This window comes from Paenibacillus sp. FSL P2-0089 (assembly GCF_038595095.1).
Classification (GTDB): domain Bacteria; phylum Bacillota; class Bacilli; order Paenibacillales; family Paenibacillaceae; genus Paenibacillus_AQ; species Paenibacillus_AQ silagei.
Genome location: NZ_CP152006.1, coordinates 230,687 through 692,059 on the forward strand (window position 1 = coordinate 230,687; position 461,373 = coordinate 692,059).

The following is a 461,373-nucleotide window of genomic DNA, read 5'->3' on the forward strand; positions in this document are numbered from 1 at the left end:
ATTCTGTTTCGTGCTGTTTGATGCCGACAACTATACATTTAATCTACATTCAAGCGATAACATCCATGAGGATTCTCATAAACCGTGCCCGGGCAGCCTTCTGCTTCTGGAATCGGTTTTTTTTGTATGCATTTTGCAGATCATCTTCGTATGTCAAATGAATGTTTAGACACAAATACATATGAATACGCTTCAAAAGTAGTTTAACAGTTTTCCGGGAAAATTGAAAGCGCTTATAAAATCAGTATTGACAAGCTTTCCGCGACTTCAAAATGATTATGTGAATTTGTTGTGAACGATTGACAAAAACGTAGACCGAACTTATATTAATAGTGATTGTTATAATTGACAGGAAAATACTCTAATCTACGAATTCGGGAAAAGCGGGGTAGATCAATGATGAAAACGTGGCAGGCTGGTAAGCGGCTTCTTCCCATGACAGCAGCACTTGGACTCCTTCTGGCCGGATGCGGGCGGGAGGACTTGTCGGTACTCAGACCGCAGGGACCCGTAGCGGAAAGCTCTTACGGACTGATGAAGCTGTCGATCACGATCATGATTGTGGTGCTGCTGATCGTCTTCTCCATTGCGGCTTATGTATGGATTCGCTTCCGCCGGAAGAAGGATCAGGATGAGATTCCGAAGCAGGTGGAGGGCAGCTTCAAACTGGAGGTGCTATGGACGGTCATCCCGCTTATTCTCGTCATTGTGCTGGCGATTCCTACGGTGAAGGTGGTATTCGCTGCCGGCAATGATCATTCGGATGACAAGGACGCCATCAAGGTCAAGGTGACCGGCCACCAGTACTGGTGGGAGTTCGAATATACGGATTACGGAATAACGACCGCGCAGGATCTGATTATTCCTACAGGTAAGCACATTGCCTTTGAGCTCAGCACCAAGGATGTGCTGCATTCCTTCTGGGTACCCTCGCTGGCCGGGAAAATGGACACCAATCCCGACGGCACGGTGAACCGCTTCAGCTTCAGTGCACCGAATGAAGGCGTTTACCGGGGGAAATGCGCGGAGCTGTGCGGACCCTCCCACGGGTTCATGGAGTTTAAGGTGAAGTCGGTCAGCGGTGAGGCCTTTGACAAGTGGGTGGCTTCAATGAAGGCGCCGGAGTCGGTGATGCCGGAAGATCCAGTACTGGCTGAGAAATTCAAGTCCCAGTGCCTGACTTGCCATGCGATAGGCAGCATGCCTGCATCACCGGTGGCTCCAAGCCTGACCGGAATCGGCTCCCGTGAATCGGTTGCAGGAATTCTGCTTAATGATGACACTCGAGAAGACGGGGCGCCGGTCCTTGAGAATCTGAAGACTTGGCTGCATGATCCGCAGAGCGTGAAGCCCGGCAACAAAATGCCGAACCCGAAGGATATGGGCTTAAGTGATGAAGAGATCGACGGCATTGCCGAATATCTGGCCGGTTATACGCTGGAATAGGGGCCTATGACTGAAGCGGAAGCAGCATATTTGATAAGGGGGTACATACCTTGGCTCACGCAGCGCAATCCTTGCAGCCCTCCCAGCCCTTGCAGCCCGGCCACAGCGCCAAGCGGCATACCGGGCTGATGGACTGGATTACCACCGTCGACCACAAAAAAATAGCCATCCTGTATCTATGGGCCGGCGGCCTTTTCTTCGGCATTGGCGGCCTGGAGGCGATCCTGATCCGTATTCAGCTGATTAAGCCGATGAATACCTTCCTGGATGCCCAGACCTTCAACGAGCTGATTACGATGCACGGCACGACCATGATCTTTCTAGGAGTCATGCCGGTTATTTTCGCGCTGATGAATGCGGTGATTCCGCTGCAGATCGGCGCGCGGGATGTCGCCTTTCCTTTTCTCAACTCGCTGGGCTTCTGGACCTTCCTGTTCGGCGGTCTCTTGCTTAACTTGAGCTGGGTGATGGGCGGCGCGCCGGATGCGGGCTGGACGGCCTATACCCCACTTTCAAGCACGGGCTACAGTCCCTCACACGGAGTGGACTTTTATACGATAGGGCTGCAGATTGCCGGACTCGGCACACTGATTGGCGGGATTAACTTCCTGGCTACCATCATCACGATGCGTGCACCGGGGATGTCCTTCATGCGGATGCCGATGTTCGCCTGGGCTACCTTCATTACCTCAGCCATTATTCTGTTTGCATTCCCTGCGGTTACCGTAGGACTTGTCCTGCTTACCTTCGACCGGATTCTGGACGCCAATTTCTTCAATGTTGCCGGAGGGGGCAATCCCGTGCTGTGGCAGCATATCTTCTGGATCTTCGGGCATCCCGAAGTGTATATTCTGATTCTCCCGGCCTTCGGCATCATCTCCGAGGTCATTCCGACCTTCTCGCGCAAGCGGCTGTTCGGGTACAGCTCCATGGTCTTCGCGACAATTCTGATCGCCTTCCTGGGCTTCATGGTCTGGGCGCATCATATGTTCACCACCGGCCTCGGTCCGGTCGCGAACGCCTTGTTCTCCGTCTCTACGATGCTGATTGCCGTCCCGACCGGGATCAAAATCTTCAACTGGCTGTTCACCATGTGGGGCGGACAGGTACGGTTCACGACCCCGAATCTGTTCGCGGCCGGGTTCATTCCTACCTTCACGATGGGCGGAGTAACCGGGGTGATGCTGGCCTCCGCGCCGGCGGACTTCCAGTTCCATGATACGTACTTCGTGGTGGCGCATTTCCACTATGTAATCGTTGGCGGTCTGGTGCTCGGGCTGTTCGCCGGGCTGCACTACTGGTGGCCGAAGATGTTCGGGCGGATGCTTAGCGAATCCTTGGGCAAGTGGACCTTCTGGACCTTCATTATCGGGTTCCACTTAACGTTCTTCGTGCAGCATTTCCTGGGACTGATGGGGATGCAGCGGCGCGTATTTACCTATTTGCCGAACCAGCAGTTCGATACGCTCAACCTGGTCAGTACGGTGGGGGCGTTCCTGATGGGAGTGGGCATGATTATCTTCCTTGTAAATGTGTTCTTGACCTCCAGACGACCGGCGGATGCGCCGGAAGACCCGTGGGAAGACGGGCGGACCCTGGAATGGACGATCCCTTCGCCGCCGCCGGAATATAACTTCAAGCAGACGCCGCTGGTGCGGGGCCTGGATGCTTTCTGGAAAGAGAAAATGGCCGGGCATAAGGCCATGACCCCGGCGGAGCCGATTGGTCCGATTCATATGCCGTCGGCTACGATTCTGCCGTTCCTGATGTCCGTCGGTATCTTCATTGCGGGCCTTGGCTTCATGTTCAGCCGCGATGAATTCAGCAGCAGCATCATGAGCTTCCTGTTCAATAATTATATTGTTACAGCGCTGGGGCTTCTTATTACCTTCGGATCGATGCTGATGCGGTCGCTGTTCGACGATCACGGCTGGCATATTGAACCCGAAGAGCTGGAAGGAAGGTGAGCAGAGATGACAACGGCACATGCTGAAGCGGCGGACGGTACACTCCCGCATGAACCCGAGAAAGCGACCCTGGAAGGACGCAATAAAGTGCTGGCCTTCTGGCTGTTCCTCGGAGGGGAAGCGGTGCTCTTCGGCACCCTGTTCGCTACCTTCCTGGCGCTGCGTAATCAGACGAATGAGGGACCCTCGGCGGCTGAGCTATTCCATCTGCCGCTGGTCGCGGCAGCGACCTTCCTCCTCCTGGTCAGCAGTCTGACCAGTGTGTTCGCCATTCAGGCCATGCACCGGGGAAATGTGGCCCAGCTACGGAACTGGCTGGTGGTGACTGTCCTGCTCGGCCTTGCCTTCCTGATCCTGGAGATCTACGAGTTCAGTGTATATATCCGGCATGAGGAATTCGGGATGACGACGAGTGCGTTCAGCTCGGCCTTTTATACGCTGGTCGGGTTCCATGGTGCCCATGTCGCCTTCGGGATTCTGTGGATCTCCGTGCTGATCGGGCAATTGGCGCATAAAGGCTTGACGGTCGTTACTGCACCGAAGATCTATGTCTCAGCGATGTATTGGCATTTCATTGATGTGGTGTGGGTCTTTATCTTCACAGTCGTATACCTGCTCGGAAAGGTGGGGTGAAGCCATGACGACGAAGCAGCCTTCTTCAGATTCTGCGGTGAAGCACCGGCACCGTCCGGAAGGACCGCAGCGGCATATTGTGGTGTTTGTGTTCTCCGTGGTGCTGACGCTGATCGCCTTTGCCGCGGTGGCGGCCGGAGGGGTGAATGCTACCTTTGCGATTATCCTGCTGCTGGTAATGGCTGTGCTGCAGGTGTTCCTGCAGATGGGCTTCTGGATGCATCTGAAGGACAAAGGGCATATGCTCCCGATTATCTTCATGCTGGGCGGCTTTTTTATCGCAGGCACCTGTATTGTAATGGCGCTCTATTGGGTATGGTGGGATTGATTCTATCTCCGGGGAGGTCTTGAGGATGATACCGGGATTGCAATATTTCAGCTTTACGGAACTATGGAGTCCGTTGTTTCTGGCCCTGATGCTCCTCCTGACTGCCGGATATTTTGTGCTGATCGGTCCGCTGGCCTCCCGTTTTGAGGGCAGCACTGCAGTCCCCTTCTGGCGGAGGGGGCTGTTCTTATGCGGAATGCTGGCCCTCTATCTTGCGCAGGGAGGACCTGTCAGTCTGCTGGGACATATCTTATTTTCCTTCCATATGGTGAGTATGGCCTTATCCTATCTGGTGGCGGTCCCGCTAATTATGCTTGGTATCCCCGACTGGTGCTGGCGCGCCCTGCTGCGGGTCAATCCGCTGAAGGGGCTGGCTTTTCTCGCTAAGCCGGTGGTGGCGGCCCTGCTCTTCAATGGCCTCTTCTCGCTCTACCACATCCCCGCCATCCATGATTATGTCATGCTGCATTTCACCGTTCACCGTCTGTATTATGGCATCCTGTTCCTGACCTCGGCGCTGATGTGGTGGAATCTGATCAACCCCTTGCCGGAATACCGGGCGCTTAGCGGTCTGGGGCAGGTGGGCTTCATCTTCCTGAACATGGTGCTGCTGACACCAGCCTGCGGGCTGATTATTTTTGCGGGCTCCCCCCTCTATGCTACGTATAGCGACCCGGGCACCTGGGCGAAGGCGATGGGCTACTGTGTACCGCAGAGTCCGGCTGCATTATTGCAGGCTTTTGGCGGTCCCGGCTTCTTCGGATCTCTGTCCCCCAAGGTAGATCAGCAGGTCGGCGGCATCGTGATGAAGTTCATTCAGGAATTTATTTTCGCCTCGATGCTTGCTTATGTGTTCTATCATTGGTATAAAAAAGAGAATGGACAAGAGGACACAGAAGTGTCCGCGTCACCCTCTGCCCTGGCGGAGGAGGTCTGAACTATAATGAGCTGGTAAGTACCGAGGGGGATATTCATGGATATTTTCACATTGTTTCCTACGATCAGTACATCGTTCATCGTCATAAGTGCGGTGCTGGTGGCCATCGGCTGGAGACAGATCATTCAAGGCAAACGCGAGGCGCACAAGAAGACGATGATTGCGGCTGCGGTGGCAGCGATTCTGTTCTTCCTGGTGTACTCGTCAAGAACGGTGTTCGTAGGCAATACCTCCTGGGGAGGACCGGATGAGCTGACGACGATCTACCATGTCTTCCTGATCTTCCACATTGTACTGGCTACCGTCGCTGCTGTATTCGGCATCACTACGCTGACGCTCGGCTTCAAGGCCAAGTATGCCAAGCACCGCAAGTGGGGCAGAGTGACCTCTGTCATCTGGTTCATCACCGCCATCACCGGAGTCGCTGTCTATGTGCTGCTGTACATGCTCTATCCGGGCGGACATACGAAGCCGGTCTGGGAAATCATCCTGGGCGCTTAGGCCGAGGGAAGAGAAGCCCTGGATCATAGGGGAAAAGCCTGTCCATCTGCCGCTGCTGCGGGGGAGGGGCGGGCTTTTTTGGGGATTAGGGGCTTGGAGTGGGCCGAATGTAATCGAAAAACCGATTACATTGAGCTGGCGGCGAGCGCGCGTGCGGAATGTAATCGAAAAACCGATCACATTGGGCTGGCGGAGGGTGTGCGTGCGGAATGTAATCGAAAAACCGATCACATTGGGCTGGCGGAGGGTGTGCGTGCGAAATGTAATCGAAAAATCGATTACATTGGGCTGGCGGCGAGCGTGCAGGCGAAATGTAGTCGAAAAACCGAACACATTGGCGTGCGGCGAGGGTGCAGGCGAAATGTAGTCGAAAAACCGAACACATTAGGCGTGCGGCGAGGGTGCAGGCGAAATGTAGTCGAAAAACCGAACACATTAGGCGGGTGCAAAGGTAAGCGGGCCGACTGGTTACGTAACTATGTGCTAATTATGGGGGGCGAGTATTCAGTTCCATTTCCTTTCAATGGGGTACAGCAGACTGGACCATTGTACTGCGTCCCGAGATTGTTCTGGGGTTAAATCAGTTTTTTTGCCCAGTGTCTCTTCGAATGTTCCGCCATATTTTTTTTCAAAATGAACGACAGCATTAAGTATTTCAGCCATTTCCTCAGCTGCTGTCATTTCTTTATTTCTGCCTGAACGTATTTGCTCTGCTTCATAACGTTTTGCAACCTCTGCTATAGCTGACTTCATTCCAGTAGGAGAAGTATAAACTGCGTTCTCAGGAAATCTAATTTGTTTGTAACGCTCTCCTTTTTCAACACCGTCAAATCGCCCAAGTGCAATCCAATTATGGATCGTAGCAATACTTACCCCGAAGAATCGAGCGACATCTCCTGTTGTGTAGACTTTAGTGCTTAATACTTCAGCCTCCATCCCTATAGTAACCATGTGGATTAGCACCCGTTGCAGAGCCTGCTCGGAATTACCGTGAACCAAATGACTGTCCACGGCCTGAAGCACTTCTGAAGGATTATGAATGGAGTTCCTTTCAATGTAATTGGCCAAAGCCTTAATAAACAATGACATCTGTGTTTCGGTCTCATGAAGATGTGTCTTGAATACCTCCGAGATCACCAAGGCTTCCGACAATGCAATTTCCTTCTCTGCCACATTAAACATATACATCACCTCAGCTCCATTCTAACACTTTTTCCCCAAACTTCAAGTAACTTAAAATTTAATATGATTAACTTAAACTCAACTTATATTATTACCTGTTTTAGAATGATATAACGCATGCTCTAAAAAAATCCTGGAAATAGATGATGACAAGGGGTGACTTCTGGAAGTTGCATTATTATTTGAAAAAGCTCAGGATTATTATTGTATTCAATCGTTAGCAGTCAGGCTAACGATCTACAACGAAACTAATATACATACTAAGGAGAAAACATGGACCCACACATCAAACGAATGTTCCTGGACGAATATGCTGCTGAAGGTGCTAGGCGCTTTGGGATTAGCCCCAAGGATCTGAACTTCATTGGAGGCTTTCAAAACTTCATATATTCTTATACTCTCGGTGAATCCCAATACATTCTCCGCTTCACTCCGGGCACACTTCGTACCTCTGAAGGACTTGCAGCTGAAATCGAATGGATTCGTTACCTCGCGGAGAAGGGAGTGTCAGTTTCAGCTCCGGTTCTATCGGTGAATGGAAGGGATTATGAGCGTATTCATGGGAATACGATGGATTTTTACGCAGCAGCGTTCAATTATGCACCCGGCACAAAAGTCGGATATCCGGAATGCCTGGGGAATCCGATGCTATACGAACAATGTGGCCGTATTACAGGCCGTCTTCATGAACTGAGTAAACGGTATAAACCGGTATTCAGAAGACATACCTGGGAGACTAACGAATACCTTGTGCGGGCGAAAGATTATTTGCCGGCAGAGCTTGGGCCCATTCTGCATGCCCTAGACGGACTAAAAGCTGATTTGGGCAGTTTGCCTGTTACTTCAGATAATTTCGGTTTAATTCACGGGGATATCAACGTAGGTAATTTCTTGGTAGATGAGTCAGGGCGGATAACGCTTTTTGATTTCGATGAGTGTCAATACAGCTGGTATGCTGAGGATATTGCTATCCAGCTCTATTATTTACTGTATGTATTTGGGGAGGATTCAAGGTCTGAACGTAAGGTACAATACGAGCTTTTTATCCGGCATTTCGAGCTGGGCTACGCGGAGGATGGCCGGCAGCTCCCCGATGGCTGGAAGAGTCAACTGGATTTGTTTCTTAAACTGCGTGAAATTATCGTAGTCGTCGGCATGCACCGGAGTTGGGATTTAACCCAGGCTGACGATTGGACGCGTGGGTTCTTGCAAGAGAGTACAGTGCGTATTACCAAGGGGATTTCATTAATTGATGGGTTCGGCGAAGAGGGACAACGATGATAGTTGGAAAAAGCACACTTAATTCCAGCGAAACGGAGAGTTGTGGGTAAGCATTTGGAAAAAGTCCACCTAATTCCCCGAAAATCATCGAATTGGACGGAATCGTAGAAATTAAGTGTTGTTTGTCCAACTGCTGTCCGTGAATGGGGCGATGCCGTCAAATTAGATGGACAAAATCCAATTAACGCCACCGGCTGCGTTCAGAACTGTACACTAAAACCTTTAAATCGGTGGATCCCTGTTCCAAAATGATCAAGCCCTTGCTCTTGCAGATACAGTGCCGCACGCTTCGCTTCTTGAAGAATCTCAGGTTCAAGTCCAAGCGTATAATGAGAGCCGTATACTTTGCGGACGCCGCTAATCTCTGAAATGCGTATCAGGGAGCGTGTCAGATCAGCGGGATTCGTGGAAGGGTAGAAGGCATAGACGGGCATGGTGTCATAGAGCAGATCGCCACTGAACAGGAACCCCCGCTGATTGTCAAAGAAACATAAATGGCCTGGTGAATGCCCTGGCGTATGATATACCGTGATCATCCGTCCGCCGCCCAGGTCAAGCGTATCTCCGTCATGCAGCAATCCTGCCGGTTCCCCTTGAAAAGGTGTGTAGGTAGAGGGATCGAACCCCTCAGGTGTCTGGCGTGTGATATCCCGGCCGATATTCCGCCTAATCTGTTCCAGGGACAAGCCCTGAATACCGTGGATCAGCCAGTGCTGATCCTCTTCATGCACCAAAATCCGCTCGAATTCTCCATGGCTGCCAATATGATCTGTATGAATATGGGTAGTAAGAACATCTATGGGCAGAGTGGTCAACTGGCTGGTGATGCTGCGGATATTCCCTATACCAAGTCCTGTGTCGATCAGTGCAGCTCGGTATGTTCCCAGTAACAGAAAGGAATGCACCTGTTCCCAATGACCATATTCGCTGATGGCGAAGGTTGAATTATCGATTGCTGTAACCGTGAACCAAGAATCCTCCATTACACATCCCTCCAAAAATTAAAGATACTGTATACCAGGCTGATCCCGCAAGATAATAAAAAAAACTGCAAGCTCCGAAAGGGAGCTTGCAGGCTGTTGAATGAACCAAGAGCTACAACCGAAACGAAGACACCGTGCTCTGCAGCTCCTCAGCCAGGCTGGCCAGGGACTGGGCGGAAGAGGCGGTCTCTTCGCTGCTGGCGGCGGACTGCTGGGTGGTGGCGGAGATGCTCTCCACGGCAGCGAGGACGTTGGTGGACTGGGCGGCTTGTTCTTCGCTGGCGGCGGCGATTTCGGATATTTTCTGTCCGGCGTTGTTGACCATCGTCACGATCTGATGAAAAGAAACGCCGGTCTTCTGCGACAGCTCCGCACTCTCCTGCACAGCGCTCACGCTGTAGCGTGTATTCACCTGCATCCCCTTGATGATGCTGGTGATCTGCTTAGTGGCCTCGCCGCTGCGTTCGGCCAGCTTGCGCACCTCGTCAGCCACCACCGCGAAGCCCCGGCCCTGTTCCCCCGCTCTTGCGGCTTCAATGGCGGCATTCAGAGCAAGCAAGTTTGTCTGATCTGCAATATCCTCAATAACATCGATAATCTCGCCGACCTTCTGCGAGTCCTCCTCAAGCTTAGCCATCTGTCCGCTGACAGCCTGCATACTCTCCATCGACTCCTGAATGATGCTGTTCCCGTTCTCGGCAATCGTAACGGTCTCATCGGAGATTACCGAGGCCTGCTCGGTATTCTGGGCTACAGAGTGGATCGCGCTGGACAGCTCTTTGAATAACTCGCTGATGGTCCCGGCATCATCCGCTGTGGTCGTGCTGCCGCTTGCCACCTCTTGCGTACTGGCGGAGATCTCCTCGGCGGCGGCGGACAGGCTCTGGGAATGCAGCAGGATGGAGCCCACTGTGTTGCGGAGGCTGCTGACCATCTCGTTCACCTTGGCAGCCAGGATGCCGATTTCATCTCTGGTGTCGATATCGGATTGGCTGCGCAGGTCGCCGTCAGCCACCTTCGAGAGAACCTTGACAACCTTCGCCAGCGGATTAGAAATAATCCGGGAGATGATATACCCTAGCAGGATGCACAGAATGACTGCACCGATAATGATACTGAGGGTAATATTACGCGAAGAGCTATAGAGTGCGGCTCCGCTCTGTCTGGCCTGATCCGCTTCCTTGGTGTTGGTGAGAATCAGCTCGTTCAGAATATTCTTCAAGGTATCGCCTTGGTTGTTAAGCGTGCTGCCGCGCAGCATCTCCAGCAGCTTCTCGTCCTGTCCCGTCAGGGAGAGGCTGACAAGAGAATCGTACGTTAACAGATAATCATTCCATGCCGCTTCAAAAGGGGCAATGGCTTGAACCGATTCCGCGCTCAGCTTGGTTTTGCGGAAGGCCGCGATGTTATCGAGTACGTTCTGCTTCTCTTTTTTATAATCGTCCACCCGCTGCTGGCGTTCCTCAGGGGTCTTCTTAATGTACAGATCCCTGACGATAACGCGCATGACCGAGAAGCTGTTCTGTGAGCTTTGCAGGGAGGAGACGGGAACCAGATTGTTCACATACATATCGTCCAGACTGTTATTAATCGAGCCGAGGTTGCTGAGACCGTAGAGGCCCACGAAGGAAAGAATGACAGCGACGGTCAGGAAGGACGAGATTAATTTCACGCTTGTTTTTAGATTATAGAACCATTTCATACCTGTTTCCCCCAGTAAAGATGATTTTGTTAAGCGAAGACTCCCGTATTGAAAAATAAGCTGGCTGTATCTATGATCAGAGCGATATTGCCATTTCCCAGGATGGTAGCTCCTGATATGTTCTCAGTCTTGCCCATGTAGGCGCCGAGCGATTTGATTACGATATCCTGATTGCCGATAAGTGTATCCACGGCCAGTGCCAGCCGTTTCTCTCCCCGCCCCACGATAATCAGCGGAATGGATGCTGATCTGCCGCCCGCACCTGCGGGGAGCCGCAGAATATCCTGCAGCCAGACCACCGGCACGAGCTGCCCCCGTGCGGTAATGACAGGCTGGCCCCGGACGGAGCTGATCTCCTCTGGAGTGACGCGGACAATCTCGGCCACACTGCTCATGGGAATCACGAAGGTGGCTCCCCCGGCATGAACGAGCAGACCCCGGATGATGGCGAGCGTCAGGGGCAGACGAATCCGGAAGCGGGTGCCTTGCCCCCGCGTGGTCTCGATATCGATCATGCCGTTAATCCGTTCAATATCATTGCGGACGATATCCATTCCGACCCCGCGGCCGGAAATATCGCTGATGTGCGGGGCGGTGGAGAAGCCGGGCCGGAAAATAAGCCGCAGCGCCTCATCCTCAGTCATCCCGCCGGCCTCTTCAGCCGTAATGATGCCCTTCCGCAGGGCGGACTCTGCAATCAGGCTGGAATCAATCCCGGCCCCGTCGTCCTCGATGACCAGGATAACCTGATTATCCTCATGGGAGGCCGCGACGCGAACGGTTCCGGTCTCGCTTTTGCCGGCGCTGCGGCGGATTTCAGGGGTCTCTATACCGTGATCAACGGCATTGCGCAGCAGATGGATCAGCGGGTCGCCAAGCTCTTCAATGAGCGTCCGGTCCAGCTCCGTCTCCTTGCCTTCAAGAACCAGCTCAACCTGCTTGTTCAGGGAGCCGGACAAGTCCCGGACCATGCGGGGCAGACGGTTGAACAGCTGCTCTATCGGCAGCATCCGCACCTTAATCATGCTCTCCTGCAGTTCCCCCGTAATCATAGCCAGATGGTCGGCAAGCTGGCCCAGCTCCTCTGTCAGATCATTGGTTCCGTATTGCTGGTGGAATCTGCGGTTCAGCAGATGGAACCGGGTCTGATCGATGACCAGCTCACCCGCCAGGTTCATCAGCTTCTCCAGACGCTCCACCTGGACGCGGATCGTTTGCGGCTTGGTTTTGTCAGCGGCAGACGACGGGGATTCTGGTACTTCCGGGAGCTCCCGGCTCCCCGTCTCCGGATGGGGCGGTCTCACGAATTCACCGGGACGCGGGGAATCGTTAAGCACTTCTTCTATGTATATACGATCAACATCCATAATGGATAAGACCTCCTGACGGAGCTCCTCGATATCGATCTTAGGCGACAGCAACCAGGAGGCCTCGTCGATCCGGCTGTCGTGGTCCTCTATCTCTTCCAGCTCCGGCTTCATGCGCAGGACCGCAGCGACAGTCCGCAGCTTGGCATCGATCAGGTGAAGACGGGGCAGCTTCATCTCACAGCCGGAAGAGAGCCACACATGCACCCAGAACAGCTGGAGGGGAAGCTCTGCCTGACTTGTCTGCACAGCAGGGACCTTATCCTCCGGCTTCTGCAGCTCCTCCGCTGCGAATGTACTCAGCCGCTGCACCAGACCGGACACATCTGTGGTCTCCTGATCCGTAGCAGCGATCTCGCTCTGCAGCGCGCGCATTCCATCCAGCGCTCCGAAGAACAGGCGGATCAGCTCCGGCGTGACCGTCCGTTCCCCTCCCCGCATCTGATGAAGCAGATGCTCCAGATGATGCGTGACTTCCTTCAGCCCGTTGTAGCCCATAGAGGCCGAGGAGCCCTTAAGGGTATGGGCCGCCCGGAAGAACTGCTGGATTCCATCTTCTGTCTCCCCGGTCTGCTCCAGCCTGAGCACCTCATCCTCGATCAGCTGCAGCTGGTCCTCCAGTTCCTCCAGAAATATCCCTCGGTATTCCGATAAATCAACCATGGTTCGCCTTCTCTCCGTTTAGCCTTTGTTTAGTCTCGCAGCAGGATCTCATCCAGCCGCAGAATGCCGACCAGCTCGGAAGAAGAGAAGCCTACTCCGTTGAAGAAGGAGCCGCTGACTCCAGAGATGCTGCCCTGTGCAGGCTGAATATCGCTGAAGGTCGTCACTTTATTCACGTTGTCGACAATAACGCCCAGGGATTCCTCCTGGTGATGGACCACCAGAATGCGTGTGTGTTTGGTCGGCTCCACTTCTTCCATCTGAAGCAACACTCTAAGGCTGAGCACCGGCACAATTTTACCCCTGAGGTTGATAATGCCCTTAACGTAGTGACGGCTGCTGGGGATTTCCGTTATTTCCTGCATTCTTATAATTTCATGAACATCTGAGATCGGGATCGCATAATGCTCGTGATCTACCCCGAATTCAACATATTGTTTCTGCAAAACGGTCTCCATAGTTACCCTCCGGCTTCTCATATTACTTAGCTGGCCCGCAGCTGCTATTTTGCCTCCGTCCCCCTCCTGAGTTCTTCGCGTTACCTTCTGCTGATCTTGTGTATTCCGGTCTTTAGCCATTCCTGTGTGATAATGGGACAAAATACCACAAAAATGTCGTACAATATCACTTATGCGACATGTCTATTCCTGAGGAGTGATGAAAAAAGAATGAGCCAGACCGAATTTATCCGTACGGCGCTCAGCTTGGTGAACCCGGAAGAGGGCTACCTAAGCGATGATCAGATTGTTCAGATGTTTATGGCTACCTGCTGTACGAATGTTAATACAGGTCGGAATTATAAGCGGGCGATTGCCGATTTCCGCAGATTTATTGCAGGCACCTCCTTAAGAGCAGTGACCTGGAGGGAGATGGAGGCGTATAAGATTTTCCTGACGCAGGGGGGCTACAGTTATCAGAGGCAGCTGGCACCGGCAAGCATAGCGGCATTCCTTGCGCCGTTGAAGTCTTTTTATAAATGGGGGAGTGACCAGCATATCGGGATTTTTGCAGTGAATCCGACCTCTTCGGTACGCATCCCCAAAATAACCGTTACCAGCCGCAAAAACTTCCTGACCAAGCGGGAGGTGGGGGAATTACTGAATGTACTGGAGAAGCAAGGACTGCGCAATTATCTGATCGGGCTGACGCTGGTAGTGCTCGGTCTGCGGGTGTCAGAGCTGACGGCGATGAAGTGGGGGGACTTTCATAATGATCTGCTGGAGACCTCGGTCTGGCTGACCGTGGAGAACGGCAAGGGGGGTAAGCCTAGAGAAATTAAGGTTCCGCCAACCCTGTGGCAGCTGTATTCCAAGTTGTCTGATACTTTGCCAGGGAAGGAAGAGGTCACCCCGGAGCAGCGGATGTTTCCGTTATCTTCACGGCAGGTGGAACGGATTATCAAGAATGCCGGAGAAGCCAGCTCAATTGAGAAAAAGCTGACCCCGCACTGGCTTCGCCACACGAATGCCACGCTGGCCTTGCTCCAAGGAGCGTCGCTTCAGCAGGTTCAGGAATCGCTGGGGCATTCCCACATCAACACCACTCAGCGTTATCTCCACACCGTTCAGCAGATTCAAAAGGCTGCCCCGGATTTTGTCGAGGACAGCCTGCGCACGTTCATTCAATAGATTAGATTCGACAAAAATTGCAGAAGCACGAATGGAACATAATTGTGGAAACAGAGGGGCTGATCCAGCGAAGTTTCTATACAGAAGTTAGGAAATGACCTATAATAAACGCATGGCTGCTTGATTATGCGCAAGTATGCATGGTTTATCGTATTTTACTCAAAAAAAGTCGCATAAGTGATATTGTACGACAAAAAACGTCAAAGTATACATACAGACTTAGCTTCATGTGGTTTGTTGCATCGAAATCCGGCCCTTGTGCCGCAAATCCCGCGTATGCTCCAATAATAAAGTCCAGACTCCGCCTATGTGCGGGGTTTTTTTCGTGCGTGGAATCGAAATACTAAGAATAGTAGAGGTTTTCTGTTGACAGTGGAAAACACAGGTCATATACTGTGTATATAGATATATACAGTAAGCACACACAGATACACACTGAGGCTAGCTGATCTGCCGTCTCCTGCCGTTCAAGACGAATAAAGCGAGGTTAGAAGTTATGACAACATTAAAGCAAGCGTGGGTCATCGTACGCAGCGAATTCCACGGTGACCGCTGGAAGCTGCTGTGGGCACTGCTGTTCTCGCTCCTGTTCATGGGATATTTTGCCGCACTGTCAGGAATGGTCATCGACGATACGCTAACAGGACATGACAAGCAGTTGCTCAGCGATGTTCTGATGGTTACGATGATGCTCATGCTCACGATCACCTTCTCCCGGCGGACCATGAAGTATATCTCGGAGGATTCCTATACCCGGATGCTGGCGTATATGCGGGCGTTGCCGGTACCGGTAGCAGCTATTCTCTGTAAAAGAAAGCTGGACACCCTGCTCGCCGTTGCCATGAACAGCACGTTGTTCTTCAGCCTGATCTATCTGCTCAGCCCCGGAATACGCTCTGAACTGCCGCCTGCTTCGTATCTGGCTTTTGCTTTTACCTGGATCGGTTACAGTCTGATTGTCGCAGGCATGTACATTATCATCGAGTTCTCGGTCAGCGGCGTCATGTACTTCTGGATCATCTCAGCCGTTATGCTGCTGGCGCTGGGCGTGTCAGGACTAGTCTACCTGGCGGGAGGCAATATACTGCTCGCCACGGTCGCTGTATCCAAGGAGTGGGGCCTATTGTCTCCCTTGATGTGGGGGGCGCTGGCACTTGGCATGCTATCGATTCAGCTATTCTCCAGATGGACGATTCACCGGCTGAAGAGCCGTGATCTCGTATGAGACGGGGCAAGGCGTTCATCCGGGGGCCGGGCCTGGAAGGCGGGTGTAACTAATGTGGATTCCGATACAGATCAATGAGAACAGTGCGGAGCCGCTGTACCACCAGATCGAGACACAACTGAGGTCGCTGATCATCTCCGGCGCAATAACGGAAGGAACGCTGCTTCCTTCCATCCGCGAATTCGCGGGTGACCTGAAGTGCAGCGTCATTACCGTCCGCCGCGTCTATCAGGATCTCGAGAACGAAGGCTTGCTGCGGACCCGGCAGGGGACGGGCACCTTTGTATCCCATATCGGGACCGGGGCAATGGAGGACTATAAGCAGGAGACCATCCGCAAGGCGCTGGAGAGCGCCGTGGAGGCGGGACTATCCGTCCATTGCAGCGAAGAGGAACTAACCAGGCTGTTCACAGAGATCGTGAAGAACAAATACGGGAAGCAGGCAGAAAGAGGGGGAAGCTGATGGGACAGCAAGCCATAGAACTGCGGGATGTATGGAAGAAGCGGCGCAACAAGACCATCGGGCCGATGAATCTCCGGCTGCCGCAAGGATATATTACAGCGCTGGTGGGCCAGAACGGCGCGGGCAAAAGCACGCTGCTGAATATGCTCCTGCAGCTGATTTTGCCGGATGAAGGGGAGATCCGCTGGTATGAAGAGACTTACCGCGGTGTGCTGCCGATGGAGCTCCGCCAGAGCATCGCTTACGTGCCGGAGATGCCCCAGCCTGAGGAGAACTTCTGGACACCCGGTGAGGCGGCCGCCTTCCGCAGCCATTGGTATCCTTCCTGGGACCAGAGCTACTTCGAGGAGCTGGTCCGCAAGTTTGAAGTTCCAGAGAATGCCAGACTGGGTAAAATGTCCAAGGGCGAGCGCCGCAAGTTCGAGCTTGCCGCCGCCCTCGCGGTGAAGCCCCGGCTGCTGCTACTGGATGAGCCGTCTTCGGGCCTGGACCCTTTTGCCTGGAAGATCATGATTGAGACGCTGCAGAGATACATGGATGAACACGAGGCCACGATTGTCATCTCGACCCATATTGTTGAAGAAGTCCGGCGGCTGGCGGATTATATCGTGCTGATGCACCAGGGGCAGCTGCTGGGAATGACCGAGAAGGACAGTCTGTTTGGTTCATGGAGTGAAATATGGGTTCAAATTGAGGGAGAGCAGGCGCTGCAGGAGCTGGCAGCCGAGCTGCCGCAAGCGCTGGAGCTGAAGCTGGAAACGCCGGGTGTAGCTTCATTTTTAACCCAGCAAATTTATCTGTATGAGAAACGCATTCACGATTTGGGCGTAAAGGTACTCAAGAGCCGCAGCCTGGAGCTGGATGAAATCCTAAGCTTATGGACCCGGGGACATCGTCCGGTTCTGATTGACCAGAAGAGAGGGGAATAAGAATGGAAGCATTGCAGTTGAAGCAGGTAGTGAAGCAGTACGGTGAGAAGACGGCAGTCAACGGAATCAGTCTAAAGGTGGAGCAAGGCGAGATTTACGGTCTGCTGGGTGCCAACGGCGCCGGCAAAACAACGACCATGCGCATGGTGCTCGGCCTGATCTATCCCGACGAAGGGAGCATCCTGTATAACGGCAAGCCGTATAGTAAGGAGCTTCAGCATCTGATGGGCTATCTGCCGGAAGAACGGGGATTATATCCGAAGGTCAAGGTAAGCGATCAGATTATCTATCTGGCGCGGCTGCGCGGGATGTCCGCGAGTGAAGCGGATAAGAGCCTGAAGTACTGGCTGGAGCGCTTCGATGTACCGGAATATTACAATAAGAAGATTGAAGAGCTGTCCAAGGGTAATCAGCAAAAGATGGGCTTCGTCGCCGCTGTGGTCCATAAGCCGAAGATTCTGATCCTGGATGAAGCCTTCAGCGGCCTCGATCCGGTCAATGTGGAGCTGCTGAAGGATACCGTCAGAGAGATGCGGGATCTGGGAACGAGCATTCTGTTCTCCACGCACCGCATGGAGCATGTTGAGGAATTATGCCGGAATATCACGATTCTTGACCGCTCGAACACCGTGGTTCAGGGAGATATCCGTGAGATCAAGAAGGGGTATCCGCGGGAAGAAGTTGTACTGCGCACCGCCGGGGAAGTGAACGGACTTGCCGAGCTTGCCGGAGTTACCGGAGTGCAGCGGCAGGAGCGCGGGTATGTTTTAACCATCAATGACCTGGGAGCGGCGCAGCGCATTCTTCAACTGGCTGTGGCTCAAGGCGAGGTCGAGCATTTCGAGATTAAGGAACCGACGCTAAACCAAATCTTTATCAGAGCGGTGGGTGAATCCAATGAATAAAATGGCAACCATTATCGGCTTCACATTCAAGAATAAGGTAAGAACGAAATCCTTCATGATTACCACCTTAATTCTGGTGCTTCTGCTTAGTATCGGGATGAATATCCCTTATCTGATCAAAGTGTTCAACGGAGAAGACGGGGCCAAGGACGCGACACAGATCGGAGTCGTTGCCCAGCAGGGCTTCCGGCCTGCCGAGCTGCTGCTCGCTTATACTCCGCCGGCTGAAACCGAAGATAAAGTCGTATTTACCGCTTATCCTTCCGCAGATGATGCAACCCTTAAGAAGGGGCTGGAGGATGAGAAGATTGAGGGGTATCTTACCTTTGCCGACAAGGGCAGTGTAGGGGTGCCTCCGGTAACGTATCACAGCAAAGACGGAGACATCAGCAGCAAGCTTAGAACGAATCTGCAAGCCGCTCTGCAGCAGGTGAATACCGGCCTGATTGTCGGCGATAAGCTGACCGAGAGCCAGGTGGCGGCGATCTTCGCTCCGGTGTCGATTGATAGCGCGCAGCTAAGTACTGACGGGGCTGCGGGTGGCGTAGACCAGGATCAGGACAAACCGATTATCAACTATGTCATTGTCTATATCCTGCTGATTCTGTTCTTCATGTCGGTGATGATGACCGGCAACATGATCTCGGCCGAGATTACGTCGGAGAAAAGCTCGCGCATTATGGAGATTCTCATCACCAGCGCCTCGCCACTAACCCAGATGTTCGGCAAGGTCATCGGAATCTTCCTCGTCGGTCTGATGCAGATCGCCATTATCTCGGCTGCCATCGCCGTCAACCTGATGCTGCCGCATAATTCCACGATCCTGAGCGATTTCGATCTGAATCTGGGACAGTTGAATGTCAGCATGATCGTCTATGGCTTCATCCTGTATATCCTGGGCTACTTCCTGTACGCCCTGATGTATGCCGCTGTCGGCTCCATTGTCAGCCGGACAGAGGATCTGGGGCAGGCCGTGATGCCGGTCATGATGCTGGGCTTCGTCAGCTTCTATCTGCCGCTGTTCAGCATCTCGAACCCGGATACACTGCTGGTGAAGGTAGCGAGCTTCGTACCATTCACCTCTTCGCTCAGCCTGATGCTCCGCATCGGGGTCGGGGAGGTCGCCTTCTGGGAGATCATGGTCTCGCTGGCGATCCTGCTGGCTACAACCTTCCTCTTCGGCTGGCTCGCCGCCAAGATCTACCGCACCGGCGTCCTGATGTACGGCAAGCGCCCTAGCATCAAGGAGATCAGAAAAGCGATGAAGGCTTATAAAATTTAGGATTTGACGGAAGTAGTGTGATGGATTTCTCGCAGGGAGCAGTTACCTCAGGTAACTGCTCCCTGTTGTATATTCAGCCATCCCCTCCAGGATTCAAACCCCTTGTTTGATTAAACTCCAGAGGCGTTCAAACCGTTCTTGGTAGTCTGGTGAATTCCAGGATCCTTTAAAAGAGGGGAGACTAAACACTGCAAACGCAGATAGAATGGCCTCTGCCCGTTCAAATTGAGGATCATGATATTCCATGAAACCATCAATTATTTGATAAGAATCCCAAAGCACATCACGTAATACCAATGGATTACTGTCCACATATTGTGTATTCAAGGCGAACATTTGGGGATTCTCATTATAAGCGCGTTTTTTGGCATTAACAAATGCCCATAGCCAATCGTGGAGCACTTCCTGCGGGGAGGCTGAATTAGTCATGTTTATACGGATTTGTTCTGAAATCATCCGGTTGAACCAGCCTTTAGCTACTGCCGCCCACAGTTCTTGTTTGTTTTTGAAATGTTTATAGAGTGCAGCATGGGTGATGTTCAATTCATCCGCTATTTGAGAGAGCGTCACCTCAGATTTTTCCGTACGCTCAATTAATGTCTCGGCAGTTTCAATAATAAGCTCCTGTGTGATTTTAGCCATTTGTTGTGGCAGGTGAATGGGGGAGTGCAGGCACTTACGATTAACCCCCCAGTGTAACACCATGCTGCCAACCCTTCTTTCGTTAATTAATAATATCCACTTATAGTTTAGCATGAAAAAACAAAGTAACAAATGTTGACTTTTGTAACTTCTAGTCTTATGCTTGGTGTGCAAGTTACAAATCGTCGTAAATGTTACTTAGGATCTTGCGGATAGGAGGGTATTAATTATGAAGGCGGCACAGATCACCAAATATTCCAAACCGTTTCAAGTTGAAGTGCGCGATATTCCAGTCCCGGAAATAAGTGATTACGAAGTTTTGGTTAAAGTAAAAGCGGCGGCGGTTAACCACTTGGAGCTGCTCATCGCTACCGGAAGCGTGAAGTTAATCCAGGACTATGAGTTCCCCTTGACCCTTGGTAACGAACTCACAGGTGTTGTTGAGAAGATGGGTAAGAAAGTCGCTGGCTTCAAAGTAGGTGATGCCATTTACTCCCGCCTGCCGCTGCGAAAAATTGGAGCATTTGCCGAATATGCGGCGGTTCATGTAGAGGCTATGGCTCACTTGCCGGGTAATCTGGATTTTGTAACCGGTGCGGCTGCGCCTTTAACAGGATTGACAGCCTATCAAAGCCTGCATGAAGAGTTAGCTGCCAAAGCTGGCGAAAGAGTGTTCATTCCAGGGGGCTCTGGTTCATTTGGCCAAATGGCGATTCCTATCGCTAAAAGCATGGGGCTGAAGGTCATCGTCAGTGGAAGTCCACAGGCGCGCGAACGTACAATGGCCGCGGGAGCAGATCAATACATTGATTACAAGGCGGAGAACTACTGGGAACGACTTCGTGATCTTGACTATGTGATTGATACCTTGGGCCCCGGTGAATTTGACCGCGAACTCTCCATTATTAGACCAGGCGGCCATCTTCTTTCTCTACGGACCGGACCAAACAAACGATTCGCCAAAACTATGGGCTTGGTAGGTTGGAAGCAAAAACTATTCAGTATTGCTGGTGCTAAGTATGATCACAAAGCCAAGAAGAAGAAGATTGAATATCATTTTGTGTTTGTACGCAGCGATGGAGAACAATTACGGCAAATCACAAAAATCATTGAAGAGAACCAAATTATACCCGCGGTAGACGCCCGGGAGTTCCACATTGAAGATATTAATGAAGCTCTAAATCTGGTTGCTACAGGTCACCCCCAAGGGAAAGTGGTTATCCGATTTTAAATATTCATATAATTATTTACCGATCGTTCTCAATATGTTATATTGAATTTATAGGACATCACTGCATGATGAGATTAGGTTATTATATCTTCTCCTGTGCATTTTCTAGAACGATCATTCTCATATAGGGAGCGAATACAATGAACATTTCTGAACAAGTGGCATTGGTTACTGGAGCAAACCGGGGGCTTGGCCGCCAGCTTACGCTTGAACTTCTAGCTAGAGGGGCTAAGGTCTACGCGGGAGCAAGAAATCCGGAAACTCTGGATATTCCAGGAGTTACACCTGTAAAGCTTGATGTTACCAACCCTCAAGAGGTAGCGGCAGCAGCCAGCCAGGCTAAGGATGTTACGATTCTGATCAACAATGCAGGATCATCTACAGGCGCTTCTTTGCTGGAAGGGGATGTGGAGCAGATCCAGCTGGAATTGAATACGCATTTCTTCGGTACGTTATCCATGGTTCGCGCTTTTGCACCGGTCATCGAGAATAACGGGGGAGGATCGGTTCTGAATATTCTTTCCGCATTATCCTGGTTTAGTGGCGGAGCTGCGGGTGCCTACACGGCGGCAAAGGCTGCAGCATGGGCGCTGACGAACGATCTTCGTTTGAATCTGTATCCCCGTCATATTAGAGTAGCAGGCTTACATGTGGGTTATATGGAGACAGACATGACGGCCGGCCTGGATGCTCCCAAATCAAACCCTTCAGATATTGCGAAAATAGCTATTGACGGCATAGCAGCCGGCAGCTTCGAAATTCTTGCCGACGATACCAGCCGTATGATCCAAGCCGGACTTGCAGGCGGCGTGTCCGCCCTCTACCCGAATCTGTCCTAATCCCAATATTACGCAGTAGCAGCGGCGCAGAAAGAACGGGCTTCCATATTTCACCTGGAACACCTCTTGGAGGGATTCAAGGCGGAGAAGGCCTTGGCTAAAGGAAAAGTATACAGGAATCCCGATGATGACCAATCTGGTCAACCATCGGGATTTTTGTTCTAAATAAGTAGTTTGCTAGAGAAGTATTAAAAATTATCTGATGTATTATCGTCGCAAAAATCATGTATGACATCCTCAGCATCGTAAAGAGACACTTCAAGGTTGATTCACTTGATATTTTTTCCAAGCGATTGATTAAGGATAGGAATGTGCAAGTCTGTCGGCAGAGCAAATTAAGGAGCTTCGTAAAGAATATCCTTTATCCACCGGCTCTCCTGTAAATGTTGATTTGCGGGATTTAACATTCGAGGAGGTATTGGATCATACGGACACGTTCATAGTTGCTGAAGTCATTCAGCAACTGCCGGATTTCAGCGTGGATCTGATAACTGAACCTGGAACTCCAGAGGGTAATTTAGCGGAGAAATTGAAGGATTCCGGTCTGGAGCCTTACAAGCCTATGTTTACCTCTTTTCAAGTTAATGTAGATCAAGTAGTTACTGGTGAAGAGGTTGAAGGGACCTTTAACCTGATTTATGACTCTGAGTTCAAGGGGATTGAACCAGAACTTAAGCCGGGAATGAAGATCGTCGCTGCAATCAAAAAAGGGGTAGGGGAAGAGCAAAAAGGAAGCTACTCTTTCACCCGTTATGGGACATATTATGTAGTTGATGGTGACTATGTTCTATCTGCATTCCAGGGACAGAGCGAAGAGATGAAAGCTTTCTCCAGGGATACCAACGGTTACAAGCTGAATCATCTCCTTGCTGAGATTAAAGAGCTTAAGGAGAATTAAATAACGATAACTTATTGGCATAACAACAAAACACCCATCCGCCCCATAAAGGAAGATGGGTGTTTGCTATACACAATTATTTTTACGATAGTCGGAGGGGTTAATTCCCGTCCATCTTTTGAATTGTCTGCTGAAGTGAGAGAGGTTCTTGTAGCCCAGACGACTTGAAATCTCATTTAAAGATATCCTGGGCTGCTGGAGTAGTATTTTGGCTTCCTGTAGCTTTAAGTCGGATAGATAGGTGCGGGGCGACATTTTATATATTTTTTGAAATACCTCTAATCCATAGTTGGGGCTGATCCCAAGCGAAGCAATGATGGGCTGGATGTGAATGGTGTAATCTGAATTTCCCTGTGTGCAATTTTTCTTAAAAGCTCTCTTGATGGCTTCGGCAATTTCTTTGGCATACTTCGCAGTGGTCATGGATTCGTTAGCATGTATTCCCGTCTGTACCGGCTGGCTATCTACAAGCACCTCCAATAACTCGAACAAGACCATTTGTGCTTTTAGCTTTGCTTTGGTGAACGACAACTCAGGCTCATGCAGAATATCGATCCATTTTTGAAGGCATTTTTTCAGCTGGCTATGATACAAATGGGAGGGCTTATAGACCCAGTCACAGTTCTTCATAATTCTCATCCGTAAGGAAGGCTCGTCTATATCAAAATGAGCGCAGAAATAGGTCATCGATGTAGCGGAAATGCATTTATTCGTATGCTCGAACCCAGGCGGAATCAGCAGAATATCATCACTGTTCACAATGAATGGTTCATGATCTATCCTAGTCTCTTGAGCCCCATCCAGCACAATTAGAATCTCAAAGGCATGGTGGGATTCTGTAGTCATGCTCCAATCGGCAGGAACGGTCTGTGTGTGTGCGCCAAAAAAGCGTATATTCCAATCAATGCGCGGCAGCAGCAGCGTCTGTGCACCTGTGAGATAGCTATTCATATGTTCCAATTTGCAGCACCTGCCTTTGATTTGGGTAAATCTAGCCGTAATCATCCCATCGCATAAGTACGTTAGTAGTTATTATAATATACATAGACAACAGGAAAAGGGTAAATAATATGGCTAAACAGCGAAGGGAAGCAGAGAAATGACGAAGATTAATAATCCTATAATCCCTGGGATGGCACCAGATCCCTCTATTATTAGAGTGGATGATGTGTATTATATTGCGACATCCACGTTTCATTGGAATCCCGGCGTTCAAATTTTCAAATCAACCGATTTAGCGAATTGGGAGCTGACTGCCTCCGTATTAAATAAAGGTGAAGTGAATTTGAGGGGGACCAATACTCCGGCCGGGATCTGGGCGCCGCATCTATCCTATGATTCTAGGGCGAACCGGTACTGGTTAGCCTATTCGCATATGTTGAACATGGCAGGCCGTGAATTCAACTCGGATTCCTATGCCATGTGGGCAAAAGATATCCATGGACCCTGGTCGGAGCCCATCTATCTGACATCCATAGGCTTCGATCCGGCGCTCTTCCACGATGAAGATGGCAAGCACTATGTGTCCATTCTTGAATGGGAGACCCGTGAAGGGTATCAGGCGCCTGGACATATTGTGATCGCTGAATTTGATTTGAATGAGGGTAAGCTGGTTGGACATTGGCACCGGGTGACGCAAGGCTTCACCAGCCGCGGCTGTGCTGAAGCACCGCAGATCTATAAATATAGAGAGATGTACTATCTTTTATTAGCTGCGGGCGGAACTGGCTATGCTCATGGTGTTGAGCTGGGACGTTCGGAGAATATTTTTGGTCCCTATGAACCGCATCCGTCGGGAGAGCCGATCATCACCTCCTCGCCGCGCCATTTATTTTCACTTGGGAATCCGGATGCCGGGCATTTTGAGATGTATAATCCAAGCTCGATCATGCAAAAAGCAGGTCACGGCTCATTAGTGCAAACTCAAACAGGCGAATGGTATATTGCTCATCTCATGTCACGGCCTGTGGAAGGAACGCTCTTAAATCCATTAGGCCGTGAAACCTCTATTCAAAAAATGCATTGGACAGAGGATGGCTGGCTGGAAATGAAGGATGGATCGAATGTAGCGAAAATGGAAGTTGAGGGGATGACAGGTGTTGAATTAGAGGCCGATGGAATCTCTCATGACGTATTTGATGATTTTAATCAGGAGAAATATGATCTTCATTTTCTGACTCCGTACCGGGACCAGCAAGCGGCATGGGTGAACACGGTTGAACGTCCGGGTTACTTACGCATTCATGGAGAGAATTCTTTTTTCTCGCAGATCCATCCGGCGATTATGGCCACACGCGCAACTTCCCTTCATTATGAAGTTCAAACCAAGGTGGAATTTCATCCCGATCATTACTCGGAAACGGCCGGTCTGGGGCTATACTATGATTCGAATAATTGGCTGTACGTTCACTTGACCCACTCCGAATCAGAGGGTACCGTTCTATACGTACTTCAGGCCAAGCTGGGGCAACGCATTGAGCTGGTCCACCATTACATTCCAGTCCCTGAAGACACAGCGGAGCTCAAGATTATCTATCATTCAGGCATCGCGAGTATCCTTTACCGCTTCGGAGATAACGGGGATTGGCAAGCTTTTGTAGAAAACATTGATGTACTCTATCTGTCGGATGAAGGCGTGAACGGGGAGCCGGGGGAGATTGGCGGATTTACAGGCTTGTTAAATTTCATCGGTTCCGTTGATGCCCACCAGCATGACTCCTTCGCTGATTTTGACTACTATGGAGTGAAGAATTACTAGCCAAGGACGCCATACGTTCTTCCGCCCGGGTGTGCCCGGAGCCGTGGTGAACTGGTGAAAACGCCGGAGATGGTGTACCTTAGTAGTATTAGTCTTTAGGAGTGGTGAAGTGTTGTGAAGAAAAGTAGACAAACCCCCGTGCTGGTCGCGGCCTCGATCCTGCTGATTATTATCAGCAGCCTGATCCCGTCGGATCAATCGACTTGGCTGGGGGCGTTACAGACCCTTCTGCTGGGAGCCGGACTGCTCGGCTGCTGTATGGCTTTTTGGCGGTTTGCCAAGGGCGGCAAGGGTGGGAAGGGCAAGAGCTGAGTTCGATGTACTGAACGGCCGTTGGAGACAGGATCACTGCATGGGATGGTTGAGCTATGTAAGGTGAGCCAAGCACTGCATGAGTGCTGGCGCTGAGAGTCAAGGACGAAGTCGCGGCGGATGCTGCGGCTTTATTTGTTAGAATTTATATGTTTTGGGGTCCCCGCAAAGTACCTGAGTCATCATCAAAGCTAAAGCCCCACTTTGTGGGGGGGATGTTGTTTTGTAGGCGGACTCAGCGGCCCTTATTTTGTGAAAAAGACCGATTTTCTCCCCGTTACGGACTGAGAGGACCTTAAAGGGCTGTATGGAGCGCAAAATGAGCTGGAATGGGTTAATTAAGCGCCTCTCAGTCTGCATGGCCTTCGGAATGGTCCCATCTGCTGAAATAGCGGATCTGTAGTCCGCATGGCCCGCTATCCATCTCCTTTTGTCGCATCCGTACCCAAAATCCGCCACATCCAACTTATTCCGCCGCACTCATTCCTATATCCCGCGTATCCCGCGTTATTCCCAGTCTCAACCCGCCGAAGGACGGTGCACAGCAGGCAAGGCTGAGTGTGCGGCTGCCATCTGTTCACGTATTCCTCTGAGCCGGGCCTTGAGCTCGGGGACGCTGCACTCCAGAATCTGGCTGATGTCGGACAGGGGGAGCTGGATGCCGTACCATAAGGCACTGGCAACGTGATCGTCCCAGCTCAGCGGCGCAGAAGCGCAGCGGCTGCGGTCGTGGGCGAGCATGGCACACTGGCGGATGCACTCTCTGTAGGCAGCCGCAGCAGCGGCGTCCCCTGAGAGGCGGCCCTTCAGCCATAGTGGATGGAGGGCCACGAAGGTGGCGGTTGCAGCTTGTTCGGCGCGGACGCCTTGCTCCAGCAGCAGGCAGCTAAGCGCATAGACGGGACCGCTATATTGCTGGGTGTAGTGGTTAAATCCGGCAGCGGCGGTTAGTTTGGGCGATAAGGGGTCAGGCATGTGGTCACGTTCCTTCCTGAATCTATACTGTGCAGTTCATTCCAGCGCGCAAAAAACCGCAGGCAGAGGAGGACCTCTGCCTGCGGTTGTGGGTAACAGGCTTAAGACGCCTGGCACAAAAGCGTGGCGGATCAGGGCTCTCTCTTGGCGCTTACGAGGTTAGCTGTCGGATTCGGACGGTGAGAGTCGCCCTACCTGCCGGAGACCTGCGCGTGGCATTCTCCTTTGGATTCACCCCAAGTCGGCCTGACGGCCGGATGGTTCCCCCGTTTTCCACATGACGGAAATTCAGCGTGCATGCATATGCTCATTTTCATGAATGCATTCATTTGCTTTCAACACGAATCATACTCTCTTCAGAGGGGGTTTGTAAAAATGGAAAAGAGTGCTATTCGCCTTATTTTCAGCAAATGGCTGAATGGCTAAGCAAATGGAAGCCAAAACTCATATATGTAGCAGATTATCTGCCATTTATCTCGCTCAAGCGCTGTTTTTTATTTTTGGCAGACGGCGGTGGGAAAGAAGGGTTCTCCATGTATCAGCTCACCACCAAAGCGGCTCATTCTGATTCTTCCAGGCAATAATCCGCTTCATCTCACGAACGGTTCCTGTTGTAATCTCATAGTCGCTGCGTTCAGCGGCATGAAGGTCCAGGAAATGCAGCATCCCTCCATAAGTCCCCACGGCCAGCATGGTCTCATCCGGATCGACAGCTAATCCAGAAATGGTGCTTCCGGCATAATAACGCCACAGCTCCCGCCCCCCTGTATCAATGAGCCTCAGGTAGCCATAGGCATCGCCAATGACAACACCGTCCTTCAGTGCCGCCGCCGCATATACCCGGGCTTCCTCGTTAACAACCGGATATTCCTGATCGGACGGGAGCTTTCCTGCTTCCGCATCTTCAAGGGACACAGCAAGGGTAACGCCATTATAGAAGTGGCAGGCATTGTACCATACGCTATGCTGGTCCTTCGTAAATATAGTATAGTGCGGGTAACTGGATTCCGGATTGAATAAGTGAACCTGCCCTGAAGTTGTGTCATATAAAAGATGATCACTGCCCTGGCTGCCATAGGCAATCCATCTTCCATCCGGAGAGACGGCACCATGCGGCATGTCGATCTCGATATGCTCCATCTCATCTGCTTTATATTCTTCGAGATCAGGATGCAGCAGCTTCACCTCCCATAGCTTCACCTGCGATTGCTGGACCAGGAAAATTCCCTGGCTCGTAACAAGCAATAATGCTTGGCCCCCGTTAAAAGGAATGACTTGCTCCAAGGGTAACTCCTGTTCCAAGCTGTCTATGTTCAAAACAGTAAAGTCCGGGTCCAGCGCTTGAATCGTGCCATTCAGCTCACGCCATGTGAGATCTGCTACAACTATTCCTTGTAGAGTGCTGTTTATGGATTGCATAATGGTAATGCCTTGAGTTCCGGCGAGTGCATAGAACTGATTGTCAGGAGATGCCCCAACCAGGCTAAACTCGTCGAATACGGAAATAACATCCTTATGTACAGCCACAACTGCATTCTTCTCCCAAGGTGAGCCGGTGCTGAACACCACAGCATCATCACTTATGAAATGGATACCGCGAATCGCCTGCATCTCCTTCTGGAAGTGCCCGGAGAGCGGCCACGTTGCCGCCGGTAGTTGCTCCCGCAGCTCAGCAATCTCACCGTGCTCATTAGCTCCTCGAATCATCTTATAGATTTTGGCGGCGAGGCCCCCGCGTGTATCCTCTGCGGGTTCCTTTCCCGCTTTGTCCCAGCCTTCCGTCAGTCCCTTATGTACGAATTGATTGACGTCGCTCACATAACGTTGTCCTTCTTCACGCCATTTGGCGGCATGCTCATCCTGTAGCCACTTCAAAGGATCAATCCTCCTTGTCCAGATATATATAAATATACAATTATTTCATCGATGAATCGCAAAAAAAGGCGCTGCTCCTGTTGAGAGGACAGCACCTTTGTGTATATTACAGAACAGCAGCATCCATAAGCTCCTGAAGCTCAGGGAGATTGAAGCCCTTGACCGCCCGGTCCCCGGATACGGTGACTGGAATGCCCATGAAGCCCAGCTTCTCCACTTCCTCCTGATAGACGGAGCTGGTCATCACATCCCGGACCTCGAAGGGAATGCCCTTGCTCTCCAGCAGCTGCTTGACCTGATTGCACTCGCCACAGCCGGAGGTTGAATAGACAATTACGTTCGCGCTCATTGTTCCACTGCTTCCTTTATCGCTTTTTGGGTAATCTTCCAGTGTGAGGTGTTCCAGCGGACTTCGCTGTCCTCCAGCAGGAAAATCTGCGGGGATTCATGCTTGATCCCGAAATCCTCAGCGATCTGATTGGAGACAGGACGGTCTTCGATCACATGGACCACGGCTGCAGGAGTATCTGAATGCTGTGTATAGGCCTGGAATTCCTCGTTGGCCTTGGCGCTGATCGGGCAGGTGGTGCTGTGCTTGAAGAGCAGTTTTTTGCCAGGCTGCCCGATATATTGCTGTAATTCTTCCTTAGTGTGGATTTGTTGAATAGACATCGTAGGATCACCTTCCTGGGTAAGAGTTAATGAAACCTGTTGTCAACAATTGTGTTGTTAACAACTATTAATCATGATTGTAGCATAGTTCAAAATTAAAGCAAAAGTAAAGTTCTGCTTAGCCTGCCCTCCCTTGTAGGATGTTGTTAACGGCCTGCAGCCATGCTAATGTGAGAGGGATGGACCTAGGCTCGTAGCATAATTATGCAGATAGGAGGGGGAGCTCATGAAAAGGGTTGCCTGTGTTACCGGTGCTGACCGTGGACTGGGATTATTCCTCGTTCGTTCTCTTTTGGAGAGTAAATACATGGTGTTTGCCGGACAGTATTTGCCGGACCCTGCGCTACTTGAAGCTTTGAAAGCGCAATACCCGGATAGCCTGAAGCTGGTTCCTCTCGATATCGGCAGTGCAGGGAGCGTAAAGGAGGCCGCGCGGAGTATTGCCGGAAGTACAGGGCACCTTGATATGATTATCAATAACGCAGGGATTATCCACAAGTCTGATGATGCAACAGTGCTCGTGGATATGGATGATGAAGCTATGGCGGAGATTTATAACGTGAACACGCTGGGTGCGCTGAGGGTGAGCAATGCATTGATGGGCTTACTGCTGCAAGGCCGCCAGCGTCTGGTGGTTAATATCTCGTCGGAGGCCGGAAGCATCGGGCGGAACAAGCGGATCAATATGTATGGCTACTGTATGTCGAAGGCCGCGCTTAATATGCAGTCTTCGCTGCTGCACAATCACCTGCGTGCGATGGGCGGACAAGTGCTGGTCTTCCATCCCGGCTGGCTGCAGACGTATATGAACGGGGAGAAGGATGCAGAGGCACCTGTAACTCCTGAAGAATCAGCAGGCAAGATTATGACGATCGTTCATAACCACAAGATGTATCTGGCCGAAGAACCGGCTTATATCGATCTGGACGGCAATCTCTGGCCCTGGTGACAGCGGCAGGGGGAACGAATCAGGGGTGACACTGACTTTCCGGTCAGGCTAACTTGGCAAAAGAGAGGTGTGTGTAGCATGTCTTCATACAAAGCATTGGCGTTCGGCAGCTATACCGAAGTGAAGTATCATCCCTTCGAGGGGGTAGACCGTGAGCTGGAGCAGCTCCTTGAGCCGGAGATTCAGGTGGTCTCTACGGAGGATTACGGACGGATGAACCAGGCAGAGCTGGCAGAATGCAGGCTGGTGGTCTCCTATACGGAATTCTCCGAGGAGCAGTTACCCGCTTCGCAGAGCGGAGCCTTACTTGCTTATGTGGCTGGCGGCGGCGGGCTGCTTGTCGTGCATAACGGCATATCTCTGCAGCGTAATCAGGAGCTTGGGGCGATGCTCGGTGCCCGGTTCACCCATCATCCGGCGTTCACGACGCTTCAGATGAAGGTGACTGCGCCGGAGCACCCGATTATGGAGGGGATCTCTGATTTTGTGATCGAGGACGAGCCTTACTATTTCGAGCAGCATCCCCACTTCGAGACAACGGTGCTGGCCGAATATCTTCATGACGGAGCGATGAGACCGGCGGCATGGTGCCATACCTTCGGCGAAGGCCGGGTGGTCTATCTGATGCCTGGGCACCATCTGCCTTCCTTCTCTTCAGAGCCGCTGCGACGGATGATCCGCAGAGGCGGATTATGGGCTGCCGGAATGCTATAGTACGTGGCACTTATGAACAAAGGCAGGATACCGCTTGGATAACATGCGGCGTCCTGCCTTTGTGTAGAGGATGGGATGATCAGCTATGATGCCCTATTTTGGGGGGCTTAGCCTCAGCAACAGGGACGACCCCGTTCTGATGAAGAGCCTCCAGTACCTCTGCCCGCAGCGTATCGGTGAAGGCAGCCCAGACTTTTTTGCCGACATCCAGCTCTTGGCGTCCAATCGATTGCAGCGTCTCAAGCCATACCCGCTTGTCATTAATGAGTCCGAGCTGGTCCTGGATGTCCTTATAGAAGGCTTCATGGGCATGGAATTTCTGATCCAGCGCAAAATCAGCCGCATTCGCCGTATACCGCAGTTCCTTGGCGGCGATTCGCAGCTCATGAAGAGCTTCGAAGGCTTCTTTTGATTCAGCTTGAGGACCCTTGAATAAGGTCTTGCAAGCTTTTTTCTTCTGTTCAAAGGCGACTTCAAGCTCGCGCATGGCGACATTGGCGTCTTTTTTGGCAGCGAGGGGCTCTAGCCCTGTCTCGATAAAAGGTGTCCACAGCGCTTCGAGCGCTTGGCCGGACAGCTTGGGCAGTGCCTTCCTCAGCTTCTTGCGGGCGGCCTTCCGTGTATCCTTCTGGTGTTCGATTACCGCCTTCAGCAGCTTGGCAGTCTTCTTATCACCAGCAGCCTTCGCTGCCTTGCGGCGGGCTTCAAACGACCCGATCAGCACATCTGCATCACGGACTCTGCCGAGCTTCTTCTGGGCCTGCTTGAAGCTGTCATACAAGTCTGCCGTTGCAGTATGGCCCGGATCAAGAATGGACAACAAGGTCAGCAGCTTGCGGCTATTGACTCTGGCCTGATGAATATCCTCATCGTTGAACTCTTTGCGAACATCCTTGCTGTAGTCCTGAAAATTGATGTACAGCTTGCTCATGGCCTGTTCCCATTGCCTGGATTTGCTTAGTTGCCTGTCTTTTGCCTGTGGTTCGGTTGTCATGCAGCATCACTCCTAGATGTTGTGTATAGCATGAGCTTATGCGCGAATCTTATGGCTGGTATATTCTTCTGTACTACATTAAGGATAACGGGTTCGCTTCGCTATTTCAAATCTGTAAGGGCATACACTGCCGGTTGTACGGTGCGGGGAGAGATCGGTTACAATGTGAATAGTTAACGGAGTTAAGATTGGCCAGGGCTTATAGATAGAAAGGGGAATCAGCATGCGGAGTGAACCTTATGATGTACTGGAGAGCGGGGCGGCGGGAATACTGCCGGAGCAGATGGTCCTCTTCACGCATACCAGCGGTGAAGCAGGGGAAGAAGGGGAAGAGTCATCTGCGGAGGATATGCTGATTCCGTTTGCTTTTGAAGAGGTGCTGTGCCGTGATGTCGGGGCCGGGAGGGTCCCGCCGGTGCTGCATCTCTGGAGCCACCCCGGCGGAGTGGCGCTTGGGCTGCGGGACAGCAAGCTGCCCCGCGCAGCAGAGGCGATGCAGGCGCTGGAGCAGCAGGGCATCCGTACGGCAGTCCGCCATTCGGGCGGCGCTGCGGTGCCGCTGGATGCGGGAGTGATCAACGTGTCCCTGCTGCTGCCGAAGCCTGCGGGCAAGCTGGACTTCCACGATGATTTCCGGCTGCTGGCTTCGGTGATTACCGAAGCAGTAGCGGCGGGCTATCCGCAGGCAGCAGCGCAGATCCGGGCAGAAGAAGTCACCGGGTCGTATTGCCCCGGTGACTTCGACCTGGCGATCGGCGGCCGTAAGTTCTGCGGCATTGCCCAGCGCAGACAGAGCAACTCGTACTTCGTCCACGCGTTCGTGATTGTGTCCGGCACGGGGCTCGCGCGCGGAGAGTGCATCCGCCGCTTCTATCAGGATGCAGCGGACGGCGATGCTTCCCAGGACTATCCGCGCGTGCAGCCGGAGACCATCGCCGCGCTTGCGGAGCTTGGCGGCCCGTCTACAGCGGCCGCCTTCATCGCAGGCATCCGGCAGGCGCTTGCCGGCCGGGGAACCCGTCTGCTGCCGGCGGAGCTTCTGCAGCAGGAGACAGGCTACAGCCTGCGGTACAGCGACCCGCAGGTGCTTGAAGCAGCGCGTATGCTGCGCGAGAGGTACGCCCGCTGAAGCGGGCGGCTACTGGCGGCAGCGACGGGTGGCTGAATGTATGCGAAAAACAGCATACAATGTGCAGCTGGGGTGTGCACGGGCCGAATGTATGTGAAAAACAGCATACAATGTGCAGGCTGGGGTGTGCGCGGCCGAATGTATGTGAAAAACAGCATACAATGTGCAGGTTGGGGTGTGCGCGGGCCGAATGTATGTGAAAAACAGCATACAATGTGCAGGCTGGGGTGTGCACGGGCCGAATGTATGCGAAAAACAGCATACAATGTGCACGCGCGAGGGTGAGCGGGCCTGAGGCAGTCCAAGAGGCTGATTGCGGGGGCAAGAGATGCCGCCCCCCTGCGATCAGCCTCTACATATCCCCTCCGCCCCTACTACCTATACAACTCCGGACGCCGGTCCGCGAAGACCGGGATCTGCCCCCGTACCTCCCGGACCCGGGCGAGGTCAAGCTCGCCGCGGAGGATCTCTTCGCCCCCGGAGGCCTCGCTGACAATCTCGCCCCAAGGATCGATGATCAGGGAATGTCCAGCGAAGGTATTCGCCGGATCTGCCCCTGCCCGGTTACATGCTACAACGTAGCACTGGTTCTCAATCGCCCTGCTGATCAACAGCGCGCGCCAGTGAGAGAGGCGGGGCAGCGGCCATTCGGCGCTGATGAACAGGATCTCGGCCCCTGCGGCCATATGAACCCGGACCCATTCCGGGAACCGGATGTCGTAGCAGATCAGCCCGGCACAGGAGATACCGTCCAGCGTGAACAGTCCCTTGGCTGCGCCGGGCTGGAGGTAGAGATGCTCCTCCATCAGCTTGAACAGATGCAGCTTGCTATACTCCCCGGTGCACGCCCCGCTGCGGTCAAAGACATACATACTGTTCGTAATGCCGCCGTTCTCCTGCCTGACGGCAATGGAGCCGGCAACGATATTCACGCCGTATTCTAGGGCCAGACCTGATATCAAGGCACCCGTGGTATGTCCGCCGTGATCTGCGATTTCGCCCAGCCGGGTCAGGTCATATCCCGTTGTCCATAGCTCGGGAAGAATAATGCAGTCTGGACTGCCGGCGGCAGCCTCACGAATTTTGCGATCGGCGGCAGCATAATTCACCTCCGGTTTGCCAAATGCTATATCGAGCTGAATCAGGGCTATTTTCATACTGGCAGCCTCCTCCAAAAATTATTAGTTGACGGGTCAATGAATTGGGTGTAAAGTATGTTTTGTCGAAAAGGTTTTGCACAATTTATTTGCGTGAGGGGGTTAATCTTGAGCGAAGTTCAGCCCGATGAACATAAGATCTTCGAACTGCTACAGGCCCTGCACAAAGAAATCGGCCCCAAATTCGAGCGCTGCGCCGGCATGACTCCGACCCGCTTCAGGCTGCTGCAAGAGCTGTACAGGATTTCCGAGATCAGTCAGATTTCCCTGCAAAAGCTTCTGGAAATCGATGCAGCAGCGGTTACCCGCCACTTAAAAGGGCTTGAAGAGAACGGGATGATCGCCCGCCGCAATAATCCAGCCGATAATCGGGTGACTCTCGTCTCCCTGACTGGTCAAGGCCGTGAGCATATCAATGCCTACCGGGAGAACAAGACCGAGTTCATCAGCGATCTGCTGAACGGATTCAATGAACAGGAGCGCACTGTGCTCGCAGAGATGCTTACCCGGCTGCAATATAACATTAATTTACTGTAGCCGGAAACAATAATCAAACCATTTTAAAGGAGCAAATTATCATGAACACTACCAAAAACAATGATTACATCAGCATTATTACAGGACGCCGCTCTATCCGCAAATATGATTCATCCGTCAAAATCAGCAAAGAGGAAATGACAGAGATTCTTACTGAAGCCACGCTGGCGCCTTCCTCCGTGAATATGCAGCCTTGGCGTTTTGTGATCATCGAAAGCCCGGAAGCCAAAGCTAAGCTGGCCCCTATTGCCAAGTTCAACCAGACTCAGGTTGAAACCTCCGCAGCGGTGATTGCCGTATTCGGTGATATGAATAACTTCGATTACGCTGAACAAATCTACGGAACGGCTGTAGAACGCGGACTTATGCCTGCCGAGGTGAAAGAAAGACAGCTGGCCGCCCTGGGCGCCCACTTCGCCAAGCTGCCCGCAGATGTGAACAGAGAGACCGTGATGATTGACGCCGGTCTGGTCTCCATGCAATTGATGCTGTCCGCCCGCGCACACGGGTATGACACCAATCCGATCGGCGGATTTGAAAAGGATCAGATCGCGGAAATGTTCGGTCTGGACAAAGAACGCTACATTCCGGTCATGCTGATTTCGATCGGCAAAGCACTGGAAGAGGGCTACGCCTCCGTCCGTCTGCCTATTGACACGATTGCCCAGTGGAAATAATACTCTATACCCATGAAATTCTAGGAGGAATATCCAAATGATTATTATCCATGCGCTGCTTCATGTGAATCCTGCACGGGAGGAAGAGTTCCTGGCCACAGCGAAGCCGCTGATTGCCGCCACACACGAAGAAGAAGGGAACCTGTCCTACGAGCTGTATAAGCATGCAGCAGACGGAAGTCTCTATATTATGGTTGAGACCTGGCGTGACCAGGCCGCCGTTGCCGCTCACAACACAAGCCCTCACTTCACCGGCTTCGCCGCCAAAGCGGGAGAGTTCCTGACCGCACCGCTTGATGTTAAGGTGTATAGCGCTGAGGAATTGAGCAAATAATTACGAATTAAGCGGTTCACCCTATATGATCTGGAATCCCGGGATGCTCCGGCAGTCTAATGACTGCTGCGGGCATCTTTTTTTAAGGGAATAATTTATATGTTTTGGGATCCCCGCAAAGTACCTGAGTCATCATCGAAGGTAAGGCCACACTTTGTGGGATTATTTTGATAGGTGCCATGCCGTTTATAAAACGTACAAGCCGGGTATCTTACCTTACCCTTACTTGGCTTGTCATTTGCTGACGAAGCAAGGCGGGGAAGAACGAAGGAGATGAAGACAGCATGACTAATCTACATAATAATCACCGGTTAACCTCAATCCCTGCTGCTGCCGAGCAGGACGGGCAGCTTCAGCAGGATCTCATAGATTACGTGAATTATCATATTTCGGGCGGCTCCCTGGCCTCGCTTACCGAAGGCGCGGAGGAGGCTGAGCCGGCGTTTACCCCTCTTTTGCAAAATGATACCGCACGCGCTTACCGGCAGGAGTGCGGTGGCGTCATAACCGATATGAAGCAACTCGGGCAACTGCCGGGTATAAGCCAGGAATGGCTTAATCAGCTCGCGGATACAGTAGCAGGACTCGACTCCGGTAAGCTCAGGGCTCTGGCCCCGCAGACCACCCGGCATAACCGGGTAGATCCTTATGTGAACGGGCCGCAATGTCTGGGCATGCTGCTCGGCGAGATCGGCAAGGCTGAGCGTTATATTCATCTGTCCGTGATGCTGTTCTTCAATGACCATTCAGGGAACCTTATCGCTAGTGAGCTGCTTCATGCACTTGAGCGCGGGGTAGAGGTTAGAATCATGGTGAATTATACGGTCACTGCGCTCGGATACGGCCAGAACCTGGAGGTGGGGCAATTCTCCAAGATTGCCGGGCGTCTGGAGCAGGCAGGTGCGAGGCTCCTGGATACCTTCCACTCCTATTACGGTGCAGAGGAATGGGCTGCGAAGCGCAAGGTGCTGAAGTCACAGGGCGTGCCTGAGAGCATCCTTTTTCTGCAGGATAAGGTTCAGGAGGATGTGGAGGTGACCGGGCTGAATGTGATTGACCACCGCAAATTCATGATTATAGACGGAATAACTTCCGTTATCGGCAGTCTGAATATCGGGGACCAGTATACGTTCGCCACCCCCATTCAGGAAGCCCCGGATCAGCAGGTGGAGGGACGTCCGCTCGGTATCCCCGCGAAGGAAGAGGAGTGGCATGACGGCTGCTTCCGCATTCAGGGGGCTGTGGCCCAGTCGCTGAACGCTGTTTTTCACTCCAGGTGGCTGCTGCTCGGGGGAGATCACTTTGACCTGGCGTCACCCTTCTATCGTCCTGCGGTGGACTATGCGTTCGGGGAGGAGGAGTGTACGCTCTTCGCGAGCTTTCCCGGCAACCCGGTGAATCTGATTCAGCAATATATTCTGGATGTGATCACCTATGCGGCCGATGAGACCCTTATTGTGAATCCGTATCTGATCGATCAGGCCTTCTGGGACCGGTTGGGTGAAGTGGGACCGGAGCGCGCCTGCCATCTTACCATCTGCAATCCGCTCCTGGTTAATGATCATCCGACGAACCGGGCGGCGGTGCGCAGCAACATGTACGTTCCCTTTTGTAACGGCGTATCCTTCTATGATTATAGTGCGACTGAACGCTTCTCCCACTGGAAAATCATCTACGACCACAGAGCGCAGGCGGTATTTCACGGCTCTTATAATATTAATGAACGGAGTGCCTGCCATGATTACGAGCTGGGCCTGCTGGTGAAGGGCAGAAGCCTCGCGGAGAAGGTGAAGCACATGATTGATTATGACCTCAGCGTCTCCCGCAAAATCACCGACAAACACGAGTTCTTCAAGCATCCCTGGCTGCATCCCAGCACGTATCTGAACAAAGCAACGCAGAATTACACCTGATATCCTCTCCGGCGCCCTGTCATGTATAATGACGTTATACCAATGAACGAAGATGGAGCTAATGAAGATGAACATACACATTCTTGGACAAGGTCCCCGGACCGGGGAAATCAGATTCGCGGCAGCACAATGGGGGGAAGCCAGAGCCATCTGGTGCGGGCCGCCTGTTCAGCCGGGTGAGGAATGGGAGGCAGAATGGGAGCTGCCGGCGCTGTTCATGAGCTGGGTCGATATTGTGCCTGCTCCCGGCGGTGCCTTTGGCCTGCGTATCGAAGGGGACACGGTCATCCTGACAGGCGTGCTGGAAAATATAGAGGAGGACGGAACGGGTTATCTGCGGATCGGCCGCGACCTGATCATGTTCGAATGCCTGGGTGAACCGATGGCGCTGGGCGGCTTCGTCGAGCTGAGGACCCGTGAAGCGAGGCTGTATCCGGTGAATCTGTAGGGGCCGCAGGGCCCCCGGCGGACGAACTATTTCCTGTCCCGGCATAGCCACCTTCAGGCAAATGAGCTAATATAATATAGATTGAAACAAGTAACAGCATAAGGAGCAGAAGTCTGATGAACAGCGATATTCAACAATTTAAGACGGAATTCTTCAAGGCGCTGGCTCACCCGATGCGGATTCGGATTCTGGAGCTGCTTAGCGAAGGCGAGAAGAATGTGAACGAGCTGCAGGCGATCCTGGGGTCGGAAGGCTCTGCGGTATCCCAGCAGCTGGCCGTCCTCAGGGCCAAAAATGTGGTCACCAGCGTCAAGGAAGGGACCACTGTCATCTATGCCCTACGTGATCCTCTGATTAAGGAGCTTTTGGCTGTAGCCAGACAGATTTTTGACAATCATCTGGTGAGTACCATTTCCCTGCTTGAAGGCATCCGCAGCGAATAACCCCGGGCCCCGGGGGGCGGATTACCCCGTTGACAAGAGCAGCGGGCAGGAGTAATGTGGGTATTATATTCAAATAATCAGATATTCAGAGAAAAGAAGGTTATAGGATGACAGGGTGGGGCCGTTTCAAAGGCTATAACATTGCTTCGCTGCGCAAGGATATCATTTCAGGGACAATCGTCGGCGTTATTGCCATCCCGCTTGGGATGGCATTTGCTATTGCTTCCGGTGTGAAGCCGGAGTACGGAATCTATACAACCATTGTGGCCGGCATACTGATTTCCTTATTCGGCGGGTCCAGGTTCCAGATTGGCGGGCCTACGGGTGCATTCATTCCTATTTTGTTCGCTATTGCCATGCAGTACGGGTATGAGAATCTGCTGATTGCCGGAATGATGGCCGGGGTGATTCTTGTCTTGATGGGTGTTCTGCGGCTGGGGGTATTGATAAAGTTCATTCCGAAGCCAGTGACCATTGGTTTTACAGCGGGGATTGCCGTTATTATCTTCAGCGGGCAGATTGCGAACTTCCTTGGCCTGAGGGACATGAAGCGGCATGAGAGCTTTATCGACAATATGAAGGAGATCGGGGCGCATCTCTCCACAATCAATCTGTACAGCATTCTGACTGCGGGAGTATGTCTCGGCGTAGTGGTGCTGGGGTTGCGGTTTGCCCCGAAGGTGCCGGGTTCTCTGATTGGACTGTTGTGTGCCACGGTTATCGCAGCCCTGTTCTTCAGCGGCAAGGTGACGACCATTGGCTCCGCCTACGGAGATATCCCGAATACACTCCCCAGCTTTCACTTCCCGGTCATTACGTGGGAGAAAATCAAGCTGCTGGTCCGTCCGGCCTTTGTCATTGCGCTGCTGGGGGCCATTGAGTCGCTGCTCTCCGCAGTCGTGGCCGACGGCATGTCGGGCAGCCGCCATGACAGCAACCGTGAGCTGATCGGCCAGGGGGTGGCCAATATCGCCGCGCCGCTCTTCGGCGGGATACCGGCTACCGGTGCGATTGCCAGAACTGCCACCAATATACGCAGCGGTGCCGCTTCTCCGCTCTCCGGGATCATTCACGGTGTGGTGGTGTTCCTGATCCTGCTGCTGTTCGCCCCTTACGCCTCCAGCATTCCGCTGGCAGCGATGGCTCCGATTCTGATGGTCGTAGCCTGGAATATGAGTGAACGCAAGGAATTTCTCCACCTGCTGAAGCTGAAGACCGGGGATTCACTGGTGCTGGCGATTACCTTCCTGCTGACGGTATTCGCTGATCTGACCGTGGCGGTAGAGGTGGGGCTGATCCTGGCCGTTGTGCTCTTCGTCAAGCGTATGGGTGAGGTGCATAGAATCTCCAAGGTGCTGCCTGACCCGTCTTCCGTCAAGGTCGAGGCCCATATGGTAACAGAGAGCCACGACTGTCCGCAGATCGGAATCTACAATGTGGAGGGACCGCTGTTCTTCGGCGCTGCCTACCGCTTCGACCACACCATGCCCGAGCTCGGCCCGGATCAGCCTAAGCTTATCCTGCTGCGCATGGGCAAGGTACCGCTGATGGATACGACAGGTGAGGCCAATCTGGCAGCGCTGGTGAAGGAGCTGCAGGCCGCTGGCGGCAGACTGATGATCTCAGGCATCCAGAGCCAGCCGCTGGAGCTGCTCAAGAGAACGGGGCTGTACGACCGGATCGGTGCCTCCCAGTTCTATGATCATACCGGTGAAGCGATCAATGATGCGCTGGGCAGCGTGAACCCCAGCCGGTGCCGGGGCTGCGCGCATGCGGCCTTCAGAGAATGCAGCGCCCTCTCGGGGCTGGAGGAATCCTCATCGCGCAGCGCTGCCTTCAAGGGGCGCACTCCGGCGGTGGCCCGCAAGCTCAGCGGCGGGGTATAGCCCGCGCAATCCGGGGCTAAGAAGGATAACAAAGGCAGCCGCTTGGCGGCCAGTCCGCAATCTCCGCAATTGCAGTGCCCTGTTAACGTCACACCAGCAGTGCTGTCCTTCATGGGCGGTACTGCTTTTTTATTCTTAAGAAAAGGTGTACGCGGAAAACCGAACACAATGCGCAGCGTGAGGGTACAGCAACCGATATTGGACTATCCAGCCCCATATTTGTACAATTACAGAAATGGACTATATCAAGGTTAGGAGATTATCCTTCATGAAAGAACTGAATTATACCAAGGTCTTCATCCTTCTGGCTGCTATGACGGCGGCAACACTTGCGGTATACCGCGTAGTTTCGCTTCAGACAGATACGTTCTATGCCTTTCTGCTCTGGAATCTGTTTCTGGCTTGGGTGCCGTTCTTCTTCTCCATGGCTGCGCATGAGCTGGATAAGCGGAAGATCGGGGGGCTGCTGATTTTGCCGCTGGGCGTAGCCTGGCTGCTGTTTTTTCCGAATGCGCCATATATTATGACTGATCTGATCCATCTGACTGTCCGCAAAAGCAAGTATATCGTCGGCGGAACGATCCAGAACCGGTACTGGTATGATCTGACTACCCTCCTCCTGTTCACCTGGAGCGGCTGGCTGACCGGATTCTTCTCCCTGTACCAGTTCCAGCACGTGATCTACCGCAAAAGCAACATGCTGCTCTCGTGGGTCTTCGTCCTGTTCGCCTGTGTCATGGGCGGCTACGGCGTCCTGCTCGGCAGAGTCTACCGGCTGAACAGCTGGGATGTGCTGACGGACCGCCATCAGCTCTACCGGCTGGTCATGGACAGTCTGAACCGGCAGTCAGTGTTCTTCAGCCTGTTCGTCGCCTTTGTGCTGCTGGTGATCTATGCCACGATGTATTGCCTGCTGAACGGGCTGGCGGACGGGAGCCGCAGGAGTTATTCCGAGGGCCGGAGGAAGATAGGTTAAGTGTCCTGCTCATCGCCGAGTTCCGGCGGAAGCTCCATGTCCATGTCCATCTCCATCTCCAGCTCAGGAGCCGGAACATACTGGTAGCGCTCCAGGTCAACCACGCCCCGTTCATCGAAGATAACGCCCTCTCCGGTTAAATATAGCTGCTGCAGGGAGGCGAATTCGTCTTCGGTGAGCGAGATCATTCCTTTGGCGTTGATGACCCTGTGCCACGGCAGCTTGTACTTCCTGCTCATGGAATGAAGAATGCGCACGACCTGCCGGGCCGCCCGGGGACTTCCGGCCGCCCGGGCAATCCCGCCGTAGGTCATGACGGAGCCTTCCGGGATCGACTGAATAATGAGGATAACTTTTCGCGTGAATGGTGTCATTTTACGTGCTCCTTTTACCTTTCTCTGTAACAGTCCCACCGCTGTTATCTAACTGTACTAACCATAACATAAAGCGGCTGCTGCAAGGAGCATTTGCCTTAGTGGAGCAGCGGCTGACGATATCATACGAAGCCTGGACTCAACCTGCCCCTCTTTTACAGAGCGGGCTTATTTGCTGTGCCGTTCAAGGGCTGGGCGGCTTCTGCTTCTCCTATCCAGCAAATTCTGGCGAATAGGAGTTAGAGAGACGGGGGATAATCAGAGCAATAGATCTCTGAGAGGAGTGATAGCGGTGAAGAACAAGCAACCTGCACTGAACAGCGAAGCTGCCGGTACCCTATCAGCGTATCCCCCGCTAAGCCCTTCGCTGGAGGAGACAGTGGAGCGGCTGCGGAAGATATTCAATAACGACGGGACACTGAGAGTAAGGATTATAGAGAACAGCCAGGGCGCTCCCGTCCGCTGCGGGTTAATCTATGTCGATGGAATGGTGGACCGGAATCTGATTCAGACGGGGATCATCAAGCCGGTACTCGCCTACCAGCCCGCAGAAGAAGAGCACCGGGACCCTAAGGTTCTGATGGAGAGAATCCGGTTGACTGTCATTGATACCCCAGATGTCATGGTCTCCGAGGAGATGGACGGACTGATCGGGGCGGTCATCAGCGGGAAGGCGGTGCTGCTGCTGGAAGGCTATGCCGGAGGGCTTCTCATCAATGTTCAGGGATGGGACTCCAGAGCGATAGAAGAGCCTACTACAGAGAAAACGGTGCGTGGCCCCCGTGAGGGCTTCACCGAATCGCTGCTTGTGAATCTGACCCTGATCCGCCGCAGGGTGCGCGATCCGGATCTGAAATTTGAATTCACGGAAATCGGAACACGCAGCAAGACGCAGACCTGCATCTGCTATATGGGGAGCCTGGCCTCTCCCGACATTATTAAGGAGCTGTATGACAGGCTGGAGAAGGTGGAGCTTGATCTGATTCTGGACACGGGTTATCTGTCCGAGCTGATCCGTGACGAGCCCTACTCTCCGTTTGAAACCGTTGGAAGTACCGAACGGCCGGACACACTTGTGAGCAAAATCATGGAGGGCCGGGTTGCGGTCCTCGTCGAAGGCACCCCTTTTGCGCTGACCGTTCCTTATGTATTCGTTGAGAACTTCCAGGCCAGTGAGGATTATTATATCAACTATTATTTTGCATCGTTTAACCGTGTGCTTAGAGTGTTGGGAGCCTTCATGTCGATCAGTATCCCGGCCGCTTATATTGCCCTTGTAACCTATGCCCAGGAGATGGTCCCCACTCTGCTCCTGCTTAGTATTGCGACTGCCAGGCAATCGGTGCCTTTTCCAACCATAGTGGAAGCGCTGCTTATGCTGACCATCTTCGAGGTGCTGCGGGAAGCGGGGGCACGGATACCGACAGCGATTGGCCAGGCTGTAAGCATTGTCGGGGCGCTGGTGCTGGGCCAGGCTGCTGTGGATGCGCGGATTGTCAGTGCGCCGATGGTCATTGTGGTGGGATTGACAGGGATAACGACGCTGCTCAATCCGAGGCTGACCGGACCGCTGATCATAGCCAGACTGGTGCTGCTGGGCACCACCTTCTTCCTGGGCCTCTACGGGTATTTCTTCGGTCTGCTCGGTCTGGTCATTCACCTAATGAGCCTGCGCTCCTTCGGCGTCTCATACATGCTCGGGGTAGGCTCGATCCGCCCCCAGGATATTAAGGATACAACCGTCCGGGCGCCCTGGTGGGATATGAACTTGCGCCCTGCGGTGATTGGCATGCGCAACCGGAGACGGAAACCGGCCAAGAGACCGGCCAAGCGGTCATGAGATCTCTGCTGAGAAGGTGTACCTCTCTTATCGCACTGTTGCTGCTGCTGAGCCTGGGACTCACCGGCTGCTGGAATTATGCCGAGGTGGATGATATGGCGATTGTCGCCGGAGTGGCCATTGATAAAAATGAGGATGGGGAGCTGCTGCTTACAGCAGAGGTAGTGGATACAGGCGGGTCGGCGGACAAGGCCCAAGCGGGCTACAAGATGGTCAGCCTCAGCGGGAATACGATGTTTGAGATTGTCCGCAATATGATCTCTATGACAGGCAAGAAGCTGTTCTGGAGTCATGCGAAGGCAATCATCATCAGTGAGGAAGCGGCCAGAGAGGGGCTGGTCAAAGTCATTGACTGGTACAGCCGGGACACGGAGACCCGGTCGGATGTGTTCATCTTCGTGTCTGGAGAGAAGACGGCCCGCGAGGTGCTCAATCTGAACAGTACCACGGAAGCGATCCTGTCCTTTGAATTGGCCCAGATGATGCGTGACGAGAGGTATACGAATACCGCCCCGACTGTGGAGATCTGGGATTTCATCGACAAGCTGGAGACTTCGGGGATTAATGCGACGGCTCCAATCATTCATATTCACCGGAAAAATGGTGAGGAGAGCGAAAGGGTGGTAGGTACCGCCGTATTCGTGAAGGACCGGATGGTGGGCAAGCTGAGCGGCGATGAGACGAAGACGATGCTTATCGTCAAAAATGTACTGAAGGGTGGGGTGCTGGCTGTAGATGATAAGCGGGGGAATCCCGCGTATTCGCTGGAGATTATCTCCAATCAGACCAAGCTGAAGCACCAAATGGTGGATGGCAAGCTCCAAATAGACATTCGTACTGTAACCAAGACAGCGCTGGATGAGGTGATGACACCGGATGGATTCCTTAAGGATGAGACGCTTCAGGATATCGAGCAAAGGGCAGCCGAGCAGCTGCAGGCAGATATTCTTGCGTTAATTCATAAGATGCAGCAGGAATACGATGCTGATATTTTTGGCTTTGGCGAGAGCTTGTACGAGAACCAGCCTAAGCTCTGGGACAAAGTGAAGGACCGCTGGCCTGAGGTCTTTGCCGGTCTTGAAGTGAGCGTCAAGTCCAAGGTGACGATACAGAGCAGTGCCAAGACTTCGCGGGCCATCCGGCTGGGGGATTAAGCATGGTCATTTACGTGGTATTAATCTACGCATTGATAGCGGTCATTGATCCGTATGGGCTGCGGAAGAAGGGAATGAAGCGGGATTTCCTTGTCTGCTCCGCCCTGTATCTGATCTCCTTCGCGCTGGCCTTCGCCTTGTCGATGCACTGGGAGATTCCCAGTCCGTCCCCGCTGTTTGTGGATTGGGTGAAAAAGCTATATTAGAGCGCACCGCTGAAGGAGGAGGAGAGTGTGAGCAAAGAGACTATTCCGGCTGGCCAGTCGATCAGCATCGCTGTATTATTTGTCACCGGTGCTTCATTGTTCCTGGGAACCTCGTCACAGTCCGGCAACAGCAGCTGGATTGCCCAAATGTTGGCGATTCTGCTGGCGATTCCCCTTATGCTGATCTATGCAAGACTCCATGTCCTGTTTCCGGGCAAGGATCTGTATGACATGCTGATTGAAGTGTTCGGCTCCGTCCTGGGACGGATGCTCTGTTGTCTGTATATCTGGTATGCTTTACATCTGGGCGCGCTGGTGCTGCGCAATTTCGGGGAGTTCAGCAAGACCGTGGCTTTAACCGCAACTCCGATGCTCGCACCCATGCTTATGATTGGCCTGCTCTGTATGTGGGTGGTCCACGCCGGGATCGAGGTGCTTGGAAGAAGCGCCAAATTCCTGCTGCTGTTCTCGCTGATTGTAATTGTGATCTTACAACTACTCTCCGTACCCAAATTTGAATACCATCATCTGAAGCCGCTACTCCATACCAGATTCAACCTTATTCTTGCAGATACAGCAGGCTCATTCACCTTCCCCTTTGCCGAGATTGTAGTCTTCCTTGGCGCATTCAGCGCCATTCCGGCCAAGGGCTCTGCCAAGCGGGTGCTGGTCAGCAGCACATTGATTGCAGGGGGGATCATTATTATGATCACGCTGCGTAACCTGCTGATACTTGGCCCTGATATTCTGTCCGGTCTGTACTTCCCCTCTTACGTGGCGGTCAGCCGGATTAATATCGGCGATTTCGTTACCCGGATCGAGGGCTCGGCGGCCATTGTGTTTGTTACGGCGCTCTTCGTCAAGGTCAGTCTGTGCCTGTATGTAACCTGCAACGGGGTAGCGAAGGTATTCAAGCTGGGGAGCTACCGGTCTGTAGTGCTTCAGATGGGGCTGATCATGATCTATCTGTCGGACTTCATATATTCCAATATTATGGAAATGGAGGAGTTCGCTTATCACATCTACAAGGTATATGCCCTCCCGTTCGAAGTGGTGATTCCTGTGGTACTATGGATTACAGCCGAGCTTCTTGCCCGCAGAAGGAACAGTAGACACAAGGCCCTTCCAGAGCAGCAGCCGGAAGGTTCATAGAGCAGCGTCAGCTATTCAGCCCCGCCCTGCGGGGCTGTCCGGTTTTCAACCTGTGCTGAAGTTAGCTATAATGAGAGGCAAGAGAGAATCTCATAGAACAGGTAGGAAAGGCGTGGATGATAGATGAGCGTATCCAGCATTGTAATGTCCTCACATTGGGGCAGAGAGGTCAGACATAAGCTTATTACGCAAGGCTCCAAGATGCTGGCTGTGGTGTTTCCGGGACAGAATTATTCCGCCGAGCGGCCGCTGCTGGATTATGCGGGCAAGCTGGCCCGGGAATACGGCTGTGACCTGCTGCTGCTTGAATACGGCTACCAGGCTGCGAGAGTATCCTTCAAGCGCGAGGAGATTGATATTGTTGCCGAGGAATGCAAGATTGCGCTTGCTTCACTTCCCGACTACGAGCAGCTTTTGTTCATCAGCAAGAGTATGGGGACGATTATTGCGGGTAAGGTTGCGTCGGAGCCCGGAGTGGGCGAGAAGGTCTCGCATCTGTTCCTTACCCCTGTTCCCGAGAGCCTTCCGTTCATACGGCAGAGCCGGGGCAGTGTAATTTATGGCGGGAGTGACCCGATGTTCACCGGGCAGCATCCTGCCGAGCTTAGCAGCATGAAGCAGGTAAGGGTATACAGGATTGACGATGCCAACCACGCTCTGGAAGTGGATAGCGTCAACGAATCACTGGCTGTGCTGCTGGTTATTATTAATTTCTATCATGAGTTTTTCCGCGATTCACTATAAAGGGAGATGAGAGCATTTACTCGCGGATCAGTCTGGATTAGCCTGGAGGGCATTGATATGCAGGGGAAGGTAATCGGTCAAGGCAGAACGGCGGAAGTGCTGGAGTACGGGGAAGGAAAGATTCTTAAGCTGTACCGCGATGACGTTCCGGAAGAGCATGTGGACTTAGAATACCGTTTCAGTAAATGGGTCTATGAACAAGGTGTTGCTACTCCGCAGCCCCATGAGCGGGTAGTGGTAGAGGGCAGACCGGGAATTGTGTATCAGCAGATCGCCGGTCCTACCCTGTTACAGCAAATGAACCGGAAGCCGTGGCTGAACTTCAGCGGCTTCAAGCAGATGGCCGGCCTGCATCATAGCCTTCACCAGCTCGATGGCATGGGCGAAGCAGGAGCGCAGAAGAAGCGGCTGGAGCAGCAGATTATCGCCGCGCCCATGCTTGAGACAGAGGAGAAGACAAAGATTCTGTCCCGGCTTGCCCGGCTGCCGAACGGGGAGAAGCTGTGCCATGGAGATTTCCACCCGGACAACATCCTGATGGACAGCAAGCTGTGGGTCATTGACTGGATGACCGGCGTCCGCGGCAATCCTGCAGCAGATGTTGCACGGTCGGTGATCATGTTCAGTATCGGGGCCATACCTGAGTCGGCTTCTGTGTTCACTAAGGGGTTCTTAGGGTTCGCCAGGAAGCGGCTGACCGCGCAATATGTCCGCAGGTATCTGAAGCTGTCAGGCTTGACGCTTGCAGATATCAACCCGTGGATACTGCCGGTGGCGGCGGCACGGCTGGTTGAGGGACTCCCGGTTCCCGAGAAGGAGCTGCTGGTCCGCGAGATCCGCAGACGCCTGAGAGCATAGCGCTGCGGGCAACAGAATAATAGATGATATAGAGAAGGCGGAACGCAGATGAATACATACATTGCCTTACTGCGCGGCATTAATGTCGGCGGCAACAAAATCATTAAGATGCAAGAACTGAAGGCGATGTTCGAAGCGCTTAAATATGAGCATGTGCGCACCTACATTCAGAGCGGCAACGTTGTATTTGAGAGTGAAGCGTTAACAGGCGACGGGCTGGCGGAGATGATTAGCGGGAAGATCCAGGAGACCTTCGGCTTTGAGGTGCCTGTAATCATCCGTTCTCTGGAGGAGCTGGAGGCGGCCATTGCCGGCAACCCGTTCCCGCAGAGTGAGCCGGAAGCCTACAAGCGCCTGTACGTCTCGTTTCTGGCAGCGGAGCCAGCCGCTGAAGCACTGGAGAAGCTCCGTCCCTATGAGGATGGAGCCGATAAGGTGCGGGTGATCGGCAAGGAGCTGTATGCCTTCTATGAAGTGAGTGTGAGCGAGTCGCCGCTGTTCAAGGTGTCATTCGACAAGCTGCTGGGAACGGCGCTTACCGCGCGCAACTGGAATACCCTGAACAAGGTAGCAGCGCTGGCCCGTAAGCCGTAAAGGAAATAGTTGCTCTCCCAAATACCCCACCAGGATGTATCTCTTGGTGGGGTATTTGGCGTGTCCGGCACGTTCAGCAAACATTCAGCGGGCATTCATTGCCGGTTAAGGTACGGATGCCATAATACACCTAAGAAATGAACGAATCGGAGTGGATCAAACGATGAAAATACTGAAGAGGCCGGGTACCGATGTTGTACTGGTAATGATTATGCTGCTGGCAGCCGTCCTGTACGGATACGGAATCTGGAATGACCAATATGCCAATACGTACTATACAACCGCAGTGGGCAGCATGCTGCAGAGCTTCCATAACTTCTTCTTCGCTTCCCTGGATTCAGCAGGGTCTGTAACGGTCGATAAGCCGCCGGTAACCTTCTGGCTGCAGACCTTAAGCGCGCTGGTCTTCGGCCTGCATGGCTGGAGTGTCATTCTCCCGCAGGTGCTCGGCGGTGTAGGCTCGGTACTCTTAGTCTATCTGCTGGTGAAGCCAACCTTCGGACGGGCGGCGGCACGGCTTGCAGCGCTCGTTATGGCGGCTACCCCGGTAGCAGCGGCAGTAAGCCGGACGAACAATATTGATGCGCTGCTGGTATTCACTCTACTGCTGGCAGCATGGTTTCTCTTCAGAGGCACCCGGACCCACCGGCCGGGTAGCCTGCTCGCCGCCTTCGGGCTTATCGGTGTCGCCTTCAATGAGAAGATGCTGCAGGCATATATGGTTCTTCCGGCCTTTTATCTGTTCTATCTTTTGGCAGCCCAGGTGAACTGGAAAAAAAAGACCGGCACCCTTGCAGCCTGCACTGCCGTACTGCTGGCAGTGTCTCTATCCTGGGCTGTAATTGTCGATTCCATTCCGGCAGATAAGCGGCCTTACATCGGGAGCAGCGGCACCAATTCTGTGCTTAATCTGGCTTTTGGCTATAACGGTGTGTCCCGTCTGACCGGTGACCGCAGCACTGGAGGAGCCGGGAGCGGGGGCTTCGGCGGCGGCGGTGGCATGCCCGGAATGAACGGAATGAACGGGGAAATGCCGGACTTTAGCGGTGAATTCCCGCCTATGGATGGAACTGGCGGACAAGGGGGCGCGGACGGACAAGGGACGATGAACGGCCGTGATTCCGCTGCCGGGGACATTCAGAGCCGTGACAGCGGCGGGACTGCTTCAGGCCAGGACGGACGCAGTGGCGGTATGGTACCGGGCGGTCAGGATGGCGGGCGGCGCGGTGAAGGAGCGGACGGCGGCTTCGGCGGGTTCGGAAGCCCGAACGGACGCGGTGGGATGGGCGGTGGCGGCATGTTCAACACAGGCACTGCCGGTCCGCTGCGGCTGTTCCAGCAGGAGCTGTCCGGTCAGGCGAGCTGGCTGCTGCCGTTCGTGCTGTTTGGCAGCATCGGGATCTTGGCCAGCCTGCGCCGCAGGAGCTTCACCCGGCAGCATAAGGAAGCCCTGTTCTGGCTGGCCTGGCTGGTTCCGGTCATGGGATTCTTCAGCATTGCCGGCTTCTTCCACCAGTACTACCTGATTATGATGGCTCCGCCGGTGGCGGCGCTGGCAGGTGCAGGCTGGTCTCAGCTCTGGAGCTACTATAAGGAGCGGCAGACCTGGCTGTCGTGGCTGCTGCCCGCAGCCGTGCTGGCTACAACGGTGCTTGAGGTGTACATTATCCGTCCGTATAACGATACCATCGGCAGCGGCTGGTCCGTGGGCATACTGGCAGCAGGTATTGCAATGACAGTAGTGCTAATAATTCTGCGGCTGCTGAAGGCGGTACGGACTAAGCATTCCTGGTTACATGCCGCTGCGGTAGCAGGGTTCCTGGTGCTGCTGATTGGCCCGCTCTACTGGGCATTTACACCGATTGTCTATGGAAATAATAGCATGACTCCAGCAGCAGGGCCGGATAGCGGCAGCCCCTTCGGGATGGGGGCAATGAGCAACATGCCCAACATAGCCAACATGCCCGACATAGCCAACATGGGCGGCATGGGGGGAAGGAATAACGCTGCCGGTATCAATGAGTCTCTGCTGACCTATCTCAAGGAGCATAATACCGGCGAGAAATATCTGTTCGCAGCGATGGATTATGGAACGGCAGGCCCGTATATCATCGACGAAGGGGAGCAGGTCGTCATCCTGAACGGCTTCAATGCGTCAGATACGCCCTACACCCCAGCCACTCTGAAGGAGCTTGTAGAGAGCGGGCAAGTGAAGTACTTCCTGGTCACCAGCGGCGGCATGGGCGGGATGCGGGGCGGCGGCAGCTCGGAGATTACGGAATGGATTACCGCGAACGGGACGGAGGTTCCGGCCGCAGACTGGCAGGGAACGCAGAACAGCGGCAATGCCGGAACCTTGTACGAAATCACCCTGAACTAACCTGCATGAGCAGGAGATCAGGAAGCGCGTATATCCGGCCGTGTGCCGGCGCGCTTCCTTACTACTTTTAAGGAGGAGCTGCCCATGAGTGTTCAAGTGCGCTATTCCATTATAATACCGATGTTCAATGAAGAGGCTGTTATTCAGGAGACCTACCGGCGCATCAAAAAAGTAATGGGCATAACAGGCGAGCCCTACGAGCTGATCTTCGTCAATGACGGCAGCACGGACAACTGCGCGCAGATGATCGAGGAATACAGCTATTGGGATGAAAGTGTGAAGCTGATCGATCTGTCCCGCAATTTCGGGCATCAGGTCGCTATTACCGCAGGTATGGATTATGCGCTGGGTGATGCGGTCGTGATCATTGACGCGGATCTCCAGGACCCGCCCGAGCTGATTCCGGAGATGATTGCGGAGTGGAAGCAAGGCTATCAGGTCGTGTATGCCAAGCGGATCAAGCGAAACGGAGAGTCCTTGTTTAAAAAGTGGACAGCCAGCTTATTTTACCGGGTGCTGCGTTATTCGACAGAAATCTCCATTCCGGTGGATACCGGCGATTTCCGCCTGATGGACCGCAGAGTCTGCGATGAGCTGAAGCGTCTGCCGGAGAAGAACCGCTTCGTGCGCGGTCTGGTCAGCTGGGTCGGATTCCGCCAGAAGGCGATAGAATATGAGCGGGAGGAGCGGCTGGCCGGAGAGACCAAATATCCGTTCAGACGGATGCTGAAGCTGTCGCTGGACGGCATTACCTCCTTCTCTTATAAGCCGCTGAAGCTGGCGGGTGTTCTTGGAGCACTGCTGTCCGTATCCGGGTTTCTGTACCTGATGTATGTGCTGTATCTGGCGCTCTTTACGGATGCGGCCGTGAAGGGCTGGGCATCGATGATCGGGATCACCTTGACCTTCAACGGGTTCGTGCTGCTCATGCTGGGTATTCTGGGGGAGTATGTCGGACGGATCTATGATGAATCGAAGGGCCGTCCCCTCTACATCGTTCAGGAATTCTACAGCGGCAGGCCGCAGCAGAGCGCGCAGGAGCAGAGAGTCGCCAGTCTCAACAAATAACCATATTCCTTCCACATCAAAAAACCGCCCCTCCTCCAAAAAGGAAAGGCGGTTCTTATGTAACAGCTGTATCTGCTAAGCCTTCAGCAAATCGTGATCGACATAGCGTGCGCCGTTCAGCTCACTGATAATGTTAACGGCAACCTTGGCGCCGTCCCCGGCAGTGATAATCGCGTGGACACTCATTCCGGCAACGGTTCCGGCGGCCCAGATTCCGTTGATGTTGGTTCTGCCTTCCGGTGTGGATGCAATCACCGTCTTGATTCTTGGCTCCGTACCTTCTTTAGTCGTTACCCCGGCTGCGGCAGCCAGATCCGTCAGAACACCTGTCGCCAGCACGACATGCTTAGCTTCATAAGTAGCTCCGCTCTCTGTCCCGATGACGAAGCCCTCACCGCTGGCTTCCAGTGAGGTCGCCTGTCCGGCAACCAGCTCGGCCCCGAACTTCACGGCCTGCTTATGTCCGGTTTCTACCAGATCAGGTCCGCCGATCTCGCTAATTCCGTAATAATTCTCATACCAGCCTCTGCGGGTCATACCTTTGTCGTTGTCAATCAGCAGTGTTTTTTTGCCGGCCTTGGCAGCGAACAGGGCGGCGCTTGCACCGGCAGGACCGGCACCGATAATGGCGATTTCGTACATGAGATACCCTCCTAAAAGTTTTGATAGCATAAACCTCATGGAACCACTTCGCAAAACTCACTTCGGAAGCATATGCTTTAAGTTTTGATAGCATAAACCTCATTAATTCACTTCGCAAAACTCGCTTCATTCCTGCCTACTATTATATCGCTATTTACAGCTCATTGGCTAATCCTGCAGGCATGGAAGGGAGACCTTGAAGGCAGCGCCTTCACCCGGAGCGCTGGATACCGTCATCTCTCCGTGATGCGCTTCGGCAATGGACCTCGTAATCGATAACCCAAGCCCGGAGCCGCCGTATTTGCGTGTGCGGGAGGAATCGCTGCGATAGAAGCGGTCGAAGACATGCGGGAGATGCTCCGCAGAGATGCCGGAGCCGTTATCCTTCACGGTCAGCTCTGCCAGTTCTCCTGCGGCGTGCAGAGATATATGGATGATGCCCTTGACCGCATCGGTATGCTGAACCGCATTGTGGAATAGATTAAGAAGGACCTGTCTGATCTGGTCAGGATCAACCAGGCACCGGATGCCGTAGGCCAGGTCGAAGACGACCTGCCGCTCTCCGGCCAGTACCCGCAGCTGCGCCTGCATGTCGTCAATCAGCTCGCCCAGCAGTACCTGCTTGACCTGCAGCCGGGGTGCGCCGTCCATCCGGGCGAGCAGAAGCAGGTCCTCCACCAGCTTGTTGATCCGCTTGGCTTCACCGTGCATGCTGCTGAGCGCGCTGTAGAGCTGTTCCCGGTTATCGGCAGCTCCGCGCAGCAGCACCTCCAGGAAGCCGTAGATGGACGTCAGCGGCGTCCGCAGCTCATGGGAAGCATCTGCGGCGAACCGGCGCATCTGCTCTTTCGCCTCCCGCTCATTCTTGAACGAAATCTCCAGCCGCTCCAGCATGCCGTTGAAGGACTGGGAGAGCTGGTCGATCTCAAGCTGGCCCTGCTCCTCGGGGAACCGTACATTCAGGTTGCCGGCATCGATAATCTGGGCCGAACGCCCCATGTTGGATAAGGGGACCAGCGTCTTGCGCAGCGTAGGCAAATACAGCAGCAGCCCGGCCAGCAGAGCCGCTACCGACAATGCGCCGAAGATAAGCAGCTGCTGCAGGATGACATCCCTCAGCGGTCCGGTCTCCACTGTCATCTGCAGAAGCATCCGGGCAGCACCGGGCCTGCCCAGATTCATGAAGACAGCCAGATGTCCGCTGCCATCCCCGGCGGTAATCAACTGGTAATTCCCGCCCCTCTTGTCCTGGGGGAGCTTCAACAGCTGGTCATAAGCCTCATTACTCATTCTCGGTGCAGGCGAAGCGGACAGAGTCTCTTCCTTCAAATCCATGAAGCCGCCATCCTGATTGTAGATAGCGAGGGTAGTATGGGCGTCCAGCAGCAGGGGACGACGGTCTCCTCCGGGTCGTCTGTTACCTGCATTATTGAAGATTTCAAATGGCACAGAGCGTATCTGGGTCTCCATCGCCTCTGCCCGGTTGCTGTATATGAAATTTCGCATGAGTACATACTGGAGTGTGCCGATCAGTATAAGCAATCCTGAGAGAATGAGCAGCGAGGTGACGAGCAGCTGCTTGCGCAGGGAACGCGGAGCATGGAATCTGCCCGTGAATCTACGGGTCCGGGCAGTCATACCAGATCCACCCGGTACCCCGCCCCGCGCAGGGTGCGGATGATCCGGTGCTCCTTGTCGCCGAGCTTCTCCCGGAGGGAGCGGATATAGACCTCCACGATATTCTCCTCTCCGCCGAAGTCATAGCCCCACACCTTGTCCAGAATCATCGGCTTGCTCAGGACCAGTCCGTGGTTGATCACCAGATACTGCAGCAGCTCATATTCGGTCGGAGACAGCTCCAGCACCTCCTCCTTATGGCGGATCTCCTTGCGGCGGCCGTCAATCCGGAAGGGGCCGCAGCGGACCTCGCCGAGCAGGCCGGGGAACTGGTTGCGCAGCCGGGCCTGAATCCGGGCCAGCAGCTCCTCGAAGCTGAACGGCTTCACCATGTAATCATCTGCGCCCAGGGACAGGCCCGTGACGCGGTCGTCCACCTCATCCTTGGCAGTAAGCATGATGATCGCCACCTCTGCTTCCTCAGCGCGGAGGCACCGGCAGACCTCGAATCCGTCCATGCCGGGCATCATCACATCGAGAATAACGACATGCGGCTTGAAGTCGGCCGCTGCTGCCAGGGCCTCAGCGCCATCGGCGGCGGTCTGTACCTCAAAGCCTTCGTTAATTAGGCCCAGCTCCAGAAACTGAAGGATATGAGGCTCATCATCCACCAGGAGTAGCCGGACACCTTGGGCTGCTTTCATTAGCAATTCCTCCATATCCAGTAATTAAGTAAGTATAGTATGTCCATAGTTTGAAGCTACAGGTTGAAGGTTTGCTGAAAATAGGTCTTTGGAGCCAAACCTTCGATTCATTCGCGCTGATTGCGGTTAATCATATTAATCTAATTATAGTGATTTATCGCGCCATGAATATGAAATATAGTTAGAATTTACTCAGTTTAAGGCGGGCAATAAAGGGTTTTGACGGCGGGTATAGAACACTATTAAAATAAAGGATACAACCTGGTTTTTGCTTTTGATTCGGCTTAACCGGTAATATGTCCCGATCAGCTGTTTTCCTCCCCGTATCACCCGTATTCATCCTGTCTCTGCATTTCTTTTGGGCTACATCTTTTCACAACACTTCTTTTTAGGGTATTTACTTAGGTCTAACTTCACAGCATCACTCATTTAACCTAATTTATTACATGTTCCATTACCCATAAGTCAAGGAGGCTCTTCCATGAAGAAAAAAGAGATGGTAGCCATGCTATTGGCGGGAGGCCAAGGGAAAAGATTAAAAAGTTTGACCAAATCGATTGCCAAACCGGCTGTTTATTTCGGAGGAACCTACCGGATCATCGACTTCCCCCTAAGTAACTGCTCGAATTCGGGCATCGATACCGTGGGTGTGCTGACACAATATGAACCGCTGGTGCTGCATTCGTATATCGGAGTCGGCAGCGACTGGGATTTGAACCGTAAGGATGGCGGCGTATTCGTATTGCCTCCGCATGAACGGGAGAATGGAAGCAGCTGGTACCGGGGAACGGCGGATGCCATTTACCGCAATCTTAAGTTCGTGGATCAATTCGATCCGGAGCATGTGTTAATTCTGTCGGGAGACCATATATACAAGATGGATTATCATGCCATGCTGCAATATCACAAATCCAAGAACGCCGACTGCACCATCTCGGTCATTGACGTTCCATTGGAGGAAGCGAGCCGCTTCGGCATACTGAATACGGAAGATGATCTGAAGATTTACGAGTTCGAAGAGAAGCCGGCCCAGCCTAAGAGCACACTTGCTTCTATGGGGGTATATATTTTCAAATGGGATGTTCTGCGCAAGCATCTGCTTGAGGACGGGGAGAACGCCGGATCATCCCATGACTTCGGTAAGGACATTATTCCGATGATGCTGGGTGAAGGCCAATCCCTGTACGCTTATCCTTTTGAAGGCTACTGGAGAGATGTAGGTACGGTAGACAGTCTGTGGGAAGCGAATATGGATCTTCTGAGCGATACGCCTCCCCTGAACCTGAACGATACCGGCTGGAGAATCTTCACCCGTAATCCGAATCAGCCCGCACAATATGTGGCACCGGGAGCCAAGGTATCAAGCTGCATCATTAATGAGGGCTGCATCGTGCATGGCGAGGTGAAGCACTCTGTCCTCTTTTACGGGGTTGAAGTGGGCGAAGGCAGTGTCATCACCGACTCTGTCATTATGCCCAAGGTGAAGATCGGCAAGAACGTGAGAATTCATAAAGCCATCATCAGTCAGAACACGGTCATTGAGGATAATATGGAAATCGGCGTCGACCGGGAGAATGAGAATGAAATTCTGCTGATCGACAAACGAAGCAAGAAGCTCAAATCTGTAGCAGCCAAAACCATATAACCACAAGAGGGCGGGGGATTCCGATGAAAGAGCTTATGGGTGTAATTAATCTTGATCATGAATTGGATAATTTAAATGAACTGACCTATTTCCGCTGCGGGGCAGCGGTCCCCTTCGCCAGCCGGTACCGGCTGATTGATTTCGTTTTGTCCAACATGATGCGTGCAGAGCTGGAGAGCGTGGGACTGTTCGTCCGCCGCAAATACCGGTCGCTGATGGATCATCTCGGTGACGGCAAATCGTGGGATATGAACCGTAAGCACGGCGGACTGTTCATCCTGCCGCCAGACTGGAATGACCCTACGGACACTTCCCTGGGAGACCTGCAGCATTATCATAACAATCTGGATTTCTTCAAAAGGGCTTCAGCCAAATACATCGTCTTCTCCGGCAGCCAGCACATTAACACGGTGGATCTGCAGGACCTCTATCAGTATCACCTGGAGCAGGGCGCGGATGTAACAATGGTCTACAAGCAGATTGACGAGCTTCAGCCGGAGCATGATCCGTGTCTGCGGGTCGAGCTTAATGACGACAACCTCGTTACGAATATTCACCATGAGAAGCATCATCCGAATGTGTATCTGGACATCTTCATTATGGAGAAGAAGCTGTTCCTGGAGCAGGTGGAGCATTGCATTGCCCATGGCGAGAGCTATTTCTTCCGCGATGCCATTCAGAAGAACCGCCACAAATTCAAAATCTCCGCCTATGAATATAAGGGTTACCATGCCGTTATCAATTCGCTGGAGAGTTACTATAAGAACAGTCTGGAGCTGCTGAAGCAGGAGAATTACTTTGGCCTGTTCAAAGAGAATCCGGTGCAGACCAAGATTAAATACGAGGCGCCTACCCGTTATCTGGATAGTGCGTCGGTCAGCAACTCGCTGGTGGCCAACGGCTGTGTAATCGCCGGGACGGTGGAGAACAGCGTTATTTTCCGGGGCGTACAGATTCGTAAGGGTGCGAGAATTATTAATTCTGTGATTATGCAGAAATGCGTGATTGAAGAGAATGCCGTGATTGAGAATGTGATCATGGACAAAGATGTGCATCTCAGCAAAGACCGGATACTCGTTGGAGACAGCAGGCGTCCATTTGTCATTGCCAAGAGCAGCAAGATATAATATCTGGATCAGGGGGAATGTGCCACTTCGGGGCATTTCTTCTGATCCAGTGTTGTAATAGGCACTAATTTCAACCAATACATGCATCTGTAAGGAGGAACCTGCTGTTGTTCAACGATAAAGAGACTTTCAAACAAGTGTTCCGTGAGAAACTCATCGGGAAATTAGGCAAGCCGCTTGAAGAAGCTTCGAACGCCGACATCTATAATATTCTCGGCAACATGATCCGGGAGAGTGCCGGTAAGGACTGGGCGGACACCAATCAGAAGTTCAAGATCGATAAGGATAAGCAGGTATATTATTTCTCCATGGAATTCCTGATCGGCAGGCTGCTGGGTAATAACCTGCTGAATATGGGCGTGCTGGAGGTTGTCCGTGAGGGCCTCGCGGATCTGGGCTTCTGTCTGCAGGATATCGAAGAGGTGGAAGCCGATGCCGGTCTGGGCAACGGTGGGCTGGGCCGCCTGGCCGCCTGCTTCCTGGATTCGCTCGCTTCCCTGCAATATGCGGGACACGGCTGCGGTATCCGTTATAAATACGGCTTGTTCGAGCAGAAGATTGTAGACGGCTATCAGGTGGAGCTGCCGGATTACTGGCTGCAGAATGACAACGTGTGGGAAGTACGCCGCGAGGACAAACAGGTCGAGGTACATTTCTGGGGACATGTGGACACCCGCTGGGAGAACGAAGAGCTTGTATTCGAGCATAGAGATTATGAAGCTGTACGGGCGGTTCCGTATGATATTCCGGTTATCGGTGCAGACCGCAGACATGTGAACACGCTGCGGAACTGGAGTGCCGAGTCCATCACCCAGCCATCGAGAGTCTTCGGCGCTCAGGGCGGTACGGATTATCACAAGTTCCTGGAATACAAGCGTTCGGTGGAATCTATCTCTGAATTCCTGTATCCCGATGATTCCCAGTACGAAGGCAAGCTGCTTCGTCTGAAGCAGCAGTACTTCATGTGCAGTGCCGGCCTGCAGAGTATTATCCGGACCTTCGCCAAGACGGGTCTGCCGATTGACAGCCTGCCTGACAAGGTAGCTCTGCATATCAATGACACTCATCCTACGCTGGTGATCCCTGAGCTGATGCGCATCCTGATGGATGTCTATCATCTGGGCTGGGATCAGGCCTGGAGCATGACTACCCGGATGGTGTCGTATACCAACCATACCATTCTGAGCGAAGCACTGGAGAAGTGGCCGATCGGCATGGTCAGAGAGCTGCTTCCGCGCATCTTCCTGATTATTGAGGAGATTAACGCCCGCTTCTGCGGCGAGCTGATGAGTAAATATCCCGGAGACCAGGACCGGATCAATCAGATGGCGATCATTCATGACGATCAAGTACGGATGGCACATCTGGCGATTGTCGCCAGCCACAGTGTGAACGGTGTAGCAGCGCTGCATACGGAGATTCTGCAAAAGCGTGAGATGCGGCTGTTCAATGAGATGTATCCGCACCGCTTCAATAACAAGACCAACGGCATTACGCACCGCCGCTGGCTGCAGCATGCCAATCCCGAGCTTGCCGGACTGATCAGCGAGTCCATTGGCACCCGCTGGATGCATCAGCCCCAGGAGATGATCGGACTGATCAAATACAGTGAGGATGCCTCCTTCCAGGAGCAGGTGGCCGCCATCAAACGCCGCAACAAGCTGCATTTGGCTGAATATATCACGAAAAAGCATGGTATTGCGGTAGATCCCGACTCGATCTTCGATGTACAGGTCAAGCGCCTGCATGCCTATAAGCGCCAGCTGCTGAACGTGCTTCATATTATGCATTTGTATAATCAGATCAAGGATAATCCATCCATTAATATCGTGCCGCGGACCTTCATCTTCGGTGCCAAGGCTGCTCCAAGCTATCATCTGGCCAAGCGGATCATTAAGCTGATCAATACGGTGGCTGATGTTGTGAACCGAGATCCTGACATTAACGGGAAGATCCGTATCTTCTTCCTGGAGAATTATTCGGTATCGCTGGCGGAGAAGATTATTCCGGCCGCCGATGTTAGCGAGCAGATCTCCACGGCAAGTAAGGAAGCCTCTGGTACCGGCAATATGAAGTTCATGATGAACGGTGCGCTGACGATTGGAACCATGGACGGGGCTAACGTGGAGATGCATGAGATGGTAGGGGACAATAATATGTTCCTGTTCGGCCTCCGGGCAGAGCAGGTACTTGATTATTACCAGTACGGCGGATACCACGCCCGCGATATCTATAATGGCGATGGCCGGGTAAAAGAAGTCTTGGATCAGCTAATCGTCCCTGGCCCCTTCATCTCCCATGCCCAGGAGTTCGATACACTCTTCCAGTCGCTGATTGATAACAATGACGAATTCTTCGTGCTTAAGGATTTCGCCAGCTATGTGGAGACCCATGTCAAGATTGACCTGGCTTACCGGAACCAGAAGGAATGGCTGAAGAAGTCCATCATCAATATCGGCCATTCCGGCAAATTCTCCAGCGACAATACGATTAGCCGCTACGCCGCCGAGATCTGGCATATCGATCCGGTCCGGCTGTAACGCCATCGGTACAGGCTGCAGCTTCATAGCCGCAGCTCCAGGCGGTATAATCAGAACAGCAAAGCAAAAGCCGCCCTATCCAGGAAAAACTCCTGCGTTGGGCGGCTTCTTTGGTACATAAGAATTGATATGTTTTGGGGTCCCCGCAAAGTACCTGAGTCATCATCAAAGCTAAGCTCCACTTTGTGGGGGTATTTTGCGGTTCAGGACTTACTTGCTGCTGCTGATGAAGGCTAGCCTTACAGCACCTCGGATACCATGGCTGCGAACCGTTCGAGGAAGCGGCGCTCCTCGTCGTCGAAGCGGTGCTTGAGCGGGCTGTCGATATCCAGTACGCCATAGAGGGTGTCCCCTTTGACCAGAGGAACAACTATTTCGCTGTTAGAGGCAGCATCGCAGGCAATATGCCCCGGGAAGGCATGAACATCGCCGACCACTAGCGTGCGGCGCTCGGCGGCTGCGGTTCCGCAGACACCGCGGCCCAGCGGAATCCGGATGCAGGCCGGAAGTCCCTGGAAGGGGCCGAGCACCAGCTCTGTGCCGTCGTACAAGTAGAAACCGGTCCAGTTGGTGTCCGGCAGAGAGAGCTTTAACAGCGCCGAAGCGTTGGCCAAGTTGGCAATGGCGTTCGGTTCACCCTCCATCAGTGCCCCGAGCTGGCTGAGAACGGCTTCGAACCGTTCGCTGCGAGTGCCATCATAAGGCATGGCTTGAAACATGAAGCATCACCTTCCTGTACCTTGAGTCAGTATGAATCCCATAACTGTTAACTATCAAGATAGTACAGTGAAGCGCTATACGTCAAGCATTAACGGGGGATTAACAGGTTTTACCGCTTAGTGGAAGAAGAGGAAGAAGCAAGGATTACTTAAGCGGGGATGTTTCCGGGAACTCAGGGCAGGGTAATGCTTTTATAAATACAGCAGGCTAGTAGCCAGAAGGAGTGAAACATGCGCGCCGACGTACAGAACTTGTTTATTGGAATCCATATGCTATATTGTGCACATGAGAAGGATCTGACACTAACGGAAATGCTGCCGGAGCTGGAGAACCTGGGGTACCGGGTGGCGGAGCGCGAAGTGAAACAGGAGCTGGAACGGCTGACCCAGGAGAATTTCCTCACCGCCCATGGCGACGCTTATAGTGTCACGGGAACAGGAATCGAAGAGTTCAAAGCCATTCAGGCCAAGCTTGGTGTACTGTGCACCGAAGTGCTTAAGCCGGTTAAGGCAGCGGGTGCTTCGGGTTAAGTCTGAACGTAGCTGCACCGAATGGAATATAACATCAGGGATAAGGTACAGCGTCTGACCGTGTGGCGGCAAGCCATGGGGGCAGACGCTATTTGTGATGGATAAGCGGGAGTGACAGGTAAATACGCCGTCCGGGCAGAATAAGATGTATACTGATAGGGTTGAAAGGGGACGGGAACATGTATGTGTGCGGAGGGGTTATTCCGGAATTAAGCGGACGAAGGGTACGTCTGCGGGCGATGCTGCCGGCGGACGCACAGGCGCTGTTCGCGATTTGGAGCCATCCGGAAGTAGCGCCCTGGCTGGATGGCCCGCCTCTGTCCTCTGTGGAGGATACGGAAGCACTGATTGCCCTGCTGGCGGAGTGGGCGGTGGAGGAAGAGAGCCTGCGCTGGAGCATCCTGGGGCCGGAAGGCCGTGTCATCGGCAGCTGCGGCTATAACCACTGGCAGCTTCAAGGCGCTTACCGGGGAGAGATCGGCTTCGAGCTGTCACCGGCAGCCATGCGCCAGGGGTACATGCAGGAAGCGCTTACGCTTGCGCTTGCGTTCGGCTTCCAGAGCATGGGGCTGAACCGGTTGGAAGCCTTGTGCCATCCGGGCAACATTCGGGCAGAGCGTCTGCTCACGGGACTTGGCTTCCGGCAGGAAGGCCTGCTGCGGCAATACCGGCATACAGCATCGGGCTATCAGGATGTAGTGATGTATTCCCTGCTGCAAGAAGATACGGGCGCAGGAGAGAGAACATAGAGAGAAGGTATGGATTCATTGAGTTCACTGGGGGACAAGCAGAGGAAGTTAATATTGACAGGCGTACTGTTGGCTACATTTCTGGCAGCGATTGAAGGGACGGTAACGGGTCCGGCGGGGCCGGCCATCGTAGGGGATTTCCAGGGGATGCAGTGGCTGAGCTGGATCTTTACAGCTTATCTGCTGGCGATGGCAGTGACCACGCCGATTTTTGGCAAATTGAGCGATCTGATCGGAAGGAAGCCCGTGTTCATTGGCGGGGCCGTAGTCTTCCTCGCAGGCTCGCTGTTATGCGGAGTCTCGCAGAGTATGCAGCAGCTGATTATTTACCGGGGGATTCAGGGGATCGGTGCGGGGGCGCTGATTCCGATGACTTTTACCATTATCGGAGATATCTACAGTCTGAAGGAACGGGCGAAGACGCAGGGGCTGCTTAGCTCAGTGTGGGGGATTTCTTCGCTGGTCGGGCCGCTGCTTGGCGGTTATGTAGTGGATTACTTAAGCTGGCGCTGGGTATTCGTGTTCAATCTGCCGTTCGGCCTGCTGTCGATTATCTTCATCTCGCGTTATCTTAAGGAAGAGAAGGTCCGCCGCAAGACGAAGATCGATGTAGCCGGAGTGCTGCTGTTCGCTGCGGGAATGGGGGCGCTGCTGTTTGGCCTGACGACTGGGGGGCAGAGTCTGCCCTGGAATTCTCCGCTGCTGCTGGCTATTCTCCTGGCGGCTGTCTTGCTGCTCGTGGTGTTCCTGTTCGTGGAGCGCCGGGCCGCCGAGCCGATGCTGCCGCTGGAGCTGTTCTCCATCCGTAATATTGCAGTCTCTACAGGTGCGAATCTGCTGGTCAGCACGCTCATTATCGGGCTGTCTACGTATGTTCCGCTGTGGGTGCAGGGCGTTTTCGGCAAAAGCGCCGCTCTCTCGGGCCTGCTACTGGCACCGATGTCGGTCGGCTGGATGCTGGGCTCCATCGCGGGCGGGCGGATGATTCTGCGTGCAGGCACGCGCCGTACGGGAATGCTCGGCCTCTCGCTGATTGTTATCGCAGCCGTGGGGCTTACGCTGATGAATGCAGACTCCTCGCAGCTGCTGCTTCTGGTGCTGATGCTATTCTGCGGGGTGGGCTTCGGCTATGCCTCGACCGTCTTCACCATTATCGCCCAGTCCTCGGTGCAGCATGAGCAGCGCGGTGCGTCTACGGCACTGAACACCTTCACCCGCTCACTCGGGCAGACGGTGGGGGTGGCAATCTTCGGCTCTTGGCTGAACTTCAGTATTGACCGGAGCCTGGCGGAACAGCCGGGGGCAGCCGCCTCCGGCGCAGATATTAACCAGCTGCTTAACCCGCATAGCGGAAGCGTGCTGCCTAAGGAAGCCTGGAGCAGTCTGCAAGGTGCGCTGGAGGGCGGTCTGCACTCCCTGTTCATCGTGATGGCAGTGTTCGCTGTGATCTCCCTGGTAATCTCAGTGCGTCTTGACCAAGGGGTGCCTTCCATACAGGAAGTAAATACACCATCGAAGCGTTAAGCTTCAAGTCTTAGCACGGATTGTCCTGATTAGGAGATTTATTGAGTGAGGGCTTGAACATACAAAAATCGCTCCTTTGGGGATGGATGGCGGATCTTCCATTTACCAGAACGAGCGATTTTTTGTGTTTATTTAGGGAACTATGATTTTCTTCTATTGTGGATTATAGAGAAATCTTGCAAGAAGTGCAAGAATATTGCCCCGTAGGAGCGGTTTATGCTGAAATCCTGCAGGAAATGCAACAAATTTAGCGCTAACTTGCTCTAAACATCGGAATTTGTGCAAATAATGCAACATTGTGCTTCAGTCAGTAACTTTTATAAAGGAATCCTGCAAGATGTGCAACAAAGCTGCTCCTTACAAGCTGCTTACGCCTGATCCTGCTCAAAACAAAGGGCTGTTCCAAGCAGCCGTTACCTGCTTTTTGGAACAACCCCTACATTGGCTTGATTAGTGAATAGATTCACAACCGCCGATTCCTCAACTACCCTTATTTGCGCGGGAGCGGGGAGAGCTTCTCTGCCTGCAGGCCCATCTTCTTCAGCAGCACAATCATCTGTTCCTTCTCTTCATCGCTGAGTCCGCTGAAGGCCAGATGCAAGCGCTCCGAGTACTTCGGATACATCTCGTTCATCAGGCGTTCGCCCTCGGTAGTCAGCTCGGCAAAAATAACACGGCGGTCACTGGGGCAAGGCTTGCGCTGCAGGTAGCCGCGTTCTTCCAGCTTGTCGATCACATAAGTAACGTTGCCGCTCTGAAGCAGCAGCTTGGCACCGATCTGCTGGATCGGCTGCGGTCCTTTGTAATAGAGAACCTCCATGACTGCAAAGGCGGTCGGGTTGAAGCCTTCGATCTTGCTGCCGGTTACAGCATGCTCGTTAATGCTCTTGAAGGACTTGGCAAAAACTCTGTACAAATGCAGGGTCAACTGAGTATCGCGTTCATAGGATTGTATCATGCTTCTCCACCTCTATTGTTAATCGTACGGGCTTATCCGCACGGTTTGGAATACTTCCTTCCGGATATCTAGCCTTTACAATACGTCAAACAAAGATTGAAAAACATGTCATTTGTCACAATAAGCACACTTTTAATTATAAAAAATTGAACAATCTTTTGAAGGACGGATAAAGGGTGAAAATTATTGCAGCAAAGGTCCGTCTATGGTGCTATGATCGCATTATATTGAATGATGATACAGGAGATGGAGATAGATATGGAAGAGACAGAAGGCTCAGAGGAACAGAAGGCTCCGAAGCAGACGGAGGACCGGATCAACAAGTATTACGACGACGATGATGACTACGATGAAGAGGATACCGTGCTTGATGTGGTAATTGAGGAAGCAGGCTATGAGGCAGGGGATATCCGCATCTCAGGAATCTCCTTCCAGGTGAGAAAGGGCGAGCTGCTGGGACTGATCGGACCGAACGGGGCCGGTAAAAGCACTACGATCAAGACGCTGCTTGGTCTGCTGAAGCATGCCAAGGCCCGGGTGAAGCTGGGCGGTGAGAACCAGTCCTACGCCTACGTGCCGGAGCAGCCGGTATTCTACGAGGACCTTACGCTGTGGGAGCATCTTGATCTGGCTGCCGCTGCCTACGGCTTAAGCTATGAAGCCTTCGAATCCACGGCGGAAGAGCTGCTGGTACAGTTCAGCATGACCCATGTGCGCGATGATCTGCCGGCGGGCTTCTCCAAGGGGATGAAGCAGAAGATGATGCTCATGCTCGGCTTCCTGGTACAGCCGGATGTCTATATTGTGGACGAGCCGTTCATCGGCCTTGATCCCAGGGCCACCAAGGATTTCCTGCGCCTGCTGGAGGCGGAACGGGAACGCGGCGCCGGGGTGCTGATGTCCACGCATGTTCTGGATACAGCGGAGAAAATCTGCGACAGCTTCATTCTGATCTCCGGAGGCAAAATTGCCGCCGAGGGGACACTTGCGGCGATACGCGGGGAAGCGGGGCTGCCGGAGGGATCGCTGTTTGATTGCTTCGACGAATTAACATGAGCCGGAATTCATTTGCGTTCCCGGCTGCAAGGAATCTCTTACGACGAAGACTGTTCTCCCATTTCCGGGAGCAGAGTGCTATTATCCGTACGGCTGTAGACTGGACGGTCCTGCTGTATATCCTCATCCCGGGGGGCCTTCTCGGCGGCCGCTTCTATTATGGCTACTGGAACGGCAATCTCCCGGGTTGGTTCAGCCATGTACCCTTTGTGGTCGTGCCTTCGCTGCTGGCCATTCTGCTGGCTACCGGAGGTATCGTACTGCTGCTCCAGGAAGGCGATCTGCTGTTCCTGCGGCAGCGACAGAACTGGATCAGCACGATCCTCAAGGGCGGGATGGTCTATAGCCTAGCGGTAACTGCGCTGAAGATGGCGGCGGTGTACGTCATTCTGCTGCCGTTTCTGATCCGCGGCTACGATCTGAGCACGGCAAGCGCCTATGGCCTGCTGGCGCTGACCATAACCTGTAGCTGGGCCGTTAAGCTGCTGGGCCATATCGTCAAGGTACAGCGGCAGGGCTTCCGCCGCCGGCTGTGGCTGATCCTGGCGGTGGCCGTACCCTGCGGGATCTACCTGCGTCTCGCGCTCTTCTGGAAGGACAGCCCGGCCCTTCTGTTCCTGGCGGCAGCCGCCTACGCTGTAGTGACCGTTCTGGCCTTCAGAGCCCGCCTGCGTCTGCGCGGCACGTTCATGAATGATGTGCGCGAAGACTACAAGCAGCGGATGAGAATTGCAGCGATTCTGCTGCGCCGTGTGCTGGATAAGCCGCGGCCGACACGCTATAAGCCCTGGATCTTCCGCAAGTCACAGCCGCTGCTGGCCTCGAAGCTGCCCGAGAGCCGCTTCGCCGCCGCAGGGATGAAGGCACTGCTGCGCAATCCGGCCCATCTCAAGCTGTATTTGCAGTTCACCGGGGTGTCGCTGGTGGCCATCCTTATTGTGCCGGTAGTACTGAAATGGCTGCTGTACGCCATCTTGACTTGCCTGATGGCCTACTGGCTGACCTCCTTCTGGAATCTGTTCTCCGGGGATGATTATATCGGCATTCTGCCGTTCACCAAGGAGCAGAAGGCGGACGCCGGCTCCAAGGCGATGCCCATTCTGCTGACGCCCTTTGCCGTCCTGTGCTCCGCTATGCTCTGCATTCCGGCCTACGGCTGGTTGGGCTTGCTGATCTTTATCCCTGTCGGGGCTGCCGCCGGAATCTGGATCGGCCGTATCTTCAGTGTCATAAGGTTTGCAAGATAATAGAAAAGAGCCTTCCTCCACAAGCCGGGGGAAGGCTTTTTGCTGTTACGGCTGTTCTGGCTGTCACTGGCAGCATCCGGGATGTTTCTCAGATCGCAGGCCAGACAGAAGAAGCTAACTATAGGCGCTGCTTATCCACCTTACTGCTCCGCCGCATGCTTGCCAGCCGTATAGCCGGTGGAGAAGGCAGCGGTAATATTATAGCCGCCGGTATACCCGTGAATATCGAGAATCTCACCGCAGAAATAGAGGCCTGCGGTCAGCTTGGACTGCATGGTCTTGGGGTCGATCTCCTTGAGCGCAACTCCCCCGCCGGTCACAAAGGCTTCCGCCAGGGAACGTGTCCCGTGAACCTGAACGGGCATCCGCTTCACCAGGGCAGCCAGCGCCCAAAGGCCAAGCTTGGGCAGATGATGGCCTGTAATCTCCCCGTCCAGCCCGCTCTTCGCCAGCAGCAGCGGGATCAGGCGCTCGGGCAGCAGACCCTTCAGCGAATTGCGGATAGCCTTCTTCGGCTCCAGATCGAGCTTATTCTGGAGCATAGACTCCGCCTCCTGCAGGGACAGGTCCGGGAACAGGTCGATGGACATCTCCACGGTATCGTTTCCCGACTTCTGCTGAACCTGGCGGAGGAACTGGCTGCAGCGCAGCGCAATCGGGCCGGATAAGCCGAAATGGGTGAAGATCATATCCCCCCTGTGAGAGATCACTTTCTTGCCCTTCTGATTCCAGACGCTCAGCATGACATCGCGGAGGGACAAGCCCTGCAGCTCCCCGGATTTGATCCACGCCTCCCGTGAGAGAATGGGGACCTCGGTCGGGAACAGCTCCGTGATCGTATGTCCGGCGGCGGCAGCCCAAGGGTACCCGTCGCCGGTAGATCCGGTCTGCGGCACGGATTTGCCTCCGGTGGCGATGATTACAGCCTTCGCGCCGAACGCTTGGCCTGACTCCAGGCGGATGCCCCGGACGGCTCCTTCCTCGTAGAGAACCTCCCGGACCGGGCTGTCCGTCATGATCTGCACACCAAGGCTCCTCACTTTGCCTATCAGAGCGGATACTACGCTTGCGGCCTTGTCCGATACAGGGAACATCCGCCCGTTATCCTCCTCCTTCAAGGCAATGCCCAGCCCCTCAAAGAAATCTATAATATCCCGGTTGTTGAAATGATCAAACGAGCTGTATAAAAAACGGCCGTTGCCCGGAATATGGGCGATCAGCTCCGAGGTCTCCTTTATATTGGTAACATTGCAGCGCCCGCCGCCCGAGATTCCCAGCTTGCGGCCCAGCTTCGCCCCTTTGTCGATCAGAAGTACGGACGCTCCGTGTCCGGCTGCGGCTACGCTGGCCATCAGCCCGGACGGGCCGCCTCCAATGACGATTACATCGTAGTTACTCATTCATTTGCTCCTTTTGCTTATTGCGACACTCTATTAACGGCATCATACCATTCCAGGCGGAGTGTAGCCAGGTCCAAGCGACCGAAACCTGATTATCGTTGTCAGGAATGCGCGGTTATGCTTTAATCTAAGTGGAAAAGGAATTTTAACCAATTTGAGGAGTGATTGCAATTATTTATGCGGTAAAGGATATTTTATTGCAAATATCGGCTGCCTGCATTTTTCTGTTTCTCTTTCAGTGGAGGCTGGACCGGGGCCATCCCTTGCGCAGGAACATCAGGTTTCCGGATGACCAGACCTTTCTGATGATCTGCTGCGCGCTGGGGATTACGCTGTGCATGGCACTGTCGGCCACGATGTTCGGGTTGGTCTATTTGAATCTGGCTATTCTCCCGGCGTATATTGGGATCTTATATGGTAATCTGCGCTCCAGCGTCTACCTCGCGCTATATTTCTTCTTCTGTACTGCATTGTTCTCGGTGCCCTCAGGTCTGGAGCATCTCTTCCTGAATACAGGGGTGCTGCTGTATCCGCTGCTCTTCGGTATGTCCGGGATGTTCAAGAAATCTGCGATACCCGGCAAAATCTTCATCCTGTGGGGCGCACTTTTCCCGAGCATGTTATTCATAGTCATTGTACCGAATATACAGGGCAGGAACGTCATGGATATACCTCCCAGCCAAGCGGCTCTCGCCGGACTATATGGATTAACGGCCCTAATTCTGGGCGCCTTGTTCATCACCTATATCGATAAGGCGTGGGACAAACTGCAGGTCAGGGTCCAAATGCAGGGAATCTCGGAGAAATTCCAGTGGGAATCGGAGAAGCTGCAGCAGATTACAAATGTAGTTCCGCTGAATATTATGGAGTTCGATGACAACGGGTATGTGACAGAGGTGAATGAATATATGCTGAGCCTGATGCAGCGTCATTGTCCCTTGTTGACCAGAGAGTTTATTTTGTCCAGGCCGGCTAGTGATATCTTCGGCAAAAGCATGGATCAGGCTACCCTGACCCGGTTACAGGCGGTTCTGAGGAGCAGACAGCGCTCAAATACCAAGATCAGGGTCGATTCGATGACCTATCATATTTTTACCGCGCCGCTCCAGCATGAATCGGGACTGCCGGGCGGCATCGTCATGATTATTCAGGATTTGACGGAAGAGGAGAAAATACGCAGTGAGCTTGACAATGTCGAGCGCCTGTCGCTGGTCGGGCAGATGGCTGCGGGCATTACGCATGAGATCCGTAACCCGATGGCGGTAGTTCGCGGCTTCCTGCAGCTGATGCGGGAGAAAAGTCCGGAGGATCTCCACTCCTATTATCATATTGTCATGGAGGAGCTGGACCGGGCCAACAGCATCATCAATGACTTTCTGTCGCTGGCACAGACCCGTGTATCGGACAAGGAGCCGGCCGGGCTCCAGCCTATTCTGGAGGAGCTTACGCCGCTGATCTGGGCGGATGCCAATCTCCGCGGCCAGAGTGTGGAGCTGAAAATCAGCCCGACGATGCCGCTGCTGCAGCTGAATGTCCGGGAGATCAAGCAGCTGATTCTGAATCTGGCCCGCAACGCCATGGAGGCGATGGAGGCCAAGGGCGTACTGACGCTGGCTGCCTGTGAGCATGAGGATACCGTGCTGCTGATTATAACGGATACCGGAAGCGGTATGCCCGAGAGCCAGCTGCAACAATTGTTCACCCCGTTCTTCACCACTAAGAGCCAGGGGACAGGTCTTGGGCTGTCGCTTTGTCTTAGTATTGCAGAGCGGCATAACGGGACGATCCGGGTAGAATCGGAGGTAGGGTCCGGGACCTCGGTCATCGTTACTTTTCCGGTGGAGTCCAGAGAGGGAGCGGTCCAGAGCCCTGTATATATGTAGCAGATTTCACGGGGACGGCACCGTTTCGGGGCTGTGCAGCGGCAGGCTGCGTCTCTTGCTTTCGCAGAGTATGTATGTATAATAAAGTTAGCAAGTAGTGCTGGAACGCGGTAACGTTATCCGGGTTCTGACCTTATCTCAATTCAAGTGATGAAGGAGAGTGCAGAGAAATGTCCATGTCTTTTAATCAATATATGAGAGATTCTATCCAACCTATGCGCGACGATCTGACAAGCATCGGATTTCAGGAGCTATTAACACCGGAGGATGTGGAAGCAGCCCTTCCGGCAGCCAAGGGAACTTCGCTGGTTGTTGTGAACTCCGTATGCGGCTGTGCCGCCGGACAGTGCCGTCCAGGGGTAGCCCAGGCGCTGCAGAACGAGATTCTGCCGGATCACCTGTTCACCGTATTTGCCGGTCAGGAGAAGGAAGCTACCGCCAAGGCGCGTGAATTTTTCGCACCGTATCCGCCATCATCCCCTTCCATCGCGCTGATGAAGGACGGCGAGCTTGTTCACTTCATCGAACGTCACGGTGTGGAAGACCGTTCGGCCGCCGAGATTGCTGCGGAGCTGAAGGAAGTTTTTGACCGCGTGTGCCAGTAATAATGTCCTGCAGCCTGAGGGCAGCAGCATGAATAAGTAATGATCCCGCATCAGCCAGCCGTCAGCCGGGGGCTTGGCTCATGCGGGATTTTTTTTCTAATGTTAAGGGTAGGGATTACAATTCTAAGAAACGGGGTGGTCCTGTGAGTCTGCAGGAAGAGATTATTGCTACGCTGGGAGTTAAGCCGGTGATTGATACGGATGCGGAGATCCGTAAGCGTGTAGATTTCCTGAAAGCGTATGCGCTCCAGGCGGGGGCCAGAGGTCTGCTGATTGCGATTAGCGGGGGTGTGGACAGCGCGGTGGCTGCGGGTCTGTGCAAGCTGGCTACGGACGAGCTGACGGCGGAGGAAGGCAAGGAGTATATGACACTCGGGGTGTTCCAGCCTTACGGGGAGCAGGAGGATATTGAGCACAGCTATGCGGTGGCCCGGGCTTTTGAGCTGACCCATACGGTGGAGACCAATATCGAAGAAGCGGTGAACGAGATCGCCCTGGAGGTCGAGCATAGCCTGAAGGCCCTGGGCCAGCACAAGCATATTACCCATCAGGGCAAGGGGAATGTAAAAGCGAGAACGCGGATGGTGATGCAGTATGCGCTTGCTTTTGAGAACAATCTGCTGGTGGTGGGTACCGATCATGCCTCTGAGGCCATTACCGGATTCTATACGAAGTGGGGCGATGGCGCCGTCGATATAACACCGCTGTCCTCCCTGAACAAACGGCAGGTACGGCAGCTGGCTGCGGCGCTTGGCGTGCCGGCGGATATCGTAACCAAAGCGCCGACGGCCGGACTCTGGCCGGGCCAGACGGATGAGACTGAGCTTGGAATCACCTATGAGGAGAACAGCGATTATCTGGAGGGGAAGACCGTCAGCCCTGAAGCGGCTGAGAAGCTGGAGCGCTTCTTCCGGAGAACGGCGCATAAGCGCGATAGTATTCCGGGGATCTAGACAGGTTATGCCGGAGCCGCCGGGGCGCTGCGCTTGATGCAGACGCTCCGGCGGTTTTTGTGTAAGAGTATGCTGGTGCGAAGGCGAACGAGCCGAATGTATGCGGAAAACCGAATACAATAGCTCGTATGAAGGCGGACTGGCCAAATGTATGTGAAAAACCGAATACAGTGAATACAATTAGGCAGCCAGGTATGTGAGGCTCATTATAAATGTACGGCCTACTTCGCCAGCACCCGGTCGATGAACTCTCTGGTAGCGGATATCGCCTGTTCTAACTGGGGGGTAGTTCCGGCAAAAGGATGAACGGTGCCAAAGGTATGATTGCCGCCGGGAATCTGCACCCATTCGATATCCGGCCGCAGCCGGACCAATTGCTCGGAGCCGCGCCGCAGATGCTCGCCGTCCTCACTGCCTTGAATCAGGACAACGGGGAAGTTGGCCTGCTTCATCCGCTCTAGAATCTGGTAACGCTCCGCCTGCTGCTCCAGATCATCTATAATGATGGCGTCCAGCGGCATTTGCTGGCCGGTCCGTCCGTTGAGCACATGGGTCCGGCCCTTTTCCCGCATTTCACTCTTCTGCTGCTCTGTGAACAGATCCAAGTTAGTGATCCCGTTCCAGGAGATGACCCCGGCAATTTCTGCCGGATGATCCAGTGCGTAGAGGAGTGAGTCGCCCCCGCCGCGGCTATGGCCCAGCAGGAAAAGCGGGAGGCTGCCGAACCTGTGGTGCTGGCTCAGATAAGAGAGCAGGATCTCCATATCCTTGATCTCACGCTGGTAGGTATTGCGGGCGAACTTATCCAGCTCGGTGAAATTCTGCAGATCCTCGCCGATGCCGGCATGGGAGAAGTTGAAGCTGATCACTTCATGCTCGTCGCTGAGCGCCTGTGCCGTATACGGGAACATCCCCCAATCCTTGAAGCCTTTGTAGCCGTGAGCGATAACCACCACACTCCGGGCCTCTCCCTGAGCGGGAAAATGGGAGCAGCGAAGCACCGTATCCTCTCCTGCAGGTAATTCAAAATTACGGGACATAAGGTATTCTTCCTTTCCTTCATCTCTTAGAACTGGCGGTTGTACTTCTTTACCGGATATACCTGATTTGCGGGTGATAGACTTTCAGTTTTTTTTCTTTTAAGATAGCAGAAAGCTGACGCTAAGACTATTATTAATAATACTTGGTCAAGAAGCTGACAGGCTTCACTGTTACATGAGATCTGTGGAGTCCTAGCAAGATCATATCATTAGACGCAGGGTAAGGATAGAAGGTAATATAAGAGGGTTAAGGAATGCAGAGCCAGGAGAGGTGTGGAAGTGTGATTTATGGAATCGGGCATGATGTGCTGGAAATCGGCAGGGTTGCCGGGATTACGGAGAGCAGCCTGGGCAACCGGTTCTCCCGGAGAATTTTGACCGGGCCGGAGCGGGTGCTGGCCGCAGGCAAAGGCGCGAAGACAGCGGAATTCACCGCCGGGAGATTCTCGGCCAAGGAAGCGGTTGTGAAGGCGCTGGGCTGCGGAATCGGTCAGATGGTGGGTTTTCAGGACATTGAGATTCTGCCGGATGCGCTGGGCAAGCCAGTAGCCATACTGTCGGCGGAGGCCTGGGCCCGGCTGGGGCTGCCGGAGCAGGAGTATGTCATTCATCTCACCATTACGCACAGCCGCGGACTGGCCTCGGCCTTCGCGGTGGTGGAGCGGACGACCGGCCACAGCCTGTAACTATATAATTTTGAACGGCAAGGAGAATAACGATGACCACAGATGAGAAGCACATAGAAGCGCAGCAGGAAGCCAAGTTATTCTTCAGCCGGTTCCTGCTGGAATGGTACCACCTCCAGAAGCGGGACCTGCCGTGGCGGCGCCACCGTAACCCGTATTACATCTGGATCTCTGAGATTATGCTGCAGCAGACCCGGGTAGATACAGTAATTCCTTATTTCAACCGTTTCATTGAGCAGTTTCCAACCGTGGAGGCGCTCGCAGATGCACCGGAGGAGGAGGTGCTGAAATGCTGGGAGGGCCTTGGCTACTACTCGCGTGCCCGGAATCTCCAGCATGCCGCGAAGCAGGTCAAGGAGCTGTACGGGGGGCAGGTGCCGGATGACCGCGATGCCGTATTCGGCCTCAAGGGCGTAGGCCCGTATACAGCCGGTGCTATTCTGAGCATCGCGTTCAACCGGCCGGAGCCGGCGGTGGATGGCAATGTGATGCGCGTCTTATCCCGGTATTTCCTGATTGAGGATGACATTGCCAAAGGCCCGACCCGTGTGAAAATGGAGAAGCTTGCCGCCGAGCTGATCCCCGAAGGGGAGGCAGGCAGCTTCAATCAGGCGCTGATGGAGCTTGGCGCGCTCATCTGCACGCCGAAATCACCGCGCTGCCTTCCGTGCCCGGTGATGGAGCACTGCGCCGCGCGGCTGGCGGGCAGCGAGGCCTCGCTGCCCGTCAAGACCAAGGCGAAGCCGCCGCGTCCGGAGGAGCGGCTGGCTGCCTTAGTGGAGGGCCGCGGCGAGCACGCGGGCCGGGTACTGATCCGGCAGCGGCCGGCCAGCGGGCTGCTGGCCCGCATGTGGGAGCTGCCGCACTGGCCTGCGCCGCCTGCTGAGGCCGGCGGCGCGCGCGGTGCGCTGCTGCCGGAAGCGGCAGCGCTGGACCGGCTGCGCCGATCCATGAGCCAGGCCGGGATTCACGCCCGGCCTGAGGGGCACTGGATGGCTGCTGAGCATACATTCAGCCATATTGTGTGGACCCTGCAGGTGTACCGCTGCAGGGAAGAGGCGGCGCTGCCGCTGGTAGCGGAGAGCCGCGCCGTGTACGGGGCGGACGCTGGGGCTGCGCATGCGGGACGCGCGGATGGCACGCTGGGAGTGGATGCACATGCGGGGCGCGAAAATAGTCCGCTGGGAGTGGATGCGGGAGCGGCTCATGTGGAGCGTGAGAACAGCCTGCTGGCTGCGGCGTTGGGGGCACAGCCGGGGGAAGACGCACCGCTGGCGCTGTTCGACAGCGGGGATGCCGCAGCTGATGCAGCAGACAGCGGAGCGCAGCGCTGGATCAACCGTGAGGACATGAAAAATTACGCTTTTCCGAATGTGTTCCTCAAGCTGCTGAACAGCTATTTCGATGAGCAAGGGACGTAGGCTCCAAGCTGCTACCGCTATGCTAATCCCTGCTGAGCCATACAGATCACCAACGGACAAGCATCACTGCTGCCGATTGCAGTGTAAAGATTAGTATGTTTGGTGCTAGACGGGGGTGCTTCTCTCATCTTCTCACCAACGCTGCAACGGCTGCCGTCCTTCTAAAGAGGGTGCCGCCGCTTCCGTGTGCTGTTGAGCAAATGTAGGGGGCTTCGGTTGTGGACAAACTGGAATTAAGTACTACCTGACCTCAACAGCCGAAAGTATAGTATATGTGCGCCATTGACCGCGCCGGAATCAGACTGCAAAAACCCATTAACCATTAAAAGTGCCGGAAGTGAGCCGCACGGTGAAATCAAAGGGATAAATCCCATTAAATGTGCCGAAAGTGAGCCGCACGGTGAAATCAAAGGGATAAATCCCATTAAATGTGCCGAAAATGGGCCGCACGGTGAAATCAAAGGGATAAATCCCATTAAATGTGCCGAAAATGAGCCGCAGACGTAAATGAGGAGCACAAATACCCCTGAATTAACCGAAAGTTAGTGGTTGAGCAAAATGAGGAGCACAAGTACCCCTGGATTAGCCGAAAGTTAGTGGTTGAGCAAAATGAGGAGCACAAGTACCCTTGAATTAGCCGAAAGTTAGTGGTCGAGCAAAATAAGGAGCAAAAATACCCCTGAATTGCCAAAAGTGGGCGGGTCGAACGAAATGAGGAGCAAAAATACCCCTGAATTGGCCAAAAGCGGGCGGTTGAGCGAAATGAGGAGCACAAATACCCCTGAATCAACCAAAAGTGGGCGGATCGAACGAAATGAGGAGCACAAGTACCCTGAATTTCCCAAAAAGTTAGTGGTTGAGCGAAATGAGGAGCAGTTGGCGGCTGGCACGAATAAAGGGCCACTAAGCACCGCCCCATCCCCTGCGCCCTACCAACTCTACCCACGCCCTGCCCCCCCCTGCCAACTCCCGCTCCACCCCAATCCCCACCCCACCCCAACCCCCGCACCCATCCGCCCCGGATGTAATTTGCTATAAGCCAGGAACGCGAGACCAAGGAGGTAAAGGATGAAGACGATTACCATATATGATATCGCCAAGGAGGCCCAGGTGTCCGTAGCCACAGTCTCCCGTGTCCTCAACAATACAGCTCCGGTCAAGGAGAGCACCCGGGAGATCATCATGGCTGTGATTGAGAAGCATCAGTTTCAGCCGAACGCGCTTGCCCGCAGTCTGCTCAAGAAGGAGACCGGCACCATCGCCATGATTCTGCCTGACATCACCAACCCCTTTTTCCCGGAGGTCTTCTGGGGAGCCGAGAATGTAGCCAGAGAGAAGCATTATACCTTCTTCCTCTGCGATACGGCGGGGGAGCATAGCCGCGAGTCGGAGTACCTTAGCATCCTTCGGGAGAAAAGAGTGGACGGGATTATTTTCCTGGGCGGCAGAATTAACCTGAATCAGTGTCCGCCAGCGTTGTCCCAGGAGGTCGTGGAGCTGTCGAAGCATGTGCCGATCGTGCTGGTCAACGGCAATCTGCCCCGGAGCGGCCTGCACCGCATTTACACCGATGAAGAGGAAGGGGCGGCGCTGGCTACCCAGCATCTGCTGGACCTGGGGCACCGGAGAATCGGGTTCCTCGGGGGGATGGAGGAGACTTCCACAACTCAGGTGAAGCTGAAGTCCGTGAGGATGAAGCTGAAGGAGCGGGGGCTTACGCTGCGCAAGGATTGGGTCATGTTCCATGACTTCTCGATCGAGGGCGGGCGGACGCTGATGGACCGGATGCTGGAGCAGGAGGACCGGCCGACAGCGGTGCTGTGTGTGAATGATTTTACAGCCATTGGCGCGTTGAAATCAGCCACCCAGCATGGGCTGAAGATACCGGAAGATCTGTCGATCGTCGGGTTCGACGATTCTCCCTTGTCCAGAGCGGTTATTCCGGAGCTGACCACGGTGTCGCAGAACACCAACCAGCTGGGGGAGCTGTCTGTAGAGATGCTTCATGAGCTGATTAGCGGCGGAAATCCCAGGAAACGTACGGTGCTCCAGCCAAAGCTGGTGGTACGTGACAGCACGGGACGCCCGAAGAATCCTGCAGAATAGCTCTCAGAATAGCCCAGCAATATTACCCGCCGGAAGCTGTTTACCAGACAGGTCTGCCGCGCAAGCATTCAAACATGTTCATCCAGGGCCGGTCAAGAACTTTCCAGGCGTATGTGGAGTGCGTCAGCACGAGGGGGCCTGTATTCTGGAAAGTTTTTGGATTGAAGCATGAAATTTGTGTAAAGTAGGATTGACCAGGGGATAACCAGAAGTTATAATGAAATGGATTTCATGAAACCCATTTCATTATTTTTTAGAGTTTGAGTAAGCGGTTACTCTGGCTGTACATATGGGACATGGGGATTTTTCGAATTTACTGATAATTTGAAAAGTATAAGAATTCGCAGCCATAACCCACCAGTCATCCTGATATTTCCCACGAGAGAGGTGCCGCCTCAGAGAGACGGCAGGGGCCGTACAACAATCCTGATCCTCCCTCTGAAGCAGTATCGCTCTTAATGGGACGGCAGGGGCCGTACAACAATCCTGATCCTTCCCTCTGAAGAAGTATCGCTCTTAATGGGACGGCAGGGGCCGTACAACAATCCTAATCCTTTCCTCTGGAGCAGCACCGCCCTTAAAGGGACGATTCGGTCATGCAATGCTCCTTATCTTTTCTCGCTTATACGGCACCGCCCTTAGGGGGCGGCAATAACCGTATCCAAGTTCATTTATTTCCAAGTTTTCTTTTCATCATCTCAAGGGTAGTCTTAAGGGCTTATATGCTGGCATACGCCACTATATAAATATGACATCGGGAAGGGAGCGGGGGACGGACGCAGACATGCTTGAATCAGTTTAATCTTGGATCAGTTCAATCTTGAATCAGTTCAATCTTGAATCAGTTCAATCTTGGATTAGCTTAACATCACTGAAATTAGGGGAGCGTGGCGAACAGTGAAACAGTTGAAGAAGAAAAGCTCGGCGTGGTTCATGCTGCTGACAGCCGTAGTTACACTTGTAACCGGTTGCAGCGGAGGGAATAACGCGTCTGCACCGGCAACAACACCGGCGGCGGAGGCGACTCAGGCTCCGGCAGCCAGTGAAACGCCAGCAGCGGCAACGGAAGCGCCGAAGGAGCCGGCTGCTAATCTGAACGGGCGGGAGATCCGCATCTCCCACTGGTGGGATGCCACTCCTGTCGGGGATTCAGAGGCAGATGAGCTTGCCCGCGAGCGGATCAAAGCAGTGGAAGAGAAATACAACGTCAAGATTAAATACCTGAATACAGAGTATTGGTCCACCGCCGAGAAGCTGTCCTCTTCCGTTATGGCAAGCGATCCGTTTGCCGAGATTGTCCGGCTGCCTGACGGCTTCATCTGGGGCCTGATGCATGGCGGTTTCCTGACACCGCTGGATGATTATCTGAAGGATTCACTCATCAATCAGAGTGTGATTGATTCCATGCGCTTCGGCGGCGACAAGGTCTATGGCCTGGAGAGCTGGTATAGCCCGAACGACAGCGGCGTGTTCTACAACAAGCGTATTTTCAAGGAAGCGGGCCTGAAGGACCCGCAGCAGCTAATGGATGAGGATAACTGGAACTGGAATACGATGCTTGATGCGGCGAAGAAGCTGACGATTGACAAGAACGGGGACGGGAAGATGGACCAGTACGGTCTGGCCGGAGCCCATTATGTGATCTCGGAGCTGCTGATCGCCAGCAACGGCGGCAAAATCTACGATGAAGCTACTCAGAAGGTGGTCTTTGATTCACCGGCATCCATGGAAGCGCTTAACTTCCTTCATAAGCTGTACACGCAGGATAAGGTATTCAAGCCTAACGAGGGCAATGACTGGGAAGACCCGGCTAAGTATTTTGGAGAAGGCACCGTGGCTATGTATCCGGGCGGTCTCTGGGAAATCGAGGGGCGTATTCTTGGCAAGATGAAGGATGAATGGGGATATGTCTATATTCCAAAAGGCCCGCAGGCCGATAAGTACTACGATCCGCTGGGCCAGACAGCAGCCTATGCCATTCCCAAAGGGGTTAAGGATGCGGATACAATCGTAAAAATCTGGGAGGATCTGCAGCCGTTCGACAGCTGGCAGGAGAACCGCAGATTGTCGATGGAGAATATTTTGCCGGATGAAGCCTCTATCGCCAATGCGATGAATGATGAAGGTAAGGTGGAGCGGGTCTTCGGCGGACGTTACGGCGGTCTTGGCGTCAAGGATCAGCTGGATAAGGTGACTGAGAAATTCCTGAAGGGCGAGATTACACCGTCCACCGGGGTGGCCCAAGTCATTGGAACGGCGCAGGCCGCAGCCAAGAAAGTACTGAGCGGTGAGCAGGATAAAGAGAAGAAATAGGTAGCTAGACAGCTCATAACAAGGGTAATACCTGCTTGTCTTGCGCAATACCTGCTGTGTTTGTCTGCAAAATAGGCAGCCGCCCTTATAGGGCGGCGTAGCCGTGTGCGCTTGAAATATAAGGATTTATATGTTTCACACAATTATTTATCCTTCTATTCTGCACCACCTGTATCACTCTTAATATGCAAGTCTGCTAGAGGAGGGAACCCGAGTGAGAATATCATTATCCCGGCGGATGATGAACCGGACACTTGTAACCGTCATGCTGATCTCCATGATGGCGCTGCCAGCGGCAAGCGCAGAGCTGCCTGCTGCCCAGGCGCAAGGTGTAACGGGGAACGGGCAGGAGGTGCGGCAGCTGCCTGAGGGCAGCTATGAGCATTATCTGCAGCAATACGAGGGCGAGGAGCAGCCCCGCGAAGAAATTATGCTGAAGGGAGCCGATTATACAGGGGCCGAGGGGATGAGCCCGGAGGTGCTGACGGAGCTTGGCGGGGAGACGGGAAGATACGTCAGAACGGAGGAGAGCGGTTCGGTGGAGTGGCAGCTGGATGTGCCGAAGTCCGGGCTGTACCACATCTCTGTCCGGTATTATCCGGTGAAGGGCAAAAGCTCGGCGATTGAACGTGAGCTGCTGATCGACGGCAAGCTGCCGTTCACCAGCGCCCGCAATCTGTCCTTCGGGCGGATCTGGGTCAATGAGAACCCGGAGATCCAGCAGGATAACCGGGACAATGATCTCCGGCCGCGCCAGATTGAGGCCCCGGCCTGGCAGGAGACCCTGCTTAGAGATACAGAAGGTTACTATGAGGAGCCATACCAATTCTATCTGTCGGCCGGACGGCACACCTTGACGATGGTGTCCAGCAGAGAGCCGATGGTCATCGACTATATTAAGCTGCACAGCTACGCTGCACCCGCTGCCTACGCAGAGGTGAAGCAGAGCTACGAAGCTAAGGGGTACAAGGCCACCAGCGGCCACGCGGTGAAGGTGCAGGGGGAAGCGGCGGTCTACAAATCCTCCCCGACCTTGTATCCGATCACAGACCGCTCAAGCCCTTCAACAGAGCCGTACGATGTCTCCAAGATCAGAATGAACACGATTGGCGGCAACAACTGGCGGGTACCGGGCCAATGGATTGCCTGGGAAGTGGAAGCGCCGGAGGACGGTCTGTACAACATCACCATCAAAGGCCGGCAGGAGCTGTTAAGAGGGATTTATTCCACACGTTCTATGCGGATTGACGGAGAGATTCCGTTCCGGGAAATGCTGCAGATTCCGTTCTACTATGATTCGGATTGGCAGATGAATCGGCTGGGGAACGATGAGGAGCCCTATTTATTCTATTTAAGCAAAGGAAAACACGAATTGCAGCTGGAGGTCAGCCTCGGGGCCATTGCACCGCTCTTGCGCCAGGTGGAGGCCAGTGTGCTGGACATTAATGCGATGTACCGGAAAATCCTGATGATTACAGGCAATGTGCCTGATCCGTACCGCGATTACAAGCTGGAGGAGCAAATCCCGGATATGACGGCGGTCTTCCGTGAGCAGAGCAAGATTCTATATGGCGTATCGGAAGAGCTGGTCCGGCTTACAGGGGAAAAGAGTGATAAAACCGCAACCTTGAATAAAACTGCCTATCAGCTGGCGGACATGGCCGACAAGCCGGAAACGGTGCAGAAGCGGCTGTCGCAGTTCAAAATCAATGTCGGCAGCGTCGGCTCCTGGATTCTGGAGGTACGGGAGCAGCCGCTGGAGATTGATTACCTGCTGCTCTCTTCGCCGGATGTGAAGCTGCCGAAGGCGAATGCTTCCGGGTTCAGGAAGCTTGTGCATGAGGTGTCGTCCTTCACCCATTCGTTCTTCGAGGATTACAACACGATTGGCAATACCACGGAGAACGGCGAGACCATTGATGTATGGATTGGAACCGGCCGCGACCAGGCGCAGGTGCTGAAGGCAATGATCGATGATACATTTACCCCGCTCACCGGCATCGGTGTCAATCTGAAGCTGGTGAGTCCGAATGTGCTGCTGCGCGCCTCGCTGGCCGGGGAAGGGCCGGATGTGGCGATGCAGGTCGGCAATGATATGCCGGTGAACTTCGGGATGCGCCAAGCGGCAGAGGATCTGTCGAAGTATCCCGGCTATGAGGAAGTGGTGAAGCAGTTCAGAGACAGCGCGCTCGTGCCGTACCGGTTCGAGAATCAGGTCTTTGCCCTGCCAGAGCAGCAGATCTTCAACATGCTGTTCTACCGGAAGGATATTCTGCAGGAGCTGAATCTTGAGCCGCCGCAGACCTGGGATGAGGTATATGCAATGATTCCGGTGCTGCAGAAGCACCGGATGGATATGGCGCTGCCGCTCGCGCAGACGACAGGCGTGCCGGTGCTGGAGGTCAACCGCGCCTATGCTATGCTGCTCTATCAGATGGGCGGATCATTTTATCTGAATAACGGAGCCAAGAGCGGACTTGATACAGAGACCGGGCTGGCTGCCTTCAAGAACTGGACCAATTTCTATACCAGCTACAAGCTGCCGCTGATCTTCGACTTCCCGATGCGGTTCCGCACCGGAGAGATGCCGGTCGGCATTCAGGATTATACCTTCTATAACTATCTGAGCGTATCTGCTCCGGAGATTAAGGGGCTATGGGAATTCATTCCGGTTCCGGGGACGAAGCAGCCGGACGGCAGTATCCGCAGGGACGTTGCCAGCGGGGGCACTGCCGCCCTGATGCTGAGGCAGGCTAAGAATAAGGATGCCGCCTGGGAATTCATGAAGTGGTGGGTCGACAAGGATTCGCAGGTCCGCTTCGGCCGGGAGATGGAGGGCCTCATGGGCGCGGCTGCGCGGTATCCGACCGCCAACGTTGAAGCGCTTAAGGAGCTGCCATGGCCGACTAGCGATTACCGCCATCTGGAGGAGCAGTGGCAATGGGTGCAGGGTGTGCCTGAGGTGCCTGGCGGTTACTTCACAGGACGCCATCTGGACAATGCCCTGCGCGAGGTCATCAACAATGGAACGAACACCGCCGATGCCCTGTACGATTATGTGCAGGAGATCGACTATGAGATTGATCAGAAGAGAGCAGAGTTCGATTTGAAACGAAGGGAATAGGGAGGGACTCTTGTGCAGAAAGTGAAAAATACGGCCGAACCCTTGATTCAGCCCCGGCTGTCCCCTTCCGGGCTGCGTAATTACTGGGCATTGTTCGGCAAGGATGTGCGGCGGGATAAGCACCTGTACGTCCTGCTGGCTCCATATATGGTGCTGTTTCTGTTGTTTACCGTACTGCCGGTGGCGATTTCGATCATCTTCAGCTTCACGCACTTCAATATGCTGGAGATGCCGCGCTGGATCGGCTGGGAGAATTATTCCAAGCTGCTCTGGAACGATGATGTGTTCCTGATCGGGGTCAAGAATACACTGATTTTCTCGGTCGTTACCGGACCGGTCAGCTATATCGCCTGTTTTCTGTTTGCCTGGCTGATCAATGAGCTGAATCCCAAGCTGCGGGCGTTTATGACCCTGATCTTTTTTGCGCCGTCGATCTCGGGGAATGTATTCTTCATCTGGCAGATCATCTTCTCCAGTGACTCCTACGGGATCATCAACGGACTTCTCATGCAGCTTGGCGTAATTTATGAGCCGATCCAATGGCTGCAGGACCCCAAGTATATGCTGGGGATCATCATGCTGGTACAGCTCTGGCTAAGCCTCGGGACCAGCTTCCTGGCCTTCATCGCCGGACTGCAGACCGTTGACAAGACGCTGTATGAAGCAGGGGCTGTGGACGGTGTCAAAAACCGCTGGCAGGAGCTGTGGTTCATTACGCTCCCTTCCATGCGCCCGCAGCTGATGTTCGGCGCGGTTATTCAGATCACTGCGTCGCTGGCAGTTGCTGATGTAGCTATGGCGCTGGCAGGCTTCCCGAGTGTGCAGTACGGGGCGCATACGATTGTAACCCATCTGGTGGACTACGGTACGATCCGCTTCGAGATGGGCTATGCCTCGGCGATTGCCACCGTGCTGTTCGTGATGATGCTGGGTAGCAATCTGATTGTTCAAAAGCTGCTGAAGAGGGTGGGTGAATAAGCGGGATGAAGCTGGCGATACGTCTGAACAAAAAAGTAAACCGTTCCTGGCAGGTCGACGCCCTGCTGTTCCTGGCCCTGGCCGGATTCGGATCATTCATGGCGGTTCCGTTAATTTATGTCATTAACAATGCGTTCAAGCCGCTGGATGAGCTGTTTATTTTCCCGCCTACGCTGTTTGTACGCAATGCCACGCTTGAGAACTTCGCCAATCTGTTTCAGGTGATGAAGAATTCCTGGGTGCCGTTCTCCAGATATATATTCAACACGGTATTCATTACCGCTGCCGGTACAGCCGGGCATATTCTGCTGGCCTCGGCGGCGGCTTACCCGCTGGCGAAGCATAAATTCCGCGGCTCCAAGGTGCTGTTCACCGTGGTTGTCCTGTCGCTGATGTTCTCGCCGCATGTCACCGCGATACCGAACTATATGATTATGTCCGCTCTGGGCTGGATGGACTCCTACCAGGCGGTTATCGTTCCTGCCTTTGCCTATCCGCTGGGACTCTATCTCATGAAGCAGTTCATGGAGCAGATCCCGGATGCGCTGCTGGAGGCGGCGAAGATAGACGGGGCAAGTGAATACCGCATCTTCTGGCAGGTCGTCATGCCGCTGGTGAAGCCGGCCTGGCTGACGCTGCTCATTCTGATGATGCAGATGCTATGGGGCACGGACGGGGGCAGCTTCATCTACAGCGAGCAGCTCAAGACGCTGCATTACGCGATGGGCCAGATTATTCAGGGCGGGATCGCCCGTGCAGGAGTCGGAGCCGCGGTGGCGGTGATTATGATGACCGTGCCGATTGTGACGTTCATTCTGTCACAGAGCAATGTGATTCAGACGATGGCTTCGTCCGGCATGAAGGACTGAAGCGATGGAGGCGTTAGGGTTGAGAATAAAGTCATCGATACTGGTGCTTGTATCCGTGCTGCTGCTTGTGAGCCTGTGTCCTAGGCCGGCCGGGGCTGCACCGTATGAAGGATATACCTACTCCTACTGGGGAGACGCTGTTCAGTCGCCGATTGCTTATCTTCCTTCGAGGGCCATCAGCGGGCTGGAGGCAGGGACGGGAGCCTGGACCGCTCCGGGAGACCTGTTTGTCTCAGCGGAAGGGCTGCTCTATGTGCTCGATTCCGGGAACGGGAGGATTGTGGTGCTGGATAAGGAGTGGAACACACTCCGTGTCATCGAAGGCTTCCGGAACGGGGAGAAGAAGGACAGCTTCAATAACCCGGAAGGTCTCTTCGTTACGGACGCCGGCCGGATCTACGTGGCGGATACGGAGAACAGACGGCTGGTCGAGCTGGACGGCACAGGGACCTTCGTGCGGGAGATCGGGGCGCCGAAGGCGGATGTGATCGGAGCGGGTTTTGAGTATTTTCCGCGGAAAGTGATTGTTGATAAGGCAGGCCGCATCTATGTGGTCGGCAGAGGGGTCTATGAAGGGCTGATCGAGTTCGACAGCGACGGGCAGTTCACAGGCTTCATGGGCACGAACAAGGTGCAGTTTGATCCTGTGGATCTGTTCTGGAAGTCGGTATCGACCAAGGAGCAGCGCGAGAAGATGGTGCAGTTCATTCCGCTGGAATTCAATAATGCCGATGTCGATGAGGATGGCTTCATCTATACCACTACGGTGGATAAGAAGACCTTCTCTCCGGTAAAAAGACTGAATCCCTCCGGCATCGATGTCCTGCGGGTTGGCGGGGAGATTCCACCGATCGGAGATCTGAGTAAGGACCGCTCCGCCTTCATTGACATTGATGTGACCGGAAACGGGGTCTACCGGGCACTGGACGCCACGCGCGGGCGGATCTTCACCTACAATGAGGACGGCAAGCTGCTATATGTAATCGGCCAATTGGGCAGCCAGCTCGGCACATTCAAGAACCCGGCGGCGGTGGAGAGCTATGAGAATGCGATTTATGTGCTGGACCGTGATCTGGGGAGAATTACCGAGTTCACGGTGACCCGGTTCGGCAGCATGGTGAATGAAGCCAACACCCTGTACAGCTCCGGCAAGCATGATGAAGCCGCGAAGCTGTGGCGGGAGGTGCTGAAGCTGGATGCCAACTATGAGATGGCGTATGTCGGCATCGGCAAATCTCTGCTCCGCCAAGGCGAATACAAGGAGGCTATGACCTATCTGAAGCTGGGCAATGACCGCGAATATTACTCCAAGGCACTGGGGAAATACCGCAGGGAGTATATGCGCGATCACTTCAGCATCTATATGACGGGAATGATAGCCGTGCTGCTGGGCGGCTACGTGATTGCCCGCCTGGTGAAGCGGCCGAGAAAGGGAGGGAGGGTCCAGGATGCTATTTCTTAAGGACATTAAATATTCACTGCATGTAGCAGTACACCCCTTTGACGGATTCTGGGATCTGAAATACGAGAATAAGGGCAAGCTGCGCATGGCACTGGGCATTCTTCTCGCCCTTACCCTGACCATGATTGTGAAGCGCCAGTATGTGGGCTATGTGGTCAATTATAATCACCCGCTAGCACTGAACAGCATCAATGAGCTCAAGTATATTATTTTCCCGTTCCTGCTCTGGTGCCTGGCGAACTGGTCGCTGACGACGCTGATGGACGGGGAGGGGAAGTTCGCGGAGATCGTCATTACGACAGGCTATGCCCTGCTTCCGCTGATTCTGATCAACATCCCCAATATCCTGCTCAGCAACGTGATTACACTGCGGGAGGCTTCCTTCTATCATTTGCTGGATGCTCTGGCCACGCTGTGGTTCGTGTGGCTCTTGTTCATCGGGACCATGACGGTTCATCAGTACACGGTGCTCAAAACGATTACAACCATGCTGCTGACGCTGGCCGTGGTGGGCATCATCATCTTCCTGGGCCTGCTGTTCTTCAATCTGATCCAGCAAATTGTCAGTTTTGTCTACACCGTCTACCAGGAGCTTTCACTTCGCGGATAAGAAAGGAGGAGCCAGGCTTTGAAGAAGAAGCTAACCATCATTGCAATTGTGCTTATGCTCAGCGGCGCAGCCGTCCTGCCGTACGCGGACTTGGCCGAATCCGCACCTGAAGCTGAATCGGCGGTACAGTCTGAAGCAGCGAAACCATCCGAAGCAGCGATACAATCCTCAGCGCAGAGCGTGCAGGACACCCCGACCGCGAAAGCGCCGGACCTATCCGCAGACATGAAGGAGGCACTGGACAACGAATATCTGACCCTGTATCTGAATCAGATGACCACGGAGATCGCCGTTAAGGATAAGAAGAGCGGAGCGCTCTGGTATTCTAACCCGCAGGACCGCGAACAGGATGCTGTCGCCACCGGATATAACAAATCCAAGCTGAATGTGCAGGTGGAGCTGACCTATTATGACAGCAAGGGCAATCTGATGAACTACGACAACTACACCCACAGTGTGCAGAGCAGCCAGTTCACCATCGAGGAATCGGGCGACAGCCTGAATATCGTGTATACGCTGGGGGAGGTCAAGAGCAATATCGACGGCATCCCCAAATACATCAGTGAAGAACGCTTCCGTACCCTGATCATCGGGCGCCTTGAGAAGGACAGTGACAAGAAGGAGATTGAGAAACGGTTCAGGTACGATGAGCCGAACAAGCGGTATGAAAGAAGGGATACCTCCTTCAAGGGAGTGGGGCTGAAGAAGGTGACCTCCCTGTTCGGGCAGATCGGCTATGATGAGGCGCAAATCGCCATCGATAAGGCGGCCTACGGTGAAGAGGAGGACGGAGCCGCTCTGGTGACGCTTCCCCTGGAATACCGGTTGGACGGGAAGCTGCTGCGGGTAAGCATCCCGGGCGATAAGGTCCGTTATCCGGATAATATGCATATTCAGAGTTTGTCGCTGCTTCCGTTTTTTGGGGCGAGCGGGACGAAGGATGAAGGCTACAGCCTGGTGCCTGACGGCTCCGGGTCGCTGATACACTTCAATAATAACAAGCTCTATGCTACCCCTTACCGTACCGCGATGTACGGGCCGGATGCTGCGCTGACCCAGCTGGGGCAAGTGCAGAAGGAGGAGACCGCACGGCTGCCTGTATTCGGCATGAAGGTTCAGGACCGCGGCTTCCTGGCGGTGATCGAGAGCGGAGATGCGGTTGCAGCCGTGGAGGCAGACGTCAGCGGGCGGCTGAATCAGTATAACTATGTCTTCTCCAGCTATACGCTGGGCAGTCTGGAGGAAGTGACGCTGACCAACGGCTGGCGCTCCAGTACGGTGAAGCAATTTCAGGCAGGTATTTTCCCCGGAGATATCACTGTAGCGTACAGCTTCCTTGATCAGGAAGAAGCCAGCTATTCAGGCATGGCCGCGCAATACCGGGAGTACTTAATCGAACATACCGGGATGGCAAGGCTGGAAGGGGCAGAGGACGTTCCCTTCTACCTGGAATTGATCGGTGGCATTCCGAAGAAGAAATTCTTCCTGGGCATCCCTTACAGCGCTTATGAGCCGCTTACTTCCTTCAAGGAGGCCGAGGTCATTCTGGAGCAGATGCAGGAGAAGGGGATCGGGGACATTCAACTGCGGTATACCGGATGGTTCAATGGCGGCATCAACCATAATTACCCGAAGGGCGTATCGGTGGACAGCAAGCTTGGCGGGGCAAAAGGGCTTCAGGAGCTGCAGTCTTACGCACAGGATAAGGGAATTACACTGTATCCCGATGCTTCGTTCCTGCAGACCTTCCCGGAAGCCAAGGGCTTACGCAAATCACAGGCCTCCCGGCTGATTACGGGCAAGCTGGCGCATACGTATCCCTTCGACTTCTCCATGCTGAAGCTGGATGTGAAGCAGCCCTCCGGTTATGTCGTCAGTCCCCGGGTACTGCCGGGTGTGGTAGACGGCTTCCTCGGGGATTATGCAGCGCTTGGAGTGGACGGCTTGTCCCTGCGGGATCTCGGCAGCGGGTTAAATTCCGATTTCAATGCGGAGGATCTGGTGGACCGCCAGCGGGCCGAGGGAATCGTCAAGGAGCAGCTGGAGCGCATAAGCAGCTCGGTGCCCCGCTTGATGGTGGAAGGCGGCAATGCGTACGCGGCGCCCTTCGCCCGTCATATAGTGGCTGCGCCCATGCAGAGCAGCGGGTTCAATATTACGGATGAGAGCATCCCCTTCTTCCAGATGGTGTACCACGGCTATCTGCAATATGCCGGAACCGCCTGGAATATGGCTGACGATCAGGATGCATCACTCAGCCTGCTGAAGGCGCTGGAGACCGGGAGCGCACCTTATTATACCTGGTTCTATGCAGATCCTTCCGCGATTAAAATGACGGGATTCGACCGGCTCTACTCGGCGGATTACCGCAGCTGGATTGACCAGGCAGCCGGGCAGTATCAGGCCTTGAGCCGTGTACTGAAGAGTGTCCAGTCCCAGACGATCAAGGAGCATAAGAAGCTTGCGGCCGGTGTCTATCAGACGACCTATGAAGCGGGTACCGCAATTATAGTGAATTATAACCGTGCACCGGTGACTGTGGGCGGAGTAACCATAGACGGACGGAATTACCGGGTAGGAGGTGAGCAGCCATAATGAAGCTTAAGAAGCTGTCCCTGGAGCAAAAAAACAGATATTACGGCCTGTACTTTATTCTTCCCTGGTTCGCGGGCTTCTGCTTCCTGTTCATGACGCCGCTGCTGTCTTCCCTGCGGTTCAGCCTCAGTAACCTGCAGGTCAATGATGAGGGCTTCACGCTGAAGTATATCGGACTCGCGAACTTCCGGGAGGCGCTGTTCTCCCACGAATCCTATGTCCGGACATTAACGGAATCCGTGATGAATATCGTGCTGAACACCCCGCTTATTCTGATTTTCAGTCTGTTTTTCGCCGTGCTGCTCAATCAGAAGTTCCATGGCAGGGTGCTGGCCCGGGCCATCTTCTTCCTGCCGGTCATTCTGGCCTCGGGTATTATTGCCAGCATTGAGAACGGGGATCTGATGCAGTCCGTTGTGCGCAGCGCCAGTGATTCCACGGGCGGAGGCCTGTCGGTGATCAAGAATCTGGAGCTGACCACGCTGCTGATCGAATCCGGTCTGAGCCCCACCGTGGTGCAGTATCTGACTGGAGCGGTGAGCCGGATCTATGAGATTGTCAGCCAATCGGGCGTGCAGATTCTGATCTTTTTGGCGGGGCTGCAATCGATCTCCCCTTCCCTGTATGAGGCGGCGAAGATTGAAGGCTCCACAGGCTACGAGGCCTTCTGGAAAATTACGTTTCCGATGATCGGCCCGCTGATCCTGACGAATCTGGTCTATACCATCATCGACAGCTTCATCAGCGACCAGACCAGCCGCATGGTGGTGGATACAGCGTTTAAGAGCTTCAATTTTGGGCTGAGCGCAGCCATGTCCTGGATGTATTTTGCTATCATCGCGCTGCTGTTGTGGATCACAACGGCGCTGATCTCACGTAAAGTCTTTTATCAAGACTAGCGGCTTGGAAGGAGGAGCATTCATGAAGACAGAGACCGCAGCAATGCCGCACCGCTCTAAGAAAGAGCAGCTGCACCGGCTGGCTTCGGCCGCCTATTGGGTGGAATTTTCGAAAAAATGGTTGTGGGTGATCGCCCGTTTTGTGCTGGTCTTCGGCATATCGTTCGTCATTCTGTACCCGATCCTGCTGAAGCTGTCGATTGCGTTCAAGAGTATGGACGATTTGTATGATTCCACCGTGATCTGGGTACCGCAGGCGTTCACCCTGGAGAACTTCAGGCTCGTATTCAAGGCGATGAACTATCCGGCAGTACTGCGGAATACCATGCTGTTGTCCTCAGCGGTCATGGTGCTTCAGACCATCATCTGTGTGCTGGCCGGTTACGGCTTTGCCCGGATTAAGTTCAAGGGGAGCGGGCTGCTGTTCGCGGCAGTGATCTTTACGATCCTTGTCCCGTCCCAGACGATCATGATCCCGCTGTACCTGCACTTCAAGAACTTTGACCTGTTCGGCCTGATTGAGCTGTTCACGGGGAAGCCGGCGAATCTGATTAATACGTATTGGCCGTTTATCATTTCTTCAATGCTCGGGATGGGCGTTAAGACAGGGCTGTATGTCTATATTTTCCGCCAGTTCTTCAAGGGCATTCCACGGGAGATTGAGGAAGCGGCCTATGTGGACGGAGCAGGCTATTTCACCACCTTCGCCCGGGTGATTCTGCCCAATGCCATTCCGTCTATGGTAACGGTGATGCTGTTCTCCTTCGTGTGGCAGTGGAATGACTCATTCTTCACCAATATGTATCTGAATGAACCGAAGGTCATGTCATCGATGATGTCATCGGCCGGCTACGGCATAGCTACCTACATGACCGGCGGCGGACAGGCGGCGAATTCGCTCGTTCAAGACCCGTTCTTCATGTCCATGATGATGAATACCAGTGTGCTGATGGCGATTCTGCCGCTAATTATTCTCTATGTATTCGTTCAGCGGCATTTCGTAGAGAGTGTGGAGCGTTCCGGTCTGGTCGGTTAGGAGGAGGATAGGAGCATGAAGCGGCTGGCAGTTACGGCGGTTATCGGCGTTGTTCTAGTGTGTGTTGTTGTTGTTGTTGTTGTTGTAGTTCTGTTCAGTAATAGGAAAGAGGAGGAAATCCCTGTGCAGCACCAGAAACCGCCGGATGCGGCAGTGACGATAGACGGCAAGCTCCGCTATCAGACTATCGATAACTTTGGCGCGTCCGACGCCTGGTCCATGGACCCCCTGGGGAAGGAGTGGACCGAAGAGAATAAGAACAAGGTGGCAGATTTGCTGTTCTCACGCAGCAGAGGGATCGGGCTGTCGGCCTGGCGCTTCAATATAGGCGCAGGCTCGGCGGAGACCGATCAGGCAATCATTCCAGATCCGTGGCGGAGAACGGAAGCCTTCAAACTAACGGAGGAAGGGCCGTACGACTGGAGCAGGCAGGCAGGCCAGCAGTGGTTCCTGCGCGCGGCCAAGGAGCGCGGAGTCGAATCCCTGATCGCCTTCGTCAATAGCCCGCCAGTCTGGATGACCCGCAACGGCCATGCCCAGCCTGATCCGGAGGTAGGCTCCAGTAATTTGAAGGAAGGCTCTGAAGCTGCCTTCGCCTCCTTCCTGATTGAGGTGCTGGAGCATTTCAAGCAGGAGGGCCTTGAATTCGATTATATCAGTCCCGTTAACGAGCCGACCTGGGACTGGAATCATGAAAAGCAGGAAGCCAGCCGGTACAACAATGACGACCTGAAGCGGGTGATTCTGGAGCTGCATGCCCAGCTCCGTGCCAGCTTGCTGGAAGCACAGATCAGTGCCCCGGACGGAGTGGAGATTAATTCTCTGCTCGATGACGAGCGCTACCGGGAGTTCGCGGGCAGCGGCGTCTATTCCAGCGGGGCTAACAGCCTTGGGCTGGGGAAATACCGTGAATACATTAAGGACCTGCTGGGTGATCCTGTGCTGAAGGAAGCGGTAGGCAACAAGATTGCCTCGCATTCCTACTGGTCCGATTACAGCCATTCCGGCGATGACCGCCTGGTGAAGCTAAGACAGCTGCTGGAGCGCAATCTGAAGCAATATGATCCGCAGGCCAAATACTGGGTTACCGAATACTGCATTATGGGCGATTACGGCCCGGGGCGGGATTTGGGGATGGAGCCGGCACTACAGGTGGCGCGCACCATTCACTTCGATCTGACCGAGGCGGATGCAGCCGCATGGCAGTGGTGGACCGCAGTGTCCAAGGTAGATTACAAGGACGGCTTGCTGTACACCGACTACAATCAGCCTGGAGACGGGCAGAACATCCTGACCTCGAAGATCTTGTGGTCGCTCGGCAATTACAGCAAGTTCATCCGCCCCGGAGCGGTGCGGATTGCGCTCTCCGGTCTGAGCCAGGACGCCGGAAGCGAGCTGCTCGGCTCGGCTTACATACACGAGGAGGAGCAGAGCATGACGGCGGTGCTGGTGAATGACAGCCTGGAGGAGAAGCGGGTGCAGCTCACGCTGAGCGGGCTTGGGCTGAAGGCTTCGGCCTTGCGTTCCTATGTAACCAATGAGCAGCTGGATCTGGCTCGCGGCGGGGATCTGGCCGTTGATGTAGCTGCTGATGGGACAGCAGATGGGGAGCAGGTATTCCAGGCCTTGATTCCGGCCAAGTCGGTGGTGACCCTGGTGGCAGGCGGGCCGGAGCTAGAGGAGCAGGCAGGCCAGCCGGGTGAGGTTGCCGGAACTCAGGTTACCGGGACTCAAGCTGCACAGGACATTCCGGCGGCAGCGGACTATGCGGGCTATCTGTTCAGCTATTTCACAGGCGAAGGGACCGGGGACGGCGAGCAGGTATATTTCGCCCTCAGCGAAGGCAATGACCCGCTGTATTGGCAGGAGCTGAACGGCGGGAAGCCTGTGCTAATCTCCCCCTTGGGCAACAAGGGAGTCAGAGATCCCTTCATCATCCGTTCACCTGAAGGGGGACAGTTCTATCTGATTGCCACCGATCTGAAGATCAACGGCAATTGGGATTGGGGCGCAGCCCAGACACAGGGCAGCCGGTCGATCATTGTGTGGGAATCGGATAATCTCGTGGACTGGTCGGAGCCTTGGGAAGCCAAGGTCTCACCTGAGGAAGCGGGGAATACCTGGGCACCTGAGGTGATCTATGACCAGGAGAGCGGAGAATATATCGTATTCTGGGCCTCGCGGATGTACGCCGATTCTACTCACACCGGGGACGCCTACCAGACAATCATGTACAGCAAGACACGCGATTTCCGCGCGTTCACAGAGCCGCAGGTCTATATGGACTACGGGTATTCGATCATTGATACCACTATGGCGGCATATAACGGGAAGATTTACCGATTCACCAAGGATGAGCGCGAGCAAGGCCCGGAATCCCCTTTTGGCAAAATGGTGTTCCAGGAGTCCCTGGATTCAATATTTGCGCCTGAGGTGAAGCTGCTAAGCGGGAGTGTCGGCGGACTAAAGGGCATTGAAGGGCCAACCCTGTTCAAATCCAATACAGAGAAGAAGTGGTATCTGTTTGTGGATGAATTCGGAGGGAGAGGGTACATCCCGCTGGAGACGGAAGATCTTGATTCGGGTAAGTGGACGGTATCCACTGATTATGAGCTGCCGGCCAGCCCCCGCCATGGAACGGTAATTCCGGTCACCCGGCGTGAGTACGACGCTCTGAACGCCAAGTTCAGGCAGTGAATTCAGCCTGGCTTAGCGTGGCAAGTGGAAACGGCATTGCCGTCCTTTTAAAGGACGGTACCGTTTCAGCGAGAAATAGAAGGATAAGTTATCGTGTGGAACATATAAATTCTTATATTTTAAATAAAAACAGGTTCACCCTTGCCATTACGGCAGAGGTGAACCTGTTTGCTTAGAGCATCATGCTGAAGGCAGATGCTTATTTCGCGCTTTCGTAACGCTTGCCGACTTCTTCCCAGTTCACTACGTTCCAGAACGCCTTGATGTAGTCAGGACGTTTGTTCTGGTAGTTCAGGTAGTAGGCATGCTCCCATACATCTAGGCCGAGGATTGGAGTTGCGCCTTCGCTGATCGGGTTGTCCTGGTTCGGTGTGCTGGTTACGGCAAGCTTGCCGTCCTTTACAACGAGCCAAGCCCAGCCGCTGCCGAAGCGTGTAGTAGCTGCAGCCGCGAAGTCTTCCTTGAATTTATCGAAGCCGCCCAGCTCGCTGTCAATGGCAGCAGCCAGTGCGCCGGTTGGTGCGCCGCCGCCATTCGGTCCAATCACTTCCCAGAACAGGGTGTGGTTGGCATGTCCACCGCCGTTGTTGCGGACCGCTGTGCGGATCGCTTCCGGTACAGCGTTCAGGTCGGTCAGAAGCTCATCGATGCTTTTGTTTTGCAGTTCGGGTGCCTTTTCCAGTGCGGCGTTCAGGTTCGTCACATAAGTGTTATGGTGCCTGTCATGATGAATCTCCATCGTCAATGCGTCGATGTGTGGTTCAAGTGCGTTGTTCGGATACGGAAGTGCCGGTAATTGAAAAGCCATGGAAAAATCCCTCCTGATTATATGTTGGTTTGGGTATATATCCGTTGAGATACTATTATTAAAACGCATCTGGAACAATAATGCAACATTAAATAAACAAAAATGTTTAAAAAGTATTTTCCCGTCCCCAGCTCACTGAAAGTGTTAAGGCTGTGTTAAACTAGTGAGGCTTCGTAACCGGGACGTTTTGACTACTGTAATCTCCTAATAGATGTTAAATATGAAACTATATTGAATGTAAACGCTTCATATCAAGCGCTTTCAAAAGAAAAATGATGATAACGCGAGAAAAGTGTGCTTTAATAGAGACAAAAGCAGGTATTCCTCGGTTTTTGATGCTTTTTTCCACTTTATGCTGTTATGGAAACTCCTTCTTTTTGTAAAATCATAAGCCATAGAAAAGGGAGACTTGAAAGTATGCACGTTCGTTCCTTTCAATTAAGCGATGTAACTCCAGTGACTGAATTGCTGCAGACCGCATTATCGGAAGAATGTTTCGAGAGCACGATCGAGCCTTTCTCCAGGCAATTGTCATGGGATTCTGATCTCATTGTAGTTGCTGAGGATGAAGGAGAAATCATCGGTGCGCTGATTGGTACGATTGAGAAGAATCACGGCTGTTATTTCCGCATTGCCGTCCATCCGGATTACCGCCGCAGAGGAGTCGGTAAGAGTCTTGTAACGGCTATGGAGAGCAGATTTCAGGCGCGGAAGGTCAGCGGCATTTATGTTGCCGTCGATGAACACAATTCTTTTGCAATGCCTCTATATGAAGCCATGGGTTATGACGAGAACCACATTTTCAAATCCGTGCGCAAGCTGAGCATTGTCGGGTAACTGTTGTTGAACCGCTGCTGTAAGCGGAATCAAAGGTCAGAGTAGAGAACTGTTGCAGGGCGGATACTTTGAATATGGGTATTCCTGCATAGTCTGTTTCATTATACTAAAGCATATCTTCCCTATGTCCATTGCAAATGGGCGGGAGATATGCTTTTCTATTGTTAAGGAACGGATAACCCAATCGAAGCAAGTAGGTGGCCTATGAACCGGGAGCTTGAAGAAGATTTCATGCGGAGCCGCAGACAAAGATACAGATCAGTGACGCATAACAAGTCCAGACAGAAGTCCCGAAGAACGTGGATCAAGGATATGCGGGAGTGGATCATTACGGCGGGGATTGTGTTCGCTGTGATGTCGCTGCTTAATATCTATGTGTTCAACGTGTCAACTGTAATCGGCCAATCCATGGAGCCTACCCTCTATCAGGGGGAGAAGCTGATTATTAATAAAATCGCCCTCAGCTTCGGGAATCCGGGCCGCGGGGAGGTTGTCGTCCTTCATGATCCCAGTACGGGACCCAGCCGCAAGGAATATCTGGTCAAGCGGGTGATCGGCATTCCCGGCGACATTATTGAAGTACGGAACCAGCAGCTCTATCTCAACGGCAAGCTGCTGGATGAGCCATATATCGATACGTCTATAGAAGATCCCGATTTCAGCAGTCTGACCGTGCAGGCGGGGACCTACTTCGTCATGGGGGACAACCGGCATGCCGGAGCCAGCAAGGACAGCCGTTATTTCGGCGCTGTCGCAGGGGAGAGTATTGTGGGTAAGGTCTCCCTGATCTGGTGGCCTCTCTCTAAGATGAAGGCCCTGTAGAGCAACCTTATTCAATCTATAAAGGAGAGGCGGATATGCATCTCAACATCCAGAAAGGCTACGCTCCGCCTCCTTCCAAATGGGAGGAACTTAAGGCTGAGATTAAGGCGGCTGCAGCTGCGCTCGGTATCGATGATATCGGGTTCACCACTGCGGAGCCGTTTTTATATTTGAAGAACATTCTTCAGGAGCATCGGGACAAGGGGTACGAATCCGGCTTCGAGGAACCTGACCTGGACAAGCGGACGGTTCCCGCCCTCCAGTCCGGGGAGCAGCCGCTCTCCATCATTGCGATTGCCGTGGCCTATCCCTCCAAGATGGAGAATCCGCCCAAATCCGAGCCGGGTGCACGCAGAGGCATTCTGGCCCGCGCCTCCTGGGGCCAGGATTACCATCATGTCCTTCGTGAAGCGCTGGCGAAGCTGGAGAGCTTCATCCGTGAGCGTGTCCCGGATGCTGTGCTGGAGAGCATGGTGGATACGGGAGCGCTGGTAGACCGGGCAGTAGCGGAGCGGGCAGGGATCGGCTTCAGCGCCAAGAATTGTGCGATTATCTCTCCCAAGTGGGGATCATGGATCTATCTGGGGGAGATGGTGACGAATCTCCCGCTGCCTCCAGACCAGCCTGTGGAGGAGGGCTGCGGCGACTGCACCAAATGCATCGATGCCTGTCCTACCGGCGCGCTGGTCGGACCGGGACAGCTCAATGCCCAGGCCTGCATCTCCTTCCTGACCCAGACCAAGGGCTTCCTGAGCGAGAACTATATGACCAAGATCGGGAACCGGCTCTACGGCTGCGATACCTGCCAGATTGTCTGTCCGCAGAACCGCGGCAAGAACTGGGACCACCGCCCGCAGCTTCTGCCTGATCCTGAAGTGGTCAAGCCGCTGCTGATGCCGATTCTGGATCTCAGCAACCGGGGGTTCAAGGAGAAATTCGGCAGCAGCTCCGCCGCCTGGCGCGGCAAGAATCCGATCCAGCGCAATGCGGTCATCGCGCTGGGCAACTTCAAGGAGGCATCGGCCGTGCCGAAGCTGACTGAGATTGTGCTGAAGGAGACGCGGCCGGTGATGCGCGGGACGGCTGCCTGGGCGCTCAGCCGCATCGGCGGCGAAGAGGCGCTTGCGGCAGTCGAGCAGGCGCTGGAGAGCGAAGAGGACGCTACGGTGCGCGACATGCTGGAGCGGGCCGCAGGCAAGCTGCGCGAGCAGAGAGCAGCGGACGGGAAATGAACCGGCTGCCAGCGGGATTTGCCAATTGCTGTCCAGTTGTTGAAATGCTATGATAGATTCGCGTGCCTGAACAGGGTTATCGCCAGACAATAGAGTACAAAGGTGGATTACAGATGAATATTGCATTGCCTATTATTACGCTTGTGGTAGGTCTGATCGGCGGATTCTTCATCGGCGTATATTATCTGCGCAGACAGATGACAACGATGCAGAATGATCCTGAAATGCTGCAGAAGGTTGCCAAGCAAATGGGGTACAACCTGAACGGGAAGCAAATGCAGCGAGCCCAGCAGATGATGAAGAACGGCAATCCGCCGGGGCGTCCCGCTGCGGGCAAAGGACAGTCCCGCAAGAAGTAATAATGATGATCGTATGAAATAGATAAGAGTCAGCTGCAGGTGCGGAAGGGGGGAGTTTTCATGGGGGGCATCAAGGAGTACAAGAACGGGAAGGTTTCTGTAAACCGTGAGCAGATTGAGTATCATGTAGAGAAGATTCTGGAATTAATCGGTGAGGATACGAGCCGTGAAGGCCTGCTGGAAACACCGGCCAGAGTGACCCGGATGTATGAAGAGATCTTCGGCGGTTATTCCGTTGATCCGCGTGAAGCGCTGGGCGTCACCTTCGACGAGTCTCATGAAGAGCTGGTCATTGTGAAGGATATTGTCTACTATAGCCAATGCGAGCATCACATGGCTCCATTCTTCGGCAAGGTGCATATCGGTTATGTGCCTAGCGGCCGCATTGCCGGACTCAGCAAGCTGGCCCGGCTCGTGGAAGCGGTCAGCCGCCGGTTACAGGTGCAGGAGCGCATCACAGCCCAGATCGCCGACATCATGACAGAGGTGCTAAATCCGCACGGTGTCATGGTTGTAGTCGAAGGGGAGCATCTGTGCATGTGTGCCCGGGGTGTGAAGAAGCCGGGCAGCAAGACGGTTACGATGGCCACCCGCGGCACCTTCCGTGAGGACGCTGCGGCAAGGGCCGAATTCCTGGCCTTGATCAAGGAATAAAGCCGGAGCCGGGAAGGATAAGCTTGCCGGACCGGCCCTGCAAGCGCAAAAGCCCGCCTGCCACTTCAACAGTGGCGGCGGGCTTTTGCGCGCGAAGGTGCGTGGCTCAAATGTATGCGGAAAACAGCATACATTTGCTGGCACGCAGGCATGTGGCCCGAATGTATGCGGAAAATAGCATACATTTGTTAGCGCGCAGGCATGTGGCCCCAATGTATGCGGAAAATAGCATACATTTGCTAGCGCGCAGGCATGTGGCCCGAATGTATGCGGAAAACAGCATACATTGTGCTCGCAAGCAGGCGCACGGACCGAATGTATGCGGAAAACAGCATACATTGTGCTCGCAAGCAGGCGCACGGACCGAATGTATGTGAAAAACAGTATACATTGTGCTCGCGCGAAGGTGTGTGACCCAATACTCCACGGCTTCTAATAAATTTAGAGAAACTCTGCAAGAAGTGCAACAATGCTACTCCATACAAACAGCCGGTGAGAGTGAACAACCTCAGAATTGGCCAGAGATACGCAGAACGCCGCCATGAGAGGGAGAAGTTCATCAGAATGTATGCGAAAGACGAATACAATGTGCCGCGCTGAAGGTGCGCGGGCTTGTTGTATGCGGAAAACGAATACACCACAGAGCCTCAGAAAGGTTGCCAGACCAGCTTGCGGGCAGCCCCGTAGCGCTCGGCGACATAAGGCCAGTTCACGACTCTCCACCAGTCCTGGATGTAATCTGCACGGTTGTTCTGATGCTTGAGGTAATAGGCATGCTCCCACACATCGAGCGCCAGCAGCGGAACGACATCCCATTGGGACAGATTCTGATGCTTCTCAGCCGTCAGAATCTCCAGTCTGCGGCTGCGCGGGCTCCAGACCAGAATAGCCCATCCGCCGCCCTCGACTTTACCCGCGGCCTCAGTGAACTGGGCCTTGAAGGCATCATAGCTTCCGAAGCTGCGTTCTATAGCGTCCAGCAGGGCGCCGGAGGGGCGGCCGCCTCCTTGCGGGGACATGACATTCCAGAAGATCGTATGCAGATAGTGTCCGGCCCCATTGAAGGCAAGCTCCCGCTCCCAATGCTTAACCAGATCATAGTCGCCACTCAGGCGCGCTTCCGCCAGCTTGTTCTCGGCCTTGTTCAGCCCGTCTACATAGCTCTGGTGATGCTTGTCGTGATGAATGATCATCGTCTTCTCGTCAATATACGGCTCCAGAGCATTATAGGCATAAGGCAGAGGGGGAAGCGTATGCCCGCCGATGGGAACCGAGCCTGCCTCGCGGGATTCCCATAACGGAACTGCGAAGCTTCCTGTTCCCTGGAGACTGTCTCCGCCTGCAGCAGGAGCGGGTGAAGGAGCGGGTTCACCCTGTTCCGTCGGATTCATCCGCAGCATTCCGGGTCCGTAGTCCGCAGGAGTCAGAGCGGCCAGTACAGCGAGGAAGTATTCGGACTCCCGGATGAAGTGCAGCAGCGTGGTTCCCGCCAGGGGGAAGGCATTGACGGCGGCGCTGGCCTCCTTCATGGCCTTCAGGTGCCGGATGAATTCGGCGGACTGGTCGCAGGCGGTGTGCAGCAGCCGCCCGGCTTCGGCAGATGGACTCCCCGGACCGCCTGCGTCCGGTGCCTGGGGACTAGCGAGCAGCTGCTGCGCCGTCTGTTCTGTAGCTAGGAAGACAATGGCCCAGTCCTCCAGCAGCTTTACATAAGGCTCCTCCAGGCGTGGGATGATCTGGATCAGGACCTCGGCATGCTCCTTCTCCTGATTTTTCCAGAAGGCAATCTCCCCTAGAATCTGTACTGGCGGCGGTGCAACGAATACATATGGCATGACATGCAGTCCTCCCGTCCTAAAGTTTCATCGGTCCATTATATGCCGGAGAAGGACAGCTTATGAGACTGGCCTGCGAGGGGAATTGCGGCGGATGGATTGGAGGTCCTGTGCCCCGCACAGTAAAAAGGCATGCACAGAATGTATCACAGGATACATCTGCACATGCCGTAGGTAACGATAAGATGCTATTTGCTTGCGGTGGGGTTGCCTTGGCTCCCGCTGATCTGGGCTAGCTGCACATTCCCGAGAAAAGCGGATACCCGCCGCAGATACTCACGCGGGTGCTCGCGGAACAGCAGCTCATGATGGCTGTCCTCCACGATCCATGAATCCGAATACGGATTGCTCTGGTTCGCCGCCAGCTCCTCGGCAATCGGATAAGGTGCCTTATCGTCCTTGGTGCCGTGCATGAACAGTACCGGGAACGGATAATCCTCCGATTTGACCTTGGAGTAAGGAATCTGATTCAGTCCTGTGCCGTTCAGCACCGGGAAGAGCATCTCCATAATCTCCAGCGAAGGCTGGCGGGGAAGATTGATGTTCTGCTTGATGTTATGGTACAGGGTGTCCGGCTCCAGCAGGAAGGTGCTGTCCAGAATCATCGCGTCCACATCTTTGGTTACAAGTCCAGCTTGCAGGGCGGTGCCTGCGCCCATCGAGAAGCCCCAGACCACAATCTGGTCTGCCCCCTGCTCCTTGGCGAACTCAATGGCTCCGAGCAGCTGCTGGGATTCTTTTTTGCCGCCGGTTGCGATATCCCTGTCGGTCTTGGAGGCGAAGCCGTAGTCGAACATGACGACATTGAATCTCAGGCTGTGCGCGTAGTGGGCCAGATCATACATGGGAACCCAGCTCTCCTCGCGGTTCGCACCATAGCCGTGACTGAAAACAATAGTTTTGGTGGCTCCTTTGGAAGGAATATACCATCCCTCCATCATCCGGCTGCCGTCCTTGGCAGGGAAGCTGATATCCTCGTAGGCGAGCCCCTTGGCCTGATAAGGATTAGAGTAGAGCGGGGCTACGGTAGGATTCGAGAGTACCCAGGCGATATAGGCATGCAGGGCGATGAAGCAGAATACAAAGAAGAAGAATACGGATAACAGCAGGGCCACAATGATGTGCTTGACGCGTATCATCCGAAGTGGAATTAGTGGTGACGAAGCGGGCTTACCCTCGTTAGGCATACGGGAGACCGGCGCGCCGGGATGACTAGTTGCCAGATTCATAAGGTCCCCTCCTGGAAAGTTTCAAGATTCAGAGCATGAATAGTTCATATATTTAATCGTAAATTTATGCCCTTACAAAGTCAATGGAAATGGTTCTTTTGTAATGTAACTGTAAACTGCGGACGGCTGATTATGGATACGGAATCTGCTGGACTTTATTTAGGCTTTTGCACTAAGATAGGGATATCTTAATAATTATGTAACCGGGTTTCAATAGGTGAAACATGTGAAGGGGAGATCGGGGTGGAAGACCGGAAGCTGACTGTACGCGCCGTAGAACGTGCGCTGGATATATTACTGTGCTTCACTCAGGATAATGATGATTACGACCTTAGTCTGACGGAGATCTCTGCGAAGATCGGCCTGCATAAAAGCACAGTGCACCGCCTGCTGACCACACTGGAGGAGAAGGGCTTCCTGCAGCGGGATGAGGGGACGGACAAATACCGCCTGGGCATCCGCATCTGGGAGCTGTCCACACATCTCCCGACGCTGAACGAGCCGGCGGTGCTTCTGCTGCCCGCCATGGAGCGGCTGCGCGACCGCCTGGGAGAGACGGTCAGCCTGTATCTGCGCGACAATCTGGAGCGAGTGCGCATTCAGGCGGTGCAGAGCCGGCAGGCTATACGCCGGGTAGCCCAGATCGGGGCAAGGCTGCCGCTCTCGGTAGGCGCATCAAGCAAGGTTCTGGCTGCTTACGCGCCGCCGGAAGTGCAGGTCCGGCTGCTGGCCGACCCCGCATGGCCGGACAGTGTAGACCGCAGCCAGTACCTGGAGCAGCTGAAGGAGATCACCCGCTGCGGCTATGCAACTAGCTTCGAGGAACGGGAGCCGGGAGCGGCAGCCGTGGCTGTGCCCATCGCCGGACGGGCCGGGGGCGTGGTAGCAGCGCTCTCGATGTCCGGCCCGGTCAGCCGTTTGTCGCGGGAGACTCTGGAGGAATATGCTGTCATTTTGGCTGAGGCTGCTGCTGAAATGGGCCTAATGATGGGCTGATCTGAGGCCTCCGGCAGCAGATTTATGAAGGAAAACTTTAGGACATACAGGCTATTCAGTCTTCGTCATTCATTGTATATCTAGTTAAAATGAACTATCATTAGTAATGATTAGCTAAATTAAGAGTGAAGATATAATAGGAATCCAGGGGCACGAGGTGATGGGATGAAAGTGGCTATACCCGATTCACTGATGGGAGAAATTCAAGAGCTGCAGGATACGTTCGGCTCTGTTACGGGCCAGGCGCTTGTGCTTACGGATCAGGCTGGGAATGTGGTTACGCGCCCGACGCTTTCCGGAATATTCTATCAGAAGATGTTTAAATCTATACAGGTCATAGAGCGTCCCTTCGAGCCTGCATTGCTCAGAATGGGCCCCTTATCATATCCTGCCGTACTTGAAGAGTGGGTCCCCGGACTGAAGTATGTGGTCAGTCCGCTGGTTCCAGACTATGGGCAGACGTACTATTTATGGTCCGGCTTATATATGGAAGAAGGTACGCGCGGGCTTGTGCTGCAGGCGTTCGAGGCCAAGATGCGGAAACACCCCGACTATGAGATGTTGAAGGATGTACTGGCCGCCATGCCTGAGCTTAGCCGGGAAGGCATCGTCAGCATCAGGGGGAAATTGAGTGTGCTCGGGAATGTGCTCTCCAAATTGCTGGCGGGGTGCGCAGTGAAGCCGCTGGAACAGAGACGCAGCCTGGTGATTACCCAGCTGTTATCCAATCTGGAGAGTGAGTTCCTGAAGATAGAGGTTGTGCTGCAACAGATGGCCGGTATGTTCTCTGATGCGGAGCTGTATGCCTTTGCCCAAGAGGAGGAGGCCGGACAGTTCAAGGTCAAATATTCTGCCGGCAAAGAAGCAGGACTTCTCATGAATGCCGGGTTCCAGCAGGGAGACGGCTTCCTGGGACAGGCAGTTCTGGGCAGGGAGCCCCGGCACTGGCAGGACATTGCCCAAGATCCGAGATCGTTATTCTTCACTCAGCGCGCAATGACGCAGCCGGAATATTTGTCATGCTATCCGCTGAGAATTCACAGCGGGAAGAGGGCATTGCTGCTTGCTGTAGGCTTTGGGAAGAGCCGTCCAATCCAGGATTATGCCCAGTATGAGCAGAATGTTGCTGCGCTCCTGGGCTTATCCGGACGGGGAGAGCAGCTGGTGCAGCGCGAAGCCCTGCGCAGGGAAGCCACCCAGCGCTTGAAGGAGGCTGCCCGCCTGCTGCCGCAGGCCGCATCCACTCAGGAGCTGGGCACTGTGCTGTTGGATATGGTAATGGGCATGCCGTTCTTCCCGTCATCGGTGCTTGTATTCTTCGAGGAGCAGCCGGGGGATACCCATTACGCCAAGGGGTGGAAGCCGGAGGAGATTGCGCCGTATGTCCAGGACCTCCAGTCCCGTTACTCCTCGCAGGCCTTTCTCTCTTCTGCGATCATCAACGGGGAGGCCGAGGGGCAGGTCTTGCTCGAATGTCCGCTGATTGCCGAGAAGGTATTCAAGGGCATTCTGTCAGTGGGCTTCAGACGCCGCAGCGAAGCCGAGGAGTGGCTGTCCTTAACCGGCTGTCTCGCCAGTCTGGCGAGTACTTCGATCCGTCTGATCGAGAAGGAAGCCAGACATATGAAGCAGGCAGGGGTCTTCACCGGACAGACACTTCATTATCTTCGGCTCAGTAATCCCGAGCTGCACCGCCTGTCGGCAGAGGCTTCTGCCATGGCGTATGAGCTTGCCCGTTATACAGGACTGCCGGAGCGGGAGTCAGAGCAGATGAGAACGGCTGCTCTGCTGGCTCCGTTCAGGCTGGATTTCCTGCAGGGCTACGGGTTCTACCCGGAGGAGCTTTCTTTGCTGAAGCAGGTGGACCAGTTTGCTTCGTTCTATTTTCAGATCAATAAGCCTTCGGTCTCTGTCACTGCCCAACTGCTTGCGCTGGTGCTTCATCATGCAGGCAAGGGCGCGGATAAGGAGCTGCTGGCGGACTCGGATCTGGAGTGGCTGGACCCCTCCCGCTTCAACCTGGATGATCATGTGGTCGGGGAGCTGTACAGTGAGCCGCGCACTACCTTCCAATCCTTCTTGCGCAGCCGCTCGGAAGCGATGCCCGCCAAAAGAGGCGTGTCGGCAGGGAAGCTGCTGAACAGTACGGCACTGAAGACGCCCAAGGAGGAATGGGGAATCTCGCCGCGCGAGGAGGAAGTGCTGGAACTGATTATTCAGGGCAAGACGAACAAGGATATTGCCAGCGCCTTGTTTATCAGCGAGCATACCGTCAAGAATCATCTGAGCCGTATTTTTAATAAAATGGACGTAACGGACCGCTCACAGATCATAGCTCTGGTCTACAAAAGAATATTCGATTCCGAGCGTATCGAGATGTCCTGAAAGCCCTCCTGGAGTCACGATTATTCATTTGCTTATGCCCATAACCTATCTTGCTACTTCTCGCTGAAACGAAGCCGTCCTTACTAAGGACGGTTTTTTTGGATATTACATTTTCATACTTTTATTTACCATATTTCGACAGAAAACCGAACACATTGGACTGGGCGCGCCGCGTAGGCCGTGTGTTTATCGCAGTGCCAGACGTATTTTCACAGAAAAACCGAATACAATGGGTGCCGCTGCGCGGAGGGAATGGCCCCATGCATCACAGGCAGTAACATTTTAAGAGGAATCCTGCAAAAAGTGCAACAATACTGCCCCAAAGAAGCGTTCTATGCTGAAATCCTGCACGAAATGCAACAAATCCAGCGCTAACTAACTCTAAATACCGAAAATTCTGCAAAAGATGCAACAATGTATCACAGCCAGTAACATTTTTAGAGAAATCCTGCAAGATGTGCAACAATGCGGCTCCAAGCAAGTGGTCGGTGAGAGAGAAAGCCCGGAATTGGCAAGAGATAGGCGGAGCACCGCCCGGATGGAAGAAACACTTCAAAACGTATGCGAAACCGGCTACAAAAAAGTTCCCGGAGTGTTGTCAGCCTGTCTACTCTGTGATATATTACTATTGATAATGATTATCAATATCATACATATATAGGGGGATTATCTTGCGATACTCTAAACAAAGTCTTGTCCTGATTGTCTTTACTCTCGTCATGGCTGTCCTGCTGGCAGCCTGCGGTTCATCGGGTAATTCCGGCTCTGGCTCCGGGACGGCAGCGAATGCTCCTGCACCTGCAGCTTCTGAAGCACCCACTGCTGCTCCGGCTACTGGCGAACCTTCTGCTGAAGCAGAGATGGTTACCTTCCAGGATAGCGCCGGTGAGGTTCAAGTGCCTAAGAATCCGCAGAGAATCGTGGATACTACAGCCTTTTATACAGGATATCTTCTGGCGCTGGGTGTGAAGCCGGTAGGAGTCATGCAAGGAGCCAAGGATAGTCCCTATCTTGCAGACATGCTTGAAGGTGCAGAAGGGCTTGGTGACGATGTCACCCCGGAGAATATCCTGTCCCTGGACCCTGACCTGATTATTGTGTATACCGGCACAGAAGGCATCGATAAGCTGAAGGAAATTGCGCCTGTGGTACAGATTCAGTATGGCGCCAAGAATTATAAGGATCAGATGCTCGACTACGGCAAGCTGGTGAACAAGAATGATGAAGCTAAGGCCTGGATCGCCCAGTGGGAGGCCCGCATTGCTGAGCTGAAGCCGCAGGTACAGGCTGCTGTTGGTAATAAGACAGTATCTATCCTGAATCCATATGCCAAGGGGCTGTATGTTTTTGGGCATAACTATGGCCGGGGCGGTGAGATTCTGTATGGGGAGTTCGGGCTGAAGGCTCCCGCAGAAGCGCAGAAGGAGGCCATCGACAGCGGAACTGGCTGGGCTTCCATCTCCCTGGAGAAGCTGCCGGACTTTGCCGGAGACATTATCTTCACCTGCCCGTGGTCAGGGGATACTACAGACCCGAAGATTGTCTATGACAATCCGCTGTGGAAGGGGCTTCCGGCGGTCAAGGCAGGGAATGTATTCCAGTTGAACCCTGCTGCCGATACGTACAATGATCCGATCTCTCTGGAGAAGCAGTTGGATTTCATTACGACCAGCCTGCTGTCAGTCAAATAGGGCATTCCTGAAAAAGACAAAAAGCTGCGCCGGTATCAGACTGAAATCTGATACCGGCGCAGCTTGTATAATGATCTAGCCTTATGAAGCCGAATTATTCTACCGGCTGAGCCGCTTCCGAAGCTGTAGCATCTGCCAGCATCTGGCGGAGGACTGTCTGCAGAATACCGCCATTGCGGTAGTAGTCGATGTCTACGGTACTATCGAGACGGGCAATGACCGGGAAGTCGAACTGGGTGCCGTCTTCACGGGTAGCAGTGACTGTCAGCTCCTGTCCGGGAAGGACATGGTTGTCAAGACCGGTAATGTCGAAGGTCTCGCGTCCGGTCAGCCCCATGCTGCTCCAGCCATGGCCTTCCTGGAACTGCAGCGGCAACACGCCCATGCCGACGAGATTGCTGCGGTGAATCCGCTCGAAGCTCTCAGCGATGACTGCCTTAACGCCTAACAGGAGAGTACCCTTGGCGGCCCAGTCGCGGGAGCTGCCTGTGCCGTATTCTTTACCGGCGATAACGATCAGGTTCTGTCCGGCCGACTGGTACAGCATGGAGGCGTCATAGATCGACATGACCTCATCGCTCGGGAGGAAGGTGGTTACGCCGCCTTCTGTTCCAGGAGCCACTGCGTTGCGGATACGGATGTTAGCGAAGGTACCGCGCATCATCACCTCATGATTCCCGCGGCGCGAGCCGTAGGAGTTGAAGTCAGCGCGTTCCACGCCATGACCCCGCAGATATTCCCCGGCTGGACCGGAAGTGGAGATATTCCCGGCTGGCGAGATATGGTCGGTAGTGACGGAATCGCCAAGCAGGGCAAGCACACGGGAGCTCTTGATGTCCTTAATGTCAGAGATACCGTCAGCCAGGTGCTCGAAGAATGGCGGATTCTGAATGTAGGTGGAGTTGTTATCCCATTCATACAGCTCGCCTTCCGGTACCGGAATGTTATTCCAGCGTTCATTGGCTGTGAATACATTCTCGTATTTGCTGCGGAACATTTCCGGACTGAGCGAGAGCCCTATGGCTTCGCGGATCTCGGCTGTAGTCGGCCAGATATCGGCCAGGAAGACAGGCTCACCCTGCGGGTCATAGCCCAGCGGCTCGGTCTTCAGGTCAATATTCACCGTGCCGGCCAGTGCGTAGGCGACAACCAGCGGTGGTGAAGCCAGATAGTTGGCTTTGACCTGGGCATGCACGCGGCCCTCGAAGTTACGGTTCCCGGATATTACGGCGGCAACCGTCATATCATGCTCTGTAATGGCTTCGCTGACTTCATCCGGCAGCGGACCGGAGTTGCCGATACAGGTAGCGCAGCCGTAGCCGGCCAGGTAGAAGCCGAGTGCTTCCAGCGGCTTCAGCAGATCTGCCTTCTGCAGGTATTCCGTAACGACCAGCGATCCGGGAGTCAGGCTGCTTTTGACATAGCCCGGTTTGGTCAGCCCGCGTTCTACAGCCTTCTTGGCAAGCAGTCCTGCGCCCAGCATTACGCTCGGGTTAGAGGTGTTCGTACAGCTCGTGATGGCTGCAATGACTACCGCTCCTGTAGAGAGCTTGCTAGTGCTTCCGTTCTTATGCTGAATCTCAACTTCTTCGGCAATCTTCTCGTCGCTGAGGCCATAGCCGCCTTTGTCGACAGGTGTACGGATAATGCCTTCGAAATTCTCCTTCATATGGGTAAGCTCTACCCGGTCCTGCGGACGCTTAGGTCCGGCCAGGCTGGGAACCACAGAAGCCAGATCCAGCTCAATGACATCGCTGAATGTCGGGTCCGGTGTCTCTGCGGTGCGGAACATACCCTGCGCCTTATAATAATCCCCTACCAGCTCTACCAGTTCATCCGGGCGTCCGGTGCTGCGCAGATAGGCCAGTGTCTCCTCATCTACTGGGAAGAAGCCGACGGTTGCGCCGTATTCAGGAGCCATGTTGGCTACTGTCGCCCGGTCTGCCAGACTGATGTTCGCCAGACCCGGACCGTAGAATTCGACGAATTTGCCGACCACGCCTTTCTTGCGCAGCATTTGGGTAACGGTAAGGGCCAGATCGGTAGCTGTAGCGCCTTCCATCAGACTGCCGGTCAGCTTGAAGCCAACGACATCCGGGGTAACGAAATACAGCGGCTGTCCAAGCATTCCTGCTTCAGCCTCAATTCCGCCGACGCCCCAGCCTACTACGCCAAGGCCGTTAATCATTGTAGTATGGGAGTCCGTGCCGACCAGGGAATCCGGGTAGACAACCGTCTCTCCATCAATGGTCTTGGTGGCCGCAACAGAAGCCAGATACTCCAGGTTCACCTGATGCACAATTCCGGTTGCCGGAGGAACCGCACGGAAATTATTGAAGGCGGTCTGTGCCCAGCGCAGGAAGCGGTAGCGCTCCTCATTACGCTCAAATTCTACGTTCATATTATATTCAAGGGCATCGGCCGTTCCGAACGCATCCACCATAACGGAATGGTCAATGACAAGGTCAACCGGTACAAGCGGGTTGATCTTCTTCGGGTCTCCGCCCGCCTTCTTAACGGTATCGCGCATAGCGGCGAGATCCACAACTACAGGTACGCCGGTGAAATCCTGCAGGACAATCCGGGCAGGAATGAACGGAATTTCCTTATTGCGGTCAATGCCGCCGGACCAGTTGGCCAGCTGCTTGACATGTTCTTCAGTAATTGCCCGTCCGTCATATTGGCGGACAGCCGCTTCGAGTAAGACCTTAATGGAGAATGGCAGGGAGGAAATGTCGCCTGCACCTTGCTCCTCCAGAGCATTCAAATGATAGTAGCGATAAGTTTTGCCACCTGATTTCAGGTTCTTGGCCAATGAAAAATGGTCCTTGCTTGGCATATATGCGCCTCCTCGTTTCATCTGGTGAAACTACATTTCATAATTCCTATACTTTAAGTATAACGTTTACAATGGGGGGAGTAAAGTTTTTTTTGCTCCTTGATGTAAGGTATATTCAGGGTTTCCACGGATGCATAGAACCGCCGGCTCCCTGACTTCCTTGCAGTTAAATCGCTCCCGCTTCCGTATAGGTGCGAGCAATCCTTCATATACATAGGACAGCAGCCATTGTGGCGGTGAAACCGTGAAGGAATATTCTTAGCTTACATCATATACATTCTTATCTGTGAACGAAAGGGCGGAGGATGAATGGAGCAGCAGTGGAAGAAAAGTCTCTATGTCTATGTGGACCAGCTGAACAAGGGGCGGGTTGCACCTGGCGCCGAACCGCGCCATACCACAATTAGGGACCCCCGGTTCCTGGACGAACAGCGCACGCGTTCCCGCCGGATCGCCCAGTGGTACACCCGCCGGGGCATTACTCCGCTGCGCGGGGAGACAGGGGTGCGGACGCTGCGAACCGTGCGGCAGAATCCTGCCGAGGTGGTCGCCGATGTGGCGCTGCACAGCGCCTTCTATTATGAGAAGGGCGGGATGACACACCGTGAGGATGTGGTGGAGTCGGAGCGACTGACCTTTGTACGTGAAAAAGACGGCTGGGAGATTGTGAACGTGGAGCGCCGCGTACCCGAGCGGAATGGGGTGCGCAAGGTGGTGGAGAAAGATCCGGCACTGCGGCTCTCGGAGTGGGGGGAGGCTCTGCCCGATCCGCGTCCGTCCCAGCCGCTGCTGAACCGCCGTGTCCTGAAGGGCGCAAGCGGCGTAAGGGAGGTGCGGTACCGCAGGGAGGAGGCTGCAGCCTATGCCGACCTCTGGTGGAAGGAGGGGAATCCGGAGTTCGAGATTTTTGAGGTGGACTGCACGAATTATGTCTCCCAATGTCTCTTTGCAGGGGGAGCGCCTATCAACTATACTGGTAAAAGAGAAACGGGCTGGTGGTACAAGGGCTATAATGGAGCCCAGGAATGGTGGAGCTTCAGCTGGGCGGTCTCCGACAGCCTGAAGCGTTATCTGAGCGGGAACCGTAGCAGCGGGCTGCGGGCGGAGATTGTCGAGCGGCCGGAGCAGCTTCAGCTGGGCGACATTATTCAGTATGACTGGGACGGCAACGGACATTATCAGCACAGCACGATCGTTACCGCTTTTGATGCTGGCGGGCAGCCGCTGGTGAATGCGCGGACGGTTAGCAGCCGTCACCGTTTCTGGGATTACAAGGATTCCTACGCCTGGACGGACCGGACGGCATATCGTTTTTTTCATATCAATGACTATTTATAGATCAGAAAGAGGTTAGGGCATGGGGAACGCTAAAACTACCGTAGGACTGGTGTACGGCGGCAAATCCGGAGAGCATGAGGTATCGCTGCAGACGGCTTATGCGGTTATGAACGCTTTTGACTACGATAAATATGAGATTATTCCGTTCTATATCTCCAAGCAGGGGGTATGGAAGGTAGGTGCAGTGCTGGAGGCTCCCTTCCCCGCGATTGAGCAGCTTAAGCTCTCCGGGGTGGCTGGTGACATGGGTACAGCCCTGAATGCCTTGTTCAGCGGGCTCAGCGGAGGCGAGCAGGTAATAGACGTCATGTTCCCGCTGCTGCATGGTACGAACGGCGAGGATGGCACCATTCAGGGACTGTTCGAGATGGCGAATATCCCGTATATCGGCGCAGGTGTGCTGGCTTCATCGGCGGGTATGGATAAGGTCGTTATGAAGAAGCTGTTCGGCGAGGCGGGGCTGGATCAATGTGATTACTGCTACTTCAATGCTGCGAACTGGAGACAGCGCAAGCACGAGCTGATTGTAGGTCTGGAGGATAAGCTGGGATATCCGGTATTCGTCAAGCCTGCCAACCTGGGCTCCAGCGTAGGAATCTCCAAGGCCACGGACAAGGAAAGTCTGATCAAGGCTGTGGATTATGCCTTCCGTTATGACACGAAGGTGATTATTGAGGAGTTCGTGGATGCGCGGGAAGTGGAGGTGGCGGTACTCGGCAATGAGGAGCCGGAGGCCTCGGTTCCGGGTGAAATCGTCTCTTCCGGTGAATATTATGATTATGCGGCCAAATACACGGACGGCAAATCACAGATGCTGATCCCGGCACCTGTCGATCCCGAGGTAGCGGACCACTTGCGCGAGTCGGCGATATTGGCCTTCAAGGCTATTGAGGGCAGCGGAATTACCCGGGCCGACTTCTTCCTGCGGAAGTCTGACGGCAAGATTCTTATTAATGAAGTGAATACCATGCCAGGCTTCACCCCGTTCAGCATGTATCCTCTGCTGTGGCGTGAGACTGGTGTGTCCTATAAAGCGCTGCTGGACCGTATGATCGGGCTGGCGCTGGAGCGTTACCGGTTCAGACAGGGCCTGAAGTACGATAATGAATAAACCACGTTGATCGGCGGGAGCATTCCGGCCGGGAAGGAGAGAGAAGCATGGGGTTTCAATCAGAATTCAATTCGGTGTGCAAGTTCAAGAATGAGCAGGAGCTGTACGAGCTGCTGGAGTACGGACGTACCAAGATGGTGAAGCAGGGCTTCCGTGTCTATCCGACCGGCCAGAAGGTGATCGCCTATACCCCGGAGAATGTAGCGGTGGCCATTGTCAAAATTTCTGCGTCGATTGCTGAAATCAATTTTCAGGGCAATGAGGTTACGGCGGTGGAAATGGATCTGGTCCGGAAGCTGAATGAGGAAGAGTCGCGCGTTCAGACGGCTCTTGCCTACGAGATGTTCTTCGGGGAAGAGGGATGATTGTCCGCTTCGGCTATGTTGCCATGTCTACGGTGATCCCTGACTGTTCTCCCTCCAAAACGATGACGATGGCAAGCTTCAACAAGCTGGGCGACCGGGAGGCGGGCCTTCGTAAGCTGGAATCCATCGCCCGGATGAATCTGCATAATACGCTCCGTCTGCTGAAGCATAATGTCGGCTCGGATATTAAGGTCTACAGGCTCACCTCCAAGCTGGTTCCGCTGGCCACCCACCCTGATCTGGCGGACTGGAATCCGCTGGCTGCTCTTGCGGAGGAATTCGCTGAGGTGGGCAGCTATGTGAAGAAGCACGGGCTGCGCGTCAGCTTCCACCCGGATCACTTCACGGTGCTGAGTACGCCGCGGCCGGAGGTGCTTGCAAGCTCGATCCGTGATTTGCAGCATCATACGGACATGCTGGACGCGATGGGGCTGCCGGCGACGGCTAAGAGCAATATCCACATCGGCGGCGCTTACGGGGACAAGCCTCTGTCTGCGGAACGCTTCTGCGTACAATGCTCCGCGTTGCCGCTTGCGCTTAGAGAGCGGATGACGCTGGAGAACGACGACAAGACGTTCAACGCGGTAGAGACGCTGGAGGTTTGCCGCAGAATGGAGCTGCCGATGGTGCTGGATATCCATCACCAATGGGTCAACAATGAAGGTGAGCTTCCCTGGGAGCTGTGGCCGGAGATTCTGAAGACATGGACAAGCCCTCTGGCACTGAAGGATGTACCGCCCGGAGGGCAGCTGCCGCCGAAGATCCATGTGTCCAGCCCGCGCAGCCCGTCTGATCCGCGCAGCCATGCCGATGGGGTGGAGCCGGCACCGCTGGTTGCTTTTCTGAAGCGGATTGCTGCGGATACTCCCGCCGTAGATGTGATGATTGAGGCGAAGCTCAAGGATGGGGCCCTGTTCGGTCTGATGGAGGAGATGAAGGGACTGTCGGAAGGCGGGAATGGAATTATGGTACTAAACGGAGCGAGTGTGAATATAGAACCATAACTGGCAAAAAACTTGCCGGCCAGGCCCGTGAGCGGCACCAGTCATGACTTGATAAACCGGCCGAAATGAGGTACGTTGAAAGAAAGTTGAGCAGTCATGTTCTAAGGCAGAGAAAGGGTATCCTGCGGAAACAGCGGTCCCCGGGAGAACAATCATGCGCAAAGAAAGCGGAGTGAAGAGATGAGTCCTGTAAGTCCTGATAACCGAAATGAACGGCAGCCCTATGTAGTTACAAGCAAGGGACATACGGCGGCAGCCATCAATGCTGCGGCCAAAGCGGGGGAATGGATCAAGAGCAGACAAGGCCAGGTGAAGGAGCTGGGCAGTAAGACATCGGCCCAGGATCTGGTCACGGAGGTCGATAAGGGTGTGGAGCAGATGATCCGCCGGCTGATCCTGACCCATTATCCCGACCATGCCATCCTTGGCGAGGAGGGTGTTGAGCCTGGTGCGGAGGCACTGACGGCCGCGCTGGATGAAGCACGGGAGCATGAGTATCTGTGGATCGTCGATCCGATAGACGGCACGACTAATTTCGTGCACGGCTTCCCGTTCTATTGTGTATCGATTGCTCTGGTCGTTAAGGGAGAGCTTACGGTAGGCGTGATCTATGATCCGATCCGGGACGAGATGTTCGTGGCCGAGAAGGGGAAGGGCGCATACATGCACGGGATTCCCACGAAGGTATCGGCTGAGACTCTGCCGGGTAACAGCCTGATAGCCATGGGCTTCCCGCCGGACCGCGTGGTGGCCCAGCCGGCGAATATGGCCGGGCTGCAGCAGATTATGCCGCAGGTCCGCGGCATTCGTGCCGGAGGATCGGCGGCACTGCATCTGGCTTATGTTGCTGCCGGACGAGTGGACGGGTATTGGGAGGTTGGACTGAGCCCTTGGGACTGCGCAGCGGGGGTGCTGCTGGTGCTGGAATCCGGCGGCAAGGTCACGAATACGCTGGGTGATCCCTACGATATCGGCACACGCCATGTAGTCGCAAGCAATGGACGAATTCATGATTATCTGGTTACGTCCCTGCAGGCCGCAGATGCTACAGGCTTCAAGAAGCAGTAGGAGGGCTTACACCGTTATGAATGAGAATGAAGATCTGGAGCGGAGGCTAAGCGAGCTTCTGGAGGACGGCGAGATGGAGCAGGCGGACCGGCAGGCCAAGGAGATCCGTCAGATTTCGCCCAAGTATGAGATCCGCATACAGACTACACTTGACCCCATAGTCGAAGAGACGCTTCGTTACCGCAAAATCGCCTATGAGCTGGATGACCGGTATGATAAATATGTGAAGCGCTCAGACCAGGCAAGCGGTCCGCCCAGCACTAGCGAACCGAAGAAATCTTCAGAATCCGGCAGCGGAGAGCGATAAGCTGCTGTTATCCACAGGAGCGGTTTTCCGAATTATCGGGAGACCGCTCTTTTGCGCAAAGATCAGCTGTTGAAACGTTATCTGCTATAAAAAGACGGCAAAGCTGTTTCCACAGGAGCTGGGCGGGATGTTAGAATAGAATTATACTAATTTAGGAGGAATACGATGCTGAAGACATGGAGAAGGTTAATATCAGCTTCTGCTAGCGGACTGCTGTTGTTCACCGTATTAATCAATGTGCATGCAGGTCCGGCGGTTGCCGCTGCAGCAGCCGTGGCGCAAGGAACGGAGCAGGATGTCTTTCGCATCGTGGCACTTGGAGATTCTATTACTGCCGGGTATGAGCCGGGGATGACTGATCCCTCCGTGAAGCCGTACGGATACGCTGAGCGATTACTGGAGCAGGGCTGGTACCACGGCAGAAGTGAGCTTAAGAATTATGGCATTTTGGGCCTTAAGACAGCGGGACTCCTTCAATATACCGGAGCGATTAAGGACAGCGCGGTAATTACGCCGGAGGCTATTCAGCCGGGGCTGTCTGATCCGCGTACCTTGCAATTTGCTGCGCTGGCCCCGCAGATTAGAACGGAGCTCGCTGCGGCGGATCTGATTACCATTACCATCGGCGGTAATGATGTCAGCAGTCTGTTCTTGAATTACAAGACGCTGACCGATGCAGATTTCGCTTCCCAGCTTGCGGAGCGTCTGACGGAATACAGCAGTAATGTAACAGCGCTGCTGAAGAATATCCGGGAAGTGAATCCGCAGGCAACCATTCTGCTGGCCGACCAGTATCAGCCTGCTCCAAAAATCGCCCTGGGGGCTTCGTATGACAAGCTGATGAATGCAGCTGCACAGTTCACCATCGCGGCTGAGAATATCGCGGCTACCCTGAACCAGGCAGGCGCTCCGCTTAAGGTAGCTCATGTAGCCGCAAAGTTCGCCGGGGTAGAGGGATCGCTAACTCATATCATCGGAGCCGGGGCGGCAGACTTCCATCCTACGCAGCTTGGATATGAACGGATTGCCACTGTATTCGCTGAAATGCAATGGGGGGAATACCGTACGCCGGCAGTAACGGCGATGGCTTCGGAGACAGCGCCGATGTCCATCGTGGTGAAGGGGAAGGAACTGAATACGCCCAATAAGCCCATTTTGAAGAACGGGCAGAACTTTCTGGCGTTGAAGGATATTCTGAATGCAGTGGGTGCGGATGGCAAATGGGATAACAAAACCTCTAGTGCGACTGTAATTTATGGAGGAAGAACGGTGGTTATTACGATCGGCTCGAAGACCATTAAGGTGAACGGTGCGGATGTAGCGATTGATACTCCAGCTTTTCTGCATAAGGTTGGCAAAGAGGATAAAACCTATCTTCCGCTCGCCGCACTCGCTACCGGACTGGGCTTCGATGTGAATTACAGCAGCAAGCTGCGGACAGCTTTCATTAATCCTTAATCGCGCATAATCTAACCATAGCATCATCAAATCAGTCCCGTAGTGGAAAAGGTGGATGAACCCAGTTGTCTAGTACAAAGTATAATGCTGATTACATCATCACGATGGAGGATATCATACGGGAAGGCGACCCTGTCCTGCGTACGGTAGCGGAACCCGTACAGCTGCCGCTGCAGGCAGAAGACCGTGGTGTACTGCAGAGCATGATGCAGTTCCTGAAGAACAGTCAGGATGCCGAAATGTCTGCCAAGTATAAGTTGCGTTCAGGGGTAGGCTTATCCGCTAACCAGATCGGAATAACGAAGCGGATGTTTGTCATGTTTTTGAAGGACGATAATGGCAAGAATGTGGAATATACCTGGGTGAATCCCAAGATTATCAGCCATTCATTGGCGATGGTCTATCTGCCGGAGAGCGAGGGCTGCCTGTCTGTGGACCGGCCGGTACACGGCTTCGTACCGCGTTATGAATCTGTGAAGGTCAGGGGCTTCGATCTGAACGGCGAGGTGATTACCCAGAAATTCAAGGGCTATCAGGCGATCATTATCCAGCATGAGATGGATCACCTGGACGGAATGATGTTCTATGACCGGATCAATCCGCAGAACCCGTTCAAGCTTCCGCAGGATGTGGAGATCCGCAGCCTGTATGAGCAAAAGGGCAAGTAGCGGCGGATATGAATTTGATGGACGTACGGCTGGTGACCCCGCTCGCGGTGGCAGCGTTGTTCATGTATGGACGGTACTCACATTGATCTTAATCTTACGTAAACAAAACAAAGGCTGTCCCAGGAAGTCATTATCTGACTCTTGGGACAGCCTATTCTTATAGTTGGGCGATTACTTCTCCGCCGCCATAGCTGCGAATGAAGCCTCTGCCGCCTCCAGGGTGAGGTCGATGTCGGCATCCGTGTGGGCTGTGGTCAGGAACCACGCCTCATATTTGGACGGGGCCAGGTTGATGCCCCGGCTCAGCATATGCCGGAAGAAGCTGGCGAACATTTCACCATCGGTATCCTGCGCTTCTTCATAATTCGTAATGGGGTGGCTGCAAAAATGTGTGGAGAATGCACCACGAATGCGGTTGATGGTTAGTGGAATACCGTGACGGTCAGCGGACGCCTGAAGTCCTTCGGTCAGGCGGATGGCCAGCCGCTCCATCTCGTCATAGACGCCTTCCGCGCTAAGCACCTCCAGGCAAGCGATCCCTGCCGAGATCGAGGCGGGGTTACCGGCCATCGTGCCGGCCTGATAAGCAGGACCGAGCGGAGCGACCTGCTCCATGACATGCTTGCGGCCGCCGTAAGCGCCAATAGGCAGCCCGCCGCCGATGATTTTGCCAAGGGCAGTCAGATCGGGAATGATCTCCTCATGATTAGCAAGACCGGCATAGGTCTGTGTGGAGCCATAGTGGAAACGGAAGGCGGTAATGACTTCATCATAGATAACCAGGGAGCCGTTCTCGTGCGTCAGCTTGCATAAGCCTTCCAGGAAGCCTGGCTCCGGCATAACCATACCGAAGTTGCCGACAATCGGCTCGACCATAACAGCAGCCACATCCTGGCCCCATTTCTCTAATGCTTCACGCAGGGCATCCAGATCATTGAAGGGAACGGTGATGACCTCTTGGGCGATACTGGCCGGAACGCCTGCGCTGTCAGGGATGCCCAGCGTCGATGGACCTGAACCTGCGGCTACAAGCACAAGGTCAGAGTGGCCGTGATAACAGCCGGCGAATTTGATGATTTTGCTGCGCTTCGTGTAGGCGCGGGCGACGCGGATGGTCGTCATGACGGCTTCTGTACCGGAGTTGACGAAGCGTACCTTGTCCATCGAGGGAATAGCTTCCTTCAGCATCTTAGCCAGCTTGATCTCAAGCCGGGTTGGCGTTCCGTAGAGCAGTCCGTTCTGTGCGGCCTCAGTAATAGCGGCGGTGATATGCGGGTGGGCATGTCCGGTAATGATCGGGCCATAGGCGGCCAGATAATCAATATATTCATTGCCGTCCTCATCCCAAAAGCGTGAGCCTCCGGCGCGTTTCATGAAGACAGGGGCGCCTCCGCCCACGGCCTTGAAGGAGCGGGAGGGGCTGTTCACGCCTCCGACAATATGCTGGAGAGCTTCCTCGTATAACTGTTCTGATGTGCTGCGGTTCATAGCTAATGTTCCTTTCTTCTTGGCTTGCGCTCATGGGAAAGGGCGAACCGCGGCTGATTCCCGCTGTCCGCCCGCCCCGTGTGCCAAGCATGGTTATATTGGATGTTACTTTGTTCCCGGTGAAGCGGAAGGGCTGCTGCCCGGTGAAGCCTCTGCTCCAGGAGTTGGCGATGGTTCGGGTGCAGTGAGCGTATCCTCTACGAACTGCTTCATTGCCTTCTCGCTGCTGAACCCGATCACCTGGGAGCCGTCCTTGAGGGTCTTCTCCCGGATCAGCTTCATCGGCGGAATCTGCTCGCTGCCGCCCATAGAGCTGTCATAACCTACAGCGCCCAGCTTCCACATGTCGCTCGCGTCAAGGTTCGTGTCGATATAAGGCGTAACCTGACCGAGAATATTCGGCAGCTTGATGATCGAAGTGGTGCTGATCACCTTGTCCGCCACCGCCTTAAGGAAGCCGCGCTGGCGCTCGGTCCGGGTGAAGTCGGAGGTGGCATCATGGCGGAAGCGTACATATTGCAGCGCCATTTTGCCGTCCAGATGCTGGAAGCCTTTTTTGAGATCAATGTCGTATTCAGGTCCGTCTGCCTTGGTGGTGTAGCGCATGTCCTTCTCGACCTCATAGTCCACACCGCCCACGGCATCCACCAGCTTAATGAAGCCCTGGAAATCGGTATAGACATAATATTGAATCGGAATGCCGAGCAGGTCGCTGACCGTCTGCATCGCCGTATTGGGTCCGTAAGTAATGGCGGCATTGATCCGCTGGGTCCCGTGGTCTGGAATATCAACATACGTATCGCGCAGAATAGAGAAGACATAGAATTTCTTCTTCACCGGGTCCAGAGAGGCCACCAGCATCGTATCCGAACGCGGCACCTCGCCCTTCTTCACCCCGCGGCCATCCACGCCCATGAGTAGGATGTTAACCGGCTCTGTGCCCTCCCATTCAGGTGGCTTGATCGCCTCCGCCGAGGCTGTAGGAACATTGGCGAACGGAGAATCTTCACCTGTCTTGTGGAGGTTATCGAGCTGATTGTAAATTGCAGTGAAATAGTAAACCAGACCTCCGATGATTAAAAGGAGTATGATTGCCAGAGTCCAGAGCAGCGTTTTCTTCTTTGACTTGCCGGCTTTGGCGTGCCGGTTCTTTCTTGGTGGCATTTCGTTCGTCCTTTCCAGTTCACATTCTCTACATTATAATTTCTTTTGGGAAGACACGCAATTTCAGAAATCAACAACCACATTAAGAGGAGTGAATAATAAATGAGTATCACAGTAGGTGACAAGGTTCCGGACTTCACACTCCCTGCCTCAACAGGGGGGAACATCAGCTTAAGCGATTACCGCGGCAGGAAGGTGCTGCTCTACTTCTATCCTAAGGACAGTACCCCGGCCTGCACCCAGGAGGCCTGCGATTTCCGTGATGCCCACGATACGATTGCCGCGAATGGGGCCTTTGTTCTTGGAATCAGTGCCGATCCGCTGGCCTCACACAGCAAATTTATTGCGAAGAATAGCCTGCCCTTTCCGTTATTATCCGATGAGGAGCATACGGTGAGCGAATTGTTCGGGGTGTGGCAGCTTAAGAAGCTCTACGGTAAGGAATTCATGGGGATTGTGCGCTCTACTTTTCTGATTGATGAGGAAGGAATTCTGAGAGCGGAGTGGCGAAAAGTCAGAGTGAAGGGCCATGTGGAGGCCGCATTAGAACAAATCGTGAAATAATTAAGTATGCTGGTAATTAATTGTATTTGTCTGTTACTTTTCTAACAGCTATAGTCAGGCTCACTCGTGATATAGTTGCCTCATATTACTTCAAATTTGGAGCAAGGTATGGGGGATGGCATGAAGAGACTGCGTATTGGGCTTGACGTCGGATCAACTACAGCCAAATTGGTGGTTATGGAACGGGATATCATTATATATCAGGATTATGTGCGTCATTTCAGTGATATAAAAAAAGCGGCGGTTGCCCTGCTCTCAGAGGTGCAGCATAGGTTCCCCGGTAGTGAAGCGGCGCTCACCGTAAGCGGCTCCTCCGGGTTGTCCCTGTCCAAGCTCGGGGAGATTCCGTTTGTCCAGGAGGTCATTGCCTGCACGAGGGCGATCAGCGGACGGATTCCAGAATGTGATACCGCGATTGAGCTGGGCGGAGAGGATGCCAAAATCATCTACCTCAGCGGCGGCATTGAGCAGCGGATGAACACAGCCTGCGCAGGCGGTACAGGGGCATTCATCGATCAGATGGCCTCTCTGCTGCAGACGGACCCTGCGGGTCTGAATGCGCTTGCGGTGAAGCATGAGCGGATCTATCCCATCGCTTCGCGCTGCGGGGTATTTGCCAAGAGCGATGTGCAGCCGCTGCTGAATGAAGGGGCGCGGCGTGAGGATGTGGCGGCCTCGATCTTCCAGAGCATCGTGAACCAGACGATCAGCGGCTTGGCCTGCGGACGGCCGATCCGTGGGCGTGTTGCTTTTCTCGGGGGACCATTGACCTTCCTGTCCGCTCTGCGGGACCGGTTCACGGAGACGCTTGGACTGAAGGAGGAGGAGGTGCTGTTCCCGGAGCACTCGCAATATTTCGTCGCCATCGGTTCGGCGCTTGCCGGGTCAGATCCCGTATTCCTGCCGCTCAGCGGCTGGATCGCCCGGATCATGGCTGTAGACTTCTCGCAGGACCGCGCGGAGGATGCAGAGCTGGCGCCGCTGTTCAGAGCGCCGGATGATCTGGCACAGTTCAGACTTCGTCACAGTCAGGCTACAGCACCGCGTTCCGCGCTGGCTGCCTACCGGGGGCCGGTCTATCTGGGCATTGATGCCGGCTCTACCACGACCAAGCTGGTGGTTACCGGAGCGGCGGATGAGATTCTGCATACCTTTTACGGGAGCAATGGAGGCAATCCGCTGCAGTCGGTTACGGACGCGCTGAAGGAGCTCTACCGGATTCTGCCCTCAGGCTGCTACATTGCGGGAGCTTACGCAACCGGTTATGGAGAGGGTCTGGTTAAGGCGGCGCTGCGGATGGATGGCGGAGAAGTAGAGACGGTGGCCCATTACAAGGCAGCCTCCCGGTTCATGCCGGAGGTCGACTTCATCCTCGATATCGGCGGACAGGACATGAAGTGCATCAAGATCCGCGGGGGAGCGATCGACAGCCTGATGCTTAATGAGGCCTGCTCGGCGGGCTGCGGCTCCTTCCTGGAGAGCTTCGCTTCCGCACTGGAGCTTGGCATAGAGGAGTTCGCCGCTGCGGCACTCGAATCGAAGGGACCGGTGAATCTCGGCTCGCGCTGTACTGTATTCATGAATTCCAAGGTGAAGCAGGTTCAGAAGGAAGGGGCTTCCCTTGCTGATCTCTCGGCCGGGCTGGCCTATTCCGTTGTGAAGAATGCGCTGCAAAAGGTGATCAAGATCCGTAATCCCGAGGATTTGGGCCGGAATATTATCGTCCAGGGCGGCACCTTCTACAATGAAGCCGTCCTGCGGGCTTTTGAGCTGCTGACCGGAAGAACGGTAGTCAGACCTGATATCGCCGGCGTGATGGGCGCTTACGGCTGTGCGCTGATAGCCAGAGAACAGGCTGCCCCGGAAGGAATCAGCACGATTCTCGGACCGGAGGAGCTGGAGGGCTTCCAGTATTCAGTCGCTCCAGGCCGCTGCAGCCGCTGTGCCAACAACTGTGCGCTGACCATCAGCCGGTTCCCGGACAAGAGCTTCCATGTGACGGGGAACCGCTGTGAGCGCGGCGCAGGCGGCAAGAAAGAGAAGAACACGCTGCCGAACCTGATGCAATATAAATATGAGCGGTTCTTCGCGTATGAGGGCCTGCCTGAAGTGGCAGCGCTCCGGGGAACGGTTGGACTTCCCCGCACAATGAATATGTTCGAGAATTACCCGTTCTGGCATACCTTTTTCACCTCGCTGCGCTACCGGACCGTGCTGTCTCCGAAGTCTAGTAAGAAGCTGTATGAGAGCGGAATGGATACCATTCCTTCGGAATCCATCTGCTATCCGGCCAAAATGGCCCACGGGCATGTACAGCAGCTGATCGGCCAGGGCGTGGACTTCATCTTTTACCCGGCGGTGGTGTATGAGAAGAAGGAGGATGATGCGGCGCAGAATCACTTCAACTGCCCGGTGGTTGCCTCCTACCCCGAGGTGATCCGCAATAATATGGACGGCCTGAAGGAGCAGGGGGTTCCGCTGGTCAGCCCGTTCCTGACCTTCGACGATATTCCGGCGCTGACCCGGGTGCTGGCGCGAACCTTCGCCGAGGTGCCTAAGGAGGAGATTGTGTCTGCTGTCCAGGCAGGACTGGCGGAAGCGGAGCAGGCGAAGAACGATGTGCGCACCAAGGGCGAGGAGACGCTGGTCTTCCTCACGGAGACAGGTACGAAGGGGATTCTGCTCTGCGGACATCCGTATCATGCCGACCCTGAGATCAACCACGGGATTGCCGATATGATTACCGGTATGGGGCTTGCGGTGCTGACCGAGGATTCGATCTGCCATCTGGACCGCAGCGAAGGGGATGTTGGCGTAGTGAACCAGTGGACCTACCATGCGCGGATGTACCGTGCGGCCCGGCTGGCAGCGGGAAGAAGTGATCTGGAGCTGGTCCAGCTCACCTCCTTCGGCTGCGGGATCGATGCGATTACCTGCGATGCGGTTCAGGAGATTATGGAGCGTCACAACAAGGTCTATACGCTCATCAAAATCGATGAAATCAGCAATCTCGGAGCCGCGCGGATTCGCCTGCGTTCGCTCCAGGCCGCAATGCGTGAGCGCGAGAGAGGTGAGGTTAAGCCGCAGCTGCTCTACAAGCCGCAAGCCAATGTGCCGTTCACCAAAGAAATGAAGGATACCTATACCATCCTTGCCCCGCAGATGTCGCCGATTCATTTCGAGCTGTTCGAACGGGTCTTCCAGGATGCGGGCTACCGGCTGAAAATTCTGGAATCGACCGGTCCGCAGGAGACGGAGGAAGGCCTCCGGTACGTCAACAATGATGCCTGTTATCCGGCGATTGTAACGATCGGGCAGATGCTGTCGGCACTGAAGAGCGGCGATTATGACCCGGACCGGACGGCTGTAATCATGTCGCAGACCGGCGGCGGCTGCCGGGCGACGAACTACATCTCTCTGCTGCGCAAGGCGCTGAAGGATGCCGATCTGGGGCAGATCCCGGTGATCTCCCTGAATGCCTCCGGGATGGAGAACCAGCCGGGCTTCCGCATCAGCCTGAAGCTGGCGAACCGCCTGATCGCCGCAGCCTGCTACGGAGATCTGATGATGCGCCTGCTGCACCGCTTCAGACCGTATGAAGCGGTGCCGGGAAGCACAGAGGCCTTATTCCGCCAAGGAATGGGACGCTGCAAGGGCAGCCTGTCGAACTTCTCGTTCCGTGAATACAAGCGTCTGACCCGTGAGATTGTTGCCGGGTTCTCGCGGCTGCCAGTTATCTCAGCGGATAAGCCCAAGGTGGGCATTGTCGGGGAGATTCTGATCAAGTTCCATCCGGATGCCAACAATCATATCATCGACATGATAGAGGCGGAGGGCGGAGAGGCCGTGATGCCTGATTTCCTGGACTTTATTTTCTATTGTGTCTACAATCCGATCTACAAGGCCGAGCAATTCGGCAAAAGCAAGCGGCTGGGCTATATCAATCCCATGCTGATCTCCTATCTTGAAATCTACCGCAAGCCGGTCAAGGTAGCGCTGGAGCAGGCTGGACTATCCAAAGGCCGGGAGAATATCTACGGTCTGGCCGAGAAGGCAAGCCGCCTCGTGTCGGTCGGCAACCAGATGGGCGAAGGCTGGTTCCTGACGGCGGAGATGATGGATCTGCTGGATAACGGCGTGAACAATATTGCCTGCATTCAGCCGTTTGCCTGCCTGCCGAACCATATTACCGGGCGCGGGATGATTAAAGGGCTTAAGGATCTATATCCTGGTGCGAACATCGTCGCCATTGATTATGATGCCGGAGTCAGCGTGGTCAATCAGGCCAACCGGATCAAGCTGATGATGTCGATTGCCAGCGGCCTCGCCGCCGGTACCCAGCCGTCAGCGGACGATCTGGCACAGCTGGTGCCAGTCATGGCCGGTAGTGTGGGATGTCAGGGGTAGAGCAAGCTGCCTGCGGATAAGCAGCGGTTGAATAGATGAAGAGCGGACCGGAGGAAACTCCGGTCCGCTTGTTTGCCTTCCAGGGCTCAACCCCCATGTGTGTGGAGAACCGAACACATGAGGGTTGAGCCCTGGAAGGCAAGTGGAGAGAATGTAGTCGAAAAACCGACTACATGGAGCAGGAGCGGAGCATGTGGGCCAAATGTAGTCGAAAAACCGACTACATGGAGCAGGCACGGAGCACGTGGGTCAAATGTAGTCGAAAAACCGACTACATGGAGCAGGCGCGGAGCACGTGGGCCAAATGTAGTCGAAAAACCGACTACATGGAGCAGGCGCGGAGCACGTGGGTCAAATCCTCCGGATACCCCGGAGTCACTTCTGCAGCTTCTGCTTCACCCGCATCGCTTTGTTCAGATGGACGAAGTTATGCCGGGTGGCCGGCATCAGTACCTGACCGGCAAAGGTCTTGCCGCCCCAATAATCCATTAGCCACTGCTCGCTGTCGAGTACCGCTTTCTCCTCCCGGACTCTCTCGAACTGCGCCGGAGTTGCCTTCATCCCGAGCTGTCCCGGCTCCAGAGCGGATAGGATGGAACGTGTTCTGCGGGCGACATCGCGCCGGTACTCGGATAGCGCTCCGAGGTTCACCTCTCTACTGAGTGTAGCAACATCCTGTTCACTCATTCCGTTGCCGGAATGAACGTAAGGAACCCCCAGCCTCCGGGCATACTGACCGGAGTATAGCACCTGCTCACGGTCTGCCCCCAGGATGTTCATGGTGATATCCTCTATTCGTGCACTGTGCCACAGATGCCAGATTATAGAATTACGGCTGCCGGGTGTCTGCACCGGGTAGCTGCGCGCGGTGGACTCCAGCAGCTGGTCCCATAAGGCATCCTCATAGGTTGCCTGTTCCCCGTTGCCTTCTTCAGAGGCGTAGAGGGAGGTATGCAGCTCCAGAATGATAGCGACTGCTTCAGTATGCGCCTCCGGCTTGGTGATGATCCTGGACAACATTTTATGCTGCCTGTTCCAGTGATTTCGTTGTTCTGTATTCATGTTTAATCCTCGCTTTCCGTAATTTTCAGAAAATTTCTGCAAGAAAACCATTGACGGATAAATAGGTAAATAGTAAAATAGTTCGCATGCGAAGTATTATTGTGCATTTGTGCATTATGCTTGTGGAGGGATAAGGCTTGGAAGAAAAGGAAAAGCAACTGGACGATATTCTGTCCTCTTTCCGCTGCATCACCCATAATTTCCAGCAGCTTCTGTGGAAGGATGCAGAGGAGCTTAACATCACATCTACCCAGCTGATGGTATTGCGTAAGTTATCCTTGCATCCAGATATCGGGATCACGGAGCTGGCCGATCTTCTGCATCTGGGCAACAGCGCAGCCAGCGGTGTAGTGGACCGGATGGTGAAGGCCGGACTGATTACCAGAGAACGCTCGCAGAGCGACAGACGAATATTTAAGCTGGCGATGACTGAGAAAGGCAAGGAGATCCGTCTGCTCAGCAGGCAGTCACTCCGAAGACATTTGCAGCCCTTGGCAGACATTCCTGCGGAGGATGTACAGGAGCTGCTGCGGCTGCATGGTGAAATTATCCGAATTCTAGAACAAGGGAGAGACAACAAGAAGCTATGAGTACAATTACAGCCGGTAATGCACCGTCCAAGACGGTCCGCAGAGGCCCGATTATCGCAGCGCTCCTGATCGGCGCCTTCGTGGCGCTACTCAATCAGACGCTGATGAATGTGGCGCTGCCCAAAATGATGGAGGACCTGAATATCCTCGCCAATACGGCCCAATGGCTCACGACAGGGTTCATGCTGGTTAATGGTGTGCTCGTGCCGATCAGCGCCTATCTGGTGGAGAAATTTACGACCCGCCAGCTCTTTACGACGGCAATGATGTTATTTTCGATAGGTACACTGGTCTGTGCAATAGGAACAGGCTTTGAGATGATTATGGTCGGCAGAGTCATTCAGGCTGTAGGTGCCGGAATTCTGATGCCGCTGATGAACATTGTGTTCCTGCGTATCTTCCCGATTGAAGAACGGGGCAAGGCGATGGGACTGATGGCGGTTGCGATGATTTTTGCTCCGGCTGTCGGACCTACCTTGTCCGGCTGGGTCGTGCAGAACTATTCCTGGCGCGTGCTGTTCTACATCGTGCTTCCGCTGGCCATTTTCTCAATGCTGCTCGGCATGAAGACTATGCAGAATGTCGGTAAGCTGACTTCTCCAAAGCTGGATAAACCGGGTGTGATTCTGTCTACACTTGGCTTCGGCGGGCTGCTCTACGGCTTCAGTGATGCCGGAACAGACGGCTGGGGAAGCACAACCGTTATTCTCTGCCTGATCCTGGGTATCGTGTCCCTGGGGCTGTTCGTATGGCGTGAGCTGACCACGGATAAGCCGCTGCTTGAGTTCCGCATTTTCCGCTACAACATGTTCTCCCTGACTACCGTGATCAACATTATCGTCACTATGGCTATGTATGCAGGGATGATCCTGCTGCCGATCTATCTGCAGACCATCCGCGGCTTTACACCGATGGAATCCGGACTGATGCTGCTCCCGGGTGCGGTTCTGATGGGCGTGATGTCACCGATCACCGGAATTATATTTGATAAAATCGGAGCCAGATGGCTGGCGGTTATCGGCCTTGCCATCACCACTGTAACGACCTGGGAATTCAGCCAGATCAGCACCACTACCACTTATACTCATCTGATCCTGACGTATACGGCCCGCATGTTCGGGATGTCGATGCTGATGATGCCTATCGTCACCGCCGGTCTGAACCAGCTGCCGCAGCGTCTGGCTTCTCATGGTACAGCCATGTCCAACACCCTGCGTACCGTGGGCGGTGCACTGGGGATGGCCCTGTTCGTCAGCCTGATGACCAACCGTACGAAGAGCAACATTACCGATGCACTGGTAAGCGGTGCGGTGTCGAAGACCGATAAGGCTGCGATGCTGAAGCTTACACAGGAAGCAACGATTAACGGGATTACCCATGCTTTCGCTGTAGCAACCTGGGTGACTGTTGTTGCCCTGGTGCTGGCGTTGTTCATCCGCAAGACCTCTCCGCAGCCCGACTTCCTGAAGACGGAAGAAGCGGAAAGCGGACAGCCGCAGCCCAACCTGACGAAATCACAGAGAGCATAATCCTGAATAAAAAAAGACGATCCGCTATAACCGTTAACGGTTGCCGGATCGTCTTTTTGCGTCTGCGAACTAGGGTGGAATTGCCCCACTGTCCTTCATCCTCCCCAGTCTCCCAGTCAAAAACCGGCTTCTCCCTTAGAGTATAAACCGGCAAACCTGACAACATGGATTCAGGTTCGGAAGCGGATGGAAAAAGATTGTATATGCTTGAATGCGGGTGGGGTGGAAAGATGGTCATGCGATGGCGAATTGAAAATGCTTAGGTTCGGGTTTTATTGCCGCTCCGGCAAGTCTGATGAATATACCGCCGCGACGCCGCGGGCCACCTCGCCTAATCTGCGGCGGATGTGCTCCGGTCCCAGCACCTCCAGGACGGTTCCGAAGCTTAGCAGGAAGCCGTATAGCCAGTCATTCTCAGGGTACTGGAGCGTTAGGGTGTATCCGCCGGTATCATCCCGCTGGAGCGTCTCACAGTCGAAGTATTCCTCGGCGAGATGCTTGCCTTCCGGCGTGAAACGCAGCTTGACTGGTGTGAGATTCTGCGGTTCCTTCCAGCTACTACTCCACGGCAGCTCTGTAAGAGGAATATCCTGGCGGATATAGTGCCTGTTCTTCTTCACTAGCGCTTTCATCCGCAGCAGCTTGAAGAGGCGGAAATCCTGACGCTCCTCGCAGAACCCGTATAAGTACCAGAATTGTCCCTTGAGGACCAGCGTATAGGGCTCGACCGTACGCTGGCTTACCCTGCCTTCGGCAGTTATGTATTCAAAAGTGACCATGACCTCCTCCTCTAAGGCTTCTTTAAGGAGGTCCAGCCGCTCCTCCAGCGGAGCTGTCAGCTCCCAGGGGGAGAAATCGACGATCATTTGCGTGGTTTTGCTGCGGAAGGCGGAGATCTGGGAGGGAGGGACAACACTGCTGATCTTCTCCATCAATAGCTGATGGCCCTCTCCGCCGATGGAGGAGGCGCTTTGCAGCGCACTGAAAATGTCGGCCAGCTCGCGTTGCGATAATACGTTGCGGTCCAGCCGGTAGCCCTGCATGAGGCCGATGCCGCCCCCTGCCCCCTGATAGGTAACTACAGGGATGCCAGCGCTGTTAATGCTGTCTATATCGCGGTAAATCGTACGCACGGAGACCTCGAACATATCGGCCAGCTCCTTGGCCTGAATCAGCGGCCGGTTAAGCAGCAATATGACAATGGAGAGCAGACGGTCTATTTTCACAGGGATACCTTCTTTCAGACGTTAGGTGAGGCTATAGTCAGCGGGTCTTGGAGGTCTCTTTGACCTTCACTTGGACCTTGGCATCAAGCGTAGCCACTGGCTTGCGCCGGCGCAACCGGAGAGAAATGGCAGCCCGGTAACGGTAAATGACAATCAGCGCGGCAATAGCCAGCACGCTTACCGCGATCCAGAGGGCATAGGATTCGATCAGGTGGAAGATGCCCATCCACTGCGGGCCGAAGATTTTGCCGATTCCGAGGAATAACACTACCCAGAATATTGCTCCCCCATAGGCATACATAGCGAATTTACGGAAGGGCAGGGCAATAATCCCGGCAAAATAGCCTGTGAAGTGGCGGACGCCGGGGATGAAATAGCCGATGGAGATCAGCACGCTGCCGTATTTCTCGAACCAGCGCTGCGTCTTTTCCAGCTTGGCCGGAGAGAACATGAACCATTTGCCGTATCGCTGGATAAAGGGCAGACCGGCCTTGAGCCCGATGAAATATGTAATGGTCATCCCGATTGTAGTCCCTAAGAAGGCTACGATCACCAGGGTGAAGAAATCCAGCCTCCCCGTGAAAGAGAGAAATCCTGCGAAGGCCATCGTGGTCTCCCCGGGAAAAGGCAGGGCGATAAATTCGAGCAAAAGCCCGAAAAACAATACGCTATAACCATAGCTCGCAAACAATTCTTGTATCCATTTGAGCATATCCATAGATTCTTCACTCTCCAAAGGCTGCGCGCCTATTCTATTCTGAAGCTTGTCTTCATACAATCTACCAAATGGTGCGGGTGCGCCAATAGAATGCTGGAGGTAGAGAAGATGAAGAACAACCTGGAAAATCCTATCCGCCGCATCATGATCTGCGGGTTGCTTGTTATTGCTGTTGTGCTGAGTCTGGGTGTGTCAGCCTATGGAGGGCAGGGGAATTCTTCCGGTTCGCGGATTACGTACTCCCTGCAGGCTGAAGCAGGCAGTGCGTTACCTCTACTCTCTAAGAATAATGCTCCGGCTGTCCCGGTGCAAGATTTGCCTCCGGCAGCGGCCAGAATGACAACCGCAGAATCACGGCAGCCGCATATTTCGGGCGGTTCAACCCCTAAGGCAGATGCAGAGCGTCCTGCTCCAGCTATACAACAAGTAGCTGCTGCTGCGGGGAAAGCTGCTCCAGCAGCCGGTCACCGCAAGGAGAAGGTGGTCTATCTGACTTTTGACGACGGGCCAAGCGCAGTTACTCCCAAGGTGCTTAGCATATTGCAGGAGCAGGGGGTTAAGGCGACCTTCTTCGTGCTGGGGGATCAGGCCGCAGGGCGTCCCGAGCTGATCCATGCCATCTGGGAGCAGGGGCATGCTATCGGCAACCATACCTATAATCATAACTATCATGATTTATATAGCGGCTTCACGGAATTTTGGCGTCAAATCAAACAGACGGAGGAAACGGTACGTGAGATCACAGGCGTCCGTCCGCAACTGGTCCGTGCGCCGGGCGGCACGTTCGGCCATTTCGACAGTACATACTTCAATCTGCTGAAGCAGGCAGGATACCGGGTGATGGACTGGACTGTGGACAGCGGAGATTCCCGCCGCCGGGGAGTGCCCGCTGCGGAGATTGTGCAGGCATCTGTGGCTGACTTGAACTCCGCCAGTGTGGTGCTGCTGCTGCATGACGGATCAGGCCATGAACAGAGTGCCAAGGCGCTGCCTGCCATTATTGAACGCTACAGAGCGGCCGGTTATGAGTTCGGCGTTCTGGATACGCAGAGTGATCCCGTACAGTTCAGGGTGTCCTCCAAGGCAGCCTCGCTTCAGCGGAGCAAGCCGTCACAGGATTGGATATCGGCCAATATTGCTCCGAATGCGGAGCTGTTTGCACCAGGCAAGGCGCTTGCGCTTGAGATTGGGCGGATGGAGATCAAGCTGAAGCCCGGAGAGTACCGTCTCCAGGACGGGCAGTACTATGTTCCGCTACGCGCCACCGTGGAACGGCTGGGCGGGCGGGTCGGCTGGGATGCGGATACCCGTAGCGCAGCTGTAAGCTGGAACGGCCGCAGCATGACGTTGGACTCACAGAAGCAGGAGGTTGGCATTCACTGGCTGGACGGTACAGCAGAGTACAGGGCGGCACAGGTGCAGCTCCAAGGCTCCTCCCTCTGGGTACCCCTGCGTATGCTGCTTGAGGCGGCAGGTCATCCGGGTGCGGAAGCCTTTGTTAATGCAGAGGAGCGCAGGGTTACTGCAGCTTAAGGCGGATATCCGTTTTGGAGGAGGGCTGGACGGAGGGGACGGCAGGATACGACAGGGATGGCAGGGGGGCTGGCGGGAAAAGCGGCTACTGGCGGGAAAAGCGGCTGCTGAATGTCTGGGCATCCTTTTTCGTGGAAAGAATAGATAGCAACAGGCCTCAGCAAATAGTATAGCCAGAGAAAGTACAGGCTGTCAGGGGGCTAGTCTATGACCATGGAAGGGTGTCCTCCTTGTCCTCATCATCATTGACAGATCCAAAATCACAGGTGTATTCACAGCAGAACAGGTACGGGAATGCAGAGATAGCCGGGTTCCCCCGGAAGCGCGTCCGCCGCGCAGCGAAGGAGTGGGGGCGAATGCTGCTCCTGATGGCGGTTACCGGAGGACTGTATATGTGGCGCGGCGGAGAATCGCTCCTGCTGCTGCTGACAGCCGGCGGAGTGGTCATGTCCGGCGGCCTGCTGATGCAGCTCTGCGGTCCCCGGAGAGTTAGTGTCCAGCGCACGATTGTTCCTGCGCGTCTGTCTGCGGGGGATGACGCCGTTGTGGAAGTTCAAATTTCTTTTGCCGCCAGAATCCCGCTGCCCTGGATGATTGTGACCGATTACTGGAGCGGGGGCAGCCATCAGGAGCTGCTGTTTCCCGGCTTCCGGCGTTCCTTCAAATATTCTTATGAGCTGCTGTCCGTTCCAAGGGGTGTACATCAGCTTCATGGGTGCAGTGTAACCTGGGGAGATCTGCCGGGGCTGTTCACCGGCGGCTGTCAGCCAGGCGGCAAGGCGGACTTCAAGGTGCTGCCAAGGGCGTTATATATGGGCACAGTTGTGCCGGATACCGGCTTGCTGCCGGGAGACCGTGTGTCCGGGCGGGGGAACCACAGCAGCCCGCAAGCAGCGGATATCCGTGATTATGCGCCGGGTGATCCGTTCAGCCGGATTCACTGGAAGAGCAGCGCCCGTAAAGGCAATCTGCAGAGCAGAGTGCCGGAACGTGAAGCGGGGCAGATGACCTGCATCGTGCTTGCGAGCAGTCCGGCGGATTACGAGATTCCCGGCGGTGCGCACCCTCCCCGCAGCCAGCGGAGGTCGGTGATCCCGGCCTTTGAACAGGCGGTATCGGCTACGATGGGGCTGTTGCTCTCTGCCGAGCGTACGGGCAGCTACATCCAGCTCTTCAGCGGCGGCTGGCCGGAAGGAATGGCCAGACATGAGGGACTGGGCCAGATCCCAGGGAGGGTCCGGGATCTGCTTACAGAGATTGCTCCTTCCGGTTCACAGAGTCTCAGCAGACTGCTGGAGGATGCGTCACAGAGCTGGATTCCCGGGATGACGGTATCGGTCGTTACCGGCAGGCTGGAGGAGGAGTCAGCGAGAACGCTGGCCCGCTTCCTGGTTCAAGGAATCAGGGTGGAGCTGTATTATGTCTGGGACCAGCCTTCTCCGAGCCGGACTCCCGGTAGTCCTGTGCGGAGCCCGGCCGGAGCAGCGGAGTCGCTGCCGGAGCTATCCCGCAGCAGCAGGCTGGCACCGGAGGGGTGGGAAACAACCGGGCAGCATGATCCCGCAGCTTACGGGAACAGCAGACCGCCTGCCTCGGATACGATTGCGGGAAGTCTGATGCGGCTTGGCGCGAGGATTCACTGTCTGGGCTATGCTGCTCCTGCACAAGGGTACAAGGGGGCGGAGCCTGATGGATTCCCGGATAACTCCACCTCCTGCTAGTGCGGGTACGGATAGCGCCAGTCCGAAGGGCTCAACCCACAGCGGGCAGCGCCGCTACGGAAGCATCATGTTTACAGCGGCAGGGATGGAGGAATCAGACCTTGCAGAGAACAGCTCCGCAGGTAAAAGAGAGAACAGTCCTTTGTATTATCGCGGTCTGTTCTCTTTGGCGATTATGGGCGTCTTTGGGCTGTGGCTGCTGCCGCTCTACAGATTGCCTGCGGCAGCGGACCATACACAGCTCCTGAGGCTCCTGATGCTCTCCGCAGCAGCACTTCTCGCATGGGGCTGTCTGCTGTTTCCCCGTCTTGTCCAGGCAAGCGGGCAGCTTCTGCTAATCTTCTTGACCTGGTATGGCCTCTGTGCTGCTGCGGAAGGTGGGGGCGGGTGGCTGAAGGTCTATGCCATGGAGAAAAGTGGACAGGATGCCCTGCTGCTGCTCTCTGGCCGGATCTCCGCATTAAGCGAGGACAGCAGGCTGCTGATTCTGGTGCTGGGCTGGGGGCTGCTGGTGTCCTCCGTCCAGCAGCTCGCGCTGTACAGGGGAAGTATTGCGCTGTTCACCGGTGTAACGCTGGTGTATCTGCTGGTGCTGGATATGGGTTATGCCGTTAATACTTCCGGGGATGTCCTGGTCACTGCGGGGCTGATCCTATGGCTGCGGGCTTTAAGCGGGCTGCTCCACCTGCAAGAGAGGACAGAAAGGCCTGTTCTTCCATACGCCCGCTGGGGAGCCAGGGCATTCTCGGCAGCTGTACTGGTAACGCTGGCCGCCTGGATGGCCGGGCAAGTGCTGGGCGCGCGCCCGGCTGCCCCGGTTACACTGCAGCCGGTGCTGGACAAGCTGGAGCACTGGGCAGCGGCGCAAAGACCGGAGGAGGCAGGCGTACCCGGCACCGGCAACACCGGCTATAGTATGGAGGACAGAGAGCTTGGCATGCCCCTGACTCCCAGCCGGGAGGCGGCCTTCACGGTCACTGCTTCCCGTCCCTACTACTCGCGGGGGGAAAGCATGGCGTATTATGACGGCCGCCGCTGGATCAGGAGCGGAGCCGCGTATTCAGCGCTGAATCTGCCCCGGCTGTCCGGGGCGCTGCCCGCTCTGGCGGATACTGCATCAGCCGGGGGCCAGACATTTATTCAGCGGATTGAGCTGGCCTCGCCTTCCGCTGGAGGTATGCCGCTGTTCAGTGCAGGCGCTATAACAGACGTACAGAACATCCGGCTTGCGGACGGAAGCCAGCTGGGTTACGTACTGGCCAGCCCGGACAGGCTCAGCTTCCGCCTGCCGGAAGTCTACAGCTCCGCAGGGGTTACGGAATATACCGTCAAGTCTGTTCTGCCGCCAAGCGATCCGGTAGCGCTGCGGAAGCTGAAGGGGAGTGATCCCGAAGGGGTACGCAGCCAGTATTTGCAGCTCCCCGCTGCTCTGCCGTCCAGAGTGCGTGCCCTGGCCGGCGATCTTACCGCAGCTCCGGCGAGCCGTTACGATGCCGCCGTAGCTGTAGCCGGTTATCTTCAGGACGGCTACACCTATTCGCTGAAGACCCGCGTGCCGCCGTCCGGTGCCGATTTCACCGATGATTTCCTGTTCGGGACCCGTCAGGGCTATTGTGTGCATTTTGCCACTGCGATGACGGTCCTGCTGCGCAGCAGCGGCATTCCGGCGCGGTACGTCCAGGGCTACGGCCCGGGAACCGCCGTGCCTGGCTCTGTGCCGCAGCGCTACAGCGTGACCAGCGGCGATGCCCACGCCTGGGTCGAGGTCTATTTCCCTGGCGCGGGCTGGGTCCTCTTCGACCCCACGCCCTCCGCCGCTGCCGCCGCTGCCCTCGGCGCGGCGGCTACGGACCCGGCGGCTGCCGCCGCGCCGCCGGACACCCGCCGCTCCGCTGCGCTGCACGCGGACGCGCTCACCGCCGCCCTGTCGCAGGCGGGCGGACCGGACACTGCGCCGCTCGCGCTGGCGGCGCTGGTGCTGGCTGCCGCCATCCGCTGGCGGCGCAGCCTGGCCCTGCTGCCGGCGGTGCGACGCGCCGGCAGGCTTGGCCGTGAGCGGCAGCTGCGCGCCGCCGCTGCGGCCTGGCACGGGCTGGCGGCGCGCTATGGGCCGCCGCTGCCCGGGGTTACCGCCAGGGAGTACGCAGACTCCCTGGCTATCGAGGACGGGCGGCTGCGCGCCGCCGTCCGGGGGTTTGTACGCCAGTGGGAGACCCTGGCGTATGGCGGCGCCGGAGGCGGCGTGCCTTTAGCGGCCGCGCGCTCTGCTGGAGGCGCCGTGCCTTTGCCGGCGTCGGACTCTGGTGTCGGTGCTGCGCCCTTGGCGGCGTCGGGCTCTGCTGGCGGTGCTGCGCCCTTGGCGGCGTCGGGCTCCGCTGGAGACGCCATGCCTTCAGCGGCGTCGGTCCCCACCGGAGGCGCCTTACCTTTGTCGCACTCTGCGCGGATGTCGCCCGCCTTGCCCTCGTCACCCCCCGAGCCCCCCAGCGCTGCCGATACCATGGACGCAGAGGCTTTTATGGCCCGGTGCCTGATGATCACCTTCCATCTAACCTGATCAAGAATCGGCGTCCGTTCATTTGCAGCGGACGTCTTTTCATATAGGGAATCATGACTTCCGTTTGCCGCGGATAGAGGTACATAGAGTAGACAAAATGTATGTGAAAACATACATGTCTATTAAGGCACAACTCCAGCATGAAAATGAGCAGCGTGCTATCGTCCATTCATCTGTTTAGCGTAATTTCACAGAAAACCGAATACAATTTGTTGTGGGGCGGTGCGGCGACCAAATATAGGCGCAGTGCGGAGGCGCGCGGACCAAACGTAGGCGAAAAACCGAATACAATAGGCAGCCACAGAGGCAGTGGACCCAATATATGTGAAAAACCGAATACATTGGGGAGGCACTTGGGTATTTGGACCAAATGTAGGCGAAAAACAGGCATGACAAGACAGAGGCCTTATCACCCCCAGGAATGAAAATAAGTCGGGTGCATCAGTCGCATCCCGACTTTTATTTTCGTATTAAACCGAATACATTCCAATTCACGCTTTCCCTTGTAACGCTGTATACCGCCAGCCAGGGCTATAATTTTTGCCTGTATTTCCATAACATAGATACCGGCTCCCGGCAGTGGTGAATCGGCAGCCAGCCAGCCCAAAACCTTGAAACAGAGGGACCCCATTTCCTTGACGCTGAGAATTAACCATGAGTATAATGAATCCAATAATCAAGGGAGGCAAGTAATGAACAAGCCAAATGAAATAATCGTTGTTCTGGATTTCGGGGGACAGTATAACCAGCTTATCGCGCGCAGAATTCGTGACCTGGGGGTATACAGCGAGCTTCTGCCGTACAATACACCGATGGAGAAGATTAAGGCCTTATCACCCAAAGGTATTGTATTCTCAGGCGGGCCAAGCAGTGTCTATGCGGAGAATGCACCACATGTAGACCCGGCGATTTACGAGCTCGGGCTGCCGATCTTCGGAATCTGCTATGGGATGCAACTGATGGCACAGCAGCAGGGAGGCAAGGTGGAGCGCTCCGCCAAGCGCGAGTACGGCAAAGCCGATGTGGAATTCGCACCCAGCTCCGTGCTGGCAGCGGGCCTTGAGAGCAAACAGACTGTATGGATGAGCCACGGGGATCATGTAGTGGAGCTTCCGGAGGGCTTTAAGCTGGATGCCGGTACAGAGAGCGCGCCGATTGCAGCCATGAGTAATGATGAACGCAAATTCTTCGCCGTTCAGTTCCATCCTGAGGTACGCCACTCCGTGAAGGGGAATGAGATGATCTCGAACTTCCTGTACGAGGTCTGCGGCTGCGAGGGCAAATGGACGATGGAGTCGTTCATCGAGGATGCCGTTAAGGATATCCGTGACAAGGTAGGCGACCGGAAAGTGCTCTGCGCACTCAGCGGCGGCGTGGATTCCTCTGTTGTGGCGATGCTGATTCACCGTGCGATCGGCGATCAGCTGACCTGTATGTTCATCGACCACGGCCTTCTGCGCAAAGGTGAAGCGGAGAGCGTCATGGAGACTTTTGTCGGCAAGTTCGATATCCATGTGGTCAAAATCGACGCCCGTGACCGCTTCCTCGGCAAGCTGGCCGGTGTCTCCGATCCCGAACAGAAACGTAAAATCATCGGCAACGAGTTCATCTATTGCTTCGACGAAGAATCGGCCAAGCTGGGTGACTTCGCGTTCCTGGCTCAAGGTACACTGTATACCGATATCGTAGAGAGCGGAACAGCAACGGCGCAGACGATCAAGTCGCACCACAATGTGGGTGGGCTGCCGGAAGATATGAAATTCAGTCTGATTGAGCCGCTGAACACCCTCTTCAAGGATGAAGTCCGTAAGCTGGGCGAAGAGCTGGGCATGCCGCATGCGATCGTGTGGCGTCAGCCTTTCCCGGGTCCGGGTCTGGCGATTCGTGTGCTGGGTGAAGTGACAGAAGAGAAGCTGCAGATCGTTCGCGATTCCGACTATATCTTGCGTGAAGAGATTGCCAAGGCGGGTCTCGACCGCGAGATCTGGCAGTATTTCACTGCACTCCCTAACATGAAGAGTGTTGGCGTAATGGGTGACGAGCGCACCTATTCCTACACCGTAGGCATTCGTGCGGTAACCTCCATCGACGGCATGACCGCTGACTGGGCACGTATCCCATGGGATGTGCTGGAGAAAATTTCGGTCCGCATCGTCAACGAAGTAGATAACGTGAACCGCATCGTGTACGATATTACTTCTAAGCCGCCTGCCACGATTGAGTGGGAATAAAATAATAAGAGCTGAGCATCCGGTAGCTACCGGACACTCAGCTCTTTTATTTTGTTAATCAACAATTGTATGTTGTATCCGGCTTCAAAATCAGGAAGTGAATCCAAGCCATTGTGAATATCTCCCGCCAGAGTATGGTATATGGACTCGAAATAGCTTTGCAGAGAGGCTGCCCCGGTGTCCCTGCCAATGATTTCAAAGGAATAGCCGCTGCTTGACTTGATGAGCTGAAGATCTGGGTGGAGGCATTCTTCCAGCACTAAGTTTCCAAATTGAGGATGACCCATGGAGGCATCCTGTGTTAACCGCAGGGAACCGGCTTCTCCGCGAATCAATAGCGTAAATTCGGGCAGAGCGCCCCCGTGTATTGAAACGTTGCTGCTGATGCTGTTGTTTATTAGCCCGATCACTTCCCAGCTACTGGGTGCGCCTTGCCTAATATTCTGGTGAGTCTCGATATTGCGAATCTGCCCGAAGCTGCTTTGAGCAACGGCCGCAAGTGGAGTGAATTCCCCTAATAGTGTGGTCATAAGGTCCAACGAATGGCCGCCGTTGATGTCCAGCAGCGTTGCCCCGCTTTCCGGATTGAACTGATATTCTGTCCGGTTTGTTGCTGTGTTTCCTTTTCCCTGCGTGGTGACTTGCATATGCGCAGATAGAATTTTTCCTAATCTCCCCTGATTAATTATGCTTTTAGCCTGCTTCAACACGCTGGACTGTCTGGCCTGTAGACCAATGATATTATGAACCTTGGCATTTTGCGCTAACATCGTGAGTTCTTGTGACTGACGGATATGGTTGGTTAACGGCCATTCTGAATATACATGCTTGTGATGCTTAATCGCTTCTTTAAGTATTTCATAGTGCAATGGAGCCTTGACACTCACAACTACGAGATCAATCTCCGGGTTCTGGACAAGCTCCTGATAATGATCATAGGCATACTTGATATCAAGGACTTCTTTAGCCTGCTTCGCTGAGGCCGGATTTGAAGTGCTGACTGCCATTAAATCATATTGCTCATTGTTCTTCAGCACAGGAATATGTGATTTGATCGCCCAGTTTTCAGGATTAACGGACCCGCCCACAATGCCGACTTTAATTTTTTTTGAATGGTTCATTGTATTTCGCTCCTTGTCTTCTATGGTGAACCTAAGTATAATCTGGCTCAAGTATCATTTGAAATGCATGAATCGCATGGGGATATTACTTTTTTTGATACCCGAAGGAGAAGGCTATGCATATCGAGAACATGAGAGCTTTTATGAAAGTTGCAGAATTGCGAAGTATGACTGCTGCGGCGAACGAACTCAATCATCTGCAATCGAATATTACGAATAAGATTAAGAATATCGAGAAGCACTTTGAGGCTAAGCTGTTCTACCGGCATTCTTACGGGGTAGAGCTAACTCCGGATGGGGAAAGGCTATATGCACAATTCAAAAAAATAATCCTGCTATGGGAAGAAACAGAAGAGCTCCTCGCCCATAAGGAAGAGCATATTTTGATTGGAATTATGCAGTCTTCCTTTCCGCTGCACCTCAATAATATTGCTAAAGAATTTCATCAGGCATTCCCGAACAAAAGGTTGTCCTTAATGAGCGGAAGCACAGATGAATTAATATCCAAGATCCTCAAGGGAGAATTGAATATTGCTTATATTACCGAGCTTGAGAATGCAATTTATAACCAGAGTAAATCCATGCTGGCGGAAATGCTGACAAGAGACCGATTGGTGTTTACGGGGAATACGAAGGGTAAGTCTCTCTACAGATTATTAAGTGAAGAGCCTATTTATGTGTTCAGTAAACAGTGCTCCTCGTATCAAGCGCTTATGTCACTGATGGCTGATTTCGATGTGCATAACGCATCCATTTCAGAGGTGAATATTGTCGAAACACTGTTGGAGATTTGCAGCAACGGATTCGGTATAGGAATCATTCCTGAAAGTCTGGCGCTCAAATACCATTATCTGAACTATCAAGCTTTGCCGGATGGATATTCTGCACTCCGCAGAACCTTGATTTATCATCCTGAACATACACTATCCAGTGCAGAGAAGTGGTTTATTGAGAAAAGCAAGTCGCTCCTCCAGCAGTAGCTTTCGCTGCCCCTGTATCATAGAAAAAGGGCATAGGTCTACACCATGTCGTGTATCCTATGCCCTGGATCTTAGCTTATTGTAGGGTCAAGCTCTTCAACTCATACACCTTCTCCAGTGTATCCAGACACTCTGTCTTCTTATCATCATCCTCCGCATGAAGATATCCCTCCACCAGCCGGTATCCGAAGACGAGCAGAATGAATTCGTAGACGCAGTGGCCGGCAAGCGGGGCAATCTCTCCCGCATATTCCGTGAAGCCCCGGTAATAAGCAGGGACACACCGCTGATAGTATTCAATCATATGATCAAGATCCACCTCATCTGCAATCAGGCTGGCGATGTCCTCACCGAGGTAGCCCCAGCCGCTGGTATCCCAGTCGATCAGCGCGATGGTTCCGCCAGTATAGATGATGTTGGTTACCCAGAAGTCCCGGTGGCATAACACCAGAGGCAGGCTTTCAATCCGGGCAAAAATATCGTCCGAATGCTCATCGATGTCGATGAGCATTTGCCGCACATGCTGCGGGAATTCGCATTCCTCTGAACGGATATAGTTGTAGACAACCGGCCAAGACCGGTAGTGCAGATACGTATTCTTCATGAGGTCTGCATGGCTCAGGTTGGTCAGACTTTGCAGCACCTCAGGCTCTGCGTATAATTTGCCTTGATACCGTCCCAGCTCCATTGCCGCCTGTTCGTACATATCACCCGTTAGGTCTAGGCCGGATATGCCGTTGATATATTCCAGCCATAGCTGGTACTCATTCTCTTCATCATTCATCTTCGCGTGATAACACACCGGCCAGCGGAAGGTATCATTGAAGGTCGCTCCCAACTCAGAAGCGTAGAGATCATATTCCCGCCGCCATGAATCCGGGTCATTGTAACGTTCCCATTTCTTTTGAATTTTCAGCACGATGCGGAACGGCAGGCTCTCCCCGGCAGCACTTGCAGCGGTTCCGGTGACCAATTGCACATCTCCCACAGTTCCGCCGTGTAACTGTAGCGTTTCGTAATCCGCAGAGGTAATCGTTGTATTAAAAAGCTGAGATAGAGCAATATATAAAGCATCTTGGTTTATCTTCATTTGTATCGTCCTCCGTTTCTCTTCATTTGCTTGCGCTGCATTGCAGCTGACTGATTGCGGGCATCCTTGTCCCTGAGATAGTGTGTTCTGTCCTGGACGAACCGGTTCTCCTGCTGCTGTGAGTTGTAACGCTCCCAGCGTTCACGCAGCAAGGAACCGTCCGCAAGGGCGGCGAGTACCGCACAGCCCGGCTCGGCTTCATGGCGGCAGTCATGGAACCGGCACCCTGCGAACCGTTCCTCCACATCGCTGAAGCCTGCAGAGATGCCTTCGTCAGCGTCGAATAATCCAAGTTCACGCATTCCGGGGGTATCGATTACCATTGCTCCCGAGGGGAGCATGAACAACTGACGGTGGGTCGTCGTATGCCGTCCCCGGCTGTCTTCCTCCCGGACGGCACTGACCTTCATAACATCCCGTTCCATCAGGGCGTTAAGCAGCGATGATTTGCCGACTCCGGACATGCCAAGGAAGACGACAGTTGAACCTGGCTCAAGGTAGACATCGAGCTCATTCAGCCCGAGACCGTTATGACTGCACACTGCGTGCATGGGAACATCCGGCATGCTCTGCCGGAATTCTGCCAGCGGGAGGCTGTAGTCTTCTGTGAGATCCGCCTTCGTCAGAATGATGACCGGCTGGCCGCCGCTCTGCCTGGCCTGGGTCAAATAACGCATCATGCGGGTGACATTGAAATCCTTGTTCAGGGAAGACAAAATAAATACATAGTCGAAATTGGCGGCTACGACCTGTTCCAGAACGGTTCTGGTATATTCTGCGGCATGGCCGGAATAATTCGCACGCGAGAACTTGGAGCGGCGGGGGAGAAGCGCTGTAATGAGCGATTCCCCGCTTTCGTTCGGACGCAGCAGGACGAAGTCGCCGACGCACGGGAAGTCCCCGCGCGATTCCGCACTGTGATAGAACGTGCCTTTGAGTACAGCGGTCAGCTCGCCCCGCTCTGTGATTACCGTGAAGCGCTCCCGCCGGAGCTCTGTAATTCTGCCAGGCAATAATCCGGATGGGATTTCCTCTATTTCTGTGTATCCATAGGTTTTTAGATCCATCATGGTTTTGGGTTAGCTCCTTATCTGTTGTTTGGTGGACGCAAAAATGCCGCGGAACAGCAGCCTCAATAAGAAGCTGCTGTTCTACGGCATCAAGATGCAAAGAAGATACGACCTTCATCGTATCCCGCAAACAGCAATATTCACGAAAGGTTACTTGGGATGGCATACCAAATAATCCAGGCGTTTGCCTGATTTTTAAGATGTATGCCTGCTATGCAGTTTTAAACGGAAACCACCATATAAGTAGTAGCCAATCGAAACATCCCCTTTCGGATAAGGAACTTGATTAGAAATTTAATGCTTATCGCTAAGCACATTCAGATTAACATAGATTTGGTATGCAAATCCATGTAGAGTTTGATTATAGTTAATTTAGTGCGGAACTATCCGCATTTATGCTGCAATGTTTGGCGGATTCTCCCTGAACCAAGCAGTATTTGTCATAGAAATGTTCAATTTACGAACATTTGTGTAAACCTGACGGCCAATGTTCGTATTTACCATTGACAAGAGCTGTCATCTCCCCCTAAAATGATAAAGCGCTACAGCAAATATATTCGTATAATTCCGGGGATCGGCCCGGAAGTCTCTACGAGGTCACCGTAATGACCTGGCTACGATTAAGAAGAGCAGCTTGTTCTGGGATTTCCGGCGATTGTCCGGAATTCCCGGCAGCCATCTCTTTTTCGGGCCGGTGTCTTCCCAGATGCCGGCTTTTGTGTTGCTGTATTGGCACAACATACAACCTTAGGGGGAGAACGATTTGAACCGCTTTTTCAAATTGAAAGAGAACGGCACCACAGTACGTACAGAGATCATGGCCGGTATAACCACGTTTATGGCAATGGCTTATATTCTGTCGGTTAATCCAAGCACTCTGACTGCCTTCGGCCGCATTGATATGGGCTGGTATTCCGTATTCCTTGCGACTGCGCTGGCAGCCGGTATTTTCACCATTGCCATGGGGGTATTCATTAACTTCCCGGTCGCTCTGGCACCTGGTATGGGCCTTAACGCATATTTCGCTTCCGTCGTCTTATCCTCCGCCACCACTGAACATGAGTTCACCTGGCAGATGGGTCTTACCGCCGTATTTATCTCCGGGATTATCTTCATCCTCCTGACCGTTACCCGGGTCCGGCAAATCCTGCTCACTGCCATTCCTGACAGCCTGAAGCATGCGATCACTGTCGGGATCGGGATGTTTATCACCATTATCGGCCTGAAGAACAGCGGACTGATGACCATCGGCGTTGAAGCCGGTAAAGACATCTCCGCCAATACATTTACAGATGTACTCTCCTTTGAAACGGTTATTCATATGGGCAGCCTGGAGAACACCAATGTTCAGCTCGTGATTATCGGCCTGCTGCTGATCTCCATCTTAATGGTACTGCGCGTTCGTGGCGCCATCCTGTTCGGAATTCTCGGGACTACCGTGGCTGCAATCCTAATGGGGGCTGTGGATTTCAGTTCATTGAGCAATCCGCAGACACCATGGATTCCTGACTTCACCCAGCTGAACTTCTGGGAATTCGACTGGGAAGGCATTATGCACACCGGTATCGTATCGGCGATTGCCACTTTTACCTTCGTAGAACTGTTTGATACCTTCGGTACGCTGGTAGGTACTGCTGAACGTGCCGGAATTATGAAGAACCCTGAAGAGGGCAAAAAGCGTGTCGGCAATGCCATGTTCGTAGATGCGGTAGCTGTTGCGGGCGGTGCGATGCTGGGGACTTCCACCACTACCGCTTATGTAGAAAGTGCAGCCGGTGTAGCTGAAGGCGGACGTACGGGTCTGACTGCAGTAACTACGGGGATCTGCTTCCTGCTTGCCTTGTTCCTGGCTCCGGTAGTCGCTCTGATCCCTGGTCCGGCCACAGCGGCAGCGCTGATTATTGTCGGTGTACTCATGGCTCAATCGATCCGTGATATTGACTTCCAGGACATGGTGCTGGCGATTCCGGCCTTCCTGACCTTCGTGATCATGCCGTTTACGTATAACATTGCTAACGGGATCTCGTTCGGGATTGTTACTTACGTGATTCTGGCTTGTGTAGCGAATATCGCCGGCAAGAAGAAATATGATATCCACTGGATGATGTGGGTGCTGGCGATTCTGATCATCCTGCGTTATGTTCTGATCGGCAGCCAAGGCTAATCAGCTCCATGGATTCTGACTTACATTCTGCGGTCTCTTCATTATATGAAGGGGCCGTTTTCTTTTTATTCTTTTAAGGGGGGGAGCCGCGCGGGACAAGCTGGGTTTTACCCTTTTCATCAACCAATATTTAGATTATATTGTTGAAGAGGTGATAAATGGTGTCCGGTGTATTCAATCGAGTGTACAAGTTCTTCCGTAGCCAGCCCTGGCCGGTGCTGCTGTTCCTGCTTGGGGCAATAGTCCGTATTCTATACATAACTTCTATTCCACCGGGACTGAACCAGGACGAAGCCTCTATCGGCTATGATGCCTACGCCATTCTGCACTACGGGATGGACCGGAATGGTGTTCATCTGCCAATTCACCTGATCGCCTGGGGGAGCGGACAGAATGCGCTATATGCCTACTTGTCCATGCCGTTCATTCTGTTGTTCGGTCTAACGCCGTTGTCTGTAAGGGCGCTTAGCCTGATCATGGGACTACTGGGCATGCTGTTTTTCTATCTCATTATGAAAAGACTGTCGGTCTCGCCTGGAGCCGGGACCGTTGCCATGTTCTTTATCGCCATCAATCCGTGGCATATTATGATGTCCAGGTGGGCGCTGGAATCGAATCTGTTTCCTACAATGATTTTGATATCCGTATACTTTCTGCTGCGCGCCTTTGCGAATCCAAGGTGGCTGTACGCCTTTACCGGCATGCTGGCCCTCTCGCTGTATGCTTATGGAACAGCCTACTTCTTCGTCCCGCTATTTGCGCTCGGTACGGCAATTCTTCTATTATATAGCAAGGTCCTGAGACCTCGTGCCCTGGTCTGGAATTTCGTATGGTTTGCGGTACTGGCGCTGCCTATATTACTATTTATTATCATTAACCGTTACGCTATGCAGGATATAGCGACTCCGCTGTTCACAATTCCGAAGCTCACGACCCCGCGCGTGGAGGAGATTTCATCCGTATTCGGCGGCAGGCTGTGGCAGGCGGCTGCGGATAACCTCACTGCGTTCAGCAAGCTGATGTGGAGCGGAAGTGACGGCTTGGCCTGGAACTCCATCTCTCCTTACGGGTATGCGTACCCGCTGGCGCTGCCTTTTGCACTGCTCGGCCTGATCGTTCTCCTGCATTCCTGGTGGGCAAGCCGGCGGGAGAGGGAGAGCGCTGGTAGGGGAGCCGTGCTGCTATGGTTCCTGGTGGCGGTGCTAATGGCGTTGATTACAACTGTGAATATTAACCGGATTAATATTATTTTTTATCCGTTCATTATGCTGGTAAGCACCGGATTCGTCTGGCTGGCAGGCAGAGTCAAAGGGATAGCCATCCTGGCCGCGGCCGGGTTCGCCATGATGTTTATTTTATTCTCCAATACGTATTTCCGCGAGTTCCCTGAACGCATCGGTCCAGTCTTCTATGAATCCTTAGGGGAGGCTGTGCAGTATGCTTCGGAACACAGCTCCGGTGAAGTCTATCTTACGAACCAGGTGAATATGCCTTATATTTATGTGCTGTTCTATGAACAGATCAGCCCGCATGATTTCCTGAAGTCCGTTCAGTATGCCAATCCGGGAGAGGCCTTTCAGCGCGTCTCTTCCTTTGGAAGATACAGGTTTGATGATCTGAACAGGGTGCCTGCGAATGCCGCATATATCTATGCGAATACTGCTGCGCCGCCTGCGGCAAGCGCCGGATCCAGAGTGAAGCGTTTTGCCAACTACAGCGTAATGCTCACCAGTGAACAGAATGGCGGGCCTCAAGATACACCCAAGACTGCTGCATTTGAATTTGTGAATGGCGGATTTGAAGAAGGGACGGCGGGCTGGTCCTTCTCTGCGGGAACGGGAGTTGCTGTCAACAACCCCTTCGCCGGGAGTAAGCTGGCATATCTTGATCCCGGAACGGAGAACATCGTTTCGCAGGCTTTCACTGCATCAGCCGGTGAGTACAGACTGACCGTCATGTCCAGTAGCGGCGGCAGCGGCGGGAAGATCGGCATCCGGGCAGCCGGTAAGCTGCTTGCAGAGACAGAGCTGCCTGCGGCGGAAGCCTATCAACAGGTCACACTTCCTGCGGTCACTCTGGAGCAGGGGATACAGGCAGAAGTATACATAACCGGCGGTAATGGCTGGATTAACATTGACGAGGTGAGGGTAGAACGATGACCAAGAAGGTACGTGCAGCGGCAACCGTTATACTAATGCTCTTATTATTTATTCTTCCTGTAACAAGCATTTATGCCGAAGGGAATTTGTTGCAGAACCCGGGCTTTGAAGAAGGCGAAGAGGGGGCACCGGCAGGCTGGACCAAGGACATGTGGATTGCCGGAGATGCGGCGGGCTCCATATCCGTTCAGTCGGAAGAGGTTCATTCCGGCAGCAAAGCGGCGGTTATTGAGAATCTGGAGCCCAATCACCTGAAGTGGGTGCAGACCGTTACCGTCTTGCCGGATAGCTATTACAGAATCTCTGGATACGTCAAAATAGCCAGCACCGCAGGCGGGGGAATCGGAGCCAATATTTTCCCGGTAGGCATTGGGGGCGGTTATCCCGCTACCAGCGATACCGGCGGTGAATGGCAGCGTCTGGAGTTCATCGGCCAGACCGGCAAGGAGCAGACCGAGATCGGAATCGGCGCTGCGCTGGGCGGCTATGCCAATCTGATTCAGGGTAAGGCCTATTTCGATGATCTGTCCGTAGAGAAGCTGGATACAGTACCGGAGGGATCGAATATCATCTCACTGGACAGCGGCGCCCAGGCTCCCCCGGCAGATGCGGACGGCGGAAGCAAGCCGGAGGAAGTGCCGCATAAGGTGTCTCCGGCCAAGCTGCTGCTGCTTTCTGGAGTATTCTGCCTGTTCTTTGCTTTTCTGTACACAAGAGCCTTCCGCAGTGAGCGTCTGCTGAGACAGGAGGATGTAATCTACACCCGCTGGCTGTACGTTTTGTTTGGAGCGGCATTCATCCTGCGGATCTGGATCGGCCTTACGGCACAGGGCTATAAGAATGATATGAACACCTTCATGGCCTGGGGCCAGCGTCTGACCGACCTTGGACCGGGCAAATTCTATGAGGAAGGTTATTTCGCCGATTACCCGCCGGGGTACTTATATGTGCTATACCTGCTTAGCCTGCTGCGCGGATTGTTTAACTTTGCGGGCGGGTCAGGTGCCGAGACGGTTCTCTTCAAGCTGCCTGCGATGCTCTCGGATCTGGTGCTTGGCTGGATTATCTATAAGAGCGCGCGAACCAGGCTCGGCTCCGGGCTGGCTATGGGGCTGATGATGCTGTTCCTGTTCAATCCGGCTGTGCTGATGGATTCGGCAGCCTGGGGGCAGGCGGATTCCTTTTTCCTCATCTTTCTGCTGCTCAGTATGATCGGGGTTGTCGATAAGCGCTTCGTACGTGCAGCGATCTTCTTTGCCGTCGCTACATTAATCAAGCCGCAGGCGCTGATTTTCACACCTGTGCTGCTGCTTGCCTTCTACCATCACCGGGCCTGGAAGCAGCTTGCGCTGGGCGCCCTGTACGGACTGGGGATTTTCCTTGTCCTCGCAGCCCCGTTCTTCTGGAACAACGGCGGTTTTGCAGGCTTGATTAACCTCTACAAAAGCACACTGTCCTCCTATCCGTATTCCACAGTGAATGCATTCAATCTGTATGCCTTGACTGACCCGATGTGGTCGGCGCTGGATGTGACCTGGCTCGGCATACCGTATCGTATATGGGGCTTTATTTTCATCCTGGTGGCAGTAGCACTTGCTGCTTATTATTCCTTCAATACCAAGGACCGCAAGGATCTCTCCAAGTCCTACTTCATCGCTATGGTGCTGATCACGATTGTCTTCGTATTCGGTACCAAAATGCATGAGCGTTACTTGTATCCGGTACTGATTCTGTCCTTATTCGCCTTCATGGAGAGCCGGGACCGGCGGTTCCTGACCCTGTTCCTCGGGTTCTCCCTGACCCAGTACATCAATGTTGGTTATACACTGGCGTATCTGAATACCGGCGGAAATCCGCCGGCTGACGGCATTGTTCTGGTTACAGCTATTACCACTATCATTCTTGCGATATATCTGCTCTATATTGGATACGATGTATATATCCGCCGAACTGCGAAGCTTTTGCCTGAGCCGGTTACCCCCAAGGAGGCGTACGCAGCAGATCTGCTGCTTGCAGAAGGCATCAAGCCGCTTGCCCCTGCTGAGCGCCGTTCTCCGCTGAAGCTGAAGCGCAGAGACTGGATCTGGATGCTCGGTATCACCGTGCTATACGGGGCGCTTGCCCTCTATCATCTGGGAGATAACAAGGCACCTGAGACTCTGTGGGAGCCAGCAGCCAGCGGCGAGAGCTTCTATGTGGATCTGGGGCAGGCCCATCAACTGGAGCGGGTTAATGTGTTCGGCGGTGTCGGAACAGGGAAGTTTCAGCTGGAATTCAGCCAGACCCCTGATAATTGGAGCAGCCCGCTTGAGGTAAGCGAGGATGTGGGCAATGTCTTCATCTGGAAAAGCCAGCCGCTTAACGTATCTGCAAGATATGTCAAGCTCTCGGTTACGTCTCCAGGCTTCACCCTCAATGAGATGGCCTTCTATGAGCAGGGGGCACCGGAGGTTCCTCTGACGATAGCAAGCGTGACACCCGATTCGGGAGCAGCAGCTAAAAGAGGAACGCCGGCCAATCTGTTTGACGAGCAGTCCGTCATTCCCAAGAACTCTAATTTCATGAACAGTACGTATTTTGATGAGATCTATCATGCCCGTACGGCTTATGAGCATTATCATAATATTGTTCCTTATGAGAACACGCATCCGCCGCTTGGCAAGCTGCTGATCGGGGTAGGGATGGAGCTGTTCGGCGTCAATCCGTTCGGGTGGCGGATCATCGGCACCTTGTTCGGGATTGCGATGCTGCCGCTGATCTATATCATGGCGATTCGGTTGTTCCGTAAGACCACCTATGCTGCACTGGCAGCGGGATTATTCGCTCTGGACTTCATGCATTTCACCCAGACGCGGATATCGACCATCGATGTGTACGGTGTATTCTTCATTATGTTGATGTTCTATTTCATGCAGCGGTATTTCACGATGAATTTCTACCGGGTGCCGCTGCGGACCACACTGGCTCCGCTGTTCTGGTCCGGCCTGTTCTTCGGCATCGGGGTTGCTTCGAAGTGGATCGTGATCTACGGAGGCGCAGGACTTGCTATTATGCTTGCGCTGGTACTCATTGAACGCTACAGAGAATACAAGGCTGCCGGACGCCTGCTGGCTGAAGGCAAGCTGAGCGGTCAGGAGCTCAAAGCCGCCTGCCGGACTGCAGATCAGTCCTTCTGGAAGAACACGATCATCACGCTGGCTAGCTGCATCGGATTCTTCGTCATCATTCCGGGAATCATATACAGCCTGTCCTTCATTCCTTCACTATCTGCGTCGGCAGAGGGCTTCACCGTTAAGGGGCTGATTGATGCCCAGAAGAATATGTACAACTATCACAGTCAGCTTGTAGCTACACATCCGTTCGCCTCCTCCTGGTGGGAGTGGCCGTTCATGAAGCGTCCGGTGTGGTTCTTCAGCGGCGGCGAAGGCTTGCCTGCAGGCAAGGCGAGCAGCATAGTAACGATGGGCAATCCGCTGATCTGGTGGACAGGAATCTTCACGATGCTGGCGGCTGTATGGTTCACCCTGAAGCGCCGGGACAAGAGCCTGTATATGATCTGGATCGGCTTCTTCTCACAATATGTTCCGTGGATGCTTGTGCCGCGTGAGACCTTCCTGTACCATTACTTTGCGATGGTGCCGTTTATGATTCTATCTATTGTGTACATCCTGAAGCTGCTTGACGGCAGGTTCCAGGGTGCCAACTATCTGCGGTACGCCTATGTTGCGGCCGCCGCCATTCTGTTTGTAATGTTCTATCCGGTATTGTCCGGCATGCAGGTGAACAGCAGTTATATCATTCATGTACTTCGCTGGTTCCCTTCCTGGGTATTCTAGGAGGGGAACTGTAAGAGCCGCATAGTTGCTCAAAGCTGATGTTGATGAAGCGCATCAAGGAAGCTGTGGCTTACAATAAATTGAGGAGGAACCCTTGTGAAGGCCAGATATAGTGTAATTGTGCCCATGTATAATGAGGAGGAAGTCATTCAGATAACCTACGAACGGCTCAAAAAAGTAATGGATGAGTGCGGGGATTCCTATGAGCTCGTGTTCGTCAATGACGGCAGCCGGGACCGTACGGCTGAGATTATGCGCGAAATCAGTAATAGGGATGAGCATGTCAAGCTGATTGACTTCTCCCGTAACTTCGGCCATCAGGTGGCGATTACGGCGGGTATGGATTATGCTGAAGGCCAGGCTGTTGTGGTGATTGACGCAGATCTCCAGGACCCGCCGGAGGTCATCCTGCAGATGATCGCCAAGTGGAAGGAAGGCTATGAGGTAGTCTATGCCAAGCGGCTGAAGCGCCACGGAGAGACCTTCTTTAAGAAGGTGACAGCCAAAATCTTTTACCGTCTGCTCAGCAGCATGACCAGTGTGGAGATTCCCACAGATACCGGGGACTTCCGGCTCATCGACCGTAAGGTCTGCGATGTGCTGCGCGGCCTGAAGGAGAAGAACCGTTATGTACGGGGGCTGGTAAGCTGGGTCGGCTTCCGGCAGACCATGGTGGAATATGTGCGGGAGGAACGCTTCGCCGGGGAGACGAAATATCCGCTCAAAAAAATGATCCGCTTTGCGCTCGACGGAATCACCTCCTTCTCGCACAAGCCGCTCAAAATCGCCTCTTATGTCGGCTTCTTCCTGTCCTTCTCCAGCTTCATCTACCTGTTTCTGGTCTTATTCCAGAAAGTCTTCACCTCTTGGACTGTGCCGGGCTGGGCATCCATTGTCGGGGTGAACCTGCTGTTTAACGGCATTGTGCTGATGCTGCTGGGCGTGATCGGGGAATACATCGGACGGATCTATGATGAATCTAAGGATAGACCGCTTTATATCGTACGCGAGACCCGAGGCTACCCGGAGGCAGAGGCCGAAGACACGCGGAAGGCAAGCGATTATGCAAGATAAGGCTTGGCGCGCAGGCATGATCCAATTTCTGAAATTCAATGCGGTGGGCCTGCTTAACACGTTCATTGATTTTGCAGTATTTACCCTGCTGCATTCCCTGGGCATGCTTAACACCCCTGCACAGATTATTTCCTACAGTGCCGGGACGGCCAATAGCTTTTTCTGGAATAAAAAGGTGACCTTCAAGGGAAGGGACAGAGGCGGGGATGGCCGCTTTGACCGGATGCAGCTGGTGAGATTTATTGTGCTGAATCTGCTGGTGCTGGGCATTTCGGTGCTGCTGATTCATCTGCTGACTGATCGGCTGGGCGTCCAGGTGCTGATGGCCAAGGTGCTGGTTACCTTTGTTACAGTAATCATTAATTTTTTTGGAAGCCGGAAGTGGGTATTTTAAAGAGAGCGTATATCTTGCCCGTATTCTTCGGAGGAAAGCACTTATTCTATATTGCGGAGGCGATTGTCATGCGGAAGTTATCCTATTTGATTATACTTGCCGGGGTCCTGATTATGCTCTACCCCAAAGGAAGCGAATGGTACGAGGACCGTCAGCAGCAGAAGCTGCTGGAAGAGGCTGAACAGGCCTATAGTGAAATCGTTCCTTCGGCTACGGCTCCTGCCAGCCAGGATCTGAGCAAGCCTTATGCGGAAGTCACCCAGCTGCTGGCTGAAGAGTCTGGTGCGGAAGAGCCGGTTCCCACTACAGCGCCCGAGCTTGAAGTGGGAGGCAAAATCACCGCTATTATTGAAATCGATAAAATCGATCTGAAGCTGCCTGTACTGGAGGGCGCCACCAAGACCAATATGAAGCATGCAGCCGCGCATATGAAGGAGACAGCTCCGATTGGCGCGGTAGGCAATGCAGCGATTGCGGCACATCGGTCAAGAACGGCAGGGCGGCTGTTCAACAGACTGGATGAGGTCGGTAAAGGGGATGCCATTACTGTTATTACAAGCGGACAGGAATACAAATATGTTGTATATGATGTATCTATTGTAGAGCCTACCGATATTTCAGTACTGAAGGGTAAGGATGATGATAAGATTCTGACCCTCATTACCTGTGATCCGCTTGTCAACCCTACCCACAGACTCATCATTCATGCAAAGTTGACCTGATTGTCATAGGACAATGCTGAGAAAGGTCAAAAAACATAAAATTTTAGTCTATTTTTGCGGGAATCTAGTGATTTGGGTCTTGCTAATAGATTGAGATATGGTAAGCTATAACTATGAAAGCTAATACACGATAACGGCAAACCTATCGAAAGGTAGGGACGCAAAGCTACAGGGCCTTCCCGTCATGGATGGCAGCCAGTTACCGAATGAAGAGGCTTTTTTTGTTTGTTTTCATTCTGAATCTGTCATTATGTGGCAGTAGATTGGACAGATAAAGCTTATACGATAACGGCAAACCTATCGAAAGGTAGGGACGCAAAGCTAAAGGGCCTTCCCGTAAGAATGGCAGCCAGCTACCGAAAGGGGTTTTATCCATGAAGAAGTTTTATTTAATGCTGATTACACTTTTTGTGATCGTCACTTCCGTGCAGACAGGCACTGCTCAAGCTGCTAATGCAGATTCAAGCTGGTTAAATGTTGGACAACTTGATCAAGGGGTTATCGGGGTTTCGTACGATGTTCCTAAAGACAAGAAGATGAAGCTCATGATTACCAAGGACAATAACAGCTATACTTACAACTTATACACTTCCAAACCGACCGAGACGTTCCCGCTGCAACAAGGTAATGGCTCTTACAAGGTCTCCGTTCTTGAGAATACTACCGGTAACAAATACAAGGTACTATCTTCCGAGACTGTATCTCTCTCAATGAGCAATGTGAATGCCGTATATTTGAGCTCTGTACAGAATGTAAAGTGGAGTTCTTCCGATAAATCCGTTCAAAAGGCAGCACAGCTTACAAAGGGTCTGACCACAGATGCAGACAAAGTTAAGGCTATCTACAATTACATCGTAGCTAACGTGAAATATGACTACTCTCTGGCCAACAGCGTAAGCACAGATTATATTCCGAACAACGACAACACACTGGCTACCAATAAGGGTATCTGCTACGATTACGCTTCCTTGTTCGCTACTATGCTCCGCAGTGAAGGGATTCCAACCAAGTTGGTTATGGGGAATACAAGCTATGTAACTTCATACCATGCCTGGAACGAAGTGTTCCTGAATGGCAAATGGGTGACGATTGATACTACAGTGGATGCAGGTCTGGGTAAGAAAACAGCATCAACTGAACTGATCAAATCAGCAAGCAAATATACTGCAGCGAAATTCTACTAAGAATAGCTGTAACTATAGCATTATCTGAGAATAACCCGCTTAGTCATTAAGCGGGTTATTTTTATTTATATAAAGGTTGCTTTTTAATAGAAGGATAGGTTATTATAAATAAGCGTTGTTGGAGCGGCAAAGGAAATGAGAGATTACTTAAATAAGTGATTTCAAAAATAAAGCTTGCATTGCTCAGATGGACGTGATATATTATAAGAGTTGCTGGTGACGATGACATCGACACTAACAACGAGCTTGATCTTTGAAAACTGAACAACGAGTGAGTATCTGGAAATCACTTCGGTGAGATCCAAAAATGAGAATGTAAATTCTCGTCAGATGTTTCAAAATGAGCAATCGCTCTTTCTAAATACCAATTTGGAGAGTTTGATCCTGGCTCAGGACGAACGCTGGCGGCATGCCTAATACATGCAAGTCGAGCGGAGTTTGAGAGGAAGCTTGCTTCCTTTCAGACTTAGCGGCGGACGGGTGAGTAACACGTAGGCAACCTGCCCTCAAGCCTGGGATAACTACCGGAAACGGTAGCTAATACCGGATAATTTCTTTTTTCTCCTGAGAGAAGAATGAAAGGCGGAGCAATCTGCTGCTTGGGGATGGGCCTGCGGCGCATTAGCTAGTTGGTGGGGTAACGGCCCACCAAGGCGACGATGCGTAGCCGACCTGAGAGGGTGAACGGCCACACTGGGACTGAGACACGGCCCAGACTCCTACGGGAGGCAGCAGTAGGGAATCTTCCGCAATGGGCGCAAGCCTGACGGAGCAATGCCGCGTGAGTGATGAAGGTTTTCGGATCGTAAAGCTCTGTTGCCAGGGAAGAACGTCCGGTAGAGTAACTGCTACCGGAGTGACGGTACCTGAGAAGAAAGCCCCGGCTAACTACGTGCCAGCAGCCGCGGTAATACGTAGGGGGCAAGCGTTGTCCGGAATTATTGGGCGTAAAGCGCGCGCAGGCGGTTATTTAAGTCTGGTGTTTAAACCTTGGGCTCAACCTGAGGTCGCACTGGAAACTGGGTGACTTGAGTACAGAAGAGGAAAGTGGAATTCCACGTGTAGCGGTGAAATGCGTAGATATGTGGAGGAACACCAGTGGCGAAGGCGACTTTCTGGGCTGTAACTGACGCTGAGGCGCGAAAGCGTGGGGAGCAAACAGGATTAGATACCCTGGTAGTCCACGCCGTAAACGATGAGTGCTAGGTGTTAGGGGTTTCGATACCCTTGGTGCCGAAGTTAACACAGTAAGCACTCCGCCTGGGGAGTACGGTCGCAAGACTGAAACTCAAAGGAATTGACGGGGACCCGCACAAGCAGTGGAGTATGTGGTTTAATTCGAAGCAACGCGAAGAACCTTACCAGGTCTTGACATCCAACTAACGAAGCAGAGATGCATCAGGTGCCCTTCGGGGAAAGTTGAGACAGGTGGTGCATGGTTGTCGTCAGCTCGTGTCGTGAGATGTTGGGTTAAGTCCCGCAACGAGCGCAACCCTTGACTTTAGTTGCCAGCAGGTGAAGCTGGGCACTCTAGAGTGACTGCCGGTGACAAACCGGAGGAAGGTGGGGATGACGTCAAATCATCATGCCCCTTATGACCTGGGCTACACACGTACTACAATGGCCGGTACAACGGGAAGCGAAGCCGCGAGGTGGAGCCAATCCCAGCAAAGCCGGTCTCAGTTCGGATTGCAGGCTGCAACTCGCCTGCATGAAGTCGGAATTGCTAGTAATCGCGGATCAGCATGCCGCGGTGAATACGTTCCCGGGTCTTGTACACACCGCCCGTCACACCACGAGAGTTTACAACACCCGAAGTCGGTGGGGTAACCCGCAAGGGAGCCAGCCGCCGAAGGTGGGGTAGATGATTGGGGTGAAGTCGTAACAAGGTAGCCGTATCGGAAGGTGCGGCTGGATCACCTCCTTTCTATGGAGAATCGTCTTCTGCAATGAAGACATTCAAATCGGAAGCTTTGCTTCCACTAATAGAACCCTTGGGTTCGAATACTCACTCGTTGGTCAGTTTTGAGAGTTTAAGCTCTCATCTTTAAACTTGATCCTTGAAAACTGGATACCGAAACGAATTTGCGTTTTAGAACATTCCTTTAAGCTGAACTTGTGTAAACAAGTTTCATATTAATGGCGATACTAGCGATTTTCCTTAGGGAAAACGCATTGGTTAAGCTACTAAGAGCACACGGAGGATGCCTAGGCGCCAGGAGCCGACGAAGGACGTGGCGAACAACGAAACTGCCTCGGGGAGCTGTAAGCAAGCTTTGATCCGGGGGTGTCCGAATGGGGAAACCCAGCTGTGGTAATTCGCAGTTACTCATTTCTGAATACATAGGAAATGCAGAGGCAGACCAGGGGAACTGAAACATCTAAGTACCCTGAGGAAGAGAAAACAATAGTGATTCCGTCAGTAGCGGCGAGCGAACGCGGAACAGCCTAAACCAAGGGGCTTGCCTCTTGGGGTTGTGGGACGTCTCACATGGAGTTACAAAGGAATAGAGTAGGCGAAGAGGTCTGGAAAGGCCCGCGATAGAGGTAAAAGCCCTGTAGCCTAAACTGTGTTCTCTCCGAGACGGATCCCGAGTAGTGCGGGGCACGTGAAACCCCGTATGAATCCAGCAGGACCATCTGCTAAGGCTAAATACTACCTGGCGACCGATAGTGAAACAGTACCGTGAGGGAAAGGTGAAAAGCACCCCGGAAGGGGAGTGAAATAGAACCTGAAACCGTGTGCTTACAAAAAGTCAGAGCCCTCTTTATGGGTGATGGCGTGCCTTTTGTAGAATGAACCGGCGAGTTACGTTTAACATGCAAGGTTAAGGTGAGAAGCCGGAGCCGCAGCGAAAGCGAGTCTGAATAGGGCGACTAAGTATGTGGACGTAGACCCGAAACCGTGTGATCTACCCCTGTCCAGGGTGAAGGTGCGGTAACACGCACTGGAGGCCCGAACCCACGCATGTTGAAAAATGCGGGGATGAGGTGGGGGTAGCGGAGAAATTCCAATCGAACTCGGAGATAGCTGGTTCTCCCCGAAATAGCTTTAGGGCTAGCCTCGGTGAATGGAGTGGTGGAGGTAGAGCACTGATTGGGTGCGGGGCCCGCAAGGGTTACCAAGCTCAGTCAAACTCCGAATGCCATTTACTTCTTGCCGGGAGTCAGACAGTGAGTGCTAAGATCCATTGTCAAAAGGGAAACAGCCCAGACCATCAGCTAAGGTCCCCAAGTGTGTGTTAAGTGGGAAAGGATGTGGAGTTGCACAGACAACCAGGATGTTGGCTTAGAAGCAGCCACCATTGAAAGAGTGCGTAATAGCTCACTGGTCGAGTGACTCTGCGCCGAAAATGTAACGGGGCTAAACACACCACCGAAGCTATGGCTAGATGCTTTGCATCTGGGGTAGGGGAGCGTTGTATGTAGGTTGAAGGTGTACCGTAAGGAGCGCTGGACAGCATACAAGTGAGAATGCCGGTATGAGTAACGAAAAGATCAGTGAGAATCTGATCCGCCGAAAGCCCAAGGTTTCCTGAGGAAGGCTCGTCCGCTCAGGGTAAGTCGGGACCTAAGGCGAGGCCGACAGGCGTAGTCGAAGGACAACAGTTTGAAATTACTGTACCACCGTAATCCGCTATGAGCGATGGGGTGACGCAGGAGGGTAGTGACGCGGACTGATGGATGTCCGTCTAAGCAGTGAGGCTGGTGTGCAGGCAAATCCGCACATCGTAAGGCTGGGCTGTGATGGGGAGCGAAAATTATAGTAGCGAAGGTCATGATCTCACACTGCCAAGAAAAGCCTCTAGTCAGGAGAAGGTGCCCGTACCGCAAACCGACACAGGTAGGCGAGAAGAGAATTCTAAGGCGCGCGGAAGAACTCTCGTTAAGGAACTCGGCAAAATGACCCCGTAACTTCGGGAGAAGGGGTGCCTCGGTAGGGTGAATAGCCCGAGGGGGCCGCAGTGAAAAGGCCCAAGCGACTGTTTAGCAAAAACACAGGTCTGTGCGAAGCCGCAAGGCGAAGTATACGGGCTGACGCCTGCCCGGTGCTGGAAGGTTAAGGGGAGCGGTTAGGAGCAATCCGAAGCTGTGAACCGAAGCCCCAGTAAACGGCGGCCGTAACTATAACGGTCCTAAGGTAGCGAAATTCCTTGTCAGGTAAATTCTGACCCGCACGAATGGCGTAACGACTTGGGCGCTGTCTCAACGAGAGATCCGGTGAAATTTTAATACCTGTGAAGATGCAGGTTACCCGCGACAAGACGGAAAGACCCCATGGAGCTTTACTGCAGCTTGATATTGAATTTGGGTACGATCTGTACAGGATAGGTGGGAGCCGTGGAGGCAGGAGCGCAAGCTTCTGCGGAGGCGCCGTTGGGATACCACCCTGATCGTATCTAGGTTCTAACCTAGTGCCCTCATCGGGTACGGGGACCGTGTCAGGCGGGCAGTTTGACTGGGGCGGTCGCCTCCTAAAGAGTAACGGAGGCGTTCAAAGGTTCCCTCAGAATGGTTGGAAATCATTCGCAGAGTGCAAAGGCATAAGGGAGCTTGACTGCGAGACCTACAAGTCGAGCAGGGACGAAAGTCGGACTTAGTGATCCGGTGGTACCGCATGGAAGGGCCATCGCTCAACGGATAAAAGCTACCCTGGGGATAACAGGCTTATCTCCCCCAAGAGTCCACATCGACGGGGAGGTTTGGCACCTCGATGTCGGCTCATCGCATCCTGGGGCTGAAGTAGGTCCCAAGGGTTGGGCTGTTCGCCCATTAAAGCGGTACGCGAGCTGGGTTCAGAACGTCGTGAGACAGTTCGGTCCCTATCTGTCGTGGGCGCAGGAAATTTGAGAGGAGCTGTCCTTAGTACGAGAGGACCGGGATGGACGTACCGCTGGTGCATCAGTTGTTCCGCCAGGAGCATGGCTGAGTAGCTACGTACGGACGGGATAAGCGCTGAAAGCATCTAAGCGTGAAGCCCCCCTCAAGATGAGATTTCCCAATTAGTAAGACCCCTTGAAGACGACGAGGTAGATAGGTTGGAGGTGGAAGTGCAGTAATGCATGGAGCTGACCAATACTAATCGGTCGAGGGCTTATCCAAAAGCTACCCCAAAAAGTGAAGATGACGCTGACGAAGCGGATTCCGAATACTTTCCGGGGGCCCCGTAAGAAGGGCAAACGCAGATTCGTTTCGGATTCAGTTTTCAGGAATCAATTTCCTGAAGCATTTACGCTGTAAATGCCCGTTTGGTGGCGATAGCGGAGGGGTTCCACACGTACCCATCCCGAACACGACCGTTAAGCCCTCCAGCGCCGATGGTACTTGGACCGAAGGGTCCTGGGAGAGTAGGACGTTGCCAAGCACACAAGACCACTGTTGAGAAATCAATAGTGGTCTTTTTGTATTTTCGGGGAAGCCTTGTGGACAGGTTGTGAGTAGATTCCAGGTCTTCTTACAAGTGGCGCATAGTTATACACATGTGGATAGATTTAGTTTTTTTGATACTTCTCCCCAAATGATGTGGATATCCGGTACAATAATGTGGATAGGTACCGAAAATTGGGGATAGACAGGTGAAGGAGCCAAAGGTTATGGATAAGCATAGCAGCTTTTTGTGGACAGAGCAGTTCAGGGTTCAGGCAAGTGACACGGATTACCGTTCAAGGGGCAAGCTCTCCTTCCTGCTGGATATCATGCAGCGTGCTGCGGATTCGGCTGTAAGCAGCCTGGGGCTAAGTATGGAGAGTATGCTCAAGGCGGGCATGGGCTGGATGGTCATCACCCTGGATCTGAATCTGCAGCGTCTGCCATCCCCGGGTGAGCTTCTTGAGGTACATACCTGGAGTAAAGGAAACAAAGGACCGCTCTGGCAGCGGGATTACCGGATCTATGACGCCCAAGGTGTAGAGCTTGCTTCGGCGCGATCGATCTGGGCCCTTGTGGATATCGGGAAGCGGAAGATTTTGCGTCCGTCAGCCTTGCCTATTGTTGTTGAGCCGTATTTAGAAGATTCCGTAGGGAGTCTGCCGGATAAAGTAATCCTTCCACCCGAACTTCTCTTGCAGGAGACTTACAGTTATCAGGTAAGATATAGCGGGCTGGATAACAACAAACATCTTAACAACGCGCGATATGCAGATTTATGTTGTGATGCCCTGGCGCTGGAGGAGTGGGAGGAGTTAGAGCTTACGGGGCTTCATATCACCTATGCTCAGGAAGCCAAATATGCTGAGGAGATTAGTGTTATGCGATCTTCTCTGACTGAAGAAGGGTTATATGTGCGCGGGCAAGACGGGGAGCGGATCTTTTTTGAAGCTTGCCTGAAGCTTAGAAGATAGGTTGATGTCTGAGGGAGACTTACATAGCGTTAAATCTAGACAGTTGCTCGAATTTCAGGGGAACTGTCTTTTGTCATATTTGCTATTTCCTTATATGTCACAAATACACAATTGGCATTCGTTATACAGGTGTAAAAGGAAAGTGGAGGTGATTCCTTTGGAGCAAGGCAACCCCGGGGGCCCAATGAATCCAAATAAGATTGAAGAAGCCATTCATCAGGTACACGCAGGAGACAGGCAAGCGTTCTCAACAATAATTAAGGAGTATGAAAGAAAGATTTACACGTATTGCTACTATCTCTTAAGGAGCCGTGAAGAAGCGGAGGATGCTGTGCAGGATATATTCGTTAAGGTGTATCAGCAGCTTGGGCGTTATGAACGGCGGGTTTCTTTTTCGGCCTGGCTATATAAGGTGGCTTATCATCATTGCCTGGACCAGCTTCGCAGGCGTAAGCGCCGCAGCCGGTTACTGTCCCTTTATAAGCTGCAACTGATGACGAATCAACAAGCGTTGCCGGAGGAGTCGCCGGTAGACCGGATTTTTGAAAATCTCACTTCGGAAGAGCGGGGGCTATTAATCCTTCGTGTCATTGAACAATACAGCTTCGAAGAGATCTCAATGATTACCGGAAGCAGTTCGGCGGCGCTGCGCAAAAAATATGAACGGCTCCGTAAAAAACTGATTCAGCAAAAAGCGGATGAAAAGGGAGGGTGTGCTCATGGAGAAGTGGCAGAATCAAACTGAGAAGCAAATGCTGGAACGTATTCGCAGCAGCGTCGGAAGAGTAGAGCTTCCTGTAGATAGCTATAATGAGCAGATTATGAACCGGATCGAACATTTGGAGACCAGAGGAGGAAGCAAATTGCTTAAGAAGACGTTGGCAGCCGCAAGCATAGCCGCCCTGATAGGATTAGGTACGATAACTGCAGGATTCATCTCCCCGGCCTGGGCCGATACCTTGAGTCAAATTCCTGTCTTCAGCAGTATATTCAAGCACACGGACAACCCGGGCCTGAAATTGGCCGCTGAACAGGGCCTGACCACATCGCCTAATATGAGCGTTACCAAAGATGGAGTGACGTTAAGTGTTACGGAAGTATTCTATGACGGAATTCAGCTGGCCATTGGATTTGAAAGAGCTGGAGTAGTGGATGAGCGGGTGCTGGCGGAGATTACGAACTTTAAAACCGATGAGTTTGACCAATCGACCAAAGGGCTGCTAGGGTTGCCGGAAGTTACCCTGGAATCTGGGGAGCGTCTCGGCTTTGGTTCTTCTTCTACAGGAGACGTACAGGGACAACCAAACACCCTTTTATTGGAAATGAGAGAGTTGTGGAATACATCAGCTCTCGGAGACGAATTCAAGGTAAATATCCGCGTACCGGTTGCCCAGATCGCCGAGCCGTTTGAGTTCCAGGTAACGGTGAAGAAACTTGCGGAGGGAATCATCAACCTTACCCCGGGCCAGGGGGCGAGCAAAGACTCCTTCCATTATAAAGTAAAGAGTCTGGACATCACGCCTGCTGCCATGAGGATGATCATCACCAGTGAAGGGGAAGTGCCTGCATCACCGGAGCAGACAGGGGAATATGGTCCAACGGAGGTATTCTATGAGCTTGTGGATGATGCCGGTAATGTGGCTACTTCCGCCCAAGGATATGCCTTGAGGAAGGCCGTTCAGCATCCTATTGTGGATAGTCTGTACAATATCTTCCCGCAACCACCCAAGACGATTACGGTCAGACCGTATACATTCACTTTGGATAATGAGCTGAAGCTCTTGTTGGATGACAATGGGAAACCGGTGAGAACTTATCATAAGGATCTTGAGAGCACTATAGTGATTCCATGAACCCGCGAACCGTGAAAACGGGAATGGGTAAGATAGGCTGAGCCCTTGTCCGCGTCTGCTGTGCAGATGCGGGCTTTTTTGAAAAAGGCCTGAGTCATCATCGAAGCTAAAGCCTCACTTTGTGGGGTTATTTTGCTGATTAGAGCAGCGTTAACGGAATGTAGATTTCACTTACGGAGTTCGGATGGTGGGGTCCCAGATAGCCCTGACCGTAGTATTCAAATTCATAAGGGAGGTTCAGGCGGTAATCGGTTCTCGGCAGAAAAACGCCATAGATATATTTGTAGGTAGCAGAAACTTCTGCGGATGGCCCTGTATGCTTAAATCTAAGATAACGTGCTGGCGGCAGAGTGTGGATAGGGAGGTGGTTGACTGCTTGTCCACAGCTTGCCTGAACGCTAGTGCCGGTATGTACAGATGATATGGAGTTTAGCTCACAGGCGATGTGAAAGGAGATTCCGTTATCCTCATAGTTATTCGGCCAATAGCCTAGCTGGTAATACTGCTCTGGAAGCTTGCGGTCCGGGATAGCCGGAAGATTGCTGAATAGCTGCTCCCAAGCTGCTCCGATGACCGACTGATCTTGCGTAACGGTAATGAATGGCCCCTGAAGCCTGATTGCACCAAGCTCAATCAGGTCAGGAGAGGCGCCCTTCTGCTCTGACCAATGCGGTAAATCAGCCGGCTGTAAGGGATGGAGAAACATAGGAATAACCTGGTTAGACTTATGGCGGATATGGGTGGGGGTGGTGCGCAGCAGTCTTTTGAAAGCCCGGGTGAAGGTCTCGTAATCATTATAAGCATAGTCCAGTGAGATCTCGTGAAAGGTCCGCTCGGGTCTGCCTAGAATATCCCTGGCCGCCTCTGAAATCCTCCGTCTTGCTATATAGTCGCCTGGTGTCAGTCCGGTAACCCCCTGAAACAGGCGGATGAAATGGAACAGGGAATAGCCGCTCTCTCTGGAAAGGGTCAGAACAGACAGCGGCTGCTTCAGATTCGCTTCGATATATTGGGTCGCCTGCAGAATAAGCTGGCTGTTCTTCATAAAGTCCTCTCCTCTTATGGTTACTCTACAGTCCACTTCCCCCATGAGGCGGCCCATGCGGGCACTCTAACCTGACGAACACGGTCGGTGGAAGGGAAATAAGCTTTGATATCAAGCACCGGCGTTCCCGGATAAGCATCCAGTCCGCTGACCTCCACAATTCCCTGATCAAGATCGACGGATATAATACGGGCAACCGTGAGTCCAAGCGGATTAGGGCGGACCGGAGACCGGGTCGCAAAAACACCGCTTACCGGCGCATTATAGGGAGGCTCAATCTGAGTAGTCGCCCGGAAGCTATCATCTGCAAACTCATGAATCCACCACAGGATCTGGCAGTGGCTGAAAGCATCTAACCCCTTCAAGGCAGGTCTGTATTCGGGTCTAATCTCAAGTCGCAGGTTCTGCTGTGTTCCCGTTACTACTCCTACTGGTATAATATTATACAATTCTGAGGCGGGCATTGGCTGTGACTCCTTTCGGCTGGGGGATGATTCTAGTCTAGCTGAAGTGAAGGGAATTCGGCCTGATGATAATTGCGGACTTGTATGTCATGGTATAATAGGTTGTTGATGACAGGGAGGGGTTTGGACGATGAAGGTATTGGTATTGGCAGAGAAGCCGTCGGTGGCCCGTGAGATTGCGCGGGTGCTGGGCTGTGGGAATAAACAGAAGAGTTATATGGAAGGTCCGAAATATGTGGTGACCTGGGCGCTGGGGCATCTGGTTGGCCTGGCTGAGCCTGAGGACTATAACAATAAATATGCAACCTGGGCGCTGGAGGATCTGCCGATTCTTCCAGAGAAGGCCAAGCTGAAGGTGCTGCGCGAGACCAGCCAGCAATATAAGGCTGTGCAGCAGTTAATGAAGCGGCAGGATATAGAGGAGCTGATCGTAGCAACGGATGCGGCGCGTGAGGGTGAGCTGCTGGCCCGCTGGATTATGAATATGGCAGGCTGGAAAAAGCCGTTCCGGCGGCTGTGGATCTCTTCTCAGACGGATAAGGCCATTAAAGAAGGCTTCGCTTCGCTGCGGCCTGGACGGGATTTCGACCGGCTGTATGAATCTGCCCGCTGCCGTGCTGAGGCGGATTGGATGATCGGGCTGAATGTGACGCGGGCCTTAACCTGCAAGTTCGGCGCGCCGCTCTCTGCGGGGCGTGTGCAGACCCCTACCCTGGGAATGATTATGGACCGGGAGAATGAGATTACCGGCTTCCGTTCCCAGGAATATGACCTGCTGACTGGGGATTTCGGGAATTTCCAGGCGGGGTGGCGTGCGCAGGGCGGGGATGGCCGGATTTTTGACAGGGAGAAGACGGGGGTCCTCAAGGAGAAGCTCACGGGCCGCAGCGGACGGATTACTAAGGTGCAGAAGAGTGAGAAAAGCGAGCCGCATCCGCTGGCTTATGATCTGACAGAACTGCAGCGGGATGCCAACCGTAAATTCGGCTTCTCAGCGAAACAGACCTCAAGTGTGCTCCAAAAGCTGTATGAACAGCATAAGCTGGTCACCTATCCGCGTACAGACAGCCGTTATCTGACCGCTGATATGACGGGCACGCTAAAAGAAAGGCTCGACAGCGTGGCTGTCGGTCCTTATGCAGCCCTCGCTAGACCGCTGCTGCGGAAGCCGCTGCCGATTACGAAGCGGATTGTCGATGACAGCAAGGTCAGCGATCACCACGCGATTATTCCGACAGAGCAGACGGTGCTGCTCAATCTGCTGAGTGCGGAAGAGCGGAAACTCTACGATCTGATCGTAAGGCGGTTCATCAGCCTGTTCTATTCTCCGGCCCGTTATGATGCCGTAGCTGTGACGGTAACCGTAGATGGTGAAAGCTTCTATGTGAAGGGAACTACCATCAAGGATGCAGGCTGGCGTGAGGTATACGGCGGAGATATGAGCTCGGATGACGACGAGGAGGATGCGGGGGATGAACCCGCAGCAGGCAGTGTGAAGCTGCCGGAGCTGCGGGAAGGTGACCCTGTGAAGCTTGCGCGCTGCATCATCAAGCCGGGACGGACACAGCCGCCGAAGCGTTATAATGAAGCCACGCTGCTGACGCAGATGGAGAAGCATGGGCTGGGGACACCGGCCACCCGTGCGGATATTATTGAGAAGCTGGTCAGCTCGGATACGATTGAACGGCAGGGCAATCTGCTGCATCCGACCGGCAAGGGCAAGCAGTTGATTGAGCTGGTCTCGGGACAGCTGCGTACAACGGAGCTGACGGCACGCTGGGAAGCGGAGCTGGAGAGAATTGCGCGCGGGCAGGGGCGCCCGGAGCCTTTTTTACAGGGTATCCGGAGTATGGCCCAGGAGCTGGTGTCCGGGGTGAAGAACAGCGGAGCGGAATACAAGCCGCATAATGTCTCTAACAGCCATTGTCCGGAGTGTGGAACAAGGATGTTAGAAAAGAAGACCAAACGCGGCAAGCTGCTGGTCTGTCCGAAGGAGGACTGCGGCTACACCCGGGCGGGCGAGAAGCAGCTGTCGAACCGCCGCTGCCCGCAGTGCCATAAGAAGATGGAGATGAAGGAAGGCAAGGCCGGGAAGTATGTGCAGTGCCTCGGCTGCGGAATTACAGAGACGATGGATAAGGACCACAAGCATATCAACAAACGCGAGCAGCAGAAGCTGGTGCAGCAGTACAGCAAGACGGAAAGTGCCGGCAACAATCTTGGGGACCTGCTGAAGGCTGCGATGGAAGCGAAGCAGAAAGGCAAGTAGCCGCAGGAAGCCAAAGTAAGGCTGTCCAAGGGACGGCAGATATGCTTTACTGTAGAAGATTGATACGGGGTCAGGCGTTAGGGCTCCGGTAAATAGAGTGGGGCAGGTGGAGAAGTGGCGGCGGCTGAAGGTTTAGCGGGTGTGACGAAAGCGGCAGAGGCCCCGGGTACGAAGGGGAGCAGCCGGTTGTATTTTCTGGTGATCGTCTTTATGTTCTGGTTCTCTTCTTATATCTATGTTCCGGTGCTCTCGCCGTATGTGGAGCATCTGGGAGCTTCTTATGTCATGGTGGGAGCGGTGCTGGGGATTTACGGCCTGATGCAGATTCTGTTCCGGCTGCCGATAGGGATGGGTTCAGATGTGCTTAACCGGCGGCGGACGTTCATTTATCTGGGGCTGATCGCAAGCGGAGCGAGCTGTCTGCTGTTCCTGGCAGGGGCACATCCGGGCTGGGCGCTGGCGGCGCGGGCGGTTTCGGGGATAGCAGCATCGGCGTGGGTCGTGTACTCGGTGATGTTCGCGGGGTATTTTCCGAAAGAAGAGGCGGGCAGGGCTATGGGTATGCTCCAGTTCACCACGGTGATTGCCCAGTTAACCAGCATGATGATCAGCGGCTATATCGTAGACCACTTCGGCTGGAATACCCCGTTCATCATCGGTGGGATTGTGGCGGTGGCCGCGATGCTGCTGGTCGTCCGTCTTCCGGAGCAACAGCTGGAGAAGCGCACGGCGATTAAGCTCAAGGATCTGGCCGGTGTCGTGAAGGAGCCGCTGCTGGTAAAAGTATCACTGTTATCGGTGCTGGCCCATTGTGTGCTGTTCATTACAATGTTCGGCTACACGCCGAACCAGGCGCTCTATATTGGCGCGAGCAAGGGAAGTCTCGGCTGGCTGACGCTGGCTTTTATGCTGCCTCATGCGGTAGCGACCCTCTATGGTGCGCGGCTGTTCGGCCGGTGGCTGGGGGACCGGGGGACGCTGATGCTCGGTTTTGCCGGAAGTGCGGTGTTCACGCTGCTCATTCCCTCAATGCCAACGCTTGCCGCCTTATGTGCCACACAGATCGGAAACGGGTTCATGCAAGGCCTGATCTTCCCGCTGCTGCTGGGTAAATCCGTCTCCGGGGTAGCTCCGTTCAAGCGGGCGACAGCGATGGGGTTCTATCAGGCGGTGTATGCGATCGGCATGTCCGGCGGTCCTTTTGTAGCGGGATGGATGAGTGCGGCGTACGGTTTGCGCGGAGGCTTCTGGCTGGGCGCTATTGCAGCGGTGCTTGCGGCGGTGCTGTCCTGGTTCTGGATCAGGGAAGCCGGAGCCGCAGGCGGGCGGAGCAAGAAAGAGCGGCGGTTGCAGGGCCGGTGATGTGAGGTTATTGGTTTTTTGCCGGAAAGGGTAATATAATAGAGAGCAGATAGGATGCTAGGAGGAGGGGCCGGAAGGATGGTCAAGGTGGTATTGCTGTGGTTCGCGCTGATCAACATTATCGGGTATGTAGTGATGTCGGAAGACAAGAACAAGGCCCGGAAAAGACGGGATCGGGTGCCGGAGAAAACATTGTTTCTGCTGGCGTTCATGGGCGGTGCGCTGGGTGTGCTGATTGCCATGTACCGCAAACGCCACAAGACAAGGCATACTTCCTTCAGACTCGGAATTCCGCTGCTGCTGCTGCTGAATATGGTGCTGTATGGATATTTTTTGAGGTAAGACCTTTGCAGGCTTGGTAATGATGTAAATAATAGAAAGAGGTGGCGTATATGTTATTCTCTAAAATTCTGCTTGCCTATGACGGTTCAAAGGCTTCGAATCAGGCTCTGGAACGGGCGATTGAGCTGGCTAAGGTAACTCCGGGGTCCTCCCTGTACGTCGTACACGCATTTGAATTCCCGCGGTTCTTCATCGGGGAAGCGCTCGCGCCTCTGCCGGCATCGGTGAACAAGGATTATTATGACCTCGCGGTCCAGACTACGGATGAAGTGAAAAGCCGGCTGGAAGCCGAAGGTCTGAATGCTACGGTAGAATTGCTGCAGGGATCGCCTGCGGAAATTATTCTGAATTATGCCAAGGAGCAGGGTGCAGATGTAATCGTCATCGGCAGCCGGGGGCTGGGCGGTATCCGGGAATTCGTTCTGGGCAGCGTCAGCCATAATGTGGTGCAAAGTGCGCGCATTCCGGTGCTGGTTGTTAAATAATAGTAACTTTAGTAGAGGAACGCTGCGGCGTTCCCCTTTTTTTAATGCGTAGTTGGACAGATTAATGGGGAAAAGATTTTCATTATTGCCCAAAAGCGAACGTTTTACAGACATGATATGACAATGTTCGTGTTTAAGTTGACATGATGTGTAGGGCGTTGTTAAACTGAATCTATGAAGAGCTCGTATAAAACCGGGGATAAGGCCCGGAAGTTTCTACCCGGTAACCGTAAATTGCCGGACTACGAGGAAATAGGATAACTGGAACGACAGCAGATAGCCTCCCCGCAGCCCGGGGCGGTGTTCCTGCATTCTCCTGTCTGTAGAGACGGGGAGTATGCAGCTGCCGGGCGGTTATCACCTGATTCCTTAGTAGTCCGGGTCCACCCGCAGCAGAATGCGTCTGGAGTCCGGGCTATTTTTCACGGTTCATGCGGGAATTGGCAGGAAACGGGACACACTGAAATCAGAGAAATCTCTATAACGGAAATGGAAGGCTGGGTGAACGATGTCTGTGCAAGTAGGTGTCATTATGGGCAGCAAATCGGACTATGAAACGATGGAGCATACCTGTGCGGTGTTGGAGGAGCTAGGCATAGCTTATGAGAAAAAGGTTGTCTCCGCACACCGCACACCGGATCTGATGTTCCGTTATGCCGAGGAGGCGGCGGAGCGCGGCCTGCGGGTCATTATCGCCGGAGCGGGCGGCGCGGCGCATCTGCCGGGCATGGTGGCTGCTAAGACCACGCTGCCTGTTATCGGGGTTCCCGTACAGTCGAAGGCTTTGAACGGCATGGATTCGCTGCTGTCTATTGTGCAGATGCCTGCGGGCATCCCGGTAGCGACGGTAGCGATCGGACGCGCCGGAGCTATCAATGCGGGACTGCTGGCGGCGCAGATCATCGGCGCTTTCGAGCCGGAGGTAGCGCAGCGGGTGCAGCTGCGGCGCGAGGCGAATCAGCAAGAGGTGCTGGAAAGCAGCGAGAGTCTATGAGCCTGGAGGAGCTGAAGGCCGGACGGCTGGAGGGTGGCGCGGAGCGGGCTGAGGTTGAAGGCGAAGCGGGCGGTGCTGAGGTGGAACGGGCGGTAAAGGCTGCAGGCGAAGCTGAAGGTGCCGGGGCGGAGCGGGCGATAAAGGCTGAAGGCAGAACGATAGATGCCGGGGCTGGGGCAGAGCGGGAAGAGACCGGGGCGCAGCCGCCGCGGACGCTGCTGCCCGGCGCAACGATCGGCGTGCTCGGCGGCGGGCAGCTCGGGCGCATGATGGCGTTGTCCGGCAGCGCCATGGGCTACCGCTTCGTGGCGCTGGACCCGGCAAAGGATGCGCCGTGCGGGCAGGTTACGCCGCAGATCACTGCGGCGTACAATGACCGGGACGCCGCGCGCGAGCTGGCGCGGCGCTCCGACGTCATCACGTACGAGTTCGAGAACGTGGACGCGGGCGTAGCCGCGCTGCTGACGGAGGAATCGTACGTGCCGCAGGGCAGCGCGCTGCTGTATACGACGCAGCACCGGCTGCGCGAGAAGGCGGCAATCGAGGCGGCCGGCGTGCCCGTTGCCCCGTACCGCAAGGTCGGCAGCCTGGCGGAGCTGGAAGCGGCGGCTGCCGAGCTGGGCCTGCCCTGTGTGCTGAAGACAGCCACAGGAGGATATGACGGCAAGGGACAAGCCGTGATCCGCAGACCGGAAGAGCTGGCCGCAGCGTTCCGGCAAGTCGCGCCGGGTGCGCAAGCAGATGTACCGGAGCTGGTGCTGGAGAAATTCATCACCTTCAAATGTGAGATTTCGGTCATCGCCGCCCGGAGTGCCTCGGGGGAGGTTAAGAGCTTCCCGCCTGCCGAGAACATTCATGTGGATAATATCCTGCATCTCTCGATTGTCCCTGCGCGGGTGCCGGAGGAGATTCAGCGGCGGGCCTGCGAGCTGGCCGAGCGGATTGTCTCCGGCATGAAGGCGGTCGGGCTGCTGGCGGTTGAGATGTTCGTGACGGAGGATGGAGAGCTGTTCGTCAATGAGCTGGCACCGCGTCCGCATAACTCCGGCCATTATACGATGGATGCCTGCGTGACCTCGCAGTTCGAGCAGCATGTGCGGGCGATCTGCAATCTGCCCCTGGGCGATACGAAGCTGCTGACTCCTGTGGTGATGGTGAATGTACTCGGCCAACATCTGGACGGAGCCGTTCAGGCAGCCTGCCGTGCGAATGAAGAGGCAACCCGGCTTGGGATATCGCCCAAGCTTCATATATATGGCAAGATCGAGAGCAAAACCGGCCGTAAAATGGGCCATATCAATCTGCTCTGCAAGGATACCGGCGACGGATTGTCCTGGGTAGAGCAAACTAACCTTTGGAGGAACTGACAAGCTATGATTGAACGTTACAGCAGACCTGAGATGCGGGCCATTTGGACCGAAGAGAATAAATTCAACGCGTGGCTGGAGGTTGAGATTTGCGCCTGTGAGGCGTGGGCCGAGCTGGGAGTGATCCCGCATGAGGATGCCGCGAAGCTCCGCAAGGATGCCAAATTCGACATCGCGCGGATTGATGAGATTGAACTGGAGACGCGCCATGATGTGATTGCTTTTACCCGTGCAGTATCCGAGAGTCTTGGCGCAGAGCGCAAATGGGTGCATTACGGACTAACCTCGACAGATGTGGTCGATACGGCGCTGGGTTATCTGCTGCGTCAGGCCAACGAGATTCTGGAGCAGGATATTATCCGGTTCATTGAGATTCTAAAAGACAAAGCCATCGCCTACAAGGATACCCCAATGATGGGCCGTACCCATGGCGTACATGCAGAGCCAACAACATTCGGCCTGAAGATGGCGCTGTGGTATGAGGAAATGAAGCGGAACCTGGAGCGCTTCCGTCATGCCGCCAGCGGCGTACAATTCGGTAAAATCTCCGGGGCGGTCGGCACCTATGCCAATATCGACCCGTTCGTGGAAGAATTCGTCTGCCGCAAGCTGGGCACCAGCCCGGCACCAATCTCCACCCAGACCCTGCAGCGTGACCGTCACGCGGAATACATGGCGGCGCTGGCACTGGTTGCCACTTCCCTCGACAAGTTCGCTACCGAGATCCGCGCTTTGCAGAAGAGTGAGATCCGCGAGGTAGAGGAGGCTTTTGCCAAGGGTCAAAAGGGTTCGTCCGCCATGCCGCATAAGCGTAATCCGATCGGCTGCGAGAACATCTCCGGCCTGTCGCGCGTCATCCGCGGCCATATGATGACAGCTTACGAGAACGTGCCGCTGTGGCACGAACGCGATATCTCGCATTCCTCCGTGGAACGGATTATCCTGCCGGATGCGACCATGCTGCTCAACTATATGCTGAACCGCTTCGGCAATATCGTGAAGAACCTGACCGTATTCCCTGAGAATATGAAGCGCAACATGAACCGTACCTTCGGCGTTCCGTTCTCCGGCCGTATTCTGACGAAGCTGATCGACAAGGGCTTCAGCCGTGAACAGGCGTACGACACTGTGCAGCCGCGTGCGATGCAGGCCTGGGAGGAGCAGACCCAGTTCCGTGACATCGTGGAAGCAACCCCGGAGATCACGGCCGTGCTTAGCGCAGAAGAGATCGAGGATGCGTTCAATCCTTCCTGGCATCTGAAGCATGTGGACACCATCTTCCGCAAGCTGGAGCTCATTTGAATTTTTAAAAAAGGTAAGTCAGTGGTGAACTGATGAGCTGGAGAGAATTTAGATATTGGGGTTAAAGGAGGAGCGGAGGGGATTTTGGAACTGGAGAAGCGTCAGCGTTCGCCTTTATCCTCGGATTTCAACCGCAAATAGCGGTTCAAATCAGGAAATCTGAGGATAACAGCGATCGGAAGTCCAAAATTTCTGAAGTGACCCTATTAACCCGAAGGAGAAATTATAGCAAGATCATTTGTTCAAGGGAGGAAAGGTCATGACATCATCGGCCGTATCCACTGCCGTGGAACTAATAAATGCGCCGCTGCTCTACAAAGGCAAGGTTCGTGAGCTGTACGATTTGGGTGATGAGGTGCTGATCGTTGTGACAGACCGGATCTCCGCATTCGATTACGTGCTGGACCCGGCGGTGCCGGACAAAGGCAACGTGCTCAACCGGCTCAGCGCCTTCTGGTTCGGAGAGACCAAGGAGCTGATCGAGAACCATGTGGTGCATATCGAGGTGGACAAGCTAGGGGATATTGTAAAGGACCGTGAAGCGTTGAAGAACCGCATCATGGTCGTCCGTAAAGCCCAGCGGATTGATATCGAATGTGTCGTGCGCGGCTGCATTACAGGCGGCGGCTGGCGGCAGTATCAGGAGACCGGCAAGGTGAACGGAATCGAGCTTCCTAAGGGACTGCACAAGAATGCAGTGCTGGCCGAACCGATTTTCACACCGGCAGCCAAGAATGATGTCGGCCATGATGAGGATATCCCTTTTGAACAGATGCAGGAGCTGATTGGTGCAGAGCTTGCACTTGAGCTGAAGGAGAAGAGCCTGAAGCTGTTCGCTTTTGCCAGAGAATATTGTAACGATCGCGGCATCATCCTGGCAGATTGCAAGTTCGAGTTCGGGCTGCTGGACGGCAAGGTGATTCTGATCGACGAGATTTTCACACCGGATGCTTCCCGCTTCTGGGCCAAGGACAAGTACGCACTGGATATTGAGATCGACAGCATGGATAAGGAGCCGGTTCGCACCTACCTGTCAGCCTCCTCCTGGGACAAAAACAGTAAGCCGGACCCGTTGCCGCCTGAGGTGGTCGAAGAGACGTCGCGCCGGTACCTGGATATCTATCACCGCCTCACTGGAAAGTCGTTGTAGAGTTACTTTAATTGCATTCTCTACAGTTATTTTGCCGGGAATATTGAGAATATAGTTGTACATTATGCAGTTAAGCAAGCTGCCATTAAGCCTAATTCAGTTCATTAAACTCTAGGAGGAACTACAAGCGTATGTTAAAAGCGACAGTCTACGTCACCATCAAGAAAAGCGTGCTCGATCCCCAAGGTGTAGCCGTGCAAGGGGCGCTGCATTCCGTTGGATTCCAGGAAGTTGAAAGTCTGCGTATCGGCAAATATATGGAGCTGACCCTCGATACCGATAACCGCGCAGAAGCGGAAGGACGCCTGAAGGAAATGTGCGAGAAGCTGCTGGCCAACACGGTGATCGAGGATTACCGCTACGAATTGGAGGACTAAACGTCATGAAATTTGCGGTACTTGTCTTTCCAGGCTCCAATTGTGACATTGACTGCTACAAGGCAGTAGAAGACAGCCTCGGCGAACCAGTAGATTATGTATGGCATACAGCGACAGACCTGTCGGCGTATGACTGCATTCTCGTGCCTGGCGGCTTCTCTTATGGTGACTATCTGCGCTGCGGCGCAATCTCCCGGTTCGCTCCAGTAATGGCTGAAGTGGCTAAGGCGGCAGAGCAGGGCAAGTTCGTGCTTGGTATCTGCAACGGGTTCCAGATTCTGACCGAAGCAGGTCTTCTGCCGGGCGCGCTGCGCCGCAACATGTCGATGAAGTTCCGTTGTCATGACACAGTGCTTAAGGTCGTTAATAACACAACCCCGTTTACTATTGACTATGCGAAGGATGAAGAGATCGTCATTCCGATCGCGCATGGCGAAGGCAATTATTATTGTGATGAAGAGACGCTCGCAGAGCTGCACGCGAATAATCAGATCGTTTTTACCTACAGTGACAACCCGAACGGTTCGGTGGCCGATATTGCCGGAGTCAGTAATAGGGCGGGCAATGTAGTCGGCATGATGCCTCACCCGGAGCGTGCAGCGAATAGCCTGCTGGGCTCGGAAGACGGCAAACGGATGTTCACATCCATTCTCAAGACATGGAGGGATCGTTATGACGCAGCAAGTATCCGCTAAGGAGCCGACCGCAGAGCAGATCGCGGAGCAGAAAATCTACAGTCAGTTCGGTGTATCAGACAGCGAATATGAGCTCATTACCTCCTTCATGGGACGTAAACCCAACTATACAGAAATCGGTGTGTTCAGCGTCATGTGGTCTGAGCACTGTGCATATAAGAACTCCAAGCCGCTGCTGAGCCGCTTCCCGACAAGCGGGCCTAAGGTGCTGATGGGACCGGGCGAAGGCGCGGGCATCGTGGACATCGGTGATAACCAGGCCGTTGTCTTCAAAATCGAAAGCCACAACCATCCGTCGGCGGTAGAGCCTTATCAGGGCGCGGCGACCGGGGTGGGCGGGATTATCCGCGATATTTTCTCCATGGGTGCAAGACCGGTGGCGCTGCTGAACTCCCTGCGGTTCGGGAAGCTTGAGAGCGACCGGGTCAAATATCTGTTCGAGCATGTTGTGTCCGGGATCGCAGGCTACGGCAACTGTATCGGCATCCCTACTGTCGGCGGGGAAATTATGTTCGACAACAGCTATGACGGCAACCCGCTGGTGAACGCAATGTGTGTCGGTCTGATTGACCATGATAAAATCCAGCGCGGTGTCGCCAAAGGGGTAGGTAACCCCGTGTTCTACGTAGGTCCGCCTACTGGCCGTGACGGCATTCATGGTGCGACCTTCGCCTCTGTGGAGCTGAGTGAAGAATCTGAAGCCAAGAAGACAGCAGTTCAGGTCGGCGATCCGTTCATGGAGAAGCTGGTGATGGAATCCTGCCTGGAGCTGATCGACAGCGGCATCGTCCTCGGCATTCAGGATATGGGAGCAGCTGGACTGACCTGCTCCAGCGCGGAAATGGCGAGCAAGGCGGGTAATGGTCTGGAGCTGTATCTGGATCAGGTGCCGCAGCGTGAAGACGGGATGACCCCGTATGAAATGATGCTCTCGGAATCCCAGGAGCGGATGCTGTTCGTGGTGGAGCCTAAGGATGAGGCCCAGGCGCAGGAGATCTTCGATCGCTGGGGCGTGATCTGCCGCAAGGTGGGGAAGGTGACCGATGATGGCCGCCTGAAGCTGTTCCATCACGGCGAAGTGGTCGGCGATATGCCGGTCAAGGCGTTGGTGGATGAATGTCCAATCTATAACAAACCGTCTGCGGTTCCTGCTTACTACGAGGAGAATGCAGCGATTGATACACTGCGTTATGAGGAAGTGACTGATCTGGGCGGCGCGCTGCGCACCGTACTGGGATCGCCTACCGTAGCAAGCAAAGCATGGGTATACAATCAATACGATTATATGGTCCGCACCAGCACGGCGGTTCGTCCCGGTTCCGATGCAGCGGTGGTTACCATTCATGGTACCCGCAAAGGTCTGGCGATGACTACGGACTGCAACGGCCGTTATGTCTATCTGGACCCTGAAGTGGGCGGACGCATTGCTGTCAGCGAAGCGGCGCGTAATATCGTCTGCTCCGGTGCCCAGCCGCTGGCGATAACGGACAACCTGAACTTCGGCAGCCCGGAGAAGCCGGAGATCTTCTGGCAGATGGAGCGTGCGGTAGACGGTATGGCGGAAGCCTGCCGGGTGCTGGATACGCCGGTCATCGGCGGAAATGTCAGCTTGTACAATGAGAATGCTTCGGGAGCTATCTACCCGACACCGGTTGTCGGTATGGTAGGTCTCATTGAAGATACCGATCATATTACAACCCAGGCCTTCAAGCAGGAAGGCGATGCTGTACTACTGCTGGGCGTTACGAAGGCAGAGCTGGGCGGCAGTGAATTCCAGTATGCCGTTCACGGCTTGACTGAAGGCCGTCCGCCGGAGCTTGATCTGGCGACAGAGCGCAAGCTGCTGGATGCTGTGCTTGCTGTGATCCGCAGCGGTCTGGTCCGTTCGGCGCATGACTTGTCGGAAGGCGGCCTTGCCGGAGCACTTGCTGAGAGCTGCATCAGCGGAAGCATTGGAGCGAATATTGAGCTGTCTGCCGGCGGACTTCGCCAGGATGTAGCACTGTTCAGCGAGAGTCAGTCCCGTATCCTCCTGACTTCGGCACCTGATCGTGCAGAAGAGCTGAAGGCTGCAGTTGCCGTCTACGGCGTACCTGTTGAGATCATTGGAACCGTTGGCGGGGACCGCCTGCGTGTGGCGCTGGACGGCGCGGCTGCACTGGATGAAGCCGTTACTGAACTCAAGACCATTTGGGAGGATGCTATTCCATGTCTTATGAAATAAAGACCGGGAACAAGCAGGAAGCCCCTATCCTGTGGACCGGCGACTTTTACAACGAAGGAACGGGCTCGGGAGATATTTTTGACACATTAAAAGAGGAATGCGGCGTCTTCGGGGTCTTCGGACACCCGGAAGCCGCTTCCATGTCCTACTACGGCCTGCATGCTCTGCAGCATCGCGGGGAAGAGAGCGCGGGCATCTGCGTGGCGGATGGACGCGACTTCAACTATCACCGCGGCATGGGCCTGGTGAAGGAAGTCTTCGACAAAGACAAGATCGCATCGCTGGTGGGAGACATGTCCATCGGCCATGTGCGTTACTCCACCAGCGGAGACAGCCGGCTGACCAATGCGCAGCCGCTGGTCTTCAAATACCGTGACGGCGATCTGGCGATTGCCACGAACGGCAATATCGTTAACGAACCGCTGATCCGCAAGCAGCTGGAGCAGGGCGGCTCGATCTTCCAGACGACCAGTGATACCGAGGTGCTGGCGCATCTGATTGCGCGTTCGCAGAAGGATTTTGTCGAAGCGACGAAGGATGCCTTGTCGCAGCTGGTCGGCGGCTTCGCCTTCCTCTTGATGACCAATGACAAGCTGATTGTCGCATCAGACACCCACGGACTCCGTCCGCTTGTGATGGGCCGTCTGGGCGAAGCCTATGTCTTCGCTTCCGAGTCGTGTGCGCTTGAAGTAATCGGTGCCCAACTGGTGCGTGATATTGAACCTGGTGAACTGTTGGTGCTGGACCAGAACGGCTTCCGTGAAGAACGCTTCGCCGAGCCTAAACGCAAAGCGCTGTGCGCGATGGAGTACATCTACTTCGCCCGCCCGGACAGTGATCTGAACGGCTCCAACCTGCACTCCGCGCGCAAGCGCATGGGTAGCCGCATGGCGCTCGAAGCCTTCGTGGATGCGGATATTGTCACCGGCGTGCCGGATTCCAGTATCTCCGCCGCCATCGGCTATGCCGAGCAGACGGGCATCCCGTACGAGCTGGGGCTGATCAAGAACAAGTATACCGGCCGCACGTTCATCCAGCCCAGCCAGGAGCTGCGTGAGCAGGGCGTGAAGATGAAGCTCAGCGCGGTACGCCGCGTCGTGGAAGGCCAGCGCGTAGTGATGATCGACGATTCCATCGTGCGCGGCACGACCTCGCGCCGGATCGTCAACCTGCTGCGCGAAGCCGGAGCCGTAGAGGTCCACGTGCGTATTACCTCGCCGCCGTTCAAGAATCCATGCTTCTATGGCATCGATACCCCGGACCGCCGCGAGCTGATCGCTTCTTACAAGACCATCGCCGAGATGTGCGAGGAGATCAACGCCGATTCCCTGGCGTTCCTCTCCCCTGACGGACTGATCCAGTCCATCGGCGGCTATAATAGTGACGACTACAAAGGCGGCCTCTGCCTGTCCTGCTTCGACAATGATTACCCGACGCAGGTGGATTTCGGCGGGGAAGAGAAGGACGGATGCAGCTGTTAACATCTGGTGCCCATCCCCCTAAATCCCCCTTGCGAAGGGGGACCCCGGAGGGCGCTGCCCTCCGGCCACCCGAAAGTTTGGCGGCCTGAGTCTGCTCTAAACTTGCTAAGTGGGCGTGGGTGCGGGTGCCCGCTTTGTCCCTGTGTGCTGCGCACGGCCGGGACACGCTTCACGGCGCTGCACCCCCGGCGGCCTGCGGTCCGCCGGGCCCTCTGGCTCCAGAATCTGTCCTGTTTGCTGCGCAAAATCGGAGGTTCTGTCGCCCTTGGGAACGCACGGCTTCGCCCCGTGCGAGGAAGTGCCCCAGAACCAGCCCTGTTTGCTGTCGCAAAATCGGAGGTTCTGTCGCCTTAAGGAACGCACGGCTTCGCTCCGTGCGGCAAGGCCTGCAGAACCCGTCCTGTTTGCTGCGCAAATCCGGAGGTTCTGTCGCCCTAGAGACCGCACGGCTTCGCCCCGTGCGGGCCTAGCTCCCGCCCCCGTCCTGTTTGCTATCGCAAAGTCGGGGGAGCGGTTGCCTAAGGAGGCGCTGGGCTTCGCCCACAACGCCGACCCCTTGCCGCTGTGCAAGGCGCAAAATTTCGGCTTGCGGTATGGGTTTGAAAACCCGGTGGTGGGAGTCATGGAGAGGAAATTTGGAACTGTAGGAGCGATAGCGTTCGCCTGAAAGCTTTCCGCAGGAAAGCTCGCTTCGGAAGCATACGCTATTTGGATTTCTACCGCGATCAGCGGTTCAAATCAAGGAAATCCAAATATAACAGCGGCCGGAAGTCCAAATGTTCCTCGGAATGACGAATATAACCACCAACCGAACCAAATCCCTGCCGCCCCGAACACGCGCTCTAAACTAACTTAAATGAGGTGTCCAAAAGTGTCAGAAGCGTACAAGAAAGCCGGAGTGGATATTGCGGCTGGCAATGAAGCAGTAGAACGCATGAAGAAGCATGTGAAGCGCACATACCGTCCGGAAGTGATGACGGAGCTGGGCGGCTTCGGCGCCCTGTTCGGCCTGAATAAGGACAAGTACGAAGAGCCGGTTCTCGTATCGGGAACAGACGGTGTGGGCACGAAGCTGAAGATCGCGTTCGCGGCTGACCGCCACGACACGATTGGCATCGATGCGGTCGCCATGTGCGTGAATGACATCGTGGTACAGGGCGCTGAGCCGCTGTTCTTCCTCGATTATCTGGCCTGCGATAAGGTCGTGCCGGAGAAGATTGAAGCCATTGTCTCCGGGATCGCCGAAGGCTGCCATCAGGCGGGCTGCGCGCTGATCGGCGGCGAGACCGCCGAGATGCCGGGCATGTATGCGGCAGGCGAATATGATATCGCCGGATTCACCGTCGGTGTGGCCGATAAGGCGAAGCTGGTAACCGGAGCAGACATTGCTCCAGGAGACACAGTGATCGGACTGGCTTCGAGCGGGATTCACAGCAACGGCTTCTCGCTGGTGCGCAAGCTGCTGCTGGAGGAAGACGGTTACGGCCTGGATGAGGTTGTGCCGGAGCTGGGAGCGCCGCTGGCGGATGTTCTGCTGGCCCCAACCCGGATCTACGTGAAGCCGCTGCTCGCTCTGCTCGAACAGCTTCCGGTCAAGGGTATGGCCCATATTACCGGCGGCGGGTTCATCGAGAACATACCGCGCGTATTGCCGGAGAATGTGAATGTAGAGATCAACTACGGCTCCTGGCCGATTCAGCCGGTCTTCGGCCTGATGCAGAGCAAGGGGCAGGTAAGCAACCGCGACATGTTCACAACGTTCAATATGGGCGTGGGGCTGGTGCTGGTCGTGGCGGAAGCGGACGGAGAGCGTGCGCTGGAGCTGCTTAAGGCGAGCGGGGAAGAGGCTTACCGGATCGGCACGGTTACTGAAGGAGAGCGCATCGTTACCTTTACGGGAGCTGAAGTCTGATGGAGTGGAGCCGAATCGCTGTCTTTGCCTCCGGAACAGGCAGCAATTTCGCTGCACTGGTCCAGGCACAGCGGGAGGGCAGGCTGGGCGGTGGCAACATAGAGCTGCTGGTCTCGGATAAGCCAGAAGCGCCTGTAGCACAGCGCGCAGAGGAGGCAGGCATTCCTGCTCTGCTGCTGCGGCCGAAGGACTTCGCGGGCCGGGAGCAGTACGAGGCCGCGATTGTGGCTGAATTGCAGCGCCGGAACATAGGACTGGTGGTGCTGGCCGGCTACATGCGGCTGATCTCCCCTGTTCTGCTCGCACCGTATGCCGGACGGATCATCAACATTCATCCTTCGCTGCTGCCGGCGTTTGCCGGGAAGGACGCGATCGGGCAGGCGCTGGAGTATGGCGTGAAGCTGACTGGCGTGACCGTGCATTTTGTCGATGGAGGCATGGATACCGGACCGGTGATCGCCCAGCGCAGCGTGGAGGTCCAGTCTGGAGATACCGCTGAATCGCTGGCTGCACGCATCCATCAGGTGGAATACGCGCTGTATCCTGAGGTAGTGAGTGCTTTTGCGGCAGGAAAAGTAGAATTGAACGGAAGAATGACGACCATTGGCGATTAAGCGAAGTTGCTGCATAGCTGCCTGTGCCGGCTGTAGAACTGAGTAATTACGACATTTCTGGCAAACCCCGGCCGATTCTGATATTTCTCGGGAAATACTTCACAAGTGGCAGTAATTGACGGAAGATCTGGCGGCTTGGCCTGAAATTGCGAAAATACAGGTTTGCTGGCATAAACACAAAAGGATATATAGCAGGACAGAAACACCAGAAACAACCAGAACACCTGATTACCTGAATTACCACCCTATTCTACAAGATTCGTGTCTGTAATCATCCAGTGTTCATCCGGGCAATCATCCACAGTTACAAGGTAATTCTAATTTAAAGGTTATAGTATTCCCAACCCAATAAGCTAAGCTACAGTAACAGGTGGATTTTCTCCAACTAATCTGGCTGATAGATGCGGTGAGCGGAGCGTAAGTGGAAAAAGTACAGGTAATCTGACTCCAATCGAGTTATTTAGCTTATCTGGCGTTATTTAAGTGTATATTATCCAACTACTGCCCCGCTACGTGCTTACCGGCCGAAATTAGATGACAAAAATCCAACTAAAACCTACACCCCAATAATCTAGCGTGAATCCAGAGGAGGACTATTCAAAGTGAGTATCAAGAGAGCGCTGGTCAGCGTATCGGACAAACAGGGCATCGTGGATTTTTGCCGCGAGTTGTCTGCATTAGGCGTAGAAATTATCTCCACAGGCGGCACCAGCACACTTTTGGCGAAGGAAGGCGTTCCGGTCATTGGCATCTCTGATGTTACCGGCTTCCCTGAGATCATGGATGGACGCGTCAAAACCCTGCATCCAGCTGTACACAGCGGCCTCCTGGCCGTTCGTGACAACGAAGAGCATACCCGTCAGATGAATGAGCTTGGCCTTGATTACATCGACCTCGTCGTGGTGAATCTCTATCCGTTCGCGGAGACGATTGCCAAGCCGGATGTGTCTTATGAAGAGGCTATCGAGAACATCGATATCGGCGGACCGACCATGCTGCGTTCTGCGGCGAAGAACCATGCGTTTGTCAGTGTGGTGGTCGATGCGGCCGACTATGCGAATGTGCTTGAAGAAGTACGCGCCGGTGGAGATACAACCCTTGCAACCCGCAAACGTCTTGCGGCCAAAGTCTTCCGCCATACGGCGGCTTACGACGCCCTGATTGCCGATTATCTGGCGAATGTCACCGGTGAACCGCTGCCGGAGCGCTATACGGTCACTTATGAGAAAATTCAGGATCTGCGCTATGGGGAGAACCCGCACCAGAAGGCTGCGTTCTACCGCAAGCCGCTGGCGGCGCAGGATACCCTGACGGCTGCTGAGCAGCTGCACGGCAAAGAGTTGTCCTACAACAATATCAATGACGCGAACGCAGCGCTCCAGATTGTCAAAGAATTCGAAGAGCCTGCCGTTGTAGCCGTGAAGCATATGAATCCTTGCGGTGTGGGCGTGGGCACAAGCGTCTATGAAGCGTATCAAAAAGCGTACAATGCGGACCCTACCTCCATCTTCGGCGGAATTGTGGCAGCCAACCGGATTATTGATGCGGACACGGCTAATCTGCTGAAGGATATTTTCCTCGAAATCGTCTTGGCCCCAGGCTTCACGGACGAAGCGCTGGAGATCCTGACGAAGAAAAAGAATATCCGCCTGCTTAAGCTGGGCAACCTCAGCACTGCTGCATCCCGCAAGAGCAGCTTTGTGGTCACCTCCGTTGAAGGGGGAATGGTGGTGCAGGAGAGCGACGTACACTCTGTGAATCCTGAGGAATTGCAAGTGGTAACTGACCGCAAGCCTACCGAAGAAGAGCTGAAGCAGCTGTTGTTCGGCTGGAAGGTTGTGAAGCATGTGAAGTCCAACGCCATCGTGCTGGCGGCTGACGATATGACAGTCGGTGTAGGTGCAGGACAGATGAACCGTGTCGGTGCGGCCAAGATTGCCATTGAACAAGCAGGCGAGAAAGCGAAGGGTGCTGTGCTGGCATCAGATGCCTTCTTCCCGATGGGCGATACCCTGGAAATGGCTGCGAAGGCGGGCATTACGGCAGTTATTCAGCCGGGAGGTTCGATCAAGGACGAGGAATCGATTAAGGTTGCCAATGAATACGGCATTGCCATGGTCTTCACCGGCGTACGCCATTTCAAACACTAGCACGCTGGGGAGGATCAGAGCCTTATGGATATTTTAGTAGTCGGCGGCGGCGGACGTGAGCATGCGATCATCTGGAGCTTGTCCCGCAGTCCCCGTGCCGGTAAAATCTACTGCGCCCCCGGCAATGCCGGGATTGCGCAGCTTGCGGAATGTGTGCCGATCGGCGTCTTCGAGTTCGATAAGCTGACCGCTTTTGCCAAGGAGAAGAAGGTAGGACTGGTGGTCATCGGACCGGATGATCCGCTCGCTGCAGGCATTGTGGATGCCTTCGAAGCTCAGGAAATCCCTGTATTCGGCCCGCGGAAGAATGCCGCAGAGATTGAGGGCAGCAAGACCTTCATGAAGGATCTGCTGCATAAATACAGCATTCCGACAGCCGCTTACGAGAAATTCAGCGATTATGAGACAGCCTTGTCTTATCTGCGGAGCCAAGAACTGCCGATTGTCATCAAGGCGGACGGCCTGGCCGCAGGCAAAGGGGTAACCGTGGCGTATTCCCGTGAGGAAGCGGAGCAGGCCCTTCAGGAGATCATGGTCGACAAGGTTTTCGGGGAAGCAGGGGCGCAGGTCGTCATTGAAGAGTTCCTTGCCGGGCAGGAAATGTCGATTCTGGCGTTCGTGGATGGCGAAACGGTGCGGCCGATGGCTGCGGCCCAGGACCATAAGCCTGTATTCGACGGCGATAAAGGACCTAATACGGGAGGCATGGGGACGTATTCCCCGCTGCCGCATATCGATGAAGCGATCATCCGTGAAGCGGTCGAGACGATTATTGAGCCGACAGCCAGAGCGATGGTGGCTGAGGGCCGTCCCTTCAGCGGAGTGCTGTTCGCAGGACTGATGATCTCGCCGGACGGCAGACCGAAGACGATTGAGTTCAATGCCCGCTTTGGGGACCCGGAGACACAGGTGGTTCTTCCCCGGCTGCGAAGCGATCTGCTGGAGATCTTCCTGGCTGTGACCGAAGGCAGACTCGCCGATATTCCGATCGAGTGGAGCGAAGAGGCGGCAGTCTGCGTGGTGCTGGCCTCGGAGGGATATCCCGGGCCTTACCCGAAGGGTGTGCCGATCAGCGGGCTGGAAGACAGCGGCTCTGCGCTGGTCTTCCATGCCGGAACCGCACGCAGCGGGGATGGCGGCTGGGTGACTACCGGCGGCCGCGTGCTTGGGGTGGTAGGCCTGGGGGCAACCATTGCCGAAGCACGTACATCGGCCTATGCACGTGCGGAGAATATTACGTTTGCGGGCAAACAGAACCGCAGTGATATCGCAATGAAGGCACTGGTCTGAGAAAAAAGTCCCAAAAAAAGGACTGACAAGTTGTAGGAGAAGTGCTATAATACAACTCGTACGGGGGAAAATGTGCGGATATATACAGATAAAGGGTCTTTCCTTTCTAAGGAAAGGCCTTTTTTAACAATTCCATAACGAATGCTATAATAGTACAATAACAGCGATGTTTATGCGGATGTACAGTTACTGATTTAAGGGGGAATTAGTTTTGAGTAAGGTAGGAAGAAATGACTTATGCCCGTGTGGAAGCGGGAACAAATATAAGAAATGCTGCATGGAGAAAGACAGAGCGGCGGCCCAGTCGATGCTGCGGCTGGTTAACGCAGGGGATGCAGCGGCGCAAGCACCTGTAACCATACCCGGCGTAATCGTGCACGAGGAACAGCCGGCTACGGTAAGTGCCGCCCCTGCTGCGGGCAAGCTTACGCTGCCCAAGCTGAAGAAGATGGTGGCGAAGGAGCTGAACTGGGAGCATCCGGCCCATGAACAGCTGGCGCTGGAGCTGATCGAGCACATGAGAGACCAGTATGACCGTGAGCTGATCCTGGAAGCACTGCTGCTGTGGAACGGCTTCTCCCGCCAGACCAAGCCGGCCGTGAAGAAGACAGGCTCATTCTGTGCGGCGATCGAATACCTGCTGTCTGAGGAGTACGGCTTCATGCTGTCGCAGGCGGAGCTGGCGGACAAATACGCGATTACCACGGCCACGATCTCCCGCAAGGTGAAAGAAATATATAACTATGTCGAGGAATACGGCATGACCGGGGAAGCGGACGATTTGATGGCGCTGAACGGAGCGGAAACTCCGCAGGAGAAGGCGCAAACCCTTCTGGCCCAAGCCATGGAGGCAACCTCTGCGAAGCGCCGGGTCCAGCTCGCGGAGAAGGCGCTGGAGCTCTATCCTGACAGCCCGGAAGCCTACCTTATTCTGGCCGAGGAAACGGAGAATGAGGAGGACGCCCGTGAGCTGCTGAAGGCGGGAATCGCCGCAGGCAGACGGGAGCTGGGCGAGTCTTATTTTACGAAGCATAAAGGGTTCTTCTGGGGGCTCTATGAGACCCGCCCTTATATCCGCATCTGCCAGAGCTACGCGGAATCCTGCTGGTTCGGCGGTAAGGCGGAGGAAGCAACAGAGATGCTGGAGCATATTCTGGAGCTTAATAAGGATGATAATACGGGTGCCCGCTATCTGCTGACTGCTGTATATCTGTATAGCAACCAGCTTGAAGAAGCAGAGCGGATCATTAAGAACTACGGTGAAGAGGATGCGGCAGCGGCTTTTGCCTATGACCGGATTGTACTGGAGTTCAAGAAGAACGGCATTACCTCGCAGCTCAAAATGCTCTACCGCATAGCCCGCGGAGTGAACAAGCATGTGCCGGATTACCTGCTGGGTATGAAGCGGCTGCCGCATAATCTTCCGGATTATGTCGGTATGGGTGATCCCAATGAAGCGATTGAATATGTAATTATGCACTCGCGCTTGTGGGCGAGCCTGCCGGATCTGCTTAAGTGGATGCTGAAGCAATAGACGCTATAGATGAATACCAGACACAGTCCTTCGGGGCTGTGTTTTTTTATGGAGATTAGGAGTGACCTCGCTGATATCACCGAACACAGGCCGAATGTAATAGAAAAACCGACCACAATGGGCAGTGGCGCAGGTGCCCGGGCTAAATGTAGTCGGAAAACCGACCACAATGGGCAGTGGCGCAGATGGATGGGCGAATGTAGTCGGAAAACCGACCACAATGGGCAGTGGCTCAGGTGGATGGGCGAATGTAGTCGGAAAACCGACCACAATGGGCAGTGGCGCAGGTGGATGGGCGAATGTAGTCGGAAAACCGACCACAATGGGCAGTGGCGCAGGTGAACGGGCGAATGTAGTCGGAAAACCGACCACAATGGGCGATGGCGCAGGTGGATGGGCGAATGTAGTCGGAAAACCGACTACAATGGGCAGTGGCGCGGGTGAATGGGCAAATGTAATAGAAAAACCGACCACAATGGGCAGTGGTGCAGGTGAACGGGCGAATGTAGTCGGAAAACCGACCACATTGGCGGTGGAATTGGGCTACGTATAAATCCCCTTGCCATTATAGTCTAATTAGACTATATTATGTGATGTAGTCTAATTAGACTAAACTATCTGAAAAGAGGTCCTCCTAATGTTATTTATTACTGGAGCAACTGGAACCGTTGGAAGCCGGGTTGTACATTACCTCAAGTCTAAGGATATCAATTTCAAAGCCCTCACCCGCACACCTGAGAAGCTGATGCACGATCAGAGTGGTCACATGACGATCGTCACCGGGGATATTAAGGATTGCAGCGCCTGGTCAGACAGCCTGCGCGGCGTGGAGACCTTATTCCTGATTCTGCTGGATGATGCTGAGGAGATTCTGCAGGCTGCCCGGGCCAAGGGTGTCCGCAACATCGTGTTCTTATCCTCAGCGTCCATCAACCGCTCGGATGCCGCTTACAACGAGAACGCTATGAAACATAAGAAGGTTGAGGAGCAGATTCAGGCATATGGCTTTCAGTATGTGTTTATCCGGGCCGAGGCCTTCATGCACAACACCATTTACTGGAGGGACCTTTTTAGATACAATAAGGGGACGATCCGGTTACCGGCCTTGGAGGCTAAGCTGGCGAGCGTACATGAAGAAGATATTGCCGGGGTTATCAGTGTAGTTGTAACGGATTTTGACCGATTCTCCGGGCAGGTCTTGACGCTCACAGGTGCAAATATCCTTAGCCAGCGGAACATTTTGACAGAGATCTCTAAGCAACTGGGACAATCGCTTGAACTGGAAGAACAGACCATCGCGGACTTCCGCTCCTATATGAGCAAGTACATCGCTGAAGAATACATTACCCTTAGAGTACAGGACTGGGAGTATACCCTGAAGCATAAGCTCGCCGTGACGGACACGGTGCTGACGATTCTTGGCCGGGAGCCTTATACGTTCCGAGAATGGATCGCGGAGCATCTCGGTGATTTTCAATAAATACAGAAAGAGGAATTCGCTATTATACCCTTACTTATACTGGGTCTGCTTAAGGATTGCGGACAATCCAGCGCATATGAATTGCTCAGTGTCTTCAAGGAGCGGGATTACAGGTATCTTGTTCATATGACGAAGGGATCGCTGTATTACAACCTCCAGAAGCTAGCGGGCGAAGGCTTGGTCCGGCTGGTAGAGGTCGTTAGCGTGAACAACTATCCCGAGCAATACATCTATGAGATTACACCGCAGGGCGACGAGCATTTCAAAGCGCTGATGGCCAAGTACTCGCTGCAGACGGATGATATTACGTTAGCTTTTTATATGACGACGCTGTTCGCCCACCAGTATGATCCAGGGGAATTCAAGGCGGCTGTAGCCATACAGATAGAGCAGACACGGCGTAAGATTGCTGAGATCGACCATGCGCTGGAGGCCAAGCAAGACAAGATCTACGATACGGCAAAATCGATGATGAATAATGTCAGAGCACACCATGAATTGAACCTGAAGTGGTTTCAGGAACTCCTGGAACAGTAGTGCGACAGATTGCCGGATAAGATGAATTGGAAAATTGGTTATAGAGATCCTGCTCCCTTTTGTTTGCTGAATACAGCAGATACAAGGGAGTATTTTTTGTGCAAATAACCTGACATGAACAAGCGGTGATATGGGTAAATAAGAGGCTTAACTCGATAATTATGAGAAAATACCTTACATGGTCACACTTATTTCACAGCCTATGGGAAAACGGTACAGGGATAAAGGGATTTTTTGCAGAAATAAGTCGAAAAGACAGAGAAGATCCGGGATAGCCCCGGGTCTTTATACATGGAAGGTGGGAGGGTCTATGGCACTGGGAAAGAGTAAGAAGGTTAGGGAGAGGGGGCTTATCGGCTCACTCCGTAATATGGGGATTCGCGGCAAGCTGTTTTTGTCAGTGATTCTGTCTGTGGTGGTTATTTTCATGACGGTGTCTGTAGTGATCTACAGCAATGCCAAGCAGCTTATCGTGGACGGGCTGAAGAGCTCGCTGACGTATGAGAAAGGGGCGATCGGGGTGCAGGTCAATGACCTGCTGCAGCCTGCTGTAGACAGTGTGGCACTGCTCAATGCCAACGCCTACCTCCGTGACTTCATTCTGAGGGTGAAGGATGCTCAGACGCTGAAGACTACGGACGGGTACACGGAGCTGATCCAGACGCTGAACCTGATCAAGAACAACAATAAGAATTTGCTCAATGTATACATAGGTATGGATGCGGTGAACAAGGTGATTACCCAGGATGAATTCGAGCCTCCGGCAGACTACGTGCTGAAGGAGCGAAGCTGGTATTCCGCTGCGGCTGCGAACAAGCGTGTAACGATTACCAATCCTTATATTGATGCCGGGTCAGGCAAAATGGTCGTCAGTGTCAGCACCCCGCTGCTTGATGCTTCAGGCAAGCTGATCGGCGTGGCGAGTGCAGATATTTCGATTGAGCAGATTACAGCTGCGCTGGGCGCTTTTAATTATAAAGGCAGCGGCTATGCCGTGCTGATTGATGAGACGGGAACCTTCATCTATCATCCCAATCCGGATCATATTCTGCTGAAGAAGATGGCTGACCTGGGCGGATCGTGGAAGACTGTCGGCGATAAAATGCTGCAGTGGGGCTCAAATGTCATCCGGGCGGACATAGACGGCGAGCCCAGCTATGTATCCTATTCACCGGCTGTGGCTAACCAGTGGTCAGTCGCGCTGATCGTACCACAGAAGCATGCGGAGCTTGAGCTGAAGCGCTTCGAGCTGATTTTCTTCCTCTCCATTATGGTTTCGATTGCGGTGCTGTCTGTCCTGCTGTATCTGGTCTCGGGCAGTATCCTGAAGCAGTTTCCGCTCCTCACGGCTGCGTTCGGGCAGGCGAAGGCGGGGGACCTGTCGGTAAGGGCAAGGGTAACCGCAGGAGGCGAGATCGGGGTGCTGGCTGAGGGCTTCAACGATATGATCGCCTCGCAGCAGTCGCTGATTCAGGAGATCCTGCACAGCTCGCAGAGTATCTCGGGCGCGGTGGAGAATACAGAGCAGAACGTATTCGTGCTGGATGGCAGCATCACCGATATCTCGGGGGTTACGGAGGAGCTGTCGGCAGGCTTGCAGCAGACCGCCGCCTCGATGGAGGAGATGAATGCCAGCACGACCCAGATCGAGGCTGCGATCCACGGGATTGCCCGCAAAGCTCAGGAGGGGGCGGAAGCCGCCGGAGAAATTAACGTACGGGCGGAGCGGCTGAAGGAGAGGGCCTGGGAATCCCGCACACAGGCGGATACCGTGTACGGGCTTAGCGAAGAGAAGCTGCGCACGGCCATCGAACAGTCGGGATCAATCTCGCAGATCAGCGCGCTTACGGGCGCCATTCTGGAGATTGCCGCCCAGACCAACCTGTTATCGCTGAATGCTTCCATTGAGGCGGCAAGGGCCGGGGAAGCGGGCCGGGGGTTCGCTGTAGTGGCAGAGGAGATCCGTAAGCTGGCCGACAACTCGCGTGAGACGGTGACTGAGATCCAGGGAGTGACAGGGGCGGTAGTCCAGGCGGTGTCCAATCTGGTGGAGGCTGCGGAGAGTATGCTTGGCTTCATGGACAGCCAGGTGAAGAAGGACTACGATGCCATGCAAGAGACCGGAGAGCGGTACAGTGAGGATGCCAGGTATATCGAGGAGCTGGTGACGGACTTCAGCGCCACCTCGGAAGAGCTGCTGGCTTCCATCCAGAGCATGCTTACTGCGATCAGCGAGACGGGTAGTGCGACGAATGAGGGGGCAGAAGGAGCGGGAGCCATTGCTGCCGGAGCGGAGCAGATCATCGGGCGGTCCGGCAGCATCGTAGCGGAGATGGAGGAGATCAAGCTCAGCTCGGCGCAGCTGCTGAGTGCGGTGTCGAGGTTTAAGGTATAGAAGTAGTGTAGGCGGTCCTGCCGATGGATGACAGGGCCGTTTTGTGTTTGTCGGATGAAGGGGGGATAGGGGAGAAAAGGGGAGATAGAGGATAGAGGATGGGGGATAAGAATAGTTCTCTGTTTACGATAGGAGAAGGAGTTAGAAGTGGAAGGGAAGGGAAGGGGAAAAATCCCATTAAATGCGCCAGAAGTAGGCCGTGTGAGCAACTTAAGGGGAAAAATCCCATTATATACGCCAGAAGTGGGCTGTGTGAGCAAATTAAAAGGAAAAATCCCATTGAATGCGCAGTAACTAGGCTGTGCAGCCGTAGGCTTACACCGCAAGTCTACTCAACTCCAGTGTGACTCCTTCGGCTAGGTAATCTGTCTATTGTGCAGCTTGATGTAGTTAATGAGATAGAGTGGGTGTGCGGATGAAGGCGCTGACATACATCATATAGAGTGTGATTCCACTCTCAGTGGATGCTATATTGTGTGGAGAGGACAAGGGTTGAAAAAAAGTCCTTGGAAGAGTATGTTACAAGAAGCGAAACGATAAGAAAGAGACAGTGAGGCGGGGAAAACATGAGAGAAGGCGAAAACCGGATCGTAGGAATGGAAGATATTGTACGCGCACACCATGTGCTGCGGGAGGTTATCGTCCGTACGCCGCTCCAGCTGGATGCGGTATTGTCGGCCAAATACGGCTGTAATGTGTACTTGAAACGTGAGGATCTGCAGATTGTACGCTCCTTCAAAATCCGGGGAGCCTATAATATGATTCGCAGTCTGTCTGACGAAGACAGAGCCAAGGGCATCGTCTGCGCCAGCGCGGGAAATCATGCCCAGGGCGTGGCTTATTCCTGCAAGGCACTAGGCATCAAAGGCAAGATATTCATGCCGAGCACTACCCCTAATCAGAAGATTAAGCAGGTCCGGCGCTTCGGCGGCGAATTCGTTGAGGTGATTCTGAAGGGGGATACCTTCGATGATGCTTATGATGAAGCGCTGCAGGCTTGCATTGACTATAGCATGACCCTGATTCACCCGTTCGATGAGCCGCGTATTATTGCCGGCAACGGAACCATTGCCATGGAGGTGATGGAGAATCTGGACAAGCCAGCGGACTTCGTGTTCGTCACCATCGGCGGCGGCGGGCTGGCAGCCGGTGTAGCCACCTATATCAAGACGGTGAGTCCGGCAACCAAGGTTATTGGTGTGGAGCCCAGCGGCGCGGCTTCGATGAGTGAGGCCATGCAGAGCGGTGAGGTCATCACCCTGAAGGAGATCAACAAATTCGTGGACGGCGCGGCGGTGAAGCGTGTCGGCGGCCTGACCTTCGATATCTGCTCGAAGCTGCTGGATGATGTGGTGAAGGTGCCGGAGGGCAAGGCGTGTACCACTATTCTGGAGCTGTATAACGAGAACGCCATTGTGGTGGAGCCTGCCGGTTCCCTCCCCATTGCTGCACTGGACATGTACCGTGATCAGATCCGCGGCAAAAGTGTGGTCTGCATCGTCAGCGGCGGCAACAACGATATTGACCGGATGCAGGAGATCAAGGAGCGTTCCCTGATCTATGAGGGTCTTAAGCATTACTTCATGGTCAACTTCCCGCAGCGTGCGGGTGCCCTGCGCGAGTTCCTGACCGAGGTGGTCGGACCGGATGATGATATTACCCGGTTCGAGTACACGAAGAAGAATGAGAAGGAGAACGGCCCGGCCCTGGTCGGCATTGAACTGATGTCTACCGATGCCTACGCCCCGCTGATTGAGCGGATGAAGCAGAAGGGCGTCGATTATGTGGAGATTAACAAGGATGTTAATCTGTTCAGTATGCTGATCTGATTTGATTTGATCCAATAAGAAGCAGCCCCGTCCGGCGTGATTGCGGACGGGGCTGCTTTCTTGTTGTTTAGGAAATGTTGTGGATAAGTGGCGCGCAGGCGTGTGGCCCGAATGTATGCGAAAAACAGCATACATTGTGCTCACATGCAGACGTGTGACCCCAATGTATGCGGAAAACAGCATACATTTGCTGGCGCGCAGGCGCATGGCTCGAATGTATGCGGAAAACAGCATACATTTGCTGGTGCGCAGGCGCATGGACTGAATGTATGTGGAAAACAGCATACAATTTGCTGGCACGCAGGTAATCTCATTTACCCGCAGGGTGATTTTGTTCAAATATAAGAAATTATATGTTTCACACGATAACCTATCCTTCTATTTCTCGCTGAAACGGGTGCCGTCCCTGAACAGACGGCAAAGCCGTTTCCACTTGTTGTATGGTATTTAATTGAACCCCCTACGGCTGAGGCACCTCAGTCTTCAGATACTGCTCCGCCGCGTCGTCCAGCAGGTAGCCGTTACTCTTCATCAGCTTCATGAAGCCGTCAAGCTTCTGCAGGAAAGCACTGGTAGTGCTGTTCTTGGCCAGGATGCTGGTGTAGGCCTTCTGCGCCTCCAGATCCATCTCCAGATTATCGTAATGGAAGAGCGGGGTGTTATTCTGGCCGTAGAAGGTGTTCACAGCATACTGGTTATACAGCTTCTTGACGGCCTGTACCCGGTTGGATGTGGGATAGGTCTGGATGAATTGCTCCTGGGTCAGCGCACGGTCGGCTACCTCGCCCCAAGCAATGATCAGCCCGTTATCCTTGGAAGAAGGCAGATCTGATTCAGCCGCCATAATGGAAATATAACTGCTGATATCCTCCGTTACATAAGGCTTGTATTTGCGGTAAGCCGCATAATCAATCACTGGGTAAAAGCTGCCCTCGGCGGTATCCAGCTTGTATCCGCTCTCTCCCGCATTTTGCAGCAGGGCGCGCAAAGCGGCGTTATCGGTACTCTCAGCCAGCTTCTCCATGCTGACTCCCCCTCTGTAGACGGTGAGGAGCTTCCGCTGGACCTCGCTGCTGCTGAATTTCTTCTCCCAGGAGGGCAGCAGCGCCTTATGCAGGTTCTCCAGCTTCAGCGTCAATACAGTCGCCTGATAAGGAGTGACTGCATACAGCTTCGTCTTCATATAGGCAATGGTACCCGGCAGGTTACCGCTGGACAGCAGCGGCAGCGCGCCCTTATAGACCGCTTCTGCATGGCTGGCAGTCTTAGCGCTTGCAGCTGCACCGGAAGTGCCTGTCCGGCTGCTTCCGCTGCCTTCGGCACCGGCCGGGACGGCTGCGCCTGCCTGAAGCCCTATGAGCAGGGCGATTGCGGCGGATAGAACGGCATGCTTTTTCATTCGAGTCTCCTCCTGTGTGGAATGGATGTGGGTTACAGGCTCTAAGATGGGAAGAATATGAATTTCAGCCCCAGCCCTCCGGCAGCGGCCAGCGCCAGACTGACCCAGGGCGAGACCGGAATCACCGGGAACAGATTATCGAGGAATATGCCGGCGAATACCGCAATCACAGCAATTCCGATGTAGATGCCCAGGGCCTTAATGTCGAAGGTCTTGGGCTTCGGACTGTCATCCTCCGACAGGGAGGCCATCCATTTCATAATCAGATCAACCAGCAGGATGGAGCCTGCGCCGACGACGATCAGCGTGAACAGGCTGAGCTGGCCGAAGAGTTCGTGCGGACCGCCGCTCCACTGTGTAATCAGGCCGGCAATGCCCATCGTCCCGAACAGCAGGGTCAGAGCGGACCAGGAGATCATCATAGAGTTCTTCAGCCGGCTGCGCGGTGTGCGCGGCGGGACACTGTCCATCACGTCCTTGAAATAATCACCGGGCTTCTCGCCAAAAATCTGCTTGGCATTCTTGCCCTTGGCTTGTCCCTTCAGCAGCAGCTCAGCCGCCTCCAGCAGCAGCTCCTCTGCACGTACAGCATCTACTGAACTGGCGCGCATCGCCAGAATCATATCTTCGTAATAAGAGCGGTTAGATGGCGTCATCTGCTCCCGCAGCAGGTTGTTCTGCTTAATCATAGCTTTGACTTTCATAGTGTGGACCTATACCTCCAGCATTGAGTGATCAGGATACCTTCAACCTAGAGTATACGTTTGTGCACCAGCCGTGTGCAAGGACAACGTTCGTTCACGAAGGTCTGAATAATCCTTTTGGAAGAGTAAACACTGAAGAGGTGGTGGCTTCACCAACTATAGCTAGAGGGAAGGCAGGGAGCGTTATGGAACAGGAGAACAAGCAGGAACCCGGCAAGGCTGTGAACGACGGCACCGCGCCTGTACCGACTAATGATGTGGGGGACTGGGGCAATTCTGACGGCTTCAGCCTATGGGATGCTGCGGGGCAGGGCCAGGAGAACGGGCTCGGGGATTGGGAAGGCCGGCAGGAGACACACGACATGTTTCACGACAGCTATGACTGAGTGATGCCTAAGCGGGTATGGGCCTCTTTTGCTCCTGCGGGAGTGGAAGGGGCCTTTTCTCCGGTAGGGCTGACGTAAGCTGCGGGCTTCATGCATATTGACAACAAATTAGCACAGATATTATAATAGAGATATTAATCATACTAAGTTAATCGGAATTATTATAATTTAAAATAAATCAGCCATTCAGGGGAGGACGCCGCAATGGAACGGAATATCATCATCCGGCATAACGGAGAGGAACTGACAGCGAGCATACATTATCCGGCCGCAGACCGGGCAGGGACAGGACGATGCAAGAACCGGGTGCCGCTTGCGGTGATCTGTCACGGCTTCGTGGGCAGCCGGATCGGTGTCGACCGGATCTTCGTCAAGGCAGCCCGTGAGCTGGCGCAGGATGGTTATATGGTAATCCGCTTCGATTATGCGGGCTGCGGGGAGAGCAGCGGTGATTACGGCAGTGAGGATATGGAGTCGATGATCGGGCAGACCCGGGCGGTGCTGGATTACGGCATCAGCTCGGCCGATGTGGACCCGCAGCGTGTAACGCTGATCGGACACAGTCTGGGCGGTGCGGTGGCGCTGCTGACCGGTGTCCGTGACCGGCGGGTGAAGAACCTTGTACTGTGGTCAGCTGTCGGTTATCCCTTCAATGATATCGTCAAGATTGTCGGCAGGGATGCCTTCGACCGGTCGGTGAAGAGCGGTTCAGCAGATTACGCCGGCTATTCGTTCACTCCGGTATACTTCAATTCCCTGGCTGCCTTCCAGCCGTTCCAGGAAGCCGGGAAGTTCAGCGGCGATGTGCTGGTCATCCACGGAACCTCCGATGATGTGATTCCTGTAGATTATGCGTTCCTCTACCAGAAGCTGTTCTGGACCCGGCCGGAAGGACGGTGCGACAAGGAGATTATTTTCCAGGGCGATCATACCTTCTCTTCGGGTCCGGCGCAGGAGCAGGTGCTGAAGCGTACCCGGGATTGGATGAACCAGCAGGAGCATCTGCAGGAGGAATGGCAGAACTGGATGATATAGGAGCGGTAACGGCACTCGCAATGGCTGGGAATTAGCTGTAAAATAAAGGGGAAGACCATACCGGAAATGGAGGCTCTTACCCTATGAAATTACCGGCCTTTTTCATTGCGCATGGCTCCCCGCTGCTGGTACTTGAGGATAACGACTATACGCGTTTCTTGCAGCGGCTGGGTTCGGATCTGGGGAAGCCCCGGGGCATTGTGATCTTCTCAGCTCATTGGGATAGTCCCGAGCAGCTGATCACAGTGGACGCACAGCATGAAACGCAGCATGATTTCTACGGGTTCCCGGAAGAGATGTATCAGCTGAGTTATCCTGCTCCAGGTGATCCCGCACTCAGCCGCCGTATTTCGGAACTGTTTAAGGATAGTAATCTGCCCCATCAGCCCGTGCTGGGCCGTGGGCTGGATCATGGTGCCTGGGTCATCCTGAGGACCATGTTCCCGCAGGCGGATATTCCGGTCGTGGCCTTATCCGTGGATTCGCTCCGCTCGCCTGAGGAGCAGTACAACATCGGACGGATGCTTGCTCCGCTGCGTGAGGAAGGTGTCCTCCTGATCGGCAGCGGCGGTCTGGTGCATAACCTCAGGCTGCTGAAGCAGAAGGATCAGCCGGAGCAATGGGCGCTTGACTTCGACGGGTGGATTGCAGAGCGGCTTGCGGCCTGGGATCTTCCCTCCCTGTATGCGTATGAGAAGCAAGCTCCGCATGTGAGGGAGGCCGTACCAACCTACGGCAAGGAACATTTCATCCCGCTCTTCTACGTAATGGGTGCAGCCGATGAAGGCAGAGCGGCACAGTTAATGATTCAGGCCTACCAATACGGTACGCTCAGCCTGAACTGCTGGATGTTTGATTAATATAGGAATGAATAGAGGGTACAGCTGCTATAAGGGCTGTACTCTTTTTGTGCTGCCGTTTCCACTTGACTCAAGACAAACTCTGCCAGCTATGATTAAATAAAGGAAGCGAGTTTCATAGAAGAGAATCGAGAGAAGCAAGCTGTAACTTACGATTAGGAGGAACAACGTGTCTATATCGATGAACCGTTATGTATCCCGTCCTGTATCTGCTCTGGTCCTTGCCGCCGTGCTGCTCTCTGCCTGTGGGGAAGAGCAGGCAACGCCTGAGCCCGTGCGGGTGGTAGCGCCTACGGCGCAGCCGCAGCCGACCGAAGTTCCGCAGCCTTCGCCGACAGCAACTCCAGCCCCGGCAATAGCGGTCTCCGTCTTAACAGGCCTGCCGATTGAGGAGGAGAGCCTGCCCCGGCCGCTCGCGGTCATGATCAATAATGCCCCGGCGGCCCGCCCGCAGTCGGGGATCAGCGAGGCGGATATTCTGTACGAGGTGCTGGCCGAAGGCGGAATTACCCGGCTGATCGGTATCTTTCAGAGTCATGCCGGGGTGGTGAAAATTGGGCCGATCCGCAGTATCCGCCCTTACCTGCTGGATATCGGCGAGAGCTATGGCGGCATAACGGTGCATGCCGGAGGCAGTCCGGATGCCTATGCCATTCTGCAACGGCAGAAGAAGGCGGATATGGACGAAATCGGACGTGCGGGGGCCTACTTCTGGCGGGACAAGGAACGCAAGGCCCCGCATAACCTGTACAGCAATGCCGCCAAGCTGCGGGAGGGGGCAGCGAAGCTGGGCTATGCGGAGAGCGTGAAGGTACCCGGTTTTCTTTTCCATGATCCGGAGTATATTCCTGTGGAGGGCACCCCAGCGCTTGCGCTGGGTGTGAACTTCCTGCTGAAGAGCTACAATGTCGGGTACCATTATAACGCAGAGCAGCGCACATACGCCCGCTGGGTGAATGGCAAGCCGCATCTCGATCTGAATAATAACCGTCCGGTGGAAGCGGCAAACATCATCGTGATGGGTTCGGACCATAAGGTGCTGGACGATGTCGGCCGGCTGCAGGTGGATACGGAGCTGGGGGGAGAAGCGGTGTTGTTACAGCGCGGCGTAGCGATGAACGGCAAGTGGTCGCGCAGTCCCGGAGACGTCATCCGGTTCGTGAAGAAGGACGGCAAGGAGGCGCTGATGTTCCCGGGGATTACCCATATTCTGATCGTTCCGAACAGTCCTTCGTTCAGTAGTCATCTCGAATACCCGCAGGCGCCTGCATCCCCCTAATTCCGGCTGGAGATTGAATGTTCGGATGATTATTTTCGTAAGTTGCAGGGAATTGTTATTATAGTGTAAAAAAGTTCGGTTTTTTGTCTTCTATCCCTTCTGTCGATATGATAAGATAACAAGGGTTGTCATTCATTTTCATGCATTTACATTTGGATGGCTGCATTTTTTTACGGCAATTTCATGTAAAGGGGTATAAAGCTAATGAGGCTCAGAAAAAAGGATATATTCTTTGAGACGCTGGAAAACATGGCTGACACCATTGTTCAGGCGGCGGATTATTTCGCTCAGAATATCTCAACTCTCCAGGGCAATGTGGAGAATTTCGCCGGGGAGATGAAGAAATACGAATCCCAGTGCGATACCTACACACACACTGTCATCAAGGAATTGAACAAGACGTTCATTACGCCGCTGGAACGGGACGACATCATGGATCTGATCACAAGCATGGACGATGTCATTGATGGGCTGGAGGCTTCTGCCTCGCGTTTCTATATGTATAACCTGCTGGATGCGGATGAGTATATTGTTCAGTTCGCAGAGATTCTCCGCCAGAGTGCATACGAGATCCAGAAGGCGGTTCATTTGCTCTCCCAGAAGAAGCTGCTGGCGATCCGCGAATACACCATCCGTCTGAATGATCTGGAGAACCAGGGCGACGAAGTCCTGCGTATCTGCACCAAGGCCCTGTTCGAGACTGTGAAGGACCCGATTGAGCTGATTAAGCGCAAAGAATTGTATGAGCGGCTCGAGACCACCACGGATAAATGTGAAGACGTAGCCAACATGCTGGAATCGATCATCATGCGTAACTCATAAGGGGCCTCAAATATGGATACATCTATATATGTACTAGCTTTTGTTATCTTTCTTGCGCTGGCGTTCGACTTCATCAACGGCTTCCATGATACTGCCAATGCGATTGCTACCTCTGTCTCAACCCGTGCGCTGAAGCCGCGTACAGCCATCATGCTGGCCGCTTCGATGAACTTTATCGGCGCCTTGATGTTCACCGGCGTGGCGAAGAAGATCGGGGGCAGCATTACCGATCCGACCCTGCTGGACAACGGGATAGACATTGTCACAGCGACGCTCATTGCGGCAATTATCTGGAATCTTGTGACCTGGTGGCTGGGTATTCCTTCGTCCTCCTCCCATGCGCTTATCGGTGCGTTAGCCGGGGCGGTGTATGTCGGGGCAGGTACAGAGCATATCAAATGGAGCGGGTTCATTGAGATCGTAGAGGGGCTGATTTTCTCCCCGCTGATCGCTTTTGTAATCGGGTATATCGTGATGACGATTCTGAAGTGGATCTTCGCAAAGAAGAGTCCGCATACGGTCAACAAGGGCTTCCGTTCGATGCAGATCGTGACGGCCGCACTGCAATCCTTCACCCATGGTACGAATGACGCGCAGAAGGCGATGGGGATCATTACCTTTGCCCTCGTCACCTCGGGACGGCTGGATACGATGGAGGTTCCGCTCTGGGTTAAGATTGCAGCGGCTACATCCATGGCACTCGGAACGTCGATCGGCGGCTGGAAGATTATTAAGACGATGGGCACGAAGATTTTCAAAATCGAGCCGATCAACGGCTTCGCGGCGGATATTTCGGCGGCCTCTGTTATTTTCACGGCTACGCTGCTGCATCTGCCGGTAAGTACAACCCACGCGATCACCTCATCGATTCTGGGTGTAGGTTCAGCCAAGCGCTTCTCCGCTGTCAAATGGGGAGTGGCCGGACGGATCGTGGTCACCTGGTTCATTACGATTCCGATCAGTGCTGTGCTGGCGGGAGTGATCTTCAAGCTCTTCTTCTAGGACTGAACAGAATAGATTGCCTGGACAAGATGTCACAGAAGCCATGGATGGCTTTAGGACATCTTTTTTTGCGTTCAGCGCTAAACCTCGGCCTAAGCGGAGGTTATTTGGTTTTTCAAGAGAGGAATGTCACAAAAGGCTACACGAAACTGATAAAAAATGTTAATAGGCATAAAAAGAAAATGAAATACATCACATAAATAAAAGAAAATAACATATGAGAAATGAATTTTGCGTAGTATTATGTAGGATTTGGTAGTCTCTGAAGTAAGGTTTGTTTTAAGTGTTACCATTGCTGACAAACACCCGAATAGACAAAGGAGGCCTAGCCATTGATCGACTTTCATCAGGTAGACAAACATTACGGACAATTCCATGTACTGAAGGGCATTGATCTGCATGTTCAGGAAGGGGAAGTCGTTGTTGTAGTCGGTCCTTCCGGCTCCGGCAAGAGCACGATGCTGCGCTGCATTAACCGTCTGGAGACGATCACGAGCGGCGGATTAACCGTGGACGGTATAACTGTAAACGAACGCAAGACAGATATCAATACCCTGCGCAAAGAGATCGGAATGGTCTTCCAGCACTTCAACCTGTACCCGCACAAAAAAGTCATAGATAATATCACGCTGGCCCCGGTCAAGGTGCTGGGCTTAAGCAAAGCGGAAGCGGAGAAGACCGCCATGTATTATCTGGAGAAGGTCGGCATTGCCGACAAGGCAGAGTCCTATCCTTCCCAGCTATCCGGTGGACAGCAGCAGCGGGTGGCGATTGCCCGGGGGCTGGCGATGAAGCCGAAGATTATGCTGTTCGACGAGCCGACCTCGGCGTTGGACCCGGAGATGGTCGGAGAGGTGCTGGATGTCATGCGCGCCCTGGCCCGCGAGGGCATGACGATGGTCGTTGTGACCCATGAGATGGGCTTCGCCCGCGAGGTGGCGGACCGGGTCATCTTCATGGATCAGGGGCAGATCGTGGAAGAGGCGGAGCCGGAAGCCTTCTTCGCCAGCCCGAAGGAAGAGCGGACGCGTACTTTTCTCAGCCGTGTATTAAGCCACTAAACTAAATATATAGGAATCCGGGGAGGAAACGAAATGAAAATGTCCAAGAGCTTCAAGGTGTTAAGTGTGCTGATGATTGCGGCCATGCTGGTCATTGCCGGGTGCGGCAACAACAAGGGCAAGAACGACAATGCGGCAGGCGGCAACGCTGCCGGAGGAGCAGCCGCTGACTCTGCGGCCATTGCCAAGATCAAGGAGCGCGGCAAGCTGCTCGTCGGCGTGAAGTTCGATACCCGCCTGTTCGGCCTGAAGGACCCGGCCTCCGGCAATGTGGAAGGCTTCGACATCGATATCTCCAAGGCCATTGCTAAGAAAATTCTCGGTGATGAGAATGCCATCGAGCTGAAGGAGGTCACCTCCAAGACACGTATTCCGATGCTGAATAACGGCGAGATCGATATGGTGGTGGCAACCATGACCATTACGGAGGACCGCAAGAAGGAAGTCGATTTCTCCGACGTCTATTTCCAGGCCGGCCAGTCTCTGCTGGTGAAGAAGGGCAGCCCGATTACAGGCCTTGAGAGCGTTACGAAGGATACGAAGATCCTCGGCTCCAAGGGGGCAACCTCGATCAAGAATATCAAAGAGAAGGTGCCGGGCGTAACCGTGCTCGAATTCGATAACTATCAGGATGCCTTCAGTGCACTTAAGGCGGGACAGGGCGATGCGCTCACTACCGATGATGCAATTCTGTACGGAATGGCCTCACAGGACCCCGGCTTCGAGGTGGTAGGGAAGCCATTTACCGATGAGCCATACGGCATTGCGGTCCAGAAAGGCAACGCGGATGTAGTTAAGGCGATTAATGATACACTGGCTGAACTGAAGGCGAATGGGGAGTATGATGCCATCTATACGAAGTGGATTGGTAAAGCTCCGGCTAAATAAGCCTGTTCCAAGCAAGAGCTTGCTTCCCTCAAGGTAAGAACGCATAAACGGGTTTCACACGAAATTCTCGTAGAAACGGTACCGCCTTTTCCAAGGAGGGCAACGCCGTTTCTACTTGTTTGTAGGAATGGCGGTCATGCCGGGCAGGAACGAACTCATCTACAGGTAAAGGCAGGTGAACATTGATGGATTTCTCAATATTAACGAGATACTTCGGACTGTATATGGAAGGCTTCTACGGTACGCTGCTGTCCAGTGTGCTGGCCCTGATCGGCAGCTTCCTGATCGGCGCGGTCGTTGCCGTCTTCCGCATGACTTCAGTCAAGGGTCTGCGCTGGTTCGGCGCGGTGTATGTGGAGTTCATCCGCAACATCCCGCTGCTGCTGGTTGTGTATATTTTCTATTACGGGCCTTCCGCCCTGGGCTTCACACTGGACGGCTTCAAGGCAGGAACCATTGGACTCGCCGTATATACCTCGGCCTTCATCGCCGAAGCGATCCGTGCCGGAATTATGGCCGTGCCCAAGGGACAGATGGAGGCGGCACGTTCCTCCGGTCTCAGCTACATACAGACCATGCTGCATATCATTCTGCCGCAGGCGATCAAGCTGGTGATCCCGCCGCTTGGCAACCAGTTCATTAACCTGATTAAGAACTCCTCAGTATTGACGCTGGTGGCCGGTCTTGATCTGATGTACTTCGCCGACGGGATCTCTACTGAGACTTACCGTACCTTCGACACCTACATTTTCGTAGCGGTATTCTATCTGGTGCTTACGCTTCCGCTCAGCTACGGCGTGCGGATCTGGGAGCGACGGCTGCAGCGCAAATATTAAGAAGCATCATAAAAGGACATCTGAAGCTAAAGGAGGGATATTATGGATTTCATAGGGGCATACTCTGCCGATAATCTGAAGTTTCTGCTGGACGGATTGTATGTGACGCTGATCGTTGCTTTTGTATCGATCTTCCTGAGCTTTATCATCGGCTGTATGATTGGCGTCATCCGCTATTCGGAGGTACCGGTGCTGTCTCCGGTCATGTTCTACCTGGTGGAGCTGATCCGTAATCTGCCGCTGCTGCTGATCATCTTCTTCATCCGCTTCGCCTTGCCGGAGGTCGGGATCAAGCTCGGACTGATTACTGCAGCCATTGCAGCATTAACCATCTTCGAAGCGGCGATGATTGCCGAGATTGTCCGCGGCGGCTTAATGTCGATTGACAAGGGACAGATTGAGGCGGCGCGTTCCTCCGGTCTCAGCAGTGTACAGACCTTATGGCATATCGTGCTTCCTCAGGGGCTGCGGCGGATGGTTCCGCCACTGGTGAGCCAGTTCATCTCCCTGCTGAAGGATACATCACTCGCCGTTGTGATATCTTTGCCGGAGCTGATGCATAATGCCAATATTGTCATCGGCCACAGCTATAGCTATGCCATCCCTACGCTGGCGCTGGTTGCCCTGATTTATTTTGTCGTCAATTACCTGCTGTCGCTGCTGTCCAGAAGGCTTGAGCACAGAGCGGTATAACCGGAGTGGAATGAGGATTAAGCCATATTCAATCCAGTTCGGCTATGATACTATAGTTGTCAACCTCTCTAGGCAGGAGCAGTGGCGATGGGACAATCGATTCTGAGAATGAAGGCGGTACAGATTCTGCTGGTGGCCGCCGTTACTGCGGTAGCCGGGGAATTCAAGATCAACCCGTTTGACGGAGATATCTTCCGGATTGCCATGGGCAGCAGCGCCTTTCTCCTCTTCCTGCTGTTAATGAGGCAGCTGCCGTATATCCGCACAGGCTGTGCTGCCGGGGTGGTTGTGCTGCTGTTCCGGACTGCCATGGATATGGTGGAGGGAAGCGGACTGACGGTAGAGCATAGCCTTAGCAGCCACTTCTCGGCAATGATCTATTACATGGTGTTCGGCGCACTGATGCGTGTCATCAAGAGCCGGATCGATACGTTTCATCCGCTGGTGCTGGGCGCGGTTGCCGCGCTGATCGATCTCCTGTCGAATGAAATGGAGCTGCTGACCCGGCTGATCGTACTGGATTCGGCTACCTTCCGGCTGAACGAGTGGACGTATCTAATGGCGATTGCCGTCCTGCGTACGTATTTCACCACCGGGGTATATAGCAGTATCTCTGTCAGCCAGCTGCGTATCCGGGAGCGGGAGCAGCAGGAGCGGACCCAGCAGATGCTCGGATTCGGCTCCGGCCTGTACGGGGAAGTGTTCTATCTGAAGAAGTCTATAGGCACCCTGGAGCAGGTAACGCTGAACAGCTTCGAGCTGTACAGCAAGCTGAAGGACGGGGAAGGCACAGGGCGTTACAGCCGGCAGGTGCTGGATATCACCCAGCAGCTCCATGAGGTGAAGAAGGATTCGCAGCGGATTCTGGCAGGGCTGGTGAAGCTGGTGGAGCGTGAGGTGAACGGGGACATGCCGTTATCGGACATTCTGAGGTTCGCGGTTAAGAGCAATGCCAAATATGCAGAAATGCTAGGTAAAGAGATCAAATTCCATATTCACATCACCTCCGATTACACAACCGACAGCTACATTCCTCTATTGACCCTGCTTAACAATCTTACCGCCAATGCGGTGGAAGTCATCCAAGGGACAGGCAGCATCCATCTGAACGCTTATGAGCAGGACGGCATGACGATTCTGACAGTGAACGATAGCGGGACAGGCATCGGGAAGCGTGACCTCGATCTGCTGTTCGAGCCGGGCTTCACCACGAAATTCGATGAAGAGGGCATCGCTGCCACAGGGATCGGGCTCTCTCATGTACGGGATATTGTGAATATGTTCGAGGGAAGCATTACGGTTCAGCCGGTATCGCATACCGGTGGGGCCATGTTCCAGATTACAGTGCCGAGCATTAAGCTGCGGAAGGAGGAATAGAGGATGCCGCTATCATTCTGTATTGTAGATGACGACGCGTCGGCGAGAAGAATGCTGCAGCATATTATTGAGGACAGCGGGCTTGGTGAGGTGACGGGTACTGCTGAGAGCGGACAGGAGGGGATAGCCCTGATCCTGAGCGAGACCCCGGACATTGTGCTGATGGATCTGCTGATGCCGGACCAGGACGGGATTGAGACCATCCTCTCTCTTCAGGCACAGGGCTGCCGCTCCAAATTCGTAATGATCTCGCAGATTGAGAACGGGGACATGGTGAGCCGCGCCTACAAGAGCGGAATTGAATTCTTCATCCGCAAGCCGATCAACAAGATTGAAGTCGAATCTGTACTATATAAAGTGAATGAACGTTACGCCATGGGCCGTTATCTGGATGAGATCAAGCTGACGCTGGGTAAGCTGGAGGGTCTGCAGTTCGGACTGCCGCAGCTGCCGCCTGGCAAGCGTACCGTCAAGGAGATTGTCCAGCCAATTCTGATGAATATGGGCATGATCTCGGAGAATGGCAGCCGTGATATTATCACGATCATGGAGCTGGCGGTAGCCGAAGGGAACAGCGGAAGTCTTCCGTCCCTCAAGGAGCTGTACGAGCGGACTGCTGCCAAATACAGACCGGTGCCTGCGGAAGCAGCCAAAGAGGTCAAGGCCATCGAACAGCGTCTGCGCCGCGCACTGGCGGCAGGTCTGACAAGTCTCGCGTCCATTGGTCTGACGGATTACGGGAATCCGAAGTTCGAGCATTATGCGCCGCTGTATTTCGACTTCGAAGAGGTGCGCCTGAAGATGAAGGAGATTGAACAGGGCAGAGATAGCGGCAAGGTGAAGGTGAACATTAAGAAGTTCCTGCAGGTGCTGCATCTGGAGGTGCTGGAGGGCTTGGGCCGATAAGCTATATATATTGGAAAATCGGACCGGGCCGTTCGCCGTAAATGGCGCCGTCAACTATAAAGACAAGACCAAGAAACCTCCGGAGCGCTGGTCAGCGGGCTGGCGGTTATTTTTTTGCACAGACATGCTGTACAATAAGAGGAAGCAACTAGAACAGCGCGGCTCTGCTGCGGATTGCCTACATAGGGCGGAGGACTTATATTATGATACGAACACTTGCCGTAACGCATACGGGCGAGATACTGACCGATCTGCTGCTTCAGGATATTGTCCTGGATGATTATGCCTGGATTTGGGCGGATTTCGCTATGCCGACGGAGGAAGAAACCTTGAGGCTGGACACATATTTTCATTTTCACCCGCTGGCGATTGAAGACTGTATGCATGTCTTGCAGCGGCCGAAGCTGGATTATTACGAGGATGTGCAGTTCTTCGTGCTGCATTCGCTGAATGAGCGGACATTGGAGGCCGAAGAGATCGACCTGTTCCTCAGCCCGAAATTTCTCGTCTCCTACCATCATCAGGACAAGCCGGAGATGGAGGAAGCGTGGCAGATGGTCAAAGCTGAGATTCATAGCCGCAAGGGCTGGTCGGGCGGGCCGATGGCTGCTGCTTACACAGTGATGGACAAGCTGGTCGACAGGTATTTTCCGTCCCTGTATACGTTGGAGGATGAACTCGCGGATCTGGAGAGCCAGGGCGGCAACGAATCGGTGGAAGAACTGATGAGCCAGGTCTTCAATGTGCGCGGAAGATTGTTGAAGCTGCGGCGGACGATTGTGCCGATGCGTGATCTGATGTACCGGATCGTCAATTCGCAGCATGTGCAGAGTAACGGCGAGGAGCGGGTCTACTTCGGCGATATTTACGATCATCTGCTGAAGCTGACTGACATGATTGAAGTTGACCGGGAAATGACCGCCGACCTGCGTGACAGCTATATCTCGCTCAACTCCAACCGGATGAACTCCATCATGAAGACACTCACAGTGATTACCACGGTATTCATGCCGCTGACGCTGATCGCCGGAATCTATGGAATGAACTTCAGGGTGATGCCGGAGCTGGAATGGAAATACAGCTATTTCGCAGTGCTGCTGCTTATGCTGGTGCTGGGGATCGGGATGTTCGGCTGGTTCCGGCGGAGCGGCTGGTTTAAGTAACAGAACAAGCGTGTTAAACGCCGCCGCTTAGGAACGGCGGCGCTTAACGGAGGAAGGCCCGCCGGATTTACGCTTCTTGGAGGTGGTATTGCGGCGCTTCGCGGCGGGGCGTCTTTTTTTGCGCCGTTTGGGGCTATAGAGGGCTGCATCCTCTGCGGCGGCGAGCTCTCCCGCTCCGCTTCCCTTGCCTTTGCCGAACCCGCCCATCATAAGCTTCACCATCGGAGCCATCTGTGAGAAGCCCTGCATCACCTTCTGCACCTTGCCCATGGTGTTGACGATTCCGTCAATCCCGCCCATCCGGTCAACGATGCCCTTGATCTGTTCCATATTCGCCAGACTTCCGAGATTGCCGAGTCCGCCAAGCAGGCCTCCGGCCTTCGCGGTAGAGGCTTCTGCAGCAGGGAGTGCGAGTGCCGTATCGGTGACTTCAGCGCCGTAAGCAGGCAGCAGCTCAGGTTCTCCGGGAAGCGGGGCAGGTGTATAAGCAGATAGTCCCGGGTAAGGTGACGGATTGTAAGGTTCAGCCAGTGAACGGCCTTGCTGGCGGGAATGATTATAGTAATGCTGAGGCATAGGATCACATTCCTTCGTTAGTGGTTTGCTATACTGTATGTCATGGGCGAACAGACGGTATAGACGAATGCCCGGGTAACCGGGATACCAGCGGAAAAGGGCAGATGCCTATAGAGCGGCAGGCGGAAGTGAAGAAACCGTGTCCATGCTTGATTTCGCACGGTTTTGTAGTACTATGAGTAAGGCGGTCTAACCTGGGAGCCGGAAGTAGAGACGGGTTAACCCTGGTTATGGTGTGCGCCTGGGGTGGACGTTTGTCCATCGATTTCACTCTTTACAGCGTGAAACCGTTAATGCTTGAAAAATGTGCTCCAGTACAATATAGTAGAGGCAAGATAGTCACATTAAGTTAATGTTTAGGGGATGATAGGGCGATGCAGCTAAAGAAGCTAAACGATAAAAGTATCGATCAATTATTTGAGGCTATTTTAACATTGAAAAATATGGAAGAATGTTATGTATTCTTTGATGATCTGTGCACAGTGAACGAAATTCAATCGCTCTCACAGCGCCTTGAGGTTGCGCGGATGCTGGGCAAGGGGTCTACATATAATCAGATCGAAGCCGAGACGGGGGCCAGTACGGCCACAATTTCCCGTGTGAAGCGCTGCCTGAACTACGGCAATGACGGTTATAAGCTTACGCTGGAACGTCTGGGCCGATAATTTATGGTTCCGGGTGTATTGTTAATCAGTCACGGCTCCCGTGATCAGGCCTGGGTGTCGATGGTAGATGAGGCAGTGAGCCATCTCACGCTCCGGGAGGAGCTGCCGGTGGCAGTGGCTTTCCTTGAGCTGGTAGAAGGACGATTGATACAAGATGGAATTGATAAGCTGGAACATGCAGGGGTCACAGATATTATTGTGATCCCCTTGTTTGTGTCTTCCGGCAGTACGCATGTCGATGAGATAGAGTATGCGCTGGGCGCTAAGCCGGTTCCTGAGCGGGAGACCGACCTTGCGCCGTTCAGGGTTGCCGCGAAGGTTCATTACGGATATCCGGTCGATGACGATCCCGATATTGCACAGATGCTGTGGGATAAGCTCCGGGAACTGTCGCAGCATCCCGGGCGGGAGATGGTGCTGCTGGTCGGACACGGCAGCAGGCATGACGGCTTCCGGCAGCGCTGGGAGCAGGGTATCTCTTCACTTGCCGCGCGGTTACGGGAGATAAGCGGGCTGGCTGCAGCTGATTACGGGCTGTTGAACCCGGACAGTGTAAGAAGCCGGGTGGAGCATTGGCAGGAGCAGGGCTATGATGTGCTGGTGGCTCCGCTTTTTTTGAGTGAGGGGTACTTCACCAAAGTGGTTATTCCGCAGCGGCTGGAGGGGCTTGATTATGCCTACTCCGGCCAGACGCTGCTGCCGCATCCGCTGCTGCCGCGCTGGATTCAGCGGCAGGTGGAAGCAGCGCTCCAGCGTCTTGAGGGTCAGCGTTAATTCGTAAGCGGGTAATGTAGCTGGCCCCTGACATTGCTTGTGGGGTACAGAATTGGGTATAATCAGTAAAGTTATCCATTATATAAACAGGTGGCGTTCCGGTAATGAAAACTGCGAGATTGATTTATAATCCCACTTCTGGTCGGGAAGAAATGAAAAGACGACTCGCCGATATTCTAGACCGGCTGGATATGGGCGGTATCGAAGCTACCTGCCATGCAACAACGGGAGAGGGCGATGCTACTGCGGCTGCAGCCCAAGCTGTGGAACGCGGCACTTATGATCTGATCATAGCTGCCGGAGGCGACGGTACGCTTAATGAAGTGATTAACGGGATGGCGGAGAAGCCGAACCTTCCCCCGCTCGGCATATTGCCGCTGGGAACGACGAATGATTTCGCGCGGGCCATGGGCATTCCGAAGAATTGGGAGGAAGCCTGCGACCTGATTCTGCGTCAGGAAGCGCGCCTGATCGATCTCGGCAAAGCCAATGACCGTTACTTCATTAATATAGCAGGCGGCGGACAACTGACGGAGCTGACCTATGAGGTCCCGAGCAAGCTGAAGACCATGATGGGTCAGCTTGCCTATTACCTGAAGGGGATCGAGAAGATGGCCAGCCTTGCTCCGCAAGAGCTGTACATCCGCGCGAACGGCCAGGAGATGATCCATGACGAGTTCATGCTCTTCCTGATCGCCAATACGAATTCGGTCGGCGGCTTCGAGAAGCTGGCTCCGGGTGCGCGCATCGATGACGGCTTGCTCGATGTTATTGCCGTTAAGAAATGCAACCTGGCCGAGTTCATCCGGCTGGTGCGTCTAACCATTCGCGGAGATCACCTGAATGACAAGAAGGTTATCCATTTCCGCACTGATGCCATGGAGGTAACCTCTCCCGGCTACGTACAGCTGAACCTGGACGGCGAGCTGGGCGGCACCTTGCCGGGCAACTTCAGCATCCTGCCGCAGCATCTGCGGATTTTTGCGCAGAATAGTTAGGTTGCTGTGGCGGGAATGGAACGCGCAGAATCGCTAGAAGTTCGAAGCCTTTGCGCTAACGGACTGGGCAGCTCTTATTTCGCCCAAAATTGCACTTTACGCATGCTAACGGACTCCAGCGCCTTTAGTTGCCCACTTTGGCCTCTAAAATGCCTATGGGAGAGGAGATAAGCGCTGTACGGTCCGTTAGCACGGCTGAAATATAAGTTTTATGGTAATTAACGTCCGTACGGTCCGTAAGGAAGAGGAGTGTGTTCTGTCAGTACCCTAATGATTAATGAGATGAATAGTGAAGAACATGAAAGAAGTGAACCTATACACATGAGTAAACACCGTAGCGGACGCAGCGCAAGCCGCCGGGAACAAAGGCCGGCCGCTGTGGCCGGATTGCCAGTGAACAAGAATGAGGAGGTCCTGCTCGATATCATCGGCATGACCCATGAAGGGGAAGGGGTAGGCCGCGTCGAAGGCTTTACCCTTTTTGTGCAGGGCGCACTCCCCGGTGAGAAGGTCCGGGCCAGAGTGCTGAAGACCAAGAAGCAGTATGGCTACGCCAAGCTGCTGGAGCTGGTGCAGGCCAGCCCCGACCGCATCGCGCCACCCTGTCCTATCTATGATCAATGCGGCGGCTGCCAGCTGCAGCATATGGACTACACCGCGCAGCTCGCATGGAAGCGGCAGCTGGTGGTGGACAACCTGCAGCGGATCGGAAAGCTGGAAGTGGCTGGTGTGCCAAGTAGAGGAGTAGTTGGCGGTAGCGTTGATACGGATGTTGCAAATGCAGGGGCAGAGCTTGCGGCGGTTGAAGGTGGTAGTGCGGGCGATGCAAGTTACCTGGCTGAAGGCATCCGCGTGCTGCCTACGCTCGGCATGGACGAGCCCTGGCGCTACCGCAACAAGGCACAGGTGCCTATCGGGGTAACCGACGGCGGTCTGGTCGGCGGCTTCTACGCACGCGGCAGTCACCGGATCATCGACATGGAGACTTGTCTGATCCAGCATGAGGACAACGACAAGGTCGTTGCCACCGTCAAGAGCCTCGGCCGTGAGCTGGGCATCACCGCCTATGACGAAGAGACCGGCCGTGGACTGCTCCGCCATGTAGTGGTGAAGAAGGCGTTCCGCACCGGTCAGATGATGCTGGTGCTGGTCACGAACGGCCGGGATATCCCGCATCTGGACGCTTGGCTCGGCAGTATCCGCGAGCAGCTTCCGGCAGTGGTCAGCATCTGCCATAACATCAACACCCAGCGCACCAATGTTATCTTCGGCAATGATACCCGCGTATTGTGGGGCAGCGAGGTCATTTACGACTACATTGGCGAGGTGCAGTTCGCGATCTCGGCACGGTCCTTTTACCAGGTGAACCCGGCGCAGACCGAGGTGCTTTATGGCAGAACTCTGGAATACGCTGCCCTCACCGGCAAAGAGACTGTGATTGATGCGTATTGCGGCATCGGCACCATCTCGTTATTCCTGGCCCAGCATGCGGATCAGGTGTATGGTGTAGAAATCGTGCCCGAAGCCATCGAGGACGCCCGCGCCAACGCGAAGCTGAACGGCATGAACAACGTGAAGTTCGAAGTCGGCGCTTCGGAGGATGTCATCCCGGCCTGGAAAGAGCAGGGCATCACCCCGGACGTCATCGTCGTCGATCCCCCGCGCAAGGGCTGCGACCCGCGCCTGCTGGAGACCATCCTGCTGATGCAGCCGGAGCGTGTCGTGTACGTGTCGTGCAACCCATCCACCCTGGCCCGCGACCTGCGGGTGCTGGAGGACGGGGGCTACCGGACGGTGGAGGTTACGCCGGTGGATATGTTCCCGCATACGGTGCATGTGGAGTCGGTGGCGGTGCTGGAGCTGAAGTAGGTGATAATTCGACATAAAAGAAAGCAAGAAGGCGCTCGGGAATTACTTCCCGCAGCGTCTTTATTTTTGCGCTTTTGCTTGCTATTCTGTGATGATGTTGTTCAGCAGCCTCTCTTTTCTGTATAAAGCTGCTGCAGAAATCTGCCCTTAATGTGGGATTACCCGCCTTATCCGGATACGCCTATCAAACTATAATCAGGTTGTAAGCGAATACAGAAGGGATATATAGTATTTTCTAAAAAAGATGAAAGAGGTGTTTATTTATGTTAAGGAAGTTAAAGTTATTAAGTGCATTATTAATTTTTTGTATGGCCAATCTGTTACCTGTCTTTCCTTTGACAGCAAGCGCGGCGGGTACAATTGTAAGCTATCCATTACCGTTGATCTATAACACGACCAGTCAATACACGGTAACAGCAGACTCTACGAATATACCGGTAATCGACACTTCGGCGGTATTTGTAAACTATAATTATTGTAATTTCTCTTTTTCAGGCACGACTACAATCACAATAACAGCAAGCGAGCCCATCAATACCTATAATATTTCTCCCAAAGCTTTGGGAATCACGGCTACAAAGAGCGGAAATACACTTACCTTTACACTTTCATCACCAACCTATCTTATCGTTAAAATTAATAACCTGAAGGATCTGGTTATCGCGGCAGATGCTCTTGAAACCAATGTTCCGGCGTCATCCGGTACAGGGATATACAATGTTAAAACCGGGTACGGTGCTGACAGTACCGGTGCCACTTTGGCTACACCTGCCATACAGAATGCCATCAATGCGGCTAACGCAGCAGGCGGCGGTATCGTATACGTTCCAGCCGGCGTGTACAAGAGCGGTAACATTGTTCTAAAAAGCAATGTTTCGGTTTATCTGGAGGGTGGCTCTGTGATAAGGGGTTCAGGAAATCCAAGCGATTACACCACCCATTTTCATAAGAATTCTCTGAATAAGGATGGGACCTGGTTTATTTATACCGAAACCAATGCCAACAATATTAAGATATACGGCAGGGGAACGATTGACGGTAATGGCCATTATATGAGAAATACAAACAATTATCTGAACAATATTCTTGTACCCTTGCAGTGCAGCAACTTCACGGTTGACGGCATAACCATAAGAGACAGCGGTGGCTGGGCTACAATCGTTACCAGATCCAATAACGTAACCTTCCAGAATACCAAGCACTTCAACAACAATGAACTTGATTATGAAAATGATGCAATAGACATCCAAGAGAGCCAGAATGTACTCATCAAGCACACTGTTGCAGTATCGGAGGATGACACCTACTCCTTTAAGACCTGGGATGTAGCAACTACGGATATAGCTGCCAACTGGCCTGGAACTCCTGAAAACCAGTCCAATGTAGTTGTGGATGATGCTTTGGCTTGGAGCAGATGCGGAGCATTCAAGGTTGGAGATGGAGTGAAACAGCTTCAGGATGGCATCGTGGTTAAAAACTCTTTTGTATACCGATGCTGGCGCGCTTTAGCGGTAGGTCATCTCTATGGGACTCCAGCAGCACAGAACATCGTATTTGATAATATAGATGTAGAAGGCTTCTGGCCAAGATCCGGTGTTCACTCCAGATGGTTTGATCTTTCGGCAAAAACCGGTCCGATCAAAAATGTGGTCTATAATAATATCAATTTACGCGCTCTGGGCGAAGTTTCAATAATGAAGGGTTGGAGTGACACTTCTACGGTCTCCGGAGTGACATTAAACAATGTTCGCGTCGGTGGAGTTGCGGTGAATAATTTGGCGGATTTGAAAATAACAGATACGAACAGCTATGCGGCAGAGCCAAAATTCAACACATTGAAATTTGAAGCGGAAGGCTATAACCTTAGTTCAGGTGTTATATCCTATGAGTCAAGCACTGACGGCGGGCTGGATGTTGGCGGAGGAAGTAATGGCGACTATATCGCATTTAAAAACGTAGACTTTGGCAGTACAGCTAAAACAAGTATTGATCTGAAGGTTGCATCTGCTAACTCCGGCGGAAGAATCGAATTCCACTTGGACAGCCCTACAGGCACTATGCTGGGTTATTGGACAGCAGAAAGCACCGGCGGATGGCAGTCATGGTCCCTCAAGAATATCCCGATTACTGCCGGGACAGCGGTAGGAACCCATACGGTATATGTTACTTTTGTGAAGTCAGATTCAACCACAGTTGCAAATTTAACCTGGTTCCAGTTCAAATAGAATGGACAAAGGGGTATATCAAATGATATACCTCTTTATTCTGCTAAAGGACGACCTCCCGTCAATTGGATCTCTAGAGGGCAGTAACGGACATATTTAAAATTGTTGACAATTGGTATATTTGCAATTTATACTAAACATATCCATTTACGGGTGTCATTCACCGTATTGAAGTAGAGCATTTTCAGCAGGGCTTTATCGCTTGGGAAAATGCTTTTTTCTGCTTTTCATTCCTGCACCGAGTCATATTCCGCCTCCAGCATTAATTGCAGCATCTCTGCAAACAACTCTTTTAGTGCGAATGCACATTGTCCATCGTTTTGAGATTATTCTCCTTCACACTCACTTTCACCTGTTCATTACTGAATATCACCATGTATGCTATCCTCTCTAATCAGCCTTTCTAAAGATTATCTAACGGAGGAAACAGGATGTCTAAATCAATAGAATCTATCTTGAGAGATGAAATTTTTGCTGAGCTTGACATCAAGTATCCGGATGACCACAATACCCCTTTATTGGATCAAGGGATCGATTCGGTGGGCTTCATCAAGCTTATTGTTTCAATGGAATCGAAGTTTAACATCTCGATCCCTGATGAGGATCTGTTGTTTGAGAAGTTCTCCACGACTGGATTAATCCTTAATTATTTGACCGAGACAACGATATGATGACTATCATTCAGCGTTTATTCATGGAGGCTTGTGATCGCAAGGATCAAATTATCCTTCAAGATCTAAAGCAGCAGTGGACTTATGCGGAAGTGATGACAGAAGCATACTTAATTGCTTTATATATCAAAAAGAACTTTGAGCTTGAGGCCGGCAGCCATCTTGCAATCTACACAAATAATGAGCCCTTGTTCATTACTGCAGCGCTTGGCATTCAGGTCAGCGGTCATGTACTAATACCGGTTCCTTACTCGGCATCCCTAACTGAGATTGAAAATATTTTACAAGCCAGTGACGCCAAGCTGGTTATCAGCAAATATGCACAGCCTGCGCGTTTAAATCGCCATATTTATTGGGTTACCGCTCAGGATTTCTCGCAAGAACCGGTGCCTTCGTTTGAATCGATCTCGCTCACGAATCCGTCGGATCCCAATTCATATGCTATTCTCCTTCCTACATCGGGCACAACCGGACAATCTAAAATCGTTATGTTATCCCATGAGAATGTATTAACGAATGCGTTGGCACATGGCAGAAAGGTGGGCTATACGGATCAAGATTCGTTTCTTGTAACGATGCCCGTTCATTTCAGTTCTACAATTGTCACGCAATTGATTTCTTGTATGCTATTTGGAACCCGAATTAGGCTTATCAGCTTGCCCTTGCTGCCGCGCACAGCGTTTAGACTGTTTCAGGATAAGGCGGTCACGGCATTCTCAGCGGTGCCTACGCAATTGATGCACTTTGTTTCCGATTATCATCAGACAACCAACTGGAGTGCCTTTGATTCCATTGAATTTATTGTTATAAGCGGTGCGCCGATTCCCGCGAAATTAGTAGACAATCTTCAGACTGTATTTCCCCAAGCGGACATTATTCAAACCTACGGATTGACAGAAGCTTCTCCTAGGGTGAGTATGATGGATCGTGGAGAACGCTGCTTATCCTGTGGATCACCCATCAGTGACGTTTCTATTCGGCTTGTTGACGAAGAAGAGAATGAGGTTGAAGGAGCCGCTATCGGAGAAGTTTGGGTCAAGGGCCCAAATGTGATGCTCGGTTATTACAACAACCCGGAGTTAACGAACAATACCATTGTTGATGGCTGGTTAAAGACAGGAGACTTGGGATATTGGAATGAATCAGGGTGTCTCATCATTACAGGCAGAAAGAAAAATATCATTATATCCGGCGGTATCAATATTTATCCGGAAGAAATCGAAGAGTTTTTATATGGTTTGAAAGAAGTGGAGGAAGTCATGATTGTTGGTGTGCACGATGATCTATTAGGCGAAGTACCCATCGCATTTCTGAAAGTTTGTGAAGAATGTCTGGTTGATCTAGATGCGCTGACACAACATTGCAACTTGCATTTGTCTTCGTATAAGGTACCTAGACAATGGAGGATTGTAGATGAAATTCCAAAAACAAAAACAGGAAAACTGGACAGGGCAAGTACGAAGTGCTTATTGCTAAATGAGTAGGGGTGAACGAAATGTTGAAGAATACAACTCAAACATTGCGCAGCGAAATATTGCCGGTCAGTTATCCGATGATTACAACCTATACGCAGCATGCCCATCTCTTGTCCATACTTACCCACTACGAGTGCGCGCACCCATGGATATTCAGCAATTATATTCAATTATTTATTAACAAAGATTATAAACATCATTGGGGAGATTTCTATTTCCCTCTGGCGTATGAGCTGCGGCCTTCGGATGGTTGCAAATGGATTTCGACTCAGAAGATACATAGAGATACTGTAGCGACTAAATGGGACTCTGTTATTCATTTTATTATAGAAAATATTAATGCCAATAACTATATCCACACCATGATCAATTATTTCTATGTGCCCTTAAGCGACCGATATCATAGACTCCAATTGCATCATGACATATTGGTGTACGGCTATGATTTAGATCGGGAGATATTGTATGTTTCCGATTTCTTTAAGAACGGCGTGTACAGTCAGGCTGAGATCTCATTTGCCGATTTCAATCTTGCGTTCAACACTAATCATCTAACAACCAATCATGATTATCTTAGAGAGATGGTGTATCTGTATAGATTCAATGATCAATATCAGGATAAATTCAGTGCGGATACCCTAGTGAATTCTATAAGAAATTATTTCACTAAGAAAACGCCGGAGTATTGGGAGATGTTCAACTACGGGGGCGACAGGGATAATCTTGACTTCGGCATGCAAATATACACCACTCTATTTAATTATGTGAAAGAAACATCGGAAGATAAGTCTAAGCTTGATATAAGACCCTTTCATTTACTTTATGATCATAAGAAGCTAATGACGCTGAGACTCAAGTATTTGTACGATAATCGGCATTTAATTCAATTAAATCAAGAGCATATAGATGAATTCACAGCCATTGAACTTAAGGCAAAGATCCTTGTGAATGTAGCGATTAAATATAATTTGACAAGGGATATGAGTATTTCAGAAAGCTTATATAGGCTGATAACGAATATAGAAAATGAAGAATCAATATTCCTTGAACGATGGCTTAGTAAGGTAGGCATTCAGTAACACCGAAGGCGCAAATAATGTCAGCCAGGTATATTCATGGAGGGAGTGATGCCGGGATCATAATCGTTGTGACAGCGTACTGAATAAGCACAACCACCGCGTATCCACTCACCTCAAGCACCGTTCACCAACCTTAGGCAATGGGGGGATCTTTATTTTCATTGTATTAACAGGAGTTGCAGGCTTCATCGGTTCCAACCTTGCCGAGAGGCTGCTGCGGGAAGGCCATACCGTTATCGGTGTCGATAATTTGCTGACCGGGTCCACTGTCAACATGGACAATCTCTTACGTTCCCCCAATTTCAAGTTTATCGAGCATGACGTCATTTATCCGCTCGCAGTTGAAGAACCTGTCGATTGGGTGATGCATTTCGCAAGTCCTGCCAGCCCGCCCAAATATTTGTCCTATCCGATCGAAACGATGAGGGTCAACAGCGAAGGAACGATGCATCTGCTGCAGCTGGCCAAAGAAAAGCAGGCTGCCTTCTTCTTGGCTTCAACAAGCGAAATCTACGGTAACCCAACCGTTCACCCTCAGCCGGAGAGCTACTTTGGCAACGTGAATTCGATTGGATCAAGAAGCTGCTACAACGAAGCCAAGCGGTATGCAGAGGCGATCACCTACTGGATGAACAGGAAATACGGCATACCGGTAAGGGTCATTCGAATCTTCAATACATTCGGCCCGAAGATGGATTTATATGACGGACGTGTCATTACCAATTTCATTAATCAAATCATGTCCAAGCGCAACCTTACGATTTATGGCGACGGCAGACAGACGAGAAGCTTTCAGTATATCGATGATTTGCTGGAAGGGATTATAAGACTGCTGGGCACCACGTATGAACAGCCGGTCAATTTGGGGAATCCGCAGGAAGTCACCATACTTGAAGTCGCCCAAGTATTGAAGGAGCTCATGAAGTCCGACGCGCAGATCGAGTTTCTCCCGCTGCCGGAAGACGATCCCAGGAGAAGGAAGCCGGATATTACCATATCAAGGACGATTATGGACTGGGAACCGGCGATCGGTTTGCATGATGCACTCGCTAGAACGATCCATTATTACCAAGGTCAATATATCCATTAAACGGGAGGTACCTATGCAAGAACAGATCATAGCGATGATAAGCGAAATCAAGGACGACGCCCAGCTGGCAAACCGCTTGAACGAGCATTCCAGCATCATGGAAGACGGGGGACTCGACTCGTTACAGCTAATTACTTTCTTATTAAAAGTGGAAGAGCGCTTCGATATTGAAATCGATTTTGAACAATTCGACTTCGATTTTTTGGAGTCGGTTACGGCCTTCTGCAATTATATCTCGGAGCTGCAGAAGACGGCATCTGTATGAACGATAGACGCAAGGATGTCCGGGAGTTTATGGGTAAGCGGAAAGTAACGATTCTATGCTCGGGTTTCGGTCTGGGGTTCTATATTCCCGGCCTATTAGCTGCAAGCGGTTTCAAGAAGAGGGATATCGCGACGGAAGTGCTCGTGTTCGAAAGCTATCTGGAGCAAGACAAAAGGGATCATATTGCAGACAGCAGGAAGGCTTACCACAATGATTTCGCGCTTGCCAATTTTTCGGCCCGAATGCCGATGGATATCCGGGGCAGCATTGATTATGCCCAGGTAGAGCTATTGCTGGAGGCGTGGAAAGCGGAAGAACGGTACGAATTCATATCACTATCTGGACACTGGGGCTATATTTTGGATTTGTACAGGGAGAAGATGCTGCCGAATCCAATTCATGTAGACCTGCTCTACGTCGATTCAGATCTGGCCCCGTCTTGGAAGAGCCTGAAGAAGTATCATCCCCGGTATGACGAGCATTATTACAATGCTTGTCTCTATGACACCGATAAGATGGCGATTCGATACGAAATCCCGGTTCCTCTTGGTACGCCAATACCCTTCGAATCAAGGAAGCGGCGGCTTGTTGTTCATGGCGGCGGCTGGGGGATGGGCACTTATCAGAGTAAAGTTCCAGAGCTTGCCAGCCATAACTACGGGCTTGATATCGTAGCTTACGACTGGAAGGAAGCGAAGCCCGATCCCGATCACCGGTATTGGATGAACGATCCGGAATGGTGTGCATGGGTGAAGAGTGCGAACGGCCTGCACGAGTTTCCGCCATACATTGAAATAGCGGGAGAAGACACGAAATCATACCCCGCTGAGGCTGATCATCATTGGTTATTTGACGTCGCTTCGGAGGCGATGGCTATCGTAGCCAAGCCGGGAGCGGGCACATTGATCGACTCGCTTGCCTCTGAAACCCCTCTTATTCTGCTGGAGCCGTTCGGCAGTCATGAGCTTAGCAATCTGGAATTGTGGGAGTCGCTCGGGTTCGGAATACGTTATGAGAAGTGGCGGGAGATGGATTTTTCCGTAGATGTCCTTAAGGAGATGCATCAAGCGATCAAGAACAGACCCGGAGAACGGATGGATTATGTGGATCATTATTGTTCGAGAGTCGCGTTAATGAAGAGGTAAGATTTCAATGGCAGAAGGGGTTATGCGATGAGTGTTAATAAATTGAGTGTCGCCCAAGATACGACAAGCTATCCGAGATGGATCGTCTTGCAGCTGCTCGAGGAGTGCAATTTGCGATGCAAGATGTGCTATGAGTGGGGACTAGAAGGGCCCTACAAAAGCAAAAAAACATTAGCGCAGCTGGACCCGGATCTGATCAAAAAGATCATCGCCCAGTGCAGCCCCGGCAAGCCGTATTACGATTTCTTCGGCGGCGAGCCGCTGATGTACCCTTGGCTGAGCGACATTCTCGCCATGATCAATCATTATGGAAGCGTAGCGGACTTCCCCACGAACGGCACATTGCTCGAGCAGCATGCCGAGATGCTTGTCGAGACTGCGCCCAATAAGATCTGGGTGTCGCTCGACGGCCCTGAGGCAATCAACGACAGGCAGAGGGGCAAAGGCGTATTCAAGAAAGTAATCAAGGGGATCGAGAAGCTCTATGAGCTCCGGCAAAGCAAAGGCAAGCATTTTCCGAAGATGGGTGTATCCTTTATCATTACGCCCTTGAACTATATGTATGTCGAGGAGTTTTTCTTCAAGCATATCGACTTGTCGATGTTGGACCATATCAGCATGGAAGTGCAGCTCTATGCCACGGAAGAGCAGTATGCCCAATATGTGGAGGTTCTTAGTGGGGAATTCGGTGTGTATGAAGCTCCTTATGCCAAGGGGATGGTGTGGCGGGACATCAGTTCGTTCAGCGAGATCGATATTCCGGAATTGACGAGACAGCTCAATAAGGTTAAAGAGTATTGCTTGAAAAACCGCATCCATGTGATCACCTATCCGAAGACGATAGATGAACTGAATTTGCGTAACTATTTCTCGGGGCAATTCCATCAGATGGCAGATAAACGAAACCGTTGCTCTCTTCCATGGACTTATGCGGAGATTACGGCAAGGGGCGACGTTTCGCCCTGCCATGCCTTCTATGATTTGACCTTCGGCAACGTGAACGAAGAGAGCTTGCTGGATATCTGGCGCAGCGGCAAGTACAAAGAGTACCGCGCGTATATGAAAAAAAATATGCTTCCGATTTGTACGGCTTGTTCAAGGTATTATATCTACTGATTCATGTGAATGACCTATCACATTTAAGAAGGGTGTGTTGATATGAATCCGAAATCAGAGATTAAGCATTCCGCAAAGGATTTGCAAATATTGAAACGTACCATCAGGAATACGTTGGAAACCAAGCGGAACATGGAGAAAATAACGGGTTACGCGACACCGTTGCCGGAGTCGGTCGGGATTAAACTGACGAACCAATGCAACTTGCGCTGTAAGCATTGCTATCAATGGAACGACACCGGCTACCATCACTTCATGACACCGGAGCAGCAGCGGGAACAGCTCGACTACGGGCTGCTGGAGAAGCTGATCCTTGAGACGGAACCAGCCAAGTCGAGACTCTATATCTGGGGAGGGGAGCCGCTCGTATACAGCCATTTCGACCGTTTGGCCGATTTGCTTGAAGCCTATCCCCGGGAGACGACGATCTGTACGAATGCGGTGCTGATCGAGCGAAAGCTGGACGCCTTGCAGAGAATCTCCGATAACCTGGAGCTGCTCATTGCGCTTGATGGATTCGAAGAAGAGAATGATGCGCTTCGCGGCAAAGGGGTATTCAGCAAGGCGATAGATGCGATCCGGAAGCTGGTCGAGCTGCGCAAGGAGAACCGGTTCAGGGGCAAAATTACGATCCATACCGTCGTTAACGATGGTATGACTGACAGGCTTTACGATCTGCTGGACTTTCTGGAGGGCGTCGGTGTAGATATGGTCATGGTCTGCTTCCCGTGGTACATCTCGGACGAATGCACGCAGGGAATGGACAATTACTTTGACGAGAAGTTCGACTTCCTTCCGGCGAGCGAGCACAGGGGCGAACGAAGCTGGCACGCCTTTAACTACAAGCTCGATCCGGAGCGTATTCCTGCTCTCATGAGCGAGTTGGACCGGGTCAATAATCGGGTCTGGAAAATGCGTTTGCGCTACCAGCCGAATCTGGATCATGACCAAATCGAAGATTTCGTGCTCGGCAAAGAGGTGGAGGGCAAAGGCACGATGAACAAGAAGTGCCTGGCGCTCTCGAACCGGATGGACATTACGCCCGATGGAACAATTATCGCGTGTAAATTCTTCAAGGAGTTCGAGATCGGCAAATTACATGAAGCGTCTGTACAGGAATTATGGCATAGCATGAACTACAGAAGAATAAGGGAAATGATGGACGAACGACTGACACCGGCATGTTCCAAGTGCAGTGTTTTGCATTTGCACGGTGTATAACTCTTCTAAATTCACATAAATGAGGTGCATGAGTGAGCATTATCCAGATGGAAGGATTGTCTAAAAGCTTCAAGTATTACGAAAAAGAATTGGGCCTCAAAAAATCGCTCAAAAATCTAGTGAAGCGCAAATCCCTGATCAAAGAAGCGGTTAGCGATATATCGCTTGTGATCGAGCAAGGCGAGATGGTCGGATTCTTGGGCCCGAACGGCTCCGGAAAAACGACTACGCTTAAGATGCTGTCCGGCATCTTGTATCCGACAAGCGGGCAGGCGACGGTATTAGGCTATGTCCCTTGGGAGCGAAAAAAAGAATTCAAGATGCAGTTCTCAATCGTGATGGGGCAGAAATCGCAGTTGTGGTGGGATTTACCGGCGAATGAATCGTTGTACCTGAACAAATGCATCTATGAGGTCGAGGATGAGCCCTACAACCTTGTCCTGGATGAGCTTACGGAGATGCTTGACGTTAAAGACCTGCTCAACATTCAGGTGCGGAGACTTTCGCTGGGGGAACGGATGAAGATGGAGCTTATTGCGTCGCTCATCCACCGGCCCAAGGTGATATTCCTGGATGAGCCTACAATCGGACTTGATCTGATTTCGCAGAAGCGCATTCGGGAGTTCCTGAAGTATTATAACCAGCAGACGAAGGCAACGGTCATTCTGACAAGCCACTACATGGCGGATATTGAGGATCTGTGCAAACGAACGATCATCATCAATCAAGGGAAGATCGTATACGACGGCGATCTCCGGCGGGTGAACGAGCTGTTCCATGCCAAAAAGATTATCAAGCTGCAATTTACGGACGAAGTACCGAGGCAAGCGCTAAGCGACTATGGCGTTATTACTCAGCATGACGGCCTGAATGCCGTTATGGAGATCGATAAGCATGACCTTCAGCGACTCTCCAAGATGATGCTGGACCGGTTCCCGATCCTTGATTTCACAGTTGAAGATATACCTGTCGAGCGAGGCATCGAAAGCTTATATCAGAAAGATGGGGTCAGACATGAAAGCCTTGCAAAAGTATAAAAGGACGTACATCCTTGCGCTTCAGAATGAGATGGAATACCGGACCGATTTCCTAATGAGTATTATCAGCGGCGGCTTCATCATACTCGTCCAATGCTTCCTCTGGACAGCCGTGTTTCGCAGTTCGCCGCAGGAGATTATTAACGGCTATTCGTATTCGCAGATCATCATTTATTCCGTGTTGTCCGGCGTCGTCTCCAAGCTGGTTTCTGCCGGCTTCGAAGGGGAGGTCGCGAACGATATCAAGACGGGTGGACTGAGCAAATTTATCGCTCAGCCTATTCATTATTTCAGCTATCGGATATGCAATTTTTTCGGCGGGAAAACGGTTCAGACCGCGGTCGTCCTTGTCTTATTCGTCATCCTGATGATCGTGTTCACTCAGATTTGGGAGTTTCAGCTTAGAGTGGGGCAAATCGTTTTGTTCCTGGTCAGCATTCTGTTCGGGCTGCTCATCAACTTCCTGCTTTTTTATTCGATTAGTGCCCTCGCGTTCATCATTACTGAGGTTTGGGGTGTTTATATCGCGTTCAACCAAGGCGTCTATCTGCTCAGTGGCGCCATCTTTCCGCTTAATATTTTCGGAGATACGTTTGCCAGAATTTCCAGCTATTTACCGTTTCAATATGTCGTATACTTCCCGGTTAAGATCATCAATGGGAGCTTGACGATTCATGAAATCGTGCCCGGGCTCCTCTTACAGGCGGTTTGGGTAATTGTGCTTATGATCATTTCCAAGCTGTCTTGGGATTCCGGGATGAAGAAATATGTAGCCGTTGGAGGTTAGATCTGTGAGTATCAGCTTGTCTGAGATTCGGAAGCATGTACGCATGTTTTTTATTTTTGCGAAGAACAGCTTGGTCGGTTACATGGAATACAAAGCGAATTTCTACTCCGGTTTGATCATGGAGACCGTATTTCTGTTGTCCAAGCTGATCTATATCGTCTTCGTTTACCAGCTCGGAATCGAAATCAATGGAATTTCTCCTGACCAGATGATGATCTTCACCGGGACTTATACGATTATGATCGCAATCTATACAGGACTGTTTATGGATAACTTTTATAGATTCGCCGGCCATATCCGCAACGGGACGCTGGACTTGTATATGACGAAGCCGCTATCGCTGCAGTTCATGATTTCATTACGGCACGTGAACTTCGCGTTTCCAATCCCGAACCTGGTCGCTGGGATCACGATGATCGTAATAGCCTGGCAGCGGCTTGGCATCGAACCAAGCTTCATCCACTTGGCCGGATATATCGGCGTGATCTTGAGCAGCACGATCGTGACCTACTCGGTGCTTCTGCTTCCGCAAATTCTTGCCTTCTGGACGGTGAAGTCCGGTTCGATCTTCGACATACTGGACAAATGCTGGGATTTGAACAATATGCCGATGTACATATACCCCAAATGGCTGCGGAGAATAGGACTGTATGTCGTGCCTATCTTGTTTATCACCAACATGCCGTCGGTTTATTTGATCGACCGGTTGGACTTGTTCCTTGGGATATGGATTTTTGCAGCTCCTGTGATATCGCTTCTAGTGGTCAGGCTGTTCTGGAAGCTGGCCGTCAAACACTATGAGAGCGCCAGCAGTTAGAGATATGCCCCAAAAAAATTGTTGAGAAGGTGAATCGGATGAGCAGGATGGAGCACAAGAGCTTTTCACCGCAGACAGAAGCCACTGCCAAGAAGCGGCTGCACAACGGGATCGAAATCTATCAAAACAACGAAGGAGAAACCGAGTTCCTCTACAACGAGATTTTCCAGAAGGAGATGTATTTCAAGCACGGGATTACGCTCCCGGATCATGGCACGGTCATGGATGTCGGGGCTAATATCGGCATGTTCACCCTGTATGTCAGCAGCAAGAGTAACTGCAGGGTATATGCCTTTGAGCCACTGCCTCCGACGTTTAAGCTTTTGAAGATGAATACGAGCTCGCTCTCTCGCGTAACAACGGTTAACGTCGGGCTTTCCAATGAGATCAAGGAAGCGGAGTTTGCCTATTTTCCTACGATGTCCACGGATTCTGTCCAGATCAAATACCGGGAGAACCACGATCAGGATCTCCGGTACGGGTTAATCAACCATTACCGGGATGACTTCGCCGACCCGCGCATGCTAAACCGGTTTGTCGATCATCTGATGTCGCCGAAGCTTCTGAATGAACAAATCCATCGATGCAAGCTAACTACGATCTCCGAAATGATCCGCTATTACGATCTGAACCCCATTGATCTGCTCAAAATCGACGTGGAAAAAAGTGAGTTCGAGGTGCTGGAAGGTATCCTTCCGGAGGATTGGGGTAAAATCAGGCAAATTGTCATGGAGGTACACGGACTGGATGAAGAGCAGATCAGCAGGCTCGAGAACATCTTCCGAACCAACGGCTTCAATGTCTCGATTGATTACTACGAAGATTTGAATATCCCAAATTACTATAATGTGTACGCGTTGAATCTAATGCATATACCGGCCGGGTGACAGTCATGCGACAGCATCTGCATGCAAGGTTGGTATGCTCCAGCTGCAAGGGCGAGCTGGTCCAGTCGGAGGCGTCACTGCAATGCTGCAACTGCGATGCGGTATATACGATCAATGATCGTTATGTATCGATGCTCGACCTACGTGAGCAGGCTGGCCACCCTTCCGACTGGGATCGTAAAGAGGCAGAAATCAGGGATTATAGCGAGATTTCGAACTCCCTTACGCTATCCGGAATAGGCCGATTCGCTACCTTCTTAAATTATGGTTACGTCCCGCACGGGAGTGAGCAACATGCAGTGATCGAGCCCGCCGATGCATGGAACAGAAATTCAATCAAGCTGCTGCTTGAGACGGTGGGCAAGACGGCGATCCGGGAGCGGGAGGTGATCGACATCGGATGCGGCAGGGGAGGAAACATAGCAGCGCTGTCTAAATATTTCAAGCCGCTGTCTATTGTCGGTCTCGATATCTGCCCGGCGAATATTGCCTATTGCAATGCCAAATCCCGAGGGAGTGGAGCTTTGTATCTCGTCGGCGATGCCGAGAATATACCGTTTGCAGACGAGAGCTTCGATGTGGTATTAAATATAGAATCCGCGCATGCCTATCCGAACCGGTCACGCTTCTATGAAGAGGTGTACCGGATCATGAGAGCTGGCGGCGTATTTCTGTATACGGAGCTGATGCCGGGAGATCAGGTAGCGCAGAATGTGAGGCTGTTAGAGGAAGCAGGCCTGTCTGTAATCCGCAATCAGGATGTGACTGCGAATGTTCTTTTATCGTGTGATGAGAATGCGAAGCAGCGTACTGGTGCACAAGGGATTGCAGGCAACGTAGGCGCGGGTACGAATATTGGAGATATTAATGATTTCATCGCCTTGCCCGGCTCGAAGAAATATGAAGAGATGAAGGCTGGAACGCGGCAATACCGTATGATGAACCTTGTTAAGAGGTAATATAGCCGTAATATCCAATAATTTCAGGTTAGGAGAAATATGGTATGGAAGAAATCATTTCCGTGGGCACCTTTCACCCCTTCGACGGCATGACCAAAATGTTTCCTCATCATAATTTTCCTTATTTTAGCTGCGACTACAATTTGTTTTTAACGCTTGCCAGATATTTCGATAAAGATGAGCTGCCGATTCTGAATAATGTGATTAGCATTTACAGATTCAATGAACAAAAAATACAAACAAGAGGATATTTCAAGTTAGAGGTGTTGGAGCTTAAGGAGGGAGATCAGATTCTTGAGGAGATGGGAATCTCCATCCGCAAAATATCCCCTTCGCTAGATACATTACAAGAGGAGATCATCAACTCTATTTCTCGTGGTTATCCCATTTCAATTTTTATTGATTTATTTTATCAACGCGGGAGAGACTTTTACTATAACAAAAAACATGGACTGCACCCTGTTTTTGTCTATGGCTTCAATCTTACGAACGGGGAAATATATACGGTTGATGATATTACAGAATACAGACAATATTCTCTGCCATTTTCAGAATTTAAAATATCATGCCTGACATCGGAACACGTTAAGATGCCAAATTACTTTTGGGAATATGCACTAGTATCCCCCGGTGATCATGAGCTCTTGAACCATAAGAAGTCAGCACACACCAGCATCAATACATTTGTAGAAAATATGTTCAGGTATCAAAATGAAATCACGGAAGGTTTGAATAATATATTGTTGTTGGCAGAAAATTACAAGCTCATTCTAACCAATGAAACGATTATAGAAACACTAAGCAGTACTATTTATAGAAAATGTTCTGAGAAATACAGGTTAGATACGCTCTATAAGTATAACCTTGATCATATCAATGCCAAGGATACGCTTGACCCGTTACTGGACCAAATTATTAATGACTGGAAGACGGTAAGGTTCTATTCGAATAAAGCCATCATGTCCCAAACGTTCACTGGGGAAATCATAGATAAGTGCATGGGTTTATTTACAAAAATATATACGAATGAAGTGCATTTTCATCATCAATTTTATTTAATGTTAGAGGCTGCAAGATTGAAAAGCTGAATCAACAATGTGAGTCAGTTAACCGGGTAGAGTATCAGATAGACCGCATACCTTTGCGAGGGGGGGCGGTCTTTTTGTTTTTGCCCTATATTCCATTCCCACACCATATTCTCCTTTTTTCTGGCAGGGTGAGCCGAGAAGTGTGTCTATTTTCGTAATATATTAAAATCATTCGTGCATTTCCCGTATTTAGACTTTCCCTTCCAGTTGCTAATATGAAAGCTGTTACAGCCTAATCATCCGCTTTCGTGAATGCGTTTACAAACATTGTCTGCCATTAGGTTCAGAGGGAGGTGCGGGATTGACTGTCAAGCCAGACTTGGCGTAACCAAGGGTAAGAATCTCCATAAGAAAAGGAGTCAAACTTAGATGAACAGTAGAAAATATGTAGTCAGCATCTCCCGCCTTCTCGTTATCATCATGTTGTTCTCCATCTTCACGTATACTCCCGTCCCGGCTGCTGCGGCTGGAGAGGAACCGTCCGTTGAACTGAGCGACCTCATTGCGCAAGCCGAAGCTCTTAAAACTGGCAATACGGAGTTCCCGCTCCAGGTCAGCCAGTCTGTCTATGGTTCCGTCTACGGTTCTGATGTGAACCGGGCTTTGCCCTGGGTGCATGTAGACGAACTCCAAGCTCTTAATGATGCGCTTGAGCTTGCGCGTAATGCGAACACGCCGGCCGACGAAGCTATTGCAACGCTGAAAGAAGCCATAATGAATTTCACTGCAAATATCAAATCAGACGGCTCCGATCCCTATTTCCGGCTTGATCCGGGTCCGGGTAAGGTTCCTGTAAAAGTTACCGCGCCTACGAATGCCTGGAAGGCAAGAACTCCGCTGGATAACCGTGTCCCGGCCGACTTTGCCGGCGGGACATTCAAGACGATCGCATATCCTTTTGCAGATGCCCAAGGGAAAGCGGAAGTGCTCCAGATTAATTACGCCCATAACGGCAAAAGCACCTTCGGCGGCATCAGTCTGGAATCCCCGTTGTCCCCGGCCGTCAATGTCACAGCGGGTTCAACGATTGAATTCGATGTCTACTATCCGAAGAGTGCGCAAGGCAAATTCATGAGATGGAGAGTCAGAAATGCCAGCGATAACCTCGACAGCTACCTCAGGGAATACCAGTACAACAACTTGAATCCTGACTGGGTGGGCAGCTACAACGGTGAATCCTGGTTGAAGGCGCATCACAGTATTACCGCCTCAACGGGCAATTCCTCGAACTTCATTCTTGAGCTTCATGGGGAGAATGCCCGTCCTGAAGAAACCGGTATGCTGCTAGTCTCTAACATTGAGATTACAGCACCTGATCCGAAGGGTGTTGCGCTTCCGAGCGTAGTCAATAAGGAACACCAGAGTGCCGTAGCGCCTCTAAAGAGTCTGTACAATAAGGAGAATGGCCTGTTCATGGTCGGCGCGATCGGCACCGGACCTGTAAACGGAACGAGAGCCAATCACTATGAGATCTTCGTTGACGGCAACAATCTGAAGGCCGATGGCACGCATCCCCGTGGTCCGGAATGGCTGAAGAATGTGAACGGCGAGGCCATGAACGGCGCAACCACTGCCCCTGGCTTAGCGGAGTATAGCTTCCCTACCAACTCTTATCAGGCGATCAGAGATTCTGGAACTCCCGGGCAGTACAAGTCGCACGGCCATGTTCTGGCATGGTATAACCAGGCCCCTGGTTGGATGGCACAGATGATTCCTGCGAACCTTCCTTCCGGTTATAACGGCTCTGCCAATTTCTACGGACTGGGCAATGGCGTTACAACCACGGTTAAGGTAGACAAAGAAATGGCGAGAAGAGTGCAGTTCAACCATACGATGTATGTGATGCGGCACTTCCTGACCACAGATACGAAGTACGGATCAAGCGAAGCCCGTGGCGTAATTCCCTTCAATTCCTGGGATGTACTCAACGAAGAGGTTCACGAGAGCCGTCATAGCGAGCTTATCCTTGAGGATCCGAACAGCTGGAGAACGAGCCTGAAGCATACCAACTGGCTTGTTGCCATGTCAGATGATGAGATTGGCGGCGACATCACCGATCATTACGTATACCTGCTGTTCAAAAACGCGCACATCGCGGCCCCCAACGCCAAGATGGCGGAAGCTTACAAAGCCAATTACGCTAACCTTCCAGAGTACATGAAGCTGGATGGACACGATACTAAAGGCAGCATTGACAGTTACATCGTTGACAATCCTCCGAAGCTGACCTACAACGATTACGGGGTTGCCACCCGCAGTAAAGCTAGAACCGTATATAACATGGTTCTTGAATTAAATACCGCATGGCGCTCCGATCCGCTGTATGACGGAAGACCCCTGATCGAAGACATCGGAATCCAGGGACATGACGCGGTGGGTAAGACCCTTGCCAGCGACAACCAATATGCGATGGCCCTTTATGCCTCTCTCGTTGACCGGGGGCTGCTGTCGGGTATTACCTATTCTGAGCTTGACCTTAAGGTACCTACCGATGCTCCTGGAGGAGGCGCAACCGCTCCAGCAGCGCTTAATGTCAGACAGTCGGACGCCCTTGGTTATCAGTACGCACTGCTGTACAAAATGTTCAACAAGTTCGCCCCGTATATCGATCACATCATCAGTTGGGGCGTAACCGGTTCCGGATGGCAGGGAAGCTATGTCCTGTTTGACGGCCAAAGTAATGCGAATGCCGGGTACTATGGCGCCATGAAACCGGACAGATTCATTCTGGGGCATTCGTATCTGGATGATTATTTTGCAGGCGAATATCAGGCCATCCAGAATAATAGCATCGACCTTGGCGACCTTGGAGTCTATACGCCTAATAGCGTGAATGCAGACCTCAGCAGCCTGTCCTTGAGTGTAGGAACACTCGAACCCACATTCAACGCGGCCACCACAGAGTATGATGTGTCCCTGAAGGATGCCGGCAGCATTACCGTGACAGCGGCGGCGGCAGACAGCAGATCGACCATTAAAGTGAACGATAAGGTAGTTGCCAGCGGTACAGCTTCCGAAGCTATAACGCTGACACCTGGAACCCAAACAGATATAAAGATTGAGGTCACAGGGGCAAACGGCAGGGTCAAGACGTATACCCTGAAAGTAACCAACAGCAAGACGGAGACTCCGTCCACTCCGGAACCAGGAACACCATCTGCAACACCTGAACCAGCAACACCAGCACCAGCAACGCCTGCACCTGGTGGAACCTATTCAACGTCTGCACCTGCAGCATCTGCAACACCTGCACCAGCAGCACCTGTTGTAGAAGGACAGAAAGTAACCATGCAGGCAACAGTGAACAATGGAACCGCAATGGTTAAGGTAGCAGATCTGGCAAAAGCAAAGGAACTCATTGAGAAAAATGTGACGCTGGACATCCCTGCCGTGCAAGGAGTGAAATCATACTCGGTAGGCTTGCCTGCTGCAGCACTGACCGGCGGAACCAAGGATAACAAACTGACCATTTCGACCGAATTCGGTCAGGTCGTTATTTCCGGTAATATGTTGACAGGCACACCTGAAAGCAGCGGCAAGGAAGTATCGCTGGAGATTGGCAAAGGTGACAAGTCGGGGCTTCCGGCGGAAGTAAAGGCGGCTCTAAGCGATAGACCGATCATTCAGCTTAGCCTTAAGACGGACGGAAAAGATACGGCCTGGAGCAATCCTGGTGCACCTGTTACCGTATCCGTACCTTACCAGCCGTCTGCGGATGAATTGAAGAATCCTGAACGGATTGTTATCCGGTATATTGACGGAAATGGAAATGTTCTAACCGTACCGAGCGGACGTTATGATTCCAAGACCGGTATGGTAACCTTCACAACTACTCATCTCGGCGATTTCGCAGTAGCTTATGTATCCAAGACATTCACAGATCTCGGAAAGGCAGCATGGGCGAAGAACGCGGTCGAAGTCCTTGCATCCAAGGATATTCTCAAGACTGAGGGCGGTGAATTCCATCCGTCAACCGAGATCACCAGAGCAGATTTCCTGTACTCACTCGTGAGGGCACTTGGCTTGACTGCGAAGGTAAATGGAAACTTCAGCGATGTACAGGAGAATGCTTATTACTATAATGAGATTGGAATGGCCAAAGCGCTTGGGATTACGAATGGCCTGGACAACGGCAGCTTTGGCAGCGCGCTTAAGATCACCAGACAAGACATGATGGTGTTGACCGAGAGAGCCCTGAAGCTGGAGAAGAAGCTGAATAGCCAGGGGACGGCTGCGGATCTGGAGAGATTCTCCGACAAGTCCAAAGTGGCCTCCTATGCGGTGAACAGCGTAGCCGCCATGGTGAAGGAAGGGCTCATCGAAGGCAGCGGCAACAAGGTCAATCCGGCTGGCAACACCACCAAAGCTGAAGCTGCGGTATTCCTTTACAGACTGTATAATAAGTAAGAGATTCGCATAAAAACAGGATATGCCAAATAGACCGCACTCCTTTTGCCAGGAGGGCGGTCTATTGGCGTTTAGGGGACAGCGTTGACCCGAATTTGTGAGGTGCAAGTTCTTTGGCAATTTATAACTTAATAGAACGGCATGAAGAGCATAAGCAACGCAGGGAGATGCATATTACTGGCTTCAATCCGGTAACCTATGCTGCTGTCCTCAAGCCTTTTGCAGTGAACCGGCAAATGCAGGAAGGCATCCCGTATGGTTCTCTCATCCAGACCCGCTGCTCTTACGATATTCTCCATAGAAACAAAGCAGTCAAAGTCATGCCTGGTCAACTGATATAATACGAATAATACCGTTAATCTGTCAGCATCCGCATAGGCCCGAAGCACACCGTACAGGCTTAACAGTTGATCTGGCGCGAGTTCCCGTTTATCGGTGTGATCGGAAAAGAAGAGCATCCCTTGCCTGACAATAGTAACTCCTTCCGGTTCGCTGCAAATAGAGGTTCCCCAAGTCTGCAGATCATACGTCTTATCCGGGTCCCAGGGTAGGTAGCCCTTGTAACCATTGGATACGATACCCTCATGCAGGTAGAAGGCTATCTGGCAGGCCAGCGTGAAACGCTCCTTAGCAGGGGTCTGTTCAAACAGAAGCTTGATGTCTTTCACTACACTCTGATCATTGGCATCCGGTACACGCCCGAATAGAAAGTCAAGGCTGACTCCGAAATAATTAGCGATCTCGGGTAATAAAGCGGTATCCGGATAGCAAGCCCCGCTTTCCCATTTGGATACTGCCTGATTGGTTACACCGAAGACCTCCGCAAGCTCTTCTTGAGTCTTTCCCTTGTTCTTGCGCAGTTCTTGAAATTGCTTATGTATGCCCGTTGTTTTCATTATGTGCTCCTCCTTTACGCTTGTACGGAATCATTGTACATCCGGAGCCTAACGTTTTCCATGTAGTGTTGCTTGGATATTCCTAAGGATTTTCCAACATTGGGTTGGAAAGAAGCGCAACTACGTCTTCGAACTGTTGCTCACAAATCTGTTAACCACTGTTAACATGCGTTAACACCTGTGGTATAGTATAAGCAGAACGGGCGTACAATGCTAAGAGAGCCGTGCGCTAACACGACTCTCTAGAGCAATAGCCGCTTTCAAGGGCGGTAGGCCTCAGGCAAATAGGATACGACAAATAGACCGCATACCTTGCTGGGGGGCGGTCTATTTGTGTGTATTGGACAGCAGCGCTACGATAAGCAAACCAAAGGTTAGCATCAGCATGATTGCTTCAAACACTGTCACAAGGCATCCCTCCCTTCTGAGAGAGGTAGCCGACCGACCCTTTTAAGCCTATTCTATTGCTCAATCAGTATAACATATCAAACGCCTCGGCATTACCTAAATTTGGATAATTTTTGACGTAAATGCGTATTTAAAATACATAAAGAGCAGCCCCAAATACGGGAGCTGCTCTTATTTGCGTTTGTTCTTACAAACCGCCGTCGGAACACAACCTACAACTTCTCCAGCAGCTCAGTATAGTAGCCGTTACCGTTCCGCTTATCCAGCTTCTCCGCTGTGGCGAGAGCCAACTGCTGGAAGTACTTCGCAAGCGCAGCGACGTCTTCGGACTGACGCTCACACGGGTGGCCGGCCGGAAGCTTAACCTGGAAGCGGATGAATTCTTCCGCCAGACGGCGGAACATTTTGGCGGAATAGGCGTTGAAGATCATCTGATCGGCCGGGTTCTCATGATCGAGCGAGGAGGCGATATACTCTTCAAAGACCTCCAGCGCCTTGACCGGATCGGTCAGGGTCAGGTAACCAATATGCTCTGCCTGGTGATACAGGAAGTCGCGGTTTCCTTTTACCAGCTTATAGCCTTTCTTCTGAAGCTTATCCGCTTCCGCTTGGCGGCCCAGCCGCAGGAGAGGGAACAGCACCTTCGTAATGGTCACATGCGGGACCTCACCGCAGGTCATCCGGCCCTTGAGAATCGGTTCAGCCGCCTTAACGGTTGCTTCGTCGTCTCCCTGCTTCGCCAGGAACTCGACCAGGCCATGCTGCTCACAAGCCTCACAATCGCTCATCTCGTCCCGGTCCATGGTCTGGACAATCGCCCATTCGGCCGCTGAAGCTTCCAGCTCCCCGAAATCTTCGAGGATATTCGCCCGGTAATAGTGATAGGTCCGGCTACTGTAGCCTTCGGCTGCGTAGCGGGTCTTCATATCCTCGAGCAGGTTCTCAATCTGAGTGCGGCTGATATCTGCAAAAGCAGTGATGCGGTCCAGCACCCACTTGTACGACCACATTAGGCTATAATCATCGAACCGGCCCGGGTTCTTGTCATACTGCCCCAGCTGCCAGGAAAAGGCGACTAGCGCCTTCATCGGATACCCGTGGAAGCTGCCCAGCTCTACGATTTCGCTGCGGGCCTCATAGCCCTGGTCGATATCTCCTGCGGCATCGGCCACCCGTACCGCCTGCTCCAGCAGCTCCAGCTTAGCCTTGCCGCCCGGCAGGTCATAGGCTTCCTCCATCAAATCGTCGAAATCCATCTCGGTAAGATTCATCTATTCGTCTCCTCCTGTGGCTTGATTAGCCGTCAATCCCCAATCAATGAATTGAATAATGCCCTGGTTCAGCAGCGCGATCTCCTGTCGGTTCATCGGATAATGTCCCATTAATAGCGCATTGCAGTACAGCATCTCGACAATGGAGGGCAGCGTGGCCTGATTCCCCTGATGGAATATCTTCTCAATGACAGGATTATTCAGGTTGAAGTAGAGTGTGGCGTATGCCGTCTCCTTAAGCGAAGCGCCCAAGCTGCCCAGCACAGAGGCCAGGGCATCGGTGCTCACTTCTTTGGTTGCTTCCATTACACGCCATTGGGCGGACTCCTCAGACAGCGTGTAGAGGACAGGAATCTCCTCTGGCTTGAAGCGGCGCAGCTGCACCTGGCAGCGGAACTTCTGAAGTACACTGTCTGCGAGTCTTACGGACTCATAGTAGTCCAGCCGCTCTTGAGGGGTGATATCGGTGAAGGATAACGACACCTCCTCCGGCAGCAACCGTTCCGTCTGCACATCCGGGTCAATGAGCGGCAGCCGGGCCAGCAGCTCGGCATCATAGATATATCCGCCGTTCACCACCAGCATGGATTGGGCCGAAGCCACGTGGGTAATCTGGCGGTATTCGTCAAGCGTCGCCGTGAAGTACAGGGGAGGCTGCTGCTTCAGCTCGCCAAGCGTCTTTCTGCCATACGTGCTCTCAAACGGCAACCACTCGTGAATGATAGAATAGAACGATGAATCTTCCACTGCGAGAGCCTTCATAGATAAGGCATGTAGTGAAATGATCGATTGCAGGCGGTCCGGGTCGTACTCGGCCATCCGCATCAATTCCTGACGAATGGAGTTCCCTAGCTCTTCCCGCACCTGCTCCAGCTGGGCATTCTCGTAGAAATGCTCCCGGGAAGCGGTCGGCTGCAGCTCATCGGTCCAGATCAGGCATTTCACGAAGAACGCCCAGTCCGGCAGGATATTGCTGGCAGCTTCGGAGACCAGCATGTGCTTCAGGTATACCCGGTGATTGCGTTTGGCGTTCAGGTTCACCGCGTGCGGCAGAATGAAGGCGATGCCTCCCGTCCGGCCCGAGGCGGTGTGCAGGGGGATGAAATCGCGGAACGTCTCTCCCAGCACCTGCTCACCGAAGGACAGCACCTCGTCACGATGCTTCCGGGCCAGCTGCGGATCTTTGACCCACGGCGGGGTCAGCGGATTAATCAGGCGGGTGTTACGGTCCGACACCAGCTGGATCGGATAAGGCAGCAGAGCGCCGTAATGGAACAGCCCTTCCTGCAGATTGCTCTCCTCGAAGTAAGCTTCGGAGCCTTCTTTGCAACGCAAAAAAACCTTGGTGCCCGGAGTATGTTGCCCTTCGAGCTTGCGGATCGTATAGGTGCCGTCCGGCTTCCCGCGCCATTCCAGGGCAGGGCCGCCCTTGGCCGATTGGGTAACCATGACGATATCGTCACTCACCATGAAGCAGGACAACAGTCCGATGCCGAACCGCCCGATAAAAGAGGTGTTGGTTGAGAGGAAGTCTTCGCCCCGCTTGGAGGATTGTCCGATCATGGCCAGGAACTCATGAATCTCTGCTTCGTTCAACCCGATTCCGTTATCTTCGACGAGTAAAGTCGCCCCGGTGGACGTTCCGCTGACCTCGACATGAATCTTGCCTTCGTATCCAGCGGGGGAATAGGCCTGCCGTGCAGTAATCGCGTCTATGCCATTCTGGAGCAGCTCTCTTAAGAATACCTTCGGGCTGCTATACAAATGGTTAGACAAAATGTTGATCATACCGCTTAAGTTCACCTGAAAACGGTACGTATCCTGGTTTTGGTTCTCCATGTTTGTTCTCCTATTCTGTAATCAATTGATATGTAGACAGATGCAACCCTATGTATTACCCAGAAGCTGCATTATAAGAAACAGATATTCCCAATCCTACTAATTTCCCTGCCTTGAAAATACAAAGAAACCCAAGGTCTTGAATTACCTGGGCTTCCCGCCAATCTATTCTTAGCCCGCCATCTTCACCGCACAGACCCGCAGCCGCCGGTAGTCGGCGATCCATTGGCCCTGCCGGTAATGCTCCGGACGCAGCTGCTCTTCCACTTCGCGATAGATCGCAGTCTTGTCTTCTGCATTGACATCGTAGAAGAAGTCATCGGCCATCATGTCGAGCCAATCCCGGATCCCGCTCTCGCCCTGCAAGGGAGTCGGTCGTTCGAAATGCTGGGCCAGCGTGACGAGGAAGCCATGCGCCTCCAGCACTGCTGTATATTCTCCGATGGTGGGGAAGTACCATGGATTGCGTCCCTGCGGATCATAGCCATGCGCGGACAGTGCGGCCTCGGTCGCATTCACCAGCGCGGCAACGTTGCGGTAGCCGCCGAATTCGGCGACGAACCGTCCGCCGGTCCGTAGTGCGCTTGCTACCGTCACGGCAACTGCGTGTGCGTCCTTCATCCAGTGCAGTGCAGCGTTGGAGAACACCGCATCGAAGGTCCCGGAGGTTCGGTATGTGTAAGCATTCTGGGTGCTCAGATTCAGATGAGGGTACTTGGCACGGCCGCGTGCAATCATCTCGGGCGACAGATCAATGCCAACAGTCTCCGCTCCGGCGGATGCAATCTTAGCCGTCAGGTCGGCCGTCCCGCAGCCGATATCCAGCACGCGTTCACCGGGCTGAGGCTGGAGCAGCGAGAGGACATCGCCGCCCAGCTTGGAGACGAAATCCAGTTTGTGATCATACGTGTCTGCCTGCCATTGGTTATTGGAAGCCGGCTCATTCATGTACTTCCCCTCCTTTTGAAATTCAGTATAGTACTGCATAGCTTATAAATGAAATATATAGTTGCTATACAGTTAATAAGCATTACCTATAAGTGTGCTGCCGACAAAATAGACCGCTAGCCTCTGTAAGGAGGGCAGTCTATTCTCTCATATCATAATAGGGAAATTAATACACAAGCACGCCTGCATTCAGTACGGACTTGTTCGCCACGGAATTGCCAGTCAGGAATACCTGTTGAAGCTTGGGCAGCTTGCTCAGAAGCTCTATATTGGAAATCGCATTGTTCTCCAGATGAAGCTCCTTGATGGCCTGCCACTTGCTCATGAACGCTAGAGAAGCCAGGTTGTTGTCCTGCAGGGTGAAGGAACGCAGGGCAGTTAGGCCCGCGAAGTAAGGCATCACCTGGTCAACCTCACTAACGGAGTTGTTATTCATGGAGAAGTATGGCCGGTCCAAGGTCAGATGCTCAAGCACACTATTCGTTGCTGCTGTCTGCTTGAAATTCAGGCGGCATTCCGAACACACCAGCGTGTTCACCTGCTTCAGACGGAATAAGGCATCGCTCTCCATATACAGCGACGAGTCGAAGATGCTTAGCTTCTGTAGGCGGGGCAATTTGTCGAGGGCGGCGAGACCAGCCATTTCATCAACCCCCCAGAGGGACAGCTCCCCAAGCTCAGGGAATTTCTTCAGCTCAGCCATATTAAGCTCCCCGCTTCCGCCCCGGAGTGTCAGATCCGTTACCGCAGGGGCCTTCAGCCCGGAGAGGAAGGAAGCTGGGATTTCCACCCGTTTGACGCCCGGCAAAGTAAGGCTGTCTGGTTGCTCGTAATAACCGTCCAAGGTGAATTCCCGCAGCGAGGACAAGCTATTCACGGCCTTTACCGAGCCAAGCTGGCTTAAGGAAGCCAGGCGGAGCGAGGTAATAGAGGTTTTGCCGGCCAGACGCTCCAGGCTGGAGAAATTTACATTTTCGAGATCAAGCGTCTGCAGTGCAGGCATGTTCTGCAGGAAGTCGATCGACTTCACATTGGATAAATAGGAAAGCTTAAGCTCCTGGAGCCCGGTTAAGGCGTATAACGGCTGCAGATCTGTGGTTTCACTGTGATAGATAGCCAGAGAAGACAGCCCGGTCATGGACGATAACCACCCCAGGTCATTGACGAAGGTAAGGGACAGGGACTTCAGCGGCAGCTTATTAAGCAGATGCAAATCCGTTATAGACTCATCCACATAGGTAATGGATAGTGAGCTTAGATTGGGAAATTCCAGCAGCAGGGCCACTTCCTGATTACTGCGCAGCTGAGTGGACAGCTCCGTAATTTTAGATTTATCGCCGAAGTAGCCGGAGAAGGCGCTGAAGGATTCGTTGAAGGCGCCGCCATAGCTTTTTAATCCGGGCATATGGGCAAGCGTTGTCTGGTCCGCCTGGTTGATCTCGTAGGTATTCGTCAGGTTCAGTGCCGTCAGTCCCTTGAAGGCTTCGAAATCCCGTTGATCAATCCGCTGGGCATTCAGCCGCTTGTCCTGGGTCACATAAGTAAGCTTCTCGGCCTGTGCATCGCTGAAGGGATCGGAAAAGCTGTAAGTGAACTGCCACTGGTCATTCTTCGAACGCTCCACAGTTAAATAACGCAGTGATGCCAATTCCTCCTCTGTCGGCATGGCAGAGCCTTTACCCAGGGTCTCCCGGAGGAAGGTGAGCAGGACCTCGCTCTCGGGCATATTCCGTACAGACAGATTAGCCTTGGTTGCCTGCTGCGGAGAGCTGAGGCTGTAATAGAAATAAGTACCGATGGCCCCGCCCAGCACCAGCAGCAGAATTAGCACCAGCCTAATGGGGATAGAGACGGAGACGGGTGGCTTCGGCGCGGCCTTGGGAGGGGGTGCCCCGTGATAATGATTAATGGTCTGATCCACATAGTAGACATTATTTTGCTTGAGCAGAAGCTCAGTCTGGCAATAAGGGCACTTGAGGATGGTGCCTTCCTTATATTCAATTCTTCCGCTGCAATTGGGACAATTCAAGGGAATAAAAGCCACGAATGCCTCCTCCTTATGATGTAATGATAGCTCATATTGGGCGGTCCTCTGACCTCAGGAATACCGCTTTTATTCCATTATACCTGCCAGAGGGGAGAGAGCCAGCCAACGGATGGCAAAAAGAAAATTTTTAAAATATAGAATTTATATGTTTCACGGCAAATAGACCGCCTTCCCTAACGGGAGGACGGTCTATTTAGCTTCATTTACTTACTAGCAGGTTGCTCGTCTGTACCTTTCCCCGCGAATCTGACAAATATGAATACTCCAATCAGGACCACAACGATCCCCGACCAGAAGAACCAGAACGGAACGCCGAACCGGTCGGCCACTGGACCCGCCAGAGCAAGCCCGATCGGGGAGGACAAAAGTCCGATACTTGTCACGAAGGAGAGTACGCGCCCCAGGAGCTCAGGCTCATAAGACTTCTGGATCATCGCCATGTACGGGCCGTTGAACAAGGGGGCTGCGGCACCCATCAGGAACGAGAGGACGGTAAAAGCAAGGAATGCCTCGCGCCCTACCATCCCGCTCAGGACACAGGTGAGCCCGATCACAATCAGACTCACACTCATGTAGGTGGTGTCCTTCCACCTGGAAGCAAGCACCGACAGCAGCGCACCGCCAAGGATCATCCCAATCCCGAATACGGCCTCAATCAGGCTGGCACTGTAAGCGCCGCGGCCGAAATGGGACAGCGTCATCAAGGGAAACAGCATCGCCAGCGGCATGAATACCACGCTGAAGACCGCCATGGCAACCGTTACCGTGACAATGGGCTTTTGCGACAGGAAGGCCCGCCAGCCGAGCATAAACTCTTTACGGAATGAGAGTGTCTCCACGCTCTCCGGCTTCGGTTGACGGATCTGGACGAACAGAAGCATGACATTAGCGATTAAGGCACCTGCCACATCTAAAAGCAATACGGTTCCTAGTGAAGTAGCCGAGTATACCGCTATTCCAAGCGCAGGCCCGAGTACGCTGGAAGCGGAGAAGATGAGCTGGTTCCAGCCTGCTACCCGGGTGAGCTGGTCTTCCGGCGCTATCAGTGGAATCGCAGCCTGGAATGAAGGTGCATGGAAGGACGAGGCTGCCGAACGAATGAGCAGGATGGCATACACAATCCATAAACTCGGCTCCCCCCATAGAAAATAAGCACCCAGAATCAGACTGGTTAGTGCAATGGCGCTGTCCGCGGCGATCATGGTGAGCTTACGGTTCCAGCGGTCCAGCCAGACGCCAATGAACGGGCCTAAGACCACTTGCGGCAGAAACCCGGCCAGACCGGCCAGCATCAGCACGGTAGCCGACCCTGTCGTCTCGGTTAAATGCCAGATGATGGAGAACTGAACCATCGCAGAGGTTAATATCGAGAAGATTTGTCCGCTGAAGATGAAGGCAAATGTCTTTTTCCATTGAGTATTCATAAGGTTCCAACCTCCCTAAATAAAGACAGACCCAAATCCGGAAGTGGACTTGGGTCTGCAACAATTACATGCTGGGACAGTGCGAAACCGGGCATAGTGAAATAAGCCGTAGCGGATCGCAACCGATGTCCTTAACGTAAATAGCAGCAGCTCAAAAAAGCCCACACTTGGTGGAAAATCAGCTTTTGTTGAACGTGCTTACCATATACGTGGAATCATCGGCTGCCATCCTCCTCAAATTTTATAGGTGGAGCTTAACATTGAAGTTCTCCAGATGTCAATAATATCGGAGCATTCCGCATCTTCAGCCTAGTATGCTATATTGGGAATAATGAAGCGGATACAGGGGGCTGGAGGATGTTCTTTTTCATAGTAATGCTTATATGTTTCGGTGTGTTCGTAGCGCTTGCCTATATATTCAATGCGAAGCATAAGATCGTGATGCCGCTTATCAGCGCAGTGGCGGTCAGTATGCTGGTGCAAGTGCTGGAGCAATTCTATATGAGCAGCATTATTGTCGTGGCGTTCATTCTGTATTTCATTATAAGCAGCATCAGGACCTTCAAGCATGAACAGTTCCAGTTGATGGTGGCGATTCTTTTCAGCACGTCCGTTGTTACTCTCATCATAACCTCAACCTACTTCAAGCAGCCTGTGGTTCCCTCCGAAGCGGAGATGGTCAGGGTGATGTTCATCTATTACCCGCTGCTGATTCTATTTATCTCCTGCTATACCTACATGCTGCTTAGCGTATTCAATTTCAAGCTGCTTCAGTCCGGGAACCCGCTTGGGTATGTGATGGGTAAGGTGCGGGGCTTCAGGCGTATGATTCGTTTGCTCTGGATCGCTTCACGCAAAGGGCTGAACCATCTGCTCCAGCAGGATCATGCGAAGCTGCCGCAGGTGATTGCTGCCATTCTGGATAACATGGGCGGAGTTTTCGTGAAGTTCGGGCAGGTCTTATCGACCAAGAAGGATCTGCTGCCTGCGCAATACATCGAAGCGTTCTCCAGCCTGCATGACCAGGTTAAGCCGCTCAGCCGGAAGGAGCTGAAGGAGATCATCGACAGCAGAATCGGCGATCTGGAGGAGACGTATGAAGACTTCGGAATGGAGCCCATTGCAGCCGCTTCGATAGGTCAGGTGCATCTGGCACGGCTGAAGTCCACGGGAGAGAAGGTAGTTGTCAAAATCCTGCGGCCGGATGTGAAGCAGAAGATGAGCGTAGATCTGGATCTATTAATCCAATTCGTGACCCGGCTCTCCGAACGCTCCTCCAAAATCCAAAGACTCGGCTTAATCCAGCTCGCCCAAGGCTTCAAAACGAATCTGATTGAAGAGACGGACTTCGACATCGAAGCGCTGAATACCAACCTGCTGCGCCAAGCATTCCAGGAATACGATATTCCGATACAAGTGCCGAAGATCTACGCCGAGTACTCGACCAAGCAGATTCTGACCATGGAATATATTGAAGGGCACCGGTTCACCCGAAAGGTGAGCAGCGATGTGTCCGAAATGATCATGCACGCATTCCTGCAGCAGATTCTGATGATCGGCATCTTCCACGCCGACCCGCATCCCGGCAATCTGATGCTGACCCAAGATGGGAAGGTCGCGCTGATTGACTTCGGCTCCGTGGGTTATCTGACGGAGGAGGAGCGGGCCGGGATGTTGAATTTCCTGATGGGCTACAGCCGGAAGGATACGAAGCAGATGGCCCAGGGCCTGGCCGGAGTCTGTGAAGAAGGGGAGCTGCTGGATGTGCGAATGATCGAGCGGCGCCTCGGCAGACTTTTGTCCGAAGCCTCTTTCTCGCCTGATCCTACCAGTGTCATGATGAGACGGATGATGTCGATGATTACCGAGCTGGGGATGTCCTTGAAGCCGACGGTGGCCGGGGCCTTCCGGGCGATTATTACCCTGGACGGGACCTTGTCCTCTGTGGATGATTCGTATTCCTTATCCGCAGCAAGCCAGTCCTTCGCAGACCAGATGGATCAGGGGCAGATCGTCAAGGAGCAGCTGAACAAGGTCAAGGGTCGGCTGGAGGACTATATCCCGAAGCTGCTGGAGCTGCCACTATTGAAGGAGAACCGGATCACTCTGGCGCGTGAGGACAATCATAGTCTGACGGATTTCGTGGGGACGCTGACGGTCGGGATGTTCACGGTAATCTGTATGGTGATCATGCTGGCCAGCTTCTGGGTGCAGGGGGAGATCATGCGGTTCGTCCTGGCTCCCTTATCGATGTCAGGCTTCGGCACGGGGATGATTATTCTGATGATGTCCGTGATTAAGCAGTTGAAACCCAAGAGTTAACGGAGGGCGTGTAGGAATATGGCGAATCTACTCCCGAACAAGAAGAGAATACGCGGGTGGAAGCGCAGGGTTAGGCAGGGTTCAATAACGATAGAGACACACAAGGCCTCAGAGAATTCTCTGGGGTTTATTGTCTGGGGAGGGGAGAAGCCCCTTGGCTGGGCAGCTACCAATCCCCCGGAGTTATGATATAATTTAGCTTTATTACGGCCGGATAAGGATTATCCTGGCACGCATAGAGAGGTACTTCATATGATAAATAATTTCTGGCGTGAATTGCCACGCCCTTTTTTTATACTGGCTCCGATGGAGGATGTGACGGATGTGGTGTTTCGTCATGTGGTGAGTGCGGCGGGCCGGCCGGATGTGTTTTTTACGGAGTTCGTCAATACAGAGAGCTATGCTCACCCGGAGGGGAAGCAGGCGGTGCGGGGGAGGTTAACCTTCACCGAGGATGAACAGCCGATGGTCGCGCACATCTGGGGGGACAAGCCGGAGTATTTCCGGAAGATGAGCATCAGCATGGCTGAAGAGGGCTTCAAGGGAATCGATCTGAACATGGGTTGTCCTGTAGCGAATGTAGCCGAGAACGGGAAGGGCAGCGGCCTGATCTGCCGTCCGGAGACCGCAGCGGAGATCATACAGGCGGCGAAGGCCGGAGGACTGCCCGTCAGCGTCAAGACCCGGCTCGGATTCAGCAGCGTGGACGAATGGCGGGGCTGGTTGACTCATATTTTGCAGCAGGACATTGTGAATCTGTCCATCCATCTGCGTACGCGGGAGGAGATGAGCAAGGTCCCGGCCCACTGGGAGCTGATTCCTGAGATTAAAAAGCTGCGGGATGAGATCGCGCCGGACACCCTGCTGACGATTAACGGGGACATAGCGGACCGGGAGACGGGCCTGAAGCTGGCCGCAGAGTATGGGGTAGACGGGATTATGATCGGGCGCGGGATTTTTCATAATCCGTATGCGTTCGAACAGGAGCCAAGGGAGCATAGCAGCAAGGAGCTTCTGGATCTGCTTAGGCTGCACCTGGATCTGCACGATCACTATTCGGCGCTGGAACCCCGTTCCTTCAAGCCGCTGCCCCGCTTCTTCAAAATCTACGTCCGCGGCTTCCGCGGCGCCAGTGAACTCAGAAATAATCTAATGAACACCAAGTCCACCCGTGAGGTGCGTGCACTGCTGGATGAATTCGCAGGCAAGGAGCAAGACGGGGCGGAGGAGCTTGGGGACTCGAGGGAGGGCGTATGAGAAACTTTATTATTTTCGGAGCAAGTAAAGGCTTGGGAGAGGCCTTCGTCAAGGCGCTGCCGGTGGCGGGCGATCAGGTCTGGGTGGTCTCCAGAACGTATCCGGACAGCATGAAGCTGGAGGATGGGGTTCAGCGGACCTGGATTGAGGCTGACTTGGCGAAGCCGGATGCTGCGGGCCGGATCACAGAATCATTGAACGGCGTTACCCTGGACGTATTCATCTATAATGTTGGCGTATGGGAGAGCAAGGGGTTCAGCGATGACTATGATTTTGAGCAGGATGATCCGGCTGAGATTGCCAGCATTATTAATATCAATGTGACTTCGGCGATTACGTGCATCCAGAAGCTTTTGCCCAATCTTATAAAGTCAGAGAACGCCAAAATCTTCTTGATTGGTTCTACGGCAGGTCTTGACCATAATGATTACACCCAGGTAACGTTCGCCGCGTCCAAGTTCGGTCTGCGCGGGATTGCCAATGCGGTGAGGGAGCATGTGAAGAAATACGGCATCGGTGTGACTATCATTAATCCCGGGGAGATTGCTACCCAGATTCCGCTGGAGGCCGGGGTGGAGCCCGTCTTGTCCGCCTATAACGGTGCGCAGATTCCGCTTCAGGATATCGTATCCCTGGTGCAATGCGTCATGAACCTGTCCAAGGCTTCCTGTGTGAAGGAAATCAATATTCCGGCGATGCTGGACTCGAATGCGTAGGGATGAAGGATGTTGCGCGGTTAGAAGAGCTTCGGGGGCATTACGCAGTGGCTCAGACAAACGGCAGGTAAGGGGGAGGAGCATGAGCTATAAAAGCTTAATGTGCGGGTTGCTGGTCTTGTGTATATCCCTATTAGCAGCATGCAGTTCTGGTTCTTCAATAAGCGATTCCGAGAAGCGGCAGATGGTGGAGCAGGTGAGGATCGTTGAACAGAGTGAGTATAATCTCTTTAACCTTCATAAATCATATAGACAATATCATAAAGCTGTAAATGAACTGGTAAGTGAAGAATATTGGGCAGCCCGCAGCGGCGAAATCGTATTCGGGCATGATGATGCCACATACACACGGAATGATCTGGCAAAAATGACGCAAGAGGAGTATGACATACTCAAAGAGCGTATGCTTCAAATCCTTCGTGGAGCGGAAATGGATAAGCTTAGTGCAACGGTTCGCATATCGGATGTGTATGCAGGGAGTAGCTCCAAGCAAGCCAACATATACACGTTCGAACATAAAGAATTGAAGGATCAGCCGTTCACCGCAACTGCTAAGAAATATACCTTGGAGAAACGCAGCGGAGATTGGCTTATTACCAAAGTAGAGCAAGATAAATTCACTTATGGAAGCGGGCAGACCGCAGAGTTAAGAGAAGACGGGATCAAGGGTCTCAATTATCAAGCCCATGATGGCAAGGATATCGGTTATCCGACAGTGATCGTGTTGCCTGGAACCTCAGATTCATCCTAATAAGTCCAACCCGAAGAAAGCACTCTTTTTGGGTGCTTTTTGGGGCCGTCACTCTTTCATCAGGCGTACGGCTTGCCTTAGGGTTGCGGAGAATCAGACTTAATAGAATGCCAGCAGCCGCGATCCGCGCGGTCAAGGGGAGAGAGGTTTTAGAGTGGAGCATCTGTCACAGTATACTTACGTTCAATCGATCGCAAAAGCTACTATAAGTCAATTACAGGGGATAATTAAAGAAGGCATCACAGAAAAGGAAATCGTCTATAGAGCCGAAGAGACTATGAGAGATAAGGGGATTCATAGTTTTTGGTATCACGGTGTAGGGGCATTTGTTCACGTTGGGAAGAGAACAATTAGGTCCGAGTCGGGTAAGGAGTATAAGCCTTCGGATACATTGGTCCGCAGAAATGATATTGTGACCATAGATCTTAGTCCAGAGATTAACGCCTATTGGGGAGACTATGCACGAACACTAATAGTGATTGATGGAAAAGTCATTGCCGAAGACGCACTTGCACATACCAATAATGAATCTGCACTAGAATTTTCACATGGAATTAACGCCGAAAAGGAGCTCCATAACAAATTTATGGATTTTGTAAGACCGGGCATGACTTTTGAAGAAGTCTACTTATATATGAATGAGGTTATCCAACAACTTGGTTACATTAATCTTGATTTTTCCGGGAATTTGGGGCATACCATCGAATTCGATAAAGATCACAGAAAATACTTTGAGTCCGGGAATAAGATGAAGCTTAGTGAAGGATCACTATTTACATTTGAGCCGCATATTAAGCACAGAAATGGATTGTACGGTTTTAAACGGGAGAATATTTATTATTTCCGTGATGGAGAATTACTTATTTTATAAGAACGTACGCTGCCGGACGGATTCCAGAATCATTGAACAGCGTTACCCTGGACGTATTCATCTATAATGTTGGCGTATGGGAGAGCAAGGGTGATACGAATGCGTAAATGAACTGAGGACCGGATGAATGGCAGGGGATAATCCTGGAGCCAACAAGCCTGTCCTCTATTTTGTTATATCTACCCAATCGTAATACTTCCGCCATGTACCTGGGACCCGATATAAGCGAATATAGACACAGAAGCGTCGGGTGATCCCGAACATAGGAGGTTGAAAAGATATGGCTTATCAGAATATTGACGGTGTGCGCGTATGGGGGAAGCCGGACGAAGGAGCCCTGATGCAGGCACGGATGTGTGCGGAGAATGGAAATGTGGTGCAGACCCTGCTGATGGCGGATCATCATAAAGGCTACAGCCAGCCGATCGGCGGCGTGGTCGTATACGATGGACAGATCTCTCCGTCTGGCGTGGGCTACGATATCGGGTGCGGGAATAAAGCGGTGCGGACCGGCTTGAAGATAGAGGAGCTGCGGCCGCGGCTCTCAGGGATTATGGATGAGATTGCCCGCAGAATCTCCTTCGGCATGGGCCGGGTCAATAATGAGCGGGTGGACCATAAGCTGTTCGATGACCCTGATTGGGCGGTGTTCATGGCAGTTGGCAGACAGAAGCATGACAAGCTCAAGGCCCTGGCGCAGAATCAGCTCGGTACGGTCGGCAGCGGCAACCACTTCGTAGACATATTAGAAGAAGACGCAACCGGTCGGGTGTGGATTGCCAATCATTTCGGCAGCAGAGGATTCGGGCATAAGACAGCGAGCGGGTTCCTTAACCTGGCAGCAGGCAGAGACTTTCTGGCGAATGCCCCCGGGGAAAAGATGGATCAGCCGCCCGTTCTGCTCGACCTGAACAGTGAGCTGGGCGATATGTATTACAGAGCGATGAAGCTGGCCGGGCGCTATGCTTATGCGGGAAGAGACTATGTCATCCAGCAGGTCTTGGCGATTCTGGGAACGGAAGCGGATCTGGAGGTGCACAACCATCATAACTATGCCTGGAAAGAGACGCATGACGGCAAGGAAGTCATCGTCGTCCGCAAAGGGGCAACCCCGTCGGCTCCCGGCCAGGTTGGTTTTATCGGGGGCAGCATGGGAGACATCTCCGTAATCGTCCGGGGTAAGGACAGCGAGGAGAACCGGGATGCTTATTACAGCACCGTTCATGGAGCGGGCCGAATCATGAGCCGGACCCAGGCTGCGGGCCGTATGAACTATAAAACCCGTACCCGCAGCGGCGGTCAAATTACGACAGCGCAAATGCTGGAGGCGGTCCGGCAGTTCGGCGTAGTGCTGCGCGGCGCGGGGACGGACGAAAGTCCTTTTGTCTACCGGAAGCTGCAAGAAGTACTGGACGCGCACGCCGGGACTGTTGAGGTTATGCATGTGCTAAAGCCAGTGGGCGTATGTATGGCTGGTGCGGATGAGTTCGATCCGTATAAGGATTGAGGGGGGGGATTCATGTGCGTCATGATAAGGAAGATGGACAGCTTATCATCAACCCTAAGTCGGTTACACTGGATGAAATCCTATCTTGTATCACCCCAGATAATATCCATCACGAAGTCTCCACAGGCGGGCAGCAAGGACGGGAAGTATGGTAACATAGAACTTCAAGAAGAGGCCGACAGGCCTTTTCCCATTTTCAATAGGGAGGGATTACATGTCCTGGAGCAAACTGAAGCAACAACTGGAGGGCTTCCTCAGTCCATCCTTAGAAGGACGGGTAGAGTACCGGGCGCCCGCTTACCGCTATTCGCCGGATAAATCAGGCACCTGTTATATTACGGTGGACAAGAAGAACATTCTCAGCATGACCGACAAGTCCAGCCCCATCCGCTGGTATTCGTCTGAGCTGGAGGTCAAGAATGACCCGGAGCTCCATATCTCCGTCACCCATGAAGACATTGAAGCAGTCAGACTGACAGCCAAGGGACCCATCCCTGAGGAACGCCTAATCATCATGGCCCGAAGCCGCTTAACCACCGAACACGCCAAAGCATTGATGTTGGCCCAGGCCGCCCTGACGAAATCGAATTTCATTGTGGTGGCGAATAAGTTCCTGGTTACTCCTATCGAGGAGAGCCTGGAGAGCAGTGATATAGTACTGAATATTCTGGCTCTGATGGACCGGAGAGTCGGGCGGAAGCGGATCGAGGGGATGTCCGTGAAGATGCAGCGGAAGCATCCGGCGGTGGAGTATTTCTATGATCTGCGGCGCGGAGCATTATGACTGTTATAGCCGTTTCCGCTTGTACTCAGCGTTTCCCGGCAACCAGCATATATCCGGCCCCCCGGACTGTAATAATCCGCTCGGGATGGATAGGGTCTTGCTCGATTTTTTTGCGCAGATTACTGATGTGGACCGCCACCGTTCGCGTATCCTCCAGACTCTTCATCCCCCAGATGAGGTGAAACAGCGTATCGACAGTGACTACTTGATTCACGTTCTGTGCCATGTAGGAGAGCAGGCTGAATTCTTTTTTCGACAGAAAAATCGTTCTGCTGCCCATATGGACCGACTGTGCATAGAAATCCAGCGTCAGTCCCGGCAGCTCCAGCAGCTGTTCCCTTCTGCCCGCGGATACCCTGCGGAGGTGAGCCTTGATCTTGGCCATGAGTACGCCCGGACTGAACGGCTTGGTCACATAATCATCCCCGCCATACGATAAGGCGCTGATCTTCACCTCATCCTCCTCCTGACTGCTTAGGAACACAATCGGGGCATTCGTGTAATTGCGTGCGTTCTTGCACCAGTCAATGCCGTTCTCATTCGCCAGCAGCACATCCAGCACAATCAGGTCCGGGTTAAATGACCCAAGCTGCATCATAGCATCGGCCCCGCTGTGGCAATACGAGGACTCAAAGCCTTCCCGCTGGCAGTATAGCTGAACAATCTCACAGATATGGGGATCGTCGTCGACGATCATAATTCGGTATGTGTCCATTCTATTGTCACTCTCCTGCTTCCTGAATCAACGGCAATATGACCTGGAAAATCGACCCCGTCTTCCCGTCGCTCTCCGCCCGGACACTCCCGCCATGCGCTTGTATAATTTCCCTGCATATCGCCAGCCCCAGCCCGCTACCTTCTACGCCCATGTCCATCCCCGGCCGGTCCACCCGGTAATTGCGGTCGAAGATCTGCTCCAGCTGCTCTGGAGGAATACCCATGCCGGAGTCTTGTACGCTGATGACCGCACAGCGGGTAGCATTCACCTCCTCTACAGCTAAGGCAAGACGCACCAACCCGCCGCCAGGAGTGAACTTCATCGCATTTGACACCAGATTGAATAGTGCTTGCTCTAAGCGTTGCGAATCAATCCGGGCAACAGGCAGGCCGGCGCCCAGGTCTGCTGTATCCCCGATGTCCAGATCGAAATCCAGTCCCGCATCCCGCACCACCAGCTCATATTGTTCATAGAAGCCGCGCAGGAACGGAGTCACCTGAACAGGCGCCATCCGGTACTCCACTTGCCCTGTCTCCAGATGGGACAAGAAGCTCAGCTCCCCGATCATACGGTTGATCCTTATCGTGTTATCGCGGATATACTGCAGATACTGTTCATTGCTCTCCGGCTTGACCATGTCCATCACTGCCTCGACATAACCCAGCATACTGGACAGCGGCATGCGCAGATCATGCGTAATGTAGGCCAGCAGCTTTTTCCTGCCTTCCTCGGAGTGCAGCAACCGTTCATACGATAGGCGGAGATCCTCGTGGGCTGCGGATAAGGCATGGGTGCGCTCCAGTACGATCTGCTCCAGATTGGCATTCATCCCGGTGAGCTTGAGATTGGCTTCCTGCAGCTCCCGCGCAATCCGTTCTTCATTCGTTGCTGCCCTTGTGAATCTTGAAGAGAGCAGCAGCATCTGGGCGACCGTGAAGATGAGCAGCCCGAACGGCGAGGTATTTTCGATGGGCGACCATTCGTTGTAATACAGGAAATCGTTGATCACCGTAGCCAGAGCCACCACCGACACCAGCAGGAAGATCAGCGCTCCCTCCATCCGGCGCACCGCCGCATGAGCCAGCCCCGCCATCAGATACACCATATGGATAACCACTACCACGCCGATCAGCACCAGCATCCGGGAATAGACGAGAGCAGGGGTCACCACAACCACTAGACAGAGTGCGCCGGTGACGATCCGGGAGCCATAGCGGAACCAACGCGACACGTAATCCGGGAAAATGCACTCAAAATACATCGTGATCATCCACCCGCCAAGGCAGAGGATCAGATACTCAAGCTTGAACTGCAACTCCCACGGAAAATGAGGCAGCCACTGGGTAAACATAAGCTCGCCGTTCAACAGGGAGCGGATAGAGAACATCACAGTGAACAGACCGAAGTATAGCGGTGCCCGGTCTTTACGCCGCAGCATGAACAGCAGCAGATGATACACGCCGATCACCAGCAGACTGGCGGTGATGAACATATCCGCAGCAATCCTCAGATGGGTCCGCACCGTTAACGCATTACTGCCGCCCAGCTCGATGTCCTTGGTGATGCCGCCCCGCTTATGATGGAAGTTCGCGACCTGCATCACCAGCTCCACCGTGTCGCCTTCAGGCTGGAAGAACACCAGTCTCGTAGCCAAGCTCGGCGTCATGCCCTCCTTGTCCTGATCCACCACACCGACCTCTGTCAGCAGCTCTCCATTCACCCACAATTTATAGGCATGAAAAATAGTAGGCAGCCGCAGAGCCAGCCGCTCCTTGCTGTCCTGCTCACTAAGCCGGATCACCAGCCGGAAGGTGGCATAGCCTTCGCCCTTCAGCGCTTGACCGTCCAGCGGGTAGCCGAGCCAGGAGCCGGGGATGTTGATATACCGTTCCCGGCCGGCCGGTTCCCCGCCTGCCATCCGGCTTCGTATATCTCCGGGTGAGAGCAGCTCGTGCCAATAGAAGGCCCATTCTCCCTGCAACTTCAGCGGATTCATACGGATAGAGGTATGCGTTAGATCCAGAAGGCCTTCCTTGCTTCGAGGCTTGGGGGCACCCGGCGTTGCAGACAGGATGGCATAGCTTGCGATCAGCCCGATAACTACGACCACAGCGATATGTAACCAGATATTACGAGAACCGGACCTTAGTATACCCCTCATCATGAAGCCGACCCCAATCTACAAGATTCGTCATTCTTAAGCTCATTGCCTTAATGATAGCATCATTGCCGAAAATTGTGTGAAATTGCAATATGTAAAGTTTTCTTTTCTTACATTAAGAGGCTAAATTCCTGTGTAGAATGCTAGATAAGGAGATAGGAATGTCGAAAATTGTAAGTTTCTCGAGGTGATTCAAAAACTACAACAATGTTGGAATGAATTAGAAATTCGGTAATAAAATATACTACCCTGATGAATGGCCCATGGAGGGTCCTTTTTATTGTTATGTTTTGGGGCCCACGCAAAGTACCTGAGTAAGCATCGAAGCCATAGCATCACTTTGTGGGGTTATTCTATGGGAAATGATCTAAGGAGGCTTGGCTATTGTATACCAAAGTGTCAGCTAGAGCTGTATCCCTGTTGGCCGCATTCGCATTACTGCTCTCCGTATTCTTCACCGCCTTACCGAATGCAAGTGCAGCCGCGAGAGGAGCGTGGTCGCCGAACACGGCCTATGCGGTGAATGACACCGTAACGTATGGAGGAGGTACATATACCTGTCTGCAGGCGCATACGTCCCTGACCGGCTGGGAGCCGCCGAATGTTCCTGCATTATGGAAAAGCGGCAGCACCACAACACCCACACCAACGCCCACAACGCCACCGGCCACGAACGGAGCCATCTTCTATGCAGATAGGGACTATGGCGGCAAGGCCGTCACCCTGGGAACAGGCAATTATGTGCTGTCCCAGCTGAACAATGCAGGCATTCCGAATGACTGGATGTCCTCGCTCAAGGTACCGAATGGCTGGACGGTTGAAGTGTATGCGGACGATAATTTCGGCGGCACGAAGTGGACCTATACATCAAGCTCCTCCTGGGTCGGCGAGAGTGTGAATGACAAGATGTCTTCGGTCAAAATCTACACCGGTTCACCGCCAGCGTCCGGCGTCACCCGCCCCTCCGAGGTGCCCAGCCAGATCTGGACCTATGCCATGAATGTGGACAATAAATTCGGCAAAGGCGGAGATTTCGCACTACTGTTGAGCGCGGTGATCAAGAAGGAAAGCAGCTTCGGAGCAGGCCTGCCGGGCAGCCCGTCCGCCGGTGACGGCTTGATGCAGGTCGAGCCGAATACACGCGCCGCGTATGCCTCCCAATTCAGCGCCAAATTCGGCCGCACGTATAATCACAGCAGCGAACAGGATCAGGTAGCCTTAGGCGGACTGATTCTTGATGAGAAGATCGCAAGATTCGGCAACATCTACAACGGACTCTTACATTACAACGGGGGCGACAACTGGTATCCAGGAGCCACCGATTCCTACGGCCGCCCGATCCTGGCGGATCAGTATGCCAATGCTGTGTATGCTACGTATAAGGGGTATGGGGGGCAGAATTAAGGGACTCCCTTCCTTCTATAAAAAAAGAACAAAGACGCTCGGGGAGTTACCCCGCAGCGTCTTTATTTTTGCGCTTGTGCCAAGCCCAGGTGAAGGTCATTCCCAATACGGCACGCCGCTGAAGAGAAACGATTCATTGTTTAAGTAGGCCGTAATCTCTCTACTGGCTAATTTACCGATATGCCCGGGCAGCCATTCCTGCCAGTCCGGCAGGCCCAGCCAGAAATTCATCGTCTCCAGCTGTGCTGCAATGAAGAAGCCCTCTAACCTTTTAATATAGTTATCCGGCAACGGATGGTGCTTGGAATAAGACTGAAGCAGCTGTTCTCTGAATGAAGGATGGATGTAGGAGAACGTCCAGCCCAAATCCACTAAGTAATAACCGAACCCGCAAGCACCAAAATCAATGGGCCGTACTTCTTCTCCATCAAACACTAAATTACTTGGAATCAGATCGGCATGAATCATGCCCCAATTGCTGGCTGTCCACTCCATAGAGTCCATCATGTGAATGACCCGCTCGCCTGCATGCAGCAGAAGCTCCGTATCTCCTGCATCAAGCAGTCCGGCATTAGCGCGTTCCTTAAGCATATTAAGGGCCTGCTTGATCCGGGAGCCATCAAAGGCCGGGCGTTCAAAGGCAGCGGGGATGCTCCAGTTCGAGGCTTGCTTATGTAACTTGCCGATCAATTCACCTATGGCCCCGGCATCTTCTATAGTAGGAATGAAAGGCTTCTGTTCACCCTCCACCCATCGTAATAAAGTGCAGTGGGTATGGTTCACGTCCGTAATGAATTCTCCGCGAATATTCTTACAAGGTGAAGGCAGGGTCACATCGGTATCCAAGGTTAACGCTTCCAGCCAGACCATCTCGGATTGAAGGACCTCCCGCTTACTCCAGATTTGCTCAAGGGCATCACCTTTGGAGATATGCAGCCGGAGGCTGTAACTATTGTTGTCCAGATCAGTGACTTTGTAGATCGTATTGCCGCTCTGTGCAATGAAATCAACCGATTTGCAGCCTATAGAGTACTGCTCCAGTGCTTCCATTGCGGTATTCAAGTGTGTATCCAATCGCAGCTCGCTCCCTTATTTATCAAAGTATAATAGGTACGATATCATAGTTGTTCATGGGCGGGAATGGAACCGTTGACTATATTTGTTTTTTATTGATAGGGGGAGCCGGAGCTTATTCCGGAGCTGTAGATGTTAGTATTTCTGCTCTTTGACTCTCTTGGCGCGACCGATAGCTTATCCTGCCGAACAACGCAGAAGAAATCATAGCCGCTACAGCAACGGAGGCAGCAGCGACCCACGTAATGGCTTGCAGCGATAAATAGTTAATGACAATGCCTCCGAGTCCGGCTCCCGCCGCTATCGCCAGCTGCAACACAGATGTGTTGAGGGCAAGCATGACACCAGATGTCTTGGGAGACAAGGTAAGAAGATCATATTGCTGGCTTGGAGAAGCTGCCCAGGAGAAGAGCGACCACAGCACCAGCACCGAGAAAACAAGGAATATGGAAGTGCCAGAGACTACCGATAACAATATCAGCATCACCATATTTAACAACGTTGCTCCAGTTAAAGTTCTGGCTACTCCCCATCGATCGGTGCCGCTTCCCCCTGCCTTTGACCCGATCAGACTGGCGATGCCGTATGCGAACAGGGCTCCGCTTACCCATCGATCGCTCATTCCGGCAACTTCCAGCAGATAAGGCGACAAATACGTGAAGGCAATGCCATAACCCATCGTCATAAAAAAGTTAATGGCGAGAGAGAGTGCGATTCGCGGTCTCTTCACCATAGCCAGTTGTTTGGCAAAGGAGATCGGCTCATCACCTTCCATCCGTGGTATTGCGCTTGCCAGGACGGGTAGACTGACCATAGCAAGAAGGCTAATACCGCCGAAAATCAGCCTCCAATCGTACGCGGCGGCAATCACCCGGCCAATGGGCACGCCCAAAATAAGTGAAGCGGTGACACCCATTAACACCGTTGCAATCGCACTCCCCTTCTTGTTCGAAGGAGCTAACTTAGCGGCTAAGGCAAGCGATGTCACGACAAATACGCCAGTTCCGAGCGCCATGATGATCCGTGCAAGCAGCATAAATCCATAACCCGGAAAAATCATGATTAGCGCATTACTCACGATAATTAAGCCAAGCGAGTACAACAACAACTTTCGACGGTCAAACCGGGCCGTGACCCCCATTAGGACCGGGGTACCTATGGCGTAGGCTAGTGCGTAGACGGTCATTAACTGTCCAGCCTGAGATAATGTCACTCCGGTATCTGCGGCGACTTTATCTAGAATGCCCGTGATCATGTATTCGGATGTCCCGACAATAAAGCAGACCACAGCAAGTATGAAGATTTTCCAGTTTTGTCCCAAATTAATCATTCCCCCTCGTTAATCAATGGCTGATGTTAGTGTAAACAGTAAATAAGAAATGTAGAAGTACGCACTTTTAAGTCCTATAGGAAGATGCGGGTGCTATAGGAACATGGAAGTTCCCTAGAAAAGAGGACAGAACTAAATAGAAGGAACACGAGACGCCCAGGTTCGCCTGCGGCGTCTTTGGTGTGCGAAGGGGAGGGGATAACCAGCATATGATATACTTGGGGATGAATGTTAGGATGATATCAAGAGGAATGAGGAACAAGGAGGGTTAACCATTTATGCGTAAAGGAAAGGGTTTTTTAATACTGAGAATTCTAGTTGCCGTTCTTCCTATAGTCCTGTTGATCCAAAATTATGGTACCACCATTCGGATCTGGCTCAATCCTGTAACAACAACGATAGGGCAGGTAGCCCCCGCCTTACCTAATAAGAAGATCACTACATTGACCTTCATTCCTGGAAATGACGCAGAGAGCGAATTCAAGATTAAGGGTGAAGACCATCTTAGCGATCTCATAACCCGGATCTCCAACCTGCAAGTGAAGGAAAAGACAAAAAGTGACCAAAAAGGAGCCGACCCCTTCGACTCCATATTTTTAGACGTCCAGGGCAGCCTAAGAGTGATTCTGGATGTCTCCGAAGATAGGACTGAACTGCTTCTGGCGAAGATTAGCAAGGATAACACAACGACCCACTGGTATTCTGTCCTGAACCAAGAGGAAATGAAGCAGATCGTCAGCTTAATTATGGCAAAAAGAACAGATTGAAGCTTACGATTTCTTACATACACTGATAAGGAGAGGGGAGGAGGGGGTGAACGGTGTGCGATCCCAGTCTGCATACTGATGCTCGATACGAAATCCGTAACGGGTCAATAACTCCGTCAGCGCAGCGTATGTTGTAAAACGGCAGTCGATTCGGGACTCTGTCCGCTTATCGCCCCAATCGCGAAAGGTTACCCAGTGCATGATGGAACGTTCCGCATCGTAGGTCTGTGTGCCCGATACCTTGACTACGTTGCCATCTGAATCGGTGAATTGCCCCCAAGTCGTCTCCCCTTCATCGGACAGGTCAGTTCCTGCGGGATTACGCGTCTCGAAGATCAGTCGTCCTCCGGGCTCCAGATGATTGTAGACGGTACGGAGTAAGGCGGCCTGATCCTCATCGCTCAAAAAAGCCTGAAACGCATTCCCCGTTAAATAGATCATGGCGAACTTCTTATCAGAGCGGAAGGTTCGCGCATCAGCTTCGATAAACGCTACAGGCAAGTTCCCGGCCTTCACCCGCGCATAAGCCAGCATAGAGGAAGCAATATCAACGCCAGTCATTGCGATTCCCGCCTGAGCCAGCGGCAGAGTCGTCAATCCGGTTCCGCAAGCCAGCTCCAAGACCTCGCCGGCAGCCGCTTGAGCCCATTCCAAATAGAACTGATATTTTCGTGTCTCCCCGCCGAACTCCAGATCATAGTTGATCGGATCACGGTACTCTTCCAGATTGTTATGCGCAGTCAATGCTAGCTCCTCCTTGGCAATACAATATAAATACATAAAGGTAAGATAGCATAGCTGTTCATAGGTGGGAATGGAACTGTTGATTATAGCTGTTTTTTATTGATAGGAGGGAGAGGAAATATGTTCAGCTTACATAGCTTCACTGACAGCGGTTGTCAGTGAAGTTGTTTTAGTATAGAGATAGTCATAGAGAGAGGAGTTACACATGAAACATACAGTATATCTATATGTGTTAGACACCATGGCAGACTGGGAGATAGGGTATCTAACGGCTGAACTGAACTCGGGAAGGTGTTACAAGGAGGGACAAGCTCCATCTACAATAGTTACCGTAGCCAATGAGAAGACACTGATCACTACCATGGGCGGACTGAAAATCATGCCTGACATCACGGTAGATGAGTGCAGCTTGGTAAGAGGAGATGCCTTGATCCTACCCGGCGGTGAGACATGGACCGAAGCCATCCACAAGCCGATCCTTGGGCTCGCTGAGAGATGTATACAGGAGGATATATTAGTGGCAGCCATTTGCGGAGCTACCATGGGACTGGCCCAGGCCGGACTGCTGAATGCACGCCCGCATACAAGCAATGACCTGGAGTACCTCAAAATGATCTGTCCCACGTACACCGGCGAAGAGTTCTACCAGAACCAGCCTGCTGTAACGGACAGCAAGCTGATCACAGCAACCGGCATCGCCCCGCTGGAATTCACCATGCATGTATTGAAAGCCCTGGATGTAATGGCTCCACAAAAATTAGAGGCTTGGTATGGTCTGTATAAGACACAGGAAGCGAAGTATTTCTATGCGTTGATGGGATAAGAGCAATTGAGGAAGACCGCCCTCTCTTCACGGAGAGGGTATTTCTGTTGGTCTGGGGGATTCCAAAGATACTAATGTCTAAAAAGTTAAATTATTCAAAAAAGTGTTACATTTAGTCGAGTTATGCGTCTTATATTGATAGACAGCATGAGTCATTTCGACTATTATCGCTATTTCTATATCGAAGGGAGGAATTATAGGACTTTACTTGTAGACAAAGATGACGTATAGGAGCTTTAGGTGAGACCTGCTGGATACTTATTAAGAGAGGATGAGTTTGTTGAAAAAGAACATTCGTTATTTTTTATGCCTCATGCTCGTATTTCTAATGATTCCGCTGAGTGTAGCTGCTTCTAATCCTGACCGAAATGCAGATTTAACACATACTGTACCGAAGGCCATTATACAAGCGATGGAATTGCAAGAACCGGCCCTTCAAGCCTATCAGAATCTCTGGAACAGTTTCAATAAAGATGAGCTAGGCACCCCCATTTATCCTGATAATTATGCTGGAGAATATGTCAGCGGCGACAAACTGGTTATTATGTTAGTAGATCCTTCTGAAGAATTGAAAGAGGATTATATGAAACGTGCACAAGATAGTGAGCATGTTATATTTGAAAGCGCTTCATATTCACTGAATTATTTGAATAGTCTAGATCAAGTCGTTACACAGCTGGAGGAGCAGAATTATAGCATCGGTAGCTACGGTGTGGACCGAAAGGCTAACCAGTTCTACGTTTCAGTGATCGAAGAGGATTACAATAAGCTTATGAAAGAGCAGCCCCAGACCCTGCAGAAGACAACGGAGAGCTTGCCTGTCCGGATCGAGCCGGGAACACCTAATACGAGTACAGCCCAATTATGGGGCGGGGATCGAATTACCAATGAAGATAACGGTGCCGGGTTAAGTGTCGGCATTGGCGGTACCTATGGCGGCAGTAGTGCCATTCTGACGGCTGGACACAGCAATGAGAAGGTAGGCTTTTTATCTACAAGATATCCTTATATTCAGTATTCGGGAACACGGACAGGACAGGTGAGTTATCAGCGTGCGAATAGAACAAACGGTGCGACTGGCGTAGATTCACTGGGCGATTTTGCGATGGTGAAGTTAACCGGAAGCGATACGGCGACGAACAAAGTGTATGGAAGTGTATCCATTACCGGCACCTATTCGTCGGTCCCTGTGGGAACCACGATCTATAAATACGGAGCAACGACCGGATATTCTTGGGGGACTGTGACACAAGCGAGTATAAACGTGATCTACTCCGATGGCCTGTTTAATACCTATTACGTGAATGGCCTGTATCAGTCTCTGATGCAGAACTCATCCGGTACCGATGCCGTTGCCGGGGGAGACAGCGGAGGACCGGTATATATGAAGGATGGAAGTGCGAATAAGCTGCATGGCATTGTAACAGCCAGAAGCAATCCGACGAGCGGGCCTGCTAAGATTATGTATTCCACCCCGATTTATTATGCGGAGCATGCCGGCTTCACCGTCAAGGTGAATTAGTTTAACTGTACCGATAAGGAGGATAATGACATGTCTGTTCCCTCAGTCTCTAGACCATTCCTGTGGTGGTGCGCCGTGTTGACGGTCATTATCCTCATTTGCGTTGTTGTCTACCGGACAGGGTCTGCGTGGGTTCACAATCACCAGTTGCGCAAAGACTTCTCAGCTGCGGCAACGGCCAGCCCCTATCAACAGGGGATTCCGCTGGAGCAAATGGATCTGAGCGTGTATAGCTCCTATTTTCCCGGCATATCTGGAGAGCCTGAATATTCATTAACTCATCGTATAGAAGCGCCTGTGACCTTGCAGTATTATACTGAGATTCCAGGCGGGGCAACGGCGGTTGCCTTAGAAATTCCCAAGGGAACAATCATTGAGGCCATTCCGCCAAAATCTCAGGGATCTTCATTCTATGAGTTAGGGTATGGGTATACCAGCTATCCTACCTATGAGAAGGGGTGGCGGTATGTCCGGCCGTTCAAGACGGCAGAGGATGCAAATCCTGCATTGAGCGAGAAGTATTACTATGTGCAAATGGACAGCTTAGAGGCTGTATTGGATTCAGCGATTAGAGCAAACAAGCCATTTCGTGCTGCTGTACGTCAGCAACATTGGACCCTGGACCAGGGGAAGCATACCTTTGCACGGTATATTGATGATGTACTGTATCAGAATGGAGCGTACCTCTCGCCGGATTTGTTCTACCGGACCTTTGACTGCTGGAATATCATGCTGCTTGGGGCGGTGGTGGTGATCACCATTATCCTGTTAAGTCCAAGTTCATGGTTTGGCCGAAAACGAAGATAGAGAGACATTAGAAGCTACGTGATACTGAATGATTAAGAGAACGCTGTGGCGTTCTTTTTTTCTGCGCCAGCCTATTATTCACGAGCCCGAATCACCAGGAAAAAGGGTATAATTAATTAAAAATGGAATTAATATGGATTATATGGGGAGGGGTTACAAATTTCACTTCGCGTTCTAAAGGCTTGTGAACCCGATGATGATAGAACATTCATGAAGAATTTATATGAGAACCACTATCCTTTAATGAGAAAGAAAGCATTTAATATTATTAAGGATCAAGAAGTCATTGATGATCTAATTCAGGAAGCTTTTATTAAGCTGATCCCCAAAACATCTCTATTGCGCTCCTTAAGCGGCTGCAAAGTTACCTCTTATGTCGTCAACACCATTAAGCATTATTGTTATGACCATATTCGAAGGCGCACCCGCCGTTCCAGGAAGGTCTATACCGGCTTGAAGAACGATGTAGCGGAGCAAATCCCAGATCCCGCAGCCGCGACAGAAGAGAACTACATCCAAGCTGAAGCCATAGGAGCGCTTACGGAAGCAATGCTGAAGCTATCTGAACGCGACCGGAATCTGCTCTACTTCAAATACAAGCTGGAGCTGCGGGATCAACAAATCGGAGAGCTCTTGAATATTCCCACGCAGCATGTTCGGCAGTATATATCGAGAGCTAGGGGGCGGGTGCTGCGGGTTTTGAGGGAAGAGGGGGGCTGATGGAAACATGAATGTAATCAAGCGATAAAGAAGGAGAATTTATAATGAAAAAACAAACCAAGTACCTTATAGGAATCGGGGCTTTAATCATTATTTTGGTTGCAGCTGTCTTTGTATATAATGCTCAGAAGACGACTTCTTTTAAGAAAGTAGTAACTGATAAAATTAATGTTAATGAAGTATCCACCATTTATATCACCCAAAGATCTTCAGGTGTTGAAGTTACGCAAGATGAAATTAAAATTGAAGATCGGGAAGAAATAAATAAGATCATAGCTGAGTTCGATAAGTTAGACTTGAAGAATGCACATGACGGAAAAATTAAGTTCGATCCCTATACGTATAACATTCAGATATATGTAAATAAGGAGGCTAGATTCGGTATTGATATATATAACAAAATGAATATTTCCTTGTATGACAGTAGTAAGACCAAGAATAGACTACGTGATTATTCAGCCAGCAATGCTGAAATAATAAGTAGGATGGAGAATTATTTTAAATAGACCATGACAAAAAAAGGTGTTCTCGAAGGAGCACCTTTTTCTTTCACTGTTTTAAATTCAGGGGCGCAATTAATCTATAGTCCTAAACCCCCAATTGTCTGTATCATCCTTCACGAAGTAAAAGGAAAGATTGTTAAAATTATTTATAGAATGAATTGGACTGTATCAGCTAAAAGAATGCAGATAGCTTTTTAATTCGTCCCATCCTGTAGTTTCATCATTGGATTTGATACGAATTAGTTTGAACTCAGTGTATGTGCACAAATTATCCTTCATTTTGTCATTCATGATTGTTTTTGGATCAGTACGGTGATGCCTGCCGTCGTATTCGATTGAGCAGAGCGGCTGCAAAGATTCTTTTTCATAAATAACAAAGTCCAAGTGACTCGTAAAGTAAAAGTTTCTTAAAGAATAATCTAATTTTAGATTAATTGATAAAACATCTTTAATGGGGACTTTGGGAAAGACAAGTAAGGGCATACCACCAAGGAATATTAGGAGTTTTTTATAGATCATCCGCTCGCCTTCATGCATAAGTTTAATACGGTTTTCTTGCTGTATTATTTGGTTGAATGCAATGGATAATTCTATTGAAGGGCAATGAAAGCTACTTGCTTCAATTGTGTAAATATAACGGCTTAGTCTAGTCAAATAACCTTGTCCGTTATCGATCTGTGCAAGATTTCCAACTAGCATGAAATAATCAAGTGCACGGGTAAGGGCTACATTTATCAACCGGTAGCTGTTCTGTACAAAATTTACTTGAAATGGTGTTGAACCTTGTGAAATTACTGTGCTGAAAATAATCGCTTTACACTCTCCGCCTTGAAAAGAATGAACAGTGCCAACTTTAATATTAGGTTTACTGCGGAATAATTCTATTAACTGTTTTTTCTGAGCAGCGAAAGGGGTTACGATACCAATCTGGTTAATACCATTCTGCTCCAGTCTATTCACAATAGTATTGATTTCCGTTAGTTCTTGATAATTAATTGTTCCTGATACTGAACCGTATACATTGGTTGAATAAATTCCAGTTGAATAAGGTTGCCTGTCTGGTTCATTGCGCATCATCCTTAAACGGTTATGGTAAAATTGCTGGTTACTGAAAGACGCAATAGAAGGAATGCAGCGGTAATGGTAGTTAAGAAGGTGAGTGCCCCCCTCGCTAAGTTCGCAAGCTTGTTCAGCTCTCTCAAATGCAGAATTATTTAGATAACAATAAGGCTCAAGGTCTATTCCTGGTGCGTGTGTTTCAAACAAGTTCCTGCTAAAAGTGTCCTCAATTGAAACGATATGGCTCAGTTGATTGGAATCTCCGAATAAACAGGCTTTACGTGCTGATTGAAGCACACAAAAAATGCTTGGAATGGAACACTGGGAAGATTCATCTATGATCGCAAGATCAATAGACATTCCCACTGGAATGAAATTGCGTGCAGACAAACTGCTAACGAGAAGGACAGGAAACAGTTTTAGAAAAGAAGGAAAGGCAGATGAATTATTTTTAATATTTCCTTTCTCACGCAGTTCCTGAATTAAAGCTTTTATTTTTTGGAGCTCTTTCATATCTTTGAGAACAGGCCCTGCAGTGTGAAGCCATTGGTATTGTAAAAGATAAAGGTCAATCTCATTTTTCTTTTCATATAAAATTTTAAGGTCTGCTGAGGACTCCTGTTGGCGACTCTTTATTGCAGACAACTCTTCTACAAGTTGAGTACAGCGTAATTCAAGGTTGATAACTTTAATAATCTCCTCACAGAAGGCCAGAGACTGAATGGGAGCGTTGCTGTCAATGTATTCCCAGAGCTGTCTTGCCCCAATGTACCTCAACTGCTTTTTTATACGGAACTTCATATAGGTACGTAGTCTTCCAGCTATGTATGAACGAAATTTTCTGAAAATCCCATTACCGTAGAGTTGCAACGGCTCATCGACCAGTTCACGTAGACGAGATTCTATTTTTTCATTAGCAATTGATATAGACTCTAAATCAGTTTTCATAGGAATCAAGTGGTTCAGACGCAATCTATCATTGAGGATGATAATTAAGTCTTTAAGTTGATTAATGGTGCTGGTCAAATCAATAATTTGATTTTCCAATAGTTCAGTACGAGTTATTTCATCCATTAATGCTTGACTCTTGCTCTGGTATGCTAAATAAGACTCTGGAGTAAGCATGTTATTCGGGTTTGTTTTCACTATCTCTATCATACGTTCTAAAGCATACTGAATTGATATTGCTACTTCTTTATTCTTAGCTTTACTGCCTAAGCGGGCGTATCCGAAAAAGTATTTGCTTATTCCGTTTGCATCCAGCTTTTCTACAATATTATCCACGGCTTGGTTGTTTGTACTAGCAATAACACATGTTTTTTGGTGATTGACCTGATTGGCGATCAAGTTAAGAATAGTTTGTGTCTTTCCAGTTCCTGGAGGTCCCTTAACAATATTAATGGTATGACTCATATCATGCAGTACATTATTTTGAGGAAGGTTGCCGGGTACAATATGAATGAGTGACGGGTCTTCTGAAACCATTGGAATTGCGAAGCTATGATTAAGATAACTCTTGAGAATGGGACTTGGCTCAAATTTATCTTCTAAAATTGCCTGGATTTCCTGTGAGATATGATAGTTACTAAAATCGGAGTTCTTCGCCGGGAAGATAGTGTATACGGGCAAGTTTCTTGTTTCTTCGAGATCCGCGATTTCAATTAGTTGTGTAACCATTGTACGGTCATTCAAGAATTCAGCAGGATTCGAGGAGAATTGCTCTTTCAGGCGATTAAGAATATTAAGGGAGTTCTTATCGGCCAAAGCTTTATATACTTCCTTATGAAACCCTATTTGATCAGCCTTATAGAGATTATGATCTGATTGAAATGTTGAACTGTTCCAAAGAATTAATGGAATATAAGTATCCTTCTTATTTATTTTTATCAGCGGGTAGCCAAACATAATTAGTTGGTCATCTTTTAGATTTTCGTTTAAATCCTCATAACGCTTAACGACATCCTCTATGTTAAACGGATCAATCTTTGCGTGGTGTAAATCTGTATTTTTGAGTTGAGTCGAAAAATAGCCTTCATATTTTAAGCATTCTGAATAATACTGAAGTAGCGCATTGGTAATCATGTAGTTCTCCTTATGGAAAATATAGTATTGCTGTATCTATTATCCTATAAAAGTATTGGAAATGTTATGAAAAAAGTATGTATCTAAAAAACTATAAATTTTATAAGTAAGATTTATTTTGGTGTCAGTTTCTTCTCTTTCTCAGTGTATAATAAGAGGAGTATTATCGTTATAAGGAATTTATAGTCGAATAATGGAATAACACTGCTGACTTTATTAATGAGTGATTTCAAAGCAGAATAAACTCATATGGAGAAATGGAGAAAGATGAATGCTAACTGGAGAAGTGCGTAATAAGATTGACAAAATATGGTCTGATATCTGGGCTGGTGGGATTAGTAATCCTTTAACCGTTATTGAACAGTTGACTTACCTGATGTTTATCCGTTCACTGGATGAAAAGGAATTGGAGAACGAGAGTTTTGAGGCGATTAGCGGAGCTGAGGTGCCGAAAATATTCCCTCAAAACGAAGACGGACAGAATATGCGCTGGAGTAAGTTCAAAACCAAAGACGCCCGTATCATCTATGATATTGTTGGCACGCAGGTCTTCCCTTTTATTAAAACAATGAATGGTGAGAACATGACTGCCTTCACACGCTATATGCAGGATGCCATGTTCCTTGTTCCAACGCCGCAGGTACTACAGAAGATGATTACAGGCCTTGATGAACTGTATGAACATGATATTAAGGATTTGGATATGCAGGGCGATCTGTATGAGTACATGTTGGGCAAGCTCGCTTCGGCTGGACAAAACGGCCAATTTAGAACGCCAAAACATATACGTGATTTGATGGTCCGGCTGATAGCGCCTACACCAAACGATAAGATCGTTGACCCTGCTTGTGGTACTGCGGGTTTTCTTGTCTCTTCTGCTGAATATATCCGTGAAAAATACGAGTCGGAGATGACAGGCGAACAGTGGGAGCATTTCTCCGGTGAGATGTTCTCAGGCTATGATACCGACAGAACGATGTTGCGCCTGTCTGCTATGAACCTGATGTTACACTCCATCAGCCAGCCGCATATTGATTATGTAGATAGTGTATCCAGACAAAATAATATAGCATCCGCTTATGATATTGTTCTCGCCAATCCCCCATTCACTGGAACAGTGGATGCTGAAAGCATCAATGATAATCTAAGAACTATTACAGATACAAAAAAAACAGAGCTTCTATTCGTGGCCCTCTTCTTGCGTATTCTCCGTAAAGGTGGACGCTGTGCCTGTATCGTGCCGGATGGCGTACTGTTTGGTTCGACTAAGGCGCATAAGTCGCTTCGTAAGGAATTAGTAGAGAATCATCAGCTTCAGGCGGTGATCTCCATGCCAAGCGGAGTGTTCAAACCTTACGCGGGAGTCAGCACAGCGATTTTGTTGTTTACCAAGACAGGTGCAGGTGGTACAGATAAAGTATGGTTTTATGATATGAAGGCCGACGGCTATTCGCTGGATGACAAACGTTCCTCAATCGCAGCTAACGATATCCCGGATATCATTGCCCGTTATCATAACCTAGAAGGTGAAGCAGATCGGTTGCCGACAGAGCCGAGCTTTCTGGTAAATAAATCAACGATTGAAGCCAATGACTATGACCTGTCTATCAATCGGTATAAAGAGGTTGTGTATGAGAAGGTAGAGTATGCCAAGCCTGAAGTGATTATGTCTCGACTGGAGCAGTTAAACCTTGATATTGTCTCCAAAATGGAGGAATTGAGGGGGTTGCTTGGTGAGTAAGTGGGAACAAGTAAAATTAGGTGATATTGGAAAAATAGTTACAGGTACTACACCTTCCACAAAAAATATTGAATACTATAATGCGAATGATATTCCATTTTATAAGCCAAACGATTTATCAGAAACAAAAGTATCATATTTAATTGAGGCAACCAATTATTTATCTGAATTAGCAAAAACCAAACTTCGGATTTTGCCAAAAGGTAGCGTGCTCGTTACTTGCATTGGGACAATTGGAAAGATTGGAGTTGCCTTAATTGAGTGCTCATGTAATCAACAAATTAATGCAATAATACCTAATCTTAAGAAGATAGATAGTCAGTACTTAGCTTATAGTCTCTTTAATATGAGGAAGTACATGCAAGGTATTGCCAATGCGGCGATTGTTCCTATACTTAACAAATCAAATTTCTCAAACATTGAAATTATAATTCCACCACTCCAAACACAAAAGCAAATTGCCAAAACATTAGACACCGCCGCAGAACTGCTCGCCATGCGAAAACAGCAGCTTGTTGAGTTGGACAATCTGATCAAAGCTACTTTTTATGATATGTTTAGCGATCCTTCTACTAACCTAAGGAGATGGAACCAAAGTACCGTAGGAAAAACTATTGAAGTTATAGAGGCGGGGTGGAGTACAGATGGTGAAAAAAGAAAAAAAAGGGAAGATGAAAAAGCTGTTTTAAAAGTTAGCGCAGTTACATCTGGTTATTTTAGAGGATCAGAATATAAAGTATTAGATAAGGATTTGGAAATAAAAAAATATGTTTACCCACACAAGGGAGACCTATTGTTTAGTAGAGCTAATACTAGAGAATTGGTTGGGGCAACTTGCATGATTTTTGATGATTACCCAGATTTACTTCTTCCAGACAAGCTATGGAGAATTAAGTTTAATAATTTAGCTGATTTATTTTATATGAAATATACTTTAAGTGATAGCTCAGTAAGAAATAGTTTATCTAACGTTTCAACTGGAACAAGTGGGTCAATGTATAATGTATCTATGGACAAATTGAAATCGCTTATAGTTCCTCTCCCACCTATTGAACTCCAAACCCAATTTGCTAACATAGTCACGAAAATTGAAGAACAAAAAGCCATAGTGAAACAGGCTATAGACGAAACACAGCACCTTTTCGACAGCCTAATGAGCGAATATTTTGAATAAAGCTCTTATTCCATAATCGATTGTACTTAATCAGCAAATTTCTACCATCATCCTACCCATGAGGTGAATCCAATGCCTGCAAACTTTGAATTCTTACAGGGACAAACGGAATATAAGCTGTTTGCTTCAGCGGCTATCGAAGCAGAGAAGGTTCTTGCTACCTCTCCTGCAATGGCGGCCGTGGGCAGCAGGAAAGCTTTTGAGCTTGCGGTGAAGTGGGTATATGCTGCCGACAATACCATCACGATGCCTTATAAGGATAATTTGCAGGCATTGATTCATGAACCAACCTTCAAATTTGCGATGGAAAATCAGACTTGGGGTAAGCTTAGTTACATTATCAAGCTAGGGAACCTCGCGGTACATACGGATAAGAATATCAGTCGGAGCGATGCAGTCTTGTCGCTGGCTGCTTTGTTTGAATTTGTCCAGTGGCTTGATTACTGCTACGGGGCTAATTATGAGGAACGACATTTCATTGAAAGCAATATTCCAGCCGAAAAGGTTGTTTTGGATGAAGCAAGGATTAAGGAAAAGGATAGTTTAATCGAACAAAAGGAATCAGAAATTGAGGCTTTGCGTGCCCAGATTGCAGCAATGAGTGATAAACTTACCGCTGATAAAGGCCAGCATCAGGAAGAACGCCAGTTTACACCTGGAGATCTTTCGGAGTTCCATACACGTAAGAAATTTATTGATGTTGACCTAAAATTGCTTGGCTGGACACTCGGAGATGATGTAAGGGAAGAAGTAGAACTGTTTGGTATGCCTAATAACGAAGACAAGGGTTATGCTGACTATGTGCTGTACGGCAAAGACGGTCTGCCGCTGGCAGTGATAGAAGCCAAGCGAACTTCGAAGGACCCAAAAATCGGTACTCATCAGGCCAAACTGTATGCCGATTGTCTGGAACAGATGACTGGAAGACGGCCGATGATGTTTACGACGAATGGTTTTGAAACGAATTTGTGGGATGATCTTACCTCGCCACAGCGTAAAGTAAGTGGGATTTTCTCTAAGGCAGATCTACAGAAGTTAATGAACAGAAGAAATGAACGTAAAGTGCTCAATGAAGTCATTATTGATGACAAGATTACTGATCGTTACTACCAGAAGGAAGCAATCCGTGCTGTATGTGAGAATATCATGGAGGGACACAGACGATCTCTGCTAGTCATGGCAACTGGAACCGGTAAGACCCGAACGGCCTCCAGTTTAACAGATGTCTTGTCCCGTGGGGGATATGTGACCAATATCCTGTTTTTGGCTGATCGGAAGGCATTGGTTAAACAGGCTAAAGATGATTTCAAAAATTATTTGCCTGACATGTCGCTGTGTAATCTGTTGAGCAATAAGGATGATAAAACAGCCCGTATTGTGTTCTCTACTTATCCAACAATGCTGAATGCCATCGATAGGGCAAAGACTGATGATGGGAAACGCATATTTACGCCCGCTCACTTTGACTTGATTATTGTGGATGAAGCCCATCGGAGTATTTTTAAGAAATTTCGTGCGATTTTTGAATATTTTGATGGTATTATCGTAGGATTAACTGCTACCCCCAAGACGGAAGTGGATCGGAATACGTATGATTTCTTTGAGATGCAAAATGGTGTACCAACTTATGCCTACACCTATGAAACGGCTGTAGAGGTTGATCATGTTTTGGTTCCTTACTATAACATTGAGGTTACGACAAGATTTCTGGAGCATGGGATTACTTATGATAATCTTTCGCCAGAAGATAAGGCGCGCTATGAGGAGGACTTTACGGATGAGGACGGTGAAATGCCTGAGTTCATTCCTTCTCCTGCAATTAACGAATTCATTTTTAATCAGGCCACAGTAGACCGTGTATTGGAAGATCTAATGACTCAGGGGATTAAGGTGGCAGGCGGGGACCGGCTTGGGAAAACAATTATTTTTGCCCAGAAGAAAAATCATGCCCAGTATATCGTGGAACGCTTTAATAAGCTATATCCTCAATATAAGGGAACTTTCGCCAAGCGGATTGTCTCTGAAGATACCTATACGCAGAGTTTGATTGATGATTTCAAAATTCCTGATAAAGAGCCCCATATTGCCGTTTCTGTGGATATGCTGGATACAGGTATAGATGTTCCTGAGATTGTTAACCTTGTATTTTTCAAGCGGATTCGTTCGAAAACGAAGTTCTGGCAGATGATTGGCCGTGGAACAAGGCTGCGCCGGGATTTGTTCGGAGAAGGTGAGGATAAGCAACGCTTCGTCATCTTTGATTATCTGGGCAACTTTGAATTTTTCCGTCAGCATAAGGAAGGTCTTCAGGGAAATGAAGGCCAGAGTTTGTCTGAAGCGATCTTTGCGAAGCGAGTACGTTTGATCCATTATTTACAGCAAGCTAGTTTCATTGATGAATCCTATCAGGCTGTCCGTACAGAGTTGATAGCCATAGTATTGGGGCAAATTCTTGCACTGAATACTGAGCTCGTATCTGTAAAACTGCAATTACAGCATATAGAAAAGTATAAACATCGTGAAGCTTTTGTCTGTCTGCTGGATCAGGATAAATCAAATCTTATTATGCACCTTGCACCTATTGTATATATGTCTGATACAGATGAACACGCCAAACGGTTTGATAATTTCATGTATGGTCTGATGATTGCCCAGATTGAGGAATCGCCGCAATTCAAGAAGGGAAAGAAGCAGCTGATGGAAGTAGCTACTAACTTGCTTGAGCGGGCCACTATCCAGTGGATAAAAGAAAAGCTACCACTTATTCAGACTATTGGTACGGAGGAGTTCTGGGAGAGTGCAGGTCTACTGGATTTTGAAACAGTACGTAAGGAGCTGCGTGGTTTGATTAAATTCATTGTAGATGAAGAAGGTGGTAAAAACCCCATCTACACAAATTTAATGGACGAAGTTCTTGAAATTAATGAAGGGAAAGGAATGTATGAAGCCTATACCTTTGAAGATTATAAGCTTAAGGTGAATCGTTACATCGAGAAAAACCGTGATGCAATTGTAATTCATAAGCTTCGTAATAATATTCCTTTAACTGCGCTGGACTATGAAGTACTGGAAAAGATTTTTACAGGTGAATTAGGTACGGCTGAGGATTATCAACGGGAATTCAAAGATACACCGTTTGGTTTATTGGTCCGTAGAATTGCCAAATTAGAGTATGAGGCTGCCACAGCTGCATTCTCGGAGTTTATTAATGACCAGTCTTTGAATCAGGGGCAAATTGTATTTGTCAAAAAAGTTATAGATTATATTGCTCAGAACGGCTATATCGATAATGTATCTGAACTTGTTAAGCCGCCATTTGATAAGCCGCAAAGTTTTGTGAAGTTGTTCGATGGTGCGAAACAAAAAAAGCTGGTGGAGACAGTCACAAGGATTAAGGATAATGCGGTAAAGGTTATTGGGTAAGATCAATTGCTTTCCAGTATTATTTTTATTTAATTCGATATCCGCATTAAAATATTAGTTTTATCGCTTACAATATGACTGTATGAGAGGGAATATCAAAAGTTTCTCCGAGTGATTAGTTATGAGGGGGAGATATGGTGAGTTTTCCGATATGGTTTATAGAAACAATTCAGGATCGATTAGTTGAAGTAAGTGCACTAATTGAACATCAATCCGAGCCTAGACGAGTTTTTGATGAAGAGCGCAAAGCTTTTGAAGAATTATTTGCTTCCATCGATATTGTGCATAAGCCAGAATTTGAAAACTGGGAAGATAAGCTTTCCATAAAGCAATCTGTTCTTTATGAACGTTTATATCTACAGGGACTTAAGGATGGGATGCAACTTGCACAAGCTTTTACTGCTACTTAGGAAATAATACAAACATTATTTCAGGGCTGTTCATTCGACAGTCCTTTTTTATGCTTATTTTTGGAAGGGATATCTCCTAGATTGTCGAATTACCATAAATATTGTAAGTCCAGATGAAGGGGTGTTAACTATGGGGAATATGTGGCTTGTAAGAGCGGGGGAGAAAGCATACCTTATCGACGAATTCAAAGAAAAGCAAGCGATCGCGATAGGTTGGGCTCAATTGGGGAATGTCAGTACAGTGAAGACTTTGGCAGAAGTGAAGAGGCTTTTGAAGTTAGCGTATCCTGAATACAAAGAAGGTAAGATCAATATAACTGCTGGCCAGATTTTTCGGTTTGTGAGTGATTTTAAAATAGATGATCTTGTAATCACTTATCATCCGGAAGAGCGTCTTTATTACATAGGAAGAGTTGTTTCAAATTATGAATATAAACCTGATTATATTACGGATAAGCCACAAATTCGCAGAGTAAATTGGGAGGGGACAGTATCTAGAGATGTTTTGTCAGCCAGTGCTCGGAATACGCTTGGTTCTATTATGACTATTATTGCTATACCCAATGAAGTTCAGAAGGAATTGCTCAAGCAAATGGCGGCTGGTCAGGCAGTTGTTAATTCATCAGATCAAACAATAGAGCCTGTGAAAGCTGATACAGAGGAGGAGGCTGAAGAATTAGAGATCATCAAGGATGACGTTATTGAGAAGTCCAACGAGTTTATTAAGGATAAGATTGCTAAGTTAGACTGGGAGCAGATGCAAGAACTTGTGGCAGGTGTACTCCGAGGAATGGGGTACAAGACGCGAATCTCACCTAAAGGGCCGGATCGAGGAAGAGATATTTTTGCATCTCCAGATGGTCTAGGGCTTGAAGAACCAAGGATTATAGTGGAAGTAAAGCACCGTTCAGGCAGTATGGGATCTAGTCACATACGTAGTTTTACTGGAGGATTAAGAGTAGGGGATCGGGGGATTTATGTATCTACTGGTGGATTTACCAAAGAAGCCAAATATGAAGCGGAACGATCAAATATCCCTTTATCGTTAATAGACTTGGATCTACTAGCGGAGTTAGTAACGCAATATTATGATCAATTTGATTCAGAGACACGGACTTTAATACCGTTAAGGAAGATATATTGGCCGTTATAAGTTTGGGGTTTTTAGATAACTAAGGATGTGGTGTATCCACATCCTTAGTTATTGATACATTCTAAGATTTAGTCAAATACCCATACAACTTACTCTCAACAGCATTCTCTAATAGCAGATTTATATGCACAACGGATATAGACTTATTATTTTTGTCCAGCATAGATGCCTGTACAGCAGTTTTTTGATCGGGATGTGCTTTACCTAAGTAGTAGAATTCTGTTCCATCTGCATCATCCTTTTTCACGAAAACATGAAGGTCGATTTCTAGACGATCTGCCTCAAGAATTGTTTTAACCTCCTTAGATTCAAGTTTTCGTTTATTTTTTGTTGACCACATTAAAACCTCTGTATTGATAAAGTTTTCTTTATATTTCGTACTTGCTTCTATTTTTTCATTTTTGTGATAGGTTACAAAGATAGGGCAAGTTTGATGCTTTGTTTTATAGCCATATATCGTTGAGCCCTCGTCATTATTCCAATTCAAAAGTTTACAAGCATCTTTTCTGGAATACTTCCTGTATAAAGTTAAAGATTCGCCAGGACTGTACTGTTCATTTTTATGAAAAGCAGTCTGAATAATATCAATCACCATTTCTCTAAAGTACGTGTTATTCTTTAGCGAATAAGCCAACGTTGGATGGAACACATAATTTTGAGACGGATCGAATTGCACTACAGCTATTTCTCCATACTTTTTTCTTGTGGCTTCAGTGAAAAAAGATAAATTTAGAACACGTAAGACAGAATCCAACGTTGCGGAATCGGTTAGGCAGCCATCCTCCATAAGTGCATTCATATACTCGGTCGAAGTAACACTATCTCCAGAGAGTAGTAAGTTTATTAATATAATCTCATGTCTGCGTTTTCCATTTAGAATCTCTTCCGATAGCATTACTATATAACTTTTCTCGTGCTCTGATAAGATGGGAATATTTTCTTTAATCTTTTGTAGAAAGTGATAATAACTTGAATGCTCATCAGTGAATATAAGCGGATCAATTGAGTTTGCTTCAATGAAATCCATCAGTTTGGGTATTCGATTAAGGCGATTTTTAAGTTGAGAGTAAGATTCTTTAAGAATCTTAAGTGCTGTTAGATTACTATTACTAATCGAGCGATAAATTTGTTGAAGGGCAATTTCTTCGAAGTTAATGGTTGAGATGCCCTTAATATAACTGGTGTCCTTCATGTGACGACGAATATTATCCTTGTTTTGAGTCTTGTCTCCTGACAGGGCTACAGGAATCAGATAATTATTTTTATAGTTACCAATAAAGTCGATAATCGTGACGAACTCTTTATTAGGATGCTTACGTAAGCCACGTCCTAGCTGCTGAACAAACACTATACTGGACTGAGTTTGACGAAGCATCACAACTTGGTTAATACAAGGGATATCGATTCCTTCATTGAAAATATCTACAGTTAGAATATAGTCTAGGTTACCTGATTCAAGATCAGTTACACAGCGCTCCCGTGTTTCTTGACTATCGCTTCCAGTCAAAGCTACTGTACGATAACCTTTCATATTTAGAATGTTAGATAGTTCGATAGCTTCTTCTCTGCGACTACAAAAGATTAAGCCCTTTATGGCTTCCCCTGAGTAACCGTAATACTCAACCTTTTCAATTAAATAAGAAACTCTTTCATCAGTGATTAGCTGGGAGAGTAGAGTCGTATCATCAATGATTTGGCCGTTGTATTCAAAGTCTGTAACTCCAAAATAGTGAAATGGACACAACATATCTTCTTCCAAAGCTTCTTGAAGGCGGATTTCGTAAGCAATGTTGTAGTCGAATAGTTCATATATATTAAATTCATCAGTGCGTTCTGGAGTTGCTGTCATGCCCAATAGAAACTTAGGTGTGAAATGTTCGATAACTTTAAGGTAGGAACGTGCTCCTGCTTTATGAACCTCGTCAATCAAAATATAATCAAACGCCTCAGGATTAAAATTACTTAATGAGGAGTTCTGAGAGATGGTTTGAATTGTAGCAAAGAGGTACTTGGCTTCTGTTTCTTTACTATTTCCAGATAAAATACCGAAATCACTGTCCGTACCGCCTAGTATTCGTTGATAATCAGATAAAGCTTTGTGCAATATTTGTTCTCTGTGTACTACAAAGAGCATTCTCCTGGGAGCAAAGTTCTTCACGTCAAAAGCAGACAGATAGGTTTTTCCTGTTCCTGTCGCTGAAATAACAAGTCCTTTAACTGCCCCTGTTGTGCGCAACTCCTTTATATTTTGTAGTGCTCTCTCCTGCATTTTATTAGGTGAGACTAAACCAGATTCAATTTGAGGAAATTTGTCAGGAGTTAAGGGCATTGCTAGTCGATCATTTCGGGTTACCCTCTGAACCTCTTCATAAAGGATTTGATATAATTCGATCCATCTATCGGTAAGTGGAACAGCATTAAGCCATACCTTTTCAAACTCACTATGGAACTGCCCAAGAAGGCCCCCATGTTTAAATGAGGTTAATTTCACGTTCCATTCGTAGTTGGCTTTTAATGCTGCCGCAGTCAGATTAGAGCTTCCCATAATGATTGTTGAATGATCTTCATGTTGAAAAACGTAACCTTTAGCATGAAAACCACTTAGATCTGTTAAACGCACCTCAACATTCGTTATTTTTAGCAACTCTCTATATATCTTTGGCTTGTTAAAGTTTAGATAATTTGAGGTTAGGATTTTACCACTAATCCCTCTTAATTTCAGATCAGCTAAATGTGACTTAAGGGTTGCTAAGCCACTCTCAGTAATAAAGGCAACAGAAATAATGAAAGAGGAACAACGGTCCAGCTCCTCTAACAAAGGCGTAAGTACATAATCATTAGTGTCCTTATTATTGACTAACAGTTTTGGCTTATATTTATCTGGCGAATCCTGTTGATGGTCAATAAACGCCCAGCTTAAAGAATTGTTTAAATGTAGAAGGGGATTGTCCATTTCATTTCCCCAGTGTTTCTTGAATTTTTTGAACAGCAGGAATATCGGCAGGCGCCCATTCTAAAGACATTAATTCATTAGCAGGTAACCATTGTATGGCAACATGTTCAGTTAAGGTTGGTGTGCCTTTTAATAGATTGCAATAAAAAGTAGTGAGATGAACAAAACCAAAGTCATATTCGTACACAGTGGTCTCGATCGCTTCACCTATTTCAATTGTGCAGTTCATTTCTTCATCGATCTCTCGTTTTAGTGCAGACTGTGGTGATTCTCCGTCCTCAATTTTCCCGCCTGGGAATTCCCACATGTAGGCCAATGCTTTGCTGGCTCCCCGCTGTGCACAAAGTATTTTTTCATTTTCAATGATCACAGCACCAACAACATGGATATGTTTTTTCATTAGTTAGTTCCCTCCGGTTATGCAGCTTAATGAGAAAGATATGGATTCTGCATTGATAATACTATTTTAGTATACTTTCATGAATGTTTACATACTGCATATAAGGAAGAGTCCGACCGGCAAATGCCCTATGGAGGCAGTACAATTTTGCAGGACTGGAGTAAGTTGCTTCTTTTCGATTGCTTGGGCATTTTTTCTGTAACAGAACTGAGATTTTTTTACTTTATGAACTGATTTGTGGTATAGTAAAGGCAGAAAAAACGTAGAATACAAAGAGAGCCGTGCGGCAAACACGACTCTCGGAGCAATAGCCGCTTTTAAGGGCGGTGGCTTCAAAAGGTAAACCGTCAAAAAATAGACCGCGTCCCTTGGTGAGGGCGGTCTATTTCTTTTTGAGGTAATTTAGCAGAGCGATAATGAACATGCCAAACATGAACATCAGGGACAATGCTTGATAAACCTCCATTGGCGTCACCTCCCTTCCGGGAGATTAGCCGACCGCCCATATAAGCCTTTCTATTGCTTCAGCGATTATACCACGAATGGAAATATTTGAATATACGAACAGAGCAGACTCTTCCAATGGATCTCGCCGGAAGAGTGGGCTCGGGCTAATGAGAAATTTTAAGAGAGTGGTACATTAGGCAGGAGTAAGTATAATAAAAAAGAGAGCCGTGCTGGACACACGACTTTCGGAGCAATAGCCGTTTATAAGGGCGGCGGCTTCTAAAGGTTATCCATTGAAATAGGACGCTTTCCTTTGGCCGGGGTGGCCTGATTCTTTTTGTGGAAAGAGAGAATCAACACAACCAGTGTCACGTAAGAAATCATTAGGGTCAATGCTTGGTATACCTCCACAGGCATTACCTAAAAGCTCTCGCAGAAAGCTACTTCGTAAGCTTAAGGTTTTCCAGTCTACTGAGTAATTCTAAGAGAGTCGTGCAATGGGCAGGAGAAAGTATAGTGAAAAAAGAGAGCCGTGCAGCGAACACGACTCTCGGAGCAATAGCCGCTTTTAAGGGCGGTGGCTTCAAAAGGTAAACCAGTCAAGAAATAGACCGATTCCTTTGGTGAGGGCGGTCTATTTTTTTGTAGTAATTTTGAATATACTCACCCATCCCCCTAACCAAGCTTAAAAGCAGGCTCCCCCACCTGCCTTTGGGCTTTTTTTCATGCCTCTAAAACCCCCTCTCTGGAAATTTTTTCTCCCATCGTAATACTTCCGCCATGTTCGCCACGCTGGATATCAGTGATGATAGACCCTGTAAGATAACGCCAAGCGCGTTCATCCTACATCCGGTTCTTATCCGGGCGGGCGTAACGAGGCGGGGATCTCTGGTGATCCCGCAGTGCCGGCATGTATGTTACGGTATCCTGTACGGTCCGTTGCGGTAAGAGCACCTAAGGGGTTCGATTCCCCGATCGCCTTCTAAGCGACGTTGGTTACAGTACTCGATTTCCATCGAGCGACTATTGAAGCACAATCTGAGTAAAACAACCAATGGACAGGATCTCTGGCGGCTAGTCTAGCGCACTGCGGAAGGGCTTTGCAATCCGTGGATACCGATGGTGCGGCAGCAGGGGAGACTGAGGTAAGGACAGAAGGGAACGAAGGCTGGCTGAACGTTGGGTTAGCCTCAGGTCTCAAGAGTCCTCCCGGACCTCCCGGCAGACCGCCTGTCTCAAACGTGATTCCGCCCGGTCCACAGCGGGATTCTGTCATCCATTGGCCAAACATGAAGGGGGTAATACATATGATGTTGAAGCCAATCACGATTCAAGCGGACCAGCGCGGTCTGCTCTTTCATAAGGGAAGTTATGTGAAGCGGCTGCTGCCGGGAACCTACCGTTACTTCTCATGGTCGCAGCATACGGTGGTAGTACTGAACATTGGCAGACCGTTTAATGTCGAGGGCAAAGATCTGGAGCTGTTCTTACAGGAGGATGAACTCCTGCGGGAGCTCGATGTCGTTCGTGTACAGGATCATGAGATCGTCCTGCACTATGAGGATGGTCAATTCAAGCAGCTGCTGAAGCCGGGGGTGTATGCTTATTGGAACCTCCTGAGGAAGCACACCTTCGTGCATACGGATATCCGGCAGCCGGAGCTGCCTGCCGGGATCGACCGCTCGATTATCCCGAAGCTTACTCCGTATGTGCAGTGCTACGAGATTGCGAGCTACGAGCAGGGCTTCCTGTTCTATGATCATACGCTCCAGCGGGAGCTTACGCCGGGTAAGTATTATTTCTGGAAGGGACCGGTCTCGGTGCTGACGAAGACGGTCGATCTAAGACAGCAGCAGATGGATCTGGTGGGCCAGGAAATGATGACAGAAGATAAGGTCTCGCTGCGCCTGAACTTCGTATGCCAGTACACCATCGTCAGTCCGCACCGCGTTCTGGAGATGAAGGGGTTTGACGAGCAGATCCACATCCAGCTTCAGCTCCTGCTCCGGGAATATGTCGGGACGCTGAAGTTGGACGATCTCCTGAAACGAAAAGAGGATGTGGCCACCTTCATTCTATCCCGTATCCAGGAGAAGGGAGAAGAATTCGGGGTACGTTTTGTCGGGGCGGGGGTGAAGGATGTGATTCTGCCAGGGGAGATGAAGGACATCCTGAATACCGTCCTGCTCGCCGAGAAGAAGGCGCAGGCGAACCTGCTTACCCGCCGGGAAGAGACGGCTTCAACACGCAGCCTGCTGAATACGGCGAAGCTGATGGACGAGAATCAGACGCTGTTCCGGCTCAAGGAGCTGGAATTCCTCGAGAAGATATGCGACCGGATCGGCTCCATCTCGGTTACGGGCGGCGGCGATCTGCTGGAGCGGTTAAGCTCACTCATCGGGGCCAATAAGTAGACGACTTAAGATATAAGTAAAAGACGCCCGGGAATGTCTCCCCGCAGCGTCTTTCTTTGTTAACTTATTGATAAGTTCCAGTATACTTAGGCGATACCAGCTTAGTACCTGTGGCTTCTTTGAGTTCCTGGACGCGGGCGTTCTTCGCGGCTTCGATATCCTTCAGGCCCAGCTTGTCCAGTGTGGCGAGGGCTTCCGTGTAGACGGATTCGAATTCAGCATCGCTTTTGGCGAAAATGATTTTGGGAACGACTTGTGCCCAGTAGACATTGATTTTCGCTTCGGCATTGGCTTCCTTGGAGCCGGGCTCATACGCATCGAACAGGTTGCCGGAATCCATAACGTCATTGCTGAACATATATTTGGCTGTGCCGGAGAACAGCTTGTCCATATATTCCGTCTGCTCGGTCTTTTCGGCTTCTTTGACATCCTTCAGCCAGACCTCATTAACCATCCACCAGATGGAGTCGAAGCCCCATTTCTTGGAGGCGGCGTTCCAGTCCTTGTTGATCGCTTCCTCAATGTCGGAGTTCAGCTTGTATTTACCGTCTGCTGTTACCGTGAAGGTCTCGCCTTCCTTGCCGAAGCTGTTGACGGTCTGGCCATGCTCGCTGTACAGATATTCCAGGAACTGAATTGCGCGGTCCTGCTGCTTGGACTTTTTGTTAATGAAGGTCAGGGTCCAGCCCTTGTTGAGCGATCTGCCGTATTGCGGAAGCGTGCCTTCCTTGGACTGAATAGCGTCAACGGTTACATATTTCGCTTCTTTATCGGCTTGGTAGAGATTGTTGACCGGGTCTTTGTAGTCGGCGTAGCTGCCGATCTTCATGAAGATTGAGCCCTGCGTCATTTTCTCCGCAATCTGGTTGTGGTCGCTTGTGAAATTCTCCAGTGATAGCAGATCTTCCGAATACAGCCGGTTGACGAATTTCAGCACATTCTTGAATTCGCTGGTGCGGCGGACATCTGAATAAGAGCCGTCCTCTGTCTCGCTAACGGCGCCGAAGGAGCCGCTCAGCACGCCCAGGGAGTCGTTGATATACTTATCCTTATCGTCCAGATAGACCGGAATGATATCCATACCGTTATATTTCACCCCGGCGGCCTTCACCTTCTTCAGCGCTGCAATCAGGGAATCCTCCTGCTGCAGGTCTTCCATAGTAATGCCAAGATCGTTCATGATGTCCTGGCGGACCAGAATCTGGCCGTTGGAGCGTTCATTGTAGAACTTCTTCACCCCGGGATACTGATCCAGCATCTCCGGAGATACATAGTAGTTCGGAATCGAGTAGAGATTGCCGTCCGGCTGGGTGTACCAGTCTACCATGGATGGCGGCAGAATGGTGGTCAGGTACGGATCATACTCCTCCATCAGCTTGTTAAGGGGAGCCACTGTGCCGCTGCTCATCAGCGTCTGGATCAGCGAGTTGCTGTTCCAGCGGTCCAGTGTGATAATGTCGGGCAGATTACCGGTTGCCATCATCACGTTGAATTCGGAGTTCACATCATTCCCGGCGAGTACATAATCGACGCTGACGCCGGTCTCCCCGGTAATAAGCTTGTCTACATAGTTGTTCTGTGCATCCCATTTCTTGGAGTACCCCGGTACGCCTACATACCAGGACAAGGTGGCAGGCGCTGTGTTGGATGTCCAGCCGGGTTCTGAGGCTGTTGCTGTATTTGCGCCTGTGTCCCCGCTGCCGGCAGCCGCTGTAGGCGACGGGGTGGTTTCGTTATTGGCGTTGCCTGCTTTGGAGCAGCCGGTTAATACGAGTGTCAGACTGAGACAGATGGATAATAAGGCCGTTGCTGTTTTCTTCATTTTTTTACCCCCAAGTTATCATCGTAAGCTATATGTTCATCCCACCTTAAGCGGATTTATCCTTTGACAGAGCCTATGAGCATGCCCTTGATGAAATATTTCTGTACAAAAGGATAAATCAGCACAATCGGGAGCGATGCGGCGACCATGGCGGCTAATTGCAGGGTCGTTGTCGTGACGGTACTGTGCGCCGTGCCGACGGTGCCCGACATATTAGCCAGCAGTAGAGCGGCTTCCGTGCTTTGAACCAGTTTCAGGATATAGAGCTGGACCGTCTGCAGATGATCGCCGAACGTATAGATCATGGCGTCATAATAAGCATTCCAGTGGCCGACAGCCGTGAAGAGCGAGACCGCGGCGATCACGGGCTTGGATAAAGGCAGAATAAACTTGAAAAAGATGGTGTATTCCCCGGCCCCGTCGATTTTGGCGGATTCGATCAGTGCTTCCGGCAGCTCGGCGAAATAGGAGCGGAACAGAATCACGTTCCAGAAGCTGAACAGGGCCGGAATAATGAACACCAGGAAGTGATTGTACAGTCCCAGCGAGTTGATCAGAATGAAGAACGGAATCATTCCGCCGCTGAGGTACATACTGCTGAGTCCCAGCATGGAGTAGAATTTCCGGTATTTAAGGTTCTGGCGGGAGAAGGCGTAAGCGAACATAGCTGTAAACACAATATGGGTGAACGTACCGATCACCGTCCGGGCCACGGTAACCCCGAAGGCCCGGATCAGAGCGCTGTCGCTGAACAAAGCGCTGTAGTTGTCCCAGGTGAACTGCCGGGTGAACAGGTACACGCCTCCTCTGGCATAGTCTGCGCCTTCGTTGAAGGAGCCGATCACTGAATACCAGAACGGATAGAGCGTAAATACAATCAGAATGAGCATAATCAGAACATTGCATGCATTGAACAGATGTTCCCGCCATGAGCGATCCTTAACCACGAGCGTACCCCCTAGAAGATTCCTCTTTTTGTTATTTTTTTGGCCGTGAGGTTGGCAAGATAGAGCAGGACGAGCGCAATGACCGTCTTCATCAGACCCACAGCCGTAGCGTATTCCATACGGAACTCCCTGAGCCCCACCTTGTAGACATAAGTGTCAATGACCTCGCTGCTATCAATATTCAGAGGATTCTGAAGCACGAAGAACTGGTCGAAGCCGCTGTTCAGGATATTACTAATGGAGAATACGAGCAAAATGACAATCGTGCCGGTAATGGACGGCAGCGTGATGTGCCAGATACGCTGGAAGCGTGTGGCTCCGTCCATGTAGGCCGCTTCGTACATTTCCTGATCGATGCCCGCAATGGCGGCGAGATAGAGTATGGCCCCCCAGCCCAGCTCCTTCACGAGATTCGTGAGCACGGCAAGCAGCCAGAAGTAGTCCTGTTCCCCAAGGAAATGGATCGGCTCGGAAATGATCCCAAGCTGCAGCAGCACATAGTTAACGACACCGCTGCTCGGCGACAGAATGTTGATAATCAATCCGCCGAAGATGCTCCAGGAGATAAAGTGAGGCAGATAAGTGACCGTCTGCGTCAGCTTCTTGAAATGCTGGGAAGTCAGCTCGTTGAGCATCAGTGCGAACAGGATGGTCAGGGGGAAGTTGATGAGCAGCCCCAGGATATTGATGCCAAGCGTATTGCGCAGCATATTCCAGAAGTTGATATCGTTCACGAACTCCTTGAAATTGTCCAATCCGACCCATTCTGCCGTAAAGATGCCCCGAATTCCGGTGACGATGTTATATTCCTTGAAGGCAATCAGTACACCGTAGAGCGGAATAAATGTAAAGACGAGAATGAATATAATACCGGGAAGAATCATGGTCTGAAGCGACAGCTGATCCTTGTTCCGGAAGTTCCTGCCTGTGCCCGGGGATTTGCGCGCCGCGAGCGTAGCCTCTGAATCTGTCATCTGGCAACCTCTTTTCTCTTGTGCTTCATCAATTGTAAGCGGATTAAGAAAGCGATAACAGGATTGGAGGTTATGAAAAGGTATCATTATTCATCCTGAACAGACAAAAAGCCCCTCCTTTCGCGTGAGCGAAGCGGGGAGCCTGCGATCATGAGGCAGAGTGAGACAGAGTGGGGCGGAGGAAGCTCCGCTTAGGTTGAGTTCACCGGGAATGCTTCTGATATTCCTTCGGACTAACCCCGAAATAGCTTTTGAAGACACGGGAGAAGTTCTTAGGGTTGCTGTAGCCGAGCTGCTCGGATACTGTATGGATTTTGACATTGAGTCCGCTGAGGGCCTGTCTGGCGTATTCCATCCGCTTCATCGTGACATAATCCTGGAAGTTGACCCCGGTGCTGTCCTTGAACATTTTACTGAAATAGTTATAGCTCATATTACAATAATTGGCGATAAAAGCCATGTTGATGCCGTTCAGCAGCTGCTCCTGCACATAGGTCTTGGCAATCTCCACCACATCGCCGCTGTGCGCCAGACTTGCGCGGGCTTCGATCATGTGCAGGATGCAGGACTTGAGGTACAGCCGCAGGGCCTCGCTTCGTTCGAAGGTAGAGAGGTCGCGCTTCTGGCCGGGCAGCCAGCCGATCGTGTGCAGGATGATCTCGTAATTATGGCGAATGCTGCTCATGCTGCTGCTCTTCAGGGCTTCTTCGTTAAAATAATGCTGGATCAGCGGGAGCACCTGCTCCCGGCGCCCCATATCGATCAGCTCCACCAGCGTTCTCAGATGCTCCGGCTTGATCCGGGTATCTTCCTTGTTCAGAGTATCCTCGTACACAATAAGGCTGTGCCGGGAGGCGGTCAGCTTGTACTGAAGCGTATCCAGTGCGCTCTGGTAGGCAAAGGCCAAGCCGCTCGTGCGGCTACCGGACTCCGTAGCACCGGCTGCTGCGGGCTGAACCGCGCCGGGTGCGCAGTGGACCGCAGCACCGACGGCAACCGCGGCGGAGCCGTCCGCCAGGAACGGCTGCAGCAGCTTGCGTATGCCGCCGTCGTCATACATCTGGTCATCATAATTGAGCCAGAGGACCAGGTCATTATGGCGGTTATAGAAGGGGAGCAGACTGAGATGGGGCTGCTCCCAATCGGCAGCCAGCAGAATGTGTTCCCAGTTGCCGCCGGCGGAAGGCTCGTGCGGAGCCGGTTGGCTCACGGAGACGATGGCCGCCGCAGTGACAGGATGAGGGAAGCGGCAGCCCAGCTCACCCAGTACGGCCTGGATGGCATCATGATCATCCGGGGCAGTGTGCAGAACCTGATTCATGCCCCGGCTGGCCTTCTCCAGCAGGGCTAGTTTTTGCTCTGAGTGGCCTTCAAGGTCCTGCTGCTGCTCCTGCTGAAGCTCGTGCACCGTCTTGTTCAGCACCTCTGCAAGGTCGCCGGAATGGACCGGCTTCAGCAGATAGTCACGCACGCCCAGCTTGAAGCTCTCCTTCACCAGATGGAAATCATCGTATCCGCTGATGACGATGATCTTATGGCGCTGGTGCCGTTCGCGGAGCGTACGGAGCATCTCCAGCCCGCCCATGCCGGGCATGTTGAGATCTGTCAGCACGATCGGCGGTTCTTCCCGCGCGATCACCTCCAGCGCATCCGCGCCATCGCGTGCGGTCAGCAGCGGGCCGATCTGAGGCACCTTCAGGTACTCGATAATATCCTGAAGGCCTTCGCGTACCATTTTCTCATCATCCACGATCAACAGCTTGTACATCCTTGAGCCCTCTCATTCATAAGGAATTCTAATCTGAACCTTCGTATAGTCATTGCTCTTGCCCTCCATGGTAATGGGGTAGGCGTCGCCGTAATACAGGCGCAGTCTGGAGTTGATATTGTGCAGGCCGATGGAGCGGCGGGGCGGCTCGGCCGCAGGGTCCTCGTAATGGAGCGGGGCGCGAAACTGTTCATTCAGGCCGGCAATCTGTCCTTCCTCCATCCCCCAGCCGTTATCGGTGATATCGATGATGACCTGCTGCTGAATGGCGTAGGCCCGCACCTGGATATGCAGCAGCTCCCGCCGGGCGGTTTGTCCGTATTTAATACTGTTCTCCACGATCGGCTGGAGCAGGAACTTGATCACCGGAAAGGTTTTTAACGATTCCTGGACCTCAATGTCCAGCCTGATCTCCTTGCTGCTGCTCAGCGATTGCAGACTGACGTACTTGCGGATTAAGCCGATCTCCTCGTTCAGCGTCGTATGCAGGGTATTGTCGCTCAGGTTGTAGCGCAGGATCTGCCCGAAATCCGCCAGCCGGTCCGCCGTATCGAAGATCCTGGCCTTAATCAGCTGCATCCGGAAGATGTCTAGAGTGTTGTATATGAAATGCGGGTTGATCTGATATTGCAGCGCCTTGATCTGGGCTTCCTTGCGCAGCCGCTCCTTCATGACCACCCGGTGGATCAGCTCGTTATTGCGCTCGATGAGATCGTTGAAATCATGCGCGAGCTGTCCCAGCTCATCCGGCCTGTTATCTGGAATGCGGATCGAATTGTTGCCGGTAATGACCTGGCGCATGACCGACACAATTTTGTTGAGCCGCAGAAAAATCATTTTGAACATGAAATAACAAGTGATCATCAGCAGCAGAATACTGAACACGATCAGCAGGATCTGATTCCAGACATTTTTGCGGACAGAGGCATTGAGCTGCTCCAGTGATACCTTATACACGAGGCTCTGGCCGATGGAATCGAGGTTACGATGCAAATATAAATATTCTCCCTGGATAAAATAAGCTCTCTTATCGCCGATATGCTGCTGCAGGATGGCTGCTTCCTCTGCTTCGTCCAGCTCTGCGGTAGATAGTCCAATATGGCCGCCGGCATAGAGGAATTGGGCGTTCGACAGATTGGCGGGCTCCTCCTCGATGCTGAATAGGCTGTCCTCGGCCAGCGTAACCACGGCCAGTCCCAGCATGCCGCGGGCAGGCGAATACAGCTTGGTAAGCAGCGTATACTTCCTGCGCTCATCGTGTAAGCTGGCGGGGCCCAGCTCACGGTCATCCGGCAGCAGCCACAGCCGGGTCTCCGAATCCTTTTGCACAAATTGCTGTAGCTTCGGATGAGAAGAATAGTTGCTCAGATGAAAGAAATAAGGCCACGACTCCGGGATGGCGTCATTCCCCATATAGACACGGATGGAATAGTCGTCACTCTCTGAGAAAGCGGTCGCATATTTGATAATGGGCGTGACGGTGTCCAGATATTCCTTCAGAAATTCCGATTGATCCCCCAGATAGGGGTCATTGATGAATTCGAGCATTTTGTTGTTCCGGCTGACCATGGAGGTCAGATCCGATGCCACCTGGATGCGGCCTTCAATATCCCGATAGGATTGGTCGAAGGCATGGGACATATTGGTGATGAAGCTGTCCTGGATGTTGCGCGTAGTATGGGTGCTGTTCCACACGAGCAGGACGGAGAGTAGAATAAAGGGAATGGTATAGAACACAATCATTTTGACCATAATGCTGTTTCTTCGTTTGGATATCATAGCGTTGTCACCTTCTGCGGCAGATCTTTACGGGTCCGGGAAGCCGGTAGCCGTATGGGTATTTATGATCTACTATGAATGCTGCCGTCCAAAAGAACAATCGAAAATGAATTAATGTTCATTTTGTGCGATTGGTTCCCTCCCTTTGTACTAACGTCTTTCGTTCCGCTTTTCTACAATAGAAGTATTACAACGCAGAAAGGTTTTGACCTAAATGAGAGAACGGTTAAGCATGGACAAGGATTGGCTGTTCCATCACGGAGATATAGCTATCCCGGTGGAGAACAGCCACAAAGCGGTATACGGCAACGCCAAAGCAGGCGGCATCATGGGAGCGGCCAGCATCGAATGGAACGATAATGAGTGGGAGACGGTAGGGCTGCCGCATGACTGGTCTTACCGCCAGCCGTTCGACCGCGAGGGCGGGGTGCCGGACTTCGGCTATAAGCCGCGCGGCATCGGCTGGTACCGCAAGAAGTTCAAGCTGGAGCCGTCCGATAACGGCAGACAATTGCTGCTGGAGTTCGACGGCATCGCCACCTATGCGACGATTTATTTGAACGGCAGCGTGCTGGGGCGGAACTTCTGCGGCTATACCAGCTTCGTGGTGGATATCACGGACAACGTCTTCTATGGCGACCGCCCCAATTTGCTGGTGGTGAAGGTCGATGCCTCGGTGTCCGAGGGCTGGTGGTATGAAGGCGCGGGCATCTACCGCCATGTGTGGCTTACGAAGAAAGATCCGCTGTCCATCGCAGACCGCGGCATCTGGGTCAATCCGGTGAAGCAAGATGCGGACAAGTGGCTGACGAACGTGGAGACGAGGATTACGAATGAGCGGGAGACGGCAGCGGAGGTTGAACTCCTGTCCCGGGTAGTGCGTGCCGACGGAGCAGTGGTGGCGGAGGAACGGACCGCAGGCCGCGTGGAAGCGGGGGAAGCCGCCGTTCTGAAGCAGGAGCTGCCTGTTAGCTCGCCGCTGCTGTGGGATGTGGATGCTCCGCACCTGTACAAGCTGCATTCCACCCTGCTGGTGGACGGAGAAGAGCGGGACACGGTCACGACTTCTTATGGTTACCGCAGCATCCGGATCTGCCCCGATACCGGATTCTATCTTAATGAACGCCCGCTCAAGATCAAAGGCACCTGCAACCATCAGGACCACGCCGGAGTTGGCGTAGCGTTGCCGGACGCGCTGCATGAATACCGGATTGCACGGCTGAAGGCTATGGGAAGCAACGCTTACCGCTGTGCCCATCACAATCCTGCGCCGGAGCTGCTGGAGGCCTGCGACCGTCTCGGCATGCTGGTGATGGACGAGAACCGCAACTTTGACAGCTCGCCGGAAGGGCTGCGCCAGGTGGAGAATATGGTGACGCGCGACCGTAATCATCCGTCTGTTGTATTCTATAGCCTGTTCAATGAAGAACCGCTGCAGGGCACACCGGTCGGACGCAAAATGTTCAAGCGGATGAAGCAGGCGATCCTGCGTCTGGACGATACCCGTCCGGTTCTCGGGGCCATGAACGGCGGCGTTATGGAAGACGGCGGAACGGTCGACGTGATGGATATTGCCGGATTCAACTATATGCATGGCGGCTACGACCGCTTCCATGAGAAGCATCCGGGCCAGCCGATGATCGGGTCCGAGACGGTCAGTGCTTTTGCCACAAGAGGGACTTACGTCAGCGATACCGCGCTGCAGTTTTTTGACAGCTATGACCGGGAACGGGCGAATTGGGGCAACACCGCAAGGGAGTCGTGGCAAGCCATTAATACCCGCGACTATATGATGGGCACCTTTGTCTGGACAGGCTTCGATTACCGCGGCGAGCCGACGCCTTATGAATGGCCCAGCGTCAGCACCCACTTCGGCATCCTGGATACCTGCGGATTCCCCAAGGATTCCTATTACCTGTACCAGGCGTTCTGGCTGGACGAGCCGGTTGCGCATATCACAGGCGGCTGGAACTGGCCAGGGAAGGAAGGGCAGCCGGTGACCGTCATGACGCATACCAACTGCGATGAAGTGGAGCTGTATGTCAACGGGGAGCTGCGGTATAGACAGGCTGTCGAACTCTATGAGCAATGCCAATGGGAAATTCCTTATGAGCCGGGAACGCTAAGGCTGGAGGGGTATCGTCAGGGCAAGCGGGTCGCTGTAGATGAGAAAATAACGCCCGGGGCAGCTTGCGCGCTGCGCGTGGAGACGAGCAAGCCAGTCCTGCTTGGCGACGGGCGGGACGCGGTAGTTGTCAATGTCTACGCCATCGACGCCGCAGGGCGGTTTGTGGAGACGGCGGGGCAGCGGGTATCCTTCTCGCTGACCGGCAGCGGCATTATTCTGGGAGCGGGCAACGGCAATCCCAACTCCCACGAGCTGGACCATCTTATGGAGCGTTGCCTGTTCAATGGCTGCCTCCAGCTGATTGTCGGAAGTGTTGGCAGCGATGCGGGGCATACCGATATTGAACTGACGCTTCAGGGGGAAGGCTTGCAGCCTCTGGTGCAGGTCATCCCGGTAGAAGCGGTGGACGAGCCTCCCTATGTATTGTCTGTACACGAGCGTTATATCAACAGCTGGCTGCTGACACAGGAGCTCTCTCCGGAGCGTCCGGACCCCAATGTGGAGATTCATCCTACGGACATGAACTCCTGGGAGAAGGTCGACGTCAGCTTCGGGCCGCAGCAGCTGCTCCAGGGAGCAGACGGCTATGTGATTTACCGCAGCTCCATTACCCTCACAGAGCGTGAGAAGAGTAGCAGCCCGTATCTATATTTCCATGCGCTTAGCGGGGATACCGAAATCTATGTCAATGGCCGGCTGCTGGCCAAGCAGTCCTCTCCATGGCCAATGACCCTGGAGGTTGCGCTTGACGATGTGGAGCTTGGTGACGAGACGGTATTGTCCGTGCTGGTCGGCATTCAGCCGGATGTGTATAAGCCGGGCATTAACGGTGCGGTTTCGATGGGGTTGAGGGGGTAGGGGCCGGTCTATTTCTTTGTGAAGAGAGAGGCGGATTGCTATGAGAAATATTGTCCAGGATGCCCGGTTCCTTAGTCAAAGAGCTGAAGAGCTGTACTACTTCCAAGATGAATTTTATGTTCCAGATGAAACGGAAACGAGCTATTCTCCTTCAGGGAGGTACAAGCTTGACATCCATCATTATTATCATGAAGAAGGCATTACAAGATGGATATACACCAAAGGAATTGTTACGGATCTGAATGAGAACCACATTGATACCCTATTCAGAAACTACGATCCTTTTATATTCAGCTGGGTAGAAGCTCAGGGGAAGGAATATTTGCTCTGCGGGCTTGATTATCAGGGATACTCGATTATTGATTTATCGGGCCGGGAAACCAGGCACTATGTGCCGGAAGCAGCATACGAAGGGCATGGCTTTTGCTGGGCAGAGATTATTTATTTTGAGCAAAAAGAGCTGGTCGTGGTGGACGGTTGTTACTGGGCAGCTCCATATGAGCTTGTCTTCTACGACTTCTCCAGCCCGATGAGCCTCCCCTATCCGGAGTTATTTCGTGTAGAGGTCGACAGCATCTTGAATTGGAAGGACTGGAGAGAGGCTCATAGAATCACGTATGTGGATGAGGAGGGGATCGGCAGGGAGTTTGTTTTTTAGTGAAGGTCGCCAGCGTACGAGCATTCATAACACAATCCATTATTTCGTGCCGCCACCCGTCCGTGGCGGTTTTCTTGTTTATTCTACGTTTAGCGCTGTCGTGTAGAATAAATTAATGCGGAAAAAATGAAAATAATGGGGGAAAAGGCATTGAGATTTAAACGGATTATCGCTTTGTTGTTAGTGTTTATCATGGTTATACCGGGGGGCATAATCCATGCTGCTGATCCGGTATTCAAAGAGGATGCAAATTTAGCGAAGCAACTGCCTTCCGGGTTGATATTCCTGGAGGATACTGTTGATGTTACACATGAATCGTATGAGGCAGACATACGTGTTACCTTTTATTACGGGGAGGCGTCTTATAGTCCGGATTCTGTTCAATTATCCATTGTAGACGATAATCCGGTCGGCAAGCGGTTTGAGGGCAATAGACTGATTATTGATCAAGGAGCGCCCGCTGGAACGATTACAATCAAAGCGGGGTTGCCGGATAATTTTTATACTGTTCATACTATTACTGTGGTGAATTCTGGTGCGGGTAATCCGCAGCCTTCTCAGCCAAAAATATCCCACACACTGCTGGATACAAGCGATCTTAATCATCTCATCATAAGTGCAACGGCTTTGGATGATGGGGTTAACAAGGTACAGATCAGAACATTTTATAAGAATGCCTCTGGTATGTTACCGGGTGACATCGTAAATCTGGCGAGAGAAAGCGACAATAGTTCAGTATTTTCTGTAGACATTACCGATCAGGTCTCCAGTATGATGAGAGAGTCCAATGCCTATGAAATGATTTATTTCTTCACAATGTTAGATGGAGCCGGGGGATTCCTGCAATATCCCGAGAATATTGATATGAACTCGTTGGAGGGGGCTTTGACGGTTAAGCTGGCTGAAGCCCCGGACAATGGATCGGGAGAGCCTGAGCTCGATAAAGCTAGTTTGATTGCTAAGATTAATGAAGCGAAGGATTTATATGCTTTTTCAGTAGCTGGCAACGGCTTTGGGGAATATCCGGGAGAAGTGATGGATGCGTTGAATACAGCCATCGAAGCAGCATCCCATGCAAAGGATACAGCTACAACCCAGGCACAAATTGATGCTGCCTATCAGGATTTGGCGGGTTCCATAACGTCATTTAAGGCGGATGCCATCAAGGGAGCGAGTAAAGCGGACCTTATGGATAAATATGATGAAGCGATAATTCTCTATTGGAATACTTCATCAGGTGAAAGTGTTGGAGATTATCCGAAGCAAGCAAGGGATGTATTCTTTACGGGCATTGTGTCAGTAGAGGGGGTTCTAAACAACCCGGCACCTCCTCAAGATGAAATTGATGATGCCTACCAAAGGTTATATTATGCGATACAGGCATACCGTGCCGCACAAATCAAAGCAGGTGATCCTGCACCGCTTCAGGTGAAAATTGATGAAGCCTGGGAACTTTACCTTGAGAGTAAGGTAGGCGATGAACCTGGACAATATCCGGAAGCAGTTCACTCAGCCTTAGTAAATGCTATTTCAATGGCACAGGATACGATTTTTTTAACGACGACACAAAAGAAAATTGATGAGGCTTATCAAGCTCTATCCAAAGCGATGCAAGAACTCATTGATGCCAAAATCCCGGAGCCGGATAAAAAAGAACTGCTGCAGGCGAAAATTAATGAAGCACAGCTGTTATGGGATGTTGCCGACGTGGGGACAAGCATAGGCCAATATCCTGCTGAGGCAAAAGACTCGTTGGAAGCTGCCATATATGCGGCTAAGCAGGGGGTGAACAATGCTGCCACAGAAGCTGAACTGGATGCTGCCTATCAAGCATTGAATACCGCAATCACAACTTTTAATAATACTAAAATTAAGCGGGGAGATACCACGGCGCTTGAGGGAAAAATCCATGATGCCTGGATCCTTACGGTTACTAAAGAAGAAGGAAATGACTCAGGACAATACCCTTCTTCGGCATTCAACGATTTGCGCAGTGCCATCACTGCCGCAGAACAGTGGGTGACTGACCCGATAAATAACCCGGGAACTCAAGCGCAAATTAATGAAGCTTACGAAGTTTTGGTGAATGCGATCCAGACTTTCCTGGATTCCCAGAATACCGGACCTAACAAACAAGCACTCCAGAGTGCCATCGCAGTCGCCCAGTCATTTTTGAACAACAGTGTTGAAGGTACCGAAGTTGGACAATATCCGTCAGGTTCGAAGGCCATTCTTCAAGGTGCCATAGATGCTGCGTGGGATACGTTAACCAACCTGTCATCTACGCAAACAGAAGTTGATCAAGCGTTAGCTAACTTAACTGCTGCGTTGGAGGATTTTAAATTATTAAGAATTGAGCCCGGGGAGAGCACGTTCCTTCAGGACAAAATTCATGATGCGCAAGACCTTTTGCAAAATAGTGTAGAGGGCGATCATGTCGGAGAGTATCCGTCAGAAGCCTTCGACGCTTTGGAAAAGGCTATTGCAGATGCTGAGACTCTGATTGATTCCTCCGGGACACAACAACAGATCGATGCTGCCTATCAAGCTATAGTGCAAGCGATCGAAAATTTCGAAAATGCCAAGATTCAGGAAGGCGATTATATGCCGCTTCTAACAGCGGTATCGGAGGCAACGGCGCTTTATAATACTAGCCCGGAGGGCCACGGCGCAGGACAATATTGGCCTGAAGTCAAAGCGTTGTTCATGACAGCCATTGAGGCGGCAAACGTAGTATTGGGAGGGCCGTCTACTCAAGAAGAAATTTCGCAAGCGATGCAAGTACTTGCCAATGCAGTTGAAGAGTTTCAGAACTCCATGGTCCGCGAAGGGGATAGTACAAAACTTCAAGCAGCCATTGCCGAGTTGACAACCCTGCTGAGTAGTGTAAGTGAGGGCGATGACGCAGGTGAATATCCGGCAGGTTCAAAAGCGCTTTTGCAGGCAGCGGTTACTGCAGCGTCGAATGTGATCAGCGCACCAGCTACCCAAGAAGAGATTGATCATGCCTATGAGGTATTGGGAGACGCAGCAGATTTGTTCATAGCTGGAATCATTCCAACTGGCGATAACTCGAAAGCTCTCGGGAAAATTCAAGAGATAGGCCAGCTTTTGGAGGTCAGCGAAGCAGGCAACGGAGTCGGGCAATATCCGGCTGAAGCGATGGCAGCATTGCAAGCTGCATTCGATGCAGCGGTGCTAGTGCTCGATAAACCATCTTCGCAAGTGAAGCTGGATGCTGCGTATCAAGCCCTTGTGGATGCGGCCGATGTGTTTGAGAAGGCGCAGATGCAGGCTGGTGACAGCGAAGAGGCTGACGCAGTATTGACGGAAGCAGGAACGCTGCTGAAAGATAGCGTTGTAGGCGAGGGTGTAGGCCAATACCCGGCTGAAGCTGTCAACGCGTTGGAAGCTGCGATTGCAGCAGCGAAGGAAGTGTTTGAACACCCGGCAACACAAGCGCAGATCGATGAAGCGAAAGAAACGTTGGAAGCAGCCATCACCACATTTAAAGCTGCGGTGAATAAAGAAGGCGACAGCGAAGAGGCTGGCGCAGTAGTGACCGAAGCAGGAACGCTGCTGAAAGACAGCATTGTAGGCGAAGGCGTGGGCGAATACCCGTCTGAAGCTGTCAACGCGTTGGAAGCTGCGATTGCAGCAGCGAAGGAAGTTTTTGATCATCCGGCAACGCAAGCCCAAATCGACGCAGCGAAAGCGGCGCTGGAAGCAGCCATCACCACATTTAAAGATGCGGTGCATAAAGGAGGCGACAGCGAAGAAGCTGGCGCAGTATTGACGGAAGCAGGAACGCTGCTGAAAGATAGCGTTGTAGGCGAAGGCGTGGGCGAATACCCGTCTGAAGCTGTCAACGCGTTGGAAGCTGCGATTGCAGCAGCGAAGGAAGTGTTTGAACACCCGGCAACACAAGCGCAGATCGATGAAGCGAAAGAAACGTTGGAAGCAGCAATCACCACATTTAAAGATGCGGTGAATAAAGAAGGCGACAGCGAAGAGGCTGACGCAGTAGTGACCGAAGCAGGAACGCTGCTGAAAGACAGCGTTGTAGGCGAAGGCGTGGGCGAATACCCGTCTGAAGCTGTCAACGCGTTGGAAGCTGCGATTGCAGCAGCGAAGGAAGTGTTTGATCATCCGGCAACGCAAGCCCAAATTGACGCAACGAAAGCAGCGCTGGAAACGGCAGTAGCAGCTTTTCAAGCGGCAGTCATAAAAGCTGGAGATAGCGGAGAGGTTCAAACTAAAATTAACGCAGCGAAAACCCTCTTGAATGAAAGCACAGAGGGCAGCGGCGTAGGCCAGTATCCGGCAGGATCAAAGGCCATTCTGCAGGCTGCAATTACGGCGGCGGAAGAGGTCATCCGTACGGCAGCAACGCAAGCTGAGATTAACCAAGCCAATGAGAAGTTAACAGCGGCCTATAATGCCTTCCTGGCATCAGTAATCAAGAAGACGGATGATTCCTATACACCGCCGTCCACTACACCAACTACGCCAACTGTGGCGCAACCGTCAACTACGCAGCCTGTAGTACAGCCGTCAACCAAAATTACAGATGGGCTTAACACCGTTCAAACGGGACAAGGTACGGTGAAGGCTGCCGCGTCTGAGGTTCAAGCAATCATGAAGGCTGCAAAGCCGGTTATTCTTGAATCCACATTGGCAGTGATTGATTTTGGCAAGAATGGTTTGAACGTACAGGAGCTCAGACAAGGATTGGATGCTTCCCTGGAGTTAGGAGCCCTTCTGACAGAGAAGTCCACAACCGATAAAGTGCTGGCAGGAACCAAGCTGGATCAGGCTGGTTTGCAGCCGCTCGGCGGGAAGGTTCTCGACCTGATCGCCCAGCTGAATTATTCCAATGGCACAAGCACGAGAATCAAGAGCTTCGCTGAACCGGTCAAAGTCACAGTTAACTTGAAGGAGTTAGGCTTGACCGGGGATACCACCAATCTGACAGCAATCCGGTTCGTACCTCAGGCAGATGGCACGTATAAGACGATCAAGCTTGGAGGGGTCTATCTCCCGGAAACGAACAGCTTCGAGTTCTATACCGACAGCTTCAGCTTGTACAGCATTGTTAAGGCCGATTCCATTACCAAGATTACATTCAAGATTGACAGCAAGGCGTATTCTATCGGAGCGATCGATAAGGTTAACGACGTACCGCCGGTGATCCGGGAACAAAGATCTCTGGTCCCCGTCCGGGCCGTAGCGGAAGCCTTGGGTGCTGAAGTTAAGTGGGATCATGCAACCAAGACCGCTACCATTACGCTTGACGGTAAAGTGCTGACCATGACTTTGGGAGAACTAATCGAAGGGATGGACGTACCTGCACAAGCAATCGACGGCAGAATCATGGTGCCGCTGCGTTACGTCTCGGAAACCCTGGGAGCATATGTCATGTGGTTCCCGCAAGACAAACGGATCGAGATCATCCGCTAGCATAATCTTAATCAAAATAAGCCGATTGCCTGTTTACGGGCAATCGGCTTTTGTCTGTTTACTTGATCAATCTGTGCATCATCTCACGGCTGGGGGCGCCCGGCTGCGTTCCGAGCTCCTGCAGCAGGACCTCCTCCAGCTTGCGGTACCGCCGGATGGCCTCGCTTGTCCGTCCCAGTCCGATCAACAGCCCCATGACCTGTACGGTGATATCCTCGCGCAGGGCATCGATCAGGAGGATTTGATCATATGCCTGCAAAGCCTGCTCCACCTCATGCCGCTCAAGATAGAGACGGGCGGCCAATTCCAGGAGTTCTATATAATCCTGCTCCAGACGGCGTGTCTTGGTGCCGGCCCACTCATAGGTTTTGCCCTTAAGGAAAGGTCCGGTATACCAAGCTGCCGCCTGTTTCAATAGTTCCTTGCGCCCGTCGCGGCCCAGTCTGATTTCCCTCAGCGCGTGCTCGAACGTGTACAGGTCACAGGACAGGGAATTCTCCACGATCTGTACCTCATTCCGGCCTGCCAGCAGGCAGACCTTAAGCCCGCTTTCACTGATAGCCTTGCGAATATAATATAGATTGCTATTCAGGTTGTTGCTTGCCTTGTCGGAAGCTAGCCCGCTCCACAGGGTGTCCATGATTTCGTCACGGCTGACAGAGCGCTTATATAGTAGAAAAGCGAATAACTCCTCTGTCTTGGGACTCCTCAGCTTAAGGGACTTCCTGTCCGGACCGGGATGCACCAGCTTAAACCCGTCAAACATGTGCACCTCAAGCATAGGCTCCGCCTGCCTGCGTATCGGCCGCCTCAGGATTTTATCCAGGGCTTGCCTCACGCGTTCAGCTGATACCGGCTTCAGGAGGTAGTCTGTCGCGTTAATGTCGAATGCCTGAAGGGCATATTCCTCATAGCCGGTGACGAATACTATGTCCATGGCCCGATACAGCTCGTGAAGCTGCCGGGACAACTTCATCCCGTTTACCTCCGGCATAGAAATGTCCAGAAAAGCAATATCCACAGGGTTCTCCCTGGCATATTCATAGGCCATGAGCGGATTCTGGAAGGTCTGGCAGACCACGACCTCACCGCTCTCTGACAGGATCCGGCTCAGCCGTTTCAGTGAAGGCTGTTCATCATCGACAATAATTACCCGCAGCATATGTTCACCTCCTTAATGCATAGAAGACTCAGCTGGAAGGTCAAACCAAATCTTGGTGCCTTTCCCCAGACTGCTCTCAATCTGTAGCTCCCGGCCATACAATAGCCTGAAGCGCTGTCTGATATTCCATAGCCCTACTCCTTTTTTATCCATAACGGCCCTCTGCAAATCTTCGAGCAGTTCAGGGCTCATCCCCTGCCCGTTGTCCTCAATAGCCAACCGGATCTCGCCATTCTCCAGCCGGCCAGCAGACAATCTGACCAGGCCGCCGCGATAACCGGCCATTAGCCCATGCCGGATTGCATTCTCGACCAGCGGCTGAAGCATCAGCGGCGGGATGAGAATCCCGGTATCCACCTTAATCTCATAGTCTACCTGCAGCCGGTCTCCGAAGCGCACCTGTTCAATATAGACATAAGCTTTAACCAGATTCAGCTCCTTCTCAAGGGTCGTCAGCGAAGCAAGCTGCTTGAAATCAAAGCTGGCCCGTAAATAATGCGATAGCTTGAGCGTCAGTTCCTCCGCCTGATCTGGCTCGTCCACACATAATTCTGCGATGGCATTCAGCGCATTATAGAGGAAGTGCGGATTGATCTGTGCACGCAAAAAGGCAATCTCGTTATCCCGTGCTTCTTTCACAGCGGTCTTCAGTTGAATCAGACTGCGAATGCGGGCGAGCAGCTCCTCGGCTTCAAAGGGCTTCTCCACATAATCGTTGGCTCCGTTCTCCATCGCCAGCTGGATCTCTACAGCCTTGTTACGGGCCGTCAGCATGAGCACCGGCAGCTCGAAGAGGGAATACTTGGCCCTTATCTGCTTCAGTACCTCATAGCCCGTCATGTCCGGCATAGCAATATCCAGCAGCACCAGGAGAAACTCTGGCCTGCGGATGAGTTCATCCAGAGCAAGCTGACCGCGGTGTACGGCAACCATGGAGTAGCCTGCAAGCGATAGCAGACTGACCATGGCCTGGAGATTGGCATAATCATCGTCTACCACGAGAATCCATTGATTAAGTCTGCCGGCAATGACCTGGGGGTACACAGGCTGAAGCATTCCTGCCCTTGCCTGCGGCAGCTCCTTCTCCCATGGATGCTCGGAGCTCTCCTGCTGCTGCTCATCAGGATCTGCCAGAGGAAATGTGAAGTTGAACTCTGATCCCTGCCCGGGGCTTGAGACTGCGTGAATGGTTCCACCGTGCAGCTCGACCAGCTTCCGTGTGATGCTGAGCCCCAGGCCGGTGCCGCCAGGAGGGGGGGCTGCCGAGCGCTCCGCCTGCTCGAAATCCTCAAAGATCCGCTCCAGCATATGAACGGGAATGCCCCATCCGGTATCCCGGACACTGATCTTAGCCCACCCGCGTTGTAGCTCAGCCTCAATACTCACCAGCCCGTTGTCGGAATACTGCACTGCGTTGCCAAGCAAGTTATGCAGGATTTGAATCAAGCGGTTGCTGTCTGCCCGCACAGGCGGGAAATCCGCCGGAATCCGGTTCTCAAAGGTAATCGCTTTTCCGCCGAGCAGAAACCAGTGAACCCGCAGAACTGAATCTGCAACCGTTCGCAGATCCACGCTGCTGGGATACAGCTTGAAGTCGCCGTGCTTCATTTTGGAATAATCCAGCAGTTCATTCACCAGCAGCGTTAATCTTCTTCCGCTTCCCATTACGATGGCCAGATTGCGGTTCTGATTCTCCGTCAGCGGACCCTCTGCTCCCTTCAGCAGTGTATCCGTGATGCTGACGATTGCATTGAGCGGTGTTTTCAGCTCATGGGAGGTGGTGGACAGGAAGTCATCCTTGAGCTTGTCCATATCCAGCAGCCGGATTCGCATTTTGTCCATGGTAGTGTAAGCTTCAAAGAACCAGAGGATGATCAGGAAAATGACCACCAGATTGAATACCACCATATAAAATTGCGCAAGAACAAGGTCCTCTTTGATGGACATGCCAAGCAATAGGGCATCGACTGAATACAGGATGAGGGTGAGTGTTACCAGGAACAGCAGCAGCGACTTCAGGGCATTGGCGGCAGTGCCGCGGATGTGAAACCAAGCCGCCCTCCAGAGCAGGACAAACAGAAGCGCTTCATAGCAAACTCCGATAAAAGTGGAGAATTCTGTGTATGTACGGATCGGCAGGAGGATCGACAGTACGACGAAGCCGCCAAGAACCAAGGCTACCAGCCGCGCCTGTCTTAAGGAAACCAGGCTGCGTGACATCTGGTTGAACAAGAAGGTCAGCAGAATGAAGCAGACGATGGAGATGACATCCTTGACTTTGTATATAACCTCAAAGGGAACATCAGGCATGAACAAGAGAAGCGGCCGTTCGCCGACCAGGCCGTGATATAGAGTATAGAGAAAGCAGATAAGGGAATACAGCAGAAGGGTGATGTCCCGCTTGCGGTAAAAGGCTGCGACTAGATAGCAGATCAGGCAAACCATGGCGAGCGTGCTGAGGATGGCTAGCATACTGAACTCTCTTGCTGTGCTCTTCTGTTGATGCTCCATCATCGCCGATTGCTCGCCAAAGTACAGCGAAACCGGGATTCCGCCGTTGACATAATCGAAATTCGCCACTTGAATGAGAATCTCCGCCTCACCAGCCGCGGTAAAAAAGCCGATCTGCGGTTTATTTCCAGGCACGTAAGAGGAGGAGGAGGAGCTTGCGGGCGTGCCATCTTCAAACAGCTTATGACCATTGACAAATATGGCGCTGGAGAAGCGGATATTGGTCTTTTTTATAGCATAAACAGTGTTCGCGGGGGCATTCTTCAGTACCATACGGTAAGTGGCGTAGCCAAAAGCCGGGATAGGCTTCCCTTCGACCAGGCTGCCGTTCCAGGGGGAGGGGACCGACATCCGGATCATCGGTTTGGGTGGGTTAACTGCCTTGAAATCGTCGGAAGTAAGCAACTGATTCCAGTAGAACTCCCACTCTCCATCCAGTTTAATACGCTTATCCACTGCGGGGTTCCACGAAGAAAGATCCATAACGCCTTCCCGGACCTGAATTCCCTGTGTGCTGCGATCGCTGTCCAGGAAGATTGATAGGGGAATGAGCGAGCAACCAATCAAGCTGATTAGAATGATCAGAATAGCTCTTCTGCGCATGTTGCCCGCTCCTTTATCATCATAAGTTACTAGTATCGGTACAACTAATCAGCCATTAATATTAGCATTTAACAGATAGGCTTTCAATTAGAATTCACACGGGAAAAGTCTATATTTGCCGGATCTACTGCACCAGCCCCGTCAAATACCCGTAATGCTCACCCTCCATCTGGTCTAGAGGGATGAAGCGGATAGAGGCGCTGTTGATGCAGTAGCGCTTGCCGCCGCGGTCAGCGGGACCGTCGTCGAAGACATGGCCCAGGTGAATGTCGCCGGCTTGGCTGCGGACCTCGGTGCGTTCCATGCCGAAGCTGGTATCCGTATCATAGGTGACGACCTGCGGGGCGATCGGCTTCGTGAAGCTGGGCCAGCCGCAGCCGGAATCGTATTTATCCTTGCTGGAGAAGAGGGGCTGACCCGTGGCGATATCGACATACAGGCCAGGCTCATAGTTATCCCAATACTCGTTGCTGAAGGCACGCTCCGTGTCATTCTTGACGGCTACCGCGTATTGATCGGCGGTTAATCGCTCCTTCAGTTCTGCGTCGGAAGGGCGCGGGTATTGGGCCGGATCGATAACCGGCTCTTGCTCATCCAGGATGCTTAAGTCAATGTGGCAATACCCGTTCGGGTTCTTCTCTAAGTAGTCCTGATGATATTCCTCCGCCAGATAGTAGTTCTCCAGAGGAAGGACTTCCGTTACGATCTTCTTGTCATATTTGGTCTGCTCCTGGGCTACGGCCTGCTGGATAACCGCTGCATCCTCCGGGGAGGAATAGTAGATTCCTGTCCGGTATTGAACGCCCCGGTCATTACCTTGCTTGTTGAGGCTGGTCGGATCAACGACCTTGAAATAGGCTTCCAGGAGCTGCTTCAGGGTGACCTGCTTCGGATCATACTTCACATGCACAGTCTCCGCGAACCCCCGGTCCCCGCGAATGACATCCTCGTAGGTCGGATTCTCACCTTTTCCGTTGGCATAGCCTGAGGTGACGTCCTGAACTCCCTGAATGCGGGCCATATACGCCTCAACGCCCCAGAAGCAGCCGCCCGCCAGATACAGGTCACGCAGATCCTTGTCAGCTATACTTGCGGTCTTGACCGCTGGAACCGGAGCGGCGGCTGAAGCTGTGTTCATTCCCGCGAAGGTGTCCTTAATCTGCTCGTTGGAGGCATGACCCGGGAGGGACTTCACCAGCAACCCTTCTTCATCGATATAAAAAGAACTGGGATACGCCCGTACCTGAAACTCCTTGGCCCATGTCCCATCCTCATCGAGCAGCACGGTTAGATTGTCATACGACTGCTTGTTGAACCAGTCCGTGAACTCCTTGGCGGATTTCTCGCCTTTGTAGCCGGGAGTTACAATCGATACCACCTGGAAATCCTTCTCCTGTCCGGCCAGCGTATTCAGTTCCTCCAGGCCGGCAAGACAGATGGAGCACCAGGAGGCCCAGTATTTCACATACACGTTCTTGCCTTTCAGATCCTCCAGCTTCATAGGGTCGCCCTTCAGATCATTTAATGCGAATGCGGGTGCTGGCTTCCCCTTGTTCATGGCAGCCGGGGAGTCCATCTTGCCGGATGCTGTATCGGGCTTCGCACCGCATGCAGCCAGGATCGACAGCAGGCCGCCAATCACCAGCATATATCCCATCCACTTCCATATTTTTTTCATACCAGATTCCTCCACCGGTTATTGGATCCAGCTCACAATCGTATTCAGCTGGTCTGTCATTAGCAGCAGCCCCATGGCGATCAGCATACAGCCGGAGGCGATCTTGATCCCTCCCATGAACCGGTACAAGCGGCGAATCCGCTGCACCAGATAGTCCGAGAAGACGGATAGTACGAGAAAAGGAATCGCCAGACCCAGCGTATACAGCAGCATGAGGAATCCGCCGTAAGCAGGGGAGCCTTCCCCGGCAGCGATACTGAGAATGCCCGCGAGTACCGGGCCGATGCACGGCGTCCACCCGAAGCTGAACGTCAGGCCGAGCAGGAAGGCCCCGATATAGCCGCCGCGTGCAGCGCGGGGACTGGACAGCTTTTTTTCCCGTTCCAGCCAGGAGATCTTGATCAGTCCGGTCTGGTAGATTCCGAATAAGATAACAATCGCTCCGCAGACGGCAATGAACCTGGAGCTTGAAATGACATTGCCAAGAATACCGGAGCCGAAGCCCAGGGTGATGAAGACCACAGACAGTCCAAGCACGAAGATTAGGGTCCGCAGCATGAATACCGAACGGAACCGCAAGGAGCCTGTGTCCACCCCGCCCTGATTCACATTGCCCGCCAGGCTTCCGGACAGATACGAGACATAGACCGGAAGCAGCGGCAGAATACAGGGTGCAAAAAACGATAATACGCCTGCGCCGAAAACGCCGAACAGGAATACAAAATCACCAGCCATCTCTGTCACCACCTATATGAGTACTGCTTCTCTAACGCTAAGGCTTACCGGCTGGTGTAGATGGGAACCGTGAACCAGAAGCAGCTTCCTGAACCCTTATTGCTCTCTACACCAATCTTGCCGCCATGCAGCTCCACAATGGATTGTGCGATGGCAAGACCCAGTCCGGCGCCTCCGCTATTCTTACTGCGCGATTTATCTATCCGGTAGAACCGTTCGAAGATCCGTGCGGTCTCCGCCGCTTCAATTCCCTGCCCCTCATCGCTAACGGCGATCCGCAGGAACGGGCCTTCCTCGGCGGCGGACAGCACGATATGGCCTTCTTCAGGAGAATGTTGAATGGCATTCTGCACAAGATTGGACAGTACCCGCTTGATCTGCGTGGGCATCATCAGGGCCGCGGGCAGCTTATCCGGCAGCTCAATCTCGGCCTTCAGCCGCTTCTCCGCCAGATGGAAGGAGAAGCTCTCCAGCGTGCTGATCAGCAGCTCATCTGCATGGCAGGGCTGCGGGTCGAAGGTTCCGCCGCTCGCCTCCAGACTGGATAGCTCAAAGAGGTCCTGGATCAGCCCCGCCAGCCGCTTCGTCTCCAGCCGGATCGTATTCAGATACCGCTGGAAGGTCTCTTCGTCCTTGATCACATCATCCTCCAGCGCTTCCACGAATGACTGAATGGAGGCAAGAGGGGTCCGCAGATCGTGGGAGACATTCGCGATCAGCTCCCGGCGGGCGGATTCGGACTGGTGGAGATGGTCGAAGCTCTCTTTTAGCTTACTGCTCATCTCATTGAATTGCCGGGCCAGCAGCTTGAACTCGTGCGGGCCGATCGTGGGGACTTCGGTGTGAAAATCCCCCTCGGCAATCCGTACCGTCTGCTCCGTAATCCGGGCAATGGACTTCTCCACCGGCCGTGTCAGCAGATGCTGGAGGATGAAGGAGAACACACCGATCCCGGCTGTGATGCCGGACAGATAATATAGCTGATCGATGGTCAGCAGCATCCGGGAATAACTGACGAATAGACAGACTAGCAATACGCCGATCCCCGTGAGACTGGACAATAGTAGATAGGTACGCAGCTTCATCAGATGCCATCACCCGCAAACTTATAGCCGATTCCCCAGACCGTCTTGATGTATTTCGGGTCAGAGGGGGTCTGTTCGATCTTCTCCCGTAATCTCCTTATATGCACCGTAACGGTAGTCGTATCTCCTTCATAGCTGAAATCCCAGATCTTGCTCAGCATCTGCGTCCGGGAGAACACCTGCCCCGGATGGCTCGCCAGCAGATAGAGCATTTCGAATTCGGTCACCGTCAAGTCAATCGCCTGCCCGCTGATCTCCACGGTACGCTTCCCGACATCGATAGTCAGTCCTTCGTACTTGATCGTGTGCTCAGCGGCGGTAACCGGCGATACCTGGACATATCTCATTCTGCGCAGAATCGCCTGCACCCGCAGTACGAGCTCCCTTGGACTGAAGGGCTTGGTCAGATAATCATCCGCTCCCATCGTCAGCCCCATCAGCCGGTCCTGCTCCTCGCCGCGCGCCGTCAGCATGATGATCGGGAGATCTTCGGTCTGCCGGATCTCACTGCACACCTCCCAGCCATTCTTATGCGGCATCATGAGGTCGAGCACAATCAGGCTTGGAGACTGGCTGCGCCATAGCTCTAGCGCTTCCAAGCCGTCCTTGGCGGTGGTGACCAGATACCCCTCCCGTTCCAGATACCTGCGGCAGACATCGGTAATATTCGGATCATCATCCGCGACCAGCACTCGTTCATTCATCCTAACCCACCCCATATCCGGAAAAATCCATTTGATTCCATCATATCACAGGGTGAGGGCATCGCTCATCCCGTCTTATTTCATGGCCTTGGCAGGCTTCATGTACATGGTCACTACCGTATCCGCCACATAAGTGCTGCCGTCATACAGGGCAGGGGCCATGCTCAGATTGACCGTTTTACCGTCGACCATCATTTTTTTCGACCCAATCATTACCTTGATCATCTTGGCTGCCGGCTTCATGCTGTCATCCATCATCTTGCCATCATCCATCATCTTGCCATCATCCATCATCTTGCCATCATCCATCATCTTGCCGTCGTCCATCATCTTGCTGTCATCCATCATCTTGCCGTCATCCATCATCTTGCCGTCATCCATCATCTTGCCATCGTCCATCATCTTGCCATCATCCATCATCTTGTCGTCATCCATCATCTTGTCCATGTACATCAGCGATACGGAGCGGTCCTTGCTGTTCCATTCAATGCTGTAGCCGTACATCATGGCGGCCTGTCTTAGGTTCATCAGCTCCATGCCGTCTTTCTTCATCGTCTTGATGCCTGCCGCCGCGCCGGCGATACCGGACACCGCCAGAGAGAGTACCAATACTGCCGCCATCATGAACCGTTTGCCTGCTTTGCTGTTACCCATGCTTATCACGCTCCATCTCTTTTTTTGGATTACATGGAACAGCATAAGCGGCAGAGCTTACGATTCTCTAAGCGAAACCTTACGATTGTATTACGGCAGCGGAGTGAGCGTATAACTTCTCCCTATAGCCAGATATCAGTTATAAGTGTTACGTCTCTGATCGTACTCCATGCTAGAATTTATACACAAAGACAGAACAGTGGAACTAGAGGAGGGCTAATCATGTGTGATAGATTTCAGATCGTAGGCAGCCTGCTGCGTCCGGCGGAGCTATTAGAATATAAGCAGCAAATCGAACACCGGGACGATATTCAGTATCCTTTTTACGAGGATTTTCAGGGCTATGAGCAGTGTGAGGCGAAGGCGATTCAGTCGGTAGTCGAGCAAGCGAGCGAGAATGGGCTGACGATTCTGACGGATGGGGAGTATTCCAAGTCGATGTGGCATCTGGACTTCGTGTGGGGCTTCCAGGGGATTCAGCGCTATATTGCGCCTCACGGGTATTTCTTCAGAGACATTGACGGCACCTCCAAATACGAGACGCGAAAAGACATCGGTCTGCGCATCACAGGTGAACTCGGCGGGAAGAATCACCACTTCCTTCAGGCCTACCGCCAGCTTCAGGAGCATGCCGGAGACCGGGAGACGAAGCTGTGCGTGCCTTCGCCATCCCATATCTTCGGAGAGCTGTCCTGGTCGGATAACCTTGGCGGCGAGGGTGCAGTGTACCAGAACCGTGATGAGCTGAAGGCGGGTCTGGTGACGGCGTATAAGGATTTCGTAGGGGAATTCGCAGCCGCTGGCGGTAAGATTCTGCAATTCGACGACTGCCTCTGGGAGCTGTTCGCGGACGATAATCCGAATTCGCCATTTACCGGTGAGAAAATCAACCACGAAGAAGTACAGAGTCTCGCCACAGAGTTCATCGATATTAACAACACCATTATTGATTACGGACATAGCCTGGGGCTGCTCATGTGGACCCATAACTGCCGCGGTAATTATGATTCCCGGAATATGGGCGGCGGCTCTTATGTGAAGATTGCCAACCTGTTCCTGAAGCAGCTGAAGTACGACCGCTTCTTCCTGGAGTGGGACGACGAACGCGCTGGCTCGCTGGAGGCACTTGCTGTGTTCAAGGATAGACCGGAGACGGAAATTGTACTTGGCTTGCTGTCTTCCAAAACCAGTACGCTTGACGATGAGACCCGTGTCCTCCGCATGCTGGATGAAGCGTCCACGATCATTCCGAAGGAGAGATTACTGCTCTCCCACCAATGCGGCTTCGCGTCCTGCGACGGCGGCAACGAATTGACGGAAGCGGAGCAATGGGCGAAGATCAGACAGGGGCAAAAGATTGCCCAGCAATATTGGGCTTAACTTCATTAATAGGTAGCAGCTGTTCATAAAAGCAAGCCCGCATCTGGCAACAGGATGCGGGCTTGCTGCTGTTTATGAAACTAAGTAGTCTTTGAAACATCTGAATGAGGAGCAGATGGAATGTATATGAAAAACCGAATACAATATGCTACCACGAAGGTAAGTTGCCCAATGTATACGGAAATCCGAATACATTGGGTGCTGCTATGCTCCACAGCCAGTAACATTTATAGAGAAATCCTGCAGGAAGTGCAACAATACTGCCCCATAGATGCGGTCTATGCTGAAATCCTGCAAGAAATGCAACAAATTCAGCGCTAATCTGCTATAAACACCGAAATTTGTGCAAATAATGCAACATTGTACTTCAGCCAGTAATAGGTAAGGAGGAATCCTGCAAGAAGTGCAGCAATTCTCTATACAAGCGGCTGGTGAGAGAAGGCATCAGCATCCTTCACCCGGTAGGGTGATTTCCTAATGTTTCCGTCTATATCACCTGCTATATAGATTAAACTTGAAAATTTAAATTAAGGGAAAAGTGGCGGAGGGGAATTTTGGAACTGTAGGAGCGGTAGCGTCCGCCTGAAAGCTTTCCGCAGGAAAGCTCGCATCGTAAGCATAGGCTGTGTTTGGATTTCCACCGTGCGTAGCTGTTTTAATCAAGAAATTCAAACACAACAGCGGCCGGAAGTCCAAAACTTCTCTGGAGTCACGGCCATCCCAAAACAAAAAAATCATTAGTTCAATTTATATAGCTAAACACCATGTCGCATTTATCCGGCTGCAATGTCGCAAAAGTACATGGAAACAGAGGCTACAGATCAGCTATACTCGCTGTAACAATTATGATAATGAAAATCATTATCACATAATACATAACAGGGGGAGTCAGCGTGAACAGAGCAACACAGAAACAAGGGGCCGGCAGAAAGAAATTCGCCGCTGGGCAATCAGGATTATTCATGGTATGGATGCTGGCGCTGGTACTGGTACTTACAGCTTGCGGTTCTGGGGGAGGCACGAATGCAGGTACAGCCGCACAGCCGTCTGCATCAGCGGAGCCGTCTCCATCGCCTGAAGCACAGACGCAGGCAACACCGGAGGCACAGGCTGCAGCAGCCTACCCGGTTACCTTCAAACATATCAAGGGCGAATATACGCTTACGGAGAAGCCGAAGGTGATCGCTGTGCTTGACGTGAAATTCGCCGATCAGCTGATCGCGCTTGGAGAGAAACCGACAGGCAGCGTGGTTGCCGGAACCAAGGACGAGTTCCCGGAATATCTGAGTGCTCAAATGGACGGGGTGAAGGTCCTGGGTACACGCGATGAGCCCAATCTGGAAGCAATTGTGGCGCTGAACCCGGATCTGATCTTGATGACGGATTTTCAGGAGGAGGCCTATGGGAGTGTTAGCAAAATCGCGCCTACCATCGTCCTGGACTTCTATGAGGATTGGCGGGATACGCTGGCTACCATCGGTACAATAACAGGGAAGCAGGCAGAGGCTGAAGCAGTGAAGAAGGCCTACGAGGACAAAATCACCGGACTGCGTGAGCAGCTGTCGGCGAAGCTGGGCGACGAGACGGTGGCGCTGATTCGTCCAAGACCGGAAGGAATTCGGGTACATGGTCCCGAGCACCGGACAGGAAGCATTCTGTATGAGGATCTGGGATTAAAGGCTCCAGCGTTCGTTCAGGCGATCAAGGATGATACCTCAGTTGAAATATCGATGGAGACTGTCTCTGATATCGGGGCAGATCACTATTTCCTGCTCTCGGATGATCTGTTCGCCAAAGAGGCAGAGGCTCTGGCCAGCAGTCCGATCTGGAAATCCCTTGATGCAGTCAAGAATAACCGTGCCTATGATGTGAATTCAACGCTCTGGATCGCGTACTATGGTCCTCTTGCGATTAATATTATTGTAGATCAGGCCTCGGAAGCGCTGCTTGGAGCTCACTGAGATGGACCACTATCTGTCGTCGGCCTCCTGGAGGGAACTGGCGGAGGATTACCGGATGAGGCTGGGGGAGCCGCCTGCGGGCACCGTTCGCACCATTGCTCTGAGTGAGCTGCAGGACGAAGCGGTGTGTCGCGAGTATGTCAGCTGGCTTAAGGATTACATCGGTGCGCCGGACCTGCAGGTTGCGGCTTCCATGCTGGCCAAACGGATCGGCTATCTGTGGATCGCGCCAATACTGACCGCCATGACCGTTCATAATCGTGAAGTCTTCTTCCCGCTGAACAGAAGCTTCCTCTATCATCCGGCTTCTACAGAAGAGACGACATTCCCATTCCTGGCGCTGGACGGGCTTCAGTCAGCCTCACCACAGAAGGATAGGGCCGTGTGGCGCGAAGCTGTTATTGAGGAGAATTTTGCGGCACGGCTTGCGCCGATGCTGCAGACGCTTGCCACCGTGGGCCCCGTCTCCATGGCCGTGCTGTGGGAGAATATTATTGTGCGTATTGCCCCGCTCTATGCCCTTGGAGCAGACTCATCCGGCGAAGAGAGGCTGCGGATGCAAGAGGATTTTGTGTATCTGACCCGGACGGCTCCCGGCGCATTGTTCGGCGCAAGACGCAATCCATTCACCCGGTTCACCGAGGGGAATGACGAGGCTCCGGTTGCGAAGAGCAAGCGCATTACCTGTTGCTTTTACTACCGGATGTCCGGGGAATATTGCAGAAAGTGTCCGAAAATTGACAATGAGAATGAATCTCAATTAAAATGACAGCAGGTCTATCCGTTAAGCAAAGGATACTGTTGTCAGGAGATGAGAGAAATGCCGCAACAAGAACAGGCAAGTCTATGGAGTGATACAGCGGTCAAGACGCTTGATGTGCGCAGCGGTACTGTGCCGCCCGGCGGTGTGCTTAGCGAAACGGGACTGGCGGCAAGTCAGCTGCTGCTGGCCATCGGCGGGAAGGGAGGGCTTGTGATGAATGGTGAAGGCTGCCATGTCCAAGCCTCTTTTGCTTGTCATGCCGTCAAGGGATCAGCCTACACTCTGAGTGCGGAATCAGACAACATTCATTATACAGCTATTAGCTACAAGGCCATTCCTGTGGCGGGAGCTGCACATGTCCTCTTCCCGCAGCGCAATCACCCGCTGCGCACTTCGTTCATTCACCATTCCGGGTCCCCGGCGGAGCTGCATATGGCGGCGGAGAGAATTGCCGCCAAATGGAGCCGGGGAGAAGGGCTGGAACGCTTCCATGCCAATGCGCTGCTGCAAGGTATGCTCTACGAGCTTATTATGGAGCATGAACGCGGTCAGGGCGGGGTAGAGCCCGATATGGTGGAGGTTGTTGCCGCCTATATCGAGGGGCACTATCGTCAGGAGCTGGGGCTTAAAGAGCTGGCCGCGCTGGCCGGATGCGGCGTGCGGCAGCTCCAGCGGCGGTTCAAGCAGGAGAAGCGGCTCGGGCCCATGGAATACGTAATCCGGCTGCGGATGGAGAGCGCAGAGCGGATGCTGCGTTATACGGATGCTTCCATCGGCGAGATCGCTGAGCGGACAGGCTACCGCGACATGTATTATTTCAGCAGGGCGTTCAAGAAGCATTATGGAGTTCCCCCGCAGCTCTACAGGCGCACTGCCGCTTCAGCTCCCGCTGTACTCTCCGCTCCTTCGGGACGGTCAGAGAGCGTGGCCTTCCCGCACGAGTCACCACAGGGTCCGGTGATCTTCCATCTGCGGGGCGAATATCTTGTCACCGCTGCTCCGCGGCGGATCGCTGTGCTTGACGTCCAGTATGCTGACCATTTGCATGCGCTGGGGATATCCCCAGCAGGAAGCGTAGGCTTCGGAAGCGGGGCGCTGAATTTCCCCGCTTATTTCCGGGAGAGGCTTGTGGCAACGGAAATGCTCGGAACCTATGAGCACCCGGACCTGCTGGCTGTTGAACGGCTGCACCCGGATCTGATCATCTGCACTGAGGTGCATGCTCCGCACTATGAACGCTTAAGCCAGGTGGCGCAGGTGATCATGTTCAAGCGCAATGAGAGCTGGCAGACGATTCTGCGCCTATTCGGCGAGCTGACAGGCAAGCAGGCGGAGGCGGAACGCATTATTGCTGATTACCTGCGCCGTACGGCATTGCTGTCCGCAGAGCTGGCTCCGGTACTCGCGGGTAAGAGTGTAGCTCTGATCCGTCCGCGGGAGTCCATCGTCCGGGTACATACGGCTTCTCACCGCACAGGCGCTGTGCTGTACCGCGACCTTGGTCTGCCTGCTCCGCGATTTGTGGCGGAACCCGCCTCCGACACGGCTTACCATATTTCCGTTGACAGACTGCCGTCTGTGCATGCCAACTACTACTTTTTGCTTAGTAATGAGAGGATGCAGGAGGGAATATCGATGACAGAGCACAGTGTGAGGGGCATGCTAGGTGCAGACAAGCGTCAGCTTATATACCCGGTAGATGCTGCTACCTGGATCGGCTGTTATGGACCGACAGGCATCAACTGCATTCTGGATCAGGTGGCCCAGGCGTTACTGGCTTGAGCGGACTAGCGGCAGACGGAACCGCTGCCAATTACATCTCCCGATCATACTTGAACCGGTAATAGATGCCGTATCCAATCGTGAAAAGGTAGGCGAATACCAGTAACAGCACCACGGTGAGATCAGCCTCCATCAAGGCAAAGGCGAGCATTAAAGCCCCGAATACAAAAACCATCATATCATAGGCCTTCGCCTTCGCCCGGGTTGCAATGGCGATATTGCGTTCATCGTTCTTGTTGATCTCCATCTGCTTGGCGATGGCGGGGCTATTCTTCAATGCGCGCCGTTCGATGAGTTCCCCCATCCCGCTGCCGAACAGGCCAGAACCCAGTCCGATACAGATAAAGGGCAGTGTCCGCAGCACCCCCTTCGGCTCTTGAACTGTTCTAATGAAGTACAGACTGCCTGCCAGCAGGACTACACCTGCAATAACCAGAAGATAAGCCGAGACGGATTTCTTCATCAATTCTCTTCCTCCTCATAAATAAAAATCTCCTCAATGCTCAGCCCGAAATAACGGGCAATCTTGAACGCCAGCAGGATGGACGGATTATAGCGGCCGTTCTCCAGTGAACCAATCGTCTGCCTGGACACCTCAAGCGCCGCTGCTAATTCCTCCTGCCTGATTCCGCGCTGCTTGCGTAACTCTTCCAAACGGTTGTTCATGGAATCACTCTCTTCATGGAAAGTTAACTTAACATGGTGATTGTATCGCATGATGCTGAGGATGTAAAGCTTACTTTCCATCTTGTGAAAAGATCCCGACTACTTGTGCTGTCCACGCGACAGTCTTTTTCTTGTGCATTACCATTCATATAGAGACAATTGAATCCATAGCAAATAGCCCGCTTCTTGTTCTTAAGAAGCAGGCTCTATTTTTTTATTCTACGAATATTTCTACAATTAATCGGAATTAATAAAATTCAAATCCATGTTAGCTTCATCTTCAGCCTGATTTGCAGCCTCTGCTGACACTACTTTTCCTTCGTATTCAAGGTTACCGCTTGTCAAATTGAATACATATAGACGATTACCTTTGAGATTCTTATAACCCACAATATAGAGATGGTCTTGTTTAAACTGATAGGTAATGTTTTTACTTAAATCTATATTTGTATTCTTCAGAATAGTCTCATATTCTTTACTCACGAGATCGTATGAAATAACAGTGAATCCTATATTTTCCTTGCTCGATAGAGCTTTTTGCAGGAAATATATTTTCTGTCCATAGACGTTCATAATATTATTCAATAACATTTCATGTCCTTGGAATGTGAGTGGCGAGACTTGTCCTGTTTTCACATCCACTTGATATGCCTTTTTATGATTATCTTTACTAACACTTAAAATCCATTGATCCGTTTGTTCCAGGTTTTGATTGGCTAGCCTTACGAATTGATTATCCCCATTTGCTGCTACAGATGTAGCTCCTGGTAATATGAGCGGTTCATTCGTAATCTCCTGTGTTGTTAGATTTACACGGATAATCTGCGGTTCAGATACATAACCTTTGGCACTGTGACTCAAAGACACCAATGCAACAAGCTGTTGATCGAGAAGCTGTACATTTTGTACAAAGATATCTGAAACATCATGATCTACATGGATATCGGATCTGATTTCCTGCGTATTGTCCTTCTGTTTGTTAAGCACAGAAATACTGAGCTTAGCATTCTTCTTCGCTAATGGATCATTTGATTGCTGCTTATCTACAGTGGAATTCACATAAGCAAGGATATCCTGATTTTCATAGAACCCAGTTAAGATATTCTTCCCGCGCATAAATTGACGATGCTGATCTATCCATACATCCAATTGCGTTTTCACTGGTTCCCGGTTTAAGCTTTGGCTTATCTTTAACTTTTCATCTGGATATTCTGCACCATTTGTAGTGATGTAAGCTCGTCTGATGCCAAAAACGCTATCCTTAGTCATATAATTTCCGTATAATGTTATACCTTCAACGAGGGAAGCATCCCCTTGAACCGTCGTCAGCTTATAATTAGGTAGTATCTCTTGTGAAGCCCGTACATAATACGTCCCGATTGTAATAACCGCGAACACTACCAGAACGGCGGTAACCATATATTTTCTCATTCCTTAACCTCCATAGCCCTTCGATTATACCGATATTTTCTTGCGCAACAGATACAAGCTATACCAAAGCGAGCCTCCAGCAACGATCACTATTAATCCGAGACAAGTGCCCAGAATTTCTCCTGGATAGAAATAGCTATCGTATCTGCTATAACCCATAACATAGGGGATTGAGGCTAATCCAGCTAGAAGCGCTAAGTATAGTACGATAAAGCCGATCCCTTTCAGTTTGTAGCTCCGCTCCATTAGAATCGCTGTGAACAAGACGATCAAACCAGTAATGCCCAGTCCATAGTATAGTACAAACTCAGAAAAGTAAGGTGGAACCAGAGCTTTAAGCACAGTAGAATACTTCAAATAATCAAATACCGAGATGTTCCGATATAATTCAGCAGGAAGAATCGACTGTGCAATCAAACGCTCCAGTGGAACAAGGATAATTTGCAGGGCGACAAGTCCAAATGCGAATAGCAAGATCGTAACCAGCTTGGCAAAATACAAATTCGCCCGATTGGAAGGCAACGTGAGCAGGCGATATACTACCGTATGTTTACCTCTCCAGTCACGGTACCAGATGAAGCAGCTATATAATAGCAACACTGTGATGCTCAAAAATATAGGTCCGAAATATAGAAGTCCATTATAGGTAGGGTACATCATACTGTTTAGCTGAATATATCCAGTCACATTGTGATATTGCTCAAGGGTCCATTGATTCACTCTCATTGCCTCGTTCGCAGAATCCATCCAACGATTAGCGCCGATGGTGACTGCTGCAAGCTGCATAGCAACTGTCAGCACCATGAGTCCAAAATATATTTTGGCAAATCGGTTCATTTCAAAATTCAATAGCTTCACAAAAGCTCTCATTGCATGTACACCTCTCTCATTACGTCCGTAATGGACTTACCTTCCTGCTCGCGAACTTCTTCACAGTAGAATTCACGTTCTACCTTCCCATGCTGCAGCAAGACCGCTTTATCAATTAAATGCTCAATATCGTTAATTTCATGAGTTGTAATAATCACACCACGATCCTCGATCAATTCACTCGTGAACACAGCAGTAATTTGCTCGCGGCTGAATATATCAATCCCTGAGAACGGTTCGTCCATTAGGATGTAATCACAATCCAAGGCAAGTCCGAGCACCAAATTTAACTTCGCAGCCATCCCCTTCGACAATGAAGACACGCGATCTTTAGAGCTCAGTTGGAAGAACTTAAGCAATTCCACTGCACGTTCAGCGTTCCAATTCCGATAAAAGTCAGCCATAAAGCTGAAGCAATCCGCAATTCGCATTTTGGAGGGCATCGTTAACGAATCTGGAATAAAAGTCATTTTCTCATACATCGCAGGTGTTAGTGATGCATTATCGATTAAGACTTCACCTTTGTATGGTGTTAGTCCCATGATGGACTTCAGCACCGTTGACTTTCCGGCACCATTGATTCCGATCAGGCAGGTGATCTCTCCCTTGGCAGCAGTGAAGCTAACGCCATTTAGTACCTTCTTGAATCCATAACTCTTCACCATCTGATTCACTTGGATCATCTTGTATCACCACCTTCTGGAGATAATTTTCGCTCGGATGTGTATTTTGTCTTTATGATATCTACCAGTTCTTCAACTGGAATTTGAATATTCCGAATGGAGCCGATGAATATATCCACTGCACTTTCGATTAATTCAGCACGAATCGAGCTTAGTATTTGCTGATCCTGTGTAATTCGACTTGGGGAATTTCCCTCTGTTACGATCAAACGCTGTTCCTCCATTTCCTTATATGCCTTCTGCGCCGTGTTCGCATTAATCTTCATTATTGATGCCAGTTCACGCCGTGAAGGAATTTGGTCTCCCGCTCCGATTTGCCCTGTGGCGATCTGTTCCTTGAAATGACGTACTACTTGAATATATACCGGCTCACGAATATTAAAGCTGACGCCTGATTTCTGTTCTTCTGTCATACAACCAACTCCATATGGTAAGTGTGTGTACTAAGTGGTTCATACATCTTATGTGTGTACTATACGTGTAATACACTTTTGTGTCAATAGATTAATTTGAGCACGGGCACCAAAAGGATTATTAATAGTAGAGTACGAACATCCGTGCTACAATACTCTCTGTGAATATATGGAAGGTGGTGGGGCAGTGACTGCAAGACGGTGGGTGATGACGTTCATACGGATGCACAAGCTGGTATTTGTATGCGGTTTCCTGGTAACTACGGTAATGACCCTGGTGAATCTGATATATCCGTTCCTGGGCGGACGGCTGATTAATATCGCTTTTTATGACCAGGATCTGAAGGCCTTCCTGAAGCTGTGCCTGATCTATGCCGGCATTCTCCTGTTCAATCAGTTCATTGTGGCAACGCTTAATAATCTGATCTCCTCCCAGCTGATGACGGGGTTCGTGTTCGATATCCGGCGGGCGCTATTCCGCAAGATTTTGCATCAGAAGGGGAAGGATCTCTCCGGGATGTACAGCGGCGATCTGATCAGCCGGATGAACCGCGATGCTAAGGACATTATGAATCTCCTCTTCTGGAGCGGACTGTGGGGGTATTCCAATCTGCTGCATATTGTGTTCGCCGTGGGCTTCATGTTCTATTATCATGTTCTGCTGGGAGTGTTCACTGTGGTGCTGGTGCCTGTCGTGTTCTTAGCCTCCAGATATTTCAAGCGAAGAGCGCTTCGGGTCAACCGGGATCTGGCGGCAGAGCAGGGCAGGCTGTCCTCGTACTTATTTGAAATTGTGGCCAATATGCGGGAGATCAAGCTGCTGAATGCCGGGAGGCTGGTAACCTGTACCTATCTCAGGCGGACAGTCTCTATCCATCACAAGAATGTGGATAATGGAAGAATTGAGGTATCCACCGAGCGGGTGAATGCATTCATCACACTTGCCGCACAGCTGCTGCTGTTCATCATCTGCGCCCGGCTCATTGTGAAAGGGCAGATGCAGCTTGGTGTTTTTGTGGCTGCCGCCAGCTATTTCAATATGGCGGTGACCTACTTCAGCTCGATCAATAGCAAGATTACCGATACCTGGGGCCAGAATATATCCCTGCAGCGTGTTGCGAAGCTTCTGAATGAAGAGGAAGAGGACTACAGGGAAGCCCGTCTGCCCACACTGATTAAGGAGGGGAAGATTGAATTTCGTAATGTCAGCTTCGGATATACGGAGGAGAGGCGGGTACTGGACGGGTTCAATCTCCGTGTCGAGGGAGGAAGCACTGTGGGTATTGCCGGAAGGAGCGGAGCCGGGAAAACAACGCTCGGAAGCCTGCTCTGCAATCTGTATCCCGTTGACGGCGGCGAGCTTCTGATCGATGGCCGCAACGTGAACGAATATAACCTGCACAGCTTGCGGAGTCAGGTGGGTGTGGTTCATCAGGAGACGGTTCTGTACAATAACACGCTGCGGTATAATCTCTCTTTTACGAATAACCGTGATCAGGACAGCCTGTTACTCGAAGCACTTAAGAGAGCTGCGCTGCATGAGCTGGTCCTGAATCTCCCGGAGGGGCTGGACACGGTGCTTGGGACTTCCGGGCAGGAATTATCGGGCGGCCAAAAGCAGCGTCTGGCTATTGCGCGAATCCTGGTCAAGAATCCGAAAATTCTGGTCTTCGATGAAGCGACTTCGTCCCTCGACAGCAAGAATGAGGCGCTGATCCGGCAGATGACCCGTGAGCTTGCGCAAGACCGAACGCTGATCATCATCGCCCATCGGCTGTCCACGCTTAGAGGCTGTGACCGGATTGCAGTGCTGGAGGATGGCCGGATCACAGGCTACGATACTCACGACGTGCTGATCAGAAGCAACAAAACGTACATAGATCTATTCAGCGAACAGCGTGCAGGAGGCGAAGCGGTATGACTATGACAAGATGGGCCGCCTATAAAGCGCTGACTCAGGGAATTGAAGGTGTCCGTAAGCCGCTGCTGGCGCTCGTGCTGTTCAAGCTGTGGAATCTGGTCTGCGGACTGCTTCCGTTATTCCTGTACTCTCTGCTCGTCAACCGCGTGCTGGTGGAGAAGCACCTGAGTGGGCTATGGCCGGTTATCGCGGGTTATCTGGGAGTATTCGTGCTTACGACGGCCGGGATTGCGGTCAGCAAGCGCTACTCCAACCAGCTGCTTCTGAAGTATGACCTCAGGCTTAAGCGCAAACTGCTGAATAGAGTGAGCAGCCTGGATTATGAGGAGTACAGCGGGTACAGTATTGGTGACCTAAAAAGCCGGATCGAGCAGGATTCAGCCGCAGCCGGACGGTTCTTCACGATTCATCTGTTAGATTTCAGCTATGCTGTCCTGTATGCTGCTGCGCTGGCTGTGATTCTTGTAAGCTATGACTGGCGGATCGCCCTCCTTAGCTTCGTCTTCGTTCCGGTCTCCCTGCTGACCGTGAATCTCCTGGGTGAGAAAACGAGGAAGGCGGGGGAGGAGCTATGGAGGCTGCAGAAAGGGTACGAATCTTTTTTACATGCGAGTCTGCAGAACTGGAAGGATATTAAGACCAACAATCTGGAGGAGGCCCAGCTTGAGGAATTGAACGGGCATTATGCAGCTATCCGTCCGGTGTGGTTCCGCAGCCAGCTCTATCAGCATCTGGGCGTTACTTATTCGTTCTTCACCAAGAACTTCATTACTCAGCTGTTCATCTATTTCATTGGCGGACTCTTCGTAATAAAAGGCTACTCGGAGGTCGGTGTGCTGCTGGTGTTCATTAGCTTCTACGGGCAATTCTTCGGGTTCATTGAGACGATCAGCAATGGCCTGATGAATTACAAGAATGATTCGGTGAATATCAGTAAAGTGATCGGACTGTTGCAGGCAGAGGCGGACCAGCGGCCTTACAAACGCATTAGCGGACAAAAGATTGAGGTTCAGAATTTGCGGTTCCGCTATGAGGGGAAGGATGCTTTCGCACTGGACGGGATTTCGTTCTCGGTGGGGAAGGGGGAACATCTAGCCATCGTAGGGCAGAGCGGCAGCGGCAAGTCTACTCTTGCCAGACTGTTGACCGGACAGATGAAGCCTCAGGGCGGGAGCGTCCGCATCGGAGGCACGGATCTGCATGAGGTGAACAGCGGGAGTGCGGCGGCCAAGGTAAGCATTGTGGCGCAGGAGCCTGTTCTGTTCAATATGACGATCCGGGAGAACCTGCTGCTGGCGGGGGACGGGGCAACGGAAGCAGAGCTGATTGCCTGCTGCCGCAGCGCCAATATCTATGACTATATTGCATCCTTGGAGGAGGGGCTGGATACGGTTATCGGGGAGAAGGGGGTGAAGCTCTCCGGGGGCCAGAAGCAGCGGCTTTCGATTGCGCGGGCGCTGCTGCAGAAGCGGGACATTATTATTTTCGATGAAAGTACAAGCGCCCTGGACCCTGAGAATGAGAGCGGCATTAGGAATGAGCTGAAGCGTCTGTCTGCCGGAACTACCATGATCTCGATTGCGCACCGTCTTTCTACAATTCAAGACTGTGACAAGGTGCTGGTTCTGCAAGCCGGGAAGGTGGCAGCCAGCGATACCCATGCTAACCTGCGTGGCCGGAATGAAGCCTATGATCTGCTGTTCCGCAGCCATTACGCCGCCTTAAGCCATACCACAGAACTTGTTCATTGACGGCGTCTCCGCCCGGTAATATATTAAAATTAAGATTAACTATGTCCGTGACAGACTGTAGAGGAGAAGAGAAATGAGTCCGACCCATGTATGGATACCTGTCGTATTTTATTGGCTGCCGATGCTCTTCTTTTTCTACATGGGAATGGATGTGCTGCTGCGCAACCCGCGGCAGATCGAACATCGTCTGGTAAGCGCTACAATTCTGTGCTATTTCCTGATGTTCCTGGAGGAGTACTTCCGGTATATGCTGCCCATGGAATATAGTCCGCTGCTGGCTGCGGTCTGGTTCGCCAATGTCGGTATCCTTATTCCAGGGCTGGGCTTCCATCTGATTGCCCGGTTAATCGGCTTACATAAGCGGATGCCCCGGCCATGGTACCCCTATCTGTTCCACATATTAACGCTGGCTATTCCGGCGGGACTCATTGGTCAACGTTCCTATACCTCCGTCCAGCTGTTCATGGTATCCGGGGTCTGGAAATGGCCGATAGCCAATGCAGCCTACTACGGGACCTTAACGGCAAGTCTGCTGCTTAGCTTCATCCCCATCGTCATGCTGCGAAGTAGGCGCAAGTGGAGTGCCGCCGATCCTGATTATCAGGAGCATGGCGGTATCTTCAAGCTGCTGGAGTATGGCTCCTGGGTGACATTCCTCTGGGTAGCGGTGTTCGGCTATTTCCGCTTCAATGAAGTGCTGCCGCCTTATACGTATATCTACGGAGGACTGATCTGGTGCTTCGTTCTTCGGCTGTCCATGCAGCGGTATGAGTTCCTTAATCATGCGGGACAGCGCTACAAGAAGATGTTCCAGATCAATTCACAGGCTGCGCTGCTCGTCTCGTTGTCAGGCAGCATTAAGGAAGCGAATCCGAGTGCCGGTAAGATGTTTGGCCGTCTGAACCTGGGGAAGGCTAACCTTACCGATCTGGGCGGTGCAGAGATCGTGGCGAAGCTAAAGTCACAGGACGATATCGGTGAGCTGGAAATGGTTTTGCATAACGGGGAGAGTCCGGTCGAGGTGATGATTAACGGAGATTACGTGACCGTGGATCATGAGATCCATGCGGTGCTGCTCATCCGGGACATCCGGCTGCGCAATCAGCATGTGCGGCAGATTGCCTTCATGGCCTACCATGATCCGCTCACAGGGCTGCCGAACCGCAGGCAATTCTATGACAAGCTGGAGGAGAGTCTAGCGGAAGCAGAGCGCAGCGGCGGGGAAGTAGCCATCATGCTGCTTGATCTCGACCGGTTCAAGCAGGTGAACGACCGCTGGGGTCATGAGGCCGGGGACCAGATGTTATGCAAGGTAGCGGCCATGATCCATCAGCTGGTTCAGCCGGACGGGCTGGCGGCCCGCTTCGGCGGAGACGAATTCGTGCTGTTCTGCCCCGTGGGCGGGGACGGGCTGAGCGCCGCAGAGCTGGAGCACCGGCTGCTGGCGGCGGCTGCACAGGCCACGCTGGATTATGAAGGCGAAGAGCTGAAGATCGATATGAGCATCGGCATCAGCTTGTATCCGCAGGACGGAACGGCTCCGGATGCTCTTTTGCGCCAAGCCGACAAGCGGATGTATGCGATCAAGCGGGGAGAGGCGGAGGGAAATCATGAGATTTGAGATTGGCGGGGGGATGGATTTAATTGAGGAGACTGTGCGGCAATTCCTGTCTGATAAGGCAAAGGTCCTTGATATCGACAGCACCCCGCTACACTCTGGCTATCAGGCGGTGGATTTATTCCGGCACAGGATTCTCTTGGAGAGTGAAGGCAGACAAGAGTACAGCTCTGTGATTACCAAAATGGCGAATGGAATTGAACGGCGGGTAATGAACCGGTTATTGGATCAGGGGGCTAATGTCCCTTTTAATAGAGCGGGTAATCTGGATTCGGACCATCGGGTGCTCCTATGTATTCAGGACGTAGATTATAAGACGAATTATCAGAATCTGGATATTGGGATGCTTCAGCACAAGGAAATGCAGGCGCTGGCTTATATTCATAACCGTAATCGCGGATTGCAGGAGGAGTTATCCTGGCTCCCTAGGGTTAGCCGTACATACATAGAGACTATAATTCATGGAGTATGGCGACCCGCATGGGAAGAGGCCAAGCACAATGAACGGTTCGTGGAGACCTTCGGGACGTATATTTCTGAGGTCGATGCCGTATCGGGGAAAATCGTGGACGAGCTCGAAGCCGTCTGGAAGGATGAGACCACTCACACGCTTATACATAATGATCTGAATCCCGGAAATGTACTGGTACACAATAATGATGACGTCATGTTCATTGACTGGGAAGAAGCGAGGTACGGTTCCCTGTTCCTCGACATCCCTATGCGGTTTGACCGGTCTCAAGCTGGAGAATACCGTGAAGTGCTGGCTTCGCTGGGATGGGTGCTTCCTGCAGATACGTTCGGGCAGAGCTATAGAGCTGCTTCATGGTATCTTGGCCTGCGTTATATGACTTGGAGCTTGGGGGCCTGGCTAAGGGACCCTGGTACTGAGGCGGGGCTGCGGCGGTATTTGGATATGGTTGTTTTGTAATAATATTATTTCTCCAAGTTCAGAAGTCGATTCAGTGAATACCTAGGCTATACTTAGTGATAGGAAAAGAAAGGAGTGATCTGCTTGAGCTACCCTGAAATTCTGCGTAAAAAGGCCTTATATGATCAGGCTAAAGATCAAATCCCGGACCTTACTGTCCAAAGCTATGTGAAGGCTTTTGAACTTGAGTATACGCATAACTCAACGGCTATAGAGGGCAATACGTTAACCCTTCTGGAAACCAAAGTGGTACTGGAGGAAGGGATATCCGTAGGCGGGAAAATGCTTCGGGAAATATATGAGGTTATTAATCATAATAAAGCATACCAGTATATTAAGTCCTGCATTAACGATGAAAAACCATTGGATGAAGGGATCATTAAGGATATTCATGCTCTGTTAACTGAGAATATTATGGTAGGTGGCTTATACCGGAATGTAGAGGTTTATATATCTGGAGCAGCGCATACACCGCCAGTACCCAATGAAATGTATCTGCAAGTGAAAAATTTTTATGCTGATTTAGCGCAGAAAGATAACGCCGATATCATAGAGCTTGCGGCCTGGACTCATGCCGAATTCGTCCGCATCCATCCGTTCGCCGATGGGAACGGCAGAACCTCGCGTCTAATTATGAATTATCAGTTGCTGGCAAATGGATATCTTCCTATCTCTATTGCCAAAGAAACGCGGCTGGAGTACTTCAATGCACTCGAAGCCTATGCTGTGCGCCGGGATCTCAAGCCTTTTGCTGATATGATTGCCTTACTGGAGGAGCAGCAGTTGGATCGTTATCTTGGGATGATTGAGCGGCAGAATTAATGTGCCAAATGTAGTAAGAAAAAGGTCGAATATTCCCTGAATAAAGATATATTAATAAACTACCCAGGCTATCGATTTATATTTGAGCATAAAGACTTTTGGCACCACAAATCAGGACCACCCGTTGGACGGGTGGTCCTGATTTGTGGTGGGTTACCATAATCATCCTCCAGAGATGAATGAACCGGATCAGCCCGGCCATCGCCTATAGAGTATAACAAGTCAAAAGGAGGTGAAGCGGATGGAACAGGAGCAGTTATGGCTGCAGCAGTGCCGGGACGGGGAACAGGATGCATTCTACCAGCTGGTGAAGCCTTATCTGGACCGGGCTTACAGCACGGCCAGAGCGATTCTGAACTCCCCGCACTATGCCGAGGATGCAGTCCAGAATGCGATGCTGGAAGCCTATAGAGCCATTATTAACGGCAAAGAAATCCGCAGCTTCCGAAGCTGGTTCAACCGGCTGGTCGCGATGCGGGCGTTGGATCTGGCGAGAACACGCTCCAGGCAGTTCAGACAGACAGAAGCGCTCGGGGTTCATGAGGAGCCGGCGGATGAACAGGAGCAGCCTATGGAGGCGGTCTTGAAGAAAGAAGAGCAATCCCGGCTGCTGGCCCAGGTCATGTCGCTGGATATGCGCCACCGCTCAGTGATTGTGTTGTATTACTATCAGGAGATGTCCGTAGAGGAGATCGCAGACGTGCTGGGCATTAAGACCGGGACCGTGAAGTCCAGATTGCATAATGCGCGCTTGAAGCTGATGAATCTGAATGAATCCATTAATCCGAAGAAGGTGATTTTCGATGTCTAAGTTCAAGAACGGGATACAGGGCGAACCTCAGCAGCAGGTTAAGGAAATGGTGGGTATGCTGAGCATTCATGCTGCGCCGCAGAGCCTGCATGATTTTGCGAAAAATATTGCGATGCACGCGGCTGCTGCGGAGCCTGCTGCCCCTAGCCGTCCGGTCCGGTCCCGCATGAAGCGGCGGCTGGTGGGTGTTGCCTTCGGAACGGTTGCGGTTGCCATCCTACTATTCTCTGCCCAGGTATCGCCGGCCTTCGCCAGCCTGGTGCAATACATTCCCGGCTTCTCGGTGGCCTCCGACTGGCTGGCTACGCTGCGTACCGGTGACGGTGTGCAGAATGCGGGCAATCATGAATACCGGCCTTTCCAGCCGGTCGTGCTGAGCTTCGGAGATACCAAGGTGAGTCTAAGCGATGTGTACCTGACCAGTGACAGGCTGGTATACAAGGTCTTTGTCCAGTCGGACAAAATTAGCGGAAGCGTAACTACCTGGCCGGACGGAACACCAGGGATCGACTATAGCAACGCGGGTTATCACGTAACGAGCAAGGACTTCCCGAGTGCTGGAGCAGGCGGGGTAATGAAGCTTATCCATGACGAACAGACCGGCGAGCCGATTCTGGTTCTGCCGACCGAGCAGCAGCTGTCGCCGCAGCAGGTGGCCGATTTCCTGGCGGGGAACCCGTCCAAGCTAAGCTTTACCTTCTATGAGCCTCAGGCGGGAAGCGCGATTCCGCTGAAGCATAGCTTGGACGTCCCTTTTGACAAAAGTCAGTGGAAGCAGGACCAGATCATCCCGCAGCAGGCGTCCATACCGGTTACTGTTCACTCCGAGCAGCGGGCGATTGAGGTGCAGGAGGTCAAAATTACGCCGCTCAGCACCTACATTATCCTCCACCTGAACAATAAGAACCAGAGCCTGCTGGATATCGATTGGAGCAACCCGTCCATCGAATTGACGGATAACGCAGGCGGCACCTACCAGTTCAAAGGTTACACTAGCCTGAACTCTGTGCCAGGACGCAGCAACAGCGGCTCCGATACGATCCGGCTGGAGTTTGCTTCTTCGCCGTATTTCAGTAAGCAAGCCGATCAGTTGAACCTGAAGATCGGGCATGTCCAGCTCTCAGAGGTAGGCTCCTTCTCTCTGGCCATGGACGAAATGTTGCCCAAATTGATTCTGTTCAGCGGCAAGCAGATGCTCCTGACCGAGAGCCGTTATGAAGACGGGTTCCTGAAGCTTAAGCTTAAGCAGGATGCGCAGAACCGCATGAGCATTGACTTCAATATCCCAGGCTATATGGCTAAGGTGCTTCAGTCCCAGGAGCTGTATGACAAGTTCTATGCGGGCAACAGGGATCAGGCAGGCTTCGCGCAGAACATTCTGCAGGCTCAGGAAGGACGCGGGGAATATGAGGTCTGGATTGCGGCCCCTGAGCAGAAGCAGTATGAAGTGGAAATAATTAATGCCGTGACACAGCGCGAGCAGGTCCAGGTGAATCAGCAGGTTGAACTCCGTGTGCGATAATTGAATCATCCGCCAGGCAGCGCTCCGGCTTCGGGGGTGTCTGGCGAAGGTTTTTACAATCGTATATACTGATTAGACCAATTGATTACTTAGGAGCTGTGTCACATACCATGATCAAGAAAGAAGCCGCACATATACGCAAGCAGTTCAAGATGGACCATGATCAGCTGAATCTGTACGATATTCTGAATGTCTATATTATGAAAGAAACGAATGAAATCTACCACTTCGAACGCCAGCCGTTCGCCATGCTGGAACGCGAGAAGCAGGAGCTGTATATGAGTAACTTCCGGAAGCTGCTGACGGGCGAGCTGGACCAGAAGCTGTTCGAGCTGAAGTTCCTGGAGGAAGCAGAGGAGCCGTCGCAGGTGATGCTGCACCAGGGGCTGATAACCGGTGACCCGGAGGAGTGGCAGGACCTGATGCTTATGCTGGTGGACAAAATGCTGGTGGATGCCAAGTATGAGAAGGATGCGGTCATCACCTTCGTGCGGGGACAATACTTCCGGCCGACCAAGGCGCGTAATGATGAGGCCGAGGAGACCGGGAAGGACGAGGTATTCGCGCATCCGTTCATTCTGTGCAGCGTGAATTCCACGGAGCAGCAGCGTAAGACGCTTTTGTTCGATTATGTGGAGCGGGAGTTCAAATACAATATCATGGTGGATCCCATCATCAAGCTCAGTACGCCGGAGCAGGGCTTCTTCTACCCGAGTGTGACCGACAACTATTCGGATATCAACCGGGTGCTGTACTGCACGGGAAGCGCGAATAATCCAAACCCGCAGTTCATCGAGCAGGTGCTGAATGCGGAGCGGTCGGTGACGGCGCTGGAGGAACGGTCTATTTTTGAGGACATTGTAAAGGAAGTGGCGGGCGAGCAGATCGATGTGGCGACCATTGCTCAGGTGTACGAGGAGATTCACCAGGTCATTGAGGACAACGCGGAGGAGGAAGAACCGCCGAGACTTGATTACCGCGATGTGGAGCGTGTGCTGAAGGCCAGCGGTGTGGAGGATGTGACGGCGGAGAAGGTGGAGCGCGCGTTCGAGACCATCGTGGACAATAAGCATTATGAGCTGAAGGCCAGCAGCGTCATCCCGAAGTTCACCTCCAAGTCGATCAAGATAGATACGAAGGTCGCTTCCATCACAATCAGCCCGCAAGACCTGAGATATGTACGGCAGGTGAATTACCAGGGCAAACGCTGCATCATGATTGAGATTGATGAGGATGCGGTGATCGAAGGCTTCACGCTGCTGACGGAGAACTTATCCTAATCTGGACTGATGTATATTGAAAAAGGGCTATCCCGATCTCTCCTAACGAGACCGGGAGGCCCTTTTATTTGTGGAGGATGGCTGCGCTAGGAAGAGCTTCCGTATTTCTCCCAGACCGCCACAAACTTCTTCTCCCAAATCGCCCAGCGCTTCTCGGCGCCGTATTTCGCTTGGAGCTGCTGCAGGTATTGCTCCGCAGTCTCTGTATCCCCTGTATCCAGCAGGTACCCGAAGGTCTCCTCACTTAAATGCAGTGCTATCCGCGGCATATAGTATTCAATAATGGCCCTGGCATCGGTTAGGGTGTACATGAATTGGAGACCCTGATCCAAGTGGAGTAGCAGGTCTGCCGTGAACCTGTCCACATCTACCTCCGGCGTCAGGAAGTAGCGTTCCGGGGCGGCGGGGACGATTTGGTTGATCCGGGCATAGAAGTGAGGCAAGCCCAGAGACGAAGCAGGCCTATATTGCGCAAGCTCTTCGGAATGAAGATTGTAATTCACATAGAAGCTGAGTTGCTTGTGTGTATTGTACTTGAATTTCTGGATATTGATTTTATAGCTGAGTTGGCCTTCTGTTTTGTAGAAATTCAGATCTTTTGTACGATAGCCCTGTGCGGAGAACAAAGGTTTGACGTCCTGCTTGATGATCTGCTTGAACAATTCCTTCATATCTAACAATTCATTCATAGTAAGTAAATCCTCCTTCACCTGGGGTGATAATAGACTGCATATTATAACGTGTCGGCTGACAGCTATAATTGTACTATAAACAGGATCGCCTCAAATGACTTCATTCTGGGTAAATATAGGATAGGAGGCAGGAGAGGAGGAATGAAGGTAGTGATGAAGAATGTTAAGATTTTATTGCTTTTCTTTGGGTTTGCGGCTGTTATGGTGCTGCTGTTCGGGTGGGGGCTGCCGGTAGTTTTTCAATTATTCCTACATAACGATTACATAAGAAGTCTGACTTTGCTGGTTGTGTTCAGTATGGTGGTGTTAGTCAAAAGGTTGAATTGGTCTAATTATCTAGTTTTTGCTGTCGCCATATTCTCGTTCTTGGGCATGATGATCGATACAGCAGGGAACCCCGTAACCAACAAGCCGCTGGAATGGATTGTCTCACCTATAGGTCAGTTGCAGCTGGACCAGGATATCAATAATTATGCGCCAGGCCAGTACGTCATTTCGGATAACCTCTCCATTCTGAAGCCAGGCGGGGAGATGGTTACGCTAAGTACAGTATGGTTATACCTGTACCGGTGCGCTCAGTATCTGGTGCTCTACTCGATTGTAGGCACCTTGCTTGCAGTGATCCGGGGGAGTAAGCCAGAGCGCTGGCCGGTGCCTGCCGCGACCGTAGACGAGACGTTGACACCGGATATGGAGCAGCGGGTAGCTGCGGAACTGAAGCGCCGGGAGGCAGCAAGCACTACGCTGAGGGTCCTGCCCGAAGAGGTCCAGGAGCATGTCCGGCAGTTAAAAAAGGACGGCAAGCTCATTCTTGCCATCAAGCTCGTCCGTCAGCATACGGATATGCCCCTTGGCGAAGCCAAGCGGTATGTGGAAGAAATGTAGAGGATATTTTTCAGCCCGTTCTGTTCAATCGACAGAGCGGGCTTTTTTTGCGCTTATGGTAACGCATCATGTTGCGAAGCTGGAGTTCTTTTGCAAGAGCGCCTTCCAAATCCAGCTAAAAAATATAATGATGTATTTTAAATTTTAGTATAGTATTTTTGAAGGTTTATGGCGATTTTTGTCGAATCCAATGTGGAGAATTACATTCTGCTCATAGGAGGGCACTTTTACTAACGGGTTGAGGGCTGACTAACGGATAAATTGGACGGCACATTTAATGGACATAAGGGGACATGTGTATGAAAAGACCGTTGTTATGGAAAAAAAGCTCGATTTTCATTCTTATATTATTGCTGATATTCCCGAATATGAGCATTGCCGGAGCACAGGCTTCGGCGGATACTTTGACTGTTGCATCGGCGGTGGCAGAGAACCTGGATACGAATCTGAACAGTGTAATCTATGCGGGTGGAACTTATACCGCAGTAGGAGAGGGCGGGAGAATTGTACAATCGGCAGATGGGATGAGCTGGAGCAAGATTAGCACCCCGTCATCTAATGCCAAGATTTCTTGGAGGAGTATTGCATTTACTTCAAGCACTTATGTAGCGGTAGGTGTAGATTATTCAAACTCCACTGCAAAGGCTAAGGTCATTGTCTCTACGGACGGAGGCGGAACCTGGAGTGATAAATCCTCATCTGTAAATGCTGACATCCTGCAAAAGGTGCGTTACATTAACGGGACATTTTATGCTGCCGGCGGAAGGTGGAGTGCCACTAATCGGGCGCAAGACCTGGGGGTTATCTATTCTTCTGCAGACGGACAGAATTGGAGCCAGTGGAGTACGGTTCCTGCGCTCTGGCCAGCCCAATCGACCACCAGCAGTCCTTTTTTTCTAACAGACATTATTAATTTCAATGGAAAATATGTGATTACGGGCAATGTATTCGCCTCCTATGCCCACTCGGATGACGGGTCAAGCTGGACGTCTGCATTCTTGGGCGGAACGTTTGGACTGGATGCATTAGCTGTGTATAACGGTAAGCTCTATGTATCGAAAAACTGGGAGAACGGTTATGTAAGCAGCAATGGAATGACCTTTGCCGCAGACTCTTCTTATGATAATATGCTTGGCATTGTGCAGGCGGGATCCTTACTCTATCGATTTGGCAGGGAAGGTAAAATGTATACTTCGGCCAATAGTGGAGGGGCGTGGACAGCGGCGGAGCCCGTAACGAATCATACCATTATATCGGCCGCTTCAAACGGCACAGGAATAGTTCTGTTAACGAAGTCAGCACATAGTCTTGTCGTGACGCCAGATCAGACCCGCTGGGTCAGGTTCAGCGGGAACCTGCAAGGAAGCACGTTTAATGGAAGCAAGTGGGTGGTAGCTGGAAACGTTCTGTCAGACTTTGGTACGGAGGTTCAGGATAATATATTCATGTCCTCTTCAAGCGGCTGGAATCAGTTGAGTGTATCTAACCACCTGCCGCCTAATCTGGGATTCGCTGAAATTGCCTATGGCAACAATGTTTTCGTTGCAGCGGGGAAGAAGCTGGGTGTCTCTGGAGATGGAGAGAATTGGACGGTTACAGATCTTCCAGCCGGAGCTGCCGGTCTTGTAAAAGGATTAGCTTATGGCACTAACGGTTTTGTTGCTGTGACTGCCAATAATGTTCTACAATCTGCTGATGGAGTCTCATGGGCTGTTGTAGCAACCTTAAGCGGAGCTTCATTCAATCATGTGAAGGCTGTGAACGGGGTTTATGTGGCTTTTGGTGATGGAGGAATCTGGGCCTCTACGAATGGAACAAGCTGGAGCTCACTTGACTCATTGAAGAATTACGAGCCCTCCAGCTACTTCGCTTTCTATGATATCACTTATGCAAATGGAAAATATGCCGTTATGGCTACGAATGGCAATGATGGAACTCCGCAGCTGCTGGAGACAAGCGGTGTGTTAAGCAGCAGCTCTGTCTGGACGGAGCATGGGATTGATGCAAACTCAGCCTGGACGGAGCTGCGTTCCATAGATTATGGTAACGGTTATTATGTTGCTGCAGGTGTAGTGTACAACGATCGGGAATCCCATGTGGCTTATTCTTCTAAAGATCTGGTTACCTGGACCCAATATGACGAGCAGGCGCTGGGAGTCAGCGGAAGCGGATTAAACCAGGTTAGGTTCCAGAATGATAAATTCTATATTGTAGGTAACGACAATACAAGAGTTGTACTGGACAGTGGAGTGGGGGCAACGCCGGAAGCAACCCCGGCAGCTGTCATTGACTATACTGCCGAGCAACTGACTGGCCTGACGCCAGGCGGTGCATATACAGTGAACAGTCAGCCTGTAACGGCAGACATTAACGGCAAGCTGGCTATAGATAGCAGCTGGCTGGGAGCGTCATTAAGCATCGTGAAAAAGGGAGACGGTTCAGCGACTACAGACAGCGTGGCGCAGACGCTGAATGTCCCGTCCCGCCCGGCAGCGCCTGCGGGTGTAGCGGCAACGGATGAAACTGCGATTAATGCGAAAGATGGCGCGTTGGTGAATGTGGATTCGGGGATGGAATATAAGCGTGGAACGGCAGGCGCTTGGGTGAATGTTGCGGGTACAAGCGTAACGTCACTTGAACCGGATACCTATTATGTCCGCACGAAGGCGACAGTGACTGCATTTGTGTCGGAAGCGCATAGTGTGACGGTGAATGCGTATGTGCCAACGGCAGAGATTACCCCGGAAGCTGTCATTGACTATACTGCCGAGCAACTGACTGGCCTGACGCCAGGCGGTGCGTATACAGTGAACGGTCAGCCTGTAACGGCAGACATTAACGGCAAGCTGGCTATAGTTAGCAGCTGGCTGGGAGAGTCATTAAGCATCGTGAAAAAGGGAGACGGTTCAGCGACTACAGACAGCGTGGCGCAGACGCTGAATGTTCCGTCCCGTCCGGCAGCGCCTGCGGGTGTAGCGGCAACGGATGAAACCGCGATTAATGCGAAAGATGGCGCGTTGGTGAATGTGGATTCGGGGATGGAATACAAGCGGGGGGTCGCAGGCGCTTGGGTGAATGTTGCGGGTACAAGCGTAACGTCACTTGAACCGGATACTTATTATGTCCGCACGAAGGCGACAGTGACTGCATTTGTGTCAGAAGCGCATAGTGTGACGGTGAATGCATTCACGGCAACGCCGGAAACAACCCCGGCAGCGGTGATCGACTATGAGGCCGAGCAACTGAGCGGTCTGACGGCGAATGGCGCTTATACCGTGAACGGTACGGCGGTAACGGCGACGGCGGATGGCACGCTGGCGCTGGAGCAGAGCTGGCTGGGAGAGTCCCTGAGTATTGTGAAGCAGGGGAATTCTACGACAACCGTAGACAGTGCGGCGCAGATGCTGAGCATTCCATCCCGTCCGGCGACACCAACAGGTGTGACGGCAGCGGATGAACTGGCGATAGAGGCGAACAACGGTAAGCTTGAGAATGTAACTTCAGCGATGGAGTACAAGCTGAGTACCGGGGGAGTATGGATAGATGTGACAGGTACAACGGTGACGGGGCTGGCTCCGGGTACGTACGAGGTCCGTGTGAGATTGACGGCGTCGTCTTTTGTATCAGAAGCGCATAGTGTAACGGTGAATGCTTATGTGACATTAGCAGAGCCAACCCCGGCAGCGGTGATCGACTACGCAGCCGAGCAACTGAGCGGTCTGACGGCGAATGGCACGTATACCGTGAACGGTACGGCGGTAACGGCGAGTGCGGCTGGCACGCTGGCGCTGGAGCAGAGCTGGCTGGGAACGTCCCTGAGTATTGTGAAGCAGGGGAATGCTTCGACAACGGTAGACAGTGCGGCGCAGGTGCTGGTCATTCCCTCCCGTCCGGCGACACCAACAGGTGTGACGGCAACGGATGAAATGGGAATAGAGGCGAACAACGGTACGCTTGTGAATGTGACTGCTGAGATGGAGTACAAGCAAGGTGCCTTGGGAACGTGGACCGATGTGACGGGTACAACGGTGACGGGGCTTGCTCCGGGTACGTACGAGGTCCGTGTGAAATTGACGGCGGCGTCTTTTGTATCGGAATCGCATAGTGTAACGGTAAATGCTTATGTGCCAATGGTGGAGACAATCCCGGCAGCGGTGATTGACTATGAAGCCGAGCAACTAAGCGGTCTGATGGCGAATGGCTTGTACACAGTGAATGGCACGTTATCGATATACGCGGATGCGGCGGGCAAGCTGGCACTGGATAGCTCTTGGCTGGGAACCTCTCTGAGCCTTGTGAAGCAGGGAAATGCGTCCACGACCATTGACAGTGCGGCGCAGACCTTGACTATTCCTGCCCGTCCGGCTGCGCCTGCGGGAGTTGCGGCAACGGATGAGACGGCGATTAACGCGAAGAACGGTACGCTTACGAATGTGACAACAGCCATGGAATACAGAAAAGGTACAGCAGGCGCATGGACAGATGTTCCAGGCACCAGCGTAAGCGGGTTGGTCCCGGATACGTACTATGTCCGTACGAAGGGTACGGTGACAGCTTTTGCCTCGGAAGCACAAGCTGTACCGGTGAGTGCCTACGTACCCACACTGGAAGCCACTCCAACAGCGGTCATTGACTACGAGGCTGAGCAGCTGAGCGGTCTGACTGCGAACGGTACGTATACACTGAATGGTTCGTTGACAGTAACAGCAGATGCAGACGGCAAGCTGGCGCTGGATAGCTCTTGGCTGGGCAGCTCCCTGAGCCTAGTGAAGCAGGGGAATGCATCCACAACCATAGATAGTGCGGCGCAGACCTTGAATATTCCTGCCCGTCCGGCAGCACCTGCCGGAGTAACAGCAACGGATGAAACAGCGATTCATGCGAAGGATGGCACGCTCACGAATGTGACAACAGCCATGGAATACAGAAAAGGTACAGCAGGCGCATGGACAGATGTTACAGGCACCACCGTCACAGGCCTTGCACCAGGCGTCTATGAAGTCCGCACGAAGGCGACAGCAACGGCGTTCAGCTCAGCTGCGGTGGAAGTGACAGTGACCTCCTTTGCATCTGAGGCGGAAGTGACGCCTGCGGCGGTGATTGATTACGCCGCAGAGCGATTGACAGGTCTGATTCCAGAAGGGGGATACACCGTAAATGGTACGGCTGTTACGGCCACCACGGATGGAACGCTGCCGCTAGACGGCAGCTGGCTGGGAACCACCCTGATTATCGTGAAGACGGGCGACGGGGTGACTACCACCGATAGTGATGCGCAAGTGTTGAGTGTTCCCGCGCGTCAGGCCGCTCCAGTCGGAGTGAGTGTCACGGATGTGACCTATAACGGAGCCAATGACGGAACACTGCAGAATCTGACCGTCCAGATGGAATACCAGATTGGGGACACAGAGGCTTGGACAGAAGTTACAGACACTTCGATTACCGGTCTTGCACCAGGCACATATTATGTGCGGGTGAAAGCTACGTCAACGGACTTTGCTTCTGCTATTGCTCAGGTGACTGTACATGACTCAGATGCCGTGATCCCGGCGGCTCCAGAAGTGGTGGCGGATGATCTGAATAATACGATTGTAGGTCTGAACACCAGCATGGAATTCTCCGTGGATGACGGACCCTTCGTACGTTATGACGGAACGAACCTGCCGGACCTCAGCGGCGAGCATGCCGTAAAGGTACGGGTGGCGGCGAGCGGATCGGTTCCTGCGGGACCGGCAACTGCGCTGACTTTTACAACGAATGTCTTGATCCCTGCCGGGGACTTGGCTGTGAGTGCCAGTGATCCGGGTGGTGCAGAGAGTAACGGCTATACACAGATTAAGGTTACGCCTGCACCGGCTGAAGGACATAAGCTGCTGTATAAGAACTTTGGTCCGGGCAGCATCATCGTGCCGAATGTGGGAGACCTTCTGACCGGATACACGCTTGTAGGCAGTGAAGGGCTGATTCCGGCAGCCGATGGGGATACGATTGGCATTGCTGAGGTAGATGCGGAAGGTATGGTAGTAAAATACGGCAGCGTCATTGCAGTAGTTGCGCTGACTACTCCGGTAACGACAACTCCCGATCCGGTCAGCCCGGGCAGCGGAAGTAACCCGAACAGCGGGACCCCTTCCGGGAATGCGGCCAGTACGGTTACCGATGTGATTGTCCTTGTGAACGGCAAGGAGGAGAATGCCGGCACAGCGACGACAACTACTTCCGGCAATACAAAAACTACGATCATTACCGTAGATCCACTCAAGCTTCAGGCCAAGCTGGATGCGGAAGGCATTGAGGCAGTGGTTACGATTCCGGTAATGCTGGATTCCAATATTTTCGTTGGCGAGTTGAACGGCCAGATGATCAAGAATATGGAGAATGCAGCGGCAACGCTTGTACTCCAGACCAGCAAGGCTTCTTATACTTTACCAGCAGCAGAAATTAACATTGGGGCGTTGGCCCGGCAATTTGGCACCGGTGTGAAGCTCGAGGATATCAAGCTGAAGATTACGATCGGCGAGTCCTCTGCAACAATGAATCAAGTGATAGCCGTGGCAGCAAGCAAAGGCGGCTTTGACCTGGTTGCACCTTCTCTAGACTTCACAGTCACTGGGACCTACGGTAATGCCACAGTGGAAATCAACCGGTTCGACGCTTATGTGAAACGTACGGTGGAGATTCCTGGAGCCATTGACCCGAACCGGATTACAACAGGTATCGTTGTAGAGCCGGATGGAACGGTGCGTCATGTACCAACCCAAATCATCCGGAAAAATGGTAAATATTATGCCGAGATAAACAGTCTAACGAATAGCTCGTATTCCGTAGTCTGGCATCCGTTGACCTTCGCAGATGTGGAGAAGCATTGGGCGAAGGCTGCGGTAAATGATATGGGCTCGCGGTTAGTCATTAATGGGGTGAACGAAACCACGTTTAACCCGAATGCGGATATCACCCGGGCAGAGTTCGCAGCAATTATTGTGCGCGGTCTGGGACTGAGGCTCGGAGAAGGAGCAACTTCTTTTGCAGATGTGCCAGTGAATGCCTGGTATACAGGGGCGGTACAAACGGCTTCGGAGTATGGTCTGATCAACGGCTTCGAAGACGGAAATTTCCGTCCGGATGCCAAGCTTACACGCGAACAGGCGATGACGATCATCGCTAAGGCGATGAAGCTGACCGGTCTAGCAGACCGGACCGGCACAGTGGATACAGCAGGTGTATTTGCCGCCTTTACCGATGCAGGACTTGCAGGCAGCTGGGCAAAAGATAGTTTGGCACTAGCAGCCAAGGCCGGCCTGATTAGCGGCCGCGGCGGTAACAAGCTGGAAGCCAAGGCTAATGTCACACGTGCAGAAGTGGCGGTTCTCATGCAGCGGTTGCTGCAGAAGTCAGATTTGATTGACTAAATGGAGATGGAAAGTGAAAAAAGCGGATTCAGCTCATGCTGAATCCGCTTTTTCTGCTATGTGTCTTGCTTAAGGAGTGGAGGAAGCTCCGTCATGAAATATGCAAGTAATAAAGATACAAAAATATCGTAATTAAACATAATATTTTGTCGAATAAGTTAAATTTATCGCGGAAAATGTCGATAAACCATTATGGAAAACTAATGCTTGCTAATGCCGGGCATGTGCAGAGTGTGTGCAGCATGTTCAGAGTTTTACGGAAGCGTTATCAATATTATGGAAATGTTCATTCGACAAGGAGGAAAGCGATGTTAAAGAAAATGGGGAAGATCGGGCTGGCTCTGGTATTGGTGATCGGGCTGCTGCCCATGATGTCACTCCGTGCTTATGCGGCGGTGCCGTCATTTAATAAAACAGCGGATTTTGTTATCGAGCCTTCGTTAGTGAATACCACGAACAAGAGTGTTACAGATGCGGAGGGACTTCCGAACGGGAAGACGGCAGTAATTTTAAGCACATTTGCATATGTTGGTAATTCAAGCGTCTACACTCATTATTTAAAAGTCTTTGACAATACAGGGACGCTTGTTACGGATATTAACCTTAGCACTTTAATGGATACCTATTACCAAATGACGGATGTGAATATGCTTGCGCTAAGTAACGGGGATCTATTGATTACGTATAACAAAAGCGATAGCAGTCCTACCAACCTTCCATTAGGAACGGTTATCGAGAGCACCCCCAATACCTACTTCATGGTCCTTAACCAGTACGGACAGAAGTTGACCAGCCAGACTCAGATTAATACCTATAGTGATGCAAGTCTTCCGCAACTCACACGCTTTGTGTCGATAGCGGAGTTATCTAACGGTGATATAGCTTTTTCCTGGCAAAGAAATGACAATGTAAGCACGGCTACCCGTGTGTTCACCGCTGCGGGTACACCTGTATCAAGCGAAACTCTTCTGGTAGATGCTAATGCGAGCATGTCCTATGTATCCGCTGGTGACGGCGTATATATGGTTGCTTATAATTCAGGAAGCCCGAACGATAATATATATCTGAAGCTGTTCAGCAATAATGGAGCACTCTTAAATACAATTAATATTGGCGCAAGAACAGATGAGAAACAGCTATATCTGTCTACGCTGGGCAACGGAAATTTCATGTTCAGCCAATATCACTGGCAAACGGGAAGCTCCGAAGTTTCCTTATATGATAACGCTGGAACGAGCCAAGGAGGATTTACGGTAAACGGCTATATGGGTGAGGCTTCAGCTGCTGTGTACAGGAGCGGTGCGTTGCCGGGGTTCGTAACCGTAAGTACGGATTCTGCGTCAAATGATGCCATCAACGATGCGTACTACAATGGTAAGGATTGGTCAGGGACCCAGTATGCTTACCTGAATTATTATGGCTATGACGGGAATCTGATCCTTACCTCGGCTCAACCGGTCGATTCCGCTCCGGTGGTTATGCAGGGGTATGATGAGCAGAGCTGGATGTACGCTGTGGAATATTATCCGAAATTCTCTTTGTATCCCGCCTTCGGCGATAAAGTTGTCTTCATCAAAACAGATAATACGGATGCCAGCCATTACAGGATAACCGGCAAGCTGTTTGATAATGGAGTCCCGCCTCAAGGCAATCATGTGTTTACGGTGACCAATACGAATGACAGCGGTGCGGGTTCGCTGCGCTGGGCCATTGAACAGGCGGGGGCAGTCAGCGGCGGGCAGGTTGATTTCGACCCTTCGCTTGCGGGCCAGACGATTACGCTTCAGTCGGATCTGACGGGCTGGAATGATCAGGACTGGAAAGGTACGACCATCGGCGACGCTTCAGCCGGCGGCTTCAAGCTTACCGGCTTGCAGGATGCAACGGGTCATCCGGCCATAACGATTAACGGCAATGGACACCGGGGCATTCTGGCCACCGGTTCGGGGGTATTCGAAATGTCGGATATCCGTCTGACTGGCTTTGATATCACCGACAGCAGCGGCAAGTATGATTCCTTCGGCTCTGCGCTGGGAGTCGGCGGCAATCTCTATAGCAGCATTCAACTGAATAACGTAATCTTTGAAGCAAATACAATGACGTATAAGAAGACCGGCTCGATCGCCTCTCTAGCGGCACTTACTGCTCCATACAAAGTCGATCTTGACCGGGTAGTATTCACAGATAATGTACTCACAGCTACCGCCACAACTGAAACAACTCAGGGGGCTGCGCTATACTACAATAGTTATATGGATGGCGTAATCAGCAATTCTCTGTTTGCTAATAATCGCTCAAATAGTAATTCTGCAGAAGATTCCTACGGATCGGCCATCGGTGTAATGTTAGATCCGCATCTGAAGGTCTGGAATAATACATTCTATAACAACCATGTGAACAATACCGGGACGGGGGCATCTTATGGTCCGGCAATGTATGCTGTGTCCAGTTCCCCCGGCTCCAGCTCACTGGATATCTACAATAATGTGCTGATTAGTAACAAGATGGAGGCCGCTACGGCAGGCACTTTGGAGGAATTATTCTACAATTATAATAACGATACCCTTGTGCAGAGCGGGAGTAATGTCATTTCCGGCGATCCGTTTGTTGATGCGGCTGGCGGCAACTTCAGTCTGAAGGGCTCTGCTGTATCGGCAATTGATCAGGGGGATAACACGAAAACAGCTGGAGCCCTGGATCTGGCGGGAGGAGCGCGTATTTATGGTGGAACGGTAGATATCGGAGCGTATGAGTATGTCCCCGGACCTACAGTCCCGGTTGTGCTGCAATCTGCTGTAGCAGACGGCGTTCCCGGAACAACGACATCAACGAAGATTGATCTGACCTTTGATGCTGCGATTACCGGACTGACGGCAGACGATATCACGATTACAGACGGCACAGGCTCTGCGGTAAAAGGTTCCTTGACCGGATCGGGGACGGCCTGGAGCCTTGCACTTACTTCAGTGACCGCCGAGGGCGATGTGTCCGTGGCTGTGAATTCGCCAAGCGGATACACAGTCAGCGGTTCGCCGCAGACGGCAACTGTATCGCTGTTCAAGCCAGCGCTGGAGCCGACACCGGCAGCGGTGATCGACTACGCAGCCGAGCAACTGAGCGGTCTGACGGCGAATGGCGCTTATACCGTGAACGGTACAGCGGTAACGGCAACTGCGGCTGGCACGCTGGCGCTGGAGCAGAACTGGCTGGGAGAGTCCCTGAGTATTGTGAAGCAGGGGAATTCTACGACAACCGTAGACAGTGCGGCGCAGGTGCTGGTCATTCCCTCCCGTCCAGCGGCACCTACAGGTGTGACGGCAACGGATGAACTGGCGATAGAGGCGAACAACGGTAAGCTTGAGAATGTAACTTCAGCGATGGAGTACAAGCTAAGTACCGGGGGAGTATGGACAGATGTGACCGGTACAGCAGTGACGGGGCTGGCTCCGGGTACGTACGAGGTCCGTGTGAAATTAACGGCGTCGTCTTTTGTATCGGAAGTGCATAGTGTAACGGTGAATGCGTATGTGCCAACGGCAGAGATAACCCCGGCAGCGGTAATTGACTATGGGGCCGAGCAGCTAAGCGGTCTGACGGCGAATGGTACGTATACCGTGAACGGTACGGCGGTAACGGCGACTGCGGCTGGCACCCTGGCGCTGGAGCAGAGCTGGCTGGGAGAGTCATTGAGTATTGTGAAGAAGGGGAATGCTTCGACAACCGTAGACAGTGTGGCGCAGATGCTGAACATTCCATCTCGTCCGGCGACACCAACAGCTGTGACGGCAACCGATGAAATGGGAATAGAGGCGAACAACGGTACACTTGTGAATGTGACTGCTGCGATGGAGTACAAGCTAAGTACCGGGGGAGTATGGACGAATGTGACGGGTACAACGGTGACGGGGCTTGCTCCGGGTACGTATGAGGTCCGTGTGAAATTGACGACGGCGTCTTTTGTATCGGAATCGCATAGTGCAACGGTAAATGCTTATGTGCCAATGGTGGAGACAATCCCGGCAGCGGTGATTGACTATGAAGCCGAGCAGCTAAGCGGTCTGCTGGCGAATGGTCTCTATACGGTGAATGGCACGTTATCGATATACGCGGATGCGGCGGGCAAGCTGGTACTGGACAGCTCTTGGCTCGGAACTTCTCTGAGCCTTGTGAAGCAGGGAAATGCGTCCACGACCATTGACAGTGCGGCGCAGACCGTGACTATTCCTGCCCGTCCGGCAGCACCTGCGGGAGTTACGGCAACGGATGAGACGGCGATTAACGCGAAGAACGGTACGCTTACGAATGTGACTCCGGCCATGGAGTACAAGCAAGGTGCCGCAGGCGCATGGACGGATGTGACGGGCACAACAGTGTCGGGGCTTGCTCCGGGTACGTATTTCGTCCAGACCAAGGCGACTTTGACGGCTTTTGCTTCGGAAGCACACAGCGTGAATGTGGTAGCGTATGTAGCGATACCGGAAGCCACACCAGCAGCGGTCATTGACTATGAAGCTGAGCAGCTGAGCGGTCTGACGGCAAACGGTACGTATACACTGAACGGTACGTTGACCGTAACAGCGGATGCAGACGGCAAACTGGTACTGGATAACGGCTGGCTGGACAGCTCCTTGAGTCTAGTGAAGCAGGGGAATGCGTCAACGACCATTGACAGTGCGGCGCAGACCTTGACTATTCCTGCCCGTCCGGCAGCGCCTGTGGGAGTTGCGGCAACGGATGAGACGGCGATTAACGCGAAGAACGGTACGCTTACGAATGTGACAACCGCCATGGAATACAGAAAAGGTACAGCAGGCGCATGGACAGATGTCACAGGCACTGGCGTAAGCGGGTTAGTCCCGGATACGTACTCTATCCGTACGAAGGGTACGGTTACAGCTTTTGCCTCGGAAGCACAAGCTGTAACAGTGAATGCCTACGAGCCCACTCTGGAAGCCACACCAACAGCGGTCATTGACTACGAAGCTGAGCAACTGAGTGGTCTGACGGTGAATGGCACGTATATACTAAATGGTTCGTTAACGGTAACAGCGGATGCAGACGGCAAGCTGGCACTGGATAACGGCTGGCTGGGCAGCTCCCTTAGCCTTGTGAAGCAGGGGAATGCGTCAACGACCATTGACAGTGCGGTGCAGACCTTGATTATTCCTGCCCGTCCGGCAGCACCTGCGGATGTAGCTTCAACAGACGAAACGGCGATTCAAGCAAAGGACGGCACGCTCACGAATGTGACAACAGCCATGGAATACAGAAAAGGTACAGCAGGCGCATGGACAGATGTTACAGGCACCACCGTCACAGGCCTTGCACCAGGCATCTATGATGTCCGCACGAAGGCGACAGCAACGGCCTTCACCTCAGCTTCGGTGCCATTGACGGTAACGTCATTCGCAGCAACGGCGGAAGTGACGCCTATTGGTATCATTGATTACGCCGCTGAGCTACTAACGGGACTGATACCGAACGCTTTATACACCGTGAACGGCTCGGCGATAACGACGACAGCAGACGGGGCGCTGGTTATAGACAGCAGCTGGCTGGGAAGCGTGCTGAATATCGTGAAGACGGGTAACGGGGTGACCACCACCGATAGTGATGCGCAAATGTTGAGTGTTCCCGCGCGTCAGGCCGCTCCAGTCGGAGTGAGTGTCACGGATGTGACCTATAACGGAGCCAATGACGGAACACTGCAGAATCTGACCGTCCAGATGGAATACCAGATTGGGGACACAGAGGCTTGGACAGAAGTTACAGACACTTCGATTACCGGTCTTGCACCAGGCACATATTATGTGCGGGTGAAAGCTACGTCAACGGACTTTGCTTCTGCTATTGCTCAGGTGACTGTACATGACTCAGATGCCGTGATCCCGGCGGCTCCAGAAGTGGTGGCGGATGATCTGAATAATACGATTGTAGGTCTGAACACCAGCATGGAATTCTCCGTGGATGACGGACCCTTCGTACGTTATGACGGAACGAACCTGCCGGACCTCAGCGGCGAGCATGCCGTAAAGGTACGGGTGGCGGCGAGCGGATCGGTTCCTGCGGGACCGGCAACTGCGCTGACTTTTACAACGAATGTCTTGATCCCTGCCGGGGACTTGGCTGTGAGTGCCAGTGATCCGGGTGGTGCAGAGAGTAACGGCTATACACAGATTAAGGTTACGCCTGCACCGGCTGAAGGACATAAGCTGCTGTATAAGAACTTTGGTCCGGGCAGCATCATCGTGCCGAATGTGGGAGACCTTCTGACCGGATACACGCTTGTAGGCAGTGAAGGGCTGATTCCGGCAGCCAATGGGGATACGATTGGCATTGCTGAGGTAGATGCGGAAGGCATGGTGGTAAAATACGGCAGCGTCATTGCAGTAGTTGCAGTGACTACTCCGGTAACGCCGACTCCCGATCCGGTCAGCCCGGGCAGCGGCAATAACCCAAGCTCCGGAAGTAACCCGAACAGCGGGACCCCTTCCGGGAATGCGGCCAGTACGGTTACCGATGTGATTGTCCTTGTGAACGGCAAGGAGGAGAACGCGGGCAAAGCAACGACCACGATCTCCGGTAACCTTAGAACGACGACCATCGCGGTAGATCCGGCCAGATTGCAGGCGAAGCTGGATGCCGAGGGGAACGGCGCTGTAGTAACTATCCCGATGATGCTGGATTCGAATGTGATTGTCGGCGAATTGAGCGGCCAGATGATCAAGAATATGGAGAATGTGGCGGCCACCCTGGTGCTTCAGACCAGCAAGGGCAGCTATACGTTGCCTGCATCCGAGATTAACATCGGCGCATTGGCCGCAAGATTAGGTAACGGAGCTAAGCTGGAGGACATTACGCTGAGAATTACCATTGGTGATGCTTCGGCTGCCATGAATCAGGTGGTCACCGCTGCGGCAAGCAGGGGCGGCCTGACCCTTGCAGCGCCTATCCTGGATTTCACAGTTACTGCTTCTTCCGGAACCTCAACAGTAGAGGTGAGCCGGTTCAATGTATATGTATCGCGGACAGTAGCGCTTCCGCAGGGGGTTAACCCGAACCGGCTTACAACTGGTATCGTTGTCGATCCGGATGGAACGGTGCGTCATGTACCGACCAGAATCATCCAGAAGGATGGTAAATACTACGCAGAGATCAACAGTCTGACGAACAGCACCTATTCTGTGGTCTGGCATCCGCTGACATTCGTGGATGTGGAGAAGCATTGGGCGAAGAATGCTGTGAATGACATGGGCTCCCGTCTGGTCATTAACGGGGTGAACGAATCCACGTTCAACCCGAACGCCGACATCACCCGTGCAGAGTTCGCAGCAATCATCGTACGCGGTCTGGGCCTGAAGCTTGGAGAGGGAGCTGCGAAGTTCGCAGATGTTCCGGCGAATAGCTGGTATGCAGCAGCAGTTGGGACAGCGTCCGGGGCGGGGCTGATTACCGGCTTCGAGGATGGAAGCTTCCGTCCTGGAGACCGGATCACACGCGAGCAGGCCATGAACATCATCGCTAAGGCGATGAAGCTGACCGGTCTCGCAGAACAGACCGGCACAGTGGACACCGCTGGTGTGCTTGCAGCCTTCACAGATGCAGGCCGCGTTGGCGCCTGGGCGAAGGACAGTCTGGCGCTCGCAGCATCCGCCGGCTTAATCACCGGCCGCGGTGGCAATAAGCTGGAGGCACAGGCTAACGTCACCCGCGCAGAAGTGGCGGTGCTGATCCAGCGTCTGCTCCAGAAGTCAGAGTTGATTGATTAATAGTATGAATTAAACTGGGCAAACCAGAAAAAGCGGATTCAGTCATAGGCTGAATTCGCTTTTTTTGGCATTAGAATTTTGGCATTTAGCGTGTACCCAATAATAGGGGAATTTCGAGCTGGGAGGGGTGGGGTGCTGTGCGGAAGCAGTTGGATTTTATACACTTGCTGTAGAGCGGACGAGTCCTGAAGGGACAGTAGTTGGATAAATGTTACTTATTGAATCACAATTCAGCGGAATTGGCACAATCACTAGAATTAGTTGCTGTTTTTCCATCTGTTTGCGTACAATCGCCAGAAAGCGATAAATTAAGATACGTTTGTCCACTTGCTGATTACCCGGGCGATTGGAAGCCTTGTATTTGCTATATGAGGTCTGGTATTTGCTATAATTGGCTTTAACAGAATTTTCAGGAGAGGGGCATGGCGGTATGTTCATTGTTAATGTAGAAGCAGCAATCTGTAAGGAAGATAAGTGGCTTGTGATTACCCGGAGTATCAAAGAAGAGCATGCGGGAGGAACTCTGGCTCTTGTAGGGGGAAAAGTGGATATTGAGGGCAACTCGCTCGAAATCCTCGAACGGACGGTGAAGCGCGAATGCGATGAGGAGGTTGGCATCGTGATCAAGGATGCGGTTACTTTTGTGTATAGCTCCTCCTTCGTGACAGAGGACGGACGCAATGTCATCAATATGGTGTTCCTATGTGAATACGAGAGTGGTACAGCAACCACCCGGAGTCCTGATGAAGTGGAAGCCGTACATTGGATGACCCACGATGAAATTATGGATCACCCTCTGGCTCCTCCCTGGACCAAAGAAAGTATAAGAAGAGTAGCACTGGCAAGAAAATAACATTTAGGCTGTGCGGCAGACTCCCCCCATTAGAACGCTAATCCTTCCTCAAATGTCAGTGCTCTGCAGGTCTATCCGCCGGGGAGGAAGACCTCCCCGTGATATGGAGGCTCACACCCACCCCGTGAACTCCAGAATACTCGCTTTCGCCGATTGCGCCTCCGACTGCGCACCCTTGCGCCATTCCTTGGGCGGGACGCCCATCAGCTTGGAGAAGCAGCGGTTGAAGCTGGAGATGGAGTGGAAGCCGACCTTCTCAGAGATCTCCAGAATTGAATCCTCGGTGCTCTTAAGCTGCTTGCAGGCTTCCTCAATCCGGGTGCTGCTCAGGAAATCCAGGGGGGCGGTGCCCATCGTATCATGGAATTTGCGGCGGAAATGGGTGGTGCTCAAGTGGCACAGCCCGGCCAGGTCATCGATGGTCATCGGCGCCATATAGTTGCGGGTGATATACTCCAGCGCGGGGGCGATAGCGAAGTCACCGAGGAGCGTATGGCCGGCCTCCTGGCCGCTCAAGGCTTCGTTCGTAGAATGAATGCGGAGCAGCTCAATGTACAGGGACAGCAATAAGCCGTACGCACTCTCCTGATAGTAAGGCTTCTGCTGCTGCAATTCGAGGACGATGGAGGTAGCCAGCGTATAGACGAGGGGGTGCTTTTCCCTGCTCAGAATACAGTTCGCACCCTGCACTGCCCAGAGATTCGGCTCGAAGCCAGCGTAGGCACTCTTGAAGGAATGCTGAAACAGATCCTCCGGCGAGAAAAACAGATAGGACCACAGACTGGCCTCACCCGGAGAACTGTACGTCGTATGGGGCAGATACCGCGGCAGGAAGGTCACATCCCCGGCGGCAAAAGGCACGTTCTCGCCCTTAATCTCCATAATCCCGCTATCTGAATAGCAGATCCCGATCTCCAGGTGGTTGTGGAAATGCAGGTGCTCGCTCTTGATGTCAGAGATCTTCCAGCGTTCGCCGCTGAGCAGCAGGACAGGGAAATGGATCGGCAGGCTGTAGTGGCGGTACTCAATGACGGGTTTCTTTTTTCTGGGCATCTTCAACAGCTCCTGTCCTTCTTGCGTTAGAATAGGAATGAAGAATAAAGGGTCGAAACTGCGCAGTTTTGATGTGAATGTGCTTAGATGTAGAACATTTTACTGCTTACAATAGATTCTGTAAAGCGCTTCCAAGGGGATGGAAGGATAATAGCTGCCTTCAGAGACGCAGGGAACAGGAGAGGGGAATACACATGCTTCAAGTTAAATATAACCGGGAAGAAATCTTAAGTGTAATCGATAAAGTGGCAAGGAAGACACTGGCGATGGATTTAACATGGGAGTGGCCTTGCGGCGTTGCCTATTATGGGGTGTCCAGAGCCTACCAGACCACGGGGAACCAGGAGTATCTGAACCAGCTGGTGAAGTGGGTAGATGAATATATTGAGCTGGGGCTGCCAGACTGGACGGTTAACACCTGTGCCATGGGCCATATGCTGATCACGTTGTACGAAGAGACCGGGGACCAGAAGTACTGGGATATTGTCATGAGTAAAATCGGCTATATCCGGGGGAGCGCGCTTCGGTTCGGGGATCAGGTGCTGCAGCATACGGTCTCGGTGTCCAATGACTTCCCGGAGCAGGCTTGGGCGGATACGCTGTTCATGGCTGCGTTCTTCCTGCTGCGTGTGGGCAGCAAGCTGGAGGATCAGGAGCTGATCCAGGACGCGCTTAACCAGTATTACTGGCACATCAAATATTTACAGGACCCCAGCACCGGCCTCTGGTTCCACGGCTATAACCATGTGAAGCAGGACCATATGTCCGGGCTGTACTGGGGCCGGGCAAACGCCTGGGGAGCCTATACGATGTCGCAGGTGAAGCCGCTGCTTAAGGAGTGGTACCTGTACCCGCAGTGTATGGATGTGGAGTGCTCGCTCCGGGATCAGCTGGCGGCGTTGAAGCTGGTACAGACGGAGGACGGCCTGTGGCGTACGCTGCTGGACGATGAGGAGTCCTATGAAGAGGTGTCGGCATCCTGCGGGATCGCTGCGGCCATGGTGAATAACGGCAATCCGCTGCATACCAAATATGTGCAAAAGGCCCTGAAGGGCATTCTGGAGAACATCACTGAAGACGGACGTGTACTGAATGTATCGGGCGGTACGGCCGTCATGAAGGACCGTGAAGGGTACCGCCATATTCCCAAGGACTGGACTCAGGGCTGGGGCCAGGGCCTCGCGCTTGCGTTCCTGTCGGATCTGCTGAAATAGGAGGAATTCCCGTTGCCGAAATTATCTACAGGCTCCACAGGAGCTTTTACCCTGCCGGGGGAAGCCGGTTATGAAGCACTGACGCTGAAGCTTGCCGAACGCTGGGGGGCCGATGTCATTCGTGACAGTGACGGTACGCAGTTGTCAGAAGAGATTATTAATGCCGGTTACGGCATCTATTCGACCCTGTGTATCATCCGCGACCATAACGGCTGGGCGTCGAAGAACCCGGACAAGCTGCAGCAGACCTTCCTGATTACGAGTCCGAAGGTGGCCGTGCACGATTACATATCCATCTATCTGCTGGAGGATTTCTTCGCGGAGCAATTCAGGGTGAATGATTCCTGTGAAGCGTTCAAGTACTGGCAGGTGTATGACCGGACAACCGGGAAGGAGGTGCCGGGGGAGCAGTGGAATTACGACCGGGAGTCCGGCAATGTGGTGCTTACCGGCATTACACCTTGGCATAAATATACCGTCAGCTTCATGGCCTACCGGATCTGGGAAGAGATCTCCATGTACAACCACACGACGAATCACTGGGACAAAGAGCATCTGATGCAAATCGATCCGATGTATAAGGGGACCCGGCAGTACCTGCTGGACTGGATGGAGGACTGGTGCCGGGAGCATCAGGCAACGACAGTGGTCCGGTTCACCTCTCTATTCTATAATTTTGCCTGGATCTGGGGCAGCAGCGGGCAGAACCGCCATCTGTTCTCGGACTGGGGCTCCTACGACTTCACGGTTAGTGCGCGGGGCCTGGATCTGTTTGCGGAGCAATACGGTTATTCGCTGACTGCAGAGGATTTCGTGAACGGCGGCAAATACCGTGTCAGCCATATTCCGGCGGAGCAGCGTAAGCTCGACTATATGGCTTTTATCAATGATTTCGTCATCGGGTTCGGCAAGCAGTTAATTGACATTGTCCATAAGCACGGCAAGCTGGCCTATGTCTTCTACGATGACAGCTGGGTGGGCGCTGAGCCCTACAATGACCGCTTCGGGGAGTTCGGCTTCGACGGGATGATCAAATGCGTGTTCTCGGGTTATGAAGCCAGGCTCTGCTCAGGGGTGAAGGTGGAGACGCATGAGATCCGGCTGCATCCGTATCTGTTCCCGGTTGGCCTGGGCGGTGCACCTACCTTCATGGAAGGGGGCAATCCCACACTCGATGCGAAGCAATACTGGATCAACATCCGGCGCGCCCTCCTGCGTGAGCCGGTCGACCGGATCGGCCTGGGTGGCTATCTGCATCTGGTTGAGCCTTACCCGGATTTCTGTGCGTACATGGAGAAGATTGCGGATGAATTCAGGGAGATCAAGGAGCTGCACCGGCAGGGGGAGCCTTATCACATCAAGACTAAGGTAGCTGTTCTGCACTCGTGGGGCAAGCTGCGGTCATGGACCCTGTCGGGCCACTTCCATGAGACGTATATGCATGACCTGATTCATATCAATGAGGCCTTGTCCGGCTTGCCGGTGGAGGTGCGCTTCATCGACTTCGGGGATGTCCGCCAGGGTGCCCTTCAGGATGTGGATGTGGTGATCAATGCAGGCAGCGCCGGTTCAGCGTGGAGCGGCGGGGACCACTGGAAGGACAGCCAGGTAGTGGACGCCTTGACGGAATGGGTATATAAGGGCGGTGCGCTCATTGGAGTGAATCAGCCTTCCGCCGTGGACGGCTATGATCACTACTTCCGGCTGGCGCATGTTCTCGGGGTGGATGAGGACACCGGCGCCAGGGTAGCGCATGGCAAATGGGCTTATGAGGCTCAGCCGGTTCAGGGGCTGGTGCCGGATGGCGTCAGCATCCGGCCGAAGGACAATGTCTATCTGACCGGCGGGGCTGCTACGGTGGTCCGTGAGGCAGAGGGCAAGCTGGCCCTGACTGTGAATAGCTTCGGAAAAGGGAAGGGCATCTACCTGTCATCCTTTGCCTTCAGCTGGGAGAATACCCGCCTGCTGCTGAATCTGATCCGCTTTGCCGGCAATGAGCTGGAGGAGACCCGCTACCTTCCGGATAATCTCTACACCGAGTGTGCGTATTATCCGCAGAGCAAGCGTCTGGTTGTGATTAACAATAGCGGCCAGCCGCAGCAGACCACCATCGAGACGGACTATGGTCCGCAAGTTGTGGAGCTGGAAGCTTTTGATACGGTGATTCGGGTGATTGGGAGGAATTGAATCGTTATCATAATTATGATAAAATAGCGCTAAAAGGAGGGGAGTTTAATGCCACAGATTCGGCCCGTATCCGACTTGCGCAACCATTTTGCTGAAATATCCCGGATTGTTCATGAGAATAATGAGCCTGTTTTCTTAACCAAAAATGGTTATGGGGATATGGTAGTGATGAGTATCGAACAATATGAGAATATTCAGCAGAATCAAGAGATTATCATGAAACTTAAAGAAGCCGAGCATGAAGCCGATACCTCTAAGGAGCGCTACAGTCACTCTGAAGTATTTAATAATTTGCGAATGCAGATTCGGAATAAATCAGATCAATAACGCCCTGCCAAGGCGTTTTTTTTATTTAGGGTCCTTAAGTTATTCCATTCATGTAGTCTATAGCCAACTGCGATCAGGTGTTATTTGGGCGAATTAGGGGAGGACCCACATGGACAAAAAGTATAAACTGCGTTATCTGAAATTGGCACTGTCCGATTTGCAGGATATTATGGATTATGTGAGCGATGAGCTTGCTGCACCGGATGCAGCTAATGATCTGTTGGATAAGTTTGATGAAGCCATTGCCAGGTTAGAGTTATTTCCATTCTCCAGTCCTGTTGCTCGTAACATGATTGGCTTAAAGGATGAATACCGTTCTTTGGTTGTGGAGAATTACATCGTGTTCTATGTTGTATTAGATGATATTGTTGAGATTAGACGGGTGCTTCACGGGAAGCGCAAGTATGAAGATCTGATGTAATATACATTCTGCCGGAGGAATGCCTATGCCAGGGACTACCCGCTTCAGACAATCCATCGCCTTCATTGAGGAGCATCTACATGAGGAGATTCCGCTTGAACAAGCTGCGCAGGCCGGATTCACCTCGCTGATGCAGCTGTACCGTGACTTCTATACCTACACCGGACACTCGGTCAAAGAGTACATCCGCAAGCGCAGGCTCTCGGTGGCGCTCGGGATGATCCGGAGCTCACAGCGTCCGCTTGCCGAGATTGCATACGCCTGCGGCTACAGCTCCCAGCAAGCCTTATGCAAGTATGTGAAATCAGCCACAAGTTTAACCCCGTTAGCCTATCAAAAAAGTACCGCCTGCTATTTCTTCCCCAGATTCGACAGTGAAGCCGTCCGGCAGGTAACCGTCAGCACAGAGATCCTTCCTGCAACCATACATATGAAATTCTATTCAACCAAGCACAGCGGCATCGAGCAGCAAGCGCTGGAATCGTTATACGCTCTTCTCCCTGCCTACCAGGGCAGACTCTTCGGGAGAGACGGGCAGCCGCAGGGCGGCTTGTTCTGTTATGAGCTTGCGGTGGAGCATGACCCGGCCTTGATGCACAGCTTAACCGGAAGTATCTTCCGGGAGCTGGAGGTGGTCCCAGAACACAGCTTCACCTGTGCCAAGCTGGCGGTCCGAAACGATGAGGCTGAGATCGGACTGGCCTGGGACTATCTGGTTCTGAAGTGGCTGAGGAGCAGCATGTTCGAGCAGGAAGAGGAGGACTATGGGGAAGAGTACATCCGCAAGGGCTGCGAGGTGAAGAAGCTGATTCTGTATGTGCCGGTGAGGAAGCGGACGGATTATGACAAGATCAGTGTGAGCTTCAGTGCAGGCTTTGAATTTCTGGCTGCGTCAAGGGAAGGGGAGCAGGCGGAGGCGGAGGAGGAGGCAGCGGCAGCCGTGATGAGTTATTGCTCACGTTATCATCCTGAGGTACTAAGAGCGGCAAGCCTGTTCTGCGTCATCCAGCATGGCGGCCGCTATACCTGCGGAGTCCGGCTGGAACGGTGGCAAGCTATAGCGCTGGCCAGAGATAGCGGCCTTCAGATTTTGCAGGCTCCCGCCGGCAGGTATGCGGTGCTTGAGAGCAGCAGCTATGGGGACCGGGGAATGTTTATCGCGCTTTTGGAGAGCTGGATAGAGGAGTGCGGATGGAGCAGGGAGGAGGCGCTTGCTTTTACCACCTATGAGACAGTAGCCCAGGGCCGCCCGGATGCCATAACCATGAGCGTGTGGATGAAGCTGAAAGATGTTAAGAAGTGATAATATTTACGCACCCCGAGCTACTATACTTGAGCTTAACCAGGAGAGGAGCTGACCTATGAATCTGAGTAAGCAAGCACTGCCGCAGCAAGGAGCTGACGGCTATAGTCCACGTGTGAAGCCGGTAATCCTGAGAATGGTGGAGGAGCTGAAGCAGATGGAGATGTTAAGTGAGGTTCATGTAGAGCAGGTTACGGAGCTGTGCAGCATTGTGGACAGGCCGGAAATGAAGGTCGTGGGGATTGCGCTGCCGATATCGTATGAGAGCCGGGGCTATGGCGGGTATTATGATTCCGGGCAGGCGGGCGGTACGATTAATGATTACTTTTATACGAAAAAGCTGGCGGCAGAAGGAGAGATTGCACTGCTCTCCAGTCTGATAGAGCACCAAATTAAGGGCCGGGAGATCGTCACAGTACGCACCGGGGTTCAGGGGGATGGCAACTACAAAGTGATTGTGGGCATGGAGGTGAGCAGCTTCGAGGGGCTGCCTGCTCATTTGCCGGAGTATACAGAGACGCTGACCGTACCCGCTTGCCGGTATGCCAAGGTTCTGATCAATGAATCGAAAAGCGCCGGGCGGACCGGCCACGAGGAACGGATGCACGCCGATGAATATTTTGTGGGTGAATTCCGCAAGGATACGGGTTATGTCTATAATCCCGCTGGCCTTAGCTTCAATACATATGACCAGTCCGGTGATATTCTTACCAAATACGAGCCGGTGATCCTGCCGGGGAATACGGCCGAGCAGTTCAGCTCCCTGCGCTTCAAGCCGGTGACGCTGCCGGAGATGAAGATTGCCTGCAGCATGACGCTGCCGGAGGATGAAGAGTTTGTGATTACCAAATATTTTAGCGTACAGGATCAGGTATTCGCCACCGGGGCAGCCCGGTATTATCTGCATGACTATTACGGGTTTCCGGTGAACAGCGGGGAGGAGGGGAAGGTGAATTCCTGCTTCGGCACAAGAGTCAGCAGCTTCGATGGCCTTCCTGACAGTGTAGAGAAGGTGACTGTGCCTGGGGGCATCTATCTGCATATTACCCAGCTTGAGGTGAACGGCGATAATCCGGGCATCCCGTACGATGCCGCATTCAATCATCTGGAGGAGCTGTACCTCAGCGCCCACCCTGAGTATACGCGCGACTGGAGCAGGCATGTGATTGCCCGGTTCCGCCAGGCGAACTGTGCCTCTGTCTTCGTACCGCTTACTGCTGAATAACCTGGCCGGGGGCCGGCGTGGAGATAATATGATAGTATAGAGGTACATTTATTTTCCCGTAGGGGTAGAAAAGAGCGTATCATGAGAATCATCATTTCACCTGCCAAAAAGATGAAGGCGGACACGGATTTCCTGGAATCCCGCCAGGCTCCGCAGTTCTTAAACGAGTCACAGACGCTCCTGGCCCTGCTTCGTAAGCTCAGTTACGCAGAAGCCAAGGCGCTGTGGAAATGCAATGATGCTATTGCTGCGCTGAATATGCAGCGGATTGAAGAGATGGATCTAACCCGGAATCTGACCCCGGCGATCTTCGCCTATGAGGGCATCCAGTACCAATACATGGCGCCGGGGATTTTTCAGACGGAGGAGCTGGATTATCTGCAGCAGCATTTGCGGATACTGTCCGGGTTCTATGGCATCGTCCGGCCGTTCGACGGGGTGGTCCCTTACAGGCTGGAGATGCAGGCCAAGCTCGGCGGGCCGGGCTTCAGTACCCTCTATGAGTTCTGGAACAGAAGATTAGCGGACCAGCTGTTCGCAGAGACTGACACGATTGTGAATCTGGCCTCCAAGGAATACAGTAAATGCATCTCTCCGTACTTGGGCAGCCATGTCCGGATGGTTAGCGTAGTATTCGGTCAGGAGATCGGCGGCAAGGTGGTGGAGCGGGCGACGCTGGTCAAGATGGCCAGGGGTGAGATGGTCCGGTTCATGGCGGAGCAGCAGATTACCAGCGTCGAGGAGATTCAGGGCTTCAACGGGTTTGACTTCCGGTATGAAGCGGCCTTGTCGGACGAGAACACGTATGTGTTCGTCCAGGCGAAGCAAGACAAAGAGTAGACTGATAGAGTGAGCAGTATAGAGGGTAATCTTGAAGATGGTGGAAGCACCGGATTCGGGGTTACCCTTTTGTTTGAAATATAAGAATTTATACGCTTCACTCAATAACTTATCCTTATATTTCTCGCTGAAACGTTACCGTCCTTCAAAAGGACGGCAAAGCCGTTTCCACTTGTTGCGGGCGGAAGCTCGCTTTTTGTAAAATAAGGAATAACTGAGAACAGATTCAGGAGGAGGACTTATGATTAGGAGACGAGGCCCACTTACTAAAGAGCGCTTACTGGGGGAGCTGGATGCACTGGGGTATTCCGATAGAATCAAAGCAGTCACAGGACTAGGCCGCGATCACCTGGGGTCCCCGGAATATTCACAGTTACTTACCTCCTTACTGGAGGACGGGGCTTATGAAGCGCGTCTGGCCCTGATGGGGGCGATCGCCACGCTGGATGCTTCTGTGATTCTGGCGGGGCTGAAGCACCCCATGGCAAGCATCCGGAATATGGCTGCGGGCCTGCTGCCCAAAGTCGCCTCAGGCGAAGAGATTGAACGCGAGCTTCCGCAGCTCTCACAGGACTGCCGCCGCAAGCTGCTGCGCACGGTAGCCCTGATGAACCGCCAGGAGCTGGCGGAACGGTTATTGCCAGTGGTACAGGCCCGGTGGGGCCCGGAAGAGGCGGCGATTGTGCTGCAGGCCTGCTCAGAGGCAACCGTCCGCGCGCGGCTTGTTGAGCTGGGGTACGCCATTAAGGATTGGAAAAAGCTGACCAGCCGCCACCTGGAGGTGGTCGCGGAGTATTTCACCAGAGAGCTGGAAGCAGCTCCGCTTAGGGCCAAGGGGACGGTCTGGTCAAGGTTCTCCTCCGCGCTGGAGCATCTATGCAATCACAAGCCTGACCTGGTGCTGGCTTATGCGATGAACCATGGACCGGCAGACATGCTGCCGCCTGCGCTTAAGGCGAATCTCGGCACACTGATGCGCCTGAGACCAGGCGCGGTGTATGAGCTGCTGATGCGGACACAGACGCGTGGTGAGCTTATGACTTACGGTGTGCCTGAAGCTGTGCTCAAGCGGGCGAAGCTCCTCTCCATGGACGAGTGGTCGCAGCTTGCCAAGCTGCTGGCGGACCAGCCCCACCATGTGGCGCGGCTGCTGGAGCATCTTGCGCCATCTAAGCGCCAGGAGATTTTCGATGCTGTGTATGAGGAGGAGAAGCGCGGGGAGTGGATTTTCCCGGAGGGGCTGCTATATGTATTGCCGCATGAGCTGCGTGACCGGGAGGCTGCCCGCATGCTGGGCCTGCGTGAGATCAGGGAGAACCGGGAGAGCACCCTGCGCATTACTGCTGCCCGCTCCATTCTTCAGGTCCGTGAGCAGCTTGAGCAGGCCACCCGGGTATCGAATGCCGACGAACGCGCTACGGCGCTGATGCAGCTAATCCGCAGCACGGTTCTTGCAAGGCAGGGAATGGATGCCACACTGCTGACCTTAGGCCGCATCCGTAATGATCAGGACCCTGTGCGGAGCGCGGTGTTCAAGGAGCTGTCAGAGAGTCCGGCGTCTGTGTACGAGGCTGCTCATGTCCCTGCGCTTACTGTGCTAGTGGACAGTGTGATTGATGCCAGAGACACCTCCTACGGTACTAGGTACTCTGTGCAGCAATTGGCCTTCTCGATTCTGCGCCATCAGGCGGCGGAGCCGGGCGGGGAGCTGTTCAAGTTCGCGCTGAACACGCTCCAGAAGCTGGCGAAGCAGGACGGGCAGCTCTCTTTGCCGCCCCTTGCGAAGAATATGCCGCGGGGCGTGGAAGAGATCATCTTTGACAGTATCTATTCCTACGCCGCACAGGCGGGGAAGCGTGAGAATTACAACCTGGTGCTGAGCCTGGCAACTTCATTTGGTAAAAGAGGCTATGGCATCGTCAAGCTACAGCAGCTCTTACGGGAAGCCACCCGGGCCAAAACAGAGGCAACTGCGATACAGGCAACCAGGCTCTGGCTGAAGCCGCTGCAGACGCGGGATGAACGGGTGAAGGAGCTGCTGGATGCAGATCCATCGTATATTACCATCCACGAGGTATTCTTGCATCTGCATCTGAAGCGTCAGGAATGGCTGGACCCTTACCTGTCGGGCGCTGCGATCAAGGGCAAGTTCCTCTCAGGCAAAACGGTATATCCTGTTCCGGCTGCGGACGGGTTTCACCGCTGGCTGCCGCGCCAGCAGGAGGCGTATGGTGCCCTGTTAAGCACAATCGCTTTAGGTCCCAAGTACAGCCTATTTGAGCGTTCGCGAGCGATTAGAGTCATGGCGAGTATGCCGGATAGGAACCCGAAGCTGCTGTATGAGCTGGTACAGGACAAAGAGGTGGCGGTAGCGGAGGCAGCGCTTCATGCCTTGTCCCTGCTGGAGGAGCCGGAGAAATCCCTGCCTGTGCTGCTGGAGCATCTGGATGGTGATCGGGCCCGAGTAGCGATGTACTCCATCCCAAGGTGCATCCGCCGGGTCAGTCCGCAGCAGCTGTCTCAGGCTCTGAAGGCGCTGCTGAGCCGGGAGAAGCTGAAGATCACCGTCCGCAAGGAAGCCATCCGCCTGCTTGGTGTGTATAGAAGTGAGGACAGTCTTCCGCTGCTATTGAAGGAATTCGCTAAGCCTGCTGTGCATAAGGATGTGGTGATTGCTGTAGGGCATGCTGCCAGGGGGCTGCTGGACGATGAACAGAGCTGGGAGGTGCTGCGCGCCATCGCGGCTTCTCCAGAGCGTGATATCGCAGTGAGCTTGTTGTCCCGACAGCCTGATGCACTTCCGCTTGCCTACAGACCGCGCTATCTGGACTTAATCATAGCCATTGCCGATCACCCGGATGTATCCGTCAGCAGCCAGGCTTATAGTTCCATGAAGTGGTGGACAAGCGGTTATGAAGGTACCGTTGCGGCGGCTGCGGCTCAGGCGGTTGCGGGTCTGAAGGACAGCTCCAGCTGGGAGTTCGCGTTGATGACACTGATTGAAGCCGCCCGGGACGGCAAAGTGAATGCGGTTGTGGCCGGGATCTGCCGGCAACTGGCGGCAACGCCCATGACACAGGAATGGAATGCAGCGGCAGACAGAGATCTGCCCCACCGGCAACGCTTGCAGGTGCTCATCAACCAGCTTACAGGTCTGCCCAAGAGTACAAGGGTGCAGCTTACCCCGTTGTATCTGGAGATGATCGATATTCTGGCTGCCGATGAGACTCTGCTGGGCCTGATTCTGAAATTATATATTGCAGTGATCGACTGGAGTAACGTTGAGGAAGCGTCCGTGTATGTGAAGCGGGTCGCGCAGGAGGTAACCCGTCAGCCGCAGCTCTTGAGCGAGTTGTACCGCGGGCTTGCCGTCAGCCTGGAGAACAGCGCCGGATACTGGACACCGGAGACACTGCTTGAGATTGTGGATGTGCTGCGGGCAGAACCGTCTTATGAAGCTCCGTATCTCGGACTGTCCTTGCTGGAAGCAGCGGGAAGCGCGCTGCGCTGGAGCCCGGAAACGTCAGAGCGTCTGCGGGAGTACAGGAATTATGCGAATCCCGCAGTCCGCACACAGGCGCTGAATATTTGGACGGCGGGGGAATCCCGGCTGTTCATGCTATAACCGCATATGCAGGATGGGCCAAGGCTTGCCTTGCTCATCCTGTTCGGAGCGGGCGTAGACCTGGAAGCCTAAATGTTCATAGAATCCGGTAGCCTGGGGATTGTCTTCATTCACATCGACGGAATGCACGTTCAAGTGGTGTATGGCATAGTCCACCAGGCTTTTGCCTATACCCATTCCCCGGACTGCCGGGTCTACGAACAGCATCTCAATCTTCTGATCCTGAATCCCGATGAAGCCGAGGGGATGCCCCTCCGGTTGGGTATGCATAATCAGATGCTGGATCTCTGCAATCCCTTGCAGAACCAAGGGACGCAGGTCTTCAATATCCTGCAGGGTGAGGAACAGGTTTGTAGCCTTCACAGAGTTCTCCCAGATGACTAGCAGTTCTTGGGAGAGTGTCTGGTTTCGATTTTGGTCTGTAAGGTTCTGTATCTGGTTCGGGTTCATAGCGTTAGCGTTCTCCTTAATCCATTTTTTTAAAATATAGAATTTATATGTTGCACACGATAACTTATCCTTCTATTTCTCGCTGAAACGGTACCGTCCTTTAAAAGGACGGCAAAGCCGCTTCCACTTGGATTATAGCATTAAGAATAAATAAGAATCGAGATGAAGCGATATGATGACCCGTCAGCGGCTGATCCGGAATGGCGGAATGGCGTTTATTTGTTCCGGCCTGGCAACAATCACGGCAGCCCTCGGCGTTAACATGCGAATACTTGCGAAAAGAGGGGCGAATTAAGGCCATCGTCCCAAAAGATTAATGACGGGACTTCCAATTCTTGATACAATAAAACCACTTACGTGAAATTATTCACAATTAAAGCGGCTAATGATTGCTATAACGGGTGTGATTGCATATTATATGTATAAAATTATAAAGTACATTTGTAAAAGTGAGGGGATTCGAATGGCGACACATCGCTTGAATAGTATGGAAGTTAAAAAGATGAACCGGAACGCCATTTACCGGTACCTGTATCACCGTGAATCCACTTCCATTCAGGAGATTGCGCAGGCGCTAGGTCTAAGTCTTCCCACCGTGACACAGAATCTCAAGGAGCTGCAGGAACGCGGGCTGATTGAGGAGACCGGGCTGTATGAATCTACCGGAGGCCGTAAGGCCAAGTCGTTGGCCTGCAACAGGGTGGCGGGTTATGCTGTCGGATTGGATGTTACCCTGAATCATGTGGGAATTGTCGTCATTGACTTGAGCGGCAGGATCATTAAGAATGTCAGGAATCATTATCCATTTGCGAATGAGGAGACTTACTTCCGGGGAGTAGGCAATCTGGTGGAGGATTTCATAGAGGCTTGTCAGCTGGACCGCAGCCAGATTCTCGGTGTAGGCATTGCGCTGCCCGCGATTCTATCCGGGGACCGGCAGACAGTGAGCTATGCTACAGTCATAGATTTCAAGGGAGGCAGTGTCCGGCGGTTCGCCGAATACATCCCGTATCCCTGCGTCCTGAGCAATGATGCGAATGCGGCGGGACTCACTGAACTGTGGGGAGAGCAGGACATACACAATGTGGTCTATCTGTCCCTTAACAATAGCGTGGGCGGTGCCATTATAGTAGGTAATCAGATTTATGCAGGCCAGAATTACCGCAGCGGGGAGTTCGGGCATATGACAATTCTGCCTGGAGGCCGGACCTGCTACTGCGGGCAGAAGGGCTGCGTCGATGCCTACTGCTCCGCGAGACTCCTCTCGGACAGCACCGGGGGCAGTATTGTGGAATTCTTCAGGCTCTTGGGAGAGGGCAAGAAGGAGCAGCAGGCCATCTGGCAGGAGTATGTGGGCTATCTGGTCATTACAGTGAATAACCTGCGGATGCTGTACGATTGCGATGTGATTCTCGGCGGCTATGCCGGGGCTTACATGGAGGAATACATCGATGATCTTCAGGCGTTAGCAGCGCGTAAGAACACCTTCGAACAGGACGGTTCCTACCTGCGGGTCTGTAAATATAAGCTTGAAGCCACCGCTGTGGGCGCTGCTCTGGAGCTGGTGACGGAGTTTATCGACAGCATCTAGATCCGGGTTGATCTTACCCTAATACAATATCTGCTTTCCCCGCTCCTCCAGAAGAGGGACGTTGCTGCAATCGCGGCACTGTCCTTCTCTGGGGGAGTTTTTGTTGACTTCACTTTAAATCTGATTATAATCTTATTTAAATAGTTTTATAAAAGTATATTATTATACTAAGAGTACCTAATGTCCCTGAGGAGGAGAAATGGATGAAGAACAGAGCTTGTTATATGACAGATCTGAAGCAAATGGCAATGAAGGAAATCGGCATGCCTGTAGCCCAAGCGGGCGAGGTCATTGTGAAGCTGGAGGTTGTCGGCATCTGCGGCTCGGATGTGCATTACCTGGAGCATGGCCGGATCGGCGATTTCGTGGTGAACGGAGATTTCATTCTGGGGCATGAATGCGCCGGAGAAGTGGTGGAGCTTGGCCCTGGCGTGAAGCATCTGAAGGTGGGGGACCGGGTGGCCCTGGAGCCTGGTGTGACCTGCGGACAATGTGAGTTCTGCAAGAGCGGCAAGTATAATTTGTGTCCGGATGTACAGTTCCTGGCTACGCCGCCGTATCATGGCTGTCTGATGGATTATATGGCTTTTCCGGAGAACATGGCCTTCAAGCTGCCGGATAATGTGTCTTCGAAGGAGGGGGCGCTGGTGGAACCGCTGGCGGTGGGACTCCATGCTGCGGCACAGGGCGGCGTTAAGCTGGGGGACCGTGTGGTGATTCTGGGAGCGGGCTGCATCGGGCTGGTCACTTTGCTGGCCTGCAAGGCATACGGGGCTACGGAGATTGTAGTGGTGGACATCATTGAGAAGCGGCTGGAGGCGGCGATGAAGCTAGGGGCTACGCGGGTGATTAACGCCAGACAGGAGGATGTACTGGAGGTCATTGCGGCCTGGACCGATGGCGCGGGCGTGGATAAGGTCATTGAGACGGCAGGCAGCGAGCATACGGTGAAGCAGACTCCTTATCTGGTCAAAAGAGGCGGAACCATCGTCCTGGTCGGCCTGGCCGCCAAGGATATCATCGACTTTGACTTCATGCAGATTATGTTCAAGGAAGCCGACATCAAGTCGGTCTTCCGGTACCGCAACCTCTATCCGGCGGCCATCGGAGCCATCGCGGACGGCAAGATTGACGTCAAGGGCATCGTCACCCACGAATTTGACTTCGAGGAGACGCAGCAAGCGTTCGATTATGTGATCAACAATAAGGAGGATGTGGTCAAGGCTGTTATTCGGATGGGCTAAGCGGCTGCAGGCGAACGGTGAGTATGTAGCGATGAATGAATATTGACAGTAGTGGCAAGTGAGCTATAGCTGAGTGTTGAGCTGTCCCGTTCCGGGGCGGCTTTTTGGCGTTGGGCGGATATGAAGGCGGGACGAGGTGGAAGAAAGGGACCCATCCCTTTGGTGGGCTGAAGGAGCCAATGTTAGTCCGCCGCTGCCGAAATTTCCCGAATTTCCGCCACTTGCTTCCCGCGAGAGCAAAGATCCCGTCGATTAGACCCAATAATTTCATAATATCAATAAAAATTGGGGGTTAATCTTTAGTTTGCAGAGAGAAATGTAAACGCTTACTAGATATAATCATCTCGAAAGGAGGACAAGTAAATATATGGTATAACCATCAGGATAAGTTATATTCTACGGAGAGAAGCAAGCTGCAAGCAAACACCATTATAATCGGGAGGTATTAATTTACAATGAAAAAGAAACTTCTGACGGTATTAATGACAGCGGCACTCAGCTTCAGCGCGTTCGCAGCGACAGCAGGCGCAACAGATTATTGGCAGAACTGGACCGATGGCGGCGGAACTGTGAATGCGGTGAACGGATCGGGCGGCAATTACAGTGTGAACTGGTATAACACCGGGAACTTCGTAGTCGGTAAAGGCTGGACCTACGGCACGGCGAACCGGGTGGTGAATTATAACGCGGGTGTCTTTTCACCTTCCGGTAACGGATATTTGACCTTCTACGGATGGACCCGGAATGCCCTTATTGAATATTACGTGGTCGATAGCTGGGGGACTTACAGACCTACCGGCCAGTTCAAAGGCACTGTGAACAGTGACGGGGGTACCTACGATATCTACACCACAATGCGTTACGATGCTCCTTCGATTGACGGAAATGCCACATTCCCTCAGTACTGGAGTGTAAGACAATCCAAAAGACCGATCGGCAGCAACGTTCAGATCACGTTCAACAACCACGTGAATGCCTGGAAGAGCAAAGGCATGAATCTGGGAAGCAGCTGGTCTTACCAGGTACTGGCTACCGAAGGCTACCAGAGCAGCGGCTCCTCCAACGTAACCGTGTGGTAATGGACAAGCTGACCGGCACTTGCTGTTCCGGCAGTGCCGTAAGTTCAGCTAATCGTTGACAGGCTAAGGCCGGCCGGGTGTACAAGCTGCCGGCCTTATCATTTTCGCGCACCGAACTACGCTTAAGTCCTGTACCTTGCCCATCTGCTCCAAAGGAGAGGTATTCATGAGAAAACCATTAATGATTCTGATTCTGTGCATGGCAATCGCGGTTATAGCCAGTGCCTGCTCGCAGGAGAAGCCTGCCGCTGATGAGCGTTTAGTGCGGGTGGAAGGCGGTACTTTTAAGGATACGAAATCCAATTATTACGGGACAGAGATGACCCTCCCGGACTTCTACATCGGAAAATATGAGGTCACCCAGCAAGAATGGCTGGAAGTGATGAAGAATAACCCCTCGCAGTTCAAAGGAGATAAGCTGCCGGTAGAGAGCGTAACCTGGTATGATGCCGTGGAGTACTGCAATGAGCGGAGTGTGAAGGAAGGCCTGGCCCCCTATTATAATATAGACAAGAACACGGTCGATCCGAATAATACAAGTGACCGGGATTTCATGAAATGGACTGTAACGGTGAATGAAGGGGCGGACGGTTACCGTCTGCCGACAGAAGCCGAGTGGGAATATGCAGCAGGCGGAGGCCAGATGAGCACAAGCAGCCCGTATAGCGGAAGCAGCAATCCGGAGGAGGTTGCCTGGTACTGGAGGAATTCCGGCGATCAATTCCTGACCGGAGACTGGAACTGGCCTGCGATTGAGAACAACCATAGCCAGCCGAGGAATACGGGCCTCAAGCAGCCCAATGAGCTGGGACTGTACGATATGTCAGGGAATGTAAGGGAATGGTGCTGGAACTGGTATGGAGAATCTGATCCGAATAGCAAGAGCGGCTCGGTCCGGCTGGTGAAGGGCGGCGGCTGGATCGGCGGGGTGAACAACACAGAGGTATCCTTCCGCGGCAAATTCGAGCCGAGCAGCCGGGGAAATGACCAGGGTTTTCGTGTGGTTCGGGCTGTAGCTGGCAAGTGATTCACCCGTACGTATTCAACAGGAACAGAATAGTTTAAGCAGCAAGCCTTCGGGAAGCTTTTCCGGCATGAGCGCATCTATGGATGCGGCGGCTGGAGAGGACCCGGAGGTTTTTTTATGCTCAGGCAGCATCCTTTCAACTTACATTCAGATTCACTATGTATACTCCGTATATGGATTAAGGCACATGCGAAAGACTCGCCGGACGCTGCCGATCAGGAGGGTATCATGGTAAAAAGAATCCAGCAAATCGTAACGTTCATCCTCGCCTTGTTCATTGGGCTGTTCATCGCTTCATCCTTCTTGTTCCGGGCAAAATATAATTATTCCGTGTATGGAGACCGGGCGGTGCTGGAAGGGCAGCAGCCGCTTGTGTTCCTGCTATGGATTGTAGTTGTTCTGGTACTGGGCTTTGTGCTGTACAGACTCTCCCGGAAGCTTGAAGGGTATAGCCGGGCGAAGGTTATTCCAGCCGTTCTGCTGTTGTCTGGTGCCATGCAGCTCGTGATTATTTTCCTGTTCAGCCGTATGCCTACAGATGATTCACAGACGGTGCTGTCCCTGGCCTGGGCTATGCTCTATGACAAGGACTATTCCTCCTTTCAGTCAGGCGGATACCTGTACATGTTCCCGTTCAATTTCTCCTTCGTGCTGTATCTGAAGACGCTGCTGCTTCTGTTCCCGGACAATTATCTGGTGATCAAAAGCTTCAATATTCTTTTCTCGCTCGTCACCACGCTGGTTATCTATCTGCTCTGCCAAGAGCTGAATCCTAAATCAGGCAGGAAAAACTATGGCCTTCTGATTGTGGCTGCGACCTATGTTCCGGCTTTGTTCATGAGCAACTTTATCTATAATGATGGAATTGCCACGGCTCTGCTCACCAGCGCGCTCTACTTCGGAGTCAGGTTCATCCGCAGAAGATCCATGAAGGATATGCTGTTCGCGGCAGTACTGCTGACACTCGGCAACTACTTCCGTAGTATAGGTATGATCTTCCTGATTGCCATTGTTCTCAGTCTGCTCCTCAACCTGCGGGCGATTGGCGTGAAGAAGGTCATTGCCGCCCTTGGAGTAACGCTGCTGCTGTGGGTTCTTCCTGCCTGGATTCAGAATACGGCACTTCAGGCAACAGGCATTGTGGACGAATCGCCGTCCAGCAATTCTGCTCCAGTGTACATGTGGCTGAATATGGGGATTAATCTGGAGACACTCGGGTTCTGGGATGACCGGGAGAGCTATAATATCTACCAACAGGAGGCCGGCTATAATAAGGCGGAGAGTGTAGAATTGTTCAAGGCGTCTATCCGCAGCAAGCTCTCCGGTGCGACCTTAACCGGGCTTGCAGAAATGTATTATAAAAAGCTGATCTGGACCTGGACGGAAGGGACGTATCAGATGGAACGCTACGGGATTGGAAATGAAGCAGCCTCCTCAACTGGCGGGAGGGGCGGCATGGTGATGGGCCATTACAGCTATTCCACAGCTGCAAGCAGGTTGTTTCAAGGCGATTCCGCCTATCGGAGCGGCTTGCTGTGGGCCTTATATGTCCAGAATTTCCTGATGTACGTCTTCATTCTGATCCGGTTAATCCGGGGACTGCGGGCTAAGCGCTTCGCGGAGACCCCGCTCCTTCTGGTGATTCTTGGCTTCATCGGGTTCTACCTGCTCTGGGAGATTAAGTCCCGGTATCTGTATCCTGTGTATCCGCTGCTGCTTGTCTTATCCTACTTGGGTGTTCAAGACGTATATGTATTACTGACCGGGACAAGGAGGTCTAATCATGCGGCCTAAGAAATATTACATCACCTTAATGATTAGTATGCTTAGCTGTTCGCTGCTGCTCACTTCCTGCGAAGCAGTCACGGCTCAGAATATTACCAGTGCAGACTTCAATTCCCGGCCCGGCGGGTTCCCCGGCATGAACGGCGGCGGCACCAACTTCAAGGATGGGGGCAGGGGAATGAACCGGGAAGGCCCTGGCAGAAGGGGGATGCCAGGGCCAGACGGGAGGGCAGACAGCACGCAATGATTGCGAAGCAGTGGACGCTAAGCTGTTGTGCCCCTTTGTCATAATCCCACTATTTCATTTTGTGAGTCCCTCAGGACAATGCTTTTTCCACTTGCGGATCTTCCCCCGAAAGGTCTTGAACGGGGCCGCCGAGTTAATGTGAATCCACCGGGCCATCGGCCAGTTCTCCTTGGTTCCGGTCCATTGACGTGCGCCCTGGATGAACAGTTCCTCCTCTGTTAATGTTCCAATCCAGTCCAGCCACTGCTGCTCGGCTTGCCGGAAGAGTTCTCGTAACTCAGGCAGAGAATACTGCGCATATTTACTGTAGAAGGACTGATACAACCCGCCGAGCTGATTCCACTTGTAATCCGCAGCGGGCATCTGGACTGTTCGTTCCGCCAGCTCATTCTTCTCCCAGCTCCGCACCAACTCCAGCCAACCCAGCTGATACGCGATGATCTCGGCTGGGGTTTTGTCCACCTCGGGAATTCGCGTATCCTTATATGTATTGTTAATTCCGTCATACTCGGCATCCAAGAGCAGGTACAGATTATGGATCGTGTCTATCAGCTCCTGTCGGGACGAGTATTCATAGCTTGCCATAACAATCCCTCCTTTCCTCTGGTATACCACAGGGTTGTGACAACAGTCTGTCCAGTTCAACCGGGCATTTAGAAACTATGAGTAACATTGAAGCCGATTTTCAGTGATAGCTGTATTTTATACAATTAAAAAGCGTGAAAAGGAGACTTTTCCTCTTCTAACTGTAGTTTGTACAACTAAATTTGCCCCAATGGTGAGAACCCCGGTATAGAGGGGAGTTTAATTGTACGAAATGCAGCTAAACGGATATTTGGCTGTAATTCAGACGATTTAGTTGTACAGAGTGCATCTAAGCACGCCAATGGTATGAATCTGATAATCTACTAGTGCCAAATACGCTGTACACTCACAAGCTTGTCCTCATGGAAGCTTAGCTTATAGATGTCGGGCATTTCTAACTGCTTCCAGAAGCTAAAATCATAACGCTTATCCAGAGCATTCATGATCAGGACCATCATATTACCGTGCGTTCCGATAGCGATCGAATTTCCTTTATATTGCTGCAAAACTTTATAGAGTGCTTGTACGCCCCTATTCTGGGCAACTAGATTGGATTCTCCTCCCGGCCAGGCGAAGGAAAAGTCCTCCCACACCTTAGACATTGCCTGCCCGAAATCGGTGACAGGCTCTGCAGACAACACTCTTTCTTTAAAATTATCTTTGATTACAATCGTAGTCCCAAGCGGTTTCTCCAGTCCCTGAATGGTCTGTATAGCCCGTTTATAGGGACTTGAGATTAGAATATTAATATTCTCATGGAGGAGTAGTCGGGTAACTCTCCAGGCGTCTGCCCGCCCCTTCTCAGATAAAGGTCTATTCAATTCATCGGTAGAATAAGTAGAGTGGGCATGTCGTACGAAGTAGAGAGTGGTAACCATTGACTATCGCCTCATCCATTTATATTTGTACAGTATTGTAACACGAAGGAGACGGAGGATTCAGCGATGAAGGAGCAGTATGGGGAGAGGATTAAGCAGGTTATTGCCTACATAGAAAATCACAGCAGCCAGCCGCTGCGGCTGGATCAGCTGGCGGAGGTCTCCCATTTCTCCAAATATCATTTCACCAGAATATTTACAGCCTTCACGGGCATGACGCCCATGGCCTTCGTAACCAGGAAGCGCATTGAGCGGGCGTGGGCGCTGCTGACTGAGACGAACCTGACCATTCTGGAAATCTCGGGGAATTGCGGGTTCGAATCCGTATCTGCGCTGGGCGTTCATTTCAAACGGCATTTCGGCTGTACGCCCAGCAGTATCAGGAATAGCGGGCAGAAACATAGCAATTTCCCGTCAGTCCTCAGCAATAAGCAGGCAGAGCCGGCCGCCCTGGCGGATTACAATGTAGCAGAAGGTAATCCGCTGTTAAGGAGGGCATGGGACAGTATGGTAGAACTTAGAGAAATTGCAGAAGTTGAGGTCGCTTATGTCAGGCATATTGGAAGGTATCTGGACACATATCACGCATGGGACAAGCTAAGCCGCTGGGCAGCTCAGCAAGGGTTCCATCCGGCGAATCAGCAGTTCATCGGAATCTCACTGGACGACGGGGAACTTACGGAAGAGTCTGCCTGCCGCTATGATGCTTGTGTTACACTCCCGGAGGGATTCGAACGGGAAGCTCCCCGGAAGGAGGTAGAATACAAGACTCTATCCGGCGGGTTGTATGCGGTGTATTCCTACTATGATACGGTAGATAGATTTGTCCTTGCGTACGATACTATGTTCAGCGTATGGTTACCTCGCAGCGTCTATGAAGCCGATGACCGGCCATGTCTGGAATTCTGTCTGAATGATCCTGCGCAGGACCCGCAGGGCAAGTGCATGGTTGATTTGTACGTCCCCATTAGGCCAAGCGCTTAAGGATCAGAGAAGGGAGTGCCCCGGGTGAAGATGGAGATAGTGTTTGACCAGTTCCCTGTCTTAAGGTCAGAGGAGCTGGTACTGGGCAAGATTGAGGAGGAGCATCTGGACGGGCTGTTCGAGATTTACAGCAATGACCATGTGTTCGAATATTGCGGGATTATCCCCAAGCACAATAAGACTACAGTCAAGAGCATGATCGGTCATTATGAACGGGATTATGGCAAAAGATCGCGGATCAAGTGGGGCATCTTCGCCCCAGCAGACGATACGCACCTGCTCGGGATTATTGAAGCCTGTGACTTCAATCAGAGGGTCAATATGGTCACCATTGGCTACTTCCTCGCGGAAGCCCAGTGGGGGAAGGGCCTCGCCTCCAAAGCCGTTGAGCTGCTGACAGCATTCCTGTTCCAGCAGGCTCAGGTGAACAGAATTCAAGCGGAAGTGATGCTGAATAATGAGCCTTCCAAGAAGGTGCTGCTGAAGAACGGATATGTCAAGGAAGGGATGCTGCGGCAAGCAGCCCTCTGGTCCGGCAAGGGGGTTGTCGATCTGGAGATCTACAGCATGCTTAGGGAAGAGTATATGAAGGTTCTACAACCGGACTATGAGGCCCTTATTTTGCAAGTGGAAACGGCATTGCCGTCCTTTATAAGGACGGTACCGTTTCAGCGAGAAAGATAAGGATAATGATAGCGCGAAGCATATAAATTCTTATCTTTTGAGAAAGACAGATTTACCACTCGCCCTCGGACTGAGAGGCCGTTATAAGGCCAGTTGGTGATTAGAATGAGTCAAGAGCGACTGGTTAAGTGCATGTGAGTCCGCTTAGCCCGCAAAATGGTACAATTTACAGGAATAGCGGCTCTCCAGTCCGCATGGATCGCAGCAGGAGTGCTGCTTAATTGCACAAATTGATGAAGCCAGCAACCAGCAGACTTAGGTGGTAACGGATCATGCATGCGGACATATATATTCTTCACTGAAGATGTGCTGTACGGTCCATCCATTCATGCCAAAAACCGCAGACAGGGGCGAACCCTTGCTGCGGTTTTTGGCGATTTCTTATTTGAGACTATATAAATTGAACTACAAGTACAATCTATATAGCCTTATCCTGCACTGCACATCAAGCTTCCATCTTCTGCGCCGTATACAGCCGGTGGTACAGGCCGCGGCGGGCGATCAGCTCGTCATGGGAGCCGCTCTCGGCAATGCCCTTGTTCGAGACATACATGATCCGGTCGCAGTTTTTCACCGTAGACAGGCGGTGCGCGATGATGAACGAGGTGCGTCCCTTCAATAGCTCGTTCAGCCCCTTCTGGAGCAGACGCTCGGTCTGTGCATCGATGGAGGAGGTAGCCTCATCCAGGATGAGAATCCGCGGGTTGGCCAGCAGCGTTCTGGCGAACGAGATCAGCTGCCGCTGCCCTTGGGAGAGCTTGGAGCCGCGTTCGTTCACCTCGGTCTGGTAGCCCTGATCGAATTCGCGGATGAAGTCGTCTGCGCAGACTGCCTTCGCGGCAGCGATAACCTCTTCCTCGGTCGCATCCGGTCTGCCGTAGCGGATATTATCCAGAATGGTTCCCGAGAAAATGAAGCTGTCCTGCAGCATGATCCCCATCTGGCTGCGCAGCGATTTCAGCGTGATCTGCGAGATGTCCTGCCCGTCGATCAGAATGCGTCCGCCAGTCAGGTTATAGAAGCGCGAGATCAGGTTGACGACGGTGGTCTTGCCGGCACCGGTCGGACCAACCAGAGCAACGCTCTCTCCGGCTGCGACATCGAAGGAGATGTTCTCCAGGATATTCAGGCCCGGATCATAGGCGAAGGTGACATCATCGAATGTTACCCGGCCTTGAACCGGCGGGAGCGCCTTCGCACCGGGGATATCGCTTACCGTTACCGGCTCATCCAGCGTCTCGAAGATCCGCTCCAGATAAGCCACCGCATTAATGAAGTTATTGTACAGGTTCGATAGATTCAGGATCGGCTGCCAGAAGCGGGCAGCATAGCTGCTCATGGCGAGAATGACGCCCAGCGTCATGTTCTGCGGGTCCAGAGTCAGCAGGCCGACCAGGAAGATCATAGCCGTAACAATGGTAGACAGGTTATCGACACTGAACGGAATCAGAATGTTGTAACGCAGCGCCTTCATCCAGGCCGTGCGGAAGTTGCCGGCCAGACGGGTGAAGATGCCTTCATTGCGCGTCTCCCGCGAGAACATCTGTGTGACGCCGATGCCGCTGATGCTCTCCTGCAGATAGGCATTCAGGTTGGAGCTTTTGTTCGATACCGCCTGCCAGGCCCGGCGCTGCCGGGTCTTGATCAGCAGCATGACGCCGAGGAACACCGGCAGTCCGGCCAGAATGATGAACGAGAGCCGCACATCCACGGCGAACATGAACACCGCGATGAAGATCAGGTTCACGATTTCCAGGATGAAGTTGATAATTCCGTTCGACAACACATCGGAGACCCCGTTGACGTAGTTCACGACCCGGATCAGGATTTTACCCTGCGGCCGGTCGTCATAATATTTGAACGGCAACTCTTGTAGATGCTTGAACAGGTCGGTGCGGATATCGAAGATAATATCCTGTCCGACGCTCGTCATAATTCGCGAGCGGATCGTAGCCAGAATGACGCTGACCACGATGGTTGCCAGCATCAGCAGGGACCAGCCCGCCAGCGCTCCCATGTCTTTGGCCGGAATCGTCACATCCACGACATGCTGCATGATCAGCGGAGCCGACAGGGCAATCGCCGCCGACAATGCGCTAAGCGCGAACGCGATAAGCATCGGCTTCTTCTTGCGTCTGATATAGACCATGGCCCGCCGGAAATGCTTGATATTGAACGGCGCTTCCAGATTCTCATCGACATCGAATTTATTTCTGGCCACTTTCGGTCACCTGCCTTCCAATGCCCTCGTTCTGAAGCATGAATACATCATAGTAATACCCCCGCTTCGCCAGCAGCTCGGCATGGGTTCCTTCCTCAATCAAACGCCCGCCCTCCAGAATCAGAATGCGGTCAGCCTGGGCGGTAGTGGATACCCGCTGCGCAATGATGATCTTCGTGCAGGGGTACTCCAGCTCACGCAGGCTGCGCTGAATATGCTCCTCCGTCTCCAGATCGACCGCAGAAGTCGTATCATCCAGGATCAGAATCGGACGTTGGACCGCCAAGGCGCGGGCCAGCGCAATACGTTGCTTTTGACCCCCGGATAATCCGACACCGCGTTCCCCCACTACGGTATCGTAGCCTTCAGGCATTTTGACAATGAAATCATGGGCAGCGGCCAGAGCCGCGTAAGCCTTCGCATCCTCCTCAGGCAGATCGGGATCGCCGTAAGCGATGTTGCCGTCAATGGTATCGGAGAACAGCAGGACATCCTGCGTAGCCATCCCGATATTCCCCCGCAGCTCATCCAGCTCCAGCTCCCGGACATCTCTGCCGTCTACCAGCACTCGCCCGCCCGCCACATCATAGAAGCGTGGAATGAGATTGATGAGGGAGGTTTTGCCGGAGCCGGTGGCTCCCATGATCGCAATGGTCTCGCCGGGGGCTATCGTGAAGCTCACATCATCAAGCACGGTAGCGTTATCATATTTAAACCGGACATGGTCGAATTCAATCCGTCCCTCATAGCGGCGGCGCTCCACCGGGTTATGGTCATTGGCAATTGCCGGACGGGCGTAATAGATATCGACGATTTTGGATAAGCTGGCAAAGAAACGCTGAATATCATTAATAATAATTCCGATATTGCGCATGGGGTTCGAGACGGCCCAGATCAGCGAGGAGAACGCCGTGAACTCACCGAAGGTAATCCGCCCCTCCATCACGTAGTAACCGCCGGCCAGCATCAGCACAACGTTGAAGCCTTGAGCGAAGGTCTCCAGATAAGGGAAGTAGTCAAGCCAGACGAGGGCTGCTTTTTTATTCGCCACCGCGTAGTTGACATTCTTCTCCGTGAACTTGGCAATCTCGAACTCCTCACGGGCAAAAGCCTTCACCACACGGTTCCCCGAGATATTCTCCTGTGTCGTCGTATTGAGCTGGGACAGCCGCTCGCGCAGGTCGATGTACATCGGGCGCACTTTCTTGGCGAAGATAAAGGCCACCACAAAAATCGGCGGTGACAGGATCAGCATCCACAGCGTCAGCTTCACATCAATCGTGAGAAAATAAATGACGGCTGCCAGGAAAATCGTGAGCGATTCAATAATCGTCTTGAAAATCCACGCCATCGAGTGGCGGACCATATCCAGATCCCCCGTCATTTTGGTCATCAGGTCCCCGGTGCGGTTGCGGTCATAATATTCCCGGTCCTGGCCCTGAATCTTGTTGTACAGATAAATCCGGATATTGTACATCATATTCTGTGAAGAAATTTCGTACTGCATGGTCGTGAAGTATGCCAGCCCTGTACGTAGCAGGGAGAAGCCGATCATGCCCAGGCAAAGCGCAATGAGCAGCCCGCGTCCTGTAGCAAGATTCGCTCCTGCGTGGTCACCGGCAATGAACGTATCGACAATGCGCTGGCTGATGTAGGGGTTCACAATCGTAAGACTTGAGCCCACCACTGAGAGGCAGAGCGCCACGATATACCGCGCCCGGTTGCCCTCCAGGTTCTGCCACAGCCATTTGATTTCAAACATCTGATCACCTGTTTCCTGTTGTCTTGTGATAAACAAAGTGATTATAACACTATGAACCAAAATGTATAGGGATACGCTTAATTTCTTTTTACAAAAGCTTGAACTTTGTAATGGAGTAATTCTGCATTGCGTTAATGTATGTCACAGCATACAATGATGCTTACATATTAAGATAGATTGCGTTGAGTACATGTGAGGTGTACAGGTGTACATATGAGGGGGAGCATTTCGTTGGAATCCAAACAGTTAACCAGAGGACTTAAGCCACGGCATATCGAGCTGATCGCACTGGGCGGCACGATTGGCGTGGGATTATTCATGGGCTCGGCAAGCACGATTAAGTGGGCGGGGCCTTCCGTGCTGCTAGCGTATCTTTTGGCAGGAATCATTATGTTTTTTGTGATGCGGATTATGGGGGAGATGCTGGTGGTGGAGCCGGTGACTGGTTCGTTCGCCACTTTTGCCCATAAATATATCAGCCCGCTGGCCGGCTTCCTGACCGCCTGGAGCTACTGGTTCCTATGGGTGACGGTAGGCATGGCCGAGGTTACGGCAATTGGAATCTATGTCGGGTACTGGTTCCCGGATATCCCGCAGTGGATTCCGGCGCTAATTGGTGTGGGCATCATTGCAGCAGCCAATCTGGCGGCGGTGAAGCTATACGGGGAGTTTGAATTCTGGTTTGCGATGATCAAGGTGGTTGCCATTGTCGTGATGCTGGTGATCGGCACCGGGGTGATTTTCTTCGGTCTCGGAAATGGCGGGCAGCCGCTCGGACTGTCCAATCTCTATAGTCATGGCGGTTTTTTTGCCGGAGGACTGAAGGGCTTCCTGTTCGCGCTCTGCATTGTCACGGCGGCCTATCAGGGGATTGAGCTGGTGGGGATTACGGCAGGGGAAGCGGAGAATCCGAAGCAAACGCTGCGAAAAGCGATCAAGAATATCATCTGGCGCATTCTGATCTTCTACGTGGGGGCCATCTTCATCATTGTGACCATCTATCCGTGGAATGAGATCGGGGAAATCGGCAGTCCGTTCGTGTTGACCTTCGCCAAGGTCGGGATTGTCGCTGCGGCCGGCATTATCAACTTCGTGGTGCTGACAGCGGCGATGTCGGGCTGCAACAGCGGAATTTACAGTGCGGGAAGAATGCTCTACACCCTCGCCCAGAACGGACAGGCTCCGAAGTTCTTCGGCAGAGTCTCGGCCAGCGGAGTGCCCCGCAACAGTATTATTACAACGATCTCCCTGCTGCTGGTCGGCGTGCTGTTCAACTATCTGATGCCGGACTCCAAGCTGTTTCTCTATATTTACAGTGCCAGCGTGCTTCCGGGAATGATTCCGTGGTTCGCCCTGGCTTTCAGCCAGTTCAGATTCAGAGAGCGGTGGGCAGGCGAGATGGCAGCCCATCCGTTCAAGTCCCGCTTTTTCCCGGTCAGTAACTATATTATCATTATCTTCCTGTCGCTGGTCATCATCGGCATGTGGTTCAACCCGGATACCCATCTGTCGCTGATCGTCGGCGCGTCGTTCCTGGCTATTGTTGTGGCGGGGTATTATGCGTTTGGGATCGGCAGACGCCGGATGCCCGGGGATGGGGAGGAAGGGTAGGGCTGTTATAACGAACAGAGCATGTCTCCGGCAAGTGCGGGACATGCTCTTTAATTTGAGCGTTAGGAGGCCGCCTGTAACCGGGGCGTATGAATCAAACAGTGGAGTGGCTGTAGTAACTGAACATAATAAATAAGTGGATAAACGTCATCTAATTATAGAAAAATCGTTGTTTGGGGAAGTTTAGTTGGAAATTATACACCTACTCCAGCCGAATACAGGTAACATTGCAAATAGGGCAGAATTAAGTGTCATAAATCCAACTAACTTCCGTCACCCTGGAAATGGCTCATCAACAAGTGCCGGAAATCCAATTATTGAGGACGCATGCTACCAGGATAAAGTTTGAAACTTAGAGAGGGGAGGGGATTTGTTCCTTTTTGACGAATATACACCACCATTAACATAATGAATTGATAAGCATAAGAAGCATATGGATTGCTGTAGTATTAATCACTGGAGGGTGAATGATGGTAACGATAAGGAAATGTACCATGGAGGATGTTCCTCAGGTAGCTGAATTATCTGAGATGTGGGCAAAAGAAGCGGTTACTTTCGCTTATCCAGCATCGAACACTGACAAGATTGCTCAGCGTATAGGGGATTATTTCTGGATTGCCGAGAAGCATGGACGGGTCATTGGATATACTCATGGAGCCATTCAAACATCCCAGTATTCGGTATTCCCTAATAACGCTTTATTTCTAGAGATTTATGAAGTATACGTCCATCCAGAGTACAGGGCAGATGGAGTAGGTCATCAGTTGGTGGACAAAATCATAAGTGAAGCTGAGCTACACGGTGTAGCTCATGCACTCGTAGGTTCTTCTAATTTGGATTGGAAACGAAGTGTCGGATTTTATGAGCGGCATGGCTTCAAGATGTGGTATGTCCAAATGTATCGTTAATAAAAAGGCTTCCGAAGCAAACTACGCTCCGGAAGCCTTTTGCATGTCAATTCCTAAGACGAAGCTGCCGCCGCCGCAGAGGCCGCTGCTACAGCAATCGCCGTCTGCTGGGCAATGATGATGTTGGTCAGGCTGGTAGATAGTGTGGATTGAATAATGCCGTTTCTCACATCCTCGACATATTGATAGGAGACGAGTGCGGCAGACAGCAGGAGCAGCTCCTGCTTGTTGATCGACCAGCCGCCGAAGCCCTTCTGCGGGCGCAGGAACTCATAGGTATCCGAGACATCGCTTACCAGCTGCTGCTGCTCGTAGGGGATCAGGGACAGGATGCCAAGGGACGAGAGTGTATACTCCTTATCCAGCCGGATATCCCGTGCCCGGAACGCTTCACGCAGGCTAAGCACCCGGCTTGCAAGATCCCCGCCGCCTAGCACCAGCACCTGTGTCAGTGCCTGAACACTATTGCCGGAGAAGAACTCGGGCTTGAGCGTAACATAGAGCTGTTCCAACTGCTCCAGCCCTTGCTCTACAGGGATGTCGGAGAGGCCGAGCATGGCAGCGAAGATATAGTCATCCCGTCCGGTCAGGAAACGGTGCTTCGACCGCATCCCCTCGTAGAACGCTTGGGTGCGGTCTATGGCTGCGGCATATTGATCGTACGGAGTATGGGCAGCGATCTGATAGGCGGCAATGACCAGGTAGTCGGAGGCCCGGAATTTGCGTTCCTTTAGCAAGTCATATACAGCCAGCGTATTTGCAAGCTGCTGCTGCGGCTGGGGAGACAGGGAGAGCAGCGCAGCAATACAGATGGCTGAGGTTCCCCGGAAGGACGAGAAGCCCCGGGTGTTATCCTTGACCATCTCATGGTACAGGCGGATCGCTTCCACATTGGCCATCTTGTCTTCCACGGCGTAGAGCAAGGCGGCCAGCCGGTTCACGGAGGCATTTTGCCAAGGGAATTCCTGTTTGATCTGCTGGGCGTTAGTTACGAATAATTCAAGCCTGGCTATGTATGATTGCTTCATAGGATGCACCTCTCATCTAGTGGTAGTTATTTGGGTTTATTCTACTATAAAAACCAAAACGATGAAATTGAATCTCTTCCCGCAGACTTGCCCCCAAACCTATGAGAGCGTATTCTTGAATAAAGATTACTAGAATGATGGATATTTATTCCGGAAAGAGAGGCACTAGTATGATAAGAGCATCTGAAGATAACGAATACTATGAGCTGTCCAGTCCCACCATTCTCCCCAAGGCTTCGGGGTTTCTGTGGAATGAACAGATGATGATTCATATGAACTGCCGGGGCTATGCGGTAGCCCAGTTCATGCAGCCGGAGCCGGCCAAGTACTCCTATGCGCCGAATCTGGAGGCCAAGACGTTCATGCAGCCGGAGCAGCCTTATTATGCCCATCACCCCGGCCGCTTCGTCTATGTCAAGGATGAGGAGAACGGAGAGCTGTTCTCTGCCCCTTATGAGCCTGTCCGCACCCCTCCGGATCATTACACTTTTGCGGTGGGTAAACATAATATTGTATGGACCATCGAGAAGAACGGGATCGCGATAGAGATGATGCTAAGCCTGCCTAAGGATGAGCCAATGGAGCTGTGGCGGGTGAAGGTGACCAATCTGTCTGCGGCGCGGCGGAGGATCAGCATCTATCCCTACTTCACCATCGGCTACATGTCATGGATGAATCAATCCGGCGAGTATAAGGAAGCCTTGCAGGGAATCGTGGCTACAGCGGTCACACCTTATCAGAAATATCAGGATTACGACAAAATCAAGCATCTGAAGGACAAAACCTTCCTGCTGGCCGACCATGCCCCGGCCTCCTGGGAAGTGAATCAGGAAGCCTTCGAGGGCGAAGGCGGAATCGGCTCGCCGTCCGCGCTTAAGAGCGAACGGCTGGCGCAAGGCGAAGCCCGTTATGAGACCCCGGTCGCCGCTTTGCAATACAGTCTGGATCTGGCTGCGGGGGAAGAACGTGAATACCGCTTCGTCTTCGGCCCGGCCCGGAGTGAGCAGAGAATCGCGGAGATCCGCCGGAAGCTGTTCCTGGATACCGATGCGGCAGGCGAGGACGGATTCGTGCGCGCCGAGCGGGAATATGCGCAGTACATTGCGGAAGGCAGAGGGAGCATTGAGATCTCCACCCCGGATGCGGACCTCGACAATCTGGTCAACCACTGGCTGCCCCGGCAGATGTACTATCACGGGCAGACCAACCGCCTGACGACCGACCCGCAGACCCGGAATTATCTGCAGGATAATATGGGGATGAGCTATCTTAAGCCGCAGACGGCAAGAGAAGCGTTCCTGACGGCCTTAAGCCAGCAGGAGGCCAGCGGAGCGATGCCGGACGGCATTATTTTGCATGAAGCGGCTGAACTGAAATATATCAATCAGGTTCCGCATACAGACCATTGTGTCTGGCTGCCGATTTGCCTCAGTACCTATCTGGATGAGACCGATGATTACAGCATTCTGGATGAGGAAGTATCGTATGCGGGCGGCCTGGAGACAGGACCTGTGCATGAGCATATCGACCGGGCGGTGCAGTGGCTGCTGCATGAGCGGGATGAGCGCGGCCTGAACTATATCAATCAGGGGGACTGGTGCGACCCGATGAATATGGTAGGGTACCGGGGGCAAGGCGTGTCCGGCTGGCTGACCATCGCTACCGCGTATGCGTGTATGGTCTGGGCGGATATTTGTGAGCGGAGCGGCCGTACGGATATCGCCAAGACCTTCCGTCATGCGGCGGAGGAGACCAATGCGCTCGTCAATCAATACTTCTGGGATGGCGAGTGGTATGCGCGGGGAATTACTGATGACAATGTAGTGTTCGGAATCAGCAGCGACAAGGAAGGCCGGATCTTCATTAATCCCCAGGGCTGGGCGCTGCTCAGCGGTGCGGCCGATGAGGAGAAGCGGGCGAAGCTGATGAAGTCGGTCCATGAACAGCTGGAGACCCCGTATGGAGTGGAAAAGCTCGCCCCGTCCTATACCGCCATGCGCGAGGATGTGGGCCGGGTGACCCAGAAGCATCCGGGGACAGCCGAGAACGGCGCAGTCTATAACCATGCCGCAGCCTTCTATATCTATGGCTTGTATGCGGTGGGTGAGCAGGACCACGCGTACCGTCTGCTGCGTAAAATGCTCCCCGGGCCCGATATCGAGGATATCATCCGGCGGGGCCAGCTCCCGGTGTTCATTCCTAATTACTACCGGGGCGCGTATAAGCAATTCCCGCAGACTGCCGGACGCTCCAGCCATCTGTTCAATACCGGAACCGTTCCCTGGGTATACCGCTGTCTGATCGACGGATTGTTCGGGCTGCAAGGGAACCGGGAAGGGCTGCAGGTGAAGCCGCAGCTTCCTTCCGGCTGGCAGGAGGCCACCGTGAAGCGCAGCTTCAGAGGCGCTGAGCTGCAGATTGAGATGAAGCGTGAGTCCGGCGTAGCGGCAATCGAGGTATATCTGGACGGACAGCTTGTGGAAGATGGTGTTCTGAAGGAACTGAAACCGGGTAAGCAGTATCAGGTGCTGGTTAAGATTCCGGCTGGGGCTGCCGGACGATGAGCGTAAATAATCTCGGCTGCTGGTAGTAGACCATCAGAATTTAACAAGTGATTTCATTCCATAAAAGCGGTAAGGTAAGAAGCTGCCTTCGTAGCGAAAAGACGGGTATAAGTGTATTCTGTGCAACTAAAAACAGTGAACCGGGTGGACTTCTTCTTCTAATTGTAGTCTGTACAACTAAATTTGCCCGGATGGGCGAAAATCCAGGTATAGGGGCATTTTAATTGCACGAACTACATCTAAACGGAGATTTGGCGGCACATAGGGCAATTTAGTTGTATGAATTGCAATTAAGCCTACCTCTTGCACTCTAATCGGGGTGAGGTAACCGCTCAGAAAGCCATTAGTTATAGTAATTCTCACATGTTTAGATCTGATGTGCTACTAAATAGTAGTATCTTTTTAGCAGATTTTGATGAGGCGCGGGCCATCCGCGTCTCTTTTCAGTTATTGAAATTATTGGTATTGCAACATAGCTGATTATATTATAATTAGGTTAAAAAATAGGATCTTTGTCGTAAAGAGGCAGAGAAGAAGGGCTTTGTATGGGAATTAGCGAAGAGCAGAAGAGCGCCGCGAAGCAGAAGCTTATTCAGGTGTTTACCTATCTACAGGCTTTGCATCAGCTGAAGCAGCCGATAATCAAGCGTATAGCCAGTCAGTTATGGTCGCAGTCTCTTGCGGAACTGCCGACACATTCTAATGTAGTGTGTGATTTTACAGCGGGGATAAGCCCTTCTGAACGTATAGAAGATGAAGTGCCTGAGATTCTGCTTCGTGTGAAACGGCCCGATAAGACAGCATGCCCCAAGCCGCCGGAGCTGCTGTTGCGCTGGATGAAGCCGGAATGGGAGAAGATTCATGCCCGGGCGGAGCGTATGGAGAGTATGAACAGCTACAGAGAAGCTGAGAACGGTGAATATGAAGCTTACGTGGAACGTTTCGATCAAGATCATGAGAGAGTAAGCCTGTGGGACAGCTGGATTCAGGAGCGTGAACACTGGCAACAGCGGGAGTGGCCTGTTCGCCGAACGATTAAGCTGTTCGAGGATTTGTACACGCTATATTCTTGGATTGACCGTGAACGTGATGCTGTGGAGTTGATGATTGGCGACGGTATTCTGCACTGGGAGCTGGCACCGGAACCGGTTCACCATCCCGTACTTTTACAAAGAGTCGAGCTTGCCTTCAACCCCGAGGGTCCTGAATTTACAATCACGGCTACCGATACCGCACCTGAGTTCTATAGTCCGTTGTTCAGGGATATTCCTGAAATAAGCCCAGGTTCTCTCAAAAGATGTACCGGAGAATTGCTGGAAGCTCTATGCTCTCCTTTGGGCTATAGCGATACGGATGATTATTTACGGAGAATATCAGGCTACTTGTCGGCACAAGCACAGTTTATTCCTTACCATGGAACCTCTGCACCTGCTGCCCTGGACAAGAAGGCCATTTATATCCAACGAGAGCCGGTTCTTTTTCTGCGCAAACGTTCTGCCGGCTTCGAGCATGCTTTTGAAGAGATCATCGAAGACTTGAAAGTTAGAGAAGAACCGCCTCAGGCCATCGCGCGAATTACCGGAATTGATCCCGGAGAGGCTGCCAACCCAGCGAATGTATTTTTCTATACTAATCTCAATGTAAATGGCGAGAGTGAGGACGTTCTGTTCACCAAAGAAGCAAATTCAGAGCAGCTCGATATCGCCCTGAAGCTGGGCAAATACGGATCGGTACTGGTTCAGGGACCGCCGGGCACCGGGAAGACGCATACTATTGCCAATTTGCTCGGGCATTTTCTGGCAGAAGGCAAAAGCGTACTTGTAACAAGCCATACCTCAAGGGCGCTAGCTGTACTGCGTGATAAAGTGGCCGGGCCGCTTCAGGATCTATGTGTCAGTGTGCTGGATGATGTCAGTGGACAGAAGCAGCTTGAAACCTCAATCGATACGATTACTTCCACCTTAAGCTCGATATCCATTGACCAGACAGAAGCAGAGGTAGAACGGATGAACGCTGAACGTAAATCCTTGCTGGACAAGATCAGGGACGTTGAAGAACGGCTGCAGTTCTCCAGAGAGAGTGATTACCGGCCTATTGTGATGTGGGGAACGCAGTACGATCCTTCCGCAGCGGCCAAATTAATCGCTGAAGGCCGGAATACGATGGAGCTGGTTCCGGGGAGCATAGTGCCCGGCCATGTTTTTCCGCTTACTTCAAATGAATTAGACCAGCTATACAGAAGCTCGGAAATCATCAGTATACTGGATGAGACGGAATTTCAGTACTTACACAGTCGAGTAGAACTACCTGTTACTCCTGATATATTCCATAAGCTTGTACAGGAGAATCAGCATTTGTCCACAATAGAGACTAGCAGACATATCCCTTACTGGGTAACAGGAGCCGAGGTGCAACCAGATAAGCTGCTTGTTGCCCTACAACAGCTGCGCCAGGCATTTGGAACCGTTACTGAGGACGAATGGAAGCTGGATCTAGTTTCAACCAGGGAAACGGACAAAAACGATTGGATTGACCTGCTGGAAGAAATGGAGAAGTGGGTTGAACTGTATCGTATAGCGAGAACTGCCCGGTATAAATATGGTTTTGATTATCTGTCCGATACCGATTTGCAGCCACTGCTGCCTATTTTGGAGGAAATGAAGCGGTATCTGGAAGCCGGGGGGAAGCTGAATACCTTCCAATTGCTGCTTAAGAGACAGTGGAAAAAGACCTGCGAGCTGATTGCGCCTCCCGGCAAAGCCCTGGAAGAAGTTGACGCTGCTTACTTGGACGCACTGCTGGCGATGGGGGCGTATCAGGCTCAGCGTTCCAAGTCTATCATCCGCTGGAAGCGTCAGGTAACGGATCGGGGCGGATATGATCTGGCGGAATTTGGGCCGCAGCCGGAAGAGCAACTGGATAACGTTATTCAGGAGATAAGCAGCCTGCTGTACTGGAGACAGACCAGCTTCGATCCGCCGCTTCATTCTCTAGAGAGTGAGGGACTGCTGTGGGATGTCCTTCTGAATGCTAAGCCCATGCCTGTAGGCAGACATATGGAATGGCATCACCTCCGGGAACTTGCAGAACAAGAACTGCCTCTTATTATAGATTCATATCTTCAAGCTAAGAGATGGACTTCGGTCAAAAGTCAGATTGCAGAAGCAGGCAGGATGGCTGATTCGCTGGGAGATTCCCGTTCCGCTATAGCCAGCCGTCTGCAACAAGGTGTAATCCGGCTGGACCCGGCACTCTATGAACAGGCATATGAGGAGGTTCAGCAGCTGTGGGATAAAAGCGCATTAATCGCCCAAAGGGGAGCCTGGATTCAACAAGTGCAGAAGAGCGCACGGGAGTGGGCGCTGGCACTTAAGGATAGAAGCGGAATCCATGGAAGTTATCGCGCACCGGAAGGCCTTGATACCGCCTGGCTGCTCAAACAGCTGGATATGGAGCTTGATGAGCGGGGGAGCATCCCGGCGCAGCATCTTCAGGAAGAGCTGGCGGATTCCCGTAAGAAATTCAAAGCAATCACAGTTCAGTTAGTGGAGAAGAAGGCTTGGCTGGCACTGGCTCGTAAAACTACGCTCAAGCAACAGAATGCGCTACATGGATGGAAGCTGCTGATGAAGAAGGCCGGCAAGCGCACAGGAAAAGCTGCACCTCATCTTCTGGCTGAGGCTCGAAAGCTGATGCCGGTCTGCCAGACTGCTGTTCCGGTCTGGATCATGCCGACGTATAGAGTGGTAGACAGCTTTACACCGTCTGAGAACCGGTTTGATGTGGTGATTGTGGATGAAGCCAGCCAGGCCGATATTATGGCGCTGACCGCTCTGTATCTGGGAACCCAAATTGTCGTGGTGGGGGATGATGAGCAGGTAAGTCCGGAAGCAATCGGCCAGCGGCTGGATGAGACCAGAAGGTTAATGGGGGCGCATTTGGAGGGGATACCCAATGCTGCGCTTTATGATGGAAGTACCTCAATCTATGATTTAGCCAAAACTTCATTCGCGGGTATGACGCAGCTTCGTGAGCATTTCCGCTGTGTGGAGCCGATTATTCAGTTCAGCAATCTGTTGTCCTATAATGGCTCAATTCTTCCGCTGCGGGATGCCAGCGGGGTCTCCACTAAGCCGTATACAGTAGAGTACCGGGTGGAAGGAGCGAGCCGGAACGGTAAGCGCAATGAGGCTGAAGCAGAGGCAATTGCATCTTTGATTCTGTCTGCGATCCAGTTGGAAGAATACAGGGATGCAACCATCGGTGTAATTACATTGCTTGGCGAAGAACAGGCTATTCTGATTGATCAGTATCTGCACAAGTATATTCCGGCGACTGAATATCAAAGGCGGAAGATACGCTGCGGGAACTCTGCCCAGTTTCAGGGAGATGAGCGTGATATTATTTTCCTGTCCATGGTAGATGCTTCTGAAGAGATGGTGCCCCTGCGTCTGATATCTGATCCGGGAAACCGCACCAAAAAACGGTATAACGTAGCTGTAAGCCGTGCCCGCGACCAGCTATGGCTTATTCATTCGCTGGATGCCTCTATCCAACTCAAAGAAGGGGATTTGCGGAAACAGTTAATTGAATATGTCAAAAATCCGTATTCAGCAGATGAAGCATATAAACGTCATGAGCCCGTGCTGGAGTCCGAATTCGAGCGGCAGGTTATGCGCCGGGTGACGGGGGAAGGCTATAGAGTACTTCCTCAATGGAAAGTTGGGGCCTACCGGATTGATATGGTTGTTGAAGGAGGCGGGAGACGTCTTGCGGTGGAATGTGATGGAGACAAATGGCATCCGGCAGAGAAGCTTAAGGAAGATATGGACAGACAGTCTATACTGGAACGCCTGGGCTGGAGCTTCGTGCGGATTCGCGGTGGAGAATATTTCCGGAATCCGGAAAAGGCGCTGCAGCCGCTGTTCCGCAGACTGGAAGAGCTGGACATTCCGCGTGAGCTTCATCGTCAGGAGACAGAACGGGCTTCCGAAGATTCCGCTGAGCATGGGCTGAAGGCGTCTATCATCAACAGGGCAGCGCAGATCCGGCAGGAATGGCACAAGGTAGAGCAGGAATCGGCTACGGAGGAGCAGCCATCCGAGGAGGATATATCTGCGGAGTATGTAATAGATGTAGCCGGGTTCAGATCAGCGGAGGAAGAGGCTGTTGACGAATTCTTTTATCAGGAAATCAGCGGGCAGCCAAATCTCACAGACTATTGGACAGAAGAAATGCGTAACAGGGAAGAGGAGCGGCAGGCGGCAATGGAACAGGAGCTTGTCTTACTGGAATCGATTTCTGGTCTGGAAGTGCACTACTGGAACGATTCTAAAGTTCGGTCAGATGGGCTGGATGAATATATGGACCGGGGCTCCAGATTTAATTTGCGGGATTATCTGCAAGCCAATAATCTGCAATTTATAGATACAAGAGATCAGGACGGCTCAATTTGGGTAATTAAGGACTTGAACATGGTCAGGCATTTACCGGCATTGCGGCAGATAGGGCTGACGTTTACTTATGTAAAAGAAGGTGTGTACGCTACCCGCTGGAGGGCTGCGTGGTATTGCAGATAAGGCGAATTAAAATTGTGATAGAGGAGGCTGCATGAACATGACGAATCATATTCCGGAAGTACTGCTGAACGATGGAATGAAGGTGCCTGCGATTGGCTACGGAACGGCCTGGATCAAAGGTACAAAGGGCATGCAGAATCTGAGGACTGCCCTGGATTTGGGGTATCGTCTGATTGATTCGGCATTCAACTATGAGAACGAAGGCGTTGTCGGGGAAGCGGTACGGCAGAGCGGGGTACCCAGAGACCAGCTGTTCATTACATCCAAGCTGCCCGGACGCCATCACAAGTATGATGAAGCGGTCGAGACGATTGAGGAATCGCTGTACCGGGCCGGACTCGATTATTATGACCTGTATCTGATCCACTGGCCGAATCCCAAGGTGAACCTGTATGTGGAGGCGTGGCAGGCACTGATTGATGCCCGAAAGCAGGGATTGATCCGTTCTATCGGAGTCAGTAACTTTTTGCCGGAGCATCTGGACCGCCTGATTAAGGAAACGGGGGTGGTACCGGCTATGAACCAGATTGAACTGCATCCCTTCTATCAACAGGCGGAGCAGCGCGCATATCATGAGCAGCACGGAATCGTCACAGAATCCTGGAGTCCGCTGGGACGCGGCACGGAGCTGCTGAAGAATGAACAGCTGATTGCGATCGCCACAGCCCATGACAAATCGGTCTCACAGATTGTTCTCCGCTGGCATGTGCAGCTGGGAGCGGTTCCGATTCCAAGATCGGCGTCGGAGGAGCATCAGCGGGAGAATCTGGATATTTTTGGGTTCGAGCTGTCGGAGGCTGAGATGAAGGTGATTTCTGAACTCCCGTCCACCGGACCGCTGTGGGACCAGGACCCGGCCGTGTACGAAGAGTTCTGATCCATTTAGGTTATAGAGATACGGCCCCTTGCTCTTTGGCAGGGGGCTATTTTTTTGTTATAGCGCTCATACATAATTCGTTTAAGAAAAAGGGAAGCTGGTTACATAGAAAGAGTCAGAAGCCTACACAATCAGAAGCGAACAGAGGAGGAATATTATCATGAGTAATCAATATAAGATTCAAGATCCTGTGCAGCAATATGAAAAGGCTACGCCTGAATTCGAGCAGCAGCAGCCCAGTCCGGGCTTAGAGACAAAAATGCACCCGCGTCCCGATGACGGAGCGGGCACCTACAAGGGCAGCGGGAAGCTCACCGGACGGAAGGCCGTCATTACGGGAGCGGACAGCGGAATCGGGCGGGCGGTAGCGATTGCTTATGCCCGTGAAGGCGCCGATGTGGTGCTGGCCTATCTGCCGGAGGAAGAAGCTGATGCGAAGGAAGTCGTTAAGCTCATCGAGGAAGCCGGACGCAAGGCGGTGGCCCTGCCGGGCGATCTGAAGGACGAGAAGTACTGCGAGCAGCTGATTGCCAAGGCCGTAGAAGAGCTGGGCGGGATTGATATCCTGGCTAACATTGCCGGTAAGCAGCAGTTCGTGAAGGACATCGCTGATCTGACGACGGAGCAGTTCGATGCTACCTTCAAGACGAATGTCTACTCGCTGTTCTGGCTCTGCAAGGCAGCGGTGAAGCATATGAAGCCTGGGAGTACAATTATTAATACCTCATCGATTCAGGCCTATGAGCCTTCGGAGATTCTGCTGGACTATGCCACCACGAAGAGTGCCATTAATACCTTCAGCAAAGCTTTTGCCCAGCAGGTGGCCCCTAAGGGAATCCGGGTGAACGTGGTTGCCCCTGGACCGGTATGGACTCCGCTTCAGATCAGCGGGGGACAGCCGGAGGAAGTCCTGAAGGACTTCGGAGCTAAGACCCCGCTGGGACGCCCCGGCCAACCGGCTGAGATGGCTCCGGCCTATGTGTTCCTGGCCAGCCAGGAATCAAGCTATGTCAGCGGTGAGACCCTGAATGCCAACGGCGGAATGCCGACCCCATAAATAAGAATGAGTAACAAACACTTGAGCAGGAACCTCCGTCAGGAGGTTTTTTGCTGTGACCCCACTTTTGCCATCATAGGGGGTTCATGTGCTACACTTGAGTCATGGAATTGAAATCGTATCTGCCAGTTCTGGTGTATTAGCGGTTTGTGGAGAAGACAGGAGGAGACGGCATGGCATTCGTAACGGTGAAGGGCGAATATAAGCGCTATAAGATGGGGGAGACCCTGATTGTTGCCAACGACGGCATTGAGTTCGAGATTGAGAAGGGTGAATTTGCTGTAATTGTAGGGCCCAGCGGGGCGGGAAAGTCAACGGTGCTTAACATATTGGGCGGGATGGATTCCGCCGACGAAGGCCAGGTCATTGTGGACGGTACTGACATCGCACGTTATAGCGCCAAGGAATTGACCGGCTACCGCCGTAATGACGTGGGTTTCGTGTTTCAGTTCTATAATCTGGTCCCTAATCTGACCACTCTGGAGAATGTCGAGCTGGCTTCGCAGATCTCGCCCCGGGCCCTTGATGCCCGGAAGGTGCTGGAGGATGTGGGCCTTGGCGCGCGGCTGAATAACTTCCCGGCCCAGCTCTCGGGCGGGGAGCAGCAGCGCGTGGCTATCGCCAGAGCGCTGGCGAAGCAGCCGAAGCTGCTGCTCTGTGATGAGCCGACCGGTGCGCTCGATTACAATACCGGCAAGCAGGTGCTTAAGCTGCTGCAGGATACCTGCCGCGACACCGGCACAACGGTGATTGTGATCACGCATAACCTGGCGATTGCTCCGATGGCCGACCGGGTCATTGAGATCAACAACGCCAAGGTACGGAAAATGGTGAAGAATCCAGCGCCGGTATCCGTGGAAGATATCGAATGGTAAGGGGCCGGGAATGATGAAGAAACGGGCACTATGGAAGGATGTTTTTCGGGAGATCGGCCGCACCAAGGCGAGGTTCCTCTCGATCTTTGCAATTATTATGCTGGGGGTCAGCTTCTTCTCCGGGATCAAGTCGGCCGGGCCGGATATGCTGGACACCGCAGCGACGTATTATAAGGATCTGCGGCTGATGGATCTGCGGGTCCAGTCCACTTACGGCCTGTCAGAGCAAGGGATCGAGAAGCTTCGGGGGATACCCGGGGTGCAGACAGTTCAGCCTGTATACAGCTCCGATGTCTTTCTTGGCGACAGCGGGCTGATTGCCAAGGTCTATTCGTATGCGGACAATAATGAACTGAACGGCTACAAGCTCACCGCCGGGCATCTCCCGGCAGCCTCTGGAGAGATTGTACTGGATGAACACCTGCGCGAACAGGAGAAATTCAAGCTTGGCGATTCTATTATCTTCGGCGGCGAGGCCGGGGAGACGCCTGAACAGAGCTTTCGGACCAAGACCTATACTGTCGTAGGCTTCGCGCAGAGCCCACAATATATTGAGACCGCGAACCGTGGAACGAGCCGGATCGGCAAAGGGACTGCCGATGCGTTCGCCGTCATCCCGGAAGAGGATTTCACACTTCCGGTGTATACGGAGGCCTATCTCAGCTTCAAGGATACGGCTGCGGAGAGGGCCTATACTCCGGCCTATGACACGTTGGTTGAGCGCCACCTCACAGAGACAGAGCAAGCGCTCAAGGATTACCCGGCGCAGCGTCTGGAGGAGCTGAAGGCGGAAGTGGCCGCCAAGCTGGCTGCGGGCCAGCAGGCAGCGGATGCCTCGCAGCAACAACAACAGCAGACAGCGGCGCAGAGCCAGCCGGAGCTGCCTAAAGTATATGTGGCCGATCGCACAATGAACCCGGGATACGCCGAATACAAGGATAATGCGGACCGTCTGTCCGCGATTGCGTCGGCTTTCCCGGTATTCTTTTTCCTGATTGCAGCACTTGTCAGCTTAACCACGATGACCCGCATGGTGGAGGAGCAGCGGCTCCAGATTGGGACGTTGAAGGCACTCGGATACGGTGCTATGGACATTATGACCAAGTTTCTGGTGTACGGAACACTTGCCAGCCTAGCGGCATCCATCGCGGGTCTGGCGGTCGGCTTCACGTTCTTCCCGGACCTGATCTATAATGCTTACAGCTCTCTCTATAACCTGCCGGATGTGATCAAGAGCTTCTACCCTTCTTACGCCGTTATTTCCATAGTCGTGGCGCTAATCTGTACAACGATGACGGCCATGGTCGCTTCACGTGTGGAGCTGCGGAGCAACGCGTCTGTGCTGATGCGGCCCAAGGCACCCAAGAGCGGGCAGCGGATTCTACTGGAGCGCTTCAAGTTCCTGTGGACCCGGCTCAGCTTCGTGCAAAAGGTGACAGCCCGCAATCTGTTCCGCTACAAGCAGCGGATGTTCATGACTGTTATCGGGGTGGCAGGCTGTACCGCGCTGATCCTGACCGGCTTTGGACTGAAGGATTCCATCGGCAGCATCGCCGAGCGGCAGTTCGGCGGGATTATGAAATACAGTGCCCTGGTAGCCCTGCATGATAATGCAGCCGCCGCAGAGCAGGCTTCCTATAAGAAGCTGATTGAACAGGAGACTGCGGTGACAGGCACGCTGAATGTGCTGCAGGAGGCTGTGACCGCCCGGGCCAAAGGCGTGAACGACCAGGAAGTGCGGATCTTTGTTCCCTCGGATACAACCGCACTGGCGTCTTTCGTTAATCTTAAGGACCGCAGCACCGGTAAGCCGCGTGTACTGAGTGACGAGGGCGCGGTCATTACAGAGAAGCTGGCTAAGCTGTATGATGTTGCCCCCGGGGGTACGTTGACGCTTCTGGACAGCAACAATGAGCCATTCCAGATCAAGGTAGCGGCGGTCACCGAGAACTATGTGCTGCATTATGTATACATGACCCCGGCGTACTACACGGAGGTGTTCGGCAAGGAGCCGGTCTATAATACTCAATTATTGAACTACAGCGGCAAGGATAAAGGGTGGGAGAGCGCCTTCGGGGAGAAGCTGACTGCGAATGGGCAGGTGGCCTTGGTCAGCTTTTCCAGCGGTGTGGGAGAGGCCTTCGAGGAAACTATGGACAGTATGGATATCGTCATTGTGGTGCTGATTGTCTCTGCTGCCGCGCTGGCCTTCGTGGTCCTGTACAACTTGACTAATATCAATGTGTCTGAGCGGGTCCGCGAATTGTCTACGATTAAGGTGCTCGGCTTCTATGATAAGGAAGTCACTCTGTATATTTACCGGGAAAATATTCTGCTGACCTTGCTTGGTATCTTGTCCGGCAGTGCCCTGGGGGTGATCCTGCACCGGTTCGTCCTGTCGACTGCCGAGCTGGATGCCACCATGTTCGCTCCGCTCATCAAGTGGCAGAGCTACATCTATGCAGCCTTGCTGACCATACTATTCTCAGGCATCGTAATGGCTTTCATGCACATCAAGCTCAAGCGGATTCATATGATAGAAGCGCTGAAGTCGGTAGAGTAGTTCAGTCACGATTTTGTCAAAAAAATAAAAAAAGCATCAGCATACAAGGAAGGATAATGAGCCGAGGGCAGAGGGAGCCCGGAGCCGTTATCCTTCTTTTTTGTGCCTGAAAAGGAACCGATGGCTGGGGAATTAGCGCTGAAACATACGAAAATATGACGAACAGTGTCGGAAAATCGCGAAAATGATAAGAAAGTGTCATTAAAACTAACCCGATTAAACTTATTATAATAATGTGTAAAAGGTATTTTTACAGTTATTTCAAGATACATTGGAAGTAAATGTTTCAGGAGCAAAAAAGTAAGATTGTACAGCGGTAAATAAATATATTGACGTAAGATATATTCACATGTAATATAAACCATAATTTATGAGGGAAGTTGTGAGGCTTCCCGCCGGGAATGTTATCCCTGACCTTAATTGACCCGCGGTCTATTCAACGCATTTCTACAATATATATTAGGTGTGATGTTATGTCACATGTAATGCGTAGGCGGTCATTAGTGGTCTTAGACGGATAACGATCCGGAGCATCCCAGTCTCCCGAGAAGCTTTGAAGAGCAGGTACAAGCACTTAACTAAGGAGGAGTAAAGGAATGGCGAAAAAGAGAAAATGGTGGTCAGGTTTACTAGTCTTATCGTTGGTAGGGGTTCTATTTACAGGTTGCAGTACGAATAACACTGCGGGTTCTTCAACAAATGCGCCTGCAGCCACTACAGCACCGGCAGAGAGTGCGGCGCCTGATGCTACGGAAGCACCTGCAGCTGACGCGCCGGTTGACGGCGGAACACTAGTTACAAGCTCATTCTCCGATATTGTTAATATTAATCCGCTCTTAGTTAATGACACCGCGTCTGGTGATGTGGCCCAGTTCGTCTTCGCCAAGCTGTACAATCTCGACCGTGAAGGCAATGTACAGGCAGAGGATTGGTCGCTGGCTGCCGCGCTGCCGGAGATCTCTGAAGATGGCTTGACCTATACTGTGAAGCTGAAGGATACCGCCAAATGGAGTGACGGTCAGCCCGTCGTTGCAGATGATGTAATCTATACCATTGAAACGGCCAAGAATAAGGAGACAGGCTCTCCGCTGATCAGTGCCTTTGACAAGGTGAAGAGTGTTGAGAAGGTGGATGACCACACCGTCAAGATCACAATGTCCCAAGTCTATGCGCCGTTCCTGTATGCGCTGGTCCAGGAGATTGTTCCAGCCCATGTCCTGAAGGATGTGAAGCCGACCGAAATGCAGAAGAACCCCTATGGTACTGATCCGGCCAAGACCGTTACAAGCGGACCGTGGAAGTGGACAGCCTGGAAGCAAGGCGAGAGCCATACCCTGGATGCTGATCCGAACTATTGGGGAACCGTGAAGCCTCATATCGCTCAGGTGATCTACAAGATCTATGCTGACCAGAACACTGAGGTTCAGGCGATTATGAAGGGCGACACGGATCATATCAGTGCGATTCCTGTAACCCAGGTTGAAGCAGTTAAGGCTGACGGGAAAATCGATATCATCCAGAAGCCGGGCGCGCAGTACGAATATGTTAACTTCAACTTTGACGGCAAAAACTTCCCGGATGGCTACGGCCTGTTCCAGGGACAGAAGACCAGACAGGCGATTGCCCATGCCTTGAACCGACAAGGAATGGTGGATAATATCCTGAAGGGCGTAGGCGCGCTGATGAATGCGCCGTTCCTGCCGGATACGTGGGCTGACCCGGGTGATGCTGCTGTGAACTATGATTACAATGCTGAAACGGCCAAGAAGCTCCTGGCTGAAGACGGCTGGGTTGCGGATGCCAAGGACGGCATTCTGGTCAAAGACGGCCACCGCTTCTCCTTCGAGCTGCAGTATAATGCCGGCAACAGCCGCCGTGAACAGGTAGCTGCTGTTATCCAGCAGAACCTGAAGGATGTCGGCATTGAGGTGAAGCCTAAGGCGATCGACTTCGCTGCATGGATTGACCAGAACGTAACGCCGGGTAAATATCAGGCCCTGCTGCTGGCATGGTCCCTGAATACACCAGACCCGGATGCAGAGAGCATCTTCTCCTCCAAGTACTTCCCGCCTGCCGGACAGAACAGCGGCTGGTATAAGAATGAGAAGCTGGATAAGCTGTGGGTAGACGGATATTCTACGGTAGATCAGGCTAAGCGCAAAGAAATCTACAAAGAAGTAGGTAAGGAAATTTCAACCGACCTTCCTTATGTATTCCTGTATCAGTATGGTCAGGCGATCGGAACAGGACCTAGAGTGCACTGGGCAGAGGAGGATGCTCCTGAGCCGTCACTGGGCTACGGACAGTTCTTCCACGCTATCAAATGGTGGGTAACCGAGTAACGTACCGACTAACTGAATAGACTTGCGGGAGGTGAAAGAGAATTCTCTTTCACCTCCCCCTTTTGTATAAATGGGGGGCCTCCGTAATCTATCGCCTTACCATCTCTAGGAGGATAGCCAATGACAGAATACCTGATACGTAGAGTGCTTCAATCGGTACTGGTCATCTTTCTGATTACCATACTAACCTTTCTTCTCATCCATGCGGCTCCGGGCGGACCCACACAAGTGATGCTGGCCCCGGGCTTGACTCCCGAAATCTTCGAGCAGCAAGCCAAGAATCTGGGTCTGGATCAGCCGATTCATATCCAGTATATCCACTGGATCGGCGACCTGCTGCAAGGGGATCTGGGGTATACCTTCAAGAACCATATTGCGATCTCGGACCTGCTCTGGCCGCGTATCGGCAATACCATAATCCTGATGGGTGCGGCTTGGCTGGTATCCCTGCTGATCGCAATCCCCTGGGGAATCTACAATAGTACCAAAGTCTATGGTTTATCGGATCAGACGGCTTCGTTCATTTCTTATCTGGGCTTCGCCATGCCGACCTTCTGGTTCGGGATTCTATTGCAGCAGTGGCTGTCGCTCAAGCTGGACTGGTTCCCATTGTCGGATATGCATACAAGAGGCAAGGAAGACAGTATCGCTGATTTATTCATGCATCTGGTGCTGCCGGTAACGGTACTGGCACTTGGGTTCCTGGCTTCTTATATGAAGTATGCGCGGGCCAGTATGCTGGAGGTGCTGGATCAGGATTATATCCGGACGGCACGGGCCAAAGGCGTCAAGGAACGGAAAGTCGTCTTCCGCCATGCCCTGCGCAATGCACTAATTCCAATTATTACAATACTAGGCCTTGATCTTCCGATCCTGGTGGGAGGGGCCGCACTAACAGAGAATGTATTCAACTGGCCGGGAATGGGCCGTTGGTTCGTAGAGATGGCCACTGCACGCGAATATTCGGCACTGATGGCTGTGACTATCGTCACGGCTGTGATGGTCGTCATTGGCAATCTGCTGGCAGATATACTGTATGTCGTAGTTGATCCCCGGGTGAAGCTCGGCAAGCAAGGGGGGAAGGCGGCATGAGTACAGATAATACAGAGCTTATCAAAGGGAAGGTCTCCAAGCCGCTGCGAACGCCGGATATGAGTCCGATGCCGGGCGGGACCGACCCGGAAATTCCGGTGGTGGATATGGACAGACCTCCCGGCCCGTGGAGAGTGCTGTGGAAGAAGTTTTCACGCAATCCTTTTGCCATGGGCGGGTTGGCCGTCCTGCTTATCTTTGTCCTGCTGGCGATCTGCGCACCGTACCTGACCTCCTATGGGCCGGAGAAGATTGATCTGATGTTCGCCAACCTGAAGCCGGGGGCGGAGGGACATCCCCTCGGCACCGACGAGCTGGGCCGCGATATTCTAAGCAGACTGCTGTATAGTGCGCGGATTTCGCTGCTTATTGGTTTCTCTGTTGCTTTTGTATCCGTGCTGGTCGGCTCGATAGTCGGAGCCATTTCGGGTTACTTCGGCGGATTCGTGGATACGGTATTCATGCGGATTGTTGACGTCATGAACTCTGTACCGTCTCTGTTCCTGAATATCCTGGTAATGGCGCTGTTCGGAACAAAGATTGAATTCATGATCCTGATTCTGGCGTTCACGAGCTGGATGAGTATTGCCCGGCTGGTCCGGGGAACCTTCCTGCAGCTGCGGGAAATGCAGTATGTGGAGGCGGCCAAAGCCATCGGCGTATCCAGCTGGGGAATCATCTTCCGGCATCTGCTCCGCAATGCGAGCTTCCCGATCATTGTTAATGCCACATTGATGGTCGGCGGCGCGATTCTCAGTGAATCCGCATTGTCCTATCTGGGTCTTGGTATCCAGGCTCCGGCTACGAGCTGGGGGCTGATGCTCAGTAACGCCCAGGAGTTCATGCTGATTGATCCGATGCAGGCGGTGTATCCGGGCTTTTGCATCCTGATGGTGGTGCTGGCGGTTAACTTTATCGGCGACGGCATCCGGGATGCCCTTGATCCCAGACAGCAAGTGACCAAATCCCGGAGGAGGCTGGAACAATGGCGCAAAAACTACTCGAAATCCGGAAACTAACTGCCGGCTTTGCGACAGAGAAGGGACTGCTCAAAGCAACCGACGGCATCTCCCTTACGGTGAATAAAGGTCAGACAGTCTGTATTGTAGGCGAATCCGGCAGCGGCAAAAGTGTCACCTCGCTGGCGATCATGCGCCTGATCGATTATGCGGGCGGTATGATCCTGGATGGACAGATTGACTTCCATGGACAGGATCTGGGGGCGAAAAGCCAGGAGGAGATGCGGGAGATCCGCGGCAACCAGATCGCTATGATCTTCCAGGACCCGATGTCTTCGCTAAATCCGGTCTTCACCATAGGGGAACAGATTGCTGAGAGTCTGCGGCTGCATCAGAATAAGAAGGATGCAGAAGCGCTGAAGCTGGCGGTCGATCTGATTAGATTGGTGGGCATACCGGCACCGGAGATCCGTGCGAAGCAGTACCCGCATGAGCTGTCTGGCGGGATGTGCCAGCGCGTAGTCATTGCGATTGCGCTGGCCTGTAACCCCGAGCTGCTGATTGCCGATGAGCCGACCACCGCACTTGATGTTACGGTCCAAGCGCAGATTCTGGACCTGTTGCGCAAGCTTCAGTCGGAGCTTGGCATGTCCATCCTGCTGATTACCCACGACATGGGAGTTGCCGCTGAGATGGCGGACCGCATTGCTGTCATGTATGCGGGCGCTATCGTGGAAGAAGGCGGTGTGGAAGAGATCTTCGACCATCCCAGCCATCCTTATACGATAGGTCTGCTCCAGTCGATTCCGGGGTTCGAAGGCGGACGGGGAGGCGAGCTCTATACGATCAGCGGAACGATCCCGCCGATAGGACAGCTGCCTGCGGGCTGCCGCTTCCATCCGCGCTGTCCGCATGCGATGGAGATCTGCCGGAGCCAGGAGCCGCCGGATTTCCTGATCTCTGATGATCACCGGGCCGCCTGCTGGCTGTTCAAGGATAAGCCGGTTTCAGCGTATACCAGCGGGGAGGCGAAGCGCGCATGATGAACAAGACATTGGCCAAGCCAGATCGTAAGGTAGCTGCCTCCTCAGAAGTACTGGTGGAGGTTAAGGATATTAAGAAGTATTTTCCGATCACCAAGGGTCTGCTTAACCGGACCGTCGGGCAGGTCAAGGCGGTGGATGGGGTCAATCTGGCGATCCGCCAAGGCGAGACGTTCGGGCTGGTCGGGGAATCCGGCTGCGGCAAATCCACCTTCGGACGGGTACTGCTCCGGCTGCAAAGTGCGACCGGGGGGCAGGTGCTATTCAAGGGCCAGGATATCCATTCGCTGGGTTCGCGTGACATGCGGAAGCTGCGGGAAGAGATGCAGATTATTTTCCAGGACCCGTTCGGGTCGCTGAATCCGCGCTTCCTCGTCAAGGATATTATCGGCGAGCCGCTGCGCATTCACTGGAAGATGTCCGGCAAGGAGATCGATGCCCGGGTGGTCGAGCTGATGGAGCTGGTGGGTCTGGATGCCAGCCGCCGGAACCGCTATCCGCATGAATTCTCCGGCGGACAACGCCAGCGCATTGGCATCGCCCGGGCGATTGCGCTGAATCCGCAGTTTATTGTGGCCGATGAGGCCGTGTCCGCGCTGGACGTATCCGTGCAATCCCAGGTCATTAACCTGCTGATGAAGCTGCAGAAGGAGCTGGGTCTAACCTTCCTCTTCATTGCACATGGTTTGAACGTAGTCCGTCATATCTCTGACCGCGTTGGGGTCATGTACCTGGGCAAGCTGGTGGAGGTGGGGGAGACGGAGGAACTGTTCGCGGCCCCGCTGCATCCGTATACTGCCGCCCTGCTATCGGCCATTCCCAAGCCTACGCCAAGGCGTAAGCAGGAGCGCATTATGCTGGAGGGAGATGTGCCCTCCCCGGCCAATCCGCCCTCCGGCTGCCGGTTCCATACCCGCTGCCCGTTCGTCCAGGACAAATGCCGCTTAGTGGAGCCGCTGCTGGAAGAGGTCCTGCCGGGCCGTCCGGTAGCCTGTCATTTCCCGTTGCTTCCGAAATCCTGATCAACGAGTACCTATGCTGTACCGAAGAGGAACGCTGCTGAATCTTACGCGGTGTTCCTCTTCGCTTGTCATATCGTGCTAAACTAATCATTGTGCTACAGGCATTTCTATAAGAAAATGAGAAAAAGACTAATCAATACCGCAAAGCTTGCGGAACCGGAGGCTATGGTGAAAAAGGTCAATACAGCAATTTCAGCGCTCTTTATCCTTGTTATGATAATAGCTGTCTGGGTATGGGCAGTGTCGGTACATACCTGGACCCTGGCGGGGGCCTTGGCTTCCCTGCTCTGTCTGGCCCTGTTTATCTGGACGGGCCTGCGGGCCATTCCCGCTATAACCGGGTACATCATGAGCCCCGGCGAACTGCGGACGGTGAATACGGACGACTCCCCGGAGGAACGGCAGCGGACCTGGTGGAAGATTGTGCTGTGGGTGATATTCAGCCGGGTGCTGCTAATCCTTGCGGCTTATGTATTCTGGGTGCTTCGGGAGGGAGGCTCCGGCAGCCTGTTCTCCCGCTTCATTGAGATGTGGCATATCCGCGGAATTGATGCGATGTCCTATCTGGGCATTGCCGAGCGGTGGTATGTGACGGAAGGGGACCCCAGATTTCATATTGTATTTCTGCCGTTTTTCCCCGTTATGATCAAGCTGGCGCAGTTCTTCACAGGCAATTATATGGCTGCAGGATTTGCCGTAGCCAATCTCTGCACGCTTGCAGCGGCGTTGTTCGCTTATGAACTGGCCCGGCTGGATATGGGGCGCAGGAATGCCCTGCGGGTAGTGAAGTACATCTTCATCTTCCCGTCGGCCTTCTTTTTCTTCCTTCCCATGACGGAGGCGCTGTTCCTGCTGCTCTCCCTGATGGCGCTGTATTTTGTGCGCAAAAAGCGCTGGCTGCTGGGCTGCCTCTGTGCGGCGCTGGCCGGATTCACCCGTTCCCCGGGGATTCTGCTGGCCGTGCCGATTGCCGTGGAATTTGCCCGGGAGCTGGCCGCTGGCTACAGGTCAATGGACCGGAAGGCTTTTACGAATAAGCTGATCTTGGCTGTTCTCTCCCTGGTGAGTGTCTCATTCGGTCTGCTTGCTTATCTCTACATCAATTACAATGTGACGGGCAACGCGTTCCAGTTCAGTATTTATCAGCGGGAGCACTGGTCGCAGCGGTTCTACTTCTTTTTCGATACTGCGAGATATCAGATGGAATATGCGGTGAATACCTTCAAGGATGCCGATTACCGGTCGTTCTTAGGGCTGTGGCTGCCGAATTTGTGCGCGATCTTCCTGGTTCTCTTCATGATGCTCCGCAGTACGAAGAAGCTTAATCCCGCCTACATGGCGTACATGATCGCCTATTTCGTCTATGTAGTGGCCCCGACTTGGCTGCTGTCTGCTCCGCGTTATTTCGCTGTTGCGTTTCCGCTGGCGTTCGCGGCTGTGCTGTTGACGGAGGATAAGAAGTGGAAAGATATCCTGCTCACTACGCTATTTATTGCGGGGGGTCTGCTGTATCTGGCAGTGTTTGTATCCGGTTATCCGGTATATTAGTGTGTACTAGAAATTACAGAAACGATGGTGGCTATGCAGATTCAACTAGAAGATCAGATGGTTACGTTATATGTCCAGTATGCCAAGCGCAAGAAGCTATCCGTAACGGTGGACGGCTCGGACCTCATTACCGTTAAGGCGCCCAAGGGAACGAGTGAAGAGGCGATCCTCGGTGCGGTAGCAAGTCTAGGCCCGAAGATTATGGAGAAGCTGCGCAGCAATGCGGCAGCCCGGCAGGTGCCAAGGGTTAAGGCTTATGAGGGCGACGAAGAAGCCTTCTTGTACTTGGGGAAGGAATATGCGCTGCATGAGCTGATTGGGGACCGGCAGGCGGATGCGGAGGAGCTGAAGCTTGCGCTGAAGAAATTCTATACGGCCAGTCTGAAAAAAATCATCGCAGAGCGCATCAAGCCCTACCAGACGCAGCTCAGAGTGAAGCCGAAGAGTATGGAGATTGTGGAGTCGCGGACCAAATGGGGGAGCTGCAGCTTTGACGGCAAGCTGACGTTCAATTACCGCCTGGCCATGGCGCCGCCTGAAGTGATTGACTATGTCATCATTCATGAGCTGTGTCATCTGCTGCATATGAATCATGACCGTTCCTTCTGGCGGCGCCTGGGCAGTATCATGCCGGACTATAAGGAGAAGGAAGCGTACCTGGCCCGGCAGGGGCAGTTTATGACGCTGTGACCTATGAATTCATTCCATAGATGCGGTAATGTATGGACTATCGTTCTTTCGCCGAAGCGAACATTCGGTGATAGTTGTATTCTGTACACTTAAAAACAGTGGAAAAGAAAGAATTCCTCTCTTAACTGTAGTCTGTACAACTAAATCCGCCTGAATGGGTGAGAACCCGGTACAGAGGGCATTTTAGTTGTACGAAATACAGCTAAACGGAGATAAGGCGGCACATCAGACGATTTAGTTGTACGAATTGCAATTAAGCATACCACTTGTACCTTCATCGGGGCAGGGCAAACCTTCAACAAGCGACTTAGTTAAGCTGTTCTCACATATTGCAATCTGATGCTTCACTAGGCGATGGAAGTAGCCGGATGCTTAACGTTAGCAGGATATTGCTGCCCGCCCTGAGTCCGGACGAATAGGCCCTCTGAATGGCTGCTGTCTGACAATTCCAGGCCAGGGTCATCCGGGGTGAAGTGGAAGACGATCGTCTCCGTATCGCTGTCCGCAAGCTTCAGGGCGATGTCGCGGCAGGAGACGGGCTGTGTGCTGATCAGATCGAAGAGCTCAAGCTGCCCATTCTCCTGCTGGCAGATGGCAATGAGATTCTCGTCCTCCAGGTAGTAGAGCTGATCGCTGAACACGTTCAGGCAGTAGAACATTAGCAGGCCATGGGCGCCGCTGATGCCAAAACGCTCAGATACTGGTACTCGCTGCGCTCCGAGAGAAGAGACCAGGCTCAGATCACGCGGGTCGGCTAGATCCAGCTTGCGGATTGCCGCAGATCCGGCAGTGCCCCCGGGGCAGGCCATGGAGAAGATCTGCTCTTCCACCGGGTGGAAGCCGAACTTAGGATAGAACTCCAAGACTGACTCATTGGCAAAAAGATACATGAAATCACACGCTTGCCCATACTCCTCCAGCACATTGTCAATCAACCGTCCAGACAGGCCGCGTCCTCTATAGTCAGGATGAGTCATCACCGTCCCGATCTGCACAGCAGGGGATTTCACCCCGTTAATGGTTAGCTCTATTAGATTGACCGAGACATTCGCCACAATCCGGTTTCCCTCCGCGTAAGAATAAGGAACATACTTATCCGTCCAGAAGCCCTCCTCATACCAGCGCTCCAGCTCCAGCTCGAACGTGTCTTTTGCCAGCTCGAAAAAGCTGTTCCGCAGCGGCTCATGATCTTTATAATTGTAGACAAATTGAAGAGTATTCATAGGTAGTTTCTCCTTCGGTGTATTGGTAAAAGTTTAACCCCAACTATACTAAATCCCCCTTAATATTCAACCCCGCGAACCTTTGAGTAGACCATTGTGTCTCTCAAGCTCCCCTGTACATCGGTCTTGTCATTGCGCAGAATACCTTCCAACGTAAAGCCTGTACGTTCGGCTACGCGTGCGCTCTGCGTATTGCGGGAATCGCAGCGGATCTCCAGCCGGTTAGCTTGTAGCTCCTGTATGGCGAAATCCGCAATGGCATTCACCGCTTCCGTGATGTAACCTTGACCGGCGAATGAGGTGTGTACCCAATATCCAATTTCAAATTTACGCACCTGCCAGTCGATCCGGTGCAGGCCGCTGCTCCCGATAAGCTGCCCTGTCTTCTTATGGAAGAGCAGCAGCCGGATATCGCTGCGTTCCAGGAACTGCAGCCGTGATTTCCGGATGGACACCTCCGATTCATCTACAGAAGGGATACGCTGGGCCCAGGGCATCCAAGGGCTTAATTCAGCGGCACTTTGCCGAACGGCTTCGTTTACAGCAGGGCCGTCCCCCCAGCGTGCTGCACGGATTTGCAGGCGGCTGCTTTCGAAGCTCTCCGGTACGGGAATCAGGATGGGGTCTATTGAATAATTGTTCATAAAATCTAGCTCCTATAGAGAGTATTTGGTGAATCAGTTACTTTTAGTATAAGCCATTATATACCATAGGTCATATTTCAGGGTTTCAATACCATAGATTTTAACTAAAGTCAATACGCTAAAGGATACCTAAAAGTACTCTCTGGTACTATTCACATTTAATGGCAAGAACGTTATCTTAGGTAATAAGAAGTGTTCACTATTAAGAACTTGTTGTAATGAACCTAGTACTGAAACGGTAGCGAAATTATAGACAGCTGGAGGTAACCCATGAGTGCAATCGCCGGGATCTATTCTATGCAGCATGGGCCGCTGGACCCGGAGCTCGGTCCGCGCCTGATGCAGGAGCTGCAGCGTTATCCGGCGGATGATGCCCGGGGCTGGAATACGGAGGGGCTGTTCCTCGGGTGCCACGCACAGTGGATTACCCCGCAGTCCCGGGGCGAGGTGCTTCCCTATTATGATCCGCAGCGGAAGCTGGCGATCGTAGCGGATGCCATCATCGATAACCGCAGCGAGCTCTTTGGACAACTTCAGGTTGTCCGGGAGGATCAGGAGTCGATGCCGGACAGCCTGCTGATTCTTCTGGCCTATGAGAAATGGGGGGATCAGGCTCCGGTGCATCTGGTCGGAGATTTTGCCTTCATGATCTGGGATGCCGGCAGGCAGACGCTGTTTGGAGCGAGGGATTTCTCGGGGAGCCGGACGCTGTACTTCCACCGCTCAGGCAGACAGTTCTCCTTCTGCACCGTGATTCATCCGCTACTCACGCTAATGGATGGAGAACGCGTGCTGCATGAAGGCTGGATCTCGGAATATCTGGCGGGCCAGGGCCGGATGGATGTCGCGGATATGTTCTCCACGGTCTATCAGGGTGTGGAGCAGCTGCCCCCGGCGCATTCAATGACAGTAAGCCCGAAGGGGATTACATTCTCCAGGTATTACACCTTCCAGACTCCGTCCCCACTCCGGCTGCGCAGCAATGGCGAGTATGAGGAAGCGTTCCGTGAGGTGTTCGGGCGTGCAGTCCGGGACCGGCTGCGTACCCACCTTGAAGCTGGTGCGAACTTAAGCGGCGGACTGGACTCAGGGGCGGTGGTGAGCTTTGCGGCACAGGAGCTTCGCCGCACGGGCAAGCCGCTCCACACCTTCAGCTCGTATCCTTTGGATCACTTTACAGGGTTCAAGCTGGGCCAGCGGGTGACCGATGAGCGTCCATATATTCAGGAGACCATCGACTATGTCGGGAACATTGAGCCTAGCTTTTACAATTTTCCTGACCGAAGCTCTTATGGCGAAATCGATGAATGGCTCGATATTATGGAGATGCCCTACAAATTCATAGAGAATTCTTACTGGCTGAGGGGCATATATGAACAAGCCGGAATGAAGAATGCTGGAGTGCTGCTTAGCGGACAACGGGGCAACTGGAGTATCTCCTGGGGACCGGCGCTGGATTACCAGGCGAAGCTGCTGCGTGAATTCCGCTGGTTCCGCTTTTACCGGGAGAATAAGCTGTACAGCCATTCGATGGGAGTAAGCCGCAAAAGAATGCTGAAAATAGCCGGGCGCAAGGTGTTCCCCGCTCTAGGCCAGCTGATGGCCGGGAGACAGGAGGCTCCGCCGGAGCTGATCCACCCTGAATTTGCCCGGCGGACCGGGGTGCAGGAGCGGCTGAAGGAGCTGGACCAGTCGCCTGCTTCCCAGACCGTGTACGATATCCGCAGAGAGCATTTCCGCCAGCCGCATGTCTGGAATGTGAACGGAACGGCGGCTACCAAGCTGTCGCTGAAGTACAGGGTATGGGACCGGGATGCGACGAATGACCTGCGTGTCATCAACTTCTGTATGTCGGTGCCTGAGGAGCAATACGTCCAGAACGGAATGGACCGCTCGCTCATCCGCCGGGCGATGGAAGGGCGGCTGCCGGATAAGGTCAGGCTTAACCAGACCCGGCGCGGTATCCAGGGGGCGGATGGCATTACACGTATGCTGCCCGAGTGGCAAAGGTTCCAGCAGGAGCTGAGGGAGATGCTGCAAGACCCCCGTACTTCGTCTTATCTGAATCGTCCCGGGCTCGCCGGATGCTTGGACCGGCTGGGTAGTGAGCCCGAACCATTATTAATCTTTAACACGGATTTCCGCCTTCTTACAAGAGGACTGGTGTTTTACCGCTTTTTGAAGCGGCTCTCCTGAAGGACGTTTCTTGAAAGGGGGTGACAAGATGAAAAAGGAATACAGCAAGCCTGCATTGGAAGTGTTGGATGTGAAAATGACTATGGCTGGCCCGGGGGTATCCATTGCCGATGCGTTCCAAGCCGATCCAGATGAAATCGTTAGTCACTCCTAGTCTTCCTGCATTACCGCTCAGCCCTAATCCCTCTTAGCTTGCTGGAGGGGGATCAGGGCTATCCCTTTATCCGAAGTAATGTTTCCACTTGTCATCCGCAAGACAACGGGTGAAATTGACTGAGATGGAGTGAGCAGTATGGCTGGCACAGTGCAATGCCTCGGTTATAAGGCTTTTGGCCTGCAAATCCTCAGTGAGTTCGCGCTACCAGAACTTCCCCGTACAGATCACCCTGGAAGGATAGGGAACCTGTCAGTAGTTGAAGGCCGTCTGGCGGAGCGATGGGAAGCGATACCGAAGATTACGCCGAATCTGGGCATCGCGGCGCATGAAGTGATGTTCATGGTGAAGGGCACCGCTATTTTTTCGATACAGAATGGCAGTACGATTACAGTCTCTCCGGCTGCAGGCGCAGATCTGGATAGCATCCGCTTGTTCATTCTGGGCAGCTGTATGGGTGTAGTATTGATGCAAAAAGGCATACTGGCCCTGCACGGCAGCTCGCTTGTGCTGGACAATAAGGCCTATGCGCTGGTGGGGCGTTCAGGTGCGGGTAAATCCACGCTTGCCTCCTATCTGATGGATCAGGGGCATCTCCTGGTCAGTGACGACGTTATTCCCGTGTTGGTGCATAATGGACATCCATTGGCTGTTCCAGGTTATCCGCAGCAGAAGCTGTGGCAGCAGAGCCTGGACTATTTGGGAATGAATTCGTCTGCGTACCGTCCGCTGTTTCAGCGTGAGACCAAGTTCGCCGTACCGGTGCATGACCGGTTCCAGAGTGAGCCGCTGCCGCTGGCCGGCATCTTTGAACTGTCTGTGGTGCAGGACGGGCCGGTGGCCGTAGAGGCGATAAGCGGCTTGGACCGGCTTCATACCTTATACAATCATACTTATCAAAAAGCGCTGGTCGACCCAATGGGTGTCAGAGAATGGCACTTCGGGCTGCTGGCCTCGTTCGTAAACCGGCTGCCGATGTACCGGCTGACCCGCCCTGAGCAGGGCTTCAGTGCACCGCAGCAGACGGAAAAGATTATGAAGACGATTATGCCCAAGGTGAAGGAGATGAACCTATGAATATGAATACTACAGAAGTGCTGTCGCCGGATTCGGTACTGGTTCAACGGGAAGGCAATATCGCAAGTGATATGGACGGCGAGAAGGTCATGCTGAATGTGAAGAACGGCAAATACTACAACCTCGGCGAAGTTGGCGGTGAGATCTGGGAAGCGCTGGCTTCACCGGTATCGATTCAGCAGATTGCCGGGAAGATGCAGGAGATCTTTGAGGTGCCAGCAGAGGTGGCGCAGCAGGATGTCATTGATTTTGTACAGAATCTGCTGAATGAGGATCTGGTCTCCATCGTTAGCGGACCATGATGACCCTCCGGAGGCTCCGTCTTCTGCTGGTGCATGACAAGGCGTTGCTTGCGCTGCTTCCCGAGACATTATGGCGGCTGCTGCTGGTCCGAATCCAGCTGTTGTTCCCCTTTGCCAGGACCGCCCCTCAGCTTGGGGTGAAATCCCTGGAGAGTCCCGCAGTATCCAAGCCTTCCGATCTTCGCCGCATCCAGCAGATTACCAAGGCAATCCGGGTGATGAGCCGCTATACTCCCTGGAAAAGCACCTGTATGGTCCGGGCGGTAGCCGCCCTGAAGATGCTGGAGAAGCGGGGCATTGAGAGCACCCTCTACATGGGGGTCGCCCGCGATAAGCAGGGACAAATGATTGCCCACGCCTGGCTGCGCAGCGGAGCCCATTATGTCTCCGGGGATGATGCGATGCAGGGCTTCGTGGTGGTGGAGAAGTTCGCGAAGGTGTTACAAGCCGAGTAATCGAGGTGGGTCCATGCAAGCCATAATCTACTACGTCCGGCAGCTTCAGCGGTTGTCGGGCATGAAGCTGTATCTTAATCTGTTTGGCATGGTGATCAGCGGTCTGCTGGAGAGCTCTGCCATTCTGCTGCTGGTTCCCATGCTCGGCATGGCCGGCATTCAGCTGGGCGGCGCGGCGGCGGGCTATCATCTTCCCATGCTCGGATTCATCAGTGAGCTGCCGCAGTCCACAGCGCTGCTGCTGGTGCTGGGCAGTTATGTTCTAATTGTGCTCTGCCAGAATCTGATCGCAAGGTTCGTGGCGATCCGCAATGTCGAGATTCAGCAGACCTATGGCAGGCAGCTGCGGGTTGAGGTCTATAGCGCATTGCTGCGGGCGCAGTGGTCTTTTTTTCTGAGAAAACGCACCTCTGATCTGATCAATATGATGACCACCGAGCTGGCCAGAGTCCTGGCGGGTATCAGCGGCTTCCTGCAGTTTCTCACGTCGCTGTTGTTCACCCTGGTGCAGATTGCCTTTGCCTTCTGGCTGTCCCCCAAGATGACACTCGCGGTTCTCGTCTGCGCGGCGCTGCTGTCCATCTTCTCCCGGCGGTTCATCCGTAAGGCAAAGAGGCTGGGTAGCCGCAGCACAGAGCTGGGCAAGACGTATCTAGGCGGCATTACCGATCAGTTGAACGGAATCAAGGATATCAAAAGCAATAATCTGGAGCAGTCCCGCCTCGAATGGCTGCATGTCTTCACCGGCGAGGTGAAGCAGGAGCAGCTTGACTACACGCGCCTGCGCTCTAACTCCCAGCTCCTGTATAAGCTGTCTTCCACGCTGCTGATTGCCGTATTTATCTTCGTATCCTTCCGGTTCATGCAAGTGGAAGGGCCGAATCTGCTGCTGGTCATTCTCGTCTTCACCCGGTTGTGGCCGACCTTTTCGACGCTGCAGTCGCTGCTGGAGCAGCTGGCCTCAGTAGTGCCATCCTTCAAACAACTGCAATCGCTGCAGGAAGAATGTCTGGCCGCTGTCGAGCATGAACCGGATCAAGCCGGAGAACGGGTGCTGCCTATGACGCTGGAGCAAGGCCTTGAGGCCCGGAATGTCGATTTCCGTTATCATGCGGACGAGCCGCAATATTCGCTCCAGAACGTCAATGTGCGGATTCCCGCCCGGCAGATGACGGCGATTGTCGGACGTTCAGGCGCTGGCAAAAGCACGCTCGTCGATCTGCTCATGGGACTGATGCAGCCGGAGAACGGGGAGATTCTGGCGGATGATCAGCCGGTCAGAGGGGAGCGGCTGCTGTCCTACCGGAGGTCCATCGGATATGTGGCACAGGACCCGTTCCTGTATAACGCGACCATCCGCGATAATCTAATGATGATCAAGCCGGATGCGGAGGAAGCGGAGCTGTGGGAGGCGCTGGAATTTGCTTCCTCGGCGGACTTCGTCCGCAAGCTGCCGGACGGACTGGATACACTGCTCGGCGACCGGGGTGTCCGCCTGTCGGGCGGGGAGCGGCAGCGCCTGGTGCTGGCGCGCGCCATTATCCGCAAGCCGTCGATACTGGTACTCGATGAGGCGACCAGCGCGCTCGACACCGAGAACGAGCAGCGGATTCAAGAGGCGCTGGAGCGGATCAAGGCTTCCGTGACCGTCATCGTCATCGCCCACCGCCTGTCCACGATCCGTGGAGCCGATCAGATTCTGGTCATCGACCAGGGCCGGGTCATCCAGCAGGGTGTCTACAGCGGTCTGGCTTCGGAGAAGGGCGGCATGTTCAGCCGATTGCTGAAGGGCCAGGAAGAGGCAGGGTAAGGGTATACCTTAAACGCGAATGTAGGCGAAAAACCGAACACATTCGGTGCTGAGTGGGAGTGTGGTCCAAATGTAATCGAAAAACCGATTACATTGGCGAGCGCAGAGGTTATGGTCCGAATGTAATCGAAAAACCGATTCCATTGGGCGAGCGCAGAGGTTATGGCCCGAATGTAATCGAAAAACCGATTACAATAGGCGAGCGCAGAGGTTGTGACCCGAATGTAATCGAAAAACCGATTCCATTGGGCGAGCGCAGAGGTTGTGACCCGAATGTAATCGAAAAACCGATTCCATTGGGCGAGCGCAGAGGTTGTGGCCCGAATGTAATCGAAAAACTGATTACATTGGATGGGCGCAGAGGTTGTAGCCCGAATGTAATCGAAAAACCGATTCCATTGGGCGAGCGCAGAGGTTGTAGCCCGAATGTAATCGAAAAACCGATTCCATTGGGCGAGCGCAGAGGTTGTGGCCCGAATGTAATCGAAAAACCGATTACATTGGATGGGCGCAGAGGTTGTAGCCCGAATGTAATCGAAAAACCGATTACATTGGCTGACCGCCACCCGGCTCCGAAACCGTAAAAAGGCAAGTGCTGCTAATCTAACGCAGCACTTGCCTTTTTGGTATGGCTGTCCCTGCCTACATCTCCTTCTCCGCGCCCGTCACCTTCCGCCAGCTCCACAGCAAAGGCCGCAGCGGGAAATACAAGAAATGCAGCGGCTTCGGCAGCGGCAGGGTCTTGGCATCCGCTGCATAGGGATAGAGGAAGCTGGCGGAGCGGAGCATCCGGCTTCGGGTGGATAGAATGCTTGGAAGGTACCGGTTGAAATGCTGCTCCACCTCCGGCTCCAGCGGAGGGGTATTCAAATTCACGATGCGCGGGAGATAGAACAGAATGTCCTGTGCGAGCCTGCGGGCCTTGGGGTTGTCCATCATCGGGGACAGCGCCGGGTCAACCGGCGTCTCCAGCAGCTCTCTGGCCAGAATCAGCGTCTGTCCTCCTATGGCGTTGTGATCATAGTGTTGTAGTAAGCGGACTAGCTTAGCGGAATCGGGCGGCTGCTGTCCCATTAGCAGCATCTTGATGTCCTGCAGCCATCTCAGCCGGGACCAGGCATGTCTGGCACCGTGTACAGCCAGGAACATGAACAGATCCTCCGGCCCCAGATAGCGGACATTCTGGCCGAAGGTGCTGCTGGTCCGCGAATGACGCCAGAGCTCGTCGAACGCAGGCTCTTTGGCGGGCCCTGGTCCTAACCGCCAGTGCAGCTCAAGGTTGACATTACTGACAGGATGCACGAACGTTGAGTGATGCTCCCGCCATTTCCAGTCGCCAAGCAGGCTCTCGAACTTGTCTTCCTTCTCATAGCCCAGCCGGATCAGCAAGGTTTCGGCATCCTCCAGCTGTTCCATCGGCACCAGGAAGTCGAGATCCCGGGAGGTGCGCTGCGACAGGTCTCCGTACAGCTCCTGCCCAAGCACCGGCCCTTTGAGGAACAGACAGCGGATATTCAGCTCGGCCAGCTGACCTGCGATATTGCTCATTTCGCCGCTAAGCTGGAGCATCTGTACCGTATTCCTGCGGTATTGCCATTTCAGCTGCTCCAGAACGTCAGAAGGGATCACCTGCTCCTCCATCTTGCTCAGCCTGGAATATAGGTAGGGATACACCCTGTGCTGACGGTTCAGCTCCACGAATAAGTCCCAGTTCACCTCTGTGAACAACTGCGGATGCTTCCGCGCCGTCTCATCTGGACTTCCGGAATTCAGTAGTGCAAGAATAAGGTGTACTTCCTTGGTTAAGCTTGCCTGATCAAGAATCTTCCGGTCAGTCATAGGGACGCTCCTTATCTGAGTTGTGAACAGATCCGCACCGGATTTGTTCTATTAAAAGAACGATATTAGTGAGCGTACCATCGATAACCGAAATTTGTCAATTTTTCGCCAGGTGCGTCACGGAACTTATCATTCCTGCCAGTAGAGAATCATCTTGACTCCACGGGGACGGCTGCCCTTATAATGCAGATTAAGAGAGAAAAGAATCGACGGGAGAGTTGCTGAGGAATGGTACTGCTCGGAGCAATCGTGAATGGAATAGCAATAATTGCCGGAACTCTGCTGGGCAAGCTGCTGGAGCGGATACCGGAGAGTATGAAGAACACCGTGATGCAAGCGATTGGACTGGCGCTTATGCTTCTTGGGGTGCAGATGGGCCTGAAAAGCGGGAATTTCCTCATTGTCATCCTAAGTCTGGTGATCGGCGCTGTAGCCGGGGAGTGGATCAACATTGAAGACAAATTCACCCGTGCGGGCGATTGGCTGGAGCGCAGAGTAGGTGCCGGCGGACAGGGGAGTATCTCGCTGGGTTTTGTCACGGCAAGTCTGGTGTTCGTTGTAGGGGCCATGGCTATTCTAGGCGCACTGGACAGCGGCATCAAAGGCAATCATGAGATTCTCTACGCTAAATCCATTATGGACGGATTCATTGCCATGATTCTGACTTCTACGCTGGGCATCGGAGTGATGTTCTCGGCCATTCCTGTTGTTCTGTATCAAGGGGCCATCGCTTTACTGGCTACGCAGATTACCCGGTTTGTGCCTGATGTGCTGCTGAGCGACTGTATTGCAGAGATGACCGCTACAGGCGGGGTGATGATTATCGGCATCGGGCTGAACCTGCTCGGGATCACCAAGATCAAGGTAGCTAACCTGCTGCCCGGTATCCTGGTGGCTGTACTGCTGGTTGTGCTGGTACATAACTTTTAAGTGAATTGAGGGAGGATCTTTTCTGCTTGAGCTTCAATGAACCTGCTTGCGTCTCTCGTTGATCGAACTAACCCACTGCTGAGTTTGATCTACTTTCCAAGCGGCGCATTCCTCCTGTTCTCCGTCTGTGTATGTAATTCTTAACAGTGGCTGACCGGCCTTCCCGGTTTTGCCGAGATGTGCAGTGGCTGTATCAACACTTAGGATAGATTTCAGCGGGAGGATCAGGCTTCTGGCGGGCAGATACATTTCCCATATCAGATCGTCCTTCAACAGAACAAGCCAGCCATTACCCCGGATTTGTCCCTGACCCAGTGTAGAGCGGCCATAGAAGTTGGCAAGACGGTCCGAGACAATAATCGTCTGGTCCTGCAACTGGCGGCGGATTCGCAAGATCCTGACACTTACTATGATTGCAGCAAGCAACAGTACTGTGAATACAATGATCATTGTAATGTCAATCAGCCCCTTACCTGATTCGAGATTATTCGTTGTACAGCTTCTATGAGGAAATTATCATATGCTGTGGCCGACGGAAATGAGGTTGCGCACAGTATAGTCAGGTGCGCTCGCATGGCTACAGCTAATGCTCCGGATGTTCCTCTTTTATCCCTCTATTCTTTGATTACAATAGCAATAACACCCCGCGCCTTTCCGCTTGCGCTAAGCGTATGAGCAGTGCGCAGCCCTTCTTCACTAAGTGGAAAAGCACCGCCGATCAGCGGCTCCAGCCTCCGCCCTGCCGTCAGCCGGGCCAGCTCGCTCAGCTGGTAGGGATCGGCAGCGGGAGACAGATAAGCTGTTATAACTCCCTGCTGTGCTGCCAAGGCCTGATCAGGCTGTTCAGCAGTGGAGATCAGCCTTCCGCCTGGAGCCAGTACTGCGAAGCTTCTGTTTAGCACACTGCCTCCTGCGGTATCAATCACCACATCGATGCTCTGGCCCAGAATCGCGGCAAAATCCTGCCCGCCGCTGTGAATCGCCTGATCGGCCCCGAGGCCCCAGGCAACATCCAGCTCATCACCGCCGCTGACGGTAGTAATCACCGTAGCGCCCCGGAGCTTGGCCAGCTGTACCGCGAAGCTGCCGATTCCGCCAGTACCGTCCTGCACCAGCACGCGGTCCCGGCTGGAGACCTTGGCGGCAGCCAGCGCCTGCCAGGCGGCAAGCCCGGCAGCGGGTAACACCCCGGCTGCTGCGAAGGATAACCCCGGGGGCTTAAGTGCAAGCTGATCCTCCTTGGCACACGTGTATTCCGCGTAACCTCCGCTCTCGGCAGCAGGCTTCAGACCGAATACCTCGTCGCCAGGCTTGAAGCGGCTCACCGCTGCGCCGGTGTCCGCAATGATTCCGGCTACAACAACGCCTGGAATGAATGGACAGACAGCAGGGCGTTCCCCGCTGACATTCCTTGCTTCATCCAGTATTCTGCAGTCTGCCGGATTAACCGAGGTCGCATACATCTCAATCAGCACCTCATGTTCACCCGGAACAGGTAGAGGAATATCTATTTCTTTTAAGCTCCCGGACGAGTCGGACACTTCTAAGGCAATGGCTTTCATCTATAATGAGCCTCCTTTTTCGGCTGGCGGATGATTTGGTACATACTATACGCATACGGCTTCCGTTAGTCAAAATCCGTGGTTCCAAGTCTTTTTCCATGAATGTTTGGACAAAAGATTGAAATCAAGCAGCGCAGTACGGTAGAATTGCACTAGGTAACGTTCTATATATCAGATTTAACCAAGAAGGGGATTGTAACGCTTGAATAATGAAGAAGTAATCCAAGAGCTGCCAGAGAACTATGACGAACTGAAGAGAGCCGCCGGCCGTTCCGCAGACTGGAGAGCGCGTCTTGAAGCGGTAGAAGAGCTGGGCCGCTACAAGCACAAACAAATTATCGATATCCTTAATCGCCTGATGATCAGCGATCCTGTATATACCGTGCAAGAAGCTGCATATAACAAGCTGGTGGCTTTTGGCGAAGAGGTCAAGGTTCCATCGAAGAACAAAGCTGAACTGTTCAAAGGGGTATCCAAGATTATTCTGCGCATTAAGAAGAGCCTGCCCAAGGACCATTCTTACGAAGAGTTCAAAGAAAAGCTGAAGAAGATGCGGGTTGATATCTACGATGCCTATGAAGGCGAGAAGGGCGCGGATTTCGATCAGTGGCTGGAGAAGATGTGGGCTTCGGCTGCCAAGTAACCAGTCTCAAATAACATAGTTAATTAGCATGGCAGCACCAAGCGGAGAGATAGGGGCGTTCCTTATCGCTCCGCTATATTTTTGTGAGAAAGGATGATTACATGCTTACGGTTACATTTCAGGAATTCCTTAAGCTGTCCACGCAGCTGCGTCCCGGGTACACCGCCAGTCTGGGGAAGGCTCCGGCAGGGGGCAGTGAGGCGATATTAGAGTTTACACCCGAAGTTCCTGCGCTTCTGCGGGTGGTCTATGATACTGTTCTTGGAACAGGCGGCGCTGAGGAAGATCCCAGTCTGCTGGAGTTCATTCCGGGCTACCGGCTGATTCATATCGGGGAATACGGCCATGAAGTGAAGATACTGTCAGGGATTCTGCAGGAGAAGGGATATACCGGCGGTGGAACCGTGTTGCCGCTGCTGACCAACTATGGAAGTGATTATATCTGCTATTACCGCTCTGAAGAAGGGGTGGAGCGGATCTGCGATCTGCTGCACGACTACGGCGATTTGGTGGTAATGTACGATTCGCCGGAGAAGTTCCTGGAGACGCTGTGCGAATTCTATAAGCAGGAGGTCTACTTTCTGGATGAGGAAGGCTACCTGGACTGCGATCTGGTAAAAGAAGGCGAAGTAGGCACAGCGCTCAACCCGGAGGCGGAATATTGGTCCGAGTAAGGTACGCACTGCACGCTTAGGCGTCCAAAAACACAAAAATCCCCGTCCTGCATCACTGTAGGAACGGGGATTTTAAGGTTCTAAGCTGGTGGGGAGAGCTACCTGCTTGCAGTACTCCCTTGACTGAAGAGCTTCTGCTACTGGTTAGCCTTCTTCTCCTGCTCACGCAGCTCGATTCTGCGGATCTTCCCGGAAGTGGTCTTCGGCAGATCCGTAATGTATTCGATTTTGCGCGGATACTTGTAGGGAGCGGTCTGCTCCTTGACATGGGCTTGCAGCTCTTTGGTCAGCTCCGGTGTTCCGGCATGGCCGTCCTTGAGTACGATAAAAGCTTTGACGACTGACCCGCGGATCTCATCCGGGCTTGCGACCACAGCACATTCCTTAACGAGGGTATGCTTCATTAGCGCCTCTTCGACCTCGAACGGCCCGATCGTGTAGCCCGAGCTGATGATGATGTCATCGCCGCGCCCCTCGAACCAGAAATAGCCGTCCTCATCCTTGCGCGCCCGGTCGCCGGTTACGAAATACTCTCCATGTGAGCAGTTCGCTTTGCGCTCGGGATCTTTATAGTAGTTCTGGAACAGAGCAGGCATGCTCAGATGTACGGCGATATCACCAACCACTCCGGCCGGCAGCGGATGTCCATCCTCGTCGATCACCTCGACAATGCCCGGAGCAATCGATTTGCCCATGGAGCCGACCCGGATCGGTTCATCCTTCAGCGCTGCGATGATGAGTGTGCTCTCTGTTTGTCCGTAGCCGTCACGGATTGTAATATTGAAGTGTTGCTGGAATGTATGAATGACTTCCTGATTCAGCGGTTCACCGGCGGATACGGCGCAGCGCAGATTGGACAGATCGTACTCTGCCAGGCCCTCAGTCTTCGCCATCAGGCGGTATTCAGTCGGAGTGCAGCATAATACCTGAATCCTCTCGTCTTGCAGCAGCTGCAGGTAGCGCTCCGGATGGAAGGCTCCGTTATAGACGAAGCCAGTTGCCCCGTTGCCGAGTACCGTTAGGAATGGACTCCAGATCCACTTCTGCCAGCCCGGTGCGGCTGTAGCCCAGACCGTATCTGATTCACGGATATCGAACCAGAGGGAGGAAGTGATCCGCAGATGGGCATATCCCCAGCCGTGCGTGTGAACTACTGCTTTGGGATTGCCGGTGGTTCCGGAGGTATAGGCCAGAATGGCGATATCATCGCGGCGGCTGGCAACCGTAGGGTAAGAATCAGCTTGTCCTTCCATTAGACCTTCCAGGTCAATCCAGCCTTCTTCAGCCTCAGCCTCACCGCTGGAGACGGACAAGCGGTAGTCCAGTGCGGGCAGATCGTCGGAGATTTTGTTCACTTCTCCGGTAACCTCAGACCAGACAATAACAGCCCGCGCTTCGGAATGGCGCAGCCGGTACGAGAGATCCTTCGCCCGCAGCATTTCAGACGAAGGAATAACAGCCAGTCCCAGCTTCAGGCAGGCCAGATATATCGCATAGGCGATGATGCGGCGGGGGACCATGACCAGGACCCGGTCGCCTTGCGTAAGTCCGAGACCGGCCAGTCCGCCGGCGAGACGGTTAGCCTGAGCCATGAGCGCACCATAGGTGATTTGCTCCAGGCTCCCATTTTCATGTAACCATTTAATTGCAAGCTTATCTTCAGGATGCTGCTCCATTTCCGAAGTGAGATTGTAGAATTCAGGTGCGATCCAACGTTGATTATCCAAATGAACCTCTCCTATATAAGTGTGATGATGTATCTGTTGACTACAGTATAGCACGTTCTCCTAGTACCAGATGCTAATCGGCTCATAGGGAAGCGGAGAATGTTCTGTGACAGTCTTTATTTTGAAGCATCTTGAAGCGTTCAGAATCCCTGAAGGTATTTTTAACCGGATAAGGGAACCATACATTAGAGCCCTTCACGCAGCGAAGCGGCAGAAAGCAGGCCATTGCAATGGACGAGAATACAGTGATCGATGAGACATTTATTAATGAAGGAAGTATTAGTGAAGCAGAATTCAATGAAATATTCGCTATCATGGAAGCCTCTTTTCCGGTAAGTGAGCTTAGAACCCGCAGCGGGCAGCAGGCTTTGCTGGATCAGCCGAATTATCATCTGTATACCAGCAAGGATACGGAGGGGCGGATACTGGCTTTTCTGGCGGCATGGGAATTACCCGAACTGCGGTTCATCGAGCATATTGCCGTGAATCCCCAGCGCCGGAGCGGAGGGATCGGCCGCAAGCTGATGAGCAGCTACCTTATGCGTTCGGACAAGCCGGTGCTGCTTGAGGTAGAACCGCCGGACGGGGAGCTGGAGCAGAGAAGAATCGGATTCTATGAGCGGCTGGGCTTTTACCTGAATCCCTATGACTATATGCAGCCGCCGCTGCGTACGGGGCAAGCCGATCTTCCGCTGCGCATTATGACCTACCCGGAGCCGGTGACGATGAAGGAGTTCCTCCATTTCAGAGATGTTTTGTACACAGAGGTGTATGGGGTGAGCATTTGAATTACTTCTTTACAATCCGGATACAAGTTAGAAACAAGTTAATGGTTTAATAAGTCTATAGCAAGGAACACACACAACAATATCACAACTAAGGGAGACGATATTCAATGAAAAGCAAAAAAATGATCATAGCAACGATGGTATTCGGAATGGCCGTTACAGGTTCAGCAGGGGTCTACGCAGGAACGAATATGCAGAAGATCAGCGCTTATCTTAATCACGGAATCGGGTTCAAAGTGAACGGAGCGGCCTATACCCCAGTCGATAACAACGGCAAAACGATGGCGCCAATCACTTATAAGGATACGACGTATCTTCCGGTCCGGGCGATGGCAGATGCACTGAAGGTGCCGGTGACATTCAATGCCTCCACGAATGAAGTTATCCTTGGGACTGGAACAGGGGCCACAGCGCCTGATAATGGTTCATCTGTGAAGCTGACGGCCGTACAGTACAGTGCAGCGCAGAAGGAGCAGATTGCTAAGGCGTTTGCGAACTTCCAAGGTTTTGAGACAGCCTATGCTCCGACACAGATGGTCAGCGGAGATGCCTTCCAGAAGGTTGCGGGCGGCGATGACGGCGTAAGCTTCCTGTTCAATAAAATGCGTGTAAATGTCTCGCCGCGTGACTATTCCGATGGTTATGACAGCAGTACAGTGAAGCTCTCCAATGGAACAGAAGCGAAATGGTACACTCCTTCGGATACGCCAATGCTGACCTTCAAGCTCGCAGACCGTTTTGTAACCATCAGCTCCGCTGACAAAGCTCTTAGCAAAGCACAAATCGAGAAAGTGGCTGTAGGCGTAACGAAACTAAGCAAATAATTACTACTGCTTCTATAGAATAGAATGCAAAAGGGATGTCCGCAGAGCCGTAACTGGCCGCGCAGACATCCCTGCTTTGTTTTAAAATAGAAGAGTGGATACGTTTCACGCTATACATTATCCTTCTATTTCTCGCTGAAACGGTACCGTCCTTTAAAAGACGGCAAAGCCGTTTCCACTTGTGGCATGCTTGTCACTGTTATTTGTTAGAGCTATGCTGTTTATTGGCCAGTCTTGCTCCAGGAGTTCCTTTACCGCGTTTTCTGTTCTTTAGCGCTTTACGCTGATTCTCCTGGAACTTCTCCACGAATTCATGAGTGTCCATAACAATCCCCCTAGAAGGTTAGATGACGTAGGCTTGAGGCTTCCAAGCATACGTTTAGATATTCGGTTATTCTGTCCATTTGCGGTGCATATCATTCTAAACTTATGGTTGAAAAAATGCTTGCAATGAATCTCTATACGTGATATATTCTATTTCTGGCCGCGAAACATCAACGCCTGGCTCGAACAAGAAGTTAAAAAAAGAGCTTGCATTGATCGGCTGGATGTGATATATTATAAGAGTTGCTGGTGACGACAACATCGTCGCTAACAACGAGCTTGATCTTTGAAAACTGAACAACGAGTGAGTATCTGGAGATCGCTTCGGCGAGATCCAAAAATGAGAATGTAAATTCTCGTCAGATGTTTCAAAATGAGCAATCGCTCTTTCTAAATACCAATTTGGAGAGTTTGATCCTGGCTCAGGACGAACGCTGGCGGCATGCCTAATACATGCAAGTCGAGCGGAGTCTGAAAGGAAGCTTGCTTCCTTTCAGACTTAGCGGCGGACGGGTGAGTAACACGTAGGCAACCTGCCCTCAAGCCTGGGATAACTACCGGAAACGGTAGCTAATACCGGATAATTTCTTTTTTCTCCTGAGGAGAGAATGAAAGGCGGAGCAATCTGCTGCTTGGGGATGGGCCTGCGGCGCATTAGCTAGTTGGTGGGGTAACGGCCCACCAAGGCGACGATGCGTAGCCGACCTGAGAGGGTGAACGGCCACACTGGGACTGAGACACGGCCCAGACTCCTACGGGAGGCAGCAGTAGGGAATCTTCCGCAATGGGCGCAAGCCTGACGGAGCAATGCCGCGTGAGTGATGAAGGTTTTCGGATCGTAAAGCTCTGTTGCCAGGGAAGAACGTCCGGTAGAGTAACTGCTACCGGAGTGACGGTACCTGAGAAGAAAGCCCCGGCTAACTACGTGCCAGCAGCCGCGGTAATACGTAGGGGGCAAGCGTTGTCCGGAATTATTGGGCGTAAAGCGCGCGCAGGCGGTTATTTAAGTCTGGTGTTTAAACCTTGGGCTCAACCTGAGGTCGCACTGGAAACTGGGTGACTTGAGTACAGAAGAGGAAAGTGGAATTCCACGTGTAGCGGTGAAATGCGTAGATATGTGGAGGAACACCAGTGGCGAAGGCGACTTTCTGGGCTGTAACTGACGCTGAGGCGCGAAAGCGTGGGGAGCAAACAGGATTAGATACCCTGGTAGTCCACGCCGTAAACGATGAGTGCTAGGTGTTAGGGGTTTCGATACCCTTGGTGCCGAAGTTAACACAGTAAGCACTCCGCCTGGGGAGTACGGTCGCAAGACTGAAACTCAAAGGAATTGACGGGGACCCGCACAAGCAGTGGAGTATGTGGTTTAATTCGAAGCAACGCGAAGAACCTTACCAGGTCTTGACATCCAACTAACGAAGCAGAGATGCATCAGGTGCCCTTCGGGGAAAGTTGAGACAGGTGGTGCATGGTTGTCGTCAGCTCGTGTCGTGAGATGTTGGGTTAAGTCCCGCAACGAGCGCAACCCTTGACTTTAGTTGCCAGCAGGTCGAGCTGGGCACTCTAGAGTGACTGCCGGTGACAAACCGGAGGAAGGTGGGGATGACGTCAAATCATCATGCCCCTTATGACCTGGGCTACACACGTACTACAATGGCCGGTACAACGGGAAGCGAAGCCGCGAGGTGGAGCCAATCCCAGCAAAGCCGGTCTCAGTTCGGATTGCAGGCTGCAACTCGCCTGCATGAAGTCGGAATTGCTAGTAATCGCGGATCAGCATGCCGCGGTGAATACGTTCCCGGGTCTTGTACACACCGCCCGTCACACCACGAGAGTTTACAACACCCGAAGTCGGTGGGGTAACCCGCAAGGGAGCCAGCCGCCGAAGGTGGGGTAGATGATTGGGGTGAAGTCGTAACAAGGTAGCCGTATCGGAAGGTGCGGCTGGATCACCTCCTTTCTATGGAGAATCGTCTTCTGCAATGAAGACATTCAAATCTTAAATCTAGCCGGTCGGCTAGTTACTCACTCGTTGGTCAGTTTTGAGAGTTTAAGCTCTCATCTTTAAACTTGATCCTTGAAAACTGGATACCGAAACGAATTTGCGTTTTAGAACATCTTTTAGCTGAAACTTGTGTAAGCAAGTGGAAATAGTTATTAGTTGCTACCGTGATTTTCCTAACGGAAAACACATTGGTTAAGCTACTAAGAGCACACGGAGGATGCCTAGGCGCCAGGAGCCGACGAAGGACGTGGCGAACAACGAAACTGCCTCGGGGAGCTGTAAGCAAGCTTTGATCCGGGGGTGTCCGAATGGGGAAACCCAGCTGTGGTAATTCGCAGTTACTCATTTCTGAATACATAGGAAATGCAGAGGCAGACCAGGGGAACTGAAACATCTAAGTACCCTGAGGAAGAGAAAACAATAGTGATTCCGTCAGTAGCGGCGAGCGAACGCGGAACAGCCTAAACCAAGGGGCTTGCCTCTTGGGGTTGTGGGACGTCTCACATGGAGTTACAAAGGAATATGGTAGGTGAAGAGGTCTGGAAAGGCCCGCGATAGAGGTAAAAGCCCTGTAGCCTAAACTGTGTTCTCTCCGAGACGGATCCCGAGTAGTGCGGGGCACGTGAAACCCCGTATGAATCCAGCAGGACCATCTGCTAAGGCTAAATACTACCTGGCGACCGATAGTGAAACAGTACCGTGAGGGAAAGGTGAAAAGCACCCCGGAAGGGGAGTGAAATAGAACCTGAAACCGTGTGCTTACAAAAAGTCAGAGCCCTCTTTATGGGTGATGGCGTGCCTTTTGTAGAATGAACCGGCGAGTTACGTTTAACATGCAAGGTTAAGGTGAGAAGCCGGAGCCGCAGCGAAAGCGAGTCTGAATAGGGCGACTAAGTATGTGGACGTAGACCCGAAACCGTGTGATCTACCCCTGTCCAGGGTGAAGGTGCGGTAACACGCACTGGAGGCCCGAACCCACGCATGTTGAAAAATGCGGGGATGAGGTGGGGGTAGCGGAGAAATTCCAATCGAACTCGGAGATAGCTGGTTCTCCCCGAAATAGCTTTAGGGCTAGCCTCGGTGAATGGAGTGGTGGAGGTAGAGCACTGATTGGGTGCGGGGCCCGCAAGGGTTACCAAGCTCAGTCAAACTCCGAATGCCATTTACTTCTTGCCGGGAGTCAGACAGTGAGTGCTAAGATCCATTGTCAAAAGGGAAACAGCCCAGACCATCAGCTAAGGTCCCCAAGTGTGTGTTAAGTGGGAAAGGATGTGGAGTTGCACAGACAACCAGGATGTTGGCTTAGAAGCAGCCACCATTGAAAGAGTGCGTAATAGCTCACTGGTCGAGTGACTCTGCGCCGAAAATGTAACGGGGCTAAACACACCACCGAAGCTATGGCTAGATGCTTTGCATCTGGGGTAGGGGAGCGTTGTATGTGGGTTGAAGGTGTACCGTAAGGAGCGCTGGACAGCATACAAGTGAGAATGCCGGTATGAGTAACGAAAAGATCAGTGAGAATCTGATCCGCCGAAAGCCCAAGGTTTCCTGAGGAAGGCTCGTCCGCTCAGGGTAAGTCGGGACCTAAGGCGAGGCCGACAGGCGTAGTCGAAGGACAACAGTTTGAAATTACTGTACCACCGTAATCCGCTATGAGCGATGGGGTGACGCAGGAGGGTAGTGACGCGGACTGATGGATGTCCGTCTAAGCAGTGAGGCTGGTGTGCAGGCAAATCCGCACATCATTAAGGCTGCTGTGATGGGGAGCGAAAATTATAGTAGCGAAGGTCATGATCTCACACTGCCAAGAAAAGCCTCTAGTCAGGAGAAGGTGCCCGTACCGCAAACCGACACAGGTAGGCGAGAAGAGAATTCTAAGGCGCGCGGAAGAACTCTCGTTAAGGAACTCGGCAAAATGACCCCGTAACTTCGGGAGAAGGGGTGCCTCGGTAGGGTGAATAGCCCGAGGGGGCCGCAGTGAAAAGGCCCAAGCGACTGTTTAGCAAAAACACAGGTCTGTGCGAAGCCGCAAGGCGAAGTATACGGGCTGACGCCTGCCCGGTGCTGGAAGGTTAAGGGGAGCGGTTAGGAGCAATCCGAAGCTGTGAACCGAAGCCCCAGTAAACGGCGGCCGTAACTATAACGGTCCTAAGGTAGCGAAATTCCTTGTCAGGTAAATTCTGACCCGCACGAATGGCGTAACGACTTGGGCGCTGTCTCAACGAGAGATCCGGTGAAATTTTAATACCTGTGAAGATGCAGGTTACCCGCGACAAGACGGAAAGACCCCATGGAGCTTTACTGCAGCTTGATATTGAATTTGGGTACGATCTGTACAGGATAGGTGGGAGCCGTGGAGGCAGGAGCGCAAGCTTCTGCGGAGGCGCCGTTGGGATACCACCCTGATCGTATCTAGGTTCTAACCTAGTGCCCTCATCGGGTACGGGGACCGTGTCAGGCGGGCAGTTTGACTGGGGCGGTCGCCTCCTAAAGAGTAACGGAGGCGTTCAAAGGTTCCCTCAGAATGGTTGGAAATCATTCGCAGAGTGCAAAGGCATAAGGGAGCTTGACTGCGAGACCTACAAGTCGAGCAGGGACGAAAGTCGGACTTAGTGATCCGGTGGTACCGCATGGAAGGGCCATCGCTCAACGGATAAAAGCTACCCTGGGGATAACAGGCTTATCTCCCCCAAGAGTCCACATCGACGGGGAGGTTTGGCACCTCGATGTCGGCTCATCGCATCCTGGGGCTGAAGTAGGTCCCAAGGGTTGGGCTGTTCGCCCATTAAAGCGGTACGCGAGCTGGGTTCAGAACGTCGTGAGACAGTTCGGTCCCTATCTGTCGTGGGCGCAGGAAATTTGAGAGGAGCTGTCCTTAGTACGAGAGGACCGGGATGGACGTACCGCTGGTGCATCAGTTGTTCCGCCAGGAGCATGGCTGAGTAGCTACGTACGGACGGGATAAGCGCTGAAAGCATCTAAGCGTGAAGCCCCCTCAAGATGAGATTTCCCAGTATGTAAGACCCCTTGAAGACGACGAGGTAGATAGGTTGGAGGTGGAAGTGCAGCAATGCATGGAGCTGACCAATACTAATCGGTCGAGGGCTTATCCAAAAAAATACCCCAAAAAGTGACGATGAAGCTGACGAAGCGGATTCCGAGTACTTTCCGGGGGCCCCGTAAGAAGGGCAAACGCAGATTCATTTCGGATTCAGTTTTCAGGCGATCAAGCCTGGCAGGATGTTAAACCGATGGTTTGATATTTTCTGTAGCGATTATTTTGGAAGGTTGATTATTTTCCTGAAGAAATTCAGGGAGTAAGCCGACCGGAAAAAATCCGTTTGGTGGCGATAGCGGAGGGGTTCCACACGTACCCATCCCGAACACGACCGTTAAGCCCTCCAGCAATGCATGGAGCTGACCAATACTAATCGGTCGAGGGCTTATCCAAACTTTTAACACGCAGATTCGTTTCGGATTCAGTTTTCAGGCGATCAAGCCTGATATGTATATTCCCTGATAGCTCAGTTGGTAGAGCACTCGACTGTTAATCGAGTTGTCACAGGTTCGAGTCCTGTTCGGGGAGCCATATGGAGAGGTGTCCGAGTTTGGCCGAAGGAGCACGATTGGAAATCGTGTAGGCGCCACAAGCGTCTCGAGGGTTCGAATCCCTCTCTCTCCGTAGCGTTACTTTTCACTGAATACTTTTTACACAGCATGGCTCGTTGGTCAAGGGGTTAAGACACCTCCCTTTCACGGAGGTAACATGGGTTCGAATCCCATACGAGTCACCATTTTTTTGGAACTGATACATGGAGGCTTAGCTCAGCTGGGAGAGCATCTGCCTTACAAGCAGAGGGTCGGGGGTTCGAACCCCTCAGCCTCCACCATCTATCTTAACCGAATAGATAATATTCAATGACGCGGGGTGGAGCAGCCCGGTAGCTCGTCGGGCTCATAACCCGAAGGCCGCAGGTTCAAATCCTGCCCCCGCAACCAATTTGGAACCGTGGTGTAGTTGGCCTAACATGCCTGCCTGTCACGCAGGAGATCGCGGGTTCGAATCCCGTCGGTTCCGCCATTTTAATTGGTATTAAGACATGAGGGATTGAGCATCCTATATCTCGAAGTATAGAGTATCCATCCGATTCCGTAGTATTTTGCTAATTATAATATTGGGGATTAGCCAAGCGGTAAGGCAACGGACTTTGACTCCGTCATTCATAGGTTCGATTCCTATATCCCCAGCCATCTTTTTTGGATTGTTTCTCTTATGAGAGCCATTAGCTCAGTTGGTAGAGCACCTGACTTTTAATCAGGGTGTCGAAGGTTCGAGTCCTTCATGGCTCACCATTTTCTTGTAACGTGTGCGCGTGTGGCGGAATGGCAGACGCACCAGACTTAGGATCTGGCGTTTCACGACGTGGGGGTTCAAGTCCCTTCACGCGCACCATGTTTTTGCGGACGTGGCTCAGCGGTAGAGCATCGCCTTGCCAAGGCGAGGGTCGCGGGTTCGATTCCCGTCGTCCGCTCCATATAGATTTTGCGCCCTTAGCTCAGCTGGATAGAGCGTTTGACTACGAATCAAAAGGCCGGGAGTTCGAATCTCTCAGGGCGCGCCATTATTACTAACGGGATGTAGCTCAGCTTGGTAGAGCACCTGGTTTGGGACCAGGGGGTCGCATGTTCAAATCGTGTCATCCCGATATTTCATTTCACCTATGCGGGTGTAGTTCAATGGTAGAACTTCAGCCTTCCAAGCTGATAGCGTGGGTTCGATTCCCATCACCCGCTTATATCTGTATCACGTGAGTCCGTCATCCCTATGGGGAAGGCGGACTTTTTTGCTATTTGGAAATGTATGCGAAAAACAGAACACATTGGGCTGATATAAGTGCGCGTGTCCCATTGTATGCGAAAGTCCGAATACAATCTGCTCCTTTGCGATGAAAGGATGGGGCCCCATGCTCCACAGCTCGTAACATTGTTTAGAATTCCTGCAAGAAATGCAGCAATACTGCCCAATAGAAGCGACCGATGCTGAAATCCTGCAAGAAATGCAACAAAGCCAGCGCTAAGTTGCTCTAATCACCGGAATTCCTGCAATTGATGCAACAATATAGCGTAGCCCGTAACATTTTTAGAGAAATCCTGCAAGATATGCAACAATGCGGCTATTCAACCGGTCGGTGAGAGAAAATGCTTAGAATTGGTAAGAGATAGGAAGTGGAAGCATCGCCATTATCGCCATTAAAGTAAGAAGCAAATCAGAACGTGGTCAATGACCGAATGTAATCGAAAAACCGAACACATAGAACTCAGAGTATCTGTGAGCCAGAGCGCTAAGGGCTGAAGTTGTCAAATGGCCGTCAGAAGGCAGAGAGATGGAGAAAAGTGAGCTTCGTGTACGAGTGGTATAGAGGCAGCAGTATCATTCAGCCGCTAGGGTGATTTGTTGTAAGGGCTGGAATGTTGCAATAGTATGGGAGGGCGTTATGTTTCTATAGAACTGATATAGTATAACTATTGGACTATTGGATCATAGGCAACACTTACTTGGAAGCTGAGGAGCATTTGTTATGACAGACAAAGTAATACGGATTTTCAGAATCATTAACGCCATTCAGTCGAACCCGGGGATTACCGCAGCAGACTTGGCTTTTAGGTGCGAGGTGAATATTAGAACGATCTACAGGGATCTTGAGGTGATCAGCCACTTTGCACCGGTTACGAATGAGGGAAGAGGCACGGGCTACCGGTTCATGGGCAAATTCTTTTTATATCCGCTGGATTTCTCGGAGCAGGAGTCGCTGGCGTTCTCTTTGCTGCCTTCTGTGCTGAATCCGGATAGAATCCCGCCGGGTTTTCATTCTGCTTATGACAAGGTGATGGGGACTCATCTGAAGGAGAAATCGCGGCAGAATGGTCTGCTGGAGAATATCGCGGATATTATTCAAATGGGTACCCCTGCCTACCGCAAGGAGAGCCGGAACTTCCTGCAGCCGCTTATTGGAGCCATTCTGGAGCAGCGCAGCATCCGGACGGTATACCACTCGCAGTCACGCAACGCCACTACAGCGCGGAAGATTGATCCTTATTATCTGATCCCGCGGGATCAGCGCTTTTATCTGATTGGCTATTGCCATCTGAAGGGCGCAATTCGTACGTTCCGGATCAGCCGGTTTGAACAGGTCGAGATGACGGCTTCCACTTTTGATAAGGGGAATTTCAATATTAAAAAATATCTGAAAAATACCTGGTCGATCAACCGGGGGACCCGGAATGTCACGTTCAAGGTACGATTCGATCCGGAGGTGGCGCGTTACATTAAGGAAGAGGAGCTGTTCGTACAGCCGCGGATGAGCGAAGAATGTGATGGAACGCTGCTGTTCGAGGTCACGGTTAATAATGAGAAGGAGTTCATCAAGTGGATTCTGCAGTATGGCCCGAATGCTGAGATTCTGGAGCCGGAGTCGGCCAGGGAGCGCTTGAAGGAGCAGCTGGAGCAGTGGCTGGATGTGTATCAGCAGTAGCCACAGACTACGATATTACATAATATGGAATAAAAATGTCGAAAAGGTTAGATTGAATAGCTCAACTGGAGAATAAAGGCTTTTTTAGAGATATATATGTCGGGAATGAATTGACCGGAGCGGTGAAGCAGGTTATTATTGGAATATAATGGAATGATAGGAGGCAAGATAGAAATTGCTGGAACTGGATGGGATGAATGAAGACTCTTTGACAGACATGCTTAAAGTCTCGTTCTCATGGGAGAACTGGACGGCAATTCTCGAGATTTCAGACAAGCTCTTTGAACTTGCAGTTCTAACCTACGGCTCCCATCGACAGGGTGCAAAGAAGTATTATTTGAAAAAAAATATAGCGTATTATCTCGGCTACAGTGCGTGCATGAAGGGGATTGCCTATCAAAAGCTCGGTAACCTCGCTGAATCAAGAAAGTGTATAGGCTTGTATTCGGATTTGAGCTGGATCACGGATGTGGATCAGGAAGCTGCCGTAGAAGTGGAATACTACAGGAACATTGCGATAGCCAACACCTTCGTCATTGATCTGCTGGAAGGAAAGGTTGAAGTTCTCCCTGATTATGTTGAATTCATTCGTACAGGGGACCAGGAGGAGCTGCTTGCCTGCTTGATTACTGTGCTGGAATCGGCCATTAAGTACAACTTTTCTATCGACTGGGTACTGGATGAATTCAATGAGCCATTGAAGGAACTAAGCTGCAGAGAGAAGCAGGAAGATATCAGATACTACATAGACTACATGCATCTTAGTGCAATTTATTTGTATAAAAGGGAGAAAATTCATGATGCAATTAATCTGACTCTCTATATTTTGGTAATAAGTAGTAAACTTTATGACGGGACAGGCTTTAGGAAGATTGTGTCGTTTTATGAACATATCCGAAGCCATGCGACCGCAGAACAACAAGAATCTTATCAAAATGTAATGAAAAATATCTTAGAGAGGGAGTTTTTAAAAGATGAAAAAGGCGATCTCGTTATTAACAGCCGTATTGCTGATTAGTGCAAGCGTAGTGGTAACAACGGCAAGCGCAGGCGGCCACTTATCCGCATCCTCTGGCAATATCTCTATTAACAATCACGGAGCAGGCCACTAGTCTAAAATCTCTCTGTCTCATGAATCTGGAAATATAAGCTGCATATCATGCAAAAAAGGGGTAAGCGACGATGCTTATCCCTTCTTTGCTGTGGATAGAGGTTACTCTGTTACAGCCAAACCCAATCCTTCTGCAATTCGCCGGCCAAACTCCGGATCGGCTCGGTAGAAGTGGCCAATCTGGCGGAGCTTGATCTCCTCGGACTCCACTGGAGTCATCGCGCCGACAATATTGCTCACGAGCCGGGCACGCTCCTCTTCACTGAGCAGACGGTACAGGTCACCCGGCTGAGTGTAGTGATCGTCATGGTCATAAGACACGCTGTCCGCCTGGCCGGAGACTTCAAAAGCAGCCGCTTTATGCGGCGCTGACTCGGTTGCCCCGCCGGAGCTGTTGGGCTCGTAGTAGACGGAGCCTCCCCCGTTATTCGTAGCATTCATCGCGCCGTCGCGCTGATTATTGTTGACCTCTGCGATAGGCCGGTTAATCGGCAGGTGGTTATGGTTCGCTCCTACCCGGTAGCGGTGGGCATCCCCGTATGCGAACAGGCGGCCCTGAAGCATTTTATCTGGAGAAGCTTCTATGCCTGGAACGAACGAGCCGGGGGAAAAGGTAGCCTGCTCCACTTCGGCGAAGTAATTCTCAGGATTGCGGTCCAGCACCATGCGGCCTACCTCAATCAACGGATAATCCTTCTGCGACCATACCTTGGTTACATCAAATGGATCGAAGCGGTAGGTGTCGGCATCCTCCACAGGCATAATCTGGACATGCAGCCTCCAGGCAGGGAAGTCTCCAGTATCAATGGCGTTGAACAAATCCTCTGTATGATAATCCGGGTTCTCCCCGGCTAGCTGTGCAGCCAGCTTAACATCGAGGTTCTTGACGCCCTGCTCTGTCTTGAAGTGATATTTCACCCAGACGGCTGCACCTTCGGCATTCACCCACTTGAACGTATGGCTGCCGAAGCCATGCATATGGCGGAGAGTAGCCGGGATGCCGCGGTCGGACATCAGTATCGTCACCTGGTGCAGAGACTCGGGGGAGAGGGACCAGAAGTCCCAGACGGCATTAGGGTTCTTCAGATGGGTCTGCGGATGGCGCTTCTGGGTATGGATAAAGTCCGGGAACTTGATGGCATCACGGATGAAAAAGACAGGCGTGTTATTGCCGACCAGGTCGTAGTTGCCTTCCTCAGTGTAGAATTTCACAGCAAAGCCGCGCGGATCGCGCACAGTATCGGATGAACCCAGCTCCCCGGCTACGGTAGAGAAACGGATGAACATCGGGGTGCGTTTGCCGACCCCCGACAAGAAGGCAGCCTTCGTATAGTGGGAGAGATCATTGGTGACTTCAAAATAACCATGGGCACCGGCGCCTTTGGCATGAACGACACGCTCAGGCACACGCTCACGGTTAAAGTGGGCCAGCTTCTCCAGCAGATGGACATCCTGCAGCAGCACGGGGCCACGGGCACCGGCGGTCATTGAATTCTGGTTGTCACCTACGGGGGCGCCCCAGCTTGTCGTTAGCTTGTTGTTATTGTTTGTGGTCATGAACACAATCACCTCGTATAGGATTTGATTTTAGAATAAGTATAAATATTATAATAGCAAGAATTTAAATAAAATCAATCCTTTTTTATAATTATTATAATTAAGTGTATGCGGGAGAAGATAGATTCATGATATGAGCGATGGTCTGCGGGTGAGAAATAAAGCTCCATTAAGAGCAGCGTGAAGATGGGCATAATGAGGCCGGATGAAGCTACAAGTAGCGGTATGGGAAATGTCAGGAGGGCCTAAAAAACTCCCGCCCGCAGCAGCGGACAGGAGGGGGATTCGTGAACAGTAACGGAGCAGCAGCAACTGGATGCGGGTGACAGGAGCAAAAACTACTGTAAGTTAGCTTGGGATATACATACGGTTATAGTATTCATCCAGCATGCGCTTGGTGGCGAACTCGGTGCGGGTGGTCTCGATGCTGCGGTGCATCATCTGCACCCACTTGGCCTGATTCTCATAGAAGACCGGGAGGACGCGGTTCAGAAGGGTCTCGTACAGTGCATCGCTGTCATGCTGGTCAAGCACCGCAAAGTCGGTAGTCTCGAAGCCGTCGCCGATCTGCCAGCCGTTCTCGCCGTCGATGCAGGCCTCCGGCCACCAGCCGTCCAGGATGGAGCAGTTCAGAACGCCGTTCATGGCGGCCTTCATCCCGGAGGTTCCGCTGGCTTCGAGCGGTCTGCGCGGATTGTTCAGCCAGATGTCAGAGCCGCGGGTCAGCTGGGCTCCGATGGTCATATCGTAGTTCTCCAGGAAGACTACGCTCTTCGGATATTTGCGCATCATGGCTACAAGGTTGCTGACGATCCGCTTGCCGTTGTCGTCCAGCGGATGCGCCTTGCCGGAGAACACAATCTGAATCTTGCCGCTCTCCAGGTACGGCTCTATAATGTCCGGCTGGGAGAAGATCAAGTCACTGCGCTTGTAGGGAGCGGCGCGGCGGGAGAACCCGATCAGCAGATGCTCTGGATTCAGGGCGATCCTGGAGCGTTCTTCGATGAAGCTGATCAGCTCCTGCTTGATCTCCTTGTGCACGGCCCATAGGTCGCCGCCCTCCTCAAAAGCACGGGTCATCCGCTCATCTACCCAGGTAGGGGTGTGAATCGCATTGGTGATGCCGATGATCTCGGATCTGCCGGCGACTTCCTTCCACATCTTGTTGGCAGTATCGGCATGAAGCTGGGCGACCGCATTCGAGATCCGCGACAGCCTTAGACCGGCGACGGTCATATTGAACGGCTCCCCGCCAATCCGCTCCATCTGGGAACGGGTTAGGCCATTGAATGCACCCATGTACTCCAGCCGGTCCAGCGGATGGGTCTCGTTGCCTTCCTTAATCGGTGTATGTGTAGTGAACACAACCTCTTCCCGTGTAGCCTTCCAGGCTTCTTCAAAGGTACTGCCGCCGGACATCTTCTCCCGGATCAGCTCGATTGCAGCGAGCGCCGCATGTCCCTCGTTGAAGTGATAGACATCGATCTTAATTCCTAGAGCGCGCATGGCTTTGACGCCGCCGATGCCCAGCACGATCTCCTGGGCTATCCGCTCTTCCCCGAACCAGCCGTAGAGCTGGCCGGTAATCCAGGCATCACTGTTCTCCGGGATATCGGTGTCGAGCAAATAGAGCGGACGATTACCGAAATGGTCGGTTCTCCACACTTTGCAGACCACATCGGTCTTTCTGACTTTTACCGTGACCTTGACACCCGTATCTTCCAGGAAGTCGTACACATAGTTGTGGTAAGAGTCGTAGGGGTTGCCGTCCGCATCAATCTTCTGGTCCGTGTAGCCCTGTTTCCATTTGAGTCCGATGGGGATGATGGGTGCCCCGATATCCTGCGCGCCCTTGATGTAATCTCCGGCCAGAATGCCCAGGCCTCCGGCGTACATTTTGAAATCGGAATGCAGTCCATACTCCATGCTGAAATAAGCTACTGACGGTAAATGGTTCTCGCTCACGTGATAAGCCTCCTAAATGCGATTTAGATAATAACGAGTTGCTGCAGGCTGTATCTAAGATGCAAACGTTTGCCCCATGAGGCAGGACGGGCTCTGGAAGCGATTGCACCATCATTCTAGCATACTTATTCTTAAAAAGCACAGCGGAGTTTCGGTGACAACTGGCTGCCTGCGGAGCCGATAAATAAAATTTGATAAACCTGCCGGAAGGCCATAAGATAAGGGGAGTAAAAATGTACAAGCTTCATCTAAACCATAAAGCAAACAATAAACCAAGTGGTGGTGTAAAGGATTGAGTATAGTCGTAATTGGAAGTCTGAATATGGATATGGTCGTGCGGGCAGAGCGCGCGCCGGAGGCGGGTGAGACCTTGTTCGGTCAGGGGTTCGCTCTGTCTCCGGGCGGAAAAGGGGCCAATCAGGCCGTTGCGGCGGCCAGGCTGGGCGCGGATGTGACGATGATCGGCAGAGTGGGAAAGGATGCTTTTGGCAGCGGGCTGCTGGAGATTATGGAGCAGGAGCGGGTTCATACCGAGTATATCTCGCTAAGTGAATCCCAGGCTACAGGGGTGGCTTCCATTGTGGTCGACGGGTCCGGTGAGAACCGGATCATCGTAGTGCCTGGCGCGAATGTGGAGATGAAGCCGGAGGATATTGAAGCACTTGAGACAGTGATCAGCGGAGCCGGGATCGTGGTGATGCAGCTGGAGACGGATCTGGCGATGTGCAAGGCTGCGGCAGTCCTGGCGTACCGGCAGGGGATTCCGGTGATTCTTAATCCGGCTCCGGCCCAGCCGCTGAGCGATGAGCTGCTGCACCATATTACCTACCTGACTCCGAATGAGACAGAGGCGGGGATTCTGGCCGGTATCGCTGTGGAGAGTGTGGAGGATGCAGAGCGTGCGGCCCGGATAATGCTGTCAAAAGGGGTACGGCACGTCATTGTAACGCTGGGGTCCAAAGGGGCGCTAATCGTGGACGCTGCCGGAAGCCGGCATGTCCAAGGGTTCCCTGTGCAAGCGGTAGATACGGTGGCAGCCGGAGATTCCTTCAACGGGGCGCTGGCCTGGCAGCTGACCTGCGGCAGGACGCTGGAGGAAGCAGTCCGCTTCGCCAATGCTGTCGGTGCGCTGGCGGTGGGCAAGACGGGGGCGATTGCTTCTCTGCCCAGACTGGAAGAGGTGGAGCAGTTCCTGCGGACAGCTGCTAATGCAGAGCCACAAGACCTGTAGACCCAGTAGATTGCGTGTGTGATAGAGGAAGCAGATGGTATATAAGACGCACTAAGAAATTAACGAAAAGCAAAAAGAAGCGGAGGGGAAATTTGGAACTGTAGGAGCGGTAGCGTCCGCCTTTGTCAACGGATTTCATCCGCGAATAGCGGGAAAAAATCAAAGAAATCTGTTGACAACAGCGGCCGGAAGTCCAAATGTTCACCGCAGCGACGACCAAGCTTCGAGTTCAAACCTTAAGTGCGTTTTATATAACAGACAAATTAAGCGGGGAGCATCAGAGGAAGCTCTGAGACTCCGGGTCCGCTAAGGAGCTGACACGTTTGAGCGGTACAGTAACCGTCAAGAATATAACCCTCGGAGAAGGGATGCCCAAAATCTGTGTTCCGCTGGTCGGAACGACGCGGACGGAGCTGCGTGAAGAAGCTGAGGCGCTAATCGCACTGGCGCCGGATGTGGTGGAATGGCGCAGTGATTTCTTCACGGAGGTGGAAGATATTAATGCCGTGACCCAGGTGCTGGAGGACATCCAGCGCCTGCTGCCGGAGATTCCGCTGATCTTCACCTTCCGCAGCGCCAGGGAAGGCGGCGAGAAGGAAATCTCCTCAGCCTATTACTTCCGGCTGATCCAGGCGGCGGTAGAGAGCGGGCTGGTGGACATTGTGGATGTGGAGCTGTTCCAAGAGGAAGCAGAGGTCCGCAGACTGATTGCAGCAGCGCATGGACAGGCGGTGTTCGTGATTCTCTCGAATCATGATTTCGACGGGACGCCGTCCGAGGATGAGATTGTCTCCCGGCTGTGCCGGGCGCAGGAGCTGGGCGGCGATCTGCCGAAGATTGCCGTAATGCCGCAAGGGCCAGCCGATGTGCTGACCCTGCTGGCGGCGACGAACCGGATGCAGAAGCAGTATGCGGACCGTCCGATCATTACGATGTCGATGGCCGGGGAGGGCGTGATCAGCCGGCTGGCCGGGGAGATCTTCGGCTCGGCGCTGACCTTCGGTGCGGCGCATAAGCCTTCGGCACCGGGGCAGGTGGCAGTCGCAGAGCTGCGCGGTGTGCTGGAACTGCTGCACCGCAGCTTGTAGCGGCTGCCGGTTCAGACGCAGCAGGAATGGGGATAGACAGGGGTGTTTCCGGCCGGTATTACGGTGGAAGCACCCTTTTGCATATAGAGAGATAGCAAATAGCGGGCGGAGTTTGAAACTGTAGCTGCCCATGCCCTACAATGGAGGCAACCAAGTAGAAGGGGCGGAGCGCCGATGACAGAATTGATTCTGGTGGTGGAGGATGAGGTGAGAATTGCCCGTCTGCTGCAGATTGAGCTGGAATGCGAGGGATACCGTGTGTCCATTGCCGGGAGCGGCCATCAGGGGCTGGAGATGTACCAGGAGCAGCAGCCGGATCTGTTATTGCTGGATGTGATGCTGCCTGGATTCAGCGGCATAGAGCTGCTGCGGCGAATCCGGGCGGGTGATCCCGATACGCCGGTGGTGCTGCTTACAGCCAAAAGCTCGGTAGAGGATAAAGTATCAGGTCTGGACCTTGGGGCCAATGATTATATTACGAAGCCGTTTCAAATTGAGGAGCTGCTGGCGCGTGTCCGTGCTGCGCTGCGGCTGGCCTCGGGGCGGAGGAGAGAGGAAGCCGTCAACCTGCTGATGGCAGAGGATCTGGAGCTGAACGAAACTACACGGGAGGTGAAGCGTGCAGGCCGGAGCATCGAGCTGACTCCCCGGGAGTTCGACCTGCTGGTCTACCTGCTGAAGAATAAGCGCCAGGTGCTGAACAGGGAACAGATCATGGCTGCCGTCTGGGGATACGATTATTACGGCGATACGAATATTGTGGATGTCTATATCCGCTATGTCCGCAAAAAAATTACGCTGGACCACCAGCCTGAATTGATTCATACCGTGCGGGGCGTTGGTTATGTGCTGAAGGATGCCCCATGAAGCTGAGGAGCACCATTCATCTGTATTCCAGCGTGCTGTTCGCCGTGCTGCTTATCCTCATGAATCTGTTCATCTACGGCGTGTTCAGCCGGATGTCACTAGACAGCCAGCTCGGGCAGGCATCTGCCGAGACAGCCAGAATTGCTGCCGCGATGAGAAAAGCGGGAGACGGGGTAACGGCACCAGAGCTGCTCCGGGCATATGTGCCGGTGGAGGGAATGCTGCGGCTGCTCACTGTGGACGGAGGCGGACCGGCGCCGGTCACCTCAGCCTCGGGGCAGGAGATCAGCCGGCTGAAGCCGGTCTACCATCCCGGGAAGCAGGCGGAGCGGGTCCGGGTGGACGGACGCTTGTATGCGTTCGTGAGCGTTCCGGTCATCTGGACGGACGGTAACGTCCTGAATGTCCAGATGACCAAAAGTCTGGAGGGCACGATGGATACCTTGCGGGTGCTGCGGCTGGTCCTTGCAGGCGCTACGCTTGCGGTGCTGCTTCCGCTGCTGCTCTCCGGCCGCCTGTTGTCGGGCCTGATTATGCGGCCCATCGTCCAAATGACGGCGACTATGCGGGAGATTCAGCGCAGCGGGAAATTCCGCAGGCTTCCGCTGAAAGCACACTCGAAGGATGAGCTGGTGGAGATGGGACATACCTTCAACGACATGATAGGCCTCTTAGAGAGCAATTATGTGAAGCAGGAGAAATTCGTGTCGGATGCCTCCCATGAGCTGCGCACACCGCTGACGGTTATTGAGAGCTATGCCAGTCTGCTGAAGCGCAGAGGGCGGGATCACCCGGAGCTGTTCGATGAATCGGTTGAGGCCATCCATTCCGAAGCTGTGCGGATGAAGGAAATGACGGAGCAGCTCCTGCTGCTGGCGAAGCACCCGGAGCAGTGGGATCTGGAGCTGAAGGTGATGGATCTGGAGGAGCTGGTGCGTTCTTCGGCGAAGGCTTTTCATAATGCGTACGGGAGAGAGGTCACGGTTCAGGTCAAGGGGTCACCCGAAGGCTACAGCGATGAAGCGAAGCTCCGGCAGCTGCTGTTCATCTTCCTGGACAATGCCCGCAAATACAGCGATGAGCAGATAACCGTGCGTATTGAGGCTGCCGGGCAGGAACGGATGATTGTAATTACCGACCGCGGCATTGGAATTCCACCGGAGGAGCTGCCGAAGATATTCGACCGTTTCTATAGAGTGGATGAGGCGAGAACCCGTGAGAACGGAGGGGCAGGCCTGGGGCTGTCGCTAGCCGCAGAGATCGCGGGGGCGATCGGAGCGGAGCTGTCCATGGATAGTACGGTAGGCCTGGGAACCTCGGTGACGATCCGCATGGCTGCGGACCGCAGGGGAGGTGGACAATGAAGCAGCATCCAAGGAATAAGAGCAAAATGTACAAGGCAGTCATAGGTATGGTGGTCTTCCTGCTGCTGGCTTGGGTTGCCTTCCGGATATTCGGGAAGGATTCGGAGCCGGTGTTATCCAGAGATCAGGCAGAGCAAGCTGTGCTGAGCGAATATGCCGGTAAGGTTGACAGTCTGAAGCTGCAAGCTGGAGCTTATGTAGCAGAGCTTCAGACTGAGCAGGGACGGTATGAGCTGAAGCTGGACGGAGTTACCGGCGAGATTCTCTCCATCGTGCTGCTGAAGCGCGTGGACGAACCGGCGGTGCAGCCTACGTCTGCCGCTACTCCAGCTCCATCTGGCGGAGCTGACGTTACCCCGTCACCAGCACCTACCCCGGGAGCGCAGAGCGTAGTCTCCGAAGAGGAGGCTGTCAGGCTGGCTCTGCGTGAGGTACCGGGGGAGCTGGACGATGTGGATACGGGAATTGATGCGGCAGGCGCTTATTATCTGGTGGAGATTCATACTTCAGACGGGCGGGAGGCCGTAGTCCAGGTGAATGCCATCTCGGGCCATATTATGTCTGTGACCTGGGAAGAGCCGGATGGGGACGATTCCTAGGGTATCTGTTTTTTTCTCAGCGAATTCTAATGTTACTCCCGCTGTTCTCTCAGATTGTAGCGTTATAGTTACTACATGAAGCAGCGAAGAATGAACTTAGGAGGCGTTAACATTGAAGACAAAGATATGGAGCAGTATCACGGCGGCAGCACTTATTCTCGGAGGCGCTTATGGTATAGGCGAGCTGAAGGGCAGTACGGCAGATGCAGCCGCATCCGCGAAGAGTCAGAGCAAAACGTTAATTAGTGTAAGCAAAGCCGAGCAGATTGCCCTGAAGGCAGCTCCGGGACAGGTGGAGAGCATCGATCTGGAGAAGAAGGCCAGCGGCACGTATTACGATATTGAAATTCAGCAGACCAAGCAGGAGGTAGATGTCCGGGTAGATGCCTATTCGGGAAAAGTGATCAGTGTGCGCAAGGATGCAGACGATGATGACTCTCATAAGGCAGCTCCGGCCTCAGGCGGCAAGCTGATTACCGCAGGCAAGGCGGCTGAGGTGGCTCAAGCTGCTGTGAAGGGGACGATCACCGAGATTGATCTGGACCGGGACCATGGAGGAGCTGTCTATGAGGTTGAAGTCAGGAACGGGCAGGTCAAGACAGAAGTAGGTGTCGATGCGTATACTGCCAAGGTTGTGTACACCGATACGGATTCCGACGAGGATGATGATTGATATGTAAAAAAGAGGCAGCCGGATTGAACGGCTACCTCTTTGCTATGCCAAACGATTACGTCTACTGCTTCGCTCCAGTATACACATGCACTGCATCCCGCAGGAACGCGGCCATGCCGGGGCGGCGCTGGTCGTAATAAGCGGTGAAGCGCTCATCATCGACATACATCTGGGCAACGCCGGCGTGGGCTTCCTTGGTGTACGTAGCCCAATAAAAGCTGAGCCACTGGCGGTGCAGATGGGCGGCCTTTTGCGCCAGTTCGCTTGCCGAGTCGCCTTCCTCCATCGCCTGCTCCAGTGATGCGAACATATCAGCCTCAAGCTGCTGAAGGGCAGCGTACTGCTCCTCCGTCATATGGCTGAGCTTGCGGTTTGACTGCTCCACAGCTTCCGCGCCGTATTTCTCCCGGATCTCCTGGCCGTACTTCTGCTCGTTATCGTCAATCAGCTTCTGCTTGAAGCCTGCGAATTTCTCCTGATTACTCATTGGACTTCTCCCTTCTGTGTGTGCAATGGTCTGCTCGACGTTCGCGATGAGCCGGTCCAGCTGCTGTCTCCGCTGAAGCAGCTGGTCATGGTGCTCACGCAGGGCGCGGGCGCCGTCGAAGGAGGGCGAATGGACAATATCTCTGATCGCCTCCAGGCCGAGGCCCAGTTCCCGGTAGAAGAGAATCTGCTGCAACAGGTCTACCTCAGTCTGGCCGTAGATCCGGTATCCCGAGGAACTGATTCTGGCTGGCTTCAGAATACCGAATTCATCGTAATACCGCAGGGTCCGTGCACTGATCCCCGCGAGTGTCCCCAGCTTCTGCACCGTATATTCCATGGTCTAATCTGCCTCCAATCTGTCTTGGCGTATACAGCAGAGAACGGGTTCAAGGCGTTCCCGCCGGGTAAGCGGCCGCTTACAGATCTAACTGTATACTTTGACGTAACGGCAAGGTCAACTCTTAATTTGTATAATAACCAGACAGCAGGGCGGGTAACCGTGTGCTGGAAAAGCAAACAGCGGCAACCGCCCAGGCTATGCCTCGGGAGATTGCCGCTGCTGCGCGGGCATATGGGGTTATTTCTTGCTAAGCTGGGCGGTGAAATACGCCTTAAGCTCTGCCAGCTTCCGGGGGTCCGCCAAGGCATCCTCCGCAGGGAAGTAATGCTCGGCGACCAGCTCCCAGGTGGGGACGATTTTTTGGGCGGTCATGGCTTTGATGGCGATCTTAACCGTCTTGCGTTCCCTTGCGTTCGAGAAGGTATCGACATAGTGCTGGGCACGGCCGAAGTCCAGCTCGCTGAAGACTGCGCGGAAGATCTCCGCCGTCATCTTGGCATCGTCCAGCGCGCGGTGGGCGGAGCCGGAAGGCTCCAGGCCGAAGAGGGCCATGGCCCCTTCGACGCTGATGTCGTTACTGAGGCCGCGGGCGCGCAGGACGCCCTTAAGCAGATCGAAGTAGGTGGCCTCCATCCAGTAGGCATCATCCATCTTGTGCATCCGCACATCCTGGATAATCCGCTTCATATCCTCGCCGCCCCAGGTTAAGAGCAGCACGCCGTCAGCGCTCTGGTCAAGCCACGCTCTGAAGGCGGTAATGACCTTCGGGAACCGGCTGGCGACGTCGATATCCTCTTGGGGGATGCCGGTTTTTTTCTTGATGAATGAATTCAGGGTGGAGAAGTATATGGGTCTGATTAAGGCTGAGAATTCATCCTTAACCTGCAATGAAGCGTCTAACCGGACCGCTCCGATCTCAATGACCTCCATAGGATGCTCGCTGGCAAATTTGCGGCCGTTGAATTCGATGTCCAGAATAATATAATCCACAGGTAATGCCTCCGTTTCAGTGACTGGCGCCAGGATTGCACGGAAATGCGCCGACCCTTCTATTTTAGCAAAAAAAGAGCTGTACAGATACCGGATGCCCTGTATCCGCACAAATTTGAATTTTCGGCGGGGGAACGGGTTGATTTCTGGGAAATCGGGTAATGAACTAGATAATCTGTCGAATAGAGCTATTGAGGTAAGGAGGGAAGGCCATGAAGCTGTATGTAACCGTCAAAAGCCTGGGCAAACGCAGGCCGGTGCTGGAGCGTAAAGAACTGCTGCTTGCTGACCGTCCGCAGACGCTGCGCGCGTTGATCTCGGAGATTGTAGCCGGGCAGGTGCAGGCGATGCTGGAGCGGCAGGAGCGGGGAGATCTAATCCCTTACCTGACCGCAAATGAAATTGCGGAGCAGGGCGATAACGGCAAGGTCGGATTCGGTACGGTGTACGGTGAGACGAAGCCTGAGGTAGAGCAGGCTACGGCTGCAGCACTGCTTGCTTACGAAGACGGATTGTACAAGGTATTCGTGCAGGAAGCGGAATGTTCCGCGCTGGATGAGCCGCTGAGGCTCGAAGAGGGCGATGAGCTGACGCTGATCCGGTTCACGATGCTGGCAGGAAGACTATGGTGAGGGAGATGACAGGATGAAAATCGGAAATGCAGAGTGGGAGACTCAGTGGTACGCGGATGTTGAGAACAAAGCCAAGGGGCTGAAGGGGGAAGGCGCGGAGCTGGCAGGCCTGCTCGCGGAGTTCAGCAAGAACCGCTACCTTCATGAAGGGGAGGATTCGCTGGACCGCTTCCTTGTTATCATGGATGATCGCGCTGCGGCGGCTCAGGCTGATTTTACCGGATACTGGGAGCCGCTGATGGGGATCATGCAGCAGCTGTACAGCACACATACCGTTGAGCTTGCCCGTTACATAGTTAAGCATGCAGTGGAGTACCCTTATTCCATAGGGTATCTGCGCCGGCCGTTCCGGACCCGGGAGGTTCAGGCGCACCGGATGCAGATCCTCCGCAAAATCAATGCCCTGATCTATATGGAGCTAATTGAATTCTCGTTACCGGAGTACCTGAAGGGGGATTATGAAAAGGATTACAGTATCTCTTACCGTGTAGATGTTGCCGTTCCCGATGTAATCGCCTATGAGCTGGACCGCAGCGGCAGCGGAATGGAGGAGCTGCTTAAGGATGCGGTGTACGGGGACAACCAGGGGGCGCTGCTGAGCCGCAATATGATAAAAGGTGCATTCCTCAGCCATAACCAGGCTGCTGTTCAGATGATTGGCGAGCTGCTGCTCGCTGCCCGGCTGCAGGAGGGACTGCGGCAGTCCATTATGGAGACGATGGATGAGGGGACGATAGAGAACAACCTGTATATGTTGAAAGTGATTCTGGACAATGATCTCGTGCGCTACAGCTCGGTTGTGCGTGCCCTGGGCGTATGGACGGGGATGGGCCTGGAAGCCCAGAACCAGCGGGTGGCGAAGCAACTGATTGAAGGAGCCTATCAGGTGCTGACGGATGAAGCGCTGCGGGCTGACTGGCTGACCAGCGAGAATGCCAACCATGTCTACCTGAGCTTGTGGGGGACGGCTGTCTATGAGGAGAATGAACTGATCGGCAAGGTGGATGTCCTGATGGAACAGGGCCAGTCCTACCAGAAGATTGTAGCAGAGTATGTACTTTCCGGCAGCCAGAACCGGGAGGTGCGCCTGAGCAGCGCCCGGAAGTATCTGAAGGAGCAAGAGCCGGAGCTGCTGTACTGGATTCTGACGAACTATAATTATGATTATAACCGGATGTGGAGAGGACCGAAGGATAATGGGCCTAAGATCGAGGTCGTAACCAGCCCGCAGCTTGAGGATAAAAGCGAGCGGCAGCGCGACTTCAGCCTGCTGAAGGACATCTTCCTGAATCCGGACAGCCGGGAGCTGACCGGTACCTCTAAGGTGCTGGATTTCCTGCAGGTCAGCTACACCCGTGATCTGCCGGTCCAAAAGATGCTTTATCTGATCTCCTATGATATGGACCCGGCCTGGGTGAATGAATTGCTGGCGCTGAAGGACAAGCTCAGCACGGACATACGGGGGGAGCTGCTGAATTACTTCGTGCAGCATACGGAGGATACCGTACAGCGCGAATTCATCTTCGCCAGCCTCTCCGACAAGAGTATCAAGAACCGGGAGCTGGCGCTGGACCTGGCGCAGGGGCTAACCCTGGCGGAGGATGAGCTGCTGATGGCCGAAGGGCTGCTGAAGCTTAAGACCGGTACGCTGCGGCAGAGCGTGACCCGGATGCTGCTGAATCAGCCGGATGAAGCGCTGAAGGAGTCCGTCCACAGACTGGTGCAGGGCAAGAATGCCCTGCAGCGGCAGGCAGGGCTGGAGATTATGACCGTGTTGTTCCAGGATGAAGAGCGGCAGGCACTCTTTGAAGCAGTGCGTCCGCTGGCAGAGGCGCTGGAGAAGCCTTCCGACCAGGAGCGCGAGCTGATTGCGAGGCTGAGTCAGAAGAATGAGTATACCAAGGCGAACGGCTTCGGCTTGTTCGATCCCAAGCAGTCGGAGGAGTGGCTGACGCAGGGGCCGGTACTTGACGGATTCGCCTGGGATCAGGTGTTCAAGCTGTCCTTGGAGCAGATCAATACATTCCTTAAGGGACTGGACAACACGATCCACAAGCACCGCGACGTAGAGTACGAGGTTGAGTATTACAGCGGGTATAAGGACACGGTGCTGATCGGCACCAACCTCAGACCGTTGCAGGGGTACTTAATTAACGATGAGGAGAGTGGCAAATCCGCCCTTGAGCAGTACCCACTGCATGAAGCATGGGCTGAATATTGGGACAAGAGCGGCTGGAGCGCCCGGGATCTGATAGAGTTGAACTTCTATATCAGCCTGGAAGAGCTGGATGAGACCCTGGATAACTATGACGGTTACGACACCTTAGGAATTGATGATAAGGAACTTAGTAAGCAGAAGCTGCTGTCCGGGTGGCGCAAGGAGTTCGCGTCAGGGGTCTACCCGCTGGAGCAGATCGAGGCTGTGTTGAAGCTAGTAGACAAGCTGAAGTACAGATGGCAGGTAGAGACGCTGCTGAATGCGTACCGCGCGGACCACAAGAGCCCGGAGGGCTTCCGCCAAGTGAATGGTGCGGTGAATGCGCTGATGGCTGCGTTCCCGGAGGAGAAGCTTGCGGCGGACTGGCCTTTCCTGTCTGTGCTGGCTGATCCGTGGGTCGATATGGTGCAGAAGCTATGGAACGGAGCAGAGGAGTTCAAGGAGATGTTCCGTACCTGCTACCGGTTCGAGGGGATCAGCGGAGGCGAAGAGCGGGACAGCATCATCGGACTGAAGCACTACGTTGAGGCCTTCACCGGTGGAATCATCCGCGAAGAGACGCTGCTTAAGGAGCTGCTGCTGAGTAAGGATGCACGCAACCATATGAGCTGGATCAGTTCACGCAGATATGATTGGATCGAAGACAGTCCACAGATGGTTGGACTACGCACACGGATCATCGACCGTCTGCTGGCCATTGAGCTGGGGCGCGGCGACCTGCCGACTGAGGTGACCGGCATGACAATGGGGCTGCAGCGGATAGAGGGCCTGGAGTATTGTATCCGTATCCTGTCAGGGCTGAACAAGGATACCTTCGTGCGCGGGTACGTGTATGGCTATGGCAACAATATTACGAAGAAGGAGTCCTTCAGCCATCTGCTCAAGGTATGTTATCCGCGTGAGGGCGATAATGCGGAGCTCCTGAAGACCTTGCTGCAGGAGTACAAGCTGTCCGATCAAAAGCTGCTGGAAGCCGCCATGTACGCCCCGCAGTGGATCGAGATCATTGCCGAATACCTGGGCTGGGAAGGGCTTCGCAGCGGGGCCTGGTACTTCCACGCCCACATTAACGAGAGCTTCTCGGCCGAAAAAGAGACGGTGGTGGCGCATTACTCGCCGATCACGCCGCAGGAGTTCAACGACGGCGCCTTCGATGTGAACTGGTTCCAGTCCGCCTACAAGGAGCTTGGACAAGAGCGGTTCGAGCTGCTCTATGACTGTGCCAAGTACATCTCTGCCGGTGCGAACCACCGCCGTTCCCAGCTGTTCGCCGACGCCACGCTCGGCAAGCTGAACCTGGAAGAGATGAAGCAGTCTGTGGAGCAGAAGCGGGGCAAGGATCATCTGCTCAGCTATAGTCTGATTCCGCTGGGAGAAGACCGCGAGCAGGATATCCGCGTGCGTTATGAGTTCATCCAGCGCTTCCTGGCGGAGAGCAAGAAGTTCGGCGCACAGCGCCGCGCCAGCGAAGGCCAGGCCGTACAGATTGCTCTTGGCAACCTGGCGCGCAATGCCGGATATGCCGATGTCACCCGCCTGATCTGGGATATGGAGGCGCGCAAGCTGGATGATTATGCTGCGTACTTCGAGCCGTATGAGCTGGACGCAGAGACCTTCGTCTCGCTTAGTATCGACGAAGAAGGGCAAAGCGATTATGTGGTGACCAGCAAGGGGAAGGCGCTGAAGTCGGTGCCCGCACGCTTCAAGAAGCATGAGTGGATTGAAGCGCTGAAGGAGGCCAAGAGCGAGCTTACCGGGCAGTTCCGGCGCGCCCGGGCTGAACTGGAGCGGTCGATGGAGTCCGGCAGCGGCTTCACGCCGGCAGAGATTGCCGGGCTGAGCCGGAATCCGGTGCTGGCACCGCTGATTAGCAAGCTGGTGCTGATGAGCGGCGATGCGTTGGGATATTACGATGCGGATCAGGGGGCGCTGGTAAGTCCTGCGGGTGAATCCACGGCCCTGAGCGGGGAGACTGTGCTGCGGATAGCCCATCCGCTGGATCTATACCGCAGCGGACAATGGAGCCTGTACCAGAAGGATCTGTTCGACCGTCAGCTCCGCCAGCCGTTCAAGCAGGTCTTCCGCGAGCTGTATCTGCCGAATGAGGATGAGCTGGCCCATGGCGTGCTGTCCCGCCGTTATGCGGGCCATCAGGTGCAGCCGAGCAAGACGGTCGCCCTTCTGAAGGGGCGGCAGTGGACGGTCAGCTATGAGGAAGGGCTGCAGAAGGTGTTCTATGCCGAGAACCTGATCGTCCGGCTCTATGCCATGGCGGACTGGTTCTCACCGGCCGATACCGAAGCGCCGACATTGGAGACAGTGCAGTTCTTCGACCGGAAGACGTACAAGGGCGTGCCGCTCGATCAGGTGCCGCCAGTGCTGTTCTCGGAGGTTATGCGGGATGTGGATCTGGTCGTTAGCGTGGCCCATGTCGGCGGCGTCGATCCGGAAGCGAGCCTGACGACTGTAGAGATGCGCCGGGTCATCGTCAGCGAATCGCTGCGGCTGCTGAAGATTGAGAACGTCCGACTGGACGGCAATTATGCACGGATTGACGGTACACTGGGCGAGTATGCTGTGCATCTGGGCAGCGGCCAGGCGTACAAGCAGGCCGCGGGCGCCCTGTCCATTATTCCGGTGCATTCGCAGCACCGGGGGCGGTTGTTCCTGCCCTTCCTGGACGAGGACCCGCGTACAGCGGAGGTACTCTCCAAGGTCGTGCTGCTCGCTGATGATACGAAGATCAAAGACCCGCAGATTCTGGTACAGCTGAGCAGATGAGCGGCTGCGCGGGTGGGGGAACGGATTGTGCACGGACGGGACACGGCTTACCGCAGCCGTATATAGAGCAATGCCACAGGCACCGGTGCTGAATTTCAGCGCCGGTGTTTTTGTCGCGGGAGGAGGAAGGTGAAGCTGCCTCTTATGGCTAGACGGGGATGCGTGGGCGGAATGTAATCGAAAAACCGAACACATTTTGCTGGTGGGGGGTGCGAGAGCGGAATGTAATCGAAAAACCGATTACATTTGGCTGGCGAGGGGTGCGTGGACCAAATGAAATCGAAAAACCGATCACATTGGGCGGCCGCATAATCTGGGTCACGCTAGATATCGCGGGAAGGCAGTTGAATGGAGATCAGAGAGCGGCGGGCGAGTTGAGCAGATTATTAATTTCGCATTCGCGCATATTTTTGCCCGGATTCCCGGTCAATAATACTGCGTTTGTAGAATGGAAAGCGGGAAAAGCAGGGAATGGGTCCTGCAATGGCGAATTTTGGAGGGGAAAGCGAGGAATAAGCAATGAAGAACAAGCTCCGCCGAAATCTGCAGTCTTTGCAAGACGCATACGCATCATTATGCGGATTGACAATTATTATTACCGATCAAGCGGACAAACGAATAACAGAACCCTCCGGCTTAACCGAGATGGCATCTCTGTTGTTCGGTTCTCCTTGTGCAACCGCTGAACATGCAATTGCGAACCTGCTGGAGAAGGTCAGGAATGTATCGAAAACTATTGTCTATGAAACCCGCTCCGGGCTGAAAATGCTGATTACCTCCATCGGGATCTGTAAGCAAAGGCCCTATTATATTCTGACAGGCGTCTGGGTGGACGGTTGTACGAAAGAGCTGATTACCGGCAGGATTCATGAAACCGTTCCCCCCGGAGAATGCGAGGACTGGATTCAGGCTCTGGATAAGGTACCGGTATTGGATCAGGAGGGCGTCGCCAGGATTATCAGCCAATTGGATATACTGGCTGATACCGTGCAGGCTCTGCTTGAACGGGAGCAGGGCGGAGAATATTCTGCGTATGACCTGCAGCTTATGAATCTGATTTATCTGCTGGACCCGGCGAGCCCGGAGTGGCTGCAAGGAATACTGGGCATTGTGGTACGTATTCTGGGAGTGGAATTTGCGGGCTATGCCAGTAATGCTGCAGACGGGGACCAATTCACAGTGGTGGAGACAACCGGTATGCCGAAGGATAACTCCCTGCAGGGGGCTTCTTTTTTTTACGGTGAGGGATTTCTGGGACAGGTGGGGCTCTCCAAGCAAATGGGGTACTGGAGGAATGCTGACCGCGATCTGCGGATTTCTTTTTTTGCTGCGCATGGGGTAAGGCCAAAGGTGCTAATCTGCTATCCCATCAAATACAAGGACAAGCTGTATGGATTATTGTATGCCGGAGACCCGGTCCGCCCGGAGCTGACGGAGGAGCAGGCTGATATGGGTATGCTGGTGGCCCATCAGCTCGCTGCTTCCATGTATCATATGGAGAGCGAAGCGCTGTATGAACGTCAAAGGAAGAGGCATGATGCCTATAAAGAAATTGTCCAAGGGATTCTGGTTACTCAGGATAAGGAGGATTACCTGCAGCTGTTCATTGAGTTTTTCCAGCAGCAGCTAGGCAGTCCGTTCATGTGCTTGTTATTACATACGCCTGACGAGGCCGGACTGAGGATCTATTCTTCCTCTTCTGCTCCAAATGAACTGTACACCGTCTACGCAGAAGATGCTGAACAGATCTATTTCGCTGACGGGATACCGGGGTTCAACCTGCTGAACAAGCCGATCCGGCGGGAATGGAAGAGCTGGCAGCTGGTAGAGCATCCTATGGTATTTGAACAAAGGCTGCTGGGGTTATTCACGGTCCAGTTCAGTGATGAGGGGCAGCGGCGGGAATATGAAACGATTTTTCATATGACCAATGTGCTGCTAGTGACCAAGCTGCTTGCCCAGCAGCCTCAGAACACGCCCTCCGGAACTGACTTCATGCGGCTGCTCCAGGATAATCTGCTGATACAGCAGCCGGTAGTACATAGCAGAGCTGCAGATATCCGAAGGCTTGCACAGGACTTGTTGGAGCCGTTAAGTCACTCTGCGGAAGAGATGGAATGGATTGGCCAGGCCGCGCTCCTTGCTCCATATCCTATAGGGCTGCTGATCAAATACCTGGGTGATATTCCTGCTGTATGTGTTTTGCGCCATATGCACTATTACCTGACGGATTACAATGGGCAAGAGGATGTAGGAGAAAGTTCCCATCTGTACTTGGCGAAGGTCTTGCTTATGCTCACGAAGTATACGGAGCAGGGCGGCAGGCAATGGAAGGAAACACTTCCTATACCCGTGCCCGAGCCACTTATGCGTTCCTTTGAGCAACTGATAGCTCCTCCGCCGGTTGCAGTGCAGCAAGAGGGAGGCGTACGTTTTACTACCCGGGAAAACGATATCCTGGATGGTCTGCTGACAGGCCTCAATAACAAGCAAATTGCGGAGAAACTGTTTATCAGTACGCATACTGTCAAGAATCACATAACCAAAATCTACGAGAAGCTTGGTGTGCATAGCAGATCACAGGCGATCTCGCAAATATATCAAGCTACCGGCAAAAAAGATTCTTTATAAAAGCAATGATTACGCAGCATGTAAGCGTACATTGCTTTTTTTGTGCAAATATAAGAATTTATGGGTTTCACGCTATACATTATCCTTCTATTCCTCGCTGAAACGGTACCGTCCTTTAAAAGGACGGCAAAGCCGTTTCCACTTGATAAAGGAAAGAAGGCCTGTAGAAAACAGGAAGATTATGTCGAAACTTAGGAACCAATGGCGATAGGCGCAGAGGCCTTACGTTATACATAATAGGGGAAGCTTTGTAGGCTCGACAAAATACATATTGAGGAGTGCTTCATTTGAAACTAAACATCCGCACCAAATTGTTGGGAGGCTTTCTGGTTATTGTAGCGTTGCTTATATTTATCAGCGGGCTATCGATTATGAAAATGGCGGGCATGAACAGCAACTCTGTACAGATGCAGAGCTACAACTTCCCCGCGCTCGTCAATATTGCTGAGATCCGGACCGAGCTGTACAAGCTGCGCGGTGATCTGTTCAAGCTTATCCTCGAAACCGATGATTCGGTGAAGGAGGAGATTCAGGCAGTTATTAAAGCGGATCAGGACAAAATTGCTGAACGGATGAAGGTCTATGGAGAGCTCGCACTGAATGCGGATCAACGGGCTGCGTTAGAGATCATTAAGCAGAGCGTGGATAACTATAACCAATCCGTACCCAAAGTCAATGACCTGCTGGATAAAGATCAGAATACGCAGGCCTACGGCGTCTTAATCGACGCACTGCCTGATTTGCAGAAGGCTCAGGATACCGCCGATCTGGCCGCCAGTAATGTAATTGAAGGTGCAGATGAACGGATCGACTCTACGGTTGCCAGCTATACCTCGGGAAGATTGATGATCCTGATCATCTCCATCCTTGCGGCACTTGCAGCCATTGCGCTGGGCATCGTGATCTCGCAGGGCATCGTCGGTCCGGTATCCAAGCTGCTCGCTGCGATGGTCCGCATGGCAGGCGGTGACCTCAGGGAGGAGATTACGATCAAGAACCGGGATGAGTTCGGCCGGCTGGCCGCAGCAGCCAATGAGATGATTACCAGCCTGCGCAAGCTGATTGGCGGGACGGTCGAAGCGGCGCAAAGTGTCGCGGCCTCCTCTGAGGAAATATCGGCAACCACCGAAGAAATCGCCAGCGGCAGCCAATCCCAGGCCCAGGCGGCGCAAAATATCAATCAGCTGGTTCAGGATCTGACCCGGGGCATCGATGAGGTTGCGAAGAATGCCGAGCAGGCATCGGAGCTGTCGCTGCTGACGCGTCAGGGTGCTGAGGAGGGAAGCACTGCGGTAAGAGAATCCGGCCTTGGTATGAGTAATCTGTCGGAGAAGATGGAACTGCTTGAGCAGGATTCCCAGAAGATCGGCGAAATAATCGAGGTGATTGATGAGATTGCCGAGCAGACCAATCTGCTGGCGCTCAATGCAGCGATTGAGGCAGCGCGTGCCGGTGAGCAGGGACGGGGCTTCGCCGTTGTCGCCGATGAGGTCCGCAAGCTGGCTGAACGGAGCAGTGAAGCGACCAAACAGATTGCCCTGATCATCCGGGTGATGCAGAAGAATACGGTTCTGAGTGTGCAGGCTGTCAGTGACGTATCGGCCCTGTCCGAGCGTACAGAGCGGCTGATCGATGGTATCGTTACCCGCGTCAATGATACTACCCAGCAGATTACAGGCATCGCTGCGGCTTGTGAGGAACAGGCGGCGCAGACGAACGAGGTGCTGCTCTCGATTGAATCCATTGCGGCCGGAAGCCAGGAATCCGCCGCAGCAGCCGAGGAGACGGCCTCCTCCTCGCAAATGCTCGCCTCTTTGGCGGATGAACTGAATAGCTCTGTCTCGGTGTTCAGATTGTAGAGGGGGAGTAAGCCATGCTGGCTGCACGAACGGAGCAGTACATCATCTTCCGGCTGGTACAGGAGAAGCTGGCCATCGATATCCGGGAGATTAATGAGATTATCAAGATGGAGCCTATCACAGCCTTGCCTAACAGCAAGTCTTTTATTAAGGGCGTGATTAATTTACGCGGCAAAATTATACCGGTGGTCAGTCTGTGCAGGCGGTTTGGCCTGGCAGAATCTCCACCGGATACCCGGTCAAGGATCGTAGTGGTACATTACCGGCAGGAGGCCATAGGGATTATGGTGGATTCCGTAGAAAAGGTGGCTTCCTTTCATGAGGTAGAGCCGCCTCTGGAATCCCATGAAGTGCAGGGCGTGCAGTACATGGACGGGATCGGCATGTGTGCCGGGGAGCTGATCAGCATTCTGAACATCGGGCGTCTGTTAAGTGACGGGTGAAGGCCAACGCATGAAGGCGGGGAGGAGAACTGAGATGAACGAGTTTCATAATATGGTGTATTTGGGCGTTTTTCTGGATGAAATGGACGAGCAGCTGCGGTATTTGGATGAGGCCCTGCTCATGCTGGAGAGCAAAGGGTATCAGAATGACATTATTCAGAGGCTCTTCCGGGGCGCGCATACGCTCAAGGGCTCATCTGCGGTCATGGGCTTCAAGCAGCTTAACCGGCTGACGCATCAGATGGAAAGTGTGTTAGAGCTGCTCAGGGGCAGACAGCTGGACGTAACCTCCGAGTTATTGAACATTCTCTTTGATTGCGTAGATTTCATTAAGGAGCTTCGTCAATCCATTCTGAGCGGTGCGCTGGAGGAAGGGGACATCTCAGAGCTGTTGCGCCGGTTAAAAGAGTTGCGGAAGACAGCAGCCGAGTCTCCCGCTCCTGCTGCAGAGGGGCTTCCGCAGGGAGAAGCGGGGCCTGTGCCGGATATGATCTTCGATGATATCCGTAAAGAGCAGATCCAGGCAGCTATAGATCAAGGCTCTGCGGCAATGGCGGTTCATATTCAACTTGCTGCTGAGGAGCCGATGAAATATGTCCGAGCGAAGCTCGTAGAAGCCAAGCTGCGGGAAACGGGCGAGGTTATTGCCACCTTCCCCGAGCTGGAAGCCCTCGAGAGGGATGCGCAGTTCTCCGGTACTATTGCATATATTCTGCTTACGCAGCAGTCCCGGCAGGATATGATGTCCTCTCTGCAGGAAATCTCACAGATTGAAATTATACATACAGATCCTATTACGAAAGCAAACCTCGACACCTTCACCGAAGGAAAAGAGGCTCAGAAAAATAACGGCTATGCGGCCCAGACTGTCCGTGTGGATGTGGAGCGGCTGGAGGGACTGCTGAATCTGGTAGGAGAGCTGATTATAGATAATACCAGGCTGCACAGTGTCCGTTCCAGATTGAGCGAGCAGTTCAAGAACAACAGTGATGTTCATCTGCTTAATGATATCGCAGGACATTTGAATATGGTCATCAGCGATCTTCAGGAGGGGATGATGAAGACCCGGATGCTGCCGATGGAGCATCTGTTCGGCCGCTTCCCCAGGATGATCCGGGATTTGGCGCAGAAGTCGAACAAGGAGATCGAGTTCATCATTGAGGGCAATGAGACCGAGCTGGACCGCAGCCTCATTGAGGAGATCAGCGATCCTCTGATCCATATTCTGCGCAACGCCGTGGACCATGGGCTGGAGCTGCCGGAAGAACGTACAGCTCTCTGCAAGCCGCGGAAAGGGACCATTACTCTGCGGGCAAGTCATCAAGGGAACATGATTGTCATTACGGTATCCGATGACGGCAGGGGCATTGATACCGGCAAGGTCAAAGAAGCCGCTGTGCGTAAAGGCTTCGTCACCACTGATGAAGTGAAGCGTATGACGGACAAAGAGCTGGTGATGCTCATTTTCCGCTCTGGCATCTCAACAGCCCGTACGGTCACAGATTTATCCGGCCGCGGAGTGGGCATGGATATTGTCAAAGCACATATAGAGAAATTAAATGGCATTATAGATATTGAGACGGTTCCTGATCAGGGGAGTATATTCACGATCAAGGTCCCGCTGACGCTTGCCATCATCCGTTCCCTGCTGGTTAAGCTGGGGAGCAGTACCTTTGCCATTCCGCTGATTAATGTCATTGAAATATTCAGAATGAAGGCGGAGGATATTGTTACCATTCAGGGGCGGGAGGTCTGCCAGTTCCGCGATCAGGTGCTTCCGCTTGTCCGTCTGCACCATATGCTGCAAGTGGAGGAAGGCGAGCATACGGTGAACGGCCGGCTGTTCGTTGTCATCGTCGGCTTCGCGGATAAGCGGGTCTGTCTGGTAGTAGATCAGACGATCGGCAATCAGGAGATTGTCATCAAGTCACTGGGAAGTTACATAGGCAACGTTTCTTATATCGCAGGCTCAACCATACTTGGCGACGGCCGAGTGGCCCATATCCTGGATATAGGCTCGATTGCAAGGGAAACAGGCTCGGCCCACGATGCACTGCTCCAAGAGAACACAGTTACGGCAGGCGATCAGGATAGTCAGAGCGAGAAATATATCACCTTCAAGCTGGAGAAGCTGGATTTCGGGATTCCGATCCGCCAAATGAAGGAGATTGTACCTGTTCCTGAGATTCATTCGCTGGTGTCTGCCCCGGCTCATGTCCTGGGAATGATCAATCTGCGCGGATTGCTGTTCCCGGTCTATGACATACGGCCCAAGCTCGAAATGGACAGCGGTGAACAGACGGCCGGCTCCCGGATTCTGATCTGCGAGGTATCCGGACAGGAGGTAGGGATATGGGTGGATCAGGTGTCAGCGGTGCAACTGCTCGCAAGGGAGCACATGGATGAGGCGCCGGATCACATTCTCCAGCATCCAGAGGTGCTGGATGCCGTCTATAAAGACAACCATCAGTTTATTCACTTGCTGAATTTGGAGAACCTGCTGGACCTGCACGCCTGCTGCATTACCGGTCCCGTATCACATGACCGATCCCCGGAGTGATCTCGCAGAAGCCGGCCATGTGGCGGGACTGATAGGGAATGGGCCGGGCGCTGGCGGTCATGAGGATATTGCGCAGATCGGCGGTCCCTTCTGCCGGGAGGGCAAAGGTTCTGGTATATGGATACACTTCACGGAGTGTGGTATGAATAGCACTGATGAAGCGGTCATTGCCGCTGCGGCCCATCAGATTCATGATGATCTGGCCGTGTCCGTTCAGCTTGGCACGAGTTAGGCGGAAGAACTCCAGCGTGGTGAAATGAGGCGGCGTCCCGGCAGCGGTGAAGGCATCAAGCAGGATATAGTCATGGCCGCGTTCCGGCGCGGCTTCCAGCAGGCTCCGGCCGTCACCGATCAGGATGTTATCCTGCGTGTAGCCAAAGCGGGTTCTGCTGTATTCCACCACCTTCGCATTCACCTCAGCCACCGTAAAATGCTTCTCTGCGAAATAACCGGCAATCGTACCAATCCCGTGTCCGATCAGGAAGACACGCTCGAAATGCGGATTGCCCGCCTCCATCAGATGAATCATCGCCCGGGGATACTCGAAGATCACCCGGCGCGGATGGTCCAGATCCAGTGCGCCCTGAACAGCTTCCCCCGAGAATTGCAGTACCCGGAACCGTCCGGTCTCACCATATAGCTCGGTTGTATCGTAGACCTCGATGTCCTGAGAGTCGTGGTTAGGATGGGATGGTGCGTGCAAGCGGATCAGACTCCTTCTGCAGATGGGATTCGTTCGTTACAACCTTCATAGTAACATAAAGCAGCCGCAGGAAGGGCTTCCTGCGGCTGCTTGTATTTCTCAAAAACGGCTTAAGCCCCCTTAATGAACCAGACTCTCCAGTTCGGGCTGGAGCTTGTGCCGCAGGGCGTACAGCATGGCGGCACCGACCAGGAAGGCAGCGGCATCGGCAATGACCAGCGACCACACCACTCCATGGAAGCCATTCGTCCGGTTGGCGAAGAAGAGCACAGGAATCAGTGTGACCCCTTGAATAATCGACATTACGAATGCGGCCGTTCCCTGCGCGGTAGCCTGGAAGATCCCCATGAATAAGGTGGTCAGCCCTGATATGAATAAGGACAAGAAGGTGACATGCAGAATGTAGCTGCCCATTTGAATCATTTGCGGATCTCTGGTGAACAGACCGATCAGATGGTCGGAGATCAGATAGACGACGATGCCGAATACGGCAGCCATGGCGGCCATCGCTTTGACCGTGAATCCGATGGTATGCTTCATGCGCAGCTTATCCGCTGTGAATGAGAAGGCAATGAGCGGCACGACTCCCTCGCACAAGCCCATCAGAATAAACTCGGGGAATTGCAGCAATCTTGAGGATATCCCGTAAGCGGCTACAGCCGCATCCCCATATTCGATCAGGAACAGATTGAATATCAGCGACATGGCTCCCAGAAAGACACTCATGATGAAGACCGGAACGCCGATTTTGAACACATTGCTGAGAATATCCTTGGTGGCCTTGAACCATTTGAAGGAGACTGTGAGGAATTGGCTTTTGTAGCCCATATGGAATGCATAGTAGGCACTCGCAACCATGTTGGCCACAACCGTTGCCGACGCTACGCCAATTACACCCCAGTGGAGCACGAAGATAACCAGTGCATCGAGCAGGATATTAACCACCACGCTGAGCATCATACCGATCATGGAGACGATGGCTGCACCCTCGGAGCGGACCATATTCTCCAGCGTAAAGAACAACACGACAAACGGCGCGCCAATCAGCATGACTGTGACATAATCCTTCGTGAATCCATAGGAATCCGGCGTTGCCCCCAGACTGTGCAGGATGGGGCCGATCAGCGGCAGGCCCACGGCCATCACGAGGAGGCCAAGCACGAGACTGCTGTAAAAGGCGAAGGAAGACACTTGCTTCACTTCGTCGTATTTGTGCTCACCAAGCAGCCGCGAGATATATGTGCCGCTGCCGATGCCCACCAGATTGCCCAGTGCCATAATGATGGCGAACAGCGGCAGGGTCAAGGCGAGTGCGGTCAGCATGGCCGTATTGTGGAGAGTGCCCAGGAAATAGGCATTCAGAATCGAATAGATGACGTTCATGGATGTGCCTAACATCATGGGCACGGCGAAATGGGCGACGGCTTTGGTGATGGGTGCTTTTTCAAAATAATAAAGGTTTTCGGTATCCATTAGGGATCACTTCTTTCACTGATTTTTGTCAATCTAACGGCGTTAGATTGAACCTTACAGTGTTAGATGATATCATGAACCTAAGAGGCTGTAAAGCATAAACTTACACTGTTAGATAAAAGGGCGGATAGCGATGAAAAAAGCACAACCTCAAATCTCGGAAGACCGGATTCTGGAAGCTTCATGGGAGCTTCTCAGGGAGGGGGGGATCGAAAAATTCAGTATGCGGCGTCTGGCTGACCGGCTGGGGATTCAGGCTCCCTCGCTGTATTGGTATTTCAAGAGCAAACAGAACCTCTACCAGCGGCTGGCCAACCACATCTCCAGAGTCATCCTGGAGGAGCACCGCCCGGAGGGCGACTGGAAGGAACAGCTGACAGCATTTGCGGTAACGGTACGGAGTGTGCTCAGCCGGTATTCCTGCTCCACGCAGCTTATGATGATGACACTGCCCCACGAGCCGGACATTATCCGGTTCAACAACCGGATGCTGCACTGTGTGGAATCCACGCCGCTTGAGGAGGCGCAGAAGGTGCAGGTGGTCACTACACTTGTGAACTTCGTGTTCTTCTTCGTGCTGGATGATTATGAGCATGAGCGTAATGTCTCCATGATGGCTAAGGAACAGCAGGAGCCTCCGGGCGAGGAACTGCTCCGCCTGATGGACTCCATGAACGAGAAGGAGGTTGGGTTATTCCGCAGGATGTTCAAGAATGGACTGTTCGAGCTGCTGGGGACCGATGGGGCTTTTGAATTCGGCCTGAGGCTGATTCTGCTTGGGACGGAGCAGGTGATTAAGGAGCATGAGCATGGAACACGGAAGAACACTTAACGACAAAATCAAACAATGATATAGATAACAAATAACATATTGCCAGCCCGGGTTGGAGGCTCCAAGGAGTCACCCTCATTCTACCGGTGAGATTCGTTTGAATTCATTCGGTGTTACACCGACAACCTTCTTGAACAGCTTGTTGAAATAAGCGGGATCGGGATAGCCGACTTCAACGCCGATTTCATGGATTTTGAGGTCCGGGGCATTCTTCAGCAGCTGCTTGGCCTTGCGGATACGGATTTCGATCATGTAATCGGTCAGCGTGAGGCCGGTTACCTGCTTGAACAGCTTGCTTAGATAGCTGGGTGTAAGATAGACCATTCCCGCCAGGGTATTCAGATCTGCGTGCTGGTTGTAGTGGGCCGAGATCCAGCGCTTGACCGTCTCAATAGCGGTGCCGGACAGCTCGAGACGCTGGGCGCGTATACTGATCAGGGCGGCTGAGAAGGAGGCTGCGAACAGCGTCTCCATATCTGCAAACCGCATACAGTCCGCAATCTGCTCTTCCAGACTCAGCGCAGCGCCCTTGCGGTGGACCGCCTCGAATTCCGGCAGCTCCTTGCGGGCCAGCGCTTCAATCTCCCGGCAAATGCCGGGAATCTGCGCGGGCGATACACGCTCTTCCGCAAGCCCCGAGAACAGCTGGTGCAGTCTTGCTTGGATGCCCTCGATATTCAGGATTTGCAAATCATGGACCAGCAGATCGCGGTAAGCGGCAACCGGCTCAGCCCTAGTCTTCTCCGGCAGCATCAGCTCGTCCACCGTAGCGTAATACAGCAGCCGGGATTGATACATTCCCTGATCACAGGCCATCCTGGCCTCCAGATAGGCACCCCCGAGCCGGGCAGCGTCCGCATAGGGGCGGCTGATCCCCACATGAAGGATATGCCCTGAGGCGGCAGTGTGCAGATGCTCCCGGATCTCCTGCAGCTGATCCGGTGTCAGCGGCTGCGCAGCGTACCAGACCCAGGCCTGGAGTCCCCGGCGCAGCTCCAGCACATCGAAGCACTCCGGCTTGTGCTGCCGCAGATGCTCTGCACAGGCCCGGACGGCTTCGGGCGAGTCTCCCTTAAGCAGCAGCACCGAGAAATAAGGTGCGGGCAAATGAAGGCTGGCGAGCAGCAGCCCCGGGGGCTCCGCCATATGCAGGATAGAGAGCAGCATTCCGGTGCGCTGCCGTTCCTCCTGCTCACGCAGCAGCGTGCGCTCCTTGTCCAGCTGGTACAAAATCTCGAACAGCTGCTCTTTATTGATCGGCTTCAGCAGATAATCGACCGCTGAGCTGCGGATTGCTTCGCGGGCATAATCAAATTCCACGAATCCGCTCATTAAGAGGGAACGGACCTGGGGGCGGCTGACTCTAAGTAGCCGGATCAGCTCCAGGCCCCCGGTCTGCGGCATGCGGATATCGGTAATTACAACATCGAACTGGAGGGAAGGCAGCTCATCCAGCAGATGCCTGCCGTCGGCATATGTACGGATAATATGAAATTCAGGGCTCTCCCTGCTGATCATCCGGGCCAGCCCCTCGCGGATCAGGACCTCATCATCTACGATTATTATACGCAGCAAGCCGCTCTCCCCTTTTTCCGAAATTGTGTGCTACAAGATCCCGTTTCCGGTTACTCTTCCTTGTGCAGGCCGGGAAAAATCTCAATCCGCAGAATGACCCGCGTGCCCCGGCCGGCCTCGCTCTCCACGCGCAGTCCGAACGGGCTGCCATAATCCATGCGGAGCCGTTCGTTCACATTGCTGAGGCCAATGCCGAACCGCTCCCCGTCCGCTCCGCAGGCCAAGCTGTCGTTCAGCGTATGCAGTGTATGCTTATTCATGCCTACCCCATCATCCTCTACGCAAAATACAGCCTGATTCCCCTCGGCCCGGCCGGTGATTCGGATCGTGCCCGGACCTTCCTTGGGCTCCAGGCCGTGAAAGACGGCATTCTCCACAATCGGCTGGAAGACCAGCTTAATCACAGGCAAGGGCAGCAGGTTGTCCGGCACCTCAATCTCCAGGCTGAACTTGTCGGGGAAGCGGATCTGCAGCATATCCAGATAATTGCGTGTATGATCCAGCTCTTGCCGGATGGTTACTAGTTCTTCGCTGCGGACAACCCCGTACCGCATTTGTATGCCCAGCAGGTAAGTCAGCTTCGCCACGCGCGGATCATCGCTGCCCTCGGCCAGCATGCGGATGGATTCCAGGGTGTTGTAGATGAAATGCGGGTTGATCTGGTTCTGCAGGGCACGCATATCGGCTTTTTGCTTGCGCTTCTCCGTCAGTGTCACCTCCTCAAGCAGGCCTTTGACCCGGATGATCATGCGGTTAAAATGACTGCTCAGCATGCCGATCTCATCATTGAACCGGGGATTTACCCAGACATCCAGATTGCCGTGCTGCACCTGCTTCATCAGGCGGACCAGAGATTTCAGCGGCTTCGTCAGCGCGTGGGAGATGAAGGTGGCGACAATCAGGGCGAAGGCAATGATGACCAGCGTCGTAAGCATCTGAGCATTCCGGGTCTTCGCTACGGGAGAAAGAATCCTCTCCAGCGGAATGGACACCAGCGTGATCCAGCCTGTTCTGCGCGATACGGTGTATACCGCAAGGTATTCCTTGCCCTCCAGCGAGAGCTGAAAATGCCCTTCGGGACCCTTCACCTTCTGCAGGAACTGGTCGGTGTAGTCCTCCAGCAGCCGGCTGCTGCCATCTGCCTGCGGGCTGGCATACATGACTCCGCCCCGGTCATCGACAATCATCGTGCTTCCCAGGGTAACGGCATTGACGGGATCGACGATGCCTTTGAACAGGCTGATGCTAATATCGAAGACAATGATGCCGATCTTCTGCAGGGAGCTGACCGAGCTGACATTCCGCAGAACGCTGAATACCTCGCGGCTGTCACCGGCATTCACACGGATCGTATGCCTGCCCTGAATCACGGGGGTTACCCCCTCCCGGGTCAGGCTCTGCCACTGCGCGAGCCGTTCAGCCGGGAACAGCTCGCTGATCCCCGAAGCCTTGTCATAGTAGACCGATCCGTATTTGTCCACCAGGTAGACGGCAACGATCTCTTCCTTCGTATGGCTCAAATAACTCAGGAACATCGACATACCGGTATTCTTGTCCCAGTCGGTATCCTGCTGCTCCAGATAGAACTGGACATCCGTGTTATATAGCGGAAGTGCGGTATAGCGCTTAAGGTCAGCCACATACCGGTCAATAGTGTCCGAGGCGCTGCCGGCCACCTGCCCGGCGCTTGAGGTAGCATTAACCAGTACGGAATGGAAGGTGGAGCGGGACGACAGGTAGCTGACATAGGTGATCGGCAAGGAGATCAGAAATATAAATACTACAATCAGCTTGCGCTCCATGGGCAGGTTGGCCAGAAACAGCCAAAGTGTCCGCGGAAATCTCCGGATATAGGATAACACGGTTGTTGTTCCTTTCCGTACAGCCCTACTTTACCGCGCCGCTCGTTACGCCTTCAAAGATATAACGCTGCAGGAAGAAGTAGAGAATGACTGTGGGCAGCAGAATCAGCAGAATCGCCGCACAGATCAGATTCCACTCGCCGGAATTCACCCCTTGAAAACGCATGAGGATCGTCGTAACGACACCCAGACTTTGCTTGGGCATATAGAGGTATGGGATGTACATGTCATTATAAATGCTGATTGTTTTCAGGATAACCAGCGTAGCTGTAGCCGGTGTGAGCAGCGGGAAGATGATCGAACGGTAGATTTTGAACAGGGAAGCGCCTTCGACCATGGCATTCTCGTCGAGATCAAACGGAATATTGCGGATGAACTGCAGATAGAGAATAATTTGAATCACATCGGCCCCGATATAGAGCACAATGGGAGCGCCGAGTGTGTTGTAGAGACCCATGTTTTTGATGATGCCGAAGGTGGCGACCTGGGTAGTGATGCTCGGTATGATGGTGGCGATCAGATAAGCGCCGAACACGACTGGCTTCAGCTTGAAGGAGAACCGGCCGAGTACATATGCCACCATTGTGCCAAACAGAATGTTCAGGGTCAATGTAATTATAATGATAATGAGCACATTGCCGAAGCCGCTGAGCAGGCCGCCGCGCTGGAACACAGCAATGAAGTTGTCAAAGTTAAGGAAGCTGTGCGGCAGAGCCATGGAGCTGCTGCTGTTGAACTCGTCCGTGGATTTGAAGGCGTTGACGATGACGACATAGGGCGGGAACAATACCACGAATACCCCGATCAGCAGTGTGAAGTATTTGAACAGGTCTTTAGGACGGAATCTGAAGGGTTCCATGGCTATTTATCTCCTCCCCGGCTGAGAACAAGTTGTTGGACTAGCAGCACAATGACTACGAAGAAGAGCAGGATGATGCTCATTGCCGAAGCCAGGCCGTAGTTATTGAAGGCAAATGCCGTATCGACCACACGCTGTACATAGGTCTGGCTGGCGCCTGCAGGGCCGCCTTTGGTCAGCACGAACGGCAGATCGAACACTTCAAGCGCACCAGTAACGGTCAGGAACAGATTGAGCTGAATGACGGCCTTCATATTCGGCAGGGTAATTCTCCAGAGCGTCTGCAGAGAGCCGGCTCCGTCAATCTTGGCCGCTTCGTAGATATCGCGCGGGATGGCTTGCAGCGAGGCGATGTAGATGACCATATTGTAGCCCATGAACCGCCAGAAGCCGGTGGAGGCGAGCGAATAGTTCACCAGTCCTTCGGTGCCGAGCCAGCTGGTCTGTCCCAGGCCGCTCAGGCCGATGCTGTTCAGGAATAAGTTCAGCGAGCCGTTAGTCGTGTCGAACACATATCCGAACATGAAGGCGACGGCCACACCGTTCATAATGTAAGGCAGGAAGAGCAGGATGCGAAAAGCATTTCGGCCCCGCAGCCTGCTGTTCAGGACCACCGCGAAATAGATCGCTGCGAGATTCTGCAGAATACCCATGACGAAATAAGCGAAGTTATGGGTAAATACTTTGAAAATATCGGGTGTACTGAATACCTCACGGTAATTGGCGAGGCCGACCCAAGGCTTCTCGGGGCTGTAGCCGTCCCAGTTCGTGAAGCTGTAATAGATCAGCTTGAGCGCCGGATAATATGTGAAAGTGCCAAGGAGGATCAGCGGAATCAGCAGGAAGGAGACAATGATAATCGTCTTCTGCTTGTTGTAGGATAGGGTTCCGAACAATAGGTTGACCTTCTTTCATGTGAGCTCGGCGGGATTGACGACAAAATGGATTATCCGGGAAGGCGATAATCCATTTGTACGTCAGAGGGTACGTCCGGCTGCCTGTGGAAGCAGGGTGAATTGTTTTAGTAGCCGAGGTCTTTCTTGGCCTTGGCCCAGGCTTTGTTCCATTTGTCGAAGACCGTCTGCGGGTCCTTGGCCAGGACGAATTCCTGGGCCATAGCCGGCAGGTCAAGCTGCGCCTTGTTGGTGATTTCTGTAACCTGGGCGTTGTCTACCGTGCCTTCCTGCAGTACTACGCCGGTGGACTGGAATTCCTTAAGCTGGGTCAGCTTGGATTCCCTGCCCTTAAGCGGAGAGATGAAGCCGGCGAAATCCTCATACCCGGAATCTTCAATCATCCATTTGACGAACGCTTTGGCGGCATCGACATTCTTGCTGTTCTTGGCTACGGCATAAAAGAAGTCAGGACTGAGCGGAGCCGTCAATGTACCTGAGTTGTCATAGGGAAGCGGGAAGAAGCCTACGTTGTCGGAGGTGGTTCCGGCGCCGATCACCTGATTGATGACCCAGTTGCCCAGGAAGTACATAGCGAACTTGCCGGAGGCGATATCCTTCTTCGATTGCTCCCAGTTGGTGGAGTTGATGTCTTTCTCCAGATAGCCCTTCTCATTCAGCTCTCTGAGCAGGCTGAGCGATTTGCCGTATCCGTTGTCCATGGTGAACGGTGCATCCTCTGTCAGCTTCTGGTTAGGAAAGTCAGGGTTGCCGGCAATAACGCGGGGAACTGCGTATACCCAGTCGTTAAGCGGCCATTTGTCCTTGAAGTTGGAGGCGAGCGGTACCACGCCTTTGGCTTTGAGCTTCTCGCAGGCAGCCAGGAATTCATCCCAGGTCTTCGGAACCTCTGTAATTCCGGCATCGGAGAATGCCTTCTTGTTGTATACAATACCGGAGGTGGAGTTCCCGGTAGTGATTCCGTAGAGCTGGCCTTCAAAGGCCTTGAAGTCTTTGAAGGTGAGCTGGTCGTTCAGTCCCAGATCATCCAGCGGGGCGAAATATTTCGGCAGGTCGGAGTTGGGAATATTGGGAACGAACATGACGTCAGGCAGCTCGCCGCTGGCCATGCGGACCTTGGCTTGCTGATTGTAGTCCGTCTGGGAGGCTTCAAATTCTACCTTGATATTGGGATATTTCTCATTAAAGCGTTTCACATATTCGTCATACTCTTTGCCGATCATGTCGGTTCTGTTGGTCAGGAAGATGATCTTGCCGCTGATGTCGGCTCCGCCCGGGGCTGCCGGCTCTGCGGTTGCAGCCGCTGCATCTCCGCCGGTGCTCTCCGGAGCGACGGTGGCTGCTGTCGGTTCATCTGTGGCTTTTGCGGCATTGCCTTTATTGTTGGAGCCGCAGCCGGTCAGGGATAAAGAGAAAATCATGATAATAACGAAAAATAACGATAATAACTTATTCCTCATTGTTTTGTCCCCTTTTCGTTAAAATGTTAGCGTTTACATTAATATTATAGCGCTAATTTATTGATGTAGAAATGTATTCAATTATTATTTATTGTCTTTATTTGTTCTGTTTCTCCGATTATAATTAAGTTATTGCTAACAATAAGATAACAAAATACAATGATGGCAGCTAAAACAAAACTTTTAGGAGGATTTATGAATCAACAGCAAAAGAACTTGAACCACTGGGAATTCAGAGCCTGCGGAGATGAAGAATGGCTTACGGCTGTTGTACCGGGAACGGTGCATACGGATCTGCTGCGCAATGGCGTTATCGATCAGCCCTTCTATGGAACGAATGAACATGAGCTGCAATGGATTGATAAAAAGGACTGGGAATACAGAACCGGATTTGTATTAGAAGAGATATGGCAGACGCTGGCGGTTACGGAGCTGGTGTTCGCCGGGCTGGATACGTATGCCGATGTGTATGTGAACGGCGTTCACGCCTTGTCCGCAGATAATATGTTCCTGTCCTGGACCGTGAATGTGAAGGGGCTGCTGCGGGCGGGTGAGAATGAGATCCGCATCGTCTTCCGCTCGGTGGTGACCGAGGATCTGCCAAAGCTGGCGGCACTGGGCTACAATCTGCCTGCGCCGAATGACCAGTCTGAGTTAGGTGGTCTTCAGGAGCAGCGGATCAGCGTATTTGCCCGCAAAGCGCCATATCACTACGGCTGGGACTGGGGTCCCCGATTCCTGACCAGCGGGATCTGGCGGGAAGCTGTGCTGACAGGCCGTAACGTTGCGGCGATTGAGGATTTGTACATTCGCCAGCATGCGGTGAATGAGCAGGAGGCCCGGCTCACAGCCGTGATTGAAGCGGACGCACCGGAAACGTGGAGCGGAATGCTGCGGTTAAGTACCGAAGGGCAGGAATGGATGAAGGCGGTTACGCTCACTCCGGGCAAGCAGACGCTAGAGCTTGAGCTGGTGATTGACCGCCCGCGCCTGTGGTGGTGCAACGGCCTGGGCACGCCGGAGCTGTACCTTTTCCGTGCAGAGCTGCTGCAAGGAGCGGAGGCTGTAGCAGTATCGGAGGTAACGACGGGGCTTCGGGAAATTAAGCTGGTGCGTAAGCCGGATGCGCAGGGGGCGTCGTTCCATTTTGAGCTGAACGGGGTGCCGGTCTTCGCCAAGGGTGCCAATCATATCCCGAATGACAGCTTCATCACGGAGGTTACGGAAGAACGTTACCGCCATGAGATTGCCACGGCCGTGGAATCCAATATGAATATGCTGCGGGTGTGGGGCGGCGGCTTCTATGAAGAAGAAGTGTTCTACCGGCTGTGTGATGAATACGGGCTGCTGGTCTGGCAGGACTTCATGTTCGCCTGCAGCATGTATCCGGGCGATGAGGCGTTCCTGAATAATGTCCGCGCAGAAGCGGTATATAATGTCCGCAGATTGCGTAACCACCCTTGTATCGCGCTCTGGTGCGGGAACAATGAGATTGACTCGGCCTGGTCGCAGCATGAGGAGTACATGGGCTGGGGCTGGAAGGAGAAGCTGAATGCTGAGATTCGCCAGAGCTTATGGACTGCCTATGAGGAAATCTTCCACCGGATTCTGCCGGAAGCTGTGGCCGCGAACCATCCGGGTATGGATTACTGGCCGTCCTCGCCGCTGCGCGAACTCACAGGTGGTCAGGATCAGCATGCCACGCGGATTATGGGTGACGGGGATATCCACTACTGGGGCGTCTGGCACGCCAAGGAGCCGTTCGAGAACTATAATCTCAAGGTGGGCCGCTTCATGAGCGAATACGGCTTCCAGTCCTTCCCGGAGCTGAAGTCGGTGCTGAGCTATGCAGAGGAAGCGGAGCTGGCGCTGGAATCAAAGGTCATGCTGGCCCATCAGAAGAATGGAGCGGGCAATCAGCTGATTAAGGAGTATATGGATATGTATCTGCCGCAGCCGAAGGATTTCCGGGGCTTCCTGTACATGAGCCAGGTGCTTCAGGCCGAGGCGATCCGCATGGCTATGGAGAGTCACCGCCGTAACAAGCCTTATTGCATGGGCACGCTGTACTGGCAGATGAATGACTGTTGGCCGGTAGCTTCCTGGGCGGGCATGGATTATTACGGGCGCTGGAAGGCGCTGCAATATACGGTGCGCCGCAGCTTCCAAGAGGTGCTGCTGTCTGTAGACAGCACGGATGGGGAGAGCGTCAAGGTCTATGGGGTATCTGACCGGCGGGAGGCATTGGACGCAGAGCTGGTTCTGCGGCTGCATGATATCAGCGGCCTATTGCTGCGCGAATGGTCACAGCCGGTAACCCTTGCTGCGGATTCATCGGCTGTGGTCTTCACACTGCCGCTGGCCGAAGTGTTAGAGGGCCGTGAACCGGCCAGTGTGCTGCTGGTGGCTTCGCTCCTGGAGAGTGGGCAGGCGGTGGAGCAGGGGCCGGGGACAAGGCAAGTGCTGGAGCCGGAGACAAGACAGGTATTGGAGTCTGAGACACGGAAAGTGCTGGAGCGCAAGGAGCATTACTTCGCCCGGGCGAAGGATATTCCGCTGAGCAAGCCGGTCATCACGGTGACAGAGGTACCGGGAAGCGGCGGGCAGAGCTTCACGCTGAGCAGCGATGTGCTGGCGCGGGGTGTGCACCTGACGGTGGAAGAAGAGGGGATCTTCTCGGATAATTACTTCGATCTGCTGCCGGGCGAGCCGAAGACGGTGGAGTTCTCGATTCGGGGCGGGAGCAGCGGCGGAGGGTCAGACTTCACTCCTGCCACGCCAACAGGACTCGTAGTCCGCTCGATGGCGGATTATATCTAATCACGAACTCTCACGCAGATGAGGATACTTCCGTAACCGTGGACTTGCCTGCAACTGTGATTCCGCCGCAACTGTGATTCTGCCGCAGCGGGGATCCCGCCGTAGCGTGAATTCACCTCTAGAGTCGTAGCTCCCCTGACCCACAGGCGGTTTGCGGACTGACATGACCTTATTTGCTCATAAACTAACCTGATTTCTGTTCTTGCGGACTCAGAAGACTTTATTGTCTTCCGGGCTGGCCGTTTCAAGGCGAAATCGCACGAATAGGGGCCACTGAGTCCGGATGACAGGGCCAAAGCGGCTATTTATGCGGAATAGCGGATTCTCAGTCCGCATTGGCAGCATGATTCGGTATATGGGCATCATGATTCAGTATAATCCAACAAAGAGCGGTCCCCCGTCATCGGAGGACCGCTCTTTGTTGGATACGGCCGCCTTCAGGCCGGTTCGATGAACATCTCACCCAGGATCTGCCCGGTGCGATATGCATGCTCGGGAAGCGCAGCGGCGGTGAAGGCCGCCACATCCTCTGGCTTGATATCGTACATAACCTCGATTTCTCTGGCGAAGAGAAGATGTCCTTCGGCCAGTAGCTCCGGCATAGCGGGGAGAGCAGCAGGAGCAAGAGGCTCAGGGATAAGCTGCTGTAGTGCGTCCACGTAGTTTTGCAGCGTACGGGACCCGACGAGCTTGATGCCTTGGTTCTCTTCATTGACCATGACAAGGGTCGGAAAGCCGCGTACGCCGAGCTGGGCCACCTTCTGGAAATCCTCCTCCAGCAGCTCCTGTGCCGCTTCCTGTCCTGCGGCCTGAACGATCTCATCGCCGGGTAATCCCAGACTATTCACAATATCCGCGAGGACCTCTTCTTCTCCGATATTCCGGTTGAAGACGAAGACGGCTTCTCTGGCGCTCCGCAAGTAGGCCAGTTCCTTCCCCGGATGTCTCTGCTGGATCACCTTGAATACTCTGGAGGGCGGATAAGAGGACATGACCGGATTGTTCAGCCATAGGGTGCCGTCAATGGGCATGCGGTAATGCGCTCCGACTTCCTTCCAGTGACCCGCTACATCGGCTGGCTGCTGTATTCCATTTGCCTTGTCAGCGAAGCCATTCCAACCGGCTAATAATCCGCCCATCAGAGGCTGTAGATCAAAATACTTGCCATATTGCTGGATAAACCGGTTCAGGGTAGGCTCGATGGCCCAGCAGTGTGAACAGATCGGATCAGTCGCATAATAGAGAGTAACTTTGGGCTGCTGCTGCGGATTGAAATCTATAATTTGTGTATGCTCCTCGTCGCTTACCCCGCATACACCTGTCTTCAGATCACAGATCATAGGATTTGTATTCATAATAAGGGGTTACCTCCTCCGTTCCTACTTGTAGTATGATTATAATATCTGGCATCAGATTAACAAGTACTATTGTTTTTAATACCTGGTATATAAAATATACTAATGGAGGAATCACCTATGAAATATGAGGTTGACTTAACGCAGATGTGCCCTGCCACCTTTGCCTTTCATGTCATCGGCGGGAAGTGGAATCTGCCTATCCTCGCTTTACTGAGCGAAGAGGGGCCGATCCGGTATAACGAACTAAAAAGAAGGCTGAACGGCATCACCGGAACAACGCTAACGAACTGTCTCAAGGATCTTATCGACTACGGGATTATCCACCGTGAGCAATATCCTGAGGTGCCTCCGCGCGTCGAGTATTCCCTTACCCCCTCCGGGCAGGAATTGGTTCCGTTAATTGAAGAGATCGTGGCTTGGGGAGCGAATAACATTCATGCCTTAGGCGGACAGAAGGTATAGGATTTTTTTCCCGGTGAATCCGTTCCCTCTGGTTGACTTGCGTATGACCCGCCCCTATGATGATAAATAATATGTAACATTAACGCTCGCATAAAGCTCGCACACAGAGGAGAGAAACAGCATGGCTATGGAGATTGAACGCAAATTCCTGCTGCCGGAATACCCGGAGCGGCTGATTGAAGAAGGACAGCTTAAGGTGCTGACCCGTCACAGTATTGACCAGACGTATCTTGCGATTGAGGACGGGCAGGAGCTGCGGGTGCGGAAGATCACGGATCTGGACACAGGCGAGGTTACGTACACGCATACGTTCAAGGATGGCAAGGGCATCAGCCGCCAGGAGATTGAATATTTCATTTCCGCAGGGTTGTATAATCAGATGATTGAGGCTGTGAAGGCAGTCCCGCTGGTCAAAACCCGCATTACAGGCGTATGGAACGGTACAACGGTGGAGATTGATCTCTATACCCAGCTGGAGCTTACGGTGCTTGAGGTAGAGTTCGATTCGCTGGAGGAGGCGGAAGGCTTTATAGCCCCGGAATGGTTCGGCCTGGATGTCAGCACAGAGAAGAAGTACAGCAACAAAACCGTCTGGAAAGAGCTTCAGGGCAAATAGCCCCGGTGAGCCTTAATCTTATAGAATCAGCGGACTTTAACGCGTAAACGTGGTACTATGTACAGTAAATAAAGAGGGGTTCAGGAGGATGAGACGGGTATGGAGTATATAAGCACAAGAGGCAAGGTAGCGGCCAGAGGCTTTATTGATACGGTTCTGATGGGGCTGGCGGATGACGGCGGGTTGATGGTACCGGCCGAGATTCCGGTGATCTCCCCGGAGAAGCTGGAAGAATGGAGAAGCCTAAGCTTTCAGGAGCTTTTCCTTGAGATTTTCTCCTATTATACCAATGATGAAATTCCTTATGAGGATCTGCGCTCGATGGTCTACACCAGCTATGGCAGCTTCCGCGCTCCGGAAGTAACGCCGCTGCATAAAGTGAGCGATTCCCTGTACGTGCTGGAGCTGTTCCATGGGCCGACGTTTGCCTTCAAGGATGTGGCGTTGCAGTTCATGGGCGAGCTGTATTCATATATTGCCAAGGTGCGCGGTGAGATTATCCATATTCTCGGGGCTACCTCCGGCGATACCGGAGCGGCTGCGATTCAGGGTGTGCGCGGCAAGGAAGGCATCAAGATCTGTATCCTTCATCCGCACGGCAAGGTCAGCAAGGTGCAGGAGCTGCAGATGACTACCGTAGATGACAGCAATGTGCTGAATCTGTCCGTAGAGGGTAACTTCGACGACTGCCAGAAGATTATCAAGGAGCTGTTCGCCGATCTCGACTTCAAGGGACGGTATCACCTGCGGGCGATTAACTCGATTAACTTCGTGCGCATTCTGGCGCAGACGGTCTATTATTTCCATGCTTATCTGCAGCTTCCGGGAAGCGATCAGAAGAAGGTCAATATCAGCGTGCCTTCGGGTAACTTCGGCAATATTTTCTCAGGCTACCTGGCGCAGCGAATGGGTCTGCCGATCCACAAGCTGATCATCGCCACCAATGAGAATAACATCCTCGAACGGTTCGTGGTCACCGGCGAATACAAACCAGGCAGCTTCACGGGCACCTACAGCCCGTCGATGGATATCCAGGTGGCGAGCAACTTCGAACGCTATCTGTATTATCTGCTGGACGAGGATGCGGATAAGCTGTCCGGGTACATGGCAGCCTTGCAGAGCGAGGGCGCGATTAAGGTGGACGGCGAGCTGCTGGCCCGGGTACAGGCGGATTTCTCCGCGCTGGGCGTGAAGAATGCACAGTGTCTGGAGATCATCAGCAAGTACCAGCAGGAATCCGGCTATCTGCTCGACCCGCATACGGCGTGCGGCGTAGCGGCCTACGAGAAGTTCAGCGCGCCTGATGAAGTAAGCATTGCTTACGCTACAGCGCATCCGGCCAAGTTCGACGAGGCAATTGCCTTGACCGGCATCAAGCAGGAGTTCCCGGCTCAGATCTCGGCCCTGTTCGAGCAGCCGCAGCATCAGGTCGTGGTCGATCATGATAAGGCGGAGATCGTGCGCCAGCTTGTAGCTTTTTACGGGTAAAATAGGTGCGTGTCCAGTGGGGCCCGCGCAGGATGAAGACAGCCCCCGCCGGGATGAGCGGGGGCTGTTTGCCATCGCTCGAAATGTGGGACACTGGATAGTACATGTACCTCACTGCCCAGTGCCAACTGCCCAATGCCAACTGCCCAGTGCCAACTGCCAACTGCCATTGCGCGCTGCTCACCGCTACTGCGCCTAACCTGCCTCCGCCAG

Annotated in this window: 352 protein-coding genes, 13 tRNA genes, 5 rRNA genes, 1 pseudogene, 5 riboswitches and 1 other annotated feature; of the genes and pseudogenes, 272 read left to right on the forward strand and 99 right to left on the reverse strand. The window is 52.6% G+C overall.

What is annotated here, in order from left to right; genetic code table 11:
• Window positions 1-396 precede the first annotated feature (396 nt).
• The 6 genes from coxB (at window position 397) to NST69_RS00985 (ending at window position 5,812) form a co-directional block, all read left to right on the forward strand.
• On the forward strand, window positions 397-1,446 hold the full coding sequence (gene coxB / locus NST69_RS00960) for a cytochrome c oxidase subunit II (protein ID WP_209877254.1): 1,050 nt from the start codon (window positions 397-399) through the stop codon (window positions 1,444-1,446).
• A 128-nt stretch (window positions 1,447-1,574) separates the two neighbouring features.
• Window positions 1,575-3,413 (forward strand): cytochrome c oxidase subunit I, encoded by a 1,839-nt coding sequence (gene ctaD / locus NST69_RS00965; protein ID WP_076086550.1) that lies wholly within the window; start codon window positions 1,575-1,577, stop codon window positions 3,411-3,413.
• A 6-nt stretch (window positions 3,414-3,419) separates the two neighbouring features.
• Window positions 3,420-4,046 (forward strand): cytochrome (ubi)quinol oxidase subunit III, encoded by a 627-nt coding sequence (locus tag NST69_RS00970; RefSeq protein WP_036722156.1) that lies wholly within the window; start codon window positions 3,420-3,422, stop codon window positions 4,044-4,046.
• Window positions 4,047-4,050: 4 nt separating this feature from the next.
• On the forward strand, window positions 4,051-4,374 hold the full coding sequence (locus tag NST69_RS00975; protein ID WP_036722158.1) for a cytochrome C oxidase subunit IV family protein: 324 nt from the start codon (window positions 4,051-4,053) through the stop codon (window positions 4,372-4,374).
• Between the two features lie 28 nt (window positions 4,375-4,402).
• Window positions 4,403-5,311, forward strand: a complete 909-nt coding sequence (gene ctaG / locus NST69_RS00980) for a cytochrome c oxidase assembly factor CtaG (RefSeq protein ID WP_036722317.1) — start codon at window positions 4,403-4,405, stop codon at window positions 5,309-5,311.
• A gap of 36 nt (window positions 5,312-5,347) precedes the next feature.
• Window positions 5,348-5,812: a DUF420 domain-containing protein gene (locus NST69_RS00985; RefSeq protein WP_342548233.1), complete on the forward strand. Its 465-nt coding sequence runs from the start codon at window positions 5,348-5,350 to the stop codon at window positions 5,810-5,812.
• Window positions 5,813-6,316: 504 nt separating this feature from the next.
• On the opposite strand, the gene NST69_RS00990 is transcribed toward NST69_RS00985, so the two are convergent.
• Window positions 6,317-7,000 (reverse strand): helix-turn-helix domain-containing protein, encoded by a 684-nt coding sequence (locus tag NST69_RS00990; protein ID WP_342548234.1) that lies wholly within the window; start codon window positions 6,998-7,000, stop codon window positions 6,317-6,319.
• A 267-nt stretch (window positions 7,001-7,267) separates the two neighbouring features.
• Here NST69_RS00990 and NST69_RS00995 point away from each other — a divergent pair, with 267 nt between their 5' ends.
• Complete coding sequence (locus tag NST69_RS00995) at window positions 7,268-8,275, forward strand: phosphotransferase (protein ID WP_342548235.1); 1,008 nt, start codon at window positions 7,268-7,270, stop codon at window positions 8,273-8,275.
• Window positions 8,276-8,475: 200 nt separating this feature from the next.
• On the opposite strand, the gene NST69_RS01000 is transcribed toward NST69_RS00995, so the two are convergent.
• The 4 genes from NST69_RS01000 to NST69_RS01015 all read right to left on the reverse strand — a co-directional run bounded on the left by NST69_RS01000 (window position 8,476) and on the right by NST69_RS01015 (window position 13,448).
• Window positions 8,476-9,258, reverse strand: a complete 783-nt coding sequence (locus tag NST69_RS01000; protein WP_209994668.1) for an MBL fold metallo-hydrolase — start codon at window positions 9,256-9,258, stop codon at window positions 8,476-8,478.
• A gap of 112 nt (window positions 9,259-9,370) precedes the next feature.
• A complete protein-coding gene (locus NST69_RS01005) occupies window positions 9,371-10,960 on the reverse strand; it encodes a methyl-accepting chemotaxis protein (protein WP_036722164.1) in 1,590 nt (529 codons plus the stop codon).
• A 29-nt stretch (window positions 10,961-10,989) separates the two neighbouring features.
• Window positions 10,990-12,990, reverse strand: a complete 2,001-nt coding sequence (locus NST69_RS01010) for a chemotaxis protein CheA (protein ID WP_036722166.1) — start codon at window positions 12,988-12,990, stop codon at window positions 10,990-10,992.
• Between the two features lie 29 nt (window positions 12,991-13,019).
• Window positions 13,020-13,448, reverse strand: a complete 429-nt coding sequence (locus NST69_RS01015; protein ID WP_036722168.1) for a chemotaxis protein CheW — start codon at window positions 13,446-13,448, stop codon at window positions 13,020-13,022.
• A gap of 210 nt (window positions 13,449-13,658) precedes the next feature.
• On the opposite strand from NST69_RS01015, the gene NST69_RS01020 reads away from it, so the two are divergent.
• From NST69_RS01020 to NST69_RS01045, 6 genes are all read left to right on the forward strand, one after another.
• Window positions 13,659-14,618, forward strand: coding sequence for a tyrosine-type recombinase/integrase (locus NST69_RS01020; protein WP_036722170.1), 960 nt, complete (start codon window positions 13,659-13,661; stop codon window positions 14,616-14,618).
• Window positions 14,619-15,114: 496 nt separating this feature from the next.
• Window positions 15,115-15,843: a hypothetical protein gene (locus NST69_RS01025; RefSeq protein ID WP_342548236.1), complete on the forward strand. Its 729-nt coding sequence runs from the start codon at window positions 15,115-15,117 to the stop codon at window positions 15,841-15,843.
• A gap of 52 nt (window positions 15,844-15,895) precedes the next feature.
• Window positions 15,896-16,306, forward strand: a complete 411-nt coding sequence (locus NST69_RS01030; RefSeq protein ID WP_036722177.1) for a GntR family transcriptional regulator — start codon at window positions 15,896-15,898, stop codon at window positions 16,304-16,306.
• Window positions 16,306-17,235: an ABC transporter ATP-binding protein gene (locus NST69_RS01035; RefSeq protein ID WP_036722179.1), complete on the forward strand. Its 930-nt coding sequence runs from the start codon at window positions 16,306-16,308 to the stop codon at window positions 17,233-17,235. Before NST69_RS01030 ends, NST69_RS01035 begins: the two co-directional genes overlap by 1 nt.
• Window positions 17,236-17,237: 2 nt before the next feature.
• Window positions 17,238-18,140, forward strand: a complete 903-nt coding sequence (locus NST69_RS01040) for an ATP-binding cassette domain-containing protein (RefSeq protein WP_342548237.1) — start codon at window positions 17,238-17,240, stop codon at window positions 18,138-18,140.
• Window positions 18,133-19,422 (forward strand): ABC transporter permease, encoded by a 1,290-nt coding sequence (locus tag NST69_RS01045; protein WP_342548238.1) that lies wholly within the window; start codon window positions 18,133-18,135, stop codon window positions 19,420-19,422. The genes NST69_RS01040 and NST69_RS01045 overlap by 8 nt, the downstream gene beginning before the upstream one ends.
• 93 nt (window positions 19,423-19,515) lie before the next feature.
• Here NST69_RS01045 and NST69_RS01050 read toward each other — a convergent pair whose 3' ends face one another.
• Window positions 19,516-20,127 carry a TetR/AcrR family transcriptional regulator gene (locus NST69_RS01050; protein WP_200869499.1) on the reverse strand — a complete coding sequence of 204 codons (612 nt, stop codon included), beginning with the start codon at window positions 20,125-20,127 and terminating at the stop codon, window positions 19,516-19,518.
• A gap of 166 nt (window positions 20,128-20,293) precedes the next feature.
• Between NST69_RS01050 and NST69_RS01055 the strand changes: the two genes are divergently transcribed.
• The 3 genes from NST69_RS01055 (at window position 20,294) to NST69_RS01065 (ending at window position 23,032) form a co-directional block, all read left to right on the forward strand.
• The gene (locus NST69_RS01055; protein ID WP_036722185.1) at window positions 20,294-21,295 is read left to right on the forward strand and encodes an NADP-dependent oxidoreductase; all 1,002 of its coding nucleotides are present in this window, start codon (window positions 20,294-20,296) and stop codon (window positions 21,293-21,295) included.
• A gap of 140 nt (window positions 21,296-21,435) precedes the next feature.
• Window positions 21,436-22,134, forward strand: coding sequence for an SDR family oxidoreductase (locus NST69_RS01060; protein WP_036722186.1), 699 nt, complete (start codon window positions 21,436-21,438; stop codon window positions 22,132-22,134).
• 418 nt (window positions 22,135-22,552) lie between these two features.
• Window positions 22,553-23,032, forward strand: coding sequence for a hypothetical protein (locus NST69_RS01065; protein WP_342548239.1), 480 nt, complete (start codon window positions 22,553-22,555; stop codon window positions 23,030-23,032).
• Window positions 23,033-23,098: 66 nt separating this feature from the next.
• Here NST69_RS01065 and NST69_RS01070 read toward each other — a convergent pair whose 3' ends face one another.
• Window positions 23,099-23,983, reverse strand: coding sequence for an AraC family transcriptional regulator (locus tag NST69_RS01070; protein ID WP_063830864.1), 885 nt, complete (start codon window positions 23,981-23,983; stop codon window positions 23,099-23,101).
• Window positions 23,984-24,131: 148 nt separating this feature from the next.
• Here NST69_RS01070 and NST69_RS01075 point away from each other — a divergent pair, with 148 nt between their 5' ends.
• Together NST69_RS01075 and NST69_RS01080 are read left to right on the forward strand one after the other, a co-directional pair.
• On the forward strand, window positions 24,132-25,790 hold the full coding sequence (locus tag NST69_RS01075) for a family 43 glycosylhydrolase (RefSeq protein WP_342548240.1): 1,659 nt from the start codon (window positions 24,132-24,134) through the stop codon (window positions 25,788-25,790).
• Between the two features lie 114 nt (window positions 25,791-25,904).
• Window positions 25,905-26,102 carry a hypothetical protein gene (locus NST69_RS01080; protein ID WP_339253280.1) on the forward strand — a complete coding sequence of 66 codons (198 nt, stop codon included), beginning with the start codon at window positions 25,905-25,907 and terminating at the stop codon, window positions 26,100-26,102.
• A gap of 519 nt (window positions 26,103-26,621) precedes the next feature.
• On the opposite strand, the gene NST69_RS01085 is transcribed toward NST69_RS01080, so the two are convergent.
• From NST69_RS01085 to ytxJ, 4 genes are all read right to left on the reverse strand, one after another.
• On the reverse strand, window positions 26,622-27,077 hold the full coding sequence (locus NST69_RS01085; protein WP_036722198.1) for a hypothetical protein: 456 nt from the start codon (window positions 27,075-27,077) through the stop codon (window positions 26,622-26,624).
• A 134-nt stretch (window positions 27,078-27,211) separates the two neighbouring features.
• Window positions 27,212-27,381, reverse strand: a riboswitch (cyclic di-AMP (ydaO/yuaA leader).
• Window positions 27,382-27,620: 239 nt separating this feature from the next.
• A complete protein-coding gene (locus NST69_RS01090) occupies window positions 27,621-28,952 on the reverse strand; it encodes a hypothetical protein (RefSeq protein WP_342548241.1) in 1,332 nt (443 codons plus the stop codon).
• 106 nt (window positions 28,953-29,058) lie between these two features.
• Window positions 29,059-29,301: a glutaredoxin family protein gene (locus NST69_RS01095; RefSeq protein ID WP_036722203.1), complete on the reverse strand. Its 243-nt coding sequence runs from the start codon at window positions 29,299-29,301 to the stop codon at window positions 29,059-29,061.
• Entirely contained in the window at window positions 29,298-29,624 is a 327-nt protein-coding gene (gene ytxJ / locus NST69_RS01100) for a bacillithiol system redox-active protein YtxJ (protein ID WP_076083788.1), read from the reverse strand. Before ytxJ ends, NST69_RS01095 begins: the two co-directional genes overlap by 4 nt.
• Before the next feature lie 226 nt (window positions 29,625-29,850).
• Between ytxJ and NST69_RS01105 the strand changes: the two genes are divergently transcribed.
• Both NST69_RS01105 and NST69_RS01110 read left to right on the forward strand, forming a co-directional pair.
• Window positions 29,851-30,573, forward strand: coding sequence for an SDR family NAD(P)-dependent oxidoreductase (locus NST69_RS01105; RefSeq protein ID WP_036722209.1), 723 nt, complete (start codon window positions 29,851-29,853; stop codon window positions 30,571-30,573).
• 78 nt (window positions 30,574-30,651) lie between these two features.
• Entirely contained in the window at window positions 30,652-31,287 is a 636-nt protein-coding gene (locus NST69_RS01110; RefSeq protein ID WP_342548242.1) for a ThuA domain-containing protein, read from the forward strand.
• A gap of 79 nt (window positions 31,288-31,366) precedes the next feature.
• Here NST69_RS01110 and NST69_RS01115 read toward each other — a convergent pair whose 3' ends face one another.
• Window positions 31,367-32,281: a CHAD domain-containing protein gene (locus NST69_RS01115; protein WP_342548243.1), complete on the reverse strand. Its 915-nt coding sequence runs from the start codon at window positions 32,279-32,281 to the stop codon at window positions 31,367-31,369.
• Between the two features lie 223 nt (window positions 32,282-32,504).
• On the opposite strand from NST69_RS01115, the gene NST69_RS01120 reads away from it, so the two are divergent.
• Entirely contained in the window at window positions 32,505-33,410 is a 906-nt protein-coding gene (locus tag NST69_RS01120) for a lipoate--protein ligase family protein (protein WP_342548244.1), read from the forward strand.
• Between the two features lie 374 nt (window positions 33,411-33,784).
• On the opposite strand, the gene NST69_RS01125 is transcribed toward NST69_RS01120, so the two are convergent.
• On the reverse strand, window positions 33,785-34,567 hold the full coding sequence (locus tag NST69_RS01125) for a carbon-nitrogen family hydrolase (protein ID WP_342548245.1): 783 nt from the start codon (window positions 34,565-34,567) through the stop codon (window positions 33,785-33,787).
• A gap of 108 nt (window positions 34,568-34,675) precedes the next feature.
• Here NST69_RS01125 and NST69_RS01130 point away from each other — a divergent pair, with 108 nt between their 5' ends.
• The 8 genes from NST69_RS01130 to NST69_RS01165 all read left to right on the forward strand — a co-directional run bounded on the left by NST69_RS01130 (window position 34,676) and on the right by NST69_RS01165 (window position 41,781).
• Complete coding sequence (locus NST69_RS01130) at window positions 34,676-35,104, forward strand: MarR family transcriptional regulator (RefSeq protein WP_051477777.1); 429 nt, start codon at window positions 34,676-34,678, stop codon at window positions 35,102-35,104.
• Between the two features lie 41 nt (window positions 35,105-35,145).
• Entirely contained in the window at window positions 35,146-35,781 is a 636-nt protein-coding gene (locus NST69_RS01135; RefSeq protein WP_155991204.1) for a nitroreductase family protein, read from the forward strand.
• A gap of 37 nt (window positions 35,782-35,818) precedes the next feature.
• Window positions 35,819-36,115, forward strand: coding sequence for a putative quinol monooxygenase (locus NST69_RS01140; RefSeq protein WP_076083848.1), 297 nt, complete (start codon window positions 35,819-35,821; stop codon window positions 36,113-36,115).
• 284 nt (window positions 36,116-36,399) lie between these two features.
• On the forward strand, window positions 36,400-38,028 hold the full coding sequence (locus NST69_RS01145) for a phosphatidylserine/phosphatidylglycerophosphate/cardiolipin synthase family protein (RefSeq protein ID WP_342548246.1): 1,629 nt from the start codon (window positions 36,400-36,402) through the stop codon (window positions 38,026-38,028).
• A 67-nt stretch (window positions 38,029-38,095) separates the two neighbouring features.
• Entirely contained in the window at window positions 38,096-38,476 is a 381-nt protein-coding gene (locus NST69_RS01150) for a hypothetical protein (protein ID WP_036722224.1), read from the forward strand.
• Between the two features lie 116 nt (window positions 38,477-38,592).
• On the forward strand, window positions 38,593-38,919 hold the full coding sequence (locus tag NST69_RS01155) for a metalloregulator ArsR/SmtB family transcription factor (protein ID WP_036700195.1): 327 nt from the start codon (window positions 38,593-38,595) through the stop codon (window positions 38,917-38,919).
• A gap of 107 nt (window positions 38,920-39,026) precedes the next feature.
• The gene (locus NST69_RS01160) at window positions 39,027-40,805 is read left to right on the forward strand and encodes a SulP family inorganic anion transporter (RefSeq protein WP_342548247.1); all 1,779 of its coding nucleotides are present in this window, start codon (window positions 39,027-39,029) and stop codon (window positions 40,803-40,805) included.
• Between the two features lie 268 nt (window positions 40,806-41,073).
• Window positions 41,074-41,781, forward strand: a complete 708-nt coding sequence (locus NST69_RS01165; RefSeq protein ID WP_342548248.1) for a DUF1361 domain-containing protein — start codon at window positions 41,074-41,076, stop codon at window positions 41,779-41,781.
• On the opposite strand, the gene NST69_RS01170 is transcribed toward NST69_RS01165, so the two are convergent.
• On the reverse strand, window positions 41,778-42,155 hold the full coding sequence (locus NST69_RS01170; protein WP_342548249.1) for an MGMT family protein: 378 nt from the start codon (window positions 42,153-42,155) through the stop codon (window positions 41,778-41,780). The genes NST69_RS01165 and NST69_RS01170 overlap by 4 nt on opposite strands.
• Window positions 42,156-42,447: 292 nt before the next feature.
• Between NST69_RS01170 and NST69_RS01175 the strand changes: the two genes are divergently transcribed.
• The 9 genes from NST69_RS01175 (at window position 42,448) to NST69_RS01215 (ending at window position 52,151) form a co-directional block, all read left to right on the forward strand.
• Window positions 42,448-43,995: a spore germination protein gene (locus tag NST69_RS01175; RefSeq protein ID WP_342548250.1), complete on the forward strand. Its 1,548-nt coding sequence runs from the start codon at window positions 42,448-42,450 to the stop codon at window positions 43,993-43,995.
• Entirely contained in the window at window positions 43,992-45,149 is a 1,158-nt protein-coding gene (locus NST69_RS01180; RefSeq protein WP_342548251.1) for a Ger(x)C family spore germination protein, read from the forward strand. Before NST69_RS01175 ends, NST69_RS01180 begins: the two co-directional genes overlap by 4 nt.
• A gap of 2 nt (window positions 45,150-45,151) precedes the next feature.
• Window positions 45,152-45,355 (forward strand): hypothetical protein, encoded by a 204-nt coding sequence (locus NST69_RS01185; protein ID WP_036722240.1) that lies wholly within the window; start codon window positions 45,152-45,154, stop codon window positions 45,353-45,355.
• A gap of 27 nt (window positions 45,356-45,382) precedes the next feature.
• On the forward strand, window positions 45,383-46,507 hold the full coding sequence (locus tag NST69_RS01190; protein WP_342548252.1) for an endospore germination permease: 1,125 nt from the start codon (window positions 45,383-45,385) through the stop codon (window positions 46,505-46,507).
• Window positions 46,508-46,630: 123 nt separating this feature from the next.
• Window positions 46,631-47,251 carry an alpha/beta hydrolase gene (locus NST69_RS01195; protein ID WP_036722244.1) on the forward strand — a complete coding sequence of 207 codons (621 nt, stop codon included), beginning with the start codon at window positions 46,631-46,633 and terminating at the stop codon, window positions 47,249-47,251.
• 57 nt (window positions 47,252-47,308) lie between these two features.
• Complete coding sequence (locus tag NST69_RS01200; protein ID WP_339312592.1) at window positions 47,309-48,109, forward strand: aminoglycoside phosphotransferase family protein; 801 nt, start codon at window positions 47,309-47,311, stop codon at window positions 48,107-48,109.
• Window positions 48,110-48,157: 48 nt separating this feature from the next.
• The gene (locus NST69_RS01205) at window positions 48,158-48,703 is read left to right on the forward strand and encodes a DUF1697 domain-containing protein (RefSeq protein WP_036722249.1); all 546 of its coding nucleotides are present in this window, start codon (window positions 48,158-48,160) and stop codon (window positions 48,701-48,703) included.
• Between the two features lie 163 nt (window positions 48,704-48,866).
• Window positions 48,867-51,083 (forward strand): glycosyltransferase family 39 protein, encoded by a 2,217-nt coding sequence (locus tag NST69_RS01210; RefSeq protein WP_342548253.1) that lies wholly within the window; start codon window positions 48,867-48,869, stop codon window positions 51,081-51,083.
• A gap of 84 nt (window positions 51,084-51,167) precedes the next feature.
• A complete protein-coding gene (locus NST69_RS01215) occupies window positions 51,168-52,151 on the forward strand; it encodes a glycosyltransferase family 2 protein (RefSeq protein WP_342548254.1) in 984 nt (327 codons plus the stop codon).
• A gap of 75 nt (window positions 52,152-52,226) precedes the next feature.
• On the opposite strand, the gene NST69_RS01220 is transcribed toward NST69_RS01215, so the two are convergent.
• From NST69_RS01220 to NST69_RS01230, 3 genes are all read right to left on the reverse strand, one after another.
• Window positions 52,227-52,793 (reverse strand): FAD-dependent oxidoreductase, encoded by a 567-nt coding sequence (locus tag NST69_RS01220; RefSeq protein WP_342548255.1) that lies wholly within the window; start codon window positions 52,791-52,793, stop codon window positions 52,227-52,229.
• Between the two features lie 168 nt (window positions 52,794-52,961).
• Window positions 52,962-54,431, reverse strand: coding sequence for a HAMP domain-containing sensor histidine kinase (locus NST69_RS01225; protein WP_342548256.1), 1,470 nt, complete (start codon window positions 54,429-54,431; stop codon window positions 52,962-52,964).
• Window positions 54,428-55,114 (reverse strand): response regulator transcription factor, encoded by a 687-nt coding sequence (locus NST69_RS01230; protein WP_036722260.1) that lies wholly within the window; start codon window positions 55,112-55,114, stop codon window positions 54,428-54,430. Before NST69_RS01230 ends, NST69_RS01225 begins: the two co-directional genes overlap by 4 nt.
• 481 nt (window positions 55,115-55,595) lie before the next feature.
• Between NST69_RS01230 and NST69_RS01235 the strand changes: the two genes are divergently transcribed.
• The 3 genes from NST69_RS01235 to NST69_RS01245 all read left to right on the forward strand — a co-directional run bounded on the left by NST69_RS01235 (window position 55,596) and on the right by NST69_RS01245 (window position 60,426).
• Entirely contained in the window at window positions 55,596-56,759 is a 1,164-nt protein-coding gene (locus NST69_RS01235) for a glucose-1-phosphate adenylyltransferase (RefSeq protein WP_036722262.1), read from the forward strand.
• 23 nt (window positions 56,760-56,782) lie between these two features.
• A complete protein-coding gene (gene glgD, locus NST69_RS01240) occupies window positions 56,783-57,886 on the forward strand; it encodes a glucose-1-phosphate adenylyltransferase subunit GlgD (RefSeq protein ID WP_036722265.1) in 1,104 nt (367 codons plus the stop codon).
• 107 nt (window positions 57,887-57,993) lie between these two features.
• On the forward strand, window positions 57,994-60,426 hold the full coding sequence (locus NST69_RS01245; protein WP_209877890.1) for a glycogen/starch/alpha-glucan phosphorylase: 2,433 nt from the start codon (window positions 57,994-57,996) through the stop codon (window positions 60,424-60,426).
• Window positions 60,427-60,665: 239 nt separating this feature from the next.
• Here NST69_RS01245 and NST69_RS01250 read toward each other — a convergent pair whose 3' ends face one another.
• Window positions 60,666-61,145: a GAF domain-containing protein gene (locus NST69_RS01250; RefSeq protein WP_036722270.1), complete on the reverse strand. Its 480-nt coding sequence runs from the start codon at window positions 61,143-61,145 to the stop codon at window positions 60,666-60,668.
• Window positions 61,146-61,376: 231 nt separating this feature from the next.
• Between NST69_RS01250 and NST69_RS01255 the strand changes: the two genes are divergently transcribed.
• The 3 genes from NST69_RS01255 to NST69_RS01265 all read left to right on the forward strand — a co-directional run bounded on the left by NST69_RS01255 (window position 61,377) and on the right by NST69_RS01265 (window position 63,949).
• Window positions 61,377-61,676 carry a hypothetical protein gene (locus tag NST69_RS01255; RefSeq protein ID WP_036700151.1) on the forward strand — a complete coding sequence of 100 codons (300 nt, stop codon included), beginning with the start codon at window positions 61,377-61,379 and terminating at the stop codon, window positions 61,674-61,676.
• 179 nt (window positions 61,677-61,855) lie between these two features.
• On the forward strand, window positions 61,856-62,425 hold the full coding sequence (locus NST69_RS01260) for a GNAT family protein (RefSeq protein WP_342548257.1): 570 nt from the start codon (window positions 61,856-61,858) through the stop codon (window positions 62,423-62,425).
• A gap of 9 nt (window positions 62,426-62,434) precedes the next feature.
• On the forward strand, window positions 62,435-63,949 hold the full coding sequence (locus tag NST69_RS01265; protein WP_036722274.1) for an MDR family MFS transporter: 1,515 nt from the start codon (window positions 62,435-62,437) through the stop codon (window positions 63,947-63,949).
• 490 nt (window positions 63,950-64,439) lie between these two features.
• Here NST69_RS01265 and NST69_RS01270 read toward each other — a convergent pair whose 3' ends face one another.
• Complete coding sequence (locus NST69_RS01270) at window positions 64,440-64,907, reverse strand: MarR family transcriptional regulator (RefSeq protein ID WP_036722277.1); 468 nt, start codon at window positions 64,905-64,907, stop codon at window positions 64,440-64,442.
• A gap of 258 nt (window positions 64,908-65,165) precedes the next feature.
• Here NST69_RS01270 and NST69_RS01275 point away from each other — a divergent pair, with 258 nt between their 5' ends.
• Together NST69_RS01275 and NST69_RS01280 are read left to right on the forward strand one after the other, a co-directional pair.
• On the forward strand, window positions 65,166-65,963 hold the full coding sequence (locus NST69_RS01275; protein ID WP_342548258.1) for an ABC transporter ATP-binding protein: 798 nt from the start codon (window positions 65,166-65,168) through the stop codon (window positions 65,961-65,963).
• On the forward strand, window positions 65,942-67,210 hold the full coding sequence (locus NST69_RS01280; RefSeq protein WP_340956351.1) for an ABC transporter permease: 1,269 nt from the start codon (window positions 65,942-65,944) through the stop codon (window positions 67,208-67,210). The genes NST69_RS01275 and NST69_RS01280 overlap by 22 nt, the downstream gene beginning before the upstream one ends.
• Window positions 67,211-67,350: 140 nt before the next feature.
• Here the strand turns inward: NST69_RS01280 and NST69_RS01285 are convergent, their stop codons facing one another.
• Entirely contained in the window at window positions 67,351-68,610 is a 1,260-nt protein-coding gene (locus NST69_RS01285; RefSeq protein WP_342548259.1) for an NAD(P)/FAD-dependent oxidoreductase, read from the reverse strand.
• 263 nt (window positions 68,611-68,873) lie between these two features.
• Between NST69_RS01285 and NST69_RS01290 the strand changes: the two genes are divergently transcribed.
• The 3 genes from NST69_RS01290 (at window position 68,874) to nadE (ending at window position 72,051) form a co-directional block, all read left to right on the forward strand.
• Window positions 68,874-70,493 carry an ATP-binding protein gene (locus NST69_RS01290; protein ID WP_342548260.1) on the forward strand — a complete coding sequence of 540 codons (1,620 nt, stop codon included), beginning with the start codon at window positions 68,874-68,876 and terminating at the stop codon, window positions 70,491-70,493.
• A 170-nt stretch (window positions 70,494-70,663) separates the two neighbouring features.
• A complete protein-coding gene (locus NST69_RS01295; protein ID WP_036722287.1) occupies window positions 70,664-71,098 on the forward strand; it encodes a BrxA/BrxB family bacilliredoxin in 435 nt (144 codons plus the stop codon).
• 143 nt (window positions 71,099-71,241) lie between these two features.
• Complete coding sequence (gene nadE / locus NST69_RS01300) at window positions 71,242-72,051, forward strand: ammonia-dependent NAD(+) synthetase (protein WP_339312604.1); 810 nt, start codon at window positions 71,242-71,244, stop codon at window positions 72,049-72,051.
• 221 nt (window positions 72,052-72,272) lie between these two features.
• On the opposite strand, the gene NST69_RS01305 is transcribed toward nadE, so the two are convergent.
• A complete protein-coding gene (locus tag NST69_RS01305) occupies window positions 72,273-73,091 on the reverse strand; it encodes an alpha/beta fold hydrolase (protein ID WP_342548261.1) in 819 nt (272 codons plus the stop codon).
• A 281-nt stretch (window positions 73,092-73,372) separates the two neighbouring features.
• On the opposite strand from NST69_RS01305, the gene acpS reads away from it, so the two are divergent.
• The 13 genes from acpS (at window position 73,373) to NST69_RS01370 (ending at window position 93,887) form a co-directional block, all read left to right on the forward strand.
• Window positions 73,373-73,777: a holo-ACP synthase gene (acpS, locus tag NST69_RS01310; RefSeq protein WP_036722336.1), complete on the forward strand. Its 405-nt coding sequence runs from the start codon at window positions 73,373-73,375 to the stop codon at window positions 73,775-73,777.
• A 32-nt stretch (window positions 73,778-73,809) separates the two neighbouring features.
• Window positions 73,810-75,198, forward strand: coding sequence for an A/G-specific adenine glycosylase (gene mutY / locus NST69_RS01315; protein WP_342548262.1), 1,389 nt, complete (start codon window positions 73,810-73,812; stop codon window positions 75,196-75,198).
• Window positions 75,199-76,266: 1,068 nt separating this feature from the next.
• The gene (locus NST69_RS01320) at window positions 76,267-77,304 is read left to right on the forward strand and encodes a LacI family DNA-binding transcriptional regulator (RefSeq protein ID WP_342548263.1); all 1,038 of its coding nucleotides are present in this window, start codon (window positions 76,267-76,269) and stop codon (window positions 77,302-77,304) included.
• 897 nt (window positions 77,305-78,201) lie between these two features.
• The gene (locus NST69_RS01325) at window positions 78,202-79,617 is read left to right on the forward strand and encodes an extracellular solute-binding protein (RefSeq protein ID WP_342548264.1); all 1,416 of its coding nucleotides are present in this window, start codon (window positions 78,202-78,204) and stop codon (window positions 79,615-79,617) included.
• A 214-nt stretch (window positions 79,618-79,831) separates the two neighbouring features.
• Window positions 79,832-82,741 (forward strand): extracellular solute-binding protein, encoded by a 2,910-nt coding sequence (locus NST69_RS01330; RefSeq protein WP_342548265.1) that lies wholly within the window; start codon window positions 79,832-79,834, stop codon window positions 82,739-82,741.
• Window positions 82,742-82,798: 57 nt separating this feature from the next.
• Window positions 82,799-83,719, forward strand: a complete 921-nt coding sequence (locus NST69_RS01335) for a sugar ABC transporter permease (RefSeq protein ID WP_235191816.1) — start codon at window positions 82,799-82,801, stop codon at window positions 83,717-83,719.
• A gap of 5 nt (window positions 83,720-83,724) precedes the next feature.
• Window positions 83,725-84,588, forward strand: a complete 864-nt coding sequence (locus NST69_RS01340; RefSeq protein WP_209877862.1) for a carbohydrate ABC transporter permease — start codon at window positions 83,725-83,727, stop codon at window positions 84,586-84,588.
• Window positions 84,589-84,607: 19 nt separating this feature from the next.
• Window positions 84,608-86,050 carry a tetratricopeptide repeat protein gene (locus tag NST69_RS01345; RefSeq protein WP_340956331.1) on the forward strand — a complete coding sequence of 481 codons (1,443 nt, stop codon included), beginning with the start codon at window positions 84,608-84,610 and terminating at the stop codon, window positions 86,048-86,050.
• On the forward strand, window positions 86,037-86,660 hold the full coding sequence (locus NST69_RS01350) for a Yip1 family protein (protein WP_342548266.1): 624 nt from the start codon (window positions 86,037-86,039) through the stop codon (window positions 86,658-86,660). Before NST69_RS01345 ends, NST69_RS01350 begins: the two co-directional genes overlap by 14 nt.
• Before the next feature lie 18 nt (window positions 86,661-86,678).
• Window positions 86,679-89,255: a DUF5696 domain-containing protein gene (locus NST69_RS01355; protein ID WP_342548267.1), complete on the forward strand. Its 2,577-nt coding sequence runs from the start codon at window positions 86,679-86,681 to the stop codon at window positions 89,253-89,255.
• A complete protein-coding gene (locus NST69_RS01360) occupies window positions 89,255-90,154 on the forward strand; it encodes a sugar ABC transporter permease (RefSeq protein ID WP_342548268.1) in 900 nt (299 codons plus the stop codon). The genes NST69_RS01355 and NST69_RS01360 overlap by 1 nt, the downstream gene beginning before the upstream one ends.
• A 22-nt stretch (window positions 90,155-90,176) precedes the next feature.
• Window positions 90,177-91,190: a carbohydrate ABC transporter permease gene (locus NST69_RS01365; RefSeq protein WP_081751074.1), complete on the forward strand. Its 1,014-nt coding sequence runs from the start codon at window positions 90,177-90,179 to the stop codon at window positions 91,188-91,190.
• A 15-nt stretch (window positions 91,191-91,205) separates the two neighbouring features.
• Window positions 91,206-93,887: a glycoside hydrolase gene (locus tag NST69_RS01370; protein WP_342548269.1), complete on the forward strand. Its 2,682-nt coding sequence runs from the start codon at window positions 91,206-91,208 to the stop codon at window positions 93,885-93,887.
• Window positions 93,888-94,086: 199 nt separating this feature from the next.
• Here NST69_RS01370 and NST69_RS01375 read toward each other — a convergent pair whose 3' ends face one another.
• Window positions 94,087-94,695 carry a superoxide dismutase gene (locus NST69_RS01375; protein WP_036723775.1) on the reverse strand — a complete coding sequence of 203 codons (609 nt, stop codon included), beginning with the start codon at window positions 94,693-94,695 and terminating at the stop codon, window positions 94,087-94,089.
• 417 nt (window positions 94,696-95,112) lie between these two features.
• On the opposite strand from NST69_RS01375, the gene NST69_RS01380 reads away from it, so the two are divergent.
• From NST69_RS01380 to folE, 5 genes and pseudogenes are all read left to right on the forward strand, one after another.
• Window positions 95,113-95,532 carry a GNAT family N-acetyltransferase gene (locus tag NST69_RS01380; protein ID WP_036723776.1) on the forward strand — a complete coding sequence of 140 codons (420 nt, stop codon included), beginning with the start codon at window positions 95,113-95,115 and terminating at the stop codon, window positions 95,530-95,532.
• Window positions 95,533-95,736: 204 nt separating this feature from the next.
• The gene (lepB, locus tag NST69_RS01385) at window positions 95,737-96,354 is read left to right on the forward strand and encodes a signal peptidase I (RefSeq protein WP_081751075.1); all 618 of its coding nucleotides are present in this window, start codon (window positions 95,737-95,739) and stop codon (window positions 96,352-96,354) included.
• A 35-nt stretch (window positions 96,355-96,389) separates the two neighbouring features.
• A pseudogene (gene queG, locus NST69_RS01390) lies at window positions 96,390-97,583 on the forward strand (tRNA epoxyqueuosine(34) reductase QueG); the annotation flags it as partial.
• Between the two features lie 116 nt (window positions 97,584-97,699).
• Window positions 97,700-97,945, forward strand: coding sequence for a YneF family protein (locus tag NST69_RS01395; protein ID WP_036723780.1), 246 nt, complete (start codon window positions 97,700-97,702; stop codon window positions 97,943-97,945).
• 60 nt (window positions 97,946-98,005) lie between these two features.
• Window positions 98,006-98,599, forward strand: a complete 594-nt coding sequence (gene folE / locus NST69_RS01400; RefSeq protein ID WP_036723782.1) for a GTP cyclohydrolase I FolE — start codon at window positions 98,006-98,008, stop codon at window positions 98,597-98,599.
• Between the two features lie 647 nt (window positions 98,600-99,246).
• Here folE and NST69_RS01405 read toward each other — a convergent pair.
• Window positions 99,247-100,434 (reverse strand): Fe-Mn family superoxide dismutase, encoded by a 1,188-nt coding sequence (locus NST69_RS01405; protein ID WP_342548270.1) that lies wholly within the window; start codon window positions 100,432-100,434, stop codon window positions 99,247-99,249.
• Between the two features lie 188 nt (window positions 100,435-100,622).
• Complete coding sequence (locus NST69_RS01410; protein ID WP_245368518.1) at window positions 100,623-101,621, reverse strand: alpha/beta fold hydrolase; 999 nt, start codon at window positions 101,619-101,621, stop codon at window positions 100,623-100,625.
• Window positions 101,622-101,906: 285 nt separating this feature from the next.
• Between NST69_RS01410 and NST69_RS01415 the strand changes: the two genes are divergently transcribed.
• The 3 genes from NST69_RS01415 (at window position 101,907) to NST69_RS01425 (ending at window position 106,735) form a co-directional block, all read left to right on the forward strand.
• Entirely contained in the window at window positions 101,907-102,659 is a 753-nt protein-coding gene (locus NST69_RS01415; RefSeq protein WP_036723784.1) for an IclR family transcriptional regulator, read from the forward strand.
• 165 nt (window positions 102,660-102,824) lie between these two features.
• Entirely contained in the window at window positions 102,825-105,044 is a 2,220-nt protein-coding gene (locus tag NST69_RS01420; protein ID WP_342548271.1) for a LuxR C-terminal-related transcriptional regulator, read from the forward strand.
• A gap of 671 nt (window positions 105,045-105,715) precedes the next feature.
• Window positions 105,716-106,735: an ABC transporter substrate-binding protein gene (locus NST69_RS01425; protein WP_342548272.1), complete on the forward strand. Its 1,020-nt coding sequence runs from the start codon at window positions 105,716-105,718 to the stop codon at window positions 106,733-106,735.
• Window positions 106,736-106,829: 94 nt separating this feature from the next.
• Here the strand turns inward: NST69_RS01425 and acnA are convergent, their stop codons facing one another.
• Complete coding sequence (acnA, locus tag NST69_RS01430; RefSeq protein WP_076084781.1) at window positions 106,830-109,574, reverse strand: aconitate hydratase AcnA; 2,745 nt, start codon at window positions 109,572-109,574, stop codon at window positions 106,830-106,832.
• A 309-nt stretch (window positions 109,575-109,883) separates the two neighbouring features.
• Here acnA and NST69_RS01435 point away from each other — a divergent pair, with 309 nt between their 5' ends.
• From NST69_RS01435 to def, 8 genes are all read left to right on the forward strand, one after another.
• Complete coding sequence (locus NST69_RS01435; RefSeq protein WP_342548273.1) at window positions 109,884-110,912, forward strand: amidase domain-containing protein; 1,029 nt, start codon at window positions 109,884-109,886, stop codon at window positions 110,910-110,912.
• 19 nt (window positions 110,913-110,931) lie between these two features.
• Window positions 110,932-112,023 carry a D-alanine--D-alanine ligase gene (locus tag NST69_RS01440; RefSeq protein WP_209877841.1) on the forward strand — a complete coding sequence of 364 codons (1,092 nt, stop codon included), beginning with the start codon at window positions 110,932-110,934 and terminating at the stop codon, window positions 112,021-112,023.
• 47 nt (window positions 112,024-112,070) lie between these two features.
• Complete coding sequence (locus NST69_RS01445; protein ID WP_036723794.1) at window positions 112,071-112,388, forward strand: hypothetical protein; 318 nt, start codon at window positions 112,071-112,073, stop codon at window positions 112,386-112,388.
• Complete coding sequence (gene uvsE / locus NST69_RS01450; protein WP_036723795.1) at window positions 112,385-113,392, forward strand: UV DNA damage repair endonuclease UvsE; 1,008 nt, start codon at window positions 112,385-112,387, stop codon at window positions 113,390-113,392. Before NST69_RS01445 ends, uvsE begins: the two co-directional genes overlap by 4 nt.
• Window positions 113,393-113,572: 180 nt before the next feature.
• On the forward strand, window positions 113,573-114,460 hold the full coding sequence (locus NST69_RS01455) for an inositol monophosphatase family protein (RefSeq protein WP_036723796.1): 888 nt from the start codon (window positions 113,573-113,575) through the stop codon (window positions 114,458-114,460).
• A gap of 16 nt (window positions 114,461-114,476) precedes the next feature.
• Window positions 114,477-114,767 carry a hypothetical protein gene (locus NST69_RS01460; protein WP_036723798.1) on the forward strand — a complete coding sequence of 97 codons (291 nt, stop codon included), beginning with the start codon at window positions 114,477-114,479 and terminating at the stop codon, window positions 114,765-114,767.
• Window positions 114,768-114,932: 165 nt separating this feature from the next.
• On the forward strand, window positions 114,933-116,225 hold the full coding sequence (locus NST69_RS01465) for a stalk domain-containing protein (RefSeq protein WP_036723800.1): 1,293 nt from the start codon (window positions 114,933-114,935) through the stop codon (window positions 116,223-116,225).
• A 104-nt stretch (window positions 116,226-116,329) separates the two neighbouring features.
• Window positions 116,330-116,893, forward strand: coding sequence for a peptide deformylase (gene def, locus NST69_RS01470; protein WP_342550054.1), 564 nt, complete (start codon window positions 116,330-116,332; stop codon window positions 116,891-116,893).
• Window positions 116,894-117,064: 171 nt separating this feature from the next.
• On the opposite strand, the gene NST69_RS01475 is transcribed toward def, so the two are convergent.
• Window positions 117,065-118,381, reverse strand: a complete 1,317-nt coding sequence (locus NST69_RS01475) for a glutamate-1-semialdehyde 2,1-aminomutase (RefSeq protein ID WP_209877835.1) — start codon at window positions 118,379-118,381, stop codon at window positions 117,065-117,067.
• Between the two features lie 105 nt (window positions 118,382-118,486).
• Entirely contained in the window at window positions 118,487-119,545 is a 1,059-nt protein-coding gene (locus tag NST69_RS01480; RefSeq protein WP_209877834.1) for an LCP family protein, read from the reverse strand.
• 102 nt (window positions 119,546-119,647) lie between these two features.
• Here NST69_RS01480 and bcp point away from each other — a divergent pair, with 102 nt between their 5' ends.
• Entirely contained in the window at window positions 119,648-120,109 is a 462-nt protein-coding gene (bcp, locus tag NST69_RS01485) for a thioredoxin-dependent thiol peroxidase (protein WP_342548274.1), read from the forward strand.
• Between the two features lie 120 nt (window positions 120,110-120,229).
• Window positions 120,230-124,516, forward strand: a complete 4,287-nt coding sequence (locus NST69_RS01490; protein ID WP_342548275.1) for an acyl-CoA dehydratase activase-related protein — start codon at window positions 120,230-120,232, stop codon at window positions 124,514-124,516.
• 375 nt (window positions 124,517-124,891) lie between these two features.
• Here the strand turns inward: NST69_RS01490 and NST69_RS01495 are convergent, their stop codons facing one another.
• A complete protein-coding gene (locus tag NST69_RS01495) occupies window positions 124,892-125,578 on the reverse strand; it encodes a DinB family protein (RefSeq protein ID WP_339253392.1) in 687 nt (228 codons plus the stop codon).
• A 137-nt stretch (window positions 125,579-125,715) separates the two neighbouring features.
• On the opposite strand from NST69_RS01495, the gene NST69_RS01500 reads away from it, so the two are divergent.
• Both NST69_RS01500 and NST69_RS01505 read left to right on the forward strand, forming a co-directional pair.
• Entirely contained in the window at window positions 125,716-126,168 is a 453-nt protein-coding gene (locus NST69_RS01500; RefSeq protein WP_036723807.1) for a MarR family transcriptional regulator, read from the forward strand.
• Entirely contained in the window at window positions 126,165-127,697 is a 1,533-nt protein-coding gene (locus tag NST69_RS01505) for a DHA2 family efflux MFS transporter permease subunit (protein WP_342548276.1), read from the forward strand. The genes NST69_RS01500 and NST69_RS01505 overlap by 4 nt, the downstream gene beginning before the upstream one ends.
• A 272-nt stretch (window positions 127,698-127,969) precedes the next feature.
• On the opposite strand, the gene NST69_RS01510 is transcribed toward NST69_RS01505, so the two are convergent.
• Together NST69_RS01510 and NST69_RS01515 are read right to left on the reverse strand one after the other, a co-directional pair.
• A complete protein-coding gene (locus NST69_RS01510; RefSeq protein ID WP_340956289.1) occupies window positions 127,970-128,923 on the reverse strand; it encodes a YafY family protein in 954 nt (317 codons plus the stop codon).
• A gap of 37 nt (window positions 128,924-128,960) precedes the next feature.
• Window positions 128,961-129,641 (reverse strand): DedA family protein, encoded by a 681-nt coding sequence (locus NST69_RS01515; RefSeq protein ID WP_339253397.1) that lies wholly within the window; start codon window positions 129,639-129,641, stop codon window positions 128,961-128,963.
• Between the two features lie 108 nt (window positions 129,642-129,749).
• Here NST69_RS01515 and NST69_RS01520 point away from each other — a divergent pair, with 108 nt between their 5' ends.
• From NST69_RS01520 to guaA, 4 genes are all read left to right on the forward strand, one after another.
• Complete coding sequence (locus NST69_RS01520) at window positions 129,750-131,174, forward strand: polysaccharide deacetylase (RefSeq protein WP_342548277.1); 1,425 nt, start codon at window positions 129,750-129,752, stop codon at window positions 131,172-131,174.
• Between the two features lie 356 nt (window positions 131,175-131,530).
• A complete protein-coding gene (locus tag NST69_RS01525; RefSeq protein ID WP_342548278.1) occupies window positions 131,531-132,895 on the forward strand; it encodes a DUF58 domain-containing protein in 1,365 nt (454 codons plus the stop codon).
• A complete protein-coding gene (locus tag NST69_RS01530; protein ID WP_342548279.1) occupies window positions 132,864-135,452 on the forward strand; it encodes a transglutaminase-like domain-containing protein in 2,589 nt (862 codons plus the stop codon). Before NST69_RS01525 ends, NST69_RS01530 begins: the two co-directional genes overlap by 32 nt.
• 692 nt (window positions 135,453-136,144) lie before the next feature.
• Window positions 136,145-137,683, forward strand: coding sequence for a glutamine-hydrolyzing GMP synthase (gene guaA / locus NST69_RS01535; RefSeq protein WP_036723816.1), 1,539 nt, complete (start codon window positions 136,145-136,147; stop codon window positions 137,681-137,683).
• 26 nt (window positions 137,684-137,709) lie between these two features.
• Here guaA and NST69_RS01540 read toward each other — a convergent pair whose 3' ends face one another.
• Window positions 137,710-138,804 (reverse strand): Gfo/Idh/MocA family oxidoreductase, encoded by a 1,095-nt coding sequence (locus tag NST69_RS01540; protein WP_342548280.1) that lies wholly within the window; start codon window positions 138,802-138,804, stop codon window positions 137,710-137,712.
• A gap of 116 nt (window positions 138,805-138,920) precedes the next feature.
• Here NST69_RS01540 and NST69_RS01545 point away from each other — a divergent pair, with 116 nt between their 5' ends.
• Window positions 138,921-139,784 carry a LysR family transcriptional regulator gene (locus tag NST69_RS01545; protein ID WP_036723817.1) on the forward strand — a complete coding sequence of 288 codons (864 nt, stop codon included), beginning with the start codon at window positions 138,921-138,923 and terminating at the stop codon, window positions 139,782-139,784.
• Between the two features lie 76 nt (window positions 139,785-139,860).
• Here the strand turns inward: NST69_RS01545 and NST69_RS01550 are convergent, their stop codons facing one another.
• Window positions 139,861-140,874 carry an aminoglycoside phosphotransferase family protein gene (locus NST69_RS01550; RefSeq protein WP_342548281.1) on the reverse strand — a complete coding sequence of 338 codons (1,014 nt, stop codon included), beginning with the start codon at window positions 140,872-140,874 and terminating at the stop codon, window positions 139,861-139,863.
• Window positions 140,871-141,944 carry a ribosome small subunit-dependent GTPase A gene (rsgA, locus tag NST69_RS01555; protein ID WP_342548282.1) on the reverse strand — a complete coding sequence of 358 codons (1,074 nt, stop codon included), beginning with the start codon at window positions 141,942-141,944 and terminating at the stop codon, window positions 140,871-140,873. The genes NST69_RS01550 and rsgA overlap by 4 nt, the downstream gene beginning before the upstream one ends.
• A gap of 537 nt (window positions 141,945-142,481) precedes the next feature.
• A riboswitch (purine riboswitch) is annotated at window positions 142,482-142,581 on the forward strand.
• 126 nt (window positions 142,582-142,707) lie between these two features.
• On the opposite strand from rsgA, the gene NST69_RS01560 reads away from it, so the two are divergent.
• The 13 genes from NST69_RS01560 to NST69_RS01620 all read left to right on the forward strand — a co-directional run bounded on the left by NST69_RS01560 (window position 142,708) and on the right by NST69_RS01620 (window position 161,671).
• On the forward strand, window positions 142,708-144,108 hold the full coding sequence (locus NST69_RS01560; RefSeq protein WP_342548283.1) for an NCS2 family permease: 1,401 nt from the start codon (window positions 142,708-142,710) through the stop codon (window positions 144,106-144,108).
• A 158-nt stretch (window positions 144,109-144,266) separates the two neighbouring features.
• The gene (locus NST69_RS01565) at window positions 144,267-146,267 is read left to right on the forward strand and encodes a hypothetical protein (protein ID WP_342548284.1); all 2,001 of its coding nucleotides are present in this window, start codon (window positions 144,267-144,269) and stop codon (window positions 146,265-146,267) included.
• On the forward strand, window positions 146,264-150,103 hold the full coding sequence (locus NST69_RS01570) for a glycosyltransferase family 39 protein (RefSeq protein WP_342548285.1): 3,840 nt from the start codon (window positions 146,264-146,266) through the stop codon (window positions 150,101-150,103). The genes NST69_RS01565 and NST69_RS01570 overlap by 4 nt, the downstream gene beginning before the upstream one ends.
• Window positions 150,104-150,199: 96 nt before the next feature.
• On the forward strand, window positions 150,200-151,177 hold the full coding sequence (locus NST69_RS01575) for a glycosyltransferase family 2 protein (RefSeq protein ID WP_036723823.1): 978 nt from the start codon (window positions 150,200-150,202) through the stop codon (window positions 151,175-151,177).
• The gene (locus NST69_RS01580; RefSeq protein WP_340956266.1) at window positions 151,167-151,571 is read left to right on the forward strand and encodes a GtrA family protein; all 405 of its coding nucleotides are present in this window, start codon (window positions 151,167-151,169) and stop codon (window positions 151,569-151,571) included. Before NST69_RS01575 ends, NST69_RS01580 begins: the two co-directional genes overlap by 11 nt.
• A gap of 68 nt (window positions 151,572-151,639) precedes the next feature.
• Window positions 151,640-152,293, forward strand: coding sequence for a class D sortase (locus tag NST69_RS01585; RefSeq protein WP_341170240.1), 654 nt, complete (start codon window positions 151,640-151,642; stop codon window positions 152,291-152,293).
• A 125-nt stretch (window positions 152,294-152,418) separates the two neighbouring features.
• A riboswitch (cyclic di-GMP riboswitch) is annotated at window positions 152,419-152,500 on the forward strand.
• Window positions 152,501-152,573: 73 nt separating this feature from the next.
• Window positions 152,574-152,654: riboswitch (cyclic di-GMP riboswitch) on the forward strand.
• A 13-nt stretch (window positions 152,655-152,667) separates the two neighbouring features.
• Complete coding sequence (locus NST69_RS01590) at window positions 152,668-153,477, forward strand: transglutaminase-like domain-containing protein (protein WP_209877807.1); 810 nt, start codon at window positions 152,668-152,670, stop codon at window positions 153,475-153,477.
• 366 nt (window positions 153,478-153,843) lie between these two features.
• Window positions 153,844-155,404, forward strand: a 16S ribosomal RNA gene (locus NST69_RS01595).
• 250 nt (window positions 155,405-155,654) lie between these two features.
• Window positions 155,655-158,580 (forward strand): 23S ribosomal RNA (locus tag NST69_RS01600).
• 145 nt (window positions 158,581-158,725) lie between these two features.
• Window positions 158,726-158,842 (forward strand): 5S ribosomal RNA (gene rrf / locus NST69_RS01605).
• Together the 16S, 23S and 5S rRNA genes form the textbook arrangement of a ribosomal RNA operon.
• A gap of 229 nt (window positions 158,843-159,071) precedes the next feature.
• The gene (locus NST69_RS01610; RefSeq protein ID WP_036730960.1) at window positions 159,072-159,818 is read left to right on the forward strand and encodes an acyl-ACP thioesterase domain-containing protein; all 747 of its coding nucleotides are present in this window, start codon (window positions 159,072-159,074) and stop codon (window positions 159,816-159,818) included.
• A 184-nt stretch (window positions 159,819-160,002) separates the two neighbouring features.
• Complete coding sequence (locus NST69_RS01615) at window positions 160,003-160,563, forward strand: RNA polymerase sigma factor (RefSeq protein WP_036731006.1); 561 nt, start codon at window positions 160,003-160,005, stop codon at window positions 160,561-160,563.
• The gene (locus NST69_RS01620; protein WP_036730958.1) at window positions 160,538-161,671 is read left to right on the forward strand and encodes a DUF4179 domain-containing protein; all 1,134 of its coding nucleotides are present in this window, start codon (window positions 160,538-160,540) and stop codon (window positions 161,669-161,671) included. Before NST69_RS01615 ends, NST69_RS01620 begins: the two co-directional genes overlap by 26 nt.
• A 139-nt stretch (window positions 161,672-161,810) precedes the next feature.
• Here the strand turns inward: NST69_RS01620 and NST69_RS01625 are convergent, their stop codons facing one another.
• The gene (locus NST69_RS01625; protein ID WP_036730956.1) at window positions 161,811-162,716 is read right to left on the reverse strand and encodes an AraC family transcriptional regulator; all 906 of its coding nucleotides are present in this window, start codon (window positions 162,714-162,716) and stop codon (window positions 161,811-161,813) included.
• A 20-nt stretch (window positions 162,717-162,736) separates the two neighbouring features.
• Window positions 162,737-163,180, reverse strand: a complete 444-nt coding sequence (gene tsaA / locus NST69_RS01630) for a tRNA (N6-threonylcarbamoyladenosine(37)-N6)-methyltransferase TrmO (protein ID WP_051478466.1) — start codon at window positions 163,178-163,180, stop codon at window positions 162,737-162,739.
• A gap of 130 nt (window positions 163,181-163,310) precedes the next feature.
• Between tsaA and NST69_RS01635 the strand changes: the two genes are divergently transcribed.
• The 22 genes from NST69_RS01635 (at window position 163,311) to ilvA (ending at window position 190,969) form a co-directional block, all read left to right on the forward strand.
• Window positions 163,311-165,449 (forward strand): DNA topoisomerase 3, encoded by a 2,139-nt coding sequence (locus tag NST69_RS01635; RefSeq protein ID WP_342548286.1) that lies wholly within the window; start codon window positions 163,311-163,313, stop codon window positions 165,447-165,449.
• A gap of 141 nt (window positions 165,450-165,590) precedes the next feature.
• A complete protein-coding gene (locus NST69_RS01640) occupies window positions 165,591-166,811 on the forward strand; it encodes an MFS transporter (RefSeq protein WP_342548287.1) in 1,221 nt (406 codons plus the stop codon).
• A 78-nt stretch (window positions 166,812-166,889) separates the two neighbouring features.
• Window positions 166,890-167,153, forward strand: coding sequence for a DUF1294 domain-containing protein (locus NST69_RS01645; protein ID WP_036693313.1), 264 nt, complete (start codon window positions 166,890-166,892; stop codon window positions 167,151-167,153).
• A gap of 50 nt (window positions 167,154-167,203) precedes the next feature.
• Window positions 167,204-167,638 (forward strand): universal stress protein, encoded by a 435-nt coding sequence (locus NST69_RS01650; protein WP_036730952.1) that lies wholly within the window; start codon window positions 167,204-167,206, stop codon window positions 167,636-167,638.
• Window positions 167,639-167,801: 163 nt separating this feature from the next.
• Window positions 167,802-167,903, forward strand: a riboswitch (purine riboswitch).
• Between the two features lie 243 nt (window positions 167,904-168,146).
• Complete coding sequence (gene purE, locus NST69_RS01655) at window positions 168,147-168,632, forward strand: 5-(carboxyamino)imidazole ribonucleotide mutase (RefSeq protein WP_342548288.1); 486 nt, start codon at window positions 168,147-168,149, stop codon at window positions 168,630-168,632.
• Window positions 168,629-169,999 carry a 5-(carboxyamino)imidazole ribonucleotide synthase gene (gene purK, locus NST69_RS01660; RefSeq protein WP_342548289.1) on the forward strand — a complete coding sequence of 457 codons (1,371 nt, stop codon included), beginning with the start codon at window positions 168,629-168,631 and terminating at the stop codon, window positions 169,997-169,999. The genes purE and purK overlap by 4 nt, the downstream gene beginning before the upstream one ends.
• 6 nt (window positions 170,000-170,005) lie before the next feature.
• Window positions 170,006-171,301, forward strand: coding sequence for an adenylosuccinate lyase (gene purB / locus NST69_RS01665; RefSeq protein ID WP_339253437.1), 1,296 nt, complete (start codon window positions 170,006-170,008; stop codon window positions 171,299-171,301).
• Between the two features lie 259 nt (window positions 171,302-171,560).
• On the forward strand, window positions 171,561-172,451 hold the full coding sequence (locus NST69_RS01670) for a phosphoribosylaminoimidazolesuccinocarboxamide synthase (RefSeq protein WP_036730946.1): 891 nt from the start codon (window positions 171,561-171,563) through the stop codon (window positions 172,449-172,451).
• Between the two features lie 131 nt (window positions 172,452-172,582).
• The gene (purS, locus tag NST69_RS01675; protein ID WP_019913657.1) at window positions 172,583-172,828 is read left to right on the forward strand and encodes a phosphoribosylformylglycinamidine synthase subunit PurS; all 246 of its coding nucleotides are present in this window, start codon (window positions 172,583-172,585) and stop codon (window positions 172,826-172,828) included.
• Window positions 172,829-172,833: 5 nt separating this feature from the next.
• Entirely contained in the window at window positions 172,834-173,523 is a 690-nt protein-coding gene (gene purQ, locus NST69_RS01680; protein ID WP_036730944.1) for a phosphoribosylformylglycinamidine synthase subunit PurQ, read from the forward strand.
• Window positions 173,501-175,747 (forward strand): phosphoribosylformylglycinamidine synthase subunit PurL, encoded by a 2,247-nt coding sequence (gene purL / locus NST69_RS01685; RefSeq protein ID WP_342548290.1) that lies wholly within the window; start codon window positions 173,501-173,503, stop codon window positions 175,745-175,747. Before purQ ends, purL begins: the two co-directional genes overlap by 23 nt.
• Window positions 175,732-177,228, forward strand: a complete 1,497-nt coding sequence (gene purF, locus NST69_RS01690) for an amidophosphoribosyltransferase (protein WP_209875520.1) — start codon at window positions 175,732-175,734, stop codon at window positions 177,226-177,228. The genes purL and purF overlap by 16 nt, the downstream gene beginning before the upstream one ends.
• A gap of 871 nt (window positions 177,229-178,099) precedes the next feature.
• Window positions 178,100-179,140 carry a phosphoribosylformylglycinamidine cyclo-ligase gene (gene purM, locus NST69_RS01695; RefSeq protein WP_342548291.1) on the forward strand — a complete coding sequence of 347 codons (1,041 nt, stop codon included), beginning with the start codon at window positions 178,100-178,102 and terminating at the stop codon, window positions 179,138-179,140.
• Window positions 179,140-179,754 carry a phosphoribosylglycinamide formyltransferase gene (gene purN / locus NST69_RS01700; RefSeq protein WP_342548292.1) on the forward strand — a complete coding sequence of 205 codons (615 nt, stop codon included), beginning with the start codon at window positions 179,140-179,142 and terminating at the stop codon, window positions 179,752-179,754. Before purM ends, purN begins: the two co-directional genes overlap by 1 nt.
• A 602-nt stretch (window positions 179,755-180,356) precedes the next feature.
• Window positions 180,357-181,904 carry a bifunctional phosphoribosylaminoimidazolecarboxamide formyltransferase/IMP cyclohydrolase gene (purH, locus tag NST69_RS01705; protein ID WP_076080180.1) on the forward strand — a complete coding sequence of 516 codons (1,548 nt, stop codon included), beginning with the start codon at window positions 180,357-180,359 and terminating at the stop codon, window positions 181,902-181,904.
• Window positions 181,905-181,928: 24 nt separating this feature from the next.
• Complete coding sequence (purD, locus tag NST69_RS01710) at window positions 181,929-183,194, forward strand: phosphoribosylamine--glycine ligase (RefSeq protein WP_342548293.1); 1,266 nt, start codon at window positions 181,929-181,931, stop codon at window positions 183,192-183,194.
• A 211-nt stretch (window positions 183,195-183,405) separates the two neighbouring features.
• A complete protein-coding gene (locus tag NST69_RS01715) occupies window positions 183,406-184,728 on the forward strand; it encodes an SEC-C metal-binding domain-containing protein (RefSeq protein WP_339253448.1) in 1,323 nt (440 codons plus the stop codon).
• A gap of 169 nt (window positions 184,729-184,897) precedes the next feature.
• Entirely contained in the window at window positions 184,898-185,281 is a 384-nt protein-coding gene (locus tag NST69_RS01720) for a hypothetical protein (RefSeq protein WP_342548294.1), read from the forward strand.
• Window positions 185,282-185,365: 84 nt separating this feature from the next.
• Window positions 185,366-186,208: an NmrA family NAD(P)-binding protein gene (locus NST69_RS01725; RefSeq protein WP_342548295.1), complete on the forward strand. Its 843-nt coding sequence runs from the start codon at window positions 185,366-185,368 to the stop codon at window positions 186,206-186,208.
• 45 nt (window positions 186,209-186,253) lie between these two features.
• Window positions 186,254-186,745 (forward strand): PadR family transcriptional regulator, encoded by a 492-nt coding sequence (locus NST69_RS01730; RefSeq protein WP_342550055.1) that lies wholly within the window; start codon window positions 186,254-186,256, stop codon window positions 186,743-186,745.
• A 310-nt stretch (window positions 186,746-187,055) separates the two neighbouring features.
• On the forward strand, window positions 187,056-189,140 hold the full coding sequence (locus NST69_RS01735; RefSeq protein WP_342548296.1) for a methyl-accepting chemotaxis protein: 2,085 nt from the start codon (window positions 187,056-187,058) through the stop codon (window positions 189,138-189,140).
• 566 nt (window positions 189,141-189,706) lie between these two features.
• Window positions 189,707-190,969 carry a threonine ammonia-lyase IlvA gene (gene ilvA, locus NST69_RS01740; protein ID WP_036693275.1) on the forward strand — a complete coding sequence of 421 codons (1,263 nt, stop codon included), beginning with the start codon at window positions 189,707-189,709 and terminating at the stop codon, window positions 190,967-190,969.
• Window positions 190,970-191,429: 460 nt separating this feature from the next.
• On the opposite strand, the gene NST69_RS01745 is transcribed toward ilvA, so the two are convergent.
• A complete protein-coding gene (locus tag NST69_RS01745; RefSeq protein ID WP_342548297.1) occupies window positions 191,430-192,368 on the reverse strand; it encodes a hypothetical protein in 939 nt (312 codons plus the stop codon).
• Between the two features lie 41 nt (window positions 192,369-192,409).
• Complete coding sequence (locus NST69_RS01750; protein WP_342548298.1) at window positions 192,410-193,072, reverse strand: DUF1129 family protein; 663 nt, start codon at window positions 193,070-193,072, stop codon at window positions 192,410-192,412.
• Between the two features lie 185 nt (window positions 193,073-193,257).
• Here NST69_RS01750 and NST69_RS01755 point away from each other — a divergent pair, with 185 nt between their 5' ends.
• The 13 genes from NST69_RS01755 (at window position 193,258) to corA (ending at window position 205,380) form a co-directional block, all read left to right on the forward strand.
• A complete protein-coding gene (locus NST69_RS01755; RefSeq protein ID WP_036730918.1) occupies window positions 193,258-193,458 on the forward strand; it encodes a hypothetical protein in 201 nt (66 codons plus the stop codon).
• A gap of 204 nt (window positions 193,459-193,662) precedes the next feature.
• On the forward strand, window positions 193,663-194,493 hold the full coding sequence (locus tag NST69_RS01760) for an alpha/beta fold hydrolase (protein ID WP_036730916.1): 831 nt from the start codon (window positions 193,663-193,665) through the stop codon (window positions 194,491-194,493).
• Between the two features lie 83 nt (window positions 194,494-194,576).
• Window positions 194,577-195,353: a class III extradiol ring-cleavage dioxygenase gene (locus tag NST69_RS01765; RefSeq protein WP_036730914.1), complete on the forward strand. Its 777-nt coding sequence runs from the start codon at window positions 194,577-194,579 to the stop codon at window positions 195,351-195,353.
• Window positions 195,354-195,522: 169 nt separating this feature from the next.
• On the forward strand, window positions 195,523-196,632 hold the full coding sequence (locus tag NST69_RS01770; protein WP_342548299.1) for a DUF3048 domain-containing protein: 1,110 nt from the start codon (window positions 195,523-195,525) through the stop codon (window positions 196,630-196,632).
• A 204-nt stretch (window positions 196,633-196,836) separates the two neighbouring features.
• The gene (locus NST69_RS01775; protein WP_036730910.1) at window positions 196,837-197,454 is read left to right on the forward strand and encodes a DUF47 family protein; all 618 of its coding nucleotides are present in this window, start codon (window positions 196,837-196,839) and stop codon (window positions 197,452-197,454) included.
• A 12-nt stretch (window positions 197,455-197,466) separates the two neighbouring features.
• A complete protein-coding gene (locus tag NST69_RS01780) occupies window positions 197,467-198,456 on the forward strand; it encodes an inorganic phosphate transporter (RefSeq protein ID WP_342548300.1) in 990 nt (329 codons plus the stop codon).
• Between the two features lie 332 nt (window positions 198,457-198,788).
• Complete coding sequence (locus tag NST69_RS01785) at window positions 198,789-199,517, forward strand: amino acid ABC transporter ATP-binding protein (RefSeq protein WP_036693252.1); 729 nt, start codon at window positions 198,789-198,791, stop codon at window positions 199,515-199,517.
• Window positions 199,518-199,550: 33 nt separating this feature from the next.
• Window positions 199,551-200,405, forward strand: coding sequence for a glutamate ABC transporter substrate-binding protein (locus NST69_RS01790; protein ID WP_339312681.1), 855 nt, complete (start codon window positions 199,551-199,553; stop codon window positions 200,403-200,405).
• Between the two features lie 185 nt (window positions 200,406-200,590).
• Window positions 200,591-201,241, forward strand: coding sequence for an amino acid ABC transporter permease (locus NST69_RS01795; protein WP_143803770.1), 651 nt, complete (start codon window positions 200,591-200,593; stop codon window positions 201,239-201,241).
• A gap of 42 nt (window positions 201,242-201,283) precedes the next feature.
• Window positions 201,284-201,934 (forward strand): amino acid ABC transporter permease, encoded by a 651-nt coding sequence (locus NST69_RS01800; protein WP_209875487.1) that lies wholly within the window; start codon window positions 201,284-201,286, stop codon window positions 201,932-201,934.
• 87 nt (window positions 201,935-202,021) lie between these two features.
• Window positions 202,022-203,311, forward strand: coding sequence for an ATP-binding protein (locus tag NST69_RS01805; protein ID WP_342548301.1), 1,290 nt, complete (start codon window positions 202,022-202,024; stop codon window positions 203,309-203,311).
• Window positions 203,312-203,314: 3 nt separating this feature from the next.
• A complete protein-coding gene (locus NST69_RS01810; RefSeq protein ID WP_036730902.1) occupies window positions 203,315-204,217 on the forward strand; it encodes a response regulator in 903 nt (300 codons plus the stop codon).
• Window positions 204,218-204,420: 203 nt separating this feature from the next.
• Entirely contained in the window at window positions 204,421-205,380 is a 960-nt protein-coding gene (gene corA, locus NST69_RS01815) for a magnesium/cobalt transporter CorA (protein WP_341182645.1), read from the forward strand.
• A gap of 27 nt (window positions 205,381-205,407) precedes the next feature.
• Here corA and NST69_RS01820 read toward each other — a convergent pair whose 3' ends face one another.
• Window positions 205,408-205,956 carry a hypothetical protein gene (locus NST69_RS01820; RefSeq protein WP_036730899.1) on the reverse strand — a complete coding sequence of 183 codons (549 nt, stop codon included), beginning with the start codon at window positions 205,954-205,956 and terminating at the stop codon, window positions 205,408-205,410.
• A 374-nt stretch (window positions 205,957-206,330) separates the two neighbouring features.
• On the opposite strand from NST69_RS01820, the gene NST69_RS01825 reads away from it, so the two are divergent.
• The 20 genes from NST69_RS01825 to NST69_RS01920 all read left to right on the forward strand — a co-directional run bounded on the left by NST69_RS01825 (window position 206,331) and on the right by NST69_RS01920 (window position 230,531).
• A complete protein-coding gene (locus NST69_RS01825; RefSeq protein WP_019913624.1) occupies window positions 206,331-206,621 on the forward strand; it encodes a YerC/YecD family TrpR-related protein in 291 nt (96 codons plus the stop codon).
• Between the two features lie 3 nt (window positions 206,622-206,624).
• Window positions 206,625-207,395, forward strand: a complete 771-nt coding sequence (locus NST69_RS01830; RefSeq protein ID WP_342548302.1) for a CbiX/SirB N-terminal domain-containing protein — start codon at window positions 206,625-206,627, stop codon at window positions 207,393-207,395.
• A gap of 104 nt (window positions 207,396-207,499) precedes the next feature.
• A complete protein-coding gene (locus NST69_RS01835; protein WP_036730895.1) occupies window positions 207,500-208,393 on the forward strand; it encodes a diacylglycerol kinase in 894 nt (297 codons plus the stop codon).
• A 321-nt stretch (window positions 208,394-208,714) separates the two neighbouring features.
• The gene (gene rlmD, locus NST69_RS01840; RefSeq protein ID WP_342548303.1) at window positions 208,715-210,262 is read left to right on the forward strand and encodes a 23S rRNA (uracil(1939)-C(5))-methyltransferase RlmD; all 1,548 of its coding nucleotides are present in this window, start codon (window positions 208,715-208,717) and stop codon (window positions 210,260-210,262) included.
• 263 nt (window positions 210,263-210,525) lie between these two features.
• On the forward strand, window positions 210,526-212,487 hold the full coding sequence (locus tag NST69_RS01845) for a carbohydrate-binding protein (protein ID WP_342548304.1): 1,962 nt from the start codon (window positions 210,526-210,528) through the stop codon (window positions 212,485-212,487).
• A gap of 431 nt (window positions 212,488-212,918) precedes the next feature.
• On the forward strand, window positions 212,919-213,158 hold the full coding sequence (locus tag NST69_RS01850) for a phosphopantetheine-binding protein (RefSeq protein WP_342548305.1): 240 nt from the start codon (window positions 212,919-212,921) through the stop codon (window positions 213,156-213,158).
• Window positions 213,155-214,642: a class I adenylate-forming enzyme family protein gene (locus NST69_RS01855; RefSeq protein ID WP_342548306.1), complete on the forward strand. Its 1,488-nt coding sequence runs from the start codon at window positions 213,155-213,157 to the stop codon at window positions 214,640-214,642. Before NST69_RS01850 ends, NST69_RS01855 begins: the two co-directional genes overlap by 4 nt.
• A gap of 11 nt (window positions 214,643-214,653) precedes the next feature.
• Window positions 214,654-215,712: a hypothetical protein gene (locus NST69_RS01860; protein WP_342548307.1), complete on the forward strand. Its 1,059-nt coding sequence runs from the start codon at window positions 214,654-214,656 to the stop codon at window positions 215,710-215,712.
• Between the two features lie 160 nt (window positions 215,713-215,872).
• The gene (locus NST69_RS01865) at window positions 215,873-216,802 is read left to right on the forward strand and encodes an NAD-dependent epimerase/dehydratase family protein (protein WP_342550056.1); all 930 of its coding nucleotides are present in this window, start codon (window positions 215,873-215,875) and stop codon (window positions 216,800-216,802) included.
• 13 nt (window positions 216,803-216,815) lie between these two features.
• A complete protein-coding gene (locus tag NST69_RS01870; RefSeq protein ID WP_209875463.1) occupies window positions 216,816-217,067 on the forward strand; it encodes an acyl carrier protein in 252 nt (83 codons plus the stop codon).
• A complete protein-coding gene (locus NST69_RS01875; RefSeq protein WP_342548308.1) occupies window positions 217,064-218,212 on the forward strand; it encodes a UDP-glucuronosyltransferase in 1,149 nt (382 codons plus the stop codon). The genes NST69_RS01870 and NST69_RS01875 overlap by 4 nt, the downstream gene beginning before the upstream one ends.
• Window positions 218,213-218,239: 27 nt before the next feature.
• Window positions 218,240-219,328 carry a radical SAM protein gene (locus tag NST69_RS01880; protein ID WP_340978442.1) on the forward strand — a complete coding sequence of 363 codons (1,089 nt, stop codon included), beginning with the start codon at window positions 218,240-218,242 and terminating at the stop codon, window positions 219,326-219,328.
• 42 nt (window positions 219,329-219,370) lie between these two features.
• Window positions 219,371-220,549: a radical SAM protein gene (locus NST69_RS01885; RefSeq protein ID WP_342548309.1), complete on the forward strand. Its 1,179-nt coding sequence runs from the start codon at window positions 219,371-219,373 to the stop codon at window positions 220,547-220,549.
• A gap of 32 nt (window positions 220,550-220,581) precedes the next feature.
• Window positions 220,582-221,586, forward strand: a complete 1,005-nt coding sequence (locus tag NST69_RS01890; RefSeq protein WP_342548310.1) for an ATP-binding cassette domain-containing protein — start codon at window positions 220,582-220,584, stop codon at window positions 221,584-221,586.
• On the forward strand, window positions 221,564-222,373 hold the full coding sequence (locus NST69_RS01895; RefSeq protein WP_342548311.1) for an ABC-2 family transporter protein: 810 nt from the start codon (window positions 221,564-221,566) through the stop codon (window positions 222,371-222,373). The genes NST69_RS01890 and NST69_RS01895 overlap by 23 nt, the downstream gene beginning before the upstream one ends.
• Before the next feature lie 4 nt (window positions 222,374-222,377).
• The gene (locus NST69_RS01900) at window positions 222,378-223,190 is read left to right on the forward strand and encodes an ABC-2 family transporter protein (protein ID WP_342548312.1); all 813 of its coding nucleotides are present in this window, start codon (window positions 222,378-222,380) and stop codon (window positions 223,188-223,190) included.
• Window positions 223,191-223,228: 38 nt separating this feature from the next.
• Window positions 223,229-224,077 carry an FkbM family methyltransferase gene (locus NST69_RS01905; protein WP_342548313.1) on the forward strand — a complete coding sequence of 283 codons (849 nt, stop codon included), beginning with the start codon at window positions 223,229-223,231 and terminating at the stop codon, window positions 224,075-224,077.
• Between the two features lie 5 nt (window positions 224,078-224,082).
• Entirely contained in the window at window positions 224,083-225,036 is a 954-nt protein-coding gene (locus NST69_RS01910) for a class I SAM-dependent methyltransferase (RefSeq protein WP_342548314.1), read from the forward strand.
• A 44-nt stretch (window positions 225,037-225,080) separates the two neighbouring features.
• Window positions 225,081-226,124 (forward strand): hypothetical protein, encoded by a 1,044-nt coding sequence (locus NST69_RS01915; RefSeq protein ID WP_342548315.1) that lies wholly within the window; start codon window positions 225,081-225,083, stop codon window positions 226,122-226,124.
• A gap of 369 nt (window positions 226,125-226,493) precedes the next feature.
• The gene (locus NST69_RS01920) at window positions 226,494-230,531 is read left to right on the forward strand and encodes an S-layer homology domain-containing protein (protein WP_342548316.1); all 4,038 of its coding nucleotides are present in this window, start codon (window positions 226,494-226,496) and stop codon (window positions 230,529-230,531) included.
• 128 nt (window positions 230,532-230,659) lie between these two features.
• Here the strand turns inward: NST69_RS01920 and NST69_RS01925 are convergent, their stop codons facing one another.
• From NST69_RS01925 to NST69_RS01950, 6 genes are all read right to left on the reverse strand, one after another.
• Window positions 230,660-231,427 carry a helix-turn-helix transcriptional regulator gene (locus tag NST69_RS01925; RefSeq protein ID WP_342548317.1) on the reverse strand — a complete coding sequence of 256 codons (768 nt, stop codon included), beginning with the start codon at window positions 231,425-231,427 and terminating at the stop codon, window positions 230,660-230,662.
• 620 nt (window positions 231,428-232,047) lie between these two features.
• Window positions 232,048-233,106: a hypothetical protein gene (locus NST69_RS01930; protein WP_342548318.1), complete on the reverse strand. Its 1,059-nt coding sequence runs from the start codon at window positions 233,104-233,106 to the stop codon at window positions 232,048-232,050.
• Window positions 233,107-234,945: an HSP90 family protein gene (locus NST69_RS01935; RefSeq protein WP_342548319.1), complete on the reverse strand. Its 1,839-nt coding sequence runs from the start codon at window positions 234,943-234,945 to the stop codon at window positions 233,107-233,109. It abuts the gene before it with no gap.
• Between the two features lie 171 nt (window positions 234,946-235,116).
• Window positions 235,117-235,893 carry a methyltransferase domain-containing protein gene (locus tag NST69_RS01940; protein WP_342548320.1) on the reverse strand — a complete coding sequence of 259 codons (777 nt, stop codon included), beginning with the start codon at window positions 235,891-235,893 and terminating at the stop codon, window positions 235,117-235,119.
• 166 nt (window positions 235,894-236,059) lie between these two features.
• Window positions 236,060-237,937, reverse strand: a complete 1,878-nt coding sequence (locus NST69_RS01945; protein ID WP_342548321.1) for a leucine-rich repeat domain-containing protein — start codon at window positions 237,935-237,937, stop codon at window positions 236,060-236,062.
• Window positions 237,938-238,143: 206 nt separating this feature from the next.
• Entirely contained in the window at window positions 238,144-239,364 is a 1,221-nt protein-coding gene (locus NST69_RS01950) for an MFS transporter (RefSeq protein ID WP_342548322.1), read from the reverse strand.
• Between the two features lie 357 nt (window positions 239,365-239,721).
• Between NST69_RS01950 and NST69_RS01955 the strand changes: the two genes are divergently transcribed.
• The 8 genes from NST69_RS01955 to NST69_RS01990 all read left to right on the forward strand — a co-directional run bounded on the left by NST69_RS01955 (window position 239,722) and on the right by NST69_RS01990 (window position 247,572).
• Window positions 239,722-241,686 (forward strand): AarF/ABC1/UbiB kinase family protein, encoded by a 1,965-nt coding sequence (locus NST69_RS01955; RefSeq protein WP_342548323.1) that lies wholly within the window; start codon window positions 239,722-239,724, stop codon window positions 241,684-241,686.
• 252 nt (window positions 241,687-241,938) lie between these two features.
• On the forward strand, window positions 241,939-242,943 hold the full coding sequence (locus tag NST69_RS01960) for a tRNA-dihydrouridine synthase (protein ID WP_342548324.1): 1,005 nt from the start codon (window positions 241,939-241,941) through the stop codon (window positions 242,941-242,943).
• Entirely contained in the window at window positions 242,940-243,659 is a 720-nt protein-coding gene (locus NST69_RS01965) for an SDR family NAD(P)-dependent oxidoreductase (RefSeq protein ID WP_342548325.1), read from the forward strand. Before NST69_RS01960 ends, NST69_RS01965 begins: the two co-directional genes overlap by 4 nt.
• An 82-nt stretch (window positions 243,660-243,741) precedes the next feature.
• Complete coding sequence (locus NST69_RS01970) at window positions 243,742-244,410, forward strand: hypothetical protein (protein WP_342548326.1); 669 nt, start codon at window positions 243,742-243,744, stop codon at window positions 244,408-244,410.
• 154 nt (window positions 244,411-244,564) lie between these two features.
• Entirely contained in the window at window positions 244,565-245,281 is a 717-nt protein-coding gene (locus NST69_RS01975; RefSeq protein ID WP_342548327.1) for a M24 family metallopeptidase, read from the forward strand.
• A gap of 280 nt (window positions 245,282-245,561) precedes the next feature.
• On the forward strand, window positions 245,562-246,788 hold the full coding sequence (locus tag NST69_RS01980; RefSeq protein ID WP_342548328.1) for an RtcB family protein: 1,227 nt from the start codon (window positions 245,562-245,564) through the stop codon (window positions 246,786-246,788).
• A gap of 14 nt (window positions 246,789-246,802) precedes the next feature.
• Complete coding sequence (locus NST69_RS01985) at window positions 246,803-246,943, forward strand: hypothetical protein (RefSeq protein WP_342548329.1); 141 nt, start codon at window positions 246,803-246,805, stop codon at window positions 246,941-246,943.
• A gap of 59 nt (window positions 246,944-247,002) precedes the next feature.
• Window positions 247,003-247,572, forward strand: a complete 570-nt coding sequence (locus NST69_RS01990) for a hypothetical protein (RefSeq protein ID WP_342548330.1) — start codon at window positions 247,003-247,005, stop codon at window positions 247,570-247,572.
• 25 nt (window positions 247,573-247,597) lie between these two features.
• Here NST69_RS01990 and NST69_RS01995 read toward each other — a convergent pair whose 3' ends face one another.
• Both NST69_RS01995 and NST69_RS02000 read right to left on the reverse strand, forming a co-directional pair.
• The gene (locus tag NST69_RS01995; protein WP_209875418.1) at window positions 247,598-248,287 is read right to left on the reverse strand and encodes a response regulator transcription factor; all 690 of its coding nucleotides are present in this window, start codon (window positions 248,285-248,287) and stop codon (window positions 247,598-247,600) included.
• A gap of 7 nt (window positions 248,288-248,294) precedes the next feature.
• Window positions 248,295-250,454: an ATP-binding protein gene (locus NST69_RS02000; RefSeq protein ID WP_342548331.1), complete on the reverse strand. Its 2,160-nt coding sequence runs from the start codon at window positions 250,452-250,454 to the stop codon at window positions 248,295-248,297.
• Between the two features lie 381 nt (window positions 250,455-250,835).
• Between NST69_RS02000 and NST69_RS02005 the strand changes: the two genes are divergently transcribed.
• Window positions 250,836-251,855, forward strand: a complete 1,020-nt coding sequence (locus NST69_RS02005) for a carbohydrate-binding protein (RefSeq protein ID WP_342548332.1) — start codon at window positions 250,836-250,838, stop codon at window positions 251,853-251,855.
• Between the two features lie 96 nt (window positions 251,856-251,951).
• On the opposite strand, the gene NST69_RS02010 is transcribed toward NST69_RS02005, so the two are convergent.
• Window positions 251,952-252,929: a phosphotransferase gene (locus NST69_RS02010; RefSeq protein ID WP_342548333.1), complete on the reverse strand. Its 978-nt coding sequence runs from the start codon at window positions 252,927-252,929 to the stop codon at window positions 251,952-251,954.
• A gap of 115 nt (window positions 252,930-253,044) precedes the next feature.
• Window positions 253,045-254,250 carry an MFS transporter gene (locus tag NST69_RS02015; protein ID WP_342548334.1) on the reverse strand — a complete coding sequence of 402 codons (1,206 nt, stop codon included), beginning with the start codon at window positions 254,248-254,250 and terminating at the stop codon, window positions 253,045-253,047.
• 287 nt (window positions 254,251-254,537) lie between these two features.
• Between NST69_RS02015 and NST69_RS02020 the strand changes: the two genes are divergently transcribed.
• A complete protein-coding gene (locus NST69_RS02020) occupies window positions 254,538-255,026 on the forward strand; it encodes a hypothetical protein (RefSeq protein ID WP_342548335.1) in 489 nt (162 codons plus the stop codon).
• A gap of 3 nt (window positions 255,027-255,029) precedes the next feature.
• On the opposite strand, the gene NST69_RS02025 is transcribed toward NST69_RS02020, so the two are convergent.
• Window positions 255,030-255,770: a methyltransferase domain-containing protein gene (locus NST69_RS02025; RefSeq protein WP_342548336.1), complete on the reverse strand. Its 741-nt coding sequence runs from the start codon at window positions 255,768-255,770 to the stop codon at window positions 255,030-255,032.
• 205 nt (window positions 255,771-255,975) lie between these two features.
• Between NST69_RS02025 and NST69_RS02030 the strand changes: the two genes are divergently transcribed.
• The 5 genes from NST69_RS02030 (at window position 255,976) to NST69_RS02050 (ending at window position 260,148) form a co-directional block, all read left to right on the forward strand.
• Entirely contained in the window at window positions 255,976-256,593 is a 618-nt protein-coding gene (locus NST69_RS02030; protein ID WP_342548337.1) for a type 1 glutamine amidotransferase family protein, read from the forward strand.
• Between the two features lie 583 nt (window positions 256,594-257,176).
• Window positions 257,177-258,115 (forward strand): trypsin-like serine protease, encoded by a 939-nt coding sequence (locus tag NST69_RS02035; RefSeq protein ID WP_342548338.1) that lies wholly within the window; start codon window positions 257,177-257,179, stop codon window positions 258,113-258,115.
• A 30-nt stretch (window positions 258,116-258,145) separates the two neighbouring features.
• The gene (locus tag NST69_RS02040; RefSeq protein WP_342548339.1) at window positions 258,146-258,922 is read left to right on the forward strand and encodes a hypothetical protein; all 777 of its coding nucleotides are present in this window, start codon (window positions 258,146-258,148) and stop codon (window positions 258,920-258,922) included.
• Window positions 258,923-259,132: 210 nt separating this feature from the next.
• Window positions 259,133-259,642, forward strand: a complete 510-nt coding sequence (locus NST69_RS02045) for a sigma-70 family RNA polymerase sigma factor (RefSeq protein ID WP_342548340.1) — start codon at window positions 259,133-259,135, stop codon at window positions 259,640-259,642.
• Between the two features lie 44 nt (window positions 259,643-259,686).
• The gene (locus NST69_RS02050; RefSeq protein WP_342548341.1) at window positions 259,687-260,148 is read left to right on the forward strand and encodes a hypothetical protein; all 462 of its coding nucleotides are present in this window, start codon (window positions 259,687-259,689) and stop codon (window positions 260,146-260,148) included.
• A gap of 165 nt (window positions 260,149-260,313) precedes the next feature.
• Here NST69_RS02050 and NST69_RS02055 read toward each other — a convergent pair whose 3' ends face one another.
• A complete protein-coding gene (locus tag NST69_RS02055; protein WP_342548342.1) occupies window positions 260,314-263,286 on the reverse strand; it encodes an AAA domain-containing protein in 2,973 nt (990 codons plus the stop codon).
• Window positions 263,287-263,557: 271 nt separating this feature from the next.
• Here NST69_RS02055 and NST69_RS02060 point away from each other — a divergent pair, with 271 nt between their 5' ends.
• From NST69_RS02060 to NST69_RS02080, 5 genes are all read left to right on the forward strand, one after another.
• Window positions 263,558-265,027, forward strand: coding sequence for a class I SAM-dependent DNA methyltransferase (locus NST69_RS02060; protein ID WP_342548343.1), 1,470 nt, complete (start codon window positions 263,558-263,560; stop codon window positions 265,025-265,027).
• Window positions 265,020-266,201 carry a restriction endonuclease subunit S gene (locus tag NST69_RS02065; RefSeq protein ID WP_342548344.1) on the forward strand — a complete coding sequence of 394 codons (1,182 nt, stop codon included), beginning with the start codon at window positions 265,020-265,022 and terminating at the stop codon, window positions 266,199-266,201. Before NST69_RS02060 ends, NST69_RS02065 begins: the two co-directional genes overlap by 8 nt.
• Before the next feature lie 72 nt (window positions 266,202-266,273).
• Window positions 266,274-269,624, forward strand: a complete 3,351-nt coding sequence (locus tag NST69_RS02070) for a DEAD/DEAH box helicase family protein (RefSeq protein WP_342548345.1) — start codon at window positions 266,274-266,276, stop codon at window positions 269,622-269,624.
• 137 nt (window positions 269,625-269,761) lie between these two features.
• Window positions 269,762-270,034: a hypothetical protein gene (locus NST69_RS02075; RefSeq protein WP_339312738.1), complete on the forward strand. Its 273-nt coding sequence runs from the start codon at window positions 269,762-269,764 to the stop codon at window positions 270,032-270,034.
• A gap of 130 nt (window positions 270,035-270,164) precedes the next feature.
• Window positions 270,165-271,187: a restriction endonuclease gene (locus NST69_RS02080; RefSeq protein ID WP_339312740.1), complete on the forward strand. Its 1,023-nt coding sequence runs from the start codon at window positions 270,165-270,167 to the stop codon at window positions 271,185-271,187.
• A 61-nt stretch (window positions 271,188-271,248) separates the two neighbouring features.
• Here NST69_RS02080 and NST69_RS02085 read toward each other — a convergent pair whose 3' ends face one another.
• From NST69_RS02085 to NST69_RS02095, 3 genes are all read right to left on the reverse strand, one after another.
• On the reverse strand, window positions 271,249-274,140 hold the full coding sequence (locus tag NST69_RS02085; protein ID WP_342548346.1) for a DEAD/DEAH box helicase: 2,892 nt from the start codon (window positions 274,138-274,140) through the stop codon (window positions 271,249-271,251).
• 1 nt (window position 274,141) lies between these two features.
• Complete coding sequence (locus NST69_RS02090) at window positions 274,142-274,540, reverse strand: (deoxy)nucleoside triphosphate pyrophosphohydrolase (RefSeq protein ID WP_036730802.1); 399 nt, start codon at window positions 274,538-274,540, stop codon at window positions 274,142-274,144.
• A 382-nt stretch (window positions 274,541-274,922) separates the two neighbouring features.
• Window positions 274,923-275,006 (reverse strand): putative holin-like toxin, encoded by an 84-nt coding sequence (locus tag NST69_RS02095; RefSeq protein WP_219214875.1) that lies wholly within the window; start codon window positions 275,004-275,006, stop codon window positions 274,923-274,925.
• 1,291 nt (window positions 275,007-276,297) lie between these two features.
• Here NST69_RS02095 and NST69_RS02100 point away from each other — a divergent pair.
• Entirely contained in the window at window positions 276,298-277,401 is a 1,104-nt protein-coding gene (locus tag NST69_RS02100) for a slipin family protein (protein WP_342550057.1), read from the forward strand.
• A 64-nt stretch (window positions 277,402-277,465) separates the two neighbouring features.
• Here the strand turns inward: NST69_RS02100 and NST69_RS02105 are convergent, their stop codons facing one another.
• The 5 genes from NST69_RS02105 to NST69_RS02125 all read right to left on the reverse strand — a co-directional run bounded on the left by NST69_RS02105 (window position 277,466) and on the right by NST69_RS02125 (window position 284,691).
• Window positions 277,466-279,223: a hypothetical protein gene (locus tag NST69_RS02105; RefSeq protein WP_342548347.1), complete on the reverse strand. Its 1,758-nt coding sequence runs from the start codon at window positions 279,221-279,223 to the stop codon at window positions 277,466-277,468.
• A gap of 56 nt (window positions 279,224-279,279) precedes the next feature.
• Window positions 279,280-280,170: a carbohydrate ABC transporter permease gene (locus NST69_RS02110; RefSeq protein WP_339312743.1), complete on the reverse strand. Its 891-nt coding sequence runs from the start codon at window positions 280,168-280,170 to the stop codon at window positions 279,280-279,282.
• 11 nt (window positions 280,171-280,181) lie between these two features.
• The gene (locus NST69_RS02115; protein ID WP_339312744.1) at window positions 280,182-281,144 is read right to left on the reverse strand and encodes an ABC transporter permease subunit; all 963 of its coding nucleotides are present in this window, start codon (window positions 281,142-281,144) and stop codon (window positions 280,182-280,184) included.
• A 202-nt stretch (window positions 281,145-281,346) separates the two neighbouring features.
• Window positions 281,347-282,912, reverse strand: coding sequence for a response regulator (locus tag NST69_RS02120; RefSeq protein ID WP_342548348.1), 1,566 nt, complete (start codon window positions 282,910-282,912; stop codon window positions 281,347-281,349).
• A 12-nt stretch (window positions 282,913-282,924) separates the two neighbouring features.
• Entirely contained in the window at window positions 282,925-284,691 is a 1,767-nt protein-coding gene (locus NST69_RS02125) for a histidine kinase (RefSeq protein ID WP_342548349.1), read from the reverse strand.
• A 214-nt stretch (window positions 284,692-284,905) separates the two neighbouring features.
• Here NST69_RS02125 and galA point away from each other — a divergent pair, with 214 nt between their 5' ends.
• The 3 genes from galA to NST69_RS02140 all read left to right on the forward strand — a co-directional run bounded on the left by galA (window position 284,906) and on the right by NST69_RS02140 (window position 293,795).
• Window positions 284,906-287,677 (forward strand): beta-galactosidase GalA, encoded by a 2,772-nt coding sequence (gene galA / locus NST69_RS02130; protein WP_339312749.1) that lies wholly within the window; start codon window positions 284,906-284,908, stop codon window positions 287,675-287,677.
• Window positions 287,678-287,717: 40 nt separating this feature from the next.
• Window positions 287,718-288,335, forward strand: a complete 618-nt coding sequence (locus NST69_RS02135; RefSeq protein WP_339312751.1) for a hypothetical protein — start codon at window positions 287,718-287,720, stop codon at window positions 288,333-288,335.
• A 150-nt stretch (window positions 288,336-288,485) separates the two neighbouring features.
• Window positions 288,486-293,795: a stalk domain-containing protein gene (locus NST69_RS02140; RefSeq protein ID WP_342548350.1), complete on the forward strand. Its 5,310-nt coding sequence runs from the start codon at window positions 288,486-288,488 to the stop codon at window positions 293,793-293,795.
• 58 nt (window positions 293,796-293,853) lie between these two features.
• Here NST69_RS02140 and NST69_RS02145 read toward each other — a convergent pair whose 3' ends face one another.
• From NST69_RS02145 to NST69_RS02175, 7 genes are all read right to left on the reverse strand, one after another.
• Window positions 293,854-294,957, reverse strand: coding sequence for a response regulator (locus NST69_RS02145; protein ID WP_339312754.1), 1,104 nt, complete (start codon window positions 294,955-294,957; stop codon window positions 293,854-293,856).
• A gap of 12 nt (window positions 294,958-294,969) precedes the next feature.
• Window positions 294,970-298,071 carry an ATP-binding protein gene (locus NST69_RS02150; protein WP_342548351.1) on the reverse strand — a complete coding sequence of 1,034 codons (3,102 nt, stop codon included), beginning with the start codon at window positions 298,069-298,071 and terminating at the stop codon, window positions 294,970-294,972.
• A 124-nt stretch (window positions 298,072-298,195) separates the two neighbouring features.
• On the reverse strand, window positions 298,196-299,749 hold the full coding sequence (gene msrAB, locus NST69_RS02155; RefSeq protein WP_342548352.1) for a bifunctional peptide-methionine (S)-S-oxide reductase MsrA/peptide-methionine (R)-S-oxide reductase MsrB: 1,554 nt from the start codon (window positions 299,747-299,749) through the stop codon (window positions 298,196-298,198).
• A gap of 18 nt (window positions 299,750-299,767) precedes the next feature.
• Window positions 299,768-300,484, reverse strand: a complete 717-nt coding sequence (locus NST69_RS02160; RefSeq protein WP_339312759.1) for a cytochrome c biogenesis protein CcdA — start codon at window positions 300,482-300,484, stop codon at window positions 299,768-299,770.
• A gap of 44 nt (window positions 300,485-300,528) precedes the next feature.
• Window positions 300,529-301,569, reverse strand: coding sequence for an ATP-binding protein (locus NST69_RS02165; protein ID WP_342548353.1), 1,041 nt, complete (start codon window positions 301,567-301,569; stop codon window positions 300,529-300,531).
• Entirely contained in the window at window positions 301,569-302,273 is a 705-nt protein-coding gene (locus NST69_RS02170) for a response regulator transcription factor (RefSeq protein WP_209875352.1), read from the reverse strand. Before NST69_RS02170 ends, NST69_RS02165 begins: the two co-directional genes overlap by 1 nt.
• A 75-nt stretch (window positions 302,274-302,348) precedes the next feature.
• Window positions 302,349-302,927, reverse strand: a complete 579-nt coding sequence (locus tag NST69_RS02175) for a hypothetical protein (protein WP_342548354.1) — start codon at window positions 302,925-302,927, stop codon at window positions 302,349-302,351.
• 222 nt (window positions 302,928-303,149) lie between these two features.
• Here NST69_RS02175 and NST69_RS02180 point away from each other — a divergent pair, with 222 nt between their 5' ends.
• The 4 genes from NST69_RS02180 to NST69_RS02195 all read left to right on the forward strand — a co-directional run bounded on the left by NST69_RS02180 (window position 303,150) and on the right by NST69_RS02195 (window position 308,813).
• Window positions 303,150-304,307 carry a 5-methyltetrahydropteroyltriglutamate--homocysteine methyltransferase gene (locus NST69_RS02180; protein WP_342548355.1) on the forward strand — a complete coding sequence of 386 codons (1,158 nt, stop codon included), beginning with the start codon at window positions 303,150-303,152 and terminating at the stop codon, window positions 304,305-304,307.
• A gap of 893 nt (window positions 304,308-305,200) precedes the next feature.
• Window positions 305,201-306,268 (forward strand): iron-siderophore ABC transporter substrate-binding protein, encoded by a 1,068-nt coding sequence (locus tag NST69_RS02185; protein WP_342548356.1) that lies wholly within the window; start codon window positions 305,201-305,203, stop codon window positions 306,266-306,268.
• 1 nt (window position 306,269) lies between these two features.
• Window positions 306,270-307,037, forward strand: coding sequence for a (2Fe-2S)-binding protein (locus tag NST69_RS02190; protein WP_342548357.1), 768 nt, complete (start codon window positions 306,270-306,272; stop codon window positions 307,035-307,037).
• 51 nt (window positions 307,038-307,088) lie between these two features.
• The gene (locus NST69_RS02195) at window positions 307,089-308,813 is read left to right on the forward strand and encodes an AraC family transcriptional regulator (protein ID WP_342548358.1); all 1,725 of its coding nucleotides are present in this window, start codon (window positions 307,089-307,091) and stop codon (window positions 308,811-308,813) included.
• 31 nt (window positions 308,814-308,844) lie between these two features.
• Here NST69_RS02195 and NST69_RS02200 read toward each other — a convergent pair whose 3' ends face one another.
• The 6 genes from NST69_RS02200 to NST69_RS02225 form a co-directional block, all read right to left on the reverse strand.
• Window positions 308,845-309,276, reverse strand: a complete 432-nt coding sequence (locus tag NST69_RS02200) for a hypothetical protein (protein WP_342550058.1) — start codon at window positions 309,274-309,276, stop codon at window positions 308,845-308,847.
• The gene (locus NST69_RS02205; protein ID WP_036730779.1) at window positions 309,276-309,479 is read right to left on the reverse strand and encodes a helix-turn-helix transcriptional regulator; all 204 of its coding nucleotides are present in this window, start codon (window positions 309,477-309,479) and stop codon (window positions 309,276-309,278) included. Before NST69_RS02205 ends, NST69_RS02200 begins: the two co-directional genes overlap by 1 nt.
• 237 nt (window positions 309,480-309,716) lie before the next feature.
• Window positions 309,717-310,910: a hypothetical protein gene (locus NST69_RS02210; RefSeq protein ID WP_342548359.1), complete on the reverse strand. Its 1,194-nt coding sequence runs from the start codon at window positions 310,908-310,910 to the stop codon at window positions 309,717-309,719.
• A gap of 24 nt (window positions 310,911-310,934) precedes the next feature.
• Entirely contained in the window at window positions 310,935-311,780 is an 846-nt protein-coding gene (locus NST69_RS02215) for a hypothetical protein (protein ID WP_342548360.1), read from the reverse strand.
• Window positions 311,777-312,463: an ABC transporter ATP-binding protein gene (locus NST69_RS02220; protein ID WP_342548361.1), complete on the reverse strand. Its 687-nt coding sequence runs from the start codon at window positions 312,461-312,463 to the stop codon at window positions 311,777-311,779. The genes NST69_RS02215 and NST69_RS02220 overlap by 4 nt, the downstream gene beginning before the upstream one ends.
• Entirely contained in the window at window positions 312,460-312,876 is a 417-nt protein-coding gene (locus tag NST69_RS02225; protein WP_340978504.1) for a GntR family transcriptional regulator, read from the reverse strand. Before NST69_RS02225 ends, NST69_RS02220 begins: the two co-directional genes overlap by 4 nt.
• Window positions 312,877-313,063: 187 nt before the next feature.
• On the opposite strand from NST69_RS02225, the gene NST69_RS02230 reads away from it, so the two are divergent.
• From NST69_RS02230 to NST69_RS02265, 8 genes are all read left to right on the forward strand, one after another.
• Window positions 313,064-314,797 (forward strand): ABC transporter ATP-binding protein, encoded by a 1,734-nt coding sequence (locus NST69_RS02230; protein ID WP_342548362.1) that lies wholly within the window; start codon window positions 313,064-313,066, stop codon window positions 314,795-314,797.
• The gene (locus NST69_RS02235) at window positions 314,794-316,548 is read left to right on the forward strand and encodes an ABC transporter ATP-binding protein (protein ID WP_342548363.1); all 1,755 of its coding nucleotides are present in this window, start codon (window positions 314,794-314,796) and stop codon (window positions 316,546-316,548) included. Before NST69_RS02230 ends, NST69_RS02235 begins: the two co-directional genes overlap by 4 nt.
• Before the next feature lie 73 nt (window positions 316,549-316,621).
• The gene (locus tag NST69_RS02240) at window positions 316,622-318,169 is read left to right on the forward strand and encodes a GGDEF domain-containing protein (protein ID WP_342548364.1); all 1,548 of its coding nucleotides are present in this window, start codon (window positions 316,622-316,624) and stop codon (window positions 318,167-318,169) included.
• Complete coding sequence (locus NST69_RS02245) at window positions 318,159-319,097, forward strand: phosphotransferase (protein ID WP_342548365.1); 939 nt, start codon at window positions 318,159-318,161, stop codon at window positions 319,095-319,097. The genes NST69_RS02240 and NST69_RS02245 overlap by 11 nt, the downstream gene beginning before the upstream one ends.
• Before the next feature lie 84 nt (window positions 319,098-319,181).
• Window positions 319,182-319,919, forward strand: a complete 738-nt coding sequence (locus tag NST69_RS02250) for a Fic family protein (RefSeq protein WP_342548366.1) — start codon at window positions 319,182-319,184, stop codon at window positions 319,917-319,919.
• 241 nt (window positions 319,920-320,160) lie between these two features.
• Window positions 320,161-320,730, forward strand: a complete 570-nt coding sequence (locus NST69_RS02255; RefSeq protein ID WP_342548367.1) for an RNA polymerase sigma factor — start codon at window positions 320,161-320,163, stop codon at window positions 320,728-320,730.
• A complete protein-coding gene (locus tag NST69_RS02260) occupies window positions 320,723-322,252 on the forward strand; it encodes a hypothetical protein (protein WP_342548368.1) in 1,530 nt (509 codons plus the stop codon). The genes NST69_RS02255 and NST69_RS02260 overlap by 8 nt, the downstream gene beginning before the upstream one ends.
• Window positions 322,253-322,362: 110 nt before the next feature.
• Window positions 322,363-323,532 carry a DUF4317 domain-containing protein gene (locus NST69_RS02265; RefSeq protein ID WP_036730773.1) on the forward strand — a complete coding sequence of 390 codons (1,170 nt, stop codon included), beginning with the start codon at window positions 322,363-322,365 and terminating at the stop codon, window positions 323,530-323,532.
• A gap of 86 nt (window positions 323,533-323,618) precedes the next feature.
• Here the strand turns inward: NST69_RS02265 and NST69_RS02270 are convergent, their stop codons facing one another.
• On the reverse strand, window positions 323,619-324,221 hold the full coding sequence (locus NST69_RS02270) for a DUF4304 domain-containing protein (RefSeq protein ID WP_341170138.1): 603 nt from the start codon (window positions 324,219-324,221) through the stop codon (window positions 323,619-323,621).
• A gap of 153 nt (window positions 324,222-324,374) precedes the next feature.
• On the opposite strand from NST69_RS02270, the gene NST69_RS02275 reads away from it, so the two are divergent.
• The 4 genes from NST69_RS02275 (at window position 324,375) to NST69_RS02290 (ending at window position 341,140) form a co-directional block, all read left to right on the forward strand.
• Entirely contained in the window at window positions 324,375-325,109 is a 735-nt protein-coding gene (locus NST69_RS02275; protein ID WP_342548369.1) for a hypothetical protein, read from the forward strand.
• Between the two features lie 299 nt (window positions 325,110-325,408).
• Window positions 325,409-332,518 carry an S-layer homology domain-containing protein gene (locus NST69_RS02280; protein WP_342548370.1) on the forward strand — a complete coding sequence of 2,370 codons (7,110 nt, stop codon included), beginning with the start codon at window positions 325,409-325,411 and terminating at the stop codon, window positions 332,516-332,518.
• Window positions 332,519-332,826: 308 nt separating this feature from the next.
• Window positions 332,827-340,287, forward strand: coding sequence for an S-layer homology domain-containing protein (locus NST69_RS02285; RefSeq protein WP_342548371.1), 7,461 nt, complete (start codon window positions 332,827-332,829; stop codon window positions 340,285-340,287).
• Between the two features lie 430 nt (window positions 340,288-340,717).
• The gene (locus tag NST69_RS02290; RefSeq protein WP_342548372.1) at window positions 340,718-341,140 is read left to right on the forward strand and encodes an NUDIX domain-containing protein; all 423 of its coding nucleotides are present in this window, start codon (window positions 340,718-340,720) and stop codon (window positions 341,138-341,140) included.
• A 111-nt stretch (window positions 341,141-341,251) separates the two neighbouring features.
• Here NST69_RS02290 and NST69_RS02295 read toward each other — a convergent pair whose 3' ends face one another.
• The gene (locus NST69_RS02295) at window positions 341,252-342,193 is read right to left on the reverse strand and encodes an AraC family transcriptional regulator (protein WP_209875307.1); all 942 of its coding nucleotides are present in this window, start codon (window positions 342,191-342,193) and stop codon (window positions 341,252-341,254) included.
• 194 nt (window positions 342,194-342,387) lie between these two features.
• Between NST69_RS02295 and NST69_RS02300 the strand changes: the two genes are divergently transcribed.
• From NST69_RS02300 to NST69_RS02335, 8 genes are all read left to right on the forward strand, one after another.
• Window positions 342,388-343,407, forward strand: a complete 1,020-nt coding sequence (locus NST69_RS02300; protein ID WP_036730724.1) for a glycoside hydrolase family 88 protein — start codon at window positions 342,388-342,390, stop codon at window positions 343,405-343,407.
• Between the two features lie 12 nt (window positions 343,408-343,419).
• Entirely contained in the window at window positions 343,420-345,594 is a 2,175-nt protein-coding gene (gene gnpA / locus NST69_RS02305) for a 1,3-beta-galactosyl-N-acetylhexosamine phosphorylase (protein WP_342548373.1), read from the forward strand.
• A gap of 48 nt (window positions 345,595-345,642) precedes the next feature.
• Window positions 345,643-345,921 (forward strand): type II toxin-antitoxin system Phd/YefM family antitoxin, encoded by a 279-nt coding sequence (locus NST69_RS02310; protein ID WP_209875301.1) that lies wholly within the window; start codon window positions 345,643-345,645, stop codon window positions 345,919-345,921.
• Between the two features lie 109 nt (window positions 345,922-346,030).
• On the forward strand, window positions 346,031-346,342 hold the full coding sequence (locus NST69_RS02315) for a type II toxin-antitoxin system RelE/ParE family toxin (RefSeq protein ID WP_036730717.1): 312 nt from the start codon (window positions 346,031-346,033) through the stop codon (window positions 346,340-346,342).
• 25 nt (window positions 346,343-346,367) lie between these two features.
• Window positions 346,368-347,645, forward strand: coding sequence for an AraC family transcriptional regulator (locus NST69_RS02320; protein WP_342548374.1), 1,278 nt, complete (start codon window positions 346,368-346,370; stop codon window positions 347,643-347,645).
• A gap of 58 nt (window positions 347,646-347,703) precedes the next feature.
• Entirely contained in the window at window positions 347,704-348,870 is a 1,167-nt protein-coding gene (locus NST69_RS02325; protein WP_342548375.1) for a GyrI-like domain-containing protein, read from the forward strand.
• Between the two features lie 81 nt (window positions 348,871-348,951).
• The gene (yaaA, locus tag NST69_RS02330; protein ID WP_342548376.1) at window positions 348,952-349,710 is read left to right on the forward strand and encodes a peroxide stress protein YaaA; all 759 of its coding nucleotides are present in this window, start codon (window positions 348,952-348,954) and stop codon (window positions 349,708-349,710) included.
• Window positions 349,711-349,951: 241 nt separating this feature from the next.
• Window positions 349,952-353,335, forward strand: coding sequence for a HEAT repeat domain-containing protein (locus tag NST69_RS02335; RefSeq protein ID WP_342548377.1), 3,384 nt, complete (start codon window positions 349,952-349,954; stop codon window positions 353,333-353,335).
• Here the strand turns inward: NST69_RS02335 and NST69_RS02340 are convergent.
• Window positions 353,330-353,785 (reverse strand): GNAT family N-acetyltransferase, encoded by a 456-nt coding sequence (locus tag NST69_RS02340; protein ID WP_342548378.1) that lies wholly within the window; start codon window positions 353,783-353,785, stop codon window positions 353,330-353,332. The genes NST69_RS02335 and NST69_RS02340 overlap by 6 nt on opposite strands.
• 463 nt (window positions 353,786-354,248) lie before the next feature.
• On the opposite strand from NST69_RS02340, the gene NST69_RS02345 reads away from it, so the two are divergent.
• The 6 genes from NST69_RS02345 to NST69_RS02370 all read left to right on the forward strand — a co-directional run bounded on the left by NST69_RS02345 (window position 354,249) and on the right by NST69_RS02370 (window position 360,758).
• Window positions 354,249-355,376 (forward strand): ROK family transcriptional regulator, encoded by a 1,128-nt coding sequence (locus tag NST69_RS02345; protein WP_342548379.1) that lies wholly within the window; start codon window positions 354,249-354,251, stop codon window positions 355,374-355,376.
• 203 nt (window positions 355,377-355,579) lie between these two features.
• Complete coding sequence (locus tag NST69_RS02350; protein WP_342548380.1) at window positions 355,580-356,620, forward strand: NAD(P)-dependent alcohol dehydrogenase; 1,041 nt, start codon at window positions 355,580-355,582, stop codon at window positions 356,618-356,620.
• Window positions 356,621-357,075: 455 nt separating this feature from the next.
• Window positions 357,076-357,699, forward strand: a complete 624-nt coding sequence (locus NST69_RS02355; RefSeq protein ID WP_209875283.1) for a glycoside hydrolase family 11 protein — start codon at window positions 357,076-357,078, stop codon at window positions 357,697-357,699.
• A gap of 166 nt (window positions 357,700-357,865) precedes the next feature.
• Window positions 357,866-358,726: an SUMF1/EgtB/PvdO family nonheme iron enzyme gene (locus tag NST69_RS02360; RefSeq protein WP_339253617.1), complete on the forward strand. Its 861-nt coding sequence runs from the start codon at window positions 357,866-357,868 to the stop codon at window positions 358,724-358,726.
• 228 nt (window positions 358,727-358,954) lie between these two features.
• Window positions 358,955-360,520, forward strand: a complete 1,566-nt coding sequence (locus tag NST69_RS02365; RefSeq protein WP_342548381.1) for a glycosyltransferase family 39 protein — start codon at window positions 358,955-358,957, stop codon at window positions 360,518-360,520.
• Window positions 360,510-360,758 carry a hypothetical protein gene (locus tag NST69_RS02370; RefSeq protein WP_342548382.1) on the forward strand — a complete coding sequence of 83 codons (249 nt, stop codon included), beginning with the start codon at window positions 360,510-360,512 and terminating at the stop codon, window positions 360,756-360,758. The genes NST69_RS02365 and NST69_RS02370 overlap by 11 nt, the downstream gene beginning before the upstream one ends.
• Window positions 360,759-360,812: 54 nt before the next feature.
• Here the strand turns inward: NST69_RS02370 and NST69_RS02375 are convergent, their stop codons facing one another.
• Window positions 360,813-361,343: a ClbS/DfsB family four-helix bundle protein gene (locus NST69_RS02375; RefSeq protein ID WP_342548383.1), complete on the reverse strand. Its 531-nt coding sequence runs from the start codon at window positions 361,341-361,343 to the stop codon at window positions 360,813-360,815.
• Window positions 361,344-361,666: 323 nt separating this feature from the next.
• Window positions 361,667-362,221, reverse strand: coding sequence for a histidine phosphatase family protein (locus NST69_RS02380; protein WP_342548384.1), 555 nt, complete (start codon window positions 362,219-362,221; stop codon window positions 361,667-361,669).
• Window positions 362,222-362,287: 66 nt separating this feature from the next.
• Here NST69_RS02380 and NST69_RS02385 point away from each other — a divergent pair, with 66 nt between their 5' ends.
• Complete coding sequence (locus NST69_RS02385; RefSeq protein ID WP_342548385.1) at window positions 362,288-363,205, forward strand: AraC family transcriptional regulator; 918 nt, start codon at window positions 362,288-362,290, stop codon at window positions 363,203-363,205.
• A gap of 24 nt (window positions 363,206-363,229) precedes the next feature.
• The gene (locus NST69_RS02390; RefSeq protein WP_342548386.1) at window positions 363,230-363,889 is read left to right on the forward strand and encodes a GNAT family protein; all 660 of its coding nucleotides are present in this window, start codon (window positions 363,230-363,232) and stop codon (window positions 363,887-363,889) included.
• A gap of 445 nt (window positions 363,890-364,334) precedes the next feature.
• On the opposite strand, the gene NST69_RS02395 is transcribed toward NST69_RS02390, so the two are convergent.
• Window positions 364,335-366,110, reverse strand: coding sequence for an ABC transporter ATP-binding protein (locus tag NST69_RS02395; RefSeq protein WP_342548387.1), 1,776 nt, complete (start codon window positions 366,108-366,110; stop codon window positions 364,335-364,337).
• The gene (locus tag NST69_RS02400) at window positions 366,097-367,872 is read right to left on the reverse strand and encodes an ABC transporter ATP-binding protein (RefSeq protein WP_036730671.1); all 1,776 of its coding nucleotides are present in this window, start codon (window positions 367,870-367,872) and stop codon (window positions 366,097-366,099) included. Before NST69_RS02400 ends, NST69_RS02395 begins: the two co-directional genes overlap by 14 nt.
• Before the next feature lie 231 nt (window positions 367,873-368,103).
• Between NST69_RS02400 and NST69_RS02405 the strand changes: the two genes are divergently transcribed.
• On the forward strand, window positions 368,104-369,483 hold the full coding sequence (locus tag NST69_RS02405; RefSeq protein WP_342548388.1) for an amino acid permease: 1,380 nt from the start codon (window positions 368,104-368,106) through the stop codon (window positions 369,481-369,483).
• A 467-nt stretch (window positions 369,484-369,950) separates the two neighbouring features.
• Window positions 369,951-370,391 carry a GNAT family N-acetyltransferase gene (locus NST69_RS02410; RefSeq protein ID WP_342548389.1) on the forward strand — a complete coding sequence of 147 codons (441 nt, stop codon included), beginning with the start codon at window positions 369,951-369,953 and terminating at the stop codon, window positions 370,389-370,391.
• A 53-nt stretch (window positions 370,392-370,444) separates the two neighbouring features.
• Here NST69_RS02410 and NST69_RS02415 read toward each other — a convergent pair whose 3' ends face one another.
• Entirely contained in the window at window positions 370,445-371,419 is a 975-nt protein-coding gene (locus tag NST69_RS02415) for a DUF4003 family protein (RefSeq protein WP_342548390.1), read from the reverse strand.
• A 170-nt stretch (window positions 371,420-371,589) separates the two neighbouring features.
• Between NST69_RS02415 and NST69_RS02420 the strand changes: the two genes are divergently transcribed.
• The 13 genes from NST69_RS02420 to NST69_RS02480 all read left to right on the forward strand — a co-directional run bounded on the left by NST69_RS02420 (window position 371,590) and on the right by NST69_RS02480 (window position 393,630).
• A complete protein-coding gene (locus tag NST69_RS02420) occupies window positions 371,590-373,983 on the forward strand; it encodes an NdvB protein (RefSeq protein ID WP_342548391.1) in 2,394 nt (797 codons plus the stop codon).
• Window positions 373,984-374,528: 545 nt separating this feature from the next.
• Entirely contained in the window at window positions 374,529-379,562 is a 5,034-nt protein-coding gene (locus NST69_RS02425; protein ID WP_342548392.1) for an AAA domain-containing protein, read from the forward strand.
• 37 nt (window positions 379,563-379,599) lie between these two features.
• The gene (locus tag NST69_RS02430) at window positions 379,600-380,439 is read left to right on the forward strand and encodes an aldo/keto reductase (RefSeq protein WP_342548393.1); all 840 of its coding nucleotides are present in this window, start codon (window positions 379,600-379,602) and stop codon (window positions 380,437-380,439) included.
• Window positions 380,440-380,599: 160 nt separating this feature from the next.
• The gene (locus NST69_RS02435; RefSeq protein ID WP_036730661.1) at window positions 380,600-381,496 is read left to right on the forward strand and encodes an SDR family oxidoreductase; all 897 of its coding nucleotides are present in this window, start codon (window positions 380,600-380,602) and stop codon (window positions 381,494-381,496) included.
• A gap of 173 nt (window positions 381,497-381,669) precedes the next feature.
• Window positions 381,670-382,371 carry an ABC transporter ATP-binding protein gene (locus NST69_RS02440; protein ID WP_036730659.1) on the forward strand — a complete coding sequence of 234 codons (702 nt, stop codon included), beginning with the start codon at window positions 381,670-381,672 and terminating at the stop codon, window positions 382,369-382,371.
• A gap of 13 nt (window positions 382,372-382,384) precedes the next feature.
• Entirely contained in the window at window positions 382,385-384,934 is a 2,550-nt protein-coding gene (locus NST69_RS02445) for an ABC transporter permease (RefSeq protein WP_342550059.1), read from the forward strand.
• A gap of 596 nt (window positions 384,935-385,530) precedes the next feature.
• Complete coding sequence (locus NST69_RS02450; RefSeq protein ID WP_339253643.1) at window positions 385,531-387,276, forward strand: peptide-binding protein; 1,746 nt, start codon at window positions 385,531-385,533, stop codon at window positions 387,274-387,276.
• 120 nt (window positions 387,277-387,396) lie between these two features.
• Window positions 387,397-388,368, forward strand: coding sequence for an ABC transporter permease (locus NST69_RS02455; RefSeq protein WP_036730648.1), 972 nt, complete (start codon window positions 387,397-387,399; stop codon window positions 388,366-388,368).
• A gap of 59 nt (window positions 388,369-388,427) precedes the next feature.
• The gene (locus NST69_RS02460; protein WP_339257296.1) at window positions 388,428-389,387 is read left to right on the forward strand and encodes an ABC transporter permease; all 960 of its coding nucleotides are present in this window, start codon (window positions 388,428-388,430) and stop codon (window positions 389,385-389,387) included.
• On the forward strand, window positions 389,354-390,370 hold the full coding sequence (locus NST69_RS02465; RefSeq protein ID WP_076081945.1) for an ABC transporter ATP-binding protein: 1,017 nt from the start codon (window positions 389,354-389,356) through the stop codon (window positions 390,368-390,370). The genes NST69_RS02460 and NST69_RS02465 overlap by 34 nt, the downstream gene beginning before the upstream one ends.
• The gene (locus tag NST69_RS02470) at window positions 390,367-391,392 is read left to right on the forward strand and encodes an ABC transporter ATP-binding protein (protein ID WP_339253646.1); all 1,026 of its coding nucleotides are present in this window, start codon (window positions 390,367-390,369) and stop codon (window positions 391,390-391,392) included. The genes NST69_RS02465 and NST69_RS02470 overlap by 4 nt, the downstream gene beginning before the upstream one ends.
• Window positions 391,393-391,632: 240 nt before the next feature.
• A complete protein-coding gene (locus tag NST69_RS02475; protein ID WP_342548394.1) occupies window positions 391,633-392,940 on the forward strand; it encodes a hypothetical protein in 1,308 nt (435 codons plus the stop codon).
• A 33-nt stretch (window positions 392,941-392,973) separates the two neighbouring features.
• Window positions 392,974-393,630, forward strand: coding sequence for a SprT family zinc-dependent metalloprotease (locus tag NST69_RS02480; RefSeq protein ID WP_342548395.1), 657 nt, complete (start codon window positions 392,974-392,976; stop codon window positions 393,628-393,630).
• Between the two features lie 347 nt (window positions 393,631-393,977).
• Here the strand turns inward: NST69_RS02480 and NST69_RS02485 are convergent, their stop codons facing one another.
• The gene (locus NST69_RS02485; protein WP_342548396.1) at window positions 393,978-394,853 is read right to left on the reverse strand and encodes a GNAT family N-acetyltransferase; all 876 of its coding nucleotides are present in this window, start codon (window positions 394,851-394,853) and stop codon (window positions 393,978-393,980) included.
• 59 nt (window positions 394,854-394,912) lie between these two features.
• Window positions 394,913-395,497, reverse strand: coding sequence for a GNAT family N-acetyltransferase (locus NST69_RS02490; protein ID WP_036730637.1), 585 nt, complete (start codon window positions 395,495-395,497; stop codon window positions 394,913-394,915).
• Window positions 395,498-395,767: 270 nt separating this feature from the next.
• Here NST69_RS02490 and NST69_RS02495 point away from each other — a divergent pair, with 270 nt between their 5' ends.
• The 7 genes from NST69_RS02495 to NST69_RS02525 all read left to right on the forward strand — a co-directional run bounded on the left by NST69_RS02495 (window position 395,768) and on the right by NST69_RS02525 (window position 402,075).
• Complete coding sequence (locus NST69_RS02495; RefSeq protein ID WP_342548397.1) at window positions 395,768-397,693, forward strand: asparagine synthase-related protein; 1,926 nt, start codon at window positions 395,768-395,770, stop codon at window positions 397,691-397,693.
• A 28-nt stretch (window positions 397,694-397,721) separates the two neighbouring features.
• The gene (locus NST69_RS02500) at window positions 397,722-397,847 is read left to right on the forward strand and encodes a paeninodin family lasso peptide (protein WP_036694602.1); all 126 of its coding nucleotides are present in this window, start codon (window positions 397,722-397,724) and stop codon (window positions 397,845-397,847) included.
• Between the two features lie 138 nt (window positions 397,848-397,985).
• Entirely contained in the window at window positions 397,986-398,924 is a 939-nt protein-coding gene (locus NST69_RS02505) for an aldolase (protein ID WP_342548398.1), read from the forward strand.
• Entirely contained in the window at window positions 398,921-399,226 is a 306-nt protein-coding gene (locus NST69_RS02510; RefSeq protein WP_342548399.1) for a lasso peptide biosynthesis PqqD family chaperone, read from the forward strand. The genes NST69_RS02505 and NST69_RS02510 overlap by 4 nt, the downstream gene beginning before the upstream one ends.
• A complete protein-coding gene (locus NST69_RS02515; RefSeq protein ID WP_342548400.1) occupies window positions 399,223-399,681 on the forward strand; it encodes a lasso peptide biosynthesis B2 protein in 459 nt (152 codons plus the stop codon). The genes NST69_RS02510 and NST69_RS02515 overlap by 4 nt, the downstream gene beginning before the upstream one ends.
• 13 nt (window positions 399,682-399,694) lie before the next feature.
• Window positions 399,695-401,491: an ABC transporter ATP-binding protein gene (locus NST69_RS02520; protein ID WP_342548401.1), complete on the forward strand. Its 1,797-nt coding sequence runs from the start codon at window positions 399,695-399,697 to the stop codon at window positions 401,489-401,491.
• Window positions 401,492-401,550: 59 nt separating this feature from the next.
• The gene (locus tag NST69_RS02525) at window positions 401,551-402,075 is read left to right on the forward strand and encodes a hypothetical protein (RefSeq protein WP_342548402.1); all 525 of its coding nucleotides are present in this window, start codon (window positions 401,551-401,553) and stop codon (window positions 402,073-402,075) included.
• A gap of 58 nt (window positions 402,076-402,133) precedes the next feature.
• Here the strand turns inward: NST69_RS02525 and NST69_RS02530 are convergent, their stop codons facing one another.
• Complete coding sequence (locus NST69_RS02530; protein ID WP_342548403.1) at window positions 402,134-403,330, reverse strand: nucleotidyltransferase family protein; 1,197 nt, start codon at window positions 403,328-403,330, stop codon at window positions 402,134-402,136.
• A 228-nt stretch (window positions 403,331-403,558) separates the two neighbouring features.
• Here NST69_RS02530 and NST69_RS02535 point away from each other — a divergent pair, with 228 nt between their 5' ends.
• Window positions 403,559-404,260, forward strand: coding sequence for a DUF554 domain-containing protein (locus NST69_RS02535; RefSeq protein ID WP_342548404.1), 702 nt, complete (start codon window positions 403,559-403,561; stop codon window positions 404,258-404,260).
• A gap of 33 nt (window positions 404,261-404,293) precedes the next feature.
• Here the strand turns inward: NST69_RS02535 and NST69_RS02540 are convergent, their stop codons facing one another.
• Window positions 404,294-404,710, reverse strand: a complete 417-nt coding sequence (locus NST69_RS02540) for a hypothetical protein (RefSeq protein WP_339253665.1) — start codon at window positions 404,708-404,710, stop codon at window positions 404,294-404,296.
• Between the two features lie 164 nt (window positions 404,711-404,874).
• Window positions 404,875-405,822 (reverse strand): NADP-dependent oxidoreductase, encoded by a 948-nt coding sequence (locus NST69_RS02545; RefSeq protein ID WP_342548405.1) that lies wholly within the window; start codon window positions 405,820-405,822, stop codon window positions 404,875-404,877.
• Window positions 405,823-406,024: 202 nt separating this feature from the next.
• On the opposite strand from NST69_RS02545, the gene NST69_RS02550 reads away from it, so the two are divergent.
• Window positions 406,025-406,465: a HEAT repeat domain-containing protein gene (locus NST69_RS02550; RefSeq protein WP_340955992.1), complete on the forward strand. Its 441-nt coding sequence runs from the start codon at window positions 406,025-406,027 to the stop codon at window positions 406,463-406,465.
• A gap of 101 nt (window positions 406,466-406,566) precedes the next feature.
• The gene (locus NST69_RS02555) at window positions 406,567-407,139 is read left to right on the forward strand and encodes a hypothetical protein (protein WP_342548406.1); all 573 of its coding nucleotides are present in this window, start codon (window positions 406,567-406,569) and stop codon (window positions 407,137-407,139) included.
• Between the two features lie 137 nt (window positions 407,140-407,276).
• Here the strand turns inward: NST69_RS02555 and NST69_RS02560 are convergent, their stop codons facing one another.
• On the reverse strand, window positions 407,277-408,815 hold the full coding sequence (locus tag NST69_RS02560) for an AMP-binding protein (protein ID WP_342550060.1): 1,539 nt from the start codon (window positions 408,813-408,815) through the stop codon (window positions 407,277-407,279).
• Between the two features lie 281 nt (window positions 408,816-409,096).
• Here NST69_RS02560 and NST69_RS02565 point away from each other — a divergent pair, with 281 nt between their 5' ends.
• Together NST69_RS02565 and NST69_RS02570 are read left to right on the forward strand one after the other, a co-directional pair.
• Entirely contained in the window at window positions 409,097-409,654 is a 558-nt protein-coding gene (locus NST69_RS02565) for a GNAT family N-acetyltransferase (protein ID WP_342548407.1), read from the forward strand.
• Window positions 409,655-409,761: 107 nt separating this feature from the next.
• Window positions 409,762-410,478 (forward strand): hypothetical protein, encoded by a 717-nt coding sequence (locus tag NST69_RS02570; protein WP_076081927.1) that lies wholly within the window; start codon window positions 409,762-409,764, stop codon window positions 410,476-410,478.
• A gap of 199 nt (window positions 410,479-410,677) precedes the next feature.
• Here the strand turns inward: NST69_RS02570 and NST69_RS02575 are convergent, their stop codons facing one another.
• Window positions 410,678-410,803 (reverse strand): DUF4023 family protein, encoded by a 126-nt coding sequence (locus NST69_RS02575; protein ID WP_076081926.1) that lies wholly within the window; start codon window positions 410,801-410,803, stop codon window positions 410,678-410,680.
• A 398-nt stretch (window positions 410,804-411,201) separates the two neighbouring features.
• On the opposite strand from NST69_RS02575, the gene NST69_RS02580 reads away from it, so the two are divergent.
• The 17 genes from NST69_RS02580 (at window position 411,202) to NST69_RS02660 (ending at window position 420,358) form a co-directional block, all read left to right on the forward strand.
• Window positions 411,202-412,762 (forward strand): 16S ribosomal RNA (locus tag NST69_RS02580).
• A 235-nt stretch (window positions 412,763-412,997) separates the two neighbouring features.
• Window positions 412,998-415,921, forward strand: a 23S ribosomal RNA gene (locus tag NST69_RS02585).
• Window positions 415,922-416,147: 226 nt separating this feature from the next.
• Window positions 416,148-416,233, forward strand: a sequence feature (5S ribosomal RNA rRNA prediction is too short).
• An 87-nt stretch (window positions 416,234-416,320) separates the two neighbouring features.
• Window positions 416,321-416,396, forward strand: a tRNA-Asn gene (locus NST69_RS02590).
• Between the two features lie 3 nt (window positions 416,397-416,399).
• Window positions 416,400-416,489 (forward strand) — tRNA-Ser (locus tag NST69_RS02595).
• A gap of 37 nt (window positions 416,490-416,526) precedes the next feature.
• Window positions 416,527-416,601, forward strand: a tRNA-Glu gene (locus tag NST69_RS02600).
• Window positions 416,602-416,621: 20 nt separating this feature from the next.
• Window positions 416,622-416,697 (forward strand) — tRNA-Val (locus tag NST69_RS02605).
• A 32-nt stretch (window positions 416,698-416,729) separates the two neighbouring features.
• Window positions 416,730-416,806 (forward strand) — tRNA-Met (locus tag NST69_RS02610).
• Window positions 416,807-416,810: 4 nt separating this feature from the next.
• Window positions 416,811-416,888: transfer RNA gene (locus NST69_RS02615), tRNA-Asp, on the forward strand.
• Between the two features lie 95 nt (window positions 416,889-416,983).
• Window positions 416,984-417,058: transfer RNA gene (locus NST69_RS02620), tRNA-Gln, on the forward strand.
• A 26-nt stretch (window positions 417,059-417,084) separates the two neighbouring features.
• Window positions 417,085-417,160, forward strand: a tRNA-Lys gene (locus NST69_RS02625).
• Window positions 417,161-417,176: 16 nt separating this feature from the next.
• A tRNA-Leu gene (locus NST69_RS02630) sits at window positions 417,177-417,260 on the forward strand.
• A 7-nt stretch (window positions 417,261-417,267) separates the two neighbouring features.
• Window positions 417,268-417,342 (forward strand) — tRNA-Gly (locus tag NST69_RS02635).
• A 10-nt stretch (window positions 417,343-417,352) separates the two neighbouring features.
• Window positions 417,353-417,429: transfer RNA gene (locus NST69_RS02640), tRNA-Arg, on the forward strand.
• Between the two features lie 10 nt (window positions 417,430-417,439).
• Window positions 417,440-417,513: transfer RNA gene (locus NST69_RS02645), tRNA-Pro, on the forward strand.
• 17 nt (window positions 417,514-417,530) lie between these two features.
• Window positions 417,531-417,601: transfer RNA gene (locus NST69_RS02650), tRNA-Gly, on the forward strand.
• A 785-nt stretch (window positions 417,602-418,386) separates the two neighbouring features.
• A complete protein-coding gene (locus tag NST69_RS02655) occupies window positions 418,387-419,340 on the forward strand; it encodes a WYL domain-containing protein (RefSeq protein WP_036731198.1) in 954 nt (317 codons plus the stop codon).
• Window positions 419,341-419,515: 175 nt separating this feature from the next.
• A complete protein-coding gene (locus NST69_RS02660) occupies window positions 419,516-420,358 on the forward strand; it encodes a hypothetical protein (RefSeq protein WP_051478491.1) in 843 nt (280 codons plus the stop codon).
• Window positions 420,359-420,553: 195 nt separating this feature from the next.
• Here the strand turns inward: NST69_RS02660 and katA are convergent, their stop codons facing one another.
• Together katA and glgP are read right to left on the reverse strand one after the other, a co-directional pair.
• Window positions 420,554-422,008 carry a catalase KatA gene (katA, locus tag NST69_RS02665; RefSeq protein WP_340955987.1) on the reverse strand — a complete coding sequence of 485 codons (1,455 nt, stop codon included), beginning with the start codon at window positions 422,006-422,008 and terminating at the stop codon, window positions 420,554-420,556.
• Between the two features lie 348 nt (window positions 422,009-422,356).
• Window positions 422,357-423,973: an alpha-glucan family phosphorylase gene (glgP, locus tag NST69_RS02670; protein WP_340955986.1), complete on the reverse strand. Its 1,617-nt coding sequence runs from the start codon at window positions 423,971-423,973 to the stop codon at window positions 422,357-422,359.
• A gap of 292 nt (window positions 423,974-424,265) precedes the next feature.
• Here glgP and rbsK point away from each other — a divergent pair, with 292 nt between their 5' ends.
• From rbsK to NST69_RS02700, 6 genes are all read left to right on the forward strand, one after another.
• Window positions 424,266-425,204, forward strand: coding sequence for a ribokinase (gene rbsK / locus NST69_RS02675; protein WP_340955985.1), 939 nt, complete (start codon window positions 424,266-424,268; stop codon window positions 425,202-425,204).
• Window positions 425,205-425,527: 323 nt separating this feature from the next.
• Window positions 425,528-426,292, forward strand: coding sequence for a type I 3-dehydroquinate dehydratase (gene aroD / locus NST69_RS02680; protein WP_340955984.1), 765 nt, complete (start codon window positions 425,528-425,530; stop codon window positions 426,290-426,292).
• Between the two features lie 174 nt (window positions 426,293-426,466).
• On the forward strand, window positions 426,467-427,159 hold the full coding sequence (locus NST69_RS02685) for a response regulator transcription factor (protein WP_340955982.1): 693 nt from the start codon (window positions 426,467-426,469) through the stop codon (window positions 427,157-427,159).
• Window positions 427,156-428,523: a HAMP domain-containing sensor histidine kinase gene (locus NST69_RS02690; protein WP_342548408.1), complete on the forward strand. Its 1,368-nt coding sequence runs from the start codon at window positions 427,156-427,158 to the stop codon at window positions 428,521-428,523. Before NST69_RS02685 ends, NST69_RS02690 begins: the two co-directional genes overlap by 4 nt.
• Complete coding sequence (locus NST69_RS02695) at window positions 428,520-429,122, forward strand: PepSY domain-containing protein (protein ID WP_342548409.1); 603 nt, start codon at window positions 428,520-428,522, stop codon at window positions 429,120-429,122. The genes NST69_RS02690 and NST69_RS02695 overlap by 4 nt, the downstream gene beginning before the upstream one ends.
• 112 nt (window positions 429,123-429,234) lie before the next feature.
• On the forward strand, window positions 429,235-429,795 hold the full coding sequence (locus NST69_RS02700; protein ID WP_342548410.1) for a PepSY domain-containing protein: 561 nt from the start codon (window positions 429,235-429,237) through the stop codon (window positions 429,793-429,795).
• A 61-nt stretch (window positions 429,796-429,856) separates the two neighbouring features.
• Here the strand turns inward: NST69_RS02700 and NST69_RS02705 are convergent, their stop codons facing one another.
• Complete coding sequence (locus NST69_RS02705; protein ID WP_342548411.1) at window positions 429,857-430,621, reverse strand: MerR family transcriptional regulator; 765 nt, start codon at window positions 430,619-430,621, stop codon at window positions 429,857-429,859.
• Window positions 430,622-430,861: 240 nt separating this feature from the next.
• A complete protein-coding gene (locus tag NST69_RS02710) occupies window positions 430,862-431,614 on the reverse strand; it encodes a 3'-5' exonuclease (protein ID WP_339253694.1) in 753 nt (250 codons plus the stop codon).
• Between the two features lie 212 nt (window positions 431,615-431,826).
• On the opposite strand from NST69_RS02710, the gene NST69_RS02715 reads away from it, so the two are divergent.
• From NST69_RS02715 to NST69_RS02740, 6 genes are all read left to right on the forward strand, one after another.
• A complete protein-coding gene (locus NST69_RS02715) occupies window positions 431,827-432,246 on the forward strand; it encodes a hypothetical protein (protein WP_036731220.1) in 420 nt (139 codons plus the stop codon).
• Between the two features lie 13 nt (window positions 432,247-432,259).
• Window positions 432,260-437,245 carry a DUF4132 domain-containing protein gene (locus NST69_RS02720; protein WP_342548412.1) on the forward strand — a complete coding sequence of 1,662 codons (4,986 nt, stop codon included), beginning with the start codon at window positions 432,260-432,262 and terminating at the stop codon, window positions 437,243-437,245.
• A 519-nt stretch (window positions 437,246-437,764) separates the two neighbouring features.
• Window positions 437,765-439,876, forward strand: a complete 2,112-nt coding sequence (locus tag NST69_RS02725; RefSeq protein WP_339253697.1) for a LuxR C-terminal-related transcriptional regulator — start codon at window positions 437,765-437,767, stop codon at window positions 439,874-439,876.
• 287 nt (window positions 439,877-440,163) lie between these two features.
• Window positions 440,164-441,735 carry a methyl-accepting chemotaxis protein gene (locus NST69_RS02730; RefSeq protein ID WP_342548413.1) on the forward strand — a complete coding sequence of 524 codons (1,572 nt, stop codon included), beginning with the start codon at window positions 440,164-440,166 and terminating at the stop codon, window positions 441,733-441,735.
• A gap of 14 nt (window positions 441,736-441,749) precedes the next feature.
• The gene (locus tag NST69_RS02735) at window positions 441,750-442,178 is read left to right on the forward strand and encodes a chemotaxis protein CheW (protein ID WP_342548414.1); all 429 of its coding nucleotides are present in this window, start codon (window positions 441,750-441,752) and stop codon (window positions 442,176-442,178) included.
• A gap of 34 nt (window positions 442,179-442,212) precedes the next feature.
• Complete coding sequence (locus tag NST69_RS02740; protein WP_342548415.1) at window positions 442,213-444,738, forward strand: chemotaxis protein CheW; 2,526 nt, start codon at window positions 442,213-442,215, stop codon at window positions 444,736-444,738.
• Here NST69_RS02740 and NST69_RS02745 read toward each other — a convergent pair.
• From NST69_RS02745 to NST69_RS02755, 3 genes are read right to left on the reverse strand one after another with little or no spacing between them, the layout of a single operon-like run.
• On the reverse strand, window positions 444,701-445,441 hold the full coding sequence (locus tag NST69_RS02745; RefSeq protein ID WP_342548416.1) for a fused MFS/spermidine synthase: 741 nt from the start codon (window positions 445,439-445,441) through the stop codon (window positions 444,701-444,703). The genes NST69_RS02740 and NST69_RS02745 overlap by 38 nt on opposite strands.
• Complete coding sequence (locus NST69_RS02750; RefSeq protein WP_268748485.1) at window positions 445,419-445,544, reverse strand: hypothetical protein; 126 nt, start codon at window positions 445,542-445,544, stop codon at window positions 445,419-445,421. Before NST69_RS02750 ends, NST69_RS02745 begins: the two co-directional genes overlap by 23 nt.
• Before the next feature lie 17 nt (window positions 445,545-445,561).
• Complete coding sequence (locus tag NST69_RS02755; protein WP_036731234.1) at window positions 445,562-446,914, reverse strand: MATE family efflux transporter; 1,353 nt, start codon at window positions 446,912-446,914, stop codon at window positions 445,562-445,564.
• Window positions 446,915-447,047: 133 nt separating this feature from the next.
• On the opposite strand from NST69_RS02755, the gene NST69_RS02760 reads away from it, so the two are divergent.
• Window positions 447,048-447,746, forward strand: coding sequence for a TetR family transcriptional regulator (locus NST69_RS02760; RefSeq protein ID WP_342548417.1), 699 nt, complete (start codon window positions 447,048-447,050; stop codon window positions 447,744-447,746).
• A 75-nt stretch (window positions 447,747-447,821) separates the two neighbouring features.
• Here NST69_RS02760 and NST69_RS02765 read toward each other — a convergent pair whose 3' ends face one another.
• The 5 genes from NST69_RS02765 to NST69_RS02785 form a co-directional block, all read right to left on the reverse strand.
• Complete coding sequence (locus NST69_RS02765; protein ID WP_342548418.1) at window positions 447,822-449,321, reverse strand: response regulator; 1,500 nt, start codon at window positions 449,319-449,321, stop codon at window positions 447,822-447,824.
• 50 nt (window positions 449,322-449,371) lie between these two features.
• A complete protein-coding gene (locus NST69_RS02770; RefSeq protein WP_342548419.1) occupies window positions 449,372-451,183 on the reverse strand; it encodes a sensor histidine kinase in 1,812 nt (603 codons plus the stop codon).
• A 25-nt stretch (window positions 451,184-451,208) separates the two neighbouring features.
• On the reverse strand, window positions 451,209-452,042 hold the full coding sequence (locus tag NST69_RS02775) for a carbohydrate ABC transporter permease (RefSeq protein ID WP_339253713.1): 834 nt from the start codon (window positions 452,040-452,042) through the stop codon (window positions 451,209-451,211).
• Between the two features lie 2 nt (window positions 452,043-452,044).
• Window positions 452,045-452,938, reverse strand: coding sequence for a sugar ABC transporter permease (locus NST69_RS02780; RefSeq protein ID WP_339253715.1), 894 nt, complete (start codon window positions 452,936-452,938; stop codon window positions 452,045-452,047).
• 125 nt (window positions 452,939-453,063) lie between these two features.
• Complete coding sequence (locus tag NST69_RS02785) at window positions 453,064-454,416, reverse strand: extracellular solute-binding protein (protein WP_342548420.1); 1,353 nt, start codon at window positions 454,414-454,416, stop codon at window positions 453,064-453,066.
• A 195-nt stretch (window positions 454,417-454,611) separates the two neighbouring features.
• On the opposite strand from NST69_RS02785, the gene NST69_RS02790 reads away from it, so the two are divergent.
• A complete protein-coding gene (locus NST69_RS02790) occupies window positions 454,612-457,236 on the forward strand; it encodes a glycoside hydrolase family 2 protein (protein WP_342548421.1) in 2,625 nt (874 codons plus the stop codon).
• 437 nt (window positions 457,237-457,673) lie between these two features.
• Here the strand turns inward: NST69_RS02790 and NST69_RS02795 are convergent, their stop codons facing one another.
• Entirely contained in the window at window positions 457,674-458,591 is a 918-nt protein-coding gene (locus tag NST69_RS02795) for a DsbA family protein (RefSeq protein ID WP_342548422.1), read from the reverse strand.
• 120 nt (window positions 458,592-458,711) lie between these two features.
• Between NST69_RS02795 and NST69_RS02800 the strand changes: the two genes are divergently transcribed.
• From NST69_RS02800 to thrC, 3 genes are all read left to right on the forward strand, one after another.
• A complete protein-coding gene (locus NST69_RS02800; protein WP_342548423.1) occupies window positions 458,712-459,056 on the forward strand; it encodes a helix-turn-helix domain-containing protein in 345 nt (114 codons plus the stop codon).
• A gap of 121 nt (window positions 459,057-459,177) precedes the next feature.
• Entirely contained in the window at window positions 459,178-459,672 is a 495-nt protein-coding gene (locus NST69_RS02805) for a CYTH domain-containing protein (protein WP_036731246.1), read from the forward strand.
• 99 nt (window positions 459,673-459,771) lie between these two features.
• Entirely contained in the window at window positions 459,772-461,160 is a 1,389-nt protein-coding gene (thrC, locus tag NST69_RS02810; protein ID WP_036731249.1) for a threonine synthase, read from the forward strand.
• Window positions 461,161-461,373: the final 213 nt, after the last annotated feature.

Bases quoted from the DNA above. Each gene is read 5' to 3' on its own strand.
- NST69_RS02030 (WP_342548337.1), top strand. From the start codon at position 255,976: ATGAAACATACAGTATATCTATATGTGTTAGACACCATGGCAGACTGG.
- NST69_RS01960 (WP_342548324.1), top strand. From the start codon at position 241,939: ATGATAAATAATTTCTGGCGTGAATTGCCACGCCCTTTTTTTATACTG.
- purF (WP_209875520.1), top strand. From the start codon at position 175,732: ATGTCTTATGAAATAAAGACCGGGAACAAGCAGGAAGCCCCTATCCTG.
- NST69_RS01970 (WP_342548326.1), top strand. From the start codon at position 243,742: ATGAGCTATAAAAGCTTAATGTGCGGGTTGCTGGTCTTGTGTATATCC.
- NST69_RS01270 (WP_036722277.1), bottom strand. From the start codon at position 64,907: ATGATACAATCCTATGAACGCGATACTCAGTTGACCCTGCATTTGTAC.
- NST69_RS02160 (WP_339312759.1), bottom strand. From the start codon at position 300,484: ATGGCTGGTGATTTTGTATTCCTGTTCGGCGTTTTCGGCGCAGGCGTA.
- NST69_RS01395 (WP_036723780.1), top strand. From the start codon at position 97,700: ATGAATATTGCATTGCCTATTATTACGCTTGTGGTAGGTCTGATCGGC.
- NST69_RS01215 (WP_342548254.1), top strand. From the start codon at position 51,168: ATGAGTGTTCAAGTGCGCTATTCCATTATAATACCGATGTTCAATGAA.
- ytxJ (WP_076083788.1), bottom strand. From the start codon at position 29,624: ATGTCTATTCAACAAATCCACACTAAGGAAGAATTACAGCAATATATC.
- NST69_RS01850 (WP_342548305.1), top strand. From the start codon at position 212,919: ATGTCTAAATCAATAGAATCTATCTTGAGAGATGAAATTTTTGCTGAG.
- NST69_RS02125 (WP_342548349.1), bottom strand. From the start codon at position 284,691: ATGATATCCAAACGAAGAAACAGCATTATGGTCAAAATGATTGTGTTC.
- NST69_RS02170 (WP_209875352.1), bottom strand. From the start codon at position 302,273: ATGAATGAACGAGTGCTGGTCGCGGATGATGATCCGAATATTACCGAT.
- NST69_RS02180 (WP_342548355.1), top strand. From the start codon at position 303,150: ATGTGTGATAGATTTCAGATCGTAGGCAGCCTGCTGCGTCCGGCGGAG.
- NST69_RS01490 (WP_342548275.1), top strand. From the start codon at position 120,230: ATGAAGAGACTGCGTATTGGGCTTGACGTCGGATCAACTACAGCCAAA.
- NST69_RS02715 (WP_036731220.1), top strand. From the start codon at position 431,827: ATGAAGCTGTATGTAACCGTCAAAAGCCTGGGCAAACGCAGGCCGGTG.
- NST69_RS01645 (WP_036693313.1), top strand. From the start codon at position 166,890: ATGGTCAAGGTGGTATTGCTGTGGTTCGCGCTGATCAACATTATCGGG.
- NST69_RS01030 (WP_036722177.1), top strand. From the start codon at position 15,896: ATGTGGATTCCGATACAGATCAATGAGAACAGTGCGGAGCCGCTGTAC.
- NST69_RS01495 (WP_339253392.1), bottom strand. From the start codon at position 125,578: ATGAATACAGAACAACGAAATCACTGGAACAGGCAGCATAAAATGTTG.
- NST69_RS02530 (WP_342548403.1), bottom strand. From the start codon at position 403,330: ATGACTGACCGGAAGATTCTTGATCAGGCAAGCTTAACCAAGGAAGTA.
- NST69_RS02725 (WP_339253697.1), top strand. From the start codon at position 437,765: ATGAAGAACAAGCTCCGCCGAAATCTGCAGTCTTTGCAAGACGCATAC.
- NST69_RS01860 (WP_342548307.1), top strand. From the start codon at position 214,654: ATGTTGAAGAATACAACTCAAACATTGCGCAGCGAAATATTGCCGGTC.
- NST69_RS02290 (WP_342548372.1), top strand. From the start codon at position 340,718: ATGTTCATTGTTAATGTAGAAGCAGCAATCTGTAAGGAAGATAAGTGG.
- NST69_RS01160 (WP_342548247.1), top strand. From the start codon at position 39,027: ATGACAGGGTGGGGCCGTTTCAAAGGCTATAACATTGCTTCGCTGCGC.
- NST69_RS01375 (WP_036723775.1), bottom strand. From the start codon at position 94,695: ATGGCTTTTCAATTACCGGCACTTCCGTATCCGAACAACGCACTTGAA.
- NST69_RS02655 (WP_036731198.1), top strand. From the start codon at position 418,387: ATGACAGACAAAGTAATACGGATTTTCAGAATCATTAACGCCATTCAG.
- NST69_RS02000 (WP_342548331.1), bottom strand. From the start codon at position 250,454: ATGATGAGGGGTATACTAAGGTCCGGTTCTCGTAATATCTGGTTACAT.
- NST69_RS01110 (WP_342548242.1), top strand. From the start codon at position 30,652: ATGTCTTCATACAAAGCATTGGCGTTCGGCAGCTATACCGAAGTGAAG.
- NST69_RS02190 (WP_342548357.1), top strand. From the start codon at position 306,270: ATGGACCACTATCTGTCGTCGGCCTCCTGGAGGGAACTGGCGGAGGAT.
- NST69_RS01620 (WP_036730958.1), top strand. From the start codon at position 160,538: ATGGAGAAGTGGCAGAATCAAACTGAGAAGCAAATGCTGGAACGTATT.
- NST69_RS01670 (WP_036730946.1), top strand. From the start codon at position 171,561: ATGACATCATCGGCCGTATCCACTGCCGTGGAACTAATAAATGCGCCG.
- NST69_RS02465 (WP_076081945.1), top strand. From the start codon at position 389,354: ATGGCGCAAAAACTACTCGAAATCCGGAAACTAACTGCCGGCTTTGCG.
- NST69_RS01525 (WP_342548278.1), top strand. From the start codon at position 131,531: ATGCTGCTCCTGATGGCGGTTACCGGAGGACTGTATATGTGGCGCGGC.
- NST69_RS01880 (WP_340978442.1), top strand. From the start codon at position 218,240: ATGAGTGTTAATAAATTGAGTGTCGCCCAAGATACGACAAGCTATCCG.
- NST69_RS02080 (WP_339312740.1), top strand. From the start codon at position 270,165: ATGGGGAATATGTGGCTTGTAAGAGCGGGGGAGAAAGCATACCTTATC.
- NST69_RS01515 (WP_339253397.1), bottom strand. From the start codon at position 129,641: ATGGATATGCTCAAATGGATACAAGAATTGTTTGCGAGCTATGGTTAT.
- NST69_RS01140 (WP_076083848.1), top strand. From the start codon at position 35,819: ATGATTATTATCCATGCGCTGCTTCATGTGAATCCTGCACGGGAGGAA.
- NST69_RS01235 (WP_036722262.1), top strand. From the start codon at position 55,596: ATGAAGAAAAAAGAGATGGTAGCCATGCTATTGGCGGGAGGCCAAGGG.
- NST69_RS02145 (WP_339312754.1), bottom strand. From the start codon at position 294,957: ATGCTGCGGGTAATTATTGTCGATGATGAACAGCCTTCACTGAAACGG.
- NST69_RS01915 (WP_342548315.1), top strand. From the start codon at position 225,081: ATGGAAGAAATCATTTCCGTGGGCACCTTTCACCCCTTCGACGGCATG.
- NST69_RS01580 (WP_340956266.1), top strand. From the start codon at position 151,167: ATGCAAGATAAGGCTTGGCGCGCAGGCATGATCCAATTTCTGAAATTC.
- NST69_RS01060 (WP_036722186.1), top strand. From the start codon at position 21,436: ATGAACATTTCTGAACAAGTGGCATTGGTTACTGGAGCAAACCGGGGG.
- NST69_RS02060 (WP_342548343.1), top strand. From the start codon at position 263,558: ATGCTAACTGGAGAAGTGCGTAATAAGATTGACAAAATATGGTCTGAT.
- NST69_RS02735 (WP_342548414.1), top strand. From the start codon at position 441,750: ATGCTGGCTGCACGAACGGAGCAGTACATCATCTTCCGGCTGGTACAG.
- acnA (WP_076084781.1), bottom strand. From the start codon at position 109,574: ATGCCAAGCAAGGACCATTTTTCATTGGCCAAGAACCTGAAATCAGGT.
- NST69_RS02035 (WP_342548338.1), top strand. From the start codon at position 257,177: ATGAAACGTGCACAAGATAGTGAGCATGTTATATTTGAAAGCGCTTCA.
- glgD (WP_036722265.1), top strand. From the start codon at position 56,783: ATGAAAGAGCTTATGGGTGTAATTAATCTTGATCATGAATTGGATAAT.
- NST69_RS02380 (WP_342548384.1), bottom strand. From the start codon at position 362,221: ATGGTTACCACTCTCTACTTCGTACGACATGCCCACTCTACTTATTCT.
- NST69_RS01460 (WP_036723798.1), top strand. From the start codon at position 114,477: ATGAATGAGAATGAAGATCTGGAGCGGAGGCTAAGCGAGCTTCTGGAG.
- NST69_RS01995 (WP_209875418.1), bottom strand. From the start codon at position 248,287: ATGGACACATACCGAATTATGATCGTCGACGACGATCCCCATATCTGT.
- NST69_RS02085 (WP_342548346.1), bottom strand. From the start codon at position 274,140: ATGGACAATCCCCTTCTACATTTAAACAATTCTTTAAGCTGGGCGTTT.
- NST69_RS01085 (WP_036722198.1), bottom strand. From the start codon at position 27,077: ATGCCTGACCCCTTATCGCCCAAACTAACCGCCGCTGCCGGATTTAAC.
- NST69_RS02545 (WP_342548405.1), bottom strand. From the start codon at position 405,822: ATGAAAGCCATTGCCTTAGAAGTGTCCGACTCGTCCGGGAGCTTAAAA.
- NST69_RS02255 (WP_342548367.1), top strand. From the start codon at position 320,161: ATGGAACAGGAGCAGTTATGGCTGCAGCAGTGCCGGGACGGGGAACAG.
- NST69_RS02095 (WP_219214875.1), bottom strand. From the start codon at position 275,006: ATGGAGGTTTATCAAGCATTGTCCCTGATGTTCATGTTTGGCATGTTC.
- NST69_RS02485 (WP_342548396.1), bottom strand. From the start codon at position 394,853: ATGAATACTCTTCAATTTGTCTACAATTATAAAGATCATGAGCCGCTG.
- NST69_RS02515 (WP_342548400.1), top strand. From the start codon at position 399,223: ATGATGACCCTCCGGAGGCTCCGTCTTCTGCTGGTGCATGACAAGGCG.
- NST69_RS01015 (WP_036722168.1), bottom strand. From the start codon at position 13,448: ATGGAGACCGTTTTGCAGAAACAATATGTTGAATTCGGGGTAGATCAC.
- NST69_RS01950 (WP_342548322.1), bottom strand. From the start codon at position 239,364: ATGAATACTCAATGGAAAAAGACATTTGCCTTCATCTTCAGCGGACAA.
- NST69_RS02685 (WP_340955982.1), top strand. From the start codon at position 426,467: ATGACAGAATTGATTCTGGTGGTGGAGGATGAGGTGAGAATTGCCCGT.
- NST69_RS01735 (WP_342548296.1), top strand. From the start codon at position 187,056: ATGGCACTGGGAAAGAGTAAGAAGGTTAGGGAGAGGGGGCTTATCGGC.
- NST69_RS01260 (WP_342548257.1), top strand. From the start codon at position 61,856: ATGTATGTGTGCGGAGGGGTTATTCCGGAATTAAGCGGACGAAGGGTA.
- NST69_RS02535 (WP_342548404.1), top strand. From the start codon at position 403,559: ATGGTACTGCTCGGAGCAATCGTGAATGGAATAGCAATAATTGCCGGA.
- NST69_RS00985 (WP_342548233.1), top strand. From the start codon at position 5,348: ATGGATATTTTCACATTGTTTCCTACGATCAGTACATCGTTCATCGTC.
- NST69_RS02455 (WP_036730648.1), top strand. From the start codon at position 387,397: ATGACAGAATACCTGATACGTAGAGTGCTTCAATCGGTACTGGTCATC.
- NST69_RS02415 (WP_342548390.1), bottom strand. From the start codon at position 371,419: ATGAAGCAATCATACATAGCCAGGCTTGAATTATTCGTAACTAACGCC.
- NST69_RS02235 (WP_342548363.1), top strand. From the start codon at position 314,794: ATGACTATGACAAGATGGGCCGCCTATAAAGCGCTGACTCAGGGAATT.
- NST69_RS01380 (WP_036723776.1), top strand. From the start codon at position 95,113: ATGCACGTTCGTTCCTTTCAATTAAGCGATGTAACTCCAGTGACTGAA.
- NST69_RS01095 (WP_036722203.1), bottom strand. From the start codon at position 29,301: ATGAGCGCGAACGTAATTGTCTATTCAACCTCCGGCTGTGGCGAGTGC.
- yaaA (WP_342548376.1), top strand. From the start codon at position 348,952: ATGAGAATCATCATTTCACCTGCCAAAAAGATGAAGGCGGACACGGAT.
- NST69_RS01010 (WP_036722166.1), bottom strand. From the start codon at position 12,990: ATGGTTGATTTATCGGAATACCGAGGGATATTTCTGGAGGAACTGGAG.
- NST69_RS02295 (WP_209875307.1), bottom strand. From the start codon at position 342,193: ATGCCCAGAAAAAAGAAACCCGTCATTGAGTACCGCCACTACAGCCTG.
- NST69_RS01435 (WP_342548273.1), top strand. From the start codon at position 109,884: ATGGAGCAGCAGTGGAAGAAAAGTCTCTATGTCTATGTGGACCAGCTG.
- purN (WP_342548292.1), top strand. From the start codon at position 179,140: ATGGAGTGGAGCCGAATCGCTGTCTTTGCCTCCGGAACAGGCAGCAAT.
- NST69_RS02285 (WP_342548371.1), top strand. From the start codon at position 332,827: ATGTTAAAGAAAATGGGGAAGATCGGGCTGGCTCTGGTATTGGTGATC.
- NST69_RS01420 (WP_342548271.1), top strand. From the start codon at position 102,825: ATGAAAGTGGCTATACCCGATTCACTGATGGGAGAAATTCAAGAGCTG.
- NST69_RS02790 (WP_342548421.1), top strand. From the start codon at position 454,612: ATGAATCAACAGCAAAAGAACTTGAACCACTGGGAATTCAGAGCCTGC.
- NST69_RS02040 (WP_342548339.1), top strand. From the start codon at position 258,146: ATGTCTGTTCCCTCAGTCTCTAGACCATTCCTGTGGTGGTGCGCCGTG.
- NST69_RS01185 (WP_036722240.1), top strand. From the start codon at position 45,152: ATGGTCATTTACGTGGTATTAATCTACGCATTGATAGCGGTCATTGAT.
- NST69_RS01585 (WP_341170240.1), top strand. From the start codon at position 151,640: ATGCGGAAGTTATCCTATTTGATTATACTTGCCGGGGTCCTGATTATG.
- NST69_RS02445 (WP_342550059.1), top strand. From the start codon at position 382,385: ATGAAGAAACGGGCACTATGGAAGGATGTTTTTCGGGAGATCGGCCGC.
- NST69_RS02385 (WP_342548385.1), top strand. From the start codon at position 362,288: ATGAAGGAGCAGTATGGGGAGAGGATTAAGCAGGTTATTGCCTACATA.
- NST69_RS02050 (WP_342548341.1), top strand. From the start codon at position 259,687: ATGAAAAAACAAACCAAGTACCTTATAGGAATCGGGGCTTTAATCATT.
- ctaD (WP_076086550.1), top strand. From the start codon at position 1,575: ATGGACTGGATTACCACCGTCGACCACAAAAAAATAGCCATCCTGTAT.
- NST69_RS02270 (WP_341170138.1), bottom strand. From the start codon at position 324,221: ATGAATGAATTGTTAGATATGAAGGAATTGTTCAAGCAGATCATCAAG.
- NST69_RS01570 (WP_342548285.1), top strand. From the start codon at position 146,264: ATGACCAAGAAGGTACGTGCAGCGGCAACCGTTATACTAATGCTCTTA.
- NST69_RS01050 (WP_200869499.1), bottom strand. From the start codon at position 20,127: ATGGTGTTACACTGGGGGGTTAATCGTAAGTGCCTGCACTCCCCCATT.
- coxB (WP_209877254.1), top strand. From the start codon at position 397: ATGATGAAAACGTGGCAGGCTGGTAAGCGGCTTCTTCCCATGACAGCA.
- NST69_RS00995 (WP_342548235.1), top strand. From the start codon at position 7,268: ATGGACCCACACATCAAACGAATGTTCCTGGACGAATATGCTGCTGAA.
- NST69_RS02365 (WP_342548381.1), top strand. From the start codon at position 358,955: ATGGTAAAAAGAATCCAGCAAATCGTAACGTTCATCCTCGCCTTGTTC.
- rsgA (WP_342548282.1), bottom strand. From the start codon at position 141,944: ATGATGGATCTAAAAACCTATGGATACACAGAAATAGAGGAAATCCCA.
- NST69_RS02200 (WP_342550058.1), bottom strand. From the start codon at position 309,276: ATGAAGAAATCCGTCTCGGCTTATCTTCTGGTTATTGCAGGTGTAGTC.
- NST69_RS01320 (WP_342548263.1), top strand. From the start codon at position 76,267: ATGAAGACGATTACCATATATGATATCGCCAAGGAGGCCCAGGTGTCC.
- NST69_RS01255 (WP_036700151.1), top strand. From the start codon at position 61,377: ATGCGCGCCGACGTACAGAACTTGTTTATTGGAATCCATATGCTATAT.
- NST69_RS01755 (WP_036730918.1), top strand. From the start codon at position 193,258: ATGGAACAGGAGAACAAGCAGGAACCCGGCAAGGCTGTGAACGACGGC.
- NST69_RS02280 (WP_342548370.1), top strand. From the start codon at position 325,409: ATGAAAAGACCGTTGTTATGGAAAAAAAGCTCGATTTTCATTCTTATA.
- NST69_RS01135 (WP_155991204.1), top strand. From the start codon at position 35,146: ATGAACACTACCAAAAACAATGATTACATCAGCATTATTACAGGACGC.
- purQ (WP_036730944.1), top strand. From the start codon at position 172,834: ATGAAATTTGCGGTACTTGTCTTTCCAGGCTCCAATTGTGACATTGAC.
- NST69_RS01920 (WP_342548316.1), top strand. From the start codon at position 226,494: ATGAACAGTAGAAAATATGTAGTCAGCATCTCCCGCCTTCTCGTTATC.
- NST69_RS01590 (WP_209877807.1), top strand. From the start codon at position 152,668: ATGAAGAAGTTTTATTTAATGCTGATTACACTTTTTGTGATCGTCACT.
- NST69_RS01930 (WP_342548318.1), bottom strand. From the start codon at position 233,106: ATGAATCTTACCGAGATGGATTTCGACGATTTGATGGAGGAAGCCTAT.
- NST69_RS02695 (WP_342548409.1), top strand. From the start codon at position 428,520: ATGAAGCAGCATCCAAGGAATAAGAGCAAAATGTACAAGGCAGTCATA.
- NST69_RS02500 (WP_036694602.1), top strand. From the start codon at position 397,722: ATGAAAAAGGAATACAGCAAGCCTGCATTGGAAGTGTTGGATGTGAAA.
- NST69_RS01020 (WP_036722170.1), top strand. From the start codon at position 13,659: ATGAGCCAGACCGAATTTATCCGTACGGCGCTCAGCTTGGTGAACCCG.
- msrAB (WP_342548352.1), bottom strand. From the start codon at position 299,749: ATGAAAAAAATATGGAAGTGGATGGGATATATGCTGGTGATTGGCGGC.
- NST69_RS02315 (WP_036730717.1), top strand. From the start codon at position 346,031: ATGGACAAAAAGTATAAACTGCGTTATCTGAAATTGGCACTGTCCGAT.
- NST69_RS01045 (WP_342548238.1), top strand. From the start codon at position 18,133: ATGAATAAAATGGCAACCATTATCGGCTTCACATTCAAGAATAAGGTA.
- NST69_RS01115 (WP_342548243.1), bottom strand. From the start codon at position 32,281: ATGACAACCGAACCACAGGCAAAAGACAGGCAACTAAGCAAATCCAGG.
- NST69_RS01775 (WP_036730910.1), top strand. From the start codon at position 196,837: ATGAGGCTCAGAAAAAAGGATATATTCTTTGAGACGCTGGAAAACATG.
- NST69_RS01845 (WP_342548304.1), top strand. From the start codon at position 210,526: ATGTTAAGGAAGTTAAAGTTATTAAGTGCATTATTAATTTTTTGTATG.
- NST69_RS02335 (WP_342548377.1), top strand. From the start codon at position 349,952: ATGATTAGGAGACGAGGCCCACTTACTAAAGAGCGCTTACTGGGGGAG.
- NST69_RS01835 (WP_036730895.1), top strand. From the start codon at position 207,500: ATGAAAACTGCGAGATTGATTTATAATCCCACTTCTGGTCGGGAAGAA.
- NST69_RS01765 (WP_036730914.1), top strand. From the start codon at position 194,577: ATGAAATTACCGGCCTTTTTCATTGCGCATGGCTCCCCGCTGCTGGTA.
- uvsE (WP_036723795.1), top strand. From the start codon at position 112,385: ATGATTGTCCGCTTCGGCTATGTTGCCATGTCTACGGTGATCCCTGAC.
- NST69_RS02375 (WP_342548383.1), bottom strand. From the start codon at position 361,343: ATGGCAAGCTATGAATACTCGTCCCGACAGGAGCTGATAGACACGATC.
- NST69_RS01445 (WP_036723794.1), top strand. From the start codon at position 112,071: ATGGGGTTTCAATCAGAATTCAATTCGGTGTGCAAGTTCAAGAATGAG.
- NST69_RS02470 (WP_339253646.1), top strand. From the start codon at position 390,367: ATGATGAACAAGACATTGGCCAAGCCAGATCGTAAGGTAGCTGCCTCC.
- NST69_RS02560 (WP_342550060.1), bottom strand. From the start codon at position 408,815: ATGGAGCAGCATCCTGAAGATAAGCTTGCAATTAAATGGTTACATGAA.
- NST69_RS02740 (WP_342548415.1), top strand. From the start codon at position 442,213: ATGAACGAGTTTCATAATATGGTGTATTTGGGCGTTTTTCTGGATGAA.
- NST69_RS01745 (WP_342548297.1), bottom strand. From the start codon at position 192,368: ATGAAAAAGCATGCCGTTCTATCCGCCGCAATCGCCCTGCTCATAGGG.
- NST69_RS01625 (WP_036730956.1), bottom strand. From the start codon at position 162,716: ATGAAGAACAGCCAGCTTATTCTGCAGGCGACCCAATATATCGAAGCG.
- ilvA (WP_036693275.1), top strand. From the start codon at position 189,707: ATGAGAGAAGGCGAAAACCGGATCGTAGGAATGGAAGATATTGTACGC.
- NST69_RS01200 (WP_339312592.1), top strand. From the start codon at position 47,309: ATGCAGGGGAAGGTAATCGGTCAAGGCAGAACGGCGGAAGTGCTGGAG.
- NST69_RS02565 (WP_342548407.1), top strand. From the start codon at position 409,097: ATGGACGAGAATACAGTGATCGATGAGACATTTATTAATGAAGGAAGT.
- lepB (WP_081751075.1), top strand. From the start codon at position 95,737: ATGAACCGGGAGCTTGAAGAAGATTTCATGCGGAGCCGCAGACAAAGA.
- NST69_RS02435 (WP_036730661.1), top strand. From the start codon at position 380,600: ATGAGTAATCAATATAAGATTCAAGATCCTGTGCAGCAATATGAAAAG.
- katA (WP_340955987.1), bottom strand. From the start codon at position 422,008: ATGACCACAAACAATAACAACAAGCTAACGACAAGCTGGGGCGCCCCC.
- NST69_RS01720 (WP_342548294.1), top strand. From the start codon at position 184,898: ATGGGCAGTGGCGCAGATGGATGGGCGAATGTAGTCGGAAAACCGACC.
- NST69_RS02135 (WP_339312751.1), top strand. From the start codon at position 287,718: ATGAGAAATATTGTCCAGGATGCCCGGTTCCTTAGTCAAAGAGCTGAA.
- NST69_RS01870 (WP_209875463.1), top strand. From the start codon at position 216,816: ATGCAAGAACAGATCATAGCGATGATAAGCGAAATCAAGGACGACGCC.
- NST69_RS01955 (WP_342548323.1), top strand. From the start codon at position 239,722: ATGTTCTTTTTCATAGTAATGCTTATATGTTTCGGTGTGTTCGTAGCG.
- NST69_RS02495 (WP_342548397.1), top strand. From the start codon at position 395,768: ATGAGTGCAATCGCCGGGATCTATTCTATGCAGCATGGGCCGCTGGAC.
- NST69_RS01265 (WP_036722274.1), top strand. From the start codon at position 62,435: ATGGATTCATTGAGTTCACTGGGGGACAAGCAGAGGAAGTTAATATTG.
- NST69_RS01760 (WP_036730916.1), top strand. From the start codon at position 193,663: ATGGAACGGAATATCATCATCCGGCATAACGGAGAGGAACTGACAGCG.
- NST69_RS02460 (WP_339257296.1), top strand. From the start codon at position 388,428: ATGAGTCCGATGCCGGGCGGGACCGACCCGGAAATTCCGGTGGTGGAT.
- NST69_RS02410 (WP_342548389.1), top strand. From the start codon at position 369,951: ATGATGGTAACGATAAGGAAATGTACCATGGAGGATGTTCCTCAGGTA.
- purD (WP_342548293.1), top strand. From the start codon at position 181,929: ATGGATATTTTAGTAGTCGGCGGCGGCGGACGTGAGCATGCGATCATC.
- NST69_RS02165 (WP_342548353.1), bottom strand. From the start codon at position 301,569: ATGAAGCTGCGTACCTATCTACTATTGTCCAGTCTCACGGGGATCGGC.
- NST69_RS01220 (WP_342548255.1), bottom strand. From the start codon at position 52,793: ATGTACGAAATCGCCATTATCGGTGCCGGTCCTGCCGGTGCAAGCGCC.
- purK (WP_342548289.1), top strand. From the start codon at position 168,629: ATGAGCCTGGAGGAGCTGAAGGCCGGACGGCTGGAGGGTGGCGCGGAG.
- NST69_RS01205 (WP_036722249.1), top strand. From the start codon at position 48,158: ATGAATACATACATTGCCTTACTGCGCGGCATTAATGTCGGCGGCAAC.
- NST69_RS01650 (WP_036730952.1), top strand. From the start codon at position 167,204: ATGTTATTCTCTAAAATTCTGCTTGCCTATGACGGTTCAAAGGCTTCG.
- NST69_RS02795 (WP_342548422.1), bottom strand. From the start codon at position 458,591: ATGAATACAAATCCTATGATCTGTGATCTGAAGACAGGTGTATGCGGG.
- NST69_RS01885 (WP_342548309.1), top strand. From the start codon at position 219,371: ATGAATCCGAAATCAGAGATTAAGCATTCCGCAAAGGATTTGCAAATA.
- NST69_RS01465 (WP_036723800.1), top strand. From the start codon at position 114,933: ATGCTGAAGACATGGAGAAGGTTAATATCAGCTTCTGCTAGCGGACTG.
- NST69_RS00990 (WP_342548234.1), bottom strand. From the start codon at position 7,000: ATGTATATGTTTAATGTGGCAGAGAAGGAAATTGCATTGTCGGAAGCC.
- NST69_RS01005 (WP_036722164.1), bottom strand. From the start codon at position 10,960: ATGAAATGGTTCTATAATCTAAAAACAAGCGTGAAATTAATCTCGTCC.
- NST69_RS02540 (WP_339253665.1), bottom strand. From the start codon at position 404,710: ATGATCATTGTATTCACAGTACTGTTGCTTGCTGCAATCATAGTAAGT.
- NST69_RS01350 (WP_342548266.1), top strand. From the start codon at position 86,037: ATGCTATTTCTTAAGGACATTAAATATTCACTGCATGTAGCAGTACAC.
- NST69_RS02555 (WP_342548406.1), top strand. From the start codon at position 406,567: ATGCTTACGGTTACATTTCAGGAATTCCTTAAGCTGTCCACGCAGCTG.
- NST69_RS01055 (WP_036722185.1), top strand. From the start codon at position 20,294: ATGAAGGCGGCACAGATCACCAAATATTCCAAACCGTTTCAAGTTGAA.
- NST69_RS01780 (WP_342548300.1), top strand. From the start codon at position 197,467: ATGGATACATCTATATATGTACTAGCTTTTGTTATCTTTCTTGCGCTG.
- NST69_RS01910 (WP_342548314.1), top strand. From the start codon at position 224,083: ATGCGACAGCATCTGCATGCAAGGTTGGTATGCTCCAGCTGCAAGGGC.
- NST69_RS02260 (WP_342548368.1), top strand. From the start codon at position 320,723: ATGTCTAAGTTCAAGAACGGGATACAGGGCGAACCTCAGCAGCAGGTT.
- NST69_RS02120 (WP_342548348.1), bottom strand. From the start codon at position 282,912: ATGTACAAGCTGTTGATCGTGGATGATGAGAAAATGGTACGCGAAGGC.
- NST69_RS02070 (WP_342548345.1), top strand. From the start codon at position 266,274: ATGCCTGCAAACTTTGAATTCTTACAGGGACAAACGGAATATAAGCTG.
- NST69_RS01035 (WP_036722179.1), top strand. From the start codon at position 16,306: ATGGGACAGCAAGCCATAGAACTGCGGGATGTATGGAAGAAGCGGCGC.
- NST69_RS02350 (WP_342548380.1), top strand. From the start codon at position 355,580: ATGAAGAACAGAGCTTGTTATATGACAGATCTGAAGCAAATGGCAATG.
- NST69_RS01530 (WP_342548279.1), top strand. From the start codon at position 132,864: ATGGATTCCCGGATAACTCCACCTCCTGCTAGTGCGGGTACGGATAGC.
- NST69_RS02105 (WP_342548347.1), bottom strand. From the start codon at position 279,223: ATGAAGAAAACAGCAACGGCCTTATTATCCATCTGTCTCAGTCTGACA.
- NST69_RS01935 (WP_342548319.1), bottom strand. From the start codon at position 234,945: ATGGAGAACCAAAACCAGGATACGTACCGTTTTCAGGTGAACTTAAGC.
- NST69_RS02045 (WP_342548340.1), top strand. From the start codon at position 259,133: ATGAAGAATTTATATGAGAACCACTATCCTTTAATGAGAAAGAAAGCA.
- NST69_RS01905 (WP_342548313.1), top strand. From the start codon at position 223,229: ATGAGCAGGATGGAGCACAAGAGCTTTTCACCGCAGACAGAAGCCACT.
- NST69_RS01455 (WP_036723796.1), top strand. From the start codon at position 113,573: ATGAGTCCTGTAAGTCCTGATAACCGAAATGAACGGCAGCCCTATGTA.
- NST69_RS01610 (WP_036730960.1), top strand. From the start codon at position 159,072: ATGGATAAGCATAGCAGCTTTTTGTGGACAGAGCAGTTCAGGGTTCAG.
- NST69_RS02450 (WP_339253643.1), top strand. From the start codon at position 385,531: ATGGCGAAAAAGAGAAAATGGTGGTCAGGTTTACTAGTCTTATCGTTG.
- NST69_RS02360 (WP_339253617.1), top strand. From the start codon at position 357,866: ATGAGAAAACCATTAATGATTCTGATTCTGTGCATGGCAATCGCGGTT.
- NST69_RS01480 (WP_209877834.1), bottom strand. From the start codon at position 119,545: ATGCCACCAAGAAAGAACCGGCACGCCAAAGCCGGCAAGTCAAAGAAG.
- def (WP_342550054.1), top strand. From the start codon at position 116,330: ATGGAGGATATCATACGGGAAGGCGACCCTGTCCTGCGTACGGTAGCG.
- NST69_RS02215 (WP_342548360.1), bottom strand. From the start codon at position 311,780: ATGAGAGCTTTTGTGAAGCTATTGAATTTTGAAATGAACCGATTTGCC.
- NST69_RS01825 (WP_019913624.1), top strand. From the start codon at position 206,331: ATGCAGCTAAAGAAGCTAAACGATAAAAGTATCGATCAATTATTTGAG.
- NST69_RS01855 (WP_342548306.1), top strand. From the start codon at position 213,155: ATGATGACTATCATTCAGCGTTTATTCATGGAGGCTTGTGATCGCAAG.
- NST69_RS01370 (WP_342548269.1), top strand. From the start codon at position 91,206: ATGAAGCGGCTGGCAGTTACGGCGGTTATCGGCGTTGTTCTAGTGTGT.
- purL (WP_342548290.1), top strand. From the start codon at position 173,501: ATGACGCAGCAAGTATCCGCTAAGGAGCCGACCGCAGAGCAGATCGCG.
- NST69_RS02575 (WP_076081926.1), bottom strand. From the start codon at position 410,803: ATGGACACTCATGAATTCGTGGAGAAGTTCCAGGAGAATCAGCGTAAA.
- NST69_RS01285 (WP_342548259.1), bottom strand. From the start codon at position 68,610: ATGAGTAACTACGATGTAATCGTCATTGGAGGCGGCCCGTCCGGGCTG.
- NST69_RS02355 (WP_209875283.1), top strand. From the start codon at position 357,076: ATGAAAAAGAAACTTCTGACGGTATTAATGACAGCGGCACTCAGCTTC.
- NST69_RS01895 (WP_342548311.1), top strand. From the start codon at position 221,564: ATGAAAGCCTTGCAAAAGTATAAAAGGACGTACATCCTTGCGCTTCAG.
- NST69_RS01155 (WP_036700195.1), top strand. From the start codon at position 38,593: ATGAACAGCGATATTCAACAATTTAAGACGGAATTCTTCAAGGCGCTG.
- NST69_RS01180 (WP_342548251.1), top strand. From the start codon at position 43,992: ATGAGATCTCTGCTGAGAAGGTGTACCTCTCTTATCGCACTGTTGCTG.
- NST69_RS01505 (WP_342548276.1), top strand. From the start codon at position 126,165: ATGAGTACAATTACAGCCGGTAATGCACCGTCCAAGACGGTCCGCAGA.
- NST69_RS02720 (WP_342548412.1), top strand. From the start codon at position 432,260: ATGAAAATCGGAAATGCAGAGTGGGAGACTCAGTGGTACGCGGATGTT.
- NST69_RS02115 (WP_339312744.1), bottom strand. From the start codon at position 281,144: ATGACAGATTCAGAGGCTACGCTCGCGGCGCGCAAATCCCCGGGCACA.
- NST69_RS01040 (WP_342548237.1), top strand. From the start codon at position 17,238: ATGGAAGCATTGCAGTTGAAGCAGGTAGTGAAGCAGTACGGTGAGAAG.
- thrC (WP_036731249.1), top strand. From the start codon at position 459,772: ATGGAGTATATAAGCACAAGAGGCAAGGTAGCGGCCAGAGGCTTTATT.
- NST69_RS01440 (WP_209877841.1), top strand. From the start codon at position 110,932: ATGGGGAACGCTAAAACTACCGTAGGACTGGTGTACGGCGGCAAATCC.
- NST69_RS02370 (WP_342548382.1), top strand. From the start codon at position 360,510: ATGCGGCCTAAGAAATATTACATCACCTTAATGATTAGTATGCTTAGC.
- NST69_RS02225 (WP_340978504.1), bottom strand. From the start codon at position 312,876: ATGACAGAAGAACAGAAATCAGGCGTCAGCTTTAATATTCGTGAGCCG.
- NST69_RS02220 (WP_342548361.1), bottom strand. From the start codon at position 312,463: ATGATCCAAGTGAATCAGATGGTGAAGAGTTATGGATTCAAGAAGGTA.
- purE (WP_342548288.1), top strand. From the start codon at position 168,147: ATGTCTGTGCAAGTAGGTGTCATTATGGGCAGCAAATCGGACTATGAA.
- NST69_RS02400 (WP_036730671.1), bottom strand. From the start codon at position 367,872: ATGTTTGAAATCAAATGGCTGTGGCAGAACCTGGAGGGCAACCGGGCG.
- NST69_RS02300 (WP_036730724.1), top strand. From the start codon at position 342,388: ATGCTTCAAGTTAAATATAACCGGGAAGAAATCTTAAGTGTAATCGAT.
- NST69_RS01225 (WP_342548256.1), bottom strand. From the start codon at position 54,431: ATGACTGCCCGGACCCGTAGATTCACGGGCAGATTCCATGCTCCGCGT.
- NST69_RS02175 (WP_342548354.1), bottom strand. From the start codon at position 302,927: ATGGGTAACAGCAAAGCAGGCAAACGGTTCATGATGGCGGCAGTATTG.
- purS (WP_019913657.1), top strand. From the start codon at position 172,583: ATGTTAAAAGCGACAGTCTACGTCACCATCAAGAAAAGCGTGCTCGAT.
- NST69_RS02340 (WP_342548378.1), bottom strand. From the start codon at position 353,785: ATGAACCCGAACCAGATACAGAACCTTACAGACCAAAATCGAAACCAG.
- NST69_RS02100 (WP_342550057.1), top strand. From the start codon at position 276,298: ATGTTGAAGCCAATCACGATTCAAGCGGACCAGCGCGGTCTGCTCTTT.
- NST69_RS01295 (WP_036722287.1), top strand. From the start codon at position 70,664: ATGTCCATGTCTTTTAATCAATATATGAGAGATTCTATCCAACCTATG.
- NST69_RS02320 (WP_342548374.1), top strand. From the start codon at position 346,368: ATGCCAGGGACTACCCGCTTCAGACAATCCATCGCCTTCATTGAGGAG.
- bcp (WP_342548274.1), top strand. From the start codon at position 119,648: ATGAGTATCACAGTAGGTGACAAGGTTCCGGACTTCACACTCCCTGCC.
- NST69_RS01145 (WP_342548246.1), top strand. From the start codon at position 36,400: ATGACTAATCTACATAATAATCACCGGTTAACCTCAATCCCTGCTGCT.
- NST69_RS01000 (WP_209994668.1), bottom strand. From the start codon at position 9,258: ATGGAGGATTCTTGGTTCACGGTTACAGCAATCGATAATTCAACCTTC.
- NST69_RS02325 (WP_342548375.1), top strand. From the start codon at position 347,704: ATGAATCTGAGTAAGCAAGCACTGCCGCAGCAAGGAGCTGACGGCTAT.
- NST69_RS01635 (WP_342548286.1), top strand. From the start codon at position 163,311: ATGAAGGTATTGGTATTGGCAGAGAAGCCGTCGGTGGCCCGTGAGATT.
- NST69_RS02760 (WP_342548417.1), top strand. From the start codon at position 447,048: ATGAAAAAAGCACAACCTCAAATCTCGGAAGACCGGATTCTGGAAGCT.
- NST69_RS01165 (WP_342548248.1), top strand. From the start codon at position 41,074: ATGAAAGAACTGAATTATACCAAGGTCTTCATCCTTCTGGCTGCTATG.
- NST69_RS01195 (WP_036722244.1), top strand. From the start codon at position 46,631: ATGAGCGTATCCAGCATTGTAATGTCCTCACATTGGGGCAGAGAGGTC.
- NST69_RS02205 (WP_036730779.1), bottom strand. From the start codon at position 309,479: ATGAACAACCGTTTGGAAGAGTTACGCAAGCAGCGCGGAATCAGGCAG.
- NST69_RS01980 (WP_342548328.1), top strand. From the start codon at position 245,562: ATGGCTTATCAGAATATTGACGGTGTGCGCGTATGGGGGAAGCCGGAC.
- NST69_RS02705 (WP_342548411.1), bottom strand. From the start codon at position 430,621: ATGGAATATACGGTGCAGAAGCTGGGGACACTCGCGGGGATCAGTGCA.
- NST69_RS01150 (WP_036722224.1), top strand. From the start codon at position 38,096: ATGAACATACACATTCTTGGACAAGGTCCCCGGACCGGGGAAATCAGA.
- NST69_RS02195 (WP_342548358.1), top strand. From the start codon at position 307,089: ATGCCGCAACAAGAACAGGCAAGTCTATGGAGTGATACAGCGGTCAAG.
- NST69_RS01210 (WP_342548253.1), top strand. From the start codon at position 48,867: ATGAAAATACTGAAGAGGCCGGGTACCGATGTTGTACTGGTAATGATT.
- NST69_RS01410 (WP_245368518.1), bottom strand. From the start codon at position 101,621: ATGCCTAACGAGGGTAAGCCCGCTTCGTCACCACTAATTCCACTTCGG.
- NST69_RS02690 (WP_342548408.1), top strand. From the start codon at position 427,156: ATGAAGCTGAGGAGCACCATTCATCTGTATTCCAGCGTGCTGTTCGCC.
- NST69_RS01475 (WP_209877835.1), bottom strand. From the start codon at position 118,381: ATGAACCGCAGCACATCAGAACAGTTATACGAGGAAGCTCTCCAGCAT.
- NST69_RS02505 (WP_342548398.1), top strand. From the start codon at position 397,986: ATGGCTGGCACAGTGCAATGCCTCGGTTATAAGGCTTTTGGCCTGCAA.
- NST69_RS01965 (WP_342548325.1), top strand. From the start codon at position 242,940: ATGAGAAACTTTATTATTTTCGGAGCAAGTAAAGGCTTGGGAGAGGCC.
- NST69_RS01750 (WP_342548298.1), bottom strand. From the start codon at position 193,072: ATGAAAGTCAAAGCTATGATTAAGCAGAACAACCTGCTGCGGGAGCAG.
- corA (WP_341182645.1), top strand. From the start codon at position 204,421: ATGATACGAACACTTGCCGTAACGCATACGGGCGAGATACTGACCGAT.
- mutY (WP_342548262.1), top strand. From the start codon at position 73,810: ATGACCACAGATGAGAAGCACATAGAAGCGCAGCAGGAAGCCAAGTTA.
- NST69_RS02520 (WP_342548401.1), top strand. From the start codon at position 399,695: ATGCAAGCCATAATCTACTACGTCCGGCAGCTTCAGCGGTTGTCGGGC.
- NST69_RS02245 (WP_342548365.1), top strand. From the start codon at position 318,159: ATGAGATTTGAGATTGGCGGGGGGATGGATTTAATTGAGGAGACTGTG.
- NST69_RS02510 (WP_342548399.1), top strand. From the start codon at position 398,921: ATGAATATGAATACTACAGAAGTGCTGTCGCCGGATTCGGTACTGGTT.
- NST69_RS01940 (WP_342548320.1), bottom strand. From the start codon at position 235,893: ATGAATGAGCCGGCTTCCAATAACCAATGGCAGGCAGACACGTATGAT.
- NST69_RS01170 (WP_342548249.1), bottom strand. From the start codon at position 42,155: ATGACACCATTCACGCGAAAAGTTATCCTCATTATTCAGTCGATCCCG.
- NST69_RS02570 (WP_076081927.1), top strand. From the start codon at position 409,762: ATGAAAAGCAAAAAAATGATCATAGCAACGATGGTATTCGGAATGGCC.
- NST69_RS01820 (WP_036730899.1), bottom strand. From the start codon at position 205,956: ATGCCTCAGCATTACTATAATCATTCCCGCCAGCAAGGCCGTTCACTG.
- NST69_RS02785 (WP_342548420.1), bottom strand. From the start codon at position 454,416: ATGAGGAATAAGTTATTATCGTTATTTTTCGTTATTATCATGATTTTC.
- NST69_RS01830 (WP_342548302.1), top strand. From the start codon at position 206,625: ATGGTTCCGGGTGTATTGTTAATCAGTCACGGCTCCCGTGATCAGGCC.
- NST69_RS01990 (WP_342548330.1), top strand. From the start codon at position 247,003: ATGTCCTGGAGCAAACTGAAGCAACAACTGGAGGGCTTCCTCAGTCCA.
- NST69_RS01125 (WP_342548245.1), bottom strand. From the start codon at position 34,567: ATGAAAATAGCCCTGATTCAGCTCGATATAGCATTTGGCAAACCGGAG.
- NST69_RS01875 (WP_342548308.1), top strand. From the start codon at position 217,064: ATGAACGATAGACGCAAGGATGTCCGGGAGTTTATGGGTAAGCGGAAA.
- NST69_RS02345 (WP_342548379.1), top strand. From the start codon at position 354,249: ATGGCGACACATCGCTTGAATAGTATGGAAGTTAAAAAGATGAACCGG.
- NST69_RS02055 (WP_342548342.1), bottom strand. From the start codon at position 263,286: ATGATTACCAATGCGCTACTTCAGTATTATTCAGAATGCTTAAAATAT.
- NST69_RS01070 (WP_063830864.1), bottom strand. From the start codon at position 23,983: ATGAATAGCTATCTCACAGGTGCACAGACGCTGCTGCTGCCGCGCATT.
- NST69_RS01275 (WP_342548258.1), top strand. From the start codon at position 65,166: ATGGAAGAGACAGAAGGCTCAGAGGAACAGAAGGCTCCGAAGCAGACG.
- NST69_RS02805 (WP_036731246.1), top strand. From the start codon at position 459,178: ATGGCTATGGAGATTGAACGCAAATTCCTGCTGCCGGAATACCCGGAG.
- NST69_RS01365 (WP_081751074.1), top strand. From the start codon at position 90,177: ATGAAGACAGAGACCGCAGCAATGCCGCACCGCTCTAAGAAAGAGCAG.
- galA (WP_339312749.1), top strand. From the start codon at position 284,906: ATGAGAGAACGGTTAAGCATGGACAAGGATTGGCTGTTCCATCACGGA.
- folE (WP_036723782.1), top strand. From the start codon at position 98,006: ATGGGGGGCATCAAGGAGTACAAGAACGGGAAGGTTTCTGTAAACCGT.
- NST69_RS02480 (WP_342548395.1), top strand. From the start codon at position 392,974: ATGCAGATTCAACTAGAAGATCAGATGGTTACGTTATATGTCCAGTAT.
- NST69_RS01725 (WP_342548295.1), top strand. From the start codon at position 185,366: ATGTTATTTATTACTGGAGCAACTGGAACCGTTGGAAGCCGGGTTGTA.
- NST69_RS02490 (WP_036730637.1), bottom strand. From the start codon at position 395,497: ATGAACAATTATTCAATAGACCCCATCCTGATTCCCGTACCGGAGAGC.
- NST69_RS02310 (WP_209875301.1), top strand. From the start codon at position 345,643: ATGCCACAGATTCGGCCCGTATCCGACTTGCGCAACCATTTTGCTGAA.
- NST69_RS02020 (WP_342548335.1), top strand. From the start codon at position 254,538: ATGCGTAAAGGAAAGGGTTTTTTAATACTGAGAATTCTAGTTGCCGTT.
- NST69_RS01540 (WP_342548280.1), bottom strand. From the start codon at position 138,804: ATGAACCATTCAAAAAAAATTAAAGTCGGCATTGTGGGCGGGTCCGTT.
- NST69_RS02430 (WP_342548393.1), top strand. From the start codon at position 379,600: ATGACGAATCATATTCCGGAAGTACTGCTGAACGATGGAATGAAGGTG.
- NST69_RS01550 (WP_342548281.1), bottom strand. From the start codon at position 140,874: ATGAAGATAAACCAAGATGCTTTATATATTGCTCTATCTCAGCTTTTT.
- NST69_RS02800 (WP_342548423.1), top strand. From the start codon at position 458,712: ATGAAATATGAGGTTGACTTAACGCAGATGTGCCCTGCCACCTTTGCC.
- NST69_RS02440 (WP_036730659.1), top strand. From the start codon at position 381,670: ATGGCATTCGTAACGGTGAAGGGCGAATATAAGCGCTATAAGATGGGG.
- NST69_RS02150 (WP_342548351.1), bottom strand. From the start codon at position 298,071: ATGCGCAGAAGAGCTATTCTGATCATTCTAATCAGCTTGATTGGTTGC.
- NST69_RS02425 (WP_342548392.1), top strand. From the start codon at position 374,529: ATGGGAATTAGCGAAGAGCAGAAGAGCGCCGCGAAGCAGAAGCTTATT.
- NST69_RS01250 (WP_036722270.1), bottom strand. From the start codon at position 61,145: ATGTTTCAAGCCATGCCTTATGATGGCACTCGCAGCGAACGGTTCGAA.
- NST69_RS01075 (WP_342548240.1), top strand. From the start codon at position 24,132: ATGACGAAGATTAATAATCCTATAATCCCTGGGATGGCACCAGATCCC.
- NST69_RS01305 (WP_342548261.1), bottom strand. From the start codon at position 73,091: ATGTCCCGTAATTTTGAATTACCTGCAGGAGAGGATACGGTGCTTCGC.
- NST69_RS01790 (WP_339312681.1), top strand. From the start codon at position 199,551: ATGAAAATGTCCAAGAGCTTCAAGGTGTTAAGTGTGCTGATGATTGCG.
- NST69_RS02755 (WP_036731234.1), bottom strand. From the start codon at position 446,914: ATGGATACCGAAAACCTTTATTATTTTGAAAAAGCACCCATCACCAAA.
- NST69_RS02210 (WP_342548359.1), bottom strand. From the start codon at position 310,910: ATGAGAAAATATATGGTTACCGCCGTTCTGGTAGTGTTCGCGGTTATT.
- NST69_RS01545 (WP_036723817.1), top strand. From the start codon at position 138,921: ATGCATATCGAGAACATGAGAGCTTTTATGAAAGTTGCAGAATTGCGA.
- NST69_RS01615 (WP_036731006.1), top strand. From the start codon at position 160,003: ATGAATCCAAATAAGATTGAAGAAGCCATTCATCAGGTACACGCAGGA.
- NST69_RS01360 (WP_342548268.1), top strand. From the start codon at position 89,255: ATGAAGCTTAAGAAGCTGTCCCTGGAGCAAAAAAACAGATATTACGGC.
- NST69_RS00975 (WP_036722158.1), top strand. From the start codon at position 4,051: ATGACGACGAAGCAGCCTTCTTCAGATTCTGCGGTGAAGCACCGGCAC.
- guaA (WP_036723816.1), top strand. From the start codon at position 136,145: ATGAACAAGCCAAATGAAATAATCGTTGTTCTGGATTTCGGGGGACAG.
- rlmD (WP_342548303.1), top strand. From the start codon at position 208,715: ATGAGTAAACACCGTAGCGGACGCAGCGCAAGCCGCCGGGAACAAAGG.
- NST69_RS02090 (WP_036730802.1), bottom strand. From the start codon at position 274,540: ATGAAAAAACATATCCATGTTGTTGGTGCTGTGATCATTGAAAATGAA.
- NST69_RS01810 (WP_036730902.1), top strand. From the start codon at position 203,315: ATGCCGCTATCATTCTGTATTGTAGATGACGACGCGTCGGCGAGAAGA.
- NST69_RS01520 (WP_342548277.1), top strand. From the start codon at position 129,750: ATGAAGAACAACCTGGAAAATCCTATCCGCCGCATCATGATCTGCGGG.
- NST69_RS01800 (WP_209875487.1), top strand. From the start codon at position 201,284: ATGGATTTCATAGGGGCATACTCTGCCGATAATCTGAAGTTTCTGCTG.
- NST69_RS01795 (WP_143803770.1), top strand. From the start codon at position 200,591: ATGGATTTCTCAATATTAACGAGATACTTCGGACTGTATATGGAAGGC.
- NST69_RS02420 (WP_342548391.1), top strand. From the start codon at position 371,590: ATGATAAGAGCATCTGAAGATAACGAATACTATGAGCTGTCCAGTCCC.
- NST69_RS01805 (WP_342548301.1), top strand. From the start codon at position 202,022: ATGGGACAATCGATTCTGAGAATGAAGGCGGTACAGATTCTGCTGGTG.
- NST69_RS02240 (WP_342548364.1), top strand. From the start codon at position 316,622: ATGAGTCCGACCCATGTATGGATACCTGTCGTATTTTATTGGCTGCCG.
- NST69_RS01405 (WP_342548270.1), bottom strand. From the start codon at position 100,434: ATGCCATATGTATTCGTTGCACCGCCGCCAGTACAGATTCTAGGGGAG.
- NST69_RS01925 (WP_342548317.1), bottom strand. From the start codon at position 231,427: ATGAAAACAACGGGCATACATAAGCAATTTCAAGAACTGCGCAAGAAC.
- NST69_RS01565 (WP_342548284.1), top strand. From the start codon at position 144,267: ATGGTGTCCGGTGTATTCAATCGAGTGTACAAGTTCTTCCGTAGCCAG.
- NST69_RS01340 (WP_209877862.1), top strand. From the start codon at position 83,725: ATGAAGCTGGCGATACGTCTGAACAAAAAAGTAAACCGTTCCTGGCAG.
- NST69_RS01105 (WP_036722209.1), top strand. From the start codon at position 29,851: ATGAAAAGGGTTGCCTGTGTTACCGGTGCTGACCGTGGACTGGGATTA.
- NST69_RS01025 (WP_342548236.1), top strand. From the start codon at position 15,115: ATGACAACATTAAAGCAAGCGTGGGTCATCGTACGCAGCGAATTCCAC.
- NST69_RS01230 (WP_036722260.1), bottom strand. From the start codon at position 55,114: ATGAAAGCAGCCCAAGGTGTCCGGCTACTCCTGGTGGATGATGAGCCT.
- tsaA (WP_051478466.1), bottom strand. From the start codon at position 163,180: ATGCCCGCCTCAGAATTGTATAATATTATACCAGTAGGAGTAGTAACG.
- NST69_RS02265 (WP_036730773.1), top strand. From the start codon at position 322,363: ATGATCAAGAAAGAAGCCGCACATATACGCAAGCAGTTCAAGATGGAC.
- NST69_RS02775 (WP_339253713.1), bottom strand. From the start codon at position 452,042: ATGGAACCCTTCAGATTCCGTCCTAAAGACCTGTTCAAATACTTCACA.
- NST69_RS01120 (WP_342548244.1), top strand. From the start codon at position 32,505: ATGCGGAGTGAACCTTATGATGTACTGGAGAGCGGGGCGGCGGGAATA.
- purB (WP_339253437.1), top strand. From the start codon at position 170,006: ATGATTGAACGTTACAGCAGACCTGAGATGCGGGCCATTTGGACCGAA.
- NST69_RS00970 (WP_036722156.1), top strand. From the start codon at position 3,420: ATGACAACGGCACATGCTGAAGCGGCGGACGGTACACTCCCGCATGAA.